The following is a 449,613-nucleotide window of genomic DNA, read 5'->3' as shown; positions in this document are numbered from 1 at the left end:
CCACCGACGATCAAGGGCCGCGCGACTGACCGGGTGGATTGCTCGTGTCGTAAGCTCCCACGCGCGAAGCAACCGCAACAACGCCATATTCACACTCCCTCGTCGGCATTTTCGACGCCGAGTCTCCCGACCGCGCCGGTCGCGCTTCTCGATGAGACCACACCTGAGGCGAAGGCGAGTGTGATCTGCGTCACCGACCGGCGTCGCGCGCCGCAGATACGGTGATGCGGTCCGTCTGTCGACGGCAAACGACAGGAGGAAAGATGAAGGCCGTACTCGGTGACACGATCCTGGCAGAAGCGCCCCGCGAGGAGCTGCTATCCATCGAAGGGAACTGGTACTTTCCGCCGTCCCGCGTGAACTTCGAGCACGTCTCGCCCAGCTCGACCCCGTACGCCTGCCCACTGAAGGGCGCATGCCAGTACATGAACATCCGCAGCGGGGACACCGTTCTCGCTGACCGCGCCTGGTCGTACCCGGACCCATTCCCCGCTTCCGTGAAGCGGTTCGGGGAGTACGCGAACTATGTCGCGTTCTGGAAAGAAGTACGCGTCATCGATTAGCTAGAGGGAATGCCCCATGTGCCATGGAGCTTCGCGGGCAAGTCGGAAGTTGAAGTCCGCCACTGCCGCGTGCGACGACGTTCGGTGGGCCGCGGATGGCATCCGGCAGATAATGCTCGCGGGAGCTTCAGACGCAGGCCGACGCCGCCAGAGAGGTCGACTGTGGTCTCGATCGACTCCACGATCGCGCGCGCGTATCGGCACGACAGCGCAATGAGATGCCCTAGGTATTCGCGGAGCGGGACTGGAGTTGAGTGAGGAACTCTTCAGCTGCGGCGAGTTGGGCCTTGAGGCGGTCGCGCCGTTCGAGCGCTTCATCTCGAACGCTCTCCAGCTGAGTTTCGACTGCCGGATCGTGCGGGTGAGCATCGACGCGGTCCATCAGGTCGAGCAGCTCGCGCATTTGCTCGAGGCTGTAACCGAGGGGCTTCATTCGGCGGATCAGCATCACCCGCGCCTCGTCATCGGCGGTGTAGAGGCGGAACCCGCCATCGGTGCGGCCAGACGGAGTGACGAGCCCGAGCTCGTCGTAGTGGCGGAGGGTCCGCAGTGACAGCCCGGTGCGCTCGGCCAGTTCACCGATGTGCATCGACGCGTCAGTCATGATCCCCGATTTCCTTCAACCCTCACGTTACGTTAGAGTCTCGTTGTTCGCGCGCACCCTGTCGTGCAGCATCCATCCTCTCCCGAATCTCTGAGACTTCCCGGCGCAACGGAGCGCCTTCCTGCGGGCTTGCACCCCGCCGACTACGAAGGAGCACCGTGACGGCTGTCGTGCCCACCCAAGACCCCACAACTCGGTACCGGATCGAACCGACCGTGCTGCAGGCGCTGCGCAGCCCACGCATCCTCACCCGCGAAGTCCTCGCCGGACTCGTTGTCGCTATCGCGCTGATCCCCGAAGCAATCGCCTTCTCGATCATCGCCGGCGTCGACCCCCGAGTGGGCCTGTTCTCGTCGTTCGTGATGGCGGTCGCGATCGCGTTCCTCGGTGGCCGGCCCGCCATGATCACTGCCGCGACCGGTGCGATCGCGCTGGTCATCGCACCTGTTGCTCGTGAATACGGGATGGACTACTTCATCGCGACCGTGATCCTCGGTGGGCTCATCCAGATCGTGCTCGCACTTCTCGGGGTGGCGAAGCTGATGCGGTTCATCCCCCGCAGCGTCATGGTCGGGTTTGTCAACGCCCTCGCCATCCTGATCTTCATCTCGCAGGTCCCGCAGCTGCTCGGGGTGCCATGGATGGTTTACCCGCTCGTGATCGTGGGCCTGCTCATCATGTATCTGATGCCCCTGCTCACCCGTGTGGTCCCCGCGCCTCTGATCGCCATCGTCCTGCTCACTGGCGCTGCTGTCGTGTTCGGCATCAGCGTCCCCACCGTCGGCGATCAGGGACAACTCCCGCAGAGCCTGCCCGAACTGTTCATCCCCAACGTCCCGCTCACCCTGGACACCCTCGGCATCATCTTCCCGTTCGCCGCCGCGATGGCCATCGTCGGACTCCTCGAATCCCTCATGACCGCGAAACTCGTCGATGACATCACCGACACCCACTCCCGAAAGACCCGCGAGGCATGGGCTCAGGGGGCGGCGAACATTCTCTCCGGCGCGTTCGGTGGCATGGGCGGCTGCGCGATGATCGGGCAGACGATGATCAACGTGAAAGCGTCCGGAGCCCGCACCCGGATCTCCACGTTTCTCGCCGGCGTCTTCGTCCTCGTGCTGGTGCTTGTGCTGGGAGACATCGTCGCCGTCATCCCGATGGCAGCCCTCGTCGCCGTGATGATCGTCGTCTCCGTCGCCACGTTCGACTGGCACAGCATCCGCCCCAGCACCCTCAAGCGCATGCCGCTTAGCGAGACCCTCGTCATGGTCGTCACCGTCGGCATCACCGTCTGGACCCACAACCTCGCCATCGGCGTCGGCGTTGGCGTGATCGCCGCGATGATCCTGTTTGCCCGCCGCGTCGCGCACTTCACCACCGTGACCCGCGAGATCACCGACCTGGACGGGCAGCCCACCGCCCGCTACACGGTCGACGGTGAACTGTTCTTCGCCTCCAGCAACGACCTCACCACGCAGTTCGAGTACACCCACGACCCCGACCGCGTCGTCGTCGACCTAACCCGCTCCCACGTCTGGGACGCATCCACCGTCGCAGCCCTCGACGCCATCCACACCAAATACGAACACCTCGGCAAGACAGTAACCTTCACCGGCATGAACGACGCCACCGCCCGATTCCACGGCCGCCTCACCGGCGGACTCGGCAACGCCCACTGACTGGACTACAGCGACCCCGGCACTTCACCAACAATCCCATCGTCTCGATCGCCGCTGTCACTGTGCCAACCTCACAAACGAGTCCCCCTAAGCAGGTGTGCTGCTGGCGACGGATCGTAACAACTCCTGTGAGAAAGATCGTCCTCCACCAAGGCGCGGATGTGAAGAAAATCCCACATCAGGTAGGTCGAGCTTCGACAACAATCCCTAGATTCGACATCCGCGCCGCTGCTCCGCGCAGCCGGCGCACGCTGATGACAGCGTGAGCGGGCTCTGCTACGTTCCGGTGAAACGGGCGGTGCGCATCGGGGGAGAGCGACGTGATGAGACCACTGCGATACGCGATCAACGTCACGCTCGACGGGTGCTGCCACCACGAGGCGGGTCTTCCCCCCGACGAGGAGTCCATGCGTTTCTGGACCGCTGAGATGGATGCAGTGGATGCAGAGATCTTCGGCCGGGCGACGTACGAGCTGATGGAGTCGGCCTGGCGACGCCCGGCCGACGGGGTGTGGCCCGACTGGATGAACGAGTCGGAGGTCGCGTTCGCCGAGGCGATCGACCGGAAGAAGAAGTACGTCGTGTCGAGCACGCTGACGGAGGTGGATTGGAATGCCGAGCTCGTGCGCGGAGATCTCGAGCGCGCCGTGCGGCGACTCAAGGAGGAGCCGGGGACGGGCTTGTCGGTGGGCGGAGTGCAGCTCCCGCATGCGCTGGCGGAGTGGGGAATCATCGACGAGTACACCTTCGTCGTGCATCCGGTCCTCGCCGGACGCGGGCCGACGCTGCTCGCCGGTCTGCGAGAACAGATCGCGCTCGAGCTCGTCGAGCGTCGGGAGTTCCGGTCTGGGGTGGTCGTGCAGCGGTACCGGCCGACGGGCGTCGCCGGAGGCTGAGGCGTCGCGGGAGTGCACCGACGCGGCGCGTCCGCCACCGCGCCGTCATCGGGGACACACCGCGAGACACAAGTAAGGGCCGGTCGGAGAGGCTTCCGACCGGCCCTTGTCCCTTTGCACCAAGAGTGTCCTGCAATCACATGTCGGCAGCTGCCACAGCAAAACAACTACCGTGCCTGCACTCTATAACGACCAGATAACGGCGGGCAAGGATCTGCCGTTATCTCTTCGTGATGATCGGGGAGCGAGCTCAGTCCTTCGCGAACGGAAGCAGGACGGCGTTGACCTCTTCCGCGTGCGTCCACAGCATGCCGTGCGGGGCGCCCTCGATCTCGTGGTACTCCGCCTGGGGCACGGCGGCGCGGAACGGGCGGCCCGTCGCGTCGATGGGCAGGATGTTGTCGGCGGTGCCGTGCGCGATGAGCGCGGGCTTGCCGCTGGCGGCGACGGCCGCGACATCCGCCGTGAAGTCTTCGATCCATGTCGGCACCGCTGCGTACGCTGCGACGGGGGCGCTGCCGGTCGCGGTGTTCCAGTTGGCCGTCACGACCTCCTGCGAGATGCGCGAGCCCAGGGTGTCATCGAGGTTGTAGAAGTTATGGAAGAACTGGGTGAACCACGCGAACCGATCGGCCTTCGCCGTCTCGGCGATTCCGTCGAACGTCGACGCGGGCACGCCCTGGCCGAGCATTCCGGGCTCGAGGGAAGCGAGGAAGGCGAACTTGGCGACGCGGTCGGTGCCGAAGAGCTTCGCGTACCGCGCGAGCTCGCCGGTGCCCATCGAGAAGCCGACGAGGATGACGTCGGTCAGATCCAGCGCCGTGAGCACGGCGTCGAGGTCTGCGGCGAAGGTGTCGTAGAGGACCGGTCGAGCGGATACCCGTGGACGAGCACGACCGCCTGGCCCGTGCCGTGGTCTTCGTAGTAGAGCTCGATGTCGGTGGAGTTCTCGGTTCCGACGGTGATGTATCCCATGATCTCTTCCTTCGGTCGTGGACGAGAACGAGCGTTCTCTCCGTGTGGGGACGACTACAGAGAACGAGCGTTCCCCGCGCAAGTCTCTCCCTGACCTTGGAGCGGGGCGACCGAATCTCCGAGGCCGCGGCACGATGAGCTCGGCGCGCCGCCGGCGCTGGCGGGTCAGCTGGCGTCGTCGGAGACGCGGATGAGGACCTTCCCGGTCGCGCCCTGCTCGACGGCGTCGTGCGCGGCCGCAGTCTCCTCGAGCGGGAACCACGTGAGCGGCAGACCCGCGGCCTCGCCCACGGGCAGGGCACCGTCGACCAGCGCCGCCGTGATGTCCTCCGCCGCGGCGGTGAGCGCTGCGCGGCCCACCGTGTAGAGCAGGAGACCCTGCCAGCGAACGTTCTTCGCGAAGCTCTCGATGATGGGCGCTGTGAACTGGTCGCCATTGTTGTTGGCGTAGTACGCGATGCTGCCGTGGTTGGCGAGCACCGCGACATCCAGCGCCGCGTTCTGGGCGGGCGCCACCTCCACGACGTGGTCGACGCCGCCCGGCGCGAGGTCTGCGATCGCCTCGGCGAGGCGATCGTCGGGGTAGCGGAGCACATGGTGCGCGCCCGCGGCGCGAGCGAGCTGCGCCTTCTTCTTGCTGCTGACCGTGGCGATGACGGTGGCGCCCGCCCAGGTCGCGAGCTGGATCGCCGCGTGTCCGACAGCGCCCGCACCGCCCTGCACCAGCACGACGCGGCCGCTGAGGGCGCCCGGAGCGAGGCGTTCGGGTCCGAACTCGTGCACCGTGAGCGCGCGGTGCGCGGTCATCGCGGGGACGCCGAGGCTCGCGGCGATGTCGAAGCCGATGCCCTCGGGCAGGCGCACGACGCGGTCGGCGGGCAGGACGGTGAATTCCTGGGCGGTGCCGGTGGGGCGCTGGTGGGCGGCGAGGAAGAGCCAGACCCGGTCGCCCGCAGACAGCCCGTCGACGCCCTCGCCCACGGCGTCGACGACGCCGGCGCCGTCCTGGTTCGGCGTCACCTCTCCGAACGGCAGGGGGCGGCTGGCGGCGGCGCGGGCCTTCCAGTCGGTCGGGTTCACGCCCGAGACCGTGATGCGAACCCGCACCTCGCCGGCGCCGGGGATCGGAAGGTCGCGCTCGACGGCGGTCAGAACGGAGGAGTCACCGGGGCGGGAGTAGATGATCGATCGCATGGAGGGTGAAAGGACGAGCAGGCCTGGGGCATTCCGCCGTCCACCCCTCGTCCTCACTCGGCGCCGGCCGCCAGGATCTCGCGCATCGTCTCGAGGGCGATCTCGTCGCGCTGCCCGTCGGTCGTCTCGTGCAGGACGACGGGGATGCCGAGCCCCTGCAGGTAGTCGACGGCCTTCTCCAGCCGCGGCGCGACCTCGACGTGGTCGCTTCCGAAGAGGTCGGCGGTGTACACGGAATCGCCCGCCACGATCGATCGGCGCAGCTCTGTCGTCGAGCGTCGCGTGATCCGGTAGAGGGACTTGAGGACCTCGCCGGGCAGGTCGGGCGTGCCGTCGATCGTGACGGACAGGGCGGTTCCGGAGGAGGTCATGGCATCCATCCCAGCACACGGAGAGCGCCTGCACGCCTGCAGCTGTCAGCGGCTGGGACCGACCACGGGTCCTGTCGAACCCCGCTCGACGAGGACGGGGGTGGCATCCAGCTCGTCTGCGCTGATGTCGGGTGAGTCGATGGTGCGCTGGAGGAGATGCGCGACGTGAGTGCCGTACGAGTAGACGTCGTGGCTCAGAGCGGACAGCGGGGGATGCGTGATCTCGCAGAGGAGGGAATCGTCGTAGGCGAGCAGGGAGACGTCATCCGGAACGCTGAGCCCGGCCTCGCGTACGGCGCCGAGCGCGGCGACGGCCATCACATCGTTGTCGAACTGGATGGCCGTGGGTCGACGTTCTTGCCTGAGCAGCGCGAGCGTCTGCTCCCGCCCGCTGTCGCCAGAGGCGTCGGCTTCGACCAGGTGGGGCGTCGGCAGGTTGAACTCTGCACAGGCGTCCAGGAACGCCTGCGTGCGAATGAGGGTGTGGGCCATGTCCGAACGTTCGCTGACGCGCGCCAATTGCCGGTGCCCGAGTTCGGCGAACCGGGCGACGGCTCCGCGGATCGCGTCGGCGTCCGCGGTCCAGGCCGAAGGAAGCCCTCCGGCGTAGCGGGGGTCGCCGACGACGACCGCAGGGAGGCCGAGTTCGCGGACGACGGGGGGCCGGGCATCGTTCACGCGCAGGTCGAGGAGGACGAGTCCGTCCACGCGCCGTTCGGTGGCCCACCGGCGGTACGTCGAAATCTCCTGTTCGGGCGTCGAGACGATGTGCATCAGCAGGCTCGTACCGGTCTCGCTCAGCTGAGTTTCGAGGCCGGACAAGAACGACATGTAGAAGGGATCGACCCCGAGGGATCTCGGAGGCCGGGAGAGCACGATGCCGACGGCGGCGACGGGTGCGCCGGTGAGGGCGCGCGCCGCGACGTTGGGAAACCAGCCGAGATCGGCAGCGATCTTGATGACGCGTTCCCTCGTCTTCTCCGAGACGCCTTCCCGGCCGTTCAGTGCGAAAGAGACGGCGCTCGAGGATACCCCGGCGAGGCGCGCGATGTCGGCCATGGTCGTCCTTGTTCCCACAGAGGGAACTATAACGCAACAGCAACGTGTTGATAGGGCGGCGACATTTTGTAACTAAAGCGCTTGAGTGCTAGTTTCGTCCGGTCGCCAGACGGGCGGCTACCCAATACCGAGGAGTGTCTCGATGATGAGAAGATCAGCACGCGCCGCCGTAGGAGCCGCTCTCGCGCTAAGCGTCCTGTCCGTGTCCGCATGCTCGGCCGGCGGCACCGGAGGCTCGGCCGACGTCGGCGACGCCATCGATCCGGCGTCCATGGATGACGCCCCCGCGGACACCATCACGTGGTGTGCGCAGAAGGACTCGTCCGGCGCCTTCACGGCGATCGTGGACGCCTTCAACGCCGAGTTCGAGGCCGACGGCCACACGCTCGAGCTGCTGGAGTTCCCCGAGTCCACCGACGAGTGGCGCAACCAGTTCGTGCAGCGCCAGGAGGCGAAGTCGGACGAGTGCGACATCTTCGGTGCCGACGTCGTGTGGACCGCGGAGTTCGCGAACAAGGGCTACCTGTACGATCTGACGCCCTACGTCGAGACGCGCGCGGACGAGTTCATCCCGTCGACGTTCTCCACGACGGAGTACGACGGCAAGAACTGGGCGGTGCCCTTCGGCACCAACGTCGGGTTCCTCTTCTGGCGCACCGACCGAGTCAGCGAGGGGCCGGCCACATGGCAGAACGCGTACGCGGACGCCCAGCAGGCCGGCGGCATCCTCTACCAGGGCTCGGCGTACGAGGGGCTCACGGTCAACTTCCTGGAGATCGCGAACGCGGCGGGCGGTGAGGTGCTCTCGGAAGACGGCATGAGCTCCGCGATCGATTCGCCCGAGAACCTCGCAGCGCTCCAGTTCATGGTCGACGGAATCGAGGACGGCGCAGCTCCCCGAGATGTGCTCACCTTCACCGAGGAGGAGAGCCGTCGCGCATGGGAGGCCGGTCAGGCCGGGCTGCTGCGCAACTGGACATACGCGTACGTGCTCGGAAAGCAGAACCCGGAGATCGCCGACAGCTTCGAGATCGAGCCGCTTCCGCCCTTCGACGGCGGAACCGGCGATGGCAGCGGCATCCTCGGCGGCGTGAACATGGTCGTCAGCAAGTACTCCGCCAACCCCGGCGCCGCCCTGAAGGCCGTCGACTTCATCACGTCGGCGGAGGGCCAGACGCTCGCGGCGCTCAAGGGGCAGGCGGCCACGCTGTCCGACGTCTACGACGACCCGGCGGTGCAGCAGGCGCTGCCGTTCTGGGAGACGCTGGAGAGGGGAATCGAGCAGGCGACGAGCCGGCCGGTCACGCCGGTGTACTCGCTCGTGTCGCAGGCGATCTACGAAAACGTCAACAGGGCACTGTCGGGTCAGCTCACGCCGGAAGAGGCGCTCGAGCAGGCCGATTCCGACATCAACGACGCCCTGAACACGTTCTGACCTCACCCGGGGCGGGAGCGGGAGCCGACGACCGGCGCCCGCTCCCGCCACGAACGACGAGAGCTTCTCAACCATGACTTCTGTCTCCCTGGGGCGCGCGCGGCGCAGCGAACGACGCCTCGCCGTCGCCATGATCAGCCCGACCGTGCTGATCATGGTGCTCGTCGCCGGCTTCCCGATCGGGTACGCCGTCTGGCTGTCTCTGCACGAATACTCCGTGCAGACGCCGGGCTTGTCCCGGTGGGCGGAGCCGTTCGGCCTGGGCAACTACCTTGCCGCGCTCGGCTCGGCCGACTTCTGGGCCGCGCTGCGCACCACGCTGGTGTTCACCGTCGTCTCGGTGTTCCTGGAACTGGTGCTCGGGATGATCATGGCGCTCATCATGAACGCCTTCGCCCGCGGCAAGGCGTTCCTGCGCGCCGTCGTGCTCGTGCCGTGGTCGGTTCTGACGGTGGTGACCGCGATCATGTGGCGATCGATCTTCGACCCGTCGCTCGGATTCGTGAACACCGTGCTCGGCGCCGTGGGACTCCCGGCCGACACCGTCTGGCTGGGGCAGAGCCCCCACGCCCTGATCGTCATGATCGTCGCCGACGTATGGAAGACCGCGCCGTTCATGGCGCTGCTGCTGCTCGCGGGCTTGCAGGGCATCTCGAAAGAGGTCTACGAAGCGGCGTCCGTCGATGGATCCAGCTCCTGGCAGACCTTCTGGCGCATCACGCTCCCGCTCCTGCGGCCGGCGATCCTCGTCGCCCTGATCTTCCGCACGCTGGATGCGCTGCGCATCTTCGACCTGCCGTACGTGCTCACCAAGGGTGCGTACGAGACCAACACGCTCTCCCTGCTGAGCTTCCAGGAGTTGCAGCAGAACGGCATCATCGGCCTGGGATCCGCCCTCGCCGTCATCACCTTCATCGTCGTGATGGCGGTCTCCGTGATCTACATCAGGCTGATGCGTCCCGGACAGGAGGCTGGCCGATGAAACGCCTGAAGCCGATTCTCATCACCCTCGCGGTCGTGCTGGTGGTCGCGTTCTGCCTGTTCCCGTTCTACTGGCTCGTCAATCTGTCGCTGCGAACCGGGCCGGAGCTCTCCAGCGCCTCGCTCTTGCCCGGCAGCCCGAGCCTCGCCAACTACGCGTCCGTCTTCCAGGACGGCGACTTCCTCCTCGGGCTGCGCAACTCGGCCATCGTCGCGGTGTCGACCACCGCTCTCGCCATCATCGTCGGGGCGCCTGCGGCGTATGCGCTCGCGCGGCTGCGGGTCCCCGGAAAGGCGCTGATCCTGGGCGGCATCCTCTCGGTCACGACCTTCCCGGCCATCGCCATCGCCGCGCCGTTGTTCTCGCTCTGGACCGACATCGGGCTGTACGACTCGCTGATCGGGCTGATTCTTCCGTATCTGGTGTTCACGCTGCCTCTGGCGACGTTCATCATGACCACGTTCTTCCGTGAGATCCCCGCCGACATCGAGGAAGCCGCCGAACTCGACGGGTTGAACAAGTTCCAGACGTTCCTCCGCGTCGTCGCGCCCCTGTCCACCCCCGGAATCGTGACGGCCGGCCTGCTGACGTTCATCTTCGCCTGGAACGAGTTCCTCTTGGCGATCACGCTGACATCCACACCCCAGGCGCGCACCGTCCCGGCCGCGATCGCGTTCTTCACCGGCTCGGTGCAGTACGAGCAACCCCTGGGCACGATCGCCGCCGCGTCCGTCGTCATATCCATCCCCCTGATCATCCTGGTCGTCATCTTCCAGCGCCGCATCGTCGGCGGACTGGTCGCCGGCGGCGTCAAAGGCTGACCCACCCCACGCCCCAGAAGGAGCAGACCCCATGCCCGCACGCCTCGACGTCGCACGCACCGACCTCGGTCTCGTCATCGACCTGGTCTCGGATGACGGCGACACGCTGCACATCCACGAACCGATCATCGCCGAAGCGCTGGGATCTTCCCCGACGACGCGAGGTTACGACGCCGTCGACCAGCGGCCCGACGGCTCGTGGACCGCGACCGGAGCGCTCACCCTCGACGACGGCACCCGGGTCGTCGTCGAGGATACGTACCGCCTCGATGATGCCGGACGGTTCCAGCTCCACCGCACCTCCGATGTGACGACGCAGGGGTCGTCCGACGGCGTGCGCATCGCCTTCGGCACCGTCACCTCGGTGGAGGACGCGAAGACGGATGACTGGCAGTTCTTCATCCCGGGCACGATGTACAACCGCAACGACTCCGACGGCGACGGGCGAGAGGACTACCTCGGGACCTACGTGCAGGACCACCGCGACGACAAGAACGGACTTCTCGCGGTGCTCGCCCGAGCTCCCCGGACGGGCGCGACCTTCACGGTCGCCCGCACGAGCGTGCCGAGCTTCGACACGGCCGTCTCGCCGGAGCAGCTCGAGACGCGCTACTTCGCGCAGAGCACCGACATCGGGTCGCTCGGCCTGGCTCCCGCCGACGCACAGGTCGCGTTGCGCGGCAGCTTCCCGTTCTCCGAGGAGTACAGCTTCTGCCTCGACACAGACGGGCGTGGGTGGGCTGCCTACGCACCGAACGCGGTGGGACGCGTCGTCGACGTCGATTACGAGTTCCGCATCACCCGTACGCCCGACCTGACCGAGGCGATCTGGGAACTGTTCCTTAGGCAAGGTGACGTCTTGGGGACGACCCGACCGAACCCTGATGTGACGCTGGAGGAATCGCTGGAATATCGTCAGCTCCTCACGCAGCTGTACTACCGGAAGTGGGAGCGGGAAGAGAACGAGAAGGAGCCCGCCGGCTACCTCGTGCATTTCTCGCCCCGTACGGGAGAGACCCTGGGCTCCCTCATCGAGTTCGGATTCTCGGGCGACCAGACGCTCCTCGCCTACGCGCAGACGATCTGGGGACAGAAGAACAACACGCCCCTCTACGTGCAACGCGCGAAGACGGTCTTCGACTTCTTCGTCGATCACTGTCAGCTGCCCAACGGGTTCTCGCACGGCATCTTCGACCCGATCAACGACACGTTCACCCACTGGTTCACCGGCATCCTCATGCCCTTCCAGTACGCCGAGGACGAAGAGGATGTGCGTCGTTACGTCGGCCGTCAGATCGCCGGCGCGCTGATGCCCGTCGCACGAGAGCTCCGCGACGTCGAAGGCAACTACCTGCGCACGATGTGCGAGTCCGTCTACCCGCTGCTGCTCGCCTACGAGGCGACCGGGTCGACGGAGCAGAAGTGGCTGCAGGCGGGCACCCGCTTCGGTGATTTCCTGCTGAACGCCCAGCATGACGACGGCTCCTGGTACCGCGCGTACACGCCCGCCGGGGAGGGGCTCACGTCTCCGACGGCGTGGTTCGGTGCGTCGTACGAGGAGCAGAAGAGCGGCACCATCTTCCCCGTTCCGGTGCTCACGACCCTGTACCGGATCACGGGAGAAGAGAAGTACCGCCACGCTGCGGCGAAGGCGGCGGACTTCATCATCGAGACGTTCGTCGACCCGGTGCTGTACGTCGGCGGCCTGAACGACACCACGCACATCAAGTCGGTGAAGAGCGACTCCGTGGGTGTGATGTTCCTGATGCGGTCGCTGCTGAAGGCCTACGAGATCACGCAGGATGTCCGCCACCTCGCCGGAGCCGTCAAGGCCGCGAAGATCCTGGCGTCGTGGGTGTACCTCTGGGACGTGCCGTTCCCCGAGGGAACCCTCCTCGACCAGGCGCGCTTCCGCTCGACCGGCTGGGCCGTATGCGATGTCATCGCCTCGGGGACATACCTCGACAACGAGTTCCTCGAGTTCACCGGAGACCTCGCCAACGTCGCCGTCCTCGCCGGAAGCCGAGAGCTGCTGGATGTCGCCGAACTGGTTCAGTACGGGATGCAGTACGCCACCTCCACCCCGACCAACGACCACGGCTACGTCGCGCCCGGCATCCAGTGCGAGGGCGTGCTCACGTCGTACTGGCTGAGCGCGCCCGACACCACCGAGTTCTCGGGCGCCGTGAACAAGGTCAAGGGCGATGACAACGACACCTGCAACGCCCTGACGAACGGTCAGGCGGCCTACGGCATCTACGACCTCGAGCGGTCCTTCGGCACCCTCGACTTCGATGTCATCCGGCGCGAGCGGTTCCCCTCGTGAGCTTCCCCGAGGGCTTCTTCTGGGGCACGGCGACAGCCGCGCACCAGATCGAGGGCAACAATGTCAACAGCGATTGGTGGGAGCTGGAGCACCGAGCGGGGAGCCCGTGCGCGGAGCCCAGCGGGGACGCGTGCGACAGCTACCACCGGTACCCGGAGGACATCGCGATCGTTGCCGAGCTGGGGCTGGATGCATACCGGTTCAGCGTCGAATGGGCACGGATCGAACCGGCGCCCGGCGAGTTCTCCCGCGCTGAGATCGCCCACTACCGGCGGATGATCGAGTCGGTGCGCGATGCAGGCCTGACCCCGTTCGTCACGCTGCAGCACTTCACCACGCCGCGCTGGTTCGCGCACGGCGGCGGGTGGGCGGCCAGGGACGCCGCCGACGTATTCGCCCGGTATGTCGAGAACGTCCTTCCGCTGCTCGACGAGGTGGAGTACGTCTGCACGATCAACGAGCCGAACATCGCCTCCTCGCTCTCCCGGCTCAGCGGGAGAAGCACGATGCAGACGGCCGGTCTTCCCGCGCCCGACGTCGCGGTGTCCGACGGCCTGACGCGGGCGCACCGGCGGGCCGTGGAACTCGTCCGGTCCGCGGGCTCCCGTGCGGGGTGGGCGGTCGCCACTCAGGCGTTCCACTCGCTGCCCGGCGCCGAGCGCGCGACCGCGGAATACGCCTACGAGCGGGAGACCCGCTTCCTCGAGGCTGCGCGCGAGGACGACTGGCTGGGAGTGCAGGCCTACACCCGCACCTTCGTCGGCTCCGACGGGCCCCTGCCCGTCGCGGCCGACGCGAAGACGACGCAGACAGGCTGGGAGTACTGGCCGCCGGCCGCCGCGTTCGGCCTTCGCGAAGCGTCGCGCGTCGCACCCGGTGTGCCCCTCCTGGTCACCGAGAACGGCATCGCGACGGACAGCGACGATGATCGCATCTCCTACGTCACCGAGGCCGTGGCCGGGGTGCGGGAGGTGATCACGGACGGCATCGACGTGCGCGGGTACTTCTACTGGAGCCTGCTCGACAACTTCGAGTGGGCATCCGGCTACGGCCCCAGATTCGGTCTCGTCTCCGTGGACCGCGATACCTTCCAGCGCACCGCGAAACCCAGTGCGCGCTGGGTGGACGTGGTCCGATGAACCACGACGGGCGACCCGTGGATGCCGGGGGAGGAACGCTGACGATCGGAATCGACATCGGCGGCACCAAGATCGCTGCGGCCGTCGTCGATGAGACGGGTGCGATCCTTCGCCGTGACCGACGCCCGACGTCCGCCGCGCAACCGCGGGCGATCGAGGACTCGGTCGTGGAGATGGTCCGCGACCTCTCCGAGGGCCTCACGATCGCAGCCGTCGGGATCGCTGCGGCAGGATTCATCGATGCGTCGCAATCCGTCGTCTATTACGCCCCCAACATCGACTGGCGACACGAGCCTCTTCGCGAGAAGCTCGAAGCACGTCTGCGCAAGCCGACCGTGATCGACAACGACGCGAACGCCGCCGGGTGGGCCGAGTTCCGCTTCGGCGCGGGACGTGACGTCACAGACATGGTCATGCTTACTCTGGGAACGGGCGTGGGGGGCGCCATCGTCGCCGGCGGTCGGCTGTTCCGCGGAGGATTCGGCGCGGGGGGCGAGCTCGGCCACCTGAGGCTGGTGCCCGGCGGCATGCCGTGCGGATGCGGGGCGCGCGGATGCTTCGAGCAGTACGCATCCGGGCGTGCCCTGCATCGCATCGCGGACGAGCTGGCCGACGCCGGCGGGATCGGGGCCGGCCTGGCGGCTCAGCGAGAGCAGCACGGCACGCTGGGGGCCGCTCAGATCTCCGAGCTCATCCGGGCCGCTGACCCCGGAGCGCTTGCCGCACTGGGGCAGATCGGAAGTGCGGTCGGTCAGGCCTGCGCCAGCATCGGTGCGGTGCTCGACCCTCAGATGTTCGTCGTCGGCGGCGGCGTCGCGGCTGCGGGCGATCGTCTGCTCGAGGTCGTGCGAGCGCAGTACCTCGACGTGCTCCCCGCGCGCGGGTTCCACCCGCAGCCGGAGTTCCGCATCGCGCACTTCGTCAACGACGCCGGCGTGGTCGGAGCCGCCGACTTGGCTCGACTGCCCCTGGCGACGGGTTCACTCGTCGGCTGACGCGCCCCCGCCGAGGCGCCGACGGGGCGCGTCAGCCGCCCGTGTGCCCCCCGTAGTGGGCGGCGAGCCGCCGCAGACCCTCGTCGATCGAGACGGTCGGCGCCCAGTCGAGCGCGCGGCGCGTGTCGCGCTGGTCGAACCAGTGCGCGGTGGACAGCTGCTCGGCGAGGAAGCGCGTCATGGGGGGCTCGTCGTGTCCCGGGCGGATCGCCCAGACCCGTTCGATGAGGGAGCCCGCGCCCCGGCCGAGTGCGGCGGGGATGCTCCACCGCGGCGGCCGTACGCCGCCGGCGAGGCAGATGCCCGCGAGCAGATCGCCGACGGGCCGGGGTTCGCCGTTGGTGAGCACGAAGGCCCGGCCGCGGGTCGCGTCGGGGCGGCCGAGGGCTGCGACGATGCCGGAGGCCGCGTTGTCGATGTAGGTCGAATCGATGAGCGCCGTGCCGCCGCCGAGCAGCGGGAGCCGTCCGCGGCGCGCACGCTCGAGGATCCGCTCCACGAGCTGCGTGTCGCCCGGTCCCCACACCAGGTGCGGGCGGATCGCGGTGACGCTCATCGCCGCGGAGTCGGCCGCGAGCGCGCGTAGCTCCGCCTCCGCCTTCGTGCGGGCGTACTCGCCGTGCGCACGCTCGGGCGAGGCGGGGTCGGCGCCGCTGCCCGCGAGCGCCGCGCCCGCGTGCGCGACCGAGGGCGACGAGACGTGGACGACGTGGCCCACCCCGGCGGTGCGCGCGGCCTCCAGCAGCCGGGCGGTCGCGTCGATGTTGACGGCCCGGAACTCGCGCGGGTCTCCCGCGAGCGAGACCTTCGCCGCCAGGTGCACGACGCCCTCGACACACTCCAGCGCCCGCGCGACGGTGTCGGGGTCGGTGATGGAGCCGAGCATGTCGGTGGCGCCGACGACGCCGGAGGGGCGACGCTGCAGGGTCCGCACCTCGTGCCCCCGCGCGACCAGTTCGGCGGCGACGGCGCGGCCCAGGAACCCCGACGCGCCGGTCGCGAGCACGATCACGGCGCCCCCGTGGTCTCGCCCGCGAGCACACGCTCGGCCCACGCGGACAGGCGCGTGCGGTCGATCTTGGAGTTGTGGCGGATGTCGGTGGGCAGCGCGGGCACGGCGAGCACCGCGACGATCGGGGTCTGCGTGGCCTGCCGGACGGCGGCGGTCACGGCCGGATCGGCGAGGCGGGGGCGGGATGCCGGGGGCGTCGTCTCGACGACGGCCACCGCCTGACGGAGCCCCTGCGGTCCGACGCCGACGACCGCAGCGCGGCGGACGGCGTCCGCCCGTTCGATGTCCTGCTCGGGGCCGACGGGGGCGAGGGGCCCGTCCGCGGTGACGAGGACGTGCGGAAGCCGGCCCTCGATCCAGAGGCGCCCGGCGGCGTCGAGATGCCCGATGTCGCCCGTGCGATGCCAGCGGCCGTCGCCTCCCGCTCCGGCCGCGGCATCCGGCGTCTCGCGCCCGGCGGCGCGGTCGGTGAGCCATAGGCGGTCGTAGTGGTCCTTCAGGTGCGGGGCGCTCACGAGCACCTCGCCGAGCACGCCGGGCTCCGAGCCCGGTTCCCCTGTGGCGCGGCCGTCGTCGTCGAGGGCGCTGATGAGCACGCGGTTGTCGCCGATGGGGGCGCCGACGAGCACACCCCGGTCGGGGGCGGACGCGGCGTCCCGGATCGCCTCGAGGGTGACGTCGGTGACGAGCAGGCACTCCGTCATCCCGTACGGCGTGTGCGCGCTCGCGTTCGGCATGAGGGTGCCGATGCGCTCGAGCAGGCCCGCCCCGACCGGCGCGCCCGTGGAGAGGAACGCGCTGACCCCGCCCAGCGCCTCGCGGTCGGCCGGTGTCAATGCGGCCGAGGTCGCGACGACGTTGAGCACGGCGGCGGGGGAGAGGAACACCATCCGCGCGTCCGAGGCGCGCACGGCGGCGGCGACGGCGCTCGCGGTGAGCGTGCGGGGGGCTGAGACGTCCATGTCGGGGGTCGCCGAGCGGGTGCCCAGCGCGGGACCGAGCAGGGCGAAGGGGGCGAACCCCGTCACGAGGCCGGTGTCACCCGTCACGCCGAAGTGCGCCGCGAGGGTGTCGCGGAGGGCCGCGAGCTGGCCGTGCGTGTAGGCGACGCCTTTCGCGGGGCCCGTCGAGCCGGAGGTGAAGAGGATCGCGGCGGGGTCGTCGGGTCCCGGGGCGTCGGGGAGGGCGGCCCGGGCGCCGAGCGCCGCGACGTCGGCGAGGCAGGTGGCGACGCCGAGCGCGGCGGCCGAGACCCGCGGCAGGCGCGAGGCCGAGATGCGCAGCCCCGGCCATCCGAGGGCCCGTGCCGCCGTCAGACCCGGCGCCTCGCCGATGATGACGTCGGGCCACGCCCCGCGCACCGCGCGGGTGAGGCCCTTCACGCCGAGGCCCGCGTCGGCCACAACGACGACGGCACCGATGCGCAGGCACGCGTAGACGACCGCTGAGAGCGTGGGGCCGGGCGGCACGAGCAGCGAGACGCGGTCGCCGCGCTTCACCCCCATCGCGTGCAGGCCCGCCCCGATCGCGCGTACGCGCTCGTCGAGCTGGCGCCAGCTCACCCGCAGCGCACCCTCGTCGCCGCGCGCCGACATGTCGATGACCGCGGTGCCGTCGTCGTCCGCGCGTTCCTCGAGACCGCGCCAGATCGGGTCGAACCGGTGGGCCGGCGGCGCGGTCCAAGCCGCCGGCGGCGCAGACGGCACCCGGTCCAGCCGCTCGTCGAGCCAGGCGAAGAGGGCCTCGGCGACGGGGCGGTCCTCCGCCACGAGGTGCCCGGCGCCCTCGAAGCGGTGCACGTCGGCGTGCGGCATCCGCTCGATCAGATCGTCGAGATAGCGGTCGCTGAAGATCGGGTCGCGCGGGCCCCACAGCATGAGGGCGGGCACGCCCAGGCGGGCGGTTCCCGCCGCGATCCGCTCCAGCTCGGCGAAGCTCTCGTGGCGCGCGTCCACCGGGATGTCGGCGACGAACCCTCCGATGCCCCCGCGGCGGGCGGCGCCGCGGTAGGGCGCGCGGTACGCCGCCCTCACCTCGTCGCCCAGCCGCGGCGACGCCAGCGCGAGCGTCGTGTCGAGGAAGGCGGTGGTCTGCACGGTGGATGCCGCGAGCATGCCCCGCGCTCCGGCGAGCCGCAGCGGAGCGGGGATCGGCACCCCCTCGGGGTGGTGCACGGCGGTGTTCAGCAGCATGACCCCGGCGAGCAGGTCGGGGTGATCGATCGCCCAGCCGAGCGAGATGACGCCGCCCCAGTCGTGCCCGAGCGTCACGACGGGACCCTCGAGACGCAGCGCGTCGGTGAGCGCACCGAGATCGGCGACGCGCTGCGCGAGCGTGCGGTGGATGCCGGTGCGCTGCGAGAACCCCATCTCGAGCTGGTCGACGGCGATCACTCGCCATGCCCCGGCGACGGTGGCCCGGTCGACGGATCGTGCCACGACGGTGCGCCAGAGGTACGACCACGTGGGATTGCCGTGCACCGCGAGGATCGTCCCGAGGATCGGAACGCCGGCGTCCTCGAGCGCGGGCCCGGAGTCGAGCACGTGCCAGCCGCGGTCGGCTCCGGCATCCGCCCCCCGGCCGGGCACGACGAGCAGGCGGCTGAAGCGCTGCTCCAGCCCGGGCAGCCCGGGCGGGGGCGACATCGCGGCCTGGGTCACCAGGCGAGCTCCATCATGGCGGTGTTCAGGCCCGAGCCCACGCCCATGAGCAGCACCCGGTCGCCGCGCGTGAGCGTGTTCTGCTCCTCGACCAGGGTGATCGGGATCGACGCGGGGCCGACGTTCCCCAGGCGAGGGAAGGTCGTGGGCACGCGCGAACGGTCGAGCTTCGCGGCCTTGACGATGGCATTGGTGTGCACCGATGACACCTGGTGCGTGATGTAGCGGTCCATCGACGACCACTTCCACTCGGGGGCGGCTTCCTTCCACGCCGACACGACGAGGTCGAGCCCGCCCTTGAGCAGCGCTTTCGCGTCGGTGAACATGCCGTCGACGCTGCCGACGCAGAGCTCGTGGAACTGGGTGGCCGCGCGCGTGACGCCGCCGAGGATGCGGTGGCCTTCGGGATGCTCGTCGGCGCGGCCCAGCACGGCGGCCGCCGACCCGGACCCGAGGGTGAGCGAGGCGAACTCGCTCATGAACCCGTCGCGGTCCACGTCCGCGTTCACGAGCCGGTTGATGGTGTTGACCTGGATCTCGTCCGCGTCCTCGCCGTTGACCACGATCGCGTACCGGATCTGCCCCGACTCGATCATGCTGGCCGCGAGGCTCATGCCGTTGACGAAGCCGAGGCAGGCGTTGGCGACGTCGAAGTTGATCGCCGAGGTCGGCAGGCCCAGCCCGTGGTGCAGGCGCACGGCGACGGAGGGCTCGAGGTGCTTGCGCGTGACGGACGTGTTGATCAGCAGGCCTACATCGGCGGGGGCGACCTTCGCGTCGGCGAGTGCCTGTGCGCCCGCCTCGATCGTCGCCTCGTCGGTCGATTCCCCCTCGGCCCAGTTGCGCCGCTCGAGGACGCCGGCCACGCGCTGGAGGAGGCCGGGCCGCAGTTTCAGCCGTGCGAGCGCCCCCGAGAGCCGGTCCTCGATCTCGGCCGAGGTCGTCACCCGGCTGGGGAGCACGCTCGCGACCGACAACAGAGAGACGTTGTCGAAGCGAGTGGTCGCATTTCCGGCCACTGATCCTCCGTGACGAGCCGCAAGACTCCTGGCGTTCAAGATTCCCATTTTACGCTCGCGGCATGGCCCTGCGGGCATATGCCACCATCGCCACCATGACGAGCAGCTCGACCAGGGTCTGCGTCACCACGACGAGCGGGGTCAGGGCATAACCGCTCGGCAGCGCGAGCGCGAGCGGCAGCACGACGAGGGAGTTGCGGGTCACGCCGCTGAAGACGACGGCGCGGCGCCCCGGTGCGTCCAGTCGCGCGAGCGACCCCGCGCCCCGACCGAGCGCGATCATGACGGCCGCGAAGGCCACGTACAGCGGGAGGAGCCCGGCGAGCACAGTCCACCGGCCCGCGACGCCGGGAACCTGCGACGCGACGACGACAGCAAGCGTCGCCATCATGAGGGGCACCATGAGGCCGGTCGCCGCGGCATCCACTCGGCGCGCCCACGCCGCGCGGGCCGCCAGCAGCTGCGTGGCGACGGCCGCCGCCAGGGGGAGCACGATGAGCAGCAGGAAGGCATCGACGAAGGGACGCAGGTCGAGCTCGGCGACGAAGGAGCCGCCGACCATGAGCCACAGGTACGCCGGCAGCAGCGCCATCTGGGCGAGCATGAGCAGCGGGGTCGCGGCGAGGAGCCGCGCGCCGGAGCCGCCGGCGAGGCCCGTGAACACGATGACGTAGTCGACGCACGGGGTCAGCAGCACGAGAAGCACGCCCACGAGGACGGCGCGCTCGCCGGCCACGAACCTCGACAGGGCGAAGACGACGGCCGGCACGGCGACGAAGTTGAGCAGGAGAACCGTGACGAGGAATCGCCCGTCGCGCACCGCGGAGCCGATCGCGGAGAACGGCACCCCGAGGAACGTCGCGTACAGCAGCAGCCCGAGTATCGGGGTGATCGCGGACTCGAGCGGACGGGATGCCGCGGGCACCGCGAGCCCGAAGGCGACGCCGGCGGCGAGCGCCGCGAGATAGAGCGGCACCTGGTGCCGCTCGGCCCATCCGATCACCGCGCGCATCGCGTTCCAGTCTGGCGGAGGTCCGGGGCGTGCGCGTACGGGCGTCCGTCCGTCGGGAGGACGGCGCACCCGCTGTGGAATACTGCCCGAGTGAGGTCATCACGCGCCCCCGCCGTGCTGCTCGTCGTTCTGCTCGCCGGAGGACTGAGCGCCTGCACATTCGCCGCGCCGGCGGCCGACCGCGCCTCGCCGCCTGCCGCGGCCGCGCCGGCGCCGACGACGACGGCGCGCCCCGTGCCCACGCCGGCACCGACGGCGACCGCATCCCCGTCGTCGCCTCCGACTGACGCCGGGAACTCCGATCGGGGAGGACCTGGCAGAGGCGGCGCCGTCGGCGGTGGTCACTCCGGCGGCGGCGCGCCGGGCGGAGGGGGCGGCTCGTCGAAGCCTCGGCCGACCGCGGCGCCGACACCCGCTCCCACGCCTCAGCCCGTCCCCACTGTGCCACCGGCGTGCCCGACCAGCAGCACCGATCCGGGCATCCCCGTCATGGACTTCGGATCGATCGCGACGTATTCCACGACGGCGTTGGCGCAGGGCGAGGACTGCACGGGATTCCGGTCGTTCCTCTCGACCGGGCTGCCGCAGTACGACTCGCAGTCGTTCGAGTTCTTCGGTCACCTCGTCGACGATCAGGGCGAGGTCAACTCGATCGCGCTGATGTCGCAGGGCAACACGGTCATCCCCGGTCTGCAGGTGCCGTGGCTGACGATGGAGGAGTCGGGCCTGATCTTCAACCGTCTCTCTCTCGACGAGGGCCCGCGATTCGGCGGCATCGATGGTCTCGCCGACATCTCGGTGCCCACCACGATCGGGTACGCGCCGTGGAGCATCCACGTCGAGCAGCAGAGCACCGGCGATCCCGAGCAGATCGTCGACATGCGCGTCGTGTCGGGTGCGGTCGGAGCCGTGGGGTCGGTGTACGAGCTGACGGTGTCGGTCGAGACCGGCATGGCCGGGTCGCCCGCCCGGGAGTGGGCGACGCTCTCCGTCCGCGCGAAGGACCTCACCGGGATCATCCAGTGGGGGTACGGGCCCAACGGGTTCTTCCCCCTGTGGATGTTCGACGGCGAGCCCCTGCCCGCGTCCGGGGGCCCCATCCCGACCACGGATCAGCGCACGCCGATCATGGGTTCCTACGGCGGCGACATCGGCGCCTACTTGGAGGCGACCGGCGACCCCATGACCGGGCAGGGGTCACAGTACTACTCGATGCCGCTCGTGGAGGTCGAGGAGTGGTCGGTGCAGATCGGGTCGTCGTACGTCGCGAGCGGCACGGAGGGGCTGCTGTTCTTCGACAACCTCACCGAGACCTACAACGACGCGGCGCAGTACGTCGTCGGTGACGGATACGAATGGACCGAGTTCTCGGTGCAGCTTCCCGGCAGCCTGCAGGGCATGCTGATCGCGACGACCGGACAGCGGGAGGTCGGCGAGCTGCACTACGCGATGCTGGGCGGCGCCGGTTCCTCGCAGGCGGTCAACGGCACGCTGGAGCCCACGGCGAACTGGCCGCAGGGTGCGATCCACATCACACCGACCGCCGATACCTGGACCTCGCCGCACAGCTGCTACGTCTACCACCTGGAGTACGACGTACAGCTGGACGGGTCACCCACCCGCCCCGCGGCCGCTCTCGTCTTCCGCGCCACAGCCCCGGATCAGGAGCTCAACGCCCTCGGCCGCGCGGTGTACGAGGGCCTCTTCTCGTACTCCGGCACCCTGGACGGCGGGGCCGTCAGCGGCTATGCCTGGGGCGAGATCCAGGGCGTCCCGCCGACGGGCACCCCCGTTCCGCCCCACTGCTAGCGCCCACGCCGCCACCAGCGCCGCCGGCTGGAGCGCGGGGCGGCGAGGGCCTCGGCGGCGGCCGCCGCCGCGAGCGCTGCCGCCTCGCGACGCTCGCGCCACGCCTGCACGTTCGCCTCCACGTCACGGAGGGGGGTGACCACGGGCGGCCCGCCGAGCAGCTGCCGTCGTGCCTCGATGATGCGGTTGTTGAAGTCCTCGAGAACCTCCCGCACATCGCTTTCCCGGCCCAGCGCGTCGAGCCGGTCGTCCAGCTCGGCGTTCTCCACCCTGAGGGCGATCGCCGGGGGGCCGAGGCCGCGCAGCTGCTCGGTCTCGATCTTGCGACGGATCCACCAATCCGGGTCGTGCCCGCGTTCCAGACCCTGCAGGGGCTTGCCGGCTCCGGGCAGGTCGTCGAACTCGCCGCGGCGCACGGCCTGGGCGATCGCGATCTCCACGACCGCCGCGCGTTCGGCCTGCGTCATCGGACGCGGCTCCTCCTCGGGCGGAGTGCGCTCGCCCTCGCCCGTCTGGGCGGCCCGATAGCGAGCCGCGGCCTCTCTTGGATCGTCCGTCGTGATCACCCCCGGCTTCCAGCCTGCCACCGGCGGGAGTACCGTGGCGCGCATGGACGACGACGCCCGCATCCACCCCAGCATCAGCCTCGAGGATTGGCTGGACCGTCTCGCGCAGCCCACGGGGGCCCCCGGAGGCGGAGCGGCGAGCGGCATCATGATGGCGACCGCCGCATCGCTCCTGCACATGGTCGCGGCGTACACGCCGGACGATGAGCGGGCCGTCGCCGCCGGCGGGCGGCTGCGCCGTCTGCGGGACGACGCCGTCGACGCTGCCCAGGCCGACGGGGTGCGCTCGGCGGAGCTCGGCGCCGCGCTGGCGCACGAAGAGGACGACGACCGCGACCGGCTCGTGCGCGAGGCGGCGATCGCCGCGGCGGGCACGTCGCAGCGCCTGGGGGATGTCGGAATGCGTCTCGTCGACGAGCTCCACCTCATCGCGGGGGTGGGCAACCCGAACCTGTCGGCAGACCTCGTGGTGGCCGCCGAGGCGCTCGCGGCGGGGCTCGGCGGGGCATTGACCAACCTGCGGGCCTGCGTCGACCTCGCGGAGTCGCACGCGGGCGCGGGGGACGAGATGCCGCGCCGGCTCGCGGATGCCGCGGCATCCGACCCGCTCATCGCGGCGGCGCGTGCCGCCGCCGCCGAGGTCGCCGCCGAGCACGCCGACTGACCGGCGCGGCATCGTAGCGGAGAGGCGCCGCCCGCCGCACGGCCCTACCGCCCGCCGCGTGCGGACGTCACGATCGAGGAATGGTCTTCACCGGTTTCCACGCCTCGCACGAGCAGATCCCCCCGAGCACCCTCCTGCGGGACGTGCAGGATGCCGATGCGGCCGGCTTCGACGGCGCCATGTGCTCCGACCACCTCTCGCCGTGGACGCCGAGACAGGGCGAGTCGGGCTTCGCGCTCAGCTGGATCGCCGCGGCCCTCGCCACCACACGGTTCTCGATCGGAATGGTCAACGCGCCGGGGCAGCGGTATCACCCCGCCGTCGTCGCGCAGGCGTTCTCGACGCTCGAGGAGATGTTCCCCGGCCGGTTCTGGGCCGCCCTCGGCAGCGGCGAGGCGATGAACGAGCACGTCACGGGCGACGGATGGCCCGACAAGGACACCCGTACGCGGCGCCTCGGCGAATGCGTCGATGTCATGCGCCGGCTGTTCGCGGGAGAGGAGGTCGACCACGACGGTCTCGTTCGCGTGCACCGCGGGAGGATCTGGAGCCTGCCGGAGACGCCGCCGCCCCTGCTGGCGACGGCCGTGAGCCCCGAGACGGCGGCCTGGGCGGCGTCGTGGGCCGAAGGCATCGCCACCGTGGCGCAGGAGCCCGAAGCCCTTCGCTCGCTGCTCGACGCGTACGGCGACGCCGGCGGTGGGGGCCCCCGCGTCCTGCAGGTGCACGTGAGCCTCGCGCCGACGGATGCCGAGGCCCTCGCGCTCGCGCGGGACCAGTGGCGCAACGGCCTCGTCTCGCCGCCGCTCGCGTGGGATCTCCCTCACCCCGAAGACTTCGAGGCGCTCACGACCGACCCGGACGAGGCGGAGCTGCGCAAGGCCGTGCTCGTCTCCCACGATCCCGACGAGCTCGCCGACCGGATCGCAGCGCTCGTCCAGCTCGGATTCGACCGGGTCTACCTCCACCACGTCGGCAAGGACCAGCGCCACTTCCTCGACGCCGCAGCCCGCGTCATCCTGCCCCGCCTGAAGGAGACCCCATGAAGATCACCGACACGAGCGACCTGTGGTGGAAGACCGCCGTCGTCTACTGCCTCGACGTCGAGACCTTCGCCGACGCGAACGGCGACGGCATCGGCGACCTACAGGGGTTGTCGCAGCGCATCGACTACCTCGCCCAGCTGGGCGTCACGGTGCTCTGGCTCATGCCGTTCTACCCCACGCCCGATCGCGACGACGGGTACGACGTCAGCGACTTCTACGGCGTCGATCCGCGGCTCGGCACCCACGGCGACCTCGTCGAGGTCATCCGCACGGCGAAAGACCGGGGGATGCGGGTGATCGTCGACCTGGTCGTGAACCACACGTCCGACCGGCACCCGTGGTTCGTCTCGGCCAGGAAGAGCGTCGACTCGCCCTACCGCGACTACTACGTGTGGCGCGACGACCCTCCCGCCCGCGCTCCCAACGAGGTCTTCCCGGGGGAGGAGGACGGGATCTGGGAGAAGGACGACAAGAGCGGCCAGTACTACCTGCACAGCTTCTACCACCACCAGCCCGACCTGAACGTCGCGAACCCCAAGGTGCGAGACGAGATCGCCAAGACCATCGGCTTCTGGCTGCAACTGGGCATCTCCGGCTTCCGCGTGGACGCCGTGCCCTACCTTCTCGAGGTGCCCACGGGCGCCGACATGGGCGATCCGCACGAGTTCCTGCGCGACATCCGCCAGTTCCTCCAGCGCCGCTCGAGCGAGGCGATCCTGCTCGGCGAGGTGAACCTGCCGTACGAGAAGCAGCTGCGCTACTTCGGCGGGGCGGACGGCGACGAGCTGTCGATGCAGTTCGACTTCGTCGGCATGCAGGCGTTCTACCTCTCCCTCGCCCGCGCCGATCCGGCGCCCCTGATCGAGGCCCTGCGTTCCCGCCCCGTCGTCGCGCGGGAGTCGCAGTGGGCCAACTTCCTCCGCAACCACGACGAGCTGACCCTCGACAAGCTCAGCGACGACGAACGCCAGGAGGTGTTCGACGCGTTCGCCCCCGAGGAGCACCAGCGCGTGTACGGTCGCGGCATCGTACGACGCCTTCCGCCCATGCTGCACGGCGACCCCCGTCGCATCCGCATGGCCTACAGCCTGATGTTCAGCCTTCCCGGCACCCCCGTCATCTTCTACGGGGAGGAGATCGGGATGGGCGAGAACCCCGACCTCGACAAGCGGCATGCGGTGCGCACGCCCATGCAATGGGCCGGGGATGAGACGGGGGGCTTCTCCTCCGCGCCGCTGTCGAAGCTCGTCGCGGCGCCGCCGGGCGACGGATTCGCGCCGGTCCACGTCAACGCGGCCGATCAGCTCGATGACCGCGGGTCGTTGCTGCACTTCTTCCGCGATCTCACCGGCCGGTACCGCATCTCGCCGGAACTGGGCTGGGGGGAACTGGAGATCCTGGATGCCGGGGCGCCCGGCATCCTCGCGCACTCCGTGTCGGCAGACGTCGGCCGCATGGTCGCGGTGCACAACTTCACCGACGTGCCCGCCACCGTGCGGATCGCGCTGCCGGGCGAGCCGGAGGGCACGTCGCTGGTGGATCTGTTCGGCCCCGACCGGATGGGGCTCGCCGACGATGCCGCCTCGTTCGAGGTGGATGCCTACGGCCACCGCTGGCTGCGCGTCAGCCGACCGGGCGACGGCCGCCTGACCTGAGCGGGTCAGCGCTGTGCGCGGGCGAGGTTCTCCTGCAGCTCCGTCGCGGTCTGGCGGACGACGTACGCCGGCTGGTCGCGCTCGACGCGCCAGCTCTCGGACAGCGGGCCCACGTTGACGGTGTCGAAGCCGAAGGCCTCGTAGAGACGCGTGACGAAGTCGACGCCCGCGGCGGAATCGCTCGCCGTCGCGAGGGCCCGGCGGCCCGGGGTGCCCGGCGCCGCGCCGTCGGTGAGGATCTGAGACGACATGATGTGGTTGAAGCCCTTGACGACCGTGGAGTCCGGCAGACGCCGCTGCAACATCTCGGACGTCGTGGTCGTCTTCTCGTCGAGCTCGGCGATGTGGCCGTCGCGCTCCCAGTAGTAGTTGTTGGTGTCGACGACGATCTTGCCCGCAAGCGGCGCGGCCGGGATCGCGTAGATCGCGCCGAGCGGCACGGTCACGATCACCCAGTCGCCCGCGGCGGCCGCGTCTGCGGCGGTCGCGGCGCGTGCGCGGGGTCCGAGCTCGGCGACGAGATGCTGCAGCGTCTCCGGCTCGCGGGAGTTGCTGATCACGACGTCGTAGCCGCGGTCGACGAGCCCCCGGGCGAGGGTCGATCCGATGTTGCCTGCTCCGATGATTCCGACGGTGCTCATGGGGGAGTGAACGCCGGAGCCCCACGGGCATTCCCGATCAGTCCGTCTCGGTGCGGATCCGGCGCCACGGCGGAAGGGGATCGGCGAATCCGCGCCAGAGCTCCGGTCGGTCGTCGACTCGGCGGTCCGTGCCTCCCTGAAGTCCTTCAGGGAGACGGGGTTAGAGGCGCCGCATACCGCCACACCGGGCATCGCTGGAAGGGGTTGCATTCGTCGTCGACATCGCGAACTGTGGATCGCAGTGCAGCGCCGCAGGTGGGAAGGGTCGCCGGTCATGATCCTCGGGACATGCGCTGGTCGCTGCGTCCCTCGAAGTACCCCCGCCTGCAGCCGCCGTGGCGCCGGAGGTAGTAATGGGGAAGTTCTTGTACGAGTCGCACGTCAAGGCGGACTTCGACGACCGAGCGCTCGCTCATCTGCACAAGGTCATCGGTGCCAAGATGCGGCGGGCGAGTCCTTCCACTTCAGCTGGAAGGACGACACGAGCATCGGGGATGAGCGCACCACCGTGTGGATCCACCCGCGTTGCTCCCTCGTGTACAAGTTCTACGGCAGTCGGAGACCTCGCATCAACCGTGCCTGGGTCGACGCCCTCGTCTACACGGCCAACTCGCCGACGGGCCTGTACGCCGTGCCCGAGCCACCCGAGCCAGACAATGGCGATGACTACGGCCACCGAAACGGCCACGACGGCGACCCGGGCAACGGGGGAGGACACAGTGAAGCGCATTGACGTCCACTACGACGGAAACCTCTACACGATCTCGAATCGAGAACTCGCAGAGGTTCAGGAGGAGATCGCGGCGGCCCAGCGAGAGGGCGGCTGGCTCCTCGTGAACAATGGCGAGGGGGCCCGTCGGGACGCGTACATCTGGGTACGCGGGGGCATCCCATCGCTCTGGTGCCCATCCCCGCCGAACCCGTGGGGTGAGCGGGCGGGTGCTGCCCGTGCGATTCCCGGCGAACGCCGATATCGTGCCGAGCGCGTGAGGTCAACCCCCGTCCGGAGACGGAACCACGCGCCTACCTTCGGGGAGCACACTTCCGGAGGAACCCCATGAACGACCACCTTTCGCCCCTTATCGCGCGCGTGCGCAAGGACCTCGCGCCCTCCACGCGCAACGCATGAGCGCCCTAGATATCGCGCCCACCGATGCACCCTCGCCCCCCGCGGGATTCGTCGCGCGCTTCGACGGCCCCCGCCCGGGCGCTGCGCTGCCGGCGCCTCGCGGTCCTCTCAGCGCCCTCCTCCTGGAGACGCTGACCTCCCGCGTCGCGGCGCCGTCGAGCGAACACCTCGTCGCGGCGGCCGAGCGCGCGGCCCACGAGCCGGTCGACCTCGCCCGTGACGAGGACGCCCAGCTCTCGCTGTTCCTGCTGTACGCCAGTCACTACGGGTCCCTCCCGGACATCGACGCGCGCCACGAGTGGGACGCCGGCATCATCGCCGCGCGGGGTGTGCTCGAGCGACGGTTCGAGGGCGATCTGCGCGAGCGCGTGGAGGTCCCCGAGGCCCCGGAGCCGACGAGGGAAGCCGTGGCAGCCGCGCTCTTCGCGCTCACCGCCCCGACCCCGGGGCCGAGCCTGTCGCGCTTCGTAGCGAAGAGGGCGACGCTCGCTCAGGTGCGGGAGTTCCTCATCCATCGCAGCGTGTACACGCTTCGCGAGGCCGACCCGCACTCGTGGGCGATCCCTCGACTGCGCGGCGTGCCCAAGGCGGCGCTCGTGGAGATCCAGGCCGACGAGTACGGCGGCGGCGACCCCGTCCGGATGCACGCGGCGATCTTCGCGCGGACGCTGCGCGGTGCCGGCATCGAGGATCGCTACGGCGCCTATCTCGACCACATCCCCGCCACGACGCTCGCGTCGCTGAACATGATGTCGATGTTCGGCCTGAACCGCCGCCTGCTCGGGGCGATCGTCGGGCACCTCGCGGCGTTCGAGATGACGTCGTCACTGCCGAACCGCTCCTACGGCGACGGCTTCCGGCGCCTCGGCTTCGGTCCCGATGTGACGGAGTACTTCGACGAGCATGTCGAGGCCGACGCCGTGCACGAGCAGATCGCCGGACGCGATCTCGCCGGCTCGCTCGCCGAGCAGGACCCGGCGCTCCTCCCCGACATCCTCTTCGGCGCGGCCGCCTGTCTCACCGTCGACGAGTGGGGCGCGGACGACATGCTGAGCGCGTTCGAGGAGGGGCGGTCGTCCTTGCGCGAGCCCCTCGTGCCGTGACCGCCCTGGGCGCTCGCCGCCCGGGCCCGCCGGCGCACGATCGGGCCGGATCGACAGGAGACCTGCATGTGCACACCGTCTGAGCGGCCCCCGTCGATCGAGGCCTACCCCGACGGCCCCTTCATCATCCGGGGCACCGTGGAGGTCGTCGACGAAAGCGGAAACCGCATCGTCACGAGGCGGGGCACGTCGGCTCTGTGCCGGTGCGGTGCCTCCGCCATCAAGCCCTGGTGCGACGGCACGCACAAGATCGTGGGTTTCCGAGGCTGACTCCGGCCCCGCAAGCGGTGCGTGGCCGGACGAGGACGTCGCCGCCGCGTGAGGACTTCATCTTGAGGGATGTCCTCACGCGGCGACGAGATCCTCGTGCGCATTACTCCTTGCCCAGGGCGTCCTGCGCGGCGCCCGCGGCCTTCTCGACGATGTTGATGTACGCAGTGGTGTCGTGCGCGCAGCGCGCGAACACCGGTCGTCCGGTGCGTGTCAAGGCCCTCATCGATCGCGCATCCGTTCTGCCACGCTCGCTCCCAACGGAAAGGAGATTCTGTGGTCGCTGTCTGGTTCGCTCGCATCCTCGGGCTCGTGCTGCTGGCGCTGAGCATCGTCGGCTTCTTCGTCGACGGACATCTCTTCGGCGTCGTCACCGTCGACCTGGCCCTCGACATCAGCCGACTGGTGCACGGCGTACTGCTGTGCATCGCCGGTTTCGCCGGTGTGAGCCGAATGGTGCGCAACCTGATCCTGGGGATCGTCGCTACGACCTACCTGCTCTCGGCGTTGACGTGGTTCATGGACCGTGAGGTGTACGGCATGGCGCCGTCACGCCTGACGGTGTTCGACCTGGTCTCATGGATCGTGCTCGGCTGCGCCTCGCTCGCCATGATGCTCGTTCCCGACCGGGTCGCGCGTCGGCGTGACGAGGTCGGCGAGGCCCTCCTGTCGGAGCAGCGGCGCGCGGAGCGCGGGTGACGGTCCGGAGCGCTGCTACACGCGTGTTTCGGGGTCTCTCGGCGTCCTAGCCGAGCGGGATGAGCGCGTCGGCGTTCCACAGCAGCGAGGCGGATGCCGCGGTGGGGGCGGCGGGGTCGGCCGGTGTGCACGTCGAGCCCACCTGCAGGCCCCCGCAGCCCGGGGCGCGCGTGACGGCCACCGGTACGGAGTCGGCGAGGGTGACGGCCACGGCATCCGCGATCCCCGCCGCCGCCCAATCGGCGCCGTCCCACGTGAACACCTCGGCGTCGCACACGAGGGCGGCGGTGCCCTCCTGCGCGGCGAGGCTGCGAGCCTGCGCGCACGGGGCGGCGACGGGCTCGCCCCCGAGCACGACCGTCGCGGCATCCGCGGGCTCGATGTAGCTCGCGGCGGCCAGCTCGTCGGGGTACGGCTCCCAGAACCGTCCCTGGGTGAACGTGCGCATCAGCTGGGTCTCGCAGTCGTCGCCGAGCGAGGCGACGACCTCGGCCTGCGTACCGGCGAGCGGAGAGAGCGCCGCCACCTGCCGGATGTCGCGGTAGAGCGGGGTGACGTCGTTCCAGGTCAGTCCGCCGTCGGTCGAGCGTTCGATCACGGGGGCGATGCCCTCGGCGCAGGAACCCGCGACGGCGCGCCAGAGGACGCCCTCGCTCCCCTCGGCGAGGAACCGCTCCTGCGCGCGCTCGACGGGCTCGAGCGGCGTCGCGGTCGGGGTGGGCTCCGCCGAAGGCTCGCCGCTCGGCGACGGCTCTGCCTCGATGGGCGTCGAGGCCGTTCCCTCGGGGTGCTCGTCGCCCGTTCCCCGATCGAGCGCGACGAGCGCGAGCACCAGCACGACGACGGCCAGCGCCGCGACGATCGCGACACCGATCCACTGGGCCGCGCCGGTGCGCGCCCTGCGGCGGGAGCGGTAGCGGGTCATCGTGGCTAGAGCAGATCGTCGATCGAGGCGCTGCCCTTCGGCGCGCCCGTGCGGACCTGTTCCGGCGCCGTCTCCGCCGAGCGGCGCGCCCTGCGCGTCGATGCCTTCGCCGGCTTCGGCTTCGGGGACTCGGGGGCGTGGCCGTAGCCGTAACCGCCGTAGCCGTAGCCGTAGCCGTAGCCGTAGCCGTAGGCATCCGGTCCACGTGTGGGAACCATGGTGAGCACGATGCCGGCCACCTTCGCGTCCACCGTCTCGAGCGCGTCGATGGCGCCCTCGAGCTGGTGACGACTGGTGTCGCCGGCCGCGACGACGACGATGGCGCCACTGGTGCGCTTGGCGAGCACCGCGGCATCCGTCACGGGCAGCAGCGGGGGAGCGTCGAGGATGACGACGTCGACGTCTCGCGAGAAGGCTTCGAGCAGTGCGTGCATCTGCGCCGACCCCAGCAGCTCGCTCGGGTTCGGGGGGATCTTGCCCGCGGGCAGGACGTAGAGGCTGCGCGAGCCCCACTGCTGGAGGACGTCGGTGAGGTGCACGCGGCCGATGAGCACGTCGGTGAGCCCCACGCCGCCCTCGACACCCAGGTACTCGTGCACCTTCGGCTTGCGCAGGTCGGCGTCGACGAGCACGACGCGCTTGCCCGCGTCCGCGAGCGCGATCGCGAGGTTGACGGAGGTCGTCGACTTGCCCTCGCTCGGCATGCTCGAGGTGACGACGAAGCTGTGACCGCCGTCCATGTCGAGGAACTGGAGGTTCGTACGCAGCGCCCGGAACGCCTCGCTGCGGGGGTTGGTCGGGTCTTCCTTGAGGATGATCGGCCGTTCCTTCGCACGCGGGTCGAAGGGGATCGCGCCGATGATCGGGCGTTCGGTGATCGCCTCCACATCGCGGGTGGAGCGGATGCGGGTGTCGAGCACGGTGCGGAGGACGGCGAATCCGACGCCGAGGGCGAGGCCGACGAGGGCGCCGAGGGCGAGGTTGAGCGGCACGTTGGGGCTGACGGGCACGAAGGGCGCGTCGGCATCCTTCACGAGGGTGAGCTTGATGGGGCTCGCGTCCGAGTCGGGCAGGGTCTCGAGGTCTTCGACCTGTTCGGTGAGGCTCGCCGCGACGGCGTTCGCCAGGCGGGCCGCCTCCGCGGCGCTCGGGTCGGTGACCGTGATCGAGATGATCGTCGTGTTCAGGGGGCTCGATGCGCTCACCTTCTCGGCGAGGCCGTTGGCGCTGATGTTCTCCAGGCCGAGGTCCGAGATGACCGGGTTCAGGATGATGGGCGTCGTCACGAGGTTGACGTAGGTCGTCACGCGCGCCTGTGTGAACGTGTTCCCCTGCTGCAGCTCGGCGACGGTGGAGCCCGCCTGGCTCGAGACGAAGACCTGGCTGGTGGCCTCGTACTGCGGTTCGCGCGTGAGGCTGTATGCCGCTGCGGAGCCGATGCCCACGAGCGTCAGCGCGACGATCACGAGCCAGTTCTTTCGCAGGATACGGATGTAGTCGCTGAGCTCCACGGGGCTGGGGTCCTCTCGGCGTCGTACGGCGCGCGGGATGGGGACTGTGCTGTGCGGCCGCCTGGCGTCGGGGAGACGGGACTCCCCCTGACCCCCCGCGCCTATCCTGCCACACGGGTGTTTCGGGACGGTGGCAGCATCGAGGGCCGGTCGCGCCGATGCCTCCCTACCCCAGGACTCCCCGGACCCGGGCGGCGGCGACGGCATCCCCTCTGGAGGCGACACCGAGCTTGCGATAGACGCCGGCGATGCGGGACTTCACCGTGTTGAGCGAGACGAACAGGCGATCGGCGATCTCCTGGCGAGAGAGCGGCGAGTCGAGCAGGGCGAGGATCTCGAGGTCTCCGCGAGTGAGCCCCGCGGGGGGAGAGGGCGTCGCGGTGGGGCGGCGAGACTCCGACTCCATCTCGCCGAGCAGCTCCCGCACATCGGATGGCAGCCACGGCTCTTCCGACCGTGCGAGCGGGCGGGACTCGAAGGCGAGCGGCCGCAGCAGCGCCTCCGCACCCGCGCGGTCGCCGTTGCGCAGGGCGGCCGCGGTGAGCACTCCGATCGCGGCGATCCGGGAGCCCCGAAGCTCGCCGCACCGGTCCAGAAGGCGCTCTGCGGCGGCGCGGGCCTGTTCGTAGCGGCCGAACTGCAACGCGGTCGTCGCGGTGGTGGTGATCGTCAGGTCGCAGTCCGGGTCGGCCTCCGCGAGAAGACGCCATGCGGCGGCATCGTCTTCCCGGAGGCACGCGACGGTCGCGGCCGTGCAGGGCAGCACCGAGCGCGGGAGGCCGTCGCCGTCGCAGCCCGGCAGGCGCGCGCGACGGAACTGCTCGATCTGCGTCTCGGCGTCGCTGATGCGCTCCTGCCTCAGCAGGCTTCGCGTGAGCTGCCACACGAGAAAGGGCCATCGCCCTCGGTACACGCCTGCGGGGTGGGTGTCGAGGACGAAGGCTGCGAGGGAGCGGTCGTCGGATGCCGCCGGTCGCGCAGAGGGCTCGGTGAGCGACGCCTCGGCGATGCGCGCCGTCGCGTCGATCTCCGGTTCGAGCCACGAGTCGCTCGGCGTCATCCGCTCGAGGGAGCGGAGCGCCCACGCGGCGATTCGGTGGTCGCCGACGAGCGCGTGCACGAGGGCGAGCATCGCGTGGGCGTCGCGGGGCACGCACATGAGGGTGTCGGGGACATGCCAGACGCCCGCACGGGCGAGGTCCGCCGCCGCGGCACCGAAGTCGCCCGCGAGGGCGCGGGTTGTCCCCGTGTGCAGCGCGACCGCGGCGGTCCAACCGCCGTCGCGAGTGCGGTGCGTCTCCGCGGTTCCGGCGAGCAGGTGCGAGTACGCGCGATCCATCAGCCGCGCGGCGGCGGCCGGCCGCCCCGACTCCAGCAGCCGGAACACCTCGACGATGTCCCGGAGCGACTCCGGGACCGGCGGCGCGTCCGGCGGGGTGATCCACGGGAGGTCGTCCGCTCCCTCGCCCCGCGTGGCGAAGTACAGCACCAGTGCTGCCCGGTTCTGCGCGATCAGCTCCGGATCCACTCGCCGAAGCGCGCGATGGAGGCGTTCGGGGGGTACGCGGAACCAGTATTCGAGGGCGCGTCGGGATATCTCCCGGAGGAGATCTTCGGGATCGAGATCGAGCGAAGGGGGTGCCTCGTCGCGCAGCGACGAGGCGGCGGGTGTCATTACCCCATCATGAGGGCCTCGGGCGTCGGGCGATACCCGTCTCGCGTGCACCCCGACGAGAAGACCCCCTCGAGGCGCGCTCTTGGGGGACGAACGTCTCGAGGGGGTCGGGAGGCGGGAATCCCGTCGTGGACGGCGCGTTGGGGACCGCGGCCGTTTCGTCTCTGGGGGGATGACGTCGACGGGGAGTATTCCCGTGAATATGAGAGTAGGAGGCGCCGGCGGCGCGGGGCTCGGATCCACCCGAACGTCGCCCGGATCTCACCCCCGCCGCGGGGCGCTCCCTATCCCGACGGAGACGTACTCGCCGGACGGATGCGACCAGCTCAGCCGCGCGCCGCGGGCAGGGTCACCACCGCGCGGACGCCGCGCGGATGCTGCTGCTTCAGTTGCACGGTGCCGCCGTGCGCCTCGACGATCGCGCGCACCCGCGTCAGCCCCAGTCCGAAACCGCCGATCGCGCCCTCTCGCGCCGCGGGGGTGCGGTAGAAGCGCTCGAACGCACGGGACCGCTCGTCTGCTGTCATCCCGGGTCCGTCGTCGGCGACGATCAATCGCACCACGAGGTCGTCGACCGCCGCCCAGGACACGCTCACCCGCGAGCCCGCGGAGGAGAACTTGATCGCGTTGTCGAGGAGCTCTGCGATCGCCGTGCGCACACCGTCGGGATCCGCGAACGCCATGGCATCCGCTGCCTCCTCCACCTGCACCGTGACGCCGCGCTGGGTCGCGGCGCGACGCGCCGCGTTCACCGACGCGCCGGCGACAGTCCTCAAAGACACCGGGCGGGGGTTGCTCTTCGGGGACAGGTCCGCGGCGCTCGTCAGCGCCGCAACGCGGTCGACGAGGGTGTCGACGCTGCCCTGGACGACCGCGAGCACACGCCCGGTAGGGGTGTGCTCGGGGTGCTCCTCCTGCAGCAGGCTCAGGTAGCCGGCGACCGGGGTGAGCGGCGTGCGCAACTCGTGCGACGCCGTCCGCAGGAATTCCTCCCGGATCTCCAGTGCGGTCGCCAGTTCCTCCTGCGTGGCGCGCATCCGTCGGGCGGCGATCCCGACGACGAGGGAGATGAGCAGCACGAGCACCGGGAGGGCCAAGACATCCACCCACTCGGTCGGATCGCCGGGGAACTCGGTGGCGATGAGCAAGGGGGTGAGCGTCATCACCACCGCGCTGAACGTCGCGGTGATCACGGCGGCCTTCTCATGGCGCACGCCGTAGGCGAGCCAGAGCGCGGGGAAGACGGCGAGGAGGTCGACGACGGGCAGCTCCGGCAGCAACGCGGTGCGCATGAGCGCGATCCCGACCGTGTCGGTCGTCGCGAGGGCCGCGAGCGCAAGCAGGGCGAACCGCCGCTCGCGCACCCCGGCACGCCCGGGAAGGAGGAGGGCGGCGATCGTCGCCGCGGTCACGAGGAGCACGCCCACGGCCAGCAGGATGCCGCCCGTGACCGCCGGTCCCGCGAAGGCCGCACCCAGGGCGAGCACCACCACGGCAGCGAACAGTGCGAGCTGCGATCGTGCAAAGACCTGCAGTCGGTCCGCGGACACGTGGAGGGCGGTTGGACGGGACATGGGGCTTCCGGGAAGGAACGGCGTGGTGCGTGCTGCCGCTCACACAGAGTCTGCCCCGTCAGACGGCGATGTGCGAAAACGCCTGCGACTACCAGCAGGCGCCCTCGCGGGCAACGGGGTCGGGCCCTCGGGCGTTGCGAGGGTACCGTGGCCCGATACCGCCGAGAGGAGAAGTGCGACGTGTGGTTCGATTCCTGGTCCGACCTGGTACGCATCGTCCTGGTGGGCGCCGCCGCCTACGTGACGCTCGTGGTCGTCCTGCGTGTGTCGGGCAAGCGCACGCTCGCCCAGCTCAACGCCTACGACTTCGTCGTCACCGTCGCCCTGGGCTCCACCCTCGCGACGATCCTCCTCAGTAGCGACGTCTCGTGGAGCGAGGGGGCCGCGGCGTTCGGACTCATCGCGCTGCTGCAATTCATCGTCGCGTGGACTTCGTCGCGGTGGCCCGGCGCCCGCAAGGTCGTCACATCGCGCCCCATCCTGCTCCTGAGAGACGGCGAGATCCGCATCCGGTCGCTCAGACGGGCGAGACTCACGGAGGACGAGCTCGCGCAGGCGGTGCGCAGTTCGGGCGGGGGATCGCTCGAGGGCGTCGCCGCGATCGTGCTCGAGACCGACGGCACGTTGAGCGTCATCCCGGAGGCAGCGTTCGGGGACGGATCGGCTCTTCGCGATGTGGAGAAGAACTGAGCGATGTGCGCGTAGGACGGGAATCCGCCGCTTCCACGCTTCTCCGCCCCCGGTAGGCTCGGGCGCGTGGAGGAGTGGGCCGAGGAGGCGGTGGAGCAGCTCGAGCGCATCACGCGCGATCCCTTCGCCGGTGCGGCGAGGGGTACCGTGCGCGTGCTTGGGGCCTCGATGCCCGAGGGGACGGCCCGCTATCAGGAGTGCAGACTGACGCTCCTCGCGCAAGCCCACGGGCTCGAGACCGCCGTCATCGAGACCGCCGTCGTCTTCCCCCGACGCCGCTGGCCGCGAGAGGGCGACATGGCGCCCGCCCGCATCTCGCGCACCGTGCCCGGCGCCGTCGAGGTGGACTGGGAAGCCCTCACCCGCTGAGGACGGACTCGGCCGCCGATTCCTCGGACGGCGAAGCCGACAGCGCCGCACGGGCATCGGCGCGCACCCCCGCGACCCGCTCCGCGGCGGCGAGGAGGGGCTGTCGCAGCTGTGCGGCCGACCGGGCGAGTGCGGTCTCGAGCGCTTCAGAGAGAACAGCGGATGATGCGGCATCCGCGTCGACGCTGACACCGGTGACGCCGACCTGAGCGAAGTGGGACGCGACCTTCCCGCTGGGATTGGCGACGAGCTCGAGCGGGATCGCGCCCTCGACGGCGGCGAGGATGAGCACGTGCAGGCGGTCGGAGAGGACCAGACGGGTGTGGCCGTACAGCCCGAGCAGCCGGCGCTCGTGCGAGAGGTCGTCGGCGTCGCCCCACTTCACGTGCTCGGCATCGAGCGCGTGCGCGAGCTCGGCGGCGCGAGCCTCGTCGGAGCGCACCTGTGCGAGTGTCACCAGGTGTAGGTCGTGACGGGCGGCCACCGACCGCACCGCCGCGATCCAGGCATCCGTCGGGAACGCACGAGCCCCGCGCAGGCTCACGACGAGCGTGTCGCGTCGTGCGGTCGCCTCGGCGCGGCCGCGGCGTCCGAATCCGATGTCGGGACTGTGGACTCCACCGCCGATGAGATCGAGCGATCTCTGGTTGCGCAGCGGGACGACGGTCGCGAGTCGCATCGAGAGGCGGTACACCGCGAGGGCGGGACCGCTCGGTCGTGCGATGGCGCGAGGCGCGTAGACGATCGTCCCGCCCCGTGCGCGGATGAGGAGGCTCACCGCGAGGAAGACCGCTTCGCGCAGGGTGTGCCGCAGCTCCAGCTGCACCTCGCCCGGCTCGAACAGCACGACCGGAGCCCGGGTGGCCGCGATGCGACCGATCCACCGCAGGAACCCGTCCCGGCCGCGGTAGAGGTCGGCGTCGGCGGCGCCGATCTGATCGATCCACATGCGGGGTGCGCGGCCTACGAAGACCTGGGGCCGGCCCAGCCCATCGAGCCAGTCCATCGCCTCGCGCCGGATGACGGCGTCGCCGATGTTCGGATAGTCGCCGGTCATCGCCGCGAACACCACGCGCTGCACGGGCGCCGCGTTGTGGGCGTGCTCGCGGTCGAAGTCGTGGGCGGCCCGGAGGACGAAGGTCAGCGACAGCGCGTAGGCGAAGGTCCAGGCCAGTGCGAAGGCGAAGACCGACGCCAGCAGATCGCCCGTCAGCGCCGCCACCGCGAGGCCGGCCGTCCAGGTGACGACCGCGCGGGTGGCCTGCAGGGCGAGGAGGCGCCGCTCGCGTCCGAGCATGACGAAGAGGGGATCGGTCGGCGAGACGGCCACCTGAAGCGCGGCGGGCAGCCCGAGCACCGCGATCAGGACGCCGGCCGGCGCCCACTCCGGACCGAGCACGGGCGCCGCCAGCAGCGGTCCTCCGATGGCGAGAGCGATGCCGAGCAGGATGCCGAGCGTCAGGAACACCCGGATATGCGCCGACAGCGAGGCTCTCAGCACCGGCCGCTGCTCCCGGATGATGCCGCCGAAGCTCAGCTGCGTCGTCTGGGCGAGCGCCTGCCCGGCCAGACCGATGGGGGTCCCTGCCACGCGCTGCGCGACGCCGACCTGTCCCGCGGCCGCCGTGCCGAGGCCGAACCCCGCGATCACGGTCAGCCCCTGCAGCGTGACCCCGGAGAGCGTGCCGGCGGCGATCGTCGTGGCGGCCCGGACGGGCCCGTACCGCTGATCGCGACCCGACGCGCCGTCGTCGGCTCCCGCGGCATCCTTCACCAGCCGGGAAGCGGCGATGCCGATCACCCGACCGGCCAGCAGGGCGATCGGAAGCGTCGTCACGTCGGCGCCCGACAGGGCGAAGGTCGCCTGCAGCGCGGCGCCGGCGACGCCGCCGACGAGGTTGCGCACGGCCAGGGCGCGGCGGGCGCCGCGTCGGATCAGCCGGGCGCCGTCGAGGACGGGAAGTCCGAGGGCGGGTATCAGCAGCCCCATCATGAGGAGGGTTCGGGATGCCTCACCCGCGCCCGACTCGAGCGCGACGAAACCCGCTGCCGCCACCGTGATCGACAGCCCGAGCGTGACGGCCGTCGCCCGCGAAAGCCGCCGGCGCACCAGGTCGTGCGAGAGCGTGGTGGGGACGATGTATTCCATCCGCAGCGTCGCGAGGGGAAGCAGGATGAACGCGATGGCGAACGCCACCTGGTACACGCCCAGCTCGGCGGGCGAGAACACCCGCGTGAGGATCGGGATGACGGCGACCAGGGCGAGCTGGCCGATGACCTGGCTGGCGACGAGCCCGACGTGGCGTCTCATGCGCTCGTCATTCGTTCGGTGCGGTCTGCGGCCATGACGGCCCGACGATGTGTCCCCACGGTGTGCTCCCCAGCAGCGGATGGTGGGTGGAGCGTCAGCGATCCCTCCCGAAGGTCCTATTCTGTCAGCGTTCGGCCGGGTTCGGGTCGGGGATGAGAGAACCCTCATCTCGATCGCGGTCGGCTGCCTCCGCCTCAGCCGACGAGCAGATACACCGCGCCGAGGACGGTGAGGACGATCACGATGCGCTCGAACAGCTGCTGCGACATCCGCCCTGCCGCACGGATGCCGATGAGTGCTCCTACCAGGACGCCCGGAACGAGCAGGAGGTCGATCAGGAGCCCCGCGGGCGTGAGCAGACCGATCCCGATGGCGAACGGCAGCTTGGCCACGTTGACCATCGCGAAGAACCACGCGGCGGTGCCGAGGAATGCCTTGACGGGGAAGCGGGCCGCGAGGAAATACATCGACATCGCGGGCCCGCCCGCGTTCGCGACCATCGTCGTGAAGCCCGCCGCGGCACCGTACCCGACGGTGGCCGCGGTACGCGCCGCAGGCACGGGCCGCGAACGGTCGCGACTCGCCGTGTCCGCATCGGTGCCCGCGGCGTGTCGCGACCGTTCGCTCGGAATGGATGCCGATCCTCGCCGTCGCTGCCAGAGGGTGAGCGCGATCAGGGCGAGGAGGATGACCCCGATCACGCGCCGCACGCCGCCGTCATCCGCGAAGGCGAGGAAGAGGGCGCCGACGACGAGGCCCGCGACCACCGCGGGAGCGAGCCGCAGCAGGGTCGGCCAGTCGGCGTGGCGCCGGTACGCCAGCAGGGCGAACACGTCGCCCACGAGCAGGAGGACGAGCAGCACGGCCGTGGAGTTGCGGGCGGGGAGGACGCTCGCGAAGATCGCGACGGCGACCGTCGTGGCCCCGGGCATCGCGGTCTTGCCGATGCCCACCGTGACGGCGCCGATCGCCAGCAGCACCCACGCGCCGAAGCCGAGTTCACCGGCGCTCATAGGACCCCGCTCACCGGCCGACGGTGCGGAAGTCGGCGGCGCTCGTCGACGCCTCGAGCGAGACCTCGTTCACCGGCGCCTTCCGGTCGGCCTCGTCGCCGGCACCCCCCGCTGAGGCGGGAAGACCGGCGGGGGAGGGCACATCTGCGGACACCCGACCAGCCTATGCGCGCGCGGTAGGGTCGGAACGATGTCGAACCGCTTCCCCCGATCGGTCTACGCGCGCGGATCCGAGCCGGACCCCCGCTTCAGCCTGGCGAACGAGCGGACGTTCCTTGCCTGGGTCCGCACGTCGCTGGCGCTCCTGGCGGCGGGCGTCGCCCTCGAGGCGCTGCAGGTGCCGATCTCGCCGGGATTCCGCCTCGCGTCGGCGATCGTCTTCGTCCTCCTGGGCGTCCTCGCCGCGATCCAGGCGTGGATCGGGTGGGCGCGCACGGAGCAGGCGCTCCGGGAGAACCGCCCCCTGCCCGCGCCGAGCACGGGCGTTGCGATCGTCGGCGGAGTGATCGTCGGCGTCGTTCTGCTCACCCTCGGGTTCTTCTGGTGACCACGCCCTCCCACATGCCGTTCGACCCGGGCCTGCAGCCCGAACGCACGCTCCTCGCGTGGCGACGGACCTGCCTCGCGCTCGCCGTGGCCAGCGCCGTCGCCGTCAGGTTCGCCGGGGAGACGATCGGTGTCGCGGCGGCCGTGCTCGGCATCCTGGGCGTCGCCGCCGCGGCCGGGGGATACCTTCGTGCCGCCGCACGGTACCGGCGAGCCCATGAAGGGCTCACCGGCACCGGTGAGCTGCCGATCGACGGCATGGCGCTGGGTCTCGTGACGATCACGCTGCTGCTGATCGGCGCGGGAGCGGCGGCCTATGTGATCGGTGTGGGCGTGCAGCGGCTCGCACCCTGACGGTGCAGCTGCGGCAGGGTCAGCCGCAGGTGATCGTGACGCCGTTGTCGAGCGTGTGCTGGCCGGGGCCGAGATCCGCGCACAGACGCGCGAACTCCTCGGCGGCCCCCACCGCGACGCCGATGAGGACGATCCCGACGATGATGCCGATGACCATGAGGATCGCGCTCACGATGATCGCGGCGACGGCCCAGCCGTTCTTCGCGCCCGCCTTCCGGCTCTGCACGAGGGCGACGATCCCGAGGATCAGCGCGACGAGCTGGACGAAGAACGAAAGGATGAACGCGACGATGCCGAGGGTCCTGCCGGGCACCGGGGCGTCCGGGTTCGGCGAGGTGTACGCCGGCGGCGGCGGATAGGCGCCGGGGGCCGGCTGCTGCGGGGGCGGAGTGCCGTCTGCGGGCGGCGGGGGGTAGTTGGTCGAGTCGGACATGCGGGTTCCCTCCTGTTCGGCGTGGGGTGGCGCCAGTGCCGACGTTAGCGGCGCGCCGTCCTCGGCGGCAACGCACGCGCCGCACGCCGGCCGCGTTCGGTCGTCGCAGGGGGTGGGTGCGGGCCGCGTCGACCGGCCGTTCGGGGCGAGCGAGGGATGCCGTGGCTCAGGCGCGGCCGGCGACGATCCGCAGCACCCGCGCGACCTCGTCGATCGCGGGGGTGAGCTGCGCTGCCGCGAGGTCGTACGTGCGGTGGGAGCGGCGATAAGGGTCGACGACGTCGTCATCCTCGGGATCGTCGGGAGGAGCGGAGGCGCTGCGCGCCGCGGAGACGAGCGAAAGCGCCGCCCGCAGTCGGTCCGAGGGGTCGTGGAGGCCCTCGAGCGCGGCCACGAGGGCGTCGTCCGGAACGGTCGCCGCCAGCCGCGCGAATTCTCGCACCGTGAAGGTGGAGCGCAGCTTCTGCGGAGCCAGCTCCACCGCGGCGCGCCGGTGCTCGCGGGCCATAGCGAGCACGAGCGCCGGCGCCGCCAGTTCGCGCTCCGTGAGCAGCCGCGCGCGATGCGCCTCGGCATCCGCCGCGCGCGCTCCCGCGGCCTCCGCGAGGACCTGCGCCTCGAGCGTCATGGGGTGGCCGATGAGCGCACGGGTCCCGGCGCTCGTCACCCGGATGCCGAGGCCCCGGAGGCGGGCGCGCAGCAGCACCTCGGCGAGGGGTGAACGGGCGACGTTGCCGGTGCACACCGTGAGCAGCTCGATCATGGGCCTCTCCCGGTAACGTGGGCTCGTGGCACCCGAGTCTAGTGATGCACCTGTGACCTCGAGTGACACAGCTGCCCGCGAGGTCGCCGCACCGGACGAGAAGGGCGCGTCACGCGGGCGGGCACGGACCCGCCGACGGCTCTGGTTCGAGGGCGGCTCGAGCGTGCAGCGGTGGGGCTACGACCTGCTGGGCTGGGCGATGATCTCCTTCGCGATCGGCACGCTCGCCTCGGCGGCGATCCTCGCGGCCGCGCCCACTCCCGCAGGCCGCACGCTCGCCGCGGTCGCCGTCTGGGCGGGCATGCTCGCGCCGATCGTCCTCGCGCTGCGACGGTCGCGTCCGCGCGGCCTGCTGAGGCTGCGCGGGGTCGATATCCTCTACGGCGTCGTCCTCGGGGTGTCGTTGCGCGTGTGCCAGGGGTGGCTGGATCAGGCGGCGGCGGGTGGGGTCACCCCGTTCCCCGCCTACCCGACGATCGACGGCGCTCTCCCCGCGTCGTGGTGGTTCGGCGATCTCCTCGCCCCCGTCGTCATCTCGCCCGTGCTCGAGGAGTTCTTCTTCCGCGCGGTGCTTCTGATCGCGATCTACTCCGTCGCGCGCCGGGCCCTCGGCGGGGCGGTCGCGGGATTCGTCGCCGTGATCACGACGACCGGGCTCTTCGTCGTCGCGCACACGCTCTCGGGTGCGCTGGCGTGGGATGATGCGGCGGCCTACACGCTCGTCGGCCTCACGTGCGGCCTGCTCGTCGTCCTCACGGGGCGCATCTGGGGCGCGGTCCTGACCCACGCGATCTTCAACGCCTCCTGGGTGGCGTTGGCGACGGTGGGGACGCTGCTCGCGTAGGCGGCGTTTTCTCCGGCTCTCCCCCCTTCACGGGCGCGCTCTCGCGGGGTACCGTCCCAAGAGAACAAAGGAGTCGCCATGGACGCGAAGCTCGTCGTCGGGGTCAAGGATGCCGCGGCATCCCACCGGGCCGTGGAATGGGCCTCCGGATGGGCCCGGAAACGCGGCGCGACGATCGAACTGGTCGCCGTCGTCGGCGGGGCGATCGGGGTGATCGGCGAGGGGGCCGTCGTCGACACGGCGCTCGAGCACGCCGAGGAGCTGCTGTGGCGCGAAGCGGCGCGCGTGCGCGAGCACGGCGTCGTCGTGACGACGCGCCTCGAGCGCGGCAATCCCGTCGAGATCCTCATCGCGGCGTCCTCGGATGCCGCACTGCTCGTCATCGGCAGCGACTACCGCGGCGTCGGCGGACCGTTTCGCGGTCGCCGCGGCATCCGCATCGTCGCTGCTGCCCACTGCCCCGTCGTCGTCGTGCCCGAGCTCGAGCCGGGGGAGCGCATCGGCGTCGTGGTCGGCATCGACGGGTCGGAGGTGTCCGAGGCCGCCCTGGCCTTCGCGGCCGCGGAGGCGGACCGTCGCGGTACGGAGCTCATCGCGGTCAGCGTGTGGTCCCCCCTCGCGGTGCCGCTGGGGTTCTCGACGTACCCGGAGGACTACCTCGCGAACATGCAGACCGCCACGGAGGAGATGCAGGCGGTCGCCCTCGCCGGCCTCGCGAGCGATTATCCCGATCTGCGGGTTCGCCGCGTGGTCGAGAGCGGGTTTCCCGCGAGCGTGATCGCCGCGCGGGGGAGGTCCGCGGAGCTCGTCGTGCTCGGCAGCCACGGCCGCGGCGCCTTCGCGCGATTCCTGCTCGGATCCGTCAGCGAGGAGGTGTTGGCCCGGCTCCCGACGGTTACGGCGGTCGTGCGCTGACCGTCTACGGGGGTCGGGCGGGGTCGACCCGCGCCGGGGGGCAGGGTCGACCCCGTCAGCGATCCACGGCGGCCTCGGCGACGGCGACGCGGTTGCCGCCGGCCTGGAAGGCGCTGCGCCGGGCCTCGTGCGCGGCGTGCTCGAGGTCCTCCAGGTCGTAGCCCGCGCTCTCCACACCCACGAGCCCGGCGCTCGCGGTGAGGCGGACGCTGAGGGGGAGATCCTCTCGCGTGTCCGCGATGTCGTCGAGGAGCGCGTGCAGGGTGCGGCGCACGGAAGCGGGAGCGGCCGGGATGAGGGCGACCAGCACCCCGTCGCCGCCTCGCGCGAGGTCGGCGTCGGCGCCGATACGGTCGAGGAATCCATTCGACAGACGCGCCTGGATGCTGCGGAACCCCGCTTCGCCGGCGGCGTCTCGGATGTCGTCGACATCGTCGAATCGCAGGCTCACGACGCTCCAGGACCTCTCCCGCCGAGCACGCGCGCGCTCGAGCCGGTCTGACGCCACGGCGGAGAAGGTCGGCACGGATCGCGGGTCGCTCGAGATCGACCCCGCCCCGCGCCGATCGTTGCTAAGGGTGAGGATCGTCACGGTGACGCAGATGGAGTAGACCATCACGCCGAGGTTGTTCAGCGCGCGGGTGGCCGTCAGATCGTCGGTAATGCCGGACACGATCACCACGATGCCGGCCGAGAACCCGATCAGCGCGACCCCGGCGTAGGCGACGGAGGCGATGAGCATCGGCAGTGCGAACCGGGAGCGTCGCCGCCGCCCGAGCCGCAGCTCCCACGCGCAGAGCGCCGCGAAGACCCCGGAGCACAGGAACGCGCTGCGGAAGGCGATCGGGTAGAGCTCTCCCGAGGACGCGGCGGCGAGCAGCGTGCCGAAGACCACGGCGGCGAGCGGCCCCACCCAGCCGTAGGCGCGTACATCCCGCTGGGCGCGCAGTCCCGACCACAGGAGAGGGGGGACTCCCAGCAGCAGGCCGAGCGCGAAGACCCGGAGAGGCTCGTTGTGCTCGTCCAGCTCCGCGGCGATGCTCGCGTACGAGGACAGCAGGGCCAGGAGGAACGCGAAGGCCCAGAGCAGGTAGGCGCGGGAGGGTCGCGTGGTGAAGCCGAGCCCGATCACGAGGATCGCGCACACGGTGACGACGCTCATCTGAGCGGTGCCGAAGGTGATCCCGTCGTGCGGGATCATGAGCGGTGCTCCGCGGCGTCGGCGCCCCCCGGGGCTCCTCCTCCGGCGTCGTCGCCGGGCAGCAGGCGCACCGTCATCTCTGTGCCGATGCCCGGTTCCGATCGCACGGTGATGTCGCCGCCGTGCTCGCGCACGATGTCGCGCACGATCGAGAGGCCGAGGCCCGTGCCCGTCTCGTCGCCGTCGCTCGCCTCCTGCGCCCGGAAGTACGGATCGAAGATGCGCTCGACGTCGGCCGGCGCGATGCCGATCCCGTCGTCGGCGATCACGAGCACGATCCTGTGCTGGGCGGCGGATTCGACGACCCGCAGGGAGAGCGTCACGCGACCGTTGCGGTGGCTGTACTTGATGGCGTTGCTGACGAGGTTGTCGACGACCTGCCGGAGCTGGAACTCGTCGCCGATCACCGGGAGGGGGTGCGGACCCGTCACGTTCACGCTCACGCCGCGTTCGGCCGCCCACGGCGCGAAGGACGTGACCGACTCGCGGCAGATGCGCGCGAAGTCGCACGTCTCGTGCCCGGCCGGTCCCGGCTGCAGCGCCGCGGCATCCGATGCGCCGCGCAGCAGGTCGTTGATCAGGTGCTGCATGCGCTCGGCGGCGCCCTGGATCATCTCGAACTGCCGGCGGGGGGCGGGGCGGAGGTCGGTGTCGTCGAGCGCCATGTCGGCGTAGCCGAGAACGGCGGTGAGGGGATTGCGGAGCTCGTGCGAGACGGTGCTGGCGATCGTGTCGCGGGCGCGCTCGGCCTGCAGCATCGTCGTGATGTCCTTCACGATCACGATCGCGCCGTCCCCTTCGTCGGGTGCGCCCCGCAGGCGCCTCGCATCCGTGGACAGTGCATGCCACTGCCCTCGCGAGTCGAACAGCCACGTGCGAAGGTCGTGGAACTCCTCGCCCGCGGCCGCCCTCGCAAGGGGGGCTGCGCCGGCGGGGATGCTGGAGCCACGGAACTCCGAATACTGGACTGCGGGGTGGGGGGCTCCGGGGGCCGTCTTGTCAAGCTCGAACAGCGCGCGATAGGTGTCGTTTGCGAAGGTGACGTCGCCGGCCGCGGAGAGCCGGGCGATTCCGACGTCGACCGAGTTGAGGACGAGCGAGAGCTGCTGCTCGTGGGCCAGCACGCGCGCGAGGGTGTCCGTCAGCCGCGACGCCTGACGGCGCAGGAGGCGCTTGAAGGCGCGCGTCTGCTGCCCGGCGTTCGCGGCGACGATGGCGACGAGGGTGAAGCCCACCATGATCGTCAGGAACCGCAGGAGTCCGACCTCGAACGGGTTCCCGCCGGGGGCCGTGGCGATCATGGCGATGCCCACGAGTGCGAGCGCGGCGACGGTCGCCGAGGCTCGGAAGAACGACGCGATCCACATGATCGGGATGAGCCACAGCGTCCGGATGGCGCTGTCGTTGCCCTCTGAGAGGAGGGCGATGGCGACGATGTCGATCAGCGGGACGGAGAGGAGCGCCGCCGGCGGCAGGCGCTGCCAGGGGATCGTGAGCGTCGCCGCGGTCGTGAGGATGAGGATCGCCAGCCCGAGGGTGAAGGTCCATGTGGCGAGGATCTCCGGTTGCAGCGTCAGGACGGCGAAGACGACGATCAGCATCCCGAGGCCGAGGATGAGCTGCAGCTGCCACGCGGAGCGCGTGCGGGAGGAGGGGACGCCGATCTCTCCTGTCGGCGGCTGCGCGGCGGAAGGGCTGATGATCGTCCTCGTTCGGTCCTCGGGGCGGGATGCGGGGGCCGGACCTCCGGCGGGAGGGGGATCGTCGCGGGCGTCTGCGGGCGCGACGGTCACGAGCAAAGCCTATGGGAGGATGAGGTACGATCGCGCTCACCGGCGCGAGATGTGATAACGGTTCTCGACACCGCGTCACGCGCAGCCTTCCCCATTCGCCTCCCACGGCACCCCGAGAGGACCTCGTCCCCATGGTCTCGTCCGTCTTCCCGCGCCCCGCACGCCGCGCCGCCCTGATCGCCGCGATCCTCGCCGCCACCCTCGCCGCCTCGGGGTGTGCGCAGGTGCGGGAGATGATCGCGGGCGACGAGCCCGCGACCGTCGCGACTCCGACCTCGTCGCCCACGCCCGAGATCCCGTTCGACTCCGAGTTCAGCTACGAGGGCTCCGTGAGCCTCTCCAGCTCCGTCGGCGACGAACTGGAGATCGATCTGGATGTCTGGGCCGTCGATCCCCGGCGCACGATGGAATGGTCCCCCACCGGCGAGAAGGTGTTCGGCTTCGCGGTCAACGCCGTCGACAACCGCGTGAGCGAACGAGCCGTGCTCACCGACAAGCGTCGCGTGTATCTCTCGCAGATCTCGATCACGTCGGCCACGGCGCAGGAATCGGGTTCGTCGACGTCCCCGTTCCAGTTCATGGCCGACCCCCGCACCCTCGTGCCCTCCGACACGCTGCGCTCTGATCGAGGTCTTCTCCTGAACACCTTCCAGGGCGGCCTGCTCGTCCCCGAGACGCCCATTCAGCAGCTGCCCGCCGACACCATCGGCATCACGCTCAACTTCGCCCTGACGGTATGGGTGGAGGGCGCGGCGAACGACGATGCGAGCTTCTCGCAGCAGACCGTGTACCAGTCGGTGCCGGTGGCGATCTTCGCCGAGGAGTGACCGACGCCGAGAGGGACGGATGCCGAGGCATCCGTCCCTCTCTTTTTTCCCTGGTCGGAGCTGACTTCAGCATTTCTTGCGCAAATCTTGCGCCAACCATGCGGGGCGCAAGACGCGAACTTGCGGTGCGTTCGCCACACTCTTCCCGAGGCGGACGATCCGGAGCCCGAACCGGGTCGTCCGTCCACCACTCCGGGCCGCTCGGCCCGCTCAGCAAGGGGGAACCGTGCACGCCGCACACACCGCACAGGGTCAGTATCCGGGGGTCAGCCGCCCCGGCGCCGCACCCGCACGCCCCGGCTCCGGCACCGGCACCATGGGGCGGGCCGGCCGCCGCGTCGTGGCTCCCATCGAACCCGAGCCCGCGCCCGTTCCGGCGCAGCACTTCCCCGACGACTTCGCCGAGGTGCTCGAGGCGACCTCCACCTCGCGTTCCACCATCGGCTGCGTGATCCCCGCCTACAACGAGGAGGAGTCCATCGCGGCCGTCCTCGAGTCGCTGCTCCGTCAGACGCGGGTGCCGGACGTCATCCACGTCGTCGTCAACAACACCTCCGACGGCACTGTGCGCGAGGCGTCGAGATTCGCCGGGCCGCACGAGATCACGACGGAGCTCGGCGACCAGTTCACCGAGGTCTTCATCCACGACATCGGCAAGAACCCCGACAAGAAGGTCGGTGCGCTCAACTACGGCTATTCGCTCGTCGAGGGCTACGACTACCTGCTCGGCGTGGACGGCGACACCACCGCCGACAACAGGGCGGTGGAATACCTCGAGAGCGAGATCCTCGCGGACTCCCGCATCGGCGGCATCTCCGCGATCTACTCGATCGACGACGCCCCCATCAAGGGCCTGGTCGCGCAGTTCCTCATCGCCGGCCAGCGCACGCAGTTCGCGGCGTTCAACATGCAGAACCTCCTGCGCGGGCGGAACATGGCCGTGCTGGGTGGCCAGTTCTCGATCTTCGCGACGAAGGCCCTGCGCGATGTGATGCGCGAGAACCACCAGAACACGCCCTGGGTGCGCGACTCCGAGGTGGAGGACTCGCTGCTGTCGCTGCAGATCAAGAGCGCCGGGTACCTCACGAAGATCAGCCCGTTCGCGCACGCCGACGTGGGCGGCATGACGACTCTCCGGGCGCTCGATGCGCAGCAGGTCAAGTGGACCTACGGCGCCGTCGAGCTCATGTGGCCCGGTCAGCGCGGCGACACGAAAGGGCAGCCCTTCCACCCCAACCTGCGTCTGCGCTGGTTCGAGAACTTGTCGATGCTCACGAACATCGTCGTGCGCGTCGCCTTCATCTTCCTGCTGGTCGGGTCGCTCTCCATCGGGGCGTTCGTCTTCTCGCCGCTGTGGCTCATCCCGCCCGTCATCGCCGTCCTGCTGAACGTCCGCGTCGCGATGACGATGCAGGACAAGACGAAGCGGGACATCCTTTTCGCGGCCACCGGGATCCCTGCGGAGCTCTACATGTGGGTGCGCATCAGCCACTTCCTCCGCGCGTGGACGAGCTTCCTGTCCCGCAAGAAGGTGGACAACTGGGCTGCTCAGGCCAAGGCCGAGAAGGGCGGCGGCTTCGCGCACTGGGCCCCGCTGTTCGTCGGCATCGGAGTCGTCATCGCGATCGGCGTGATCTGGTCTCTGCTCGGCACCGGTGTGCAGTCGGCGATCCTCGCGGTCGGCTGGCCGGTGCTGGCGATCGTGACGGTCGTGCAGACGCTCTTCATGTTCTTCAAACTCGTGCGACGTCAGTACGGATACCGCGTATGACGCGCACGCGGTCGAAGGCGGCCGGGCGAAGGGGGATCGTCCGGCCGCTCAGCGGCCACACGGGATGACGGCGCTCGTCGGGGCCGTCGATCGCGCGGAGGGGGAAGCCTCGCGATCGGGGCTTGGGGGGAACCGCCGAAGTCGTCATCAAGGGCCGGATGCCACGGCATCCGGCCCTTCGCCGTGGTCGGTGCGCGTGCGTGGTCGCGTCGCTCAGACGGCGGGCGCCTCGGACTCGGCCGTCAGTCGGTATCCGACGCCGCGTACCGTCTCGACGAAGCGGGGGCTCGTGGGGTTGTCTCCGAGCTTGCGGCGCAGGTTCGTCATGTGCGCCTCGACGGCCCGCTTGTCGGCCTCACCGACGTAGTAGGACGTGACGTAGGACTCGCCGCGCAGGACGAGGGTGAGGTCGGCCTTGCTCCGCACGCGGCGGCGCGACTCGAGCAGGGTCGCAAGAAGCTCGAACTCCGTGCGTGTCAGCTCCACCTCGGCCCCGTCGAGGAGCACGATGCGCGACTCGGGGTTGAGCTGGAGACCGCGGTGGGCCATCCAGATCGCCGGCGTCTCGGTCGCCGTCGGGGCGACGGGTCCGACCTCGGCGCCGGGCGTCGAAGGCGCGGGAGCGGCGGCCTGCGACGATTCGGGCGTCGCGGGCGGGTCGATGGCGGGTGCGAAGGTCGCCGGAGCGGCCCCGTAGGCGGGGTAGCCCTGCGGCGGCGGGCCGTACGGTGCGTACGCGGGATCGGGGTGGGCGGCCGCGTAGGCGGCCGGCGGGTGCTGCTCGCCGTGGCCGGGCGAGGGCACCCATCCGTGGGTGACGGGGCGCGCACCGGGGAAGGACGGACCCGACCGCTCCTGCTGCCGGGGAGGGGGCGCGGAGGTGATCGTCGCCCTCGGCCGGCGCAGCATCGCGTCGATGCGCGCACGGAACTCCCGCGGACGGAACGGCTTCGTGATGTAGTCGTCGGCCCCCGCCCCGAGGCCCATCAGCACGTCGGCCTCGTCCTCGAGTCCCGAGATCATGATGATGTAGGTGTCGCTGCAGGCGCGGATACGGCGCGCGGCCTCGATCCCGTCGATGCCGGGCATGTGCACGTCGAGCGTCGTGATCAGGGGCTGGTAGGACTGCACCGCCCGGATGCCGTCGATGCCGTTGCCGACGGATACCGTCGAGAACCCCGCAGCCTCGAGAACCTCGACGAGCAGGTGGCGGACATCCGGATCGTCCTCGACGATGACGGCGGTCTCGCGCTGTGAAGTCTCCGGCATGGCAGCCCCCCGCGGCCCCGGGAAATGGACGAGCGCGGCCCTGGGGAAGCCGGCCCGGTCTGGGTCGAGCGTCATTCTGCCACATCCGTCACAGCGGCAGCGTGCGGTGCCGGCTGCTCGTCCAAAGGTGACCGTCGATCTCTCAGCGTGCCTCGCGGGTCAGCTCCTTCGCGGCATCCGGCCACCACTGCCCCGCGCCCGGCCCGCCGTTGCACTCGCCGTCGCTCTCGCCGGGCGGCTTGATCCACAGATTGGTGTCGACCACGTCGTCCCCGAAGGTCCCCGGAGCCTCGCCGATGAGGCGGCCCGCCGGGTTGCACCACTCGCCGGTGGACCCCGCCCCGTTGCGCGAACTGTCGATGACGGCGTGAGCGCCGCCCAGCAGCGACGAGAGCTCGCGCGCATACGCGAACTCGTCGGCATCCGCCTGGAAGTTCGAGACGTTGGTGGCGAACCCGCGCACCGCGTCCTGCACGCCCACCGCGGAGATCAGCTCCGCCATCTCGGACGCGGGAAGCCAGTTGGAGTGTCCGCCGTCGAGATACAGCCAGGTGTTGGTCGACGCCAGGCGGTCGACGACCATCCGCAGTTCCGGAAGCCGCTGATCGAGATTGCCGCACTCGGGCGCCAGGGCGAGCGAGTCCGGCTCGACGATGACGATCTTGCGCACATCGCCTGCCGCGTGCAGCGGCCCCGCGATCTCCTCGATCCATTCCGTGTACGCCTCGGGCGAGAGCCCACCCGCGGAGAAGTTGCCGCAGTCGCGCTCCGGGAGTCCGTAGACGACGAGGACGAGCGCGGCGTCCTGCTCGCGGCTGGACTCGATCAGGTCCTGCACGTGCTGCCCCGCGGAGCCGGGCGGCGTCTCCTCCGGCGTGAGCCAGTATGCGGTGGGCTGGGCGGCGAGGAATTGCGCGGCGGCCTTCTCCTCCGGGTCGGACGTGGATGCCGCGGCCCGGGCCGCCTTCGAATCGGCGGGAACGGCGATGCGCGTCCCCACCGCGGGTGGCGATGCGGCGAGCTCGTGCGAAACCTTGACGGTCGCGACGATACCGACGATCACGACGGCGAACGCCGCGACACCGCCGATCACCCACCACAGCCGACGCCGGGAGCGGGCACGGCGGGAAGGGCGCACGAAGCGTCGCGGTCTCACGCATAGATGTTATGCGGGTCGGCGGCCGCCCGCGTGCGGCGGCGAGGCGGCCGGTTGGCGAATCCCGGCCTCAACGACTAGTCTGGGTCTTTGGTGCCCGGGCCCCTGCTGGCCGGCACCGCGAACGTGAGCCCTCCACTGGCGTCTTCGCGGGCAGTCGTCCGAGAAGCACCCCGGAGCGGGATTCACGAACTCCTCCGTTCGAATCAAGAAAGCAGCACTACTGTGACGCGCACTTTCACCCCCAAGGCCGGGCAGGTCCAGCGTGACTGGATCGTCATCGACGCGACCGATGTCGTGCTCGGTCGCCTCGCCAGCCACGCCGCCGCCCTTCTTCGCGGCAAGCACAAGGCGACCTTCGCCAACCACATCGACTCGGGCGACTTCGTCGTCATCGTCAACGCCGGCAAGGTCGCACTGACGGGCCAGAAGCTCCAGCAGAAGATGGCCTACCGCCACTCGGGCTACCCGGGCGGTCTCAAGGCGGTCTCCTACGCCGAGCTCCTCGAGAAGAACCCGGTCCGCGCCGTCGAGAAGGCGGTGCGCGGCATGCTCCCGAAGAACAGCCTGGGCCGCCAGCAGCTGTCGAAGCTGAAGGTGTACGCCGGTGCCGAGCACCCGCACGCCGCGCAGCAGCCCCAGACCTACACCTTCGACCAGGTCGCCCAGTAAGCGCCGCCCAGACTAAGGACACACTCGTGGCGAAGATCTCCGAAAACACCGACCTCCCCCAGAACTACTCGACCGAAACGCCGGCCGAGGCCGCCGCCGCCGTCTCCGAGCGCCCCGTGCTCTCGGTGCCCGGCGCCGCCGTGGGCCGCCGCAAGCAGGCCATCGCCCGCGTGCGCCTCGTTCCCGGTTCGGGCACCATCACGGTCAACGGGCGCACGCTCGAGGACTACTTCCCGAACAAGCTGCACCAGCAGCTGATCAACGACCCCTTCACGGTCCTGAGCCTCGCCGGTGCGTACGACGTCATCGCGCGCATCTCGGGCGGTGGCCCCTCGGGTCAGGCCGGCGCGCTGCGCCTGGGCATCGCCCGCGCCCTCAACGAGATCGACGCGGAGCACAACCGACCGACGCTCAAGAAGGCCGGCTTCCTCTCGCGCGACGCGCGCGTGAAGGAGCGCAAGAAGGCCGGTCTCAAGAAGGCCCGCAAGGCCCCGCAGTACTCCAAGCGCTGATCGGGCGGCCCGTCCCCATGCCGCTCTTCGGCACGGACGGCGTGCGGGGGCTGGCCAACGGCCCCCTCACCGCCGATCTCGCACTCACCCTGGCCCAGGCGACCGCCGTCGTCCTGGGCCAGGGCCGTACCGCCGAGGCGCGTCGCGCCTCGGGCAAGCGCCCCACGGCGGTCGTCGCGCGCGACCCGCGCATCTCCGGGGAGTTCCTCACGGCCGCCGTCGCGGCGGGCCTGGCCTCCTCCGGGGTGGACGTGCTCGAGGCGGGCGTGCTCCCCACCCCCGCGCTCGCCTTCCTCATCGCCGATCGCGACGCCGACTTCGGCGTCATGGTGTCGGCATCCCACAACCCCGCCCCCGACAACGGCATCAAGATCTTCGCCCGGGGCGGTGTCAAGCTCCCCGACGAGGTAGAGCAGCGCATCGAGGCGGCGATGACGGGCCCCAAGCTCCAGCCCACGGGCGCCGACGTCGGTCGCATCACCCGGTTCTCCGATGCAGAGGACCGCTACGTCGTGCATCTGCTCGCGTCGCTGGACGTGCGCCTGGACGGCATCACGGTGGTCCTCGACTGCGCGCACGGCGCGGCGTCCGGCGTCTCGCCCGAGACCTTCCGCGACGCGGGTGCGAACGTCATCGTCGTCGGCGCCGACCCCGACGGGCTGAACATCAACGACGGCGTGGGCTCCACGCATCTCGACGCCCTGGCGCGCGCCGTCATCGCGCACGGCGCCGACGTGGGCATCGCGCACGACGGCGACGCGGACCGCTGCCTCGCGGTGGATGCCGCGGGCAAGGTCGTCGACGGCGACCAGATCATGGCGATCCTCGCCGCGTCGATGCACGGCCGCGGGCTGCTGGCGGGCGACACCCTCGTGGCGACGGTCATGAGCAACCTCGGCCTGCACCGGGCGATGGCCGAGCGCGGCATCCGCGTCGAGCAGACCGCGGTCGGGGACCGCTATGTGCTCGAGCGCATGAACGCCGGCCGGTTCTCGCTCGGCGGCGAGCAGTCGGGTCACGTCATCATGAGCGACCACGCCACGACGGGCGACGGGCTTTTGACGGGGCTCCACCTGGTCGCGGAGATGGCGCGGCAGCAGCGGTCTCTCGCCGAGCTCGCGCAGATCATGACGGTGTACCCGCAGGTGCTCGTGAACGTGAAGGACGTCGACCGCTCCCGCGCGAGCGCCGACGAGGGCGTCGCGGGTGCCGTGGCCGCCGCGACCGCCGAGCTCGGCGACACCGGTCGGGTGCTGCTGCGCCCCTCCGGCACGGAGCCCCTCGTGCGGGTCATGGTCGAGGCGGCATCCGAGGATGACGCCCGCCGTCACGCGCACGCGCTGGCCGCCGTCGTGCGGGAGCGCCTCGCCCTGTAGCGACGACGGGCAGGGGGGCGTCCTACCCCCACGTGAGGGACTCGATGTAGCGCAGCAGCACTCCCTCGCGAAGCGCCCACGGGCTCACCTCGAGCTCTTCGACGTCCATCGCCTTCATGGCCTGGTGCAGCACCACCGCGCCGGCCACGATCTGGAAGGTGCGGTCGGGGGTGATGCCCGGCAGCTCCTGGCGCGCCTCGGCGGGGATGCGGGCCAGGCGCGGGATCCAGGCCTTCAGCTCGCGGCGGGGCAGCACCATCCGCTCGATGCCCGACCACCCCGGAACCGGGTACCCCGCCAGCTTCGCGAGCGAGCGGATCGCCTTCGACGAGCCGACGACGTGGTCGGGCCGGGGCTCGGACGAGAAGCGCTCCGCCACCGGCGCGAGCGTGCGGGCGGCGTGCCGCCGCAGGGTGTCGATCTGATCCGCCGAGGGCGGGTCCTGCGGCAGGTACTCGATCGTCATGCGGCCCGCACCGAGGGGCACGGATGCCGCGGCATCCGGGAGCTCGTCGGCGCCCGAGGCGATCTCGAGCGAGCCGCCGCCGATGTCGAACAGCAGGATCTGCCCCGCCGACCAGCCGAACCAGCGACGCACCGCGAGGAACGTGAACCGGGCCTCCGTCTCGCCCCCGAGCACCTGCAGGGGCTGCCCGAGGGCGTCCTCGATGCGGGCGATGACGTCGGCGCCGTTGGCAGCCTCGCGAACGGCCGACGTCGCCGTCGCGAGCAGCTCGTCGACGCCTTCTTCTGCCGCGACGCGTCTGCTCTCGATGACGGCGCTCACGAGCGCCGAGACGCCCTCCGCGCTGATGGCGCCCTCCGGCGTGAGGTATCGCATGAGGCGCAGCACGGTGCGCTGGCTCGTGGTCGCCAGCGGCCGCCCCCCGGGCCTCGCATCGGCGACGAGCAGGTGGACGGTGTTCGAGCCGATGTCGAGGACTCCCAAGCGCACTCCGCAAGGGTATCCGGCTCGGTCGTGTCGACCGGCCGATGAGCCGGGCCGTGCGCGTGCCGCCACTAGCATGGCCCCGTGCCCACCGACGAGACCGCCGTGACCGCGTTCGCGGAGCCGGATCGCCCGGGCGCGGCAGGCGCGCGGGCGCTCGCCGCGGCATCCGCCCCTCGCGACGACGCGACGAGCCCGTACCGTCAGATCGACCGGTCGGAGTGGGCGCGCCTGGCCTCGGGGCTCGACCAGCCCCTCAGCGAGGCGGAGGTCGTGCAGCTGCGAGGACTCGGCGACCGCCTCGACCTGACCGAGGTGGGCGAGGTTTATCTGCCCCTGTCGCGGCTGCTGAGCCTCTACGCCACCGCGACGAAGCGACTGGGCGCCGATACCGCGCGCTTCCTGCGCGAGCCCGACACGACGACCCCTTTCGTGGTGGGCGTGGCGGGATCGGTGGCGGTCGGCAAGTCCACGATCGCGCGCCTCCTGCGCGAGCTCATGAGCCGGTGGCCGGGAACGCCGCGGGTCGAGCTCGTCACGACCGACGGGTTCCTCTTCCCCAACGCGGAGCTCGAGCGGCGCGGCCTGATGGATCGCAAGGGCTTCCCGGAGTCGTACGACCGACGGGCCCTGGTGAGGTTCCTGTCGGAGGTCAAGGCGGGCGCGCCCGAGGTGCGGGCCCCCTTCTACTCGCACATGCGCTACGACATCGTCCCCGATGCCAGTGTCGTCGTCCGCCGACCCGATGTCGTGATCGTGGAGGGGCTCAACGTGCTGCAGCCGCCGCCGTCGCCCCACGAGGTGGCCGTGTCCGACCTGTTCGACTTCTCGATCTACGTGGATGCCGACGCCGAGCACATCGCGCAGTGGTTCGTCGAGCGGTTCCTCGCGCTGAAGGCGGGGGCGTTCGCCAACCCGTCGTCGTTCTTCAACAGGTTCGCCCATCTCGACGACGAGGCCGCCGTGCGCACGGCGATGGGCTACTGGACCGAGACGAACATGCCGAACCTCATCGAGAACGTGCTCCCGACGCGCCACCGTGCGACGCTCGTCCTGCAGAAGGGCGAGCGGCACGGCGTCGAGCGCGTGCTGCTGCGCAAGCTCTGACGCGCCGTCGGCGAGCCCTCCCGGCGGCGCGGACGAGACGCCCAGCATCCGCCGCCTAGACTCGATCGCATGTGCGGAATCGTCGGATATGTCGGCCCCAGGCAGAGCCAGGGCATCCTTCTCTCGGGCCTCGCGCGCCTGGAGTACCGCGGCTACGACTCCGCCGGCATCGCCGTCATCGACGACAACGGCGACCTGGGGATGCGCAAGCGGGCCGGCAAGCTCAGCGTGCTGCGCGACGACCTCGAGAACGCCCCGCTCGCCGACGGTACGACCGGCATCGGGCACACGCGCTGGGCGACGCACGGCGGGCCCACCGACGGCAACGCGCACCCGCACCTGGCCGACGACGACAGGCTCGCCGTCATCCACAACGGCATCATCGAGAACTTCGGAGAGCTGAAGGCCGAGCTCGTCGCGGTGGGGTACACGTTCCGCAGCGAGACCGACACCGAGGTGGCGGCGGTGCTGCTCGGGCACGAGTACCGCGCGAACGGCGGCGACCTCGTGGCGGCCTTCCGCACCGTCGCCGGCCGGCTCGAGGGCGCCTTCACGCTGCTCGCCATGCACCGCGATCACCCCGGGCTGGTCGTCGGCGCACGCCGCAACTCCCCGCTCGTGATCGGCCTGGGGGAGGGGGAGAACTTCCTCGGCTCGGACGTCGCCGCCTTCGTGGAGCACACGCGCCGGGCCCTCGCGATCGGGCAGGACCAGATCGTCGCGATCACGCCCGACGGCGTGACCGTCACCGACTTCTTCGGCGAGGCCGTCGACGTCGAGCCCTTCGAGGTGACGTGGGATGCCTCGGCGGCCGACAAGGGCGGCTGGTCGTCGTTCATGGCCAAGGAGGTCTCGGAGGAGCCCGACGCCGTGGCGAACACCCTGCGGGGGCGCGTGCGCGACGGCCACGTGGCCATCCCCGAGCTGGACGGGATGGACGAGCTCTTCACGAACGTCTCCCGCATCGTCGTGATCGCCTGCGGCACGGCCGCCTACGCGGGGCTCGTGGGCAAGTACGCGCTGGAGCAGTGGACGCGCATCCCCGTCGACGTCGAGCTGGCGCACGAGTTCCGCTACCGCGATCCCGTGCTCGACCCCGGCACGCTCGTCGTCTCCATCAGCCAGTCCGGCGAGACGATGGACACGCTCATGGCCGTCAAGTACGCGCGCGAGCGCGGCGCGAAGACGCTGTCGATCTGCAACACGCAGGGCGCGACGATCCCGCGCGAGTCCGACGCCATCGTCTACACGCACGCCGGCCCCGAGGTCGCCGTCGCCTCCACCAAGGCCTTCGTCGCGCAGATCACGGCGCTGTATCTGCTGGGCCTGCACATCGCGCGGGTGCGCGGATGGGCCCGCAGCGGCACCGAGGAGTCGATGCAGGTGCTCGAGCTCGAGGCGATCCCCGGAAAGATCGCCCGCATCCTCGAGGGCGAGCAGGAGCGGATCGAGCAGCTCGCCCACTGGATGGCCGACACCCGATCGGTGCTGTTCCTCGGTCGCCACGTGGGCTACCCGATCGCCCTCGAGGGCGCGCTCAAGCTGAAGGAGCTCGCGTACATCCACGCCGAGGGCTTCGCCGCCGGCGAGCTCAAGCACGGCCCCATCGCCCTCATCGAGCCCGGGCAGCCCGTCTTCGTCATCGTGCCCTCGCCGCGGGCGTCGGCCGACATGCACAAGAAGGTCGTCTCGAGCATCCAGGAGATCCGCGCGCGCGGTGCCCGCGTGATCGCGATCGCCGAGGAGGGGGACGTTGCGGTGCTTCCCTTCGCCGACGAGGTGCTGCGCATCCCGCTCGCGGAGCCCCTCTTCGAGCCGCTCCTGGCCGTCGTGCCGCTGCACATCTTCGCGATGGCCCTCGCGACCGCGAAGGGCCTGGATGTCGACCAGCCGCGCAATCTCGCGAAGTCGGTCACTGTCGAGTAAGGCGCCGTCGCCCGGTGCGCGGTGACCGTCCGCGCGGTGACCGCCCGGCGCCCCGGGATAGGGTTTAGGTCGTGGAGATCGGGGTGCGCGCATGATCGTCGGGATCGGCGTCGACCTCGTCGACATCGCGCGGTTCGAGCGGACCCTCGAGCGCACCCCGCGCCTCCTCGAGCGGCTCTTCTCGCCGGCGGAGCGGGCGCTCAGGCCCCGCTCGCTCGCCGCCCGCTACGCGGCGAAGGAGGCGCTCATCAAGGCGCTGGGCGGCTCGGACGGCGTGCACTGGACAGAGATCGAGGTCACCCCCGAGGCATCCGGTCGCCCGTGGTTCACGCTGACCGGCTCGACGGCCGATGTCGTCACCGCGCGCGGGATCACGGGCATCCACCTCTCGATGAGCCACGACGCGGGCCTCGCGACCGCGTACGTCGTCGCCGAGGCGGCGGCACCGGCGGGCGCCGCGCCGTGCGACCTGCGCTTCCAGCCCACGTTCTCGGGGGCGGAGTGGGAGGAGCGCTCGTGACCCGCCTGCCCGATGGCGTCATGCGCGAGGCGACGGTCGACGTCGCCGCGATCGCCGCCAATACCCGGCACCTGCGCCGGGTCGCCGGCGTCGACGAGGTGATCGCCGTCGTCAAGGCCGACGGGTACGGCCACGGCGCGGTGCGATCGGCGTTCGCCGCGCTCGAGGGTGGGGCGACGCGGCTCGGGGTCGCCGACATCGGCGAGGCCCTCGCGCTGCGCCGCGCGGGCGTGCGCGCCCCCATCCTCGCGTGGCTGCACGCCCCCGGCGCGTCGTTCGCGGAAGCCGCGGCCGCCGACGTCGAGCTCGGCATCTCGAGCATCGACCAGCTCCTGCAGGCGGCCGCTGCGGCTTCCGGCGAGCGCGCGGTCGGCGTGCACCTGAAGATCGAGACGGGGCTCGGGCGCAACGGCGTCGCGCCCGCCGAGCAGCGCGTCGTCTTCGCCGAGGCGGCCCGGCTGGAGCGGATAGGCAAGGTGCGCGTGATCGGCATCTTCAGCCACCTCTCCAACGCCTCGGCCGACGACGACCGCGAGGCGCTGCGCCGCTTCCAGGAGGGCCTCCTCGAGGCGGCATCCGCCGGACTCACCCCGCCCCTGCGCCACATCGCCGCCACCCACGCCGCGATCGACCTGCCCGAGGCGCGGCTGAACTGCGTGCGCCTGGGGATCGGCATCTACGGCCTCTCGCCGTTCGCGGATCGCTCGTCCGCCGCGCTCGGGCTGCGCCCCGCGATGACGCTGCGTGCCGCCGTCGCCGCCGTGCGCCGGGTCCCCGCGGGTCAAGGCGTCTCCTACGGCTACGACTACCGCGCGCCCGGTCCGACGACGCTCGCGCTCGTGCCGCTCGGATACGCCGACGGCGTCCCGCGGCAGGCCTCCGGTGCGGGGCCCGTGACCATCGGCGGCCGCAGCCTGAGGGTCGCGGGGCGCATCGCGATGGACCAGTTCGTCGTGGACGTCGGCGACACGCCCGTCGCGGTCGGCGACGAGGTCGTCCTGTTCGGCGACCCCACGCTGGGCGTTCCCGCGGCGACGGACTGGGCGGATGCCGCGGGCACCATCAACTACGAGATCGTCACGCGCATCGGCGCCCGGGTTCCCCGTCGGCAGGCGTCGTCATGACCGTATCGGACGCCCTGCTCGGGCGCCACGACATCACCGACGCCCCGGCGATGGAGGAGCTCGGCCGGCGGCTCGGCGCAGGCCTCGAAGCGGGCGACCTGCTCGTGCTCACCGGCCCCCTCGGCGCCGGCAAGACCACGCTCACGCGGGGCATCGCGGAGGGACTCGGGGTGCGGGGCCCGATCCAGAGCCCCACGTTCGTCATCGCCCGCACCCACCCCTCCCTCGCCGGCGGCGCGCCGCTCGTCCACGCCGACGCCTACCGGCTGGGCTCCGCCCTCGAGCTCGACGACCTCGACATCGACGCGGACGGCTCCGTCGTCGTCGTGGAGTGGGGCCGGGGCATGGCCGAGGGCCTGCGCGAGCACTGGTGGGAGGTCGAGATCGAGCGCCCGGTCGGCGGACGCGGGGCCGACACGATGTGCGGCGACCTCTCGCGCACGACGCTCGAGCTCGACGCGGACGCCCCGCGGGTCGTCACGGTCTCGCGCCGGCCGTAGCCGCGGCGCGGACGACACTCCGGACGGCTTCCGGGCGGGGACGTCGTCCTGCGGATACGGGGGTGCTGACAGGCGATCCTTCCGGAGTGTTGTCCGCGCGCAGAGGGGCGGCGCCCGCGTCGCCAGGCTCCTCCTCGGCGCGACTACCCTGGAGGGCGTGATCCTCGCGCTCGACACCTCGCTCGGCTCCGGCGTCGCCGTGGTCGACCTCGACGGCGTCGAGCTCGCCGAGGCGGCCAGCGACAACCCGCTCGGCCATGCCGAGGTGATCGGGGACCTTATCAGGCGGTCGCTCGCCGAGGCGTCCGTGCGCCCCGACCAGATCACCCACGTCGCGGCGGGCATGGGGCCGGGCCCCTTCACGGGCCTGCGCATCGGCGTCGCCGCCGCGCGGGCATTCGCGCTGGCGCGGTCGGCGCGGCTGGTCCCCGTCGTCAGCCACGACGCGGCCGCCCGCACGCACTTCGACGCCGCGGATGCCGACGCCCCCGTCGCGATCGTCACCGATGCGCGCCGCCGGGAGTTCGCGTACACGGTCTACGCCGGTCTCGATCCCCGGGGCGTCCCCGTGCGTGCCACCGAGCCGGCCCTCGCCCCCCGCCACGAGCTCGACGATCGCCTGCGCGAAGCGGGCGCCCGCCGCATCGACGCCTCCCGCATCTCCGCGGCGGCGCTCGGCCGGGTGGCTGCGCACCGGATCGCCACGGGCGACGCCGGCGCGGAGGACGGCATGACGGAACCCCTGTACCTTCGCGCCCCCGACGTGACCCTCGGCGCCGTACCCAAGCGGGTGGGGACATGATGCGGCCCGCGGCCCCGTCGGACCTCGGCGCGATCATGGCGCTCGAACGGGCGTCGTTTCCCACCGATGCCTGGTCCGAGACCATGATGCGGGAGGAGCTCGTCTCGACCCACGCGCACTACGTCGTGCTGGAGGAGGCGGGCCGCGTCGTCGGATACGGGGGAGTGAGGGCCGCCCGCGGCCTGCCCGACGCCGACATCCAGACCCTCGCCCTGGATCCGCAGGTGCGAGGCCGGGGTCAGGGGCGGGCGCTGCTGCGGGCGCTGGTGGGCCATGCCCGCGACAGCGGAGCGAAGAAGGTGTTCCTGGAGGTGCGTGCCGACAATTCCGTCGCGCACTCCCTCTACGTCTCGGAGGGGTTCGGCGAGCTCGGCCGCAGGCCCCGGTACTACCAGCCCGACGGGGTCGACGCGATCGTGATGGAACTCGACCTGCGCACGTGGGCGCCGCAGGGCGAGGCCGAGCCGACCCCCGCCGAGGGTGGCCGGGGTCCGCGGGAGGGGGCGAGCGGATGAACCGCGAGGAACCGCTCGTGCTCGGCATCGAGACCAGCTGCGACGAGACCGGCATCGGCATCGTCCGGGGTCGCACGCTGCTCTCGAACACGATCGCCAGCAGCATGGACGAGCACGCGCGCTTCGGCGGGGTGGTGCCGGAGGTCGCGGCGCGTGCCCACCTCGAGGCCCTGCAGCCCGCCATCGAGGCCGCGCTCGCCGAATCGGGTGTCGCGCTCGCCGATCTGGACGCCGTCGCCGTCACCTCCGGGCCGGGCCTCGCGGGAGCCCTGATGGTGGGCGTCGGCGCGGCGAAGGCGCTCGCCGTGGCCCTCGGAACGCCGCTCTACGCCGTCAACCACCTCGTCGGTCATATCGCCGCCGACCTCCTCGACGCCGATGCCGAGCCGCTCGAGTATCCGACCGTCGCGCTCCTGGTCTCCGGCGGCCACACCTCGCTCCTGCTCGTGCGTGATCTCACGAGCGACGTCGAGCTGCTGGGCGAGACGGTCGACGACGCGGCCGGCGAGGCGTTCGACAAGGTCGCCCGCATCCTGGGGCTGCCCTATCCCGGCGGTCCGGAGATCGATCGCGCCGCGGCGTCCGGCGACCCCCGGGCCATCCGCTTCCCGCGGGGTCTCTCCCGCGCCAGCGACATGGACCGGCACCGCTACGACTTCTCCTTCTCCGGGCTCAAGACCGCCGTCGCCCGCTGGATCGAACATCAGGAGGCGGCCGGCGAGCCCGTGCCCGTGGCGGATGTCGCGGCATCCTTCCGCGAGGCGGTCGTCGACGTGCTCGTGACGAAGGCGCTCGACGCGTGCGTGCGCCACGGCGTGCCCCGGCTGCTGCTGGGGGGCGGGGTCATCGCGAACCGGCGCCTGCGCGAGGTCGCGCTCGAGCGCGCGGATGCCGCGGGCGTCGCGGTGCGGATCCCGCCGCTGTCGCTGTGCACCGACAACGGGGCGATGATCGCCGCGCTCGCCGCGGAACTGATCCGAGCGGGGGGGCAGCCGTCCACGCTCGCGTTCGGCGCGGACTCCACGCTTCCCGTCACCGAGATCCAGGTCGCTGCGGGGAGCGAGCCGGCGTGAGCGCGGAGGAGAAGGACCGCGCGGCGGCCGCAGAACCCGGCCTCGCGAACGCGAGCCCGGTCCCCGCGGAGGGGGCCCCTCCGCCGCCCGCGCGCTTCACCGAGCCGGCCATCCCCTTCGCGCCGCCGGTCGTCCCGCCCGGGCCGTCCCCCCGGGGCGAGGATGACGAGGCGGGGGAGACCGGTCCCGTGCCCTTCCTCGACCGCCGCATCCCCTTCGGACCCTGGGACCCGCCCGCCCCCGCGAAGGACCGGCGGCGCCTCGCGGGGTGGGCGCTCGTCATCGCCGTGGTCGGCCTCGCGGCCTCGTTGTTCGTCGGCTGGGGTTTTCCGATCGGCGTCGTCGCGGTCGTCGTGGCGGCGATGGCCCTGCGCCGCCCCGAGGAGGGACGCCAGGCCGCGGCGTGGGCGCTCGCGCTCGGCATCCTCTCGATCATCTACAGCGCGATCTGGATCGTCTGGGCGGCGATGCAGGCCGATCTCTTCGCCTGACGCGGGCGGGGGCCGTGCGTCAGACGCGATCGGCGAGGATCGCCAGGCGACCGCCGCCCGCACGCGTGAGCAGAAGGGTCGCCGACTCCGGCCCCTGCAGGCGCAGCCTCGTGCGCAGCACCGCGGGATCCACGTCGACGCCGCGCTTCTTGATCTCGAGCGTGCCGATGCCTCGCTCGCGGAGGGCGCGGGCGAGCTTCTTCGTGTCGGTCGGGAGCACCTCCCGCACGCGGAAGGTCGACACGAACGGGCTCGTGAGGGCAGCGTCGCCGGTGAGGTAGGCGATCCCGGGTGCGATCGGCCCGGCCTGCAGCGATCGCGCGACGTCGCCGATGAGGCGGGCGCGGATGACGGAGCCCGCCGGTTCGTGCACGAACGCCCCGAGCGCGCTGACGTCTTCGTCGGGGGCATCGTGCTCGGCGGTCAGTTCGTGCGCGCCGCCGTCGGTCAGCACCACGGCGGCGCGACCGATACCTGGCCGGGCGAGCTCCCTCGACCACAGCACGAGCTCGATCGTGGAGCCGTCGACGGTGATCCACTGCGCCTCGGCGCCCACCGGGATGAGGTTCCGATCCAGACCCGGACCGAGCTTGATGCCGGTCGCCCGGCGCTCCGCCACCTCGAACGCCCACGACAGCGTGGGCGAGTACTCGTCGGGGTCGCTCAGGCGGGTCGTCTCGGTACGGCCCGCCGTGCGGCGGGCGGGGTCCAGCCACACGCCCACCTGCGGCCCGAGGTCGATCGACTCGGCGAGGGCGTTCGAGACCCGGGCGGTTTCCCCGAACGGCGCGAGGTTGAAGGCCGCGAGGGCGGCCGTGACCTCGTCCGCCTCGACGGCGTGGACGTCCAGCCCGAGCCCGGCGGCGCCCATGGCGTCGCCCCCGATCCCGCATCCGAGGTCGGCGACGGAGGCGATCCCGGCGTCGCGGAAGCGCCGGGCGTGCAGGGTGGAGACCGACAGGCGCGTGGACTGCTCGAGGCCGGCGCGGGTGAACAGCATCCGCGCCGCGAGGTCGCCGAACTTCGCGCGGGCACGCCGCCGCAGGCGCGACTGGCCGACGACGGCCGAGACGAGGTCGGGGGAGTAGCCCGCGGCGCGCAGCCGGGTGACCTCGCGCGCCACGTCGGCGGCCGATTCCACCGGCGGCGTCGCGTCGAGCAGCCGCAGGCCCTCGGGGGTCAGCAGGGCCGTGAGCTCGGTCATCTCCACCCGCACCACCCTACGGCGGGCGACGCCGTCATCCGCTGGCACTCGCGTTGCGGGAGTGCCAGCGGATGCCTACACTGTCATTAGCACTCTCGCAGCGAGGTTGCTAATGAGTCTTGGATCAAGAAAGAGGTAGACCGTGACGGTTTCCACTCAGGTTTCCATCAAGCCGCTCGAGGACCGCATCGTCATCCGCCAGGTCGAGGCGGAGCAGACGACGGCCTCCGGCCTGGTCATCCCCGACACCGCGAAGGAGAAGCCCCAGGAGGGCGAGGTCGTCGCGGTGGGCCCCGGCCGCATCGATGACAACGGCAACCGCGTTCCGCTCGATGTCGCCGTCGGCGACCGCGTGATCTACAGCAAGTACGGCGGAACCGAGGTCAAGTTCGGCGCCGACGAGTTCCTCGTGCTCTCGGCCCGCGACGTGCTCGCGGTCGTCGTTCGCTGAGCGACGCACACCACCGAAGGACCCGGATGCCGCGGCATCCGGGTCCTTCGTCGTTTGCGGGTGCGCCGAGGTGTCGCGACCGGGTCCTCCCGCTGAGTGAGCGGGGGCACGCGGCGTCCCGAGCCGGACGTCGCTCCGGCGGTAGGCTGAGCCGGTGAACCACGCGCCCGATCCCGCCCGGGAGCGTGCTCTCGGCGGGGTGTACGCCTTCACGGCGTACCTGCTCTGGGGATTCCTGCCGCTGTACTTCCTCACCCTGGCCCCGACGGGCCCGTGGGAGATCGTCGCGTGGCGCATCCTGCTCTCGCTGGTCTTCTGCGCCGTGCTCCTGAGTGTGACCCGCTCCTGGGGAGCGTTCGGGCGCATCATCCGCCAGCCCCGCCTGCTGCTGTGGACGGCGCTCGCGGGAGCCGTCATCTACGTCAACTGGCAGGTGTTCCTCATCGCGACCCTGTCCGGGCACGTGATCGAGACGAGCCTGGGTTACTTCATCAACCCCATCTTCACCGTCATCCTGGGCGTTCTCGTCCTGCGCGAGAGCCTCCGGATGACGCAGTGGATCGCGATCGGCATCAGCGCCCTCGCCGTCGGCGTCATCGTCGTCGGGTACGGCACCTTCCCGTGGATAGCCCTGACCCTCGCGGCATCCTTCGGCGTCTACGGTCTCGTCAAGAAGCAGATCGGCCCTCGCGTGGACGCGGTCAGCGGACTCACCCTGGAGTCGTTCTGGCTCGCGCCCGTCGCGATCGGGCAGCTGGTCGCGGTCTCGTTCGCATCCGGCCTCACCTTCGGCACGGCCGGTGTGTGGCACGCGGTGCTGCTCTCGCTGGCAGGGGTTGCGACGGCGACACCGCTGCTGTTCTTCGCTGCCGGTGCGCGGCGGGTGCCACTGACCGTCATCGGGCTGCTCCAGTTCATCGCCCCGATCATGCAGTTCGTCACCGGCGCGTGGATCCTCGGAGAGCCGATGCCGCTCGAGCGGTGGATCGGCTTCGGCCTGGTGTGGGTCGCCCTGTCGGTCCTGACGATCGATCAGCTGCTGTACTCGCGCCGCCACAGGGGCGTCTCGGACGTCGCCCCGATCACCTGACCGGCGAAGCGGGCGGGGCCCACGCGGGCGGATGCGGTTCTGCGTACCAGGTACCGGCATCCGCGGCACCGGGTCCGACGCCGTCGTCTCGCCGGGGTGATTTCGGGCTGATGAGACGGCCGTTATCGTGCCGTGACCATCTCGTGACACATCGTTAACGCACCGCAACGTTGGAACGCGGGTCCCGCGCTTAGGGTGAGATCCACGAGGTCGGCGCCCGGGCCGGCCCAGCGTTCGTTTACAGCAAGGAGCACTATGAGCGTCTTCTCCCGTTCGCGCGGAAAGGTCGTCGGTGGCATCGCCGTCGTCGGCGTCGGCGCGCTCTTCCTCGCGGGTTGTGCCGGCAGCGGCGGCGACACCGAATCGTCCGCCCCGGCAGCCGAAGCCGGAGAGGAGATGACCCTCACGATCGGAACGGCACTGCCCCAGACGGGCAACCTCGCCTTCCTCGGCCCGCCGGAGGAGGCCGGTGTGGCCTACGCGACGGCACAGATCAACGAGGCCGCGGCCGAGACGGGCCTGACCCTCGACGTCATCTACGGCGACTCGGGCGACACCGACAACAAGGCCTACGAGACCGAGATCCCGCGTCTGCTCGGTGAGGGCGTGTCCGCCATCATCGGCGCCGCATCGTCGGGCACCTCGCTGCAGTTCATCGACCAGGTCGTGGGTGCCGGCGTCATCCAGTTCTCGCCCGCCAACACCTCGGACGCGTTCACGACCTACGACGACAACGGGCTGTACTTCCGCACGGCGCCCTCGGACGTCCTGCAGGGCGAGGTGCTCGGAAACCTCATCGCCGAGGACGGCAACCAGACGCTCGGCATGATCGTGCTGAACGACTCGTACGGCACCGGTCTCGCCGGCTACGTCACCGAGGCCTTCGAGGCCGCGGGCGGCGAGGTCGTTGCGGCGCCCACCTACAACACGGGTGACACGTCGTTCGACGCTCAGATCAGCGAGGTCGTCGCGGCCGACCCCGACGCGATCGCCCTGATCACGTTCGAGGAGGTCACGACGATCCTGCCGAGCCTGTTCGGTCAGATCCCCAGCGACAAGCTCTACTTCGTCGACGGCAACCTGTCGAACTTCGGCGATCAGTTCCCCGCGGGCTCGCTCACGGGCGCGAAGGGCACGCTGCCGGGTCTGACGATCGACTCCATCGCCGCCTTCACGGATGAGCTGGACGCGTTCCTGGAGGCCGAGGGCATCGCCGCGCTCGAGGAGTACAGCTACGCGGCCGAGTCCTACGACGCCACGATCCTGCTGGCGCTCGCCTCGCTCGCGGCCGGCTCGACCGACAGCGCCGCGATCGCGGAGAAGCTCGTCGAGGTCTCCGGCGGCTCCGGCGACGGAGAGTCCTGCTCCAGCTACGCGGAGTGCGCCGAGATCATCCTCGGCGGCGGTGTCGCCGACTACGACGGCGTCTCCGGTCCGATCACCTTCGACGAGGTCGGCGACCCGACCGAGGCGTCGATCGGCATCTACGAGTTCGGCGACGACAACACCTACGCGGCCTACGAGGGCTGATCCCTCTCCACCCGCAACGGCAGCGGCCCCGGTTCTTCGGAAACGGGGCCGCTGTTTGTCGGTGGCGGCGGCTCAGGGGCGGCGCAGCGTGACAACACTCCGGACGCTTCGCCGCGTCGGCGGCGCTGCAGGGCTGGGAGAGCCCGTGCGGCGCGAGACCTCCGGAGTATTGTCCCGAACCGGCCCTCCTCCCCGCTGCCGTGATCCGGGCCGCCGTCCCCGGATGACGTCACCGCAGCGTCCGGGCCCGCGGTTGCCGCGGAGGCTGGGGCGATGCTCGCGCTGCATCCCGATCACGTCTACCGCCATGCCGACCTGAAGGCGCAGGGTCTCTCGCAGGCCCGCATCGCCGCGATGGTGCGGGGTGAGCGGCTGCTGCGGCCGCGGCAGGGCCTCTATCTGAGCCCCGCGTCCTCGGCCCCGGCCACGACCGCAGCCGCGGCCGGGGGACGTCTCGCGTGCACGAGCCTGCTCGCGGAGCGCGGCGTCTTCGTCCTCGACCGCGGCGACGTGCACGTTCAGGTGCCCCCGCACACGACCCGCCTGCGACCGACACCCGGTGTGCGCCTCCACTGGGCCCCGCTGCGCCGAACTCCGCCCCCGCGATCGCTCCGCGTGGAGGTGTTCGATGCGCTGCTCCAAGCCACGATCTGCCAGACGCCTCGGGCGGCGATCGCCACTCTCGACAGCGCCGTGAACCTCGGACTCATCGACGAGGAGGGCCTGGACGAGTTGTTCCGGCTCGTACCCCGGCGGCGTCGCGGTCTGCGCGCACTCGTGGACGGCCGGTGCGAGTCGGGGCCGGAGACGTTCGTCCGCCTCCTCCTCCGCGCTCTGGGGCTGAGCTTCGAGTGCCAGGTCTGGATCGACGGCGTCGGCCGCGTCGACTTCGTCGTCGAGGGGTGGCTCGTCATCGAATGCGACAGCCGCGCACACCATGGAGGATGGCAAGCGCAGGTCGCGGATCGGCGGCGGGACCTCGCTCTGGCCGCGCGCGGCTACGCCAGCATCCGCCCGGTGGCGGCGGACATCTTCGCCGATGGCCCCGCGCTCGGCCGGGTCATCGTCGCCATGCTCCAGAAGATCGGCCCCCGGACGGACAACACTCCGGCAGCACCGGCGCGTCGGGCCCGATCACCTCGGATGAGGGGCTGATCCGCGGCGTCCTTCCGGAATGTTGTCCGGGCTGACGACGGGATGCCGCGAGATTCGGGTCGTCGGCCTCCTGACGCGGCGTCAGGCGCCGAGGGTGCCCAGGTACAGCTCGGTGACCTTCGGGTCGGCCAGCAGTTCGCGGCCCGTGCCGGTGTAGGCGTCGCGGCCCTGGTCGAGCACATAGCCCCGATCGCAGATCTGCAGGCAGCGTCGCGCGTTCTGCTCGACCATGATGCAGGTCACGCCGGCCCTGTTGATCTCCGAGACGCGGATGAACGCCTCGTCCTGGCGAACGGGGGACAGACCCGCAGACGGCTCGTCGAGGAGCAGGACCTTGGGGTCCATCATGAGCGCACGGCTCATCGCCACCATCTGGCGTTCACCGCCCGAGAGCGAGCCCGCCCTCTGCTTCAGACGGGGGCCGAGCTCGGCGAAGATCCCGGTGACGAACTCGAGGCGCTCCTTGTAGGCGGACGGGCGCTGGTACAGGCCCATCTGCAGGTTCTCCTCGATCGTGAGGGTCGGGAAGACGTTGTTCGTCTGCGGGATGAAGCCGACCCCCCGCTGCACGAGCTTGTTGGCCTTGAGCCCCGTGATGTCGTCGCCCTCGAGCGTGATCGAGCCGCTGCGCACGGTGACCTGGCCGAAGATCGCCTTCAGGAGGGTGGACTTGCCCGCCCCGTTGGGGCCGATGATGCCGATCAGCTCACCCTGCTCGGCGGTCAGCGAGCAGCCGTTGAGGATGTTCACCCCCGGCAGGTAGCCGGCGTGGACGTCCGCGGCGTGGACGACGGTGCGGGTGGCGACGGGGGTGCTCACGGGTTCTGCTCCTTCTCGTCCTCGGTGACGCCGTCGGCGACGAGCGCGTCGGCGCTCGCGGCCTGGGATGCCGCGGCATCCGTCGTGGGGTCGGCGTCCGCCGTCTGGATCCTGCCGGTGACGACGCCCAGGTCGAGCTCCTGATGCGCGCCCAGGTAGGCATCGATCACGGCGGGGTTGCGCATGACGGTGTGCGGATCGCCCTCGGCGACCACGCGACCCTCCGCCATGACGACCACCCAGTCGGCGATGTGCCGCACCATGTGCATGTCGTGCTCGACGAAGAGCACCGTCATCCCCTCGTCCTTCAGATCGAGGATGTGGTCGAGCAGCGACTCCGTCAGGGCGGGGTTGACCCCGGCCATGGGCTCGTCGAGCATGACGAGCGTCGGCTGGGTCATGAGCGAGCGGGCCATCTCCAGCAGCTTCCGCTGGCCGCCCGAGAGGCTCGCGGCGAAATCGGAGGCCTTCGTGTCGAGCTTGAACTTCGCGAGCAGGCGCATCGCGCGCTCCTCGATCCCCGTGTCCTGTTTGCGCCAGACGGCGGGGATCATGCTCTGCCAGAACCTCTCGCCGCGCTGGCCGGTGGCGCCGAGCTTCATGTTCTCGAGAACCGTCAGAAGGCCGAGCGCCTTGGTCAGCTGGAACGTCCGTACGAGCCCCAGGCGGGCCACCTTGTACGCGGGCACGCCCGAGAGGGAGCGGCCGTCGAACGACCACGACCCGGCGTCGGGCCTGTCGAACCCCGTCAGGAGGTTGAAGAGCGTCGTCTTGCCCGCCCCGTTCGGCCCGATGAGCGCCGTGATGGCACCTCGGGGGATCTCGAGGTGCTCGACGTCGACCGCCGTCACGCCGCCGAAGGTGCGGCGCACCCCGTCGGCGATGATGATCGGGTCGACCTTGGCCACGCCGGGGGCGGCCTCGCCGACGTGCAGGCCCGTCGTCTTCGCGCGGGCGGTGGGTGCGGTGGGGGCCCCGGCCCCCTGTGCGTCACTTGACAAAGGTCAGCTCCTTCTTGTTGCCCAGGATGCCCTGCGGCATGAAGATCACGAGCAGCATGAGCGCGACGCCCACGAGGATGTAGCGGAGGGTTGCCGCCTGGATCGCCGACATCCCGAACAGCAGGCCGGCCGATGCCATGGCGGGCAGGACGTTCGCCAGGAACGTCTGCAGGACCCAGAAGATGAGAGATCCGAGGAGCGGGCCGAACACCGTGGCCGCACCGCCCAGCAGGAGGGCCGTCCACACGAAGAATGTCAGCGACGTGACGTACACGCCCGGGCTCACGGCCGAGGGCAGGGCGTAGACGATGCCGCCCGCGGCGGCGATGACCCCGCCCAGGACGAGCGACTGCATCTTGTAGGCGTAGACGTTCTTCCCGAGCGATCGCACGGCATCCTCGTCCTCGCGGACGCCCTTGAGTACGCGCCCCCACGGGCTGCGCATGAGCATCCAGACGGCGAGCGCGGCGATCAGGAGGGTCAAGAGGCCCATGATGCGCACCCACCACTGAGTCTCGTTGTACGTCCACGGACCGAACCCGTAGGTGCCCTGCGGCAGCGGGTTGGCGGCCCGGAAGCTCGAGTGGTACCCGCTCAGCCCGTCGGCGGATCCGGTGACGTCGTCGAACGCGGTCGTGAGGAACAGCAGCCGCACCACTTCCGCCGCGGCGATCGTGACGATCGCCAGGTAGTCGCCGCGCAGGCGCAGCGTGGGGATGCCGAGGATCACGGCGAAGACCGCCGACGCGACGAGGCCCGCGAGCGCCGCGACCCACCACTCGAGCCCGAACGTGAGCACGCCGATCGCATAGCCGTAGGCCCCGATGGCCATGAACCCGGCGATGCCCATGTTGATCAGGCCCGTGTAGCCGAAGTGCACCGCCAGGCCGAGGGCGGCGAGCGCGTAGCCGATCGTGGCGGGGCTGAGGATCGACGAGGCCGAGTTGGAGAGGATCTGTAGCCAGTCCATGGTGCTTAACCGATCCTTTCCCGGCGACCGAGGATGCCCTGCGGTCGGAACAGCAGGATGACGATGAGGATGAACAGCGCACTGGCGTACTTGAGGTCGGCCGGGATCCACAGGCTCGACACCTCGACCAGGAGTCCCACGATCAGCGCGCCCACGAGCGCGCCGTACGCGGTTCCGAGGCCGCCGAGGATGACGGCGGCGAACATCAGCAGCAGCACCTGTGCGCCCATGTCCCACCGGATGCCGGGGCGGAAGTAGGCGTACAGGATGCCGGAGAGCCCCGCGAGGCCCCCCGCGACGACCCAGACCACCCGCACGACGAAGTCGACGTCGATGCCGGATGCCGCGGCGAGCGAGGGGTTGTCGGAGATGGCGCGCGTGGCCTTGCCCAGTCGGGACCGCGTGAGCCAGAGGGCGAACGCGACGATGACGACGATGCAGATCGCGATCGAGATCATGTCGATCACGCTGAGCTGGACCGAACCGAAGAGATTGATCCGCGGTGGCGCGGAGTACGGCAGCTGGAGGGTTCCACCGCCGATGAAGAACTGGAAGATGTAGCGGAGGGTCAGCGACAGGCCGATCGAGACGATCATGAGCTGCACGACGCCGACTCTTCGCCTTCGCAACGGTCGCCACAGGATCATGTCGAGCACGAGCCCGAGACCCGCGCTCAGGACGATCGCGAGCGGGAAGCCGAGCCAGAGCGGCAGCGCGAGACTCGCGGGCCCGACGAGCAGGAGGGCGGCGATGGCGCCGAAGGTGACCATCTCGCCGTGCGCGAAGTTGGAGATCCCCGTCGTGCCGAACACGAGGGACAGACCGACCGCCGCGAGCCCGAGCATGAGGCCGAAGCTCAGGCCCTGCACGACGCGCTGGACGAGCTGGTCGAAGAAGCTCGTGACGTTGCGCTCGCCCTCGCCGATGAAGAAGTTGACGGTGACGCGGCCGCCCGCGCCCATCTCGACCTCCTTCTCGTTGGGCGAGTCGTCGGCCTCGTCGACGACGGCGATGCCCTCGGGCAGCGTGTCCTCGTCGAGGGTGACGGTGTAGGTCTCGCCGCGTTCGGGGACGCCGACCCGCCACTGACCGTTCTCGTCGGTCTCGACCTCCTGCTCGCCGCCGGGCCCGTCGACGATCAGCCGCACCCCTTCCAGCGGCTCCCCGTCCAGCTGGACGTTGCCGCTGATGCGGTACGGGTCGTCTTCCGCCGCGGCCACCGGTCCGATGGGGACGAGCAGAAGCGCGATGAGTGCGGCGGCGAGCACCCCGAGAAGCACGAGGATCCGCGGAGCGCGCCCTGCGGCGTGCGCGTCTGTCATGGGCCTCACTGAACCTCCAAAGAAGGGGTCTCGCCACCATGCGACGACGATGTTCGTCGGCTGTGACGAACACCGTATGAGCGTAATGTGTCGAGGGTGTTTCGGCGGCAGATCGGGCGAAACATTCCTCCCGGCGAGACCGAATCGCAATCGACGCGGGACGGGATTCCGCGGCGTGCGCGCACGGGAATTCTGCAGGCCCGCCGGACGTAGAATTCTGTGAGCCCCACCCCGCCGCAGGAGGACCGCGCATGGACCAAAACGACCCGTTCGGCTTCGTCGGACTGACCTACGACGATGTCCTGCTGCTGCCGGGCCACACGGACGTCATCCCGAGCGAGGCCGACACGTCCTCGCGGGTCACCCGCCGCATCACGGTGGCGACACCGCTGGTCTCGAGCGCGATGGACACCGTGACGGAGGCGCGCATGGCGATCGCCATCGCGCGCGAGGGCGGCCTCGGCATCCTGCACCGCAATCTCTCGATCGAAGAGCAGGCGGCCCAGGTCGATCGGGTCAAGCGCAGCGAGTCGGGCATGATCTCCGACCCCATAACGACGCATCCGACGGCGACGATCGAGGAGGTCGACGCGCTGTGCGCGCAGTACCGCATCTCCGGTCTGCCGGTCGTCGATGACGACGGGCGCCTGCTCGGCATCGTCACGAACCGCGACATGCGGTTCGTCTCGGGATTCGAGCGGCAGTCCACGCTCGTGCGCGACGTGATGACGAGCGAGGGCCTCATCACGGGGCCCGTGGGGATCAGTGCGAACGACGTCATCGCGACGTTCGCCAAGCACCGCGTCGAGAAGCTGCCCCTCATCGACGACGAGGGCAAGCTCGCCGGGCTCATCACGATCAAGGACTTCGACAAGAGCGAGAAGTATCCCCTCGCGACGAAGGACGAGCACGGACGCCTGCGCGTGGGCGCCGCGATCGGCTTCTTCGGCGACGCGTGGCAGCGGGCCGAGGCCCTGCGCGACGCGGGCGTCGACGTGCTGGTCGTCGACACCGCCAACGGCCAGTCCGCGGGCGTCATCGACATCGTCCGTCGCATCAAGGCCGACCCCACGTTCGCGCACATCGACGTCATCGGCGGCAACGTCGCGACGCGAGCGGGCGCGCAGGCGCTCATCGACGCCGGGGTGGATGCCGTGAAGGTCGGCGTCGGGCCGGGATCGATCTGCACCACCCGCGTCGTCGCGGGCGTGGGGGTGCCGCAGGTGACGGCGGTCTACGAGGCATCCCTCGCGGCCCGTCCCGCCGGCGTCCCGGTGATCGCCGACGGCGGCCTGCAGTACTCCGGCGACATCGCCAAGGCCCTCGTCGCGGGCGCCGACACCGTCATGCTCGGCTCGCTGCTGGCGGGCACCGACGAGTCGCCGGGCGAGATCGTCTTCCAGGGCGGCAAGCAGTTCAAGCAGTACCGGGGCATGGGTTCGCTCGGTGCGCTGCAGACCCGCGGCAAGAAGACCTCGTACTCGAAGGACCGGTACTTCCAGGCCGACGTCCCCACCGACGACAAGCTCATCCCCGAGGGCATCGAGGGCCAGGTCGCGTACCGCGGACCGGTCGGCGCCGTCGCGTACCAGCTCGTGGGCGGCCTGCGGCAGTCGATGTTCTACGTCGGCGCGCGCACGATCGAGGAGCTCAAGGAGAAGGGCAAGTTCGTGCGCATCACGTCGGCGGGGCTGAAGGAGTCGCACCCGCACGACGTGCAGATCGTTGTCGAGGCGCCCAACTACAAGAAGTAGGCCGTCGCTACGCTGGGCGCATGATCCGGCGGCGACGGCATGCGGCGGCGACGCAGAGCACGACGCGTCTCGAGGCGTTCACCGACGGGGTGTTCGCCATCGCGGCGACCCTCCTCGTCCTCGACTTGACGACGTACGGCCTCGGCCCGATCTCGTCGGATGCCGACATGTGGGCCGCGCTCGCCGGAATGGGCGAGTTGTTCCTGAACTTCGTGTTGAGCTTCCTCCTGCTGTGCCTGCTGTGGATGACGCACGTGCAGCAGTTCGAGCACGTCGCGCGCATCGACGCGACGGTCGTCTGGCTGAACAACGGCCGCCTTCTCTTCATCGTGCTCGTGCCGTTCGCGACGAGCCTCACGACGGAGTACTCCGAGTGGCTGGCGGGCAGGCTCCTCATGCCCGTCGCGTTCTTCCTCGCGATCCTCTGCAGCTACCTGCAGTGGATGTGGGCGGTGCGCCATCGCGAGACGATGCTCCCCGATCTGACGGACCGGGATGCGAGCGCCTACGGCCGCGGGGCGCTCAGCGCTCTGGTGATCTCGGCGGGCGTCGTGCTCCTCGCCCCGTTCATCGGCTCCCTCGCGTTCGCGCTCTTCCTGCTCGACCCCGTAGGGACGACGCTCTTCCGCGGAAAGGGCGACTGAGCGGCATCCCTCCCCTCGTCGTCCGCCCGGCTCGCCCGCGCGAACGGTCGCGACATGCCGCGCGCCGGGCCGGGGCCGCGGCGTGTCGCGACCGTTCGCGGGTCGCGCGGGAGGGGCGGATGCCGTGGGCCGCGCCCCGGCCCGGGGACCCGTCGGGGGTAGCCGGTAGGCTGGGGCCGTGAGCATGGAGATCGAGATCGGCCGCGCCAAGCGCGCCCGCCGCGCGTACACGTTCGACGACATCGCCGTCGTGCCCTCGCGCCGCACCCGCAATCCCGAAGACGTCTCCACCGCGTGGTCGATCGACGCGTACCAGTTCGGCATCCCGGTGCTCGGGGCTCCGATGGATTCGGTCGTGAGCCCGCGCACCGCCATCATGCTCGGTCAGCTCGGCGGCCTCGGGGTGCTCGACCTCGAGGGGCTGTGGACCCGCTACGACGACCCGGAGCCGCTGCTCGCCGAGATCGCGGGGCTCGACTCGGTCGACGCCACGCGCCGCATGCAGGAGCTGTACTCGGAGCCGATCAAGCCCGAGCTCGTGCGCGACCGCCTTGCCGAGATCCGCGCCGCCGGCGTCACGGTCGCCGGCTCGCTCACGCCCCAGCGTACGCAGGAGCTCTACGAGACCGTCGTCGCCGCGGGCGTCGACCTCTTCGTCATCCGCGGCACGACCGTCTCGGCCGAGCACGTCTCGAGCGTCGACGAGCCGCTCAACCTCAAGAAGTTCATCTACGACCTCGATGTGCCGGTCATCGTGGGCGGCGCGGGCACGTACACGGCGGCCCTGCACCTCATGCGCACGGGAGCGGCCGGCGTGCTCGTCGGGTTCGGCGGGGGAGCGGCGTCGACGACCCGCGTCACCCTCGGCATCCACGCCCCCATGGCCACGGCCGTCGCCGACGTCGCCGGCGCTCGCCGCGACTACCTCGACGAGTCGGGCGGGCGCTACGTGCACGTCATCGCCGACGGCGGCGTGGGCACCTCGGGCGACATCGTCAAGGCGCTCGCGATGGGCGCCGACGCCGTCATGCTCGGTGTCGCGCTCGCGCGCGCGACCGACGCCCCCGGCCTCGGGTACCACTGGGGCCCCGAGGCGCACCACTCCAAGCTTCCCCGCGGGCGCCGTGTGAAGGTCGACCAGGTCGGCCCGCTCGAGGAGATCCTCTACGGCCCGGCGCCGGTCGCCGACGGCACGGCGAACCTCATCGGGGCGCTGCGCAAGTCGATGGCGACGACGGGGTACTCCGACCTCAAGGAGTTCCAGCGCGTCGACGTCGTCGTCGCCCCCTACGGGCAGGGATGAGCTCCCCGCCCGCCGTGTCCGACACCCCGCCGACCCCGCCGGGCGACGCGCAGGTCTTCCCGCCCACGCTCCGGGAGGTCATGTTGCGGCCGCAGTGGCTGCTCATGCTGGGACTGTGTCTGGTCGTCGCGGGCGTCTTCGCGTGGCTCGGCCAGTGGCAGCTCGACCGGGCGATCGACAGCGACCCGCCCCCGCCCGGCCAGACCGAGCAGGTCCGTCCGCTGGCCGACGTCGTCGAACCGGGGCAGTATCTTGCCGAGCCGCTCGTGGGGCAGCGCGTCGAGACCGTCGGCGCATGGATCCCGGGCGACTTCGTCGTCGTGTCGTCGCGCTTCAACGACGGCGAGGAGGGGTACTGGGTGACCGGCCAGCTCCGCATCGCGGACGCCGCGCAGCCCACCTCGCTCGCCGTCGCGATCGGGTGGGCCGCCAGCCGTGACGACGCGGATGCCGCGGCGGCCGAGCTGCAGCGCGCGGCCGAGACGGGAGCCTCCGATCCCGTGACGCTCACCGGGCGCCTCATCTCCGACGAGGGCCCGGGGCTGCCCCCGCGGGGTGCCGCGGCCACCGAGATGCCGCGCATGTCGCCGGCCGCCCTGCTGAGCGTGTGGCACGACACCGAGGGGCTCGACGTCTACCGGCCGTACCTCGCCGCGGTGGATCCGTCGGCCGCCGGGGAGACCCACCTCGTCGCCATCTCCTCGCCCGCGCCCGCGGAACTGGCGCCGGTCAACTGGCTCAACGTCTTCTACGCCATCGAGTGGGCCGTCTTCGCGGGCTTCGCCTTCTACCTCTGGTACCGCCTCGCGCGCGACGCGTGGGAGAAGGAGGTCGAGGCGCTGGAGGATGCCGCGGCATCCTGAACGCCACAGGTCCCTCGAAGCCCGCGACGCCGCGAGGCGCGCCGGATGCCGCGGGTAGACTGGACGGCATGCCCGAACCCCGCCTCGCGTCGTTCCCGAAGATCCGCGGGGCGCTGAAGTTCTACCAGGTGGCGTCGATCATCACGGGTGTCGGTCTGCTGCTGCTCGTCGCCGAGATGGTGCTGAAGTACACGCCGCTGCACGTGGAGCTCTTCCTCGGCGGCAGCGGAGGGTTCCTGTGGTTCGCGCCGGCGATCGCGGGGCCCGAGTGCCAATGGTTCTCGCTCTTCTTCCCCGGCAGCGACTGCGAGATGATCTCCACCGGCGACGGGTTCAACCTCTCGCTGTTCATCCTGGTCGCGCACGGCTGGTTCTACGTCGTATACCTCTTCGCGTGCTTCCGCGTGTGGAGCCTCATGCGCTGGGCCTTCCCGCGCTTCCTCCTCCTGGCGCTCGGCGGTGTCGTGCCGCTGCTGTCCTTCTTCCTCGAGGTGCGGGTCGCCCGTCAGGTGCGCTCCTACCTCGCCGAGCGCGAGGCCGCCCCGGCGGCGACGCCCGCGGCATCCACCCCCGCCCCTTCCCCCGAAAGCACCCGGTGACCGAAGCCACAGAGACATCCCAGCGGCCCGTCCTCGTCGTCGACTTCGGCGCGCAGTACGCGCAGCTGATCGCCCGCCGCGTCCGCGAGGCCGGCGTCTACAGCGAGATCGTCCCCCACACCGCATCTGCCGAGGACATCGCGGCGCGCAACCCGGTGGGCCTCATCCTCTCGGGTGGGCCCTCGTCGGTCTACGAGCCCGGCGCCCCCGCGCTCGACCCGGGCGTCTTCGACCTCGACGTGCCGACGCTCGGCATCTGCTACGGCTTCCAGGTGATGGCGCAGGCCCTCGGCGGCGAGGTCGCCAACACCGGGCTGCGCGAATACGGCGCGACGGATGCCGAGGTGACCGGCTCCGGCGGCGTGCTGCTGCAGGGGCAGCCGGTGTCGCAGAACGTGTGGATGAGCCACGGCGACCAGGTCTCGCGGGCGCCCGAGGGCTTCGACGTGCTCGCCTCGACGGCGGCGACGCCGGTTGCGGCCTTCGGCAGCGATGCCCGGCGCATGTACGGCGTGCAGTGGCATCCGGAGGTCAAGCACACCGACCACGGCCAGCGCGTGATCGAGAACTTCCTGCACAGCGCGGCGGGCCTTCCCGCCGATTGGAACAGCGGCAACGTGATCGCCGAGCAGGTGGCGCGCATCCGCGAGCAGGTCGGTTCCGCGCGGGTGATCTGCGGCCTCTCCGGCGGTGTCGACTCCGCCGTCGCCGCCGCGCTCGTCCACGAGGCGGTCGGCGACCAGCTCGTCTGCATCTTCGTCGACCACGGGCTGCTGCGTAAGGGCGAGCGTGAGCAGGTCGAGACAGACTACGTCGCCTCGACCGGCGTGCGCCTGGTCACCGTCGACGCGCGGGAGAAGTTCCTCTCGGCCCTCGCGGGCGTCTCCGACCCGGAGCAGAAGCGCAAGATCATCGGGCGCGAGTTCATCCGCGCGTTCGAGGCGGCCGAGAAGGACCTCGTGCGCGAGGCCGCCGCCGACGGCGAGCCCATCCGCTTCCTCGTGCAGGGCACGCTCTACCCCGACGTCGTGGAGTCGGGCGGCGGGGCGGGCGCCGCGAACATCAAGTCGCACCACAACGTCGGGGGCCTCCCCGAAGACCTGCAGTTCGAGCTCGTCGAGCCGCTGCGCACCCTGTTCAAGGACGAAGTGCGTGCGATCGGTCGCGAGCTGGGGCTGCCCGAGGTGATCGTCGGACGACAGCCCTTTCCGGGGCCGGGCCTCGGCATCCGGATCGTGGGTGAGGTTACCGCCGACCGCCTCGAGATCCTGCGTGACGCCGACGCCATCGCCCGCGAGGAGCTGACCCGCGCCGGCCTCGATGCGGAGATCTGGCAGTGCCCCGTCCTGCTGCTGGCGGATGTCCGCTCGGTCGGCGTGCAGGGCGATGGTCGCACCTACGGACACCCGATCGTGCTCCGGCCGGTCTCGTCCGAGGACGCGATGACCGCGGACTGGACGCGCCTGCCCTACGACGTGCTCTCGAAGATCTCGAACCGCATCACCAACGAGGTGCGTGAGGTCAACCGCGTCGTGCTCGACGTCACGTCGAAGCCGCCGGGCACCATCGAGTGGGAGTGACCCGGCGGTAGGCCGCTGCCCGCCCTTCGCGGGCTCGCCGGTCGACAACATTCCGGAAGACTGGCCCGTCCGCGGTGCGGGAACGCCGACGTTCCGCGGCGGGCGTGCGCGCCCGGGCGCGTTGCGCCGGAATGTTGTCGCGCGAGGGGTCCGGGTTCCCCCGACCCACGCGAAGAGGGGGCCGTCCCGAAGGACGACCCCCTCTCGAGGTTCCGCGCGTGCCGCGGGTCAGTCGCTGCCGCGCAGGATCGCGATGATGCGCAGGATCTCGATGTAGAGCCAGACGACCGTCACCATGATGCCGAAGGCGCCCATCCAGGCGAGCTGGCGGGGGGCCCCGTTGCGCACGCCCTGCTGGATCGAGTCGAAGTCGAGCACGAGCGAGTATGCCGCCATGATGACGACGAACACGCCGATGAGGACGCCCCACGGGATGCCGAAGAGCGGGCTCGGCTCGCTGCGCAGGCCGAACGCGCTGTCGGAGACGCCCGTCCACATGAGGACGAGGTTCAGGAGCGAGAAGGCGAGGTAGCCGAACATCGCGATCATGAAGATCTTCGTGGCCTTCTTCGACGCGCGGATCTTGCCGCTGGCGAAGAGGGCGAGGGTCACGCCCACGACGGCGAGCGTCGCGAGCGTCGCCTGCACGACGATGCCCGGGAACTGGAACTCGAAGAACGCCGAGATGCCGCCGACGAAAAGCCCTTCGAGGGCCGCGTAGGCGAAGATCAGGGCGGGACGCACCTTCTTGCGCGACGTGAAGATGATGACCATCGCGAGGACGAAGCCGCCGAGTCCGCCGAGGATCATCGGAAGGACGCTGAGCCCGGTCGCCTGAGCGGGCGAGAGGGCGCCGAGCGTCCAGACCCAGCCGACGACGGCCGTCACGACGAGGATGGCGAAGAGGCCGAGGGTCTTGACGACGGTGTCCTCCACCGTCATGCGGTCGGTCTGGTGCGCGCCGGCCGCGGGGGCGGCGTACATGCCTTCGAGCTGGGCGTTGGTCGCGGCATCCGTTGCCGCGCGTGAGCCGGTGGCGAACTGCGTCTGCGCGCCGAGACCGGCGGCCTGCGGGCCACCGGGGTAGCTCTTCACGGCGCGCGGGTCCTGGAACGCCGGGCTGTTGAACGCGGGGTTGTTGAGGGCCATGGCCTCGTCACACTCCAAGTTGTCGGGGTCACAGCTAAGTTGCGCTGTGCATCAACGATATCCGACGGGCGCCCCGCCGTCACGGCATGCGGCTGTGAGGTGACCATGAGGGCCCGGTGCCGCGGCAACCCGTTCATCCGGCGCGGATAGCCTGAACGGCATGCCTCGCCCCCCGCTCGTCATCGGACACCGCGGCGCGCCCGGATATCGGCCCGAGCACTCGCGCTCCTCCTACGATCTCGCGTTCGCGATGGGGGCGGATGCCGTGGAGCCCGACGTCGTGGCCAGCCGGGACGGGGTGCTCGTCGTCCGCCACGAGAACGAGATCTCGGGCACGACGGACGTCGCCGATCGGCCCGAGTTCGCCGGGCGCCGGACGACGAAGACGATCGACGGCGCAAGCCTGACCGGGTGGTTCACGGAGGACTTCACGTGGGAGGAGCTGGCGACTCTGCGCTGCCGCGAGCGTCTTCCCCGGATCAGGCCCGCGAGCGCGAGCTTCGACGACCGGCAGCCGATCCTGCGCCTGTCGGACCTGTTCGACCTCGTGCGGGCGGCGTCGATCGAGCACGGGCGTGGGATCGGGATCGTGCTGGAGATCAAGCACGCGACGTACTTCGAGGGGATCGGCCTCGATCTGGTCCCGCTCGTCGAGGCGGAGGTCGCCCGCTCGGCCGCGGGCATCCCGCTCGTGATCGAGGCCTTCGAGTCGACGGTGCTCGAGCGGCTGAGGCAGCGCGGCGTCCCCGCGACCTTCATCTACCTGATCGAGGCGGGCGGTCGACCCGCCGACCTCGTGGCGACGAGGGGTGCCGACGCTCCGACGTATCGAGACACCGTGACCCCGCAGGGCCTCGACGGGCTCGTCGGCCGCGTGGACGGCATCAGCGTCGACAGGCGCGTCATCCTCGCGCCGAACAAGCTCGGGCGCGCAACCGGCCCCACCCGCGTCGTGGCCGACGCGCATCGGCGCGGCCTCCGGGTCTACACGTGGACATGCCGCCCGGAGAATGCGTTCCTCGTCGGCGAGTTCCGCGGCTCGGGCGGACCGAGCGCCTTCGGAGACTACGAGGCGGAGTGGGGCGTGATCCGGGATGCCGGGGTCGACGGCGTCTTCGTCGATCATCCCGATCTCGGAGTCGCGTTCTTCCGGGGGTGACTTCGGCCCGGGCGCGGGGTGCTCGCGGTCGAGCTCGGCGTCATCGCCGCGCTCGGGGTCGGCCTCTCCGGCATCTTGAACCGTCCGCTCTTCTCCGTGGCGACGACCTACCTCGTCGTCGTCGCCCTCACGATCGGCACCGTCATCGCGTTCGGCCTCGCGGGCGCCGCGGTGCGCACCGAGGTGACCGATCGCACGCGCACCTTCGTATACGACGCGCAGGGGATGCCCTCCACCGACCCGCCGGTCTGCGGCGAGTGGGAGGACTACACGCGCGAGGTGCCGCGCTTCGACCGCGTGTGGGGGATCCTGGCGGCGAATCCCTTCGTTATCCTCCCCGCGGCAGACGCGTCGCGTAGCCGCGCCCCGGAGCGCCGTCAGATCACCGCGAGGAGGATGCCGCCGGCGCCGCCCACCAGCACGACGACCCACGCCGGGGCGCGCCACGACACGAGCAGCACGAAGCACACCAGAGCGAGCGCGACCGTGCCGGCGCCGGTGACCGCGGTCGTGAACACGGGGTCGTACAGGGCGGCCGCGAGGATCCCGACGACCGCGGCGTTGGCCCCGCGCTGGAGCGCCTGCGCCGCGGGCCGGGCGCGCAGGCCGTTCCAGAACGGGATCACTCCGACGAGAAGGAGCAGGCCGGGGAGGAAGATCGCGACGAGCGCGACCGCGGCGAGCCCGAGGCCCGCGGCACCGGGCGCAGCCAGGGCGCCGAGGTAGGCCGCGAAGGTGAAGAGCGGACCCGGCATCGCCTGCGCCGCGCCGTAGCCCGCGAGGAACTCGTCGGCGCTCACCCAGCCGCCCGTGACGACCTCCGCCTCGAGCAGGGGCAGCACGACGTGTCCGCCGCCGAACACGAGGGCGCCCGCGCGTGCGAAGGCGTCGGCGACGTCGAGGGCCGGCGACGAGAGGCTCGCGGCGGCGACCGGCAGGCCGATCAGGACGACGGCGAGCACACCGAGCGCGATGGCTCCGGCGCGCCGGGAGACGCGCAGGGGGAGGGGCGCGGCATCCGTGTCGATCGCGGACCGGCACAGCCACGCCCCCGCGAGGGCGCCGACGACGATCGCGGCCACCTGGCCGAGCGAACCGGCCGCGAACAGCACGATCGCCGCCGCGACGACGGCGATGCTCGCACGCCGTGCGTCGGGCGTGAGGCTGCGCGCCATGCCCCACACCGCCTGCGCGACGATCGCGACCGCGACGACCTTGAGGCCCGCGAGGATGCCGGCGCCGACAGCGCCCTCGAAGAGCGACGCCGAGAAGGCGAACGCGACCATCAGGAGCGCCGAGGGCAGGGTGAACGCGAGCCAGGCGGCAAGGGCGCCGCGCGGGCCGGCTCGCAGGAGACCGAGGGCGAAGCCCACCTGGCTCGAGGCGGGGCCCGGAAGGAACTGGCACAGCGCGACGAGGTCGGCGTAGCCGGTGTCGTCCACCCAGCGTCGCCGGGTGACCAGCTCATCGCGGAAGTAGCCGAGGTGCGCGATCGGCCCGCCGAAGGAGGTGACCCCGAGCCTCAGGAACACGCGGAAGACCTCGCCGGGAGTCCCCGGCGGGCGCGGCGTCGCGGGGGCGGTCGCGTCTGTCACGGGGTCACCCTAGCGAGCGCAGGTGGCCGGCGGTGGAGCGGACGCGTGAACGGTCGCGGCTCGGCGGCGGGGTCGGTGCGTGCGACACTGGCGCGATGGTCGAGATCGAGATGGCGCGTATCCCCGCCGGCACGATCGTGCTGCACGATGCCCGCACGAAGACGCGGCGATCCGCCGCGCTCGAGCCGTTCGAGATCGCGGTCTACCCCGTGACGCAGGAGCAGCTCGCCGAGATCGTCGGCGTGGAGGCATCCCACCCGCGCCGACCAGCGGTCGAGATGAGCTGGCTGCGGGCGATCCGCTTCTGCAACGCGGCGTCCGAGTGGGAGGGCCTCGACCCCGCGTACTCGTTCGACGGCGAGCAGGTCACCTGGCACGTGGATGCCGACGGCTTCCGCCTGCCGACGGAGGCGGAGTGGGAGTTCGCGTGCCGGGCGGGCTCGGCGGCGGCGCAGTACGGTCCCCTCGCCGAGGTGGCCTGGACCGCGGCGGACGGGCTCAGCGCACCCGCGGACGTCGGCGGCAAGCATCCCAACCTCTTCGGCCTGTTCGACACCCTCGGCAACGTGTGGGAGTGGTGCTGGGACCTGCTCGACCCGGCCCGCTACGACGAGTACCGGGTGTTCCGGGGCGGCGGGTTCGCGGACGACGCGCACAGCGTGCGCGCGGGTGTGCGCCGGGGCGGCCACCCGCGGATGCACCACGACGACGTCGGCCTGCGTGTGGCGCGGGGCGGGTTCGACGGCCCGGACGCCGCGCAGGGGTGGTCGGCCGCCGTCGACGCCGAGCGCGCCGCCGTCGACGCGCCGCTCCCTCCCGGTTGGACGCCGCGCGGACGCTGAGCGGGCCCTGTCCGCGCGGAAGCCGTGTCGGCGGTCGCGGGTACGCTTTCCCGAGATGGGCGAGCGCGCGTGAGTTCGCACGATGCGGTCGACGTCGTGCCGGGGCAGGGAGAGTGGACACCGGCATCCTCGCTCATCCCCGGCCCGTTGCGGCAATACCTCGAAGGCTTCGACCGGCTGAATCCTCTGCAGTCCCGCGCGGTTCCCCTGGTGCTGTCGACGGACGGGCACGTCATGATCGTCTCGCCGACCAGCTCGGGCAAGTCGCTCATCGGCGAGATCGCCGCGCTGCGATCGATCGTGGACGAGGGCAGGCCCGCGGTGTGGCTGCTGCCGGCCCGCGCGCTCGCCGCGGAGGTCGCGGAGATCGCCCGGCGGTGGAGCGCGCTCGGCATCACGACGATCGAGCTCACCGGCGAGACGAACATGTCGAGCGAGGCGGTCTCGCGGGCGCAGCTGTGGGTCGCCACCACCGAGAAGTTCGAGGCGCTCTACCGGCGGGCGTCCCTGCGGGAGGCCATCGGGCGGATCGGATGCCTCGTCGTCGACGAGGTGCACCTCGTGGGCGACCCCGGCCGCGGCGCGACGCTGGAATCGCTCATCGCGCGCCTGCGCGCCGCCGAGGGAGGGGCCCGGATCGTCGCCCTGTCCGCGACCGTGACGAATGCGGGCGAGCTCGCGGAGTGGCTCGGAGCGGACCTCGTGTCATCGGCGTGGCGGCCGACCGCGCTCACGACTCGGCTCGTGCCGTTCGACCCTCCCGCGAAAGGCCGGCGGGAGGACCACGAGGTCGCGAAGGACGATGTCGTCGTGCCGCTCCTGCGCAGGATCGTGGGCGGCCCCGGTGCGGCGTCACCGGCCGCGGGGGACGAACCGTCGGCATCCAGCGCCGTCGTGTTCTGCGGCAGCAGGGCCGCCGTGCTGCGCACGGCCGCCCTGGTGGCGGGGGTGCCCTTCCGCGGTATCGACCCCTCGGTGGTCGTCGAGGCGTGCTTCCGCCGGGGCGTCGGCGTCCACTTCCGCGATGCGCCGGGCGCGCGTCGCGCCCTCGACGCCTTCCGCTCGCGCCGGCTTCGCGTGCTGGTGGCCACGTCGGGACTGTCGACGGGCGTGAACACGCCGGCCAAGTTCGTCGTCATCCGTGATCTCGAGCTCGGCATGACGCCGCTGGAGGTGAGCCAGGCCCAGCAGATGTTCGGACGCGCGGGGCGCGCGGGCTACGAAGACGAGGGGTTCGGGTTCCTGCTCGTGCCGCGCGGCGACGAAGCCGCGTGGGCGGCGAAGCTCTCGGACGGGTACACGGCGCGCAGCCGCCTCGCGACGGGCGTCGGGGACGCTGTCCTCGCGGAGATGCTGATCGGCTCGGTCATGGACCGCGCGAGCGTCCGCGCGTGGTTCGAGCAGACGCTCGCGTTCGCCCAGAACCGCTCGGGCGTCGACCTCGACGCCGTCGTCGATGCGCTGATCGCGCGCGGCTTCGCGTCGGAGGTGGACGGGCGGCTCGCGCCGACGGAGATCGGCGTGCTCACCTCCCGCCTGATGATCGATGTCGCGTCCGCGGGCGATCTGCGGCGCGCGCTCGCCGAGCTTCCCCTTCCGGCTACCGCCGGCGAGGCCGAGGAGTTGATCGTGCAGACCGTCGCGACGACGGCGCGGGCGCTTCGCGAGCGCCCCGTCGCCGAGCGCGTGTACGCCGAGCACGTCGGCAGGCTGCTGGCGGGGTGGCCGCCCGCCGTCCTCGCCCGGGCCGAGGGCTGGTTCGGCGCCCGCCTCTGCATGGCCGCCGCGCAGATCGCGCTGCGCGATCCCGCCCGGGCGCGGGAGAGCCCGCCGCCGGGGGTGTCGCTCGCCGAGTTCCGGCGGGCGGCCGAGGACATGCCCCGGTACCTCGCCTGGGTCGCCGCCCTCGGCTACGCGGACGCCGCGACATGGGCCCCGGCGGTGGCCGGCGATCTCGCGCGCCGACTGACGTGGTGGCAGCTCTCGCCGCATCCCGAGCGCGGGTCGGGCCGGCTGCTCTGGATACTGGAGCGGATGCTGGAGCCCCAGCATCACCGCGAGCGCATGCCCGAGCTCTGGCGTCGCGCCCGCGCGGCGGGGTTCGCCTCGCCGGACGGGATCGGCGCCCGGCCCCGCGGCGTCGACGTGAGCGCCGAAGGGTTCGCCGAGATCGTCTCCTCCCGCGCGGAGATCCGGATCGAGTCGCTCGTCGACCTGCAGCTGGCGTACCGGACGGCCGCGCCGCACGCCCGGGTGACGGCGTGGAGCGCGACGAGCGCGGGTCACGCCCTGTCGACCGCGCGTCCGGCGCGGGGACCGATCGATGTCGCCGTGGTGCCGAGGTCGGAGGGGCGGGTCGCGGCAGACGTCTTCCTGTACACGCGAGACGGCGACGTCGCCTATGGGAGCGTGACGGCCGAGCTCCCCGAGGTCTCCGCCGCGCCGAGCCCGCTCGAGGAGGCGACGACGCTGCTCGCGGGTCTTCCCGACCGCCGCTCGGTGCTCTCCCACCCCCGCGGCGTGCGCCGGCTGTTCGAGGGGGAGCGCGCGGCGGTGCGCGAGCGCATCCTGCCGCTGATCGAACCGGACCCGTCCCTCACGCCCGTCGCGACGGCGCTGTCGGAGCGCCACGTCGATCCGGCCGCCGCGGTGCGGGCGATGACGGCGAACGTGAGGGCGCTGCTGCGCGACGCGAGCCGCCGTGACCTGAGGGCGCCGCGCGCGGTGCTGCGCTCGCGCGAGGCGTCGGAGGCGGAGCTGCAGCTCACCCTCGCCGCGCTGCTGTCGTCGCGGGGGATGGGCGGAGGCGTCGCGACGTCGGAAGGGCTTCCGCTCGCGCTCGCCCGGGTGGACGGTCGGTGGGTGCTCGCGGGTCCGCGCCACACCCCGCGCGGCCGGATCGAACCGCTCGCCCCCGCGACGCTGCCGAGCGGGGTGGGGGTCCTCTCCGCCCCCGCCCCCGTCCGCGCGCCCGTGGTCGCGGAGCCCTCCTTCGCGTGGATGGCGCAGTTCCTGCCCTGACGGCCGAGGGCTCTCGGCGGCTCGCTCGGCCGCGCACCCCACCGGCGTCGACGCCGGGTGTACGTTTCGGGGATGGAGCCGATCCGCGTCGGGCTCGTCGCCGACCCGGCCTCGCCCACCGCCCTCGCGCGCCGTATGACCGATCTCGTCCCGCCCGACGGAGCCGATGCGGCCGGCTGGGACATCGAGGTGGTGAGCGAGCCGTTCACCCTGGGGTCCGAGGACGTCGACGTCGCGTTGGCGCGGCTGCGCGCGCATGCCGATCGCAACGGATGGGACCTCGTCATCGGTGTCACTGAGCTTCCGCTGCGCGACGTCGGCGGCCGCTACCTGCTGGCCGCGATCGACACCCAGCATCACGCGGCCGTGCTCTCCCTCCCTGCCCTCGGCGGGTTCCGGGTACGAGCTCGCGCGCGAAACGCGGTGCGAGGACTGGTCAGCGGCATGTCCGAGCCGACCTCGCCCGAAGAGCAGCGGCTGCCCCTGCCCGGGCTCAGTGCCCGCGGGCGGGTGCTCCTGGGAATGGTCATCGCCAATCGTCCATGGCTGCTTGCGACGGGGCTCAAGTCGGCGCTCGTCGCGGCCCTGGCCACCGGCGCGGTGGCGACGATCGAGCCCACGGTCTGGCTGCTCGCGGCATCCCTGTCGGGATGGCGACTCGGGGCGGCGACCATCGCCTCCATCGCGATCGTCATCGGCTGGATCGTGATCGACGGCGAGCTGTGGGACCACCCGGACGATGATTCGCCCGAGGCGCGGGAGAGGTCCCGCCTGTACAACACCTCGACGCTGCTGACGCTGACGATCGGCGTCGTCATCTGCTACGCGGCCCTGTACACCGTGAACCTCGCCTGGGCCCTCTTCGTCCTCGATCCGGCCGTGATGGGCGATTCGCTCGGCACCTCGGCCGAGTACGGCGATCTGTTCGTGCTCACCTGGTTCGTCGCGTCGGCGGCGACGCTCGGCGGTGCACTCGGCACGGGTCTGGCGTCAGACGAGGCGATCCGTGCAGCGGCGTATTCGAAGCGCGAAGAGGAGCGCCGCACGCGGCTCGCGGAGGAGCGGGCCTAGACCGGGACCCGTGCCGCGCATAGGGTCGGTGTCATGGAGCCGCACTCGAGGTGCTCCTCATGACCGACCTGCTCATGGGTATCCCCGGGGTGGGCGAGATCTATCCGGGAATGCACGTCTGCGCCCTGTTCTCGGGGCCGGTCGAGAGGGACCGCCTCCTGGCGCAGTTCGTGCAGGAGGGGCTCCGGCACGGCGACCAGTGCGTCTGCTTCATCGATGAACTCGAGCCGGCGCGCCTACGGCGGGGAGCCTTCGGGCCGGACGGCGTCGGCGACACGCGCCGCCCCGGCAGCCTCGCGGTGTACTCGGCGCCCGACGCCTACCTCCGGGCCGGGGAACCCGCCCCCCGGCAGAGGATCTCGCGCCTCGCCTCCGACCCCGGGTCATCCGCGGACGGCGCCCTGCCCCTGCTGCGCGCGGCCGGCCAGATGTCCGCCTGCGCCTCCCACGACCCCGGGACGACGGAGTTCGCCCGCTATGAGGCCGCGGTCGTCCGCATCCTCGCCGAGCTGCCCGCCGTCTTCCTCTGTCTGTACGACATGCGGCGCATCGGGGTGCACGTGCTCGCGGAGGTACTGAAGGCCCACTCGAGGGTCCTGCTCGATGGCACCGTGCTCTACAACCCCCACGGGGTGACCCCACCCGACCACCCGGAATCCACGTCGGGCGCCGGTGGTCGTGGGACCCTGATCGGTCAGGCGCACGGAGCCGACCCGTGGCGGTCGCTCACCGGCGCCGAGGTTCGGATCGCCGGGCTCGTCGGCGCGGGGATGACGAACCGCGCGACGGCCGAGGAGCTGATCGTCTCGCCCCACACCGTGGACGCGCATCTCAAGCACATCTACCAGAAGCTCGGCATCCACTCGCGGACCGAACTCGCCGTCCTCTCATTCCGCCACGGCTCGCCGGCCGACTGACGCCGGCGTCCGGTCGCCGGCGTACCGGTGCCCGCGATAACGCGTTTACGGGATGCCGCGAAAGGCGCCCGGCGAAAGCATGGGAGGGGTATCGAGCGAGAGGAGCGTGTCATGGGCCGGAGTGTGGGTATCGACCTGGGAACGACGAATTCGGTGATCGGGGCGATGGAGGGCGGAGCGCCACAGGTCATCCCCAATGCCGAGGGAAGCAGGACCACCCCCTCGGTGGTCGCATTCCTCGAAAGCGGTGAACGACTCGTGGGGCAGATGGCGCGGCGCCAGGCGATCATGAACCCCACGGGCACGATCTACTCGGCCAAACGCTTCATCGGACGCAAGTTCGACGAGGTCCAGAGCGAGATCCACACCGTCTCGTACGACGTCGTGGCCGGACCCGACGGCGCAGTCAGGTTCTCGGTCCACGGCAAGCTCTACGCGCCGGAGGAGATCTCGGCGCAGGTGCTGCGCAAGCTGGTGGACGATGCGGGCAAGGCGCTGGGCGAGCGGGTCACCGAAGCGGTGATCACGGTTCCCGCCCACTTCAACGACGCCCAGCGGCAGGCCACGAAGGATGCGGGGAAGATCGCCGGCATCGAGGTGCTCCGCATCATCAACGAGCCCACCGCTGCAGCCCTCGCCTACGGGATGGAGAAGCTCGAGAACGAGACCATCCTCGTCTTCGATCTCGGGGGCGGGACCTTCGACGTCAGCCTCCTCACGGTCGGTGAGGGCGTCGTCGAGGTCCGGTCGACCGCGGGAGACACGCACCTGGGAGGCGACGACTTCGACCGGCGCATCGTGGACTACCTCGCGGACGAGTTCAAGAAGGAGGTCGGCATCGACCTGCGCCAGGACCCGCAAGCCCTGCAGCGCCTGTTCGAGGCGGCGGAGAAGGCGAAGGTCGACCTGTCGGCCGTCACCCAGACCGCGGTGAACCTCCCGTTCGTGACGGCGGACGCGTCGGGTCCGAAGCATCTCAACGTCAACCTCATGCGCTCGACGTTCGAGCAGCTCACGGCGGATCTCGTCGAACGCTGCATGGATCCCGTGAAGCAGGCGCTGGCGGACGCGAAGCTCACCGCGGATGACATCGATGAGGTCATCCTCGTCGGCGGCTCCACGCGCATCCCGGCGGTGCAGGCGCTGGTTCGCCGGATGACCGGCGGCAAGGACCCCAACATGACCGTCAACCCGGACGAGGTGGTCGCGCTCGGCGCGGCCGTCCAGGCGGCCATCATCAAGGGCGAGGTGAAGGACGTCCTGCTCCTCGACGTCACGCCGCTCTCGCTGGGGCTGGAGACGCAGGGTGGGGTGATGACCAAGGTGATCGAGCGCAACACCACGATCCCGGCGCGACGCACCGAGGTCTTCAGTACCGCCGAGGACAATCAGCAGGCCGTCGACGTCGTGGTCCTCCAGGGGGAGAGGGAGCGCGCGAGCGACAACCGGGCTCTCGCACGCTTCCGGCTCGAGGACATCCGGCCGGCGCCTCGGGGCGAGCCCCAGATCGAGGTCACCTTCGACATCGACGCCAACGGCATCCTGCACGTGTCTGCGAAGGACAAGGACACCGGTGCCGAGCAACAGGTCACCATCAGCGAGACCTCCACCCTGACACCCGAGGACATCGACCGGATGCTCTCGGACGCCGAGGCGCACCGCAGCGAGGACGCCCAGCTCCGTGAGTTCGTCGACGCCCGCAACGAGCTCGACTCGGTCGCCTACCGGGTGCAGCGGGAGCTCACGGAGGCCGGCGACGAGGTTCCCCCTCACGACCGCGCCCGGGCGGAGATGCTGATCGGTGAGGCTCGTGCCGCGCTCGACGAGCAGACGCCGATCGACCGCCTGCGCTCGCTCACGGGCGAGCTGCACCAGATGGCTCAGGCCCTGAGCGCGTCCGTCCGGAGCCAGGCTCGTCCCGGGGCCGACGCATCGGCCGGATCCGGCCAGGCGGGATCCGGCGACGACGCGGACGATGTGATCGACGCCGAGTTCACCGCACACTGAGCGTCATCATGTCCGGACAGGAGATGCCCGAGCGCGAGCTCGACGGTGAGGGCGCGGCGGAGGGCGAGACCGACACCGCGAAGCAGGTCGCGGAACTCGAGGACCTGTGGCGCCGTACCGCCGCAGAGCTGGACAACTTCCGGAAGCGGTGCGCGAGGGATATCGTCCGTGCCCGCGAGCAGGAGCGGGCGTCGGTGGCGTCCCGCTGGCTGCCCGTCCTCGACAACCTCGAGCGCGCCCTCGAGCATGCGGTGTCCGACTCCGATCAGATCGTCGAGGGGGTGCGTGCCGTGCATCAGCAGGCAGTCGCCGTCCTCACCGACTTGGGCTATCCCCGGCGCGACGACGAGACCGGCAAGCCCTTCAACCCCGCCCACCACGAAGCCGTCGGCACGATCGCCGATGCGGACCTCGTTCCCGGGACGATCGCGCACGTGGTGCGGCCCGGCTACGGGCCCGACAGCGAGGTCCTCCGGCCGGCGACCGTGATCGTCGCGACCAGGAGCGAGTGATGGCCCGAGACGCCTACGAGGTCCTCGGCGTCTCCCGCGATGCCGACCAGTCGGAGATACAGCGGGCCTACCGCAGGCTCGCCCGCAAGCTCCACCCCGACATCAACAAGGACCCCGGCGCGGAGGACGAGTTCAAGGAGCTCTCCGAGGCCTACGACGTGCTCTCCGACCCCGACCAGCGCAAGCGGTACGACGCGTTCGGCCCGGACTTCCGACGCGTCGGTGCCGACGTGGATCCCGACGCCTACCGCCGGGCGCGCGCCCATGCGCACGCCGGGGCGGGTGGCGGGGGGTTCGGCGGCTGGGGCGGCGCCGGGCCGTCGGGGGATTTCCAGTACTCCGGCTTCGGCGGCGAGGTGGACCTGGAGAACCTGCTCGGCGGGATATTCGGTGCACGCGGGCGCGGGCGGGGCGGATGGGGGCCGGTCTCCGGCGCCGACCAGGAGACGGAGGTGGAGGTGACCGTCGAGGAGGCGTACAGCGGGACCCAGCGCACCCTGTCGATCAGCGACGCCGGCGGCGCGCGCACCATCGACGTCACCATTCCCCCCGGAGTCGTGGACGGGCAGCGGATCCGGTTGCGCGCCCAGGGAGGTCAGGGCTCCGGCGGCGGCGCGCCGGGAGATCTCTATCTCATCGTCCGCATCGCACCGCATCCCCGTTACCGGCCGGACGGTCGGGACCTGCACGTGCTGCTGCCCGTCGCGCCGTGGGAGGCGGCGCTCGGTTCGTCGGTGCCCATCGAGACTCCCGGCGGCCCCGCCACCCTCAAGGTCCCGGCGGGCACCGCCAGTCACCGGCGGCTGCGGCTGAAGGCCCGCGGGCTGCCCAATCAGCGGGGCAGGCCGGGCGACCTGTACGCCGAAGTCCAGATCAAGACGCCCACGTCGCCGACAGCGCGGGAACGGGAGCTGTTCGAGCAGCTCGCCAAGGCATCGACCTTCGACCCGAGGAGGGCGTCATGATCGACACGACCACGGGAACACGGTGGCCCCTGGCCCGCCCCTACCGCCTGAGCCTGGACAGCTACGCCCGGATCACCGGCGTGCATCCGGACCTGGTCCGCCGACTGGTCGCGCTCGGACTCCTCGAGATCACCCGGGACGCCGAGGGCGACCTGTGGTTCGACCCCTCGCAGGTTCGCGAGATGGCGACGATCCAGCGGCTGCACATGCGGCTGAACCTCACGTACGCATCGATCGGACTCGTGATGGACCTGCTCGATCGGATCTCCGAGCTCGAGAGATCGCAACGGCGTTCGCGCGCAGAGAGGGGACTTCGATGGACCTGAACAGACTCACCCAGAAATCGCAGGAGGCATTGCACGACGCGCAGACCAAGGCGCTGCGCTTCGGGCATCAGGAGGTCGACGGCGAGCACCTGCTGCTGGCGCTGCTCGAGCAGAGCGAGGGGCTGGTGCTGCCGCTGCTGACGCGGTCGGGCGCCGATGCGGAGCGGCTGAGGGAGGACCTGGCGGCCGAGCTCGAGAAGCGCCCGCGCGTCACGGGGTCCGGTGTCGAGCCGGGGAAGGTGTACGTCACCCAGAGGTTCAACCGTCTCCTCGACGCCGCCGATCAGGAGGCCCGGAGGCTCAAGGACGACTACGTCTCCGTGGAGCACCTGGTCGTCGCGCTCATCGACGAGGGATCCGGCTCGGCAGCCGGTCGGATACTGGCGCAGCACGGCGTGACACGGGACTCGTTCCTGAAGGCGCTGACCGCGGTGAGGGGATCCCAGCGGGTGACGTCCGCGACCCCGGAGGGGACCTACGAAGCCCTCGCCAAGTACGGTCGCGACCTCGTCGCCGATGCGGCCGCGGGGCGGCTGGAGCCGGTGATCGGCCGCGACGCGGAGATCCGTCGGACGATCCAGATCCTGTCCCGCAAGAGCAAGAACAACCCCGTGCTGATCGGCGAGCCCGGTGTCGGGAAGACGGCGATCGTCGAGGGGCTGGCTCAGCGGATCCACCACGGCGACGTGCCCGAGGGGCTGCGCGGGAAGACGGTGTTCGCGCTGGACATGGCCGCCCTCGTGGCCGGCGCGAAATACCGGGGCGAGTTCGAGGAGCGGTTGAAGGCGGTGCTCAACGAGGTGCTGGCCGCCCAGGGGAGCATCCTGCTGTTCGTCGACGAGCTGCACACCGTCGTCGGTGCCGGCGCGACCGAAGGGGCGATGGATGCGGGCCAGATGCTCAAGCCCATGCTGGCGCGGGGCGAGCTGCACATGATCGGGGCCACGACGCTCGACGAGTACCGCACCCACATCGAGAAGGATGCCGCCCTCGAGCGCCGGTTCCAGCCCGTCGTCGTCGACGAACCGAGCATCGAGGACGCCCTGTCGATCCTCCGAGGTCTGCGCGAACGGTTCGAGGTCTTCCACGGCGTCAAGATCCAGGACGGCGCGCTGGTGGCCGCGGTCAGCCTGAGCCACCGTTACATCTCCGAGCGATTCCTCCCCGACAAGGCCATCGACCTGGTCGACGAGGCCTGCGCGATGCTGCGCACCGAGATCGACTCGATGCCGGCCGAGCTGGACGAGCTCACCCGCCGGGTGACCCGCTTGGAGATCGAGGAGGCGGCGGTGGCGCAGGAGACCGACCCGGCCAGCCAGCGGCGGCTCGAGGAGCTGCGCAGGGAACTGGCCGACCTCCGGGCGGAGGCGGATGCCATGCGCGCCCAGTGGGAGGCGGAGCGCCAGGCGCTTCGCGAGGTGCAGGCGCTGCGGCGGGAGATCGAGCAGGTGCGCATCGAGAGCGAACGGGCCGAGCGGGAGTACGACCTGAACAGGGCGGCGAGCCTGCGCCACGGCAAGCTGCCGGATCTGGAACGCCGGCTCCGGGCGAGCGAGGAACGTCTCGAGGTCAAGCAGGGCGAGAGGCGTCTGCTGCGAGAGGTCGTCACGGCCGACGAGATCGCCTCGGTCGTGGCTCGGTGGACCGGCATCCCGGTGAGTCGCCTTCAGGAGGGCGAGCGGGCGAAGATCCTCCGGCTCGACGAGGTGCTCCACGAGCGGGTGATCGGCCAGGACGAGGCCGTGCAGCTGGTCGCCGACGCCGTCGTGCGGGCGCGCTCCGGCATCAAGAACCCGAGCCGCCCGATCGGCTCGTTCATCTTCCTCGGCCCGACGGGCGTCGGGAAGACGGAACTGGCGAAGGCGCTCGCGGAAGCCCTCTTCGACAGCGAGGAGAACATCATCCGCATCGATATGAGCGAGTATCAGGAGCGGCACACCGTGAGCCGTCTCGTGGGGGCCCCGCCCGGATACGTGGGATTCGAGGAAGGCGGCCAGCTGACCGAGGCCGTCCGGCGCAAGCACTACTCGGTGATCCTGCTCGACGAGATCGAGAAGGCCCACGTCGACGTCTTCAACATCCTGCTCCAGGTGCTCGACGACGGGCGCCTCACCGATTCGCACGGCCGCACGGTCGACTTCCGCAACAGCGTCATCATCATGACCTCCAACCTCGGGTCGGAGTACCTGCTCGACGGGGTCACGCCCGACGGCGAGGTGGAACCGGAGGCCCGCGGGATGGTGATGGGCTCGCTGCGATCCCACTTCCGACCCGAGTTCCTCAATCGGATCGACGAGATCGTGCTGTTCAAGCCGTTGACGTTCGAGGAGATCGAGCGCATCGTCGACCTCCAGCTCGACGAGCTGCGGGAGCGCCTCGCGGAGCACCGGATCACGCTCGAGGTCACGCCGCAGGCCCAGCGGTTCATGGCGGAGGAGGGGTTCGACCCGGCGTACGGTGCTCGCCCGCTGCGCCGCTTCATCTCCCGCGAGGTGGAGACACGCGTGGCGCGCGCGCTCCTTCGCGGCGACGTGTCCGAGGACGCCACGATCGTGGTCGGCCTCGCCGAAGGTGAGCTGACCGTCGCGATGAGGCGACCCGACGAGCACGAGGTGGCGGCATGAGCACGACGACGAATGGCCCGACGACGGTCGTAGCATGTCCGCACTGCGGCACGAAGAACCGGGTGCCGACGGTCGCCCAGGGGGCTCCCCGCTGCGGAAACTGCAAGAACCCGCTTCCCTGGACGGTCGAGACGTCCGACGCGGACTTCGGCGCGGTCGTGGATGCATCGACCGTCCCGGTGCTCGTGGACGTATGGGCGCCGTGGTGCGGTCCGTGCCGCATGGTCAGCCCGGCCCTGGAGCAGCTGGCGACGGAGCTCGCGGGGAAGCTGAAGCTCGTGAAGGTCAACGCGGACGAGGCGCCCGGGGTGAGCCGCCGGTTCGGCGTGCAGGCGATCCCGACGCTGATCCTGATGCACCGCGGGAACGTGATCGACACGCAGATCGGCGCGGCGCCCGCCCGTGCCCTGCGGGCGTGGCTGACCGAGCACCTTCCCGAGGAACAGAAGGAGCACGACCGTTCGGACGACTCGTCCACGGGGGAGGGCCGGCAGTGAACGCGGACTTCGGCCGGCTCGTCCGGGACGCGCACCTCGTGCTGGTGCGGCCGGTGGGACCGCCGCGGGCCACGGGCTGCGAGGAATGCCTGCGGCTGGGAACGCCGTGGGTGCACCTCCGGCAGTGCCTCACCTGCGGTCAGATCGTCTGCTGCGACTCCTCGCCGATGCGCCACGCGCGCGCGCACGCCGCGACGATGGGCCACGTCATCGTGCGCTCGATCGAGCCGGGGGAGAGCTGGAGGTGGTGCTATGCCGACGAGCAGTTCGTCTGATGCGGACTCCTCCGACCCCGCGGAGACCCCCGACGTCCACGGCGCCTATCCGCGGCTCGCCGACGAGCAGATCATGCTGCTCTCCCGCTACGGGGAACGCAAGCGGCTGACCAGGGGCGCCACGCTGTTCTGCGAGGGCGACCGCGACTGCGGCCTGTTCGTCGTGCTCGACGGGCTGGTGCGGGTGACCCAGGATCACCCGCCGAGCGGGGGCTCGCGGGTGATCGCCGTCCACGGGCGGGGGCGCTTCGTGGGCGATCTGTCGATGCTGACCGGGCAGGCCGTCTACGTCACGGCGGTGGCCCAGACCGACGTCGACGTCGTGGAGATCCGCTACGACCGGCTCAAGGAGGCCGTCGCCCAGGATCAGGCGCTCGGGGATCTGATCCTGCGGGCGTTCATCCTGAGGCGCAGCATCCACGCCGACCTCGGTATCGGCCTGCGGATCATCGGCTCGCGATACTCGGCCGACACGCGCCGGCTGCGCGACTTCGCCAGCCGCAATCGTGTCCCGTACCGCTGGGAGGACCTCGAGACGGATCCGGAGGCCGAAAGCACGCTGCAGGCGCTGGGCGTCTCACCCGACGAGACCCCCATCGTGATCTGGAAGGGACACACGGTCCTCCGCAACCCCCGCAACACGGAACTCGCCGCGCTCCTGGGCCTGCGGGATGCCGCGCCGCCGAGCGATGCGGTGGACATCGTGGTGGTCGGCGCCGGACCGGCCGGTCTCGCCGCGGCGGTCGCCGCGGCATCCGAGGGGCTCTCGACGGTCGTGCTCGACGCGATCGCGACGGGCGGTCAAGCGGCGACCTCGTCGCAGATAGAGAACTACCTCGGCTTCCCGGCGGGCATCTCCGGGGCAGAGCTCGCAGACCGGGCGGTGGTCCAGGCCCGCAAGTTCGGCGCCACGTTCATGATCCCCGGCGAGGCGCGGTCCCTGCAGCGCATCGACGGCCACTTCCAGGTGGGACTGGCCGACGGGGCCCGAGTGGACGCCAGCACGGTGGTTCTCGCGACGGGCGTGCGGTTCCGCCGGCTCGGCGTGCCCGGCATGGACCGCTTCGAGGGAGCGCACGTGTACTACGCGGCCACCGAGTTCGAGGCGCGTCTCTGTCGCGGCGACGCGGCCGTCATCGTCGGCGGTGGCAACTCCGCCGGACAGGCCGCCCTGTTCCTGGCCCGGACCGCGGCGGACGTGACCCTCGTGATCCGCCACGACGACCTCGCCCGGGACATGTCCCGCTACCTCGCGGAGCGGATCACCTCCGACCCCCGTGTGCGGGTCTGGAACAACTGCGAGGTGCGCGAGCTGCGCGGCGAGCAGCGCCTCGAAGAGGTGGTCGTCGAAGACCTCAGGACCGGCGAGCGCCGGCCGGTCGCAGCGAGCGCCCTCTTCGTGCTGATCGGCTCCGAGCCGCACACCCGATGGCTCACCGGCGCGATCGCGCTCGACGAGCGGGGATTCGTGCTGACCGGCGCCGGCCCGGAGGGCGCCTCGATGTTCGGGACCTCGAGCGCGGGCGTCTTCGCGATCGGGGACGTGCGCAGCGGCTCGGTGAAGCGAGTCGCCTCCGCGGTGGGCGAGGGCGCGGTCGCCGTGCGCCTCGTGTACGAGCATCTCGTCCGGGCCGGCCGGCGGTGACGCGCGGACTCTGGGAACCCTCGCAGCGGTAGTCGACGCGACGGCGGGAGTCGAACCCGCAGCGCGCCCGGGTATGAACCGGTGCCCGGGACCACCCGGATCGCCGCGATGTCTCGACGCTATCCAGGCGCCCGCGCTTCGTCGACCCCGTTTACGCAGAGTTTCCCCGCGTGTCCCGCCATGACGCGGGCCGCCATGGGAGAGCGGCACGACGCGGTCGTAGGGTGGGGCCGTGAGCGACGATGCGGCCCCCGAGACGGGAGATGTCGTGCGGGTGATCCTCCGCGCCGCCGCCGACGCGGTGCGGGACACCCGCGACGCGGCGCTCGCCGACGAGGACGACGGCGTGCACCGGCACCGGACCGCCGTGCGACGGCTGCGCAGCGTGCTCGCCGCCTTCGCGCCCCCGCTGGATCCCGCCGCCGCGGCGCGCCTGCGCGTGCTGTTCGCCGAGTGGGGCGGCCGGCTCGGGGTGGTCAGGGATGCCGAGGTGCGCGCGTCGTCCGCCGCCGCCGCGCTCGACGATGCAGGCATCGAGGATGCCGGCATCCGCCGCCGGCTCGTCGACGACGAGCGCTCGGAGTACCGCCGCCTGCATGCCCGGCTGGGCGAGCTCGCGACCGGGTCGCGCCTCGCGGAGGCGGACGCGCTCTTGCGGGAGGTGGTGGAGAGCCCGGCACTCGTCGGCGCCGACGACCCCGCATCGGCGGTGCTGCGCCGGATCCTCCGCGACCAGGCGCGGCGTGTGCGCCGCGCGGCGAAGAGCCTCGACGGAACGATCGAGCGCCTGCACGCGGTGCGCAAAGCCGCGCGGCGGCTGCGCTACGTCGCGGAGGCGATCGCCTCGGCATCCGAGCCGGCCGACGACCGTCTGACCGAGCTGGCGGCCGCGGGCGAGTCGGTGCACGACCTGCTCGGCGACCACCGCGATCTGCTGCTCTTCGCCGACGGCGTCGAGCGCGAACGCGCCCGGGCCGCGCGCGCGGTCGAGCCGGTCGCGCCCTACGACGCCCTAGCGGACGGTGCACGCCTCGAGGCGGCTGCGCGACTCGAGGCGCTGGACGGGGCGCTGGAGCGGATCCGTGCCGCGGGGAAGGCGTTGCGCCGAGGCTAGCGGCGCGTTCCGGCCGCGTCCCGAACGTCGCTCGCGCGGGCAGCCGGTGTCGGTGTCGGATGCCGCGCCTACACTTGAGACGCCATGACCGACGCCTCCACGCCCCTCATCGTCGGCTCCTCGAACGGCGATTCCGCCGCGGGGTCGCCGCGTCCCGACGCCGACCTCCTCGAGGGCCTGAACCCGCAGCAGCGCGAGGCGGTCGAGTACCGTGGGCCGGCGCTGCTGATCGTCGCGGGGGCCGGCTCGGGCAAGACGAGCGTGTTGACGCGGCGCATCGCATCGCTGCTGCGCACGCGCGAGGCGTGGCCCAGTCAGATCCTCGCGATCACCTTCACGAACAAGGCGGCGGCCGAGATGCGCGAGCGCGTCGGCGCGCTCATCGGCGACACCGCCCGCGGGATGTGGATCTCGACCTTCCACTCGGCGTGCGTGCGCATCCTCCGCCGCGAGGCCGAGAACTTCGGCTTCAAGACCTCCTTCACGATCTACGACTCCGGAGACTCGCGCGCCCTCGTCAAGCGCCTCGTCAAGGAGCACGAGGCCGATCGCTACGGGCTCACGCCCGCCGCCGTGCAGGGCAAGATCTCCAAGCTCAAGAACGAGCTCGCGGATGCCGAGTCGTATGCCCGCACGGCGAACATGTCCGACCCGGCCGAGCGCGTGTTCGTCGAGGTCTTCGCCGACTACCAGCGCGCCCTCACCCGGGCCAACGCCTTCGACTTCGACGACCTCATCGCGCAGACGGTCTATCTCTTCCGCGCCTTCCCGAAAGTGGCCGACGTCTACCGTCGTCGTTTCCGCCACGTGCTCGTCGACGAGTACCAGGACACCAACCACGCGCAGTACGCCCTGATCCACGAGCTCACCCGTCCGCCGGGAGAGGGCGACGAGCCCGCTCCCTACGACGGTGGCGGCGGCATGATGATCTTCGAGCCGGCACCGCAGCCGGCGGGCGCGGCCGAGGCCGGTGCATCCCTCACCGTCGTGGGCGACTCCGACCAGTCGATCTACGCCTTCCGCGGCGCCGACATCCGCAACATCAGCGAGTTCGAGCGCGACTTCCCCGGCGCGAAGGTCGTGCTGCTCGAGCAGAACTACCGCTCCACGCAGAACATCCTGAGCGCGGCGAACGCCGTCATCAGCAACAACTTCGACCGCAAGGAGAAGAAGCTGTGGACCGACGTGGGGGCGGGCGACCCGATCGTCGGCTTCACCGGCTACTCGCAGCACGATGAAGCCCAGTTCGTCGCGGACGAGATCGAGGCGCTGCACCGCGGCGGGCTCGCCTACGGCGACGTCGCCGTGTTCTACCGCACCAATTCGCAGTCGCGCGCGCTGGAGGAGATCTTCATCCGCTCCGCGCTGCCCTACAAGATCATGGGCGGCACGAAGTTCTACGAGCGCGCCGAGATCAAGGATGCGATGGCGTACCTCATCGCCGTGGCGAATCCCACCGACGAGATGGCGGTGCGCCGCATCCTCAACAAGCCCCGTCGCGGCATCGGCGACGTGACCGAGACGGCCATCGCCCGCTACGCCGCGGAGCAGGGCATCAGCTTCCGCGACGCCCTCGCGAACGCCTCGGCCCTGGGCGTCGGCCCCAAGATCCAGGCGGCGATCACCCAGCTCGACGCCGTCCTCGCCGAGGCCACGGCCCTCATGCTGCCGCCCTCGGGCGAGATCGCCCCCTCCACCTCCGTGGCCGACGGCCTCGCGCTGCTGCTGAACAAGAGCGGCTACATGGACGCGCTGCGGGCGAGCCGCGATCCGCAGGACGAGGCGCGCCTCGAGAACCTCGACGAGCTCGTGTCGGTGACGAAGGAGTTCGCCCGGAACAACCCCGACGGCACCGTCATCGACTTCCTCACAGAGGTCGCCCTCGTCTCCGACGCAGACGACCTCGAGGATGCCTCCGGCTCCGTCTCGCTCATGACGATGCACACGGCGAAGGGGCTCGAGTACGACGCGGTCTTCGTCACCGGCGTCGAGGAGGACCTGATCCCGCACCGGATCTCGGCGAACGAACCCGGGGGTCCGGCGGAGGAGCGGCGCCTCTTCTACGTCGGCATCACCCGGGCCCGCAAGAAGCTGCACCTCTCGCTCGCCATGACGCGCGCGCAGTTCGGCGAGGTCACCGTCGCGATGCCCAGCCGCTTCCTGCAGGAGATCCCCGCCGAGCTCATCGACTGGCGCCAGTCGCCGGGAGACGTGAACTCGCGCGGGGGAGGCTCCCGCGCCCTCAACGCGCGGCGTCCCGGCGCCCGTGGCGGGTCGTCGAACTGGGGTGCTCGTTCCCTGCCCGAGGGGGGATCGGCGTCGCGCCGCTTCGGCGACGACCTCGTGCCGAAGTCGAGTTCGATCGACCGCTTCCCCAACCGCATTCCCGCGAAGGTGCGCGACAACGGCGACCTCGAACTCGCCCCGGGCGACCGCATCCGCCACGACGACTTCGGCGAGGGGCGGGTCGACGCCGTCACGGGCGAGGGGGCCAAGCGCATCGCCCACGTGCGCTTCGACGCCGCCGGGCAGAAGAAGCTGCTGATCAAGGTCGCCCCGATCGTCAAGCTCTGAGGGCGGCGGCGCCACCCGGCGCGGTTAGTCTGGAGCGATGGCTCTCTTCTCGAGGCGCCCCAAGGCGACGGATGCCGCGGCATCCGCCGACGGGGCCATCCCCGCCCAGCCCGACGAATCCCCCGCCCCGGGCGGTTCCGCCGTCGAGGGCGGTCCGCAGGGCGGCGCGCAGGACACGGCCGCCGAGCCGGCGCCGCAGGTGAACATCTCGGTCTCCACCTTCCGGGGGGTGGGGGCGGTGCGCCCGCCCGAGGCGTCCGAGGCTCGCCTGACGCAGCAGGCCTCCGGCGCCGACCCGATCGCGCCCGCCGCCCCGCCCCGCCGCTCCGCGCCGGCCGAGGCGCCGCCGGCGCGCGAGAGCGTGCCGGGCATGAAGGACAACGTGCTGCTCGTGCAGGCGCTGTCGGAGCTGGACGAGCCGGTGACGGCGCCGCAGCTGCTCGAGGTCGCGCGGCAGCTCCTGCAGGGCCACGTCTTCCTGCGCATCAGGGGCGACGCCCGTGCCCTGCTCGCGGAGGGCAAGGAGCTGCCCCTCGCCGTGGCCAAGCGGGGCGACGACCAGTTCGTGCTCGCCTACAGCTCCGGCTCCGCCCTGCAGGATGCCGTGCGGGCCGACGGCCAGACCGACACCTCCGCCGTCCCGCAGCCGGCGCTCGCCGTCGTCAAGCACGTCGTCGCGGGCCCGTACGCCGGTCTGCTGATCGACGGCGCCTCCGCGCCGGCACGTGCGATCCTGCCGCGCACCGTGCTCGAGCCCGCGCTCACGCAGGCCGACGAGGCCATGCGCGTGAAGACGCTGCTGGCCGCGCCGCGCACGCCCGAGGTGGCGGCCTCGCTCGCCGAGGCGCTCGCCGAGACACCCGTGTGGGTCGCGGTGCGAAACACCGCCCCCGAGGGCGAGACACCCCGCATGGGCATCGCCGAGGCGCGCACGGCCGACGGCCGCCGCCTGCTCGAGGTGTACTCGCACCCGCTCGAGATCGTCGCGATGGGGCGCGGCGATCGGCCGCTGCCCTTCCCTCCGGCTCAGCTGGGCAAGGCGCTGCGCGACCACCCCGAGATGGCCGGCGTGATCGTCGACCCCGCGGGGCCGTGGCTCGCGCTCGACCGGGATGTGCTCGCGCCCGTCCTCGCGCTGCCCGAGCCCGCTGCTGCCGCTGCGGCATCCGGCACCACGGGACCGGGCCGCCCCGAACCGGGCGGCGCCAAGGCGGAGTGAGCCGGCGCGGGCCCCTCCGCGAGGGTGACGGATCCGCGCGCGGGGCCTAGGGTCGGGACCATGGCGTCCGAGCGCATCACCCTCACCGTCCCGGGTCCCAATGGCGACCGCGAGGTGGGGCTGTCGAGCCCCGATCGCGTGATCTGGCCCGAGGTCGGCATCACCAAGCGCGAGCTCGCCGAGTACATCACGAGCGTGTCCGGGCCCTTCCTCGCCGCCAACGGCGACCGCCCCGTGTCGCTCGAGCGCTTCCCCGACGCCGTGGGCGGCGAGAGCTTCTTTTCCAAGAACCCCCCGAAGGGCGCTCCCGACTACGTCGGCGCCGTCACGGTCACCTACAACAGCGGCCGACGCCACCCGCAGGTGGTGCTCTCCGAGCCCGCGGCGGCGGTGTGGGCCGTGCAGATGAACACGGTCGTGTTCCACCCGTGGGCGTCGCGCGCCGACGACACCGACAATCCCGTCGAGATGCGCATCGACCTCGACCCCCAGCCCGGCACCGGCTTCGCGCAGGCCGTGCCCGCCGCGCGGGCGCTGCGCGAGGTGCTGCGCGAGGCGGGCCTGGAGTCCTGGATCAAGACGAGCGGCAACCGCGGCATCCACCTGTTCTGCCCCATCGAGCCGGCTCACGAGTTCCTCGACGTGCGCCACGCCGTGATCGCCGCGGGGCGCGAGCTCGAGCGGCGGATGCCCGACCGGGTGACGACGAACTGGTGGAAGGAGGAGCGCGGCGAGCGCATCTTCGTCGACTTCAACCAGGCCAACCGCGATCGCACGATGGCGGGCGCCTACTCGCCGCGCGCGCTGCCGACGGCGACCGTGTCGACCCCGATCGAGTGGGACGAGCTCGACGAGTGCGACCCCGCGTCGTTCACGGTTCGCACCATCCCGGCGCGACTCGCCGAGCGCGGTGACCCGTGGGCGGAGTTCTCCGCGCATCCCGGGAGCATCGACACCCTGCTCGAGTGGTGGGAGCGCGACCTTGCGAACGGACTGGGCGAGCTGCCGTTCCCGCCCGAGTTCCCGAAGATGCCGGGGGAGCCCCCGCGCGTGCAGCCGAGCCGCGCGCGCACTCCCGACGCCTGACGATCCTCAGACCAGCACGCGCCCGAGGTCGTAGGCGGCGACCTGTTCGAGCTGGTCGAAGCGACAGGATGCCGCGTCGCGGTCGGGCCGCCAGCGCTCGAACTGCACGGTGTGCCGGAAGCGCATGCCCTCGAGCTGGTCGTAGCGCACCTCGAGCACCCGCTCCGGTCGCAGCTTGACGAACGAGACGTCCTTGCCACCGGAGAAACGCGAGCGATCGGACTCGCCCGTGACGGCGACCCCGTCGGCATCCCGCTCCACCAGCGGTGCCAGCTCGTCCACGAGCTCGAGCCGGCGCCGGTCGCTCCACGCGGCGACCCCGCCGACGCTGCGCAGGGTGCCGTCGGCGTCGTAGAGCCCCACCAGCAGTGACCCCACGCCGCGCCCGCTCTTGTGCACGCGGTATCCGATGGCGATGACGTCGGCGGTGCGCACGTGCTTGATCTTCAGCATCGCCCGCTTGCCCGGCGCGTACGGCTGATCGAGCGGCTTCGCGACGACGCCGTCCAGACCCGCGCCCTCGAACCGTGCGAGCCAGTGCCGGGCGAGCGCGGCGTCCGTCGTCGTCCGGGTCAGGTGCAGGGGGTGCGGCACGTCCGCCATGAGCGCCTCGAGCCGCTCACGTCGCTCGGCGAAGGGGCGCTCCGCGATGTCCTCCGATCCGTCGACGAGGAGGTCGAACCCCACGATCATGGCGGGGGTCTCGGCGGCGAGCGTGCGCACGCGCGACTGCGCGGGGTGGATGCGCTGGGACAGCGCCTCCCAGTCCAGGCGCTGCGAGCCGGGCTCGCCGCGCGCGACGACGATCTCGCCGTCGATGAGGGCGGGGCGGGGCAGCAGCCGCGGGATCGCCTCGACGAGTTCGGGGAAGTAGCGGGTCAGGGGCTTGGCGCCTCGGGAGCCCAGCTCGACGCTCTCGCCGTCCCATGACACGAGCACGCGGAACCCGTCCCACTTGGGCTCGAAGCTCAGCCCCGGCCGCTCGGGCACGTCGGCCACCGCCTTGGCCAGCATCGGTGCGGGGATCTCGTGCGACATGTCCGGCTCCTGCTCCAGTCCCGGGCTACGCGACCTCTTCGGCCCGCTTCTGGCGCGCCCAGCGGGCGGGGGTGTCCTCGCCGTCCCACACCTGCGCGATGCCCCAGGCGACCGCCGTGATGGGCACGGCGAGCACCGCGCCGAGGACGCCGCCGAGCACGGTGCCGATCGTCAGGGCGATCAGGACGACGAACGCGTGGAGCTTGAGCGTGCGGCCCATGAGCACGGGCTGCAGGAAGTTGCCCTCCAGCTGGTTGACGAGAACGACGATCCCGACGACGAAGAGAGCGTTGACGAGGCCGTTCGAGACGAGGGCGACGAGGGCGGCGAGGATGCCGGCGAGGGTCGCGCCGACGATCGGGATGAACGCCAGGAGGAAGACGAGCACGGCGAGGGGCAGGGCGAGGGGCACCTGCAGGATGACGAGGCCGATGCCGATTCCCACGGCATCGACGAAGGCCACCGCCGCGGTGCCGCGGATGTAGGACCCGAGGGTCGTCACCGTCTTGTCGCCGATGCGGCGGGCCCGGGCGTAGTGGGCGCCGCGGAAGGGGCGAAGCAGGAACTCCCACAGCTGGGGGCCGTCCTTGAGGAAGAAGAAGAGGACGACGACGAGCAGCACGAAGCCGGTGATGAAGTTGGCGACCGCGCTCACGCCGGCCAGCGCGCCCGATCCGAACTGCGCGCTCGTGACGAAGTCGGTCGCGCTCGCGATCCACTCGTCGATCTGCGCCTGGTCGATCTCGAAGGGCAGCGTGCCGATCCATGCGATGACCTGCTGCACGCCCTCCTCGGCCTGCCCGTACAGCTCGTCCCACTGGTTGCGCACCGCCCACACGAGCAGCCAGCCGACGAGCCCGAGCAGCACGACGATGGTCAGCAGGGTCACGATCGTCGCCAGCAGGGAGGGCACGCCGTGCCGGCGCATCCACCCCATGACGGGAGCGAACGCGGAGGCGAGGATCAGGGCGATGACGACGGGGATCGTGACGACTGTGATCTGCTGCGTGCCGACGATGAGCGCCGCGGCGATGAGCAGCACGACGATGATCTGCAGGGAGCGGATCGCGAGTCGGCCGAATCCGTCGGCCCACAGGCTCCACGGCGCGCGCCGCGCCTCGAGGTCGACGCGCGACCCCTCGAGCCTGACCGTGCGGGGCGTGGAGCCGAAGAGAGCCATACGACGACCGTAGCGGCGGACGTCGCGGCATCCCAGCCCTTGCTCGGCGATGCGCCGTGTGCCGCTCTGAGGCCCGCCTCCGGGCCGCCCCCGTACCCCTGGGGGTACCATGGTGGCATGGCCACGACTGAGATCACGATCGACAACATCACCGACACCGTCTCCGGCGAGGGCATCGTGCTGCTCGACTTCTGGGCGGCGTGGTGCGGTCCGTGCCGCATGTTCGCCCCCGTCTTCGAGAAGGCCGCCGAGGAGCATCCCGACATCGTCTTCGGCAAGATCGACACCGAGGCGCAGCAGCAGCTCGCCGCCGGCTTCAACATCACCTCCATCCCCACGCTGATGGCCTTCCGCGACGGCATCATCGTCTTCGCTCAGCCGGGCGCCCTGCCCGCCGCGGCTCTGCAGCAGGTCATCGACGGCGTGCGCGGCCTGGACATGGACGACGTGCGCCGGCAGATCGCCGACCAGCAGGCGGAGTCGCAGGACACGCCCTGACCCCCTCGTGGGGGCGCCCTCAGGCGAAGGCGCTCACCCCCGTGATGTCGCGGCCGATGAGCAGGGCCTGGACCGACTCGGTCCCCTCGTAGGTGTGGATCGCCTCGATGTCGGCCATGTGCTGCATCACGACGTTCTCGATCAGGATGCCGTTGCCGCCGAGCAGGTCGCGGGCGCTCGCCGCGATGCGCCGCGCCGCGCGGGTGTTGTGGAACTTCGCGAGCGACGCCTGGGTGGGGCGCAGGATGCCGGATGCCTCGAGGTCGGCGAGGCGGCGGCAGTAGAGCTGCATCGCCGTGAGCTCCTCGAGCATCCGCGCGAGCCTCTCCTGCACCATCTGGAACCTCGCGAGCGGCTTGCCGAACTGCGTGCGCTGGCGGGAGTACGACAGGGCGGCCTCGTAGCAGGCGGTGGCGTGCCCGAGCGCCGACCACGCGACCCCGGAGCGCGTGGCGTAGAGCACCGTCGAGGCGTCCTTGAAGGTGCGGGCGCCGGGAAGCATCGCCTCGAGCGGCACGTGCACGTCGTCGAGGGTGATGCGGGCCTGGTGGATGCCGCGCAGCGACACCTTGCCGAGGATCGGCGTCCCGGTGTAGCCCGGGCGGTCCTGCTCGACGAGGAAGCAGCGCACGGCTCCGTGGTCGTCGGCGCCGGGGTCGTCCACGCGTGCCCAGACGAAGGTCACGCCGCCCGACGCTCCGTTGCCGATCCACTTCTTCGCGCCCCGGATGACCCACTCGCCGCCGTCGTCGGTCCTCACGCGGCGGGCGGTCGTCTCGAGCGAGACGGAGTCGGAGCCGTGGTCGGGCTCCGTCAGCGCGAACGCGCCCAGCACCTCGGCGCGCGCGAGCGGCTGCAGCCACGCGGCCTTCTGCGCGTCGCTTCCGAACAGCGCGAGGGTGCGCAGGGCGAGCCCGCCCTGCACCGCGAGCATCGTCCCGAGGGATCCGTCCCCGCGGGAGAACTCCATGTTGACCAGCCCCGCCCCGAGCGGGCTCAGGCGCGTGAGCCCCGCGTGGTCGATGCCGTCGGTGACCAGGTCGAGCTCGCCCATCCGACGTGCGACGTCCAGCGGGTACTCGGCGCGGTCCCACGCCTCGCGCATGCGGGGCGCCACCTCGTCGGCGAACGCCTGCGCGCGTTCCCAGACCGTCCGGTCCTCGTCCGCGACATCGGCGAAGACGGCGTAGTAGTCGGTGCCGAGGCGTGCGTCGACGTCGTAGGAGCGCACGCGCTCACCGGGCAGGGACTCGGCGTCGGCGCCGACCGCGGTTGTCATGCCGGAAGGGTACTCCGCGGCATCCGGTACCGGCAAACGCGGTACGCGGTTTCACCGGTACTCGAATCGCCGGGTCAGGCGTCCAGTTCCGCGCGCACGCGGCGGGCGATCTCGGCGGCCGGCATCGCGCGGGGGAAGACCGCGACGACGACGTCGTCGGGGGCGGCAGCGGCCGGCTCCGGGTGCACGCCATAGCGGCGCAGGGCCTCGTCGAGCGCGTCCTTGAGCACCGACACGGGCACGCGCCTGGTGCCGCGCAGCAGGCGGCGCAGGACGTGGTTGTGGAGGGCCGTCACGAGCGCGGCGAACCCGACGGCGTCGATCGGCTCGACGTCGGGCAGCGCCTGGCGCAGATAGTCGTCGAACAGCCTCTCGTAGCGGAAGACCGTGACGATCTCGCGGTCGCGCAGGGCGGGCACGTGCCGGACGATCTCGTATCGCAGCCGCGCGACCTGCGGGTCGTGCGCGAAGTGCCGATAGGCGCGCAGCGAGGCCTCGCACACGGCGAGCCAGGGATTGTCGTGGCCGCGGCCGAGGTAGGCCCGAAGCTCGTCGAGCAGCGCCTCGTGATCGGCGAAGACGACATCCTCCTTGCCGCCGAACTGGCGGAAGAAGGTGGACCGCGAGACACCCGCGGCCCTGGCGATCTGCTCGACCGAGGTCGCCTCGAACCCGTGCTGGGCGAACAGGTCGAGAGCCGCGGCGACGACGGTGGTGCGCGCGGCGGACGGGGACGGTGTCTCGCTCATCTCAATCGGCAAGCCTAGACCCGCACCGGGGGCGCCAGCGGTATCGAGGACGCGACCGGAGGAACCCGGTTCCACCGCTCGCCGCGCTGTCAAGCCCGTTGCCGGCGGCGCGGGGACGCCGGTTCACTGAGCAGCATGTCATCGCTCTGGCGCGCAGGCCGCACTCCCGTCCCCCCGACACCGTTCGCCCCGGGGCGGCACGAGGTCGTCGTCGTCGGCGCCGGCATCACAGGACTCAGCACGGCGCTCATGCTCGCCCGCTCCGGCCGTGACGTGGCGGTCGTCGAGGCCGGCGACGTCGCCGAGCTGTCGACGGGGGCGAACACGGGCAAGGTCTCCCTGCTGCAGGGGAGTGTGCTCGGGCAGCTCCGCCGGCACCACTCGGCGTCGCTCGTCCGCGCGTACGTCGACAGCAATCGCGCGGGGCAGGAATGGCTGACCGCGTTCGCGGAGGAGGAGGGGGTGCCCTTCACCCGTCGTGCCGCCTACTCCTTCGCCGAGTCGGCCGATGCCCTTCCGGGAGTGCGGGAGCAGATCCGCGCCGGCGTCGAGGCGGGACTGCCGGTGCAGTGGCGGGACGCGTCCGAGATCGAGGATGCGCCCTTCCCCGTCGCCGGCGCCGCCGTGCTCGAGAACCAGATCGCCATCGACCCGGTGGCCGTCGCCGATGCGCTGGCCCGCGCCTTCGTCGCCGCGGGCGGCACGCTGCACACCGCCACGCGCGTGTGCGATGTGCACGCCGTGCCGCACGCGATGGTTCAGACGGATGCCGGGGCGCTGCGCGCGGATCGCATCGTGCTCGCGACGGGCACCCCGATCATCGACCGTGGCCTGTACTTCGCCAAGACGCGGGGCATGCGCTCGCTGTGCGTCGCGTTCGACGTCGACGGCGACGTTCCCGAAGGGATGTACCTCTCGCTCGACGAGCCGTCGCACTCCATCCGCGCCGTCTCGCCGGCGGACGGTCCGTCCGGGCGGGCGCGGCTGATCGTCGGCGGCGGTGGGCACCCCGTAGGCCGGGCCCGCTCGGAGTCGGCTCTGTACGACGAGCTCGTCGACTGGACGAGCCGGCACTTCCCGGGTGCTCGCGAGACGCACCGCTGGTCGGCGCAGGACTATGAATCGCACAACCTCGTGCCCTTCGTCGGCGCGATGCCGCGGACGCTCGGCCGTGTGCGCTTCGCGACCGGGTTCAACAAGTGGGGCCTCACGAACGGGCCGGCGGCGGCGCTGCGCCTCGCCGCCGAGATCGCGGGCGTCCCGTTCCGGGAGCGGCCCGCGTGGATGATCGCGCTCGGGACCCGACTCACCGTGCCGGCCGATCTGGGCCGCGGCCTCCGGGAGAACGCCCTCGTGGGGAGGGAGGCGGCGCGCGGCTGGACCCTCGCCGAGGCGACGCCCGTGCCGCTCCCGCGACCGGCGGAGGGGGAGGGGGCGGTCGGCAACCGCGCCGGTGTCCCCGTGGGCGTGTCCACCGTCGGCGGGGTCACCCGCGCCGTGAGCGCGGTCTGCCCGCACCTCGGCGGCGTGCTCGCGTGGAACGACGCCGAATGCACGTGGGACTGCCCTCTGCACGCCTCGCGCTTCGCACCCGACGGCACCCGTCTGGAGGGCCCCGCCGTCGAGGACCTGCGTCGGCTGGGACGCGGCGCGCTCGAGGGCGAGGGGAACGGCCGGGGCGGCGCCCCGGTGCGAACCGACGGCGCCGACGGTTCGAGGTCGCCCGCCCGCCGGTAGTAGGCTGGGGCACCGGTCGATATCTCGACGTCGAGACGTTTTCTCGCGTCTCGAACCCGTTGCCCACTGAAGGACGAGCTACGTGGATCTCTACGAGTACCAGGCACGCGATCTATTCGAGAAGTACGAGGTGCCGGTTCTCCCGGGCATCATCGCCGACACCGCCGAGGAGGCGAAGGCGGCAGCGGAGAAGATCGGCGGCGTCGTCGTCGTGAAGGCGCAGGTGAAGGTCGGCGGTCGCGGCAAGGCGGGCGGTGTGAAGGTCGCGAAGACCCCCGATGAGGCCTACGAGGCCGCGAAGCAGATCCTCGGCCTCGACATCAAGGGCCACGTCGTGGGACGCGTCATGGTCGCCGCGGGCGCCAGGATCGCCACGGAGTACTACTTCTCGGTGCTGCTCGACCGCGCCAACCGCTCGTACCTCAGCCTCGCCAGCGTCGAGGGCGGCATGGAGATCGAGCAGCTGGCGGTCGAGAAGCCCGAGGCGCTCGCGCGCATCGAGGTGAACCCGCTCACGGGCATCGACGCCGAGAAGGCGCTCGAGATCGCCAAGGCCGCGGGCTTCGACGACGATCTCGCCCCGAAGGTGGCCGACGTCTTCATCAAGCTCTACGCCGTCTACACCGGCGAGGACGCCACGCTCGTCGAGGTCAACCCGCTCGTGCTGACGGAGGAGGGCGAGATCATCGCCCTCGACGGCAAGGTCTCGATCGACGAGAACGCCGCCTTCCGCCACCCCGACCACGAGGCGCTCGAGGACAAGGCCGCCGCCGATCCGCTCGAGGCGAAGGCGAAGGAGCACGACCTCAACTACGTCAAGCTCGACGGTCAGGTCGGCATCATCGGCAACGGTGCGGGCCTGGTCATGTCGACGCTCGACGTCGTCGCGTACGCCGGCGAGGCGCACGGCGGCGTGACCCCCGCCAACTTCCTCGACATCGGCGGCGGCGCCTCCGCGGCCATCATGGCGGCGGGTCTGGACGTCATCCTCGGCGACCCGCAGGTCAAGAGCGTCTTCGTCAACGTCTTCGGCGGAATCACGGCGTGCGACGCCGTCGCGAACGGCATCGTCGGCGCGCTCGACACGCTCGGCGACACGGCGTCCAAGCCCCTCGTCGTGCGTCTCGACGGCAACCGGGTGGAGGAGGGCCGCGCAATCCTCCGCGACTACGCCCACCCGCTGGTGACCCTCGCCTCGACCATGGACGAGGGCGCCGACAAGGCCGCCGAGCTCGCCAACGCCTGACCAGAGACATCCCGAAAAGAAACGCAGAGAAATGTCGATCTTCCTCAACAAGGACTCCAAGGTCATCGTCCAGGGCATCACCGGCGGCGAGGGCACCAAGCACACGGCGCTCATGCTCAAGGCCGGCACGCAGGTCGTCGGCGGCGTCAACGCCCGCAAGGCCGGCACGACGGTGTCGCACACGGATGCCGAGGGCAACGCCGTCGAGCTGCCCGTCTTCGCCTCGGTCGGCGAGGCCATGGCCGCGACGGGCGCCGACGTGTCGATCGCGTTCGTCCCCGCCGCGTTCACTAAGGACGCCATGATCGAGGCCATCGACGCCGAGATCCCGCTGCTCGTCGTCATCACCGAGGGCGTGCCGGTCGGCGACAGTGCCGAGGCCTGGGCCTACGCCCAGAGCAAGGGCAACGCTACGCGCATCATCGGCCCGAACTGCCCAGGCATCATCACCCCCGGCGAGTCGCTCGTGGGCATCACGCCCGCCAACATCACCGGCAAGGGGCCGATCGGCCTCGTGTCGAAGTCGGGCACCCTGACCTACCAGATGATGTTCGAGCTGCGCGACCTCGGTTTCTCGACCGCGATCGGCATCGGCGGCGACCCCATCATCGGCACGACGCACATCGACGCGCTGGCGGCGTTCGAGGCCGACCCCGAGACGAAGGCGATCGTCATGATCGGCGAGATCGGCGGCGACGCCGAAGAGCGCGCGGCCGACTTCATCAAGGAGAACGTCACCAAGCCGGTCGTCGGATACGTCGCGGGCTTCACCGCCCCCGAGGGCAAGACGATGGGCCACGCCGGCGCGATCGTCTCCGGCTCCGCGGGCACGGCGCAGGCCAAAAAGGAGGCCCTCGAGGCCGCCGGGGTCAAGGTCGGCAAGACGCCCTCCGAGACCGCCGCTCTCATGCGCGAGATCATCGAAGGGCTCTGAGCCCCGGTACCGCACGAAGGGGGCGGATGCCGCGGCATCCGCCCCCTTCGTCGTGTGCACGTATGCTGGCGCCATGCCCCTGAGCGGAGAATACCTACCCAGCACGGCCGAATGGGCGCGCACCCAGGCCGAGACCTACGAGGCCAGCGGCGGCACAGAGGGCAACCTGCTGCGCGGAGTGCCCGTCATCGTCCTCACGACCGTCGGTGCCAAGAGCGGCGGCCTGCGCAAGACGGCGCTCATGCGCGTCGAGCACGAGGGACGCTATGCCGTCGTGGCGTCCAAGGGCGGCGCCCCCGAGCCGCCGCAGTGGTACTGGAACATCCGCAAGAACCCCCATGTCGAGCTGCAGGACGGCGCCGACAAGCGGGACTACACGGCGCGCGAGCTCGAGGGCGCGGAGTACGACGAGTGGTGGGCCCGCGCCGCGGCGGTGTGGCCCGACTACGACGAGTACCGCCGCAAGACCGACCGCCGCATCCAGATGTTCGTGCTCGAACCGCTCGCCTGAGTGGGCCCGGGGGCCCCGCCGCGGATCACGACCCGCGCGGCCCGCGGGTCGGTGCGGAGCCACGACGGCCGGCGGGTAGGGTCGTGGCGGCATGAATCGCGTCCTCGTTGCTCTCCTGTGCGCCCTCGACGCCGCCCTCCAGGCGGCCGTGGGCCTCGCGGCGATCGCGGCACCCCTCACGCTGATCTGGGTCTTCGGGTCGGGCGGGGCGGCCGACTGGGGTGCGCTGTGGCCGGCGACGGCGGCGATCTGGCAGCTCGGCCACCTCGTGCCCCAGCAGATCACGCTCCCCGACGAGCTCATCGTCGCGGGGATCTCGCCGGATGCCGCGGGCTTCGTGCTCTCGCTCGCGCCGCTCGCCGTGGCGCTGGCCTCCGCCGTCTTCGGGGCGCGTTCGGGGGCCCGGGCGGCCCGGTCCGGCTCGTGGCCGAGCGGACTGGGAGCCGCGGCGATCGTGTCGACCGCGGCATCCGCCCTTGTCGCGGTCACCTCTCTCAACCCCGTCGCGCAGCCCGTCCTCTGGCAGGCGATCGTCTTCCCGGCCGCCGTCTACGTCGCCGGCGTGCTGCTAGGCGCGCTGACGATCGCGTGGCGCGACGGCGACGACGGCATCGTCGACCGCGTGCGCGGAGTGCTCGACCGACGCGCCGACCCGTGGCCCGAGCTGCCCGGCATCGTCGCACGCGCCGGCTCCGTCTCCGTGCTCGGCCTGGTGGGGCTCGGCGCGGTGGGCCTGGCCGTGGCCGTCTTCGCCTCCGGCGCCGACATCATCGCGCTCTACCAGGCGGGCAACGTCGACGCGCTCGGCGCGGGCGTGCTGACCCTCGCGCAGCTGGCGTACGTGCCCACGCTGGTCGTATGGGCGCTGGCCTGGGGCACGGGGGCCGGCTTCTGGCTCGGGGAGGGGGCCCCGGTCAGCCCCGCAGGCACGGAGGCGGGCCTCGTCCCCGGCATCCCCGTGCTCGGCGCCCTGCCTGAGGTGTCGTCGCCGTGGCTGCTCCTCGTCGCCCTGCTGCCGGTGGGCGTGGGGGCCTTCGCGGGCTGGGTGGCGCGGTCGGATCTCGCCGCGATCCTCGTCGTCCCGCGCGCGGCCCGCGACTCCCGCCGTACGCACGGCACGTCGGGCGATCCGTGGGGCCCGCGCATCGCCGCCGCCCTGGCGATCCCCGCCGTGACCGCCGCCGCGGCGGCCGGCCTCGCCGCCGCGGCGCACGGGGCGATGGGTCCCGGGCGGCTGGCGGAGGTCGGCCCCCACCCCGGGGCGGTCGCCCTCGCCGTGGGGATCGAGGTGCTCATCGGCTGCGCGATCCTCCTGTTGTCCCCGCGCGCGCTGACCGCGCGCCCGGCGGAGCACGCGCGCCCGGCGGCGCACGAGCGCCCGGCGGAGCACGCGGGGCCCCACTAGACTTGCCGGGTGCTCACGGTCGCCGTTCTCATCTCGGGCACGGGATCCAACCTCCGTGCTCTCCTCGAGGCCGCGAGCCACCCCGATTACCCCGCCCGCATCGTGGCGGTGGGGGCCGACCGCGAGGCCGAGGGCTTCGCCCACGCGCAGCACTTCGGCATCCCCACGTTCCTCGTCCCCTACGAGCAGTTCGAGAGCCGGGCGGCCTGGGGGGAGGAGCTCTCCCGGCAGCTCGCGGTGTGGTCCCCCGACCTCGTCGTGCTGAGCGGGCTCATGAGGCTTCTGCCGAGCGGCGTCGTCGCCGCGCACGCGCCGCGCCTCATCAACACGCACCCGGCGTTTCTGCCCGAGTTCCCCGGGGCCCACGCCGTGCGCGACGCCCTCGCCGCCGGCGCGACGCAGACCGGTGCGAGCGTCATCGTCGTCGACGCCGGCGTCGACACCGGCCCCGTGCTGGCCCAGGAGCGCATCGCCGTCGTGCCCGGCGACACCGAGCACACGCTGCACGAGCGGATCAAGCCCGTCGAGCGGCGCCTGCTCATCGACGTCGTGCGCGACATCGCCGACGGCGCGATCGACCTGACCGCGATTTCCGCGGCATCCCGACCCTGACACCCCGGGGCGGCATCGTCCGCCCGTACCGCCCACCCGCGAAGGAGCAGCCATGGCAGGCCCCCGTCACGACCCGACCCTCTACCGCGACCGGGACATCGTCCCGATCCGCCGCGCACTCGTCTCGGTGAGCGACAAGACCGCCCTGCTCGAACTCGCGGCGGCGCTCTCCGAGGCGGGCGTCGAGATCGTCTCGACGGGCTCCACCGCCTCGACCGTCCGCGACGCCGGGTACGCCGTCACCGACGTCTCGAGCGTCACGGGCTTCCCCGAGTCGCTCGACGGCCGCGTGAAGACCCTCCACCCGAGCGTGCACGCGGGCCTTCTCGCCGACCTGCGCCTGGAGGACCACGAGCGGCAGCTGGGCGAGCTCGGCATCGCGCCGTTCGAGCTCGTCGTGGTGAACCTGTACCCGTTCGTCGAGACCGTCGCCTCGGGCGCCGAGGGCGACGACGTCGTCGAGCAGATCGACATCGGCGGCCCGGCGATGGTGCGCGCGTCGGCGAAGAACCACGCGAACGTCGCCATCGTCGTCTCGCCCGAGTCGTACCCGGCGATCATCGAGGCGGTGCGCACGGGCGGCACGAGCCTCAGCCAGCGCCGCGAGCTCGCGGCCCGTGCGTTCGCGCACACCGCCGCGTACGACACGGCCGTCGCGGCGTGGTTCGCGGAGGGCACGCTGGCCGACGACGTCGACCTGCCCGCGCACCTCACGATCAAGGCCGAGCGCCTGGCCAACCTGCGCTACGGCGAGAACTCGCACCAGCGTGCCGCGATCTACACGCGCCTGGGCGGCCACGGCATCGCGCAGGCGACGCAGCTGCAGGGCAAGGAGATGAGCTACAACAACTACGTCGATGCGGACGCCGCGCTGCGGGCCGCGTTCGACATGGTCAAGCCGGCGGTCGCGATCATCAAGCACGCCAACCCGTGCGGCATCGCCGTGGCCGCCCCCAACGCGCTCGACCCGATCGCGAGCGCCCACCTGCGCGCGCACGAGTGCGACCCGGTCTCGGCCTTCGGCGGGGTCATCGCCGCCAACCGGCCCGTCACGCTCAAGATGGCCGAGAACCTGCGCGACATCTTCACCGAGGTGATCGTGGCGCCCGCGTTCGAGCCGGCCGCCCTGCAGGTCTTCGCCGAGAAGAAGAACCTGCGCCTGCTCCAGCTCCCCGCCGACTGGGAGCAGGAGAAGATGGACGTCCGCCTCGTGTCGGGCGGGCTCCTGCTGCAGGACGCCGACCGCTTCCCGAGCGACATCGACGCCGTCGCGAAGGACTGGGAGCTGGTCTCGGGCGAGCGGCCCGCCGACGAGGAGATGACGAACCTCATCTTCGCGTGGAAGGCCTGCCGTGCCGTGAAGTCCAACGCGATCGTGCTGGCGCAGAACTCCGCGACCGTCGGGATCGGGATGGGGCAGGTCAACCGCGTGGACTCCTGCCGCCTGGCGATCGAGCGGGCGGGCGACCGCGCGGCCGGCTCCGTAGCGGCATCCGACGCCTTCTTCCCGTTCGCGGATGGGCCGGCGGTGCTGATCGAGGGCGGGATCCGCGCGATCGTGCAGCCCGGCGGATCGGTGCGCGACGACGAGGTCATCAAGGCGGCCCAGGCGGCCGGCGTGACGATGTTCTTCACGGGGGAGCGGCACTTCTTCCACTGATCCGGGCTTCCGCCCGCGGCGGACAGCACTCCGGAAGGATCGCGCGCTGCGGGGGCTGTCGGGCGGTTCCCCGCGCGGCGGCGGCAATCCCTCCGGAGTGTTGTCCGAGCCGCAGCGGACCCCCCTCCCGGGCGGACCGCCGCGGGGAGGGCGGCCGCCGCAGCCGTGTCCGATTTCCGCGAGCGGATGCCGCGCTCCCGTGTCAGGCTGAGGGCATGACATCGTCCGCGAACGCCACGCCGAGGCACCCGGCGATGTCTTTCGACGAGCGTTACCGCGCGATCTCGTCGCGCGATACGCGCTTCGACGGGCAGTTCGTCACGGCCGTGCGCACGACGGGCATCTACTGCCGGCCGAGCTGCCCGGCGCGCACGCCGAAGCCGGGGAACGTGTCCTTCTTCGCCACGAGCGCCGCCGCGCACGAGGCCGGGTACCGTGCCTGCAAGCGCTGCCTGCCCGAGGCCGCGCCGGGTTCGCCCGCGTGGGACCTGCGGGGGGATGCCGCATCGCGCGCCATGCGCCTGATCGCCGACGGCGTCATCGAGCGCGAGGGTGTTCCCGGGCTCGCCCGTCGCCTGGGGTATTCGACGCGCCACCTCACCCGGATGCTCACGGAGGAGCTCGGCGCCGGCCCCGTCGCCCTCGCGCGGGCGCACCGCGCGCAGACCGCGCGCATGCTGCTCGTGGGCACCGAGCTGACCATGGCGGACGTGGCGTTCTCGGCGGGCTTCGCGAGCGTGCGGCAGTTCAACGACACGGTGCGCGAGATCTTCGGGCTCACGCCGTCGCAGCTGCGCGCGCGGCGTCCCCGCGCCGCGGGCGACCCCTTCGGTGCGCCGGGCGGGGTGAGCCTGGCCCTGCCGCGCCGCGGCCCGTTCGACGCCGCCGGCCTGTTCGCGTGGATGTCGGCGCGGGCCCTCCCGGGCGTCGAGGTCGCGACGGCCGACTCCTTCGCCCGCACGGTGCGGCTCCCGGGCGGGCCCGCGCGCTTCCGCGTGCACGACGACGGATCGCGGCTGCGGCTGCACGCGACGCTCGCCCGCCTGGGGGATCTGCCGGTGCTCGTCGCGCGCGTGCGGCGACTGTTCGACCTCGACGCCGACCCCGTGGCGATCGACGCCGCCCTCGCCGCCGTGCCGGCGCTGCGCGGATCCGTCCGTGGCGTGCCGGGGCTCCGGGTGCCCGGTGCCGCCGATCCCGCCGAGATGCTCGTGCGGGCCATGATCGGCCAGCAGGTGTCGGTCGCGGCGGCGCGCACGGCGCTCACGCGGCTCGCCGCCGCGCTGGGCGAGCGGATGCCGCAGCCCCCTGCCGACCCCGGCGACGCCCCTGCCGACCCCGGCGACGCCCGCGCCGTGCCCGGGCCGGCGCTGCTCTTCCCGACCCCCGCGGCCATCGCCGAGCGGGGCGGCGAGGTGCTGCGGGGCCCGGCCGCACGCGTGCGCGCCATCGTGTCCGCAGCCGAGGCCCTCGCCGGCGGCTCGCTCGAGCTCTCGCCGGGCGACGATCCCGCGGCGCAGCGTGCCGCGCTCATCGCCCTGCCCGGCATCGGGTCGTGGACGGCCGACTACGTGCGCATGCGCGTGACGGGCGATCCCGACGTCCTCCTGCCGGGCGATGTCGCGGCGCGAGCGGGCGCGGCGGTGCTCGGGGTGCCCGCCGATGCGAGGGGCCTCACCGAGTGGGCGACGAGGGCCGCCCCGTGGCGGTCATACCTCATGGGCCACCTCTGGCGCGCCGCCCTCCCGCAGGCCGCCGCCCTCCCGCAGGCCGCCCCCCGCCCGCCCGCCCCGGAGCCCCCGAGCGCGTCCGACACAACCGACCCGTTCTCCCTCGCCCCTCTCGAGAGGACCCCCGCATGACCACGGCGATGATCCAGACGATCGACACTCCTGACGGGCCCTTCACTCTGCTGGCCGACGAGCGGGGGCGCGTGCTCGCCTCGGGCTGGACGGACGCGCCCGAGGCGGTGCTCGCGCGGATCGCCCCCGCCGCGCGCCCCGATCGGCTCGAACGCGGGCAGACGGATGCCGCGTCCGCCGTCCGCGCGTACTACGCGGGCGATCTGCGGACGATCGACGCGGTCGAGGTCGTCCACACCGGCACCCCGCTCCAACGCCGCGGGTGGGCGGCACTGCGGCGCATCCCGCCGGGGGAGGCGCTGACGTACACGGCCTTCGCGGCGGCGTTCGGATCGCCCGCGGCCGTGCGGGCCGCGGCATCCATCTGCGCCCGCAACGCCCCCGCGCTCTTCGTGCCGTGCCACCGCGTGCTCCGCGCGGACGGATCGCTGGGCGGGTTCGCGTGGGGACTCGAGGTGAAGCGGGCGCTGCTCGACCGCGAACACGCAGCCTGACCCTTGCCGTCCGCGAAAGGCGAGGAATAAGCTGGAGGGCTGTCTTCGCGAATCCTCCGAGGCGGCCTCTCTCCGTGCGCCCGATCCCGGCGCCGCCGCTCCGCCTTCCCACAAGGATCATGACCTCCACCGCCGAAACGTCCCGCTCCGACCTGTCCACGCTCCGCTCCCTCGCGAGGCTCATCCCGTTCGCCCGCCCCGTCATCCCGCGGCTGGCGCTCGGCGCGGCGAGCGCGCTCGGCGCCGCGCTCCTGGCCCTGTCGATCCCACTGGTGCTCGAGCCGGTCGTCGCCGGCCCGATCCAGAGCGGCGAGTCCGCGCAGATCGCGTGGGGGGCCGCGATCATCCTCGTGCTGGGCCTCGCCGAGGCGGCGATGGTGTGGCTGCGGCGGTGGTTCGTGCTCGCGCCCGCGACGATGGTCGAGTACGACCTGCGTCACACGTTCTTTCGGCGTCTGCAGCGCCTGCCCGTCTCGTTCCACGACCGCTGGCAGTCGGGGCAGCTGCTCAGCCGCATGATGCAGGACATCTCGATGCTGCGACGGTGGCTGGCGTTCGGCATCGTGCTGCTCGTCGTCAACGTGCTCACGATCGTCGTCGGCACGGCGCTGCTGTTCCGGTGGCACTGGCTGCTGGGCACCGTCTTCCTCGCCGTCTCGGCGCCGCTCTGGTACGCGGGCTACCGCTTCGAGAAGACCTACGGAGCGCTCGCCCGGCAGAGCCAGGATCAGGCCGGCGACCTCGCCACCTCGGTCGAGGAGAGCGTGCACGGCATCCGGGTGCTCAAGGCCTTCGGTCGCGGGTCGCATGCCCTGAGGAAGTTCACGCGGCAGGCCGAGACCCTGCGCGAGACCGAGCTCGGCAAGGCCCGCGCGGTCGGCTGGATCTGGTTCTGGCTCGTGCTGCTGCCCGACATCGCCTTCGCGCTGTGCCTGGGCGCGGGCATCGCGCTCACCGCGCTCGGGCAGCTGCAGTCGGCGGAGCTCGTGGCGTTCTTCGCAATGGCGACGGTGCTGCGGTGGCCGATGGAGTCGATCGGGTTCCTGTTCTCGTTCACCCTCGACGCCCGCACGGCGACCGACCGGCTCTTCGAGGTTTTCGACGAGGAGAACACGATCACCGACCCTGCCCGGCCGCGGACGATCGCCGAGCCCCGCGGCGAGCTCGCCTTCGAGGGTGTGCACTTCCGGTATCAGGATGCCGCGGAGGGCGAGCGCGACCTGCTCGACGGCATCGACCTCGTGCTGCGCCCCGGCGAGACGATGGCCCTCGTGGGCCTCACGGGCTCTGGCAAGACGACGCTGACGACGCTTCCCACCCGGCTCTACGACGTCACGGGCGGGCGTGTGACCCTCGACGGCGTCGACGTGCGCGACCTGACGCTCGACGAGCTGCGCACCCACGTGGGCATGGCCTTCGAGGACGCGACACTCTTCTCGCAGACCGTGCGCGGCAACGTGCTGCTCGGGCGCCAGGACCTCGAGCCCGGCAGCGAGGAGGCCGAGCGCGTGCTGCGCGAGGCGCTGGATGTCGCGCAGGCGGGCTTCGTCGATGCGCTCCCCGACGGGGTCGACACCGTGATCGGCGAGGAGGGCCTGTCCCTCTCCGGCGGTCAGCGTCAGCGGCTCGCCCTGGCACGGGCGGTCGCGGCGCGGCCCACCGTGCTCGTTCTCGACGACCCGCTCTCGGCGCTCGACGTCGACACCGAGGCGCTCGTCGAGGACGCGCTTCGCGAGGTGCTGCACGCCACGACGGCGCTCGTCGTCGCCCACCGGCCCTCCACGGTGACGCTCGCAGATCGCGTCGCGCTGCTCGAGCAGGGGCGAATCACCGCGGTCGGCACGCACTCCGAGCTGCTGCGGACGAGCGCGCACTACCGGCACGTCATCTCGAGCCTGGAGGACGAGCAGGCCCGGCAGCGGGAGAGCGGGGTGAACCTGTGAGCACCACCGTCAACGGCACGAGCGGCGAGGACCGCTCCGACTACACGCGTGCCGAGAGCCGTTCGATCCGTCGCCGCTCCCTGCGCCTGCTGGGCACGCTCGTCACGCCCGTCCGGGGGCACCTGATCCTCGCGGCGGTCGTGCTCGTCGTCTCCACGGCCTTCCGGGTCGCCGGCCCCGCCCTCATCGCCTACGGGATCGACACGGCGCTGCCGGCGGTCATCGAGCGGGCCGACTGGCTGCCCACCGCGGGTGTCGTGGGGGTGTACCTGATCACGGCGATCGCGGGTGCAGCGCTCATCGCCTGGTACGTCGTCGTCGCCGCGCGGCTGACGCAGGCGATCCTGCTCGACCTGCGCAAGCGGATCTTCCTCCACACGCAGCGGCTCAGTCTCGAATTCCACGAGTCCTACACGTCGGGCCGCATCATCTCGCGCCAGACGAGCGACCTCGACACGATCCGCGAGCTGCTCGACGGCGGCCTCAACGAGCTCGTCTCCGGAGTGCTGTACGGCGGATTCACCCTCGTCGCGCTGCTGCTGCTGGACTGGCAGTCGGGCGTCATCCTCGTCGTGATGGGGCTGCCTCTCCTGATGCTCATGCGCTGGTTCTACATGCGCTCGCAGAGGGTGTACCGCGAGTCGCGCGTCGTCAGCGCGAGGGTCATCGTCACGTTCGTCGAGACGATGACCGGCATCCGCGCCGTCAAGGCGTTCCGCCGCGAGAAGCCGGGCGATGTGCAGTTCGGCGACCTGTCGATGCAGTACCGCGACGTGAACATGCGCTCGATCCGCCTGTTCGGCACGTTCGAGCCGGGACTCATGGCGATCGCATCGGTGTCCCTCGCGCTCGTCGTGGCGTGGGGCGGCATCCGGGTCGCCGAGGGCGGGATCGCGGTGGGCGTGCTGATCGCGGCGGTGCTGTATGTGCGCAACTTCTTCTCGCCGCTGCAGGAGGTGGCGTTCTTCCTCAACTCCTACCAGTCCGCCACCGCCGCCCTCGAGAAGGTGTCGGGGGTCCTGGAGGAGGTGCCGACGGTACCCGATCCCCGCGAGCCGGAGGACCTGTGGACCGCCCGCGGTCACGTGCGGTTCGAGAACGTGCGCTTCGGGTACGCCGACGACCGCGTCATCCTGCCCGACTTCTCGCTCGACCTGCCCGCGGGTCAGACCGTCGCCCTGGTGGGCACCACCGGCGCGGGCAAGTCGACGCTGGCCAAGCTCGTCTCGCGCTTCTACGACCCGAGCAGCGGTCGGGTCACGCTCGACGGCGTCGACCTGCGGCGGCTGCACCCGAAGGACCTGCGCCGCGCGATCGTCATGGTGACGCAGGAGGCGTACCTCTTCAGCGGGACCATCGCCGACAACATCGCGCTCGGCAAGCCCGACGCGACGCTCGACGAGATCCGCGCCGCCGCCCGCGCGGTGGGCGCCGACTCGTTCATCGAGCGCCTACCCGACGGGTACGACACCGACGTGAACAAGCGCGGCGGGCGGGTCTCGGCGGGGCAGCGTCAGCTCATCTCGTTCGCGCGTGCCTTCCTCGCCGACCCCGCGGTGCTGATCCTCGACGAGGCCACCGCCTCGCTGGACATCCCCAGCGAGCGGCTCATCCAGAACGCCCTGCAGACGCTGCTGGCCGATCGCACCGCCATCATCATCGCCCACCGCCTGTCGACGGTCGCGATCGCCGATCGCGTGCTCGTCATGGAGCACGGGCGCATCGTCGAGGATGACGCACCGGACGCGCTCATCGCCGGAACCGGCCGGTTCGCGCGACTGCACGCCGCATGGCGGGAATCGCTCGTGTGAGCGCGGGAAACTCTCTCGACATCGAGAGAGTTTCCCGCGCTGCGATAGGGTTGTGGGCGGCCCCGAACGAAAGACGACACAGGTGACCGACTCGACAATCATCTACACGTACACCGATGAAGCACCGGCTCTCGCGACGGCGTCGTTCCTGCCGATCGTGCAGGCCGTGACGGCCCAGGCCGGCGTCGACGTCCAGACGCGGGACATCTCCCTCGCCGGCCGCATCCTCGCCGCGTTCCCGCAGAAGCTCACGCCGGAGCAGCAGGTGGGTGACGCGCTCGCGGAGCTCGGCGGGCTCGCCACCCTCCCCGAGGCGAACATCATCAAGCTGCCCAACATCTCGGCATCCATCCCGCAGCTGAAGGCCGCCATCGCCGAGCTGCAGGCCTCCGGCTACGACATCCCGACCTACCCGGACGAGCCCGCCACGCTCGAGCAGAAGGACATCCGCGCCCGCTACGACCGCATCAAGGGCTCGGCCGTGAACCCCGTCCTCCGCGAGGGCAACAGCGACCGCCGTGCGCCCCTGTCGGTGAAGAACTACGCGCGCAAGCACCCCCACCGCAACAAGCCGTTCGCGGAGGGCTCCAAGACGCGGGTCGCCACGATGGGCCGCGACGACTTCCGCTCCAACGAGAAGTCGGTCGTCATGGAATCCGACGACGTGCTGACGATCCGCCACATCGCCGAGGACGGCGCCGAGACGGTGCTGAAGGAGGGCCTGAAGGTCCTGCCCGGCGAGATCGTGGACGCGACGTTCCTCTCCGCCGCGGCGCTCGACGCCTTCCTGGCTGAGACCCTCCGCCAGGCGGCCGCGGACGACGTGCTGTACTCCGTGCACCTCAAGGCCACGATGATGAAGGTCAGCGATCCGATCATCTTCGGCCACGTCGTGAAGGCGTACTTCGCCGAGGTCTTCCGCACACACGGCGAGACGCTCCGCGCGGCGGGCCTGACCCCCAACGACGGGCTCGGCGCGATCCTCTCCGGCCTGCCCTCGGTGCCCGGGGGCGACGCCATCGCGGCAGACATCACGGCGGCGCTCGCGGCCGGTCCGCGCCTGTCGTACGTCAACTCCGACAAGGGGATCACGAACCTCCACGTGCCCTCCGACGTCATCGTCGACGCGTCGATGCCCGCCCTCGTGCGCAACGGCGGAAAGCTGTGGGGCGCCGACGGCGGCGAGGACGACACGCTTGCCGTCATCCCGGACTCGTCCTACGCGGGCGTGTACCAGGCGACGATCGAGGACGTCATCGCGCACGGTCCGCTCGACCCCGCCACGATCGGAACCGTTCCGAACGTCGGGCTGATGGCCCAGGCGGCCGAGGAGTACGGCAGCCACGACAAGACATTCGAGATCGCCTCGGCCGGACGCGTGCAGGTCGTCGACGAGAGTGGCGACGTGCTCATCGAGCACACCGTCCAGCCGGGCGACATCTGGCGTGCCACGCAGACGAAGGACGTCGCGATCCGCGATTGGGTCAAGCTCGCCGTCACGCGTGCCCGCGCCACGGGCTCGCCCGCCGTGTTCTGGCTCAACCCCGATCGCTCGCACGACGCCGCGCTCATCGAGAAGGTGCACGCGTACCTCGGCGAGCACGACACCGACGGGCTCCAGATCGAGATCCTCGCGCCCGAAGAGGCGACGCGCTTCTCACTCGAGCGGATGCGCCGGGGCCTGGACACCATCTCGGTGACGGGGAACGTGCTGCGCGACTACCTCACGGACCTCTTCCCGATCCTCGAGGTCGGCACGAGCGCCAAGATGCTCTCGATCGTTCCGCTGCTCGCGGGGGGCGGGCTCTTCGAGACCGGTGCCGGCGGCTCCGCACCCAAGCACGTGCAGCAGCTCGTCGCGGAGGACTACCTGCGCTGGGACTCGCTGGGCGAGTTCTTCGCGCTCGCGGCCTCGCTCGAGCACCTCGCCGGGTACACCGGCAACCCCAAGGCGAAGGTGCTGGCCGACACGCTGGATGCCGCGACCGGCACGTTCCTCGAGAACGACAAGTCGCCCGGGCGGGCCCTGGGCACGATCGACAATCGCGGCAGCCACTTCTACCTCGCGCTCTACTGGGTGCAGGAGCTCGCCGCGCAGGAGCAGGACGCCGAGCTCGCGGCGGCGTTCGCGCCGGTGGCGGCCGAGCTCGCCGAGAAGGAGCAGGCCATCGTCGATGAGCTGCTGGCCGTGCAGGGCAAGCCCGCCGACATCGGCGGCTACTACCGCCCCGACCCCGCCAAAGCGGCGGCCGTGATGCGCCCCTCGAAGACCTTCAACGCGGTCATCGACGCGCTGGCGTAGACCGCGACGACGAAGGGGTGGATGCCGCGGCATCCACCCCTTCGTCGTTCGCGTGCATGTGCGGCTAGAGGCGGATCTCCGCGACCGTCTCGCCGTACTCCGTCTCGCCGACCGGGGAGAAGCCCACGCGCCGGAAGAACGCCTCGGGGCCCTGCTCGCCGGCTTCGTAGATGACGTAGAGGCACGTCTGCCCGCGTCGACGAGCCTCCTCGAGGAGGCCCTCCACGGCGAAGCGCCCGACACCGCGGCCCTGGTCGTCGGCGTCGACGTTGATGCGCAGGAGGATCGACCGGAAGTAGTCTTCGGGGGCTTCGTCGTCGAAGCTGCCGCTGACGAAGCCGACGACCTCGTCGCCGTCGACGACCACGCGCTGCCAGCTCGTGGCGGGATTCACGACGGTGGCGGCGATTCCGTAGGAGACCGGTGCGAGGAACTGCTCCTGCCCGGGTTTGAGCGACAGATTGTTCACCGCCACGATCGTCGAGGCGGAGAGTTCGACCAGTCTCAGCTCCGGCATACCACTCAGGCTAACGTGAACCGGCGCCGAACGCCCGCGCGGATCAGGCGTGGACCCAGACGTCGGTGCCGACCGGGGCCCAGTCGTAGATCACCTTGGCGAGGCTCGTCGGCATCCCGACGCAGCCGTGGCTCGTGGGCGTGCCCCAGTTGCGGTGCCAATAGACGGCGTGGAACGCCTGATCGCCCGAGAAATAGGAGACCCACTCCACGTCGGGCTGGAGGTAACCGACCTGGTCGTTGCCCATGTCCTGCACCCGCACTTTGGCCTGCACCTTGTGGTAGCCGATGTTGGTCTCCCACCCGGACTTGCCGCTGGAGATCAGCCAGGAGTCGATGACGGCGCCGTTCTCCTTGAGGTAGACGCGCTGGTCCGACAGGTCGACCTCGAGCAGCCTCGCGAGCGAGGTCGTCTCGAACTGCGTCTCGCTCACCGGGAGTGCGAACACGGCGTCGCCGCCGGCCAGCTGCGTCGCGTAGTCCGAGGCCATCCCGGTGGTGTCGGCGAGCTCTCGACCCGTCTGCCCCTCGGTCTCCGCCCGGATGACATCGCCGTCGGAGTCGGTGATGACGGTGGCGTTCACCGGGGCGCGGTTGACCGCCTCGGCGAGCCCCGCCATGGCGGCCTCGATCGCGGCCTCGTCGGCAGTGAGATCGATGCGGCCCTGCTCGGGGTCGGGCGTCAGCGTCAGCCAGGAGGCGGTCTGGTCGGCGGGGATCGCGACGGTGCGCTCCTCTCCGACGTAGAAGCCCGCCGTGGCGAGGACCGCGTTCAGCTCGTCGGCGCGAGCCGCGGCCGCCTCGGTCGTGATGGCGGCCTCGAGCTCGACCAGATCCGTAGACAGCGTGCCGGGGGCGGCGGCCAGCAGGGCGTCGCGGTACGCGTCCTCCGCCGCGGCGGCGTCCACGCCCAGTCCGGGCACGGCGGGCGTAACGACGTAGAGGTCGGCGGCGTCGTCGTAGGCCACCACGGCGTCGACGGGGGCCTCCCACACGGAGGCGAAGCCGTCGGCCAGCGCCGCGGTGGTCGCGTCGGGATCGATCGTGGGCGCGGTGCGGTCAGTCTCCGGGAACCACCCGCCGACCTGCCACAGGGGGTGCGCGGCGAGTGCCTCGCGGGCGAGCTCCTCGGCGGGCAGCGATGCGCCGAGGTCGGCGCCGGTGATGGTCGCGGTGACGCCGTCGGCGGTGATCTCCACGGCCGTGGAACCGATGCCGTCGGAGATCGTGGATGCCGCGGCATCCGCCGTGAGGCCGCCCACCGGCACACCGGCCACCGTCACTCCCGGGGCGATGAGGGTCGTGCCGAAGTACCAGCCGGCTGCGGCGACGCCCGCGAGAGGGATGCCGATCCACAGCAGCAGCGGCCAGCGCCTGCGGCGGGTCGGCGGGGGTGCCGGAGCCCATTCCAGGCGCGGCTCATCGCCGTCGTGCGCGCCCTGATCGGACGCGGTGGTCACCAGATCCGTCATAGCGGGCCCCCCTCGCTGCGCGCGAGTGCGCGTCGCATCGATTGTAGGCGACCGTATATCACGTTCCGGCAACGGTTGCCGGAGAGTGCCGGGTCTACTCGAGGCAGAGGCGCTGGAACTCGGTGAAGCTCGCCTGCATCTCGGTGCCGACGCTCTCGAGCTCGGTGAGCTTCGTCGAGTCGCCGGCGGCGAGGGCGTCCATCGCCTCCGCCACGGTGGCGAACGCGGTCTCGAGGTCGGGAAGCACGGCCGCGACCTCCGGGTTGCCGATGCGGCCGGCCTCCTCGCCGAGGGCGTCGCCGGCGGCCTGGAAGGCCTCCACGGCGGCGGCGGGATCCTCCATCGAAATGCCCTCGAACTCCGCGACGGCGCCCTCGATCGTGTCGTTCACGATCGAGCAGGCCTCGTCGACGGTCTGCTCCGAGGACGCGGAGCCGCCCGCATCGGAGCCCGATCCGCCGCCGGAGCCGTTCTCCGGCGCCCCGCCCGTGCAGGCGGTCAGGCCGAAGAGGGCGATGCCGGCGATGGCCAGCGCGGTGAGTCGAGTCTTCATCAGTTCCCCTGTCGTCCCGGTCCACCCTACGCGGGACTGCGGCGGGTGCCCTCCGGTCCGGTGCGCCGTCAATACCCGGATTCCGGGCCCCTGTGCGCTCTACTTGCCTCTGTGACGGAGACGTTCCTTTCTCGCTCGGCCGTGCGTGGACCGCGCGCGGCCGCAGCCATCGCGGTCCTGGGGATGGTCTCGCTGGCGCTCGCCGGCTGCGCCCTGGGACTCTCCGAAGATCCCGAGGTCCGCGTCGCCCTCGCCCCCGAGGCGTTCTCGGACGAGGCGAGGGGCCATCTCGTGACGACGTTCGAAGCCGAGAACCCGGGCGCGTCGCTCGTGATCGAAGACGCCCCCGGGGACGTCGATCCATCGGCCCCGATGGAGGCGGATGTCCTCGAGATGGATGCCGCGAAGGTTCCCGCGCTCGTGGCGGACGGGGCCCTGCTCGACATCGCGGGGGAGCTCGAGGATCTGGGTGGTGCCGACCTGATTCCGGGTCTCGTCATGGCGGCCTCGAACGGCGACGGGAGGTTCGGGGTGCCCCTCCACGCCGACGCGGGTGTCGTGCTCGCGGATCCCGCGCTGGGAGGCGAGCCTGCGCCGACCCTCGACGAGTTCGTCCGCGCGTCGATCGCGGGCGCACAGGCGGCGCCGGGGCGCCCCGGCATCCTGCTCTCCGGCGGAGACGACCTGCTGACGTTCGTCTGGGCGGGCGGCGGCGAGGTGGCGGTGTCAGACGGCGGGCGCTGGGACGCGCGGCTCGGCTCGGACGCGTCCGTCGCGGCGCTCGTTCTGCTGCAGGACCTGCTGATGAACGCGTCGGTGCCGCCCGGGGTCGTCGCGGCGGAATCCGTCGGGGCCGCCTACTGCGGGGCCGAGGCGGCTCGGCTGGTCGGTCCGGGCACGGGCCTTGCCGCGGGTGCCTGCGCGGGAGAGGGCGCGCCCGCGGCCCCCGCGGTCTTCGCCCTGCCGGGCCGGGACGGGGGCGCGGCGCCGGTGGCGGCACGCGGATCGGTCGTGGGCATCGCGGCCGGCACGGCGGAGCCCGAGCTCGCCCTCTCGGTCGTGCGGATCATGCTCGGAGAGGGCTTCCAGAGTCTCCTCGCGGCGGAGGGGCTCGTCCCCGCGCGGATCTCGCTCGCCCCCCTGGCCGCCGAGCAGCCCGGCGGGGCGGCCCGGGCGCTCGCCGCCGCGTCCGCCCGTGCCGTCCCCGCGACGCCGCGGTGGGCGCAGGTGGAGGAGGCCGGCGTGCTCGACGAGTTGCTCGCGGCGATCTCCCGCGGCGAGGATGTCGCGGCGGTCGCCGCCGCTGCCGACGCGCGCATCGAGGAGATCCTCGCGGGCTGAAGCGGTGCCCGCTCAGAACACCTTGCCGGGGTTCAGGATGCCCTCGGGGTCGAAGGCGCGCACGACGCGCTCCTGAAGCGCCCACTGGCCGGGACCGAGCTCGTCGACGAGCCACCGGCGCTTGAGCACCCCGATGCCGTGCTCCCCGGTGAGCGTGCCGCCGAGCGCGAGCGCCGCACGGAACAGCGCATCGGCGGCCTCCCACACGTGGGCCGGGACGTCGTCGCCGTCGAAGACGAAGTTCGGGTGCAGGTTGCCGTCGCCGGCGTGCGCGACGGTGGGGATGACGAGCCCGAAGTCGGCCTCGATGCGCGCGATCTCGGCGAACATCGCCGGCAGCGCGCTGCGCGGCACGGAGACGTCCTCGATGAGAGTCGTTCCCATCGCTTCCATAGCGGGGTGGAAGGAGCGCCGGATCGTCAGCAGCCGTTCGCCCTCGGCGGGGTCGTGCGAGATTACGACGGCACCGCCCGCCTCGCGCAGCACGCGGGCGACGGCGTCGGCCTCGGCATCCGCGGCCGGTCCGTCGGTCTGCACGGTCAGCCGCGCCGCGCCCGGCGTGGGGGCGGGCAGGTCGAGCAGCCGGTGCACCGCGGCGAGGCTCGCGGCATCCATCAGCTCCATGAGGGCGGGCTGGATGCCGCGGGCCGTCACCTGCGACGAGGCCCGGGCGGCGCCGCCCACGTCGGGGAACGTCGCGGCGATCGTGCGGACATGACCCGGTGTGAGGCGTCGCAGCTTGAGCGTCGCTCCGACGATCACGCCCAGGCGGCCCTCGGACCCGATGACGAGCGAGGTGAGATCGAGACCCGTGACGCCCTTGACGCTGCGGTGGCCGAGGCGCATCAGCTCGCCGTCCGCCGTGACGAGATCGACCCCGAGCACGGCGTCGCGGACGACCCCGTACTTGGCGCACAGCAGCCCGCCCGCGCCCGTGGCGATGTTGCCGCCCACGGTCGAGATGGCGCGGGAGGCGGGGTCCGGCGCCCACCACAGACCGTGCGGCGCGAGAGCCTCGTTGAGCTCGGCGTTCAGGATCCCCGGTTCCACGACCGCGAGGAGGTCGTCGGCGCTGATCTCCAGGATGCGGGTCATCGCGCGGGTCGAGAGGGCGATCTCGCCGGGGCCCGCGAGGGCCGCGCCCGCGAGCCCGGTGCCCGCGCCGCGGGTCACGACGGGGGTGCGCGTCTGCGACGCGATGCGCAGGGTGCGCTGCACGTCGGAGACGGATGCCGCGTGCACGACGGCCAGCGGAGCCCCCGCGGAGCGGTGGCCCGACTTGTCGGCCCGGGCCGCCTCCAGGGCGCCGGGCGAGGTGTCGACCCGGGCGCCGAGCTCGGCGCGCAGCAGGTCGACGACGTCGCTCATGCGAATCGGCGCCGCCCGACGACCGCGCCGACGGTGACGGCGACGACGCCGAAGGCGAGCCCGATCCAGGGCTGGCCGAGGCTCCACCAGGCCAGGGTGGCCGAGACGAAGATGAGCAGTTCGACGAACGCGGCGACGAACGGGTGGACCCGCACGACCGCCTTGGGGGAGACGAACAGCGCCCACAGGAGGATTCCGAGCGCGGGGGCGCCGAGACCCGCGACGATGCTCCAGGGGAACGGGAACGCCACGAAGCCCCAGAAGGCGAGCGTGCCGACCGCGACCAGCTCCGTCAGGAGGCGGACGATGTCCAGTGCGCCGGGGCGGGGCACGGTGCCCGCGGGCCGGGGCTGCTCGGGACGCGTCGGATCGACGCGGGGGGTCTCGCTCATACCCCCAGTCTACGAGCGGGGCCTCAGCGGCCGGCGCCCCAGAACCCCTGCAGCAGGCCCGGCAGCTCGGGTGTGTCGGGCGGGCCGGGTTCCGCCGGCGGATCGGGCTGCTGTTCGCCGCCAGGATCGGGCTGCGGGTCCACGTCGGGCACCGGTTCGGGTTCCGGTTCCGGTTCCGGTTCGGGTTCCGGTTCGGGTTCCGGGGGTGGAAGGGGCGTCGGGGAGAGTGTCGGGGGTGGCGGGGGGGCCGGAACGGGGGTCAGCGACGGCCGTGACGGCGCGGACGGGGCGGGGTTCCCCGGCGCGATCGGCGCCGGCGTACCGGGCGCCGCGGTGTCGCGGTCGCTCCCGCGCGGCGTCGACCGCGACCCGGGTGCCCTCGTGCCAGGCGGCGTTCCGGGTGTCGTCGTGCCCGAGTCCGCGTCGTCGGACACGGAGTCGCCCGGGGCTCCGTCCGGTGTGTCCTCGGGGGCGGCCGGCTGCCCGGGGGTGGGATCGCGCGGCGCAGCGGTGTGCACCTCCGAGACGCGCCCGAACGGCGACGATCCGCCGCCTTCGTCCTGCGAGCCCGGCAGCAGCGCGACGGCGACGATCCCGCCCGCGGCGACGACCCCGACGGTCGCGAACACGGCGGTCAGGCCGGTGCCCGACATCCACCTGCGCATGCGCGGTGCGCTGAGGGGGGCGCGACCCGTCGGGGCGGAGGCGCGGGGGGCGGGGATCGGCGCGGCCACCGCCGCGGAGCGTCGCGCCGCGGCATCCGGCGTGTGTCGGAGGGTTCCCGGCGCGCGGCCGACGACCGTGCCCGGCAGCGCCGGCACGGCGGGGTGCTGCCCGGTGCGGGCGCGGGATGCCGCGTAGGCGGCCGACCCCGCGTCGCCGAGGGCGTGGTGGCGCAGCAGCGCGGGGAGGGACGCCGTGAAGGCGGCCGTGTCCTCGTCATCCGCCGTGCCCGCGCCGCCGTCCGGCCTCGCGCGCAGCCATTCGCGCCGCGCCGCCTGACGGGCGCCGTCGACGAGGGTCCCGACCGCCGTGGATGTCGCCCCGACGAGCGGAGCGATGGCGGCGGGGCGCAGCGCGTCGACCTCGGCGTACCAGAGCACCTCGCGCTGATCGGGGAACAGCGCCGCGACGGCCGCCAGCGACGCGGCGTCGGGCGGGGTCTCGTCGCCGCCTCGTGGTGCGAGCGTCGTCACGAGGTCGCCCGCGACGAAGGCGCGGAAGGCGCCTCGGGGGCGCTCGCCCGAGCGGATCCGGCGCCAGACGCGCGCGAACGCGGCCTCCGTCGCGATCTCGGCGGTGACGCCGCTCTCGCTCGAGGCGAGCAGCTCGCGCGCGACCGCACGGGCTGCCGGCCAGTGACGGCGCCATAGCTCCGCGAAGGCGGCGGTGTCGCCGCCACGCGTGCGTCGGACCAGTTCGACGTCGGATGTCTCCTCGACAGAGCGAGGATCATCCACGGACGTGGACGTCATATTTCTCCCCAAGAGCCCCGTGACCGGGCGGATCGCGCACCGCGGATTCCCCGCCGCCGTGCTCGTGCCCCCCATTGTGCCCCAGGGGAGCGCCGATGCCTAGGACGGGGTGTCGGCCGGCGTCCCGCGCACGTGACGGGCGGGCGGGTCGCCGCGCGGCGCCCCGCCGCGTCCGGGGCGACGGGGGCGCCTGCGCGGCGGGCCGCCGACGGCTTCGGCGGCCCGGGCATCCGGTATGCTCGGGGGCGTCGCAACTGGCGTTGAGGTGGGTGACCACCGGGGAGCGACCGACTACGGCATTCGACCGCACGCCTGGGCCGATGCGAGTTTCGAGGCGTCCGCTCCACGGGCGCCAGCTCACCGGAACCGTTCGAAAGCCGTCGTCCAGGAGGCGCCATGACCGACCCGCTCTTCACCGCCCCGCTCGCCGAGGTCGATCCCGAGATCGCGCAGGTGCTCGAGCGCGAGCTCGACCGTCAGCGCGGATACCTCGAGATGATCGCGTCCGAGAACTTCGTGCCCGTCTCCGTGCTGCAGTCGCAGGGGTCGGTGCTGACGAACAAGTACGCCGAGGGCTATCCGGGCCGCCGCTACTACGGCGGCTGCGAAGAGGTCGATATCGCCGAGGAGCTCGCGATCGAGCGGGCGAAATCCCTGTTCGGCGCCGCGTTCGCGAACGTCCAGCCGCACTCCGGCGCGACCGCCAACGCCGCCGTCCTCCACGCCATCGCCCGCCCCGGCGACACGATCCTGGGCCTCTCGCTCGATCACGGCGGACACCTCACGCACGGCATGAAGATCAACTTCTCGGGCCGGTTGTACGACATCGTCGCGTACGGCGTCGACCCCGAGACGTCGCTCGTCGACATGGACGAGGTGCGCCGCCTGGCGCTCGCCCACACCCCCAAGGTCATCATCGCGGGCTGGTCGGCCTACCCGCGCCAGCTCGACTTCGCCGCCTTCCGCGCGATCGCCGACGAGGTCGGGGCATACCTCTGGGTGGACATGGCCCACTTCGCGGGTCTCGTGGCCGCCGGCATCCACCCCTCGCCCGTGCCGCACGCGCACGTGGTCTCCTCCACCGTGCACAAGACGATCGGCGGCCCGCGGTCGGGCTTCATCCTCACCAACGACGAGGGCCTGGCCAAGAAGATCAACACCGCCGTGTTCCCCGGGCAGCAGGGCGGTCCGCTCATGCACGTGATCGCGGCGAAGGCGACGGCGTTCAAGATCGCCGCGTCCGACGCGTTCCGCGATCGTCAGGAGCGCACCCTGCGCGGTGCCCGCCTGCTCGCCGAGCGGCTGTCGCAGCCGGATGTCGCGGCGGCGGGCATCTCGGTCCGTTCGGGCGGCACCGACGTGCACCTCGTGCTCGTCGACCTGCGCGACGCGCAGATCGACGGCAAGCAGGCCGAAGACCTGCTGCACGAGATCCACATCACGGTCAATCGCAACGCGGTGCCGAACGACCCTCGCCCCCCGATGGTCACGTCGGGTCTTCGCATCGGCACGCCGGCGCTCGCGACGCGCGGGTTCGGCGACGCCGAGTTCGCAGAGGTGGCCGACGTCATCGCGCTCGCGCTGCTGCCGGGTGCCGACGTCGAGGCCCTCCGTGACCGCGTCGCGGCCCTCGCGGACGCCTTCCCGCTGTATCCGGGTCTGCAGCAGTAGGTCATCGCCTCTGGCGGGTTCGGTGCGAGATCCGTAGGATCACTATGGACATAGGTATTCGCGCCGGTGGGACGATCGGCGTCGAGATGACGACACCGGCGATGCCCTGACGACGAAGACAGGAGACGACATGACGGCTGCAAAGCTCGACGGCACCGCGACGGCGGCGGCCATCAAGGAGGAGCTGCGGGTTCGCGTGGCGGCGCTCGCGGAGCGCGGGATCGTTCCCGGCCTCGGCACGCTGCTGGTGGGGGACGACCCGGGCTCGCGCTCGTACGTGACGGGCAAGCACCGCGACTGCGCCGAGGTGGGCGTCGCATCGATCCAGGTGGAGCTGCCGGCGACGGCGTCGTTCGACGAGATCGCCGATGCCGTCCGCGCCCTGAACGACGACCCGGCGGTGACGGGCTTCATCACGCAGCTGCCGCTGCCCAAGGGCATCGACGAGAACGCGATCATCGAGATGATCGATCCCGCGAAGGATGCCGACGGCCTCCACCCCACGAACCTCGGCCGGCTGGTGCTGGGCGTCGACCCGGCGACGGCCGTCGCGGGTCCGCTGCCCTGTACGCCGCGCGGCGTGATCGAGCTGCTCGAGCGCCATGGGGTGACCCTCGCGGGCAAGCACGTCGTCGTGATCGGGCGGGGCATCACGGTGGGGCGTCCGCTGGGGCTGCTGCTGACGCGCCGCGGCACCGACGCGACCGTCACGCTGACGCACTCGCGCACGCCCGATCTCGCCGAGCAGGTGCGCCGGGCCGACGTCGTGGTCGCCGCCGTGGGCGTGCCGCACCTCGTGAAGGCCGACTGGGTCAAGCCGGGCGCGGCGGTGCTGGATGTGGGCGTGACGCGCGTGGGCACGACGGAGTCGGGCAAGGCGAAGCTCGCGGGCGACGTCGATCCCGGTGTCGCGGAGGTCGCGGGCTGGCTCTCGCCCAACCCCGGCGGCGTGGGCCCCATGACCCGCGCGCTGCTCGTCGCCAACGTCGTCGAGTCGGCCGAGCGCCTGGCCGGCTGAGCCGCCGGGCCGCGCCGCCTGGGCGCAGCCGACGGCCGAAAACAGGAGATGGGCCGGTGACAGGAAGTCCCTGGCCCGATCCTCCTGTTCTCGGCCCCGCTCCTGTTCTTGGCCGCGGCTCAGGCCCGGAAGCGGGAGAGGAACGCCCGGGTGCGCGCCTCGCGTGGCGAGCCGAAGACCTCGGCGGGGGAGCCCTCCTCGAGCACGCGGCCCTCGTCGAGGAACAGCACGCGGTGTGCGACGTCCCGCGCGAAGCCCATCTCGTGCGTGGCCATCAGGATCGTCGTCCCCTCCTCGGCGAGCGTCCGCACGAGCTCGAGCACCTCTCCGACGAGCTCCGGGTCGAGCGCCGACGTGATCTCGTCGAGCAGCAGGAGCTCGGGGTCGGTCGCGATCGCCCTCGCGATGGCGACGCGCTGCTGCTGTCCGCCCGAAAGGCGGTCGGGGTGCTCGCGCGCCTTGTCGGCGAGCCCGACGCGCTCGAGGATCGCCAGGCCGCGGGCCTCGGCATCCGCCCGCTTCTCGCGACGCACGACGCGGGAGGCGAGGGTGACGTTGCCGAGGACGGTGAGGTGCGGGAAGAGGTTGTAGCTCTGGAAGACGACGCCCAGGCGGGCGCGCACGCGATTGGCGTCGACCCGAGGATCGGAGATGTCGGAGCCGGCGAGCAGGATGCGCCCGTCGTCGATCGGCTCGAGCAGCCCGAGGCAGCGCAGCAGCGTCGACTTCCCCGAGCCGCTCGCACCGATGACGGCGACGACGTCGTGGGCCGACAGGTCGAGCGACACCCCGCGCAGCACGTCGCGGTCGCCGAACGACTTCCAGAGGTCGGTGGCCGTCAGCAGCGAACTCACAGCAGTGCTCCCGTCTGCTCGCGGCGGCGCAGCCGGGCCGTGTACCAGTCGGTGAGGCGGATCGTCGGGATCGCGAGCAGGATGAACAGGATGCCGGCGACGATGTACGGCGTGAAGTTGTACGTCTGCGCCGACTCGATGCGGGCGGCGAGCACGGCGTCGGTGGCGCCGAGGATCGAGATGAGGCCCACGTCCTTCTGCATCGCGACGAAGTCGTTCATGAGCGGCGGGGTGATGCGCCGGAACGCCTGCGGAAGCACGATCCGCCGCAGCGTCTGCCCGTAGCCGAGACCGAGCGCGCGCGCCGCCAGCCACTGCGACGGATGCACCGACTCGATGCCGGCGCGGATCACCTCCGACACGTAGGCCGAATACGTGAGCGTCACGGCGATCGTGCCGAGATAGATGACCGGGATGCGCTCGTCGGCGAGCGTCGGCAGGCCGAAGCCCACGAGGTACAGCACGATGATGAACGGCAGGCCGCGGAAGATGTCGGTGTAGGCCGCCGCCAGTGCACGCAGCGGCAGGAAAACGGGGCCCTGCAGGGTGCGGAGCAGAGCGATCAGCAGCGCGACGATCGCCACCGTGACGACCGACAGGCCGAGCACCTGCAGGTTGAGCAGGAATCCGTCCCAGACGGCGGGAAGCGCGTCCCACGCGATCGAGGGGTCGAAGAACGCCTGCTGCACGCCCGCCCAGCCGGAGGTGTTGATGACGGTGACCCACACGACGAGCGCGAAGGCGATCGACGATGCGATCGCGACGAGCACCGAGCGTCGCGACTGGCGCGCGCGGTATGCACGCCGCTCGAGTTCGAGCTCGCTGGGGGAGTGGGCGCTCACGGCTCGACGGTACCCGAGGCGGGGCGGGCGGACCCGCGACGGCTCACTGCAGCAGCGTGACGCCCTGGCCCTCGCCGAGCCACTCGTCGGTGATCGCGGCGAGGGTGCCGTCCTCGCGCAGCTCGTCGATCGCGGCGGAGACCTGCTCCGTGAGCGGGGAGTCCTTGCTCAGCACGACGCCCCACTCGTCGGGGATGCCGCCGGCCGGCAGCTCTCCGACGATGAAGGAGTCCTCGATGTACATCGCGGTCGCGAGGTAGGCGGTGGGAAGGTCGATGACGAACGCGTCGATCTGGCCCGCGGTCAGGGCGGCCACGACATCCTCGTTCGATCCGAACAGCTGTGGCGCGGTCGTGGGCTCCACGACCTCCTCGAGCGTCTGCGCGCTCGTCGATCCCGCCATCGCGCCGATCACGAGGTCCTTGAGCCCGTCGATCGAGTCCACGCCGTCGGCGGCGCCGCCCTCGACCGCGACGATCGCCTGGCTGGCGGAGTAGTACGGGGTGGAGAAGTCGACGGCCTGCTTGCGCTCGTCGGTGATGGTGTACTGCTGGATGTTGAAGTCGAAGTTCTTCGGGCCCGGGGCGATCGCGGCCTCGAAGCTCGTGCGCACCCACTCCACGTCCTCGGGTGCGAAGCCGAGCTTGTCGGCGATCGCATAGGCCACGGCCGCCTCGAAGCCCTCGCCGGAGGCGGGGTCGTCGTCGATGACGTAGGGGTAGTAGGCGATGTCGCCGGTCGCGATCGTGAGTGTGCCCGGCGTGACGTAGCCGGCGTCCTCCTCGGCGGTCGACGAGCCGTCGTCGGCTCCCGATGCGCAGCCGGCGAGCGTGAGCGCGGCGAGGGCGAACCCCGCGGCGGCGGTGGCAAGGCGGGAGCGCGTCATGGGGGCCTCCAAGGCGTGGGGTGTGCCCGGATGCCGCGAAGCGGTCGCGGCGAGGGCGTGACATTCCATTCTCCCCGCGCTCGCGGGCAGGGGTACGCCGAAGCGACGCATTGTTACACGCGCGTCATCCGGCGCCCGGCGCCTACAGCTCGTCGAAGAGGCGCCGCTGTTCGTCGGTGAGGCCGTCCTTCAGCTCGCGCCGGCCCTGCGCGGCCTGGGCCGACGAGGGGGCGGATGCCGCGGCATCCCCGCCGCGACCGCCCCGCAGCCGACGCGAGGCGGTGTCGTAGAGCGCCGACGTGCGGGCCTCGATGCGGTCGTTGACGAGGTCGAAGATCGCCCACGCCACGAGGAGGGCGACCGGGGGCAGAGCGTAGCCCCAGAACCAGCCGGAGACGTCCACGCGAGTGAAGAGCACGACGAGGATCCAGATCACGAGGGCGACCGCGAAGACGATGCCGTATTGCACGAGCTTCTCCGCGAGGGCGGTGCGGCGGCCCGAGGAGCGACGGGCCATGCCGAGGAAGCCGCGGTGGATGAGCGGCTTCAGCCAGATCGTCGCCGCCGCGAGGATCACGCCCGCCCACAGCGCCGCCCAGCCCACCCGCACGCCGGGCAGCAGCCATCCGATGAGGAGGAGGACGACGACGTCGAAGGCGTACAGCGACGCGAAGCGCACGAGCCAGGCTCTCATCCCCCCAGGGTGCCACTCCGGGCGGGGGCGCGCACCCCGCGTCTCAGCCGAGGCGGTCGAGCTTGGTGATGTCGTCGCCCGGCAGGGCGTCGGCCACCGCCGTCACTTCGAGGCCGTCGAAGGCGATGCGGCCGGCGATCGTCGTGAGGAACGCGGTGTCGGAGGCGTCTCGGCCCGTCGCGATGCGCAGCATGGTTCCGCGCGGGGCGAGGGTCGTGGCATCCACGACGTGCCAGCCGCCCTCGACGTAGGCCTCGGCGACGGCGTGGAAGTCCATGGGGTCGAGCCCGGGCGCGTAGACGGAGACGAGGCGCGCGGGCACGTTGCGGGCGCGCAGAAGTGCGACGCACAGGTGGGCGTAGTCGCGGCACACGCCCTGGCGAGCGAGGAGGGTGCGCGCGGCGCCGTCGGTGGGAAGGCTCGAGCCGCTCACGTAGGCCAGGCGCGTTCCCACCCAGGAGCTGACGGCGTCGAGCAGGGCGCCGCCGCTCAGCCCGCCGAATTCGGCGGCGGCCGTGGGTCCGAGGGTGTCGGACTCGCAGTAGCGGCTCGGGCGCAGGTAGCGGATGAGGTCGGTCGGGTCGACGTCCTCCGGCGGGATGCGGCCCTCGACGGTGGCCGTGTAGCTCGCGACGAGGGAGCCCGTGCCGGCCTTCACCCGGTGCAGGCGCGTGCCGTGCGCGTCGACGAGCTCCTCCGCCTCGACCGAGGCCCCGTCGAGGCTGAAGAGGATGCTCTCGGCGGATGTCGCGGCATCCGCCGCCACCGCGAAGGAGAACACCAGCTCGGCCGGCTCGGTCACGGTGAGGGCGATGCGGGCCCCGACGTCGCGCTTCATCCACCGATCATGTCAGGCGCGTGTGTCGCCCGCGTGAACGCGTGCGGCCGTCCCGGTAGGCGGCTCGCCCCACGATGGGGCCGACTTTTCACGTTCTCTCGCGGGGAGCCATGCAGAGCCGGTCTCGAATCAAAGTGCGGTGAGAAGTTCCGTGCAAGCCTGCTCACAGCGCCGGCAGGACTCGGCGCACACGCGGCAGTGCTCGTGCATGTCTGCGTGCTGCTCGCATTCGGTGGCGCAGGACTCGCACGCGGTGCGGCATGCCTCGAGCAGAGCGCGAACCGCCGCGACATCCGGCGCAGTCTGGCGAGAAAGCACGGCACCGGTGGCAGTGCAGATGTCGGCGCAGTCGGAGTTCCTCCGGATGCACGCCACGAGTTCCGCGACCATGTCCTCTGCGAGGCACGCGTCTGCGCAGGCGGTACATGCCTGGGCGCATTCGATGCATGCGTCGATACAGCGCTGAACGATGTCCCGTGCAACGGTCGTACCAGCCTCCGGGTGCGTGGCGAGCATCTGGTCAGCGACGGTCATGGTTGCTTCCTCTCCTCGGGGGCGTTTCCTTCCAGCGGTGATGGTAGAGCGCGGTCGAGTGCCCGGGCAGGGGGTTGCGGTACCGCCTGCGAGTCGCGTAGGCAGACTGACGAGGGCGACGAAACTCGGCGCGTCGCGCCGGTGAATGCGCACTCCGCCTTGTGGCGAAATAAGGGGCGGTTTCTCGTCGGGTCTTCCGACCTCGGTTTCCCGGCGGAACCGCGCGATCCGCGTGCCTGAGGGGTGGGCCCCGTGGGGCTCGAACCCACGACCCGCGGATTAAAAGTCCGATGCTCTACCGACTGAGCTAGAGGCCCGTGCGCTCCAGCCTAACGAACGCGAAGCGGGCCGGATGCCGCAGCATCCGACCCGCCCGCACACGACACGCGGCCGTCGGCGCCCCCTCGCAAAAGGCGCCGACGGCCGCGGCCGTCTCAGGTCGTCCCCCCGGACGACCGAGTCAGGGTGATCACATCGGGGGCATCAGCACCGAGTCGATCAGGTACACCGTGGCGTTGGCGGTCTGGACGCCACCGCAGATGACCATGGCGTCGTTGACCATGAGCTCGTCGCCGGAGCCGGTGACCTCGAGGTCGGCGCCGTTGACGGTCGTGTGCGTTCCGACGACCTCGTCGGGGCCGGCCTGGCCGGGCACCACGTGGTAGGTGAGGATCGACGTCAGAAGGTCGGCGTCGGTCTGCAGCGTCTCGATGGTCGCGGCGTCGATCTGCGCGAACGCGTCGTCGACGGGCGCGAAGACGGTGAACTCGTCACCGTTGAGCGTGTCGACGAGGTTCACATCGGGGTTCAGCTGGCCGCTCACCGCCGCGACGAGCGTGGTCAGCAGAGGGTTGTTCGACGCGGCGGTGGCCACCGGATCCTGGGCCATGCCCTCGACCGAGCCGGCTCCGTCGGGAACGGCGGCGGCGTAGTCGGCGCAGCCCGGGCCCACGAGGTTGGCGGCCGGGTCCATCGTGCTGTCGTCCATCTCCTCCGACATGGACGGGGCGCTCGAGGGCTCCTCCATCGAGTCGTCGGTGGTGTCCGCAGCACCCCCGGCACACGCGGTCAGGGCGAACGTGGCGGCGAACGCGAGCCCGAATCCCGCCGTCACACGCTTCTTCGTCAGTGTCGACATGACTTCCTCCTCCGATACGGGCTTCACGCCCGGTTTCTGTGGCAGCCCCTGGTGCGGGACGGTCCGTCGCATCTGCGGCGTACACGGGCTCTTCGGAACCCCGTGGGGATCGGATTGAGAAAGTCCGAAAGTCGTCCGGTGCGGCGGATGCGCGCGGCGCGTCCGCGCGCCTCGGGGAGAGCCGATGGCGCTCGCCCCAGCCTTCGGCCGCCGTCGCGGTGCACGGGCGAGGATGCCCATCCGATCGGGACACCGCATCGAAGAGATCGCGAACCGGCCGTGCATTCTAGGCCGCGGCGAATGCCGCATCCAGTGCGGTGGGTCGTTGAGGGTGCCCGAGGAGGTGTACGGCATGCTTGTAGACATGGTGATCGACGGCATCGACGTGCGCGAAGACGGCGCGTCGGGCGACCGCATCGCCGAACTCCTGGTGCGCTCCGCCGACGGCGACCAGAATGCCTTCGCCGAGCTGTACGACGCGATGTCCTCCCGGGTGTTCGGACTCATCTGCCGCGTTCTGGTCGACCGGGCGCAGAGCGAAGAGGTGCTTCAGGAGGTCTTCCTCGAGGTGTGGCAATCCGCCGCCAAGTTCGCTCCGAAAAAGGGGCAGGGCAGGTCGTGGATACTCACGATCGCCCACCGTCGAGCGGTCGATCGTGTGCGATCGGCGCAGGCGAGCACGGATCGCGATGTGCGCGCGGGGTTCCGCGACATGGATGTGGCCCACGACGGGGTCGCTGAAGAGGTGGAGCTGAAGATCGAGGGCCGGCGCGTGACCGGGGCGCTCGCAGCGCTCCCCGAGGCGCAGCGAGAAGCGCTGACGCTCGCGTATTTCGGTGGTTACAGTCAGAGCGAGATCGCCGCGCTGGTGGGCGCTCCGCTCGGGACGATCAAGACGAGGATGCGGGATGGATTATCCCGCCTACGACTGGAGTTGGGGGTGACGACATGAACGAGCAGCACTTCGCCGAGCTCGCTGCGGGCCACGCCCTGCATGCGCTGAGCCCCGACGACGAGCGGGAGTTCACGCTCGCCCTCGCCGCCCACCCCGAATGGGAGCACCACGTGAGGGCGGATGCCGAGGCGCTGGCCCGACTCGCCGACCTGAGCGACCCGATCGATCCGCCGGCGCGCGTGCGTCACGACGTGCTGGCCCGCATCGGGGCGATGCCCCAGTTCGCCGCGGAGCCTCGCGCCGAGGCCGCGACGGAGGAAGACGTCCCGGTCGTCGCACCGCCCGTGCTCTCCGACGTGACGGCCACCGAGGTGCCGGCCGGCGTCGGCACCGCCCCCACCCGCCGGGGCCTCGGCCGTCGAGGATGGTTCGCGCTCGCGGCATCCCTCGCCCTGCTCCTCGGCATCGGCGGCGCAGCGGCGATCGTCACGCAGCAGTTCGCGCGGCCCGCGGCGGTCGTGGCGCTCGAGCAGATCGAGCAGGCGGAGGACGCGCAGAGCGCCTCGACGACCCTTCCCGACGGCGGCGAGGCGACGGTGCACTGGTCGTCCTCGGTCGGCGAGGCGGTGCTCGTCTCCGAGGGGCTGCCGCCCATCGAGGCCGACCAGAGCTACGAGCTGTGGTTCGTGCGCGGCACCGACCCGATCGCGGCCGGCGTGTTCGAGGCCGACCACTCCGGCAACGCCACCGCGTTGCTGGCCGGCGAGATGTCGCCCGGCGACGTCATTGCCGTCACGGTCGAGCCACTGGGCGGGTCGCCGACGGGCGAGCCCTCGAGCGATCCCATCCTCGCCATCCCCACGGCCTGACACGCCACCCGCCCGGCGTAGCCTGGAGGGATGAGCGACGAGACACCCGGTCCCGGGTTCCACAAGCCGGTGAAGCGGCCGTCGGAACTCTTCGACCGCCTGTACGGCACGCAGGACCCGGCCGAGGTCTCCCGCGTCGCGCACTCGACGGCGGCCGCGCTCCTCTCCCGTGTGCGGGAGGAGCCGGATGCCGGGGTCGTGGACCGGCTCGTGGAGTTCACCGACCGTCACGGCATCGACGACATCGCCGAGCTGTGGTCGCGCTCGCCGGCCCGCACGCTTCCCGGCACGCTCTGGCGCATCTACCTGCTGCAGTTGATGATCCACGACGACCCTCGCACGGCCGCGCTGCTGTACGAGCGGGGCCGGGTCGAGCTCGGCTCGGCCGACGAGGTCGTCGCCGGTGCGCCCGCGCCCGCCGGGCCCGAGGAGCTCGTGACGCTCTCGGACGAGATCCTCCGGGGCGTGTTCGACGGCGATTTCGGGGTGGCGCTGCAGCGCGCCGGCGCGTTCTGCCGCGTCGAGGCGTCGGGTGCGACCCACCTCGCCGACGACTACGAGCCGACCGAGCCGGAGCGCGCGAGCGAGCTGACCACGCGCGCGCTGCGCCTGTCGACCTTCGCGGAGGATCTGGATGCCGCGGCATCCCTCTGGCGCCGCGACTCGCTCACCTGAGCTTCGCCCGCACGCGGGCATGAAAGTGCCGGGCCGCAGAACGCCTCTCGGCGCATGGCCGCTCGGAGCGGCAGAAGATGGAGCCCGGGGTTACTGCGGCCCGGCTATGACAGTCTAACCGACGTCCCCCGCGGGCTATTCCGGATGCATGCGCCGCGTAGGCTCGGGGGATGAGCATGCGCCACGCGCTCCTGATCCGTCCCGCGGCATCCGACGATGACCGCGCCGACTTCTCGGGCACCTTCGTCGCCCACGATCCCGGCGCCCCCGCGCTGCTGCTCGGCGACCTCGCGGCCCAGCGCGGCGACGGGATCTTCGAGACCGTCGGCGTCGTCGACGGGGTGCCGCACCAGGTCGACGCGCATGTCGCGCGCCTCGCGCACTCGGCGGCGCTGTGCGACCTGCCCGCCCCGAACCTCGATCAGTGGCGCCAGGCCATCGCCGCCGCGGCGACGCTGTGCCCCGCGGGCGAGGCCTCGGTCAAGCTCGTCCTCAGCCGCGGCGTCGACGGCGCCTCGACGCCGACCGCCTGGATCGCCGCCGGCGGGGCGCCCGACTTCACCGTGGCCCGCACCCGCGGCATCCACGTCGTCACGCTCGACCGCGGCACCCCGCGCGGCGCAGCGGAGCGCTCTCCCTGGCTGCTGCTGGGGGCCAAGACCCTCTCGTACGCCGTCAACATGGCGGCCCTGCGCGAGGCGCAGAGGCGCGGGGCGGATGACGCGCTGTTCATCTCCTCCGACGGCTTCCTGCTCGAGGCGCCCACGGCGACCGTCCTGCTGCGCATCGACGGCCGCTACGTCACGCCGCCCCCGGAGGCCGGGATCCTCCACGGCACGACGCAGCTGAGCGCCTTCGCGTGGCTCGAGGCGCGGGGGGAGAACCCCGAGTACCGGGACGTGTCCGTCGCGGAGCTGGAGCGGGCGGATGCCGCGTGGCTGCTCTCCAGCGTGCGGCTCGCGGCCCCCGTGCGGGCGATCGACGAGCGCGAACTCCCCGTCGACGCGGAGCTGACGGCGTCCCTCAACGACGCACTGCGGGCGCGCACGGCCTGAGCGGCCTGCAGCGCTCACGGTGGGAAGGCCGGCCCCGACCCGAATACGGGACCGGCCCTCCCCGCCGGATCATCCGAAGCGGCCGGAGACGTAGTCCTCCGTGGCCTGCACCGACGGTGTCGTGAAGATCGTGCGGGTGTCGTCGTACTCGATGAGCTTGCCGGGCTTGCCCGTGCCCGCGATGTTGAAGAAGGCGGTGCGGTCGGAGACACGCGAGGCCTGCTGCATGTTGTGCGTGACGATCACGATCGTGTACTCGCTCTTGAGGTCCTCGATGAGCTCTTCGATCGCGTAGGTCGAGATGGGGTCGAGGGCCGAGCAGGGCTCGTCCATGAGGAGCACCTCCGGCGAGACGGCGATCGCGCGGGCGATGCACAGACGCTGCTGCTGGCCGCCCGACAGGCTCGAGCCGGGACGATCGAGACGGTCCTTGACCTCGTTCCACAGGTTGGCGCCCTGCAGCGACTTCTCGACCAGGGCGTCCTGGTCGCCCTTGCTCATGCGCCGGTTGTTGAGCTTGACGCCGGCGAGCACGTTGTCGCGGATCGACATGGTCGGGAACGGGTTGGGGCGCTGGAAGACCATGCCCACCTGGCGGCGCACGAGGACGGGGTCCACGCCCTGGCCGTAGAGGTTGTTGCCATCCAGCAGCACCTCGCCTTCCACGCGTGCGCCGGGGATCACCTCGTGCATGCGGTTGAGGGTGCGCAGGAACGTCGACTTGCCGCAGCCCGACGGTCCGATGAAGGCGGTGACGCTGCGGGGCGCGATGTCGAGCGAGACCCCTTCGACGGCGAGGAAGTCGCCGTAGTAGACGTTGAGGTCGTTGACTTCGATGCTCTTGGACACGTGTTCCTCTGGCTGTTGTTTCGGGTGGTGAGCGGGATCAGCGGGCCTTGGCGGGCGCGTAGATCCGCGCGATGACGCGGGCGATGATGTTGAGGGCCATGACGATGAGGATCAGCACGAGAGCCGCGGCCCAGGCGCGGTTGATGAACGCCTCGGCGGGGATGCCCTGGTTCATGAACTGCGTGTAGGTGAACACCGGCAGCGTCATCATGCGGCCCTCGAAGAGGTTGTAGTTCATGCTCGTCGTGAACCCCGCCGTGATGAGCAGGGGAGCGGTCTCGCCGATGACGCGGGCGATCGAGAGCATGATGCCGGTCGTGATGCCGGCGATCGCCGTGGGGAGCACGACCTTGAGGATCGTCAGCCACTTCGGCACGCCGAGCGCGTAGGCCGCCTCGCGCAGCTCGTTGGGCACGAGGCGCAGCATCTCCTCGCTCGAGCGCACGACGACGGGGATCATGAGCACCGACAGCGCGATCGCCCCCATGATGCCGAGCCGGATGCCGGGGCCCAGGAAGAGTGCGAACAGGGCGTACGCGAACAGACCCGCGACGATCGAGGGGATGCCGGTCATGACGTCGACGAGGAACGTGATGCCCCGCGCGATCTTCTTGCCCTCGCCGTACTCGACGAGGTAGATGGCCGTGAACAGGCCGATCGGAATCGAGATGATCGCGGCGGCGAGGGTCACGAGCAGGGTGCCGACGATCGCGTGGAGCGCGCCCCCGCCCTCGCCGACGACGTTGCGCATCGACGAGCTGAAGAACTCGGCCGACAGTCCCGCGACGCCGTTGGTGATCGCGGTGAAGCCGAGAGAGATGAGCGGGACCATCGCGATGGCGAAGGCCGTCGAGACGATCCCCGTGACGAGCCGGTCGACGGCCTTGCGGCGCCCCTCGATGAGCGAGGAGACGCCCCAGATGAGCGCGAGATACACGAGCGCGGTGACGACGAGGAAGCCGGCGATGTTCACACCGGTGCCGGCTGCCACGGCGAGGATGCCGAAGACGAGGAGGCTGAGCAGGGCGCTCGCGCCGAGGAGGGCCCAGGGCACCCACGCGGGCAGGCGCCCGCCGGTGATGCGCGGAGCCTGCGAGGTAGACGTGGGGACGGGACTCTGCGTCGGGGTGGAGGTGAGGGTCATGTCAGTTGGCTCCCGAGAATTCCCTGCGGCGGCTGACGATCCACCGGGCGAACGCATTGACCGCGAAGGTCACGATGAAGAGGATGAGGCCCGTTGCGATGAGGACGTTGACGTTGACGCCGTACGCCTCAGGGAACGTCAGCGCGATGTTCGCGGGGATCGTGCTGGGGTTCTCGGAGGTGAAGAGGCGGAAGCTCACGATGCCCGTCGCGGAGAGCACCATCGCGACGGCCATCGTCTCGCCGAGCGCTCGGCCGAGGCCGAGCATCGACGCGGAGACGATGCCGGAGCGGCCGAAGGGGAACACGGCCATGCGCACCATCTCCCAGCGGGTGGCGCCGAGGGCCAGCGCCGCCTCCTCGTGGAGAACGGGCGTCTGCAGGAAGATCTCGCGACAGATCGCGGTGATGATGGGCAGGACCATGACCGCGAGCACGAGGGCGGCCGTGAAGATGGTGCGCCCGGTGCCGGAGACGGGGCCCGAGAAGAGGGGGAACCATCCGGCGTTGTCGACGAGCCAGGTGTACACCGGCTGCGCGGCGGGGGCGAGGACGAGGATGCCCCAGAGTCCGAAGACGACGGAGGGAACCGCGGCGAGCAGGTCGACGACGTAGCCGAGCCCCTGCGCCAGGCGGCGCGGGGCGTAGTGGGAGATGAAGAGCGCCACGGCCACCGAGAGCGGCACGGCCATGAGCAGCGCGAGGAAGCTCGCCCAGACGGTGCCGAAGGCGAGCGGCCAGACGTAGTCCCAGAAGTTGGTGGAGAGGATCGAGGCCTCTTCGCTCGTGGCGGCGATGCCCGGGATCGACTGCACGACGAGGAAGATCGCGACCGCGGCGAGGGTGACGAGGATCATCGAGCCCGCGAAGAGCGCGGCACCCGAGAACCAGCGGTCGCCGGGCCGCTGCGGAGCCTTGGGCGGGGCGGCCGGGGGAGCGGTGGTGGTCATCTCATCCTGTTCTCGGGTGCTACGGGATGTTCAGTTGTCGCGATGGTGCCGGCCCGCGGCGTGAACCGCGGGCCGGCACCAGGGTCTCACTCGACGACGATCAGGTCGAGAGCAGCCTGCATGTTCTCGCGCTGCGTCTCGGAGATCGGGGCCGAACCGGCTGCTGCGGCCGCCTCGTCCTGGCCCTCGGGGCTGATGACGTACTCGAGGAAGCCCTTCACGAGCGCAGCGGATGCTGCGTCGACGTACTCCTCGCACGCGACCATGTAGCTCACGAGCACGATCGGGTACGCGGCCTCGTCGGGGGTGCGGTCGAGCGCGATAGCGAGGTCGCCATCGGTGCGGCCTTCCTCGCGCGGCGAGGCGTCGACGATCGCGGCGGCGGCCTCGGGGGAGAACCCGATGAACTCGTCACCGACCTGGACCGACACCTGGCCGAAGCCCTCGGCGCGCGACGCGTCCGCGTATCCGATGGTCCCCGTGCCGCCATCCACGGCGGCGACGACACCCGAGGTGCCCTGTGCGGCCTCGCCGGTGACGGGGGTGGCGGGCCACTCGCCGTCGGCCTCCCACTCCCACACCTCGGGGGCGGCCTGGTTCAGGTAGTCGGTGAAGTTCTCGGTGGTTCCCGAGTCGTCGGCGCGGTGGACGGGCGTGATGGCCTGGTCGGGGAGCGAGACCCCCTCGTTGAGGGCCGCGATCGCCGGGTCGTTCCAGTTCGTGATGGTGCCGGCGAAGACACCGGCGACCGTCGCGGCGTCCATGTTGAGAGACTCGACGCCATCGAGGTTGAAGATGACGGCGATCGGGGAGATGTAGGAGGGGATCTCGATGATGCCGGTGCCCTCGACGCACGCGTCGAACGGCCCCTCGGCGATCTCCTCGGCGGTGAACGCGCGGTCGGAGCCGGCGAACGCGACGGCGCCGGCCTGGAAGGAGTCGCGGCCCGCGCCGGACCCGGCGGGGTCGTAGCTGATCGTGGCGTCGGGGTTGGCGGTCTGGAAGCCGGCGGACCACGCCTGGACCGCGACCTCCTGCGACGAGGCGCCGGCGCCGACGAGCTCACCGGAGAGGCCGCTGCCGCCGTCCGCGGGGTCGGTCGTGGTGCCGCGCTCGTTCGCGGCGCAGCCGGCGAGGGCGAGGGCGGCGACGGCGCCGAGGGCCGCGACGCGCGAGATTCGGGTGATCTTCACTGTGTATCCGTTTCGATCCGTGACAGGGAGGTGTGTCCTGGTGCAGGGCACACCGAGAAGCTAGGAGCCGGCGCTTACGAGAGTGCGCCGCGCGGGTGAACGAAAGGTGAACGGCGGGCGTCGCCCCGCCTGCACTACCCCTGGATTCCGAGGATGGAGGGCCTGCGTCGCCACCCGTTCACGCGGCCTGGCTAGCATGTGCGGCATGTCGAAGACCAAGGCGCAGCGCAAGGCGAAGTCGGCTCTCGAGAAGGTGGCCAAGGAGGCGGCCGCGGCCAGGAAGACGGCCGCACGCCTGCCGAGCGGCGCCGGCAAGAAGCTCGAGGCCCGGGCCGCGGATGCCGCGGAGGTCGCAGACACGCCGAAGAAGGCCGTCCGCAAGAAGCCGAAGGCCGTGCGTACCGAGGCCGAGGAGGCGCTCGAGGCGCTGAGACGTGCGACGAAGAAGGCCGTGGCGAAGGCCGAGAAGGCGGCGCGGCGCGCCGAGGGGGAGGCGCAGACCCCGACGGAAGAGGCGCGGGCGGCATCCGCCTCCGGCGGCGCCGAGACCGCGCCTGACGCGCGCGCCGATACCCGAGCGACCGCCGACACCGGGGCGGCGAGAGACACCGATACCGATCCCTCGCGCCTGACCGTCGTCGTGCTGCGCGGCCGGGCCCGCGCCGCCGGGATCACGGGCGCCTCCCGCATGACCAAGGCACAGCTGATCGCCGCCCTCGGCGGCTGACCTGCCCGGGTTGCCCGTCGCGGCCCGAGGCCGCGCCCGGAACCGGAAGACGAAGCCGGCGAAGCGGCCCGTGCCCGCGTCGCGGCCGCCCCGACGCGGGGGTCATACCTTCGGAACGTGCGTCTCGATGGAGACGATGCCGGATCCCGGGTTGGTCGAGGAGAGGTGCACCACGGAGAACGCGCCCACCTCGAGAGCCGAGGCGCTGCCGAGGTACGAGCCCTTCATCGTCCCGGTCGCGAGGGCGATCTCGGTGAGGATCTCGGGAAGGACCGGGCCGTGGCTGCAGAGCACGGCTGGCTTGCCCGCGCGCACGCGCTTGCCCACCACGCCGCGCGCATCCGACTCGCCGCGCTCCCACGCGTCCTGGCTGAGGGCGGCGGTGCGCTGGATCTGGCGACCCGTCGCGGCGGCGAGCGGCGCCACCGTGGCGACGCAGCGCACCGCGTCGGAGGTGATGATCCGTCGCACGCCGAAGGCCCGCAGCGGTCCGACGATCGCCGCGGCCTGGCGAACGCCCCGCGTCGTGAGCGGCCGGGCGGCATCCGCGCCGTCGAAGGAGCCGCGGGGCTCGGCCTTGGCGTGCCGCAGCACGATGAGGGGGAACGTCTGGAGCACGCCGTCGTCGACGAGGGCGAGGAAGGTCTCGAGGATCTCGACGTCGACGGGATAGCTGAGGTAGCTGCGCGCCTTCCTGGGCGGGATCCACTCGAGCGCCGCGATCTCTTTGTTCGGCACGAAGGCCGACGCGCGGATCGCGTCGTCGGTGGCCTCGGCCGCCCAGTAGTGCACGATCTTCTCGCGCCCCTTGGGCAGGTGGTACCGGGAGACCCCCACGGGCGGTCCGAGGGCGACGCGGATGCCGGTCTCCTCGAAGATCTCGCGCACCGCCGTCTCGGCGAGCATCTCTCCCGGGTCGACCTTGCCCTTGGGAAGCGTCACGTCGGCGTAGGCGGTCCGGTGCACCACGAGGATGCGGAGCTTCCCTTCGACGAGGCGCCAGATGACGGCTCCGGCGGCGTAGACGGCGGTATCCGTCATCGCACCGCCCGAGCGCGCCGCCGCCGCTGCACGCCCGCCATCGTCTTGTCCTGCATGTCGATGAGGGGCTTGCCGTCCTCGCCCCGCGCGTGCCGCGTCCACTCGCCGTCGGGGCCCAGCCACCACGAGCTCGTCCCCTCGCTCATCGCGAGGTCGAACAGCGCGTGCAGCGCGGCCACGTGCGGCTCGGCGACGACCCGCACGAGCGCCTCGACGCGGCGGTCGAGGTTGCGGTGCATCATGTCGGCGCTGCCGATGAAGGCCTGCGGCGACCCGTCGCCGTGGAAGAGGAAGATGCGCGAGTGCTCGAGGTACCGGCCCAGGATGCTGCGCACGGTGATGTTCTCGCTCATCCCCGTCACGCCGGGCTTGATGGAGCAGATGCCCCGCACCCAGATGTCGACCTTCACGCCCGCCTGGCTCGCGCGGTACAGCGCGTCGATGATCTGCTCGTCCACGAGCGAGTTCACCTTGATGCGGATGTGGGCGCGCTTGCCCGCCTGCGCGTTGCGCCGCTCCTTGTCGATGAGCCGCAGCAGGCCCTTGCGCAGGTGCAGGGGGGCGACCAGCAGGCGCTTGAACTTCTTCTCGATCGCGTAGCCCGACAGCTCGTTGAACAGGCGGGTGAGGTCGCGCCCCACCTCGGCGTCGACCGTGAACAGGCCGAAGTCCTCGTAGATGCGGCTCGTCTTGGGGTTGTAGTTGCCGGTGCCGACGTGGCTGTAGCTGCGCAGTACGCCGTTCTCCTCGCGGATGACGAGCGCGAGCTTGCAGTGGGTCTTCAGCCCCACGAGCCCGTAGACGACGTGGACGCCGGCCTTTTCGAGCTTGCGCGCCCAGACGATGTTGGCGGCCTCGTCGAAGCGCGCCTTGATCTCCACGAGCGCGAGCACCTGCTTGCCCGCCTCGGCCGCGTCGATGAGCGCCTGCACGATGGGGCTGTCGCCCGACGTGCGGTACAGCGTCTGCTTGATGGCGAGCACGTGCGGGTCCTTCGCCGCCTGCTCGAGGAACGCCTGCACGCTCGTCGCGAACGACTCGTAGGGGTGGTGCACGAGCACGTCGCCCTTGCGGATCGCCGAGAAGAAGTCGGGGCGCTCGTTGTTGTCGCCGGGCTGGAAGGCGACGGCGGTCGTCGGCACGTGCGGCGGGTAGTGCAGGTCGGGACGGTCGATGCGCGAGACGTCGAACAGGCCGCGCAGGTCGAGCGGTCCCGGAAGGCGGTAGACCTCCTGCTCGGTGATGTCGAGCTCCTTCAGGAGCAGGTCGAGCGTGACCTCGTCCATGTCGTCCGTGATCTCGAGACGGATGGGGGGACCGAAGCGCCGCCGCAGCAGCTCGGCCTCGAGCGCCTGGATGAGGTTCTCGGTCTCGTCCTCCTCGATCACGACGTCCTCGTTGCGGGTGAGGCGGAACGCGTGGTGATCGAGCACCTCCATGCCCGGGAACAGGTCGTCGAGGTGGTTGGAGATGAGTTCCTCGAGAGGGAGGTACTTCGCGGTGGGGCCGTCGTCGCCGGGCAGCTTCACGAAGCGCGGCAGCATGCTCGGCACCTTGAGCCGCGCGAATTCCTGGCGGCCGGTGCGGGCATTGCGGATGCGCACCGCGAGGTTGAGCGAGAGGCCCGAGATGTAGGGGAAGGGGTGTGCGGGGTCGACCGCGAGGGGCATCAGGACGGGGAAGACCTGTGCGTGGAAGTAGTCGTAGAGGCTCTCCCGTGCCGCGGCATCCAGCCCGTCCCAGCTGACGACCTCGATGCCGGCGGCGGCGAGGTCGGGGCGCACGAGCGACTGCCAGGCCTCCGCGTGGCGCAGCTGCAGCCGGTGCGCCTCGGTGGAGATGTCGGCCAGCACCTCGACGGGCGCTCGCCCGACGTTGGTGGGCACCGCGAGGCCCGTCATGATGCGTCGTTTGAGCCCCGCGACGCGCACCATGAAGAACTCGTCGAGGTTGCTGGCGAAGATCGCAAGGAAGTTCGCCCGTTCGAGCGTCGGAAGCGTGGGATCCTCGGCGAGCTCGAGCACGCGCTGGTTGAACGAGAGCCAGCTCAGCTCGCGGTCGAGGTAGCGATGCTCGGGAAGCTGGGAGTCGTACGCCTCGACGATCTCGTCGAAGTCGTCGTCGTCGGCATCGCCCAGGCCGGAGTCTGCCATCGAGGTTTCGAGCATGCCCACATCATTGCAGGCGCGGGTGTCTCCGATGTGAACGAAGATGCCCCGGGTCAGCCCTTGCGGCCGGACGCTCCGCCGGTGGGCAGCGCGTCGTCGTCGTAGACGTTGAAGCGGTAGCCGACGTTGCGCACCGTGCCGATGAGCTGTTCGAGATCGCCGAGCTTGGCGCGCAGACGTCGCACGTGCACGTCGACCGTGCGGGTGCCGCCGAAGTAGTCGTAGCCCCACACCTCGCTGAGCAGCTGCTCGCGGGTGAACACGCGCGAGGGGTGGGTGGCGAAGAAGTGGAGGAGCTGGAACTCCTTGTAGGTGAGGTCGAGAGGCTTGCCGTGCACCTTGGCGGAGTAGGAGGACTCGTCGATCGTGATGCCCGAGGTCTGGATGCGGCTGGAGGTCTGCTCCTGCGTGAGGCGCCCCATGGCCAGGCGCACGCGCGCATCGACCTCGGCGGGGCCGGCGGTGACGAGGATGACGTCGTCGACGCCCCAGTCGGTGCTGACCGCCGTCAGGCCGCCCTCGGTGACGACGAGGATGAGGGGCGCGTCCAGTCCCGTCGTGTTGAGGATCTTGCACAGCGACTTCGCGCCCACGAGGTCGTCGCGCGCGTCGACGAAGATGACGTCGGCGCTCGGCGCGTTGACCAGCTGAGCGGGCTCCGCGGGGATCTGACGCACGCGGTGACTCAGGAGCTCGAGGGACGGCAGAGCCGGGCCACTTCCGTGTGCGGAGCTCAGCACGAGCAGTTGGGCCACGCGTTTCCTCTCGGGCCGCCGGGGACGGGATCTTCGTGGCCCCCATCTTACGCCGACGCGCCGAGGCGCCCGGCACCGGGCGTCCGGCCCGTCGCGGCGGGCCTCGCGCGAACCCGAAGCGGTGGGGGATGATGGAGCAATGTCCGTCCCCGACCTCGCCCCGCGCCCCACGGTCTACGGCATCGTGACGGTGTGGGTGCTCGCGCTCATCGCCGGCGTCGCCATCGCGGTCTTCGTGCCGGCGCCCCTGCAGGCGGTGTGGTTCGCGCTCGCGATGGCGGGTGCCCTGATCCTGGGCTTCGCCGTGCAGCTGGTCTACGGACGCTCCACCGGGTTCATCCGCCGCGTGGCGGCCAGCGCGCTCGGCTCCCTCCTCATCCTCGGTATCGTCACGGCGGCCATCGGCCTCGCCGCCATCATCTAAAGTGGGAAGCATGGACCTCGTCGCGCTCGAACTCTTCTTCGTGGGTCTGCTGGGCCTGGCGTCGCTGGCGATCGCCTTCGTGTCCGGCGTGGTGATTCTCAACCTGTACCGCGGCCAGCGCTGATCGGCGACGCGGTGTTCGATCTCCCCGCAGACCTTCCCGCCGACCTCGTGCCGCTGTCGTGGCTGATCGGCGTGTGGGAGGGGACCGGCGTGATCGAGTATGACGCCGCCGGACGCACGCACTCCGGTCAGTTCGTCCACCGGGTGAGCTTCAGCCACGACGGCGGCGACTACCTGAACTACGCGGCGGCGGCATGGCTCGCCGAGGGCGGGTCCGATCCGGCTCAGCGTCTCGTCCCCGAGACGGGGTACTGGCGACTGCACCGCCCCGCGGGGGATGCCGACGCCGGGCCTGCCCTCCTCCCCGCTCCGGGCTCGCCCGCACCGCGGACGGCCGACGACGTCGAAGCCCTCCGCACGCCTCGCGGCGGATTCGAGATCGAGGCGGCGATCGTGCACGCCGACGGCGTCTCCGAGCTCTACCTCGGCGAGGTGGCGGGTCCGCGGATCGAGATGTCGACCGACGCGGTCGTGCGGCCCTCGGGTTCGCGTGCCTACTCGCGCGCCACGCGCATGTACGGCCTCGTGGACGGTCACCTGCTCTGGGCGTGGGACATCCAGGCCCTCGGCCAGGAGCTGCGCTCCCACGCCTCCGCGCGCCTCGCGAGGGCCGACTGATGGGCTCGCCGTTCGCCGCGCTGCCCGGGGCCGTCATGGCCGACGGGTCGGCCGCCCCCGCTCACTACGGCGCGCCGCTGCGCGAGCAGGCGCTGCTGGATGCCGGGGAGGCCCTCGTCCACGCGGCCGACCGTGCCGTCGTGGAGGTCGCGGGGGAGGACCGGCTGACCTGGCTCGACTCCATCACGTCCCAGGCGCTCGGCGCGCTCGAGCCGGGGCGCAGCACCGAGCTCCTGGTCCTCGACCCCCACGGCCACATCGAGCACGCGGCATCCGTCGTCGACGACGGTGAGCGGGCGTGGCTGATCGTCGATGCCGATGGAGCCGACACGCTCGTGGCCTGGCTTCGACGGATGGTGTTCCGCTCCCGCGTGAGCGTCGAGCGCCGCGACGACCTCGCCGTCGTCGGGTACGCGCGGTCGGAATCGCCGGCGGCCCGTGCGGTGCTCGAGCACGGTGCGCCCGTGGCGACGTGGCGCGACCCGTGGGATGCCGTATCCGTCGGCGGGCACCAGTACGCGGTCGTGGTCCCCCACCCGGGCGCCGGGCGCGAATGGCACGAGGCGATCGTGACGGAGGGCGGCCTCGCCGTTCTCGCCGCGTCGGGCATCGCCGCCGCCGGGTTGCTCGCCGCCGAGGCGCTGCGCATCGCCGCGTGGCGCCCGCGCCGGGCGAACGAGGTCGACGCGCGCACCCTTCCCCACGAGCTCGACTGGCTGCGCACCGCCGTGCACCTGAACAAGGGCTGCTACCGCGGTCAGGAGACCGTGGCGAAGGTGCACAATCTCGGCCACCCGCCGCGGCGGCTCGTGTTCCTCCACCTCGACGGCAGCGACACCGTGCTGCCCGGGCCGGGCGCCGTGGTCACGGCCGACGGCGCCGAGGTCGGCAGGATCACGTCCTCTGCGCTGCACCACGAGGACGGCCCGATCGCGCTCGCCGTCGTCAAGCGCTCCCTCGCCGTCGACGCGCCGCTGCAGGCGCTGACCGACGACGGCCCGGTCGCCGCCTCGCAGCAGGAGATCGTGCCGCGCGACGCCGGGGCCGCGGCATCCGTGCCCCGCCTGCCGCGATTGTCCTCGCGCGCCCGAGGGTGAACGCCCGCTCCGCCGGTGAACCGCCGGCCGACGCCGGACCGCCGACGGTGACCGCCGCCGTTCCCGCACGCCTGCGCGATCGCTTCACGCCCCGCCCCGGCCTCGAACGCCTGCGCAGCTCGGCCGGCGCCATCACGCAGATCGTCGTGGCCGCGACGGGCGCCTACGCGTTCGCGTACTTCGTCCTGGGGCACCAGGCGCCCCTGCTCGCCGCGACCGTGACCGTCTCGAGCCTGGGCCTCGTGCGCGACGCCCGCCCGCGCCGCGTGCTCGAGACGGTCGCGGGCATGATCGTCGGCATCGCGATCGCGGAGCTGATCGTGCTGGGCCTCGGTCACGGATGGTGGCAGCTCGGTGTGACGCTCTTCGCGACGCTCGTCGTGGCGCGCTTCCTCTCGCCCCAGCCCGGCTTCGCGATCGCCGCGACCATCCAGTCGGCGATCGTGCTGATCCTTCCCGCGGCGGGGGTTTCGGCACCGCTGTCGCGGTTGACCGACGGGCTGCTGGGCGGTGCCGCCGCGCTCCTGGTGACGGCGCTGATCCCCCGCAACCCGCGCGCCGAGGCGCTGCGCGAGGTGCGGCGCCTCTTCGCCGCGATGGACGACACGCTCGCGACGCTGGGGCAGGCCCTGGAGCGCGGCAGCAGGCTGCGCGCGGAGCGCGCGCTCGAGAAGGCCCGGGCCCTCGACCCGCTCGTGCGGGGCTGGCGCGAGCTGCTCGACTCCTCGGTCGCGATCGCGCGCATCTCGCCCTGGCTGCGCGCGAGCCGCTCCGAGCTCGCGCGTCAGGAGCGCATCCTCGGCGGCATGGACCTCGCGGCGCGCAACCTGCGCGTCGTCGCGCGGCGCGCCGCCTACGTCGAGGACGACGGGAAGGCCCGCCCGGCCGCGGCCGATCTGCTGCGGGCGCTGCGGAAGGGCCTCGCGCTGGTCGGCCAGTCGGTCGAGGACATCTCGATGGAGCCGGCCGCGCGGGAGGCCCTGCTGGCGGTGGCCCGGCTGCTGGACCCGCAGGCGGTGCTCCCGGGGGCGGCCGTGAGCGATCACAGCCTCATCGCCGCTCTCCGCCCGCTGGCGGTCGACCTCCTCGTGGCGGCGGGGATGCCGCGGGACGAGGCCCGCGCGGCGGTGCCGCGCATCTGAGACGCGCTCAGCCGGGGGCGACGGCCGACCATGGCAGGGTCAGCTCGCCCAGGCGCCATCGTGCGCGTGTACCGAGCACGGGCACGCCCTCGTCCGCGAGGGCGGTCACGGTGTGCAGCCAGCGCTGGGTGGGGCCGAAGGGCGCCAGCGCCGCGGAACGGCCCCAGGCGCGGTCCAGGCGCGACAGGACGGCGTGGATGCGCTCGCCCGGCACGTTGCGGTGGATGAGCGCCTTCGGCAGGCGCTCGGCGACGACCGAGGGGTCCTCGAGCCCCTGCAGCCGCAGCGAGAGCGTGAGCCGCAGGGGAGTGCCGTGCTCGTCCACGTCGATCCAGCTGCCGACCCGGCCCTGCTCGTCGCACGTGCCCTCCACGAGAAGACCGCCGGGCGCGAGCCGCGACGCCGCGAGCCGCCACGCATCCGCGACGGCGTCCTCGTCGTACTGGCGCAGCACGTTCATCGCGCGGACGAGGACGGGGCGCCTGCCGCCGTCCGAGGGAACCTCGAATCCGCCGCGACGGAAGTCCACCCTCGTGTCGGCGGTGAACGCGGTGCGGCCGGCGCGGACCTCCGCCAGCTGCGCTCGCGCACGCTCGACCCGTTCGGGATCGATCTCGACGCCGACGACCTCGACTCTGGGGGCCGTGCGGCGCAGCCGCGCGGCGAGCTCGAACACCGTCACCCCGCTCGCGCCGTAGCCCAGGTCGACGACGAGGGGCCGGGCGGTCGCGCGCAGCCCGGGGAGCGCGGCGAGGTATCGATCGTTGCGTCGCAGCCGGTTGGTGTTCGTCGTCCCCCGGGTCGCCTGTCCGACGGGTCGGCGGGGCGGGGAAGCGGAGCGCACCCCTCCATGATGCCCGGACCGCGTCATCCGGCGCCGATAGCATGGGGGGCATGAGCGCCCCCTACACCCTGATCCTGCTCCGCCACGGCCAGAGCGAGTGGAACGAGCTGAACCTCTTCACCGGCTGGGTCGATGTCCGGCTGACCGAGCTCGGCAAGGCCGAGGCGGCGCGCGGCGGCGAGCTGCTCGCCGAGGCGGGGCTGCTGCCCGACGTGCTGCACACGTCGGTGCTCAGCCGTGCGATCCAGACCGCCAACCTCGCGCTCGACGCCGCCGATCGCCTGTGGATCCCCGTCAAGCGATCGTGGCGCCTCAACGAGCGTCACTACGGCGCCCTGCAAGGCAAGGACAAGGCGCAGACCCTCGCCGAGTTCGGCCAGGAGCAGTTCATGCTCTGGCGCCGCTCGTTCGACGTGCCGCCGCCCGTGCTGGCCGACGACGACCAGTACAGCCAGGTGCACGACCCCCGCTACGTCGGCATCGACGGCGAGGTTCCCCGCACCGAGTCCCTCAAGCTCGTCATCGACCGCATGCTGCCCTACTGGCACAGCGACATCGCGCCCGACCTGAAGGCGGGAAAGACGGTGCTCGTGACCGCGCACGGCAACTCGCTGCGCGGGCTCGTGAAGCACCTCGACGGCATCAGCGACGAGGACATCGCCGAGCTGAACATCCCCACCGGCATTCCGCTGGTCTACCGCCTCGACGAGAACCTCGTCCCCCTCGGGCCCGGCGAGTACCTCGACCCCGAGGCCGCCGCCGCGGGTGCCGCCGCCGTCGCCTCCCAGGGCAAGAAGTAGCCGACCCGCCTCGACGCATACGACGAACGCCCCGACCTTGCGGTTCGGGGCGTTCGTCGTATGCGGGCGGGGCTATAGCTCGGGGTCGGCGCTCCAGTCGCCGGTGGCGAGGTAGACGACCTTCTTCGCGACCGACTCGGCGTGGTCGCCGAAGCGCTCGTGGTAGCGGCTGGCGAGGGTGGCGTCGACCGTGGCCATCGCCTCGCCCTGCCAGTTCTCGCCGAGCACCTTCTCGAAGACGGAGACGTGGAGCTCGTCGAGCTTGTCGTCGAGGTTGCGGAGGTCTTCGGCGATCGTGACGTCCTGCGTGCTCAGCAGCTGCGTGAGCTTCTTCGCCATCTCGACGTCGAGCTGCCCCATCGAGGTGAACGTGCTCTTGAGCCCCTTCGGGATGGCGCGCTCGGGGAAGCGGTAGCGGGTGAGCTGGGCGATGTGCTCGGCGATGTCGCCCATGCGCTCGAGCGAGGCCGACATGCGCAGCGCGCTGACCACGATGCGCAGGTCGCGGGCGACCGGCTGCTGGCGGGCGAGGATCTCGATCGCCAGCTCGTCGAGCGCGACCGCCTTCTCGTCGATGATCGCGTCGGCCTCGATGACCTCCTCGGCGAGGGAGACGTCGCTCGTCCCGAAGGCCTGCGTGGCCTTCTCGATGGCGACCGCGACGAGCTCGGCGATCTCGACGAGCCGCCCCTGCACGTCTTCGAGGGACTGGTGGAAGACTTCGCGCACGATGATGAGCCCTTTCGCGGTTCGCGGATCCGTCGGCTGCACGGCCTCCGCGATCCTCCCCGGCGAAGGTTAACGGACGGTGCCGTGAGAGTGAATAGTACCGTCGCCGCCCGCGACGTTCTGCGGTGGAAGGCGGGTGGGGGGCCCTCCTTCGGCCTACGCTGGACCCATGAACTCCGTGCAGCTGGCGCTGCTGGCGCTGTGTGCGGGCATCGTCGTCGGTCTCGGGGTCGCCGCCCTCATCGGCGCCGCGCTGCGGGTCAAGCGCCGCGTGGAGGCCGAGGGTCGCGCCGTGGTGCCGGCCGGTGTGCTGCAGGTCCTCGACGCGATGGAGGGGGCGGCATCCGTGCTGGACGCCTCCCTCACCGTCGTGGCGGCCTCGCCGGCGGCCCCCGACTTCGGCATGGCGACCGGCGATGTCCTGACGGTGGAGGGCCTGCGTCAGCTCGCCCGACGCGTCCGCTCGACGGGGGAGCCCTCGAGCACGCGGTTCCGCATGCGACGCGGTGCCGTCGCCCCCGGTGCCCTCGTCACCGAGGGGCGCCTCGTCTCGGCACGTGCGGCGCGTCTCGGCGCGAGCCACATCCTGATCGTGGTCGACGACGTGACCGAGCAGGAGCGTCTCGAGCAGATGCGGCACGACTTCGTCGCCAACACCTCGCACGAGTTGAAGACGCCGGTGGGGGCCGTGAGCCTGCTCGCCGAGGCGATCGACTCGGCCGCCGACGACCCGCCGCAGGTGCGGGCCTTCGCGGCTCGCCTCCAGGCCGAGGCCGACCGCCTCACGCGCCTCACGAGCCGCATCATGGACCTTTCACGGCTGCAGTCGGCGGACGAGGTGCCGCAGGCTCGGGAGGTGTCGGTCGACGAGGTCGTCGTGGCCTCCGTCGAGGCGCACGCCCTGCAGGCCGACTCCGGGGGCGTGACCGTCGTGCGCGGCGGTGACCGCGGCGCGGTCGTCAGCGGAGACTCGACGATGCTTATCGAGGCCGTCGGCAATCTCATCGCGAACGCGATCGCGTACTCCCCGCGCGGCGCGCGCGTGGGCGTCGGCGTGCGCATCGACGGCCCCGTCGTCGAGATCGCCGTCACGGACCAGGGCATCGGCATCGCCGAGAGCGATCAGCAGCGCATCTTCGAGCGGTTCTACCGGGCGGATGTCGCGCGTTCGCGCCGCACGGGCGGCACGGGGCTGGGGCTCGCGATCGTCAAGCATGCGGTGCAGCGCCACGGCGGGGAGGTGCGGGTGTGGTCGCGGCTCGGTCGCGGGTCCACCTTCACGATACGGCTGCCGCGGTACGAGCCGCCGGTGAAGCACGGCTCCAAGCGCCGCAAGAGCGCCGACTCCGGAGCCCGGCGAGGGCCCTCCCGCGCAACCCCCCTCCGACAGGAAGAGATGAACACATGACCCGGGTGCTGCTCGTCGAAGACGAACCCGACCTCGCCGAACCGCTCGCCTACCTGCTGCGGCGCGAGGGGTACGACGTGGAGATCGCCGAGGACGGCCCGGCCGCGATCGCGTCGTTCGAGGAGAGCCCCGCGGACATCGTGCTGCTGGATCTGATGCTGCCGGGGATGCCGGGCACCGAGGTGTGCCGCCGCATCCGTCAGCTCTCCGGCATCCCCATCATCATGGTCACCGCGAAGGACTCCGAGGTGGACATTGTCGTGGGGCTCGAGCTCGGCGCCGACGACTACGTCACGAAGCCCTACTCGTCGAGGGAGCTCCTCGCGCGGATGCGGGCTGTGCTGCGCCGCACCGCCGATCCGGACGTCGACCTGGACGACCACGTGCTCGAGGGCGGCCGGGTGACCCTCGACATCGACCGGCACAGCGTGGCCGTGGACGGCGCCGAGATCAGCATGCCGCTGAAGGAGTTCGAGCTGCTCGAGGTGCTCATGCGCAACGCCGGTCGGGTGCTCACGCGGGGTCAGCTGATCGACCGCGTCTGGGGCAGCGACTACTTCGGCGACACCAAGACGCTCGACGTGCACATCAAGCGCATCCGCTCGCGGATCGAGAGGACTCCGAGCGAACCCGAGATGCTCGTCACCGTGCGCGGCCTCGGTTACCGCTTCGAGGCCTGACGCGGCGACCGCGGGCGGGAGAGCACTCAGGGCCGCCCGTCCGCCGATCTCTCCGCTCAGGGTACGAATGGAGCCAGGTAGTCGAGTTGGCCGTCGAGCACCGGGACCTGGACGAGCTCCCCCTCGGCATCCCCGGCCTGGAAATAGACCGGCATCGTCGCGCCGGGCGGGGTGTCGATGTCGGTGAGCAGGATCGGCTCGGCGTCGAAGAGGACGCTCTCCCCGTCGGTCGCGCTGGACGGGACGTCAGCTCCGAGGCTCACGGAGCTCAGCGCGGGAATCCTGATCGTCTCGGTCGCGATCCCGGCTCCTTCGCCGTACTGGATCGTCACGATCTGCGGGTCCTCGCCCTGGTTGATGAAGGCGCCGAGCAGATTGCCTTCGACGCCGTCCTCGGACACGACCACAGCGTTGCGGACCTCGATGTAGCCGCTGTCGGCATTGATGCCCTCTGCGGGCTGGTACTGGATCGTCGTCGCCTGCGGCGCCGTGAGGTTGCATCCCGTCGTGCCGATGAGGACGGCCGCGATAACGGCGAAAGGTGCGAGCCGGCGGGATTTCACGGGTCCTCCAGGGAAGTACGCGGACGGTCCTTGCATTCTATGGGGTCGTCCTGCCCGCTCCCTGCCGGGGGTGCCGGGCGAACCTTAGCGCATGCCGCCTGTGGTAAGCTGTAGGTTGCCGAAAGGACATAGCTGCATGCTTTTTGAGGTTGGCGAAACGGTTGTCTACCCGCACCACGGGGCCGCGACGATCGCCGAAGTGAAGACTCGGGTCATCAAGGGCGAAGAGAAGATCTATCTCAAGCTCCGCGTCACGCAGGGTGATCTCACCATCGAGGTGCCGGCCGACAACGTCGACCTGGTCGGGGTCCGCGACGTGATCGGCAAGGAAGGTCTCGAGCGCGTGTTCGAGGTGCTGCGCGCCCCCTTCACGGAAGAGCCCACCAACTGGTCCCGCCGGTACAAGGCGAACCTCGAGAAGCTCGCCTCCGGCGACGTCATCAAGGTGAGCGAGGTCGTTCGCGACCTGTGGCGCCGCGACCAGGACCGCGGGCTGTCCGCGGGTGAGAAGCGGATGCTCGCCAAGGCGCGCCAGATCCTCATCTCCGAGCTCGCCCTCGCTGAGAAGACCGACGAGGAGCGCGCGAGCGTCGTCCTCGACGAGGTCCTCGCCAGCTAGGCTCCCGGCGTGAGCATCACGCCAACCCCCCGCGTCGGGATCGTCGTCGTCGCCGCTGGATCGGGGGAGCGCCTCGGTGCGGGTGCACCGAAGGCGTTCGTCGGGATAGACGACCACAGCATCCTGAACCACGCCCTCCGAGGGGTCTTCCGAGGCCCCGTGGCGCAGGTCGTCGTCGTCGCGCCCGCAGAGCGGGCGGGGGATGCGCTGACGGAAGCGCTCGCGGTGGCGGATCGGACGGATGCCGCAGCGCCGCTGCCCTCGGGCCGGCGGCGCGACCTGGTGCACGTCGTAGCCGGTGCGGCGACCCGGCAGGGTTCCGTCGCGGCTGGCCTCGGCGCGCTGTGGGCCGGGATCGAGGTCGTGCTCGTGCACGATGCCGCACGCGCCCTCACCCCGCCGGAGGTCTTCGAGAGGGTCGTGGCGGCCGTGGATGAGACCGCGGCGGGTGTCGTGCCCGTGCTGCCGGTCATCGACACGCTCAAGCGCGTGGCCGGCTCCGACGTGGTGGAGGCGGTCGATCGGGCACCGCTCGCGGCCGCGCAGACCCCGCAGGGCTTCCCCCGCGACGTGCTCGACGCCGCGTACCGCGCCGCGGCGGGCGAATTCACCGACGACACGGCGCTCGTGGCCGCGGCCGGCGGCCGGATCACGACCGTGCCGGGCCATGCGTCGGCGTTCAAGATCACCACTCCCGCCGACCTCGAGCGTGCGCGCTCCCTCGTCCAGGATGCGGGGGCCGACGCGCAACCGCATCCGCACACCTCGCTGGCCGGCGCCCCGGCGGCGCCCAGGGTGGGCATCGGCACCGACGTGCACGCCTTCGGGGGCGAGGGGGAGCTGTGGCTCGCCGGCCTCCGCTGGCCGGGCGAGCCGGCGCTCTCGGGCCACTCCGACGGCGACGCCGTGGCGCACGCGATCGTCGATGCGCTCCTGGCCGCGGCGGGCCTCGGCGACATCGGCACCCACTTCGGCGTGGACCGGCCGGAATTCGCGGGCGCCCACGCATCCGCCTTCCTTCGACGCACGCTCGGACTCCTGGGCGAGGCCGGGTGGCGGGTCGGCAACGTCTCCGTGCAGGTGCAGGCCGGCCGCCCGCGGTTCGCCGCCCGTCGCGCGGAGGCCGAGCGGACGCTCTCCGACGCCCTCGGCGGCGCGCCCGTCTCGGTGTCGGCGACGACGACCGACGGGCTCGGCTTCACGGGGCGCACGGAGGGCGTGGCCGCCTTCGCCGTCGCGCTGCTGATCCCCGCCTGAGCGCCGCGCGCAGGCATCTCCCCCGCCGCGAGACACCACATGTGCGGCGAGACACCACACGGCGTATGGTGTTTGGCCGCAGAACCGGTGTTTCGGCGCGGGCGGGATCGCGGGGGCGGTCAGGCCTCCAGGGCGAAGGGCTTCGGGTCGCGCGGGGCGCGGGAGCCCCATGCCAGGGTCGCGAGGCCGACCGCGAGCACGGCGAGCCCCGCGACGGCGAGCACGCTCAGCTGCTCGCCGAGCACCGCGACGCCCAGGATGCTGGCGGTCAGCGGCTCGCCGAGGGTCAGCGTCGCCGCGGTCGCCGCGGTCAGCCCGTTCAGCCCCCACGTGAACAGCACGTAGGCGAGGGAGATCGTCGCGAGGCCGAGCCATACGGCCATCACGACGCCCGCGGGCTGCGCGAGCCACGAGAGGTCGACGAAGGGCAGCACACCGGCCGAGAGCACCGCCGAGCCCGCTCCCATGGCACCCACCACCGTGAACGGGTCCCAGCCGTCGTCGAGGAGCCGGCGCTGGGCGTTGGCGATGATCGCGAAGGTCGCACCCGCGCCCACCGAGCCGAGGAACCCGAGCGGGTCGGTGCCGCCGGCTCCCGCGGCATCCGTCCCGCCGCCGACGCCGATCAGCGCGACGCCGGCGGTGGCGAGCGCGGTGGCGAGCAGCCAGGCGCCGCTCGGGCGCCGGCGCGTCAGCGACCACTCGAGCACGCCGGCGAGGATCGGAGCGGAGCCGAGCGCGATGACCGTGCCGACCGCGACGCCGTTGCGCGCCGTGCCCAGGAAGAACAGCGGCTGGTACAGCGCGAGGCACACTCCCGTGAGTGCCAGAAGGACCAGCGGCGCGGCGGTGAGGCGGGGCCGCGGCGCGAGGGCGCCACGGCGGTGCGCGCGGCGGGCGAGCACGAAGGCGATCACAGCCAGCCCCGTGCCGCCGACGACGAGGCGCATGGCCCCGACCGAGAGGGGCGTCGTTCCCTCGGGGCCGAGCGCCTGCGACGTGCCGGTGGTGCCGAACAGCAGGGCGGCCGCGAGGACGGCGAGGGCGGAGATCACCCTCCAGTTCTAGCGCCTTCCCCGCCCGCCGGCCTGCGGGGCCGCCCCGGTAGGCTGGGGGAGTGACTGTGCGGCTCTACGACACCAAGGCGCAGGCCCTGCGCGAGTTCGTGCCGCTCACGGCCGACGCGGTCTCGCTGTACGTCTGCGGGCCGACGGTGCAGTCGGGCCCGCACATCGGGCACCTGCGGGGCGCCCTGAGCTTCGACATCCTGCGTCGCTGGCTGGAACATCGGTTCGGCCGCGTGGTCTTCGTGCGCAACGTCACCGACATCGACGACAAGGTGCTGCAGAATGCCTCGCCGAGCGAACCGTGGTGGGCTCTGGCGTACCGCATGGAGCGGGAGTTCACCGACGCGTATTCCGCCATCGGCATCCTGCCCCCCACCTACGAGCCCCGGGCGACGGCCTCGATCCCGCAGATGCAGCAGCTGATCACGCGTCTCATCGACTCCGGTCACGCCTACCCCGACCCCGCCTCGTCGGGAGACGTCTACTTCGACGTGCGCTCGTGGCGCGAGTACGGAACGCTCACCCGTCAGTCGCCCGACGCGATGGAGGCGAGCGAGGACGCCGACCCGCGCGGCAAGCGCGACCCGCGCGACTTCGCCCTCTGGAAGGGCGCCAAGGCCGGCGAGGACCCCTCCGCGACGTGGGACTCGCCGTGGGGCCCGGGTCGCCCCGGCTGGCACATCGAGTGCTCGGCCATGTCGCGCCGCTATCTCGGTCCGGAGTTCGACATCCACGGCGGCGGACTCGATCTGCGCTTCCCCCACCACGAGAACGAGCTCGCCCAGTCGCGGGCCGCCGGGGACGCCTTCGCCCGGTACTGGGTGCACAACGGCCTCGTGACCGTCGACGGGCAGAAGATGTCCAAGTCGATCGGCAACGTCGTGCTCGCCGCCGATGTGCTGGGTGCCAGGGATCCGCTCGCGGTGCGGTACGCGCTCGCCGCGGCGCACTATCGGTCGAACCTCGATGTCTCGGACCGCGCCCTCGACGAGGCCGAGGCGGCCCTCTCCCGCATCGACACGTTCCGCCAGCGCGTGCTGCGGGCCGGCAGCGCCGACCCGGCCGAGTTGAGCCCCGGCATCCTGCCCGAAGGGTTCGCCGCTGCGATGGACGACGACCTCGGCGTGCCGCAGGCGCTCGCCGTGCTGCACGAGACCGTGCGCGAGGGCAACGCCGCGCTCGATCGCGGCGACCGCGACGAGGCCGTGGCGGCGGCGCGGTCGGTCGCGGCGATGCTGGAGGTGCTGGGACTCGCGCGGGCCGGCGAGGCAGCGGCCCCCGGACACGACGGCACGACGAGCGCGCTGGATGCGCTCGTCGGCGAACTGATCACGCAGCGTGCCACCGCACGTGCTGCGAAGGACTGGGCGGCGGCCGACCGAATCCGCGACGCGATCGCGGCGGCCGGCATCGCCCTCGAGGACGGTCCCGACGGGACCCATTGGAGCATCGATCATGGCTAAGCCAGGACGCCCCGGCGCGAGCAAGGGCAAGAAGAAGGGCCCCGTCAAGGGCACCGGGGGCCTTGGGCGCAAGGCGCTCGAGGGCAAGGGGCCGACCCCGAAGGCGGAGGACCGCGGCTGGCACGTCGCGGGCAAGCGGAAGGCGGCCGCCGAGCGGTACGCGGCCGCCGGCGGCAAAGGCAAGCCCGCCGCGCGTCCGGGCGTGCGCGCGCCGCGGCCGAAGAAGGATGACGAGACCGAGGTCGTCACGGGGCGCAACTCGGTGCTGGAGGCGCTGCGCGCGAAGATCCCCGCGACCGCGCTCTACATCGCCCAGCGCGTGGAGATGGATGACCGCGTCAAGGAGATGCTCGCCATCGCGACGCACCGCGACATCCCCGTCCTCGAGGTCACGCGCCCCGAGCTCGACCGCATGGCCGGTTTCGACGGCGTGCACCAGGGCGTCGCCGTCAAGGTTCCGCCCTACGAGTACGCGCACCCCCAGGACCTGCTCGAGCAGATCATCGGCCGCGGCGAGACGCCGCTGCTGGTGGCACTCGACGGCGTCACCGACCCGCGCAACCTCGGCGCGATCATCCGCTCGACGGGAGCGTTCGGCGGTCATGGCGTGTTGCTGCCTCAGCGGCGCTCGGCGGGCGTCAACGCGGCCGCGTGGAAGACGAGCGCCGGTGCCGCGGCGCGCGTGCCGGTGGCGCTCGCGCCGAACCTCACCACGACGCTCAAGGAGATGAAGAAGCAGGGTGTCTTCGTGCTGGGCCTGGACGGCGGGGGAGATGTCGCGCTGCCCTCGCTCTCGCTCGCGGATCGCCCCGTCGTGATCGTCGTCGGCTCCGAGGGCAAGGGCCTGTCGCGCCTGGTCACCGAGACGTGCGATCAGATCGTCTCGATCCCGATCTCCGCCGCGACGGAATCGCTCAACGCCGGGATCGCGGCATCCGTGGCGCTCTACCAGGTCTCGACCCTGCGCGGCGCCGGCGCCTGATCACGGGAATGCCGTCGGGGCGCCGCGACTTGAACATGGTGACCCGCGCACATGCGCTCTGCCGAAAGGACAAGACATGCCCCGTATCGCCGTCATCGGAGGCACCGGCTACGCCGGAAGCCACATCGTTCAGGAGGCCGCCCGGCGCGGCCACACCGCCGTTTCGGTGGCGCGCACCGTGCCCGCAGACCGGGTCGATCACGTCACGTACGTCGAGGGATCGCTCCTCGACGTGCCCGGGCTGATCGCCGAGCTCGAGGGCGTGGATGTCGTGGTCGTCTCCGTGCCCGGCCGCGGCGACATGCTCGGCAAGGTGCGTCCCGCCGTCGCCGAGCTCGTGCGCGAGCTGCCCGCCGACGTCCGCCTCGGCGTCGTCGGAGGCGCCGGTGGAAGCCTCGTGGCTCCCGGCGGCCCGCGGCTGGTCGACACCCCCGGCTTCGTCGAGGAATACAAGCCCGAGTCGCTCGAGGCGATCGGCGTGCTCGAGGATCTCCAGGCCGATGACACGGGCCGCGACTGGTTCTACATCCACCCCGCGGGCGGCTTCGGCGCCTGGAACCCGGGCGAGCGCACCGGCTCCTACCGCGACGGCGGCGACGTGCTCGTCGTCGACGAGAAGAGCGGGGAATCCTTCATCTCCGGGGCCGACTTCGCCGTCGCGATCCTCGACGAGATCGAGAACCCGAAGCACGTGCGCGAGCGCTTCGCCGTCGGCTACTGAGCACCCGACCCGCGCGCGTGCGGGTCAGACGAGGTCTCGCCAGTCGAGGCTCGCGTCCTCGTCGTCGTCGATGACGGGAGTGGCACCCGTGACGACGGGGATCGCGAGCGTCTCCGTGGGGGGTCCCATGATGGTGGCCTCGTCACGGCGGTGGCGCAGCACGTTCTTGATGTAGGACGTCAGCGCCTCCGCGAGGGGCACGGACTGTCCGCGCTCCTGAGAGAGATACCAGCGGTGCTCGAGCACCTGGTGGAACACCTCTGCCGGCTCCAGCTTGGCGCGCAGGTCATAGGGGATCGCTTTCACGATCGGCTCGAAGACGCGCGTGAGCCACTCGTGCGCCGCCATCTCCTCGTCGTCGCCGAGGAGCGAGACGCGGGCCCGGAACTCGTCCAGGTCGTTCAGCAGGCGCCGCGCCTGGTTCTCCTCGACGTCGAGGCCGGTCAGGCGGATGAGGCGGCGCTGGTGATGACCGGCGTCGACGACCTTCGGCTGGATCGAGACCCGATTGCCGTCCGGCGTGGCCTCGATCGACATCTCGCCGATGTCGAAGCCGAGGGCGTTCAGTCGCTGGACGCGCTCCGTGATGCGCCACGCATCGCTCGAGGCGAACGTCTCGCGGTCGGTGAGAGCGGCCCACAGCGAGCGGTAGGACGACACGATGCCGTCGGCGATCTCGAGCGCGTCGACGCCGCCCTCGAGGCGTCCGCCCGCGGCGAGGTCCATGATCTCGCCGGCGATGTTCGTGCGCGCCACGTCGAGGTCGTGCTCGCGCTGACCGCGTGTCAGGCCGCTCTCGTGGAGCTCACCGGTCTCGGCGTCGACGAGATAGGCGGCGAAGGCGCCGGCATCCCGCCGGAACAGGGTGTTCGAGAGCGAGACGTCGCCCCAGAAGAAGCCGACGTTGTGCAGTCGCACGAGCAGAACGGCGAGGGCGTCGACGAGGCGCGTGGCGGTGTCGGGGCGCAGCACCTGCGTGAAGAGGGCGCGGTACGGCAACGAGAACTTCAGGTGCGCCGTGACGAGCGCGGCGGGGAGCGGGTTGCCCTCGGCATCCGTGCGGCCCGCGATGACGGCGACCCGGTCGACGCAGGGTACATCGAGGCGGTGCAGGTTGCCGAGCATCTCGTACTCGCGCCGGGCCATCTCGGCGGTGGTCTCCTTGACGGCCACGACCCTGCCCGAGAGGTTGGCGAATCGGACCAGGTGGCGCGAGATGCCCTTGGGCAGCGAGACGATCGTGCTCGAGGGCCACTCTGCGAGGGGTGTGGACCACGGCAGGGTCAGCAGCCCGGGGTCCACCGCGCTCGCGGTGATGCTCAGTGCGTCGGTCATGGATCCTCCCGGTCCGGCGCCCTCGATTGTGACACAGTGGCGCGGAGCGCGTGGTGGGGGACGGATGCCGTGGCCCGCCGAACGCGCGACGGCGCGGAACCCCGAGGGATTCCGCGCCGTCGCGTCGGAGCGGTGACGATCAGGTCGAGGCGATCGCGCGGTCGGTGAGGCGCTCGCCCGACTCGGCGTCGAACACGTGCACGTGACCGGGGATCGCCGACAGGGTGACCGTCTCGCCCGCGTGCGGGTGGCTACGACCGTCGACTCGCGCCACGAGGTCGGTGCGCGTGCCGTTGATGTCGGCGTGGCCGTAGAGGTAACCGTCGGCACCGAGCTCTTCCACGAGGTCGACGACCACCGAGAGCCCCGAGCCGTCTGCGGGACCGACCTGGATGTCCTCGGGGCGGACGCCCACGGTGACGTCGCTGCCGTGCGCCTTGCCCAGCGTGTCGGCCTCGATCGGGACGACCGAGTTGCCGAGCTGCACTCCGCCTTCCGTGAGGTGCGCCGAGAAGAGGTTCATCGCGGGCGAGCCGATGAAGCCGGCCACGAAGACGTTCTTCGGCGTCTCGTAGAGATCGCGCGGGGTGCCGACCTGCTGCAGGATGCCGTCCTTGAGCACGGCGATGCGGTCGCCCATCGTGAGGGCCTCGGTCTGGTCGTGCGTGACGTACACGGTGGTGACGCCCAGGCGGCGCTGCAGCGACGCGATCTGGGTGCGCGTCTGCACACGCAGCTTCGCGTCGAGGTTCGACAGCGGCTCGTCCATGAGGAACACCTGGGGCTGGCGGACGATCGCGCGGCCCATCGCGACGCGCTGACGCTGACCGCCCGAGAGGGCCTTCGGCTTGCGCGTGAGGTACTGCTCGAGGTCGAGGAGCTTGGCGGCCTCGAGCACGCGAGCGGCGCGCTCCTCCTTGCCGACGCCGGCGATCTTCAGGGCGAAGCCCATGTTCTCGGCGACGGTCATGTGGGGGTAGAGAGCGTAGTTCTGGAACACCATCGCGATGTCGCGGTCCTTCGGCGGGACGTCCGTGACGTCGCGGTCGCCGATGAGGATGCGGCCCGAGTTGACCTCTTCGAGGCCGGCGAGCATGCGCAGCGACGTGGACTTTCCGCAGCCGGAAGGGCCGACGAGAACGAGGAATTCGCCATCGGCGACCTCGAGGTTGAGCTTGTCGACGGCGGGGCGCGTGCCCCCCGGGTACAGGCGCGTGGCGTTATCGAATGTGACAGACGACATGGACGTCTTCTCCTTCACCGGCAGGTACGTGCCGGACGATCCGTTGTGAATGGAGGCGCGGGGGTCAGCCGAGCCGGACCCGCCATCGGGTCCTCCGGCAAGTATGTCACAGGCGTCCGGGGTCGCAGAGGGCGCGGATGCCTCTTCGTCTGGGTTTTTCCCAGCCTGTCTGGTTAGCATCGATCCCGGATGCCGCCCCACGAGTGCGGCCCATCGCCCGGGGAATCGACCCGCCGGCCCGGGCGCCGCAGCCAGTCAAGAGGTTCGATGTCCAGCGACCAGACGCCCCAGCCCCCCGCGCGTCGCGACCGCCGTGAGGCGGTGCGCGAGAAGGCCGTCGCCGTTCAGGCGAAGCAGCGCCGCAGTCGTGTCGTGCGCACCGGAATCGCCGCCGCGCTCGTGGGCGGCCTCGTCGTCGCGGGCGGAGTCGCCGTCGCGTGGACGGTGGCTTCCGACAACTCGCGCAAGGACCTCACCCCCTCCGGGATGAACGACGACGCGATCGTCATCGACACGATCCCGCCGAGCGTGATGGCCTCGTTCAGCGGATCCGGAACGCAGTCCGCCACCGAGGGGACGACGCAGATGGGCGTCGAGAGCCCCGCGCCGGCTCCGGAGTCGACCCCGGAGCCCACGGCGACGCAGGAGCGGCTCACCGTCGACATCTACGTGGACTACCTTTCCGAGGCATCCGCGGACTTCCAGCTCGCGAACGCGCGCCAGCTGTCGGAGTGGGTCTCGGAGGGTGCCGCGACGATCTCGTACCACCCCGTGGCGCTGCTGACCTCGAAGTCCAACGGCACGAAGTACTCGCTGCGCGCGGCGGCGGCCGCCGCGTGCGTGGCCACCTACTCGCCGGAGTCGTTCTTCTCCTTCAACCACGAGCTTCTCGTCTCGCAGCCCGAGATCGACACGGACGGCCACAGCGACGCCGAGCTGGCGGACCTCGCGCAGGCAGTCGGATCGGAGAACGTGAAGGTCGTGCGCGGGTGCATCGAGGGCGGCGACTTCACCTCCTGGGTGCAGCAGGCCACGGCGCGCGCCCTGGCGGAGCCGCTCGGTGAGACCAAGGCGCCGCTGTCGGGACCCGCGGTTCTGGTCAACGGAAGCGCCTACGCGGGCGACGTGTCGGACCAGAAGGAGTTCGCGCAGTTCGTGCTCACCCTCGCGAGCGACGCCTATTACTCGACGCCCACCCCCACCCCGACGCCTGGCGCGACCACGACGCCGACGCAATAGCAGCGACTTCGGGGCACGGCTCGAGGAACGCCCTAGACTCGAGGACCGAAGGATGCCGCACGGCGGCGCCCGCCGGCTTGGCGCAATTGGTAGCGCACCTAACTTGTAATTCACATTGGGGCGATATCAGGGGTTTCTGCGGGGTGTCACACCAACCTCGATCCCTTGTGCTGACTGGTCAGGAACTCCCGGCGCATATCACGCGGTGCCGTTGAATGTGCGGGGTTTGTGCGGGGTCATGTCACCTGTCACACCCGAGCACGAGGTGCACACACAAAAAACAGAAGCGGGCGCGGTCTGCGACGGATGCCCGATCTCCAAAAAACGAGGCACGAACGTCGCGTCTAGGGGTTCGTGCTCGTAGCGCAGTCAGTTTCGATGAAGATGGCGCACGAGCGCGAAGAGTCGCTCGGCGTTCGCCTTCACCGCGTTGGTGTCTGACGGCAGCGTGATCGATGTCGTGCCGGTCAGTTCCCGATCCAGATCGATGCGCACCTGAGCGCGCAACGGCCAAGGACGTTGAGGCTGCCCAGGGTGGGCTGTGAGGGCGGTAACGCGCAGCACCGCCGAACGAGGAACGGACTCGACGATCGCTTTGACCCCGGGGGAGAACCTGCTCCCTTCGTCCGGGGTGAATTCTGCCCGAACGAGTGTCGAGTCGGTGGCCACGAGGATGAACCCGGAGGGACCGTCATCGTCGCTAATGCTTCCGTCGACGAAGATCGGCTGCTCCTGTGCTGTGATCAGCACGACGCGCGCGAGGATATCGTGCAACCAGTCTGATTCCCGGCCCTGGCTGGCGTAGTACTTCCACAGTCCTGACGTCTCGTCGGGCAGCGTGTCAATGATTGCGCGGGCCGTATCGAGGGCTTCTTCTGAATTCATGCGTTAACCCCTAGCAGACGGGTCCGACATTCGACGCCCGCAGTTTTTCTGAAACGAGAGCGCAGCGTCAGACCGCGGCGTCTCCCACATTTCACACGCGAGCGAGTTCGCGGTCTGACATTTCTGACAGGACGTGATCGGGATACCCGCTGGATGGGATACCGCATGCCATCCCGCGTGTGAAACTTGCAGAGAGCGGGGTCTTGGTCGGTCGGCTGGTTCCAAAGAATGCGGGCGCTGACGGCCGAAGGCCCCCTCGGTGCCGGGTTGCCGGTCGTTGGGGGCCTTCGGGTGCCGGTGGGTGTCGCCCTGCCGGCGGTGCCGCACGGGAAGGATCGTGCGGCGTGCTGCGGGTAGGGAGTGCAATGGTGAGAAGCTGACCCGTTCCCGCAGCAGGTATCAGGCGGCGGCGTGCTGCAGGTACTTGACTGCGCCGGTGGTGTCGATGAGTGCACCGTCGAGTCGTGCCAGGCCGCGGAAGGTGATGAGGTCGCGGTCGAAGGCGAACTCGTCGGAGCGGTCGAGGCGGACGCTGCGGACGTTGCGGACCCAGTAGCGGGAGACGTCGCCGTAGAGGACCGACTTCGCTCCAGCCGCGATGGCGGGCATCGTGGGGTCGAGGTAGACCGGCTTGCCGAGCAGGGTTCCGGCGGATCCACTGCCGGGGATCACGTCGCTGTCGAACACGTACTCGCCTGCGCTGGTCTTGAGCTTTTTGATCGCGGCGAGAGTGCTGTTGCGCATGAGCCACGCGGCCGACGCGGAGCGCTGGTAGGGCTCGGCAAGGGACGCGGCGAGGTCGATGAGCAGGTCGCCGCCTTCGCCTGCGGTGGCCTGGGTGCCGAACCCGGCCGCGGGGGCTTCCTTCCCGAGCGTCGCGTCGGTGAGGATGCCGCGGGGCTGGCCGGTGCCGGTGCCGGTGACGGCGTGTGCACCGAACCCGTTGCCGATCGCGATGCCGACCTCACGGGCGATGTAGCCCTCGAGGTCGAAGCTGACGTCTTCGGCGAGCTCGCGGGTGACCTGCACGAGGAACCCGTACTTGAACGATCCGAGAGTGACCTTCCCGAAGGTCGGGTCGGACTCGGGGATCTCGGCACCCTCGGCGACGATCGCCGCGGTGCTGTGGGCGCTGGTCTTGGGGATCACGAGCGGCTCACCCGTGCTGGTCGTGATGACGGTCGCGCCGGCCGAGAGGATGGCGGAGCTGTCGACCATGTGCTCGACGAGGCTGCCCCAGAACGTCGTCCCGCGGAGGCCCGAGGCGGTGGAGGTAGACAGGTCGCGGCGCTCGACGCCGGGCTGGTAGCCGGACCGAATCTCGTCGTCGTTCGCGACGATCTCGATGGGGGCGTTGGACCGGGTGAGGATCGCTTCGCGGATCTCTTCGCCGATCTCGCTCGACGCACGCCGCGCGCTGCGGCCGTTGTGGAGCTTGCGCAGTTCGTTCTCGGCGTTGCGGTCGTTGCGCTCTTCGTTCTGCACGTGCTCGATGCGGGCGCGCATCTGGTCCATCTCATCGATGAATCCGCGGTACTCGGTCTCTTCGGTCGAAGTGAGGTCGCGCTTCTCCGTCTTGGCGCGCTCGAGGAGTCGCTGCGCGCTGTCGTAGAGGTTCTGCCGGTTCTGCTTGAGGATCTCGATGCGGTTCATGATGCTTTCCTTGCCCGTCTGTAGGTATCGAGGTCGTCGGCGGTGATCCGCCAGCGACCATTCACGTTCTCTGCGGGAAGGTGTCCGGCGAGGATCGCTTTCCGCACGCCCCGGTCGGTCATCGCGAGTCGTTCCGCCGCTTGCCCGGTGCTATACCAGGCTGGTCCCGGTTCCGGTTCTGCCGCTGGGATGGTTCCGCTGCAGGAACCATTGGCGTAGTCAAGCGCTGCGGAGCGGATCGAGCGGAGCACGGCCGCGGCCTGTGCGTCGGTGGGTCCGTAGTGGTCGTGCAGCCGGGCCAGGTTGACGTGGCGAACGAGGAACGCGCACACCCGGCCGGGGACCAGGACGCTGTGCGCCGGGATCCGGAACGGTTCAGCCATCACCGTCTCCGATCAGCTCGGCCAGCTCCGCGTCGACGTCGCCGGCCAGCTCGGCGTCGATCTCGCGGGCGGAACGAGCGATCTCGGACTGCCACCGGAACGTCTGCCGCAACTGCTGCGCGGCGGGCGCTTCCTCGATCGTGATGTCGACGAACTGCAGCACGCGGCGCAGCACTTCCTCGGGCTCGGGAATGCCGCGGTCGAGGATCTGGTCGCGGTCGGCACGGTTCGCGGCTATCAGCGCGCACGCGGTCTCAGTCGGGGTCATGATGTCTCTCCGTTCGATGCTGGTGGGGTCGGTCATGCTGTCTCGTCTCTCGGTTCGAGTGGTGTGTAGAAATGTCCAGCCCAGATGCCGGCGGGGGGTCGCGCGCGTTCGGCGTACGCGTTGCACTGGGTGCGGATCCTGCACTTGGTGGCGCAGATCTCGTAGAGCTCGGATCGGTCGGCGTCGTCGTCGGTGAAGCGGGAGTCTCCCGCGCATGCGGGTTCCCACTTCTCGCGTGCCCGCTGCAGGGCGAGGTATGCATCCGAGGCGTGAACGTGACGATCGGCGTGCTTCTCGCTGCTCATGCGGCTCCGTCCTTGCGTCCGTTGATGCACCTTGCGCATGTCCCGTCCGCGGTCCATCGGTGTTCGCCGGAAGGGCAGAGCGCCGGAGCGCCGAACTGGTGACGCTTCGGACGGTTCTCCGCCTCGGTCTGCTCGGCGGCCTCTCGAGCGGCCTTGCACGCCCAGCACGGGTCTGTGGTGCCGTTCGGGTGCTTTGCGCAGAAGCGACTCGCGTTACCGGTCACGTGTCCGGCCACGTAGGCAGAGGCCCCCCTAGAAGAATTACTTCCCAGGGGGAGGCCTACGCCTCCGCCTACGTGTTCGGCAACGTGACCGGTAACGTCACCGCTCTCTTGCTCCGATTTGCGGCGTCCGCGGTACACGGCCTGGTTCCTGCGCTTCCGTTCCCTGTAAGCCGCCACAGTGGCCGCAGGGGACTGGCGGAGGCCGCGTTCGTCGGACCATCCCCTCAGCTGGAAGCCGTCATCGGTGAGTTCGGCGAGTTCCGCGGACACCAGCGCCTCGATGTCGGCGTCGGTCACGCCCTCGGCATGCAGAAACCGATAGTGCCGAGACGACACGTGACCGTCGGTGCCCTGCTCCGCGGACCACATCAGCGAATTGGTGAAGATCCGCCACACGCGGTCTGTCATGTCCATGAACCGGAGCTCGGTGAGCCAGTATCCGGGAAGCCGCGCGTCGGTCACGTCGTCACCATCATCCCGACTCCTCCGCGTACATCACGGCGACGGTCGAGATGATCCGTGAGGCGACCTTCATCGCCTCCGCCTTCGTCAGGTGCGCGGCCGGGGTGCCGTCTTCCGCGAGGATCACGACGGTCTTCTCGAACCCTGTGTAGCCGGTCGTGACCACGTCGTCCGCGCGCATCAGATGTCCCGTTCGATCTGATCGGTGACGTCGCTCCTGCGCCGGAGCGTGCGCGAGCGTTCGGCATCCTCGAGCGACGCGAGAACGGCCTGCAACTCAGCGAGCGCGGCGCGAACATCGTCGATGCCCTTCCCCTTGGCTTCGAAACTGAACTCGGGGATCGGGTCGAGGATCGTGACCTCCCCGTCCTGGTAAGTCGCCGAGATGCCGAGGCTGTCGCTGCCGTAGAGGATCTCGATCTCCTCGGCCTCGATGTCGAAGATGTCGATGAACGTCGCCCACGTCGGCTTCGCTTCGGTGATCGCCGGGTGAGCCTCGAGGAATGCGTCGTGCTCGGCCTTCTGCTGCGCGACGGCTCGATCCAACATCTCCGACGCCGACACGAGGATCACCGCGGCCTCACCGTCGACGGTCGTTTCCTCGGTGGCGATGTAGATGCCGGCCGATACGAACACACCGTCATCGAGGACGTGCACTCCGTTCACGTTGTGCATCACGACCGGGGGGATGTCGGTGAGGGCGAGGCCGGTCACCTGCTCGCCGTCGAACCGGTAGAAGCGGCCGATCGAGTGCTGCGACACACCGAGCTCGACGGGACCACGGAGATCGGTGAGCTTCCGCACCTTGGTGGGCTCGGGCTCGGCGTACAGCAACCCGCCTGTGGCGCGGACGCTGACCCCGGGGTCGAAGTCGAGGACTTCCTGAATGTCGGGGTGGATGGGTCCGTACCTGCCCGCCCGGAACGCGGCCTCGACATTCTCGTACCGGCTCAAGATGCGCGCTTGGTGCGCCCACTCCGCGCTGCCAGTGACCTCGGCGAGCTCGCGCGCGTCGTCGGCGGTGACGTAGCGGAGCGACTTGCGCCGCTCCCGGTTCGGTCCATACGGGATGACGAGGTCGAGGGCGTCGTCGGTGAGCTTCAGCGTGAAGTCGGTGTCCTGTGTGATGATGGGGTTGTTCATTTCGGTGCCTTTCGTCGGTGCCTGGCCCTCGTCGAGCTGCAACTCGGCGGGGGCGTTTTCTTGTTCGTGACCCTCGAGCGCGGCTCGGGCGTCGGATCGGCGGGGGAATCCGCCGAAGGTGATGGCGTCGCAGTCCTCGCAGCGAGCGGCATATCCGCCGCTCCGCTCAACGGTGACGACCTTGTGTCTCCGGCTCACCACAGCGGGGCCGCCTCTCGCGCGGCTGAGGTGAGCGCCCAGACCGTCGCGGGACGGTGATAGGCGGATTCGCCGCGCAAGCTGGTAGCGGCGACGATTCCTCGCCGGCAGAGGTCTGCGCGGCGGGTGCGGAGAGAGCTCGGCGACGCGGGCGGTGCGCCGTGGCGTTGCACGCGCTGCTCGTATGCGACGCGGATCGCGTCGTCGGTGCGGGGCCCGTCCTGCAACACGGCGATGATGTGCGCCTGCACGGCGGTTATGCGCTCCTCGGTCTGGGCGGCGGCGGCCTCGAACGAGTGCCCGTCCACCGCGATCGGGCGCGAGCGGGTGGGGGCGGGCATCAGGACGCCTCCTCGAGGGAGTCGATCCAGGCGAGGACGTCTCGCTTGCGGTAGAGCACACGCCCGCCCGCCTTGACGAACTTGGGCCCTTTGCCCTCGCCGGCCCAGCGGGCGAGGGTCTGCACGGAGATGCCCGTGTAGGCCGAGACCTGGGGCCGCGAATTGATATCGGTCAACGTCGGCTCGACCGACGAGATGACTTCGGTCATGTCTGTTCCTCCTAACGCTTCAAGTAACCAGAATCCGGATACCTCAGAACGTAGCACACATTGCCGGGATGAAGTAACCGATTCCTGTAAGTTGGTTCCCATGACGGGATCTTTGGGCGCTGCTGTGCGTCGTCTGCGCGTCGAGGCGGGGCTTTCGCAGGACGACCTTGCGAGGCGCGCGAGGGAGTACGGCCTGAATTGGACGACGCCGCGAGTCAGCGAGCTCGAGCGTGACGAGCTCAGGATCTCTCTGCCTGTTCTCCTCGTCGTCGCAGCCGCGCTGAGCACTGCGGGTGGACACGCGAGGGAGATCCGCGTTCGCGATCTGCTAGACGAGCGTGAGAGCGTCCCGATCACCGCGAAGTGGAGCATGGGCGTCGACGAGTTGGCGCGATTCATTAGCGGCGACTATGACGCGATGAGCTTCGGCAGCTTCAACCCAGATTCCGAGCGAAGCGAGCCCGATACGAGCGGAATCTTGGAGGCCCTCCGACTTGCGCCGCCCGGGATCACCGCGCGCGAGGCGGCCGCGCTCGACGGCCCACCCTCTACCCTTGCCGAACGACGCGCGGCGAAGCGCATCGGCGTCCCCGTTTCGGTGGTGCGGATGTGGGCGCACCACCTGTGGGGAAAGCCGCTCGATGCGCGCGCTGCGGAGGTCGCTGGGAGCGAGTCTGCTCAGGCCCGGGGGCATGCGACCCGCGGACTCGTCGCCGAGCTTCAACTGGCCATCAAGGGGGCGGCTGATGCCTAGTACTACAGTCGCGTTTATTTCGCGTGGTGCGGCGCGTTAGCGCCGTTGTGGGTGATGATCGTGTTAACCCTTGGCGGTGGGTGACGATATTGCTGTGGCGGATGTGCGGGAGTGGGCGGCGGAGCTGGATGAGGTCGCTGGTCTGATCGGGCCGCGGTTCGCTCGTTCGGAGCCGCGCCGGAACGCTGTCGCGTATGTGCGAGGGCTGCTGTCGGAGCAGGAGCGGAAGAACTCGTGGACGCTGTCGGAGCACGCCGGTCAGGTGACGCCGGATCCGATGCAGCGGCTGTTGTCGACCACGGACTGGGATCCCGACCTGGTCCGTGACGATCTCCGCTCCTACGTGGTCGAGCACCTCGGCGACCGTGCCGGGATCCTGATCGTCGATGAGACCGGGTTCTTGAAGAAGGGCGACCGGTCCGCGGGCGTCGCCAGGCAGTACACGGGCACGGCGGGACGGATCGAGAACGCGCAGGTCGGCGTCTTCCTGACGTACTCGACACCCACGGGCCGGACGTTCCTGGACCGGGAGCTGTATCTGCCGAAGACGTGGACCGAGGACCGTGCCCGCTGCGCCCGCGCCGGTGTCCCGAAGGAGCGCGGGTTTCAGACGAAGCCGGAGCTCGCGATGGGCATGCTGGCCCGCGCGATCGATGCCGACGTTCCCGCATCATGGGTGACTGGCGACGCCGTCTACGGCCAGTACTACCGGCTCCGCAAGGCGCTCGAGGATCGCGGGATGTCGTACGTGCTCGCCGTGCCGTCCAGCCAGCGGGTGATCGCGAAGACCACCGTGTCGATCCTCGGGAAGGAGTACCGCGCCGACGCGCTCATCGGCGAGCTCCCAGCCACGGCGTGGCGGACCAGGTCCGCCGGCGCGGGCTCGAAAGGCGACCGCCGATACGCGTGGGCACGCGCCCGGATCAACGGGGAACGCGACCCGGATGCCGAGTACTGGCTCCTCGCCCGCCGCAGCCTCACCGACCCGTCAGAGCTCGCGTACTACCTCTGCCACGGCCCCAAGCGCGTCGCCTTGGGCGAGCTGGTCCGCGTCGCCGGCGCGAGATGGGCGATCGAGGAGACCTTCCAAACGGCGAAAGGGCAGACCGGGCTGGACCACTACCAAGTCCGGCAGTACGCCGGCTGGTACCGGCACATCACGCTCTCCATGCTCGCCCACGCCTTCCTCACCGTCACCCGGTCAAAAAGGGGGCTCGAGGAGACGACGACGGAGACCTCGTCGAGCTGAGCCTGCCCGAGATCCGACACCTCATCGCCGCGCTCGTCCTGAATGCGCCCGCCGACCCCGCGCGAGTGCTCCACCGGTCACGCTGGCGCCGAAAACACCAACACACCGCCCGACGACACCATTATCTACGCCGCGGACACACGCCATAAACGCGACTGTAGTACTAGGCCGCGCACTCCGCTGAGTAGTCACGGCGCGATCAGCGTCGTCGAGATCTCGCCCGGTAGGTGGCGAGCGCGTACCCGCTATCGATTCGACGATGGGAAGCTGCGCCAGGTCGAGCGGTTCGCGGCGACGAAGGCGAAGGCGACGACGTCGCTGCGTGCGGCGTTGACGACGTTGCAGGCGGCGTCTGGCGTTGACGTGAAGCGTGAGACGCGGCTCCGGGATCTCGGGGCGCGGTTCCTGCTCGCGAAGGCGGGCAGAGCGCCCAGGACGGTGGACGCATACCGGCACAGCGTGGAGAAGGTCATCGTGCCGCGTATTGGCGAGCTGTCGATCGCTGAGGCAACACCGGATCGGTTGCAGCGGTTCATCGACGTCGTCGCGGCCGAGAACGGCCCAGGGGCGGCGAAGACGGCCCGAGCCGTGCTGTCGGGCATGATGGGCCTGGCGGCGCGCTCGGACGCCGTCAGGGCGAACCCTGTGCGCGAGCTTGCGGCGGTCGAGTCGACCCGGCAGGGCGCGGTGGCGATCCCGCTCGATGAGCTGGCCGGCATCCTCGGCGGTGCTCGAGCCGATGAGCGTCTCCGTGAGCTCGACATGGTCGATCTGCTCGTCTTCGTCGCCGGCACGGGTGTTCGAATCAGCGAGGCGTGTGCGCTGCGGTGGGACGACGTCGATCTCGCCGCCGGCACCGTGCGCGTCGCGAAGTCAAAGACGGCCGCGGGGGAGCGGCGCATCGCCGTCCCGGCGGCGCTGCTTGGCATGCTCGGCGATCGCCGAGTGCGAGGCGGGCCGAACGATGACGCGGTCGTGTTCCCCACCGTGCTCGGCCGGCAACGTGATCCGCGGGCAGCTGCACGCGAGTGGGCGTCGGCGCGCGAGCGGATGGGCCTGCCGAGCGGCTACACGTTCCACGCGTTCCGCAAGACCGTGGCGACCGCGCTGGACCAGGCCGGCCTCTCCGCCCGCGACGTCGCCGAGTACCTCGGGCACACGAATCCGGCGCTCACGCAGAGCGTCTACATGTCGAAGACGGTCGGCGGAAGCCGTGCCGCGAACGCTCTAGACTCGGTGTTGAGAAATTGAATGTGCGGGGTTTGTGCGGGGTTGCATGCCACCTAACTGCCCGGCATGACCAGAAACCCGCGTGATTACGCGGTTCGCCGGCTTGGCGCAATTGGTAGCGCACCTAACTTGTAATTAGGGGGTTACGGGTTCGAGTCCCGTAGCCGGCTCAGGAGGACGAAGCGTCGGCGGGTGGGTGCTGACGATCGCCGCGCGCCCCGCACGGGGCTGTGACGTCGCCGCGTCACGTGCCCGCGCTCTCGGGCGCGGTTGCGGTGTGCTACCGGCTCGGCATCCGCGAGAGGAAGCGCTCCGGATCGATGCGCCGCGGGTGGCCCTCTCTCGACCGGGGAGGCTTGCCGCCGACGTACAGCCACCCGAGAAGCAGCTCGTTCTTCTTCAGCCCGTGCGCCTTCTTGATCGCCTTGGACCGGGTGTAGCCGCCGGTGCGCCAGATGACGCCCCATCCCGCCTCGTCGAGCAGAAGGCTCAGCATGTGGGCGACGCCGGAGGCGACGGCCTCCTGCTCCCATTCGGGCACCTTGTGCTTCGGGCGGATGCTCGCGACGACCGCGATCAGCAGGGGAGCGCGGAGGGGCTTGGACGAGGCCCCCTTCTCGCCCTCCGCCTTGTTGATCGCGCGTCCCAGCACGAGGCGGTCGTCGCCGCGCAGCTCAATCAGCCGCCACGGGGTCAGCCCGGAGTGATCGGCAACGCGCCCGGCCGCGGCGACGAGCGAGAGCAGCTCGTCGTGGCCCGGCGCGTCGTCGGTCACCTTCGAGAAGGACCGGCGGCTCAGAGCCGCCTCGCGCGCGCTCACTTCTCGGGGGCGAATCCGAGCGCGAGGGAGTTCATGCAGTAACGGTCGCCCGTGGGGGTGCCGAAGCCGTCGGGGAAGACGTGCCCCAGGTGCGAGCCGCACGCCGCGCAACGCACCTCGGTACGCACCATGCCGTGGCTGTTGTCCTCGATCAGCTCCACGGCGTCGGGGCGGATCGACTCGTAGAAGCTCGGCCAGCCGCAGCCGGAGTCGAACTTCGTTCCGCTCTGGAAGAGCTCGACGCCGCACGCGGCGCACGTGTAGAGCCCAGCGCGGTGCTCGTCGAGCAGTTCGCCGGTCCAGGGGCGCTCGGTGGCGGCCTCCCGCAGCACGGCGTAACGGTCGGCGCTCAGTTCCTCGCGCCACTGGTCGTCGGTCTTGTCGACGCTGTACGACATTGGTCCTCCTCGGGTAGATCCCCTCTATTCAACCGCGGTTGGCGGGCGTACGGGCGCGTCCGCGGTTGAATGGCGTCATGGACGACGCGGCAGCGGTCATCGAGCGGTACGCGCGGTTCGCCGATGACGAGGCGCGCGGGCGTTCGGACGTGTACGAGGACTGGGCGCGCGGGATCGCGGAGGACCCGGAGACGGCGGCCCTGCTGGCCCGCATACCGGCCACCCGTCGCCAGCCACCCCTCGTCTTCGCCGTCGCGCGCATGCAGGGCGCGCCGGTGGGGCCCTGGGCGGGGCTCCGGCGGTGGCTGCGCGAGCATGGCGATCGGCTCGTGGCCGAGGCATCCGCCCGCTCGTTGCAGACGAACGAGCCGCTGCGCTGCGCGCCGCTGGTCGCGGCGCTCTCGCTCGTGCCGGGGCCGGTCGCGCTCGTCGAGCTGGGCGCCTCTGCGGGGCTGTGCCTGTATCCGGACAGGTACTCCTACCGCTTCTGGGGCACGCGCGACGTGCGGCTCGATCCGGTCGAAGGGCCGGCCACAGTCGTGCTCGCGTCCGAGATGCGCGGTGCGGGCGGCGGGGAGCTCACGCTGCCGCGCGTGCTCACCCGCGTGGGCGTGGACCTCGCGCCTCTCGACGCGCGGGATGCCGCCGATCGCGCCTTCCTCGAGGCGCTCGTCTGGCCGGGGGAGGACGGGCGCGCCGAGCGCATCGCCGCCGCGCTGGATGTCGCGGCTGCCGCCCCGCCGCGCATGATCGCGGGCGACGCCGCCGACCCGGCGACCCTCGACGATGCGATCGCCGATGCGCGCCGCGCGGCGCCCGGCGCGAGCATCGTCGTCACGACCCCCGGGCTCCTACCGCACGTGCCGCGCGCCGGGAGGGAGGAGCTGCGGCGGGCGTTGACCGAGCGGGACGTGCGCTGGGTGTCGATCCATCCGGCGGGGATGTCCGGGGCGCAGCAGGCGTCGACGGGCGCCGCTGCATCGGGCTTCCACCTGACGCTCGACGGGCAGGTGGTTGCGAAGTGCGACCCGCTCGGGGCGTGGCTGGAGTGGCGCGCGTGCTGACGGCGGGTCCCGGCGTACCGTGAAGGCATGGCTGAAGAGCTGACAGATCAGCAGCGCGCGATCCTCGACTTCGAGGCCGACTGGCGCCGCCACGCGGGCGCGAAGGAGGAGGCGATCCGCAGCCAGCTCGGTCTGACGCCCGCCCGGTATTATCAGCTGCTCGGACGCCTGATCGACACCGCCGAGGCCCCCGCCCACGATCCGTTGCTCGTCGGCCGGCTCCGCCGCATCCGCGATCGGCGCGCGGCGGAGCGCGCCGCCCGCGAGCGGGCCGTCACCCGCTGACCGTCACCCGCTGACCGTCACCCGCTGACCGTCACCCGCTGACCGTCACCCGCTGACCGTCACCCGCTGACCGTCACCCGCTGACCGCTTCCGCCTGCCCGTGACGGGACACGCGGACGCCCCCCGGTAGCATGCTCTGGTGTCCCCGTCCCCTGCCGACCGTTTCGACGACATCCCGCCCTCCCGCGGACGCGTCGGTGCGCACCGGGCCGAGAACCCGCGCTTCGGCGGCCCCGGCCTGTTCCTCTGGGCGGCCGTCGCGACGGTCGTCCTGATCGGCGCCGGCATCTTCGCCTCGCTCGTCGCGCAGGGGCGTATCGTCCTGTTCCCCGAGCCCGCGCCGACCGCGGCGCCGGTCGACACCGTCGCGCCCGTCGTCGACACCTCGTACACGGTGCTCGTGCTCAACGGCACGCCGGAGGCCGGCCTCGCGACCCGGGTGAAGGATGAGCTCGTCGCCCAGGGCTGGCCCGAATCGGGGGTGCTCGCGAGCAACGCCGGGGACCGGGAGTTCCCCACCACGACCGTCTACTACGCGGCGGCGGAGGCCGAGGCCGCCGCACGCGGTCTCGCCGGCATCCTGGGGGCGGCCGACGTCGTGCTCGACCCCGAGTACCCGCTTCCGGGAACGCCCGCGACGCAGCTTACGGTGATCGTCGGAACCGACCGCACGGCGGCCGCCGAGAGCAACGACGGCACCGAGATCGAAGACGGCACCGAGATCCAGGACGGCACCGAGATCCAGGACGGCACCGAGGGCGGCTCGGGCACCGCACCGTAGAGCGCCTCCGCGCGCGCCGTGGCGGCGGCGTGTTTCCGTCCGATTAAGAGTTCGCGGCCCCTGTGTCAACAGTTGCCCGAGCGCCGGATCCGCGTCGTTCCGCGTGGCTAGCATGGCCGTGTCTCACCCCGCAGTAACAGGAGCGCACGCATGGCCCAGGGCACCGTCAAGTGGTTCAACGCCGAGAAGGGCTACGGGTTCATCACCGTCGCCGAGGGCGGACAGGACGTCTTCGTTCACTACTCCAACATCGACATGACCGGATTCCGGGTGCTCGAAGAGGGGCAGCAGGTGGAGTTCACCGTCGGCGCCGGGCAGAAGGGTCCGCAGGCCGAGTCTGTGCGGGTCGTCTGACCCGGCGCCCACGGCCCTCGCCGTGTCGGCACGGCGGCGCGCCGCACCGGCCCTAGTCTGTCGCGCATGACGATCGCCGCGCGCCGCCGCGCCCGCCTCCGGGTCGCCGTGCTCGCGATGGCCGCAATGGCGCTCGCCGGATGCGCCGCGTCCTCCGACGCTGCGCCCGTTCCCATCGCGACGACGGTGCCGCCGGCGCCGTCTCCGACCGCAACGGTCGAGCCGGCGCCCGAGGCGCCGCAGACGGTCCCGCATCCGCTGCGTGGCACCGCGGTGCCCGCGGGCGGCGTCGCGGGCCCCGCCCTCTCGGCGAAGATCGACAACCACCCCGCGGCGCGGCCCCAGGTGGGGCTGGAGCGCGCCGACGTCGTCTTCGAGGAGCTCGTCGAGGGCGGTCTCACCCGCTACGTCGCGGTGTGGTCCTCCGACATCCCCGACGAGATCGGCCCGGTCCGCAGCATCCGTCCCATGGATCCCGACATCGTCGAGCCGCTCGGTGGGGTCATCGCCTACTCGGGCGGGCAGCAGCGGTTCGTCGACATGATGCTCGCGACCTCGGTGCACAACGCCATCCACGGTGGCGCCGACGATCGCTTCATGCATCGCACGAGCGGAAAGGCCGCACCCCACAACGTCATCGTCAGCGCGCGCGAGCTGGTGCAGGCCTATGCGCAGATCCCGGCGCCGGCGCCGCAGTTCGCCTTCACCTCGATGCCCGTCGCCGCGTCGGCGGCGGCCTACGGGCGTTCCTCGGCCGGGTTCGACCTGTCGTTCTCGCCGCGCCAGAGCAGGCAGTGGCAGTGGGATGCCGGCAGCGGTGGCTACCTGCGCGGCCAGAACGGGGCCGCCGACACCGACCCCTCCGGCGCGCCGCTGTCGGCGACGAACGTGGTCGTGGTCGCGGTCGACATCGACTGGGCGTACGGAGAAATCCCGCGCACCGTCATGATCGGCTCGGGTGCCGCGTGGATCGCCACGGGCGGCAAGGTGCTGGAGGCGACGTGGACGAAGCCCTCCCGCGAGGCGCCCCTCCAGCTGACCAACGCCCACGGCGTCGCCATCCACCTCGCGCCCGGTGCGACGTGGGTCGAGCTCGTGCCGACCGGGTCGGGCGGTTCGGTGTCGGTGCGCTGAGCGCCGCGGCGCGGCATCCGGTCGCCCGCCGTCATGCGGCTTGCACTCTCCCGGGGCGAGTGCCAGAATGTGGTTAGCACTCCCATTGTCGGAGTGCTAAACCCAAACCTACGTCCGGGAGGGACGACACACACATGGCAAAGATCATCGCTTTCGACGAAGAGGCCCGTCGCGGCCTCGAGCGCGGCCTGAACATCCTCGCCGACGCCGTCAAGGTGACGCTCGGCCCGCGCGGTCGCAACGTCGTGCTCGAGAAGAAGTGGGGCGCCCCCACCATCACGAACGACGGCGTGTCGATCGCCAAGGAGATCGAGCTCGACGACCCCTACGAGAAGATCGGCGCCGAGCTGGTCAAGGAGGTCGCCAAGAAGACCGACGACGTCGCGGGTGACGGCACCACCACCGCCACCGTTCTCGCCCAGGCTCTCGTGCGCGAAGGCCTGCGCAACGTCGCGGCCGGCGCCGACCCCATCTCGCTCAAGCGCGGCATCGAGAAGGCCGTCAAGGCCATCACCGACCAGCTGCTCGAGGGCGCCAAGGAGGTCGAGTCCAAGGAGCAGATCGCGGCGACCGCCTCGATCTCGGCCGCTGACCCGACGATCGGCGAGCTCATCGCCGAGGCGATCGACAAGGTCGGCAAGGAAGGCGTCGTCACGGTCGAGGAGTCGAACACGTTCGGCACCGAGCTCGAGCTGACCGAGGGCATGCGGTTCGACAAGGGCTACATCAACCCCTACTTCGTCACCGACCCCGAGCGTCAGGAAGCGGTCTTCGAGGAGCCCTACATCCTCATCGCGAACCAGAAGATCTCGAACATCAAGGATCTTCTCCCGATCGTCGACAAGGTGATCCAGGAGGGCAAGGAGCTCCTCATCATCGCCGAGGACGTCGAGGGCGAAGCTCTCGCGACCCTGGTGCTGAACAAGATCCGCGGCATCTTCAAGTCGGCCGCCGTCAAGGCCCCCGGCTTCGGCGACCGTCGCAAGGCGCAGCTGCAGGACATCGCGATCCTCACGGGTGGCCAGGTCATCACCGAGGAGGTCGGCCTCAAGCTCGAGAACGCCACCGTCGACCTGCTCGGCCGTGCCCGCAAGGTCATCATCACCAAGGACGAGACCACCATCGTCGAGGGTGCCGGCGACTCGTCGCAGATCGAGGGTCGCGTGACCCAGATCCGTCGCGAGATCGAGAACACCGACAGCGACTACGACCGCGAGAAGCTGCAGGAGCGCCTCGCCAAGCTCGCCGGCGGCGTTGCCGTTATCAAGGCGGGCGCGGCCACCGAGGTCGAGCTCAAGGAGCGCAAGCACCGCATCGAGGACGCCGTGCGCAACGCGAAGGCGGCTGTCGAGGAGGGCATCGTCCCCGGTGGTGGCGTCGCGCTCATCCAGGCCGGCAAGATCGCGTTCGAGGGCCTCGAGCTCACGGGCGACGAGGCGACCGGTGCGAACATCGTTCGCGTCGCGATCGAGGCGCCGCTCAAGCAGATCGCGCTCAACGCCGGTCTCGAGCCGGGCGTCGTGGCCAACAAGGTCGCGGAGCTGGAGCCCGGCTTCGGCCTGAACGCCGCGACCGGTGAGTACGGTGACCTGTTCGCGCAGGGAATCATCGACCCGGCCAAGGTGACCCGTTCCGCGCTGCAGAACGCTGCGTCGATCGCGGGCCTCTTCCTCACGACCGAGGCCGTCGTCGCCGACAAGCCCGAGAAGGCCGCCGCGTCTCCCGCCGGCGACCCGACGGGTGGCATGGACTTCTGAGTCCCACGCACCACAAGAAGGGCCCCCTCCACGCGGAGGGGGCCCTTCTGCGTGTCCGCGGAGCCGCCGGCTGAGGGCGGTGGGGGAGGCGGCCCCGCGGAGGTCTGCGTCGTCAGCGGAACAGCGCCGCGCTCGTCATCTCGGCCTCGGCGTAGTGCTGCGCGGCGAGGGCGAGCGCGCCGTGGATCGAGGCGAGCGACTGCTCCACGTGCAGCTGCGTCACGCGCCATTCGTCGAGCACGCTCTGGAAGGATGCCGCGGCCTGCCCCGTCCACGACGCCTGCAGCTGCGTGAGCTGCGCGAGCATCGCCTGCGACTCGGCGTGCAGCCGGTCCGCGGTCGCGCGGACCGCGGCGGACTGGGTGAGGACGGCGTCGGAGTCGACGGAGAAGACGGCCATGCGGGCTCCCGGAGGTCGTGGGCGGGTACGGCGCCACGCTATGCGCCCGGCCGCAGCCGTGGGGCGCCGCCCGCGGCATCCGTGGACAACCGGGGTCGGTGCCCACCCTGGGGAGGAGGATCGGATGCCGTCATTCGCGCGGCGTGGGCAGCGGCTGCGTGTCGAGGTAGAGCGTCGCTTCGGCGGCGGTCAGTCGCGGAGCTTGGGCAGTGGCTGCGTGTCGAGGTAGAGCGTCGCTTCGGCGGCGAGCGGCAGGTACACCGTGAAGGTCGCGCCCCCGCCGGGGGTGTCACCGACCTCGACGGTGCCGTGCAGCGAGTCGACGATGCCGGCGACGATCGCAAGCCCGAGGCCCGTGCCGCCCGTCTCGCGGGTGCGGGAGCTGTCGGCGCGCCAGAACCGCTCGAAGATGTGCTCACGGATCTGCGGCGGGATCCCCTCGCCGTGGTCGGAGACGGCGATCCAGCCCATGCCGAGCGGCGCGCGGTCGGAGCGGCGCGACGAGTCGGTGCCTACGGTGATCTCGATCGGTGAGTCTTCGGGCGTGAAGCGCCGTGCGTTGCCGAGCAGGTTCGCGACGACCTGGCGGATGCGGTTCTCCTCGCCGAGCACGACGGGCGGGTGGCTGATGGCGGGACCCACGAGCGGCACGTCGAACGACAGCGGGGCGGGGAGGGTGGCGTCGTCGGAGTCGGCGGCGCGCGGGGCCGGCACGGGCTTGGCGGCGCGGCGCAGCAGCGAACGGCGGGCGCCGCCTCCGTTGGCGCCACGGCCTGCCACGCCGCGCCGCTTGGGCTGCGGTGTCGTGTCGGTCGTGGGCGCCTCGAGCTGGGTGGATGCCGGGGGCGGCGGCATGGGGGGAGCGGCCGTCAGGTCGGTGACGGTGATCGTGCGCTGCGGAGCCGCGGCGCGCACGTCCATGGCGGCATCCCGCGCGATCGGTCGGAGATCGACCGGCTCGATCGCGATGTCGCGGCGTTCGTCGAGACGGGCGAGGGCGAGCAGGTCCTCGACCATGCCGCCCATGCGGATGGCCTCCTTCTCGATGCGCTGCATCGCCTGCGAGGTGTCGTCGTCGCCGCGGATCGCGCCCATCCGGTACAGCTCGGCGTAGCCGCGCACCGTCACGAGGGGTGTCCGCAGCTCGTGGCTCGCGTCGCCGATGAAGCGCCGCATCTGGCGCACGGTGGCGTCGCGCTGCGACAGCGAGGCATCCACGCGGTCGAGCATGGTGTTGAGGGCGCCCGTGAGCTTGCCCACCTCGGTGCGGGGGTCACCGGGGGACAGGCGCTGCGAGAAGTCGCCGGCCGAGATGGAGGTCGCGGCGCGCTCGACCTGCACGAGCGGGCGGAAGGTCTGGGTGACGAGGAAGCGCGTGAGCAGCGCACCCGCGACGACCGTGATGACGCCGAGCACCGTGAAGACGCCGAAGAACACGGCGATCGTGCGGTCGATGGGCGCGAGGGGCAGCGCGACGACCTGCGTGTAGAGCTGACCGCCCAGCTGGAGGTCGAGCGCGCGTTCGAGGTCGAGCGTGCCGGCGCTGGCGTGGTAGACCGCGCCGTCCTCCGACGTGAGCGTGAAGGGCGTCGTGCCCCCCGTGATCGTGCGCTCGAGCGGGTACTCCTCGGGCCACACGGGCCCGCCCTGCGCGGGGACGCTGCCCTTGGACTGGCCCGCCGGGTCGTACACGGCGACGTAGTAGTCGACGGCGGCGGCCTCCTCCGTGAGCCGGATCTCGACGATCCCCTCCTCGTCGGCCGTCACCTCGAGCAGGCCCGCGGCGAGGTCGGACTGCGCGCGTGCGACGAGCTGCTCGTCCTGCGCGAGGACGAGGGCGTTGCGGACGAACCCGAGGGTCGCGATGCCCGATGCGAAGAGCCCGACGACGAGGATGGCGACCGTGACGCCCGTGACCTTCGCGCGCAGGCTGATACCGCGCCACCACAGGGTGAGGGCATCGGTCTTCGCCTGGCGGTCCAGCGGGGGCGTCCTACGCGGTCTTGCCGGACTTCAGCATGTAGCCGAAGCCCCGCTTGGTCTGGATGAGCGGCTCGGAGGAGTGCGGGTCGATCTTGCGGCGCAGGTAGGAGATGTAGCTCTCGACGATGCCCGCGTCGCCGTTGAAGTCGTATTCCCAGACGTGGTCGAGGATCTGCGCCTTGCTGAGCACCCGGTTGGGGTTGAGCATGAGGTAGCGGAGCAGCTTGAACTCCGTGGGGCTGAGGTCGATCGTGGCGTCGCCGACCTTCACGTCGTGCGTGTCCTGATCCATCGTCAGCTCGCCGGTGCGGATGACGGCGTCCTCGTCGGCCTGCATCGTGCGACGCAGGATGGCCTGGATGCGCGCGACGATCTCGTCGAGGCTGAAGGGCTTGGTGACGTAGTCGTCGCCGCCGGCGTTGAGACCCTCGATCTTGTCCTCGGTCTCGTCCTTCGCGGTGAGGAAGAGTATCGGTGCGGTGTAGCCGGCGCTGCGCAGGCGTTTCGTGACGCTGAAGCCGTTCATGTCGGGGAGCATGACGTCGAGCACGATGAGGTCGGGTTCCTCCTCGAGCACGGCCGAGATCGTCTGGGCGCCGTTGCTGACGGCCTTGACCTGGAATCCGGCGAATCGCAGGCTCGTGATCAGCAGGTCGCGGATGTTCGGCTCGTCGTCGACGACAAGGATGCGGGGTGCGCTCATCCCCCCATTATCGTGACGGATCCTCTGTGTGCGCAGGATTGCGGTGCGATTGCGCGCGGCCGAGCGGATGCGCTACGCCCCGGTGCTCCCGCGCCGCGCCGCGAACGGTCGCGACGCGCCGCGGGTGAAGTGGCGGGCGCGGCATGTCGCGACCGTTCGCCGGAGCCGGAGCCGGAGCCGGAGCCGGAGCCGGAGGGCGGTCAGGCAAGGCACGCGCGGACCACGCGGTCGATGACGGGACGGATCTCGGCGTCGGGATCGACGCTGAGGCGATGCAGGATCAAGCCTTCGGAGGCGGCCATGAGCGTGCGAACCGCGTCGGCGGGGTGGGCTGCGCCCACGTGCGCGAGCAGGGATGCCGTCCACTCGACGTATGCGGCACGCTGCGCGAGCAGCGGTTCGAGCATGACCCGGTCGTGGGCGCCCTCGAGGAACAGGGCATACCGAGCGCGGGTGCGTGCCGCGAGGGGGCCGGTCTGCATCGCGATCAGGCCGCTGAACGCGTCGGTCAGCTGGTCGGGGGTATCGATCATGGGGGGCCCCGCGGTGGCGATCTCGGCGCGCTCGCTCTCGGCGAGGTGGGTGACCACGCCCGCGACGAGCGCGTCGCGGGTGCGGAACCAGTTCGACGTCGATCCCCTCGGCAGCCCGGCCGCGGCATCCACGCGCGCGTGGGTGAGGGCGCGGACGCCCTGCTCGCCCACGAGGGTGAGAGCGGCGTCGAGCGCGCGTTCGCGGGTCGTGGCCATGAGTCCGACTGTAGGCGCAGCATCCATACTACAAAGGTAGTGACACTGGACTACGAACGTAGTAATGTCGCGCCCATGGACGAGACCACGGATGTCGAGACCGCGGATGAGCGGATGCTGGGGCTGCCCCGCCACCCCGCCCGCTGCGTCGGGGTCCTTCTCGACGCGACGGATGCGAGGCGATAGCGGTGTCCGACATCGAGGCGATCGCACCCGACATGCCCTCGGTCACGGGCGTGCGGCATGAGTACGTGGACGTGCCCGGTCTGCACATGCACGTGGCGCATGCCGGTGCGGGGGAGCCGGTGATCATGCTCCACGGGCTGCCGCAGCACTGGTGGCAGTGGCGGGCGATCGCCACCGCGCTCGCCGGGCGGTACAGCCTGATCTGCCCGGACGCGCGGGGGTTCGGATGGTCGCAGGCCGAGTCGCCGCGCATCGACCGCTATTCCATGCGGGACGACGTGTTGGCGCTGATGGACACTCTCGGGCTCGAGCGGGCGCGGGTCGTCGCGCACGACATGGGTGCGCTGGTGGCGACGCAGCTGGCGTACACGCACCCCGAGCGCGTGCACGCGCTGGTCGTGCTCTCGGTGCCTCCCCCCTTCATGCGGATGGGGCCCGGGATGCTGCCGGCGATGCGCCACGTTCCGAAGCTGCGGTTCCGGAAGCCGGGTCAGTCCTTGGAGTGGGTCTTCCGACCGCCATACGTCGCCGGCGCCATGACCGACGAGACCCGCGGGGTGTATTTGGCTCCGCTGCGTGACCCGGCGAAGGACGCCGCGATCAGCGAGGTCTATCGCGGATTGCTGATCGGCGGCGAGATGCCGGCTCTCGTCACCGGCGCGTATCGCCGGCGGCGGCTGCGGGCGCCGACCCTCTACGCCTTCGGCGCGAAGGATGTGCCGCTGACGGAGGCCTATGTGCGCGCGCATGTCGGCGATGTGAAGCGCTTCGCGGACGACGTGGAGTTCGCATCCATTCCGGACGCCGCGCACTTCGCCACCGACGACAACCCGCGCGCCGTGCAGGAACTGATCCTCCGGTTCTTCGCCCGGACGGGATGAGTCAGGCGGCGAGCTGGTCGGCGTCGAGGATCGTGTAGGCGTAGCCCTGCTCAGCGAGGAAGCGCTGGCGGTTCTGCGCGAAGTCCTGGTCGACGGTGTCGCGCGCGATGAGCGTGTAGAAGCTCGCCGTGTGCCCGTTGGTCTTCGGACGCAGTAGGCGGCCGAGACGCTGGGCCTCCTCCTGGCGCGACCCGAACGAGCCCGACACCTGGATGGCGACGGATGCCTCGGGCAGGTCCACCGAGAAGTTCGCGACCTTCGACACAACGAGCACCGTCAGCGAGCCCTCGCGGAACGCCTGGAACAGCTGCTCCCGCTCGTCGACGGGCGTCGCGCCCGTGATCTTCGGGGCGCCGAGCGCATCGGCCAGGATGTCGATCTGGTCGAGGTACTGGCCGATGATCAGGATGCGTTCGCCCTCGTGCCGCTCGACGAGGCTGCGCACGACCCCGATCTTCGCGTGCGCGGTCGCGGCCAGGCGGTAGCGCTCGTCATCCGCCGCCGCGGCGTACTCGAGCCGGTCGGACGCGGGCAGGTCGATGCGCACCTCGTAGCAGGCGGCGGGGGAGATGAAGCCCTGGGCCTCGATCTCCTTCCACGGGGCGTCGAACCGCTTGGGGCCGATGAGGCTGAAGACGTCGCCCTCGCGACCGTCCTCGCGCACGAGCGTGGCCGTCAGGCCCAGGCGCCGGCGCGCCTGCAGTTCCGCGGTGAGCTTAAAGACGGGGGCGGGGAGCAGGTGCACCTCGTCGTAGACGATGAGGCCCCAGTCGAGCGCGTCGAGCAGCGCGAGGTGCGCGTACTCGCCCTTCCGCTTGGCGGTGAGGATCTGGTACGTCGCGATCGTGACCGGCTTGACCTCCTTCACCTGCCCCGAGTACTCGCCGATCTCCTCGGGCGTGAGCGACGTGCGTCGCAGCAGCTCGTCGCGCCACTGGCGCGCCGAGACGGTGTTGGTGACGAGGATGAGCGTCGTCGTCTTGGTGTCGGCCATCGCCGCCGCGCCCACGAGGGTCTTCCCGGCGCCGCAGGGCAGCACCACGACGCCCGAGCCGCCGTCGGCGAAGCTGTCGACGGCCTTGCGCTGGTAGGGGCGCAGGTGCCAGCCGTCCTCCGCGAGCTCGATCTCGTGGGGGGTGCCGGGGCTGTAGCCGGCGAGGTCTTCGGCGGGCCACCCGATCTTCAGCAGCTCCTGCTTGATGTGGCCGCGGGCCCACGCATCCACCGTATACGAATCGGGGGTGGGGTGGCCGGTCAGCAGCGGCTGGATGCGCTTGTTCTTGGCGACCTCGGCGAGCACCGCCTGGTCGGTGGAGCGCAGCACGAGGGTGCCCTCGTCGTCGCGCTCGATGAGCAGGCGGCCGTAGCGGCCCACCGTCTCGCGGATGTCGATCGACACCGAGGGCGGCACGGGGAACCGCGACCAGCGCTCGAGGGTCTCGAGCATGTCGTCGGCCTGGTGTCCCGCCGCACGCGCGTTCCACAGGCCCAGCCGCGTCACGCGGTAGGTGTGGATGTGCTCGGGGGCGCGCTCGAGCTCGGCGAAGACGGCCAGCTCGTGGCGGGCGGTCTCGGCATCCGGGTGCGCCACCTCGAGCAGCACCGTGCGATCGCTCTGGACGATGAGGGGGCCGTCAGACATAACTGCTCAGTCTACCGGCGGGATGCCGCGGCGGGCGCGGCGGCTCACAGGCGACGGATGCTGCGGATGCTCGAGACCGGGAGGGTGCGCTCCACGTCGGTGCCGTGCTCGCGGCCGCGCATCCGGCCGCCGCCCATGCCGGACGCCTCGAGCACGAACGTGCGCGCGACGCCGCCCGGCAGCTCGACGTCGATCTCGACGAGGCTGCGCTCGCGCACGGCGGCCTCGAGCTCGCGGTCGAGCCACGCGGCATCGGCGTCGGCCTCGTCGGCCCCACGCAGCAGGCGGATGATAGGACCGTACGACTCGCCGTCGTCGGTCGCGGGGGGCGAGACGGCGACCCGGTGCCGGCGCAATCGCAGCATCGTCCCGTCGGCGTCGACCGCGATCGCGGGGTACCGGGCGTCGATGAGGGCCCACAGCACCGTGTCGCGCGCGACCCGCGAGGTGAGGGCGCTGCCGTCGGCGGTGCGCACGAGCCCGAGGGGCCGCAGCGACTGATCGACGGCGATCGGCTCGAGCGCCTCGGGCGACGAGCTCCACACGCGCGTGCGCGTCGCATCGGCCGGGGCATCGGGGTCGTCGCCGACCCGCACGGTGCCGTGGCGCTCCGCCGTCGTGCGCACGAGGTAGTCGAGCGGCTGGGGCACACCCGTGAGCGAGAGCTCGGCGAGGAAGGCGAGGATCGTCTCGGCGCTCTCGCCCTCCGTGAGCGCCCCCGCGACGGTCTCGGCCGTGAAGCGGTAGGAGGATGCCTGGGCGTGCGATTCGCGCACGGCGATGCGGCGCAGCCTCACGTCGAGCCCCGGGGCGAGAGGACCGGGCGAGATCGCGGTGAGGTCGTTCTGCAGGTAGATGCGGTCGACCTCGCGCGGCATGAGCGTTGCGAGCTCCCGCGCCGCGGCGGCGGGGTCGGCGCCGATGAGGCGCGTCCACGAGGGGGCGGCGCCCGTGGGAGTCACGATGCCCCACGCCTCGGCCTCGCGGCGGAACGCGGCGCCCCGGTCGGGCCAGGCGGGGTCGGCCGGGAACGCCGCAGGCCACCCGGCAGGGTCGGTGAGGCGGGCGGACGCCGTGAGGGGCGCCGGCACGGCGATCCACCAGGCGCGGGCGGCGGACGTCCACCGGTCGGGGGTGGATGCCGCGAGCCAGTCGTCCGCGGCGGCGGTGGGCATGAACGAGCGGGTGTCGGCGGCGAGCAGGCCGGCGCGCTCGGCGAGCGAGATGAGGGGGTCGACGTCGTCGGGATGGGGGAGGTCCTCGGCGAGGCGGCGACGGTCGGCGGCGCCCAGGGCCCCGGAGCCCACGCGCGAGAGCGGCGTGCGGATCGCCTGGATGAGGATGTCGCCGAGTGCGGCGACGCTCGTGAAGGCGCGCTCGGCGGCGTGCCCCTCGGCGGCGGCGTCGGCATCGGGCGCGGGGCGACCCACGTCGACGGGGGAGCCACCGAACTCGGCCAGCAGGGCCGCGACCTGCGGGAGGGGGACGCCCTCGGCATCCGTCAGCATGAGGCGTCGCGTGCGGGCGCTGCCGCTCTCGCGGCCCTCCCGGGCGGCGTCGGTCAGCTCGCCGAGGTCGGCGGCGGGCAGCGTGGCGAGGGCGCGACGCAGCGACGCGGGATCGGTGAGGGCTTCGGCGGCGTCGAAGAAGTCACGCCAGGCCGGCAGTGCGGGGGCGCGGCGCTCGTGCAGGAAGTCCGCCAGCTCCGCGTCGGAGAGGGCGGCCAGCCGTACCGCGAGATCCCGTGTGCCCTCCGCCATGTCGGCCGGGCCTTACGCCCTGTTCGCCCGGCCGCGCTTGACCCACGTGATGATCAGCAGCGCGATGATGAGCACGAAGGCCAGGGGCAGCCCGATCATCGGCAGGACGGCGACCATGGGCCAGATGCCGCTGCCGAAGTCGGCCTGCGTCATCCCGGTGGCGGTGCCGATCATGATCGCGAAGAAGCAGCCGATGGCGAGCAGGGCGATGCCGAGCGACATGAACGCGAGGACGCGCTCGAGGCGGCCGGGAGCCGGCATCGGGTCGGGTGTGGTCGGGCTCATCCGTCTCAGCCTAGTGCGCGCCGGTGCCGTAGTCTGATGTGTCGGGGCGATCTGCTCCGCGATTTCCCGCGCCCGCAGGGCGCTTCCTACAGCGAGGTCATGATGCCCACCGGCAAGGTCAGGTTCTACGACGAGGAGAAGGGGTTCGGCTTCATCACGACGGATGATGGCCAGGACGTCTTCCTGCACGCCACGGCTCTGCCGCAGGGCGCGTCGGCACCCAAGCCGGGCTCGCGTGTGGAGTTCGGCGTCGCCGACGGCAAGCGCGGGCTGCAGGCGCTGTCGGTGCGCGTGCTCGAGGCCCCGCCGAGCCTGTCGAAGGCCAAGCGCAAGCCCGCCGACGACATGGCCGTGATCGTCGAGGACCTCGTGGGTCTGCTCGACGGCATCGGCGGCGACCTGCGCCGGGGTCGCTACCCGAGCGGCGCTCATGCGAAGAAGGTCGCGGCCGTGCTGCGCCGGGTCGCTGATGAACTCGATGCCTGACGACGCCACGGTCGAGTCCGCATCGGCCCCCGAGACGGAGGCCGACCGCTCGGTCGCGCCCAGCGCATCCGAGCCCGAGGCGTCCGCGCCGGAGGCTGCCGTGCCCGATGAGCGTCTGATCCAGGCGCGCGACCTCGCCCGTGCGGCGCTGGCCGAGATCACCCCCGAGCGCACGATCGGCGACGCCGCGGGGTACCGCGTGGAGCACGGCGGCGTCGTGTCGCTGCTGTTCAACAACCGGCTGGGCGGATACCCGGGCTGGTTCTGGACCGTTTCGGTCGCGCGCATCGACGGCGAGGAGCCGACCGTGCTCGAGGCCGAGCTGCTGCCCGGCGACGGCGCGCTCGTGGCGCCCGAGTGGGTGCCGTGGGCCGAGCGTCTGGCGGAGTACCAGGCGCAGCAGCGCGCCCAGGCCGAGCTCGCGCAGCAGTCCGACGAGGACGACTCGGATGACGAGGATTCGGATGACGGGGACGACGCCGACGACCTCGACGACGACACCGACGACCTCGACGCGGCAGACTTCGACACCGACGGCTCGCGCATCCTGCACGCCGGAGACGTCGACGGGGTCGACATCGACGAGCTCGACTCGGACGACGACGACTCGGATGATGACTCGGACGACGACGACTCGGATGACGAGGACGACTTCGATGACGACGATTCGGACGACGAAGACGACTCGGACGACGAAGATGACTTCGACGACGACTCGGGTGACGAGGACGACTCGGACGACGACGACCTCGACGGCGACGACGACGACTCAGACGTCTCGGATGTCTCCGACTCCGACGACTTCGTCTCGGGCGAGGACGACCTCGGCGAGGGCAAGCTCAGCGACTCCGACGACTGAGCGGGCCCCCGCCGGCCCGGCTCAAAGCCGCTCGAGCGTGTAGTCGATCGACGCGATCAGCTGGCGCACGTCGGACGGCTCGATCGAGACGAACGTCGCGACGCGCAGCTGGTTGCGCCCGAGCTTGCGGTAAGGCTCGGTGTCGACGATTCCGTTCGACCGCAGCGACGCGGCGAGTGCCGCGGCATCCACCGACTCGTCGAAGTCGATCGTGACGACGACGGGGGAGCGATCGGCCGGATCGGCGACGAACGGCGTCGCGACGGCGGACGCCTCGGCCCACTCGTAGAGCGCGGTGGAGGATTCGGCCGTGCGAGCCGCGGCCCACGTGAGGCCGCCGTTGTCGGTGATCCACGAGAGCTGGTCGTGCAGCAGGAACAGCGTGGTCAGCGCGGGGGTGTTGAGCGTCTGCTCGAGGCGGGAGTTCTCGAGCGCGTTCTTGAGGCTGAGGAACTCGGGGATGTAGCGGCCCGAGGCGGCGATGCGCTCGATGCGCTCGATCGCGGCGGGCGAGACGGCGGCGAACCACAGGCCGCCGTCGGAGCCGAGGTTCTTCTGCGGGGCGAAGTAGTAGACGTCGGCCTCGGCGACGTCGAAGAAGATGCCGCCGGCGGCGCTCGTGGCGTCGATGACGGTGAGGGCGCCCTCGTCGCCGCGCACGCGCTGCACGGGGGCGGAGACGCCCGTGGAGGTCTCGTTGTGGGGCCACGCGTAGACGTCGACGCCCTCGACCGCTTCCGCGATCGCGCGCGTGCCGGGGTCGGCCTTGCGCACGTCGGGCGCTTCGAGCCACGGGGCCCTGGCGGCCGCGGCGAACTTGCCGCCGAACTCGCCGAAGACGAGGTTCTGCGAGCGGCGCTCGATGAGGCCGAATGCCGCGGCATCCCAGAACGCGGTGGATCCGCCGTTGCCGAGCAAGATCTCGTAGCCCTCGGGGATGCGGAAGAGGTCGGCGAGCAGGCCCCGCACGTCGCGCACGAGGTTCTTCACGGGGGCCTGGCGGTGCGAGGTGCCGAGCAGCGAGGCGCCCGTCGTGGCCAGCGCCTCGAGCTGTGCGGCGCGCACCTTCGACGGTCCGCAGCCGAATCGACCGTCGACGGGCAGGAGTTCGGTGGGCAGCGTCACGTGGGGCATGGCTCCGATTCTAGGGGCGGCCATCCGTGCGACCCTCCGGGCGTCGGGTGCCTGGATTAGGCTTGCCTCCGTAGGCCTGAAGCGAGGAAACCCGGTCATGACCGATCTCATCGACACCACCGAGATGTATCTGCGCACGATCCTCGAACTCGAGGAAGAGAACATCGTGCCGCTGCGCGCGCGCATCTCCGAGCGGCTGGGGCACTCGGGTCCCACGGTGTCGCAGACGGTCGGCCGGATGGAGCGCGACGGCCTCGTCGTGGTCTCCGAGGACCGCAGGCTCGAGCTGACCGACGCGGGGCGCCAGAAGGCGGTCGACGTCATGCGCAAGCACCGGCTCGCCGAGCGCCTGCTCTCCGACGTCATCGGTCTTGACTGGGCCTACGTGCACGAGGAGGCCTGTCGCTGGGAGCACGTCATGAGCGAGCAGGTGGAGCGCCGTCTCGTCGAGCTGCTGGGGCACCCCACCGAGTCGCCGTACGGCAACCCGATCCCGGGCCTGGATCAGCTGGGCGACGTTCCCGCGCTCACCTTCTCGCAGGGCGTCGTGGGGCTCGTGCGGCTGCTCAACGAGAAGGGCGGCCCGATCGAGGGAACCGTGCGCCGTCTCGCCGAGCCCGCGCAGGTAGATCCCGAGCTGCTGGAGCAGCTGCGCGGAGCCGGCGTCGTCCCGGGTGCGCGGGGCAGCTATCGCTTCAACGAGGGGTACGTGCTGGTCGAGATGGACGGCGCAGAGGAGGGCCTCGAGCTTCCCGTCGAGGTCGCCGCGCATATCTTCCTCGTCGACGCGAGCGTCTGATCGCGACCCTTCTGCTCCCGTTGCGCGGGGCCGCGGCATCCACATTCCGGACCGCCCGACGTGACAGAATCGTTATCGTCGGGTAATCTCGGGGAGTCGCGCGGCGAGAAGCCCGTCGCACGAACACCGCCCGGTACGCCCCACAGGTTCGTCACTCCGAGCGGTCGCGCCACGCCTGAACGCGCCGACGAACCGCACCCACCCGAAATCGGGTGCCGGGGCCGGAGGACCAGCTTGGCTGATAACGACAACACGCCCGCGAGCGCTCCCGACGCGGCCGGATCCGACCTCGGTCGGCGGCCCTCTCGGTGGCAGGCAACCAAGCGAGCCTGGGCGTCCCGCCCGCAGCGAGCGAGCAAGGCCGTCGTCGCCTCGTCGTCGGTGGCGCGCATCGAGTCGAAGCGTCGCGGTCCGCTCCGCAGCGTGCTGACCATCGCGGCCGTCACGGGCCTCGTGGCCACTGTCGCCCTCCCCGCCTATGCGGCCTTCTCGCCTGAAGAGGCCACCACCACGATGGAGCAGCTCGCCGCCGACGGCGCGCAGACGCTCGTCGTGGCCTCCGAAGTTCAGGGCTCCGACCTCTCCCGCAGCTCGTACGCGGCCACGACGCCCGACGAGATCGCGAAGAAGAAGGCCGAGGAGGCCGCGGCCGCTGCGGCCGCCGCAGCCGCCGCGGCGCGAACGCAGGCAGCATCCTCGGGCGGATCGTACGCCGTTCCCGCCGGGGTGCCGCTCGTGGCGCCGGGCTCCGGCATCGTGCGTCGCCCGCTGCCGTACTTCAACAACTTCGGCGCCCCCTACGCCGGTCACCGCGGCACCGACTACATGGTCGAGCGCGGCACCCCCATCTACTCCGTCGCGGACGGCGTCGTCACGACGTCGACCGACGGCGGCGGGGCGCTGGGTGTGACCGTCACGATCATGCACAACATCAACGGGCACGCCGTGCAGAGCGTCTACGGTCACATGCTCGGCGGCAGCCGCACGGTGAGCGCGGGGCAGACGGTGAGTGCCGGGCAGATGATCGGTCAGGTCAGCGACACGGGTCGTGCTTTTGGCACACACCTGCATCTCATGATCCATGTCGATGGCACGCGCGTGGATGCCGAGGGCTGGCTCGTCGCCAACGCCGGCTGAGTCGCTGCCTCCCTTTGCGTCGGGCGCGCGGCGCTTCGCCGCGGTGCGGCGCCGGGGCGGATGTCGCGGCATCCGTCATTTGTTCATCTCCCGCCACGGGCAGATCGTTCACCGGCGCGTCGGCCGGGTGCGCATCCTGGTGAGGTACCCTTACCGCGACGCGTGATCGAGCGGAGGGGGGAGCCGATGGACCGAATACCTCGCATTCGAACCAGGAATGCGCAAGGTCGTTACGTCCTTCGGCATCGAGTGCACTTCTGCCGCGGCATGGCCGTGGTTCCAGGGCGCTGTCTGTAAAGACGGCGTCCTTTTTTGTGCTCGCGCACCCCTTTCGTGAGGTTCCGCGTCAGTGATTCGAATACCGCTGAAGCCGTCACGGCCATTCGAAAGGAACCCGGATGCGCACTCTGGTGCTGAACGCAGGCTATGAGCCCCTCGCGATCGTGTCGTTCAAGCGAGCCCTCGTGCTCGTGATGAATGCGAAGGCGACCGTCATCGAACGCGTGGAGGATGATCCGGTCTGCGGCATCCAGGGCACGTTCGATCGGCCGGCCGTGATCGTGCTGACCCGCTACGTGCGCGTGCCGCAGGCGCGTCGCGTGCCCGTCACTCGGCGGGGGGTGCTGCGTCGGGACAGGCATCGGTGCGGGTACTGCGGCAAGAGTGCGACGACGATCGATCACGTGCTGCCGCGCTCGCGCGGGGGAGCGGACTCGTGGGAGAACCTCGTGGCCGCGTGTCTTCGGTGCAACAACGTGAAGGGCGATCGCACTCCTGCCGAGATGCGCTGGGAGCTGCGCCTGACGCCGCGCGCGCCCCATGGGGCGCAGTGGACGGTGCGGGGTTCGGAGTGTTCGGACCCGGTGTGGGAGCCCTATCTCGAGCTTGCCGCCTGAGGCTGGAGGTGCTCGAGCGCTTGCTCGAGCCCGGCTCGGGCTTGCTCGGGGGTTTCGTGGGGCGCCGTTAGACTGGACGGGCCAGCCTCTGTAGCTCAATGGAAGAGCAGTTGCGTCCTAAGCAAACGGTTGGGGGTTCGAGTCCCTCCAGGGGTACAATCTCTTTTTGGCTCTGATCAGGAATTTCTTCTGTGGATAGGCCGCTCAGGAGTCACTTTTGGCCGCTTTTTGGCCGCATTTGAGAAAACTATGAGCTCCGATCGAGCCTCATTCAAGGACCTTCAAGCCGCTTCGTTCGACGTCGTGGAGCGCCGAAATCGAGCACTTCCAGCGGTTCGAGGCCTGGCGAGAAACTGAGCAATCTGCTTTATGGTCGCTGCGGCCGGGCATAGCGGGTCTGCGGACCCGACGGCAGCGCCACCAGCGGCATAGCGTCGTTCAGTCGTTGCGCGACGGCATCCAGATCGTCGTCGAACAGGTCGGCGTAGGTGTCCAGCGTCATCGCCGCAGACGCGTGCCCCAACATCCGCTGCACGGCCTTCACGTTGGCGCCAGAGCTGATCGCGAGCGACGCGGCGGTGTGGCGGAGGTCGTGCGGAGTGACTCGCGGGATCGACGGATCGACCGCCTGGGCGCGCTTCACCGCGTTCGCGAACCAACCCTGCGCGCCTGAGTTGCGCATGTGATCGACGCCGTCACCGAAGAGCAATCCTTCCGGGCCCTTGCCCGCGCAGGCCTCCTCGATCATCGGAGCGAGCCGCTGAGGGTATGGGACCGAGCGCTTCTCGTGCGTCTTGGGCGTGCCGACATGGATCTCATAGGCGATCATCACGGCGTTCTCCTCGATGACGAAGCGTCGACGCAGTCGATTGACGCTGCGTACCCGCAGGCCTGTCGCCTCGCCCCAGCGAAGGCCGGTGTACGCCAGTGTTAGGACCATGGTCGGATGCGCCGAGCACGCCGCCAGCGTCGCCACCTGGTCGTGTGAGAGGTAGACGCGGCGTCTGCCCGGGCCGTTGCGAGGGAGATTGCGGATATGGCGGGCCGGGTTACTCGTCAGGCGACGATCGTCGATCGCCACATCGAGAATGCCGGCAAGGACTCCCAAGGCGCGAAGAACAACGGTGCGCGACTTCCGAGTCGCGAGTTCTGACACCCAATCCTGGACTTCAGAACGGCGGATCGAGGAGATCTCCCTATGAGCCCAGACCGGAGCGACGTGATTCTTCCACGCCTGCTCGAGCGTCACAAAGTACGAGGGCTTCGACATCGGCGGGTGCTTAGATCGCAGCCAACTGTCCGCGAACATCCGGACCGGAACCCGCGACGAGGACGGGTCGATATAGTCGCCCTTCGACTTCGACACCGTCACCATGGAGAGGTACAGCTTCGCCTCACGCATCGTCGTGAAGCCGCGCTTCTGTGTCTCGGTGTGATCTGGCTTTCGGTAGCGCACGCGGTATCGGCGCCCATTTACCGTCTCGTACGGGGTGATGGTGCCCATCTCGACCTCCGCTCGGTGCCGCCTCGATGGTCAGTATCGGGCTAGTGTCGGACACTGGTCGGATCCCGTCAATCCTGCCGATGACAGATGTGGATAGATGTCGGAAGACGTCGTCAACTGGCGTTCGGAAGGGTGGGGGCGCCTCCCTCCGACGCCGAGAGAGTAGCGATCGGTCGTGTCTCCGTTCTCGCCGCTCACTCCTTGCAGACTTCGCGCGGGCGCGCTCCGCTTAGCAGCCGTTCGGCGACGAGCACTGCGCCACACCCGATCGCTTCGGTGGCTGATTGTCGGAGGAAAGAGGGAGACTGAACGAGCGCCGCGCGGCGCGCGCGTCTTGAAAGCACCGCGACGATGTGCTGTCGGTAACGCACAGCGGGAGAAAGGGCTCTGGATCCTCGGTGCACATCGCCGGTGACGATGAATTTCTCCTTGCCTCCTGTCCGGGCGCCTGCAGATTGAGTCTCGCCGCAATCGGTCAGGCCGGGTCGGTGTCCACTCATCAGATGTTTGCTCGGCGAGATCGCCCTATGAATGCGTGTGGCGCGGCGATTTGCGTGATCGGATGCGTGCGGCGGGTCGGCGTTGTGTCTGGCACGATTGCCAATGAGTGTGGAGAAAGCAGGGAACGTGTCGGCATTGCAGCTTGATGGGTCGAGCACAGTCGCATGGGCGGATGCGCCCTCGGGCGCTGTCGATGCACTCGTTGTCCTCGGCCAGGATGACGCCGGGGCAGGAGCAATCCAGGTCGGTGTCGCTCGTCTCTCCGGGCGTCCAACGAAGGGCATGCTTGACGACCTGTGGAAGTCGCGCGGCACGCGGGCCCCGATGGGCTTCATCGTCGCAGCAGTCACCCCGGATGGGGTCTGGATTCACTATCCGTCAGCCGGCGCTCCGCCCATCGGGCCTGTCGCGATCGGTCAGGCGGAGCGTCAGCTCCAGTCTGTGCTGGGAGAGGGGAACGGGCTCGCTGCTCACGGGCGTATCCGAGCCATTCAAGAGGCAATGTCCTCGGCTGGTGCGGACGGCTTCTCCAACCACTTCCTGTTCGCCACGTACCACCTCAACCGTGACGTGCCCCGCCGCCCCGACTGGGAATTCGCAGGCCAGAAGGCGTCTCCGATCCTGCCGAAGCGTGGCGCCGACTTGGTGACGGCGCTCGGGTTCGACGCTGAGCCCGCGGGGTCGGAGCGGCTGCTCGTCCTCCGCACGTCAAGTGGCCCCCGTCGAGCCGTGGCCGTTCTGCTTCGCCACGACGAGCACTTTGATCAGAAGTCCGCGACCTACCAGCTCACACCAGTGGCCAAGGCACTCGAAATCGCCGGCCGCGAGGACGTGCCGTGGGTGATCGCGCTGCGCAAGTCCACCCTGCGGCTCTATCCGGGAAGAGACGGGGTAGGTGTCGGCCAGCGCGGCCAGTCAGAGACGTACTTCGAGCTGGACTTGGATCTGCTCGCGCCCGAGCAAGCCGCGCTGCTCACGCTCATCTTCTCCGCTGAGGCACTCGACGCAAACGGCTCAGCGCAGCAGATCCTCGACGGCTCCGGCAAGTACGCAGCCGATCTCGGCACGCGCCTCCGCGACCGCGTTTACGAGGGTGTGGTCCCTCGAGTCGCGCTCGCGATCGCCGATCAGCTCCCGTCACTTGGGCTCGCGCTCGACACGCAAGGGCTTCAGACCGCGTACCGGCTCACAATGCGCATCCTGTTCCGCCTGCTGTTCCAGGCCTACGGGGAGGCGACCGAGTTGCTGCCCGCTGGCCGCAACGCTAACTATGACGCGAACTCGCTTCAGGCATTCATCACCCGGGAGATCGGAACAGGCCCCGACCAGTTCTCTACCGAGTCGGCAGCGATCTGGTCAGACCTCACCCAGGTGTGGGGGGTGATCTTCCACGGCAACTCACGCTGGGAGGTGCCCACCTATGGCGGTAGCCTGTTCGACCCAGCCACCGAAGAAGGCGCGCTACTGGCTCACGTCACGCTCACCGACAGCGTGATCGGCCCCGCCCTCCAGGAACTCCTCAGCGAGGAGACCGTCGACCAAACTTGGGGTCCGGTCGACTTTCGCAGCCTGCAGGTGCGCGAGTTCGGCACCATCTACGAGGGCCTGCTCGAATCCAGCCTCTCGCTCGCCGACCAAGACCTCACCGTCGACCAGAACGGCGCGTACGTCCCAGCGAAAGACGATGACGAAGTCATCGCGCCAGCAGGACGCCCGTACTTCCACTCGGCATCGGGAGAGCGAAAGGCGACCGGCTCGTACTACACGCCGAAGATCCTCGTGGACCACCTCATCGAGCGTTCGGTCGAACCCGCGCTGAAGGCGCATCTCGACAGAATTAGAACCCTCATGGACGAGGGCAAAGCGCGCCAGGCGGCTGACGCCTTCTTCGACTTCCGTGTGGCCGACCTGGCTATGGGCTCCGCCCACTTCCTCGTCGCAGCCGTCGACAAGATCGAGCGCGGCATGCGCGACTTCCTGACCGGCACCGAGGTGCCGGGCGTTCGCGCTGAACTCACCCGACTCGCGGAGAAGGCGCGCGAGGCACTCGGGGAGGACTCCGACGGTGCCAAGGCGATCACCGACGGCCAACTCCTCCGCCGTCAGGTGGCCCGCCGCTGCATTTACGGTCTCGACATCAATCCTCTCGCCGTCGAGCTGTCACAGCTTGCGCTCTGGATTCACACCTTCGTGCCGGGCCTGCCGATGTCGAGCCTCGACCACGGACTCGTCCTCGCCAACTCCCTCACTGGCATCGGCACCATTGACGAGGCGATGGATGCGCTAAACGCCGACGGTCTGTTCGAGCAGATCATCCGTGAGCCACTGACGGCCGCACGCGACCTCCTAATTGACTACGCGAACGCATCGGAAGCAGACAAGTCAGAGGTTGCCGCTGGTGCGGAGATGCTGGCGAAAGCGCGCGACGCAGCCGCCCCCGCAAACGCGATCTTCAACGTGGCCGTAGCCAAGCGGCTCGGCGTGACGATTGACGAGGCATGGGACGCCGAGCAGTTCGCGGCACTCGCTGCGATGCGCGAAGTTCGCGAAGCGATTGATCCTCTCCAGCCTGCGCATATGCCCTATCTGTTCCCCGAGGTGTTCCTGCGTGAGCGGCCCGGTTTCGATGTGCTGGTCGGTAATCCGCCGTGGGAGACCGTGAAGGTTGAGGAGCAGAAGTGGTGGGGGCTCCGCTCGCCTAAACTCCGATCGATGCCGCAGCAAGCGCGCCGTGCTGCTCTTGACACAATCCAAAAGTCTCGTCCGGACCTCGTGGCGGAGTACCGTCGCGAGATCATAAGGACCGACGCATACGCGAAGGCGCTGCGCTCGGGGCCATTCTCGCTTGGAGCTGGGGATATCGACCTGTACCAGGTGTTCGCGTGGCGTGATTGGTCACTTCTTCGTAGGGGAGGGCGCACGGGGATCGTGCTACCTCGAACTGCGCTCTCCAGCTCGCCCCTCGAACCTTTGCGTCGGGTGATACTCAACGAGGGCAGCTTCGCCGATGTTTGCTTTCTGACGAACAACCAGCAGTGGATCTTCCCGAACGTGCATCCTCAGTACACCGTGGCATTGTCTGTCCTAGAACGCGGGGAGACGCACGTTGTCCGTTTCGTCGGACCCTTCTTTAGCGCGGCGGAGTTCCTTTCTGGCGCCGGGCAGCTCGCAGAGGTTCCGGCGGACGAGTTCGGGTCATGGTCGTCGACCGCTTCCTTTCCGCTGATCCCGGGGTCCAAGGCGGCCGAGATCTTCCGCCTCATGAAGCTGCAACCACGTTTTGATGAGGCGCGGCCGGACTGGCACTTCCGGCTCACAAACGAACTGCACTCGACTAACAACCGCCCGCTGTACGAGTTTGACTTGACGATGAGGGAGGGCAAAATCCCGGTGCTCGCCGGGTCCTCGATGAACCTGTGGGAGCCGGATGCTGGCGATCCATTCGCCTATGCAGATCCCCAACGGCTTCGGGAGCACCTCGCGGCGAAGTTCGCTTCCCAAGTTCGACAGCACCGGTCTCCGTTCTTCGGACTTCAGCTTGAGCAAGGCGTGCTCCCAATGGATCGAGCACGGATTGGCTTTCGGAAGATCGCTCGCTCGACGGATACACGGACCTCAATTGCGTGTCTGCTGCCGCCGGGCTCGGCCGCGACAGAGGCTGTCCAGCTCGTCGTGAGGATCCGAGGCGCCGAGTCTTCAGAGGCTTTCCTACTTGGTGTGCTTTCGAGCATTCCGTTTGACTGGGCAGCACGGCGCTGGGTTGAGATGAACTTCAATTTCTTCGTTATGAATCCTCTCCCGATCCCTGAGTATCGACCGGGCAGCGTGTTGGCCGACCGGGTGGTGCAGGTGGCTGGCCACCTCGCTGCTGTCGATGATCGTTATCGCGGGTGGGCGGAAGCTATCGGCGTTCAAGTCGGAACGGCCAAGGATGAGCCGACAAAGTCGGATCACATTGCAGAGCTCGATGCCCTCGTGAGCCTGCTCTATGCATTGAGTCCGGATCAGGTCACTTATGTCTTCACCACGTTTCAACGTGGTACCGACTACAGCGACCGACTGGCAAGGGTGCTCGAGTACTACGAGCAGTGGAAGGACGCGGCATGACCGAGCAGCTTCCCGTCTTTGCGACGAACCGGATCGCGCCGCCTATGACGGTGCGCGAGGAGGTGCGCCGCATGTTCCGTGTGAATCGGGAGGCGCTTGCCGTTCCTCCGAGCGCGGGGATCGCTACCGCCTACATAAACCCTGCGGGCTTCCTGCTGCTGGCCGACGAGTTGGAGAAGCTGCCGCGCATCCGCATCCTTCTCGGTGCTGACCCCGTTCCCGATCCGTTGCTGCCCGTCGATGCCGACGCGGCCCTCCAGAAGCGGCTCGATGAGGCTCTGACCGATCATGTGCGGTGGCTGAAGGCGGAGCGCGACGCGCTTGGCTTCGAGTTGAAGGCGACGCAATCGGCGAAGCGTCTCGTGGCGTGGCTGCGGGCCGCCGACGAGCGCGGCGAGCCGATCGTCGAGATCCGCCGGTACACGGGCGGCTTTCTGCACGGCAAGGCGTTCATCAGCCATCACCCGACGCATCCCGCCTATCTCGCAGGGTCCTCGAATCTCACGTATGCGGGACTCACGCGCAACGCTGAGCTGAACGTGGGCGCGTCGGGGCAGCACGGCTCGACGCCCCAGGTAATCGACTGGTTCGAGGAGTGCTGGGCGGACTCCGAAACGTTCGATTTGGCCGGGCTGTACGAGCCGTTGTGGGAGGAACACACTCCGTGGAGCGTGTTCCTCCGTATGCTCCTGGCTCGTTACGGGGAGCACCTCGACGATGAGCAGGCCGGGCCGACTCGGTTCGAGCTGACCCGATTCCAGGCCGACGGCGTTAAGCGGATGCGGCGGCTGCTCGACGAGATCGGTGGCGTGCTAGTCGCTGACGAAGTGGGTCTGGGCAAGACCTTTCTTGCTCTCGAAGTGATCGCCGCGGCAACGGAGCAGCAGCGGCAGCGCGTACTTGTTGCGGCTCCCGCCGCGCTCAAGGCATCGGTGTGGGATCCCGTGCTGGAGCAGTACGACATCTCGCGCCGCGTCTCGGTGCACTCTTACGAGGAGATCCGCAGCCGGATGGACCCGGAGCACCCGGAGCATGTCGCCTTTTTCGAACGAGCCGAGGACGCCGCTCTCGTTATCGTCGATGAGGCGCATAACCTGCGCAACGCGGGAGCGGCACGTTCTGCCGCGCTCGACAGGATTATCCTCGCCGGGCGGCATCCGAAGAAGGTCGTCCTGCTCACGGCCACCCCGGTTAACAATTCGCTCATCGACCTTGAGACGTTGGTGAAGTACTTCATCCGCGACGACGCCCGATTCGCATCCATCGGTATCCCGTCGATCCGCAAGTACATCCGCGATGCACAGGCGCTCGACCCCGAGGCGCTCACGCCCGCGCACCTGTTCGACCTTATGGACCAGGTCGCGGTGCGGCGTACCAGAAAGTTTGTCAAGGACAATTACCGCGGCGAGACGATTGCCGGGCCCGGTGGCAAAAAGGTCCCGGTAGAGTTCCCCGACGCTGATGTGCGCCGCGTCGACTATCAGCTCGATGAGCCCGGCGAAGTGTTGGTCCATGCCGTCACTTACGCGCTACATATCCCGGACGATGAAGCCCACGTCGCGTCGTTCAGCGTGCGCCGCAGCGACCCAGGTCGACTCCTGCTCGCACGATACGTCCCCAGCCGCTACTTGAAGACTGAGGACCTCAACAAGACCGAAGTCTCGAACATGGGGCTACTTCGCTCCGCGCTGCTCAAGCGGCTGGAATCCTCGCCGACCGCGCTGGCAGGAACGCTGGGAGTGCTCATCCATGCACACGAGGCATTCCTCTCCGCGCTTGGCAAGGGCACAGTACTCGTCGGCGGAGCGCTCCGTGACTACGTCAACTCCGAGTCGGAAGACCTCGACGAGATCGTTGCCGGCCTCGACGAGGACACCGAGCACCAAGCCACCCCTGCCGCGCTGTATGACGCAGAGCTGCTGGCATCCGATGTCGAACGCGATCTCGTGCTAATCCGACAGCTCCAGTCCCTCTCCGAGGCGGCAGCGCACGACAGCGAGCCGAAAGTCGCGGCGCTCCTCGCCGAGCTTGAGCGGATTGCTGCCGAGGCGGAGAAACCCGCAGTTACGAACGCCCCTGCCGGGGACCGGCGGAAGGTCATTGTCTTCTCCACCTACGCCGACACGATCCGCGATCTACATGATCGGCTTACCGACGCTCTGGACGCCGTCCCGGACGGCTCGCCCCTTGCGTCCTACCGGGGCCGGGTTGCGCCCGCGGTGATCGGCGAGTTCGCCTCGGGCAAACGCGGCGGCATCGACCAACCGACCCGGGCGAAGGCGGTCGCCAACTTCGCACCCCGCACCGCAGGCCAGCTCCGAGACGACGGTACCCCCATCGAGGCAGACCTCTACGACATCCTGCTGACGACAGACGTGCTCGCCGAGGGCGTGAACCTTCAGCAGGCTGCGCACATCGTGAACTACGACCTTCCCTGGAATCCGATGCGCATTGTGCAACGCCACGGCCGCGTCGACCGCATCGGCAGCCAGCACAAGTCCATCGAGCTCGGCGTATTCTTCCCCGCCGAACATCTTGACGAGTTCCTCGGCCTCGAGCAGACCCTGATCCGCAAGCTCAGGCAAGCCGACGCGGCGATCGGCGCAGGCAAGGTGCTCCCGGGAGTCTCGCACTACCCGCCTCAGGAGCACTACGACCCCGACGCGATCGTCGAAGAGATCGAGGAACTTATTGAGCAAGGCGGCGGGTCCGCCGCGGGATCCGGTGAGGAGTACCGACGGCGCCTCACAAACGCGTTTGATGCAGATCAGGGACTCCGCGGACGCCTCGAAGACTTGCCGTACGGTATCGGCAGCGGATTTGTGAACCCGGCCGTCTCTGGCCGCTCCTTCGTGTTCTGCATGCAGATGGGCGACACGGGCGACATCTGGTTCCGCAACGTCAACGCCGACGACGCCTGGCAGCCCGTCGCCGACGAAGACGGTCGGGTCGTCATCGATGACACCCTGATCTCGCTCGTCACTGCAGATCCCGGCCAACCGGACAGGGCGCGCTCCCTGCCAGACGAAGCATTTCGCGCTGCCTACGAGGCATGGGCCCTAGCGCAAGAAGATGCGCATGACGAATGGATGCGGTCCACCGACCCCAACGCCCTCGCCGCCGAGATCCCAGCATCGTTCCGCGACGCACGCGAGGTCATCATGAACAAGGGCGGCCATCTGGGAGCAGCGCAGCTCGAGACAATCAAGCGCCTCAATACGGTGCCGGCCGCGAAGGCGCGGAAGGCGATGCGGGCTGCGCTGCGTACCGCTGGGAAGGCCGAGATGGTCGTTGACGCGATCGTTCAAGTGCTTGACGATTTCGGTATTCAGCCGGCGGAGAAGGTCGAGCCGCTCCCTCCCATCACGCTAGACGACGTTCGCCTCATCGCGTGGATGGCCGTTGAGGGTGCGAAGGCAGTGAACGCTGCGATTGGCTAGGCCGAGGACTGTCCAAACAAGATGAAGCTCGTAAGTGAAAATGACCCGCTGCAAGGGGAGCCAAGTCTCATGAATTCTGAACTCGCGAACTCATCGCCAAGTGCGGTCGGCGAATACCGAATCACGATCACGAACTGCAACAGCGTCGGAGAGGCTGTTTTCTCCCTGCGGCCCTCCTCCCTCAACATCAAGTACGGGCCGAACGGTATTGGCAAGAGCACTATCGCTCGCGCCCTCACGCTTCGCGCTGAAGGCGACGGCAGTCTCGAGGAGCTGACCCCCTTCAAGCATCGCGCTGACGACAATGGCCCTCGGCCGTCGGTCGACGGCGCAGATCAGATCACAAGCGTTCTCACTTTCAACGACATCTATGTGTCGCAGTTCGTCTTCCAACGGGACGAAGTTCTGAAGAACAGCTTCGAGATCTTCATCAACACCGAGGAGTACAAGGCAGGCAACGAGCAGATCGAGGCGATGTTCGAGGAACTGAAGACCACCTTCTCCGAGCAGGCCGAGTTCAACGAAGCGCTCAGCAGCTTCACTGAGCTTCGCGATGCGTTTAGTGTGACTAAGGGCGGAGCCATGGCCAAGACCAGCCGAGGCTATAAGGCACTCGGCATGGCCGGAAAGCTATCCAACATTCCTGAAGACTTGCAGGGGTATCAGCATTTTCTCCACAGTGATGACCCGGCGGGATGGATCACCTGGCAGTCAAAAGGTAAGGCGTACCTAGAGCTTTCAGACAACTGCCCGTTCTGCTCGATTGAGAGCGTTGACAAGCAAACCGCTACTCGCGTTGCCGCGGAGTACGAGTCCGCCGCTGTCAAGAACATGAGCTCGCTGCGCGGCGTGATCGAAAAGCTCGGACGCTACTTCGAACCGGGCTACTTGAAGCAGCTCGAATCGCTCACGACCTCGATTACGGATGTGACCCCCGAGCAAGAGCTGTTCCTCATCACGCTTCGTGGCCAGGTCGAGACCCTTCTTCGTAAGTTGTCGGCGCTGAAGGGTCTGTCCTTTCCTTCGCTTCGCGATGAGGAGAACGTCGCGTCGGTCCTGAGCGACTTGAAGATCGACTTGGCTCTGCTGCACGCGCTTAACTCTGAGGCAACTCAGTCGGTCGTGGGACTCATCAACCGCAAGCTGGACGAAGTCGGCGGTCAGATCAACGAGATTCGCCGGGGCATTGGCGAGCAGAAGACCCGCGTCGCGCGACTAATCAAGGCAAACCAGGACGCAATCAACGAGTTCTTGCGGTCGGCAGGCTACCGCTACACGGTGCGCATCGAACCTCAGGCAGACTCCTACCGGATGCTCCTTGAACACCAGGACGCGCCTGGCCATCTCGAATCGGCTACGGATCACCTGAGTTACGGGGAGAAGAATGCCTTTGCCTTAGTCCTCTTCATGCACCACGTTCAGCGGGAGAAGCCGGACCTCGTGGTCCTCGATGATCCGGTTTCAAGCTTCGACAAGACCAAGAAGTTCGCGATCCTGCACCAGCTCTTCCACGGGAAGAACAGCCTGCGTGGGGTGACCTCGCTCCTGCTCACACACGACATCGAGCCCGCCATCGACATCGTGCGGACGGGGACGTCGAGCCAGTTCACCGCAGCTCACCCCGTGGTGCACTTCCTCAACGGACGCGCCGGCGTCGTCACCGAGAAACCCATCAAAGCGGGGGACATCACCACCTTCTCTGAGGTGTGTGACGCCAACGTCGCGGCATCCTCAGATTCGATTATCAAGTGCATCTATCTGCGGCGACGTTTCGAGGTGCACGGCGCGAAGGGTGTTGAATACGACCTTCTGTCGAGTCTCCTGCACCTCCGCGAAGAGCCGTCCAAGCCACTGGATGCGACGACTCATGTTGCATTGACTCAGCCGGAGGTGGACGTGGCGACGTCATTCGTGAAGGAGTTCATCCCCGATTTCGATTACGCGAATCTGCTCGCAGAGTTGAAGAAACCTGGTGGTCTGAGGTCACGATTCGACAGTACGAGCGTTGGCTACGAGAAGGTACAACTCTTCCGCGTCATGTCCGTGCTCGATCCTGTCGCATTGAAGGGTGATGACGTGTTCACGAAGTTCGTCAACGAGACTTACCACATCGAGAATGAGTACGTGATGCAGTTAAATCCGCGTGAGTTCGACGCTGTTCCAGAATTCGTCATTGCAGCGTGCACCGAACTCGTATCCCAGATCGCTGCGGCTTAGTCGGAGAATAGGGCGTTTCGCGTTGAACGCTATGTCGTCGCCGCGACCTAGTATCGTCCGCAACCGAGGAGGCGTGAGATGCCGAGTGAAATTGCGCGCGTGCTCATCACGGTAAAGGCATCGCCCGAGCCGTCGAAGTCTTACGGCGATACCGTTTGCGTCGCCGGCGTTCGATTGAACGAGGACGGGACGGGATCCTGGGTGCGAATCTATCCTGTCGCGTTCCGGCACCTGGATACCGACCAGCAGTTCAAGAAGTTCGAGGTCATCGAGGTTGAGCTTGCTCGTTCGACGAAAGACGCTCGAATGGAGAGCTTCCGTCCGAACTGGGAGACGCTGTCGCGGCAGAGGAATGGCGGCGAGTTCAAGACCTATCCCGCGGATGCTCGGGGCCCCGTGCTCAACCCGCTCATCGGGCCGACGATGTGCGATCTTCGCGCCGGTGTCGAGGCTGATCTCAACGCCCAGTCACTGGGCCTAGTTGAAGTGCGTGAGCTCAAGGCGCTGAGGTTCGAGGACCACGGTCCATGGACCCGCGCGCAGGTCGCGAGCATGACTGCCGTGATGAGCCAGCCCGACATCTTCGGTGAGGTTGACAGTACGCCAATCCTCATTGCCCCGCGCTACAAGGTCCACTACGACTATGTGTGTATGAGTTCGACCTGCAGGGGTCACAAGCCGCGGATCCTCGATATGGAACTGAGTGCGCTGCAGTATCACAATCGTTTCAAATCGGATGACGGACTTAAGGCGATCATCACCCAGAAGTTCCACACCGAGATGTGGAACGAGAAGGTACGAACCTATTTCTTCGTCGGAAACTTTGGCGACATAGTAAAGAGAAAGAACTTCTCCGTCTTGGGCATTTACCGGCCGAAACGCGACTCGGACTACGGGGCAACGCTCTTCTAGACAGAAACGAGTCGTGTCCGGAGCGCTGTGAGCACTAGCTCGCGATGGCAGCGGGTCTCGTCCTGTTCGAAGCAGAGCAGCGCAACTGTGCCCGCCTCCGCAAGCTCAAGCACACGCTCAATCGCCGCCTGCGCAACGGGTGCTTCCATGAGTTCCTCAAACTTCTCACGCGCTTCGCGCGCCCCCGCACCATCGAGCTCCCCGAAACCCTCGCGGTTTTCGCGAGGGTTGCCGAGCGCGGGGAGATGCTCATAGCTGATGCCTTCGCTGATGAGACGCTCCCGAAGCGCGGTCTTCGACAGGCCCCGCTTCCGTGAGATCGGGTTGAGGCGAACATCCACGACAGTCGCGACGTTTCTCAGCCGCAGCCGCGAGACGAGCGCCTCTATGTCGAGGCCCTCGTATCCGATGCCGACCACATTCGCTCCCATGGTTTCAAGTCTCGCACCTAGATCGCCGGCGACGAGCCACGAGCTCGGCCGCATCGAGTCGAAGCGAGCACCCACGCGGCACGATTCAAAGCGGACGACGTGCCAGCGACCGCAATTCAGCAATCGCAATGCACGCAGGCACCCAGGGTGGGCGGCGCCCTTTGAAACCGCTTTGCTACAGATGCCTACAACGCAGAAAAATCCCTGGATAAACGCGAAAACCCAGCCTACTCTGGCGCCATGCGCGGAGGTCTGGAGCGATGGAAGAGGGGCGTCGAATCCCGCGGGGTTCGGCACGCGATCTCGTATGCTCTCGAGGGCACGTGCGACGCCCATCTGCCCCACTCGACGGGCGCCGAAGCGCTCGAGGCGTATGGCGCGGCATCCGATTCCGCCGTCTCTCGATTCATCGTCGACAACGGCGTCATCACGACTGACCAGCTCACGACCGGGGGCCTTCGTGTCTGGCTCGCCGGGCACGACCCGGTCACGGGGGAGGAGCGAGGCCTCCAGCGGCTGAGCCCCGACGCAGACCTGCTGCTCGACGGGACGCTCAATCACCCGAAGTCGTACAGCATCGCGGCGCTGCTGCATCCCGAGCTCGCCGCCGAGTTCGAGGCGCTGCAAGACCGGCTGCGTGAGCGCATCCTGCTCACTTGGCAGACTGAGCTCAACGCACGGCGCGGGCACGGCGGCCTCATCCGCGAGGAGGTCAGCCGCATCGAGGTTGTCGAGCTGCAGCACCGCCGATCCCGGGCGCTCGACCCGCACATCCACCGGCACCTCTGGCTGAACATCAAGGTGCTCGGCGCGGACGGTAAGTGGTCGAACCTCGACTCGCGCGTCGCAATGAAGCTGCACACCGTCATCAACGCCGAGGGCGAGCTCGCTGGGCGCACAGACCCAGCGTGGAACGCTGCGCTCGCGCGCCATGGCTACATGCTCAACGACGCGGGGGAGATCACCGAACTCGCCAGCGCCGTGCGCCCGCTCTCGCGTCGGTCGGCGCAGATCGAGGCGAACCGCGCGCGCCTGATCTCGGACTGGTCGGCAGCGCACGGGGGATCGGCGCCGAGCGTCGACGTGCTTCAACAGATCGACCGGCGTGCATGGGCGGTAGCGCGACCGAATAAGCCAGCAGACCTCGACGAGATGTCATGGGAGTCGCGCGTCCGCGACGAGATCGCGGAGATCGATCCGAGCCTGATCACCGAGCGCGGACCTATTGCCATGGCTCCGAAAGACCTGCACGCCCTCGATCTGGATCTGCTCGCTGCTGCGGCGATCGTGGATGCGGACCAACGGTCCACATCGAGCGGTGGGCGGTTCAGCACCTTCGACATCCGCGCTGGCGCAGTCCGCGCTCTCTCGCGGACCGGCATCGTTGCGCTGCGCGATCAGCTCGACGGCGTGATCGTCGAGATTACGACGCGCGCCGCGGCGGCAGTCCTTAGGCTTGTTGCGGAGGTTCCGCCCGTGCACGTCAAGGCCTTCATGGCCACCGAGACGGTGCGGGCCAAGGTGCGCCTAGCTGCACGCCTTGACGTGCTCGCCCGGCAGGGGCGCTCGCTCCTGCCGAACGAGTTGTATCGCTTCGCGCCGAACGAGGAGATCTCGGCATTGGATCCTTCGCAAAGCGTTGCCGCGTGTGCGATCGCCGGGACAGACGGACTCGTCACGGTCACCGGCCCCGCTGGCACAGGTAAGACGACGATGCTCCGCGTTGCGTTCGCAGCGCTTGGGGCGCAACGGCGGCGGATGCACGTCGTCGCTCCGACCCGGAAAGCTGCCTCGGTGGCGTCCCGCGAGGTCGGGGCTGCAGCATCCAGCATTCATGCACTGCTCGCCGATCACGGATACCGGTGGGGTGCCGATCAGGCTGGCGCGATGGTGTGGACACGACTGAGCGTGGGGGAGGTCGACCCCAGCACGGGTGTCGTGTATGGCGGGCCGACGCGGTACGTGTTGCGTGCTCGCGAGCGGATCGTGGTCGATGAAGCGGGAATGGTCGATCTGCAGACGGCGAACGCACTTGCCGAACTTGCGATCGAACAGGGTGTCGGGCTCGCGTTCGTCGGCGACCCGCATCAGGCGTTGCCGATCGGGCATTCCGGTGCGATGGGTTCCGCGATCCGGCACGCAAATGCCGCGGTTGAGCTCGATACGGTGCATCGGTTCCGGGATCCCGAGTATGCGGCGCTCACGCTGCGGCTGCGCGATGCGGGGGATCGAGAGCGCGCGCTAGCGGTCGCTGGTGAGCTGGCGGAACGCGGGCATGTCACGCGGGTGGATCATCACGATGCAGCCCGTGAGCAGATGATCGACGCGTACTTCGAGTGGCATGCGCGTGGCAAGCGGGTGACCTTGGTTTCCGGGACCAACGCTGAGGCGGATGCCATCAACGACGCGATCCAGCAGCGCCGAGTCGATCACGGCGAGCTCGATCCCGGCTTGGTCGCGTGGGGGATGGGGGAGCAGCGCATCCTCGTCGGTGACGCCGTCCAGACCCGCCGAAACGACCGGCTCACGGGCGTCGAGAATCGTGCGCAGTGGGTCGTGCGCGGCATCCTCGAGGAGTCCGTCGACCTTGTGTCGGTCGGCGACAGCGGCGAGTTTCGACGAGTGTCTGCCGAGTATGCGCGTGAGCACCTGCAGCTTGCCTACGCGTCGACGGTGCATGGCGTGCAGGGCGACACCGCCGATGCCTCCGTTGTCGGGCCCGATGTGGACGCGGCGGGACTGTACGTCGGCCTCACTCGCGGGCGGGTGCACAACGTCGCGATCGTGGTCGCCCGGACGGATGCCGCTGCCCGCGATTGTCTCGCGGAGTCGATGCAGCGCGGTACGCCCGAGCTGACGATGCGGGATGCGGTGCGCGCGGCTCAGGCGGAGTTACGGCGCGCGGCGCGGGACCGCGAGGTAACAGTGGCGACGGGGCCCGTGGTCGGGGCGCCGAGTGTGGGGCGCGAGATCGGCATCTAGAGTGGGCGCTCAGCGAGCGAGTGCTCGGGCGGGCTATGAGGTCACAGGTGCGGCGGGGTTCGCCTCCGATCGGGCTACGGCCGCTTTTACCGGCGTTCTGCTCGTTGGTTGGTCCCACTTCGTATCGAACGAGAACCAACCGCTTGTAGACAAACCCGGTCGCGGCGAAGGGGCCGATCTTCGTCAGACAGGTCATGTGGAGAGCCGCTAGGTTGAGGCCATGGACATCAAGTCGTTCCACAGCGAATCCGGGACCACGTCTTGACCGAGACTCCGTGGTGGGCAACTCCGCTAGTGGCCGGAGTCTTTACGCTCCTTGGCATTGCCATCGCACAGCTAGTTGCTCTCAGGCTCGAGCGGAGACGACACCGTCGTGAGGACGAAAGGCGTCTCGATGCGGCGCTGCGTCCCGCCGCCCTTGCTTATCTAGATGCTCTGCAGAGATACGCGACCTTTGTCACGTCGCTCACGGTCGGAGAGGTGCTCATCACTGGCCGACCGAGCGTCGTGGGCGTTGAGGACGAGTTCATGCGATGGAGTAAGCATGCCCACGCGATTGATGACGCCCTGGCACAGCTCAGCCTCGCAGCATCAAGCAAAGTGCTCGCCGCGGCCAACCGGGTTCAGGAGCCGATGCATGTGTTCAATCTGGCTGCTCAAGGACGGCCCATGACCGAGCGCCTCAAATACAGTCACGCCGACGAGGTGTACACGCTGGCGCCCCAGTTTAGGAATGTAGTGCGACTGAGGCTTGGCCTAGATCAGCTACCCGAACCGCGGACTTCGTTGGCTGCGCACGCGAAGGACTGACTTCGCGTGCGCGACCGCCACCACGGAGGGTGGTTTCGATGGCGCCGTGACTGACGGCTCTGCGAGCGAATGCCTCGTCCGCCCCATGCCCTGGCCTGACCCCGCACCTGTCGTGAGGTCGTATCGGTTTGCTGCACGCCTAGTCCAGGCTCGCCGTCCGAATTGTGGACGGACGGCCGCGGGTTCGTTGGATGCCGGTGGCGTCGAAATTCTCCGAATTGGCCGCGGCCGGGCTACTGAACTAGCCCGGCCGCTTTGAGCTCTTTCCGAAGATCGTCTTTCCAGTTCAGGCCGGGGTACGCTACGTAGCTCAGCCCAGCAAGATCGGAAGGCCGCTCGACGCTCGCGTCCATTACGACGACATTCGCGCGCCCAAGAGTTGCGATGAAGTAGCCAAGCTCCAGCACAACGTTCTGGCGGGCACGAGGGTTAGGAGCCGATCCAGCCTGATGCTCGGCGAGTGTATGCCCAACGTCGTCTGGCGTCAGAAGGACGATGACGTAGGAGGCCGCTCCTCCCCATTTCTCAAACTTCTCAATGATCGTGTTCCCGCTGCCGGCTTGCTCTGCGAGCGAAACAGGCATGACCCCGGTGAGGTCGTGCACGTAGATTCGAATCGAATCCCGCGCTGCTTCGTCGTGCCCATGCACGATGAAGATGTCGGGGGAAGCCGCGCCCATTACGCCGTTATCCACCGACAGGACGGGTTCCGGGTTCCCCGCGGCTGGTGTTCCAACCTGCCTCGGCAAAGGGTTCGGCTGCGCCGCCACCCGTGTCGTGGCAGGTTCATTTCCTACGGCGCTAGCGGGAATGGATGACTCGAGCACGACAGACTGGCTATCGATCCAGGCATCGGGAATCTCAGAGATGGCGCGACCGGCAATGTAGTCGTTGAACAGCTTCCGCAGGCGCGGGGGCGCATTTTCTGCAATCCAGCCCGGGAGGCCCGGCATGGAGTTCGCCAGGAGTTCCATTCGACCCTTCTCCCCAGAGTCTTTTTCAGGCCCCTCTCGCAGTACCTCCTGCAGGACCTCCGCCGCCGCATCGGGGTAGTCCGGATCGCCAAAGCTCTGGGATCGATACAGGCGAAGATGATTGCTCAGAATGTCGGATGTGCCGGTATCGCGCCCGAACTGACGCCAATCACCTTCCTCCCATTGAGAGGAAACGTACGCCGATGCAGCGAGCTGGAGTGGGTCAACCTTGGCCATCCTTGCAGTCTACGAAACCGCGCGGGCTCGACGCGCGGACCCGGACACCGGCCTCGCACGTCGTCGCAATTAGCCGTGCGTGTTCCTCCGAAGGGGTCCGATCATGGGTACGCTGACCGACCCGTTGCGGGCGGCGCGCGCCGCTGGATCATCGTGCACGATTAACCCGCAGAGATCGGAGCTCGACCTTCAAGCCGAATCTTCATAACTGGATATAGTCCAGGAATGCGATGGGACGAACTCGAGGCCGCTGTCACGGCAGTGCTCAGGATAATGGAGCGATTTCCGCAGCCAGTCGACGCCGAGACTCTGGTGAACTACGCAAATGAAAACGATCCCGCTTGGCGACTTCGATCTGCCGCAGTTGTTGTTCACTACCAGGCCCTCGTAGTCATAGACCTGCTTGAACTCGCGTGGAGTCCAGACGGTGCGAATCGTCAGATTAACGAAGCGGGGCGGTCCTATCTCGCGGTCCGTGCGGCGGGCTCGCAAACTGCACTGTACGAGGACCCTCGGCTGCGGGATTGGGCAGCTCTTACGGAGGCTCGTGAGTCGTTCCGCGGGCACCAGATTACGGAAGCCAACACCTTTAGCAGGCTGGAGTTGTCTCAGTGGCGCCAGTTCAGTGAAGTCGCCATCGACTTCCACCCGCGTCTTACAGTACTAACGGGAGCCAACGGTGCGGGCAAGACTACGTTGCTCAACGTTCTGGCGCCGCACTTCAGCTGGGCAGCGCAACTAGTTACCTCAAGCGCCCGCTATCGCGAACTCGGCTCGGGAACGCATGTCGCTCGCGTTGGCCAGCTCTCGTATTCGAACGGAGTTTGGACGCCGATCCAGGAAGTTCTGACAGAGCAGACGACAGTCCAGCCACTTCAGATTCCGTCGCAACAGCCGGTTCCGGGCATCTTCATTTCATCCCACCGATCGATCAGCGGCTACCAGGCGCTGCAGAACCTTCCCGCAAAGTTTTCAACAGCGGATGCCCTACTGACTCAGTTCGCGAACGAGGTTCAAACTCGTTATTCCGGTGGAAATAGCCGCTACAGTCCGCTTTATCGAATGAAGGAGGCTTTGGTCGCGGCGGCAATGTACGCGTATGGCAACGCTGCTGTTGTCGCCAATTCTGAGGCTCGAGACATCTGGGAAGGATTTCAAGATGTTCTCGCGAAGCTGTTGCCGCGTGCTCTCGCTTTTCGCCGTCTAGTCGTCGAGGATGGCGATGTCTGGGTTAAGACCAGCTCGTCGCAGTTCCCGCTCGAGGCTGTGTCGGGTGGCGTCAGCGCGGTGGTAGAGCTTGGCTGGCAGATCTTCTTGAGAGGTCGAGGCGCAGACTCCTTCACGGTGTGCATCGACGAGCCCGAGAATCATCTCCACCCTGAGCTGCAGCGCACCATTCTTCCAACGTTGTTGGAAGCCTTCCCCTTAGCCACCTATGTCGTGGCTACTCATTCGCCGTTCGTGGTCACCTCCTCCCGTGACTCGCTGGTGTACGCGCTCCGCAATGATGAGCACGGGCGGGTCCGGTCTCGCCAGGTGCGCGACATCAACTCGTCGGCCACGTCTGACGAGACGCTCATGTCTGTACTTGGGCTTGATACCCCCCTTCCGCAGTGGGCTGAAGTCGAACTGCAAAGGGCGTTGACAGCGGTTCCCGATGACCCGAAGGCCGATGACCTTCGTCTTCTTCGTGAGCGCCTGATTGCCGCTGGGCTCGGTGCTCAGTTTCCGGCGGCAATCGACGCATTGCGGACTGACGGCTCTACGCTGTGATCCGGCTCGAGAAGAGTCCCATCCCAGCCTGGCTTAAGGAGAACCAAGAGGCGCTAACCGCCAATTTTGTCGCAGCTCCCGCCAACGCGAAGCCGGCGCCGTGGCGTGCAGCCGCGGTTGTCGATGCACTCCGAGCCGAGTGCATGGGGAAGTGCATGTACTGCGAAGGTCGTATCGACGACGTTTCGTACTCCGCCGTCGAGCACATTCGTCCTAAGGGAGTCTTTCCTGAGTTAGTACTCGACTGGGACAACCTCGGATTGGTCTGCCCGCGGTGCAACACCAACAAGCGCGACTATTGGACCTTGAATGCCGAACTGCAACTCCTAGACCCATATGTCGACGATGTCGATGTGCACCTTCAGTTTTATGGAGGCCTCGTGACCGCTGAGTTGGGTAGTCAGCGCGGGGCCAACACCGTCCGGAAGTTCAAGTTCAACACTCGGAGCGAACTGGTTATGGCCAAGATCCTTGCGATCGAAGGGGTACACGCGCGAATCGAGCGCTGGCACACCGAGACAGAGCCCGAGTTGAAGGAGCTATTCGCAGATGACCTTCGCGAAGCGATCGCACCTCGCCATGAGTTCTCGGCAACGCTCAAGGCGTACGCTGCTTCGAAGGGTTTCAGCCCTTAGTCGTTCGAAACATGGTATGGAGTGAGCGGGGTGCCGTCGCGGCGGGTTGACGGATGGCGCCGAGTTCGACGAAGGGTACGCCGCCGGTGAAGAGTGCGATGCCGCGGTCCCACAGCTCGTCCGCGCTGCCCCGGTGGGAGCCCAACCCTGTTGCGCCGCTGTTCAGACGGCGGCATGAACGGAACACAGACTGGCTATGCCAAAGTCTCCACCGCCGATCAGGACCTCACCTCACAGACCGTTGCATGGCGAGTTCCGCCACCTGAGCACAAGCATTCGCTGGTTGTCAGGCGTTGATCCCGAACACCCGAAGCAGCGGGACGCGGGGAATCATCCGGCGCGGCCCAAGCTGGACCGTCGGAATGGTCCCGTTCTCGATGCCGAGCTTGATCGTGCGGTAGTCAACGCCGACGAGCTTGGCGGCATCCTTCATCGTGAGAGCAAGGTGCTCCGGTGAGTGGTTCATGTCGGTTCCCTTCGTTGAGCCAGCAGTGTCAGTCTCCCTTCGTCGCAAACTAGCACACTTGTGAGCCAAGATCGACGCTCTTCTTCGCAATCCGCCCGCGACCTGGAATAGTGGGCTAAATGACAGACGTCGAGGCACTTGACATCAGCGACGAGCGCATCGATCTCGGCAGTCGCGTGACGCTGCCAAAGTCATGGCATGCGCGCGTGTCGGGGGAGCAAGACGTGCCCGGCACGATCACCGTGCGCGTGGAGTGGGATGCTGTGCTCGGCCGCACTGCCGTCGCGTCCGCCGCCCTCGAGCGCGAGGGGGAAGGCGTCGACATCACCAGCCAGATGCTCCGCGAAGTGCGCACACACTGGATCATGACGACATCCGCACTCGACGTCGTCACGGTCGATGTCGGCGAGGAGGATGTCAGCGATCGCGACCGAATCCCGGTGCGAGAGTTTCTGAGCCGCATGCGGGTGGCGGGGAAGCGCGACCCCTCGGAGGCGCTGCGCGACTCGATCGCCGTCTATCGCGTCGCGACGGCGATAAGCTACCCCCCGCTCAAGCTCGTCGCCGACACCCTCAAGATCAGCCAGAGCACCGCGACCCGCCTCATGACCCGCGCCCGTGATGCGGGCCTCGCGCCGGAGGTGCGGATCCAGGAGCCTCGGCGGGCACCAGCGGTCGACCCCTACAACCCGGGGAGGCCGTACGACCCTGCGGCGCCGCACACTGGTCCTTCTGGATCTGGAGGGCCGTCGATCGGTCGATGAGCAGGACGCGGCGGGTGGCATGCGGCGCCTTTCTGACGGTTTCGAACGGAAGACGCACGAAAGCGCGACGGCCACGCCTGGCTCGCTAACGCTGCTTTCCAGCGTGGTCCGCGGGGCGGCCCGGGCCGCACCGGTAGCGTCAACTCCATGCCCCGTCGCACAGAGTTCGCGATGCCGAATCCGGTGCGAATCACAGGCCGCAGTTCGAGCATCACCAACTCCTTTGTCAACGGGATCATTCCCGTAATCTGGCCGAGCCAGGCTCAGGTGGAGGAGGCGCTGAGTGTCTTAGGCATGGACACCACAGTGTGCGCGTACTGCGGCAACGAGGCCAGCGAGTGGGACCACTTCCGTCCGCTCGTCGTGGGGCAGAAGCCCACCGGCATCATTTCCGAGATCCATAACCTCGTTCCCGCGTGCGGCAAGTGCAATCAGAGTAAGGGCAATAAGAACTGGCGCGATTGGATGCTGGGTTCGGCCCGACTCTCGCCGACGACTAAGGGCGTTCCGGATGTTGGAGAGCGTGTCGCCCGGCTAGAGGCGTTCGAGCAATGGGGAACCCCAACGAGGGTGGACTTCGAAGCGCTCGTGGGTGCCGATCTATGGGCCGAGCACTGGCGGAACCACCGGGCGATCCTCGATCTGATGCAGCAGGCTGAACTGACTGCGGAGACGATTCGTCGCCGCATCGCGGACGCTCACTCGCCCGTCGAACCGCCAGTCCCGATCTCCCCCTCTTGACGGATTGCCGCGTCTGCAGCCCTCGGTCGCGCCGAAGGAGACGTTGAGCGGCAGCTGAGTATTAGGTCCTCTGAGCACCACCGGTATTGCGGTTGAGCACCGCTCGCTGAGCACCGTGTTCTTGTCGTTGGGCACCACCGGATATTCGGGTTCAGCACCACCTTCTTAGGCTCCTTCTGCCGCGTGGCCAATCACGCGGCAGAAGGAGTAGTTCGGATGGTACGCAGGATCAAGGCGAAGCTGGTGCTCCGGCTTCGCGCGGAGGGGTTTTCGAAGCGGCAGATCGAGGCGCAGGGCATGTCGCGACACTCGGTGATCGCGGTGTTCGACGCCGCCGACCGGGAGGGCATCGATTACGACGCTGTTGCCGGTCTCGATGACGCGGAGGTGTACTCGCGGTTGTTCCCCGGGCGAGGTGAGCACGACAGTGTTCACGCGCAGCCGGACTGGGGCCAGGTTCACAAGGAGCTCGCGAAGGTCGGAGTCACGCTCAAGCTGCTCCACGGCGAGTACGTCGACGCCTGCCGAGGCAGGGGTGAACCGGCGATGGGATACGACCGGTTCTGCAAGTCCTACCAGCACCACGTGCTCATCACCGGGGCGGCGTCGCGGGTCGGTCACAAGGCGGGGCAGTCGGTCGAGGTCGACTGGTCGGGCAAGACGATGCAGCTCGTGGACCCGGTCACCGGTGTCGTGTCGAGGGTCTACTTGTTCGTCGCGACGTTGCCGTTCTCGAGGTACGCGTTCGTCGAGCCGACGCTGGATCTGAAGCAGGACACCTGGCTGCGCGCCCATGTCGCGATGTTCGACTGGTTCGGCGGCAGTGTTCCCCGGATCGTCCCGGACAACTTGAAGACTGGGGTGATCTCCCACCCGGCGGAGGGTGAGGTGGTTCTCAACGACGCGTATCGGGAGCTCGCGGCGCATTACTCGGCGGCGGTGCTGCCAGGGCGGGTGAAGAAGCCGAAGGATAAGGCGAGCGTCGAGAACACCGTCGGCAACATCGCGACCGGGGTGATCGCGGCGCTCCGCAACCAGTCGTTCGCTACGTTGCCGGAGTTGCGGGCCGCGGTCTACGAGCGGATGACGGCGTTCAACGCGGAGCCGTTCCAGAAGCGCGCCGGGTCCCGGCTGGGCGTGTTCGAGGGTGAGGAGAAGCCGCTGCTACGGCCGCTGCCGACCGTCTCGTTCGAGATCTCCCGGTGGGTCTACGGGCGTCGCGTCCAGAAGAACGGGCATGTGGTGTTCGAGAAGAACTTCTACTCCGTTCCCTACGTCCACATCGGTCGCGCCGTCGATCTGCGAGTCACCGACAGGATGCTCGAAGTGTTCGCCGGGCAGGATCGGCTGACCAGTCATCTTCTCGCTCCGGCCGGGACGGTGAACGAGTACCGCACCCATGACAGCGATCTGCCCGACGGTCCGCAGTATCGGCAGTGGGACGCCCCCAGGGTCCGGGAATGGGCGGCGAGGATCGGGGAGAACACAACGATCGTCGTGAACCGGATCTTCGAGTCGGTGCCCGTCGATGAGCAGGGCATCAACGCTGCGCTGGCAGTGCTCCGCATGACGCGCCGGTACTCCGCCGACCGCGTCGAAGCCGCCGCCGGCATCGCTCTCGCGTCGAAGGTGAGGTCGCCGCGCTACGCACACCTACGACCCATCCTCGAGACCAGGCAGGACGAGCCCGGCAACCGTGATGCCTGGGCGACACCCGGGACACCACCCGAGCCGACGGGGTATGTCCGCGGCGCCGACTACTACGCAGGAGGCGCCCGATGAGCCGGCTCGACTCCGAGACCAAACGGAAGCTGCGCGAGATGGGCGTCACGTCGCTGGTCGACGCAATCGAAGCCCAGGACGACGCCCTCACGATCGGGGTGGTGTTCGAGGAGCGGATCAAGATCGCTGTCGACGACGCCCACGCCGCGTTCACCCACTCCAAGGTCGAAGGCCTCGTCCGACGCGCCGGGCTCCGCTACCCGAACGCGGACCTGCGCCGGGTCGACATGCTCGAACAGCGCGGCCTCGATCGCGGGGTCATCGCGCAGCTCGGGACCTGCCACTTCATCAGCAGGCAACAGAACGTCGTGTTCCAAGGATTCACCGGCTCCGGCAAGTCCTACCTCGGATCCGCGTTGGCGAAGCAGGCCTGTCAGCACCGCTACCGAGCCCACTACATCCGCATGCCCGACCTCGAAGAATCCTGGGCCGCCGCGAAGGACCGACCAGCGGGGAGAGAGAAGTGGCTACGCAAGTACGCCGCGTTCACCCTGCTCGTGATCGATGAGTGGCTGCTCGACACCCCGACCGACGACACGAGAACCATGCTCCTCGAGCTGCTCGAGAGACGCTACGACGCGACGTCGACAGTGTTCTGCACCCAGTACGCGAAGAAGGACTGGCACGGGCGCCTCGGCGGCGGAGTCCACGCCGACGCGATCATGGACCGCATCGTCCACAACACCATCTGGATCGAAACCGGCGAGGTGAACATGCGCGAACACACCGCCGCGGCCAACTGAGCCGACGCCGGTGAGCGCCGCTTCCACGGGGTGGTGCTCACCGGCAATACCGCCTGGTGCTCAACCGCGATATCCGGTGGTGCCCAACCGCAATAATCAGTGGTGCTCAAGGGGTCGAATACTCAGCAGCAGCGGCCGGCCGGGCGTCGGCTCGTCGTTCGGTAGCTAACGCCAGTTCCGGCTCGTGCGACGCGTGAAGCGGCCACGTCATAAGCCCGCGGCTCGACTATCCGGACCCTCTGTCGGGCTTGGTACGTCCGTTCAGGTTTGGCCCCAGCGGCCGGCATCTTGCGGACTTGCGGGCGCAAGCGCGCCGTTGCGGGCCACGGGGGAATGAACGTTTGTTCAGATGGGGGGTTTCAAAACGTGCACGAAACACATTGCAGAGAGGGTGATGTTCACCTTCAGACCAGCACGAGAACCGACTCGAGAATGGATAGCCCATGAAGCACAGCACTACCCGGAAGGCATTGGTCGCGGCAACAGCGGTCCTCAGCCTGGCGGCCTTCACGGCCTGCTCTTCATCCGGCGGCGACGCCGGAGGGGGAAGCGACGACGACACGTTGCGCATCGGATATTCCGTCCATACCCTCGCCAACCCGTTCTTCGCCGGTGCCCTTCAGGGCCTCGAAGAGGGGGCCGAAGAGTACGGCTACGAGCTCACCGTGGCGAACGCGGACAGCGTGCTCGACAAGCAGGTCAGCGACATCTCCAGCATGATCAGCCAAGGGATCGACTACCTGTTCCTCACCCCGCTCGACGGCACTGCCATCACGCCGTCGATCGAGGCAGCTCAGGCGGCCGGGATCAAGGTCATCGTGCTTGCGGATGCGGTCCCCGCGCCCGTTGAGGGCACGCTCGTCTCAACCCCGGACGAAGTGGGTCGCCAGGCCGGCGATGCGGTCGTGAGCTACCTGACCGACAAGTACGGCGAGCCCAGCGGCACGGTCGTCGAGGTGACCGGTGTCACGGGCATCACCGCGGCCTCCGGACGCACCGAGGGCTTCATGGAGATCCTGGACGAGTACCCCGATATCGAGGTGGTCGCACAGCAGGACGGCCGGTTCATGAGCGAACCGTCCTACGAGGTCATGTCGACGATCTTGCAGGCACAGCCCGAGATCGACGCGATCTTCGCGGCGAACGATGCGTCCGCCGCCGGTGTCATCGCGGCGCTCAAGGAAGCGGGCCGACTGCAGCCCATCGGCGACCCGGAGCACATCTTCATCGTCGGCAGCGACGGATCGCCTCCTGGGATCGATGCGATCCGAAGCGGCGAACTCGACACGACAGTGAGCCTCAACCCGCTCGAGATGGGTCGGATGGCGATGGACATCGTCAATCAACTCGAAGCAGGCGAGAGCCCCGAGACGGAGATCGCCCTCCCCGTGTTCATGATTACGCCCGAGAACATCGACAGCCCCGAAGCCGCGGAGTTCGGCATCTGGGCGGAGCAACTGGACGACTGATCCATGAACGAGACCGTGATCGAGTTCCGCGGGGTGACGAAGTCCTACCCCGGCGTTAAAGCTCTCGACGGCATCGACCTCGCGTTGCAGGCGGGCACCGTCACGGCTCTCGCAGGTGAGAACGGCGCCGGCAAGTCGACCTTCATCAAGGTACTTGCCGGCGCCACTCGCCCCGATTCGGGAACCGTGCTCGTCGGCGGGCAGGAGATCGGCACGACGCCCCGTGCGCTCATCGACGCCGGGGTCAGCGTCATCTATCAAGAGCTGACGGATGTCCCGGACATGTCTGTCGCGGACAACCTGATGCTGGGCCGCCCCCTGCACCGCGCGGGGCTTGTTCGTGCCCGGGCCAACGCGGCGGCGGCCTCCAAGGCCCTGTCGCGAGTGGGGCTCGGGTCGCTCGACACCGCCCGTCCGGTGCGGAGCCTGTCGCCGTCCGAGCGGCAACTCGTGGAGATCGCGCGGTGCCTGGCTCGCGATGCGCGGGTTCTCGTGTTCGATGAGCCGACATCGTCCCTCGCCGAGAGCGAGGTGGAGACGCTCCTCGAGATCATCGACAAGTTGCGGATGGATGGCCTGAGTGTGCTGTACGTCAGCCATCATCTCGACGAGTTGTTCCGCATCGCTGGCCGGGTCGCCGTCATGCGAGACGGGCGTCTGGTCGCAGACAAACCCATCGGCGAGTGGGACGAGCAGACGCTCGTTCAGACGATGCTCGCCAAGGATCTCGCTCACGCGTATCCCTGGTCGCCGCGCGAGCCGGGCGAAGATCGCCTCGTCGTCGAGGGACTCCAGGCCCCGGGTGTGGGGTCGGTCGATCTGCGCGCGGCCGCCCACGAGATCGTCGGTCTCGTCGGGCTAGCGGGTGCGGGACGTACGGAACTCATGAAAGCGGTCGCGGGAGTCGTGCGCCCGACCTCGGGTCGCGTCGTCGTGGGAGGCCGCGCATTGCGCGGCGGCAGCATCGCCGCTGCTCGACGCGCGGGTGTCTCGTACGCGTCCGAAGACCGCAAAGGTGAGGGCCTGGTGCTCGAAGCGTCGGTCGAAGACAACCTCTCTTACGGCCTCTACAACCAGTTCTCGCGTCTCGGCATCATCAATCGACGGCGCAAGGCGCGTCTGGCTGCGGATCGGATCACGGAGTTCGGCGCGAAGGTCGAATCGCAGGCGCGCGCCGTCGGCCGGCTCTCGGGAGGCAACCAGCAGAAAATTCTGCTGGCTCGTGTCGCCGCGCATGCCCCGACGGTCGTGCTACTCGACGACCCCACGCGCGGAGTGGATATCGGCGCCAAATCGAGCATCCACACGCACGTCCTCGGTCTCGCGGAGCGCGGAGCCGCCGTCGTCCTGACCAGTTCCGACACCGACGAGGTGCTCGCCGTCGCCGACCGCGTCTACGTCATGCGCGCCGGCCGCATCGTGGGCGAAGTGGCTCGCGCGCACTTCGACCGCGAACGCATTCTCAAACTCGCGGCCGCAGGATGACGCGCCGCTCGACCCGGAGGTTCTCATGACCGACTCAAAGCCGCTCAACGAATCAAGCCCGCCTGCGCCGCGCCGCGCCGTCACATCGACGCTTATCCAGCGCGTGCTCTCGAGCAACGTCACCGCCATCGCGGTGGCTCTCATCCTCGTGTGCATCGCCCTCAGCCTTCTCACCGATCGCTTCTTCACTGTCAGCAACCTGACCTCCGTGCTCGTGCAGTCCTCGCTCGTGGGCATCGCCGCCGTAGGGGCCACATTCGTAATTATCACGGGCGGCATCGACTTGTCCGTCGGCGCGAACCTTGCGCTGTCCGGGATCATCGTCGCGACGCTCTTCGGGCTCGGAATCGACCCCATCACGGGAATCGCGCTGACCCTCCTCATCTCCGCGGCGATCGGCGCCTTCAACGGTGCGAGCGTGACGTGGCTCCGACTCGCGCCGTTCATCGTGACGCTTGCCGTCATGGGCATGGCGCGGGGCCTGACGCTCAACATCAGCCAGGGGGCCAGCCTCTACGACCTGCCGCCCGCTTACACGTGGTTCGGTAACGGCAACGTGTTCGGAGTGCCCGCCGCGGTCCTGCTGATGCTCCTCACCTTCGTGGTGGGGCACATTCTTTTGCGAGGCACGACCTTCGGGCATCGCGTTTACGCGGTCGGAGGCAACCGTGAGGCCGCGCGGCTGGCGGGGATCAACGACCACAGGGTTCTTTTCTCGGTGTACGTGATCGCGGGTGTTGCCGCGGGCATTGCCGCCCTCGTCTCTGCGGGTCGACTCGGAGCGGCCACGCCGAACGCCGGCGTCGGCCTCGAGCTGCAGGTCATCGCAGCGGTCGTCATCGGTGGCTCGAGCCTGTTCGGCGGTAAGGGGACGATGGTCGGCACCTTCGTCGGAGTGCTGCTGATCGGTGTCATCAACAACGGCCTGATCCTGCTGAACGTCAATCCGTTCCTGGTGCAGTTCGTGCAGGGCGCGCTCATCTTCGTCGCCGTGCTGCTCGACTCGTTGAACACTCGACGTCTCGCGCGCGGGAAGCGTGCCTCATGAGCGTTCGCACCGCCGTCGTGGTCCCGCCCCAGCCCTACTTCGCGATGACGTCGCGAGTCACCGGCGCCCTCGCTTCCCTGGGTTCGCCCGTATCGCACGACGCTCGCGCGCGCCTCGAGGAGCTCGCGCTCGCCGCAACGCCGGATGCGGTGCGCGAGGCGGAGGAACTGCTCTCCGCGCTTGTTCTGATGTCGGTCGAGCTCGATTCGCAGGGGTATGCGCGCGCGGAGCGGGGAGCGGCACCCGCTGTTGTCATGGAACACGGGTGGCGAAGCGTCCTGGTCCGCATCGCGAACGATCACGAACTCGCCGTGCCGCTGCACCTGCATATCAATCCTGTTCCCGGATTCCGACAGGCGCCGGTGCCGGGAGAGTTCAGCGGACCGTCGAGCATGACGCAGCGGCCGTTCCTCGCAGATCGACTCGACAAGACCGGGATGATCGCGGACGCCTGGATGCTGGCGGATCTTGCAGACTCGGCACCGCTGAGTGGTCTCGGAGTTGAGTATCGGGTGTTGAACCTTTACGGCCGAGCACAGGGCGACCGCGAGGCCTACCTGGCACTGACCACTCACGCGGACTCACCGATCGGCGCGCACTCGGGGCAGCAGGGCATCGACATCAGCTTCCACACCGAGCGCTCGCATGCGGTGCCGCTCGAGGTCCGCGACGAAAGCGGGCTCACGTGCGTCGCCTCGTTCGTCGTGCGCGATGATCGGGGTCGCGTCTACCCCCCGCAGGCGATGCGAGTGGCACCCGACATGCGCTTCCACCCGCAGGTCTACCGAGGTCACGGTGAGACCCTGCGCCTACCGGCCGGGGAATTCGAGGTCACGACGCAACGGGGACCCGAGTACTTGCCGCACACGCAAAGGGTCAGCATCACGGGCGAGTCTGACGTGATCACCGCGAAACTCTCTCGTTGGATCGATCCCGAGGCGCACGGCTGGTACTCCGGCGATCCCCATATCCACGCGGCCGGCTGCTCGCACTACGAAAGCCCTACCGAGGGGGTTCGACCCGAGACGATGATCCGGCAGGTCCGGGGCGAAGCGCTCTCGATCGGCGCGGTCCTCACGTGGGGCCCGGGCTACTACCATCAGCGCCAGTTCTTCACCGGGCATGTGACCAGTCCCGAGGCGACCCTCGAGCATCCCTCGCTGCAGGAAGCAAATAACCAGACGTTCATAACGGAACGCACCGACCGCGATGGCGAAAGCCTCTTGCGGTACGACGTGGAGATCTCCGGGTTTCCCTCCAGCCATCTCGGTCACGTGATGCTGCTCAATCTGCGAGACCAGGACTACCCGGGCACCGCCGTCATCGAGGACTGGCCGTCGTGGACTCTGCCAGTGCTCCGCTGGGCGAAGAAGCAAGGCGCCGTGGTCGGGTTCGCGCACTGCGGATTCGGGATGGCCGTGGACTCGGACGAGCTGCCCAACGATGACATCCCGAAGTTCAACAGCATCGGAACGAACGAGGCCATCGTCGACGTGACCCACGGTGTCGTCGACTTTCTCGCGGGCGCCGAGGCGATGCCCGCCATGGAACTCAACGCCTGGTACCACATGCTCAACTGCGGGTACCGGCTGGCGATGGTGGGGGAGACCGACTACCCGTGCATCTTCGATGAACGTCCGGGCGTTGGCCGCACCTACGTCCGACTCGACCAACGACCCGTCGGGGATGACGGGTACGGCGAATGGATCCGAGGACTCGCCGACGGGCGCTTGTACTTCGGCGACGGCCGAACCCACGTGCTGGACTTCCGGGTCGAAGGCGCTCAGAGTGGCGACGTGCTCGGCCTCGCCGAGGACGCGTCGGTGACCGTCGCGGGCACGATCGCCTGCCTGCTCGAACCCGCGCCGGACGCCGAGACGGAACGTATCCGGTCTTCTCCTGGCTTCGCGCGCCCGTCATGGCACATCGAGCGGGCTCGGATCGGGTCGACGCGGTCTGTCGTTGTGGAATTGGTGCAGAACGGGCTCGTGATCGAACGCGCCACGGTTATCGCGGATGGGACGCCTCAAGACGTCGTCTGGGACGTCCCGGTGAGCGAGTCGAGCTGGTTCGCGCTTCGGGTACTCCCCTCGGGCCACACCCACCCCGTCTTCGTGGAGGTCGGCGGCCGTCCGGTCCGGGCATCCCGCCGAAGCGCGCAGTGGTGTCGTCGTGCGGTCGACGTGCTGTGGGAGGAGAAGTCGCGCTTCCTGCGGACGGAGGAGGTGGAGGATGCGCGGTTGGCATTCGATCACGCCCGACTCACGTACGACGCAATCGCGGACGAATCCGACGCAACCTCGTGAACGAGGTATGCGCGCACTGCGGCCCCGAATGTCACTGCGGTCACCCGCAGGACTCGATGCCGGCTCAGCACGAACGGGCGAACGCGGTCGGCCTGACCATCAACCCGGAAGCTCGCGTCCACGCCGAGCGCCGTGGCGCGGGAGTCCTCGAGGCGCGAGCCGGAGAGCCACTCGACGTCGAGGTCGACGTGCGCAACGAGGGATATGTGACATCCGCGGTTATCGCTGCCGTCATCGCACCAGCACATGGTGTGCAGTTGACCTGGTCTAGTGATGGCCTTGGCGGTTCGCTCACCGAGACTCGCACCGTCCGGCTCATCGTCGAACGCGAGGGACTGGTCGACATCGCCCTTTCCTTTCGGATGCCGTTCGAGCCCCCGGACCTCGGGGGCCGGGATCGCGTCGACTTGCTCGTCCGTGTGAGCGGTTGAGGCGTGTGCGGTCGATTCATCTGTCCGAGCCTGTCCGCGAGGACGATCGCTCAGCCGTCCTCCTCGTCATCGAGGGCGGCCAGCGACTTCGCGGTCACGGCGTCGATGATCAGATGCGTCACGAGACCCGCGCGGAGCGCAGCCCGGATGGCATCTGCGCGCTCTGGGGCTGCAGCTACACACAACCGAACAGGGATGCCGCGCAGTTCCTCGGGCTGGATGCCGGTCGTTCGGTCGTTCAACGGAAAGCCCTGATGGGACCCATCCGCGCGGAGAAAGACGGTGCACACGTCGCCGACGATTCCCGACGTGACGAGCGTCCGGTGGTCTGTTTCGCTGAGATAGCGCGAGGTGTAGACGGGGCTCGGGGCACCCGCGTGGACCGACCCCACGCCGAACACGGCGATATCTGCGGCGCGCCGCAGATCCAGGATGCGGCGAATGCTCGTCTCCTTCCACATCGCGTCGCGAGTCGCGGGGTCGTCGAAGAACGCGGGAACGGGAAAGTGCAGCACACTGCTGTCGAAAGCCGCCCCGAAGCGGGCAAGGACCGACTCGGGTCCGCGTCCCTCGTCGACGGTACTCACCGAGCCATTGAGCTGAACGACGCGCGAATTGCGCAGGGGGGTCGGCGTCAGGGCGCGTGCCACCAGATCCATCGTGCGGCCCCACGAAACGCCCAAGACCATACCGGGCGAGAAATTGGTTTCCAGGAAGCGGGCGGCCGCGACAGCGGTGGCACTACGCCTTCCGGGCGGTCCGCTCGCTTCTCCGGAGTCCACGACGATCGCCTCGATGCCGAAGGCGAGCGCCAGTTCGCGCTCCAAGCCCTGAGCGGTTCGGGTCGGGGGGTACAGCGTCACTTGCACCAAGCCGGTTTCGCGGGCTTGGCTCAGCAGCCGCGACACCGTCGGGCGGGAGACGCTGAGTTGCCGGGCAATGGCGTCCATCGTCTGGTTCTCGGCGTAGTACAGGGTCGCCGCGTGGTAGGCGATTTCACTGCTGGCCACTTGTACCCTCCGCACGTTCGTTCAGAGTTGATCGTTCCGGCCGGACGGCGGGCTGACGTGATGCCGCCAGTCCCGAAAGCAGGCGTGGGACGCAATGAGCCTCGTGAACGACCGTTCATAAGTATTGCACGATCGTTCAGTCGCTGTCAGATTGGCGACGATGAGTGAGCAAGCTTCGGATGTCGTGATGTACGAGAACGGCACCATCTACGACCCTGACCATGAACACCAGGCCGGAACCGCGCTGCTCGTGCAGGGCGACCGCATTCGTGCGATCGGTAGTGCGGAGGACCTCGCGTCTGCCGCGACGAGCCGAATTGACCTGGATGGCGCGACCCTCTACCCGGGATTCGTCGACGCGCACGCGCACTTCATCGACACTGGGGCAATGACATCCCGTGTGGACCTCGGAGGTGCTGGGAGCGTCAACGAGGTGATGGGCAGACTGCATGGTGGTCGTGCGACCGCGACAGACGGATGGTTGCACTCCGGGAATCTCGACGAGAACTTCCTCATCGAGCGACGGCTGCCCACGATCGTGGAGCTCGACTCCATCGGCGGCGGAATGCCGCTCCACATAAACCATCGGTCGTATCACTGGACACTCGTCAATACGGCGGGGCTCGCCGCGCTCGACCTTCCCTCAGATATGCGGGGAATCGGCCGCGACGGGGCTGGCAACCCGACGGGCCTACTCGATAAGGACGCGAACGCCCTCGCCAAGAAGCGCGTCGCGGAGATCGTGCCGGATCGTGTCATCGACGCGGCCATCACGAGTGCCGCAGAGCTCGCGGCACGGGCTGGTCTCACCTCGGTGCACTGCATCGAAGGCGGTGACGAGTACGGCGGTCGACGTTTCGTGGAAAGACTTCAAACGCGGGATGACCTTACGTTTGAAGCGACGATCTACTTCAACACCACCGAGCCGTCGGAGGCCGCGGCGCTCGGCCTTCGTCAAGTCGGTGGAGACATCACCGTCGACGGCTCCATCAGCAATTGGACGGCCGCCTTTCTCGGCGGGTACGAGGATCGGACTGGTGAGGAGGGACACCTCTACTATTCGTCGAACGAACTCGAAGCCATGATCGAGTCCGCGCACATCCTGGGGTTGCAGATCGGCCTACACGCGATCGGCGATCGCGCGATCGACCAGGCGCTGACGGCGTTCGAGGCGGTACTCGGCCGCCACCCAGCCCGCGACCACCGGCATCGAATCGAGCACTTCGGCCTTCCCCGCCCGCGGGACATCGCCCGGGCGCGTGAACTCGGGCTTGTCATCACGGTGCAGCCGGGGTTCATGTTCCAGAAGCTCCCCACCTATCGAACGCGGCTGGGAGCTCGGAGCGATAAGTTGTATCCCCTCCGCACGATGTACGAAGCGGGTGTCGCGCTGGCGGGCAGCTCGGACAGCATGGTGAGTCCATTCGATCCCCTTTTCGGAATAGCGGCCGCGGTGAACGGGCCCGTGCCATCCGAGCGAATCGGTATTCGCGCTGCCATAGACCTGTACACGCGCGGCGGCGCCTATGCTGGCTTCCGCGAGCACGAGGTCGGTGCTCTCAAGCCGGGGATGTATGCGGACTTCGCTGTTCTCGACCGCGATCTACGTCTCGTCGAACCATCCGAGATCACCGACACGCAGGTTATGCGCACCGTGTTCCGCGGCCGGTCGGTCTTCGTGCGGGAGTGAATATGCAATACCTGGCAGGAATCGACCAGGGCACGACGATGACGAAAGCGCTCATCGTGACGCCCGATGGTCGAATAGTCGGCCAGGCATCGGCGAAGCTCACCCAGCACTATCCGCGACCGGGCTGGGTCGAGCATGATCCGCTCGAGATCGAACGCCTCTGCCGCACGGTTTTCGCCGAGGCGCTCCGCGACGCGGATGTGTCTGCACTCCAGGTTGCTGCCCTTGGCATCGCTAACCAGCGAGAGACGCTGACATTTTGGCGGCGGGCAACGGGCGAGCCAGTCGGGCGCTCGATCGTGTGGCAAGACCGACGGACGCTCGGCATCTGCGAGGAGCTCATTCGTCGTGATGGTGACGGCATCCTCGACCACACCGGCGCGGCGATCGTGCCGAATGCGGCCGGGACGAAGATCCGGTGGGTGCTTGAGAACGACTCCGAGGTGCGCGAGGGCGTAGAACGCGGCGACATCGTCTGCGGCACGATCGATAGCTGGATCGCCTGGCGCCTCTCGGGAGGCCGAATCCACGCCACCGATACGTCGAATGCCTCCGTGACCTTGCTGCTCGATGCCCGCACGCGCCAGTACTCTCCCCGCATGCTCGCCGAACTCGGGATTCCGGAATCTGTGTTGCCGAAGGTCGTCGACACCATCGGGGTAGTCGGCGTGACCGATCCTGACGTCCTAGGCGCGGCCATCCCGATCGGGGCGCTGGCAGGCGATCAGACGGCCGCGGCGTTCGGTCAGGCCTGCCTTCGTCCCGGGATGGTCAAGAGCACGTATGGCACGGGATCGTTCTTAGTGATGAACACCGGCGCAGAATACGTCTCCCCGAAAGAAGGAGTCATGGCTCCGGTGCTGTGGAGTGCAGGAGGCGCCGCGACCTATGGCTTGGAGGGTTACGCGGACGTCGCGGGGGCGGCCATCGAATGGCTGCGCGACGGCTTACACCTCATCGGGCACGCATCCGAAGTCGATGCGCTGGCGGCGGAAGCACCCGACAACGGGGGCGTTGTGTTCATACCGGCCTTCGCAGGACTCGGATCTCCGCATTTCGACTCGTATGCGCGCGGAACGATCCTCGGGCTTACGCGGGGCTCAGGACCGGCGCAGATTGCGCGGGCCGCCCTTGAGGCGATCGCTCACCAGGTCGCGGACGCCCTCGACGTGATCGGGGAAACGTCGGGGATCGCGCCTACGGTCCTGCGAGTGGATGGTGGTGCATCCCGCAGCGACCTGCTCATGCAAATCCAGGCCGATATGCTCGGCATCCCGGTTGAGAGACCAGCCGTGACAGAGACCACCGGGTGGGGCGCAGCCTTGCTGGCGGGAGTGGCCGTCGGGGTCATCTCAGGTACAAACGCCGTGGCGGACCTTTGGCATCTGGAACGACGCTTTGAGCCCCTCATCGGCGACAGTCATCGGCGAGACAATCGCGAGCTCTGGCAGCGCGCCATCGAGCACAGCAGTGGTTGGTTGCGGCGGTAATTCTCTCGCTTCTACGCTGTTGTGTCCGTGCACGACATGCGAGGACGCCACGCGAGGGACTTGATGCCGCCTACTGGATGTGCGATTCGAACCGGCGGTCAGGCGTTCATCCCGAACACGCGCAGCAGCGGGGAGCATGGAATCATCCGGCGCGGGCCAACCTGGACCGTGGGAAGGGTCCCGTTCTCGATCCTGAGCTTGATCGTGCGGTAGTCGACGCCGCCGCGCGCTTTTCGCCGTGGGGGCGGGGCCGAAGCTCACCGAACTCATCTCCCTGACGCGGCAGAGGAAGAACGGCATGACGGTAGGGCCGTGCTCGAGATGATTCTGCGGTGATGCTGGCTAGGGGCCTCGAATGTCGGTGGTACGTTCGGCCCGTGATGAGCGAACCGCTTCCGGCTGGAAAGCGCATGCGGCTGCGCTACTCGGGCGTTTGTCAACTCTGCGGCACCCCGCTGCCGGCGGGGCAACATGGGATCTACGAGCGCGAGACAAAGACCGTGCGCTGTGTTGTATGCCCCGTGCCGGCCGTTGACTCCGCCCCCGAGCGCGAGCGGGAGACCGAGCCCGAGGTCGAGATCGCGCCTGACGTCGACATCGATACCGACGTGGCAGGTGGGTCGGCGCGGCGAGAGCACGAGCGCCGCAAGTCGGCTCGGGAGCAGCGCATCCGTGCCAATCACCCGAAGCTCGGCGGACTGATCCTGGCGCTTTCTGATGACCCCCAGAGCACTCGCGCGTGGGAGCGAGGCGCCATCGGCGAGGAGTTGCTCGCCGAGCGGCTCAAGGACCTCTCGGCGGATATGCGTGTTCTTCATGACCGTCGGGTCCCTGGTTCGCGGGCGAACATCGACCACATCGTCGTCTCTCCCGCGGGGGTGTGGGTGATCGACGCGAAACGGTACAAGGGAAAACGTCCCGAACTGCGCGTCGAAGGCGGGATCCTTCGGCCCCGTGTGGAGTCGCTTCGAGTGGGCGGTCGCGACCAGACCAAACTCGTCGACGGAGTTGTTTCTCAGGTCGAACGAGTCGCCGGTGCTGTGGCGGACCCGGATGTCGTCGTTCGCGGCGTGCTCTGCTTTCTCGAGGCTGACTGGCCCCTCTTCGGTGGTGACTTCACAGTGCGCGACATCGAGGTGGTGTGGCCGCGTCTGCTCACCAAGCGAATATCCGCGGCCACCCCGGCTGCCATCGACGTGGACGCTGTCTATGGTCGACTCGTGGCTGTGTTTCCGAGGAACAGCTGACCGAGGCGCGATGATGATTGGCATCCGTAGATACACGGATACAATTTCCATAAATTAACGGATAGACGTTCCGTATATTTACGAATTGTGCCAAGCTTGACCCGTGAAGACGAACGAGATCGTGTGGCGGACGCTTGCCGAGGGTGCCCTTGCGGGTCGTCGCGAGTGGCCAGACCTCAGCGCGCTTGCGGCTGCGGTCGATGCCCCTGTCTCTAGCACTCACCAGGCACTTGGTCGCTTGGTGGAGATCGGCGCGGTCCAAACTCGGCGTCGTGGCGGGATCATTGTCGTCAGCCCCGAGAAGGTTGTGCTCACGATGGCGGTGAATCGCAACTTGATCCGCGACACCGTCGCGATGACCACGCTGAGCGCAGCCCAGAGTTTGACGAACGAGCATCCGTCGGCTGTCGCCTTTGGCGGAACGGATGCCGCGCTGCACTGGCTCGGGGGCGTCAACACGATCGCCGACAAGGGGACTCGGCTGATCTACGTCGACGCGGGCGTTACCCAAGGCCTCGCCAAAGGCGAAGAGGTTCGGGTGGTCTCACGCGACCGGGTCGCCGCGCGAGTGTGGCGGGAGGGCTACTCGAGCGTCGCTCAGACCTACGCCGACCTGTTTGCGATGCCCGGGTGGCAGGCCAGCGAGTTTCGCGCAGCCCTCCACTCGAGACTTTTCGAGCGAGCGGATTGGGAACAGCCCGCGGAGGAAGCGCATGCCTGAATCCCTGAATGAATCAGACGAGAAGATTCGCCGCGTCCTCGACCACGTCGGGCGCGACCTCGACCCATCGATCTTGATCGGCGGATGGGCGACGCACCTGCGGGTCGGGGGTGAAATCAGTCACGACATCGACCTGATCGTTACTCCGAGCTCTCGCTACCTACTCGATTCGGTCGTCGAAAGTCTCACGGACAACTCGGTCCACCTGGCCCGTAAGTTTCGCGGCGAGGTGGAAGGGGTGCATTTGGACATCTACCTCCCGCACGAGTCGAAACTCGGCACGAGGCTCAAGCTCAAGGTCGAAGTGCTCGCTGAGTACGTCGACGACGACGTTGCTCCGCCCTGGTTGCTTCTGACGATCGAGGCGCATTTCGTCACCAAGCTCGCTGCGCTCTTCGATCGCTTCCGTTCGGAGAAGGGAACCAAGGATGCCCGGGAAGTTCTCGCTCTGTTGAAGAAGGGCGTCGATCCGACCCTCGCGCTTCGAATCCTGTCCGAGGCGACCGCCGGACCACCGGGAGACATCCCCGGATACGTCGACGAGATGTTCCGACTCGTCCCGCAGCTCGTCAAGCTGTCCAAGGCCGACCAGAAAGCGATGATGCGATGGCGTCGCGAGTGGACCCAGGCGGCGCTCGCGTATGCGGCTCCGCAGACGCTTCCTCCGCGCACGCTGTGAGGACGATTGGGCATTGGGCGCCGAAGTCTGCTGGAGCAGCCCGGTAGCGTTGATTCGTGCCCGCTCGCCCTTCTCGCCGCATTCTTCGCCTGCGGGCATCGATCGTCGGTATCGAGCCGGAGATCTGGCGCACCATCGATGTCGACGACCGCCTGTCGCTCGCCCAGCTGCACATGGTGCTGCAGGTGGTCTTCAATTGGTTCGGCTCGCACCTGGGCGACACTCGCGCCCTCACGCCGGGGCGACCACCCGGATCCGGGCCGCCGCGGCGGCTCGGGCGAGTTCGTCATCGTAGGTGACGATCTCGTCGGCACCGACCCTCAGTGCGGTCGCACGGTGTATCGCGTCGTTCGAACGCAGCGGAGCATGAGTGCCGGCAGCGAGCATATCCCCGCGAGTTATGTCAACCAGACTTACCGCATCGAGCACTGCCGTGATCGCATCGATTGAGATGATCGCCGGATGTCTGTCCGCGGCACAATGCAACTCGGTGTGCAGAAGCCAGGACGCCGCCAGGCGTCGAGAGGAATCAGTGAGGGCGGCGACGAGCGCTTCAGACTCGGTCTCCTCGATCACCAGTTTCATCGCGACTCAGGTGTCCAGGTAGGCCACCGTCACCAGCGGCCTCGACTGTCATCAAGCAGCTGCCGCGTACTCGCTGGCGAAACCGTCCGCGTGATGTTTGCCAGCGCATCACTACCGGTGCGGGCTGGCCTTGCCTCGCCTCGTGCGATCAGCCCGTCAAGGGGATCGCCTCCCACCGGGACGATGAGGGCAGCTAGGCGGCCGTTGTTGCTGACCAGCACCGATTCGCCTGCCTCAACCCTGCGCAGGATCTCGCGGGACGTAGCGTAGCGCGCTGTAGCACGGCCGCCAGAAGGAGGTCTAACTGTGGTTAGCATTCTGCGTAGCGCGGTGGAATCTGCATCGATAATGGTGAGCAAACTGCTCAAAATCGCCCTGTCGGAATTTAACTCCGAATGCCGTTGAATGACGGTCCCCTCTGAAGGCCTCTGAACAGGCGGGAAACGGCCCATTTTTTGCCCGCGTTTTGCCCGCATACTATTTGCTTGTAGCAGTTTTCGGACGTCGATCGGTGTCGTTGCAGTTGGCAGAATCCGCGTAATTCCGCGGAAATTGTCGTTCGGAGTCGCAGAGCACAATGCTCAAAACGTGTTCGAGTCCCTCCAGGGGCACAATTTTTGATCTAACCAGGGATTGTTCTAGTTGAGATCTCAAGACTTCTTCCGAGTCAAGGCGCCCATGGATGCGATCGAAGTCACCGAGCGCCACGTGCGCGGTTGGCTGGGCGAGAAGCTCGGCGGCGTGAGCCGCCTCGATGACTGGGTGGGACTCCGCGTATCGTGCGGGATCTCCTCGACGAGCTGCAGCCGCTTGACGGTGCGACTCCGCTCACGAGCCAGCCGCAGTACGTGAGGTCCGGCGATGTGAGCTCTGTGCTGGAAGCCATCACGGACGAGACGCGCATCGGCTCCGTCATTGTGGGATCGTCTCCAGGCGCTGCGTTCGACGCGGCCTGGTCAGGTATCTCGAAGCTCACGCGGAACAGCGTCGGAGTCGCTTCCGCATCCGTGTTGAGGCAGGCAGGCAGTGCGGTGAGGTGTACTTCTCATTCAGAATCAACCCTGGGCGGAGTCGAGACCTTGGCCTATGCTCCCGAATGGGGTCGACCGGCCGCGCCCACGATCTCCGGCCGGTCTGGGAGGACAGCGTATGGCGGATGGTGCTCGTTACCTGGTTGGCGAATCGCTCGACGATCTTGCCGAGGGTTTGCGCCCCTTCATCGAGGCCACGTTCGCGGAACAGTTGCCCAACGGTCCGACCTGGGTGCAGGTAATCACCGAAAAGGATGCGGTCGCCGGGCGTCCGACCACGCACCATCATGCGAACGACATCGGGCTGATGCTGCGAGTCATCACGGAGAAGCTGGGAACGCTCGGGTACCCCTTCGATCGGCGCCTGTCGCGCCAGGCGGTGAACTGGGCGAGTGAGCTGCGCGAGGTTCGGAATCGGTACGCGCACCAGGTCGACTTCACGCCCGCCGAGACGTATCGAGCGCTTGATTCCGCTGAACTGCTGTTGCGCGAGATCGGTGCTGACGAAGAAGCATTGCGAGTTTCCTACCGCAAGCCAGCCGTGATGGCGATTCTTTCCGGCGGCCACGTCAAGCCCCTGCCGATGCCGCCGCCGATGCCGGGCGGGATGGGTGATCCTGGATTTCATGGGTTGCCGTCCCCACCCGTGGCCCCCACTGCAACGAACTCGGCCGACCAGGACTCGAGCCCGGTTCCTCTCACCCGTCGCGGCCTGCGCGAAGTTCAGGAACCCCAGGCATCCGGACGTCCCGAAGCACCGCCGACGCCCGCTGGTCGCGCACATCTGACGGTCGAATCGGTCACCGAACTGAGCTACGCCGTTGGTCACGCGCGAATCGTCGCGGTGCAGGAGGTCCGGATCGCTTACGACGGTCCCGAGCTTCGTGGGGCCTCGCTCGAGATCGAAGCAAACTGCGCGGCGGGCTCGCTCGGAGGACCAAAGGTAGTACTTGTCGACCTGGCACCGAATGGCACAGTCGTCATCACAGCGCCGGACTTGCTGATGCTCGATCCGGGCGCGATGCTCGCGGTCGACACACAGCAGCCCGGGCAGATCCGCGCGACCCTGCGCGACCCGAACGGTGACGTGATCGCGGAACAGGCGAACGATGTCGTCGTGCTCGCGGCGAATCAATGGATCGCCCGCGAGTTGCACCTCGGGCTTGAGTTGCTGGCGTCTTTCGTCCAGCCTCAGGCGTCTGTGCTGACCCCGGTACTGCAAGCGGCGTCCGATCGCCTTGCGACAGCAACGGGTCGCTCCGACCTCGATGGCTACCAGAGTGACAACCCGGAACGCGTAGACGCGATGGTCGAGTCCATCTGGGAGGCAGTCCGGTACGGCGACATCCGCTATGCCGAACCACCTGCGAGCTGGGGTATCTCGGGGCAGAAGGTGCGGACTCCGCACGAGGTTCTTGAAGGTCGTCTCGGCACGTGCCTCGACACGACGGTCACGCTCGCTGCCCTCCTCGAGCAAGTCGGCATCAACTCGACACTGTGGCTGACGGAGAGTCACATCTTCCTCGGGTACTGGCGTGAGGACGCGACGCTCGGCGACCCCGCGACTACAGACATTGAAGAGGTGATCAACCTCGCTGAAATGGGCAAGATCGGCCTGCTTGAGACGACGATGATCACCGGCGGCGAGGCGTCCCGATCCTTCGCGGATGCACGACGAGGTGCCAGCCCATTCCTCGTTGAACGGCGGAATGATGTGCTGGGAATCACGGACATCCGCGGCGCACGCGAGAATTCGATTCTTCCGCTGCCCAGTCGCTCCGTCAGCGAGACGGGCGAAGTCGTCGTCACGGAGTATCGGCTCGCCGACGCCGCGCCCGTGGCGCCGTATGTTCCGGGCGAAGCAACTCGCTCACTGCCAGGCCGGCCCGTGCCGCCCGCTCGGGTGGCGCAGTGGAAGAACAAGCTGCTCGACCTCACGCTGCGGAATCGCCTGATCAACTTCACAGATCGAGCGGGCTACGCGCTCGCGGTTCCTGGCGATGCACTTCCGCGCCTTGAAGACATGATCAACGATCGGCAGAGCATCAGTCTCTTGCCGTCGGACGGTGTCCCGCAGATCGCGCGTGAACGAGGCATCCGATTTGGTCGCGATCTCGAACCTGCGAACCGCGAAGCGCTCCTCGCTGAGAAGCGCCAGGCCTATCTCTCAGACATCACAGCAGCGACGTACACCAACCGCCTGCGCGCCCTCGCCAGCAAGGCGAAGACGCTCGTCGAGGAGACCGGTGCGAACAACCTCTATCTCGCATTCGGGACTCTGCGGTGGACCTTCAACGATCGAGAACTTGCTTCACCCCTGATTCTGGTGCCCGTCACGCTCGAGAGCGTTTCGCGGGGCCAGTCCTTCCGGATCGTCCTCGACGAAGCTGGGGCTTCAACGCCGAACTACTGCCTGCTCGAGAAGCTCCGCGTGAGCTTCGGGCTCGACATCCCGGGGCTGCAGAACCCCGCCGAGGATGCCTCCGGTATCAACCTGCCCGAGGTTTTCAACGCTGTACGTCAGTCGATGATCGACGCCAAGCGGCCATTCGTCGTCGAGGAGTCCGTGCACCTCGCGATTCTTCAGTTCGCGAAGTTCAGGCTGTGGAAGGACCTCGACGACAACTGGGAGCAACTGCTCGGTAACGAACTCGTACGGCATCTCGCCGAGTCGCCCACCGAAGCATTCGTCGAGTCGGCGCCCCGGCCGGTCGACGTCGACCTGGATGCACTGGCGACACAGGTGCCCGTTTCGGCCGACTCCTCGCAGCTCGAGGCCGTGGCGGAGGCGGTCGCTGGCCGCACCTTCGTGCTCGAAGGCCCTCCTGGGACGGGAAAGTCGCAGACGATCACCAACCTTCTTGCGCGAGCGCTTGCTGCCGGGCGCCGCGTTCTCTTCGTCGCCGAGAAGCGAGCGGCGCTCGATGTCGTGAAGGCTCGATTGGACGCGGTTGGTCTCGGGCCCTTCTCTCTGGACCTGCACGACAAGGGTGCGCGACCGACGGCCGTCCGCGAGCAGTTGCGAAAGGCGCTTGACGCGCAGGCACGGCCCGATGTGGCTGCGCTCAAGGCTCAACTCGAGACATCAGAAACAAGTCGCGGGACTCTTTCGAGGTACGCACAGCGCCTCCACGAGCCGAACGCTGCGGGATATTCGTTGTACTCGGCGCGTGCACACCTGCTGGCCGCGCCAGACGACGTGGTCGCACTCGAGGTGCCTACTGCGCTAGCAAGCGGAGGTACGGAGCAGGTCTTTGACGAGCTGCGCTCCACCCTGCGGTCGATGGCGGCAGTGAGCGATCTGGCTCGCCCGGCCGAGTTGCATCCCTGGGGATTCATCGAGATTGTCAAAGGTCAACGCGTGGACGCCTTGGCGGTGCACCGGGCGGCGCAGGCGTTCGATACGGCTCTGACCGCGGCGCTCGATGGCGGCGCTCCGGGCGCGGTCCTGGCGCGCGCAGGCAGACCGGAACAACTGGAAGCCTGGGCGCAGATCGCCAGCGCTCCTCGGTACTCGCTCGATGCGATCGACTACGCGGCATCGCCGACGGGCGCGGCCGAGATCGCTCGCTTGCGTGCAGACATTGCGGCACTAGAGTCCGGGTCCGCATGGCTGACGTCACTGGATGCGCGCATCATGGGGCGCGACATCGCGAGCATCCATGCCGCGGCCGTTGCTGCGGATGAGTCCTCGTTCTTCGGTCGCAAGAAGCGTCGTCGCGCCGTCCTCGAGATGATCGCGCCCGACCTCGTCGTCGAAAAGGCGACGATCTCCCTGAAGCACCTCTCGACTCTCACAGCCGCGGTTGCTGATTCAGCCACACGCACGGCGCCGGTTCGGAACGCCCTTCTCCAACTTCCTGCGCCTCTACTTGATGGCGCTTGGAACCCCTTCATGCCGGGCGCCGCCGAGGCGATCCTGACTGCGCTCGACGGAATGGCATCGATTTCGCGTCTACTCGGGTCTGACCGCTCGCCCGCGGGCGCGCTCCAGAGCGATCTGCGCGAGTACTACGCCGCAACAACCCCGGATGTGTCGTCGGCCGAACGAATTGGCGCTGTGGCCGAGGCGTGGCGCACGCTGGTGACGCAGTCGAACACTGGCCCCGCGGACGGGTCCCCTCAGGATCGCTTCACGAGCTGGGCCGGCGAAGCTGGAGTGATCCCTGCTTGGGATCGGACTCGAGGCGCTCGCAATGTCGTCACAGTTGAACCGGTGACCCTCAACCGCTGGCTTGATCTGCTTGATCACCTCGAACCCTTGCGACGGGCAGGCATGACCGGTGCCCGAGCTGGGATACTCGCGGGCCGGGTAGATGCGGAGGACGCTTCGCTCGCGTTCGACAAGGGTCTCGCTGCGACTTCGATCGCCGAGAGGGAGGAGGCGACGGCGCTCTCCTCATTCGATCCTCTCGCTCACAGCCGAGCGATCACTCGGTTCACCGACAGCTCCGAAGCAATTCGTGAGGAACTGCCCCGCGCGATCCCCGCCGACATTCTCGGCATGCGTAGGTTCGACGCCGCGTTCGACGGTGGAGACATGGGGGCGCTTAAGCGTCAACTAGCCCGCCAGCGTGGCGGCGACAGTGTGCGGACGCTGATGGAGAAGTATGGCGACCTGATTACGCAGATCGCGCCGTGCATGCTCATGAGCCCGGAGTCGGTCGCGCGATTCTTCCCGGCGCGGTCGGAGATGTTCGACATCGTCGTCTTCGACGAGGCATCCCAGATTCGCGTCGCCGACGCCGTGGGAGCCATGGGGCGCGGCGCGTCGGTGGTCGTCGTGGGCGATTCCAAGCAGATGCCCCCGACCTCATTTGCCGAGATAAGTGTCGACCCCGAGGACGAACAAGAATCGGCGGCGATGCCGGTCGCCGATGAAGAGTCGATCCTGACCGAGTGCACACAGGCGCGCGTGCCGAGCAAGTGGTTGTCGTGGCATTACCGGAGCCAGGACGAGGCACTGATCGCGTTCAGCAATCATCAGTACTACGACAGCAGGCTGTCTTCTTTCCCGGCGCCGCTGCGTTCGGCCGAGACCATGGCAGTCGGCCCCAATGTCGCTGAAGCCGAGCGTCTGGATCACGGGATCTCGCTGGTGCGCGTTCCGGGACAGTTCGCGCGCTCCGGTGGACGTGGGGTGTTGCGGACCAACGTCGTAGAGGCTGAGGAGATCGTTCGTGAGATCTCACTGCGATTCGCTCGCTCGGCTGACCAGACGCCCTCGCTCGGGGTGATCACGTTCAACGTTCAGCAGCGGGATCTGATCGAGAACATGCTGCGGGACGCCGCGGATGAACGAATCGGTCGCGCGATGGACGAACGGGACGGACTGTTCGTCAAGAATCTCGAGAGCGTGCAGGGCGATGAGCGCGACACCATCCTCTTCTCTGTCGCCTTCAGTGCGAACCAGCGCGGAATGCTGCCTTTGAACTTCGGGCCTCTCTCGCGCGCCGGGGGCGAGCGCCGATTGAATGTCGCGGTGACGAGAGCGCGTCGACAGGTGATTTTGTACTCGAGTTTCGACCCCGTAGATCTTCGAGCCGAGCAAACCTCCTCGCGGGGCATCAAGGACCTGAAGGCTTACCTGGAGCTCGCGCAGCGCGGGACCGAAGTGCGCGATGATTCGCCGCTCCGCGAGGCCGTGAACGACCGTCATCGTGAAGACATCGCCGCGGAGTTGCGATACCGCGGGCTAGTCGTGAAGACGGATGTGGGGCTGTCGGATTTCCGCGTCGATTTGTCGCTCGCGTCAGCCTCGGATCCGGCTCAGCCGCTTGTAGCGGTGTTGCTTGACGGTGAAGGTTGGCGCTCGCGTCGAACAGTCGCCGACCGCGACGGACTACCTGTTGAGGTTCTCCGAGGGCTCATGCGCTGGCCAGCGGTCGAACGAGTGTGGCTTCCGGCCTGGCTACGTGAGCGGGATGCCACCGTCGAGCGCCTTGTCTCTGCGGTGGACGCGGCGGCGGAAGCGTGGGCTGCTGGCGAGCCCTCGCACCGGCGCGATGCTGCGGTCGCGCCGGTCGAGGTCGACGTTACGTCCACCTTGCGCGCCCGGTCGTCGGAGACTCCGGTGATGCGGGCGATGACGGTCTCCGAGTCGAACGCTCCGGCCACGTCTGCGTCTGGGGGTCTGCCGCGTCATCCAGACGTTGTCGCGTTCGATCCGTGGCGGCCGCCATCGCTCGGGGGACTGGAAGTACTTGATGACCTACCGGGCGCGATTTCCGCACAGCGCGTCCAGTCCGCCCTGCTCGCGGCGATCGAGCATGAGGGACCAATCTCCAGCGTGCGGCTCTCAAAGCTCGTTGCCGAAGCGTTCGGTCTCTCGCGCGTTCAGGGCGCTCGCTCCGCCGCTATCCTCGCTCAACTGTCCGCTGCCTACCTTCGCTCAGCCGATCCCGGTTTCGTTTGGCCGATGGGCGCCGAGCCTCGATCGTGGCATGTCGTCCGAACGAGCGAGCCCGGCGAGGGGCGTGCTCTCGAGCACGTGAGTCTCGTCGAGATCGCCAATGCCATGGCAGTTGTCGCCCAACTCAGCGGAGGTATCGGCGACACTGAGATCAAGCGCGAGGCACTGGCATTGTTCGGAGGTAAGCGACTCACCGAGCAGATCTCGGCGCGTCTGGGTCGAGCCCTCGAAATCGCGCTCGCAACGAACAGGCTCGTTCGGACAGGGAGCGGGTCTTTGCTGGCGGTGCCGCGAGAGTCGTGACTGGCGGACATTCTCGAGGAACGGAGAGTGCTGCGCGGTTGGGGTTGGTATTCGAATGAAGGAGTCCTAGATGGTACGCGGATTCGCTGTGATCGATCTCGAGACGACCGGGCTCTTTCCCGAACGTCACGATCGGATCGTCGAGGTGGCGGTCGTTCACGTCTCGCCCGAAGGCGTAGTTGAAGGGGTGTGGGAGACCCTCGTGAACCCTCAGCGCGATATGGGAGCTCAAAGCATCCACGGCATCAGTGCATCCGCGGCTGCGCGGGCTCCGGAGTTCCATCAGATTGCACCGACTCTCTCCAGCCTTCTGCGAGGACGTGTACCTGTGGCGCACAACGCAAGCTTTGACTCCCGGTTCCTCGAGCATGCGATGGTGCAAGCAGGCGCGTGGTGTCCGGGTCGTGACTATTGGATGTGCACGATGCAGCTCGCAGCGACATTCCTTCCCGGGCATCGCAGCCTCTCGGATTGTTGCGCGGCCATCGGCGCATCGATCGACGACGCGCACCGCGCGTCCGCCGATGCTCTGGCGACGGCCGGACTCCTGCGTGCGTACCTGAGCGCAGGGCACGACCGAGCTTGGTGGGATCAATGGTTGATGTCGACGGGCGACTGGCCTCACCCCATCGAGTCGCCGGTCGGGTGGCTACCTCGAGAAGACGCAGATGTGATGCCGCGCTCCATTCTTGAGCGACTGCATGTCGCGGTCGAGCCCACCGTCGATGACGGCTCGTTGAATCTCGACTATCTCGCGCTGCTCGATCGGGCGCTTCTCGATCGGCACATGTCTGTGACGGAGGCCGACGCGCTGCTGAGCTTTGCGCGCGATCTCGGGCTAGCGCCTTCGGCCGTGGGGCGCATGCACCAGGCCTACTTCGACGGCCTCGTCACGGCAGCGTGGGCCGACGGCAAGCTGACGGAGCGAGAGTGGAGCGACATCCAAGCGATTGGAAGCGTGCTCGAGGTTGGTGAAGCGACGATTCTGAAGGCCGCAACGCCTCCTGTTCAGGCCACGCCGACACTGAGTACCGGTTTCCGACTCTTCCCGGGCGACACGATCGTGATCACGGGCGATACCCGGCGTGACCGTCCCGAGTGGTTCCAGATTCTCGAACAGATGGGATTCGTACCCAAGAATTCGATGGTGAAGTCGGCGAAGGTGCTTGTCGCGGCTGACCCCGACTCGATGTCGGGGAAGGCGAAGCAGGCCCGGCAGTACGGCATCCCGATCATCACGGAGGACGGCCTCGAGCGTTTGCTGGGAATCGGGTAAAGCTGCGGCACGCTCTTGACTGACTAGCACCGCCAACCATCGCCGGTACGGCCGCCTCGACTGGCGTTCCGACGAGGGTACCTGACGACCGCGATGGTGCACCGAGTGAGGCCAGAGATCCGGTCACGGTGAACACCTTCCGTTCTCGCGGCGGCGCGTGCCCGACGCCGAACGCTGAGGCGCCTCGCTCGACCCCACGATCGCCGTCAAGTGGTACAGCAGCGCTGTCGGTTCCACGTATGCGCGACTCATCACTGACGGCGCTCAGCGAATCTCCCCAGCGTTGCTAATCGAAGTTCCCCAGGTCGCGGTGTAACGCTAGCGCAGGTTCGTGCCGGTCGTGACGCGGCGGAGTTCGTCGGCTGCGGTGGCGTGGTGGCGGAGCCGGTAGGAGGCGCCGTCGAGGGTGACGACGACCGAACGGTGCAGGAGTCGGTCGAGCATCGCGGCGGCGACGGTGGTGTCGCCGAGGATCTCGCCCCAGGCTCCGACGGGCCGGTTCGTGGTGATCACGATCGAGGTCTTCAGGTAGCGCTGGTTGATGACCTGGAACAGCGCGGACGCGGCCTCGCCGGGCAGCGGAAGGTAGCCGAGTTCATCGATGATCAGCAGCGTCGGTCCGGCGAAGAACCGCATCATGGTCGCCCACTTGCCCTCGATCGCGGCGCGGTGGCAGCGGGCGGCGAGGTCGGCGGCGGAGGTGAAGTAGGTGCGGTAGCCGGCCTTCACGGCGGCGTGCCCGAGCCCGGTCGCGATGTGTGTCTTCCCGACCCCGGGAGGGCCGATCAGGAGCACGTTGGTCGCGGTGTCGATATAGCGGCAGGTGCCGAGCTCGGCGAGCAGGGACTTGTCGATGCCGGAGGCGTGGTCGAGGTCGAAGTCGTCGAGGGTTGCGCCGGTGGGGAGGTTCGCGAACCTGAACCTGCCAGCGAGGCGACGCGCGTCGGTCGCGGTGACCTCGACGCGCAGCAGGTGCTCGAGCGCGTGGGTGAGGGTCCAGCCCTCCGCGGTCGCCTGGTCGAGAACCTTGGGGAGGGCTTCGGCGGCGTCGGCGAGCTTCAGGTCGAGGAGGTGTCCGCGCAGCTGCTGGTAGACGGCCGCGGCGGCCTTGGTCGTGGTGGTCATTGGAGGGTGTTCCTGTTCTTCGCGGCCTGCTCGTAAGCGGCTAGGTCAATCACGGTCGACGGCGCCGCAATGGTGCCGGTGAGGACGGCCGCGGCGCGCAGCGCGGCAGGCCCGGGTGGGATGCGTTCCTTGCGGCGGTGCGGATGCCCGGGAGGCGCCGACGCCAACGCGATCGCTTCGAGGGCGGTGACGTGTCCGGTGTCGCGGATCGTGACCCCCAGCCCGGGCTCGGCGACCCGATGCCGGGCGACGACCGTGCCGGACGGGGTGGCGATGTCGATGGTGTCGGCGCCGAGCCGTTGCCGAACCTCGACCTTTGCCGCAGCCAGCTCGGGTGGGACGGAGTAGCGGTTCCCGCGCCAGTCGATCAGCGCCTGCCTCGTGGCGGTGCGCTCCTCGGTCACGATCACCGGGAACACCACTGGTGGGAGTGGTCGGAGCCGTTCGGCCTGGAACATCGCGGCGGCTGTCGTCTTCCCGGCGAGGTCTTCGCGGGGACGGTCGTCCTGCGCCCGGGCGAACGCGTTGAGGCTGGCCTGCGCCTGCTCGAGGGTGAGCTCGTCAGGGAGGTTCCGCCACCAGCGCTGCGCGGCGGTGTGGTTGTTCTTCTCGACCACGCCCTTCCGGTTCCCCGACCGTGGCCGGCAGACGATCGCCTGCACCGCGTGGTGCTTCGTGAACCCCGCGAACATCGGGACCAGGTCCCCTGTGCGGTGGTTCAACACCGTCGCCATCCGATCGAACCGCCAAACGCGAGTGAGACCGCCCAGCAGGGCGAGCAGCGTGGTCATCGCAGCGAGCAGGTGCGGGACGTCCATCGATGGGGAGATCACTGCCCGCCAGATGCCGGAGTGTGCGAGCGACCCGACGAGCACGCACGCGTTCTTGTGCGGGAACCCCCAGTGTGCCGGCGGGTCGGGAAGCTCGAGCCAGTCGAACTGGGTCTCCTCCCCAGGCGGGTGCTCGATCACCGCGTTGGGCCGCTTCGTGACATGCGAACACGCGGTGCACGCCGGCCTGAGCGACCGGGCCCGGATCTGCCGCGTCAACGTCGGATACGACCCCGTGAACCCGAGCGGACGCAACTCGTCCAGCAGCGTCTGCGCCCACAGATGCGGATCCTCACGGAGCCGTTCGGTGACGTAGTCGACGAACGCGTCGAACGGGTCCGGCGCCTGGACGCGGACGCCGGGTTGCCGTTCGCCGGCCAGATAGGCGCGGATCGTCTTGCGGTCGTGATTGGTGTGGCGGGCGATCGCGCTGATCGTCCAACCCCGTTCTTTCAAAGCGTGGATCTCCACGCCGCTCCTCTCTGAGAGCATGAGCAACGGGCCTCCCTCGAAGGCTGGTGTGTGGTCAGAGACCACCAGCATCGAGGGAGGCCCGCCTCATGCGACGGAGCGACCCAGGGTGGGGAATTTCGATGAGCAGAACTGGGGAGTTTCAGCGAGCGCCGTCATCACCTGCCGCACTCGCTCGGCCTCATCTCGACCACGGTCGAAGCGAGGCGGTCGCGCCCCATGAGTCGACCGTCCGCACCCGGCAGTAGTCCCGCGGCATCCCGCCATTGTTCCGGATCGTTTCGTCTGATACGACAGACCGAAACAGTCCGGAAAGGGTGCGTGCCATGGGACTGCTCGACGGGAGATGGGTCACCGACGGAGGGCTCGAGACCGATCTGATCTTCAACCACGGCATCGACCTGCCCTCCTTCGCCGCCTTCCCGCTGCTGGATGGCGCGGACGGGACCGCGCTGCTCGGCCGCTATTACGCCGACTACGCCACGATCGCGCGTGCGGCGGGGGCGGGCCTGCTTCTGGAGACCCCCACCTGGCGGGCGAACTCGGCGTGGGGCAGTGGACTGGGCTACGACGAAGCTTCCCTCGACCGGGTGAACCGGGAGGCGGTAGCGCTCATCCGAGCCGTGCTGGCCGGTGCCGACGTGCAGGGCAGTCGGGTCTCGGGGTGCATCGGTCCGCGCGGCGACGGGTACATCGCGGCGGGGGGTGACGCCGATGAGGCGGCCGAGTTCCACCTTCCGCAGGTTCGGTCGCTCGCCGATGCCGGGGCCGACCTCGTTCACGCCATGACGATGGCCGAGCCCGCGGAAGCGATCGGGGTGGTGCGTGCGGCGCGGAGCGTGGGCGTTCCGGTATCGATCTCCTTCACGGTCGAGACCGACGGTCGGCTGCCGGACGGGAGTCTGCTGGTCGATGCCATCCGCGCCGTGGATGCCGCGGCCCCCGCTGACTTCTATGGCCTGAACTGCGCCCACCCGACGCACATACTCCCCGCGCTCGACGACGAACCGTGGCAGGAGCGCCTCACCTTCTTCCGCCCCAACGCCTCGACGCTCTCGCATGCCGAACTCGACCAGATGGAGGAACTCGACGCCGGCGATCTGCCACTTCTCGTGAGCGCGACGCGCGAACTTCTTGCCCGGTTGCCCGGCGTGACGGTCGGCGGCTGCTGTGGCACCGACAGCCGTCACGTCGCCGCGTTGTGGGGCACCGCGGCCGGTCCGCACTGAGTTGCTGCCAGAGGCGAGACGCCGAGCGCTTACAGCTTCAGCGCCCGACTCGTCGCTTCTGTGATCACCTGATCCAGGGCCTCCCGCGCCGCCCTGCTCCTGGCCCCGAGGTCGGACATCGACCTCGGTAGTTTGATGCTTGCTGCTGGCGCTTGAGAGAGTGAAGCGTGACGGTTCGGCGGCTCGTAGGTTCCTCATCCATCGGTAGCTCGGCGACCCTCGTGCTACTGCTCGCCGCCTGCACCCCAGCCCCGGCTCCGACCGCCCCGGCATCCTCCTCCCCGTCACCGCCCGCAACCACCGACACCGTCACGTTCGCCGCGGTCATCGACGGTGACACGATCGAAACCAGCGCGGGAACAGTGCGCATCATCGGCATCGACACTCCTGAACGCGGTGAATGCGGCTACGATGAGGCATCCGCCGCGCTCGGCCGTCTCGTCTCCGTCGGCGATCCGCTGGTGCTCTCGTTGCCCGCCGCACAGAACGACCGTGATGACTATGGTCGGATGCTGCGCAGCGTCGCGACCGCGGACGGCACGGATCTCGGCCGCGTGCAGATCGACGCAGGCAACGCGGTGGCGCGATACGACTCGAGCGACGGCTACCCCGCGCATCCGCTGGAGGCCGAGTATCGCGCGGCTCAGACTGCCGTGCTGGATGCGGACCGCAACGTGATCACGGCCGCCTGTCGGGCTGGGGCGGCTCCCGCTCCGTCGCTCGGTATCAGCTGGTGGCAGGCGTACTCGTCGTGCACGAAGCTCTCGCGCAACGAGGCCGGGCATCCGTCCGGCCCGTTCGACCGCGACGACCCCTCGCAGGCGGCGATCTACGAATGGTTCGCGTACGGCACGGGCAACAACGGCGACGGCGACGGGGACGGACTCGCCTGCGAGTAGTGCGACGCCGGGGACCGCGCAACCGCGTCTGCCGCCCCTGGTCATCTGCCGTCGGTGTGCCGACGGCGAGTTGCGTCGTGGTGCTCGATAACCTCGACACACCAATCGCGAGAGGGCAGACGCATGGAGAACGACTACACAGGGTGGGCCGCGGGCATCGGAATCGTCGGATTCCTCATCGCCATCGTGCTGTACCTCGGGATGCTGGCGCTCACGCTGTGGGTGTTCTACCTGATCATCCGCACGGCCGTGAAGAACGGCATCCTGAAGGCCGACGAGGAGCGCCGGCGTCGGTCGTACCCGCTGCAGTAGCCCGGGCCGGCCTCACGGACGGACGCGGACGCTGCGCCCCTCGAAGGTGACCACGTCGCCGAGCTGCAGCTGCCGGCCACGGCGGCGGTCGACCTCGCCGTTGACGAGCACGTAGCCGTCGATGATCGCCTCTTTCACATCGCCGCCGGAGTCGAGCAGCCCCGCGAACTTCATGAACTGGCCGAGGCGGATGCTGTCGCCACCGATGGGCACGTCTTCGGTCGGTTGCGGGGCAGTCACCCCGCAATGCTAACGGTCGGCTCGCCGCGAATCGCAGCCGATTGGACGCGCCGACGTTGCTCGCCGGGGGCGGCTCTCCTGAGTGAGCGCTCTCGCTCTGTGGCAGGGTGGGCGAATGGATGCCGCGGCCGTACGTCAGTGGGTGGCCGAGTACGAGCGCGCGTGGCGTGAACTCGACAGCGCCGCCGTCTCGACGCTCTTCACGGAACACGCGCAGTACCTCGATTCGCCCTACGAGACCCCTCGGGTCGGACACGAGGCGATCGCCGCCGAGTGGAACGACCCGCGTCCCTTCACGATGGACGTCGAATCGATCCTCGTCGCGGGCTCGCGCGCCGTTGCGCGGGTGAGAGTGAACTATTCGGAGCCCGAACAGGAGTACCTCGATCTGTGGGAACTCGATTTCGACGCCTCCGGCCGGGTCGAGCGCTTCGTCGAGTGGGCGTACTGGCCTGGCAAGGAGTTCAGCGCGTAGGACCCCGCGCTTCGGCGCAGATCCGCCTCTTGTCGCTGTCGGGGGCCCGTGGTTGGGTGACGGCATGGAGACCACGACATCCGTGGACGGCACGGTCATCGCGTTCGAGCAGGCCGGCGAGGGCGCGCCCGTCGTCATCGTCGGCGGAGCCTTCTCGAAGGCCGCCGACGGCGCGGCGCTCGCCGCGGCGCTCGCCGATGTCGGCTTCCGGGCGATCACGGTCGACCGGCGGGGCCGGGGTGCGAGCGGCGACAAGCGCGGGTCGACCCCCGACGACGAAGCGGACGACCTCGTCGCGGTGATCGAGGCGGTCGGCGGCGACGCGATCGTCCTCGGGCACTCGTCGGGCGCCATCCTCGCGCTCTATGCGGCATCCCGAGGCGCGCCGATCCGGACGCTCTTCCTGTCCGAGCCGCCGTTCCACTTCGGCGTCGGGGAACCCGACCCGGGGCTCGCCGATCGGTTGCAGCGCCTCGTAGACGAGGGCAGGAGCGCAGACGCCGTCATCACCTTTCAGCTCGAGGCCGTGGAGCTGCCGCGCGAGATGGTCGACGCGATCCGGCAGAGCGATGCGTTCCCCGGCCTCGTGGCGGTCGCGCAGTCGACCGTCTACGACGCTCGGCTGAGTGCGCAGCTCTCGACGCCGCCGGTCGGGATGCTGTCGGTGTCGCAGCCCGTCACGATCCTGCGCGGGGAGCAGACGTTCCCGCTTCTGGTCGCCGCGGCCGATCGGCTCGCCGAGGAGATGGATGCCGCCGAGCTCGTGATCGTGCCCGAGTCGGTCATGCACCGGCCCGACCCGGTTGCGACGGCTCGCGTCATCCGGCAGCGCGCCTGACGCGACTCGCGCCGGAGTTCACCGCGCGCGGCCGTGGTCGTCGACATCCGGGTCTGCGCGGAGCGCGTCGGCCACCTCCTCCTCCGGACGCGGCGGCACCGTCTCGTCGACTTCGATCTCGGGAACGCTCGGCTCTCCCGGTGCGGGCACGTGTCGCGCCGTGCGGCGGTAGCGGACGTGCGTCGCCAGCGGGGAGTTCAGCGCCTCGACCGGTTCGAAGCCTAACGACCCGATCCCGTCGAAGATCCTCTCGCCCGCTCCGAGCAGCACGGGAGCGATGTCGAGCGTGAGTTCGTCGACGACACCGGCGGCGAGCGCCTGGCGGACCGTCGAGGCGCCGCCCGCGATGTGGATGCCCGCGTCTCCCGCCACCTCGAGAGCCCGGGCATACGCGGCGTCGAACCCCTCCGTGACGAAGTGGAAGGTCGTGCCGCCGGCCATCTCGATCGGCTCGTGGGCGTGATGCGTGAGCACGAAGACGGGCGCGTGATACGGCGGCTCGGCGCCCCACCATCCCCGCCAGTTCTCGTCCCACTCGCCGCGGATGGGCCCGAACATGTTGCGGCCCATGATGTACGCGCCGCGCGGGCGCCCCAGCCAGTCGCTCGCGGTCGCGTCGGCCTCGGTGGCGCGTTCGTCACCCAGGTGCCAGCGATGAAGCTCAAGCCCGCCGACACCGAGCGGGTGCTCCCGGCTCTGGTCGGGTCCGGCGATGAACCCGTCGAGCGATATCGAGACGTGGCAGGTGGTGTCGGTCATGCGCGACCTTTCCGTCATGTCGGGGCCCGGGCGCTCGCACGCAATCTACCCGAGGGGTCGGCCCGCCGACTCGCGGTCCTGCTTCGTGGTCGTCGCTTGTGCCCCGAGTCGGGATCAGAACGGCACGGGATCGGGTTCGATCTCGCACTCGGGGTCGGGGGCGAACTCGACGCGACTGACGGGGGTGTCTATGTAGCTGCGTCCGGTGGGGCTGGTCCATTCGAGGTCGCCGCCGCCCCGCTGAGTCACCCTCCAGGCGGTCTGGTGCTTGAGCACGTGATGTCGTCGGCAGAACAGGGCGAGATTCTCGGCACTCGTCGCGCCGCCGTGGGCGTGGTCGATCGTATGGTCGGCGTCGCATCGCTTGGCGGGCAGGCGACACCCGGGGAAGCGGCAGTGCTGATCCCGGACGGTGAGGTGTCGGCGCATGTGCTCGCTCGGGCGATAGCGGTCGACCGCGAGCACCTGCCCCGAGATCGGGTGAGTGAGGATGCGATCCCATCCGGGCGCCGCCGCCGTGAGCGAGAGCGCGGTGCGGGTATCGACGGGGGAGTGGCCCACGAGGAAGGGGCTTTCGTAGGGGTCGGTGACGCGCTTCTCGATGAGGCTCATGACCGGAACGGTGACCTGGACGTTCGCCCGGATCGCCCCGAGGCCGCCCGGAACGGTGTGCGCCGTCGGCTCTCCCGCCAGCAGGAGGTCGGCGAAGACGTCGGCGCGCACCTGGTCGGTGGTGCGCTCGTCGTCGGAGGCCTCGGCATCCGAGTCGTGAGCGACGCGAGGGTGGGAGGCGTCGCCCTCGCCGGCGACGGCATGCCTGCGCGCATCGACCACGGTGCGGGCCATCTGCGACAGGCGGTCGTGGATGCCGTGGGCGACGACCGCTGGCAGCAGCGCCCGCAGCTCGGCCATTCCGTCGTCGAGGTCGGTGACCCAGACCGCGCGGTCGTCGAGCGCACGGTGGTGGCGCTCTTCGAAGGTGGTGTCGGCGAACCACTCCGCCCGGCGCTTGGCGAGCGGGGCGAAGCGCGAGGCCGCCTCGGTGAACGCGAGCGGGAGGACGGTGTCTTCGTACTCGGCCCGCAGCTGGGCGTGCTCGATGACGGCGCCGGCCGACACGAGGGCTCGGGCGTGGGCGATGGAGATCTGCCCCGCCTCGAGAGCGGCCGTGGTGGCGACGTAGTCGTGGACGAGCGTCGCGGCATCCTGCATCTGTCGCTGCACCGTGCGGTCGCTGACCCGCCACGCCGCCCCGATCTCGGCCGCGATCGAGCGGTACGGCAGCTCGGCATCCGACCCGGTGCGCGCGCCGCCGGCCTCGGTGGTCCAGTCCTCCGCTATGCCGCGGGCCTCGGCCAGCAGGCGCGCCTCCTCGGCTTCGAGCCGCGCCTTCTGCGCCCGTACCTCGACGAGCCGCGGCAGCAGCGCATCGACCCGCGCGTCGGCCCGGAGCCGGGCGTTGAGCGCGGTATCGGTCATGGGGCGATCATGCCCGGGGCCACCGACATCCAAGCCCCGGAATCCGCCCCGATCAGGGGTCTGAAGATGAGAAGAAGATGAGAAATCGGGCCCGGATCACCACCCGGCGGGTCTCGGGTCCCGTCGGCACCGAGATCGCCGACGTCAGCCCCGCTGCGCGCTCCTCGCGCGCACCGTGATGACCTGGCCGACGAAGATCGCCGCCGCAACCGCCGCGGCCACGATCACAGTGAGCAGGTCGTCCTGCACCTTCATGATCGTGAAGGGGATGAGGATCGCGAGGTCGAGCACGATCGTGAGCACCGGCATCCACCGCACGGCGTGGATCTTCTCGCGCAGGTGGCGCATGACGCCCCACTGCACGGCGATGTCCATCGTGAGGTAGAGGAACGCTCCCATCGACGCGATCTGCGACAGGTCGAGGAAGGCCGTCGCGAGGATCGCGAGTGCCGCCGTGATGAGCAGCGGCTGGTGCGGCACCCGCTCGGGCAGTGCCGGCGCCTGGCGCATGTCCTGCAGCATCGCGTACAGACGCGAGACCGAGTACAGGCTCGCCAGCAGCCCCGACACCGTGGCGACCACGGCGATCGCGACCGTGATGCCCACGCCCCACGCCCCGAAAAGCGGCTCGGCGGCCTGCGCGAGGGCGTAGTCGCGAGCGTCCACGGCGCCCTCCGCACCGATGCTCGCCTCCACCGACAGGGTGATGAGCAGGTAGAGCGCGCCGCAGATCGCCAGCGAGATCATGATCGACCGCGCGATGTTCTTCTCCGCGTCGCGGATGTCGTCGCCCTGGTTGGTGATCGTCGTGAAGCCCTTGTAGGCCAGTACGCACAGCGTCGTGCCGGCGAGCAGCCCCACCACGTCGGGACTCTCGCCCGAGCTGTGTGCGAAGAGTCCGTCGCCGGCGACGGCCGTGCCGACGATGCCCGCGATCGCCAGCACCGCGATGCCCACGATCTTGGCCACCGCGGTGGTGGTGGCGGATGCCTCGACGAGGCGGTTGCCGACGAGGTTGATCACGGCGGCCGCCGCGATCACGATCACGCCGAGCACGGGGACGAGCACCGCGGAATCCTGCAGCCCGAACGGTCGCAGCAGGTAGGTGCCGAACGTGCGGGCGAGCAGGCTCTCGGCCACGACCATCGACACGTACATGAAGAGGGAGAACGACCCCGCGACGACGCCCGGACCGTAGGCATCCTTCAGCAGCATCGCGATGCCGCCCGAGGACGGGTTGACGCTCGAGTATCGGATGTACGAATATGCGCTGACGCCCGCGACGGCACCGCCCAGCAGGAACGCGAGCGGGAACCAGTCGCCCGCGAAGCCCGCCACCTGTCCGACGAGCGCGAAGATGCCTGCGCCGATCATCACGCCGGTGCCGAGCGACACCGATCCGGCCAGCGAGATCCTGTCGGTGCGATCGGTCATCGGGCCCCTCATCCTTCCGTGCGGCGTGCGTGCGTCGGCCACATTAGGGCGACGATGCGCCAGGCCGTGAGGCCTTGACAGGCTCGTCGCTCCCGTGCCGAGCCCCGATCAGGCTTTCGCGGCTCCGGAAGCGCGAAGAATCGCCTCGGCGGCGGACTCGAGAGAGAGCGTCTGCGCGATCTCGACCGCGCGGTCGTACCGCGCGCCGGCGAGTCCGACGAAGACCGGCCCGACGACGTCGACGAAACCGCGGGTCGCCGCTCCGTCGGTCACGCGGTACCGGTCCACACCGATCCGCTCCCACGGCCAGAGGACCTGCTCGGGCGCCTCCGGAATCACCGTCAGATCGGGCGCATCTCCGGCTCCGCCGCGTCGCCACGGAGCCCGCACGCCCCGCGTCCCAACCGCCATCTCGAGTGTCATGCGCCCCCTTTGTCGTGCTTGCGTCCACTGTGACGCGGGACGTTCGGCCGGATAGGGGGGTTGAAATCGCCGCCCCGGTGGGCTACCGGCATCGCCATCACGTCGCGGGCCTCGTGTCAACCCCGCACGGGGAGCCCTCACGTGCCTCTAACGTTTCCGACGTGCGCGACGCGTGGAGGGCGGGTCGCGGAAGGGAATGTACGTGAGCGACCCGTCGCGCGCCGACGCAGGCACGCAAGAGCTGCTCGATGGCCGGTACCTGCTGGGCGAATGCCTCGGCGAGGGGGGCATGGCCCGGGTGCACCGCGCCGAGGACATCGTGCTCGGCCGCGTCGTCGCCCTGAAGATCATGCGCGAGAGCTCGGATCCCGGGCTCGACTCGGGGCGGCTGCGGATGGAGTCCACGCTGCTGGCCTCGCTCGCCCACCCGTCCCTCGTGACCCTCTACGACGCGCATACCGCCCCGGGCAAGATGGGCTACCTCGTGATGGAGCTCGTCGAGGGCCCGTCCCTGCGCGAGCGGACCGACGCGGGACCGCTTCCGGCCGCCGCCGTGGCGGCGCTCGCCCGCGACCTCGCCGACGCCCTCGCGACCGTGCACGCCGCAGGCATCGTGCACCGCGACGTGAAACCCTCCAACATCCTGCTCGCTCCGCCGGGAGCGTCGGGGGCGCCCTTCCGCGCCAAGCTCGCCGACTTCGGCATCGCCTACCTCACCGACGGCACGCGCCTCACGGCGCCGGGCACCGTCCTGGGCACGGCTGCCTACCTCGCCCCGGAGCAGGTGCGCGGTGCGCCCGCCGGGCCCGCCGCCGACATCTATGCGCTCGGGCTCGTACTGCTCGAGACCCTCACCGGCGTGCGTGCCTTCCCGCACTCGACAGGCGTGGAGTCGATCGTCGTGCGCCTGTCGCAGTCTCCGAGGATCCCCGGCTGGCTGCCGGAGCCGTGGCGGGAGTTGCTTGCGGCGATGACCGCGATGGACCCGTTCGCCCGGCCGAGCGCGACGGCGGTCGTGGAGTCGGTCGTGACGATGGATGCCGCAGCCCTCGCCTTCTACGCCGGCGACGTGCCGGCGCGGGTCCGCGCGGAGGAACCCACGGCGGCCGAGCCCGCGATCGTCGCGGTGCCCCCGGCGCCCGCTCCTCCCGCGACGGAGCCGATCGAGGCGCTGCTCGTTCGGGCGGGCATCTCGGTCTCCGAACCCGCGCCCCCGACCACGCGGTCGCAGCACCGTGCCCTACGCCGGCGCCGCCGCCCCGCGCTCATGTGGGGTGGGGCGGCCGGGCTCGCGGCGGGACTCATCGCTGTCGCGGTCGCGCTTGCGCCGACTGCGGGCGGAGTCGTGGACCCCGCTCCCTCGGTGACGCCGGTCGCGGAGGGCGGCACGAGCGAGCAGACGCCCGCGCCGGAGCAGGAGGCTCCCGCCGGAGAGGCACCGCAGCAGGGCGCCATCGAGACGGTGGAGCAGAACACTGCGGTCGTCCCCGCCGCTCCCGAGCCTGCCGCCGAGGAACCGGCGCCCGCACCCGAGGTGCCCGCGCCCGCGGACACACGCAATGCCCCGTCCGGGGCGGATGACCGGGGCCCGGACACCGACAACCGGGGCAACCGAGGTCCGGGCAGCGACCGCGGCGGCGACCGGAGCCCCGGCGACGACAGCGGAAACGGCCGCGGGGCGGGCAACCGCGGCGGCGGCAACGACTGACCCTTCCGCGAGAGTGTGACCACCGCCCGCCGACTGATCCCGTCGACCGCTCGGTGCCGCGCGATATCCGATCGGGAACGACGAAGGGCCCCCGCCGGCGGCGGGAGCCCTTCGCGAAAACTCTGGGTCAGGCCTGTGCGGCCAGCGCGAAGCGCACCGACCCATCCTGCGACACCTCTGCGTCGAGCACCTTGTCGTCGAGCTCGGTCGCGGCGGCCGGCTCGAGGAAGACACGCGCGGCGCCCTGCTCGACGACGGAGTCCTCGGGCTCGGGGGACGAGGCGATCTGCAGCTCGAAACCGGCCTCGGGGGTGCCGTTTCCGCGGATGCGGAGCCCGCCGTTCTCTCCCTCGGGAACCTGGGAGACGATGGAGCGGACAGCGGTTGCGGCGTTCTCGGTGAGTGTGAGCATGGTGCTCTTCCTTCCGTAGGGGACGGCGAGAACGCCACGATTCCGAGAATTCGGAGTCGTTTCAAGCCACAGCGCCCATTCGGAGGGTTCTCCCATGTAACCGGGATCGCGTGCGATAGAGAGGGCGATCAGCTGAGCAGCCACCCCGCGCCGGCGTCAGGCGCCCTGCGCCGCCTCGTACGCCTCGATGACGGCGGCCGGCACGCGCCCCCGCTCCGACACCTGGTGGCCGTTCGAGCGGGCCCATTCGCGGACCGCGGTGTAGTCCTGCTGGCCGGTGCGGCGGCGCTTGCGTGTCGCGGCGGATGCCTGGGCACCGCGCGCGGAGACGGGCCGGGCAGCGTCGATGAAGCGCTGCATCGCGTCGCGCAGCGCTGCGGCGTTGTCGTCGGTCAAGTCGATCTCGTAGGCGACGCCGTCAAGCGAAAACAGCACCGTCTCGCCCTCTCCGACCTCGAGGAGGGAGCCGTCGAGGTCGTCGACGAGTTGATGCACGATTCTGCGGGCCATGTCGACACCTTATCGGCACCGATCGGCGAAAGGCACGACCGCGCGCTGATCAGGGCAGAAGCCCCGACCGGCGCGCCTTCGTCACGGCCGCGTGGCGCGTCGCGGCATCCAGCTTGCCCATCGCGGAGGACAGGTAGGCCTTGACCGTGCCCTCCCTCAGCCCGAGCGACCCGGCGATCTCGGCGTTGGTGGCGCCGAGGGCGACGCACGCGAGCACGTCGATCTCGCGGGGCGAGAGCGAGACGTCGCCGGCCGATCGCCCGGCGGCGGCCGTGTCGCGCACGATGCCCGAATCGCCGGAGATGGCGGCCAGGCGCCGCTCGATCACCTCCAGGCGGCGGCGCAGGGCGGGGTCGACGATGCCCGACGCGACCTGGCGCAGCTCGGCGTAGCTCTCCCGCAGTTCCTCGCGCAGCGGAGCCGAGAGCCCCGCGCTCGCGAGCGGCGCGGGGGCGAGCTTCGCCACGCGGCGGCGCACCTCGTCGCGCACCCGAAGCTCCGCGGCCAGCGCGTCGGCGACCTGGAAGGCGGGGGCCGCCACGACATCGCCGACACCCTGCGATGCCCACGCGCCGCCGTAGAGCACGCCGCGTGCGCGGCCGTCGACGACGACCGGCACCGCGAGCAGGGTCGTGATGCCCTCCCCGAGGATATGGCCGTCGTAATCGTGGGTGATGTGCTGCGCGCTCCGGTAGTCCCGCGTCATGCGCGGCCGCAGCTCGACCATGGCGCGGCCGCCGAGGCCCCGCTCCGGCCGCACGCTCAGCCCGTCGAGGCTGCGGGTGCGGCTGCCCACGACGGAGGTGACGGACACCGACCCGTCGGAGAGGAGCCCGCCGAACGCGACGGGGAAGTGGGTGCGGCGGGCGAGATCGCGCACCGCCCCGGCCACCAGTCGCACGTCGTCGTCGCTGCGCTCCTGCGTAAGCATCGCTACCTACTTTCGGGGGTGACGGCATCCTCGCCGCCTTCGTAGCGTCGAGGGTATCACCACGCAGCGCGCGGAATTCCGTCCGAACCAGGCGGTTATGCCCCAGGTATGACATCCCGGGGAGGCGGGCCCGTCGCGCCCGGAATCGGCGCGCCCAGGGCGGTCGCGCTCGTTGAGTCGGCAAGGAGGCCGCATGAACGACCCGAGACCCGAGACCGCTCCTCCGGGGGCGATCGACTACGTCGCGGTGGAGGAGTCCGCGCCTTTCCAGGAGCTCAAGCGCACGCAGCGCAGCTTCGTGTTCCCGTTGGCGATCGCGTTCCTCGTCTGGTACTTCGCCTACGTGCTGCTGTCGTCGTTCGCGACCGAGTTCATGGCGCAGCGGGTGTGGGGAGACATCACCGTGGGGCTGCTCATGGGGCTCGGGCAGTTCGTCACCACCTTCGCGATCACGATGGGCTACGTCGCCTTCGCCAACCGCAGGCTCGACCCCAAGGCCGAGGCGATCCGCGATGAGCTCGAGCGTCGGCAGGGGGCCTCCGCGTGACCGAGATCCTCGCCGCCCTCGATGCGGCATCCTCGACCGTCGAGAACAACCCGATCCTCAACATCTCGATCTTCGGCGCGTTCGTCGCGGTGACGCTGTTCATCGTCATCCGCGCGAGCCGGAACAACAAGACGGCCGCCGACTACTACGCCGCGGGCCGCTCGTTCACGGGCCCGCAGAACGGGTTCGCGATCGCGGGCGACTACCTCTCCGCGGCGTCCTTCCTCGGCATCTGCGGCGCCATCGCCCTCAACGGGTACGACGGCTTCCTCTACTCGATCGGCTTCCTCGTGGCGTGGCTGGTCGCCCTGCTGCTCGTGGCCGAGCTCATGCGCAACACCGGCAAGTTCACGATGGCCGACGTGCTCTCGTTCCGTCTGCAGCAGCGGCCGGTGCGGATGGCGGCGGCCATCACGACGCTCGCGGTGTGCTTCTTCTACCTGCTCGCGCAGATGGCGGGGGCGGGCGGGCTCGTCTCGCTGCTGCTCGGCATCGACGACTACGTCGGCCAGTCGGTCATCGTCGCCGTCGTCGGCGTGCTCATGATCGTCTACGTGCTCGTGGGCGGCATGAAGGGCACGACCTGGGTGCAGATCGTGAAGGCGTTCCTGCTCATCGGCGGCGCCATCGTGATGACCGTCTGGGTTCTCGCGATCAACGGCTTCAGCCTCGACCGACTGCTCGGCAGCGCCGTGGATGCCTCGACGACGACCCCGCCGGACGCCATTCTCGGGCCGGGGCTGCAGTACGGCGCGAACCCGTGGGACTTCATCAGCCTCGCGATCGCGCTCGTGCTGGGCACCGCCGGGCTGCCGCACGTGCTGATGCGCTTCTACACGGTGCCCACGGCCAAGGAGGCCCGGCGCTCGGTGGTGTGGGCGATCTGGCTCATCGGCCTCTTCTACCTGCTGACGCTCGTGCTCGGCTACGGAGCGGGCGCCCTGGTCGGTCCCGACGTCATCCGCGCCGCGCCCGGCGGGGTCAACTCGGCGGCGCCGCTGCTCGCGCTCGAGCTCGGCGGGCCGATCCTGCTCGGGTTCATCTCGGCCGTGGCGTTCGCGACGATCCTCGCGGTCGTCGCGGGTCTGACGATCACGGCGGCGGCCTCGTTCGCGCACGATATCTACGCGAACGTCGTGAAGAAGGGCGACGTTCCGCCCGACGGCGAGGTCAAGGTGGCCCGTCGCACGGTCATCGTGATCGGTGTGCTGGCGATCGTCGGCGGCATCGGCGTGCAGGGACAGAACGTCGCGTTCCTCGTCGCGCTGGCGTTCGCCGTCGCGGCATCCGCCAACCTGCCGACCATCCTCTTCTCGCTGTTCTGGCGCGGGTTCACCACCCGCGGCGCGGTGTGGAGCATGTACGGCGGGCTCGGCGCGGCGATCGTGCTCATCGTCGCCTCGCCCGTCTTCTGGGGCACCGACACGAGCGTGTTCCGCGGTGTCGGCACGGCGATCTGGCCGCTGAACAACCCCGGGATCGTCTCGATCCCGCTCGGGTTCTTCCTCGGCTGGCTCGGCTCGGTGACCTCGCGCCGACAGGAGGACCGGCGTCTGGCGGCCGAGATGGACGTGCGCTCCCTCACCGGCTTCGGCGCGGAGAAGGCGACCGAGCACTGAGGCACGGGTGTGGCCGGCGAGCGGCCTACTCGCTCGCCGGCCACACCCCGCTCGTGCCCCGGCGGTGGCTTCCCACCAGGTGGGTGTCGACCATGCCGACGGCCTCCATCAGTGCGAACGCCGTGGTGGGGCCGACGAACCGGAACCCGCGGGCCTTCAGCGCCGCAGCCAGCGCCCGCGACTCCGGAGATGCGGTAGGGATGTCGGCCACCGTGGTCGGCCGCGGGGTCTGCGCGGGCTGGAAGCCCCAGACGAGGGAGGCGAGCCCGCCCTCCTCGCGCAGGGCGAGCGTCGCCCGCGCATTGCCGATCGTGGCGAGGATCTTCGCGCGGTTGCGGATGATCGCGGCATCCGCCAGCAGGCGATCGACGTCGGCGTCGTCGTAGTCCGCGACGGCCTCCGGATCGAACTGCGCGAACGCGTGCCGGAAGGCGGGCCGCTTGCGCAGCACGATGGCCCAGGACAGGCCGGACTGGAACGCCTCGAGGCTGAGCCGCTCGAACAGTCCGCGCTCGTCGCGCACGGGCATGCCCCACTCCGTGTCGTAGTACTCCCGCAGCAGGGGGTCGGTCGCGGCCCAGCGCGGGCGGACCAGGCCGTCCTCGCCGAGGATCAGGTCGGGCGAGGGGGCGCCCCCGGGCGGCGTCCCCGTCGAGGTGGTCGCGCGAGGCTGCGGGGCGGCGGTCATGCCCGCACCGCCCCGTGGGCCGCCTCGAGCGCGAGCAGGTGGCGCTTGACCTCGGGGCTGCCGCCGTACTCGCCCGGGCTGCCGTCTGCGCGCACCACCCGGTGCACCGGTACGAGCAGCGAGATGGGTGTCGTGGCGCACGCGGTGCCGACCGCGCGGGCCGCGCGCGGCGAGCCGGCCGCGGCCGCGACCTCGCCGTACCCCGCCGTCTCGGCGTAGGGGATGCGCCGGATCGCCTCGAGAGCCGCGCGTGCGAACCCGCGCGTCGCCGAGAGGTCGAGCGCCTCGTCGAACGTGCGCCGGTGCCCCGCGAAGTACTCCTCCAGCTGGTGCGCCAGCTCGTCGAATCCTGCGGGGTCGGGAAGAGCCGCGCCGCGGAGGCCGGCCAGCATGCGCTCGAGGGCCTGCTCGGGCGCGCTGTCGGTGAAGCGGAGGGCGACGATGCCCTCGTCCCCGCGCACGACGACGGCGGTGCCGATGGGTGAGGGGAGGAAGCCGAACGCGAAAGGCATGCGCCCATCCTGCCGCGCGGGTCGTCCCCCTCGCCGGCCCGAGCCGGATCGGGGGAGAGGGGATGAGGCTCCCCGGTGGGGGAGGAGCCCTACCGGGCGCGCGAATACCGCGAAACCCGCCCCGCCTGTCGCTCTGTACGCCGTGAGCCGCTTAGGGTGACCGTGTGTGGCGAGCAGATGGCAGCGCCGTGGATGCGGAAGGTAACGGTCCCGCGTCCTCGGTGACCCCGCATGAGCTGTCGTTGGGAGAGCCCGGAGTGCAGGTCGTGAACGTCGCGGATGACGAGCGCGCGCGGCTGCGTGCCGAAGCGAAGGAGCTCGGCGGGGCATCCCCGCTGCTGCGCTTCACTGTCGCCGCCGACACCGGCATCGACATCACCAACGCCCATCCGGGCAGCCTGCCGCAGTTCATCACGGGACAGTCGACGCTGCTGTCGGGCCTGTTCCGAGACGAGGTGGCGCTGCGCACCGCGCGGCTGGCCGCCGAGGCGATCACCGCCAAGAACGTCGAGCTGCGCACCGTGCGCTCGATCGACGCCGTGCATCTGGCCGTCGGGCTCGCCTCGTGGCGCCTGGGCGGCGTCGTCTACACCTCGCCCGTGCTGCTGCGGCCGCTCGCGATCCGCCGACACGGATCCGACTTCGAGCTGAAGCTCCACGGCGGCTTCCACATCAACCCCGAACTCGCCTCGGTGGCGCGGGAGCACTTCGGCCTCACCCTCGACGGGCCCTCGCTCGCCGAGCTCGCGCACGAGCACGGCGTGTTCAAGCCCCAGCGGGTCATCGACCGCCTCCGCGCGATGACCGCCCACATCGACACGTTCACGGTGCAGCCGCGCCTGGTGGTGTCGACCTTCGCCGACGTCGCCCGCGCGATGAGCCGCGACGGCGTCACCCTCCCGAGCGTCGTTCTCGACGCGCTCGCGGGGCACGCGGCGGCGAAGGAGTCGCTCGCGCACCAGCCCGGCGAGGCGCGATCCACCGGATCGGACGAGCGGTCCCCGGCATCCGACACGCTCCTGCTCGACGCCGACGGCGAACAGGAGCACGTGCTCGCCCAGATCACGGCCGGCCGCTCGATCGCGGTGGCGACCCTTCCCGGCACGGGCGGCACGCAGACGGTCATCAACGCCGTCGGCGCTCTCGTGCAGGCCCACAAGCGCGTGCTCGTGGTCAGCGCCCGCCGCTCGACGATCGAGGGGGTGCGGCACCGCCTGCAGCAGATCTCGCTGCCGGGCCTGGCGTGCTCGCCCGCATCGGCCGGACGCGACCTCGTGCGCGCGATCGCGCGCAACGAGAAGGCGAGGGCGCCGCAGCTCACGGAAGTCGACGATGCGCTCGTGCGCCTGCGGGCGCTGCTTATCGCATACCGCCGCTCGCTCACCGCGAAGGTTCCCGGCCTCGGGGTCAGCCCGCTGGAGACCGTGCGTGCGCTTGCGCAGCTGCAGTGGGGCGAGGGGGCCGCCAACACGGCCGCCCGCTTCGACTACGACACGCTCACCCGCCTCGCCGGCGACCGCTCCGACGCCGCCGACAAGCTCCGGCTCGCCGCGTCGCTCGGCGAGTTCCGGTTCGGACCCGGCGACTCGCCCTGGTACGGCGTCACCTTCTCCTCCACCGAGGAGGCCGAGGCCGCGCACAGGCTCGCGCAGCGCCTGCACGCCACCGAGGTGCCCCGACTCCTCGAGCGCGGGTACGAGCTCATCGCGCAGACGCGCATGCGACCTTTCGCCTCGATCGATGAGCTCGGCGACTACCTGCGTCTGCTCATCGACATCCGCGACTCGCTCGACCGCTTCAGCCCCTCCGTCTACGAGCGTCCGCTCGCCGAGCTCATCAAGGCCGTCGGGCCGCGGCGCGACGCCGCCGACATGCGCGGCGGGGAGCGTCGCCGGCTGCGCCGCCTGGCGAAGGAGTACGTGCGCCCCGGCGTTCACGTCGTCGACATGCACGACGCGCTGGTGCGCATCCACCGTCAGCGCACGCAGTGGCAGCGCTACGTCGACGCGGGGGTCGCGCCCGAGGTGCCGCTGGGCCTCGCCGACGTGCACGTGGCCTGGCAGCGCGTCTCCGCGGAGCTCGCCGAGCTCGACACCCCGCTCGGGCGCGACCTCGATCAGCGCCTCGCCGCGCTGCCCGTGGACCGGCTCGTGCGCATCCTCGGCGGGCTCGCCGCCGAGTCCGAGGTGCTCGACAACCTCATCGAGCGCACCGCACTCCGGGCCGAGCTCTCCCGCCTGGGGCTCGGGCAGCTGCTCTCCGAGCTCTCGGTGCGCCACGTGCCCGCCGACCGGGTGGGCGCCGAGCTGGAGTACGCCTGGTGGCAGTCCACGCTCGAGCACATGCTCCGGGGGGACAAGGCGCTGCTCGGCGCGAACACGGGCGTCGTCGATCGCCTCGAGAGGGACTTCCGACTCGTCGACGAGGCGCACGCCGCGGCATCCGGCCCGCTCCTGGCCTGGCAGCTCGCGCGCGAGTGGAAGATCGGCCTGGTCGACCACCCCGACGAGGCCGACGCCCTGAAGGTGCTGCTCACGCGGGGCACGCCCACGGCGGCGGGTCTTGCGCAGGTCGCCCCGAACCTCGGCCGCGTGCTCGCGCCCGTCTGGCTCGCCTCGCCCTACGACGTCCCGCAGCTGCCCGAGTCGCCCGGTTTCGACACCGTGATCATCGCGGATGCCGGGGCCATCAACCTCGCCGAGGCGGCGCCCGCCATCCGCCGCGCGCGCCAGGTGATCGTGCTGGGCGATCCCGTGACGCAGAAGCCCTCGCCGTTCGCGCTCGCCGCGGGCGTCGTGCCCCAGGAGGAGCCCGAGGTGGCCTTCGACGAGGTCTCGGTCTTCGAGCGCCTCGCCGAGATGCTCCCCGTCTACACCCTCACCCGCAGCTATCGCGCGGGCGGCGAAGACCTCGCCGAGCTCGTCAACGACGCCTTCTACGGCGGCGAGATCGTCTCGGCGCCGTGGGCGGGGTCGTATCTCGGCCGCGGCAGCCTCACCGTCGACTACGTCGAGGGCGGCTTCGGCGCCCCCGATCCGATCACCGGCGCCGTGGAGAGCCCCGACACCGAGGTCGCGCGCGTCGTGACGCTCGTCCTGGAGCACGCCGTGAACCGGCCGGGGGAGTCGCTCATGGTCGTCACGGCGAGCGTGCGTCACGCCGAGCGCGTGCGCGCCGCCGTCAACACGGCCTTCGCGGGCCGCTCGGATGTCTCGGCGTTCGTCACGCGCGACACGGCCGAGCCCTTCGCCGTGCTCACCCTCGAGCAGTCGGTGGCGGAGAGCCGCGACCGCGTGATCTTCTCGCTCGGCTTCGGCCTCACCCGTCACGGTCGGGTGCTGAGCGACTTCGGCGACCTGTCGACCCCCGACGGCGAGCGGCTGCTCACGGTGGGCATGACACGCGCCCGCCGCTCCATGGTGATCGTCTCGTCGATCCGCCCCTCGGCCTTCGACGAGGGGCGACTGGAGCACGGCGCCGCGACCCTCATGTCGATCCTCGGCGGCGTCGCCGCGGGGCGCCGGGAGCCGCGCCTCGAAGACCTCGCCGATCCGCTGACACGGCGGCTGGCGGGCGAGCTGCGCCGCCTCGGCGTGACGGTCGACGTGAACTACCGCGGACTGCTGCCCCTCGTGGCGCAGCACGGCGGCAAGGCGGTCGTCGTCGAAAGCGATCCCGAGACGCACGACGAGTCCCTCCGCGAGGCGCTGCGCCTGCGGCCTCAGCTGCTGCGGCGGCTCGGCTGGCACTACGTGCGGGTGCACTCCTTCGACCTGTACACCGATCCGGCGGCGGTGGCCTCGCGCATCGCGGCGATCCTCGGGCTCCAGCCCGACGCGCCCGCCGTGGACACCTCGACCCAGCCGATCGATGTCATCGAATGATGCGGATGCCGAGGCATCCGGCGCTCCGCGTCAGCGGATCGTGCGGGTTCCCGGTGCGCGCCGCGCGAAGCTGACCCCGGCCCCCGGCACGACGGTCGAGCCCGTCAAGGGCGACGCGACGGCGGAGCCCGCCGCCGAGCCCACGGAGCGCGGTCCGAACGACGACCGGATGCGACGGGACGTCCCGCCGCACTGGTGAGCGGCGTAGGCGCTCCGGCCGGCGGGGCGCGCGGTTCAGCGCGGGTTCGTGGTCTGCTGCTTCTCGAGCAGGTCGCGGATCTGCACGAGGATCTCCTGCTCGGTGGGCAGTTTCGGCTCCTCGGCGGCCTCGGTGAGGCCCGCGCGGGCGGCGGCGCGCGCCTTGATGCGGTTCATCGGGTAGACGAACACGAAGTACACGACGATCGCGACGGCGAAGAAGCTGATGACGGCGCTGATGAGCGAGCCCAGCGGGAAGGTGACGTCCTGCCCGTAGATGCCCGTGATGGTCGGGCCGAACTCGCCCGACTCGTTCGGCTGATAGAAGATCGCCACGAGCGGATTGATGATGCTCGCGACGATCGCGTTGACCACGGCGGTGAAGGCGGCGCCGATGACGACGGCTACGGCCAGGTCGATGACGTTCCCGCGGAGGATGAACTCCTTGAAGCCCTTGATCATGCTCGGTTCCTCGTTCCTTTCGTTCGGCGGTGCGGCAGTCAGGATCCCGCGGGAGCAGGCGCGGCCTTCGCTCCGGACGACGATTCCGCCGAAGAAGCCCCCGAGCCGCCGCCGGAGTCCTTCGAGGACGAGGACGAACCGCCGGACGAACCTGACGAGGAGGTCGTGGACGACCCGCCGGAGGACGAGCCCGCGCGCGAGTCGGTGCGGTAGAAGCCGCTGCCGTTGAAGGTGACGCCGATCGAGCCGTACTGCTTGCGCAGTTCGCCGCCGCACTGGGGGCACTCGGTCAGGGCGGGGTCGGCGAAGGACTGCACCGCGTCGAAGCGATGGGCACAGCTCTTGCAGGCATAGGCGTAGGTGGGCATGTCGGCTCCTGGATCAGCGGTCGTTCGCCGCGAAGGTGAGGGTTCGGGCGGGAGTGACGATGCCGGTGACCGGCTGGTCGTGCACCTCGCGCGGTACGTCGGGGAGAAGTTCGGTGTCGAAGATGACGGCGTAGACGGGAGGGCAGCGCTCCATCGAGCCGATCGTCTTGTCGAAGTATCCGCGGCCCCATCCGAGCCGCATGCCCGACTCGTCGACGGCGGCGGCGGGGATGATCATGAGGTCGACGTCGTTGACGGCGATCGGGCCGAGCAGCTCGCCCGTGGGCTCGGGGAGGCCGAACATCCCCTCGGTGATGCCGCCGTTCTTCTCCGCGACGGCCCAGTCCAGCAGTCCGTCGGCGCGCGTCACGGGCAGCAGCACGCGGATGCCGCGGGCGACGGCGCCGTCGACGAACGGCCGCGTGTCGGGCTCGGTGGACGTTGCCAGGAAGCATGAGACCGATCGGGCGCCGAGGCGCTCGACGAGCGCGTCGAGCTGCGCCTTCACGCCCTGCCCGGCCTGTTCGAGCTGGGCCTGCGAGAGCGTCTGGCGTCGCTCGCGGAGGTCGGCGCGAAGCGCCCGCTTGGTGTTGTCGATGTCGTGCGACACGCGCACCATCATAGGCGGGGTGAGGGGGCAGACCGGCGGCGACCGGCGGCGAGACCGAGCATGCGCGGCATATCGGTGTGCGTGCGACCGATACGATATCCGCATGCCTGAAGCGAAGTTCAAAGCCGTCATCCCTGCAGCCGGTCTCGGCACACGCTTCCTCCCCGCCACCAAGGCGATGCCGAAGGAGATGCTTCCGGTGGTCGACAAGCCGGCCATCCAGTACGTCGTGGAAGAGGCCGTCCAGGCCGGCATCGAGGACGTGCTCATCATCATCGGCCGCAACAAGAACAACCTCTCGAACCACTTCGACTCCGTCCCCGAGCTCGAGGACAAGCTGCGCGCCAAGGGCGACACCTCCAAGCTCGAGAAGGTCATGGCCTCCTCCGATATGGCCGACATCCACTTCGTGCGTCAGGGGGAGCCCAAGGGCCTCGGGCACGCGGTGCTGCGCGCGAGGGCGCACGTCGGCGACATGCCGTTCGCCGTGCTGCTCGGCGACGACCTGATCGACGATCGCGACCCGCTCCTGGGGAAGATGCTCGAGGAGCAGACCAAGCGCGGCGCGTCGATCGTCGCCCTCATGGAGGTAGACCCCGAGCAGATCCACCTCTACGGCGCGGCCGCCGTCGAGGCCACCGACGACCCCGACGTCGTGCGGGTCACCGGCCTCGTCGAGAAGCCCGCGAAGGAGGATGCCCCCTCCAACCTCGCCATCATCGGCCGCTACGTGCTGAGCCCTGCGATCTTCGACGTGCTGGAGCACACCGAGCCCGGCAAGGGCGGCGAGATCCAGCTCACCGACGCGCTCGAGGAGCAGGCGGCGGATGCCGAGGGCCCCGGCGTGTTCGGCGTCGTGTTCCGCGGTCGTCGTTACGACACCGGCGATAGGGTTGATTACATCAAGGCCATCGTGCAGCTGGCCTCGGATCGCGAGGATCTGGGCCCCGAGCTGCGTCCCTGGTTCAAGGAGTTCGCGGCGGGCCTGTAACGCCCCGTCGCACGGGTCGAGGGGAGCGCACATGGAGATGGAGCTGCCCCGCGCGCACGGACCCGTGTCGATCCGGCTCGTCCGCGCGAAGGACGCGCGGGTGCTGCAGCAGGAGCTGCTGTCCAACCGCACGTGGCTGCAGCGCTGGGAGGCCACGAGCCCGGACGGGCCGGTCTCGTTCGACATGCGCCTCGGCATCCGCCGTCTGCTGCAGCAGTACCGTGACGGTCTGGGCGTGCCGTTCGTCATGGAGTACGACGGACTCGTCGCCGGCCAGCTGAACGTGTGGGGGATCGCGCGCGGGTCGCTCTCGAGCGCGACGATCGGCTACTGGGTCAGCGAGCGCTTCGCGGGCAAGTCCATCACGCCCACCTCGGTAGCGATGGCCACCGACCTCTGCTTCACCGACCTTCGGCTGCACCGGATGGAGATCTGCATCCGCCCGGAGAACCAGGCGAGCCTGCGGGTCGTGGAGAAACTCGGCTTCCGCTACGAGGGTCTTCGGCGCCGATACATCCACATCGACGGCGACTGGCGCGACCATTACGCGTTCGCGCTCACCCGCGAGGAGGTGCCGCACGGCGTGCTCGATCGGTGGGTGCGCGGGCAGGCACCCCGCGACGCCGCGACCGTGCCCCCGGCCGACCGGGAGCCCAGCGCGCCGGGAGTGTGACGCGGCATCCGCGTTCAGGCGATCATGCCCCGACACGCGGGCGGATGCGGTCGGTATCGCCCCGGCTCGCATACCGTAGGCGCCATGGGTGGGCAGGTTCTCGGCGGCGGCGTGATCGTGCTGGTCGCCGTCGCGCTGTGGCTGGTGTATCTCATGCCCACATGGCAGAACCGGCATCGGTACTATGCCGCCGAGCGCAACGCCGTGCGGCTCAACCAGGCCCTCCGTGTGCTCGCCGAGACCAGCGAGACACCCGAAGAGGTGCGCCTGGAGCTGACCGCCCGCACCGCCGCGCAGCAGCAGAAGCTCGCCAAGCGCCTGCAGTCCGAGAAGCAGGCCGCAGAACTCGAGCAGCTGCGACTCGAGCTCGAGGCCGCGCGCCACGCTCCTCAAGCCCGCCGCGCCCGTGCCCGCCGACGTGCGCGCCTCGTCGCCACTGCGCTGCTCTTCGCCGCGCTCGCCGTGATCGGGCTGGGCGTATGGCAGACCGTGCAGACCGGCGGCCAGGTGCTGCTGTGGTCGGGTGCGGGGCTCGCCGTGATGTCCGTCGCCGTGCTCCAGCGGATGGCGGCGGTGGCGACGCGCGCACGCATGCGCGAAGCCGGCGCCGCGCCCACGATGCTCGGTGAGCGTGAGCAGCCCCAGGTGCAGGACGTCGCGCTGCCGGAACAGGTCTCCCGTGAATGGACGCCCCGCTCGCTGCCCCAGCCGCTCGTCTCCTCGGCGGGCTCCCGGGCGGCCGCCGAGCTGGATGCCGCGGCCGCGCACGAGGCCCTGCGCCGCGCCGCGCGCGAGGAGGCCCTGCGGGCCCAGGCCGCGCGTCTCCAGCCCGATCCCGTGTCGCTCGCCGCGGCGCGCGCCTCGCAGCAGCCGATCGTCTCGCCCTACTCCGCGATGGGCACGGTCGACGACGCCGAGATCGAAGCCCACGTCCGGCAGCTGCTGCAGCGCCGGGCCGCGGGCTGACCCCTCGGGCACGCGAAGGCGGCCCACCCCCGAGGGGATGGGCCGCAGCCGACGATGTCGGAGCTCGACTCAGTTGTGGTCGAAGGCGTCCTTGACGTTGTCGCCGGCCTTCTTGGCGTCGGCCTTGGCCTGATCGGCCTTGCCCTCCGCCTCGAGGTTCTCGTTGTCGGTCGCCTTGCCGAACGCTTCCTTCGCCTTGCCGGTGACGTCTTCGGCGGCGTGCTTTGCCTTATCTCCGATGGCCATATACGGCTCCTCTCGTCTTGCGTCCCCCCCATCCTGCGCGTGCCGATCGGCAATCGGGAACGGGTTGTGTTCGCCCAGATGGGGTGATACGGGCACGGCCTAGCGGCGGTCTCGAAGGGTGCGGGTGGAGGGGCCCGTGTGACGAAGACGCCGCCGATGCCGTGATAACCTAACGGAGGTTCACGGGCCTGTGGCGCAGTTGGTAGCGCGCTTCGTTCGCAATGAAGAGGTCAGGGGTTCGAATCCCCTCAGGTCCACCGTTATCCGGGTTTCGTCCCGTTCTGCGCCCTTGCGGTTGCGCGTGCGCGAACCCGCGCATCCCCCCCAGTGCTGCAACCCCGTGCGTTCCTCCTGCTTTCCTCTGCCGGGGAGAGGGGGTCTGCCCGGGAGAGGGCCGGATCGCGGCATCCGCCCCTCGCGTCGGCAATCGCCCTCGGCCGAGCAGAGGGCCGGAGTTGGCGAAGGCGATCGCCCTCGGCCGGGGAGAGGGCCGGACGCCGCGAAGCCGACGGACGCCTCCGCGACCGAGCCGCCGCGCGCCCTAGGCTGGCGGGGTGAGCGCGCCCCTTCCTACCCGCAGCCGAATCGTCGCCGACCGCCTCGCCGAAGCGGGCATTCCCGGGAGGATCGTCGTCCTGCCGGATGCCGCGTCAACCGCCGTGCTCGCCGCGGCGGCGCTGGGCGTAGAGGTCGGTGCCATCGCCAACAGCCTGGTGTTCATGAGCGACGGAGAGCCGCTGCTGGTGATGACCAGCGGTGCGCACCGCGTCGACACCGCGGCCCTCGCGGAGCGGATCGGGCGAGGGTCGATCACCCGCGCCAGTGTCGATCAGGTGCGCGAGGCGACGGGTCAGGCCATCGGCGGCGTCGCCCCGACGGGCCACCCGGACCGCCTCACGACGATCGTCGACGAGGACCTCGCCGCGTATCCGCAGATCTGGGCGGCCGGCGGCACCCCCCACACCGTGTTCCCGCTCACGTTCGACCAGCTCGTGAGCCTCACGGAGGGCACCGTCGCGAAGGTCGACTGACCGCACCGGGTGTCAGCCGCGAGGGGCGTCGAAGCTCCAGGATGCCGGGACGGCGCCTGCCACGTCGTCCCAGGTCGGCACGTCGAACGTGAACACCGCGACGGCGCACGTGGGCATGTGGGAGATCGCGTCCGCGCCGGCGGGGAAGCCGGAGAAGTGCTGCGCGAGCGCCGTCAGACCCGGGTTGTGCGCGACGACGAGGACCGCGTCATCCGCCCGCTCGGCGACGACGCGCAGCAGGGTGCCCGGCGCCGCGCCGTAGAGCCGCTCGTCGAGATCGGGCTGGATCCCGAGCGCCTCTCCGAAGACGGCGGCGGTGGTGCGCGCGCGAACGGCGGTGCTCGAGAGCAGCGCTCCGGGGCGTAGCCCGCTCGCCGCCAGCCGCGCGGCCATGACGGGCGCGTCGCGGAAGCCCCGCTCGTTCAGCGTGCGGTCGTGGTCGTCGAGGCCGGGGTGGTCCCAGCTGGACTTGGCGTGCCGTACGAGGGCCAGCGTCTTCATCCGCCCACCCTACGGGCGCGGCGCGTACGTCCACGCGTTCGCGCCGGAGTCCAGCCGCACGAGCGTGCGCCGACACGCGCCGATCTCGTACTCGTCGGCGGCGTCGAGCTCGTCCTCCGTGACGATCGTCACGATGCCCATGACCTTGTCGAACGGATTGCCGGTGTGGCGCACCACAGCGTGCACGCCGTGGCCCGTGAGCTCGGCGTGGGGGTCGTCGCGGTCGAGATAGTCGACGGTGTAGCCCGAGAGCGCGTCGTCGTCGCCGCCGAGCAGCCGGCCGAACGTCTCGAGCTGCACGACGGGCAGCGTGAGGGTCCCGTAGATGAAGAGCGCGACATCGGTGGATGCTTCGGCCACGCACCCAGGCTAGTGTCCGCGCCGCGGCGGGGCTATGCCCCGGGCCCCCCGAGCACGAGGTGCGCGATCGTGTAGATCGCCAGCCCCGCGAGGGCGCCCACGATCGTGCCGTTGAGGCGGATGTACTGCAGGTCGCGGCCGACCATCAGCTCGATCTTCTCCGTCGTCTCGGCGGGGTCCCAGCGCTCGATCGTGTCGGTGATGATCGAGGCGATGTCGTGGCGGTAGCGCTCCACGACGAACGACGCGGCATCGCTCACCCAGACATCCACCCGCACCCGCAGCCCCTCGTCGGTCTGCAGGCGCTCACCGAGCTCCACGAGGATCTGCTGGGCCCGCATCCGCAGACCGCTGCCGGGATCATCCAGGGAGCGGAGCAGCCCGCCCTTGGCGGTGCTCCAGGCATCCGCGGCGATCCGGCGCAGTCGCGGGCTGTCGAACACCGAGGCCTTCGCGCTCTCGAAGCGCGCGATCGTGTCGGGGTCGCCCTGCAGGTTCGCGGCGAGGCGGTCGAGGTAGCCGTCGATCGCCAGGCGGGCCGGATGCCGGCGGTCGGCGCGCACCGCGGCGACGAACTTCACGGCCTCGCTGTAGGCGGTGTCGTCGACCAGACGCAGCGCGACGCTCGGGACCCACGACGGCAGCCGGCGCGAGACGAGCCCCGTGAAGGCGTCGCGGTTGGTGTCCAGCCAGGTCGCGATGCTGTCGGCGGCGAGGTCGACCGCGCCGTGGTGCGCGCGCGCCTCGACGATGCGCTCGAGCCAGGAGCCGGCGGCGGGGGCCCACTCCGGTTCGACGAGGTGCTCACGCGCCAGGTCGGCGACGAGCGACTGCACGTCGTCGTCGCTCAGCGCTCGCAGCACGCTCGCCGCGAGCGTCGCCCCCTCCGAGGCGACGCGCTCGGCGTGCTCGGGCCGCGACAGCCAGGCCCCGACGCGGTCGGAGACGCCGATCTGCTCCAGCTTGCCCCGCACGATGTCGGCCGAGAGGAAGTTGGTCTCGACGAACTCCCCGAGCGTGCGCCCGATCTCGTCCTTGCGTCGCGGGATGATCGCGGTGTGGGGGATGGGCAGGCCGAGGGGATGCCGGAACAGCGCCGTGACCGCGAACCAGTCGGCCAGCGCGCCGACCATCCCGCCCTCCGCGGCCGCCCGCACGTAGCCGAGCCACGGCACCTCCTCCTGCAGGGTGAAGGCGATGACGAAGACGACGGCCATCCCCAGCAGAGCGCCGAGCGCCACGCCCTTCATCACGCGCAGCGCGCGGCGGCGCTCGCGATCTGCGGGGGTGAGGAGGTGGGTGGGGGTCGGCGTCACCCGGTCATCCTCGCACGGGGGTGCGGCGCCCGGGCCGTCGTCCGGACCGCCGCGCGCGTCGGCCGGAGGGTAGCCTTGCGGCGTGATCGAGGACATCCGCCGCCGAGCCCTTCACCGCACGAGCATCCTGGAGGGCCAGCTGCGCGGCCTGACCAAGATGATCGAGAACGAGGACTACTGCATGGACATCATCGCGCAGTCGCGCGCGATCGAGCGGGCCCTTGAATCCCTCAACCGCCTGCTGCTGGAGAACCACTTGCGCACCCACGTCAGCGAGATGTTCGAGCAGGGCGGCGACGGGCGGGAGCAGGCCGTCGCGGAACTGCTGAAGGCCTTCGACTTCGACGGGCGCTGAGCGCGCGCTGCCGGGCGCGGGGCGCGGCTGTCAGGACTCGATCGGACCGAGCCACGCGGAGGCAAGGGTCGCGTGCGCCGACTCCGGGTCGGAGGGGTGGAACGCCCCGGCGAGCACGTCGCGGTAGAGACGCGAGAGCTCGGAGCGGGTGAAGTACGAGGATCCGCCCGCGACGAGCATCGCGTCATCCACCACGCGCTTCGCGGTCGCGGTGGCGCGGTGCTTGAGCCCCGCCAGCAGCGAGAACCAGCGCGCGCCGTGGTCGGCGAGCGCGTCGACGTCGGCGGCGAGAGAGGCGATCTGCGGCGGCAGGGCGTCGTACGCGAGCGCCATGTCGGCGATGCGCCACCGGATGTCGGGGTCCTGCGCGTAGGTCTTCCCGGTCTTCTTCGACGTGCGTGCGCCGGCGGTCGCGACGGCGACGTCGAGCGCACGGCGCGCGACGCCGGTGTACACCGACGCCAGGAGCACCTCGAAGACGCTGAAGATACCGAACACGAGGGGGTCGGGGTTCGGCCCCGGCGGCACGAACCGCACGACGCGGTCGGCGGGTGCGACGGCGCCGGAGAGCACCGTCGTGCGGCTCTGCGTCGCGCGCATCCCCAGGGTGTCCCAGTCATCGCGCACCTCGATCGTGCCCTCCGACTCGGCCGATCGCGGAACGAAGGCGTAGACGAGCCGCGGCCCCTCGGGCGACGACGTGTCGAGGCCGTGCAGACCCAGCTGCGTCCACGCCGGCGAGAGGGAGGTGAAGATCTTCGTACCGGTGAAGGCATATCCGCCGTCGGCGAGGGGGGCGGCATCCGTGTCGCTGCCGAACAGCACGAGGTCGTTGCCGGCCTCGCTGATCCCGAAGGCGAACACCTCGCCCGCCGCGGCGCCCTCCTGCACGAAGGCGAGGTCGTCGATGCCGCGGTCGCGCAGCACCTTGGCGACTCCCGTCCACACGAGGTGCATGTTCACCGCGAGCGCCGTGGCGGGGGATGCCCCGGCGAGCCGCTGCTGCAGGATCGCCGCCTCGGCGAGGCCCAGCCCGGCTCCGCCGCGGTCCTGCGGCACGAGGATCCCGAGGTAGCCCGCCGACCGCAGGTCGTCGAGGTCGTCGTGCGGGAACGTGTTCTCGGCGTCGTGGCGGGCCGCGCGGGCGCGGATGCGCTCGATCAGCTCGTCGGGCAGATGATCGGCGGCGTCGAACGGGGGCATCGTGGTGTGGTCGGTCACGCGAGGATCTCCAGAAGCATGCGCATCGTCTCGTCGGGCTCGTCCCGGTGGGGCGAGTGGCCCGCGCCGGGAACGATCGCATGGGTGAACCGCGGATTAGACGCCAGGATTCCTTCGGCGACCTCGCCGGTGAACAGGCTGTAGACGGCGGGGTCGGCGCCGAGCACGTGGGTGGGGACGGCCACCTGGCGCGCTGCGGCCGAGACATCCCACGGCATGTTCTGCGCGCTCGTCTGCTCCACCGCCCAGCGGCTGGCCTGCTGCGCCGCCAGCGCCTTCAGCTCGATGTCGTGCGGGTGCCAGTCGGGGTGCTCCGCCCGCACGGCGTCCTCGGAGGTGTCGGCGAACGCGCGCTGCTGGCTGTTGCGCACGATCTCGCTGTCGCGCCCCGCGACGACGATGCCGGGATCGATGAGCACGAGGCGCGCGGCCCACAGGGGATGCGCGGCGCTCGCGACGACGGATGCCGCGCCGCCGAGCGAATGCCCGATGACGACGTCCCACGCGCCGCCGCCCTCGGGCGCGGTCGCGACGAGGTCGGAGGCGTACGCGGCGACGGTGTAGTCGAGCGCCCGCGGTGCGCTGCCATGGCCGCGCAGGTCGACGGCGGTGGCGTGCCAGCCCGCGTCGGCGAGCGCCGTGCCGACGCGCCACATCAGGGCGCCGGAGGAGCCGAGCCCGTGCACGAGCAGGGCGCGGCGGGCGGCGGCGGGGTGACCCCACGAGAGGCGGGGGAGCGTGAGCGGCGAAGTCATTCCGCAAGCCTACGAAGCGGATGGGGCGCCGGGGTCGGCCGGTGCGGCATCCGCGGCCCCGGGCCCGCGGACCCGGGAGAGAATGACGGAGTGATCTCGAGCGACATGGCGCGGGCGCTGCGGGACGCCGGGCTCGTGTGGCGCCCCGCCTCGGGCGACCGCTTCCAGCTCGACGAGCCCGAGTTCGAGGCCGACATCTTCACCGTCAGCGAGATGACGATCGAGCCGCGGGCCTACCCGACGGGCACGATCCTCGCCTTCAACGGCACGACCGAGTGGGCGCTGGATTCCGTAGCGCTCGAGGAGGCGCTGTGGCTGCCGCGCGAAGACCAGCTGCGGGAGATGCTCCGCGGCGCGTTCCGTGCTCTGCGACGCCTTCCCGACACCCACGAGGTCGAGGTCGAGATCGCGGGGGAGCGCAGGGTGTACGAGCATCCCGAGCCCGCCGACGCCTATGCGATGGCGGTGCGGGCGATGCTGATGCGCATCCGCTGAAGCGGGTCGCGGAGCCGCGGGATCGCGTGATCGTCGGCAAGGGCTCCGTGTCGGGGAGGGAGGGCATCGCGCCCCCGCGGGCTCAGGTGATGGTCGGCACGGGCTCCGTGTCGGGGAGGGGGCTGGCATCGCGCCCCCGCAGGTCGGGGAACGAGCGCGCCCACGCGACGGAGACGAGCACGCCGACCGCGGCGAAGGCGGCGGCGGCCCAGTACGCACCGCCGGGGCCCATCCCGTCGATGAGGAAGCCGGCGATGGCCGACCCGGCGGCGGCGCCGATGAGCTGGCCCGTGCCGATCCAGCCGTATGCCTCGGCGGTGTCGCTGAACTTCACGCTGGCGCTCGTGATGGCGAAGATCACCGCGAGGGCGGGCGCGATTCCGATGCCCGCGATGATGAGGGTGCCGCCGAGCCAGAATGCGTTGAGGGAGACCGTGGTGAGCACGAGCCCGATCGTGACGATCGCCATGCGACGCGCCATGGCCCACGAGCCGATCGGGAGGTGCCCGAACGAGAGCCCGCCCGCGAGGCTGCCGACGGCGAAGAGGGCGAGGATGATCCCCGCCTCGAAACCGCCGTGGCCGAAGCTCGCCACGACGCCCGCCTCGACGGCCGCGCACGCGCCGATGAGGAGGAATCCGATGACCGTGCCGAGCAGGACGGGCGGCTTCGCGAGCACCTTGCCGATCGACCGGCGGCTGCGCGGGATGCGCACGCGACCGAGCTCGGGAGACGCGATGAACCACGTGCAGCCGCCGAGGAGGATCGCGACGACGAGGATGAGCGCGGGGGTCGTGCCCGCCTGGAGGGCCGCGAACGTGATGACGACGGGGGCGAAGACCCAGATGAGCTCCTGCAGCGACGCATCGAGGGAGAACAGCGGCGTCAGCTGCCGGGAGTTCACCATCTTCGGGTAGATCGTGCGTACGGCCGACTGGACCGGAGGAGTGGCGAGCCCCGCGAGCAGGCCGAACGCCATGTACGCGGGGACGGGCATCGCGATGAGCGCGATCGCCGTGATCGCGAGGGCGCACACGAGCATCGTGAGGGTGAGCACGCGCCGCATGCCCCACACGCCCATCCAACGGCTCGTGACCGGCCCTGCGACCGCCTGGCCGACCGAGGTCGCGGCGAGCACCAACCCCGCGGCGCCGTAGGAGCCCGTGATGTGCTCGACGTGCAGCAGGAGGCCGAGCGACATCATCCCATTGGGGAAGCGCGCCGTCAGCTGTGCGGCGATGATGCGGCCGACGCCCGGCGTGCGCAGCAGATCACGGTAGGCGCCCACGAGCATCCATCGTAAGCGGCCCCCGAGGGGTGTGCGAGAGAGGTCGACGGTGCGCGTCGCGGAGGTCGTGGCGCGAGGGGCGCGACACGCCGGGGGCGGCTTTCCACAGGCAGATCGATGTCGGATGCCGCGATTAGGTTCGCGGCTGTGGACAGATCTTGCCGCGGCATCCTCGCGCCGCGATTTTCCGGGCCGATGGGGCCACGGGATCGGGGTGGCGATTGTGGATGAAACGGTGGACAACCTGTGTTGTATCTAGAGGAACCGGTGGAAAATGACACGGATGTAACTACTAGCCCTTGTGGTGGCACCCGATGTCCGTCCCCATATGTAGTATTGGACTCCCGGTGGGGGGACGCCGGCCAGACCAACAGAACCAGTCCGCGATCAAGGGGATGAAAGGCCGTCATGGCGATCACCGTTTACACCAAGCCCTCCTGCGTCCAGTGCACCGCCACGTACCGTGCGCTCGACTCCAAAGGCATCGAATACAACGTCCTCGACCTGTCGCAGGATGCCGGCGCGCTCGAGCAGGTCAAGTCGCTCGGCTACCTGCAGGCGCCCGTCGTCATCACCGACGAGGACCACTGGTCGGGATTCCGTCCCGACAAGATCGACGAGCTCGCGTCGCGCCTCGCCTGAGGCGCGCACAGGCTCTTCGACCCCCGCACATACCGGCCCTTCGAGGGAAGGGGAGGCGCATGACCGCCGTCGCGACGCGGGCGCCCCTGCTGGTCTACTTCTCGAGCGTCTCCGGTAACACTGCGCGCTTCATCGAGAAGCTTGGGCTCCCTGCCCGGCGCATCCCGCTGCACTCCTCCGAGCCGGCACTGCGGGTCGACGAGCCGTTCGTGCTCGTGACCCCCACCTACGGCGGGGGAGAGGGCAGGGGCGTCGAGAAGGGCGCCGTGCCGAAGCAGGTCATCCGGTTCCTCAACGACGAGGCCAACCGGGCCCAGCTGCGGGGCGTGATCTCCGCAGGCAACACGAACTTCGGCGAGTCCTTCTGTCTCGCCGGTGACATCATCAGCCGCAAGTGCCACGTGCCGCACTTGTACCGGCTCGAACTATTCGGCACGTCGGATGACATCGATCGCGTGAGCGACGGATTGGAACGATGGTGGAAGCTGCACTGACCGAGGCCCCGACCTTCAAGCACGACGCCGCGTTCGACGGGCTGGATTACCACTCGCTGAACGCGATGCTCAACCTGTACGGAGCGGACGGCAAGATCCAGTTCGACGCCGACAAGCGCGCCGCCAGGGAGTACTTCCTGCAGCACGTGAACCAGAACACGGTGTTCTTCCACTCCCTCAAGGAGCGCCTGGACTACCTCGTCGAGAAGCAGTACTACGAGCCGGCCGTGCTGGAGAAGTACTCGTTCGACTTCATCCAGCGGCTCAACGACCGCGCCTACGACAAGAAGTTCCGGTTCGAGACCTTCCTCGGCGCGTTCAAGTACTACACGAGCTACACGCTGAAGACCTTCGACGGCAAGCGGTACCTCGAGCGCTTCGAGGACCGCGTGGTGATGACGGCGCTCTTCCTGGCCGACGGCGACGAGAAGCTCGCCGAGAGCCTCGTCGACGAGATCATCTCCGGCCGCTTCCAGCCCGCCACCCCCACCTTCCTCAACGCGGGCAAGGCCCAGCGCGGCGAGCTGGTCTCGTGCTTCCTCCTGCGCATCGAAGACAACATGGAGTCGATCGCCCGCGGCATCAACTCCGCGCTACAGCTGTCCAAGCGCGGCGGCGGCGTCGCCCTCCTGCTGTCGAACATCCGCGAGTCGGGTGCGCCGATCAAGCACATCGAGAACCAGTCCTCGGGCATCATCCCGGTCATGAAGCTGCTCGAAGACAGCTTCAGCTACGCCAACCAGCTGGGGGCCCGTCAGGGCGCCGGTGCCGTGTACCTCAACGCGCACCACCCCGACATCATGCGCTTCCTCGACACCAAGCGCGAGAACGCCGACGAGAAGATCCGCATCAAGACGCTCTCGCTCGGTGTCGTCGTCCCCGACATCACGTTCGAGCTGGCCAAGAACGGCGAGGACATGTACCTCTTCTCGCCGTACGACGTCGAGCGCGTGTACGGCGTGCCCTTCGGCGACATCTCGGTCACCGAGAAGTACCGCGAGATGGTCGACGACGCCCGCATCAAGAAGACGAAGATCAACGCGCGCGAGTTCTTCCAGACGATCGCCGAGATCCAGTTCGAGTCGGGCTACCCCTACGTGATGTTCGAGGACACCGTGAACCGGGCCAACCCCATCAAGGGCCGGATCAACATGTCCAACCTCTGCTCCGAGATCCTGCAGGTCAACACCCCGACCACGTACAACGAGGACCTCTCCTACGCGGAGATCGGCAAGGACATCTCCTGCAACCTCGGCTCGATGAACATCGCGCTGTCGATGGATGCCGACGACCTCGGCGACACCGTTGAGACCGCCATCCGCGCCCTCACCGCCGTCAGCGACCAGAGCCACATCGCCTCGGTCCGCTCGATCGAGGACGGCAACGACCGCTCGCACGCGATCGGTCTCGGCCAGATGAACCTGCACGGCTACCTCGCCCGCGAGCGGGTGCACTACGGGTCGGAAGAGGGCATCGACTTCACGAACATCTACTTCTACACGGTGCTCTTCCACGCGCTGCGCGCGTCGAACAAGCTCGCGATCGAGCGCGGTCGCGCGTTCGAGGGCTTCGCCGACTCGACGTACGCGTCGGGCGAGTTCTTCGACAAGTACATCGATCGCGCGTGGGTGCCCGAGACGGCCAAGGTCGCCGAGCTCTTCGCCGGCAAGCACATCCCGACGCAGGACGACTGGCGCGAGCTGAAGGCCTCCATCCAGGCCCACGGCATCTACAACCAGAACCTGCAGGCCGTGCCCCCCACCGGCTCGATCTCGTACATCAACAACTCGACGTCGTCGATCCACCCGATCGCGTCGAAGGTCGAGATCCGCAAGGAGGGCAAGCTCGGGCGCGTGTACTACCCGGCGCCCTTCATGACCAACGACAACCTGGAGTACTACCAGGACGCGTACGAGATCGGCTACGAGAAGGTCATCGACACCTACGCGGCCGCGACGCAGCACGTGGACCAGGGCCTGTCGCTGACGCTGTTCTTCAAGGACACCGTCACGACGCGCGACATCAACAAGGCTCAGATCTACGCGTGGCGCAAGGGCATCAAGACGATCTACTACATCCGGCTGCGCCAGCTCGCGCTCGAGGGCACCGACATGTCCGAGTGCGTCTCGTGCATGCTGTGACCCGCGTCATCCGTCTCGTTTCGCTCTCCTCGATCGATCACAAGGACCGCTCATGACCCCTCCCGAAAGCCTGAAGCTGCTCAGTCACGTGCAGGCGATCAACTGGAACCGCATCCAGGACGAGAAGGACCTCGAGGTGTGGAACCGTCTCGTGAACAACTTCTGGCTGCCCGAGAAGGTGCCGCTCTCCAACGACATCCAGTCGTGGAACACCCTTACCCCCGAGGAGCAGGTGCTCACGATGCGGGTGTTCACGGGCCTGACCCTGCTCGACACGATCCAGGGCACCGTCGGCGCCGTCTCGCTCATCCCCGACGCGATCACTCCGCACGAGGAGGCCGTCTACACGAACATCGCGTTCATGGAGTCGGTGCACGCCAAGAGCTACTCGTCGATCTTCTCGACGCTGTGCTCGACGAAGGAGATCGACGAGGCGTTCCGCTGGTCGGTGGAGAACCCGAACCTTCAGAAGAAGGCTCAGATCGTCATGGAGTACTACCGCGGCGAGAGCCCGCTCAAGCGCAAGGTCGCCTCGACCCTGCTCGAGAGCTTCCTGTTCTACTCGGGCTTCTACCTGCCGATGCACTGGTCGTCGAGGGCGAAGCTGACCAACACGGCCGACCTCATCCGCCTCATCATCCGCGACGAGGCCGTGCACGGCTATTACATCGGCTACAAGTTCCAGAAGGGGCTCGAGCAGGCCACGCAGGCCGAGCGAGACGACATCAAGGACTACACGTTCTCGCTGCTGTACGAGCTCTACGACAACGAGGTGCAGTACACGCAGGACCTCTACGACGGCGTCGGGCTGACCGAGGACGTGAAGAAGTTCCTGCACTACAACGCCAACAAGGCCCTCATGAACCTGGGCTACGAGGCGATGTTCCCCTCGAGCGTCACGAACGTGAACCCCGCCATCCTCTCGGCCCTCTCCCCGAACGCCGACGAGAACCACGACTTCTTCTCGGGGTCGGGCTCGTCGTACGTCATCGGCAAGGCCGAGGCCACGGAAGACGACGACTGGGACTTCTAAAGTCCCCGATGAGAAGCGATTTATCCGAGGAGGTGGAGATGAATATTCGCAGCACTGGAATGAGGCGCGAGGCGCCCGGCGCCACGCTTGCCCACGAATTGCCCACAGTTCATCGACACCGTCGCCGCGCGACGATCCAGTCGCCCTCCTCGGCAACCCCACTCGAAGGGCTCTCGCGCACACTCGCGAGGGCCCTTCGCCCGTTGTCCCCGGCATCCGCATCGGGGCAGATGGCGACGAAAGGAGGTACCCCGCCATGACAAAGCACTTCCCGCAGGGGCCAGACGGCACCTGGAAGACCGGCCAGCGCGTCCCGTTCGACGGAACGTGGGCTGACCAGTATGGGATCGTCAGCTTCCACGAACGTGGAGCGACCTTCCCGCCGTGCATCGACCGCAAGGGAGAATGCGCGTTCCGTTTCCTGATCGAAGCTGTTGCAGCAGCGTAATTTCGATCGACTGATTAGGCATCAGCCCCCGACTTCGGTCGGGGGCTTTTGTCGTTTCCGCGGACGTGTACCCTGCGGTCGATGCACGTTGAGAAGTACGCCCAGCATGTCTCACCTATTCCCCGACCGCAAGGTCCCCACTCTCGGGCGTGTTGCGCAGCAGCCGGATGCGTTGTTGGTGCACCGGGTCGGCGCTGAGGCGAGCGCGCCACCAGGCGAGGAGTACCGATTCGTCTACGACGCGCACCCTCTGGCCGTCGCGGGTGTCCCACGTCATTGGCATGCCGCGGGATCGCCACCGGTTGATCGTGCGGATCGTGCGTCGCACGCGACGGGCCGCCTCGCGGTAGGTGAGTTGCGTCATGCGGGCCCTGCGTACTGCTGGCCGCAGACCCGGCAGACGCCGACCTGCACCGGCTTCGGGGACCCGTTCCCCGGCGTCACCCAATCCACGACCACCGCGACCTCCCCGCACGTCGCGCACGCCCGCGGCCTCGCACGGCGTGCGGTACCCGCCGACCGGTACCGGCCCTTCATGCGGCGGATCAGCGCGAACAGCTCGTCTTCGAGAGGTGCGAGCTCGGGCCAGTCGACGACATGCTCGACGAGGTCCGCGAGCCACCCGGTCGCTTCGATCGCGCGGGCTCGCGCGTCGGGTGGTGCTGTGGGGGTGGTGGTGTTCCAGAGGCGGTCGTGTTCTGCGAGCGGAGGCAGATTCCCTGCTTTCGTCGCGACGGCGTGCAGGTAGGCGTGCAGGGTCGCCCACAGCAGGTCGGCGTCGACGGTCGTGGATGTGTCGGTGATGGGGATGTTGTCGATGTACCCGCCGCCGGTGACCTGTGGGCGGTCGAACCGTGACCCGCCGCGGGAGACGCCGACTCGGGGCGCGGCGAGCAGCATCGTGGTTTCGAGGAGCGGTGGGATCTGGTCCAGGTGGTAGAGCCAGGAGTCGACCCACCGCCGGTAGTCGATTTCGGCTTGCTCGTCGACGGTGATCATGTGCAGCGTGTCGTTCATGACGCCGTCCTCTCCAGCGCGAGGAGGCGCTGCGCCTTGTCAGCTTCGATCTCGGCGGGGAAGTGCCCCTTCCGGTCGCCGGAGCGCCCGTAGAGGAGGGTCTTGAGGCCGCTGCGGGACACCTGCGCGGTGTCCGCGATCGTCAGCACGCTCATGCCGTCGGCCATGAGCGCTCGCACGTGGTCACGGATCGGCGCGGCGGGCACCCGGGTGGGGGCGGCGGGGATGCCGGCCTCACGGCGGCGCCGGCGTTCCTCGGCGAGCATCGCGTCAGTGCAGGACGTCTCCGCGGGGCATGCTTTCCGTCCGCGGCATCCGAGCTGGTACCCGTAGGGGGTGCCGTGGTGCTCGGCGGGGATTCCTTCTGCGCGCTTCCTGCGCTGCCATTCGCGGTAGTACTCGCGTTGCGCTTGGTGGCAGGCGTCGCACCGGCATCCGCGGGCGTAGGAGGCGTTCGTGCCGCACGGGAGCACTTCGCGTGTCGTGGCGGCGCGGGGGCCCGCGTTCGCTGTCAACCCGAGGTCGCGGCGCAGCCTGCCCACCTCGCTCCGGGACAGGCCGATGCGCTCACCGATCTGCCGGTCCGTGATCCCGTCCGCGTGCGCGGCGGCAACGTCGGGGCGTCGGTCGTCCCGCGGCACGTACACGCGCTCCTTCTTCGGCCGGTTCGGCAGAGGGTGCGGCGGCAGGAGCAGTTCGCGGCGCAGCACGGCCACGTACGCGCGTGCTAGCCCGAGCCGTTCAGCGATCGCGTCGTCGCGGAAGCCCTCCCCGTGCAGACGTGCGACGTCGGGTCGACGGTCGACCCGCGGGCGGGCGACGCGCGGCGGGCGATACTGCCGACGGTGCGGGGCGAGGCCGAGCTGACGTCGCAGCACACCCACCTGCGACCGGGACATGCCGAGCTCGCTCGCGATTGCAGGGTCGAGCAGCCCCTCACCGTGCAGACGTGCGATCTCGGGGCCGAACCGATCCAGCGCCGACGGTCGGGGCGGTTTCGGTGCTCGAGCGCGCTTCACCCGAGCTGCCTGCGTCTCGGCGGCGCGGGCCTGCCGTGCCGCTTCCCGGTCGCGGCGGCGCACGTCCTCGCGCTCCGCTTCCTCCGCAGCGAGAATCTCCACGGCCGTCGCGCCACCATCGAGCGCCCGCTTGAACGCGTAGTCGCCCTGGTAGCGGCGGTACACGTCGCGGCAGGCGATCGGTGCGGGGCACGCTGACCCGTGGCATCCGGTCCGGTACCCGTCCGGGGTGCCGTGGGGGAAGCCATCGTCGAGCAGATCCGCCGCGTTCATGCTCGCGCCTTCGCGGGGAGCCGGTCGACGGTGGTGCGCCACCAGAGACCGGTCGGGGTGTTCCCGGCTTCGAGTTCGACGCGATCGTCGACGACCGTGCGGACCAGCCACCGGATGCGCCCGACGTTCACCGCGTCGCCGACCTTCCACCGCGGCGCCGGCGCGGCCGCGCGGATCACGCGCCGGCTCCGATCTGCTCGGCGGCGTACTCGTCCGCGGCGCGTGCATAGTCGGTCAGCGCCGTAGCGACCTGCCGGGCCTGCGATGAGGAGAGCATCGCTCGCGGGCCCGTGAGCTCGATGCTGACGGCTCCATCGTCTTCGAGGTCGATCGTCACGAACGGTGTGGTCGTGACCGCGCTGAGGGTGAATGCCATGAGGGGTGTCCTTCCTAGAACGGGGGAATGTCGGGGTAGGTCGGGGTGTCGCCGGAGAGGTCGACGGGGAACGCGTCCCACGCGTGACCGCACCGGTGCTCGGGCAGCACATGACCGGGGACCGGGTGCGGCGGCCAGTACGGGCCTCGATGGCTGGTCCGCCACCCGCGCGCGTCGAGCTGCAGCTGCCACAACCGGACTCGTGTGATTACGCACGCGACGATCTGCTGCTGGTCGAGCGCGACGGGGTCGAGCAGCGGGGTGCCGATGAGGGTGTCCCAGTAGTGGTCCCACCGCACCTCGAGCACGCGCGCCCCGCAGCGTGCGCAGACGGCCGCGAGCGGCGCTCGCGCGGTCACCGGTCCCACCAGTTCTGCTCGCGCGGGTCGTCGCTGTCCGCGGTCGTCTCCGGCGTGTAGAGGATCACGTTGGTGTAGAAGCGGCGGCCGTTCGACTTGGCGGTGCCGATCGCGAACCGTTGACGCAGCTGCCGGCCGAAGGCCTGCGCAGATAGTTCGTCTTCGTGCTGCTCACGGCACCACGTGTCGTACGCGCGCCGCAGCTCGGCCATCTCCACGCGTGCCGTGTCGCCGCCGCCGGTCGAGCACCGGTCGTCGATGAACCGGCCGAGGTGGTCCTCTTCCGCTCGGTACGTGTCGGTCGCGGCGAGCACGTCGCTCGGTGTGCGGAGCCCGTCCGCGGCATAGTCCACTGCGCCCTGGATGATCCACGCGAGGATTCCCGGGCCCTCTTCGTCGACGAGCCGCTGCTGCAGGTTCTCGATCCGGTCCGATTCCGGCACGGTGTGCGTGAACGGGATCAGCCGGAGTCGCCGCCAGAACGACTCGCCGCCGGTTTCGACCTTCGGCTGCGAGTTCCCCAGCAGCCAGAAGGTGTGCGACGGGGTGAACGTGAAGAAGTCCTGCCGCATGAACCGGGCGGTGATCTTGTCGCCACCGGACAGGAGCTTCACCTTCGCCTCATCGAACCGGGTGTTCTCGTTCACCTCCGACCCGACGACCATGCGCCTGCCTTGCAGGTTCGCGAGCTCCGTCTCGTGCTTGTCGCGTCCCGCGACGAGGAACCCCTGGGGCGCTTCGGTCGCGTAGTCGCCGGCGATCGTCGACAGCACCTCCGCGAACACCGTCTTCCCGTTGCCGCCGGGCCCATGAAGGAACGGGAGCACGTGCTCGAGCACCTCGCCGACGAACGTCAGCCCGGCGAGGCGTTGCACGTACCGTTCGATGCCCGCGTTCGACTGGAACGTCGTCTTCAGGAACTGGTCCCAGAGCGGTGTCCGCATGCCTGAGTCGGGGGTGACCGTCGTCTGCTTCGAGTGGAAGAGTGCCGGGGTGGCCGCGGCGATCCCACCGGTGCGGAGGTTCACGACCCCGCCCGGGGTGTTCAGCTGCCACGGGTGACGGTCGAACTGCGACGCCGCCAACCGCATCGGCGGGTTCGCGCGCGCCAACCGCACCGCGTCCGCGATCCGCCGCGCCGACATCGATTTGAGTCGGTGCGACGCGAGCTGCGGGTTGTCGGATGGGATGCGGCGGATCACGTCGCGGGCCGCTTCGATCGCGGGCCCGTCGTCGGGGTGCCACGCCCACCGGGTGCCCTCCCACGTGACCCACTTCCCGGCGTCGGGGACGTACCGCATCGTGCCCGAGTACTCGGCGACGAGCAGGCGGGCGTTGCCGTCGTCGGTGAGGTCCGCGCCATCCGACCCGATCACCGCCGCGGGCGCCGCCGCGGCGCCCGTCGCAAGCACGGCGAGCTGAGTCCCCGTCGACGTGGTCCTAGTCCCGGCGGCCGGTGTGAGCTCGCGCGGCGCCCGGAAACCGAACCCGGCCTCGGCGAGGGCCTTCGCCGCAGCTGCATGGTCACCTCGGTGCTGCAGCAGCGCGTGCGCACCGAACTTCGTGTACGGCGTCTCGGGTTCGAAGTCCGTCGATGACGTGAACACGTACAGGCGGTCACGGTCGCCCGCGTGCCCCGTCGTCGCGCTGATCCCGTCGTTCTTCCCGGGGCGCCGCCAGTACCGGGTCGCGCCGCGCGTGAACACGTGCACCCAGCCGACGAGAATGTCCGCCCAGTCGGTCTTCGCTTCGAAGTCGTCGCCGGGGGTGATGTCGCCCGCGGCGGTCTGGAACGTCGTCGACCACTTCGCGTCGACCGGGCCTGCCGCCGCGGCCGGCTGTTCGTCGGGCATGCTGTCGAGCGCCGCGTGCAGCACCGCGTGGATCTGGTCGCGCTCCTCACGGGTGAGTGTCGGGAGGGTCGCCGGCCCCCCGGACAGCCGCACCCACGGACGGCCCGTCGGGTGCACGCGACCCGCGGACGGTGCGAGGACCACGAATCCGCCGGTGCCGCGTGTCTCCGCGAGCGTCTCCCGGTAGGGCGCATCCGTCTTCGGCCGTTGCGCGACTTTCTGATTCCCGGGCACCGCGCCGCCCGCGACCCGGTAGATCAGATGCAGACCGCCGGACGGGGACTGCTCCGACCACCCCGCTACCAGCCGGTCGTACACCGGACGCAGGCCCGTCCCGTCGAGGAGCTCGACGACGTCGCCCATCATCGACATCGCGACGCCTTCCACCTCGAGGAGCTCCACGTCCCCGAACCCGGTCACCAGGCCGATGCCCTGCTCGACGTCGCTACCGAACCAGGCGCGCAGCTGCTGCTCGTCCGCGGCGGTCGTCGTGTACGGCTTCCACGCGCCACGGGGACGCTTCGACCCGTCGGCCTCCACAGGCACGACCGACAGCCCGGCGGCGTGAACGTCGAGCGCGGTGTCGAGGATCTCTGTCACGCGCGCACCTCGGGCTCGGTCACCGGGTGAGCGGCGCGCCATTCGGCGATGACACGATCGACCTCGGCGGGCATGAAGCCGGGGAACGCGGTGCCGCCGTACTCGGTGATCGGGGCCGACTGGTAACCGAGCCCACGGAAGTGCTCGAGGTCTGCCGCCGACTCAGGCGCGGTCAGGTCGGCTTCAACGAACGGCACTCCGGCCGCGGCGAGACGGTTCTTCACGAGCCGGCACTGCACGCACGCTGGCTTAGTCCAGACGATGATCTTCGGTTCTTCGGTCATGTGCCCTGGCCTGACTCGAACAGGCCGCACACCGGTCGGTGGCAGGGCTGGCGCTGCATGCGCGCCGGGTGTGACCGCGACCGGAGAGGAAGCCGCGGCCAGCGTGGGTCAGAACGGGGTGCCGTCGAAAGCCGCGATCATCTCCGGCGTGACGCCGACCGCGCCCATCGCCTGCGTGATCATCGACTCCTGGATCCCCGCGGCGCGCAGCTGCTGGATCTGCGCCACCTGCTCCTGCGTGAGCCCGTGCGCGGGAGGCGCGGTCTGCGCGACGGGAGCCGCAACCGGCTGCGGCGCGCTCTGCGGTACGGGCGCCGCGGGCGTCTGCGCCGCAGCCGCGGGCTGCGCGAACGCCGACGTCGGTGCCGTGTACTTGGCCTGGTAGAGCTTCGCCGGATTCGCGGGATTCTTGCTCGCCGGGTCGTTCCCGATGTACGTGACCGTGAGGACGCCACCGGGCAGGATGTCCGCCGCGCCGGCGGCACGGATCGCCTCGCCGATCGCGCGCTTCATGTTCTTGCTCGCGACGTACAGGGTGCGCTCGCCGTCGTCGGTCGCGTCCACACGCTGATCGGTCTGCAGGTCCACGAGGATCTGCATCTTCGGGTCGCCGTTCGGCCAGAAGTCCGGCTCCTGCGTGCCGTACTTCGTCTGCTGCCGTTCCCGCGGCGCCGACTTGACCGTGCCGGTCACGGACGCACCGACCGTGTCGAACTTGATGCCCTTGCTGGAGGATTCGAAGAGTGACATGTGTCTTGCTCGCTTTCGTCTTATCGCTTGTCGAAGAGGTTGATGACGGGTGCCACACCGGCGGGTACCGGGGCGGCTGGGACCGGGCGCACTGCGGCGACCGGAGTCTGAGGTGAGGGCTCGCACGTGGGGTGCGTCGCGAGCCCTTCGGTGATCGCCGAGCGCGGTAGCGGGCCGCCGCAGCCCGTGCACGCCGGCGTCACCGTGGCCGCCGCGCTCGCGGCGAGGTCGTCGGCGAACAGTGACGCCCCGGCGGCGCGCGCGACCGCGCGCTTCTCCGCACGACACCAGGTGCACCACTGGTCGTCGCACAGCGCCGACGCCGCCAGGGCGGCATCGATACCGACGACGGTGAGCATTGTGTGGAGCCGGTTCGCGCGGACCATCGCCGCGGCCGCGAGGTGCGGGTCGTACGGCTCCGACCAGAACACCGCCTGGGACAGCTCGCCGTCGCGCGGCAGGAAGGCGATCGCGACCGCCCGCGCCGGCCCCCACCCGCCGTCGTCGGTGAAGCCCTTGCCGTAGAGGTGCGCCTGCACCCGGTACTGCTCGCTCGGACCGTGCAGTCGGTACTTCGCGAGCTGCTTCGGTCCGACGATCTTGTGGTCGATGACGGTCCCGGTCGGGACGTGGAACAAGTCGGAGTGGCCGGCGATAGGCTGCCCGCCGATCGTGCCGACGGTCACTTCCCACTCGGTGATCCACTCGGTGTGGTCGACGTCGCCGCCGCCACGGTTCGCGGCGTCGAACCACCGCTCGAGCTGGTCGTGCACTGCCGTGCCGATCGCCGGCTTCCACGCAGGCCCACGGTCGGGCTCACCGTCGCCGTTCAGCTTGTGCAAGATCCACCGGTCGCACGGGCGGCCGATCTCGGACGGGCCGATTCGTTTCTGCAGCGACCGGGGGTGGCGGGTGATGCCGTCCTTGATGACCCCGAGGTACAGGTCCTCGACGCCCGTCATCGGACCGGTCCGAACATCTCATTCGGGCCAGCGGTGAACACCTTGCGCAACTGTTCTTTCAGCCCGGCTGGCGAGGCGTCGATCGCGGCGATCATCTTGACCGCAACGGACGCCACCTGGACGAGCTCCGCGCGCACGGCGATCGGGTCGTCCTCGGCGTAGGCCTCGAAGACTTCCTCCGTCAGAATGTCCCGCCAGGTCACTGTGCCGTCGCCGTGCGCCTTGGAGCGCTCGTCAGTCCAGTACTTGGCCTGCTGAGCCAGGTTCTCCGCCGTCTGCCCATCACCCGCAAACGACAGCGCCTCCACATGAGGGCCGGTGCCGAGCGGTAGATGATTCTGGTCGCCGTGCTTAGCGGTAGATCTAGCTACCTCGGCCGCTACTTCGAGGATGATCCGGGCGGTCTTCTCGTTCTCGTTCATGACGTGGTGTCCTTTCCGTGCCGTCCCGGGACTCGAACCCGGCGTGTATGCCCTCACGGCCAGTCGCCTACTTGACGACGACGCTCTTCTTCCCGCGGACCTTGAACTCGTCCAGCGCCGCCGGCGCGAACTCCTTCTTCACCGCCGCCTGATCAAGCGACGGCTCCGTGCGATACAGCTGCGGGTACTCGGCCACCGGGTACGCCGCCTCGAGCGCCTTGTAGTCGGTGCGCGAGTACTCGCGGATCTCGACCTTCGTGCCGTCGACGTCATGCACACCGACCGTGTCGAGCCGGATGATCAGCGCCGCATCGATCTGCTCGAGTTCGTCCTGGATCAACTCGGCATCCGCCCGCAACGCAGCGCGCCGCTCGAGCAGCTCCGCGGCCGTCGGCACGGTCTTGATCGGGGTGACGGGGGCGTGGGGTACGTGCTCAGCGGACATGTCAGGCCCCCCGCCCGGTCAGCGCGAGGGGCGCGTCTTCGTCGTCGACGACCTCCGCGTCGACCACGTCCGCCGCCTCGATCGCCAACGACTCGACGACCTCGCCCTCGGCCTCGTCCACGTCCGGCAGATCGAGCGGCTGCTTCACATGCCGCACCCGCCGGTCGTGCAGTCGCTGCAGCAGCTCACGCGCCGCGTCGGCGTCGAGACTGTCGATCGCGGGTTCGATCGCGACGAACTCCGCGCGCGGCACACGCTCGAAGTCCTCCGTCTGGTGCACATCCTTCGTGCGCACCAACCCCACCACCGGGGTGTACTCCTGCGACGTGTACCGCTCGAGCAGGTGCCGAGTGTTCGACTCGAGCCCGTTGTCGTCGTACTCCTTCGGGAGCTTCGTGGACAGTTTCACCATGGTCATGCGCCTTCCTGTGTTCTGATCGGCCAGGCCAGCCGGGAGTGGCTCTCGACCTGCTCGGGGGTGTACGGGGGAACCGCGGCTGGCCGCGCCCAACGTGCGCCGGCCCACGCCAACGCCAATGCGTCAGCGACGTTGTCGTCAGCGATGTGCACGGCCGGGAACGCCGTCGAAACGGCGGAGACGACGTCGGCCTTCGGGGCGTTGCCGCGGCCGGTCGCGAGCTTCGCGCGCTGCGCCGGCGCGACCTCGACCACCGGGCCCCGGGCGAACAGCTGATCAACGAGCCACCAGTACAGGGCGACCCGTTCGTTCTGCGCCCCGAACTGCTGCGCCGAATGCGGCACCTCGATCACCGACACCGCCACCGACGCAGGGACAGCCGCGAGGATCCCCGCGATCGCCTTCCGCAACCGGTCACGCTTCGCCCGCAACGATGTCCCCAGCGACGCCGTCCGGAACCGACGCGTCAGCACGTCACCCGTATCGAGGTCGATCACTGCGACACCGGTGCACACCAGCGACGGGTCGATCCCCACCGCGACCCGCGCCGCGCTCACAGCGCACCCCGCTTCGCGAGCGCACGCCGCACCACCGGAGGCAGCAGCAGCATCGTCCCGAGCGACAACGCCAGCCCGGCGACGATCGACAGCCACCAGGACGCCGGGCCGCCCGTAGCCGGAAGCTCGTCATCTGGAAGCTGGGATGCCGCGCGGGGTGCCCCCGTCACGCTGGGGGACGGTGACGGGGACACCACCTTGGGGACCGTGGTCGACGCCGATGGGGACGGCGTGGGGGTGACCACGGGGCTCGAGGACGGGACCGGAGAAGGCTCCGGCGTCACCGTCGGTTCAGGGGTGGGTGTGGGTTCGGGAGTCGGCTCCGGGGTCGGCGTGGGCTTGCAAGCCCACGGGTCGGTGCTGTTGTGCTGACCCGACCAGTCGACCTGCACCATCACGCAGTCCGCCGTCGACGCCAGCGTGTACGCCGTGCCGCACGGCTTCCCGTAGTTCGCCCCGCACAGGATCTCCTGCGACGGCTCGATCGACTTGATCTCCCAAGCGCCCGGCTCGACCGTCACCGTCCACGCGGAGCCATCCCACGCGAGAGAATGCACGCCCTGCGCTGGGAGCGCCGGGGATTGCTCGGCGGGCGGTGGCGACCACGCGAAGATCAGTGCGGCTGCGGCGGCGGCCGCGAGGAGGACGGTCATCGTCGGCCGTTCCGCTCGAGCAGATCCAACGATCCGAGCGCGTCGGGGTGATGGTCGTCGATGTTCTCCCACCAGAACTCGCGGTGCATGATCGGCCACGCCGCCCACACGAACAGACCCGCGCAGGTCACCGCGGCGAGGTCGGCGCCGTTGCCGGCGATCCCGTCGGTCGCAGCGATCACCGCGAATCCGATCCCGCCGAACAGGGAACCCATCGCCCCGGCGAACCGGCCCAGGCCGCGCCGCGAGCTGCGTGTGATCAGCGGTGGCACCGTCGACTGGTTCAGGTGCTGGGAGGCCGCCACGGGAGCGGGCATTTCCACGGCGACCGTGTCGTCGCGCGATACGATCTCGTTGAGGGACATTCGAGGTTGTCCTTTCTGACGCGCTCCCGCTGGACCCGGGGGCGCGTCGTCTTGTTGGTGGGGGTGGATCAGGCGCGCGGCGACACGAACGTCGCCTGCACCCACGCGTGCACATCCGCCTCGACGTACACGACCGTCTTCGCCGTCGGCTTCGCATACCGCGGTCCCTTGCCGCGCTTGCGCAGCTCCTGCAGATTCGCGACCGTCATGCCCGGCACCAGCTCGCACACATCAGCGGGGGAGAGGTACCGCACCGGCGTCACCGGCGCCTTCCGCAGCTGCGCGACATTGCTCACGACGCCACCGCCGCGGGCCGGTCAGTGACCGGGGTGAGAACGTCGATGATCGGCACCTCGAAGTGGTTCGCGATCAAGCCGAGCTCGTCGATCGTGAACGGGCTGGCGAGCAGCAGACGGCGCTTCAGCGTCGACAGCGTGATCCCGGTTCCGTCGGCGAGGGCCTCGATCGATTCACGGCGATCCGCAAGAATGGAACGAATGGCCCGGGCCGCTCTGCCGCTCGGCGTCTCGTAGTTCATGTGGACTACCGTAGTTCGTGTGAACTAGAAAACAAGCATCGTTAGGCGTTTCGTGTCATATCTGACACGATGAAGTCGTGACGAACTACGCACCCACAGCGTTCTCCCGCGAAATCACCGCGAGAATCCGCGGCTACATCGCCCGCTTCGACCTCAACCAGGCCGACCTCGCCATCCTCTGCGACGTCTCCCAGTCTCAGTTCTCCAAGATCATCCGCGGCGTCCGCCCCATTACCGTCGACCAGCTCGCAGCGATCTGCGACGCCATCGGGATCAACATCGACGAACTCGCGCGCGACGCACACCAGTTCGTCGACGAACGCGATCTCAGCGCAGCGCCCATTCGGTATGTCGAGGACGGCGCCCGCATCGCCAACCCCGATCCCTACGTCGACGAGGCCCTCGACGAATGGGCACGCGCCGCCAAACAACGACTCACCGGCAACGTCATCCACGGCCACTTCGGTGTCGGAACCACAAACGAAGATCTCGACGCAGTCGCACGCAACACCGACCCCGACAACGGAGAAGACACGTGAGCATCGACCACCACCTCGAGCAGATGGCGGCCACCCTCGGCGTACGAATCGAATACGCACTCCTCCCACCCGACCGTGACGGCGAATACCGACACCGACACAACGTCATCCGCCTCCGCCGCGGCATGCCCGCCCGCCTCCACCGCAGCGTCCTCGCCCACGAACTCGCCCACGCCGTCTTCGGAGACACACCCAGCCGCTTCGGCCCCATCAACGCGAAACAAGAACGCCGCGCCGACGAATGGGCAGCCCTCCGCCTCATCCACACTCACGACTACCGGCGCGCCGAAACCATCCACGACGGCCACCCCGGCGCAATCGCCGTCGAACTCGGCGTCGTCCGCAGCATCGTCGAGGCCTACCAACGCGTCCTCACCCGTCTCGACGACACCGTCTACGTGCAACCCAAGATGGGCGCCGGCCAATGGGCGCACCGCGAACACGTCGCCTAACCCATGGCCGGCTCGATCACCCCCTACCAAACCAGCGACGGGAAACGGTGGCGCGTCCGCTACCGGAAACCCGACAAGTCCCAGACCGACAAGCGCGGATTCAAGACCAAACGTGACGCCGAGCTCTACCTCGCATCCATCACCATCGCGAAAGCCACCGGCGACTACATCGACCCCACCCAGCAACGCCGCACCATCGCCGTCCTCGCCGAGCAATGGAAACGCGGCCGCCTCGCCGCTCTCAAGCCCTCGAGCCAGGCCGCGATGGACGCCGCCTGGCGCACCCACGTCGAACCGCGGTGGGCCACCCGCGCAGCCACCAGCATCCGCCCCTCCGAGATCGAAGACTGGATCGCCGAGCTCACGGCCGGCAGGAAGAGCGCGCAGACCGTCCGCCGCGCCGTGTTCGTGCTCTCATCCATCCTCGCGATCGCTGAACGCGACCGCATCATCCCCCGCAACCCCGCGAAAGGACTCACCCTCCCCACCCAGCAACGCAAACCCCAGCGATACCTCACCATCCAGCAAGTCGACGCGCTCGCCGACGCCGCCGGCCCCAACCGCACCCTCGTGCTCTTCCTCGCCTACACCGGCCTCCGATGGGGCGAAGCCGCCGCGCTCCGAGTCCGCCACCTCAACATGCTCCGACGCCGCGCCACCATCGAAGACAACGCCGTCCTCATCCGCGGCACCTACCAGATCGGCACACCCAAGCTCGGACGCACCCGCGAAGTCCCCATCCCCGTCTTCCTCCTCCACGAGCTCGCGCAGCACTGCGAAACGAAACCCCGCGACGCGTTCGTCTTCGGCTCCGGCAACGCGCCCACCCCACACCCGCACGCCACGTCCGGGTGGTTCGTGAAAGCCGTCCGACAGCTGCAAGCGACCGACCCGACCGCACCGACCCTCACCCCGCACGACCTCCGCCACACCGCCGCATCCCTCGCGATCAGCGCCGGCGCCAACGTCAAAGCCGTCCAGCGGATGCTCGGACACGCATCAGCCGCGATGACCCTCGACGTCTACGCCGACCTCTTCGACGACGACCTCGACCGCGTCGCCAACGCCATGCACGACGCCCGCGCAACACGCCGAACCAACACCGCTTGACACACTGCCGGTGTCAGACCCTACATTCAAGATCGGAACGGACTGACACCAGCCACCGCGACCACGAGGGCCCCGAAGAGCACACGCTCCGGGGCCCTCGTCACACCCGCCACGGAACGCGCCCTCACCCCGAACGCAAGCAGGGCGCGATTTATCCACAGGGCGCGATAAGGGCGCGATCCGAAAACACCATCGGACCCTCCCACAGCCCCAGAAACACGCGGAAAGAACACCGCAGGGCGCGATAGGGCGCGATAACCCCAATTGGCACAGCTCTATGACTAAGTAACTAAGCAACACAGTTATACGCGCGCAGAGAGCCCCCATACCCCTCAACCGGAAAAACGCGCCCTGCGCGCCCTCCACCAGACCGCCCTGGCCGGGCAGTCGAGCCTGACCTCGCGCACAGACGCCCACGCTCCTCCCGGCCAGGGCCCACCCACCACCGGTGTCAACACGGGCCACGACTTCACCGTGAAGGACCCCCACAATCGCCTGCACCTTTCCTCAGGCGAGGGACCACCTGCACCGGCCGGGGCGCCGACCACCAGCCTCAGGCTCACCCGGCCGGCGCCCCACACCCACCACCCAGGGAGGCACACCCGTGGGCAGCATCCGCGACGGCAAAGGACACCGCGCCTACCGACGCCAACAAGCCGCACTCAAACGCCGCACCGCCCGCGACAACCTCCCATGCGGACACGGCTCACCCCACGGCTGGGGATGCGGCCAACCCATCGACACCACACTCCCCACCGGACACCGAATGTCCTTCACCGCCGACCACCCCGACGCCATCAACAACGGCGGCAAACTCGTCGGCCAAGACCTCGTACCCATGCACCTCGCCTGCAACAGCCGCAAGAGCGACCACGCACCCGTCGAGATCTGGGAAGCGTCGTGACCAGCACGAAGACCTACCCGTGCATGAGCTGCGGCCAGCCCATACGCGTCCGACCGCACGCGCCCCTCGGCACCCCCCGCTACGAGCACGCCACCCCGTCGCCCTCGTCACACATGGCCGTCCGCGGCCCCGACGCTGAACGGACCCCGACATGAACCGGTACACCGCCCACGGCCTCGTCCTCCACGCGCTCAACGGCGAGCACATCGCGATCATCACCCCCCGCGAAGCCGACAGCACCACCGTCCTCCACCAACTCGACCAAGCCGCGCAGACCCTCGCCCCCCAGAGCGTCGCCATCAACCGCAAAGCCGGAGGCCACGAACTCACCAGCGCGAACGGCGGCCGCGTCCTCATCACCAGCGCACCACGCGCCCCCCACACACTCACCGGCATCCACCTCGACGCCGTGCACCTCGAACCCCGAGCACACCTCGCCCCCGAGACCGAAGCCACACTCACCGAGCAACACATCCCGATCACACGCTGACCCGAGAGGAACCGACAATGGCCGCCATCGCCGGGACCATCACAACGCGCGTGCTCCTCGCCGTCGGCGACGCCGAGCCCACCGAGATAGGCAGCCTCACCACGAACCTGCACGCGACCGGCAGCGGCGCCGGCGTCGCCCTCAGCGCACGCAGGTGGCGGCGCAGCCTCGCGATCGCGTTCCTCCGCATGGCGTGGGCCACGTGGACAACGCGCAGCACACGCTGATGCCCACCGCCTTCCGCTGAACAACCCCGACCCCGGGCGCCAAAAAAATCCAGGCACCCCGGGTCGCTGCCCCACTCCCGCTCGGTTCTGGCACGTTTCTCCCCGCTCAACTTCGAGTCGCGCACCAGTTGCGGCTTCACACCAGTTCGGAGGTGCCGGGATGCCGCGAGCGAAAGCGCAGTGCGGGACCTATAGCGCGTACAAGCGGCATCTGCGGGATGGGGAGGCGGTCGATGCGGCGTGCCGGGCGGCTCAGAAGGAGCATGACGGCGGTCGGTCTACGTCTGCTCCGGCTCGTGTGGCTCGGGCGGCGGCTACGGCTGCTCCGGGGGCGGATGCCCCGGTCGAGCCGGTGAAGGCGGCGCCGCTCACGGACGAGGGCCATGTGTCCCGGGTGGAAGTGCTGAAGGAGATGCTGCAGGAGTCGCGCGAGTTGGTGAAGGTGCTGCGACGCACCGATCCGCCGCGGGTGTATCTGCAGATGAAAGAGCAGCGCGAGATTCTCCGCGAGCTGACGGAGCTGCAGGGCAACGGGCAGGTGAAGGGAGTCACCCTTGACGACCAGCTTGCCGAAGCTCGAGCTCGTAGGCTCGCAGCGGCCGAGGCTTCATAGGCTGCCGCCGCGGGTCGGGTCGCGGGGCGAGGATGCTCTAGACCTCTGGTATCTCGCCGGTCGCAAGAGCGATCCGTGGCAGGCGCTGTCGCTGGACTCGATCTTCTCGGTCGACGCGTCCGGACGCTGGGTGTGTACCGAGCACGGCGAGCTCGTCGCACGTCAGAACGGCAAGGGCGACGTGCTATCGCCGGCGACTCTCGCGCACCTGTACCTCTGGCCTAAGCCGGATGGTGAGCCGAAGACGATCGTGCACACGGCGCACCAGTTCAAGACCGCCCGCGAGGCGTTTCTCCGGCTCCGTCGCGTCGTCACTTCCTCGTCGGTGCTGATGGGCGAGGTCACTCGAATCTCGACCGCGCACGGCGAGGAGGGCTTCGAGCTCGCGAACGGGAACCGTCTGCTGTACCTGGCCCGCTCGGCCAACTCGGGTGTCGGCTTCACCGTCGACGTGCTGATCGTCGACGAGGCGCAGCAGATGTCGCAGGCGGCGCTCGACGCGCTCCTCCCGACGATGTCCGCCGTCGACAACACCCAGATCATCTACACCGGTACCGTCCCCGACGAGCTGAACGACTCCGAGGTGTGGGAGGGCGTCCGTGATCGTGGTCGTTCCGGTTCGGATCCCCGCACCGGCTGGATGGAGTTCAGCCCGGAGGGGTCGGATGATCCCGACATTGCGGACAAGATCGACGTGCGCGATGAGGCGAACTGGATCGCCGCAAACCCTGGTCTCGGTCACCGCCCGGGTCTGACCCGGGAGACGCTCGAGGACGAGATTTCGCGCATGTCCCCGGACTCGGTCCGCCGGTTGCGCCTCTGCGTGTGGCCGAATCGCCGTCCCGTGGTAGCCGCGAAGCTGTCCGAGCTGGACCTGCAGGTCTGGGCTCGGCACGCGAACGACGACGCTGCGGTGAAGGGCGACGGTGTTGTGCTGTCCCTCGCGCTCGGCCGGGGCGGCGGCTACGGCACCATCGGGAAGGCCGTCCGTGTCGACTCCGACTCGATCGCGGTGGAGCACCACTGGACCGAGCGTGGCACGCGGTGGATCGCCCCGATGCTCAAGGAGCTGAAGGCGGAGTTCGGGAACGCGCTGGTCGTGCTGGACGCGAAGAACGCGGCGGCGGTACTGTCCGCCCTTGACCTCGCGGGCGTGAAGTACCTGTCGATGAACCTCGACGAGATCGCCGCAGCGCACACCCTGTTCATCGAGTACGTCAACGCGGGCATGGTCCCGCACCGGGATCAGCCCGAGGTTACGAAGTCGCTGGAGCTCGCGACGACACGAAACATCGGCCGCGCCGGGATCACGTGGGAGCAGTCGGACCCGACGAAGCCCGTCTCGCATGCGCAGGCGGTGACGTGGGCGCTGTGGGGTGTCCTGAAGTCCGAGGCAACGCCGCGGAAGCCCGCCGTGCCGCCGCCGGCTGCCCGGATTCTGACCCGCGACGACGTCGCGAATCACGACGCTGATCTGCGGACCCTCCGCTTCTAGCGCTGATCGAAGGAGGCTGCCTTGCCCGAGACCGGATATCAGGTGGGCAGCGGACTGATCGGCTGGGGTGGTCTCGTCGCTGAGACGCACGAGACGAACCCGGATCTCATGTGGCCGGCGTCGATCGACGTGTTCGACCGGATGCGCCGCGAGGACCCGCAGGTGAAGTCGGTGCTGCGCGCCGTGATGCTCCCGATCATGCGGACGGACTGGGTGCTGGACGGCACCGGCTGCCGCGACGAGGTCACGGAGCATGTCGCGGCGGACCTCGGCATCCCAATCAAGGGTCTGCCTGTCACGGCGCCGCTGCGGACGAAGGGGCGCTTCTCGTGGAAGGAGCACCTGCGGCTCGCGCTGCTCGAGCTGGTGTACGGGCATTCGTTCTTCGAGCAGGTGTACTCGATCGACATGGTCGGGCGCGCGCATATCGCGAAGCTCGCATGGCGGCCGCCGCGCACGATCTCCGACATCGAGGTCGCGGCGGATGGTGGCCTGGTCGCGGTGCAGCAGATGGGAATCCCTGGGCGCGGCTCGGTGCGTATCCCCGTCGATCGTCTCGTCGCGTACGTCAACGAGCGCGAGGGTGCGAACTGGGTGGGCGAGTCGCTGCTGCGCGCGGCCTACAAGATGTTCGTCCTGAAGGATCGGCTGTTGCGCATCCAGGCGCTGACCGCGGAGCGCAACGGTCTCGGACTGCCGGTGTACATCAGCGGGCAGCCGCCGGAGGGTGGCTCGTTCGAGGAGACCGTCGCCTGGCTCGATGAGCAGATCGAGAAGGGCCTCGGGATCGCGAAGGGCGCGCGCGCTGGCGATGCCGCGGGGGTGTCGCTGCCGTTCGGCGCGACGCTGAAGTTCGTCGGCGTCGAGGGGCGGCTGCCGGACACGGACGCGCCGATCCGGTACTACGACGAGCAGATCGCTCGCGCGGTGCTCGCGCACTTCCTGAACCTCGGCACCGAGACGGGATCGTGGGCGCTGGGGTCGACGTTCGCGAACTTCTTCACGGACTCGCTGAACGCGGTCGCGCAGCACATCGCGGACGTCGTCAACCAGCACGTGATCGAGGACCTCGTCGACCTGAACTGGGGCGAGACGGAACCGGCGCCACGGATCGTGCCGGCAGCGATCGGTGAGCAGCAGCCGGTGACCGCTGAGGCGATCCGGGCGCTGATCGATTCCGGTGCGGTCACGGTCGACGCGCCGCTCGAGGCGTGGCTGCGGGAGAAGTACGGCATGCCGGTGAAGGCCGACAGCGAGCCCGACGGGGTCGACGAGGCCGCGGCGCGCGCGCGTTCCGCCGCCGAGACCGCGCAGAAGGTGTACCTCGCGACGGACAAGGTGCCGCTCACGCAGGCCGAGGCCCGTGAGCTCATCCGACTCTCCGGAGCCGAACTGACCGGAGACGGTCCAGATATCCAGCGCGTCGCTGACGCGGCAGCACAGCCCGAGGAGGCCGCATGAATCCGTTCCGACCCGCGGGGCGCGCGGAAGCGCAGCGCACCCCGATCCGCGCGGAGGCACCCACCGCACGCACCGAGGGCACCGTCGCAACGCTCCGCCTGTACGACCCCATCGATAGCTGGGGCGGTTACTGGGGCGTGTCCGCGAAGGAGTTCGTTGGCGTGATCGACGAGCTTCCCGAGGAGACGACGGAGATCCGGCTGCTGATCAACTCGCCCGGCGGTGAGGTGCTCGAGGGTATCGCGATCATGAACGCGCTCCGGTCGCACAAGGCGCGCGTGGTCGCGGTCGTCGAGGGCGTCGCGGCGTCGTCGGCGTCGTTCATCGCCGCGTCCGCCGACGAGCTGATCATGATGCGCAACAGCGAGCTCTACATCCACAACGCGTGGGGCATCGTCATCGGTGACGCGGCGGACCTCCGCGCGGTCGCGGATGACCTCGAGCAGCACTTCGACCGGAACATCGCCTCGGTCTACGCGGCGAAGTCTGGCGACTCGGTCGAGCACTGGCTGGCCGAGATGGACAAGGACCGCTTCCTGACCGCCGAGCAGGCCGTCGCAGAGAAGCTCGCGGATCGCGTCGAGGGCGTCGGTGACGCTGCGGCCGCGAAGGCGCGATTCGACATGTCGGTGTTCGCGCGCAGCGACGGTCGTCGCGCCGCGGCGATCTCCGACCCCAAGCTCCCGAGCTCGTCCGAGCCGGGTGACCCCAACCGAAAGGAGAACGCTGTGGCTTACAGCGATCTGACGGCTGGCCTTCGCGAGCGGCTCGGCGTGACCGATGCCGAAGCTTCGGACGAGACGCTGCTCGCAGCGCTCGACCAGGCGCTCGAGGAGCAGGCCGACCCCACCACCCCGTCCGCATCGGCCGCTCTCCCCGAGGGCGCGATCGTCGTCGACAAGGCCGCTCACGAGCAGCTCGTCGCCGACGCCGCGGCCGGCCGCCGCGCGATGGACGCGATCGACGCTCAGCGTCGCGACGACATCGTCGCCGCGGCTCTCGCCGATGGCCGTATCGCGTCGAGTTCGCGCGACTCGTGGCGTGCGCAGCTCGACAAGGACGAGGACGGCATCACCGCAATCCTTGCCGGGATGCCGAAGAACACCGCCGTTCCGGTCGCGGAGGTCGGGCACTCCGACACCCTGACCAGCACGGAGGATGCGCTCTACGCCCAGGCGGGCTGGGGCAAGACCGAGAAGGGAGCCTGACATGGCTGGCACCACGCACCTGTTCGAGCCGGCCACGCCCGGCATCACCTTCACCGCCGATGCGGCGATCACGTCCGGCCAGGTGCTGTACGTGTCGGCCGCGCGCCAGGTCACCCCGACCGCCGGCGCGTCGGCTGCCGTGATCGGCGTCGCTGCGACCGACGCGGCCGACGGCGACAAGCTCAACGTCCTCGTCGGAGGTGTCGTCAAGGTCGTCGCCTCGGCGGCGATCTCCGCGGGCGGGCTCGTCGTGTCCGCCGCGGACGGGAAGGTCGCGCCGATCGCGGCCAACACCTTCGACAAGCTCGTGGGTCGCGCGCTGACCGCTGCGGCGGCCGACGGCGACGTCATCGAGATCCGACTCGGCGTCTGACGCCAGGAAGAGAGACCACCATGGGTTACACCTACCCCTCTCCGGCGGCAACGACCGACGGGGAGAACATCGACGTCCACCACCTCCTGCGTACTCCGACGGTGCTGTCGCGCCGTCTGCGGGATCTGCTGGACCGCCGCTACATCGCGGACGCGCTGCTGACCGGTCGCTTCACGGCCGCCGGTGGCGTCATCCTCTACGAGTCGGGCGAGACCTCCGAGTCGGACACCGATCCCGAGGCGATCCAGCCCGGCGCTGGCTACCCGATCACGGGTCTCACGGCCGGGGAGATCCAGGCGGCGAAGACCACGAAGTGGGGTCAGGACGCCATCGTCAGCGACGAGGCGATCTCGCGCCTGAACATGGACCCGGTCAACCGCGGCTTCACGAAGCTCGTGAACCGGTCCGTGAAGTTCGTCGACTCGGCCGCGCTCGGCGTGATCGCCTCGAAGGTCACGGCGACGTTCAGCGCCACGGGCTCGGGCCACGGTGGCGCGTGGACGGCGGGCGAGAACATCGTGCAGGGCGCGCTGATGGCGAAGCAGCAGGTCATCGACCTCGAGGAGGGGTTCGAGCCGGACACCATCGTGCTCACGGGCACGCAGTGGGCCAAGGCGATGGCGCTGTTCGTCAAGGCGGGCATCCTCCCCCGGGAGGGCGCGAACCCCGTCGTCGGCGGTGTCTGGCCGAACGTGCTCGGCCTGAACTGGCTGACGTCGCCGCACGTGCCGGCGACCGACCCGATCGTCCTGGACAGCGAGCAGCTCGGCGGCATGGCCGACGAGAACATCGGCGGCCCCGGGTACTCGCGGGTCAACGGCGTCGGCGTCGAGACGAAGGCCATCCGCGACGACGACAACGACCGGTGGAAGCTGCGCGCGCGCCGCGTGACCGTCCCGGTCGTGCGCGAGCCCTCCGCGGCCGTGAAGATCACGGACACGGGCATCTGATGGCTGCCGGCAAGCCTGCTGCCTACGAGGTGACCGGTGCTGCCGCGGTGGTGCGCAACGGGAAGAACGAGCGCTACGTCTACCGGGGCGACTCGTTCGGCGCGGACACCATCGACGCGACCAATGCCGCTCACCTCGTGGGCATCGGCCTGATCCGCGGCATCGAGGCCACCGAGGCCGAGGAACCGTACAAGGGCGTGAGCGTCGCCGACCTGAAGGCGGAGATCGCGAAGCGCAACGAGGGCCGCGCCGACGACGCGAAGATCGTCCCCGCCGAGCCGGGAAACCGGCCGGAGGTCGTCGCGGCGCTGGTCGCCGACGACGAGAAGCTGGCCGCGGCGTGACGGAGAGGGGGCGGTGGAGATGATCAGTCCATCCGATATCGGTACCGACGAGGATCTCGCGCGACGCATTCTGGTGCGCGCGCGATCCATCGCCCCCTGCATCTCGTCGTTTGAGACCGCGTCGGAGTCGTGGAGCGATGCCGTCGCGATCCTGAAGTCGGTGTACTCCGACTGTGTGACGCGCGGCTCCCGGTCGGTGAAGTCGCAGCGGGTCGGTTCCGCGTCGGTCGAGTACAGCGATCTGGTGTCGGCGTTCGACGGCGACCCGAGCGTGGCTCTGCGGTCGCTGTGCGCTGCGGCATCGCGGGGTGGGGCTCCGGCGGGTTCGTTCCCGTCTGAGCGCCCCCTGGCGCGCCTGTGGCCGGAGAGCTACCAGTGAACTTCCCGCACGGCGTGACGGTCTACCGGCTTCGCGGCGGGCTGGTCACGGACCCGTACTCGGGCGGGCAGATCCCGGCGGACTGGGCGAATCCTGTCGTGCTCGAGATCCCGGGCGCGTTCATCGCTCAGTCGTCGACGTCGACTCTCGGGGACTCGACGCGGACGCTTGCGCTCGAGTCGAAGTCGCTGTTCTGCCCGCCGGACACGGATGTGCAGATCGGCGACCGGATCCGGGAGGGCGGAGAGGGTGGCACGGTGTACACGATCGACGGGATCCCGTCGGCAGACGTGAACCCATGGACGGGCTGGCAGCCTGTGCGGGAGATTCCGCTGCAGCGCTACACCGGATCGGTCTAGCCGGTGACGCAGGCGACGGCTTCGCTGTGTCCGTCCATGCTCGCGGAGATGCCGTCGGGCTGGGCGTAGGCGCTGAACTCCTCGGCGACCTCGTCGACGGCGAGCAGCGCGGCGGTATCGGTCGCTTCGGCGGGGTCGACGCTGCTCAACCAGACGCCGGGGGTCGGGTCGACGCCGGGCCCGGTGAAGGTAGCCGCGACCATCCAGGTGCCGTCGTCGTACGGCGAGGGGATGGCGGCCGCGTCGACGACGGTGAACCCGTCCTGCTTGTCGTCGAGCCCCCATTGCAGGGCGGCGAGCATCCCGTTGCTGACCGCACCGCACTCGACATCCGGGGTCGGTTCGACGGGTATGCCGCTCTCCGGCTCTGTGGCTGCCGTGGAGCAGCTTGCGAGCGTCAGAGCGGTGACGAGTAGGAGCGGTGCGTATCGCCTCATGTGGGCGAGCGTAGCGCCGATCACGGAGGAGGCCGACTGTGGCGGTGAAGTTCAACAACGCCTTCTTCGACGACTTGTCCCGATCCGCGGGCGTCGCGGCCCTGGTTGACGAGGCGACGGAGCGGATCGCGCAGACCGCCCGGTCGACGGCGCCGACGGAGTCCGGCGACTACCGGGACGGGATCGTGACGGCTGGGAAGTATCAGCGGCGGTACGTCGGCCTGGTGATCGGCACCGACCCGAAGACGATGATCATCGAGTCCCGGACGGGGAACCTCGCGCGGGCGCTGCGGGCGAACGTGAAGCGGGGTCGCCGTGGCTGACCCGGCTGTGATCATCGACGACCTCGAGCTGTACCTGACCGGCTGGTATCGGGCGGCGCTGGCGGCCCGTCCCGAGCCGGTGTGCGCCGACGTCGCGGTCGTGCGCGTCGAGTCCCCGAATGACCCGCCGCCGGCCAAGCAGCTCGTCATCCGCGACGACGGCACCACCATGACGTCGTTCCTGACCGGGGAGGCGTCGATCGGGCTGACGGTCCTCGCCGGCACCCGGGCGAACCCGCATGACGCGAAGGAGCTCGCGCGGATCGTGCTGGCTCTCGCGTCGCAGATCCCGTCGCCGGACCCGGACAACCCCTTCACGGCGCTGCTGTCATCCAACGGGCCGTTCATGGTGCCCGAGGAGACGACCTTCGCGCGCGTGTACTCCGCGGTGACGTTCAGCGTCGCAGGCCGCGCCCTCTGACCTCACCCACACACCCGGGCGCCTGCCCGTCAATCATGCTGCCCCGTCCGGGGTGGCCTCACAGAAGGAGACATCATGGCAGCGGATAGCGCTGGCAACGACATCCTCGCTGTCGGAGTCCCTGTGACCGGCAGCATCGGGTTCGCCCCCTACGGGACGGTCATCCCGACGGCTGTGGAGGGCGCGGCGGAGAGCCTCACGCTCGATGCGGCGTTCGTGAAGATCGGTCTGCTGAAGACCGACGGTGGCCCGCAGTTCGCGTGGGCGGCCGACGGTGAGGCGATCGAGTTCTGGCAGGACGGGTACTCGCTGCCCTCCGGTCTCGCGAACGTCACCCTGTCGATCACGGCCGCCGAGGTCCTCGCCGATCAGGTGCGGGAGATCATCGCGGGCGTCGCGCCCGACGTCAACGGGTACGTCGAGATCGACGGCGGCGGTCACGCGACCCGCTGGGTCGTGTTCACCGAGGAGATCTTCGCGAACGGCGCGATCCGTCGGCGCGTCGCCCCTCACGTGACGCTGCAGTCCTCGACCGAGGACCGGAGCGAGCGCGGCGCGGTGAACGGCAACGCGCTCGTGTTCGAGATCACCCGTCACGAGGACGTCGGCGGGAAGCACTTCGGCGAGTGGGTCCTCCCCGCCGTGTAACAGCGGCGGGCGGCGGCGCTCGTGGGTGACGTCGCCGCCCGCTCTCACCCACACACCCACAGCACCCACGAAAGGACACCCACATGAAGAACGGCAGCTACGAGGTCGTCGACGACGTCTTCACCTACAAGACCAAGCGGGGCGCGACGATCACGATCGACTTCGACTTCCCCGTCGAGGTGATCGCGCCGGCGACGTCGGGAGAAGCGGAGACCGAAGAGGAGCAGTTCGAGGCGGTTGCTGAGTGGATCAGCGAAGAGTCGCGCACCGCCTACGAGACGATGGGCGCGCTCGAGCGGACCCGGTTCCTGAAGACGTTCTACAACGAGTGGGCGAAGGCGGCTGAGCTTCCCCTGGGGGAATCCCTGAGCTCCTCGCCTTCGTAGAGGAGCACCGCTCAGCGCTCACCTGGGACTTCCGCCGGTACCTCGGCGTCCGGCTGTCCCGCATCGGCCGGGACTTCACGTACGGCGAGGCGTACCTGTGGATCTCCGAGCTCTTCAAGGAGACCGGGTCGCACATCTACGCGGAGATGGTCGGTCAGGACCGTGCCGCGTCGCAGGCGGACGTCGCCGCGATCATCCACGCCGAGGCGTTCATGAACGTGCACCGCGACCCGAAGAAGCGGCGTGACCCGTTCACCCTGCCGGGCCCGTGGAGCACGAAGGACCCGAACGCGGACGTGACGCCGGAGCGTCGCGCGGAGCTGGAAGAGCAGCTCGGGCGGAGGTCCGCCTTCGCCTGACCCGGAAGGGGTGAGCATGTCGACACCTCAGGTCGGGCAGGGCGCCGTCGCGATCATCCCCACGTTCAAGGGGTTCCGTCGCGGTATCGAGACGGAGACCGACGGGTCGGCGAAGGCGGCCAGCTCGGGGTTCAAGCGGATCTTCGCCAGCACGGGCACCCAGTCGGGCCGCGAGACCGGGCGTGGCTTCAAGCGCGCGTTCGATTCGGAGGCGACCGGGTTCACCGCGAAGGCGACCCGCGAGCTCGAGCAGGCCGTCGCGAAGTCCGCCCGTGAGGTATCGGCGGCGCGGCTGAAGGAGCAGGACGCGGCCGGCAAGGTGCGGCTCGCGGAGGCGCAGCTCGCGGAGGCGCGCCAGCGGTACGCCTCGGACTCGTCGCAGGTGATCCGGGCGGAGGAGCGTCTCGCTACCGCGTCCCGTCAGGTGGAGACCGCGCATCAGCGCACCGAGGACGCGACGAAGGAACTCCGTACCGCTCAGTCCCGGCTCGCGGACTCCGCGAACGACTCGGGCAACCGGTTCGTGAATGCGTGGCGTCGGGCGTCGGATGGCGCGTCGGGCATCTTCCGGAGTGTGTTCGCCGGGTCGTTCTTCGGCACGAGCCTCGCGAACATCGCGACCGGCGTCGGCGCGCGCATCGGCCGCTCGTTCGTGGACGGATTCCGGCAGACGGTCGAGTTCGGGCTCGGCACGATCGACATCGCCTCCGACCTGAACGAGTCCGTCAACGCCGTGCAGGTGTCCTACGGCCCGATCGCTGACGCGATCCTCGGGCTCGGCGACACCTCGGCGCAGACCTTCGGGCTCAGCCGCCGCGACCTGAACGCCTATTCGGTGCAGTTCTCCGCGTTCGCGAAGAGCATCGCCGGCGAGGGAGGGGACGTCGCGGGCACGTTCGAGTCGATCCTGGGGCGCGCGACGGACTTCGCGTCGGTCATGAACCTCGAGGTGTCGGAAGCGCTCGGCCTGTTCCAGTCTGGTCTGGCCGGTGAGACCGAGCCGCTGCGCCGCTACGGCATCGACCTGTCGGCGGCATCGGTCCAGGCGTACGCGTACGCCACCGGTATCGCCGAATCGGGCAAGGAGCTCACCGAGGCGCAGAAGCAGCAGGCCCGGTACTCCTACCTGCTTGAGCAGACCTCGGGGGTGCAGGGCGACTTCGCGAACACGTCGGATGAGCTCGCGAACAAGAACCGCATCAACGCGGCCACGTGGGACGACCTGCAGGCCAAGATCGGGCAGGGGTTTCTCCCGATCGCTGGCGCTCTGGCGACGGTCCTGGCTGACGATGTGTTCCCGGAGATCTCGAAGCTGGTCGACGAGTACGGGCCGGAGATGGCGACTGCCTTCCAGTCGGCTGTGCCGTCGCTGCGGGAGCTCGCACGGGAGGTCCTGCCCCAGATCCCGGGGCTGATCGAGTCGGTCGCGGATTCGCTGCCGCTGATCGTCGAGGGCATCACGACCGTAGTACCTCCGCTGATCGACTTCATCGGGAAGCTCGTGAACGGTGCGCAGCAGATCAGCGACTTCTTCACCACCTCGAACGAGCGTCTTTCGAACGGGGCGGCCCAGTGGGGTGAGTTCTTCGGCGCGTTCGGGGGCTGGTGGGACGGCACGATCGCGAAGTTCACGAACGGCGGCGAGCAGATCGGCGGGTTCTTCTCCGCGGTCGGCGGGATGCTCGCGAACGGAGCGAACCAGTTCGGGTCGTTCTTCTCCGGTATCGGGTCGGCGCTGGCGAACGGGGCGCAGCAGATCGGGTCCTTCGCGGGCACGGTCGGCACGAAGATCACCGAGGCCGTCGGGTTCGTCGCGTCCCTGCCGGGCCGGGCCCTCGAGGCGCTCTCCGGCATCGGGCAGCTTCTGCTGAGCTCGGGGCGTGCGCTGATCCAGGGCTTCATAGACGGCATCGGGCAGATGTTCCGGCCGGTCGCTGACGCGGTTGGCGGGATCCTCGAATTCGTCGGCGGGTTCTTCCCGAACTCGCCCGCGAAGCGCGGCCCGCTCTCCGGCTCCGGGTGGACGCGGATCGGGCGGAGCGGTGTCGCTCTCATGGATCAGTTCGAGGCAGGGATGCGCGCCGCGAGGATCGCGGTGCCATTCGACTCCCTGGATCCCGCGCAGACCGGCGGCCGGATAAGCGCTGGGCTGACGGGCGGAGGCGGGGCGACCGTGAATCAGTACATCACGACGCAGCAGACCGACCCTCGGGTGCAGGCCCGACAGTGGGCGCGTGAGGCGCAGAGGGAGTTCGCCGCATCATGATCACCACCACCATCGACCTCGGCGGTCTGGCATTCGAGGACGAGACTCGGGCGGGGTGGGCGTTCTCCGCGCTTACCGACTGGTGGGGTCAGGTCGACGACAAGACCCCGGTCACGGAGCGGCCGCAGGGGCACGGTGCCTTCCCGGTGTCGCGGTCCCTGCGGTCGTCTCGTGCCATGGCGTTCCGCGCCGTGTACGTCGGCGCTTCGCAGGCTGCGCTCGAGAACGCCGTCGATGAGCTGTCAGCGATCGGCGCCGAGGGGCCGGTCCGGATGACGGTCACGACGCCAGCGGGCGCTACGTGGCGCACAGTGTCGGTGGAGGCGACACCCTTCGAGGATCACCGTGGACGGAAGAACGGGGCGGTGGCCGTCGATCTCGTCGCTCGAGACTCGCGTCGATACGCGGATGCCGAGTGGGTGTCTACTGCCCCTCCGGATTCGGGCGGCGGGCTCGTGTGGCCGGTCGTTTGGCCGGCGGTGTGGCCGGGAGGCGGTTCGCCCGGCCGCGTCGCGCTCGTGAACTCTGGCCGTGCCCCTTCGGCTCCGATGTTCCGCCTTCTGGGCGGGTTCTCGTCGGCGCTGATCACGTGCGTCGAGACGGGGGAGCGGATCGGGTTCGACCGTCCCATTCCTGTCGGCTCGACGGTGGACATCGACGTCGCTGGGCGGCGCGCGATGATCGACGGCCAGTCGGACGTGTCCCGGTGGCTGCGGTGGCGTGAGTGGGGTGATGTTCCGCCGCTCTCGACGCGACGCTTCCAGTTCGACGTGGCGGGGCCGTCTGGCTCCCCGATGCTTCAGGGACGCGTGTTCCCGGCTTGGTGGTGACGGATGCCTCGCACATTCCTGTTCGAGACTCGCGGAGGCGCTGAGCTGGGTGAGTTCCAGCACACCTCCCTGTCGTGGCAGGTGCAGGCGAACACGGCCGAGACCGTCGACGTGACGATCGATCTGAACGACGTCGTCGAAGGGTCCCGTGACTGGGCGAACGCGGGCACACCGTGGAAGCACTCGATCGCGGTCGACGTCGGCGGGCGATGGTTCGGAGGTCCGATCCTCCCGCATGACCTGGACGGCGACGACGGATCGCTCAGGGTCACTGCCCGCGGGCTGCGGTTCCTGACCACCGGGCACCGTGTTCTGCCGTCAGCGGCGCTCACACAGTCGCTCGTGACCGCGGCGGGGGTCCCGGACACCAGCCTGGATACCTCGATCAGCGGCTTCGATCTCGGCACGATTGGGAAGAAGCTGCTGCAGCAGGCATGCGGATGGCCGGGTTGGACGGACATCCCGATCGAGTATCACGCCGACCGGGCCGGGACGCGGGAGCGCACCTACCCGGCGATCGAGCGGAAGAATCTCGAGGCGGCTCTGTCCGATCTGTCCGGGGTCGAGAACGGGCCCGACATTCGGCTGCAGCTCGTGCGCACGAGCCCCGACACGTTCGGGTGGGTGTACGAGTCCGGCTCCGAGGATCAGCCGCGGCTGCAGAGCGCGACGGCGCTGGCGTGGGAGCCGGCGCAGGGGTCTGGACTGAGGATCACGAAGGACCCGACGCAGATGGGTTCGGTCTCCTGGTCCGAGGGCGGACGCGCCGACGACACGACGCTCGTCGAAATGCTGTACGACCCGTATCTCGTGGATCGGGGATTCCCGCTGCTGCATCTGGACTCCGACGCGTCGACGAACACCGTCGACCCCGAGGTGCTCAGGGCGTGGAACGGGGAGACGTTGCGCACGGCGCGGCGGCCGTGGGAGTTCTGGTCGTTCCGTGTCCGCACGGATCGGTCGCCGTTCCCGTACGAGTACAACGTCGGGGACCTCATCGACGTCGTGATCGGGACGGACCGTGACGTGCCGGGCGGGTACATCCCGAAGGGAACCTACCAGCGTCGGATCGCGGGCATGTCCGGCGACGAAGAAGCCGAGTGGATCACGATCACGTGCGGGGAGGCTTACTGATGGCAGACCCGGCACCGGAACGTGCAGGGCTCGGCGCTCTTGTCGACCGGATCAAGAAGCTCGAGCGCGAGGTTCGCGACTTGAGGACCGCGTCCGGGACTCAGCGTGCGCAGGCCGTGTCGAAACTGACCCGACCTGATGTCGGATGGGCGGAGGCGTCCGGGTTCGACCTGAGCGCGATGCTGCCGGTCCAGTTCAACCTGCCCGTCCCGTCCGACATGGATTTCGTGAACATCTTCATCGTCGGGCACGTGGAGGCTCTGGATCAGACATCCGGTGGTCTCGCCGCGGCGCTCGCGTACATCGAGGTCAGCGGTGACGAACTCTCGTGGTCGCGTGGCCCGTTCTCCGCGTCGAAGGACGCCGGCGCGAGCGTCGTGAACAACGTGATCTCCCCGATCACTGGCTTCAGCCAGCCGGTGGTTCCCGAGACGTCGTTGCTGATCTCGATGAACGTGGAAGCGACGAACCCGAGCGCGTTCCCCGCCGACCCTGCCAACTTCGCGATCATCCAAGCCTTCGCGATCTTCTCGAAGTCCTAGGAGGACACATGACTCTCACCGGTTCAATGCCCACCGAGGACGCGACTGGCCTGTCGATCGATGACTGGCGGCTGATCCAGACGGGGATGGTCGCGAAGTTCGAGTCCGGGGCGCCGCGGGTTGGTGTGTTGCCTGCGCACACGGATCCGATTGTCACGGGCACGGGGGCGATGGAGTATTCGATCGCGGAGTTCCATGCGGTCACCTCCCGCACCGGCGTGGGCGTGGAGCATGTCGCGAATGACGGGCCGAGCACGGTCGCGACGACCGCGGCGCCCGCTTCGAACTCGCGTATCGACGTGATCTGGGTGCGGTCCCGGTTCGACATGTACACGGATTCCGGGGAGTACACCCCGGAGTTCGGTGTCACCCAGGGCGTTTCGTCGCTCACGCCGACCAAGCCGTCGATCCCCGCTGGCGCGTTGGAGCTCGCGACTGCTGTGGTCACGTCGAGCGACGTCGCCACGTCGACGACGGTGATTTCGCAGACGCACCCGTACACGTCCGCGGAGGGCGGCATCGTGCCGGTGCGGAACAACACGGAGCTGCAGGCGTGGACGCCTCGCGACGGGTCGTTCGCGGTTCGGTTGGACGACAACTGGCTGTTCCAGCGCGTGGGTGGCGTGTGGGTGCTGATGAGCGGCAAGTCACCCCGAGTGCGTCTGATCAAGACGGTCGACACGAGCACGTCACCGACGCCGGACACGTACCTGAATGTCGAGTTCGACAGCGAGACGTACGACGTCGGCGGGATGCATGATTCGGGGCTGCCCGAGCGGGCGGTCGCTCCTGTCTCCGGCTACTACCGTGTCGCGGCGCAGACCCGGGTGAACACGACCGGGTCCGCGAACCTCCGCATCGTCGTGAACTCGACGGTCATCGAGGGGTCGCTGATGTCGGTCGCGGGACAACCCTCCGCGGTGTTCGTGTCGATCTCGGACGAGCTGTATCTGAACGCGGGTGACTACGTTCGCATCCAGGTGGCGTCGAACGTGGGCAGTCAGCTGATCCCTGCGAACTTCTCCCGCATGGTCGTCGCGTACGCGGGCGCATGATGTGGTGTTGGCCTAACGGTTCGGCGAGCACGATGCCAGCACGCTCCGATGTGTTCGGTCCCCGCAAGCCGTACTACAAGAACGGCGTGCAGGTCACGGGTGGGCAGCACAACGGTGATGACTTCACGGGGCTCGGCACGGTCCGTGCGATCGGGCCCGGCACGGTCGTCGTAGCTGGCCGGGTAGCTGGATGGGGTGCGGCCGGTATCGAGGTAGTGATCGACCACGGCGGCGGGATCTTCTCCCGCTCCTGGCACCTCGCCGCGACCCTCGTCTCCGAGGGTGACGAGGTCGACGGCGGCACACCGATAGGACGTGAAGGTTCCACCGGTGTCACATTCGGCCGGCACCTACACCTGCAGGTGCACCGCGGTTCGTGGAAGACGAACGCGACAGCGATCTCTCCGTCCGAATTCATCCTGACCATGATCCAGACGCCCGCGGGGACGTGGGAGGCACCGTTCGAGGAGGACGACATGACCGACGAAGACCGCCGTTTGGCGCGGGCTCGGCACGAGGAGGCGATGTGGGAGCTCGCGTGTCTCCGCCCGATCAAGCTCTACGCGCTCGTCGACGAGGCCGGCGCCGGTGGGTGGCTGTGGGTCGGCCCGTCCGGGAAGTGGTGGGCGACCGGGCAGGACATGGGCGCCTATGTGGTCCTCGCGGACGCGCAGAAGCTGTCCCAGCCGCGCCCGATCCGCGCGATGCAGCAGGCCGAGTTCGACTACATGACGAAGCAGTTCCTGCCGATGCTGGCAGGCGGGGAGCCGTCGGATGCTGAGCGGGAGATGGAACAGCTCATGCAGCTCGACCCGGCCACGGTCTCCCAGATCGTCGAGGGTCTCGGGAACCGGCCCGCCGTGCTGACGGAGGCACAGCTCGCCGAGATTGCTGAGGCGGCCGCGAGGGGCGCGCAGGCCGGTGGCGCGCAGGGTGCACGGGAAGAGATCAAGAGCATCACCCTGGTCGTGCAGTGATGCGCTGGCTGTGGCGCCGATCGATCTGGCATCCGGACGCGATCCCACCGCTCGAAGCGAAGTATGCGACCCCCCTGAAGCGGGTCGTGTTCCCGCTGTTCAACGTCGCGATCATCCTCCTCGGGGTCGCTGGTGCTGTGCAGGGTTTCGACGCTGTCCGGCAGGCGATCCCGACCCCGTTCCCCACCGTCCTCTACGGGGCGTTCATCACGGGAGGTGCTGTCTGCATGGTCGGCTGCGCGTTCCCTCGGCTGTGGCCCGTGGAGATCGCGGGGAAGATGTTCCTGCTCGGGGTGCTGGCGGTGCTGATGATCACGATGCTCGTGACCGCTGCGAACAGCCCCGGACATCCAGGGTTCGCGGTCGCCGTGATCTTGGCGGTGATGATGTTGTTCCCCTCCCTGCGTCTTTGGATCCTCGGGATCGAGTGGGCGCCGCGTAGGACCACCTGATGGAGTGGCTGCCGATCGTCATCACCGGGCTGCTCGGAGGTGGTGGGCTCGGCGCGGTGCTGGTGTTCCTCGCGACGAGGCGCCGGGACTCGGACTCGGCGATCGCTGAACGGTTCGATGACGCATCCCAGCTCGCGCAGTACATCAGGGACGAAGTGGAACGTCAGGTCGCTCCGATCCGTGAAGAGCTCAAGGGCGTGAGGCGGGAGTCGCACGAGATGCACGACGCGGTCCGCGCCCACTTCACGCAGCTCTGGATCTGGGACCGGGAGGGCCGCAACGGCCCGCTGCCGTTGCTGCCGCTCGAGATCCTGAACCGCCTCGGGCTCGGCCATTTCGTGGCGAGCGCTTTCGAGGACACCGAACCCACCTCACCGAACAAGGAGCACTCATGACCCGTCAGGACCTCATCCTCGCCACGATCCGTACCGGTGTGCCGGCAGCGGTCGGATGGCTGCTCGCGCAGCTCATCACCCTGATCCCTGTGATCGGGAACGGGATCGCGTCGATCGACAGGATCCTCGCGACCTCGGCGCCCGGCTTCACGGTCTCGTACATCCTCGAGGCCGCAGCGATCGGCGCGGTCGTCGCCGCATACTACTGGGCCGTCCGCAAGCTCGGGCAGCGGTGGCCGATCGTCGAGCGGTTCCTCCTCGGTTCCGCGAAGCAGCCGGTCGCGTATTCCCAGCCGACCAACATCTGACCCTCCCTGATCTGAGGAGCCTGCCATGGCACTACCTGCCGGCGTGTCCACGTTCGAGCTCGAGTTCGGGAAGACCTTCGACTTCGAAGGCAACTCCCTCGCGACCACGATCACCGTCGTCCCCTCGCACGAGCTCGTGTGGGAAGCGACGGGGGATCGGGTGATCCCGCGTCCCCTGACGGTCACGGCCGCGGCGGGCGAGTTCGGGTCGATCCTGCTGCCCCACACGGACCAGGCCGGGTTCGTCGACACGAAGGGCAACGCGATCACGGACTGGTGGTACCGGATCACGTCTCGCGACAGTGCAGCCAACGGTCAGTCGATCCCGGGCGCTCCGGTGCGGGTTCTGCAGGCGACGTCGGACGTGACGAGCGTGGACCTGGACATGCTCCCGACGGATGGCGTGGTGGGGCCTGTGGGTTCCGTCGCGGGCCCTGCGGTGACGTCGGTGAACGGTGGGACGGGCGCGGTGACAGTCACCGCCGCCGGTGTCGGTGCGGTTCCGAACACGTCGGAGGGGCGTGAGGCGCTGGCCGCGTCAAGCGAACTAACTGGCGCTATTGCGGCGGCCGTGGATGCCTCGCGTACGGTCGGCGCGGGCACGTGGGCCACGCTCGGGGATTCGATCACCTCATACAACCAGCCGGTCAACTTTCAACAGCCGGGGTGGTTCTGGAGACTCGTCATGTATTCGCGCGGCCGGATGCGCCCCGAACCGTCAAAGGCGGTATTCGCTACCGGCGGGTTCACGTTGCAGAACATCATCGACACGCACCTCCCCGGACTAGAGGCCCTCACGGCACCTCCGGGGTTCGTGATCTGTGGGGGCGGGTCGAATGACCTCGCCGCCGCAGGCGGGGCCACCTACGCAGCAGACCCGCAGCTCACAAAAGATAGTCTGGATGAGATCATCTCGCGGGTTCTCGCGCTCGGCGCTCAGCCCGTGCTCGTCAAGGTGCCGCCGCGCTCAGGGTCAGTCCAGATCGCGGCGAACGTGCTCGATTGGAACGCGCACGTCGAGGAAACCGCCCGCACCCGAGGATTCAAGATCCTCGACATGTTCACGCCGCTGTCCGCGAACCCCGCAGACGGTGGTGCGCGCAAGCCCGGCACCTATCAATCAGACGACGCGGACACGACTCACCCGAACAAGATCGGGCACGACTACATCGCCCGATACAACGCGGGTCTTGCCGATCTTTCGGCCTCGCGACTCGACCTGTCGGCTCCGCTATGGGAGACGGCGCTACTCGCTGATGGTGTGTCCCGCTTCCTCACCGACGCTGACAGCAACGGAATCTCAGACGGCTGGGGTACGGGCGGCACGACCACGGGCGTCACGTTCGCGCGGGAGGCGGTCGCGGCGGGCGAGGAGGCGACGGGCTTCTGGCAGCGGATCAACGTGCCAGCGAACACAGCGGCGTCCGGCTGGATTCAGACGGGCATCGGGACGGGGTGGGCACCCGGCGACAGGCTCCGCATTCGCACTCGCCTGCGCGCTGCGGGCGTCAACGGGTCAACGTATGGATACAGCATCGGACTTGTGTGCGTCTCACCGACCTCAACACAGGGCGTGGTGGATCAGGTACGCGACATGCCAGACGGTGAAGTCGACGCTTACGCCACGATCCCAGCAGGGACGACGGGCCTATACGTTCGCATCCTCTGGGCGACGGTCAACCCGTCCGCGCAGGTACTTCGGATCGCGAACGTGCGCGTGGACAACCTCAGCGTGGTGCCGAGTTGACCGGCGCTTATGCGCGCTGATTGAAAGTCACACCCTGGACCGTCTGACCGCACCTATACCGCTCACAATGTTGCGGTTGTGCGCTACGCCTTGTAGGCTGTAGCGCATGACCGCAACAGGTGGAGTCGCCCGATACAACGTCTGCCAGATCAGCGGTCGGTACTACGTCAACGACCCCGACACGATGACAGCGGCCCCCTTCCCGACCATGCGCGGCGCGGAACGCGCTTCCCGCCAGCTCAACAAGGGCCAGTGCCGTCGCGAAGAACTGCAGTGGATCGATCTGTGACCGAGCGCGATCCGTACGCGGACTGCGTCTGCAATCACGGGAGGCCCACACACGTCCGCTTCACGGGCGCGTGCGGGCTCTGCAGCTGCCCCTATCTCAGGCAGGCCGAACCGCAACCAGCCGATACTCTCGGGGCTGTGACTCCGCAGCATCGTGGCTTCCTCTCCGACACCGACCGCGCCCGTATCGTGGCCGCGATCGACGCCCGCGACACCGCCGAGCGGGAGTTGCGGGAATCGGTCCTCCAGGCCGCTCGGAATGGTGCGTCGGTGCGGGAGATGGCCGACTCGCTCGACGTGTCGACGAACACGATCTCGCGGTGGAAGCGGGAAGCTGTAGCGGCAGAACGCGAGAGCTAATAGCGCACCGATAGATCCACATCAACAAGCCCCTCGGGCTCGCCTTCACCGGCGGGCCCGAGGGGCTTTCGTCGTTGTCGCCTCGAGCGTCAGAGCCCGAAGTCGGTATCGCTCATCCACAAGGGCACGTTCCCCTTGTAGGACGGATGGATGGTGTCCAGCTTCGCCTTGAAGTCGCTCCAATCGGTGGAGATCTTCATTAGCGTGACGACGCTGCCGAGGTGCTCACGTAGCTTTGGGTACCCTGTCGTCGAGGTGAGGTGCTGGAACATCTTCCCGGACTTCTCCGCCTTCTTCTGGGCGGCCTTCAGCTCATCCTTCACACCTGGGGCGAGTCGGTCGTAGATGATGTCGTTCGTGAGATTGCCGAAGTACTGCGGTCGCTGCACCGACATCGGGTTGTAGGGGACGCCACGTAGCCTGCAGAGCTCGCGGTAGTAATCGGGGCCGAAGGTCTTTACCCACGGTTGCAGCTCGCGAGCGACGAACGCCTCGAGGATCTTGCTCAGCGCGTCCTTCGTCCGGATGTCCTGATAGCCGGTCGCCTCGTCGACGAGCGCGATGATGCCGACGTGAGCGAGCGCGCGGACGAGAATCTCAGCCTGCACGGCGATGTGCCGCTGGTTGGGAGGGAGCGCACCTTCCTGGCGAGCGGCGAGGTAGATCTCGCAGATCGTCGGCAGTAGGTCGGCGCGGTAGCCGTTCGCGCGAACACCATTGGGAAGGCGAAAGGAGATGGGCTGAGCCTGGTCAATCACTGCGTCCGGGATGAACGGGCGGATGGACTTCGCTCGGAGGATCGGCGGCAGAGACCCGTCCGACCCTTCCGCGCCAGGGACGCGCTTCGAACGGCCGATGGCGGTCAGCATGCTCGCCTGCGTGATGACGCGGGTGTCATCGTCGAGTACGTAGCACTCAATTTCAGTGTCGCCGATCCTAAGGGGGCTGTCCGGCGAGCCGGCCAAAACCTCGCGCACCGGCTCCGTGCTCCACCGCGCTTCAGCTGCCTTCTTCGCGCTGGCGGACCTCTCCGCGGCCGTCATCTTTTCCGCGCGGGCCTTGCCGCCTATCGCTCTGCCCATGATGTCTGTCTCGATCACAGCTCGCCGTCCAATCCGAGGGGAAATTGCGTGCAAGCGAGACGGTAGCACGCATTTCAGACAAGTGTGCGTGCAACATTGGAGATTCGTGCGAATGCCCCTCGCCGTCAGAAGGACGGGCCTAGGATGTCGCTCAACAGAAGCGCCCCCGCCGCTGTTGGAGCAGAGACGGGGGCTGACGAACCCTGATGAGACCAGGAGTCCGACGATGGATCAGACTATCTCCGCGCGCTCGCGCACCGCCACACGCCACCCCGCCGTGGTCACCTTCCTAGCCCGCTACACGGGGCCCTCGCGGAAGACGTACGACGCCGCGATCCGCCGCTACCTCGCCTGGTGCGAGCTCGAGCAGCTCGACCCGTTCACCGCGACCCGCGCCGACGTCGAGACGTACTCCCACTGGCTGCAAGAGCACGAGGGCCTGAAACGCTCCACCGTGGGCGGGTACCTCGCGATGCTCTCCGCGTTCTACAAGGTCGCGGTCGTCGACGGGTGGGTCGACCGCGACCCGATGCTCATGGTCCGCCGCCCGAAGGTCCGCTACGACGACAACCGGCTCACCGGACTCAGCTCCCACGACCTCGAGCACCTCGTGCTCACCGCGTCTCGGAGATCCCGCACCCACGTCGCCCTGGTGCTGCTCCTCGGAATGCTCGGCCTCCGCGCATCCGAAGCCGCCGGTGTGAGCATCGAGGACTTCGCCGGGTACGACCGCGGCCACCGCGTGCTCCGCCTGGTCGGGAAGGGCAGCAAGCCCGCCACCGTCCCGCTCCCGCCGCTGATCTTCCAAGCCCTCGACGCCGCCGCCGGCGACCGCCGACAAGGGCCCCTGCTCACCACCCGCACCGGCAACCGCCTCAGCCGCCACGACGTCTTCCGATGGGTGCGGACCCTCGGCCATCAGGCCGGGCTCGGGACCATCGGCCCCCACCAACTCCGGCACGCCGCAGTCACCGCCGCGCTCGACGCCGGCGCCGACCACCGCGACGTGCAAGAGTTCGGACGGTGGGCCGACGGGCGCATGATCCCCCGCTACGACCGCAACCGGCACAACCTCGACCGCCACGCCTCCTACCGCGTCGCCGCGCACCTCTCCTCCATCGCCGCGACCATCGCCGCGTGAACGTCGGCGGCGAGGACCATGATGCTCCCGTGTGGCATCCGATCCTCGTCGCCGAAGAACGCACCCCCGCCGTGTGGACGCTGGTCGACGGCCTCGCGCGCGACTACGCGACGATCGAGCTGCGCCGCACGCCCGACGGGCCCCGCTATCGGGTCGAGTACCGCGGTGAGCTGATCGGGTGGGCGGTGTCGCTGCGGGTCGCGTGCGAGCGCGCGCACCGGGCGTTCCTCTCCGATCACGGGCCCGCGCCGTTCCCCGGCTACCCGGCGTACATCGCCAAGTGATTCAGTCCTCGCCGAGCAGATTCCTCGATCTGCAATACTGACCGTGTGGAATCAAACGAGTTCGCTGTCCAGCTTCAGTGGGTGGGCGACATGGCTTCGCCGCCGTCCCCGGTGAATCAGATCCTGATTACCGCGGATGCACCTGTCTCGGGCCACCCTGTTCCGGACGCGCATATCTTGAGCTTCGGGTTCGTCTCTCCTCCCGCGATTCCCGGCGAGCTCTCGCCCTCGCAGATCGCTCAGCTACAGAGTCAGCCGCTACCCGTGATCCCAGCCGGACGATTCTTCATCACGACTGACCGGCTGAGAGAGTTCAGGGACGTGATCAGCGGACACCTCGCGCGTTTGGAGGGGCAGGGCTGATGCAGTTCACCGTCGCATCGGCGGCGGGAGCGGTCATCCTAACGCTTGCGGGCACTCCGGTTCCTGCGGTCGCCGCTCGACAGGACTCAACTGTCATCCCGCCCGCACACGTCGCGTCATGGATGAGCTCGACGACATCCCGCAGCGCTCTTTGGCTATTGCCCCCGGCGGAACGATGGGGCATCATTTCGGGCATGGTCAGGGCTGCGCTGGGGGAAGCGCGGGACGAAGGAAACGCTGTCGGGGTGGTTGCCTCGCAACAGGCGTACGGGGTCGCGGCTGCACTGAATGCGCCGGGCGCGCCGATGCCAGCTATCACGGACAACGAGGTCGGTGGCGTCGTTTTCTACTGGAAGGGCGCAAAGCGGGAGATCGAGATCGAACTCGACCCCGACAGCTCCTATTTCGTCCGCATCAAGAACGAAGGCGAGACCACCTTCTCTCGAGAGGGATTCGGCGCCGTGCCGATGGAGGCGGTCAACGTAGCTCTGCGCGATTGGGCCAACGAGAGATTGGGTGCGTCCAATCCCAGTTTTCCGCGTTCGGCATGACCGAGCGGATCGACATCGACAGCCTCCCGGACGCTGACCCGAGCCTGTCTTACGCGCGGCGGTTGTTGCCATCATGCGTGACGCGCAATGTCGACACCGGTGAGACTGTCCTGATTCCGCACAAGGCCTTCGTCTTCAATCCCGATCTGTCCATACATCAGGAGCTGATTGTCCGGTCGCTGGGGTCGACGATTGAGCGGGAGTACAACGTGCCCCCCAACGGCGCTCTGTATGTACCAGTCCATCTGCTCACGTCTACCGGTGCCCTGCTGAAGGCCACCCCTCACGACGACGAGCCGGTGCTCGGGCCGGCGCACCATTCGCTGTTCGGGAAGAGCAGAACTCCAAGCAAGACGGATAAGGCTGCAATGCGCGACGTACTCCTTGGTGCCAGCGTGTGGATGGCTACTCCATCCGCGGCGTAGCTCCTGCCCTCGTGCGCGGGCTGCGATCCTCGCGCTGGTGTGACGCGCGCATCACCTACCCGGTGATGTAGATGACCCCGCACGGGCGGCACGCGACCGCTGGCCCGTCGTCGACCATCACTGTGCCGCACGACGGGCACCACGGCTGCGCACCCGTGTCGTTCATGCCGCTGAAGGTACGCGCGTGTCGGTGCCCTCAGCGAGGGTTATCCACATGACCGATCAGGATCCTTTCGCGCGCGCTTTCGTCCTCGGCCAGGACCACGCCGAGGAGCAGCATCACACCCGCAGGCGTGTGCGCTTACACTCCGGGCACCAGGTGGCCGCGGCGCTCGGCGTGAATGCTGCCGACGTCGCGACGATCGTGCAACTGCGTGAGCGGTACTCGGCGGGCTGGGCGTCGTGGGCGTGACGCCCGGTGCGCTGCTCGAGCTCGAGGCGAGGTGGCCGGTCCACTCCGGCGCGAAGGAGACCGCGATCCTCGACGGGCTCGGCATCCGGCCGGCCCGCTTCTACCAGCTGCTGCATCGGGCGGCTGCATCGGTGGAGGGTCAGGCGGCCGATCCGATCACCGCACACCGGGTGCTGCGGCGTGCCGCTCGCGCGCGGCGTCGGGCGGCGTGACGTGCCCACATCTTGCCCACACTTTGCCCACCACATGCACCCATGAGGCACCCTGAAAGACCGCGATAACCCGCGTGATCATGCGGCGAGCGGCTGGCCGACAGGGGCGTGTGGAGAACCACGACTTCTTCTCGGGGTCGGGCTCGTCGTACGTCATCGGCAAGGCCGAGGCCACGGAAGACGACGACTGGGACTTCTGAGCGCGTAGCGTCCCGCGCCGAAACACCACTTTCGCGTCGAAACACCGTTCGTCGGACGGTGGTTCGGCGCGGATGTGGTGTTTCGGCGGCTGAAGCGGGCGCGGGGCGGGGCACTCAGCGGCGGGTGGAGGCCGTGAGCGTGAACTTCGGGGTGCGGGCGATCTGACGCGTGGGGCCGACGAGGCGCTCGAGCGATGCGCGGTACTGCAGGGCCGAGTTCCAGACGGTCCACAGTTCGCCCCCGGGGCGCAGCACGCGCGCCGCATCGGCGAACAGGTGCCGCGCGATCGTCTCGTCGATGGCCGATCCGCGATGAAACGGCGGATTCAGGGCGACGAACGACACGCTCGCGTCGGGCAGAGCCGAGAGCGCGTCGTCGCGGGCGACCGACATCCGGTCGTCGACGCCGTTCGCGGCCGCGGTCGCGCGCGCCGAGGCGACGGCGGCCGATGACTCGTCCGACGCGTAGACGCGCAGTCCCGGATGCCGCAGGGCCAGCGTCGCGCCGACGATCCCCGTGCCGCACGCCAGGTCGATCGCCGCATCGTCCGCGGCGCCCGGGATCGCCTCCGGCAGGTGGTCGAGCAGCAGCCTCGTGCCGATGTCGATCGACGTCCCCGCGAACACGCCCCCGAACGCGCACACGACGACGCCGACGTGCTCGGCCCGGGCGGGACCGGGATCGCGGCCGTCGTGCGGCTCCCGTGCGATCAGCACCCGCGACTTCTGGCGCGCGTGCGTCACGTCGACGCGGCCGAAGCGCTCGCGCAGCACGTCGTTCATGCCGAGGCTCATGTGCTTGATCCGGCCGCCCGCGAACACGACGACCTCGGGCGCCGCGTGTGCCGCGATCAGGCCCGCGACGTCGCGGAGCGCCTCGAGCGATCGCGGCAGGCGCAGCAGCACGACACGGGCGCCGCGCACGAGCTCGGCATCGAGAGCGAGGGAGGCGACGGATGCCGCGTGGCCCGTCGCCGCCGCGTTCCGGGCGAGGGCGTGCTCTCCGAGCAGAGAGTCCTGATGCACACGGACGATGCCGCCCGTGACGCCCGTCTCCGCCGCCTCCGCCGCGACGGAGAGCGCGAGGGCGCCGTACGTGTCGCCGATCACTACGACCTCGCCCCGGCGGAGGCCGCCGCGCTCCGCCGCGGACTCGTCCAGGAGCAGCCGATCGGCGGCGTCGTGGGCCCGAGGGGCGGCATCCCCGGAGTCCGGGAATGGGCTCAGGGTGTCGAGGTCGAGACTCACCGCGGGGGCGACGGGTGCGGCTCGGCGCTTCGCCGCCGCCGGATGAGCGCGCCGATCCACTCGACCACGAGCCATCCCCAGACGCCGAGCCACGCGATCGCCGCGGCGATGCTGATGACCCCCGAGAGCATGCCGAGAACCGGGTCGGAGGCGGCTCCGACCAGGTACATGAAGGAGGATCCCCAGGACGAATCGCCGCCGTCGACGAAGAAGAGCCCGGTCGCGAGAACGCCGCCCGATGTCAGCCACGCCGCGATGAGCGCGCGACGGCGTGCCGTGCCCGCCCGGAACAGGGCGCGCCCACCGAAGAATCCCATGGCCGCCACGACCACCTGCACGACGTATCCGATCGCGAGGAGGGGCGACGCGAAGAGGACGAAGAACAGCATCCAGCCCGGCCAGGCGATCTTGATCGCGATCGCGGCGAGCGGCAGGACGACGAGGGCGATGCCCGCCGCCAGCAGCGCGGAATCGGAACGGGACCCGGGTGCGACCGTACTCATGATCCGATCCTGGCAGAGCGTCCGGGTCCGTCGCGCTCGACCCGCGGATCGACCGGTCGGTGCCCGGCCGCGGCGGTGCTGTTCTCGGCGAGCAGCGACCGTGCGAGCAGCGTCGAACCCGCGACGGCTGCGGGCATGCTCGCCACGGCGCCGAGCGGAACGAGAAAGCACAGCTGGGTCGCGACGCCGAAGCCCAGGGCCCGCGCTCGGTGCGCGCGCAGCAGGCGCCGCCGCTGCGGCCCCGGGATGCCGCGGGCCGACAGCGCCCGCGAGCTCAGCTCGTCGGCGAGCAGCCACCCCGTCAGCGTCACGCCCACGATCGCCCCGAGAGCGCCGCCGACGACCGGGACGAGCCCCGTGAGCCCCGCGAGCAGCGCGACACCCACGCCGCGCGCGACGAGGGCGACCGCGTCGCCGACGCCGCGCCAGAACCCGTAGGTCGAGTCCTGCGGCGGGTCGCCCGCCTCCCGTTCCACCGCGCGCCAGATGCGTTCGTAGAACGGCTCGCCCACGACGAGGGTCGCGGCCGTGAACGACACCGCGACGATCACGAGCGCGCCGCCCAGCATCGCGGTGCCCGCGGCGATGCGGATGACGCCCGCCCACAGCCCGGGCCATCCCTCCGCGAACGGGGTCACGGACGCTGCCAGGGCGGGAAGGTTCACGGCGAGGGCGATGAGGCCCGTCAGCAGCAGCGCCCCGACGATCGCCGCGGGGAGCAGCCCGAGCGCCATCGCCCCGGGGCGTCGCCGCCAGAAGGAGAACCCGCGGCCGAGCAGGGCCGCGCCGTGGAGGAACTCGCGCATCGTCACCAGGGTACGACGCGAGGTGTCCGTAGGCTGGGGGGAGAGCCCCCGAGGAGAGCCGTGTTCCACACCCCCCTGTCGCTGTTCCGCACGCTGGCGATCGCGGAGGCGGTCTCGTGGACCCTGCTGATCGGCGGCCTCGTGCTCCGTGCGACGGCCGACCTCCCCCTCGCGGTGACGATCGGCGGCGGCATCCACGGATTTGTCTTCCTGGCGTACGGCGCCACCGCCGTGCTCGTCGCGGCGAACCAGCGCTGGGGCGCCGTGCCCACCGTCGTCGCGATCGCGAGCGCCGTCATCCCGTACGCCACGATCCCGACCGAGATCTGGCTGCATCGGACGGGCCGCCTGCGGGGCGACTGGCGCCGGGAGGCGGGCGCGGACCCGCGGGATTCCGCGTGGCACGACCGCCTGATGCGCTGGTTCCTGCGCCGGCCCTGGGTGCTCGGCCTGCTGCTGGCCGCCGCGGTCGCGCTGATCTTCGTCGTGCTGCTCATCGTCGGCCCGCCGGGCGGGCGGGACTGACCGGGGAGCGGTCCGGATGAGGCTCCGGACGACGTCGACCCAGCGGACGTACCGCTACGTGCGCCTGAGCCTCGTGGGAGCCGTCGTGCTCCTGGGGGTCGCGTTCGCCGCGGTGTCGGTCGCGCAGGGGCCGCCCGCCTCGCTCAGCGCCGCCTTCTACACGCCCGCGCGGGACGTGTTCGTGGGCGCGGTCTTCGCCGTCTCGCTCGCCCTGCTCGCGCTGTCGGGGCGCAGCGTCGAGCAGGCACTGCTGGATTACGCGGCCATCCTCGCGCCGCTCATCGCCATCGTGCCCACCCCCCTCGCGGTGGGAGACGTGCCGGGGTTCGCCTCCTCCTGCCTCGACACCGCGCCGTGCGTGCCCGCCGCCTTCCTCCCCGGGATCGCCGTGGGGGTGGCGGCGCTCGTCGTCGTCGGGTCCGCGGGCGTCGTGACCGCCGTCGTCCTCGCGCTCGTGCAGGGCACGTGCTCGCGCGGATTCGTGCTCGCCGCCTCTGGAGCAGGCGTGCTCGTCGTGGCGGTGGCCCTCTGGGCGCTGCTGGATGCCGAGGGCTTCGTGCGGGGCGCGCACCTGGCCGCGGCGGTGGCATTCTTCGGCCTCATCGCGGCCGTCGCGGCGCTGGCCGCCTTCGCCCCCGCGGGCGCCCGCGCGCGCGGAGGCGTCCGTGCGCTGTACTCGGTCGTCGCCGTCGGCATCGCGATCACGGTGCTGGCGCTGCTCGCGGCCATCGTCGCGACGCTCGCGGGTGCGGATCTCGGTGCAACGGGGGTGCCCGTCGTCCTCGTCGGGGAGGTCGTGGTGCTCGTGTTCTTCGCCGTTTTCTGGGTGGCGCAGACCGTGGAGCTGTGGGACGACCCGGACCTGGGTGTGGACGCCCGGGAATAGTCCGAGAGCCGTCGCGTTGACTTGATACTGACGTGCTCAACTTTTAAAGTTGACACAACTTCACTCAAGTCAAGATCAGGAGACCTCGTGTCCGACGACGTCACTCCCGGAAACCCGGATCCCTTCGAGGGCGGGAACACGTTCGACGAGTTCCTCGCCCGCTACCTCGCCGGCGAGCGCGCCCGCGCCGCCGGGTCGATCGACCTCAGCCGCTTCCTCAGCGCGCGTACGCAGCTCATGCTGCAGGAGGCCGGCCGCTTCGCGCTCGGCCGCGGTCAGCGCGAGCTCGACGCCCTGCACGTGCTGCGGATCGTCGTGACGCAGCAACCCGCCAGCGACGCCGTCGCCCGCCTCGGCGCCGACCCCGAGGCGATCGCCCGCTCCGCCGAGCAGCGCCTGCCCGCGGCATCCGCCCCGGCACCCGTCGACGGCGCCGTCGTCACGACGTCGGTGCAGCGCGCGCTGTTCCACGCCTTCCAGGTCGCCCGCTCCTCGGGATCGACCTACGTCGACCCAGAGCACCTCTTCTTCGCCCTCGTGCTGGCCGAGGACTCCCCGGCCGGCCAGGTGCTCGCCGACGCGGGAGTCACCGCCGAAGCCCTGACGCAGGGCGCGCGCGAGACCGTCGGCGCGCCGGCCGGCGACGACACGCAGGCCGCGGCATCCGCCACCCCCCTGCTCGACAAGTACGGGCTGGACCTCACCGCCCGCGCGAGCGAGGGCCTCATCGACCCTGTGATCGGCCGCGCCGATGAGATCGAGCAGACGATCGAGATCCTCTCCCGCCGCACGAAGAACAACCCCGTGCTGATCGGCGAGGCCGGCGTCGGCAAGACGGCGATCGTGGAGGGCCTTGCCCGCGCGATCGTCGAGGACGCTGTGCCCGAGCAGCTGCGCGGAAAGCGTGTGGTCGCCCTGGACCTGCCCGCCATGCTCTCCGGCGCCCGCTACCGCGGCGACTTCGAGGAGCGACTGACGGGCACGATGGACGAGATCGCCGCCCACACGGGCGAGCTGATCGTCTTCATCGACGAGGTGCACACCGTCGTCGGCGCGGGAGCGGGCGGCGAGGGGGCGATGGATGCCGGGAACATCCTCAAGCCGCGCCTCGCCCGCGGCGAGCTGCACCTCATCGGTGCGACCACCCTCAAGGAGTACCGCACGATCGAGAAGGATCCGGCGCTCGAGCGCCGCTTCCAGCCCGTGCGGGTGGGCGAGCCCTCGCTCGAGGACGCCGTCGAGATCCTGCGCGGGCTGCGCTCCGCGTACGAGGAGCACCACGCGGTGTCGTACACCGACCAGGCGCTGCGCGCGGCCGTCGAGCTGAGCGACCGCTACGTCGGCGACCGCGTGCTTCCCGACAAGGCGATCGACCTCATCGACCAGGCGGGCGCGCGGCTGCGGCTGCAGCTGGGCGTCACCGTCGACGTGAGTGCCCTGCAGGAGCGCCTGAGGCAGCTCGAGGCCGACAAGAACGCGGCCGTCGCGGCCGAGCACTACGAGGATGCATCCCGTATCCGCGACGCGATGAGCGAGGTGCAGGCGAGCATCGACGCGGCCCTCGCCGCGGGGGGACGCGACACGGTCGTGGACGAGGCGGAGATCGCCGCCGTGATCAGTCGCGCCACCGGCATCCCGGTCAGTCGGCTCACGGAGACCGAGCGCGGCCGGCTCGCGACGCTGGAGCAGGAGCTCCACGCGCGCGTGATCGGCCAGGACGACGCCGTCGCGGCGGTCGCCAAGGCCGTGCGCCGCAGCCGCACCGGCATGAGCGACCCGCGTCGCCCGATCGGCTCGTTCCTCTTCCTCGGCCCGACGGGAGTGGGAAAGACCGAGCTCGCGAAGGCGCTCGCGGGCAGCGTGTTCGACGACGAGGACTCCGTCATCCGCTTCGACATGAGCGAGTTCGGCGAGCGGCACACCGTCTCGCGGCTCGTCGGTGCCCCTCCCGGATACGTCGGGTACGACGAGGCGGGCCAGCTCACCGAGCGGGTGCGGCGCAACCCCTACGCGGTCGTGCTCTTCGACGAGATCGAGAAGGCCCACCCCGACGTGTTCACCCTGCTTCTGCAGGTGCTCGACGACGGGCGCCTCACGGACGGGCAGGGTCGCACGGTCGACTTCCGCAACACCGTGATCGTGATGACCTCCAACCTCGGGTCGGAGTTCCTCGCCTCGCGCTCGGGTGCGCTCGGCTTCGTCGCCGACGGCGGCGGGGCGACGGGCTTCGGCTCCGACGAGGAGCTGCGTGCCCGCGTCATGGGCAAGGTGCGGGAGGCCATGCGTCCCGAGCTGCTCAACCGCATCGACGAGATCGTGCTGTTCCGCAAGCTCGAGAAGCCGCAGCTGCGGAGCATCGTCTCGCTTGCGCTCGACGCGACGCGCGCGCGCCTGGCCTCGCGCGAGGTGACGCTGGAGGTGACCGACGCCGCGATCGACTGGCTGGCCGACCGCGGCTACGAGCCCGAGTACGGGGCGCGGCCGCTGCGCCGGCTGGTGCAGCGCGAACTCGACGACCGCATTGCCGACCTCTTCGTCTCGGGGCGTCTGGCCGACGGCGCCGCCGTGCGGGTGGATGCCGCGGGCCCCGCGCTCGCCGTCGACCCGATCGGTGCGGCGGTGCCGGCCGCGGCCTGATCCGTCGCCTCTCGCGGCGCGTTCCCGTCTCGGAGCGCGCCGCGAGGGTGTCAAGCCCCTCGGATCCGGCGCCGGCGCGCCATAGCGTCGGGGTATGACCGAGATCATCGACTTCACACCCTCCCGCGCGATCGTGACGGCATCCGATTCCGGGATCGGCGCCGCGACCGCGCTCGCCCTCGCTGCCGCGGGGATGGACGTCGGCGTCACGTGGCACACCGATGAGGAGGGCGCCCAGGCCACGGCCGAGGGGGTGCGCCGCCTCGGCCGCCGTGCCGTCGTCACCCGTTTCGACGCGATGGACCTCGAGGCCGTGCCCGGGGTGATCGACGAGCTGGCCGACGGGCTCGGCGGGCTCGACGTCTTCGTCAACAACGCCGGCGGCGGCACGGGCGGTCCCTTCCTCGACGTGACCCTCGAGGACTGGCGCCGCATCGTCGCGCTCAACCTCGACGGCGCGTTCGTGGGTCTGCAGGTGGCCGCGCGGCGCATGGTGGCCTCGGGCGCCGGCGGTCGCCTCATCGCCATCTCGAGCGTGCACGAGCACCAGCCGCGTGTGGGCTCGGCCGCCTACGTCGCCTCCAAGCACGGTATCGGCGGCCTGCTGAAGGTGATGGCGCAGGAGCTCGGCGTGCACGGGATCACGGCCAACGCCGTCGCGCCGGGCGAGATCGCGACGCCCATCAACGACATGGACGCCGGGGATGCCGAGCGGGTGCACCGCCCCGGCATCCCGCTCGCGCGCCCCGGTGCGCCGCGCGAGATCGCGGACGTCGTGGCCTTCCTCGCCTCGCCCGCCGCATCGTACGTCACGGGTGCATCGTGGGTCGTGGACGGCGGGATGCTGCAGATGGGGCCGCAGGCGGGTTCGCACCTCACCGGCGACGAGTGGCGCGAGGGGTGAGCCCCGCGCGCCGGCGGCGCGACGCGGTCGCGATCCTGCGAAGCGCGGCGAGGTGGACGCTGGCGGCCGTGCTCCTGGCCGCGGGCGCATCCCACCTGACGTGGGGCAGGCGCGGGTACCGCATCGTCGTGCCGGGCTGGGCGACCCGGGTGACGCGGCTCGACGAGGACGCGATCGTCGTGGCATCCGGGGTCGTGGAGATCGGGCTCGGGGCGGCGCTGGTGGCCCTTCCCCGCGAGCGACACGCGATCGGCGCGGCCGTCGCGGCGTTCTTCGTCGCCGTCTTCCCGGGCAACGTGCACCAGTGGCGCACGGGGCGTGCGGCGCCCCTCCTGCGCACCGATCGCGTGCGCTTGATCCGCCTGTTCTTGCAGCCGGCGCTCGTGGCCTGGGCCCTGTGGGCCACGGGCCCTCGCTCCCGCTGACGGGCCCGTGCCGCGCGGTGCGGCCCCGCCGCCGCCCCCGCGTGCCACGATGGCGGGATGGAGCGCCCGCACCCGTCGCAGATCACCTACCGCAGTTCGGGTGCCGTCGGTGCCGACCGCACGGTCGTGCTGCTGCGGGAGGGATCGATCACGATCGGCGACCCCGACACGAGTCTCAGCTCCTCGTACGGGGTGCGACTGGTGTCGATGGGCATGCCCGCCGTGTCGCTGAGTGATCACGAGGCCTTCGGCGGGCAGACGCCCGACGAGGAGCAGTCCGCGGCCGTCGCCGAGCTCATGCGCGAGCAGGGCGTGTCGCCTGATCGCCCCGCCGGCATGATCGCGCTGGGCGCCGTCGGCTGGCGCGCCGCGGAGGCGGCGGTCATGATGGGTCCCGCGATCGACCGCATCGCCTTCGTCGACGTGCCCGTTCCCGACGCGCCCCTCGCGCGCACCGACGTCGCCGACCTGCTCACGCGCCTCGAGGCGAACCTGCTCGTCGTCGCGGGGGAAGGCGAGCAGGCGTCCGCGGATGCCGCATGGATCGTCGAGCACAGCGAGGGGGTGCGCCGCGCGAGCGCCGTGGGAACCCTCGCCGATGTCTGGTCCGAGGTTCTCGCTCACGTCGCACCGGGTGCGCGAACGGGGTGAGGGCGGGCTCTAGGCCTTGTCGGGCGCGAGGCGGATGCGCACGATGTTGGTCGACTCGTCGACCTCCGCGACCTTGGGATAGGCCTTGACGAAGTCGGAGAACGACTTGTGGCCGAGGCTCTTCTCGCTGAACGCCGGGTCCATCCTGCGCAGGAGGCTCTTCACCGCCGAGGCATGCTGCCACTGCGAATCGTCCTTGTCGTGCCCCAACCGCAGCGCACGCTCCAGCAGCTCGGCAGTCGGGTCGCTCGAACGGCGGCGGCTGCGGGCTCGGCTGGGCGCCGACCCCGTCGAGGCGGCGTCATCCTGCTGGGGGCGGACGACACCGGGGAGCGCATCGTAGGCATCGAACTCGTCGCACGCGGCCGCCAGCGACTTGGCCGTCGACCCCGCGACGCCGACCCCGACGACGTGTCGGCCCAGGCGCTTGCACCGTTGCGCGAGCGGCACGTAGTCCGAGTCGCCAGCGACGATAACGACGTGCGTCAGGTCGGGCAGGCGGAACATGTCTTCCACGGCATCGACCGCGAGACGGATGTCGGCACCGTTCTTGGCGTATGCCGCAGCCGGAAACAACTGCACGAGATCCACCGCTCGAGCCACCAGCTGCGAGCGGTACTCGGCGTTGACGGGCGATGACCAGTCGGCGTAGGCGCGGGTGAGCACGAGGGTGCCGAAGGATGCCGCGTAGTCGATGATGGCCCCGACATCCACGGTGGCGCGGGCGAGCTTCTCGGCGATCTCGGCGTCGGCGGGAGACTCCGCGATCTTCTGCCGGTCTCGCGAGTAGGCATTGCGACCGTGCACGCGGTCGTACCACGACATCACGATGTTGTCGAAGTCGAGGTAGACCGCGACGCGGCCGTTCGGGGCGTCGGCCATGTCAGCGCTCCTGGGGGTAGACGACGCCGATGCGCCGGCGGATGTCATCGAGCGTGCCCATGATCGCCACCGTCTCGTCGATCGGCAGCGCGTCGCCTGCGAGGTTGCCCTCGGCGACCAGGCGCTCGGCCGCGATCGCCTGGTACTGCATGCCGCGCCCGGCGACGTCGGAGACGTACGTCTCGCGCACCGTGCCGTCGGGGGCGATCATGCGGAAGGAGGTGGGGGTGTACCAGACGCGGTCGATCTCGATCCGCGCCTCGGTGCCGACGATGGCGGCCGTGTTGGGGCCCGCCGCGCGCGACGACGTGACGCTCGTGGAGATCGCGCCGCCGGAGTGGGTGAAGATCGTCGCGACCTCGGTGTCGGCGCCCGTCTCGCCGAGCCGGGCCGAGGCCACGACGCTCTCGGGAGCGCCGAGGATGTCCCAGGCGAACGAGACGGGGTAGACGCCGAGGTCGAGGAGCGCGCCGCCGCCGAGATCGAGCGCGTTGAGGCGGTGCGCGGGGTCCGCCGAGATCTTCTGCGTGTGGTCCGCCGTCAGGGCGCGGATCTCGCCCAGGGCGCCGCTGCCGACGATCTCCCGGACGCGCTCCATGTGCGGCAGATAGCGCGTCCACATGGCCTCCATGGCGAGCACGCCCCGAGCGGCCGCGGCGTCGCGGATCGCCGCCGCCTCGGCCGCGTTGAGGGCGAACGGCTTCTCCACCAGCACGTGCTTTCCCGCACGGATCGCCGCCAGGGCGTTCTCGGCGTGCATGGGGTGGGGCGTCGCGATGTAGACGATGTCGACGTCGGGGTCGGCGAGCAGAGCGTCGTAGCCGCCGTGGGCCCGTGGGATCGAGAACTCGTCGGCGAACGCCTGCGCCGATGCGGCGGTGCGCGATCCCACGGCGACGGGGTCGAGGCCCGCCGTGCGGAGATCGTGGGTGAAGGCGTGGGCGATTCCGCCCGTGGCGAGGATGCCCCAGCGCAGTCCGGTCATCTGCCGAGCCTAACGCGGCCGGGAGCCTCCGCCGGGAGCGTCCTCGCTCACCCCGCACAGAAACGCGACGATCCGCTCGGAGGTGTCCTCCAGCAGGGGGCCGTGCCCGAACTCCCAGCCGTGGTCACTCGAGCGCAGGGTGCGTCCCGCGACGACGGCCCGGATGGGAAGGGGGGCCGCCGTCGTGCGGTAGAGGGCGACCGCGCCGAGCGTCAGGGGGGCGAGGGAGACGGCGCCGCCCGTGTCGCGGGCGAGGACGAGCGTCGCGGTCACGGCGCGGGAGAGATCGCGGATGCGCCGGCGGCGACCGGAGCGCACGGCGTCGGCGAGTCCGGTGAGATCGTCCTCGGAGCGCTCCCGGTCGAGCCCCGATTCGACGAGGAATGCGCGGGTGCGCGGGCTGCGGGAGTCGTCTTCGACCCGTGCGATCAGGCGGGCGGCTTCGCCCACGACATCGGCGAGCTGGCCACGCCAGTCGCCCGTCACCCCCGATTCGTCGCGGGGCGTGCGCGAGCTCAGCGGCAGCTCGCGGAACAGGTCGGACATGCGCACACCCTACGCCCGGTCGAGCGGTGTGACACCAGCGAACCGTCACATGAGCGCCGCTCACGCCCATAATGGGGGAGACGACCCATGTGACCGTGCGCACGGGCCACCACGAGGGAGTGCCGCCCCATGAGCGACACCGCGAGACCGCGGCCACCCAGCATCCGCGATGTGGCGCGCCTGGCGGGCGTGTCCCACCAGACCGTGTCGCGGGTGCTCAACGAGCATCCGAGCGTCGCGCCGGAGACGCGCGACCGGGTCAACGGCGTCATGCAGGAGTTGCAGTACCGCCCGAACCGCGCCGCGCGCGCGCTCGTCACGAGCCGATCGCAGACGATCGGCATCCTCTCCGCATCGAGCACGCAGTACGGGCCGGCATCGAGCATCGCCGCGATCGAGGCCGCGGCCCGTGAGCGCGGCTACTGGGTCTCGACGGCGAACATCGACGCCTCGGACCCCGGGTCGATCGAGGCCGGGCTGGCGCATCTGATGGCGCAGTCGATCGAGGGGCTCGTCGTGATCGCCCCGCAGGTGCGGGTGTTCCGGGTGCTCGGCGCGCTCGACATCGAGGTTCCCTACGTGACGCTCCAGTCGACCGGTCTCGACGAGGAGCACGCCCTCTCGGTCGACCAGATCGCCGGTGCGCGGCTGGCGACGCGCCACCTGCTCGACCTCGGCCATCGCTGGATCTATCACCTCGCGGGCCCGCAGGACTGGATCGAGGCCGAGGCGCGCATGCGGGGATTCCTCGAGGAGATGGGCGCGCGCGACGTGCCCACGACCGCTCCGATCCTGGGCGACTGGACCGCGGAGTTCGGCTATTTCGCGGGCCGCGAGCTCTTGCGGGTCCGCGACTTCACGGCCATCTTCGCCTCGAACGACCAGATGGCGCTGGGGCTCATGCACGCCGTCCGCGACGAGGGTCTCGAGGTGCCCCGGGATGTCAGCATCGTCGGGTTCGACGACATCCCCGAGGCGGGGCACTACTGGCCGCCGCTGACCACCGTGCGCCAGGACTTCCCCGAGCTGGGACGGCGCTGCGTGGATCTGCTGCTCGGCGGAGCGGAGGCGGCGCAGTCGCGCCACACGCTCGCACCCGAGCTGATCGTGCGCGCCTCCACGGCGCCACCCGTCTTCTGATCGCCGTTACCAAGCCGAGACATCCGCGTCTTGACAACTTCGGAGCCGATCTGGCTAGCATTGCACCCGATGTGAACGGTCACATGGGTTCGATCTGACGGACTCGGGGGCGCCGCCGCACCGCACGCACGGTCCCGTACGGGGCCCACGAAGGAGTGAACCGTGAGCAGCTACGGGCCGAAGGTCGAGGTCGCCATCGCGCGTACCCGCGCCGAGGTCGCCCGGTTGCATGGGGAGTTGGTGCGGTATGGCCTGGTGGTGTGGACGGGTGGGAATGTGTCAGGTCGTGTGCCGGGTGCTGATCTGTTCGTGATCAAGCCCAGTGGTGTGTCCTATGACGATCTCGCTCCCGAGAACATGATCCTGTGTGACCTCGACGGCACCGTAATTCCGGGGACGCCGGGCAGCGACCGGTCACCGTCGAGTGACACGGCGGCGCACGCGTATGTGTATCGGAACATGCCGGATGTCGGGGGTGTGGTGCACACGCATTCGACGTATGCGGTGGCGTGGGCGGCGCGGGGTGAGGAGATTCCGTGTGTGATCACGGGGATGGCGGATGAGTTCGGGGGTCCGATTCCGGTGGGTCCGTTCGCGGTGATCGGGGATGACTCGATCGGGCGGGGGATCGTGGAGACGCTGACGGGTCACCGGTCGCGTGCGGTGTTGATGCAGAACCACGGCCCGTTCACGATTGGGGTGTCGGCGAAGGATGCGGTCAAGGCCGCGGTGATGTGCGAGGACGCGGCGCGGACGGTGCATATCGCGGCGCAGGCGGGCCCGTTGATCCCGATCCCGCAGGAGAAGATCGACGCGCTCTACAACCGGTACCAGAACGTCTACGGCCAAGCCACCGACGACCGCCGCGACGAGACCCGCGATTCCTGACGCGGCAGAAGACTTCCCGCGCGGGACGCGGGTGGATCCACAACTGAACATCGACACCAAGACAACGAAGTCCTTTGAGAGGAACCACAGTGAAAGCGAAGAAGACACTGCTGGCGGCCGTGGCCACCGGCGCGCTGTTTCTCACCGCCTGCTCCGGATCGACCGGCGACAGCGGCGGCGAGGGCGACGGCCTGATCGGCGTCGCGATGCCGACCCGCAGCTCCGAGCGCTGGATCCAGGACGGCGACGCCGTCAAGTCCCAGCTCGAGGAGGCGGGGTTCGAGGTCGACCTGCAGTACGCCGAGGACGACATCCCGACTCAGGTCTCGCAGATCGAGAACATGATCACCCGGGGAGCCCGCGCGCTCATCGTCGCCTCGATCGACGGCACGACGCTCTCGCAGGTGCTGCAGGATGCCGCGGACGCCGACATCCCCGTCATCGCCTACGACCGCCTCATCCGCGACTCCGAGAACGTGGACTACTACGCATCGTTCGACAACTACATCGTCGGCGTGCAGCAGGCCACGTCGGTGCTCAACGGCCTCGGCCTGACCGACCTCGAGGGAGAGCCGCTTCCGGATGCTCCCGCCGGGCCGTTCAACGTGGAGCTGTTCGCCGGCTCGCCCGACGACAACAACGCCACGTTCTTCTGGGAAGGCGCCATCGACACACTGCAGCCCTACATCGACGAGGGGACCCTCGTGGTGAAGTCGGGTCAGACCGATTTCGAGCAGGCGGCCATCCTGCGCTGGGACGGCGAGGTCGCTCAGGAGCGCATGGAGAACCTCCTCACCTCGACGTACTCCGACGGATCGACCGTGGACGGCGTCCTCTCGCCCTACGACGGCCTCTCGCGCGGCATCATCTCGGCCCTCACCGATGCCGGCTACACCGTGGGCGAGGACTGGCCGATCATCTCCGGCCAGGACGCCGAGCTCGACTCGGTGAAGGCCATCGTGTCGGGTGAGCAGTACGCGACCATCTTCAAGGACACCCGTCTGCTGGCCGAGGTCGCCTCCGACATGGCGATCGCGCTGCTGAACGGCGAAGAGCCCGAGGTCAACAACACCGAGGACTACGACAACGGCGTGAAGGTCGTGCCGTCGTACCTGCTGGAGTCGGCGATCGTCGTCCAGGACAACATCCAGGAGATCCTCGTGGACTCCGGCTACTGGACCGAAGAAGAGATCAGCGGCTGACATCGACGGGTCGGCCGGGCGGGGGGCCACCCCGTCCGGCCGACCGGTCCTCTCTCACGCAAGGAGGAACCCATGCCCCAGCCCATCCTCGAGATGCGGGGGATCACGAAGACCTTCCCGGGCGTCAAGGCGCTCTCGAACGTCACCCTGTCGGTGCAGCCCGGCGAGGTGCACGCGATCTGCGGCGAGAACGGCGCCGGGAAGTCGACCCTCATGAAGGTGCTCTCGGGCGTCTACCCGCACGGGACGTACGCGGGCGACATCGTCCTCGAGGGGGAGGCGGTGGAATTCCGCAGCCTCAGCGACAGCGAGGCCAAGGGCATCGTGATCATCCACCAGGAGCTGGCGCTGAGCCCGCACCTCTCGATCGCCGAGAACATCTTCCTCAACAACGAGGTGCGCGGCCCGCTCGGGCTGATCGACTGGAACAAGACGAACTTCGAGGCCGCCAAGCTGCTCGCCCGCGTCGGACTGCGCGAGAACCCCACGACGGCGATCAAGAACATCGGCGTGGGCAAGCAGCAGCTCGTGGAGATCGCCAAGGCGCTGTCCAAGCGCGTGAAGATCCTCATCCTCGACGAGCCCACGGCGGCGCTCAACGACGAGGACTCCGACCACCTGCTCGATCTCATCCTGCACCTGAAGGGTCAGGGGATCACGTCGATCATCATCAGCCACAAGCTGAACGAGATCAAGAAGGTCGCCGACTCGGTGACCGTCATCCGGGACGGCAAGACGATCGAGACGATCGCCAAGGGCGAGGTCACCGAGGACCGCATCATCCGCGACATGGTCGGCCGCGACCTCGAGCACCGCTACCCCGACCACACGCCCGACATCGGCGAGGAGCTGCTGCGCGTGGAGGACTGGACCGCGTACCACCCGCAGGACGGCGGCCGAGTCATGGTGGACAAGGTCTCCATCACCGTCAAGGCGGGCGAGATCGTCGGCATCGCGGGGCTCATGGGGGCGGGGCGCACGGAGTTCGCCATGAGCCTGTTCGGGCAGAGCTACGGATCGAAGATCTCCGGCCGGGTCTTCCTGCGCGGCAAGGAGATCAAGACGCGGACGGTGTCGGAGGCCATCGCGAACGGGCTGGCGTACGCGACCGAGGATCGCAAGACGTACGGCCTGAACCTCATCGAGGACATCAAGCGCAACGTCTCGATGGCGGCGCTGCGCAAGCTCGAATCGGCGGGCCTGGTCAACGACAACGAGGAGTACAAGGTCGCGAACGAGTACCGGCGCGACCTCAACATCAAGGCACCCTCCGTGCTGGTCAAGACCGGAAAGCTCTCCGGCGGCAACCAGCAGAAGGTCGTGCTGTCGAAGTGGATCTACTCCGACCCCGACGTGCTGATCCTCGACGAGCCCACGCGCGGCATCGACGTGGGAGCGAAGTACGAGATCTACACGATCATCAATCGCCTCGCGGCATCCGGCAAGGGCATCATCGTCATCTCGTCGGAGCTGCCCGAGCTGCTCGGCATCTCCGACCGCGTGTACGCGCTCTCGGAGGGACGCATCACGGGCGAGCTGCCCATCGCCGAGGCGACGCCCGAGTCGGTCCTCAAACTCATGACCATGGAGAAGCCGCGCTGAGCGCGGCGCACACAGGAGTGACAATGTCCAATCCCACCAACACCCCTCCCTCCACCGAGTCCACCGCGGTCGGTGCGACCATCAACCCCACCGAGAACCGGTTCACGTCGTGGCTGAGCCACGTCCTGTCCGACCTCGGCAAGAACGGCATCTTCCTCGCGCTGCTCGCGGTGATCGTGCTGTTCGCGATCCTGACCGAGGGCATCCTGCTGCGGCCGCAGAACATCTCCAACCTCGTCGTGCAGAATGGGTACATCCTCGTGCTGGCCATCGGTATGGTGATGGTCATCATCGCCGGGCACATCGACCTCTCGGTCGGCTCGGTCGCGGCCTTCGTCGGCGCGTGCTCGGGTGTCTTCGCGGTCAACTGGGGTCTGCCTTGGTGGCTCGCGGTCGTTCTCTCCCTCGGGATCGGCGCCCTCGTCGGGGCGTGGCAGGGCTTCTGGATCGCCTTCGTCGGCATCCCCGCCTTCATCGTGACCCTGGCGGGCATGCTCATCTTCCGCGGTCTCGCGCTCGTCGTCCTCGGAAACGCCAACATCGGCTCGTTCCCCGCCGAATACCGAGCGCTCGGCAACGGCTTCGTCGTGGGCCTGTTCGGTGAGAGCGACCCCGACCTGATGACGCTCGGCGTCGGGGTGCTCGCGATCGTGCTCATCGTGACGCAGCAGCTGCGCACCCGCCGCGGCCGCCAGAAGTACGGCCAGGACGTCGAGCCCATGGTGTGGTTCGCCGCCAAGCTCGTGCTGATCTCGGCCGCCATCGCGTTCTTCGCGTACTCGCTGGCCACCTACAAGGGGATCCCCGTCACGCTCATCATCCTCGCGGTGCTCGTGCTCGTGTACGGCGTCGTGATGAACCGCACGGTGTTCGGCCGTCACATCTACGCGATCGGCGGGAACCGTCACGCGGCGGAGCTGTCGGGCATCAAGACCCGCCGGGTGGATTTCTGGCTGTTCGTGAACATGGGCTTCCTCGCGGCGCTCGCGGGCCTCATCTTCACGGCGCGCCTGAACCTTGCGGGCCCCAAGGCCGGAGACGGCTTCGAGCTCGAGGCGATCTCGGCGGCGTTCATCGGCGGCGCGGCCGTGCAGGGCGGCGTCGGCACGATCGGCGGTGCGATCATCGGTGGTCTCATCATCGGCGTGCTCAACAACGGCATGTCGATCATGGGCATCGGTATCGAGTGGCAGCAGGCCGTCAAGGGCCTCGTGCTGCTGCTGGCCGTCGCCTTCGACGTCTACAACAAGCGCCGTTCGGCCGGCTGACCCCGGCGTCCCGCCGCAGAACGCCTCCGTTCGCGTCACGCGCCCCGCATCACGGGGTGAGCGGTGCGAACGGGGGCGTTCCGCGCGGCGGCGTCAGGCGGCGTCGAGCGCGTGGGCCAGGTCGGCGATGAGGTCGGCCGGATCCTCGAGGCCGATGGAGAGCCGGATCGTCGTGGGGGAGATGCCCGCCTGAGCGAGCTGCTGCGCGCTCATGTGACCGTGCGTCATGGATGCCGGGTGCGAGACCATGCTGCGCGCATCCCCGATGTTCGCGGCCAGGCGCACGACCCGCAGGGCGTCGATCACCCGCTCGAGGCGGGCGTCGTCGGCGGCGGGGTCCTCGGTCGCGACGAGGTCGAACGCGAACACGGCGGATGTGCCCCGCGGCAGGTAGCGCTGCGCGGCGGCGTGCCATGGGCTCCCCTCGAGCCCGGGGTGGTGCACGCGGGCGACCTCGGGGCGCTGCGCCAGGAACCGCGCCACCTCGAGGGCCGTGTCGCTGTGGCGGCGCATGCGCAGATCGAGCGTCTCGATCCCCTGGAGGAGCTGGAAAGCGCTCCACGCGGAGAGGGTCGGCCCGAAGTCGTGCACGTACTTCGAACGCAGGTACACCGTGAGCGCCTGACCGGTCGGGCCGAACCGCTCCCACAGCACCTGGTCGCCGAACCGCGGGGAGGGATGCGTGAACTGGGGCCAGCGCTGCGGATCGGCGCCGAAGTCGAAGCGCCCCATGTCGACGACCACGCCGCCCAGGGCGGTGCCGTGCCCACCGAGGTACTTCGTCACGGAGTGGACGACGAGGTCGGCGCCGTGATCGCCGGGGCGCAGCAGGAAGGGCGTCGCCACCGTGTTGTCGATCACGAGCGGCACGCCCGCCTCGTGCGCGATGTCGGCGACCGCGCGCACGTCGAGCACCGTGGCCAGCGGATTGGTGATCGACTCGGCGAAGAACGCGCGGGTCTCCGGACGGGCGGCCGCGCGCCACCCGTCCAGATCGTCCTGGTCGACGAACGTCACGTCGATGCCGAGGTCGGCGAGCGAGTCCGCGAGGAGGTCGACGGTGCCGCCGTACAGCTGCCGCGCCGCGACGACGTGGTGCCCCTGCGAGGCGAGCGCGAGGACGGCGCCCGCGGAGGCCGCCTGCCCGGACGCCACCGCGACGGCGGATCGGCCGCCCTCGAGCCGGGCGATCCTCTCCTCCAGCACGAGCTGCGTCGGGTTGGAGGTGCGGCTGTAGACGTTGCCGAGGGTGCGCAGCGCGAAGACGTCGCGCGCGTGGGCGAGCGAGGGGAACTCGTAGGCGTTGGACTGGTAGATGGGCGGTACGGCCGTGTTCTGCGCCGTTCCCGGCGTGTAGCCGGCCTGCACCTGAAGGGTCGCGAAGGCGGATGCCGCGGCATCCGGGCGCGCGGGATCACGGGTATCGCTCATGCCCACATCGTCACACGGACCCGCCGCCGAGCGGCAATGCGTGTGTCGCCGTGTGTCACGAGCGTCGGCGACGAGGCGCGGCGGGGCGCGTCAGGGCGTCAGGACGATCTTGCCGTCGACGCCCTCCTCGAGGAGGCGGTGGGCCTCGGCGGCGTCGGACAGCGGAAGCGAGGGGCCCGCCTCGATCGAGAACGCCCCCGCCGCCAGCAGGGCGACCGTCACCGGCAGGGCCTCGGCACGCCAGCCCAGCTCGACATCGGTGAGCGGTTCGGGCGAGCCGCCCGAGAACGCGCGGATGCCGAAGCCCGCGGCGTCCGCGCCGCGAACGATCGTGGCGATGCGGGCGTGGTCGGCGACGAGCTCGAGCGAGGCCTCGATCGCCTCGTCGGTGCCCGCGGCATCCAGTGCCACGGTGACGCCCTCCGGCGCCGCCTCGCGCACGCGCTCGATGAGGCCGGGGCCGTAGGCGACCGGCGTGGCACCGAGCCCCCGCACCCGATCGAAGCGGCGCTCGCTCGCGGTTGCCACGACACGGGCGCCCCACAGCGCGGCGTACTGGATGGCGGCCTGCCCGACCGCGCCGGATCCGGCGTGCACGAGCAGCGTGTCGCCGGCGCGCACCGCGAGCGAGCGCAGGCACTGATACGCGGTGCCGACCGGGATGCCGATGCCGGCGCCCTCCGCGGCCGAGACGCGCGGCGGGCGCGGCACGGCGTGGGCCGCCTCCACGACGACCTCGCTCGCGTACGACCCGCTCGTGTCACGGAACACCACGGCCTCGCCGACGGCGAACCCGGAGACCTCGGCGCCGACGGCGGTGACGACCCCCGCGCCGTCGCGCCCGATGCGGCGCGGCGCGCCCAGGGGGGAGGAGGCCCGGCGCCCCGAGCGCAGCTTCGCATCGATCGGGTTGACCCCCGCCGCCTCGACGCGCACGACGAGCTGCCGGGGCCCGGGCTGGGGCGCCGGCACCTCGGTCAGCTGGAGGACCTCGGGGCCGCCGTGGGAGGAGTACGTGATCGCGTGTGCCATGCCTTCACGTTATCCGCCGCGCAGGGCTTTCGCGATGCGCGGGAGCGAGACGGGCTCGGAGGTTCCCAGCTGCTGCGCGAACAGGCTCACGCGCAGCTCCTCGAGCAGCCAGCGCGTGCGCACGAGGGATGCCGCGGCATCCGGCGCCGGGGGGAGCGTGCCGCCGGCCTCGGCGTACGCCGCGAGGGCGCGCTCCATCTCGCTCTGGCGCTGCCGGTCGCGGCCGGCGTTGTCGGCGAGGCCGCGCAGGCGCGCGAGCGCCCCCTCGAGGTACCGCGGCAGGTGGGCGAGCCGTGCCGTGCCGGTGCGCAGCACGAATCCCGGGAAGACGAGCCCCGCGAGCTGTCCGCGCACGTCGTTCAGGGCCGGCAGGAGCGTGAGGGAGTTCGCCGAGCGCACCTCGCGTTCGGCGTCGCGCAGCAGCGTGAGGATGCGGGCCGTGAGCGAGACGGTCTGGAACAGCCGCTCGACGACCGCGGCGGAGAAGGCGCCCTGCACTGCGGCGAAGGCGGCGGCATCCCGCACCAGGCCCCCGTGCGCGGCCCCCTCGATCACCTCGTCGGCGACGGCGGCGCGGCAGTCCTCGATGAGCGCCTTGACCGAGGGGTAGGGGGAGGCGGCGAGGGCGAGCTTCTCGTTGGCGGTGAGGTGCTCCTGCACGTAGGACACGGGGGAGGGAACGGCCAGCAGCATGAGACGACGGATGCCGCGCCGCAGCTCGCGCGCGGCGGCCTCGGGCGTGCTCTCGACCCGCAGCGCGACGGAGGCGCCCTCGTCGACGAGCGTCGGGTATCCGCGCACGACGCCGCCGGCGACTCTCGTGTCGATCACCTCGGGCAGGTCGCCGAGGTCCCACGATGTGATCCCCGTGCGCTCGCGGAGGGCGACGACGGCTCCCGACGTCTCCGCACCCGGCCCCGGGGCGCCGGCGACGCGCGCGGCGGGGGCGGCTCCGGCGCCGGTGATGCGCGCCGCGACGCTCTCGCGGGCCCGGCCCGCCAGGCGAGACTGCAGCTCTGCGAGGTCTCGCCCCGCGCCGACCGTGCGCCCGCGCCCGTCGACGACGCGGAACGCCATGCGCAGGTGGGCGGGCACGCGTTCGAGCTCGAAGTCGGCCGCCGTCGCCGGCTGGCCCGCCGCTCGCTGCACGAGGCGGGCGAGCGCGTCGACCATCGCGGACGGCGGCAGCCCCTCGTGCGACTCGGGGCCCGACCCGGCGAGCTCGTCGCCGAAGCGCGCGGCCCAGTCGGCGGCCGGCACGACGTTGCGCCGGATCGCCTTGGGGAGGGCGCGCAGCATGGCGGCGATCAGCTCGGCGCGCATGCCCGGCACCTGCCAGTCGAACCCCTCGGGGCGCAGTCCCTGCAGCAGCGGAAGCGGGACGACGACGTTGACCCCGTCGTCGTCGGCGCCCGGCTCGAAGCGGTACGCGAGCGTCAGCGTCTGGTCGCCCTGCACCCACCGGGTGGGGAAGTCGCGGGCGTCCGCCCGCGCCTCCTCGGGGGCGAGGTCGCTCTGGCGCATGGTGAGCAGGTGGGGGGTGCGGGACTGCTGCTCCCGCCACCAGCGCTCGAACGAGCGCACGTCGAAGACGTCCCGCGGCACGCGCGCGTCGTAGAAGGCGAACACCGCCTCGTCCCCGACGAGGATGTCGCGGCGACGCTCCCGCTCCTCGAGCTTCTCGAGCCGCCGGCGCAGCTCGTGGTTCGCGCGCACGAACGCCGAGAGCCGCTTGTCGAGCACGGACGGATCCCACTCGCCCTCGACGAGCGCGTGCCGCACGAAGAGCTCTCGCGCGCCGTCGCGGTCGATCCGTGCGTATTGGATCCGCCTCCGGGGGATGATCTCGACGCCGAAGAGGGTCACCTTCTCGAACGCGACGGCGGCGCCGGCATCCTTGGACCAGTGCGGCTCGCTCACCTGACGCCCCGCGAGGTCGCCCGCGAGCGGCTCGGCCCACGCCGGGTCGATCGCGGCCACGGTGCGCGCGAACAGGCGCGAGGTCTCCACGAGCTCGGCGGCCATGACCGCCTGCGGGCGCTTCTTCTTCAGCCCCGACCCGGGGAAGACGGCGAAGCGGATGCCGCGGGCGCCGAGGTACTCGGCGGGCGCGGGGCGCCGGTCGCGGCGCTCGTTCGAGGCCTTCGCGAGAGCGCGCGCGTCGAGCACGCCGATGTGGGAGAGCAGCCCCGAGAGGATCGCGCGGTGGATCGCGTCGGGGTCGGCGGTCGTGGTCTCCTCGCGCGGCGCCCGCTCGGAGCCACCGCGCCCGCCCGGGTGGCGCACGAGGGTGCGCAGCTGGCGGTGCACGTCGAACCACTCGCGCACGCGCACGTAGTTGAGGTGCTCCGCGCGGCACAGCCGCCGGAACGCGCTCGAGCCGAGCTCGGACGCCCGCGTGCGCAGGTGGTTCCACAGGTTCAGCAGGCTGAGGAAGTCGCTCGTGGGGTCGGTGAACCGCGCGTGCAGCCGGTCGGCCTGCTCCCGCTCCGCCTCGGGGCGCTCGCGCACGTCCTGGATCGACAGGCCCGCGACGATCGCGAGCATCGCGTCGGTCGTGCCCTGGCGCTGCGCCTCGATCAGCATCCGCGCGAATCGGGGGTCGATCGGCATCCGCGCGATCTCGCGCCCCGTCTTGGTCAGCCGGGGCTCCGCCCCGGCGCGCACCGTGACCGCACCGAGCTCGACGAGCAGGTCGAGCGCCGCGCGCACGCCCCGCGAGTCCGGCGGCGTGAGGAAGGGGAACGCCTGGATGTCGCCGAAGCCCAGCGCGAGCATCTGCAGGATGACGGAGGCGAGGCTCGTGCGCAGGATCTCGGGCTCGGTGAACTCGGGGCGCCCCGCGAAGTCCTCCTCGCCGTAGAGGCGGATCGCGATGCCGTCGCTCGTGCGGCCGGCGCGCCCCGAGCGCTGCTGGGCGGAGGCCTGGGACACCGGCTCGATGGGGAGCCGCTGAACCTTGGCGCGGTTGCTGTAGCGGGAGATGCGCGCCGTGCCGGTGTCGACGACGTACTTGATGCCCGGAACCGTGAGGCTCGTCTCGGCGACGTTGGTGGCGAGCACGACGCGGCGCCGCACGCCCGCGACCGTCGACCGCTCGAACACGCGGTGCTGCTCGGCGGCGCTCAGGCGCCCGAACAGCGGCAGCACCTCGGTGGGGGATGCCGCGCCGCTGTAGGCCGCTCGCACGGCGTCGGCGGCGTCGCGGATCTCCGCCTCGCCCGGGAGGAAGACGAGCACGTCCCCGCGGGGCTCGCGGTCGAGTTCCTGCAGGGCGGCCACGACGCCGGCGATCTCGTCGCCGTCGACGTCGTAGGCCGGCACCTCGTCGTCGGCCAGGAGCGGGCGGTGGCGGATCTCGACGGGGTAGGTGCGGCCCGAGACCTCGATGATGGGCGCGGGTCGCCCCGCGGCATCCGCGAAGTGCTCGGCGAAGCTCTGCGGGTCGATCGTCGCGGACGTGATGACGACCTTGAGGTCGGGGCGATCCGGGAGGATGCGGCGCAGGTAGCCGAGCAGGAAGTCGACGTTGAGGCTGCGCTCGTGGGCCTCGTCGACGATGATCGTGTCGTAGCGGCGCAGCAGCCGGTCGCGGTGGATCTCGTTGAGCAGGATGCCGTCGGTCATCAGCGCGACGCGCGTGTCGGCGCCCACCGTGTCGGTGAAGCGCACCTTGTAGCCGACGGTCGTGCCGAGCTCGACGTGCAGCTCCTCGGCCACTCGTTCGGCGATCGTCCGCGCGGCGATGCGCCGCGGCTGCGTGTGCGCGATGCTCTCGCGGCCGAGCTCGAGGCAGATCTTCGGCAGCTGCGTCGTCTTGCCCGAACCGGTCGCGCCGGCGACGATGACGACCTGGTTGTCGCGGATCGCCGCGGCGATCTCCTCCCGCGCGCCGCTGACGGGCAGCTCCGGCGGGTAGGAGATCTGCAGGGCGGGCGCGGACATGGCCTTCCATCGTAGAGCGCCCCGCCGCCCCTAGGCTGAGGGCCATGGTGCACCCGGGCTGGCAGCGCGTCCGCTTCGTCGGCTTCGCGATCCCGACCGGCCCCGCCCAGGTCGCCCCGCTGGGCTCCCCGTCGGGGGGCGGCTCGGTCGGCGGCACCTACCTGGGTCTGCCGGATGCCGCGGCCGACATCGCCGGCAGGCTCGGCGTCCTGCGGGCCGCCGTGCGCGCCGCGCGCGATGCCCTGCCGGCCGAGGAGTCGGGGGTGCTCAACGTCTTCGTGGCGCCCGAGTTCTTCTGGCACGGACCGCAGGGGCCCTATCTCTACGCCGCGGGGGAGCCCGACCCCGTCGACGGGCTCATCGAGCGGCTCGCCGAGGAGTTCCCCGCCGACGAGTACGCCGATTGGCTGTTCGTCTTCGGCACGGCGGTCTCGGCCGAGGCCGACGACCCGCGGGAGATCTTCGCCCGCGCCACGACCCTCGTGCGCAACGGCGTCGTCGCCGATCTCGCGCGGCGCTACCGGCAGGCCTCGGGGGAGGACCAGGCGAAGATCTTCGAGATCGTCGAGGACTACCTGCAGTGGGGTCATGCGCACCCCGTCGTGCAGGTGCGCAACCGCGCGCTCGTGCTGGGCGGCGCGGCGCTGGGAACGCCCACCGGCGCCTTCCCCGAGCGCCTCGTCACGACCGAGAAGTCCCTCGACTCCGGCGAGGACTTCGTGCTCTGGGACACGACGGGCCGCGACGACGTCGTGACGGAGCAGATGGTCGCGCACGCGTTCGTCGACCTCTCCGGCGGAGACCTCAAGCGCCGCGCCGGCGATGCGCACGCGATCGTGCGGCTGGATCCCGGCTCGGAATGCCCCGTGGACGTGGGGGTGGAGATCTGCCTCGACCACGCCGACGGGCGGTTGCGGCGCGGCCTGCCCCGCAACCGCTGGCCCCGCGACGCGGGCGAGGGCCTCGAACTGCAGCTCGTCCCCTCGTGCGGGGCGTCGCTGCGCGCCGACGCGATCGCCGCGGCATCCGGCGGCTACGTCTTCAACGTCGACGGCCAGCACGCCCTCGCCGACGACGTGCGGCCCGTGGGCGCCGGATCCGTCGCGGGAGTGCTGTGCGCGTGGGGCAACTACGTCGCGCCGGCGAACCCGCGCTATCGCGCCCACACGCAGCTCGCGCGCGTGAGCCGCGCGGCGTCGGGCGCCGACGCGAAGTCGCCGAGCTCGACGGTCGCCGTGCTCGACCGGCTGCCGGGCGATGTCGTCTCGGTCATCGCCGTGCCGCCCCGCGCGACGCTCGACACGTTCTTCGCCGGCGGGTCGGGAGCGCTGCACGTCTATGGGCTGCACGACCCGCTGCCGCTGCCGCGTTCCTAGGCTGGGGACATGACGATTCCCGCTCTGCGACTGAATTCCGGCCACGACATCCCCCAGCTCGGCTACGGCGTGTTCAAGGTCCCCGCCGACGACACCGCCCGCGCGGTCGGCGAGGCCCTCTCGCTCGGCTACCGCCACATCGACACGGCGGCGATCTACGGCAACGAGGAGGGCGTCGGCGCCGCGATCGCGGCCTCCGGCATCCCGCGCGAGGAGCTCTTCATCACGACCAAGCTCTGGAACGACCGTCATGAGGGCGACGAGCCCCACAAGGCGATCGACGAGAGCCTCGCAAGGCTCGGCCTCGACCACGCGGACCTCTACCTCGTGCACTGGCCGACCCCCGCGCGCGACAACTTCGTCGAGGCGTGGCGGGCGCTGATCCGGATCCGCGATGCCGGCAAGACCCGCTCCATCGGCGTCTCGAACTTCCTCGTCCCGCACCTCGAGCGCATCGTGGCCGAGACCGGCGAGGTGCCGGCGGTCGATCAGATCGAGCTGCACCCCGCCCACCAGCAGCGCGAGACGGTGGCATGGGCGAAGGCCAACGGCTCGATCATCGAGGCGTGGGGCCCGCTCGGGCAGGGCAAGTACGACCTCTTCTCCGAGGCCGCCGTGGCCGACGCCGCCGCGGCGCACGGGAAGACGCCGGCTCAGGTCGTGCTGCGCTGGCACATCCAGAAGGGCAACGTCGTCTTCCCGAAGTCGGTGCGCACCGAGCGCCTGCGCGAGAACCTCGACCTGTTCGGGTTCGCGCTCAGCGACGCGCAGATGGCGGCGATCGATGCCCTCGACCCGGGCGACGGCTCGGGCCGTGTCGGCCCGCACCCCGACGAGCTCAACTGACCCCCCGCTCCGCGGGGCGCCCGTGCCCCGGGCGTCCTGCGGAGCACCGCGGCCCAGGCGAGGAGATCTGCTCGGGAGAGGACCCGATCCGGCCCGGGGCTCCTCGCCTCGGCAGATCTCCTCCCTTCGGCAGATCTCCTCGTCTCCGCAACCCCCGCGCCGCGCCCCGCGAGGGGGCGTAGCGTGAAGCGATGGCCTCACGCCTCGAACACGTCCAGAGCCCGTACCTGCGCCAGCACGCGGGCAACCCCGTCGACTGGTTCCCGTGGGGGAGGGAGGCGTTCGACGAGGCGCGCCGGCGCGATGTCCCCGTGCTGGTATCGATCGGATACTCGACCTGCCACTGGTGCCACGTCATGGCGCGGGAGTCCTTCGCCGACCCCGAGACGGCGGCCGACCTCGCCGAGGGCTTCGTCGCGATCAAGGTCGACCGCGAGGAGCACCCCGAGGTGGACGCCTCCTACATGGCGGCCGCCTCGGCCTTCACGCCGCACCTGGGCTGGCCGCTGACGGTGTTCACGACGCCGGAGGGCGTGCCCTTCTACGCGGGCACCTACTATCCGCCCGGGCCGAGGCCGCCCCTCCCGGCGTTCCGCGACGTGCTGCGCGCCGCACGGGAGGCCTGGACGAACCGGCGCGACGAGGTGGATGCCACGGCATCCGCCATCACGGCGTCGCTCGCCCGCCGCGGCGACGCGGCCGAGAAGGAAGGCTCCGTGCCCTCGGCGGGCGCCCTCATCGCGGCCGCCCGCTCCCTCGCGGCGCAGGAGGACCCCGACCACGGCGGCTTCGTGAACGCACCGCGCCCCGCGCCGAACACCCCCAAGTTCCCCGTCGCCACGGCGCTGGGCTTCCTGCTCACGCCGCTCGTGCGGGCGGCCGCCCCCGCCGAATCGGCCGCCGCAGCCCGGGCGATGAACGCGATGGCCGGCTCCGAGCTGCGCGACCCCGTCGAGGGCGGGTTCTTCCGCTACGCGACGCGGCGGGACTGGGGCGTGCCGCACTACGAGCGGATGCTCACCGACAACGCCCTGCTGCTGGATGCCGCGACGGCGCTGGGCGACCACGCCACCGCGGCGGGGATCGCGTCGTTCCTGCTCGAGGTGCTGCGCCGCCCCTCGGGAGGGTTCGGCGCCGCGCAGGACTCGGAGTCGATCATCGACGGTCGCCGCGACGAGGGCGGCTACTACGCGCGGGATGCCGCGGGTCGCACCGGGCTCGAGCCGCCCGCCGTCGACGGGAAGGTCGTCACCGGCTGGAACGGGCTCGCGATCGGGGCGCTCGCGCGCGCCGGGGCGCGGTGGGGCGAGCCGCACTGGATCGCCGCCGCCGAGGATGCGGCGCGCACCGTGCTCCGCGACAACCGCGCGCCGGACGCGGGTGGCGGCATCGGCGCGCTCGTGCGCGCCTCGCTCGAGGGCACGCCCTCTGCGGCCGCGGCGACCCTCGCCGACTACGGCCAGCTCGCGCGCGGGCTCGTCGCGCTCGCCGTCGCCGGCGGCGCGCCCGAGCACGCCGCCGCGGCGCGAGAGCTCGTGGACGCGTGCTTCGCGGAAGCGCCGGACGGTCGGCCCGCCGTGCCCGGGGGAGGCGATCCCGTGTTGCGCGAAGGCGCCATGACGGTGGCCGCCGAGGCGACCGACGGAGATCAGCCCTCCGGGCTCTCCGCGATCGCCGCCGCCTGCCTCGACCTGTGGCTCCTCGGCGCCCCCGAGGAGTACCGCCGGCGCGCCGAGCGCATCGTCGCCGCCCACGCGCCCGAGGCGCTCGCGCGCCCCCTCGCGCACGGCGAGCTGCTGCGCGTGGCCGCGGTGCTGGCCGACGAGCCGCGCCAGCTCGTCGTCGTGACCGCCGAACCCGCCGCGCCGCTCGTGGGCGCCGCGCGCAGGGTAGACGCCGACGTCGTCGCGATCGTGACGCCGGATGCCGCGGCCGGCCTCGCCGCGGCGGGGTTCTCGCTCTTCGAGGGCAAGACGGCCGCCGCGGCCCCCGTCGCCTACGACTGTCGCGCGTTCGTCTGCCGGCTGCCCACGTCGCACCCGGCGGACCTTCCCCGGGAGCGGGTCAGATCCAGCTGATCATCCAGTTGTGGAGGCGCCAGAAGTCGTAGGGGACCTCCGTCGCCGTCCACACGGGGTACCAGAACACCGTCAGCAGCACGGCGACCGCGAGCACGACCGCGACGACGCCCTGACCCCCCGCGCGCCGCTCGGGGGCGGCATCCGGCCGGCCGGCGAGGCGCTGCAGCGCGAGCATGAGCGCGAGCACGACGAAGGGCATCATCACGACCGTGTAGAACTGGAAGATCGTCCGCTCGGGGTACAGGAGCCACGGCACATAGGTGGCGGCGACCCCGGCGAGCACGAACCCCGCGCGCCAGTCGCGCACGCGCCCGCCGCCGGGCCACGCGAGGCGGATCGCGAGGAAGACGATCGCCGCCATCCCGGCGTACCAGATGAGCGGGTTCGGGACCGAGGAGATCGCCTGCACGCAGCCGCCCGACATGTCGCAGCCCTCCGTGCCCCGCTCGACCTTCTCCCAGAACATCGACGTCGGTCGCAGGAGCAGGGGCCACTGCCACGCCGGCGAGGCGTAGGAGTGCTCGACCGTGAGGCCCACGTGGAAGCGGTAGATCGCCTCGTGGTAGTTCCAGAGCGCGACGAGCGGGTTCTCCGCCGAGTCGCGGTCGTATCCGCCGCCGGTGAGGAGCCATCCGCTCCAGCTGGCGAGGTAGGGCGCCGCGGCGACGGGCACGAGCAGGAGGAAGCTGACCGGACCCTGCCGCACGGCGGCGTCGCTGGCCCAGCCGTCGATTCCGGCGTGCCGCCGGGCGAGGGCGTCCGAGACGACGACGTAGATTCCCGCCGCGGCGAGGACGTAGACCCCCGACCACTTCACGGCGGCGGCCGCACCGAGCGTCGCGCCGGCGGCCACCAGCCACGGTCGCGCCCACATCACGGGTCCCGTCGACACCGGCATCCCGCCGGCGCCCCGCGCGCCCGCCGTCCAGGCGATGCGCGTCTGCATGCGGTCGCGGTCGATCAGGAGGAAGAGGAAGGCGAGCGCGACGAGAAGCGCGAGGAGGCCGTCCAGGAGCGCGATGCGGCCGAGCACGATTCCGAGCCCGTCGATCGCGAGGAGGAAGCCCGCGACGCAGCCCCACAGCGTCGAGCCCGTCAGGCGCCGGCCGATGAGGATGACGACGAGCACGGTCGCCGTGGCCGCGAGCGCGATGGCGATGCGCCAGCCCCACGCGGAGTCCGCCCCGAAGGCTCCGAGGCCGAGGGCGATGAGCCACTTCCCGAGCGGGGGATGGACGACGAAGCTGCCCTCGGGCAGGAACGAGAACACGTCGCCGGCGAGGAACGCCGCGTCGGGGTCGGCCGGCCAGGAGCCCTCGTATCCGAGGTGCAGGAGCGTCCAGGCATCCTTGGCGTAATAGGTCTCGTCGAAGACGAGGGCGTGGGGATGCGCGAGGTTCCACAGCCGCAGCACGCCCGCCAGCAGCACGACGAGCGCCGGGCCCAGCCAGCGCCACAGGCGCCCGATGCGGGGCCGCGTCCGCATCCGCTCGCGCACGCGCTCGACGGGGGTGACCCGTCGCTCCGGCACCGCGGTATCGTCCGCGAGGGCGTCGGGGGCGGGCTGCACCCCGCCAGCATAGGCTGGCGTGGTGCTCATCCTCGCGGCGACCCCGATCGGAAACCTCGGGGACGCCTCGCGCCGGCTCGTCGAGACGCTCGGCTCCGTGCGGATCGTCGCGACCGAGGACACGCGCACGACGGTGCGGCTGCTCGCGGGCCTCGGCATCCAGAACCGTCCGCGGTTGATCGCGCTGCACGACCACAACGAGAAGGAGCGTGCGGCCGAGGTCGTCGCCCTCGCGCGCGACGAGGACGTTCTCATGCTCTCCGATGCGGGGATGCCGACGGTCTCCGACCCCGGGTACGGCCTCGTCGCCGAAGCCATCGCGCAGGGCGTGGACGTGACGGTCATCCCCGGCCCGAGCGCGGTGCCCACTGCGCTCGCCCTCTCCGGACTGCCGACCGACCGGTTCGCGTTCGAGGGCTTCGCGCCGCGCAAGCCCGGCGAGCGACGCACGGCGTTCGCGGCGCTCGCGGCCGAGCCGCGCACGATGGTCTTCTTCGAGGCGCCCGCCCGTGTGGCCGCCACGCTGGAGGCGATGGCCGCGGCGTTCGGCGCCGACCGGCGCGCGGCCGTGTGCCGCGAGCTCACGAAGCTGCACGAGGAGGTCGCCCGCGGAACCCTCGCCGAGCTGGCCGAGTGGGCGGCTCCGGGCGTGCGCGGCGAGTGCGTCATCGTCGTGGCGGGCGCGGCCGCCCGTCGCGTGCCGCTCGAGGACGCCGTGTCGCAGGTGCTCGAGCGCGCGTCGGCAGGCGAACGCCTGAAGGCCGCGTGCGCCGCGGTCGCGAGCGCGACGGAGCATTCCTCCCGCGACCTGTACCAGGCCGCGCTCGCCGCGCGCTGACCCGGCACCGGCCGGGCGCCGCCGTCACACCGCCGGGCCGCGGCATCCGCCCCGCCTAGAATCGACGGGTGACTTCCCGCGGTTCGTTCTACATCACCACCCCGATCTACTACCCGAGCGATGTGCCCCACATCGGGCACGGGTACACGACGGTGGCGGTCGACGCGCTCGCGCGCTGGCACCGCCAGGCGGGCGATGACACCTGGATGCTCACGGGCACGGACGAGCACGGCCAGAAGATGATCCGCGCGGCGTCGGCGAACAACGCCACCCCGCAGGAGTGGGTCGACAAGCTCGTCACCGAGTCGTGGTTTCCGCTGCTCGAGACCCTCGACATCGCCAACGACGACTTCATCCGCACGACGCAGGAGCGCCACGAGACGCGCGTGCAGACCTTCCTGCAGGCGATCTACGACCGCGGCTACATCTACGCCGGCGAGTACGAGGCGCTGTACTGCGTCGGCTGCGAGGAGTTCAAGCCCGAGTCCGAGATCGTCGACGGCTCCGGACCCTTCGAGGGCCTCAAGGTCTGCGCCATCCACTCCAAGCCCCTCGAGCTGCTGCAGGAGAAGAACTACTTCTTCAAGCTCAGCGAGTTCGCCGAGCCGCTCCTGGCCCTCTACCGCTCGCAGCCCGACTTCATCCGACCCGAGTCGGCGCGCAACGAGGTCATGTCGTTCGTGCGCTCGGGGCTGAAGGACCTCTCGATCTCGCGCTCGACGTTCGACTGGGGCATCAAGGTGCCGTGGGATGCCTCGCACGTCATCTACGTATGGGTCGACGCGCTGCTGAACTACGCCACGGCCGTGGGCTACGGCGCCGACCCCGAGACGTTCGAACGCCGGTGGCCGGCCTACCACGTCGTCGGAAAGGACATCCTCCGCTTCCACGCCGTCATCTGGCCCGCCATGCTCATGGCGGCGGGCGTCGACGTTCCCCGGGGCGTCTTCGCCCACGGCTGGCTGCTCGTGGGCGGCGAGAAGATGTCGAAGTCGAAGCTCACGGGCATCGCCCCGACCGAGATCACCGACGTGTTCGGCTCCGACGCGTACCGGTTCTACTTCCTGTCGGCGATCGCGTTCGGGCAGGACGGGTCCTTCTCCTGGGAGGACCTCTCGGCCCGCTACCAGGCCGAGCTCGCCAATGGCTTCGGCAACCTCGCCTCCCGCACGGTGGCGATGATCGGCAAGTACTTCGGCGGGGCCGTGCCCGAGCCGGCGGACTACACCGACGCCGACCTGGCGATCCAGCGGATCGTGGCGGATGCCGCGGCCACCGCCGACGCCGCGGTCGAGCGGTTCCGCATCGACGAGGCGATCGAGGCGATCTGGACGATCGTCGACGCCCTCAACGGCTACATCACCGAGAACGAGCCGTGGGCGCTGGCGAAGGACGAGGCATCCCGCCCGCGCCTGGGCACCGTGCTCTACACCTGCGCCGAGGGCCTGCGCGCCCTCGCGGTGCTGCTGTCGCCGGTGATGCCGGTCTCGACCCGGAAGCTGTGGGCGTCGCTCGGCGCCGAGCAGGAGCTGGGCGCGCTCGAGGAGCAGCCGATCCGCGAGGCCGGGGCCTGGGGCATGCTCCCCCCCGCCGCGCAGACGCAGCCGCTCGCGCCCCTGTTCCCCCGCGTCGAGCAGCCCGAATGATCCCCGGCGTGCTGCCGAACGGTCGCGACACGCCGCGCGGATGCCGCGGCCCGCGGCGCGTCGCGACCGTTCGCGGCGAGGGAGGACGCCCGTGAGCGACCCCTCGCAGTACGTGCGCCAGCGCGAGAAAGGGGCGCGCGATGTGACCTACCCCGACGCGCCCGAGCCGCTCGCCGTGCCGGTGTACGACAATCACGCGCACCTCGAGATCGCGGACGGGCCGTCGGCGGGGGAGGACGCCGAGGGGCTCTCGCTCGACGAGCAGCTCGAGCGCGCGTCCGCCGTCGGGGTGATCGGCGTCGTGCAGGCGGGCGGCGACATCGAGTCGAGCCGGTGGTCGGCGTGGGCCGCGGCATCCCACCCGCGCGTGCTGGCGGCGGTCGCCATCCATCCGAACGAGGCCCCGGCGTACGCCGAGGCCGGCCGGCTCGACGAGGCCATCGCCGTGATCGACGAGCTCGCGGCGCAGCCCCGCGTGCGCGCGATCGGGGAGACGGGCCTGGACTTCTTCCGCACCGGGGAGGCCGGCCTGCCCGCGCAGTTCGAGAGCTTCGAGGCGCACATCGCGCTGGCGAAGAAGCACGGCATCGCGATGCAGATCCACGACCGCGACGCCCACGATGCCGTCCTCGAGACGCTCGAGAGGGTCGGTGCCCCCGAGCGCACGGTCTTCCACTGCTTCTCGGGTGACGCCGACATGGCGCGCATCGCCGCCGATCGCGGGTACTGGCTCTCGTTCGCGGGCAACGTCACGTTCAAGAACGCGCAGAACCTGCGCGACGCCCTCGCGGTGATCCCGCGCGAGAGAATCCTCGTCGAGACGGATGCCCCGTTCCTCACGCCCACGCCCCATCGCGGGCGACCGAACGCGCCCTACCTGATCCCCGTCACGGTGCGCTTCATCGCCGAGGAACTGGGGGCCGACGTCGACGCGCTGTGCGCGCAGATCGCGGCGAACACCCTCGAGGTCTACGGCCCCTTCGACGGCTGACCCCGCCCGCGCGCCCGCGCTCGCCTGTCACGAACCGCTCCGTCGGTCGGGCTCGCCTGTCACGAACCGCTCCATCGGTCGGGCTCGCCTGTCACGAACCGCTCCGCCGTCGGCGCGCGGAGATCGATATGCGACAGGTGAGCATCCGTGACGCTCAGCGGGGGCGATCGAGATGCGGTACGGGCGAGCGCCCACGGGGCTCAGCGGGCGGCGGATGCCTTGGGCTTCGTCGTGAAGAGCGTCTCGGTCTGCTCGAGCTCCATCCCCTTGGTCTCGGGGATCTTCGTCAGCACGTAGACGAACGACAGCGCCGCGAAGACGGCGTACATCGCGTAGGTGACCGGGAGCGACCAGCCCGACATCGCCGGGAAGCTGACCGTGATGAGGAAGTTCGCGATCCACTGCGCCCCGGCGGCGACACCGAGCGCCTTCCCGCGGATGCGGCTCGGGAAGATCTCGCCCAGCAGCACCCACACGAGGGGGCCCCACGAGGCGCCGAAGCCGATGACGAAGATGTTGGCCGCGACGAGCGCGATCGGGCCCCAGGCGCCCGGCAGCGAGACCTCGCCGTCGACCGTCTCGGCGAAGGCGAACGCGAGGGCCATCGTGCCGAGCGAGGCCGTCATCATGACCGAGCCGGTGAGCAGGATCGGCTTGCGGCCGACGCGGTCGACCAGGGCGATGGCGACGATCGTGACGAGGACGTTCGTGACGGACGTGATGACGCTGATCAGAAGGGAGTTCGACTCCGTGAACCCGACGGCCCGCCAGAGCGTCGTGGAGTAGTAGAAGATCACGTTGATGCCGACGAACTGCTGGAACACCGACAGGATGATGCCGACCCACACGATCGGCTGCAGTCCGAAGCGGGGGCCCCTGAGCGAGACGCCCTTGGACTTGCGGTCTTCGGCGATGCGTTGCTCGAGCTCGCGCATCGTCTGGTCGAGGTCGGCCTTCGGCACGAGCCGGGCGAAGATCTCCCGGGCCTCGTCGTAGCGTCCCTTCGCGATGAGGAAACGCGGGGACTCGGGCATCGTGAACGCGAGAACGCCGTAGACGACGGCGGGGACGGCCTCCACGAGCAGCATCCAGCGCCACGCCTCGAGCCCGAGCCACAGCTGCGACGACGATCCGCCCGCGATCCCGGCCAGGAGGGCGTTCGAGAGCAGCGCACCGAAGATCCCGAGGGTGATCGCGAGCTGCTGCAGCGAGCCGAGCGTGCCGCGGATCTGCCGCGGCGCGATCTCGGCGATGTAGGCGGGCGCGACGACCGAGGCGATGCCGATGCCGAGGCCGCCGATGAAGCGCCACACCGTCAGGTCCGCCGCGCTGAACGCGAGGCCCGATCCGATCGCGCTGACGAAGAACAGCGCGGCGCCGATCATCATGACCCGCAGGCGACCCCAGCGGTCGCTGAGAACGCCCGCGAGCACCGCGCCGAGGGCGCAGCCGAGGAGGGCGACGGCGACGACGAAGCCCGTCACGACGTCGTTCAGGCCGAACTGGTTCTCGATCGAGTCGACCGCGCCGTTGATGACGGAGGAGTCGAAGCCGAAGAGGAAACCGCCGACGGCGGCGGAGATCGACAGGGCCACGGCGCGCCGGCCGAGAGGGCTCTTCATCGAGAACGCTGCCGTGGGGATGGTGCCGGTTCTGCTCACGTGCGTCACCCTACCCTCACCCCGTCGGGCGGGGCCGTAGAGTTGACAGGTGTCGGTGCACCTGCTCGGCGCGGCCGAGATCCGCGCTCTCGCGTCCGAGCTCGGGGTCACGCCGACCAAGAAGCTCGGGCAGAACTTCGTCGTCGACGCCAACACCGTGCGCAAGATCGTGCACCTCGCGCGCGTGCGACCCGGCGACCGGGTCGTCGAGGTCGGCCCGGGCCTGGGGTCGCTGACCCTCGCGGTCCTCGAGGCGGGGGCAACCGTCACCGCCGTCGAGATCGACTCGCGGCTGGCGGCGCGGCTGCCCGCGACGGCGGCCGCGCACGGCGTGCCCGAGGGGGCGCTCACCGTCGTGGATGCCGATGCCCTCGCGGTGCGGGAGCTTCCCGGAGACCCCGGCGTGCTCGTGGCGAACCTGCCCTACAACGTCTCGGTCCCCGTGCTGCTGCACTTCCTCGAGACATTCCCGCGGCTGGGCCGCGGCGTCGTGATGGTGCAGGCGGAGGTGGGGGAGCGGCTCGCCGCACCGCCGGGCTCGAAGACCTACGGCGCCCCGAGCGTCAAGGCCGCCTGGTACGGCCCGTGGCGGCTCGCCGGCACCGTGGCCCGGCAGGTGTTCTGGCCCGTGCCGGGGGTCGACTCCGTGCTGGTCGCGTTCGAGCGCGACGGGACCGGCCGGGGCACCGAGGAGGAGCGCCGTCGCACGTTCGCGATCGTCGACGCGGCGTTCCAGCAGCGCCGCAAGATGCTCCGGCAGGCGCTCGCGGGGGTGCTCGGGGGCTCGGCCGCCGAGGCATCCGCCGTCCTCGAGTCGGCGGGGATCGCCCCGACCGTGCGCGGCGAGCAGCTGGGGGTCGAGGAGTATCTGCGCATCGCCCGCGCGGCGCCGGGTCGCTAGCCTGGAGCGGTGACCGAGACGCCTTCCTTCTATTCGCGCGGGGGCGACCTGCACCGCCCCTACACCGCCGCCCCCGACCGATACGACCTGGCCGACTACCGGCGGGTCGGCACGAGCGGGCTGAAGCTTCCCCCCATCTCGCTGGGGTTGTGGTGGAACTTCGGCGACAACATCCCGTTCGACGACCAGCGCGCGCTGCTGCGCCACGCCTTCGACTCGGGCATCACGCACTTCGACCTGGCGAACAACTACGGCCCGCCCTACGGCTCCGCCGAGACGAACTTCGGCCGCATAATGCGGGAGGATCTCGCCCCCTACCGCGACGAGCTCATCATCTCCTCGAAGGCCGGCTACGACATGTGGCACGGCCCCTACGGGGACCACGGCTCGCGCAAGTACCTCCTCGCGAGCGCCGAGGCATCGCTGACCCGTATGGGCCTGGACTACGTCGACATCTTCTATTCGCATCGCGTCGACGCCGACACGCCGATCGAGGAGACCGTCGGGGCGCTCGACACGCTCGTGCGGCAGGGCAAGGCGCTCTACGTGGGCATCTCGTCGTACAGCGCCGAGCGCACGGCGGCCGCCGCGGCGGTGGCCCGCTCGCTCGGGACTCCCCTCGTCATCCACCAGCCCTCCTACTCGATCCTGAACCGCTGGATCGAGGACGGGCTGACCGGCGTGCTGCGCCAGGAGGGCATGGGCGCGATCGCGTTCACTCCGCTCGCGCAGGGGCTGCTCACCGACAAGTACCTCGGCGACGGCCCCGCCGAGCGTGCGCAGAAGCGCGCGTCGCTTCCCGAGCGACCGCTGTCGGAGCAGGGGCGCTCGACGCTGCGGGCGCTCGATGCCATCGCGAAGGAACGCGGGCAGAGCCTCGCGCAGATGGCGCTGCAGTGGGTGCTGCGCGACGGCGTCGTCGCATCGGCGCTGATCGGGGCGTCCCGGCCCTCGCAGCTCGATGAGAACCTCGGTGCACTCGCCGGGCCCGCGTTCGACACCGAGGAGATCGAGCGGATCGATGCGCTGTCGGACGGGATCGACGTCAACCTCTGGGCGGAGTCGTCCGAGAAGTGATCCCCGCGTCCGACGCCGACCGCGTGCGCGTGCGCGCCCCGGGCAAGGTCAACCTCTTCCTCGAGGTGGGCGCCGTGATGCCCGACGGCTATCACGAGCTGGCGACGGCATTCCAGGCGGTCTCGCTGTACGAGGACGTGTGGGCCACGGCATCCGACGACTTCACCATCGAGGTGACCGGGTCGGTCGACACGAGCGGTGTTCCGCTCGACGACCGGAACCTGGCCCTGCGCGCCGCGCGCCTGCTCGCCCGCAAGACGGGACAGGCCGGCGGCGTGCACCTGCATGTGCGTAAGGGCGTGCCGGTCGCGGGCGGCATGGGGGGCGGGTCGGCGGATGCCGCGGCGGCGCTCGTCGCGTGCGACGCGCTGTGGGGGACCGAGCTGACGAACGCGCAGCTGCACCAGCTGGCCGCCCGCCTGGGCGCGGACGTGCCGTTCTCGCTGCACGGCGGCACGGCCGTGGGCACGGGACGCGGGGACGAGCTCAGCGCCGCCCTCGCGCGGGGCCGGTTCGAGTGGGTCTTCGCGACGGATGCCGACGGCCTGTCAACGCCCGACGTCTACACCGAGCTCGACGCGCACCGCGAGCGCCGGCGCACCGACATCGCTCCCGCGCCGACGCAGCCGCTCGTCGACCCCGACGTCCTGCACGCCCTGCGCGCCGGCGACCCCGTACGGCTGGCCGCGTGCCTGCGCAACGACCTGCAGGCCGCGGCGCTGAACCTGCGTCCCGAGCTGTCAGAGGTGCTCGAGCTGGGGGAGTCGGCGGGTGCGCTCGCCGGGATCGTGTCGGGGTCCGGACCCACCGTAGCGTTCCTGTGCGAGGACCCGGAGGCGGCCCTCGACGTGCGCGTCGCGCTCGCCGCGCTGGGGCGCGACGCGTTCCACGCCCACGGGCCCGTGCCGGGCGCGCGGCTGCTGCCCGCCTGAGCGCCGTTACACCTCCGCCCAGGCCTCGCGGGCCGTGCGCCGCAGCAGGGCGCGGTCGCTGCGCTCCGTGAGCGCCCGCTCCCCCCGGCCGCGCGCGGCGACGGCGGCGCGCGCGAACTCCTGCGCGTGCTTCGGGCAGTGCGCCGCGCACGCCGCGAGCGTCTTCTGCAGGCGCAGCTGCACCTCGATCATGCCGGCGCCGTCGCGGGCGATCGGGCGGAAGGCGTCCTCGACGAGGTCGCGGATGCCGGGGGCGGGCACGAAGACCCGGTCGCACGCGGTCGCGTCCGGATCCGGCGAGGCCTCGAGGACGGCGAAGACCCGCTGCAGCGATCCCAGCACCTCGACGGCCGTGCCGGGGTCGTTGGTGGAGGGGGAGAGGGCGCGGCTGGCGATCTCGGCCAGGGCGATGACGCCCAGGCGCGGGTCCTGCTCGTACGTGCGGTGGGGGTCGACCGTGAAGGCTCGGCGCAGCGCGCGGCATCCGTCCTCGTCGAGCCCGCCGACCACGCGGGCGAGGGGGCGCGTGGCGTCCGCCACGGTGCCCGGGATTGCGGTGACGTGCACCGTCGTGTCGGCGTCGTCGGCGATGCGCTGCAGGGCCGCGACGTCGATCGCCGTGATGTATCCGATGTCTTCCGCGTGCACGGCCCGAGCGGCGGCGGGGATCGGTGCGGCGGGCCGGCCCCCCAGATGCGGACGGGCGGCGAAGTGCCGCGCGGCGCGCGTCGCGGCGTCCTCCACGCGGTCGATCACATCGGACATGCGGCCGAACTGCGCCAAGTGCGCGATCCAGCGCAGCAGCGTGATCGTGATGATCGCGATCACGCCGAGCGTGCCGAAGAAGAGCACCGTGCGCGCCTGCCCGCTGTAGTACCCCGTGGAGAGGGCGACGATGCCGACGATCGCGAACAGGAACGACCCGATGAACGTCGACAGCGCGTTCTGCGAGGTGGGGTCGGCGACCAGCAGCTGCGTCGCGCGGGGCGTGGCGGTGGTCGTCGCCGCGGAGTAGGCCTGCACCATCGCCGTGAGCGAGAAGGTCGTGACCGCGAGCATCGACGAGGCCATGATCTGGAGGATGTTGTCGACCGAGTTCTGTCCGAGCTCGACCCCGAGCGCGTCGGGGAGGAAGGGGCCGAGCAGCCCGGCGACGAGGGCGAGCGCGACCGCCGCGATGCTGAACACAGCGGCCCGGAACCAGATCCGCCGCACCAGCCTTCCGAGAAACACCTTCCAACCGCCCACGCGACCACCTCCGCGCCTCACCCTATGGGGCGGCGGGGCCGCGCCCCGACCGAGGACACGCGTGATCCGTCGACGAGGCGGCGTCCGGCACCGGCATCTCCGGCGTCACGGACCGACCGCGCGTAGCGGGTAGGGCGCTTCTTCTGCAACACCCGCCCCGCGTGCCGGCGGGTGCCGTTAGGCTCGAACCCCCGCCACCCGGCCCGCTGGAGGAACCGTGCGCGCAGTCTGGAGCGATCATGTGATCGCCGAAGCCCCCGAGGAAGACCTGGTCCGCATCGAGGGAAACTGGTACTTCCCTCCCTCGAGCATCGCCGAGGGAGTGCTCGAAAGCAGCGACACCCCGTACACCTGCGCCTGGAAGGGCGCGGCGCAGTACTTCTCGATCGCCACGCCCGACGGCCGCTTCGAAGACGGCGCATGGAGCTACCCCTCCCCGTATCCCGGCTCGTTCGAGCGGGTCGGCCGCGACTATTCCGGCTTCGTGGCCTTCTCTCCCGGAGTCGAGGTCGGCTGATCGCCGCCTGACGCTCGCCACCGCCGCCCGACGAGGGGACCCCGCTCGTGATCGAGTTCTCCGCCGTGTCCAAGGTCTTCCCCGACGGCACGACCGCCGTGGACGACTTCAGCCTCCTCCTCCCGTCCCGCAAGACGACGGTGCTGGTCGGGTCCTCGGGCTGCGGGAAGACCACGCTGCTGCGGATGATCAACCGCATGGTCGAGCCGACGGCCGGCACGATCACGATCGACGACGAGGACATCGCCGCGCGCCCGCCCGTTCAGCTGCGGCGCAGCATCGGCTACGTCATGCAGAACTCCGGCCTGCTGCCGCACTTCACCGTCATCGACAACATCGCCACCGTGCCGGTGCTGCAGGGGACGCCCAAGAAGGAGGCGCGGGAGCGCGCGCGTGAGCTGATGGACACCGTCGGGCTCGACCGCGCGATGGCCGACCGCTACCCGAGCCAGCTCTCGGGAGGACAGCAGCAGCGCGTCGGCGTCGCGCGCGGGCTCGCCGCCGACCCGAACATCCTGCTGATGGACGAGCCGTTCGGCGCGGTCGACCCCATCGTGCGGGCCGAGCTGCAGGAGGAGCTGCTGCGGCTGCAGCGCGAGATCGGCAAGACGATCGTGTTCGTCACGCACGACATCGACGAGGCCTTCCTCCTCGGCGACCAGGTCGTGATCCTCGAGAAGGGCGCCCGGATCGCGCAACTGGGCAGCCCCGACGAGATCATGGAGAAGCCCGCGTCGGAGTTCGTGGAGACGTTCATCGGCGCCGACCGGGGCAAGCGCGCGCTGAGCCTGAAGCGCACCGCCCACGGAACCGTCGTCGTCGACGCCGACGGGCGCACGCAGGGCGCCCTCGTGGAGGAGCCCGCCCCGTGACCTGGGTGCTCGACAACCTCGACCTCATCGGCGATCTGACGCTCATCCACCTGCGTCAGAGCGTCATCGCGATCGTGTGCGGATTCGTGCTGTCCGTGCCGATCGGATGGGTCGCCTTCCGATACAGCCTGCTGCGCAGCGGTCTGATCACGATCGTCGGGCTGCTCTACACGATCCCCTCGCTCGCGCTGCTCATGCTGCTGCCGGTCGTGTTCGGCTACAGCGCGATCAGCGAGACGAACCTCATCGTCGCCCTGACGATCTACGCCCTCGCGATCATGGTCCGCTCTGTCTCCGACGGGCTCCGATCGGTCGACCCCGGCATCCGGCAGGCGTCCACCGCGGTCGGGTTCGGATCCTTCCGCCGCTTCTGGACGGTGGAGTTCCCGCTCGCCGGCCCCGTCATCCTCGCGGGGCTGCGGGTGACGGCCGTCAGCACGATCTCGCTCGCGACCGTCGGCATCCTGATCGGCGTGACGAACCTCGGCTACCTCTTCACCAACGGGCTGCAGCGGCGCATCATCCCCGAGGTCCTCGCCGGCCTCGTGGCCGTCGTCGTCATCGCGCTCGTCATCGACTACCTGCTCGTGCTGGCGGGTCGTGCGCTCATGCCCTGGGCGCGCACCCCCTCGCGGCGCGAACGTCGCTCCGCCCGCCGGGCCGTCGCGGCAACGGAGGTGACCGCGTGAACCTCATCGCAGAGGCCTTCGCCTGGCTTCTCCAGCCCGAGCGCTGGTCGGGGCCGACCGGCATGCCCGTCGCCCTCGCCCAGCACCTGGGATTCACGTTCCTGTCGGTGCTCATCGCGGCCGCGATCGCCGTGCCCGCCGGATGGGCGATCGGGCACACGGGCCGGGGGCGGGAGATCGCCGTCGCCGTCTCCGGCGCCGCCCGCGCCATCCCCTCGTTCGGTCTCCTGGTGCTGCTCGTGCTCATCATGGGCGTCCTGCAGACGCAGGCTGCCGCCGTCATCACGTTCGTCCTGCTCGGCATCCCCTCGATCCTCGCGGGCGCCTACTCCGGCTTCGAGGCGATCGACCGCCGCGTCATCGACGCCGGCCGTGCCATGGGCATGACGCCGTGGCAGGTGCTGTGGCGTATCGAGGTGCCGCTCGGTCTGCCGCTGCTGGTGTCGGGGCTGCGCGCGGCGACGCTGCAGATCGTCGCCACCGTGACGATCGCGGCGTACGTCGGGCTCGGCGGCCTCGGCCAGTACATCATCCAGGGCATCAACCTGAACCGCTTCGACCAGGTGCTCGCGGGCGCCATCCTCGTCGCGGCACTCGCACTCCTGCTCGACGGAGCGTTCGCGATCGCCGAGCGCCTCGTCGTACCCCGCGGAGTGCACGCGGGCCGCGCCCCCGCCGGCGGCGGCGCCCGTCGCTCGCGCGTCAGGCGGGCCGCGTCATCCCCCCGGACCGCCGAAGCGTGATCGGCGTCCCCGTCCCCCTACCCGTCCCACACAGCACACCGAGAAGAGAAGGACAGAACATGTTCACAGCCGCAAAGCGCCTCACCGCGGGCGCCGCCCTCGCCGCCACCGCGGCGCTCGTGCTCGCCGGGTGCTCGTCGAGCAACCCCCTCGACGAGGAGACCTCCGGATCCGGCGGTGAGTCCGCGGGCGAGACGATCGTCGTCGGCTCGCAGGCCTACTACTCGAACGAGATCATCGCCGAGATCTACGCCCAAGCACTCGAGAACGCCGGTTTCGACGTCGAGCGACAGTTCAACATCGGCCAGCGCGACGCGTACATCCCCGAGCTCGAGTCGGGTGCGATCTCGCTCTTCCCCGAGTACAGCGGCAACCTGCTGCAGTACTACGATGCCGAGACCGAGGCGCGCACCCCCGACGACGTCTTCGCCGCGCTGCAGGAGGCGCTGCCCGAGAACCTGACGGTGCTCGAGCAGGCCGAGGCGAGCGACCAGGACTCCTACACCGTCACGGCCGCCTTCGCGGACGAGAACGGGCTGACCACGATCGCCGACCTGGCGAACGTGACGGAGCCGCTCACCCTCGGCGGGCCGCCGGAGCTGGCCGAGCGTCCCTACGGGCCGGCGGGACTGTCCGAGGTCTACGGCGTCGACGTGACGTTCTCGCCCACGGGTGACACGACGGTCGAGAACCTCGTCGCCGGCACCGTGAACGTCGCGAACGTCTTCACCGCCGACCCGCGCATCGAGACGCAGGATCTCGTGGTGCTCGAGGACCCCGAGGGCCTGTTCCTCGCCTCGAACGTCGTTCCCGTCGTGAACGCCGAGATCGCCGACGAGATCGCCGACGTCATCAACGAGGTCAGCGCCGCGCTGACGGCCGGCGCGCTCGTCGCGCTCAACGTGCAGAGCACGGAGGACCAGATGTCGCCCGACGACATCGCCGCCGCCTTCCTCGAGGAGAACGGGCTGGTCTGACCGGGTTCGCGGAGATCTCCGCGAACGAGGCGCCCGGCGGCATCCGCCCCGGGCGCCTCGTTCCGCCTGCGGGGGCCGGTCCGGGGGCGGGTGCCGCGGCCCGCGGATCACGGGGCGCCCCGGGCCGCGTAGCCTGGAGCGGATATGGCGCATCTTCTCGGGGCCGAGGCCCTGCACCTGGAATTCCCCACCAAGGTCGTCTTCGATTCCGTCTCTCTCGGCGTGAACGAGGGCGACCGCATCGGCATCGTCGGCCGCAACGGCGACGGGAAGTCGAGCCTGCTGGCGATGCTGGCCGGTCGGCTCGAGCCCGACGGCGGCCGCGTGACCGTGCGGGGCGGTGTGCGCGTGGGCGTGCTCGACCAGGCCGACGTGCTCGACGACGACGACACCATCGGGCACGCCGTGGTCGGCGACACCCCCGAGCACGAGTGGGCGGGCGACCCGCGCATCCGCGACGTCATCGCGGGGCTGCTCGGAGATCTGCCCTGGGAGACCGAGCTGCGCGCACTCTCGGGCGGCCAGCGCCGACGCGTCGCGCTCGCGCGCCTGCTCGCGGGCGACTGGGACATCCTCGCCCTCGACGAGCCCACGAACCATCTCGACGTCGAGGCCATCGCCTGGCTCGCCGAGCACCTGAAGCGGCGGTGGTCGGCGACGGCCGGGGGACTCCTCGTCGTCACGCACGACCGATGGTTCCTGGATGCCGTGTGCACCGTCACGTGGGAGGTGCACGACCGCGTCGTCGACCCCTTCGAGGGCGGCTATGCGGCGTACATCCTGCAGCGTGTCGAGCGCGACCGGCAGGCCGCGGCGATCGAGGCGCGACGGCAGAACCTGGCCCGCAAGGAGCTCGCGTGGCTGCGCCGCGGCGCCCCCGCCCGCACGAGCAAGCCGAAGTTCCGCATCGACGCCGCGAACGAGCTGATCGCCGACGTCCCCGAGATCCGCGACCGCGTCTCGCTCCAGTCGCTCGCGCTCAGCCGCCTCGGCAAGGACGTCGTCGACCTGCTCGACGCGTCGGTGTCGTACGACGGCACGCCCGTGCTGGAGGACGTCGAGTGGCGCATCGCGCCGGGCGAGCGCACCGGCATCCTGGGCGTCAACGGTGCGGGCAAGTCGACGCTCCTGGGTCTTGTCGCAGGCACGCTCGAGCCCACGTCGGGGCGCGTCAAGCGCGGGAAGACCGTGAAGGTCGCGACCCTGACGCAGCAGATGGACGCCCTCGACCCGCACCTCGACGACCCCGTGCGCGTCGTGATCTCGGGGCTGCGCACGAGCTACACGATCGGCACCGGCTCCAGGGCGCAGGACCTCACGCCGGGCCAGCTGCTCGAGCGCATGGGGTTCGCCTCGGCGCAGCTGTCGACGCCGGTGAAGGACCTCTCGGGCGGCCAGAAGCGGCGCCTGCAGCTGCTGCTGATCCTGCTCGACCAGCCCAACGTGCTGATCCTCGACGAGCCCACCAACGACCTCGACACCGACATGCTCGCGGCGATCGAGGACCTGCTGGACTCGTGGGCCGGAACGCTCATCGTCGTCAGCCACGACCGCTACTTCCTCGAGCGCGTGACCGACCAGCAGTACGCGATCCTCGATCGCCGGCTGCGCCATCTCCCGGGGGGAGTCGAGGAGTACCTGCGGCGCCGGCACGAGCAGCAGCGGGATGCCGCGGGCGGCTCGTCCGCCGCGGCGTCCGGCCAGGCGTCGGCGGCGCCCGCGTCCGCGCTCACCGGCGCCGAGCGCCGCGCGGCGGAGAAGGAGCTCGCCGCCGCCGAGCGCCGCATGGCCAAGCTCACGAGCGAGATCGAGCGCAAGCGCACGGCGCTCGCCGACCACGACCAGGGGGACTTCGTCGGGCTGGGGGAGAAGATGGCCGAGATCGGGGCGCTCGAGGAGGAGAACTCCGCGCTCGAAGAGCGCTGGCTGGAGCTCTCCGAGGAGCTGTAGACCCGGCCGCGGTCAGCCGTCGAAGCCGAGGCTGAGCTTGCGCAGCAGCGCGGCGAGCCGGTCGCGGTCGGGCCGGGAGAGCGAGTCGAGCAGCTCGGACTCGGCATCGACGAGGCGGGTGATTGCGGCATCCACGCGCGTGCGTCCCTCGTCGGTGAGGGTGACGAGCACGCTGCGGCCGTCGGCCGGGTCGGCCTCCCGCCGCACGAGCCGCCGGCCGACGAGACGGTCGATGCGGTTGGTCATCGTGCCGCTGGAGACGAGGGTCTGCTGCAGCAGCTGCTTGGGGCTCAACTGGAACGGCTCGCCCGAACGCCGCAGCGCCGAGAGCACGTCCCATTCCCACGGCTCGAGCTCGCTGCGGCGGAAGGCCGCACGCCGCGCCCGGTCGAGGTGGCGCGAGAGCCGGTCGACGCGGGAGAGCACCCCCAGCGGGGAGAAGTCGAGGTCGGGGCGCTGAGCACTCCACGCCGCGACGATGCGGTCGACCTCGTCGCTCTCCTTCGGCATCCGACCATCATGGCATCGCGGGTCGGTCGGGGCGTGCCTCGACGGCGGAGCGCGTCGGAACGCGGGGCCGACCGCCTCGCTCTGGCAGACTTGACGCACGGCGCCCACCCACCGGCGGGGGCCGCGGTCCGCCGTGGTGTAATGGCAGCACGACAGCCTTTGGAGCTGTGAGGTCTAGGTTCGAGTCCTGGCGGCGGAGCATGACAGATCGCAGTCTCGCCGTCGTCGTCCTCGCCGCGGGCCAGGGCACGCGCATGAAATCGCGCACGCCCAAGGTGCTCCACCGCATCGGCGGGCGCTCCCTGCTCGGGCATGTGCTCGCCACGGCGGGCGCCCTCGACCCGCAGCGGGTGATCGTCGTCGTGCGCCACGAGCGCGATCTCGTCGCCGCCGCGGTGTCCGATGCCGCACCGGCCGCGGTCGTCGTCGATCAGGACGAGATCCCCGGCACGGGGCGCGCCGTGCAGTCCGCGCTCGCCCAGCTGCCCGACTTCGCCGGCGACGTGCTCGTGCTGAGCGCCGACGTGCCGCTGCTCGACGCCGACGCGCTCGGCGCCCTGCTCGCGCAGCACCGGCGCGGGGATGCCGCCGCCACCGTGCTCTCGGCGACTCTCGACGACGCCACCGGCTACGGGCGCGTCATCCGCGACGCCGACGGCGGGGTCGCCCGCATCGTCGAGCACAAGGACGCCGATCCCGCCGAGCTGCTCGTCACCGAGATCAACGCGGGCGTGTACGTGTTCCGCGCGGGTCCGCTGCGGGAGCACCTCGAGCTCGTCGGCACGGCGAACGCGCAGGGGGAGCGCTATCTCACCGACGTCGTCGGCCTGCTGCGCGCATCCCGGCTGCCCGTCGCCGCGGCATCCGCCCCCGACGCCGCCGCCGCGCTCGGGGTCAACGACCGCGTGCAGCTGGCGGATGCCGCGGCGCGCCTGAACGCCCGCACGGTGAAGCGCTGGCAGCTCGCGGGCGTCACGGTGCTCGACCCGGCGACGACGTGGATCGACGTCGACGCGACGCTGGCGCCGGATGTCACGGTGCTGCCCAACACCCACATCCTCCGCGCGACGGCGATCGCGGAGGGCGCCACCGTGGGCCCCGACACGAGCCTCGTCGACTGCGAGGTGGGGGAGGGGGCGATCGTCACCCGCACGGACGCGACGCTCGCCGTGATCGGTGCCGGGGCATCCGTGGGTCCGTTCGCGTATCTGCGCCCCGGCACTGAGCTGGGCGACCGCGGCAAGATCGGCACGTTCGTCGAGACCAAGAACGCCCGCATCGGAGGGCGCAGCAAGGTGCCCCACCTCTCGTACGTCGGCGACGCGGAGGTCGGCGAGGGCGCCAACATCGGCGCGGGGACGATCGTCGCCAACTACGACGGCGTCGCGAAGCACCGGACCGAGGTGGGCGACGAGGTGCGCACGGGCGCGCACAACGTGTTCGTCGCGCCCGTTAGGATCGGTGATGGCGCCTACACGGGGGCCGGCACCGTCGTGCGGAAGGACGTTCCGCCCGGGGCGCTGGCGGTCGTGTCGGGCTCGCAACGCAACGTCGAGGGCTGGGTTCTCACGCACCGTCCCGGCACATCAGCGGCCCAGGCCGCAGAGAAGGCGGCTCATGGCTCGCAAGAAGAAGACGGTTGACCTCGATCGGGATCACGGCATCGCGCCGGGGCTCGTCGCGAAGACCAAGAAGCGTCTGGTCGTCGTCTCCGGGCGATCGCACCCCGAGCTCGCGCAGGATGTCGCCGTGGCCCTCGGCACCCAGCTGGCGCCGACCGAGCACCGCACCTTCGCCAGCGGCGAGATCTACACCCGTTTCGAGGTGTCGATCCGCGGCTGCGACGTCTTCGTCGTGCAATCCTTCGGCAACCCCGTCAACGAGTGGCTGATGGAGCTGCTCATCATGCTCGACGCGCTCAAGCGCGCATCCGCCAAGCGCATCACGGTGGTCGCGCCGTACTTCCCGTACTCGCGGCAGGACAAGAAGGGCCGCGGCCGCGAGCCGATCAGCGCACGCCTGGTCGCCGACCTGCTGCACACGGCCGGCGCCGACCGCGTGATGAGCGTCGATCTGCACGCCGCGCAGATCCAGGGCTTCTTCGACGGACCGGTCGACCACCTCTTCGCCAAGCCGGTGCTGCAGGACTACTTCGAGCGCACGATCTCGGAGGCCGACCGCGCGGCGCTCACGGTGGTCTCGCCCGACATGGGCCGCGTGCGCGTGGCCGACACGTGGTCGGACAGCCTGGGTGCCCCGCTCGCGATCATCCACAAGCGACGCGACCCGAAGGTCGCCAACCAGGTCACCGTGCACGAGATCGTGGGAGATGTGGAGGGGCGGGTCTGCCTCCTCGTCGACGACATGATCGACACGGGCGGAACTATCGTCAAGGCCGCGCAGGCGCTCAAGGAGAACGGGGCCCAGAAGGTCATCGTCGCGGCGACGCACGCGATCTTCTCCGACCCGGCGACGAAGCGGCTGCAGGACGCCTCGATCGACGAGGTGGTCGTCACCGACTCGATCCCCCTGCCGCCCGAGCGGCGCTTCCCGGGACTCACGGTGCTGCCGATCGCGCCGCTGCTCGCGCGCGCCATCCACGAGGTCTTCGAGGACGGCTCGGTCACGAGCATGTTCGACGGAGCCGCGTAGGGCCCGGCGGATGCCGCGGCATCCATTCAGGGCGTCTTCATAGTCTCCTCCGGCACGATCTATTCCGACGCTGCATACGCTTGCGTGCATACGGCCGTCCCGCCGCATCCGACGACGCAGGAGAACCCATGACCCGTCCCGCCGCCGCCCGCCCTCTCCGCCTCGGGGCCGCCCTCGTCGGCGTCGCCGGTACCGTCGCACTCGCCGGCTGCGGCGCCGCGACGGGGACCACGACCGCCGACACCTCCTCCGACGGCGGATCGAGCTCCGGCGGGGGCAGCTATGCGGACGGCACGTACACGGCCACGGGGTCGTACGTGACGCCCGAGACGGTCGAGACGATCGAGGTCACCCTCACGCTCGAATCGGGCGAGATCAGCGCGGTCGAGATCCAGGGCGATCCGCAGACCGCGGAGACGGTGCAGTATCAGTCGCGCTTCATCGGCGGCATCGAGGACGAGGTGGTGGGCGTGGCCCTCGACGACATCCAGGTCGACCGGGTCGCCGGCTCGTCGCTGACCAGCGGCGGGTTCAACGAGGCCGTCGAGGCGATCAAGGACGAAGCGGCGGGCTGACCGTGGCCGGCTTCCGCGCTACGCACCGCTGGGGGTTCGAGGCGATCGGCACGCGCTGGGAGATCCAGGCCCCGCGGCCGCTCACGGGCCCGGAGCGGGCGCGGGTGAGGTCGGTCGTCGACGAGTTCGACGCGCAGTGGTCGCGCTTCCGCCCCGATTCCGTCGTGTCGCAGCTGGGCCGGGCGGGGGGATCCCTCCCGGCGCCGCCCGACGCGGCCGACATGCTCGCCGCCTACGCCGAGCTGTCCGCCGCGACCGCGGAGGCGGTCAACCCCCTCGTGGGCGCCGCGCTCGAGCGGCTCGGCTACGACCGCGCCTACTCGTTCCGCGCCGGTGCACCGCTTCCCGCCCCGGACGGCTGGCGGGAGACGCTCTCGGTCGGCGACGGCCGCCTCGTCCTGGGCGGTCCCGCCGTCATCGACGTGGGGGCGCTCGGCAAGGGCCGCCTCGTCGACCTCGTGGCGGCAGCCCTGCCCGACGATGTGGCGGAGCACGCCGTCGTGGATGCCGGGGGAGACCTCCTCGCGCGGGGCGCTCCGCTCCGGGTGGGGCTCGAGCACCCCTACGACCCGTCCCGCGCCATCGGCGTGTGGGAGGTGCGGGATGCCGCGCTGTGCGCCTCGGCGACCAACCGGCGCTCGTGGGGGGACGGGCTGCACCACGTGCTCGACGCCCGGACGGGCGTCCCGGTGCGCACCGTCGTGGCGACGTGGGCCGTCGGCGGCGACGCGATGCGCGCCGACGCCGTCGCGACGGCGCTCTTCTTCGAGGGCGGTCCGCAGCTCGCGCACCGGTGGGGCGTGGCCTGGGTGCGGATGCTCTCGAGCGGACGGGTGGAGTATTCGCCGGGTTGCGCGGCGACGCTGTTCACGAGCGCGGATAACGTGGACTCGTGATCGCGACTCTCGCCTCCCTCCGCGCCCGGCTCCTCGGCATCCTGGGGCGGTTCTCGATGTACCGCCTCGTGATGCTCGCGCTCGCGGCGCTCACAGTGATCGCCCTCGTGCTGTCGTTGCTCGGCCTGGTGGTGCCCTCGCCGCTCGAACTGATCGTGACCGCCGCCGTGCTGGGCGCCGCATGCGTGGGCGTGAACGCCCTCGTGCAGCGGGTGCTCCGGATGCCGCGACGGTACGAGTCCTCCCTCATCACCGCCTTCATCCTGCTCTTCGTGCTCCGCCCGACGCTCGTGCCGGTCGAGCTGGCATGGATCGCGCTCGCGGGTGCCGTGGCCGTCGTGTCGAAGTACGCGATCGCGTGGCGCGGACGCCACATCCTGAACCCGGCGGCGGTGGGGGCGACCGCTCTGACCGTGTCGGGCCTCGGCGCCTCCGCCTGGTGGGTCGGCTCGCCGGTGCTCGCGGGTCCGGTGCTCCTGCTCGGGCTCGCGGTGCTGCTGCGCACCGAGCGCCTGCGCATCGTCACGGTGTTCTTCGTGGTCGCGGTCGGGGTCTCCGTGTTCCGGCTGGCGGTGCAGGCGCAGGCGGCGGGCGTGTCGATCGACGCGGGCCAGGCGCTGAGCTTCGCGGTGCTCTCCTCGCCCTTCCTCTTCCTCGGCGCCTTCATGCTCTCGGAGCCCCTCACCCTCCCGCCGCGTCGCTGGCAGCAGCTGACCGTCGCCGCCGTCGTCGGCGTGCTCTCGGGGTGGCCGATCTCGGTCGGCTGGTTCACGCTCGGACAGGAGCGCGCGCTGCTGATCGGCAACCTCCTCGCCTTCGTCTGGGCGGCGCACCACACGGTGCGGCTGCGCCTGCGGGACGCGTCGATGCTCACCCCGACCGTTCGCCAGCTCACCTTCGAATCCCGCCGACCCGTGCGCTTCGCCGCGGGTCAGTACGTCGAGCTCGAGGTGCCCCACTCCCGGCCCGACGCGCGCGGCACGCGCCGCGAGTTCAGCATCGTCTCCGCCCCGAGCGACGCCCCGCTCATGCGCATCGCCTATCGCGTGAAGGAGGGGGCGGTCGAGAGCTCGTACAAGCGGGCGCTCGCGGTCGCCGCTCCCGGCACCGACTACGCCGCGACCGGCGTCTGGGGCGACTTCGTGCTTCCGCGCGACCCCGGAGCGCCCCTGCTGCTCGTCGCGGCGGGCATCGGCGTCACCCCGTTCGTCTCCCAGCTGCGGGAGTCCGCGGCCCGCGGCGAGGACCGCGACGTCGTGCTCGTCTACGTCGCGGCGACGGCGGCCGAACTGGCCTTCCGCGACGACCTCGCCGCGACGGGCGCCGAGGTCGTCGTCTTCACCCGCGACGATCCGTCCCCGCTCCCGGCCCGCTGGCGGTGGGCGCGAGGAGTGCGCCTGGATGCCGCGGGGCTGCACGACGTCGTTCCCGACCTCGACGAACGGCATGCGTACATCTCCGGGCCTCCGGCGCTCATCGCCGAGCTCGCGCCCGCGCTCGAGAAGGCCCGCTCCCTCACGACGGACGCCTTCGCGGGGTACTGACGCGCGGCATCCGTCGTTCGGTCGTCCCGAAGGGCGGGTGCGGGCGGGGTGGACCCGCCTTCCGGGGCGAGCGAGCGCGCGGGCGTCGGGATCGCCGTCAGGCCCCGGGGTCCGAGGGCTTCGCCGGGAGTCGCACCTCGAACGTCGTGTCGCCGGGTTCCGAGCGCACGGTGATGCTGCCCCCGTGAGCCGTGACGATCGCGCGCGCGATCGACAGCCCGAGGCCCGAGCCGCCCGTCTGGCGTGCGCGGGAGCGATCGGCGCGGGAGAACCGCTCGAACAGCTCGTCACGGATCGCCGGGTCCACGCCCGGACCGTCGTCGTGCACCCGCACGACGGCGTCCTCTCCCTCACGGCTCACGCTCGCGGTGACCGTCGTCCCGGCGGGGGTGTGCGTGCGCGCGTTCGCGAGGAGGTTCACCACGACCTGCTGAAGCCGCGAGACATCGCCCGCGAGCTGCACGGGCTCATCGCCCACCTCCAGCTCCCAGCGGTGGTCGTCGCTCGCGGCCTGCGCGTCGCCGACCGCCTCGACGACGACACGCGAGAGGTCGACGGAGCCGAAGACGATCTCCTGGCCCTCGTCCAGACGCGCCAGCAGCAGCAGATCCTCGACGATGCGCGTCATCCGCACCGACTGGGCCTGGATGCGCTCGAGCGCCTGACTCGTGGGCTCGGAGAGGGTGCGGTCACGGAGGGAGAGCTCCGAGTAGCCGCGGATGGAGGACAGCGGCGTACGCAGCTCGTGGCTCGCGTCCGCGACGAAGCGCCGCATGCGATCCTCGTTGCGCTGCCGGGCATCCAGCGAGGAGCCGACGTGGTCCAGCAGCGTGTTGAGCGCGGCTCCCACCCGGCCCACCTCGGTGTGCGGATCGGCCTGCCCCTGCGGAACCCGCTCGCTGATCGTGACCTGGCCGACGGCCAGCGGCTGGCGGGCCACGCGCGTCGCGGTCTCGGCCACGGCGCGCAACGGCTTCAGTCCCGATCGGATCGTCCACGTCGTGGCGAGGATCAGCACGAGCAGCCCCGCCGCCGTGACGACGGCGATGATCGTCAGGATCTCGCCGATCGTCGACTGCACCTCGGCGAGGGGCAGCCCGACGGCCCCCGTGAAGCCGCTGTCGGGGGCGATGATCGGCACGAGCCGATAGGCGCCCAGGTCGCTTCCGAGCCCCGCCGACGTGAACCCGCCCGCGCGCGTCGCCGCGAGGATCTCCTCGACCTGGCCCTCCGTCAGCTCGCGCACGCTGTCCGGTCCCGTCACGACCGCCCCGCTCCGACCGTCGGAGGTCTCGAGGACGAGAAGGAAGCCCGGCTGCTGGCGGCCTCCGGCGAGCACGTCGTAGGCGTCGGGTGCGGTCGGCGTCGTGCCGGGGAAGGCCGGCAGCGCGAGCCCCCGGCCGGCGTCCCGCGCGGCGGCCTCGATCTGCTCGTCCAGCTGGCTCTGCAGCACGCTGCCGAGGATCGCGCTCGTGACGATCGCGACGACGACGAGGATCACCGACACGACACCCGTGATGGTCAGGATGAGGCGCCGCTGGAGTGTCCAGGGCGTGCGCCGGACATCCGCCGGCGGCGACGTCACTGGGGCGCCTTGATCATGTAGCCCACGCCGCGGACGGTGTGGATGAGCGGGGTTCGACCGGCGTCGATCTTCTTGCGCAGGTAGGAGATGTACAGCTCGACCACGCTGGATCGCCCGCCGAAGTCGTAATTCCACACCCGGTCCAGGATCTGCGCCTTCGAGACGACACGACGCTGATTGCGCAGTAGGAACCGGAGGAGCTCGAACTCGGTCGCGGTCAGCTCGATCTGCTCGCCGCCCCGCTCGACCTCGTGGCTGTCCTCGTTGAGGCTGAGGTCGGCCAGGCGCAGGATGGGCTCCTCCTCCGCCGCGAAGGCGGAGCCCGCGCGACGCATCAGGCCCCGCAGACGCGCGACGACCTCCTCGAGGCTGAACGGCTTCGTGACGTAGTCGTCACCTCCGGCGGTGAGGCCCGCGACGCGGTCCGCGACGGCATCCCGGGCGGTCAGGAACAGCACGGGGGTGTCGTTCCCGGACTGGCGCAGGCGCTGCAGCACCGCCATCCCGTCGAGGTCGGGCATCATGATGTCGAGCACGAGGGCGTCGGGCTGGAAGTCCCGCACCAGCTGCAGCGCCTCGTAGCCCGACGCCGCCGTCCGCACCTCCCACCCCTCCATCCGCAGAGCCATCGAGAGCAGGTCGGTGAGCATCTGCTCGTCGTCGACGACGGCGATGCGCAGGGGAGAGCCGTCGGGTCGGCTCAGGGCGGGCACGGCGGCGGAGGTCATGGTTCCCATTGTGCGCATCAACCTATGCGCCGGCTATGAAGAGGGCCATGCCGTTCCTGTGAGGGATGCGGCGCGTCCATAGCGTCCCGATAGGCGGCGCTGAGGGTCTCCATGAGATGGCTCCCTAACGTCGCTTCCGGTGGGCCGAGTGGCCGACGAGAGGGAGAGAGATGTACGGCATCTATCTGCGGCGCGAACTGGCGGGCCGCAAGAAACAGACGATCATCGTCGCGGCGGGGCTGGGCCTGGCGATCGCGCTCGTGATCATCGTGAACGCGCTGTCGGCGGGAGTCCGCGAGGCGCAGGCGCAGGCGCTCGAATCGGTCTACGGCGTCGGAACCGACCTGACCGTCACGGGCGCCCAGGCGGAACCCGGATCGGGCGGGGGACCTCAGTTCGAGTTCGAGGACGGCGCGGGAGAGAGTGCGGACGGGACGACGACGCTCAGTCAGTCTCGGCTGATGACGGACCGCATGCGCGGCACTCTGGACTCGTCGACGCTGGATGACATCCTCGCGATCGACGGGGTCGCCGCGGCATCCGGGGCGCTGAGCCTGACCAACACGACCTTCTCCGGCGAGATGCCCGACCGCTCGCAGACGACCGCCCCGGGAGAGGGCGCTGCGCCCCCCGAGGGCGGCGCGGACGGCGCCGGGGGAAGCGCCTTCGACCTCGACTCCTTCACGGTGCTCGGCGTCGATCCCGCCGCCGCGTCGGTGGGGCCGCTGTCCGCCGTCGAGCTGACCGGCGGACGCGGCCTGGCGGCGGATGACGCGGAGGCGTACGTCGCCGTCGTCGATGCGACCTACGCCGCGACGGCGGAGATCGCCGTCGGCGACACGATCGACGTCGCCGGTGCCGACGTGGAGGTCGTCGGCGTCGTCGCATCGACCTCGAGCGATGCGGACACCGCCGCGAACGTGTATCTGCCGTTGGGCGTCGCTCAGGAGCTCGCCGGAGTCGAGGACGTCGTCTCCACCGTCTACGTCCAGGCGGAGTCCTCCGACGCCATCGCCGCCGTACAGGCCGCGATCGGCGAGGAGCTGCCGGATGCCACGGTCAGCTCCCAGTCGGACCTCGCCTCGGACGTCTCCGGATCGCTCTCGAGCGCCACGTCACTCATCACGAGCCTCGGCACCTGGCTCTCCGTCGTCGTCCTGACCGTCGCCGTGCTGCTCGCGGTGCTCTTCACGATCTCGGGGGTGTCTCGGCGCACGCGGGAGTTCGGAACGCTGAAGGCGATCGGCTGGTCGAACCGTCGGGTCGTCGGGCAGGTGGCGGGGGAATCGCTCGTGCAGGGGCTCGTCGGCGGCGCCGTGGGCGTCGTGGTGGGGCTCGCCGGCGTCCTCGCCATCAATATGGCAGCCCCGACGATCTCGTCCGCTCCGGCCGCCGAGACGGGACCGGGCGGCATGGGCGGCCCGGGAGGCTTCGGCGCCGCCGCGGCGACGCAGACCACGACGGACATCGTGCTGCAGGCGCCCGTGACGGCCGGGATCATCGCCGCGGCCGTCGGCCTCGCCGTCGCGGGCGGCCTCGTCGCCGGTGCGTTCGGCGGATGGCGCGCGGCCCGTCTGAGTCCCGCCGAAGCGCTGCGTTCGGTCGGCTGATGCACACACACGAAGGAGATACGGACATGATACTCATCACCACTGAGAGCACGGGCACGGCGGATGCCGCGGCATCCACGCTGTACCGCCTCTCGCGGGTCGTGAAGACCTACGCGCAGAAGGGTCGCCGGGTGACGGCGCTCACGGGCGTCGACATCGAGATCGCGGCGGGCGAGTTCGTCACGATCCAGGGGCCCACCGGGGGCGGCAAGTCGACGTTCCTCCAGCTGCTGGGAGCGCTGGACCGGCCCACTTCCGGCACCGTGATGCTCGGCGGCACCGACATCGCCCGGGCTTCCGCGACCGCGCTCGGACGCCTGCGGGCGCACGAGATCGGTTTCGTCTTCCAGGGATTCAACCTGATCCCCACGCTCACCGCGCACGAGAACGTCGACATGGCGCTCGAGCCGCTCCGGGTCGCGCCCGCCGAGCGCAGGGCGCGGGTCGCGGAGGCGTTGACCCATGTGGGGCTCGCCGAGCGGGCGGATCATCGCCCGGGCGAGCTCTCGGGCGGTCAGCAGCAGCGCGTCGCGATCGCGCGCGCCATCGTCAAGCGCCCGCGGGTCCTGCTGGCGGACGAGCCCACCGGAAACCTCGACGAGTCGATGCGAGACGAGATCCTCGCACTGCTGGAGGGCCTGAACGGGCAGGGGCTGACCCTCATCGTCGTCACGCACGACTCCGCCGTGGCGAGGCGGGCGACGCGCCGGCTGCGCCTCGAGCGGGGGAGCGTGCGCGACATCACGCGCTGACCCGCTGGGGCCAGGACGATACGACGGAGGCGCCGGTGCAGCGGATGTGCACCGGCGCCTCGCGGACGCGATCGTGGCGTCAGTGGGTGTCTTCGGCCTCGATCTCGGTGCGGTCTCCCGACCACAGCGTGTGGAAGGTGCCCTCCTTGTCGATGCGCTTGTAGGTGTGCGCACCGAAGAAGTCGCGCTGTCCCTGGATCAGCGATGCGGGAAGGCGCTCGGCGCGCAGTCCGTCGTAGTACGACAGCGACGACGAGAACGCCGGAGCGGGGATGCCGGCGGCGGCGGCCTCGGCGACGACGCGACGCCATGCGGCCTGCGCACGGCCCAGCGCCTCGACGAAGTACGGGGCCGTCAGCAGCACGGGAAGGCCCGGCTCGACGTCGTACGCCTCGGCGATGCGGTTGAGGAACTGGGCGCGGATGATGCAGCCGCCGCGCCAGATCTTCGCGATCGCCCCCAGGTCGATCGACCAGTCGTACTCGGCCGCGCCGGCACGGATCTCGTCGAAGCCCTGCGAGTACGCCACGATCTTCGACGCGTAGAGCGCGAGGCGGACGTCCTCGATGAACGCGTCGACGTCGTCGACCGACAGGCCCTCGGCGGGACCGGGCAGGTCGCCCGACACGGCGCGCTGCTCGGGGTGCGAGGACAGCGAGCGGGCGAACGTCGCCTCGGCGATACCCGAGACGGGGACGCCGAGGGACAGGGCCGTCTGCACCGTCCACGCGCCCGTGCCCTTGGCGCCGGCCTGGTCGAGGATGACGTCGACGAGCGGCCTGCCGGTCGCGGCATCCACCTGGCGCAGCACCTCGGCGGTGATCTCGATGAGGTAGCTCTCGAGCTCGCCGCGGTTCCACTCGGCGAAGACGTCGGCGATCTCGGCGGGGGTCTTGCCGGTTCCGCGCCGGATGAGGTCGTAGGCCTCGGCGATGAGCTGCATGTCGGCGTACTCGATGCCGTTGTGCACCATCTTCACGAAGTGACCGGCCCCGTCGTGCCCGACGTGCGTCACGCAGGGCTCGCCCTCGGCGACGGCCGCGATGGAGCGGAGGATCGGGCCGAGCGTCACCCACGACTCGTCGGAGCCGCCGGGCATGATCGAGGGGCCGTTCAGGGCTCCCTCCTCGCCGCCGGAGATGCCGGCGCCGACGAAGTTGATGCCCGTCTCGCGGACGGCCTTCTCACGGCGGATCGTGTCGGTGAAGAGGGCGTTGCCGCCGTCGACGATGATGTCGCCGGGTTCGAAGACCTCGATCAGCGCGTCGATGACGGCATCCGTCGCCCGTCCGGCCTTGACCATGATGATCGCGGTGCGGGGGGTCGTCAGCGACGAGGCGAACTCCTCGTAGGAGGAGGCCGGGACGAACTCGGCCTCCGGGTGCGCGGCGACGAGCTGCTCGGTCTTCTCGTGGCTGCGGTTGTAGATGGCGACGGTGTTGCCGTCGCGGGAGGCGAGGTTGCGCGCCAGGTTGGAGCCCATCACCGCGAGGCCGACGACGCCGATATTGGCCGTGGGGGCCGTGCCGCTGTCGGGACCCGTGGGGGCGGGGGCGTCGCGGGGGACGTCCTCGGGCGAGGGCGCGCCCTCGTGGACCTCGGCCGAACCCGGGTCGTCGTCTCGATCGGTGGACGTGTTGGTGCTGTTCATACCTCTCCTCGTGCGTGCCGACCAGCAGTGCTCCGCGACAGGATGCACCCGGGACCGTTCCCTAGCGTAGTGCGGTCGTGTGCTCCGATTCGGCGATGGCGACGGCCTCGCGTGTGAGGCGCACGATCCGGTCCCAGTCGCCCGCCCGCACGGCGTCGGGCGGCAGCATCCACGATCCGCCGACGGCGAGGACGGAGGGGATCGCGAGGTAGTCGTGCATGTTCTTCGGCGAGATGCCGCCCGTGGGCAGGAATCGCACGTCGGCGAACGGCGCCGAGAGGGCGCGCAGGCTGGCCGCCCCGCCGGAGGACTCGGCGGGGAAGAACTTCACCGCGGGTGCGCCGTGCTCGAGGGCGGCCTGGATCTCCGTGGCGGTGACCGCTCCCGGCACGATCGGCACTCCGTGCTCGCGGCAGCGCTCCATGACGGCGCGGGACGTGCCGGGGGAGACGATGAAGCGCGCACCGGCGGAGACCGCGGCATCCACCTGATCGGGGCGGATGACGGTGCCGGCGCCGATCAGCACGTCGCCGCGCGCGGAGGCGGCCTCGATCGCGGCGGCGGCGGCGGCGGTGCGGAAGGTGATCTCCGCGACGGGCAGGCCCCCCTCGGCGAGCGCGGCGGAGATGCGCGCCCCCTCGTCGGCGGTGGTCGCGGTCACGACGGGGACGATCCTGTGGGCGGCGAGGCGGTCTAGGAGAGGGGACATCATCATCTACTTCCCGAAGGCGCGGACGTCGCGCGGCGGTCAATATGATCATATCATTGGCCGGGTGACGACGATGTGCCGCACCGCGCCCTCCCAACGACGGACCAGGACACCATGATCATTCTCGCGCTCGAAGCCAGCACGACCTCGGCGAAGACGATGCTCTTCGATACCGACAGTGGAGAGATCTCGGTCCGCAGCCGCCGATTCGAGGTGGACGGGCCGGATGCCGCGGTGCGCGACGGCGACGACGTCTACACGCAGCTGATGGCGCTCGGGCGCGAGAGCGCGCGCGGTCGGCCCGTCGATCTGATCGTGCTGAGCGGCACCTGGCACGGCCTGACGCTGCGGACCCGCGACCTCACCCCCGTCACCCCCGTCATGGAGTGGCCGTACACGGGCGCCCAGGACCTCTGCGCGAGGCTGCGCGCCGACCAGGAGTTCACCTGGTGGTTCTACGAGCGCACCGGGTGCATGGTCAACGCCGTCTACCCGGTCTTCAAGCTGCTGCACCTCGCGGAGCAGGGGCAGAGCCTCGACGGCCTCGTCGCGCTCGATCAGCCGAGCCTCACGTTCGCGCGGCTGACGGGGGAGGTGTGGACCAACCCCGCGCTGGCCTCGGGCACCGGCCTGCTCAACGCGCACACGGCGCAGTGGGACGACGAGGTCATCGCTCGCCTCGGCCTTCGCGGCGTCGTGCTGCCCGAGCTGAAGGACGCGACGGCCACGGCGGGGCTGACCGCGGAGGCGGCCGTGCTGCTGGGCCTGCGCCCCGGCATCCCCGTCCTCACCCCCGGTCCCGACGGCGGCCTCAGCCAGGTGGGGGACCTCGCCACCAACCCGGGCGACATGACGTTCTCGATGGGCACGAGCGGCGCCCTGCGCTTCTCCACCCGCCACCCCTCGTTCTCGCCGACGCTCAGCACGTGGTCCTACCGCTCGCCCCTCGGTGCGCTCAGCGGTGCCGCGACGTCGGGATGCGGCAACTGCGTCGACTGGGCGCGCGAGCGCCTCTTCGGCGCCTCCGTGGACTACGCCGAGATCGAGCCGCTCCTCTCGGCCGACAAGCAGGACCTGCCGGTCTTCCTGCCCTTCCTCTTCGGCGAGCGCAGCCCGGGCTGGCAGGACCAGCGCCGCGGCGGGCTCGTCGAGCTGCGCCCGCAGCATTCCCGCGCGGACATGTATCAGGGGGTGCTGGAGGGGATCGTCTATTCCCTCTACCACTGCTTCAAGGAACTGACCGCCCTCAACGGCGCCCCACGACGCATCGTGCTCTCGGGCGGGGTCCTCTCCTCCCCGTTCTGGACGCAGCTGACCGCCGACGTGTTCGGCGCCGACATGGAGGTCTCCCCCCGTCAGCACAGCTCGATCACGGGGGCCGTGCGGATGGGCCTGCGCGCGTCGGGGCTTCCCGAGACGCACCCCTCCCTCGACGGCGAGGAGCCGCGCATCGTGCATCCCCGCACCGAGCGTCGTGCGCAGTACGACGCGGGCTTCGCACGCTATCTGGAGCAGTACGGCCGGAGCCTGCCCGGCACCGAGAGGAACACGGTATGAAGATCCTGATCACTCCCACGTCGCTCTGCCGCGACCGTGACAATCCGGCGCTCGAGCCGCTGCGCGCGGCCGGCCACGAGCTGCGGTTCGCCGAGACCGGCAGGCCGCTGACGGCCGCCGAGCTCGTCGGCGCGCTGCCGGGCGTCGACGGCGTCATCGCGGGTCTCGACGAGTACAGCGCAGCGGTGTTCGACCACGCGTCCGAGCTGAAGGTCATCGCTCGCTACGGGGTCGGCGTCGACAACGTCGACCGGGATGCCGCGGCCGCCGCCGGCGTCGTGGTCACGCGCACGCCGGGCGCCAACGCCGTGGCGGTCGCGGAGATGACGATCGGCCTGGCCTTCGCCGCCGCGCGCGGCATCCCGCGACTGGATGCCGGGGTGAGGGCGGGGCAGTGGCCGCGCGGGGAGGGGATCGAGCTGAGGGGGCGGTCGTACGGCGTCGTCGGATTCGGAGCGATCGGCAGGCTCGTCGCCGACCGCGCCCGCGGACTGGGCATGCGCGTCGCGGCGTACGACCCGCTGTTGCCCGACGCGGTGTTCGAGGCTGCGGGGGTCGACCGCGCCGATCTCGACGACCTGCTCTCGATGAGCGACGTCGTGAGCGTCCACGTGCCGCTGCTGGCCGAGACCCACCATCTCCTCGACGCCCGGCGCCTGGCCCTCCTGCGCGCGGGGGCGATCGTCATCAACACCGCCCGCGGCGGGCTGCTCGACGAGGCCGCCGCGCTGTCGGCGCTGGAGGCGGGCCGGCTGCACGCCGTCGCGATCGACGTCTACGACACCGAGCCGCCGACGGCATCCGTGCTCGTCGGTCATCCGCGCGTCGTGTCGACGCCCCACAGCGCGGGGCACACCCGCGAGGCGATCGCGCGGATGGCGCAGGGCGCCGTGGCCGACGTGCTCACGGTGCTGCGGGGCGAGCGGTCGCCGAACGCGGTGACCCCCTAACCCGCGTCGCCCCGCGCGGCCCTCGAGGGCCCGCGCATCCCCTCACGCTCGCACCCGCGGCAGGGCCCTCCCGACGGCGCGCTGCCCAGCAGAGGGGGATTGCCGAGGAGAGGAGGGATGCGCCGACTTTTCGCCTCTGCTCGGCAATCGCCCTCTCCCGGGCAGAGGGGATGGGGGCGTAGACGCCTCTCCCGGGCAGAGGGGATGGGGGCGTAGACGCCTCTCCCGGGCAGAGGGGGCGCGGCACTCTCCCGGGCAGGGGACCCGCGCGCCGGGCCCTAGTTGCTCCCGCGCACCTCGCTGAGCACGGCTTCGACGTACCTGCGGGTGTGGACCTCGGCCGCGTCGGCGTCGCCGCGGGCGATCGCGGCGGCGGTCTCGATGTGGTTGTGCAGGGCCTCGTCGTAGGGAGTGCCGGGCGTGAGACCCAGGTGCGAGCGCCCCGCGATCACGGCGGCGATGGGCGCCTTCGTCGCGGCGAGCATGAGGTTGCCGCTCGCGTCGAGGATGAGGTCGTGGAAGGCGATGTCGGCGATCAGGTACTCCTCCGAGTCGCCCCGGCCCGCGTGCCCGAGCTCCTCGAGACGGGCGGCGAGTCGCAGGATCTCCGCCCGCTGGACGTCGGAGGCGCGCACGGCGCTGAGTCGTGCCGCAATCGGCTCGATCGCGGCACGGAGCTCGGTGACGACGATCAGCTGCTGGTCCCGTCGCGGCCCGCGCAGCTGCCAGTCGATGAGGCGCGTGTCGAGCGCGCTCCACTCGGCGACCGGGCGCACCGTGACGCCGACCCGGCGTCGGGACGCGAGCATGCCCATGGCCTCGAGGACGCGGACCGCCTCGCGGATGACGGTGCGGGACACACCGTACTCGGACTCGAGCCCCGCGAGCGTGAGGACGGACCCCGGGGGGAGCTCGCCCGCCGCGATGCGCGTGCCCAGGGCGTCGAGAACGGGTCCGTGCGAGGCCTGGGCCACAATGCTCCGATCAAAAGTATGACGACATGTTGCCAAAAATACGATCTTTGTGTGAGGATTCTCACGGCTCGCGGCGAGGCATCCCCGCTCCGACGGGCCGCTCGAAATCCTAACGCGGGAGCACCGGCCCATCGGGGCGGCTCCCCATTCCTCACATCAACGGAGATCCCGATGGAAGATTGGACCCAAACGCTGGGTACCCTGCCGCTTCTCGGCATTGCGGCCGGCGCGATCGCGCTCATCCTCGTCATGATCATCGTCTTCAAGGTGCACGCCTTCCTGACGCTGATCGTCGTTTCACTGCTCACCGCCTTCGTGGCGGGCGTGCCCGTGTCGGCCATCGCCGCGACGCTGACGGGAGGCTTCGGCGGCACGCTCGGAACGGTCGCCCTGCTCGTCGCGCTCGGCGCGATGCTCGGTCGCCTCATCGAGCACTCGGGCGGCGCGAAGGCGCTGGCCGACAAGTTCGTCGAGGTCTTCGGCGAGAAGCGCGCGCCGTTCGCGCTGGGCATCGCGTCGCTCATCCTGGGCTTCCCGATGTTCTTCGACGCGGGCCTGGTCATGATGCTGCCGATCATCTTCGCGATCGCGCGCCGTGTCTCGACCAACAACGTCCTGCTGTTCGGCATCCCGGCGGCCGCCGCCTTCTCGGTCATGCACGTCTTCCTGCCCCCGCACCCGGGTCCCGTGACCGCCAGTGAGCTGTACGGCGCGAACCTCGGCATCGTCCTGGTCGTCGGGCTCGTGATCGCCTTCCCGGTCTGGTACGTCTCCGGTTACCTGTGGGGCAAGTTCGTCGCCGCGCGCATCCCGCTGCCCGTCCCGAACCTCTTCGGAGGCATCGACGAGGACCAGCCGGTCAACCCGCCCAAGCCGCGCACGATCATCCTGCTGCTGCTCCTGCCGATGCTGCTGATCTTCCTCAACACGGGACTCACGACCCTCGGCGCCGCCGGGATCGTCCCGGTCGAGGACCTCTGGGCGCAGACGCTCATCCTCCTCGGCAACTCCGCCGTCGCGCTGCTGATCACCGTCATCGTCGCGATGATCGTGCTGGGTCGTCGCCGCGGCGAGAACGGCTCGGCTCTCGAGAAGATCGTCGACTCCGCCCTCGGGCCCGTCGCGTCCGTCATCCTCATCACCGGTGCCGGCGGCATGTTCGGCGCCGTGCTGCGCGCCTCGGGCATCGGCGATGCGCTCGCCGACTCGCTCAGCGCGCTCGGCCTGCCGATCATCTTCGCCGCATACATCATCGCCGTCGTCATCCGCCTCGCACAGGGCTCCGCGACCGTCGCGCTCGTCACGGCGGCGGGCCTTGCCGCCCCCGCGGTCATCGCGGGCGACTTCAACCCCCTGCAGATCGCCGCGATCACCCTTGCGACGGCCGCCGGATCGGTCTTCGCCGGCCACGTGAACGACTCGGGCTTCTGGCTCGTCGGTCGGCTCATGGGCATGGACGTCAAGACCACGCTGAAGACGTGGACCGTGCAGCAGACGATCGAGTCGGTGCTGGCCTTCGCCCTCGTGCTCGTCGTCTACGGCATCGGCTCGATGCTCTGACCCGGCACCCCCGCCACGATCAGGAGAAGACTCATGACCTCGCACTTCGACGTCTCCGACCGCCTCGCCCTCGTCACCGGGTCCTCCCGGGGACTCGGCCGCTCCCTCGCCCTGGGCCTCGCCCGTGCCGGGGCCCGGCTGATCGTCCACGGACGGGATGCCGCGGCGGTCGAGGACACGAGGGCCGAGGCCGAGCGCCTCTCCGGACGCGCCGCCGCATCGGTCACCTTCGACGTGACCGATGCGGCGGAGGTCGAGGCGGGCGTCGCCGACCTGCTCGCGCGGGTCGGGACCCCCGACATCCTTGTCAACAACGCCGGCGTCCAGCGCCGCGCGCCCATCCAGGACTTCGCCGTCTCGGACTGGGACGACATCATCGCCGCGAACCTCTCCGGCGTCTTCTACGTCTCGCGCTTCGTCGCGCCCGCGATGATCGCGCGAGGCTCCGGCAAGATCGTCAACGTCGCGTCCGTGCAGTCACACCTGGCGCGTCAGACGATCGCGCCCTACTCCGCCTCCAAGGGCGGCGTCGCCCAGCTCACGAAGGGCATGGCGGCCGATCTGGCGCGCCACGGCATCCAGGTCAACGCCCTCTCCCCGGGCTACTTCGCGACGGAGATGAACCGGGCGCTGGTCGATGACCCCGACTTCACGGCGTGGCTCACGCAGCGCACGCCCGCGCAGCGCTGGGGCGACTTCGCCGAGCTCGACGGCGCCCTGCTCTTCCTCTCCTCGGACGCCTCGAGCTTCGTCTCGGGGCAGAACATCTTCGTCGACGGCGGCATGACGGCCGTCGTCTGAGCGCTCTCCTCCCCGAAAGGCCCCCCATGCGTGCCGTATTCATCGACGCCAAGCAGACCCTCGCCGTGAGGGAGGTCGACACGCCCGCACCGGCCCGCGGGCAGGTGCGCGTGCGCATCGACTACGTCGGCATCTGCGGCTCGGATCTGCACTACTACTTCGAGGGCGCCAACGGGGCCTTCGTCGTGCGGGAGCCCCTCACGCCCGGTCACGAGGTGTCGGGGCGGGTCGACCTCGACCCGAGCGGCGACTGGCCCGCGGGCACGCCCGTCACGGTGCACCCGGCGACGTTCGGCACGCCGGTGGAAGGGCTCGAGCACGCTCCGCACCTGTGGCCGAACGGCTCCTACCTCGGCAGCGCGTCGACCTGGCCGCACACGCAGGGCGGGCTGGCGGAGTACCTGCTCGTGGATCGCGACATGGTGCGCCCTCTGCCCGCCGGGCTGTCCGTACGCCGCGCCGTGCTCGCCGAGCCCCTCGCGGTGGCCCTGCACGGGCTCTCCAAGGCGGGCGACGTCGCCGGTAAGCGCGTGCTCGTGACGGGCGCGGGCCCGATCGGCCTGCTCGCGATCGCGGCGGTGAAGGATGCCGGGGCCGCCGAGATCACCGCGACCGACGTGCTGCCCGGGCCCCTCGAGCGGGCGCGGGAGCTGGGCGCGACGCGAACGATCGAAGTGACCGCGGAGGAGCTGCCCGCATCGGCCTACGACGTCGTGCTCGAATGCTCGGGAGTCGCGCCGTCCATCTCGTCGGCGCTCGCCGCCGTGCGTCCCGCCGGAACGGTGGTGCAGGTGGGGATGGTGCCGAACGAGGCGCGTCCGCTCAACATCGCTCCGTTCATCTCGAAAGAGGTGACCTACGTCGGCACGTTCCGCTTCAACGACGAGATCGACGCGGCGCTGGACCTGCTCTCGCGCGAGCCCGCGATCGAGGGCGTCATCACCCACGTGGTCGATGCCGACGATGCGGGGAGCGCGTTCGCGGTCGCGAAGGACTCGCAAGCCTCCGGCAAGGTCGTCGTGGCGGTGTGGCCACACGAGAGCGCGTAGGCACGGCTCGGCGCTCCTACGGCTCGCGAGGGGCGCTCAGTCCTTGCGGTAGCCGGCCCGGCCCATCGCGAAGAATGCGCCGACGACGAGCACTCCGCCGACCGTGCTGAGAGCCGCGATGAACCAGGCGAGGTAATGGGAGACGAGTGCGCCGTCGATCATGGGTCCTCCGGGGCTCGGATGCGGGGGGCCCGGCGCACGGCGCCGGCTTCGTGTACTCAGGCTACAGGCTTCGTCGGGTAGCATTGCCGGTGACCCTCGGCGAGGGATGCTTCTGCGCGCCGCACGGCGCGTGCACCGGCATCCGTGATCGACGCGGTGATGTGAGCTCCTCGCGGGCCCTCCTCGCACGTCGGCGTCCGAGCGGACAACCAGACCACCGCGGCGGCCCGTCGCCGCGCACCCCGAGGAGAATCATGTCGGAAGACACCACCGTTCCCGCCGAGCTGCGTTCCAGCTTCGGCAAGGGCTTCGCCCGCCGCCTGCGCGCCGCCGGCAAGATCCCCGCCGTCATCTACGGCCACGGCACCGACCCCGTGCACGTGGCCCTGCCCGGCCACCAGATGATGCTGCTCGTGCGCCGCGCGAACGCGGTCATCGAGCTCGACATCGAGGGCACGTCGCAGCTCGCCCTCGTCAAGGACGTCCAGCGCGACCCGGTCCACCAGATCATCGAGCACATCGACCTGCTCGTGGTGAACAAGGGCGAGAAGGTCACGGTCGACGTGCCGCTGTACACGACCGGTGAGTCCTTCCCGGGCACCATCGCCACCCTCGACGCCTCGAGCATCTCGCTCGAGGTCGAGGCCACCCACATCCCCGAGCACATCGAGGTGGATGTCGAGGGCCTCGAAGACGGCACGCACATCACGGCGGGCGAGCTGACGCTGCCCCGCGGCGCGAGCCTGCTCTCCGACCCCGAGACCCTCATCGTCGCCGTCACCGTGCCCGCCGCGACGCTGGCCGCCGAGGACGAGATCGCCGCGGCCGATGCCGAGGTCGCCGCCGAGCAGTCCGAAGAGGCCGACGCGGAGTAATCCGACGCCCGCTCGCACGAGGGGGCACGCCGGCTCCGTCACGGAGCGCCACGGCGTGCCCCTTCGTCGTCTCACGTCACCGATCCGCCGCAGGGAGGGAGAGCCGGATGCCGCATACCTGGCTCGTGGTGGGTCTGGGCAACCCCGGACCGCGATACGAGAAGACGCGCCACAACGTCGGCCAGATGGTGCTCGACGAGCTCGCGGCGCGACGCGGTGCGGTGTTCCGCGTGCACAAGGCCAACGCGCGGGCGGCCGAGACGTGGTTGCGCCCCGGTGCGGACAAGCTCGTGCTGGCCAAGCCGAACTCCTTCATGAACGTCTCGGGTGGCCCCGCCGCCGGGCTCGCGCGCTTCTTCGGCGTCGACCCCGGGCGCGTCGTCGTCGTCCATGACGAGCTCGACATCCCGTTCGACACCATCAAGCTCAAATCCGGCGGCGGGCACGGCGGCCACAACGGCGTGCGCGACGTGGCCAAGGCCCTCGGCACGGCGGACTTCCCGCGCGTCAGGGTGGGCATCGGTCGGCCCCCGGGCCGGCAGGATCCGGCCGACTGGGTGCTCGACCCGTTCGGCTCGGCCGAGCGCGCGACGCTCGCCGCGCACCTCTCCGACGCCGCCGACGCGGTGGAGACGCTGATCGAGCACGGCCTGGTGGCGGCGCAGCAGCGCTTCCACGCGCCGCCCGCGAGCTGATCGGCCGCGGCGGGTCAGAAGCCTGCGGCACCCGCGGCGACGCCGGCGAGCGCAGCCGCGTAGAGCACGACGCCGAACACCATGGGCGCGACGACGGCGACGACGAGGGCGGCGATGCCCTGCCCCCGGCCGCGCCCACGCACGATCGCGACGATCCCCTGAGCGATGGCCCAGATGCCGAGGACGGTGCCCGCCCAGAAGGCGATCTCCGCTGCGAGGATCCACCCGCGAACCGGGCTGAGCACCGAAAGATCGTCCCAGCCCTCGGCGCTCGCCACATTCAGCTGCTCGCCCACGCCCGCCCCGATCGGGTATCCCGCGATGCCCGCGACGAGCGCCGGAATGAGGAACGCGACGATCGCGAGCACGAGCGCGACCACACCCAGGGCGCCGGATGCCGTCGCGGGGCGCTCGGTCACGGCGGCGCCGTAGGCGGGGCTCACCGGATGCCGATACGGTGCGGCCGGGACGTGGCCGGGGAGGGCCGGCGGCGCGCCCGGGAACCCGTGGGTGCCGGCGGGAGGGGTGCTCACGGGAGCCGCGGGTAGCGGCGGCAGCGGGGGAAGCGGCGGAACGGACGGCGCCGGTGGCGGGGGAGAGGCGGGCGCAGCGCCCCCTGCCGACCCGTCGCGGGCGGGGAGTCCGCCGGGCGAGGGCTCGGTGGGGGGCGGCGTCTTCTCGCTCATGCCCACATCCTAGGCGGCGGTCCACCCCGGGCGAGGACGCGCCCCGGCGCCTCCGGTGTCGGCGCCCGCTCCTAGACTGGTCGGGTGACAATTCACGGGATCACGCGTGCCCTCGCGCGGTCGGAGGCGTTCCGTGAGGGGCTCTCGGCCGCATCCGTCGACACCGACTTCTCGCTCGTCGAGGGGCTCGTCGCCCCCTCGATCGCGGCGCTGCTGGAGCGGCGGGCTGCCGCGGGGGAGCCGCCGGCGGTGCTGGTCGTCACTCCCACCGGGCGCCGCGCCGAGCAGGTGGGGCCCGCGCTGTCGGCCTACCTTCCCGAGGCGCGGGTGCTCTCCTTCCCCGCCTGGGAGACGCTGCCGCACGAGCGGCTCAGCCCCAGCGCCGAGACGATCGGTGCGCGGCTCGAGGCCCTGCGCGAGATCGGGGCATGGGACGGATCGACGCCGCTCGTGGTCACCGCCTCGGTCCGCGCCGCGATCCAGCCGCTCGCGCCCGGCCTCGACGCCGTGGAACCGGTCGACCTGCGCCGCGGCGGCCGGGGCTACGATCTGCCGCGCATCGCCGAGCGCCTCGTCGAGCTCGCGTACGCGCGGGTCGACATGGTCTCCCGGCGCGGCGAGTTCGCCGTCCGCGGCGGCATCCTCGACGTCTTCCCTCCCGTGGCCGACCACCCGTACCGCATCGAGTTCTTCGGCGACGAGGTCGAGGAGGTGCGCGCGTTCTCGGTCGCGGATCAGCGCTCGCTTCCCGGCGAGGTCGACGCCGTGCGCCTCGGCCCGAGCCGCGAGCTGCTGCTGACCCCCGACATCCGCGAACGGGCGGGCGCTCTCCGGGACGGGCTGCCGGGCCTGGCGGGAATGCTGGAGAAGATGTCCGAGGGCATCCCCGCCGACGGCATGGAGTCCCTGCTGCCGGCGCTCGTGGACCGGCTGGTGCCCCTCATCGACTACCTGCCCGCCGGGGCGGCCGTCGCACTCGTCGACCCGGAGAGGGCCGTCACCCGCGCCCTCACCCTGCAGGAGACCAACCGCGAGTTCCTCGAGGCCGCGTGGAGCGCCGCCGTCGCGGGAGCCGCCGTGCCGGTCGACCTCGGGTCGGGCGACTTCCTCCCGCTGGCGAGCCTGCGGGAGTCGGCCCGCGAGCGCGGCGGCGTGTGGTGGAGCTTCAGCGCGTTCGACTCCGGAGCCGCCGATGCGGCCGCCGAGGGAGTGCTGGATGCCGAGGGCGGCGTCGCCACGCGCATCCCCGCCGCACCGGTGCCGTCCTTCCACGGCAACGTCGAGGGGGCGACCGAGCACGTCGGCGAACTCCTCCGTGACGGCTGGAGCGTCGTCGTCGCGGCGAGCGGCCACGGCCTGGTCGAGCGGGCGCGCGATGTGCTCTCCGAGCGGGGCCTGGCGGCGCGCGTCGCCGAGACGATCGACGAGATCCCCGAAGCAGGTGTGGCGCTGTTGACGCAGGCGAGCGTCGAGGCGGGCTTCGAGGCGTCCGATGCGCGCATCGCACTGCTGACCGAAGCCGATTTCTACGGCCGCACGATCGGCGGCGACAGCCGCGTCGTGAAGAAGCTCGCGTCTCGTCGCAAGAACGTCGTCGACCCGCTGCAGCTGAAGGCGGGCGACTTCGTCGTGCATACCACCCACGGCATCGGCCGCTTCGTCGAGCTCGTGCAGCGGGAGGTGTCTTCGGGCGGCCGCAACCCCGTCAAGAGCATGCGCGAGTACCTCGTGGTGGAGTACGCCCCCACCAAGCGCGGCTACCCGGGAGACAAGCTGTTCGTACCCACCGATCAGCTCGACCAGCTCTCCCGATACGTCGGGGGGGAGGCCCCGGCGCTGTCGAAGATGGGCGGAAGCGACTGGGCGCAGGCCAAGGGCAAGGCGCGCAAGGCCGTCCGCGACATCGCCGTGGAGCTCGTGAAGCTCTACTCGGCGCGGATGTCGGCCAAGGGCTACGCGTTCGGGCCCGACACGCCGTGGCAGCGGGAGCTGGAGGAGGCGTTCCCGTTCGCCGAGACCCCGGACCAGCTGCAGACGATCGATGAGATCAAGGCCGACATGGAGCGCCCGATCCCGATGGACCGGCTGCTGTCGGGCGACGTCGGCTTCGGCAAGACCGAGGTCGCCGTGCGGGCGGCCTTCAAGGCGATCCAGGACGGCAAGCAGGTCGCGATGCTCGTGCCGACGACCCTCCTGGTCAAGCAGCACTCCGAGACCTTCACCGAGCGCTTCGCGGGCTTCCCTGTGAAGGTGCGGGCCCTCTCGCGGTTCCAGACCGACAAGGAGACGCGCGAGATCGTGAAGGGGCTCGCCGACGGCACGATCGACATGGTCATCGGCACCCACCGCATCCTCACCGAGCAGGTGGTCTTCAAGGATCTGGGCCTCATGATCATCGACGAGGAGCAGCGCTTCGGCGTCGAGCACAAGGACGCGCTGAAGAAGCTCAAGACCAACGTGGACATCCTCGCGATGAGCGCGACCCCCATTCCGCGCACGCTCGAGATGGCCGTCACGGGGATCCGCGAGATGTCTACGCTCGCGACGCCGCCGGAGGACCGGCATCCGATCCTGTCCTACGTCGGGCCCCGCAACGACAAGCAGGTCGCCGCGGCCATCCGCCGCGAGCTCCTGCGCGAGGGGCAGGTCTTCTACGTCCACAACCGGGTGAAGTCGATCCAGCGGGTCGCGGCGCAACTCGCCGAGCTCGTGCCGGAGGCGCGCATCGCGGTCGCGCACGGGCAGATGGGCGAGCACGCGCTCGAGCAGGTCGTCGACGACTTCTGGGAGCGCAAGTTCGACGTGCTCGTCTCGACGACGATCATCGAGACGGGGCTCGACATCGCGAACGCGAACACGATCATCATCGATCGCGCCGACAAGTACGGACTCTCGCAGCTGCACCAGCTGCGGGGACGCGTGGGTCGCGCGCGGGAGCGGGCATACGCCTACTTCCTCTACGACGAGAACAAGCCTCTGTCGGAGACGGCGGCCGACCGGCTCGAGACGATCTCGGTCAACAACGACCTCGGCTCGGGCATGCAGGTCGCGCTCAAGGACCTCGAGCTGCGCGGCGCGGGCAACATGCTCGGCGCCGAGCAGGCCGGCCACATCGCGGGGGTCGGGTTCGACCTGTATCTGCGGATGATCGGGGAGGCCGTCGCGACCTTCCGCGGCGAAGAGGCCGAGGGACCTGCCGAGCTGCGCCTCGAGCTGCCCGTGCAGGCGCGCATCCCCGAGTCGTACATCGACAGCGAGCGGCTGCGCCTCGAGGCGTACCAGAAGCTCTCGGCGGCGGCCGCCGCGAACGCGGCTCCGGACGCGATCGATCTCGTCATCGACGAGCTGCGCGACCGCTACGGGGAGCCCCCCGCCGAGGTCGAGGGCCTCGTCGCGGTCGCCCGTCTGCGTCGTCGCGCGGGTCGCGCGGGACTCACCGACGTCGTGGCGATGGGACCCAATCTGCGAATCGCGCCGGCGCGCCTGCCGGATTCGATGCGCGTGCGCCTGCAGCGGCTGTACCCCGCCGCGAAGCTGCTGCAGGGCGGCGATGCGCTCGTCGTGCCGCTTCCCCGCGACGGCGGCGACCCCGTCGGCGACGAAGCGCTCCTGGAATGGGTCGCCCAGTTGCTGACGGCGCTGTTCCCCGAGCCCGATGAGGTCGCGCCCGCGCCCGCGGCATCCGCCTGAACCGCACCGCATCCGGGCCGCCCCGTCGCGTGAGGCGGGGCGGCCCGGATGCCGTGGATCAGCCGGTGTTCTGCAGGCCTGCGGCGACGCCGCTGACCGAGAGCAGGAGAAGGCGCTGCTGCTCGGGCGCCGGCTTCTCGCCCTCGGGCGTCGCCCGGAGGGCGCGCAGCGCGCGCAGCTGCAGCAGGGAGAGCGCGTCGACGTAGGGGCTGCGCATCTTGACGGCGCGGCCGAGCACGGGGCGGTTCGCCAGCAGCTCTCCCGAGCCGGTGAGCCTGATGACCCAGCCGCGGGTGAGCGCCATCTCCTCCCGCACCAGTCGCGCGAGGTCGTCGCGGTCGCCGAGGGCGAGGTAGCGCGACGCGATGCGGTCGTCGGCCTTCGCGAGGCTCATCGCGACGTTGTCGACCATCGTGCGCAGCAGCGGCCACTGCTCGTAGGCCTCCCGCAGCAGGTCCTCGTCACCGACGGCCTCGAGCGCCGTGCCCAGGCCGAACCAGCCCGCGAGGTTGATGCGCGCCTGGGTCCACGCGAACACCCACGGGATCGCCCGCAGATCCTCGAGGGACTCGACCGAGAGCCCGCGCCGTGCCGGGCGCGACCCGAGGGCGAGCAGGCCGATCTCCTCCATCGGCGTCACCGTCGCGAACCAGGGGGCGAACCCCTCGGCCTTGACCAGCGCGAAGAAGCGATCGCGGGATGCCGCATCCATCGTCCGCGCGACGTCGGCGTAGCGGGAGGCGGCGTCCTCGTTGCGGCGCTCGACCGACGGTGCCGAGGCCAGCAGCGTGGCGGCGGCGACCTGGTCGATGTGGCGCATCGCGATGGCGGGGTCGCCGTAGCGGGCGAAGATGACCTCGCCCTGCTCGGTGAGCTTGAAGCGTCCGTCCACGGAGTGGGGCGGCTGGGCGAGGATCGCGCTGTTGGCGGGACCGCCGCCGCGCCCGAGGGCTCCTCCGCGTCCGTGGAAGAGGGTCAGCTCGATGCCGTTCTCGCGCGCCCACGCCGAGATCTCGGCCTGCGCCTCGTAGAGCGCCAGGTTCGCCGCCACGGGGCCGACGTCCTTCGAGGAGTCGGAGTACCCGAGCATGACCTCGAGGCGGCGTCCGGTCTCCTCCAGGCGGGCCGCGAACTCGGGGTGCCGGGCGATCTCGGCGAGGATGCCGGGGGCTGCCCGCAGGTCGGCGAACGTCTCGAACAGCGGGATCACATCGAGCACAGGGGGTTGGGCGTCCGGGCCCACGGCGTACCGGGCGAGGCGGTGCACGTTGGCGAGGTCCTCGGCCGACTGCGTGAACGAGACGATGTAGCGCCCGGCGGCGCGCGGTCCGAACCGCTCCTGGACGAAGGCGATCGAGCGGAAGACGTCGAGCACCTCCTCGGCGAGCTCGCTGCGCTGGCCGCCTCCGCCTCCGCCTCCGTCGAGCTCGTCGAGCTCGTCGAGTTCGGCGAGGACGGTGCGGTGCACCTGGGAGTGCTGCCTGACCTCGAGCTCGGTGAGGTGGAACCCGTACGTCTCGACCTGCCAGATGAGGTGCTGCAGGCCGCCGAACGCGTGACGACCGGCCCCCGCCGCGGCGAGGGAGTCCTGCACCGTGCGAAGGTCGGCGAGCAGCTCGTCGGGGGTGCGATACGCGAGGTCGGCGTTGCGCGTGCGGGTCGCCGCGATGCGGCGGGCGATGAGGAGCAGGATGCGGCGGTGCGGCTCGCCGGGGGAGCGCTTGGCGATGTCGGCGGCCGCGTCCTCGTCGGCGGCGCGCAGCCGGTGCCACAGTGCGACGAGCGCGTCGCTCGGGGGCGTCGTCTCGGCGTCGAGGGTGAGGCCGCGCCCCACCCGCTCGGTCGTGCGCTCGAGCCCCCGGAGCACGTGCTCCGAGGCGATCGCCGCCGCCTTGCGGGTCACCTTGGCCGTGACGAAGGGATTGCCGTCCCGGTCGCCGCCCACCCACGATCCGATCCGGACGAACGGGGTGACGATCGGAGCGCGTCGCCCGGCGGCCACCCCCTGCAGTGCGTCATCCACGCGGCGGTAGACGTGCGGCACGGCGGTGTAGAGGGTGTCGTCGAAGACGGCCATGACGGCGCGCACCTCGTCGGTCGGGGAGGGCTTCTCGGCGCGCAGCGGCGCCGTGCGCCAGAGCGTGTCGATCTCCTCGAGGATGCGTCGGCGCGCGCGCCGCTCGTCGGCGCCGCCGCGAAGCGACGCGTCGAGCTCGCCGAGGAGGCCCGCGATGCGGCGCACGCTCGTCGAGATCGCCCGCCGTCGCGCCTCGGTGGGGTGCGCCGTGAAGACGGGGTGGAAGCGCAGCGCCTTCAGCCGCGCGAGCGCGGTCTCATCGCCCACCTCCTCGGCCAGGCGCACGAAGGCCGCCGCGACCGAGTCCGTCGCGGCGTCCTTCTCGGGGCGTCCGTCGCGCTCGCGCAGCACGCGCACGCGCTGGTGCTCCTCGGCGAGGTTGACGAGGTGGAAGTAGCACGTGAAGGCACGGGCGACCTCGTCGGCGCGCTCGATCGAGAACTCCTCCACGATCGCCGCGGCCCGCTCGAAGGCCTCCGGCGAGGGGTCGGTGTAGGCCTGGATCGTGGCGGTGCGCAGGCGCTCGACGTCCTCGTAGAGGCCGGCGCTGCCGCTCTCGCGCAGCACCTGCCCCAGGAGGGAGCCGAGCAGGCGGACGTCGGCCCGCATCTGCTCGGGCAGCTCCTGGCCGGCATCGAACCGGCCGACGAGATCGATCGCCTCGGTGGTGGGTGAAGACATACCTCCAACGGTAGCGGGCGCCGTGTCTCGCTCCGTCACCCACGGCGTCACCCAGCGCGCCGCTTCGCGAGCCACTCCGGTCCCCGCGCAGCGCGCCGCTTCGCGAGCCACTCCGGTCCCCGCGCAGCGCGCCGCGCAGCGCCTCTCAGCGGAACCCGCGGTGCTCGGACACGGCACCGATAGACTGGGTGAAGGAGTGCCGGGAAGTCTGGTCGGCGGTGGTGCGTCGTGCGCGCCATCTGCGCCCCCGACCGTCACGATGACCCGTGACCCCCGACCGAAAGGACACGTGTGTCCCTGCTTCGCTCCGCCCGCTTCCCGGCGATCATCCTCCTCGTCGCCGCCGCGGCCGCCCTCATCATCGCCAATACGGCGGCGGGTCCCGCCCTGGATGACTTCATGCACGTCTACCTCGGCATTCCCGGCGTCTTCGAACTGAGCATCGAGCACTGGATCAAGGACGGGCTCCTCGCGATCTTCTTCTTCGTCGTGGCGGTCGAGCTGCAGTTCGAACTGACCAACGGCGAACTGAACTCCGCCCGCAAGGCCCTGCAGCCGGCCATCGCCGCCGCGGGCGGCGTCATCGTGCCGATCGCCGTCTTCCTCGTGTTCGCCGCGGGCAGCCCCGCCGCGGGCGGGTGGCCCATCCCCACGGCGACCGACATCGCCTTCGCCCTCGGCGTGCTGGCGGTCTTCGGCAAGGGGCTGCCCTCCGGCATCCGCATCTTCCTCCTCGCCCTCGCGATCCTCGACGACATCGTCGGCATCATCTTCATCGCGGTCCTGTTCACGACCGACGTCAACATCGGGCTCCTGGCTCTCGCGGCGCTCGCCGTCATCGCGTTCGGAGTCCTCAGCCGGTTCCTCGACTCGCGCGCGAAGGCGGGGGTCGGCGTCCTGCTCGTCGCGCTCGCGGTCATCGCCTGGGCGCTCACCTACCTCTCGGGCGTCCACGCCACGATCGCGGGCGTGGCGCTGGGCCTGGCGATGTACCAGCGACCCGCCCTTCAGGTGCGCCACGCGCTGGAGCCGTGGGTCAACGGACTCGTCCTGCCCCTGTTCGCGTTCTCGGCGGCGCTCGTCGTCATCCCAGCGGTCTCGCCCACCGAGCTGTCGCCCGCGTTCTGGGGCGTCCTGGTCGCCCTCCCGGTCGGCAAGATCATCGGCATCTCCCTCTTCGGGTGGATCTCCCTGCGCATCGGCGCCCGGGGTCGCGCTCCGCACCTCTCGTTCGCCGACCTGCTCGCCGCCGGCGCGCTCGGCGGCATCGGGTTCACCGTTTCGCTGCTGCTGTCCGAGCTCGCCTTCTCCGACCTTCCCGAGATCCGCGATCAGGCGACGCTCGGCGTGCTCGCCGGTTCGGTGATCTCGCTGGTCATCGCCGCGGTGCTCGTGTCGATGCGCGCGCGGCACTTCCGGCGCGTCCGCGACATCGACGCCGACGAGGTCGAGGTGCCCTCGCCGTCCTCGCCCGACCGGGGCCAGCTCGCATGAGCACGCAAGGGGCGGGGGATGCCGCGGCCGCGCGCCGCGCGCGTGCCCTCGCCGAGGCGGCCGAGGCGATGCGCCGCGTGCGCGAGGACTGCGTGTGGTCGCAGCGCATCACGCATGAGGACCTCGTCCCCTATCTCGTCGAGGAGAGCGCCGAGCTGATCGACGCCGTCGAGCGGGGTACGCGGTCCGAGCTGCGCGAGGAGCTCGGCGACGTGCTCTGGCAGGTGCTGTTCCACGCCGAGATCGCGTCCCGCGATGCCGGAGATCCGTTCGACATCGCCGACGTCGCCGACGGGCTGACGCGCAAGATGGTGCGCCGGCATCCGCACGTCTTCGCCGACGCCCGCGCCGACACGCCCGAGCAGGTGATCGAGCTGTGGAACGCCGCGAAGGCGGCGGAGAAGCGCGACCGTCGCAGCGTGCTCGAGGGCGTCGCCCCCGGCATGCCCGCCCTGGCGCTCGCCCAGAAGGTCCTCGGCAAGGCCGAGGGCGTCGGGGTGCGGGTCGACCCCGCGGCGGATGCCCCGGCCACCGAGGCCGAGCTCGGCGAGGCGCTGCTGGCCCTCGTCGCGGCGGCACGTCGGCAGGGCTGGGATGCGGAGGGGGCCCTGCGCTCGCGGCTGCGCTCCCTCGCGGACGAGGTCCGCGAGGTCGAGTCCGACTGACGCGGGCGTCGCCCGCCGCGGATGGGAGGATGGGGGAGTGCCCCCCGTGAATCCGCCGCGCGGCATGCGCGACTTCCTCCCCGCCGACAAGGCCCGCCGCGAGCGCGTCCTCGCGATCATCCGCGACCGCTACCGCGCCCACGGGTTCGACGAGATCGAGACGCCCGTGGTCGAGGACTACGACCGGCTGCACGCGGGCATCGGCGGCGACAACGAGAAGCTCTCGTTCAGCGTGCTGCGCCGCGGGCTCGACGCCGACGGCATCCGCGCCGCCGCCGAGGACCCCGCGGCGCTCGCCGATCTCGGCCTGCGCTACGACCTCACGGTGCCCCTCGCGCGCTTCTATGCGAGTCACCGCGGCGAGCTGCCCGGCGTGTTCCGCGCGATCCAGATCGCTCCGGTGTGGCGCGCCGAGCGGCCTCAGAAGGGTCGCTACCGCCAGTTCGTGCAGTGCGACATCGACATCATCGGGGATGCCTCGGCGCGCGCGGAGGCGGAGCTGATCGCGGCGACGCTCGACACGCTCGCGGCCCTGGGGCTCGAGGGCGCCACGGTGCGCATCAACGACCGGCGCGCACTGGATGCCCTGCTCGGCGCCTTCGGGTTCACGCCCGAGGAGCGTCCCGGCGTGCTGATCACGATCGACAAGCTCGACAAGGTGGGGCCCGAGGGCGTCGCGGCGGAGCTGCGCGAGCGCGGTGTGAGCGCGTCGGCCGTCGACGCGTTCGCGGCGTTCCTGCACCGTCCCCGCGCCGCGGCGGGTCCCTTCGGAGAGGAGCACATCCGGCGGGAGCTGCCCGAGGGGATTGCGGACGACGTGGTCGCGCACCTCGTGGCGCTCGGCATCGCCGTCGCCGAGGCGCGCTCGCACGGCGACGAGGGCGCCGTGCCGCTCGTCTTCGACCCGTTCCTCGTGCGCGGGATGGGCTACTACACCGGCACCATCTTCGAGCTGGCGCACCCCTCCGTCGCCTATTCGCTCGGCGGCGGCGGCCGGTACGACGGCATGATCGGGCGGTTCCTCGGCACCGACGTCCCCGCCGTCGGGTTCTCGATCGGCTTCGAGCGCATCGTCGACCTCGTCGAGGCGGGGGAGGATGCCGCGGTGCCCGCCGTCGTGCTCGTCCACGACCGCGACGTGCCGCTTCCGCAGCTGCTCGGCCTCAAGGCCGCTCTCGTGGCCGAGGGGGCCAGGGTGCGACTCGAGCAGCGGACGAAGAACCTGCGGGCGCTCCTGGAGCGCGCGGCCGCCGACGGATACGCGTCGTTCGCGACGGTCTCGACCGCGACCACGCGAGAGACGCTCGAGCTCAAGCCGCTGGGCTGACGCGCCGCCCGGGGCCTGTGGCCGCGGCATCCGCGCTCGCTAGACTGGCCCGCGGATCGACGACGCTCCCATCCACCTTCAGTCCACGACCAAGGAGCAACCAACGTGGCACTCATCGAGGCAGTAGGCGCTCGCGAGATTCTCGACTCGCGCGGAAACCCGACGGTGGAAGTGGAGGTGCTCCTCGACGACGGCATCGTCCAGCGCGCCGCCGTCCCCTCGGGCGCATCGACCGGCGCGTTCGAGGCGTACGAGCTGCGCGACGGCGACAAGAAGCGCTACGGCGGCAAGGGCGTGCAGAAGGCCGTCGCGGCCGTCATCGACGAGCTCGGCCCCGCGATCGAGGGCATCGACGCCAGCGAGCAGCGCGTCATCGACGAGATCCTCATCGCCACCGACGGCACGGAGAACAAGCAGCGCGCCGGCGCGAACGCCATCCTCGGCGTGAGCCTGGCCGTGGCCAAGGCCGCCGCCGACTCGGCCGACCTGCCCCTGTTCCGCTACCTCGGCGGCCCGAACGCCCATCTGCTGCCCGTCCCGCTGTTCAACGTCATCAACGGCGGCGAGCATGCCGACAACGGCATCGACTTCCAGGAGTACTTCCTCGCGCCGATCGGCGCCGACACGTACGCGGAGTCGCTGCGCTGGGGCACCGAGGTGTACCACGTGCTCAAGGGCGAGCTGAAGGCCGCGGGATTCTCCACCGGCCTCGGCGACGAGGGCGGCTTCGCCCCCGACCTGCCGAGCAACCGCGAGGGCCTGGACTTCCTCATGAAGGCGATCGAGAAGGCGGGCTTCACCCCCGGCCAGGACATCGCGGTCGGGCTCGACGTCGCGGCGACCGAGTTCTTCTCGGCCGGCGTGTACACCGTCGAGGGCAAGGCATGGTCGGCCGACCAGCTCACGGACTACTTCGCCGACCTCGTCGCGAACTACCCGATCGTCACGATCGAGGATGCGCTCGCCGAAGACGACTGGGACGCGTGGAAATCGCTCACCGACGCGATCGGCTCGAAGGTGCAGCTGGTCGGCGACGACCTGTTCGTCACCAACCCCGATCGTCTGCAGCGCGGCCTCGACCTCGGTGTCGCGAACGCCCTGCTGGTCAAGGTCAACCAGATCGGCACGCTCTCCGAGACGCTCGACGCGATCGCCCTCGCCACGCAGAACGGCTACCGCTCGATGCTGTCGCACCGCTCCGGCGAGACCGAGGACACCACGATCGCCGACCTCGCCGTGGCGACCAACGCGGGTCAGATCAAGACCGGCGCGCCCGCACGCAGCGAGCGCGTCGCGAAATACAATCAGCTTCTGCGCATCGAGGAGGAGCTGGGCGAGGCGGCGGAGTTCGCCGGTCGCCGCGCCTTCCCGCGCTACAAGGGCTGAGCACCGCACACACGAAACCGGAGGGGGGAGTCATGGCGAAACGACCGGCTCCCCCCTCCGGGCTCTTCGGGGGACCCGTCCCGGGAGCAGTGCCGCGCACCCCGGATGCCGCCGGCCCCGCCCGTGCGCCCCAGGCGGCACGCCGCCGCGGCGCACGCCGGGACGAGGGCCGGGCGCCGCGGCGCCAGGTCGACGTGCGCGGCTGGCTGGGCGGCATCCGGCTGTCGGGCTTCATGGTCGTGATGATGGGGCTCGTCGTCCTCGCCGCCTTCGTCCTCGTGCCCACCGTGGGCACCTTCGTGCAGCAGCGCCAGAACATCGCCGCGCTCGAGGCATCCGTGACGGCGGCCGAGGCCGACGTCGCCGAGCTCGAGGCGCAGCAGGAGCGGTGGGGCGATCCCGCCTACATCACCACGCAGGCGCGGGAGCGGCTGTACTACACGCGCCCGGGGGAGGTCGTCTACCTCGTCCTCAACGATCTCGACGCCTCGCTGCTGCCGGCAGAGGAGACCCCGGTCAGCGCGGAGGTCACCGAGACCCGTACCGACTGGATGACGCAGCTGCTGGGCTCGGTCACGCAGGCGGGGCTGTCGGCGACGGTGCGCCAGACGCATTCGGCTCCCGGCGAGGGCGGCACGCCCGCGGGCTGAGCGGCGCCGGCGTCGGCGCGGGCCGCGTCGGCGTTAGCCTGGAAGGGTGAGCACCCCGCCCTACGATCCGCCGACCGAGGCCGAACTCGCCGTCGTGCGCGCGCAGCTGGGCAGGCCGGCTCGCGGAGTGATCGGTATCGCGGCGCGGTGCGCGTGCGGCAACCCCACCGTCGTGGCGACCGCGCCCCGGCTCCCCGACGGCACGCCGTTCCCCACGTTCTACTACCTCACGCACCCCGGTGCGACCGCGGCGATGAGCGAGCTCGAGGCCACGCACGTCATGGCCCAGCTGCAGGACGATCTCGATGCCGACGACGACATGCGGGCGGCGTACGCCGCCGCCCACCGCGCGTACCTCGACGACCGCGCGCCCTACGGCGACGTGCCCGAGGTCGCCGGGATCTCGGCCGGGGGCATGCCCACCCGGGTGAAGTGCCTGCACGCGCTCGCCGGCCACGCCCTGGCGGCCGGACCGGGGGTCAACCCGATCGGCGACCTCGCCCTGGCCCGCTCGCGGTGGAGCCCCGAGGTCTGCGTGTGCGCCGAGCCCGGACCCCGCGGATGAGGGTCGCGCGCGCGTCGTTCGCCGCCTTGGTGGCCCTGGCGCTCGCCCTCGCACCGGCGGCCCCCGCCGCCGCGACCGCCGCCGCCCTCGTCCCGACGACCGCAGCGCCGGCCTTTCCCGACGACCCCGCCGACCCCATCCGCAAGGCCGAGTACTGGCTCGACTCCCTCGGCATCCGTGCGGCGTGGCAGACGACGCGGGGCGCGGGTCAGACGATCGCGATCATCGACACCGGGATCGGCGCAGGACCGCCCGAGTTCGCCGGCGCCGTCGTGGGCGGAACGGATGTCTCCGGCTCCGGCAGCTCCGACGGCCGCACCCCGGTCGGGGCCATCGATGCCAACCACGGCTCGTGGGTGGCCTCGCTCGCGGCGGGTCGGGGCACGGGCGACGGCACCGGGATGATCGGAGTGGCCCCCGAGGCGTCCCTGCTCTCGATCTCGCTCGGGTTCGGGCAGGCCGGCCGGGTGCCCTTCGTGGAGCAGGTCGCGACCGCGATCACGTGGGCGGTCGACCAGGGCGCCACGGTCATCAACCTCTCGTTCACGACGAACACCCTCGACTGGGACCCCCTGTGGGACGAGGCCTTCCAGTACGCCTTCGACAACGACGTCGTCATCGTCGTCGCGGCGGGCAACCGGGGCAGCGGCACCACGCTCGTGGGGGCGCCGGCCACGATCCCCGGCGTGCTCACGGTCGGCGGTGTCGACCCGTCCGGTGCCGCGAGCGTCGAGGCATCCACCCAGGGCATCACGATCGGCGTCTCGGCGCCCAGCGAGGAGCTGCTGGGCGTGTCCGCGGACGGCCGCATCGTGCGCTGGAGCGGTACCAGCGGGGCCGCGCCCATCGTCGCCGGGGTCGCCGCCCTCGTGCGCGCCGCGCATCCCCGGCTCGACCTCGCGGGCGTCGTCAATCGCCTCGTCCAAACCGCGACGCCGGCGCCGGCGGCCTCGGCGCGGCCCGATCCGCTCTACGGATACGGGATCGTCAACGCCCAGGCCGCGGTGGAGGCCGAGGTGGCGCCGGTGAGCGCCAACCCCATGGGCGACCTCGCCGAATGGATCCGCCTGTACCGGCGCGCCGACGTCGACCCTCAGCCCGAACAGGCGGACGAAACCGCCGCCGAGATCCCGCCGCTGCCCCCCGCCGATCCGCCCAGCGAGCCAGCCTCGGCGCTGCTGCCGTCGGCGGATAGCCTGCGGTACGGCACGCTTCCGCTCGTGGCGGGGACCGTGGCTGGTATCCTGGTCGCGCTCGGCGTCACCGCAGCTGTCCGACGCATCCGATCGGCGCGCACACAGCCGCGCTCGACTCCGTGATCCTCTGAGGAGTTACCCCCCATCGTGACCAGCTCTGTGAACAGCACTGCCACCAGCGCACCCGCCGTCCCCAAGATCCTCGTGGTCGGAGGCGGCTACGCCGGCTTCTACACGGCGTGGAAGCTCGAGAAGACGCTCCGCAAGGGCGAGGCCGAGATCACGGTCGTCGACCCGCTGCCCTACATGACCTACCAGCCCTTCCTCCCCGAGGTCGCGGCCGGCTCGATCGAGGCTCGGCACTCGGTCGTCGCCCTCCGTCGCCACCTGAAGCGCTCGACGGTCATCACCGCGAAAGTCACGGGCATCGACCACGCCCACAAGCTCGCCACGATCACGCCGCCCGTGGGCGAGCCGTGGCAGCAGGAGTACGACCAGATCGTCGTGACGGCCGGTGCCGTCTCGCGCACCTTCCCGATCCCCGGTATCGCCGACAACGCGATCGGCCTCAAGTCGATCGAGGAGGCCGTGGCGATCCGCGACCGCCTGATGTCGAACTTCGACAAGGCCGCGCTGCTGCCTCCGGGCCCCGAGCGCGACCGCCTGCTGACGGTCGTGGTGGTCGGCGGCGGATTCGCCGGCATCGAGGTCTTCGCCGAGCTGCGCTCCCTCGCGTCGGCGCTTCTCGGGGCCTACCCCCAGCTGACGTTCGACGACACGCACTTCCACCTCATCGAGGCCATGGGCCGCATCATGCCCGAGGTATCGCTCGCCACGAGCGAGAAGGTGCTCGCCGAGCTGGCCCAGCGCGGGGCCTTCGTGCACCTCGACACGCAGGTCAAGGGTGCCGTCGACGGCAACGTCGAGCTCTCCACGGGCGACGTCATCGCCACCGACCTCATCATCTGGACGGCGGGAGTCATGGCCAACCCGCAGGTGGTGCGCGGCAGCGACCTCCCGGTCGAGGAGCGGGGACGCATCGTCACCCGACCCGACCTGCGCGTGGGCACCGACGAGGAGATCGTCGAGGGAGCCTGGGCGGCCGGCGACGTCTCGGCCGTGCCCGACCTCACCGGCGGCGGCGTGGGCGGCTTCTGCGTCCCCAACGCGCAGCACGCGGTGCGTCAGGGAAAGCTGCTGGCCAAGAACATCACCGCCGTGCTTCGTGGCGAGGCCCCGCGCGACTACGTGCACAAGAACCTCGGCGCGGTGGCCGGCCTGGGGCTCGGCCGGGGTGCGTTCCAGAAGGGCAAGATCGGCTTCACCGGGCCCCTCGCGTGGCTCGCCCACCGCGGCTATCACGGGCTCGCGATGCCGACGTGGGAGCGCAAGCTGCGTGTGATCGGGGGCTGGTGCAACAACCTGCTGCTCGGCCGCGACCTGGTCAACCTGCAGACGGTGCAGAACCCGCGGTACGTGTTCGAGGAGTTCGCGGCCCGTCCGCGGCCCGCGCAGCCGCCCGTCACGCCGCCGGCCGAGCCGCGCGGCGCGGGCAAGGAGGCCGACAAGCCCGAGGCCGTGGACGCGGCGAAGGCGGCCGCATCCCGCTGAGACGCACGGCGTCCGGGATACTGGAGCCGTCGCCCCGCGGCGACGCCCCCGTAGCCCAATGGCAGAGGCAGGCGACTTAAAATCGCTTCAGTGTGGGTTCGAGTCCCACCGGGGGTACGCGCGGGCACGCTGGAACCGGCGTTCCCGACCGTGAGCCTGCCGTCCGCCGCCGATTCGGGTACGCACGATGGACGCCCCCCGCCCGACGGGCGAGGGGCGTCCATCATGCGTGGTGGAGCGGCGCGGTGCTCAGTCGGTCGAGCGACCGCGATCGGTCGCTCGCGCGGCCTCGTCGTCGTAGCGGATCTCTCCCTCGACGCCCTCGCCGCGCACCTCCTCGACCTGTGCGTCGAGCCCGCGCGCGTCGCGACGGGTCTTGATGAGGCTGGCGACGGTGGCCACCGCGATCGTCGCACCGATGAACAGAAGCGAGAACCAGATCGGGATCTCCGGCGCCCACTCCACGTGTCGCCCGCCGTTGACGAACGGCAGTTCGTTGACGTGGAGCGCGTGGAAGACGAGCTTCACGCCGATGAAGGCGAGGATGACGGCGAGACCCTGCGCGAGGTACACGAGGCGCTCGAGCAGTCCGCCGATGAGGAAGAACAGCTGACGCAGCCCCATCAGCGCAAAGGCGTTCGCGGTGAAGACGATGTACGCCTCGTTCGTCAGTCCGTAGATGGCGGGGATGGAGTCGACGGCGAAGATGAGGTCGACGAAGCCGATCGCGATGATCGTGAGCATCATCGGGGTGACGAAGAGCACGCCGCCCTCGCGGACCGTCAGGCGGTCGCCGCGGTACTCGTCGGTGACGCGCAGGTGGCGCCTGACGAAGCGCATGAACCGGCCGTCGACGGGGTTGTCCTCGTGGTCGGAGAACGCCTGCCTCCAGGCCAGGAAGAGCAGGAGCGCGCCGAAGAGGTAGAAGATCCAGGAGAAGTTCTCGATGAGCGTCGCGCCGACCGCGATGAACGCACCGCGCAGGATGAGCGCGATCACGATCCCGATCATCAGCACCTTCTGCTGGTAGGCCTTGGGGACGGCGAAGCCGGCCATGACCAGAAGGAAGACGAACAGGTTGTCGATCGAGAGCGCCTTCTCGGTGAGATAGCCCGCGAAGTACTCGCCGCCGAAGTCCCAGCCCGAGACGACGCCGATGCCCACGCCGAACAGAAGAGCGAGGGCGATGTAGAAGGCCGACCATCGGGCGGACTCGCCGATCGTGGGCTCGTGGGGCTTTCGCACGTGCGCGAAGAACTCGTAGACGAAGAAGGCGATCGTGACGGCGATCGTGATGATCCAGACAAGGGGCGTGACGTTCACGGGTACTCCAAAAGACGGTGACGGTTCTCGTCAAGGTCTCTTCCACCCCGGGGGGCCGGCGGGCCGGGACTCGACATCGAGTCCGTAGTGACGGGTCCGCCGCGATCGGGAATACTCCCCTTGCGCCCTCCACTGTAGCCCACCGGGTCGGCGACGCGGAGCGCACGCGGGGATACCCACCGGCGTCCCAGGTCGCGCGGGACCCGCGCGACTACGATGGAGGGGTTTACGTCCGCACGCGCAGGAGACACTCATGTGGGAATGGCTCGTCCCGATTCTGATCGTCGTGGCGCTCGTCGTCATCATCGGCATCTATCTCTGGGCCACCTACAACTCGCTCGTGGCGCTGCGCGCGCGCGTCGACGAGGCATGGAGCGACATCACGGTGCAGCTGAAGAGGCGCGCCGATCTGCTGCCGAGCCTCATCGAGACGGTGAAGGGCTACGCGGCGCACGAACGCGGCGTCTTCGAGAGCGTCACGCAGGCGCGCGCCGAGACGCTCGCAGCCGAGGGCCCCGCGCAGTCGGGGGTCGCGGAAGGCCACATGCAGCGCGCGCTGAAGTCGCTGTTCGCCGTCGCGGAGGCGTACCCGCAGCTGCAGGCGAGCCAGAACTACCTCCAGCTGCAGCACGCCGTGGCCGACACCGAGGACAAGGTCCAGGCGTCCCGGCGGTTCTACAACGGCGGGGTCCGCGAGCTCAACTCGAAGATCAAGGTCTTCCCCAGCGCCCTTTTCGCGAGGCGGCTCGGCTTCCGCGAGCGCGAATTCTTCGAGGTCGAGAACGGCGCCGCGATCTCGGAGCCCCCCCGCATCCAGTTCTGAGTCAGAACGGTCGCAGCGCCAGTTCGCCGCCGCCGAGGTCGTAGGAGCCCCGCAACGTCCAGTCGTCGTCGCGGAAGGTGACCGTGGCCGCCGCGCCCTCGCGCGTGGTGCCGGAGACCGTCACGACGTAGTCGCCGCCGACGGCGGCGAAGAGCCCCGCACCCTCGAACGTCAGCTGCGGCATCCGCTCGACCCGGTAGGCGAACCGGTCGGCGGTGGCGAGGTCTGCCGCCCACGGGATGCGCAGCCCGCAGGCCGCGGGAACGGCGTCGGCGGTCGTCGTGCACGAGGCCGTGTACGCGTCGAGGAGCGGCTGCGCCCGAGCGGCCGCGTCGTCCCGCAGGCGGGCGGCGATCGCGACGGCCACGGTCTGCCCGCTGCCGATGGACACGTCCTGCGAGCCCTCCAGCACCTCACCCGGAGCGGGCGAGACGGTGTACCCGGCCGGGAGCAGGCCGACGGAGCCGGCCGGCACGTCGGCGTCCCCCACCCGCAGCGTGTCGCCGAGGGTCGTCGTCACCTCGAGCCGGCCGAGGTTGTCCTCGACCACCCACTCTCCCTCCTCTCGACGGAGGGAGAAGTCGAGGGGCCGCTCGGCGTCTGCGATCCGGCCGGTGGCCTCCACGACCGCGTGATCGCCCTCCGTGCGGATGCCGGTGATCTCGGCGTCCTCCACGCGAGAGGTCGCGGCCTCGAACGCGAGCGCGGCGGTGCCGGCGTCGACGGCCTCAAGGTCGCGCAGCGCGTCGAGATCCCCCGCGCCCAGCGCGGCGACGTAGCGGGCGGCGGCGTCGTCGGCGGAGGGTCCTCGGCCGAAGACGACCCACGCGACGACCGCGACGGAGGCGACCAGGACGACCCCGCTCGCGACGATCGCGGCGGCGCCCCGTCTCATGCCGGCACCGTCATGCCGGCATCGTCCTGCCGCGCGCGGCCCTTCGCCCGGGGCGAGCGGGCGCGGCCGGGCTGAGCGTGCGGGGGAGGGTCGGGCTCATCCGCGCCAGCCTAGCGGCGGCGCCGCGCGGCCCGGGCGCGGTGCGGCACCCGGCTCGGTGCTGCTTCTAGACTTGCCGGGTGAGCGAGAGCCCCGATCCTCCCCGCAGACGTCTGGCCGACGTGCTGCGCGAGCGGACGGTGTCCACCGAGACGACCGGCTCCGTGCCGCGCGGACTGCGGATCGCGACGGCCTACGCCTGGCGGTTCCTCGTCATCGCGGGCGCTGCGGCGGTGGCGGTCTGGCTCGTCATCCAGCTGAAGCTCCTCGTCATCCCGCTGCTCGTGGCGATCCTCATCACGGCGCTGCTGTGGCCGGCCTTCACGTGGATGCTGCGGCACCGCTTTCCCCGGTGGCTCGCGATCGTGCTGTCGCTGCTCGGCACCATCACCGCCGTGACGGGGCTGTTCTGGCTCGTGATCTGGCAGGTCTCGCGCCAGTGGGCGAGCGTCCAGGAGCGCACGGCGGACGCCGTCGTGCAGCTGCGGGAGTTCCTGATCGACGGGCCGCTGCATCTCACGGCCACGCAGATCGACGGATGGCTCGTGGAGGGCTGGCAGCTCATCCAGGAGCAGGCGGAGCTGCTCCTCTCGGGCGCGCTCGCGTTCGGCACGACGCTCGGTCACGTCGCGACGGGTGCGCTGCTGGCCCTGTTCATCCTCATCACGACCCTCGCCGACGGCGGCGGGATCTGGCGCTGGACGCTGCGGCTGTTCCCGCGGGCCGCTCGCCCCGCCGTGGACGACGCCGCGCACGCCGGCTGGGCCACGGTGGTGACCTATGCGCGCACCCAGCTGCTCGTCGCCACGATCGACGCCGTCGGCATCGGGCTCGGCGCGCTGCTGCTCGGCGTGCCCCTGGCGATCCCCATCGCGGTGCTGGTCTTCCTCGGCGCGTTCGTGCCGTTCATCGGCGCGATCGTGACGGGCGCGCTCGCGGTGTTCCTGGCCCTGGTCTACAACGGGCCGTGGATCGCCTTCTGGATGCTCGTCGTGGTCCTCGGCGTGCAGCAGATCGAGAGCCACGTGCTGCAGCCGATCCTGATGGGCTCCGCAGTGAAGGTGCACCCCCTCGCGGTCGTCCTCGTCGTCGCGGGAGGGGCGATGATCGCCGGCATCCCGGGAGCCCTCTTCGCGGTTCCGCTGGCGGCGTTCGTCAATGTCTTCGCGGTCTCCATCGCCCGCAGACGCGTGGGGGTCGACACCTCGCCCGTCTCGGCCGACCTCATCTGGAGCACCGTGCCCCGCAACAGGAAGACCCGCCGATGACCGCGCCAGAGAAACTCCTCACCGACCTGCCCGCCCTGTCCGAATTCGAGGATGCCGCGCGCAGCCTGCGCGGCGTCATCAGCCACACTCCGCTGGAGCTCTCGCATTCGCTGACGGAGATGCTCGGGGTCCCGGTGCACCTCAAGCTCGAGAACCTGCAGCGGACGGGCTCGTTCAAGATCCGCGGCGCGACCTACCGGCTCTCACGCCTGACGGCACAGGAGCGCGCGCGGGGCGTCGTCGCGGCCTCGGCCGGCAACCACGCGCAGGGCGTCGCGCTCGCGGCGCAGGAGCTGGGCATCGCCGCCACGATCTTCATGCCGCTGGGCGTGCCCGTGCCCAAACTGCTCGCGACGCGCGGCTACGGCGCCGAGGTCGTGCTCGAGGGCGCCACGGTCGAGACCCCCCTGCGCCTCGCGGCCGAGTTCGCCGAGCGCACGGGCGCCGTGCTGATCCACCCCTTCGACCATCGCGACATCGTCGTGGGCCAGGGCACCCTCGGCCTCGAGCTGATGGACGATCTGCCCGAGGTCGAGACCATCATCGTCGGCATCGGCGGCGGCGGGCTGCTCGCGGGCGTCGCGGGGGCCGTGCGTGCGCGGGCGGCCGCGACCGGCCGCGCCGTGCGCATCATCGGGGTGCAGGCGGAGAACGCCGCGGCCTACCCTCCCTCGCTCGAGGCGGGGCATCCGGTGGACGTCCTCACTCGACCCACGATCGCCGACGGCATCCTGGTCTCGCGCCCCGGCGACGTGCCGTTCGGGATCATCCGCGACCTCGTGGACGAGGTGGTCACGGTGAGCGACGACGACATCGCCCGCGCCCTGCTGGTACTCCTCGAGCGGGCCAAGGTCGTCGTGGAGCCCGCCGGTGCCGTGGGGGTCGCCGCGATCCTGGCCGGCAAGGTGTCCGCCACCGGACCGACCATCCCGGTGCTCTCCGGCGGCAACATCGACCCGCTCCTGATGCAGCGGGTGATCGCGCACGGTCTGGCCGCGTCGGGTCGGTACATGACCCTCCGCATCCCGCTGCCGGACCGCCCGGGGCAGCTCTCCCAGGTCTCCGAGCTCGTCGCGCAGGCGGGCGCCAACGTCACCGAGGTGATGCACACCCGCCACGGTCAGGGGCTGCAGATCAGCGAGGTCATCCTCCAGATCAGTGTCGAGACACGCGGCGAGGACCACAAGGCGCTCACGCTCCAGACCCTCGAGAAGGCGGGCTTCCGGCCGGTCGTCGTTCCCGACTGAGCACGCCGTGCGCCCCCCACGCATCCGGGAGGGCGAGCGGACTCAGTCGCCCGCGTAGGTCTCCACGGAGACGATCTCGACCGGCATCTCCCGGCCGTTGGGGGCGGCGTACGCGGTCGTGTCGCCCTCCTTGAGGCCGAGGATCGCCGCGCCGAGCGGGCTCGCCTCGCTGTACACCGAGAGGGCCGAGTCCGCCGCGAGCTCGCGATTGGCGAGAAGGAAGCGCAGCTCCCGTCCCGCCACCTTCGCGGTCACGACGGTGCCGGGCGCGACGATGCCGTTGGACTCGGGGGCATCGCCCACCTCCGCCGTGGCGAGCAGGTGCTGGAGCGTGCGGATGCGCGCCTCCTGCCGTCCCTGTTCGTCCTTGGCCGCGTGGTATCCGCCGTTCTCCCGCAGGTCGCCCTCTTCGCGGGCGGCTTCGATGCGCGCGGCGATCTCCTCGCGGCCCGTGGTCGAGAGGTGCTCGAGCTCGGTGGCGAGTCGGTCGTAGGCATCCTGGGTGAGGAAGGTGACCTGGGCATCCTGAGACACGGATTCTCCTTCGTTCGTGGGTGACGCGGCTCGGCCGCGGGGCATTCCCGTCCGACATGCCAAAACGCCCCGGCGTCGTGCCAGGGCGTCGTGGGTGTCGAAAGTTTAGGTGACCCAGCAGGAGTTCACCAAACCCGTCGTGGCCGCCGCGACGGTGGGCACCCGCTCCGACATGACACGGGTGCGCTCGCCCGTCGCCTCGTACACGACGACCCGCCAGCCGACCACGCCGAACTCCTCGTCGAGCGCCTCGACGGCACAGGCGATCTCGCGGTCGGCCGGTCCGGAGACCTGGAAGCCCACCTCGACCGTGTGCTCGTCCACGACCGTGAAAGACACGCCGTCGGCGCGGACGTCGTCGAGCGTCGTGGCGATCGCGAACCACGCCGTGCCGGCGACGGCGAGCACGATGGCGACGATGCCCGCGATGAGGGCGCCGCGGCGGCCGGTGGCGCGACCGCGACCGTATCGCTCGTCGAGGCGGGCCTGCACGCTCATGAGCACCTTCGGGGGACGGATTAGGCTGGAGATTCCAGGCTAGGCGCTTCGCGGCGCGGAAGAGGACACGACGGATGCATTTCGCGACGGACATCGGGCACACTCTCACGCTGTCCGTCGTCGGCCTCGCGGCGACGCCGTCGCCCGCACCGCTCGAGCCCCCCGACGAACTCGTGACCCCCGGATTCACCGGCTTCGCCATCATGGTCGTGCTCGTCGTCGCGGTGATCGTGCTCGTCTGGGACATGCAGCGCCGCATCCGCCGCACGCGCTATCGCCAGGAGATCGACGAGCGTCTGGACGCCGAGGCCCGCGGAGGCGAGCCGGCCGCGCGGGGTGGCGCGCACGCGGTCGGCGGTCGCGCGGAGGGCGACAAACCTGACGGGGAGGAACCCGGAGAGGCGGGACGCCGCGGCGATCAGGGGTTGTAGACCGGGTCGAGCGCGATGAGCAGCGCGGCGCTCCAGTGGCAGAGGAAAGCCAGCACCGTGCACACGTGGAAGATCTCGTGGAAGCCGAAGTGGCCGGGCCAGGGGTTGGGCCGCTTGACGGCGTAGACGACGGCCCCCGCCGTGTACAGCAGCCCTCCGGCGATCACGAGGATCATCATGGCGGCGTTGGCCTCGAACAGATCGGCCATGTACATCACGGCGGCCCACCCGAGGGCGAGGTACAGTGCGACGTACAGCCAGCGCGGAGCCCCGATCCAGAACACCCGGAAAAGGATGCCCAGCACCGCCCCGCCCCACACGATGGACAGCAGCAGGGCGCCCTTGTCGGGCGGGAGCGCGAGCACGGCGATCGGGGTGTAGGTGCCCGCGATCAGGAGCAGGATGTTGGCGTGGTCGATGCGCTTGAGCACGGCCTTGGTGCGCGCAGACCAGTCGAAGCGGTGATACAGCGCGGAGTTGCCGAACAGCAGCAGCGACGTGGCCGCGAAGACCGCCGACGCCCACTTGGCGGGCGCGCCCTGGGCGAGCGCGATGAGGACGATCCCGGCGGCGATGGCCACGGGGAACGTGCCGGCGTGGATCCACCCGCGCCACGTCGGCCGCGTCTCGACCGCGGCATCGACGTCGGCGGCCTGCATCAGCGGAAGGACGGGGACCTCGGGGGCGCGGGAGCGCGAGCGACGACTCACGGTTCCAGCGTAGGCGCGGCCGCATGCCGCGCGGCGCACATAGCGGAACCGGATGCCGCGATATGCGGCACCGCGTGCCGCGCCGGTGGCGGCGCGCGCATCCGCCCGTGGCGGCGAGTAGCGTAGGCACGTGATGAGTCGCCGACGTGATGAGGGCCGGGGTCCCCTCTATCGGCTCTACATCGGCCGGCTGCGCCGCGAGATCCACGCCGAGCAGGTGCCCCGCCATGTCGCGATGATGATCGACGGCAACCGACGCTGGGCCCGCCAGCTCGGGTACGACACCGCCGCGCACGGCCACCGCGCCGGCGCCGCCAAGATGCGCGAGTTCCTGACCTGGTGCGACGACGTGGGCGTGCGGGTCGTCTCGCTCTACCTGCTCTCCCACGACAACCTCGCCAAGCGCGACACCCGCGAGCTCCAGGATCTGCTGGAGATCATCGCCGAGCTGGCGGACGAGATCTCACGGGAGCGCGACTGGCGCGTGCAGCACGTGGGGCGTGCGGAGGGCCTCCCCGACGATCTGTCCCGAGTCCTCCGCGAGGCGCAGGAGCGCTCGAGAGCCAACACGGGTCTGCACGTGAACCTGGCCGTGGGGTATGGGGGCCGCAGCGAGATCGTCGACGCCGTGCGCAGCATCATCGCCGCGCACGGCGGTACCGGTGGCTCGCTGGAGGAGCTGGCTGCGAGCCTCACGCCCGAGCAGATCGGGGAGCACCTGTACACGGGCGGGCAGCCCGACCCCGACCTCGTGATCCGCACCTCGGGGGAGCAGCGGCTCTCGGACTTCCTGCTGTGGCAGAGCGCGCACAGCGAGTTCTACTTCGTCGAGGCGCTCGGGCCCGACCTGCGCGAGGTCGATTTCCTGCGCGCGATCCGGGATTTCGGCTCGCGCGAGCGCCGATTCGGGCGGTGACCGTCGTGCACTGCGAATTAACGCGTCCGTAACCTCGCGGGGGGCGTGTCGGATGGCGTCGGTGCGCGACGCGGTCGTACCTTCGTCACATCGGGCAAGGCGCCCGGTCGGGTCGGCCACATCTGTGCGACTCGCAACTCCAGTGGTCGACGCGCAGGCACCGGGGATACGCCCGGGTCGGGAGCAGGTTGTGACCACAGCGGCATCGCACCAGCAAGACACGATCATCGACGCGCGTCGCTCGCCGCGCGAAGAAGACGGGGCATCGGCCGATCAGGCATTGCGCACATACGTGCTCGACACGTCGGTGCTCCTGTCCGATCCGCGGGCGTTCTTCCGCTTCGCGGAGCACAGCGTCGTCATCCCCGTCGTCGTCATCACCGAGCTGGAGGGCAAGCGCCACGATCCCGAGATCGGCTACTTCGCCCGTCAGGCGCTGCGTCATCTCGACGAGCTGCGTGTCGAGCACGGGCGCCTCGACTTCCCCGTGCCGGCCGGGCACGACGGCACGCTGCGTGTCGAGCTGAACAACACCGACCCGCAGGTGCTGCCCTCGGGAATGCGGCTGAACGACAACGACACGCGCATCCTGGCCGTGGCGATGCACCTGGCCCGCGACGGACAGGAGGTCACGGTCGTCTCCAAGGATCTGCCGATGCGGGTGAAGGCCGCCTCCCTCGGCCTGCACGCCGAGGAGTACCTCGCAGAGCAGGCCGTGGATTCGGGATGGACCGGTATCGCCGGCGTCGACCTCTCGGGGGACGAGATGAGCGATCTCTACGAGAGCGAGGTCGGATCCCACGACGCCGTCGCGGGGCTGCCCGTCAACACGGGCCTGATCATCCACTCCGAGCGCGGATCCGCCCTCGGCCGCGTCACGGGCGAGAAGGACTTCCGCCTCGTTCGCGGCGACCGCGACGTCTTCGGCCTGCACGGGCGATCTGCCGAACAGCGCATCGCGATCGACCTGCTCCTGGATCCCGACGTGGGCATCGTCTCGCTCGGCGGTCGCGCCGGAACCGGGAAGTCGGCCCTCGCCCTGTGCGCCGGGCTCGAGGCCGTGCTCGAGCGGCAGCAGCAGCGCAAGATCATCGTCTTCCGCCCGCTCTTCGCCGTCGGCGGGCAGGAGCTCGGCTACCTCCCCGGCGACCAGGCGGAGAAGATGAACCCCTGGGGTCAGGCGGTCTTCGACACCCTCGGCTCCGTGGTGTCGGGGAACGTGCTCGAGGAGGTCGTCGAGCGGGGGCTTCTCGAGGTGCTCCCGCTGACCCACATCCGCGGCCGGTCGCTCCACGATGCGTTCGTGATCGTCGACGAGGCGCAGTCACTCGAGCGCAACGTGCTCCTGACCGTGCTCAGCCGGATGGGCCAGAACTCGCGCGTCGTGCTGACCCACGACGTGGGTCAGCGCGACAACCTGCGGGTGGGCCGCCACGACGGCGTCGCGTCCGTCATCGAATCGCTCAAGGGACACGGACTCTTCGGCCACGTCACGCTCACGCGCTCCGAGCGCTCCGCCATCGCCGCCCTCGTGACGGAGCTGCTGGAGGTGGGGGAGCTCTCGTGATGCGGGGGCGGCTGGGACCGCCCGTGTGAGAGAAGTCTCATCCCCTTCCGAGCCCCCTCTCATTCCGCGGGGGCATCCTAGAGGATAAGAACTTCACACACGCCCGCGCGAGCGGGTCCGGTCACCGCCGATGTCCCAGTTCGGCGGTGTGTCGGAAGACGCAATCCCGCCCCCCTCCCTTCGTGGCGGGATTGACGAAGAGACGCGAGGCCCCCAGCTCGAACGTCTCCCAGCCCCCGGTGTCCCCCCAGCGCCGGGGGCTTCTTCGTGCCCCGAGGGCGCGCGCCCCGCGTCACGCGGTCGGCGGGCTCACTGCCAGCGGTAGCCCGCGCCGCGCACGGTGGAGATCCGGTCGGCGCCGAACTTGCTGCGGAGGTAGCGGACGTACACGTCCACGACGTTCGAGCCCGGGTCGAAGTCCAGGCCCCACACGCTCGAGAGCAGCTGCTCCCGGCTCAGCACCTGCCCGGGATGGCGCAGGAACTGCTCGGCCAGGGCGAACTCGCGGGCCGAGAGGTCGAGCTCCTTGCCGCCGACGAGAGCCCGGCGCGTGAGGGGGTCGAGGCTGATGTCGCCGTGGACGATGCCCGGGGCGCCCGCCGAGACCGTCTCGCGCAGGCGAGAGCGCACGCGTGCGAGCAGCTCGTCGAACTTGAAGGGTTTCGCGACGTAGTCGTTGGCCCCGGCATCCAGCCCCTGCACGGTGTCGCGGGTGCTGCTGCGCGCGGTCAGCATGATGACGGGCACGGTCGATCCCTGGCCGCGCAGATGCCGGAGGATCTCGAAGCCGTCCATCCCCGGCAGGCCCACGTCGAGCAGCACGAGGTCCACATCGCGGTCGAGCGCGTACTCGAGGGCCTCGTGCCCGTTCTCGACGATGGTCGCGGTGTAGCCGGCGGACTCGAGTCCGCGCGCGACGAACGACGAGATCCGCGGCTCGTCTTCGGCGATGAGGATGTGCGTCATCCGGTGGCCTCTCTCTGGAGCACGACGTCGCCGGCGCGAACGGGCGAGGGGAGCGATTGCCCCACGCTCTGCGAGACGGGCACGTGGATCGTGAAGGTGGCGCCGCCCCCGGGGGTGTCCGTGACGACGCAGGTGCCCTGGTGCGCCTTGGCGATCGCGTCGACGATCGCGAGGCCGAGGCCCGACCCGCCTACCGTGCGATGGTCGGCGCGGGCGAACCGATGGAAGATGCGGCGGCGCGCCGCGGGCGGGATGCCGGGGCCGTGATCGCGCACCCAGAGTCGCGCCGTGAGCGGGTCGATGTCGCTTCCGATCTCGATCGGCGAGCCCTGCGGGGTGTACTTGGAGGCGTTGTCGGCCAGTTGCAGCCAGGCCTGCAGCAGGCGGTCGCGGTCGGCCTCGATGAGGCCGCGCGCCGATCGCGTGAGGTGCCAGGTGTGCCCGGGGATTCCCTCGACGAGGTCCCCCATCCGCTCCGTGAGGTCGCCGAGCTCGACGGGGGAGAAATCGAACTGGTCGCCCTCTGCGGAGGAGAGCAGGTCGATGTCCTCCACGAGGCGCGTCATGCGGTCCAGCTCCGCGATTCCGATGTCGCGGGTCCCCGCGACGTCGCTCGGATTCGAGACGACCATCATCTCGAGGTGGCCGCGCACGATCGTGATCGGGGTCTTGAGCTCGTGCCGCACGTCGTCCAGCAGCTGACGCTGGCTGTCGATCGACCCCTCGAGGCGGTCGAGCATGGAGTTGACGGTGCGGCTGAGGTCGGACAGGTCGTCGTTGCCCTCCGCGGGGAGGCGGGCGCGCAGATCGGTCGGGGTGATCGAGTCGGCGGTCTCGCGCATGCGGCGGATGGGGGAGAGGATGCGTCCCGCGACGAACCAGCCGACGACGCCCATGGCGGTCAGGGTCGCGAGGGCGGCGACGGTGTAGGTCAGGAAGGATGCCGTGACCGGCGCCAGCTCGCGCGTGACGTTCACGGCGCGGATGTACACGCCCTGGCTGTCGTCGCCGCGCACCTCCACCGGCACCGCGAGGTAGCGCACGTCCATGCCGTCCACCGAGGCGTTCTCGATGACGGCGCCGCGCGGGTCGGTCGTGAGGGTGCGCGCGACGGCGTCCGCGACGAAGTCGGGATCGGCGACGAGGGCGTCGCTGAAGCCGCCCGCCGTGCGGAAGGCGACGTCGCCGTCGACCACGGCCAGGGACGCCTCCGTGCGGGCGGGCACGAGGCGCGACACGGCGGCCCGGAGGTACTCCCCGACGTCGGCGAAGTCGTCGCCTCGGCGGGCCGCCTCCGCAGCGGCGTCGTCTTCCACGATCACGGACAGATCGGCCACCTCCCCCAGTGACTCGACGAGAGCCCCCAGGCGGTCGTCGATCTCGATGAGCGTGCGATCCCGCTGAACGAGGAACGTCACCCCGCCCACGATCGCGAACCCCAGAGCCGCGACGGAGAGGATGGCGCCCAGGATCAGTGCCCTTGCGGGAATGGGTCGCCGCTCGCGCGTCATGGTCATATTATCCGGCCACGACGCGCTCTCGCGCTCGCCGCGCCGCGTTCCGGGTGCGGATCAGCCCGCGTGCGTCATCGAGAGCAGGTCGAGCTTCTCGTCGAGCTGCTGCTCGGTGAGCTCGCCGAGCTCGATGTAGCCGAGGTCGATGACCGCCTCACGGATGGTGATGCCCTTCGCGACGCTGTGCTTGGCGATCTTCGCCGCCGCCTCGTATCCGATCAGCTTGTTCAGCGGCGTCACGATCGACGGCGACATGCCCGCGAAGGCAGCCGCGCGCTCGAGGTTGGCCTCGAGCCCGCGGATCGTCTTGTCGGCGAGCACGCGCACGGTATTGGACAGGAGCCGGATGGATTCCAGCAGCGCCGTTCCCATGACGGGGATCGCCACGTTCAGCTCGAACGACCCCGAGGCGCCGGACCACGCGATCGTCGCGTCGTTGCCGATGATCCGCGCGCACACCATGAGCGTCGCCTCGGGGACGACGGGGTTGACCTTGCCGGGCATGATCGACGAACCCGGCTGGAGGTCGGGGATGTGGAGCTCGCCGAGGCCCGTGTTGGGGCCGGAGCCCATCCATCGCAGGTCGTTGTTGATCTTCGTCAGCGAGACCGCCACCGTCCGCAGCGCTCCGGATGCCTCGACGAGCGCATCGCGGTTGGCCTGCGCCTCGAAGTGGTCCTTCGCCTCGGTGATCGGCAGCTCCGTCTCGGCCACCAGCAGCTCGAGCACCTTCTGCGGGAACCCCAGGGGCGTGTTGATGCCCGTGCCTACGGCCGTGCCGCCGAGGGGCACCTCGGCGACGCGCGGGATCACGGCGTGGACGCGCTCGATGCCGAGGCGCATCTGGCGCGCGTACCCGCCGAACTCCTGTCCCAGCGTGACCGGCGTGGCGTCCATGAGGTGGGTTCGCCCGGACTTGACGGCGTCCTTCCACAACTCGGCCTTCTCCTCGAGGGCGACCGCGAGGTGGTCCAGGGCGGGGATGAGGTCGTCGATGAGCTCCTGCGTGACGGCGACGTGCACGGAGGTGGGGAAGACGTCGTTCGAGGACTGCGACGCGTTGACGTGGTCGTTCGGGTGGACGGGTCGTCCGAGGCTCGCGGAAGCCAGGGTGGCGAGCACCTCGTTCATGTTCATGTTCGACGAGGTGCCGCTGCCGGTCTGGTAGACATCGATCGGGAACTGGTCGGCGTGCTCGCCCGAGATCACCCGGTCGGCTGCGGCGGCGATGGCGTCGGCGATGTCGCCCTCGAGCGTGCCGAGCTCCTTGTTGGCGAGCGCGGCCGCCTTCTTGATGCGGGCGAGGGCGACGATCTGCGCGGGGTCGAGGCTGTCGCCCGAGATCGGGAAGTTCTCGACGGCCCGCTGGGTCTGAGCGCCGTAGAGGGCGGATGCGGGAACGCGCACTTCGCCCATGGTGTCGTGCTCGATGCGGTAGGCGGTGTCGGTCACGTCGTTGTCCTCCTGTGAGTGGTTCTTGTCCGGGTGGGATCAGGCCGCGGCGTCGTCGGTCCGGCCGACGACCACCTCGGGGATCGCGGTGCCCTCGGCGAGGCGGTAGTTGGCGCCGACGATGGCGACGCGCCCGTCGGCGACGGCCTCGCTGATCAGTTCGGAGGCGCGCAGCAGCTCGGCGACGGTGTTGCGCAGGTGCGCGCGACCGACCTCTTCGGCATCCACCGTCTCGGGAGTGACGCCCTGATCCGCGCCCGCCGCCAGGACGGAGCGGGCGGCTGGCACGATCGGCGCGATCTGGCGCCAGATGAGGGCGGGCAGCTCGGGCGCATCCGAGCGGGTGCTCTCGATCGCCGCGCCCACGGCGCCGCAGGCGTCGTGGGCGAGGACGACGATGAGGGAGACATCGAGCACGGCGACGGCGTACTCGAGGCTGCCGACGACGGAGTCCGAGATCACCTGGCCGGCGTTGCGAACGACGAACAGGTCGCCGAGGCCCTTGTCGAAGATGATCTCCGCCGCCAGGCGCGAGTCGGAGCATCCGAACAGCGCCGCCCGGGGCTTCTGTGCCGTGGCCAGCTCGTTGCGGCGTTCGACGTCCTGTCGCGGGTGGCGCGGCTCTCCCGCGACGAAGCGCGCGTTGCCGCGCTTCATCTCGGTCCAGACCTTCGCGGGGGTGGGGCGGTCGTTCATGGGCGCTCCTCCTGGAGGTCGGTGATCTGGGTGGCCAATGTCGCCGCCAGCTGCTCGGTGAGCTCGGCGGGCGTCGATCCGTAGACGAGGACGTAGTCGGGGCCGGCCTGCGTGCCGAGCGCGTACGAGATGTTCCCCGTCTGCGCCGGATCGCGGGGCTCGAAGACCTGCCACCTCACGCCCCCGAGGTCGATCTCGTCGGCGGGGGCCGTGCCGCGCAGCTCCCCGCGGGCCCAGGTCTCCTCCGCGTCGAAGGCCTGCGAGAAGCGCAGGAACCCCTGCTCGCCCGGCGCGTAGACGATGTCCCAGGTGGAGGTGCCGGCGGACTCCGAGCTGACGGAGGCGGCGTTCACGCGCCACTCCTGCGGCGCGGCGGGAACCAGGACGGGGCGCTGATAGGTCTCGGCGACCTGCTCGGCGATGGGGGCCGGATCGATGCTGGCGCGCTCGGGCAGCTCCCCGCGCGGCACCACGAAGACCATCACGACCACCATCCCCACCGTGACCAGAAGCGCCGCGATGAGATTGCGGAAGGTCTGGCTGGAGCGGTAGCGCGCCGACGACTCCGCCTTGCGCGCGGCGGTCTCCTCGGGGGTCTCGGGCCTGCCGAGCTCGGCGACGACGCGGGCCATGTCAGGCCCCCGATCGCTCGGACGCGTCGGTGCCGCGCGCGGCATCCAGCCGGCGCTTGGCGCCGAGGAGCCATTCCTCGCATCGCTGAGCGAGCGCCTCGCCGCGCTCCCACAGCTGCAGGGACTCCTCGAGAGTGGGGGATCCCTGCTCGAGCTGCGCGACCACTCGCTGCAGCTCGTCACGTGCCTGCTCGAACGAGAGCGTGGCGGTGTCGGCCTGCTCCGTCATGATTCCCATCCTCTCACGCGCGTGCGCGCGCTCTGCCGCCTCACGGTGCCGTGCCGCCGAGCGAGCGCACGGCGAACTGGCCGTTTGCGACGCGCACGAATCCCTCCGCGCCCTCCGGGGCGTCGCGGGGATCGCGCACGATGCGGTCGTTCATCTGGACGATCGCGTATCCGCGGTCGAGCGTGTGCTGCGGGCTCAGCGCGCGCAGGGTGGCGCGCAGCTCGGCGGACCGGCGGTCGGCGTGCGCCATGAGGCGATCCACGGCGGCGCGTCCCCGCCCGATCGCCTGCGCGACCTGCGCAGCGCGTTCGTCGAGCCCGCGCTCGGGCGCGCGCAGCACGGGCCGCGAGCGCAGTTGCTCGAGCTGCGCAATGTCGTGGGCCACCCGCTGCTGCAGCCGGGAGCCCAGGCGGGCCCGCAGCTGGGCGACCATCGCCCGCTGCTCGGAGACGTCGGGCACGACGCGCTTGGCGGCATCCGTCGGCGTCGACGCGCGCAGGTCGGCGACGTCGTCGAGCAGGGGGTGGTCGTTCTCGTGCCCGATCGCACTGACGACCGGGGTGGATGCCGCGGCAACGGCCCGCAGCAGCCGCTCGTCGCTGAAGCCGAGGAGCGTCTGCGGGTCGCCGCCGCCGCGCGCGATGATGATGACGTCGACGTCGGCGTCGGCGTCGAGCCGCCGGAGCGCGCCGATCGTCTCGGGGACGCAGCGATCGCCCTGGACGGCGGCGTGGATCGTGCGGAAGCGGACCTGCGGCCACCGCAGCTCGGCGTTGCGGTGCACGTCCTTCTCGGCGTCCGAGCGCTCGCCGGTGATCAGCCCGATGACGTGGGGCAGGAACGGCAGCGGCCTCTTGCGGGCCTGATCGAACAGGCCTTCCGCGCGCAGCGCCGCGCGAAGTCGTTCGAGCTTCTCGAGCTGCTCGCCGAGGCCGACGTGCCGCATGGCGGACACGGTGAAGGAGAAATCGCCCGAGCGGACGAAGTAGTCCGGCTTGATGCAGGTCACGACATGGTCGCCGACCGCCATGTCCTCGGTCAGGCGCGAGCGTGTGCTCGACCACAGGCGGAACGACAGCGTCGCGTCGGTCCCGCGGTCCTTGAGACGGCCGAACACGTTCCCGCCGCGCACGTTCCAGGAGGTGATCTCGCCCTCGACCCAGACCGAGCCCCATTTCTCCACGAAGCCGCGGATGGTCTCGTTCAGCCGTGAGACCGACGTGGGGGCCTGCGGGCTCGACTCGCGCGGGTGCACGGAGTCGGCGGGGGGCTGTTCGCCGTCTGCGACGGCGGGCTGGAACGTCGTCATCTCATCCTCGTCGGGGCGTGCGGGGCGGCACTCGGCCCGTGCGCGGGGGCACGCCCGTACAATCGTCAGGGTGACTACCCCGACCGTCCACATGCCCGTTCCCCGCATCCCGGGGCGTTCGGGCCGGCTTCAGGATATCCCGGTGCCCGGACAGAAGCGGGTGCTGCTGGCCGCTCCCCGTGGATACTGCGCGGGTGTGGACAGAGCCGTCGTCGCCGTCGAGAAGGCGCTCGAGCGCTACGGGGCACCCGTCTACGTGCGCAAGCAGATCGTGCACAACATCCACGTCGTGACCGAGCTCGAGAGCAAGGGGGCGGTCTTCGTGGAGGAGGTCGACGAGGTTCCGGAGGGCGCGCACGTGGTCTTCAGCGCGCACGGCGTCTCTCCCGCGGTCGTCTCCGCGGCATCCGACCGGCGCCTGCAGGCCATCGACGCCACGTGCCCGCTCGTGACCAAGGTGCATCGCGAGGCGGTGCGGTTCGCGCGCGACGACTTCGAGATCCTGCTGATCGGCCACGACGGGCACGAGGAGGTCGAGGGCACCGCGGGCGAGGCGCCCGACCACGTCACGGTGGTCAACTCGCCCGAGGACGCCGACACGGTCGAGGTGCGCGACCCGTCGAAGGTCGTGTGGCTCTCGCAGACCACGCTGTCCGTCGACGAGACGATGGAGACCGTGCGCCGGCTGCGGGAGCGCTTCCCCCAGCTGAGCGATCCGCCCTCCGACGACATCTGCTACGCGACGCAGAACCGGCAGGTCGCGATCAAGAAGGTCGCGCGCGACGCCGACCTCGTCATCGTCGTGGGATCCGCCAACTCCTCCAACAGCGTGCGTCTGGTCGAGGTCGCCCTTGAGCACGGGGCCAAGGCCGCCTACCGCGTCGACTACGCCGACGAGGTCAAGCAGGAGTGGCTGGAGGGCGTCGAGACGGTCGGCGTCACCAGCGGCGCCTCCGTTCCCGAGGTGCTCGTGAAGGAGGTGCTCGCCGACCTGGCGGGCGCCGGCTACCGGGACGTGGAGGAAGTGCGCACGGCGGAGGAGGACCTGATGTTCTCGCTGCCCAAGGAGCTGCGCCAGTCGCCGAGCGGACAGCGCGACAGCCGGGGCCTCGGAGGCCGGGGCCGCGCATGAGCGATCCCGACCGCGACGCACGACCCCGTCCGCAGTTCGGCGAATACGCGAGCCCGGAGGAACAGCAGGCGCGCATCCGGCAGCCGGACGCGACCTGGGCGCTCCGATCGGGACAGGCGCCCGACGAGGCGGATCCCCCCTCGGCGCCCCCGGCCCCGGCGACCCCGGCTCGAGCGCCCGCCGCGCACCCCCGTCGTCGCACGATCGACCGCATCGCGACCTTCGCCCTGCTCGGATACGGCCTCTTCCAGGTGCTCACCTCCATCCCCGCGCTGACGGACTTCCCCGCCTACGCCGAGATGCTCCTGGAGGTCATGGGCGCGCAGGCGGAGCTGTCGGATCCGGCGGCCGGACGCGGGTGGGGGATCGCCGCCGCGCTCGTGCTGGGCCTCGGCTGGATCGCCACGGCGTGGGTATCGTGGCGCAGCCTGCGCGCGGCGCGACTGACGTTCTGGATCCCGCTCGTCGCCGGCATCGTGTTCAACATGATCGCGAGCACGCTCATGCTGATCCCGCTCCTGAACGACCCCGCGGTGCGGGGCGCGCTGGCCGCCGTCGTCGGCGCATAGCCTCGCCGGCGGGCGCCCGTATCATGGCCGGATGCCGAGCCTCCTCGCCGTCTGCGTCGTCCATCAGCTGCTGCCCGAGGCCGGCAGCGCGGGGGTGACCGCGATCGACAAGCGCCCCCTCGCGCGCGGGGCGAAGGTCGGCCCGTTCGGCCTGCGGGGTGACGTGCAGGTCAACCGCAAGCACCACGGCGGGCTCGACAAGGCGCTCTACGCCTACGCGCAGGAGGACGCCGAGTTCTGGGAGAAGGAACTCGGACGCGAGGTGCCGCCCGGGTACTTCGGGGAGAACCTGCGCACCGAGGGGATCGACGTCAACGCGGCGCGCATCGGCGAGGTGTGGCGCATCGGCGAGCGCGTCGAGGTTGCCGTGACGATGCCGCGGACTCCCTGCCAGACGTTCTCGCGGTGGGTCGGCGGTGCCGACGAGCGGGGCTGGGTCAAGCGGTTCGCCGCAGAGCGTCGCCTCGGCCCCTACCTGCGCGTCGTGCGAGGGGGTGTCGTGCGTCCCGGGGACGAGATCGTCGTGGTCGCAGCCCCCGATGACGCGCCCGGACTGCTCGACGGCTTCCGCAGCCCCGCCTAGAACGACGGATGCCCCGACCCTGCCCTCGAAAGAGCGCCGGGTCGGGGCATCCGTGACCGTTCCGGGGGGCTGTGCGGATCAGCCCTGCGACTTGCCGGCGGAGCCGAGCTGCCGCGTCGCCGCGACGACACGGGCGGCCATCGCCGACTCGGCCACCTTGCCCCACGCGCGCGGGTCGTAAGCCTTCTTGTTGCCCACCTCGCCGTCGATCTTGAGCACGCCGTCGTAGTTCTGGAACATGTAACCCGCGACCGAGCGCGTGAAGGCGTACTGCGTGTCGGTGTCGATGTTCATCTTGACCACGCCGTTCGCCACGGCGAGCGCGATCTCCTCGTCGGTGGAACCGCTGCCGCCGTGGAAGACCAGGTCGAGGGGCTTCGGACCGGTGCCGAAGCGCGCCGCGATGCCCTCCTGGATCTCGCCGAGCAGCTCCGGACGCAGCTTCACGTTGCCCGGCTTGTAGACGCCGTGGACGTTGCCGAACGTCAGCGCGGAGATGTAGCGGCCCTGCTCGCCGAGTCCGAGGGCCTCGACGGCCTTCGTCACGTCGGCCACCGTCGTGTAGAGCGCCTCGTTCGAACCCTCGTGCGCGACGCCGTCCTCCTCGCCGCCGACGACCCCGATCTCGACCTCGAGGATGGCGTTGATGTTCTTCAGGCGGGGCAGGAGCTCCTTCGCGATCCGGATGTTCTCATCCAGCGGCACGGCCGAGCCGTCCCACATGTGCGACTGGAAGATCGGGTTGCGCCCGGCCTTGACCTCTTCCTCCGATGCCTCGATGAGGGGCATCACGAAGCCGGGAAGGGCCTCCTTCGGGCAGTGGTCGGTGTGCAGCGCGACGGTGACCGGGTAGTTCTTGGCGACCTCCGTCGCGAACTTCGCGAAGGCGAGCGCGCCCGCCGCGCGCGCCTTGACGGTGTGGCCGGCGAAGTAGTCGGCGCCGCCCGTGGTCACCTGGAGGATGCCGTCGGAGCCCGCCTCGGTGAGACCCTGCAGGACGGCGTTGATCGTCTGGGAGCTCGAGACGTTGATCGCCGGGTAGGCGAAGCCGCCCGCCTTCGCGCGGTCCAGCATGTCGGCGTACTGCTCGGGGGTTGCGACGGGCATGGCAGCTCCTTCGTATCGGGTCTCGTGCCGCGTGCCACTCTAGCGAAGCGCGCGGCCGGCGGCGGGTGGGGTCCGGGCCACCCGCACGGCTCCCGCATGACGGGCGGTTAAGAAACGCGATTCCTTCGTTTCCAGGCGTCCAGAATCCCGATGCCCGCCTCGCCCGGCTGGCTAGGCTGGCCCGCATGGTGAGCATCACGGGGGACATGAGCCCTCTCCATCCCGACCGCAACCTCGCACTCGAGCTCGTCCGCGCCACCGAGGCCGCCGCGATCCGTTCGGTGCCCTTCATCGGTCGGGGCGCCAAGGAGGCCGCCGACGGCGCCGCCGTCGACGCGATGCGCGCCTTCCTCACGACCGTCAACTTCGACGGCGTCATCGTCATCGGCGAGGGCGAGAAGGACAACGCGCCCATGCTCTTCAACGGCGAGAAGGTCGGCACGGGCCGGGGGCCGCAGTGCGACGTGGCGGTCGATCCCATCGACGGCACGTCGCTCACGGCCGCGGGCCGCAACAACGCCCTCTCGGTCATCGCCGTCTCCGACCGCGGGTCGATGCTCGACGCGTCGACGGTGTTCTACATGGACAAGCTCGTCACCGGACCGGCCGGCGTCGGCGTCGTCGACATCCGCCTGCCCATCGGGGAGAACATCCGCCTGCTCGCGAAGGCCCTGGGCAAGCCCGTCGACGAGATCGTCGTCTCGGTGCTCAACCGCCCCCGTCACGAGAAGCTCATCGCCGAGATCCGCGAGGCGGGCGCGGGCACGCGCCTCATGACGGACGGCGACGTCGCGGGCGGCATCAACGCCGCCCGCCACAACGCCCGCACCGACATGTGCGTCGGCATCGGAGGAAGCCCCGAGGGCATCGTCACCGCGTGCGCCATCAAGGCGCTCGGGGGTCATATCCAGGGGCGGCTCTGGGCGCGGGACGACGACGAGAAGCAGAAGGGGCTGGATGCCGGCCTCGCGCTCGACGGCCACGTCTACGAGGCCGACGACATGGTGAAGGGCAGGAATACGATCTTCGTCGCGACGGGGGTCACCGACGGCCAGCTCGTCGCGGGGGTGCGGCGCGAGGGCGACTACGTCTACACGGAGAGCATCGTGCTGCGGGGCGCGTCGGGCACGCTTCGGCGCATCACCTCCGAGCACCTCACGTCCAAGTGGCTGTGAGCCGCCGGTCGCGGGCGGGGCGCGAGGACGCCGCGACCTGATCGTTACCTGACCCTCGCGCGGTCATCTGCGAGAATGGAGCCGCCAGTCAGCGTCGACGGTGGACCTCAGTACACAGCAGACACGGGACGGAACGCATGAGCACTGCTCAGGAACCCAGGACCGGCGCGATCGCCGTCGTGCAGAACGCCGTCGATCCCGCTCGACGGGAGGACGTCCTCCTGCGCGTGCGCCGGGAAGAGGGCCACGAGGTCAGCCCGTGGTGGCTGGTCGGGGCCTTCGTCTTCGTCGCGGGGACCGTCGTCGCCCTCATGAGCCTCATCCCCGGCGGCGGCGTCTGATCGCAAGACTCACTCGGCGAGGCGGGCTCGCACGGCGGCGAGGTCCCCGTCGCTCTGGAGTGCACTGTCGCTCTGGAGTGCAGTGTCGCGCGGGAGCGCCTCGTCGCCTCGCGCGTCGTGGGCCGGGGGCGACAGCTCCGGCGCCGTGATCGCCCGCGTGGTCGCCGCGAGCGGAGCCGCCTCGGGGAGCAGCTTCGTGTCATCGATCCCAGGGAAGCGCCGCGCGGTCGCGAGGACGCGGCTCTCGAACGACCCCGCGAAGGCGTTGTAGCTCTCGACGGCTCGCTCGAGCGATCGGCGCAGGGTCTCGGCGTGGCCGGCGAGGGTGCCGAGGCGTGCGTAGAGCGTGGTGCCCAGATCGAAGAGCTGCTTGGCCTCGGCGGAGACGTCCTCCTGCGTCCAGGCGAAGGAGACCGTCTTCAGCACCGCCCAGAGGTTCACGGGGGATGCCAGCGCCACCCTCTTGCCGAACGCGTAGTCCAGCAGCGCCGGGTCGGCATCCAGCGCCGTGGCCAGGAGCGACTCGTTCGGCAGGAAGCAGACGACGAACTCCGGCGCCGTCTCGAGACCGCTCCAGTACGCCTTGCGCGCGAGTGCGTCGATGTGCGCGCGCACGGCCCTGACGTGCCGCTGCAGCAGACTCAGGCGCCGCTCTGCGTCCTCGCCCGTCGCGGTGAGCGGGATGGCGGCCGCCTCGAGATACGCATCGAGGGGGACCTTCGCGTCGACGGGGATGGCGGCACCGCCGGGGAGGCGGATCACCATGTCGGGGCGCCCTGCGCCGGCGTCGGAATTGATCGATGCCTGCGTCGTGAAGTCGACGTGCCGTGTGAGCCCCGCCGCTTCGACGATGTTGCGCAGCGCCGCCTCGCCCCACACTCCGCGCGTGCCGTTGTCGCGCAGGGCACCCGCGAGCGATTCCGTCGTGCGGCGCAGCTGCTCGTCGGTCTCCAGGGAGAGGCGCAGCTGAGTCGAGATGGCCCCGTACTGCGCCGTGCGCTCCCGCTCGAGGTCGGCGACCTGACGCTGCATCGTGTGCAGCGTCTCCCGCACGGGGGCCAGCGCCTCGAGCACCGCGTGCTCGCGGCGCTCGCGCTCCGCGCGTTCGGCCTGAGAGGCCCGCTCCTGCGCCAGCTGATCGCGCAGCCCCGCGACGAGCGACTCCGCGCCATCCGCGCGCGCACGGGCGGCGCCCAGCTCGGCCGCTCCGCGGGAGCCGCGCACGACCCACCCGATGAGGGCGCCGAGCAGGGCGGCGACGGCGAGGGTGGCGATGGTCACGGCATCCATGGCCCCATCGTGGCACCGGGCTCGGACACCGGCGGGTGCGCGCGCCGCGCGGGGGTCAGGCCACCCGTGCGGCCGCGGCGGCCGCCGGGGCGGCGGCGAGCGCGGAGATCCGCACGCCCGCGACGGCGACCAACGTCGGCACGTCCCGCGCGCCGTGCCGACGCGCGGCATCCACGACGATGTGCGCGCACGCCTCCGCGTCGGCCCGCGCGTCGTGGTGGGCGAAATCGGCGAAGCCCGCGGCCGCCGCGACGCGGGGGAGGCGGTAGGAGTCCAGCTCGTAGGAGCGGCGCGCCAGCTGCAGGGAGCACAGGTAGCGATAGGGCGGGCACGCGTCGCCGGTGGCCTCGCAGGCCCGTCGGATGACGTTCATGTCGAAGCCGGCGTTGTGGGCCACGAGAACGTCGGCGCCCGCGAAGGCGCAGAGATCGTCCAGCTGGGCGCTCCACCCCTTCGCCCCGACGACGTCCTCGGCCCGGATGCCGTGGATGCCGATGTTGACGGGGGCGAACGCGTCGTGGCCGGGCGGCGGCTGGATGAGCCATCCCGCGCGGGCGACGACGCGCCCTCCCCGGACGCGCACCATCCCCACGGCGCAGGCCGACGCGGTGCTGGAATTCGCCGTCTCGAAGTCGATCGCGGTGAAATCCAGGGACACGCGCTCAGCCTCGCAAGGCCCGGTCCGGGCCGGCGGCAGGCGCGCCGCGGACGGCGCGGTCGACATAGGCTCGGGCCATGGATGACGGACAGGGGCTGGCGAGGTCGTTCGGGCGGGCCGCCGCGGCCTACGACACGGGCCGGCCGGGGTATCCCGCCGCGGCGGTGGCGTGGATGCTCGCTCCCGTGGCGATCGACCCCGGCATCCGCGTCGCCGACGTCGGAGCCGGCACGGGCAAGCTGACACGGGAGCTGGCGGCGCTCGGGGCCGACGTCGTCGCGGTCGATCCCGACCCCGTGATGCTCGAGCAGCTGCGCGCGGGAGTCCCCGGCGTGCGGACCGTCGAGGGCACGGCGGAACGGATGCCGCTGCCCGACGCATCCGTCGACGCCGTCCTGCTCGGCCAGGCATGGCACTGGGTCGACCCCGATGCCGGATCGGCCGAGGCCGGTCGCGTGCTGCGGCCCGGCGGTGTGCTCGGGCTCGTCTGGAACGTCCGAGACGAGCACGTGCCCTGGGTCGCGCGCCTCACCGAGATCGTGCACGGCAGCAACGCCGAGCGGCTGATCGCGGAGGGCGGTCCGCGGGTCGCCGACCCGTTCGCCACGCTGGAGCGACGCGAGTGGACGTGGTCGCGGCGGATGTCGCCCGCGACCGTCCTCGAGATGGTGCGCTCGCGCAGCTACGTCATCACGGCGGCGCCCGACGAGCGCGCCCGCATCGAACGAGAGGTCGTCGCCCACGTGGCCGCGCACCCGTTGCGCGCCGGCGACGGCTCGATCGAGATGCCCTACGTGACGCACGCGTTCCGGGCCGTCGTCGGCGGCTGAGGCCGGCCCCCGGAGGAATCCACCGGCGCACCGCCGTAGACTCGATGCCCGTGGCTCTCACTATCGGCATCGTCGGCCTGCCCAACGTCGGCAAGTCCACCCTCTTCAACGCACTGACGAAGAACGACGTGCTCGCCGCGAACTATCCGTTCGCGACGATCGAGCCGAACGTCGGGGTCGTGAGCCTGCCCGACCCGCGCCTCGCGCAGCTGGCCGAGATCTTCGGCAGCGAGCGCATCCTGCCCGCGACGGTGTCGTTCGTCGACATCGCGGGCATCGTGCGCGGCGCGAGCGAGGGCGAGGGCCTGGGCAACCAGTTCCTCGCCAACATCCGCGAGGCCGACGCGATCGCGCAGGTCGTCCGCGGCTTCACCGACGACGACGTCGTGCACGTCGAGGGCGGGGTGAACCCCAAGAACGACCTCGAGACGATCAACGCCGAGCTGCAGCTGGCCGACCTGCAGACCCTCGAGCGCGCGATCCCGCGCATCGAGAAGGAGGTCAGGGGGAAGAAGAGCGATCCGAGCGTGCTCGAGGCCGCGACGGCGGCGCGGGACGCGCTGGAGCGGGGCGTGCTGCTCTCGCACTCCGACCTGGACCTCTCGCCGATCAGGGAGCTCGGGCTGCTGACCGCGAAGCCGTACATCTACGTCTTCAACGTCGACGAGGCGATCCTGACGGATGCCGCGGCGAAGGCGAGCCTGGAAGAGCTCGTCGCCCCGGCCAAGGCCGTCTTCCTCGACGCCAAGATCGAATCGGAGCTCATCGACCTCGACCCCGAGGACGCGGCGGAGCTGCTCGCCTCGACGGGGCAGGAGGAGTCCGGCCTCGACCAGCTCGCGCGCATCGGCTTCGACACGCTCGGACTGCAGACCTACCTCACGGCCGGTCCGAAGGAGTCCCGCGCCTGGACGATCGGCAAGGGCTGGAAGGCGCCGCAGGCGGCGGGAGTCATCCACACCGACTTCGAGAAGGGCTTCATCAAGGCCGAGGTCATCTCGTTCGACGACCTGATCGAGGCGGGGTCGGTTCTCGATGCCCGGGCCAAGGGCAAGGCGCGCCTGGAGGGCAAGGACTACGTCATGCAGGACGGCGACGTGGTGGAGTTCCGCTTCAACGTCTGAGCCCCGAAGGCCGTGCCGGCAGGGCGCCGGCGACGAACGATGACCGTCCCCAGAGAGGACCCGAGCAATGACCGACACCCAGATCTTCGACGCCGACGGCCGGGCGATCCCCTTCGCCGTCGAGGGTGACGGGCCCGCCCTGGTGCTGATCGCCGGTCTCGGCCTGGGAATCGACTATCTGGGCGCGCTCGCCCATTCGGTCTCGGAGGAGGACTTCCGCGTCATCCGGCTCGGCACCCGCCGCGTCCCCTCCGACCCGTCCGCATCCGTGACGATGAGCCAGCTGGCGCAGGACGTCGTCGACGTCCTCGACGAGCTCGGCATCGCGGACGCCTGGATCGGCGGTCACGAGTTCGGCGGCGCGGTCGCGCGCATCGTCGCCCTCGAGCATGCCGACCGCGTCAACGGAGTACTGCTGCTCGGCGTCGACGAGCCCGCCTCGTCGCCGGGGGCGGTGGAGGCTCCTGAGCACCTGCGCGACGACGCGGTCGCACAGATGCAGCGTTCCGCGCGCGGCTCGGCGCAGCTGCCCCCGCTCGCGCCCGCGGTTCCGGTGCTTGTCATCCAGGGAACGGAAGACCCGGTCGCGCCGGCCGCCAACGGCGACGCGCTGCAGGCGGCGGCGCCGGACCGGGTCAGCGTCGTGCGCGTCGAGGGCGGAGGCCACCTCTTCCCGGCGACCCACGTGGGTGCCACCTCATGGGCCATCGAGGACTACCTCGACTGGGACTGACGTCCGATCGACGCCGCCCCGGGTGGGAGGACGTCGCATCAGCAGAGAGCGACGAGGATGCCGCGACCCAGCGATCGTAGGAGCGCCAGGGGTATACCGACACGGTACGTGCGCCCTCCGACGCCCGCGCTCAGCGCGGGGGAGCGCTCGTGAGCTCCGCGAGCAGGTGCTCGACCCGGTCCCGGATGTCGTCGCGAACGGCGCGCACCCCGTCGAGGTCGAGACCAGCCGGGTCGGCGAGCGGCCAGTCCAGGTAGCGCTTGCCCGGGTAGATGGGGCAGGCATCCCCGCACCCCATCGTGACCACGGCATCCGCGGCGCGCACGACGTCGTCGGTCAGCGGCTTGGGGAAGTCCTGCCCCACGTCGATCCCGATCTCGGCGAGCACCTCGGCGACGGAGGGGAGGATGCCGGCGGCCGGCTGCGACCCCGCCGATCGCACGTGTACCCGGCCTCCCGAGAGCTGGCGCGTGAGGGCGGCGGCCATCTGCGAGCGTCCGGAGTTCTGCACGCAGACGTAGAGGACCTCGGGAACGGGCTTGGCGACGAGGCCCTTGGACTGCGCCAGGGCCGTCAGCCGATCGCGGGCGAACTTCTCGGCGAGCGCGGGCAGGTGGGTCGACACCGTCGCGGTGCGCCCCAGGGCGGCATACGACTCGAACACCACACGCTCGACGGTCTCCTCGTTGACCATGCCGGCGAAGTGCTGCGCCAGTCGCTCCGCGGCGCGCTGCAGGACGGCGTCCGAGGACAGCAGCGCGTCCTGGCCGCGGGCGGTGCTCATGCGCGGGCCTTCTCGGGGAGCAGGTCGCCGATCAGCGCTTCGATGCGGCGGCGGATCTCGTCGCGGATCGGGCGGACGGACTCGATGCCCTGTCCCGCCGGGTCGTCCAGCTCCCAGTCCTCGTAGCGCTTGCCGGGGAAGATCGGGCAGGCGTCGCCGCATCCCATCGTGATCACGACATCCGATACCTCGACTGCCTCGACCGTCAGCACGTTCGGGGTGTGCCCCGCGATGTCGATGCCTTCCTCCGCCATCGCCTCCACGGCGATCGGGTTGATCCGGTCCTTCGGCGCCGAGCCGGCCGAGAGCACCTCGACGTCGTCGCCGGCGAGCGCGCGCAGGTATCCGGCGGCCATCTGCGAGCGTCCGGCGTTGTGGACGCAGACGAAGAGAACGGTGGGCTTGTCGGTCATGATGCTCCTCACGGTCACCTAATGATAGACCGCGGTCTATGTATCGATGGTGAACGCCGGGTGAACGCTCACGCGGGTCGCAGATCCGCGGCGAGCTCGCGCACCCGGAGCTCGATCTCGTCGCGGATCCGTCGCACGTCCGCGAGCGGCAGCCCGGCGGGATCCGCGATGTCCCAGTCGACGTAGCGGATGCCCGGGTAGACGGGGCAGGCGTCGCCGCATCCCATCGTGACCACGACGTCGGCGGCGCGCACGACGTCGTCCGTCAGTGGCTTGGGGAACTCGCCGCCGATCCCGACCCCGATCTCGTCGAGCGCGCTCACGACGGCCGACCGGATCTCGCCGCGGGGCTCGGAGCCCGCGGACCTGATCACGACGTCCGGCCCGGTGAGGTGGCGCAGCAGGGCGGCGGCCATCTGAGACCTGCCGGCGTTCTGCGTGCAGACGAAGAGCACCTCGCGCGCGGCGGGGACGGCGTCGTGGGCGAGCGCGGCCTCGAGCCGGGATGCCGCGAACGCGCTCGTGCGGGAGGCGAGCATCCGCACCCCCGTCGTGGCGCTCAGCAGATCGTGGCTCTCCTGCACGTGGCGGCGGATCGTGTCGCGCCCGAGCACGCCGCGATAGCGCGCGCCGAGGTCGTCGGCGATGCGGTCGAGGTCCACCGGGGGCGTCGGGGGTGCCGCCGCCGGCGCCGCGACGATGTCGGCCAGCTGCTCGGCGTCGCCGGGCGTCAGGGAGTACCACGCCTCGCGGCCCACAGGATCGCGCTCGACGACGCCCGCCTCGCGGAGAACCCGCATGTGGTGGCTGATCGTCGGCTGGCGAAGGCCCAGGTCGCGCGCCAGGTGGCCGACGAGTGCCCGCCCGGCCGGCGCACCGCGCAGGAGCGCGACGATCCGCGCGCGGGTGGGGTCGGCCATCACCGCCAGTCGCGCCGCAGCATCCATAGATGCGAGTCTATGCTCCGGCCGTGTCACACGTGCCGTGAGCCCTCGTCTGGATGCGAGGGCGGCTCGAACTGGAAGGTGGAGTGCTCGATCGAGACGACGAAGTGCTCCGCGACGCATTCCTGCAGGTCGTTCAGGAGCGCGGCCGTGTGGCCGTCGGTGAAGCACTCCTCGTCCACGACGACATGCGCGCTCAGCACGGGGAGGTTCGATGCCACGCGCGAGGCGTGCAGGTCGTGGACCTCCCGCACGTGCGGGAGCGCGAGGATGTGGGACCGGACGGCCGCCAGATCGAGACCCGGGGGAGTCTGCTCCATCAGCACGCTGCCTGCCGCGCGCAACAGGACGAGGGTGCGGGGGATGATCAGCCCGGCGATGAGGATGCCGACGATCGCGTCCGCCCGCTGCCAGCCGAACAGTGCGATGCACAGGGCGGAGACGATCACGCCCACCGACCCCAGCGCGTCGTTGACGACCTCGAGGAACGCCGCCCTCATGTTGAGGTTCGAGCGTCGCCCACCCGCGAGCACCAGGAGGGCGACGACATTGGCGACGAGGCCGATCGCTCCGAAGACGACGAGCGGCCCCGCGAGCACCTCCGGGGGCGAGAACAGCCGCCGGACCCCTTCCACGAGGGCGAAGACGCCCACTCCGAGCAGCAGGGCGGCTTGGGCGAGGGCACCGAGCACCTCCGCGCGAGCCCATCCCCACGTCCGACGGTCGGAGGTCGGCAGATCGGCCAGACGCGAGGCCACGACCGCCGTCGCGAGGCCGGCGACGTCGGTGAGCATGTGCGCGGCATCGACGAAGAGGGCGAGGCTACGGGTCATCACCGCGCCGATCACCTCGACGACGAGCACCGCCGCGGTGAGTGCCAAGGCGATCTGCAGGCGCGTACGCGAGGCGCCGGCGGTGTGGTCGTGCCCGGCTGTGCCGCCGGGCCGGTGCCCGTGGTCACCGCCTCCCGCGTGTCCGTGTCCTGCTGCCACGCGAACAGGTTAGCCGGGGACGTCGCCGCGCATGCGCGCCGCTAATCTGTAGATCGTGGGCGACACGGTGGGACTCATTGCCGAGATCTTCACCTGGATCGGTGCGGGGCTCGGAGTGGGCCTCCTCCTCATCGCCCTCATCGCGCGGCTCGCCGATGGTGACTGGGTCGCGGTGCGTGCCGTCGTCGAGCAGACCGACCACGGACCCGTCGTGCGCTGGTTCGACGACGACGGCAACGTCAACGAAGCCCCGCTCGGCGCCGCGGACGTCCGGCACATCGGCTCCCGCGACATGGCCGACATCCACTACCGGCGCGGCTGGCGGAACAAGATGCGCATCGAGGCCAGCTCCCACGCCGTGCGATTCCTCGTCCGCCTCGGGCTCCTCATGCTCGGCGTGGGACTTGCGGCGTTCGTCATCGGCTGGATCCCCCTGATCATCGAGAGATGGTGATCCCTCGCGCCGGGGACATTTAGCTAGCTAAGCTAGCGATCGTGAAAACCATCTCCCGGCCGCCCCGGCTTCTGCGCATCGGCCTACCCGTGCTGCTGATCCTCGTCTGGCTCGTCGGCGGCTCCATCGGCGGGCCCTACTTCGGCAAGGTCGACGAGGTCTCCACCAATGACCAGTCGTCGTTCCTGCCCGCGAGCGCCGATGCGACGGCCGTCCAGGAGCGGCTGGCGGGGTTCCTCGGCGCGGATTCGGTGCCCGCGCTCGTCGTCGTGACGGGTGAGGGCGAGCTGACCTCCGAGCAGACGGCCGATGTCGCCGCGCTCGCCGAGGACCTCGCCCGGGTCGACGGCGTGACGGGGGATGCGTCCCCGCCCGTCCCGTCGGAGGACGGCCAGGCGCTGCAGATCTTCGTGCCGATCGATGCGGACGCCGAACTGCGCGAGAGCGTGACGGAGCTGCGCGACCTCGTTGCCGGCCTGCCCGCACCGCTGGATGGCTGGGTGACGGGACCCGCGGGCTTCACGGCCGATCTGACCGAGGGCTTCCTCGGCATCGACGGGCTTCTGCTGGCGGTCGCTCTCGGCGCCGTCTTCGTCATCCTCGTCATCGTCTACCGTTCGCCGCTGCTCCCCCTGCTCGTGCTCGCCTCCTCGGTCTTCGCGCTGTGCGTGGCCCTGCTGACGGTGTGGTGGCTCGCCTTCGCGGGGATCTTCGTGCTCAACGGCCAGGTGCAGGGCATCCTGTTCATCCTCGTCATCGGTGCGGCGACCGACTACGCCCTGCTCTACGTGGCACGGTTCCGCGAGGCGCTCGCCGGCGGCCAAACGCGGTGGGATGCCGCGGTGTCCGCCTGGCGAGGAGCGTTCGAGCCGATCCTCGCCTCCGGCGGCACCGTCATCGCGGGCCTGCTCTGCCTCCTGCTCTCGGATCTCGCCAGCAACAAGGCGCTCGGCCCGATCGCCTCCATCGGGATCGCCTTCGCGATGCTCTCCGCCCTGACCTTCCTGCCCGCGCTGCTGGCGGTGTTCGGCCGGGCGGCCTTCTGGCCGTTCGTGCCCAAGCCCGAGGCGATCGCCGGCGACCCGGTCGCGGGTCGGGGCGTCTGGCCCGCGACGGCACGCTTCGTCGCGCGCCGCGCCCGCAGCATCTGGATCGTGTGCACGGTGGGCCTGCTCGCCGCGACGGTCGGCGTGCTGCAGCTGGAGGCCGACGGGGTCGCCTCCAGCGACCTCGTGCTGGGGTACTCCCAGGCCAGGGACGGCCAGGAGGTCCTCTCCGAGCACTTCCCGGGCGGATCGGGCAGCCCCGCCTACGTCGTCGTTCCCGAGGGCGACGTCGCCGCGGCGGTCGACGTCGTGGAGGGAGTCGACGGCGCCGACGACGTCGCTATCGCGTCGGGGGACTCGCCGACCGGGCAGGCGGCGGTCACGGTGCGGGACGGCGAGGCCGTCTTCACGGCGGTCGGGCCGCCCGGCACTCCGGAGCCCGCGCCGACTGTCTCCGACGGGGACGTGCTGCTGCAGGTCACTCTCTCGGATGCGGCCGACTCTCTCGCAGCCGAGGCGACGGTGGAGGATCTGCGCACCGCGTTCGATGCGGAGCTGGGGGAGGGCGTGGCGCAGGTCGGCGGCGTGACCGCGGTCGCGCTCGACACCAATGCGACATCCATCCGCGACCGCACCCTGATCATCCCCGTCGTCCTGGTGGTGATCCTCGTGATCCTCATGCTCCTGCTGCGATCCGTGCTGGCTCCCGTACTGCTCGTCGCGACGGTCATCGTCTCGTTCGGGGCGGCGCTCGGGGTGAGCGCGCTCGTGTTCGAGCACGTCTTCGGGTTCCCCGGGGCAGACCCCGCGGTGCCGCTCTACGGCTTCGTGTTCCTCGTGGCGCTCGGCATCGACTACAACATCTTCCTCATGACGAGGGTGCGCGAGGAGTCGCTGCGGCACGGCACCCGCCCCGGCATCCTGCGAGGCCTGGTGGCGACCGGCGGCGTCATCACGTCGGCGGGTCTGGTCCTCGCCGCGACGTTCGCCGCTCTCGGGGTGATCCCGATCCTCTTCCTCGCCCAGATCGCGTTCATCGTGGCCTTCGGCGTGCTCCTGGACACCTTCATCGTGCGCTCGCTGCTCGTGCCGGCCCTCGCCCACGACATCGGCCGGGCGATCTGGTGGCCGAGCAGGCTCGCGCGGCGCGAGGTGGACGAGGCGGCGGCGCGCCCGTAGCGCGCCGGGCGGCGGCTCGCCCGAGAACAGGCGATTCGCTCGAGACAGGCCGATCCCGGCTGTGAGCTCCTGTTCTCGGGCGAACCCCTGTGCTCGTACGGACGGCCGCTGACGGATGCCGCGGCGCGGCGTACCCTCGGAGCATGACCAAGGCCCTGTTCATCGTCGACGTTCAGAACGACTTCACCGAGGGAGGCGCGCTCGCCGTGGAGGGCGGTGACGCGGTCGCGGAGCGGATCAGCGCCCACCTCGCGGAGCATGCGGGCGAGTATGCGCTCATCGTGGCGTCCCGAGACTGGCACGATGCCGACAGCGACAACGGCGGCCACTTCCACCCCGAACCGGACTTCGTGGACACGTGGCCGATCCACTGCGTCTCCGGAACGGCGGGCGCCGAGTACGACCCGGGCCTGGACACGTCGGCCGTGACCCATCACGTCAAGAAGGGGCAGGGCGTCCCCGCCTACTCCCTCTACGAGGGCACGACGGATGACGGGCGCCGTGTCTCGGAGCTGCTGGAGGAGCACCACGTTCTCGACGTCGACGTCGTCGGGATCGCGACCGATCACTGCGTTCGCGCCTCCGCCCTCGATGCGATCGAGCACGGCCGTCGGGTGCGGATCCTCACCGCCCTCGTCGCGGGGGTCTCCGCGGAGGCCAGCGAGCGCGCCCTCGCGGAGCTGGCGCATGCGGGGGCGGAGATCGTCGCGGGTGAGGGGCCTCAGCCCTCGGCGTGACGCTCGAGGAACGCGTACACCTCGGAGTCGTCCACCCCGGGGAACGCCCCGCGGGGCAGGGGTGAGAACATCTGCGTGTGCACCCGTGCGGACGGCCACGCCTTGCCGTCCCACCGGTGCGCGAGGTCTGCCGCGGGTCGGCGGCAGCACGCTTCGTCCGGGCACGTCGATACGGCGCGCGTCGAGCTCTCCCTCCCCCGGAACCATCGCGCATCGTCGAAGGGCACTCCGACCGTGATCGAGAACTCCCCGTCGGGGGTCGTGCCCGTCTGCGTCGAGCACCAGTAGGTGCCGGCGGGCGTGTCCGTGTACTGGTAGTGCTCGGTCGTGCGATTCTGCTGCGAGAAGGCGCTGCGCGCCGAGAACTTGCGGCACACGATCTGACCCTCGACGGAGCCCGTGACATCCATCGGCAGCGGGAGGCCGTCGTTCTCGTAGACGCGCTGCAGCGAGCCGTTGTGATCGACCCGCAGGAAGTGCAGGGCGATGCCGAGGTGCTGCGTGACGAGGTTGGTCATCCGCATGCCTGCGGCCTCGTGGGTGACGCCGAACGCGTCGCGGAAGTCCTCGACGGCAAGGTTGCGATCCTTCTTCGCCTGCTGCAGGAAGGCGACGGCGTTCGTCTCGGGCATGAGACAGCACGCGGCGAAGTAGTTGATCTCGAGTCGCTGCTGCAGGAAGTCGGCGTAGTCGGTGGGCCTGGTGTGCCCGAGCAGACGGTGCGCCATCGCCTGCAGCGCCATGGAGCGCAGGCCGTGGCCGCCGGGGATGGATGCCGGGGGCAGGTAGATGCGCCCGTTCTCGAGGTCGGTGATCGAGCGCGTGGAGGAGGGCAGGTCGCCCGCGTAGATCAGCTCGAAGCCGAGCTTGTCCGCCATGATGCTCACCGTGCGGTGCGTGAGCGCGCCCGATGTGTGTCCCGCGGCGCGCAGCTGCTTCTCGGCGAGACGCTCGATATCGGCGAGGTAGTTGTGGCGGTCGCGCATCCGCAGCCGTAGCTCCGTGTTGGCCCGGCGCGCCTCCTCGGGGGTCGCGATCGCCTCCCTCTCCCTGCGCTGGAGCTCGTGGTGCAGGCCCAGCAGCGACTCGATCGTCTCGTCGGAGATGCCCTTGGTGACCCGGACCGGTGCGATGCCCAGTCGGCGGAACACCGGGCTCGCCTGGGCGCGCTCGAGCTCGATCTCCAGCGCGGCGCGTCGGTTCGGCGGCTCGCCCGAGATGAGATCGGACACGTCGGTCTCGGTGGCGTCGGCGATCGCCTGCAGCAGGGAGAGCTTCGGCTCGCGCTTGCCGTTCTCGATGAGGCTCAGCTGACTGCCCGCGACGCCAACGCGCGCGCCGAGCTCGTCGAGCGTCAGTCCCGCCCCCAGGCGGTGGTGACGGACCCGATGACCCAGGGTGGAGAGTTCGATGCCGGTCGCCATGAATTGAGGATAGCGAAGGAATCACGATTCTTTCGAGCGAATTCCGGACAAATCGCACGGGAAAGTCGGTGAGATGGAGGAAACCCGACCTGTAATGGAGCGACAGATGGCCCTCGCCGAGACCTTCACCAGCCGCACCCCTTCCACCCCCGCGCGATCGATGGCCGCGTTCGGCCGCCGCCCGGCCGACGAGCCCGGTCTCCGGGAGCTCTTCGCGTGGGTCGACGAGATCGCCGCGCTGACCCGGCCCGACCGCATCCACTGGATCGACGGATCCGCCGCGGAGAACGATGCACTGCTGCGGCAGATGGTCGACGACGGCACGCTCATCAAACTCAATCCGGAGTGGCGCCCGGGCTCCTACCTGGCACGCTCGCACCCGGGAGACGTCGCGCGGACCGAGGGGCGCACGTATATCGCGTCGGAGCGCGAGGAGGATGCCGGGCCGACGAACAACTGGGTGGCCCCTGAGGAGATCCGCGGCACGATGACCGAGATCTTCGCCGGCAGCATGCGCGGGCGCACGATGTACGTCGTGCCGTTCTCGATGGGCGCCGTGGGCGGCCCCCTCTCCCACATCGGCGTCCAGCTCACCGACAGCCCCTACGCCGTGGTCTCCATCGGCATCATGACGCGAGTGGGCGCCGAGGTCACGCGCCAGATCGCCGCCGGAAAGCCGTGGGTCAGGACGGTGCACTCGGTGGGAGCCCCCCTGGCGCCTGGCGAGAAAAGCGATGCCTGGCCCTGCAACGAGGAGAAGTACATCGTCCACTTCCCCGACACGCTCGAGGTGTGGTCGTACGGATCGGGGTACGGCGGCAACGCGATCCTCGCCAAGAAGTGCTTCGCGCTGCGGATCGCCTCCGTCATCGGACGCGACGAGGGATGGCTCGCCGAGCACATGCTGCTCATCCGGGTGATCGATCCGCAGGGCCGCAGGTACCACGTCGCCGCGGCGTTCCCGTCCGCGTGCGGCAAGACGAACCTCGCGATGCTGCGCCCGACCATCCCGGGATGGCGCGTGGAGACGCTGGGAGACGACATCGCGTGGCTGCGGCCGGGGGAGGACGGCCGCCTCTGGGCGATCAACCCCGAGGCCGGCTTCTTCGGCGTCGCTCCCGGTACCGGCGAGTCGACGAATGTCACGGCCGTCGAGACGCTGTGGGGCAACACGATCTTCACCAACGTCGCCCTGCGGCCGGACGGAGACGTCTGGTGGGAGGGTCTCACGGACGAGGCGCCCGCGAACCTGACCGACTGGGAGGGCAACCCGTGGACGCCGGACTCCGGGCGGCCGGCGGCGCACCCCAACTCCCGTTTCACCGTCAGCGCCGGGCAGTGCCCGCAGATCGCCGAGGACTGGGATGCCGCGGAGGGCGTGCCCCTCGACGCCATCCTCTTCGGGGGTCGCCGTGCGACGAACGTGCCCCTCGTGGTCGAGGCCACCGACTGGACGCACGGCGTCTTCATGGGCTCCAACATCTCCTCCGAGCGCACCGCCGCCGCCGAGGGGACGCTGGGCGAGCTGCGCCGGGACCCGTTCGCGATGCTGCCCTTCTGCGGCTACAACATGGCGGACTACTTCGGGCACTGGCTGGCAGTGGGTCAGAAGCTCCGCTTCGACCGGGCTCCGCGCGTCTTCCAGGTGAACTGGTTCCGTCGTGGGGACGACGGCCGCTTCCTGTGGCCGGGATTCGGCGACAACGCACGGGTCATCGAGTGGATCGTGCGGCGTCTGAACGGCGAGGTCGGCGCCGTCGACAGCCCGATCGGGCGGCTGCCCCGGACCGAGGACCTGAACCTCTCGGGGATCGACGTGCCCGAGGCCGATCTCGAGGAGCTGTTCTCGGTCTCGCCGCAGACGTGGCAGATCGAGGCCGATCTGACGGAGGAGTTCTACGCGACCTTCGACGGCAGGGTGCCGCCCGCGCTGTACGCCGAGCTCGCCGCGCTGCGATACCGCCTGAAGCAGGCCGGCTAGTACGCCCTCGCGTGCGGGCGGGGCGCCCCGCACGCGAGGTGGGCGGACGCCGCCGCTAGACGAGCAACTGGTGCCGGGCGAGCTCCCGGTACAGCGGTGTCGATTCCACCAGCTCGGCGTGCGTTCCCGTGCCGACGACGCGCCCCTGCTCGAGCACGACGATCAGGTCGCTGTCGACGACCGTCGACAGTCGGTGGGCGATCACGAGCAGCGTGCGGCCCTGGGCGACCGCATCGATGGCCTCCCTCATTCGCTGTTCGTTGACGCCGTCCAATGACGACGTCGACTCGTCCAGCAGCAGCACGGGAGGCGCCGCCAGGATCGCTCGTGCGATCGCGAGCCGCTGCCGCTCGCCGCCGGAGAGCATGACGCCGTCCTCGCCGACGGGGGCGTCGATCCCCAGCTCGTTGCGCTCGAGCACGTCGCCGAGGTTGACCTCCCGCAGCACGCGCTCGCAGTCGGCGTCGGATGCCTCGGGTGACGCGAGCCGCAGGTTGTCCGCGATTGTGCCGGCGAGGGTGGGGGCATCCTGCTCCACGTAGCCGAAGCGGGCACGCAGATCCGTGCGTGCGATGTCGCGCACATCGACGCCGTCGACGAGGATGGAGCCGTTCGTGGGGTCGTAGAAGCGCTCGATGAGCGAGAGGATCGTGCTCTTGCCCGCACCGCTCGGGCCGACGAGCGCCACGCGAGCGCCCCGAGGGACGGCGAAGCTCACCCCGCGCAGCACCTCGCGCGCGGGCTCCGGCTCGGGCGCCCCGTCCGAGACCCGCGGTTCGACGTGCGCCTCCTCGAGCAGCGAGCGCGCCTCCGCGGCGGCCTTCTCCCGCGCGGCGATGACGGCATCGGGGTAGCGGAAGCGCACGTCGCGGAAGGCGATCGCGGGCACGGTGTCCGCGACGGCCACGGCATCCGTCCCGACCCGTTCGCGGGGGACGCCGTCGCCGGCGTCCTCGGTCGGCAGGTCGAGCACCTCCTGGATGCGGCCGAGCGCCCCCAGGGCCTGGTTGACGCTCGTGATGGCGCCGAAGGTGGTCGCCAGCGGCGCGATCAGAAGGAAGAGGAACATCACGAAGGTCACCAGCTGCGCGATCGAGATGGCGCCCGCCGCGACGCGGAAGCCGCCGACCCCGAGGACGGTGAGGAGCGAGAGCTGCATCGCGATGCCGGCGACGGGGACGACGAGCGCGGAGACCTTGGCGATGCGCACGCCGACGTCGTAGGCCTCGCTCGCCATCCTCGTGACGGAGGCGACCTCGCGGTCGGTCGCGCCCGCCGCGCGCACCGTGCGGATGGAGCCGACCGCGCGCTCGACGCCGCTGGCGAGTTCGCCGACCTTGATCTGCTGCTGCGTCGACGCCGTGCGGATGCGCCCGCTCAGCAGCACCACCACGACGACCGAGCCGCCGATCACGAGCAGGATCAGACCGAGCAGGAGCGGGTCGATGAACATCATGGCGAGCAGGGCGCCGACGAGGATCAGGGCGTTGCCCACGGCATCCGCGAGCCCCTGTGTGAGCACCGCGTAGAGCAGCGTGGTGTCGGTGCCCACGCGGGAGACGAGGTCGCCGGTGCGGCGCGCGTCGAATTCGCTGACCGGGAGGTGGAGGATGCGGGCGATCAGCTTGCGGCGGCTGGAGTACACCACCGCGGTGCCCGTGCGCTGCAGCAGGTAGTGCTGGTAGCCGGAGATCACCGAGGAGACGACGACGAAGCCGATGAGCAGCCAGATGAGGATGCCGAGGTCCAGGCCCTCCTGCACGCGCGAGATGACCTGACCCACGAGGAGGGGCTGGACGAGGGTCGCGCCGGCACCCAGCACGCTGAGGACCGCGACGACGACGAGCACCTTCTTGTGCTCGAACAGGAAGGGCAGCAGCTGCCGGAACGTGGCGCGTGGGCCATCGGGGTCGGGACGATTCCGGCGGCCGCGTCGCGCGGCAGGGGCGGGGGAGGGGGTGCTCATCGAGGGTTCCTGATCCTGGGGCGGTTGTCGCTCCACCACGACCGTACTTCCCCCCGGCGTGAGAGGGGACACCCGGCGGCCGGCGGAGCGCCCGGATCCCGGCCCCGGACGTGCGTGAGGCCCGCACCTGCCCCAGGTGCGGGCCTCACGGTCGTGGTGTCAGTGGGCCATGTTTGCGAGGGCTTGGGGGTCGATGGTGGCGATGGAGCGGGTGTCTTGGAAGGCGCGGATGCCTTCGATTCCTTGTTCGCGGCCGTAGCCGGATTGCTTCATGCCGCCGAAGGGGGCGCGGAGGTCGAGGCGGGTGGCGCCGTGGTCGTTGATCCAGACGTATCCGCAGATCAGTTGGGATCCGACGCGGTGGGCGGTGTCGGGGTTGGCGGTCCAGACCGATCCGCATAGTCCGCCCCAGGTGTCGTTGGCGAGGCGGATGGCTTCGTCTTCGGTGTCGAAGGGGATGATGGGGATGACGGGTCCGAATTGTTCCTGGGTGACCACGCGCAGGCCCGGGTCGGGGTCGATGACGATCGCGGGGCGGAGGAAGTTGCCGCCGGCGAGGTCTCCGGTGGGGAGGGTGCCGTATTCGCGGACGTCGGCGCCGGCGTCTTTGGCTTCTTGGATGATGTCTTCCACGAATGCTTTCTGCGCGCCCTGGTGGAGGGGTCCCATGGTGGTGGCCTGGTCCAGGCCGTGTCCGAGGACGACGTTGTTCAGGCGGGTTTCCAGGCCGGTGACGAGTTCGTCCAGGCGGGAGCGGTGCACGAAGACGCGTTTGGCGTTCATGCAGATCTGTCCGGTGCTGTCGTAGATCGCGGCGTAGAGGCGGTCCAGGTGGGTGTCATCGAGGAGCGCGTCTTCCAGGAACACCGCCGCGTCGTTGCCGCCCAGTTCCAGGGTGACGCGGGTGAGGGAGCGGGCGGCCATCTCGGCGATGCGCTTGCCGCCGCCGACGGACCCGGTGAAGCAGACCTTCGCGATGTCGGTGTTCTGGATCAGGCCGGACATGTTCTCGTCCTTGCCGGTGACGATGTTCAGCACCCCGGCGGGCAGTTTCTCCGCCACCCGCTGCACCAGCCGGGTGGTCGCCAGCGGCGCCGAGGGCGGCGGCTTGACGATCGCGGTGTTCCCCGCCAGCAGCGCGTGGGGCAGCGCCGCGCCCAGGATCGCGATGGGCCAGTTGAACGGCACGATGATCGTCACCGC

General features: G+C 70.3%; 435 protein-coding genes, 7 tRNA genes, 3 pseudogenes and 1 riboswitch. Of the genes and pseudogenes, 270 read left to right on the top strand and 175 right to left on the bottom strand.

Annotated elements, in window-relative coordinates; all coding sequences use genetic code 11:
* Positions 1 to 263: 263 nt before the first annotated feature.
* A complete protein-coding gene (locus ACIGCK_RS06325) occupies positions 264 to 563 on the top strand; it encodes a DUF427 domain-containing protein (protein WP_396664698.1) in 300 nt (99 codons plus the stop codon).
* A gap of 223 nt (positions 564 to 786) precedes the next feature.
* Here ACIGCK_RS06325 and ACIGCK_RS06320 read toward each other — a convergent pair whose 3' ends face one another.
* Positions 787 to 1,167, bottom strand: a complete 381-nt coding sequence (locus ACIGCK_RS06320) for a MerR family transcriptional regulator (protein ID WP_396664697.1) — start codon at positions 1,165 to 1,167, stop codon at positions 787 to 789.
* Between the two features lie 158 nt (positions 1,168 to 1,325).
* Here ACIGCK_RS06320 and ACIGCK_RS06315 point away from each other — a divergent pair, with 158 nt between their 5' ends.
* Both ACIGCK_RS06315 and ACIGCK_RS06310 read left to right on the top strand, forming a co-directional pair.
* Positions 1,326 to 2,849 (top strand): SulP family inorganic anion transporter, encoded by a 1,524-nt coding sequence (locus ACIGCK_RS06315; RefSeq protein ID WP_396664695.1) that lies wholly within the window; start codon positions 1,326 to 1,328, stop codon positions 2,847 to 2,849.
* Between the two features lie 323 nt (positions 2,850 to 3,172).
* Complete coding sequence (locus tag ACIGCK_RS06310; RefSeq protein WP_396664727.1) at positions 3,173 to 3,745, top strand: dihydrofolate reductase family protein; 573 nt, start codon at positions 3,173 to 3,175, stop codon at positions 3,743 to 3,745.
* A gap of 250 nt (positions 3,746 to 3,995) precedes the next feature.
* Here the strand turns inward: ACIGCK_RS06310 and ACIGCK_RS06305 are convergent.
* From ACIGCK_RS06305 to ACIGCK_RS06290, 4 genes and pseudogenes are all read right to left on the bottom strand, one after another.
* Positions 3,996 to 4,720 (bottom strand): annotated as a pseudogene (locus ACIGCK_RS06305) (alpha/beta fold hydrolase).
* A 165-nt stretch (positions 4,721 to 4,885) separates the two neighbouring features.
* The gene (locus ACIGCK_RS06300) at positions 4,886 to 5,914 is read right to left on the bottom strand and encodes an NADPH:quinone reductase (RefSeq protein ID WP_396664693.1); all 1,029 of its coding nucleotides are present in this window, start codon (positions 5,912 to 5,914) and stop codon (positions 4,886 to 4,888) included.
* A gap of 53 nt (positions 5,915 to 5,967) precedes the next feature.
* Positions 5,968 to 6,285, bottom strand: coding sequence for a hypothetical protein (locus tag ACIGCK_RS06295; protein ID WP_396664691.1), 318 nt, complete (start codon positions 6,283 to 6,285; stop codon positions 5,968 to 5,970).
* Positions 6,286 to 6,330: 45 nt separating this feature from the next.
* The gene (locus ACIGCK_RS06290; protein WP_396664689.1) at positions 6,331 to 7,344 is read right to left on the bottom strand and encodes a LacI family DNA-binding transcriptional regulator; all 1,014 of its coding nucleotides are present in this window, start codon (positions 7,342 to 7,344) and stop codon (positions 6,331 to 6,333) included.
* A 202-nt stretch (positions 7,345 to 7,546) separates the two neighbouring features.
* Here ACIGCK_RS06290 and ACIGCK_RS06285 point away from each other — a divergent pair, with 202 nt between their 5' ends.
* The 6 genes from ACIGCK_RS06285 (at position 7,547) to ACIGCK_RS06260 (ending at position 15,042) form a co-directional block, all read left to right on the top strand.
* Complete coding sequence (locus ACIGCK_RS06285) at positions 7,547 to 8,779, top strand: ABC transporter substrate-binding protein (RefSeq protein WP_396664687.1); 1,233 nt, start codon at positions 7,547 to 7,549, stop codon at positions 8,777 to 8,779.
* A 73-nt stretch (positions 8,780 to 8,852) separates the two neighbouring features.
* Positions 8,853 to 9,761, top strand: a complete 909-nt coding sequence (locus tag ACIGCK_RS06280; RefSeq protein ID WP_396664685.1) for a carbohydrate ABC transporter permease — start codon at positions 8,853 to 8,855, stop codon at positions 9,759 to 9,761.
* Positions 9,758 to 10,582 carry a carbohydrate ABC transporter permease gene (locus tag ACIGCK_RS06275; RefSeq protein WP_396664683.1) on the top strand — a complete coding sequence of 275 codons (825 nt, stop codon included), beginning with the start codon at positions 9,758 to 9,760 and terminating at the stop codon, positions 10,580 to 10,582. Before ACIGCK_RS06280 ends, ACIGCK_RS06275 begins: the two co-directional genes overlap by 4 nt.
* Before the next feature lie 31 nt (positions 10,583 to 10,613).
* Positions 10,614 to 12,908, top strand: coding sequence for a hypothetical protein (locus ACIGCK_RS06270; RefSeq protein WP_396664681.1), 2,295 nt, complete (start codon positions 10,614 to 10,616; stop codon positions 12,906 to 12,908).
* Complete coding sequence (locus ACIGCK_RS06265) at positions 12,905 to 14,047, top strand: glycoside hydrolase family 1 protein (RefSeq protein WP_396664679.1); 1,143 nt, start codon at positions 12,905 to 12,907, stop codon at positions 14,045 to 14,047. The genes ACIGCK_RS06270 and ACIGCK_RS06265 overlap by 4 nt, the downstream gene beginning before the upstream one ends.
* On the top strand, positions 14,044 to 15,042 hold the full coding sequence (locus ACIGCK_RS06260) for an ROK family glucokinase (RefSeq protein ID WP_396664677.1): 999 nt from the start codon (positions 14,044 to 14,046) through the stop codon (positions 15,040 to 15,042). The genes ACIGCK_RS06265 and ACIGCK_RS06260 overlap by 4 nt, the downstream gene beginning before the upstream one ends.
* A 31-nt stretch (positions 15,043 to 15,073) precedes the next feature.
* On the opposite strand, the gene ACIGCK_RS06255 is transcribed toward ACIGCK_RS06260, so the two are convergent.
* From ACIGCK_RS06255 to ACIGCK_RS06240, 4 genes are read right to left on the bottom strand one after another with little or no spacing between them, the layout of a single operon-like run.
* Positions 15,074 to 16,054, bottom strand: coding sequence for an NAD-dependent epimerase/dehydratase family protein (locus ACIGCK_RS06255; RefSeq protein WP_396664675.1), 981 nt, complete (start codon positions 16,052 to 16,054; stop codon positions 15,074 to 15,076).
* Positions 16,051 to 18,699, bottom strand: coding sequence for an alpha/beta fold hydrolase (locus tag ACIGCK_RS06250; protein WP_396664725.1), 2,649 nt, complete (start codon positions 18,697 to 18,699; stop codon positions 16,051 to 16,053). The genes ACIGCK_RS06255 and ACIGCK_RS06250 overlap by 4 nt, the downstream gene beginning before the upstream one ends.
* Positions 18,700 to 18,710: 11 nt before the next feature.
* Entirely contained in the window at positions 18,711 to 19,733 is a 1,023-nt protein-coding gene (locus ACIGCK_RS06245) for a 3-oxoacyl-ACP synthase III (RefSeq protein ID WP_396664673.1), read from the bottom strand.
* A 49-nt stretch (positions 19,734 to 19,782) separates the two neighbouring features.
* Entirely contained in the window at positions 19,783 to 20,745 is a 963-nt protein-coding gene (locus tag ACIGCK_RS06240) for an arsenic resistance protein (protein ID WP_396664671.1), read from the bottom strand.
* Positions 20,746 to 21,234: 489 nt separating this feature from the next.
* Between ACIGCK_RS06240 and ACIGCK_RS06235 the strand changes: the two genes are divergently transcribed.
* Entirely contained in the window at positions 21,235 to 22,554 is a 1,320-nt protein-coding gene (locus ACIGCK_RS06235) for a hypothetical protein (protein WP_396664669.1), read from the top strand.
* Here the strand turns inward: ACIGCK_RS06235 and ACIGCK_RS06230 are convergent.
* Complete coding sequence (locus ACIGCK_RS06230) at positions 22,551 to 23,120, bottom strand: DUF1992 domain-containing protein (RefSeq protein WP_396664667.1); 570 nt, start codon at positions 23,118 to 23,120, stop codon at positions 22,551 to 22,553. The genes ACIGCK_RS06235 and ACIGCK_RS06230 overlap by 4 nt on opposite strands.
* A 43-nt stretch (positions 23,121 to 23,163) precedes the next feature.
* On the opposite strand from ACIGCK_RS06230, the gene ACIGCK_RS06225 reads away from it, so the two are divergent.
* The 3 genes from ACIGCK_RS06225 (at position 23,164) to ACIGCK_RS06215 (ending at position 26,485) form a co-directional block, all read left to right on the top strand.
* On the top strand, positions 23,164 to 23,784 hold the full coding sequence (locus ACIGCK_RS06225) for a cyclodeaminase/cyclohydrolase family protein (RefSeq protein ID WP_396664666.1): 621 nt from the start codon (positions 23,164 to 23,166) through the stop codon (positions 23,782 to 23,784).
* 80 nt (positions 23,785 to 23,864) lie between these two features.
* On the top strand, positions 23,865 to 24,830 hold the full coding sequence (locus tag ACIGCK_RS06220; RefSeq protein ID WP_396664664.1) for a TIGR03885 family FMN-dependent LLM class oxidoreductase: 966 nt from the start codon (positions 23,865 to 23,867) through the stop codon (positions 24,828 to 24,830).
* Entirely contained in the window at positions 24,827 to 26,485 is a 1,659-nt protein-coding gene (locus ACIGCK_RS06215; protein WP_396664663.1) for an alpha-amylase family protein, read from the top strand. Before ACIGCK_RS06220 ends, ACIGCK_RS06215 begins: the two co-directional genes overlap by 4 nt.
* Before the next feature lie 5 nt (positions 26,486 to 26,490).
* Here ACIGCK_RS06215 and ACIGCK_RS06210 read toward each other — a convergent pair whose 3' ends face one another.
* Entirely contained in the window at positions 26,491 to 27,126 is a 636-nt protein-coding gene (locus ACIGCK_RS06210) for an NADPH-dependent F420 reductase (protein ID WP_396664661.1), read from the bottom strand.
* A gap of 353 nt (positions 27,127 to 27,479) precedes the next feature.
* Between ACIGCK_RS06210 and ACIGCK_RS06205 the strand changes: the two are divergent.
* The 4 genes and pseudogenes from ACIGCK_RS06205 to ACIGCK_RS06190 all read left to right on the top strand — a co-directional run bounded on the left by ACIGCK_RS06205 (position 27,480) and on the right by ACIGCK_RS06190 (position 30,327).
* Positions 27,480 to 27,859, top strand: a pseudogene (locus ACIGCK_RS06205) (ATP-dependent DNA ligase).
* 392 nt (positions 27,860 to 28,251) lie between these two features.
* Positions 28,252 to 29,358, top strand: a complete 1,107-nt coding sequence (locus tag ACIGCK_RS06200) for an iron-containing redox enzyme family protein (RefSeq protein ID WP_396664660.1) — start codon at positions 28,252 to 28,254, stop codon at positions 29,356 to 29,358.
* Positions 29,359 to 29,424: 66 nt separating this feature from the next.
* A complete protein-coding gene (locus ACIGCK_RS06195; RefSeq protein ID WP_396664658.1) occupies positions 29,425 to 29,628 on the top strand; it encodes a CDGSH iron-sulfur domain-containing protein in 204 nt (67 codons plus the stop codon).
* Positions 29,629 to 29,904: 276 nt separating this feature from the next.
* Entirely contained in the window at positions 29,905 to 30,327 is a 423-nt protein-coding gene (locus ACIGCK_RS06190; protein WP_396664657.1) for a hypothetical protein, read from the top strand.
* Positions 30,328 to 30,373: 46 nt separating this feature from the next.
* Here the strand turns inward: ACIGCK_RS06190 and ACIGCK_RS06185 are convergent, their stop codons facing one another.
* The 4 genes from ACIGCK_RS06185 to ACIGCK_RS06170 form a co-directional block, all read right to left on the bottom strand.
* Complete coding sequence (locus tag ACIGCK_RS06185) at positions 30,374 to 31,252, bottom strand: hypothetical protein (protein ID WP_396664655.1); 879 nt, start codon at positions 31,250 to 31,252, stop codon at positions 30,374 to 30,376.
* 5 nt (positions 31,253 to 31,257) lie between these two features.
* The gene (locus ACIGCK_RS06180; protein WP_396664653.1) at positions 31,258 to 32,763 is read right to left on the bottom strand and encodes a polysaccharide biosynthesis tyrosine autokinase; all 1,506 of its coding nucleotides are present in this window, start codon (positions 32,761 to 32,763) and stop codon (positions 31,258 to 31,260) included.
* Between the two features lie 166 nt (positions 32,764 to 32,929).
* Positions 32,930 to 34,438, bottom strand: coding sequence for a LuxR C-terminal-related transcriptional regulator (locus ACIGCK_RS06175; protein ID WP_396664651.1), 1,509 nt, complete (start codon positions 34,436 to 34,438; stop codon positions 32,930 to 32,932).
* A 326-nt stretch (positions 34,439 to 34,764) separates the two neighbouring features.
* Positions 34,765 to 36,012 carry a sensor histidine kinase gene (locus tag ACIGCK_RS06170; protein ID WP_396664649.1) on the bottom strand — a complete coding sequence of 416 codons (1,248 nt, stop codon included), beginning with the start codon at positions 36,010 to 36,012 and terminating at the stop codon, positions 34,765 to 34,767.
* A gap of 180 nt (positions 36,013 to 36,192) precedes the next feature.
* On the opposite strand from ACIGCK_RS06170, the gene ACIGCK_RS06165 reads away from it, so the two are divergent.
* Positions 36,193 to 36,702: a DUF421 domain-containing protein gene (locus ACIGCK_RS06165; RefSeq protein WP_396664647.1), complete on the top strand. Its 510-nt coding sequence runs from the start codon at positions 36,193 to 36,195 to the stop codon at positions 36,700 to 36,702.
* Positions 36,703 to 36,768: 66 nt separating this feature from the next.
* Positions 36,769 to 37,071, top strand: coding sequence for a hypothetical protein (locus ACIGCK_RS06160; protein WP_396664645.1), 303 nt, complete (start codon positions 36,769 to 36,771; stop codon positions 37,069 to 37,071).
* On the opposite strand, the gene ACIGCK_RS06155 is transcribed toward ACIGCK_RS06160, so the two are convergent.
* The 3 genes from ACIGCK_RS06155 to ACIGCK_RS06145 all read right to left on the bottom strand — a co-directional run bounded on the left by ACIGCK_RS06155 (position 37,061) and on the right by ACIGCK_RS06145 (position 40,549).
* A complete protein-coding gene (locus ACIGCK_RS06155; RefSeq protein WP_396664643.1) occupies positions 37,061 to 39,382 on the bottom strand; it encodes a hypothetical protein in 2,322 nt (773 codons plus the stop codon). The genes ACIGCK_RS06160 and ACIGCK_RS06155 overlap by 11 nt on opposite strands.
* Before the next feature lie 194 nt (positions 39,383 to 39,576).
* Positions 39,577 to 40,395 carry a sulfite exporter TauE/SafE family protein gene (locus ACIGCK_RS06150; protein WP_396664641.1) on the bottom strand — a complete coding sequence of 273 codons (819 nt, stop codon included), beginning with the start codon at positions 40,393 to 40,395 and terminating at the stop codon, positions 39,577 to 39,579.
* 10 nt (positions 40,396 to 40,405) lie between these two features.
* The gene (locus ACIGCK_RS06145) at positions 40,406 to 40,549 is read right to left on the bottom strand and encodes a hypothetical protein (protein ID WP_396664639.1); all 144 of its coding nucleotides are present in this window, start codon (positions 40,547 to 40,549) and stop codon (positions 40,406 to 40,408) included.
* A 36-nt stretch (positions 40,550 to 40,585) separates the two neighbouring features.
* Here ACIGCK_RS06145 and ACIGCK_RS06140 point away from each other — a divergent pair, with 36 nt between their 5' ends.
* Together ACIGCK_RS06140 and ACIGCK_RS06135 are read left to right on the top strand one after the other, a co-directional pair.
* Positions 40,586 to 40,942: a YidH family protein gene (locus ACIGCK_RS06140; protein ID WP_396664637.1), complete on the top strand. Its 357-nt coding sequence runs from the start codon at positions 40,586 to 40,588 to the stop codon at positions 40,940 to 40,942.
* The gene (locus ACIGCK_RS06135) at positions 40,939 to 41,295 is read left to right on the top strand and encodes a DUF202 domain-containing protein (protein WP_396664635.1); all 357 of its coding nucleotides are present in this window, start codon (positions 40,939 to 40,941) and stop codon (positions 41,293 to 41,295) included. The genes ACIGCK_RS06140 and ACIGCK_RS06135 overlap by 4 nt, the downstream gene beginning before the upstream one ends.
* A gap of 19 nt (positions 41,296 to 41,314) precedes the next feature.
* Here the strand turns inward: ACIGCK_RS06135 and ACIGCK_RS06130 are convergent, their stop codons facing one another.
* Entirely contained in the window at positions 41,315 to 41,728 is a 414-nt protein-coding gene (locus tag ACIGCK_RS06130; RefSeq protein WP_396664633.1) for a DUF4190 domain-containing protein, read from the bottom strand.
* A 166-nt stretch (positions 41,729 to 41,894) separates the two neighbouring features.
* Positions 41,895 to 42,491: a low molecular weight phosphatase family protein gene (locus ACIGCK_RS06125; RefSeq protein ID WP_396664631.1), complete on the bottom strand. Its 597-nt coding sequence runs from the start codon at positions 42,489 to 42,491 to the stop codon at positions 41,895 to 41,897.
* A 52-nt stretch (positions 42,492 to 42,543) separates the two neighbouring features.
* Between ACIGCK_RS06125 and ACIGCK_RS06120 the strand changes: the two genes are divergently transcribed.
* The gene (locus ACIGCK_RS06120; protein WP_396664630.1) at positions 42,544 to 43,335 is read left to right on the top strand and encodes a lysostaphin resistance A-like protein; all 792 of its coding nucleotides are present in this window, start codon (positions 42,544 to 42,546) and stop codon (positions 43,333 to 43,335) included.
* 78 nt (positions 43,336 to 43,413) lie between these two features.
* On the top strand, positions 43,414 to 44,250 hold the full coding sequence (locus tag ACIGCK_RS06115; RefSeq protein ID WP_396664628.1) for a universal stress protein: 837 nt from the start codon (positions 43,414 to 43,416) through the stop codon (positions 44,248 to 44,250).
* 55 nt (positions 44,251 to 44,305) lie between these two features.
* Here ACIGCK_RS06115 and ACIGCK_RS06110 read toward each other — a convergent pair whose 3' ends face one another.
* Both ACIGCK_RS06110 and ACIGCK_RS06105 read right to left on the bottom strand, forming a co-directional pair.
* Positions 44,306 to 45,451, bottom strand: coding sequence for a hypothetical protein (locus ACIGCK_RS06110; protein ID WP_396664626.1), 1,146 nt, complete (start codon positions 45,449 to 45,451; stop codon positions 44,306 to 44,308).
* A complete protein-coding gene (locus tag ACIGCK_RS06105) occupies positions 45,448 to 47,244 on the bottom strand; it encodes an ATP-binding protein (protein ID WP_396664624.1) in 1,797 nt (598 codons plus the stop codon). The genes ACIGCK_RS06110 and ACIGCK_RS06105 overlap by 4 nt, the downstream gene beginning before the upstream one ends.
* A gap of 131 nt (positions 47,245 to 47,375) precedes the next feature.
* Between ACIGCK_RS06105 and ACIGCK_RS06100 the strand changes: the two genes are divergently transcribed.
* Together ACIGCK_RS06100 and ACIGCK_RS06095 are read left to right on the top strand one after the other, a co-directional pair.
* Positions 47,376 to 48,071: a fructose 1,6-bisphosphatase gene (locus tag ACIGCK_RS06100; protein WP_396664622.1), complete on the top strand. Its 696-nt coding sequence runs from the start codon at positions 47,376 to 47,378 to the stop codon at positions 48,069 to 48,071.
* Positions 48,072 to 48,297: 226 nt separating this feature from the next.
* Positions 48,298 to 49,842 carry a glycosyltransferase family 2 protein gene (locus ACIGCK_RS06095; RefSeq protein WP_396664620.1) on the top strand — a complete coding sequence of 515 codons (1,545 nt, stop codon included), beginning with the start codon at positions 48,298 to 48,300 and terminating at the stop codon, positions 49,840 to 49,842.
* Positions 49,843 to 50,055: 213 nt separating this feature from the next.
* Here the strand turns inward: ACIGCK_RS06095 and ACIGCK_RS06090 are convergent, their stop codons facing one another.
* Positions 50,056 to 51,111: a response regulator transcription factor gene (locus tag ACIGCK_RS06090; RefSeq protein WP_396664618.1), complete on the bottom strand. Its 1,056-nt coding sequence runs from the start codon at positions 51,109 to 51,111 to the stop codon at positions 50,056 to 50,058.
* Positions 51,112 to 51,253: 142 nt separating this feature from the next.
* Positions 51,254 to 52,267 (bottom strand): glycoside hydrolase family 6 protein, encoded by a 1,014-nt coding sequence (locus ACIGCK_RS06085; RefSeq protein WP_396664616.1) that lies wholly within the window; start codon positions 52,265 to 52,267, stop codon positions 51,254 to 51,256.
* A 225-nt stretch (positions 52,268 to 52,492) separates the two neighbouring features.
* Between ACIGCK_RS06085 and rplM the strand changes: the two genes are divergently transcribed.
* Genes rplM through glmM form a run of 3 tightly spaced genes read left to right on the top strand, consistent with a single transcriptional unit; the run spans position 52,493 to position 54,827 of the window.
* Complete coding sequence (gene rplM / locus ACIGCK_RS06080) at positions 52,493 to 52,939, top strand: 50S ribosomal protein L13 (RefSeq protein ID WP_330170329.1); 447 nt, start codon at positions 52,493 to 52,495, stop codon at positions 52,937 to 52,939.
* 35 nt (positions 52,940 to 52,974) lie between these two features.
* A complete protein-coding gene (rpsI, locus tag ACIGCK_RS06075) occupies positions 52,975 to 53,451 on the top strand; it encodes a 30S ribosomal protein S9 (protein WP_396664723.1) in 477 nt (158 codons plus the stop codon).
* Positions 53,452 to 53,468: 17 nt separating this feature from the next.
* On the top strand, positions 53,469 to 54,827 hold the full coding sequence (gene glmM, locus ACIGCK_RS06070) for a phosphoglucosamine mutase (protein WP_396664615.1): 1,359 nt from the start codon (positions 53,469 to 53,471) through the stop codon (positions 54,825 to 54,827).
* 22 nt (positions 54,828 to 54,849) lie between these two features.
* Here the strand turns inward: glmM and ACIGCK_RS06065 are convergent, their stop codons facing one another.
* A complete protein-coding gene (locus tag ACIGCK_RS06065; RefSeq protein WP_396664613.1) occupies positions 54,850 to 55,782 on the bottom strand; it encodes a Ppx/GppA phosphatase family protein in 933 nt (310 codons plus the stop codon).
* A 78-nt stretch (positions 55,783 to 55,860) separates the two neighbouring features.
* Here ACIGCK_RS06065 and coaA point away from each other — a divergent pair, with 78 nt between their 5' ends.
* The 9 genes from coaA (at position 55,861) to ACIGCK_RS06020 (ending at position 63,834) form a co-directional block, all read left to right on the top strand.
* Positions 55,861 to 56,883 carry a type I pantothenate kinase gene (gene coaA / locus ACIGCK_RS06060; protein ID WP_396664611.1) on the top strand — a complete coding sequence of 341 codons (1,023 nt, stop codon included), beginning with the start codon at positions 55,861 to 55,863 and terminating at the stop codon, positions 56,881 to 56,883.
* 69 nt (positions 56,884 to 56,952) lie between these two features.
* Complete coding sequence (glmS, locus tag ACIGCK_RS06055) at positions 56,953 to 58,809, top strand: glutamine--fructose-6-phosphate transaminase (isomerizing) (RefSeq protein WP_396664610.1); 1,857 nt, start codon at positions 56,953 to 56,955, stop codon at positions 58,807 to 58,809.
* A 91-nt stretch (positions 58,810 to 58,900) separates the two neighbouring features.
* Positions 58,901 to 59,329 carry a holo-ACP synthase gene (locus ACIGCK_RS06050; protein ID WP_396664608.1) on the top strand — a complete coding sequence of 143 codons (429 nt, stop codon included), beginning with the start codon at positions 58,901 to 58,903 and terminating at the stop codon, positions 59,327 to 59,329.
* Positions 59,326 to 60,453, top strand: coding sequence for an alanine racemase (gene alr, locus ACIGCK_RS06045; RefSeq protein WP_396664606.1), 1,128 nt, complete (start codon positions 59,326 to 59,328; stop codon positions 60,451 to 60,453). Before ACIGCK_RS06050 ends, alr begins: the two co-directional genes overlap by 4 nt.
* A complete protein-coding gene (tsaE, locus tag ACIGCK_RS06040; protein ID WP_330170321.1) occupies positions 60,450 to 60,953 on the top strand; it encodes a tRNA (adenosine(37)-N6)-threonylcarbamoyltransferase complex ATPase subunit type 1 TsaE in 504 nt (167 codons plus the stop codon). Before alr ends, tsaE begins: the two co-directional genes overlap by 4 nt.
* Positions 60,954 to 61,110: 157 nt before the next feature.
* Entirely contained in the window at positions 61,111 to 61,755 is a 645-nt protein-coding gene (gene tsaB / locus ACIGCK_RS06035) for a tRNA (adenosine(37)-N6)-threonylcarbamoyltransferase complex dimerization subunit type 1 TsaB (protein ID WP_330170320.1), read from the top strand.
* On the top strand, positions 61,752 to 62,270 hold the full coding sequence (rimI, locus tag ACIGCK_RS06030; protein WP_396664604.1) for a ribosomal protein S18-alanine N-acetyltransferase: 519 nt from the start codon (positions 61,752 to 61,754) through the stop codon (positions 62,268 to 62,270). The genes tsaB and rimI overlap by 4 nt, the downstream gene beginning before the upstream one ends.
* Positions 62,267 to 63,343: a tRNA (adenosine(37)-N6)-threonylcarbamoyltransferase complex transferase subunit TsaD gene (gene tsaD, locus ACIGCK_RS06025; RefSeq protein ID WP_396664603.1), complete on the top strand. Its 1,077-nt coding sequence runs from the start codon at positions 62,267 to 62,269 to the stop codon at positions 63,341 to 63,343. Before rimI ends, tsaD begins: the two co-directional genes overlap by 4 nt.
* The gene (locus ACIGCK_RS06020) at positions 63,340 to 63,834 is read left to right on the top strand and encodes a hypothetical protein (RefSeq protein ID WP_396664601.1); all 495 of its coding nucleotides are present in this window, start codon (positions 63,340 to 63,342) and stop codon (positions 63,832 to 63,834) included. Before tsaD ends, ACIGCK_RS06020 begins: the two co-directional genes overlap by 4 nt.
* Positions 63,835 to 63,853: 19 nt before the next feature.
* Here ACIGCK_RS06020 and ACIGCK_RS06015 read toward each other — a convergent pair whose 3' ends face one another.
* On the bottom strand, positions 63,854 to 65,044 hold the full coding sequence (locus ACIGCK_RS06015; RefSeq protein ID WP_396664599.1) for an SAM-dependent methyltransferase: 1,191 nt from the start codon (positions 65,042 to 65,044) through the stop codon (positions 63,854 to 63,856).
* Positions 65,045 to 65,180: 136 nt separating this feature from the next.
* On the opposite strand from ACIGCK_RS06015, the gene groES reads away from it, so the two are divergent.
* The 4 genes from groES (at position 65,181) to ACIGCK_RS05995 (ending at position 69,264) form a co-directional block, all read left to right on the top strand.
* Entirely contained in the window at positions 65,181 to 65,489 is a 309-nt protein-coding gene (groES, locus tag ACIGCK_RS06010; protein ID WP_330170315.1) for a co-chaperone GroES, read from the top strand.
* Positions 65,490 to 65,643: 154 nt separating this feature from the next.
* Positions 65,644 to 66,579 (top strand): EamA family transporter RarD, encoded by a 936-nt coding sequence (gene rarD / locus ACIGCK_RS06005; protein ID WP_396664597.1) that lies wholly within the window; start codon positions 65,644 to 65,646, stop codon positions 66,577 to 66,579.
* 255 nt (positions 66,580 to 66,834) lie between these two features.
* Positions 66,835 to 68,109, top strand: coding sequence for an ABC transporter substrate-binding protein (locus ACIGCK_RS06000; RefSeq protein ID WP_396664595.1), 1,275 nt, complete (start codon positions 66,835 to 66,837; stop codon positions 68,107 to 68,109).
* Positions 68,110 to 68,382: 273 nt separating this feature from the next.
* Entirely contained in the window at positions 68,383 to 69,264 is an 882-nt protein-coding gene (locus ACIGCK_RS05995) for a hypothetical protein (RefSeq protein ID WP_396664593.1), read from the top strand.
* An 81-nt stretch (positions 69,265 to 69,345) separates the two neighbouring features.
* On the opposite strand, the gene ACIGCK_RS05990 is transcribed toward ACIGCK_RS05995, so the two are convergent.
* The 4 genes from ACIGCK_RS05990 to ACIGCK_RS05975 are packed head-to-tail and all read right to left on the bottom strand — an operon-like array spanning position 69,346 to position 73,376.
* Positions 69,346 to 70,083, bottom strand: coding sequence for an ABC transporter ATP-binding protein (locus ACIGCK_RS05990; protein ID WP_396664592.1), 738 nt, complete (start codon positions 70,081 to 70,083; stop codon positions 69,346 to 69,348).
* The gene (locus tag ACIGCK_RS05985; RefSeq protein WP_396664721.1) at positions 70,080 to 71,018 is read right to left on the bottom strand and encodes an ABC transporter ATP-binding protein; all 939 of its coding nucleotides are present in this window, start codon (positions 71,016 to 71,018) and stop codon (positions 70,080 to 70,082) included. The genes ACIGCK_RS05990 and ACIGCK_RS05985 overlap by 4 nt, the downstream gene beginning before the upstream one ends.
* A gap of 55 nt (positions 71,019 to 71,073) precedes the next feature.
* Positions 71,074 to 72,054 carry a branched-chain amino acid ABC transporter permease gene (locus tag ACIGCK_RS05980; RefSeq protein WP_396664590.1) on the bottom strand — a complete coding sequence of 327 codons (981 nt, stop codon included), beginning with the start codon at positions 72,052 to 72,054 and terminating at the stop codon, positions 71,074 to 71,076.
* A gap of 5 nt (positions 72,055 to 72,059) precedes the next feature.
* Positions 72,060 to 73,376, bottom strand: a complete 1,317-nt coding sequence (locus ACIGCK_RS05975) for a branched-chain amino acid ABC transporter permease (protein WP_396664588.1) — start codon at positions 73,374 to 73,376, stop codon at positions 72,060 to 72,062.
* 251 nt (positions 73,377 to 73,627) lie between these two features.
* Here ACIGCK_RS05975 and guaB point away from each other — a divergent pair, with 251 nt between their 5' ends.
* From guaB to guaA, 6 genes are all read left to right on the top strand, one after another.
* The gene (guaB, locus tag ACIGCK_RS05970) at positions 73,628 to 75,130 is read left to right on the top strand and encodes an IMP dehydrogenase (RefSeq protein ID WP_396664586.1); all 1,503 of its coding nucleotides are present in this window, start codon (positions 73,628 to 73,630) and stop codon (positions 75,128 to 75,130) included.
* Between the two features lie 20 nt (positions 75,131 to 75,150).
* Complete coding sequence (locus ACIGCK_RS05965) at positions 75,151 to 75,774, top strand: TMEM175 family protein (protein WP_396664585.1); 624 nt, start codon at positions 75,151 to 75,153, stop codon at positions 75,772 to 75,774.
* Positions 75,775 to 75,958: 184 nt separating this feature from the next.
* Positions 75,959 to 77,077 (top strand): GuaB3 family IMP dehydrogenase-related protein, encoded by a 1,119-nt coding sequence (locus ACIGCK_RS05960; protein WP_330172049.1) that lies wholly within the window; start codon positions 75,959 to 75,961, stop codon positions 77,075 to 77,077.
* Complete coding sequence (locus tag ACIGCK_RS05955; RefSeq protein ID WP_396664583.1) at positions 77,074 to 77,940, top strand: SURF1 family protein; 867 nt, start codon at positions 77,074 to 77,076, stop codon at positions 77,938 to 77,940. Before ACIGCK_RS05960 ends, ACIGCK_RS05955 begins: the two co-directional genes overlap by 4 nt.
* 68 nt (positions 77,941 to 78,008) lie before the next feature.
* On the top strand, positions 78,009 to 78,539 hold the full coding sequence (locus ACIGCK_RS05950; protein ID WP_330170305.1) for a DUF3817 domain-containing protein: 531 nt from the start codon (positions 78,009 to 78,011) through the stop codon (positions 78,537 to 78,539).
* The gene (gene guaA, locus ACIGCK_RS05945; RefSeq protein ID WP_396664581.1) at positions 78,536 to 80,119 is read left to right on the top strand and encodes a glutamine-hydrolyzing GMP synthase; all 1,584 of its coding nucleotides are present in this window, start codon (positions 78,536 to 78,538) and stop codon (positions 80,117 to 80,119) included. Before ACIGCK_RS05950 ends, guaA begins: the two co-directional genes overlap by 4 nt.
* 228 nt (positions 80,120 to 80,347) lie before the next feature.
* Here guaA and ACIGCK_RS05940 read toward each other — a convergent pair whose 3' ends face one another.
* Positions 80,348 to 81,268, bottom strand: coding sequence for a Bax inhibitor-1/YccA family protein (locus ACIGCK_RS05940; RefSeq protein WP_396664579.1), 921 nt, complete (start codon positions 81,266 to 81,268; stop codon positions 80,348 to 80,350).
* A 160-nt stretch (positions 81,269 to 81,428) separates the two neighbouring features.
* Here ACIGCK_RS05940 and ACIGCK_RS05935 point away from each other — a divergent pair, with 160 nt between their 5' ends.
* Positions 81,429 to 82,427, top strand: coding sequence for a glycerophosphodiester phosphodiesterase family protein (locus ACIGCK_RS05935; RefSeq protein WP_396664578.1), 999 nt, complete (start codon positions 81,429 to 81,431; stop codon positions 82,425 to 82,427).
* A gap of 377 nt (positions 82,428 to 82,804) precedes the next feature.
* Here ACIGCK_RS05935 and chrA read toward each other — a convergent pair whose 3' ends face one another.
* Positions 82,805 to 84,022: a chromate efflux transporter gene (chrA, locus tag ACIGCK_RS05930; protein ID WP_396664577.1), complete on the bottom strand. Its 1,218-nt coding sequence runs from the start codon at positions 84,020 to 84,022 to the stop codon at positions 82,805 to 82,807.
* A gap of 95 nt (positions 84,023 to 84,117) precedes the next feature.
* Between chrA and ACIGCK_RS05925 the strand changes: the two genes are divergently transcribed.
* The 12 genes from ACIGCK_RS05925 (at position 84,118) to ACIGCK_RS05870 (ending at position 98,724) form a co-directional block, all read left to right on the top strand.
* The gene (locus ACIGCK_RS05925; protein ID WP_396664575.1) at positions 84,118 to 84,864 is read left to right on the top strand and encodes a formylglycine-generating enzyme family protein; all 747 of its coding nucleotides are present in this window, start codon (positions 84,118 to 84,120) and stop codon (positions 84,862 to 84,864) included.
* 69 nt (positions 84,865 to 84,933) lie between these two features.
* Positions 84,934 to 87,885, top strand: a complete 2,952-nt coding sequence (locus ACIGCK_RS05920) for a DEAD/DEAH box helicase (RefSeq protein ID WP_396664573.1) — start codon at positions 84,934 to 84,936, stop codon at positions 87,883 to 87,885.
* A gap of 72 nt (positions 87,886 to 87,957) precedes the next feature.
* Positions 87,958 to 88,956 carry a hypothetical protein gene (locus ACIGCK_RS05915; RefSeq protein WP_396664571.1) on the top strand — a complete coding sequence of 333 codons (999 nt, stop codon included), beginning with the start codon at positions 87,958 to 87,960 and terminating at the stop codon, positions 88,954 to 88,956.
* 59 nt (positions 88,957 to 89,015) lie between these two features.
* Positions 89,016 to 89,873 (top strand): MEDS domain-containing protein, encoded by an 858-nt coding sequence (locus tag ACIGCK_RS05910; protein ID WP_396664569.1) that lies wholly within the window; start codon positions 89,016 to 89,018, stop codon positions 89,871 to 89,873.
* Positions 89,874 to 89,984: 111 nt separating this feature from the next.
* Complete coding sequence (gene dnaK, locus ACIGCK_RS05905; protein WP_396664567.1) at positions 89,985 to 91,880, top strand: molecular chaperone DnaK; 1,896 nt, start codon at positions 89,985 to 89,987, stop codon at positions 91,878 to 91,880.
* An 8-nt stretch (positions 91,881 to 91,888) separates the two neighbouring features.
* Complete coding sequence (locus ACIGCK_RS05900; protein WP_396664565.1) at positions 91,889 to 92,392, top strand: nucleotide exchange factor GrpE; 504 nt, start codon at positions 91,889 to 91,891, stop codon at positions 92,390 to 92,392.
* On the top strand, positions 92,392 to 93,357 hold the full coding sequence (locus ACIGCK_RS05895) for a DnaJ C-terminal domain-containing protein (RefSeq protein WP_396664563.1): 966 nt from the start codon (positions 92,392 to 92,394) through the stop codon (positions 93,355 to 93,357). The genes ACIGCK_RS05900 and ACIGCK_RS05895 overlap by 1 nt, the downstream gene beginning before the upstream one ends.
* Positions 93,354 to 93,683 carry a chaperone modulator CbpM gene (locus ACIGCK_RS05890; protein ID WP_396664561.1) on the top strand — a complete coding sequence of 110 codons (330 nt, stop codon included), beginning with the start codon at positions 93,354 to 93,356 and terminating at the stop codon, positions 93,681 to 93,683. The genes ACIGCK_RS05895 and ACIGCK_RS05890 overlap by 4 nt, the downstream gene beginning before the upstream one ends.
* Entirely contained in the window at positions 93,674 to 96,307 is a 2,634-nt protein-coding gene (clpB, locus tag ACIGCK_RS05885; protein WP_396664559.1) for an ATP-dependent chaperone ClpB, read from the top strand. The genes ACIGCK_RS05890 and clpB overlap by 10 nt, the downstream gene beginning before the upstream one ends.
* Positions 96,304 to 96,804, top strand: coding sequence for a thioredoxin (gene trxA, locus ACIGCK_RS05880; protein WP_396664558.1), 501 nt, complete (start codon positions 96,304 to 96,306; stop codon positions 96,802 to 96,804). Before clpB ends, trxA (ACIGCK_RS05880) begins: the two co-directional genes overlap by 4 nt.
* The gene (locus tag ACIGCK_RS05875; RefSeq protein WP_396664556.1) at positions 96,801 to 97,079 is read left to right on the top strand and encodes a UBP-type zinc finger domain-containing protein; all 279 of its coding nucleotides are present in this window, start codon (positions 96,801 to 96,803) and stop codon (positions 97,077 to 97,079) included. The genes trxA (ACIGCK_RS05880) and ACIGCK_RS05875 overlap by 4 nt, the downstream gene beginning before the upstream one ends.
* A complete protein-coding gene (locus tag ACIGCK_RS05870; protein ID WP_396664555.1) occupies positions 97,057 to 98,724 on the top strand; it encodes an FAD-dependent oxidoreductase in 1,668 nt (555 codons plus the stop codon). The genes ACIGCK_RS05875 and ACIGCK_RS05870 overlap by 23 nt, the downstream gene beginning before the upstream one ends.
* A 35-nt stretch (positions 98,725 to 98,759) precedes the next feature.
* On the opposite strand, the gene ACIGCK_RS05865 is transcribed toward ACIGCK_RS05870, so the two are convergent.
* Positions 98,760 to 98,832, bottom strand: a tRNA-Met gene (locus ACIGCK_RS05865).
* Positions 98,833 to 98,956: 124 nt separating this feature from the next.
* On the opposite strand from ACIGCK_RS05865, the gene ACIGCK_RS05860 reads away from it, so the two are divergent.
* The 4 genes from ACIGCK_RS05860 to ligD all read left to right on the top strand — a co-directional run bounded on the left by ACIGCK_RS05860 (position 98,957) and on the right by ligD (position 104,717).
* The gene (locus ACIGCK_RS05860; protein WP_396664553.1) at positions 98,957 to 99,838 is read left to right on the top strand and encodes a CHAD domain-containing protein; all 882 of its coding nucleotides are present in this window, start codon (positions 98,957 to 98,959) and stop codon (positions 99,836 to 99,838) included.
* 84 nt (positions 99,839 to 99,922) lie between these two features.
* Positions 99,923 to 102,412 carry an ATP-dependent helicase gene (locus ACIGCK_RS05855; protein WP_396664551.1) on the top strand — a complete coding sequence of 830 codons (2,490 nt, stop codon included), beginning with the start codon at positions 99,923 to 99,925 and terminating at the stop codon, positions 102,410 to 102,412.
* A gap of 37 nt (positions 102,413 to 102,449) precedes the next feature.
* On the top strand, positions 102,450 to 103,631 hold the full coding sequence (locus tag ACIGCK_RS05850; protein ID WP_396664550.1) for an SseB family protein: 1,182 nt from the start codon (positions 102,450 to 102,452) through the stop codon (positions 103,629 to 103,631).
* A 60-nt stretch (positions 103,632 to 103,691) separates the two neighbouring features.
* A complete protein-coding gene (ligD, locus tag ACIGCK_RS05845) occupies positions 103,692 to 104,717 on the top strand; it encodes a non-homologous end-joining DNA ligase (protein ID WP_396664548.1) in 1,026 nt (341 codons plus the stop codon).
* Positions 104,718 to 104,723: 6 nt separating this feature from the next.
* Here ligD and ACIGCK_RS05840 read toward each other — a convergent pair whose 3' ends face one another.
* On the bottom strand, positions 104,724 to 105,755 hold the full coding sequence (locus ACIGCK_RS05840; RefSeq protein ID WP_396664546.1) for an ATP-dependent DNA ligase: 1,032 nt from the start codon (positions 105,753 to 105,755) through the stop codon (positions 104,724 to 104,726).
* Positions 105,756 to 105,780: 25 nt separating this feature from the next.
* Complete coding sequence (locus ACIGCK_RS05835) at positions 105,781 to 106,935, bottom strand: AI-2E family transporter (protein WP_396664544.1); 1,155 nt, start codon at positions 106,933 to 106,935, stop codon at positions 105,781 to 105,783.
* A gap of 117 nt (positions 106,936 to 107,052) precedes the next feature.
* Between ACIGCK_RS05835 and trxA (ACIGCK_RS05830) the strand changes: the two genes are divergently transcribed.
* Entirely contained in the window at positions 107,053 to 107,433 is a 381-nt protein-coding gene (trxA, locus tag ACIGCK_RS05830; protein ID WP_396664542.1) for a thioredoxin, read from the top strand.
* A gap of 19 nt (positions 107,434 to 107,452) precedes the next feature.
* Here trxA (ACIGCK_RS05830) and ACIGCK_RS05825 read toward each other — a convergent pair whose 3' ends face one another.
* Positions 107,453 to 108,712: an acyl-CoA dehydrogenase family protein gene (locus ACIGCK_RS05825; protein WP_396664541.1), complete on the bottom strand. Its 1,260-nt coding sequence runs from the start codon at positions 108,710 to 108,712 to the stop codon at positions 107,453 to 107,455.
* Between the two features lie 74 nt (positions 108,713 to 108,786).
* Complete coding sequence (locus ACIGCK_RS05820) at positions 108,787 to 109,461, bottom strand: helix-turn-helix domain-containing protein (RefSeq protein WP_330170286.1); 675 nt, start codon at positions 109,459 to 109,461, stop codon at positions 108,787 to 108,789.
* A gap of 135 nt (positions 109,462 to 109,596) precedes the next feature.
* On the opposite strand from ACIGCK_RS05820, the gene ACIGCK_RS05815 reads away from it, so the two are divergent.
* From ACIGCK_RS05815 to ACIGCK_RS05760, 12 genes are all read left to right on the top strand, one after another.
* Positions 109,597 to 111,198, top strand: a complete 1,602-nt coding sequence (locus ACIGCK_RS05815; RefSeq protein WP_396664539.1) for an FAD-dependent oxidoreductase — start codon at positions 109,597 to 109,599, stop codon at positions 111,196 to 111,198.
* A gap of 82 nt (positions 111,199 to 111,280) precedes the next feature.
* A complete protein-coding gene (sucC, locus tag ACIGCK_RS05810) occupies positions 111,281 to 112,444 on the top strand; it encodes an ADP-forming succinate--CoA ligase subunit beta (RefSeq protein WP_396664538.1) in 1,164 nt (387 codons plus the stop codon).
* Between the two features lie 31 nt (positions 112,445 to 112,475).
* A complete protein-coding gene (gene sucD / locus ACIGCK_RS05805) occupies positions 112,476 to 113,378 on the top strand; it encodes a succinate--CoA ligase subunit alpha (RefSeq protein ID WP_330170283.1) in 903 nt (300 codons plus the stop codon).
* Between the two features lie 73 nt (positions 113,379 to 113,451).
* The gene (locus ACIGCK_RS05800) at positions 113,452 to 113,889 is read left to right on the top strand and encodes a nitroreductase family deazaflavin-dependent oxidoreductase (protein ID WP_330170282.1); all 438 of its coding nucleotides are present in this window, start codon (positions 113,452 to 113,454) and stop codon (positions 113,887 to 113,889) included.
* Between the two features lie 91 nt (positions 113,890 to 113,980).
* Entirely contained in the window at positions 113,981 to 115,294 is a 1,314-nt protein-coding gene (locus ACIGCK_RS05795; protein ID WP_396664536.1) for a DUF6350 family protein, read from the top strand.
* Positions 115,295 to 115,303: 9 nt separating this feature from the next.
* The gene (gene purN, locus ACIGCK_RS05790; protein WP_396664535.1) at positions 115,304 to 115,906 is read left to right on the top strand and encodes a phosphoribosylglycinamide formyltransferase; all 603 of its coding nucleotides are present in this window, start codon (positions 115,304 to 115,306) and stop codon (positions 115,904 to 115,906) included.
* Between the two features lie 52 nt (positions 115,907 to 115,958).
* The gene (gene purH / locus ACIGCK_RS05785) at positions 115,959 to 117,566 is read left to right on the top strand and encodes a bifunctional phosphoribosylaminoimidazolecarboxamide formyltransferase/IMP cyclohydrolase (protein WP_330170279.1); all 1,608 of its coding nucleotides are present in this window, start codon (positions 115,959 to 115,961) and stop codon (positions 117,564 to 117,566) included.
* 254 nt (positions 117,567 to 117,820) lie between these two features.
* Positions 117,821 to 119,428 carry an AlkA N-terminal domain-containing protein gene (locus ACIGCK_RS05780; protein WP_396664533.1) on the top strand — a complete coding sequence of 536 codons (1,608 nt, stop codon included), beginning with the start codon at positions 117,821 to 117,823 and terminating at the stop codon, positions 119,426 to 119,428.
* Complete coding sequence (locus ACIGCK_RS05775; RefSeq protein ID WP_396664531.1) at positions 119,425 to 119,922, top strand: methylated-DNA--[protein]-cysteine S-methyltransferase; 498 nt, start codon at positions 119,425 to 119,427, stop codon at positions 119,920 to 119,922. The genes ACIGCK_RS05780 and ACIGCK_RS05775 overlap by 4 nt, the downstream gene beginning before the upstream one ends.
* Before the next feature lie 119 nt (positions 119,923 to 120,041).
* A complete protein-coding gene (locus ACIGCK_RS05770) occupies positions 120,042 to 121,865 on the top strand; it encodes an ABC transporter ATP-binding protein (protein ID WP_396664529.1) in 1,824 nt (607 codons plus the stop codon).
* A complete protein-coding gene (locus ACIGCK_RS05765) occupies positions 121,862 to 123,676 on the top strand; it encodes an ABC transporter ATP-binding protein (RefSeq protein WP_396664528.1) in 1,815 nt (604 codons plus the stop codon). Before ACIGCK_RS05770 ends, ACIGCK_RS05765 begins: the two co-directional genes overlap by 4 nt.
* Before the next feature lie 82 nt (positions 123,677 to 123,758).
* Positions 123,759 to 125,978, top strand: coding sequence for an NADP-dependent isocitrate dehydrogenase (locus ACIGCK_RS05760; protein ID WP_396664526.1), 2,220 nt, complete (start codon positions 123,759 to 123,761; stop codon positions 125,976 to 125,978).
* A gap of 64 nt (positions 125,979 to 126,042) precedes the next feature.
* On the opposite strand, the gene ACIGCK_RS05755 is transcribed toward ACIGCK_RS05760, so the two are convergent.
* The 3 genes from ACIGCK_RS05755 to ACIGCK_RS05745 form a co-directional block, all read right to left on the bottom strand.
* Positions 126,043 to 126,495, bottom strand: coding sequence for a GNAT family N-acetyltransferase (locus tag ACIGCK_RS05755; RefSeq protein ID WP_396664524.1), 453 nt, complete (start codon positions 126,493 to 126,495; stop codon positions 126,043 to 126,045).
* A gap of 43 nt (positions 126,496 to 126,538) precedes the next feature.
* Positions 126,539 to 127,966: a L,D-transpeptidase family protein gene (locus ACIGCK_RS05750; RefSeq protein WP_396664523.1), complete on the bottom strand. Its 1,428-nt coding sequence runs from the start codon at positions 127,964 to 127,966 to the stop codon at positions 126,539 to 126,541.
* Positions 127,967 to 128,060: 94 nt separating this feature from the next.
* The gene (locus tag ACIGCK_RS05745) at positions 128,061 to 128,519 is read right to left on the bottom strand and encodes a hypothetical protein (RefSeq protein WP_396664521.1); all 459 of its coding nucleotides are present in this window, start codon (positions 128,517 to 128,519) and stop codon (positions 128,061 to 128,063) included.
* A 111-nt stretch (positions 128,520 to 128,630) separates the two neighbouring features.
* Between ACIGCK_RS05745 and ACIGCK_RS05740 the strand changes: the two genes are divergently transcribed.
* Positions 128,631 to 129,860 (top strand): sugar transporter, encoded by a 1,230-nt coding sequence (locus ACIGCK_RS05740; RefSeq protein ID WP_396664519.1) that lies wholly within the window; start codon positions 128,631 to 128,633, stop codon positions 129,858 to 129,860.
* Between the two features lie 12 nt (positions 129,861 to 129,872).
* Here the strand turns inward: ACIGCK_RS05740 and ACIGCK_RS05735 are convergent, their stop codons facing one another.
* Genes ACIGCK_RS05735 through ACIGCK_RS05725 form a run of 3 tightly spaced genes read right to left on the bottom strand, consistent with a single transcriptional unit; the run spans position 129,873 to position 133,095 of the window.
* Complete coding sequence (locus tag ACIGCK_RS05735; protein WP_396664517.1) at positions 129,873 to 131,228, bottom strand: FAD-binding oxidoreductase; 1,356 nt, start codon at positions 131,226 to 131,228, stop codon at positions 129,873 to 129,875.
* Entirely contained in the window at positions 131,225 to 131,620 is a 396-nt protein-coding gene (locus tag ACIGCK_RS05730; RefSeq protein ID WP_330170269.1) for a YrdB family protein, read from the bottom strand. The genes ACIGCK_RS05735 and ACIGCK_RS05730 overlap by 4 nt, the downstream gene beginning before the upstream one ends.
* 23 nt (positions 131,621 to 131,643) lie before the next feature.
* On the bottom strand, positions 131,644 to 133,095 hold the full coding sequence (locus ACIGCK_RS05725) for an RNA polymerase sigma factor (RefSeq protein ID WP_396664515.1): 1,452 nt from the start codon (positions 133,093 to 133,095) through the stop codon (positions 131,644 to 131,646).
* A gap of 240 nt (positions 133,096 to 133,335) precedes the next feature.
* Positions 133,336 to 133,420: riboswitch (ZMP/ZTP riboswitch) on the top strand.
* Between the two features lie 71 nt (positions 133,421 to 133,491).
* Here ACIGCK_RS05725 and glyA point away from each other — a divergent pair.
* Together glyA and ACIGCK_RS05715 are read left to right on the top strand one after the other, a co-directional pair.
* On the top strand, positions 133,492 to 134,766 hold the full coding sequence (gene glyA, locus ACIGCK_RS05720; protein ID WP_396664513.1) for a serine hydroxymethyltransferase: 1,275 nt from the start codon (positions 133,492 to 133,494) through the stop codon (positions 134,764 to 134,766).
* 130 nt (positions 134,767 to 134,896) lie between these two features.
* Positions 134,897 to 135,784, top strand: coding sequence for a bifunctional methylenetetrahydrofolate dehydrogenase/methenyltetrahydrofolate cyclohydrolase (locus ACIGCK_RS05715; protein ID WP_330170266.1), 888 nt, complete (start codon positions 134,897 to 134,899; stop codon positions 135,782 to 135,784).
* Between the two features lie 119 nt (positions 135,785 to 135,903).
* Here ACIGCK_RS05715 and ACIGCK_RS05710 read toward each other — a convergent pair whose 3' ends face one another.
* The 8 genes from ACIGCK_RS05710 to ACIGCK_RS05675 all read right to left on the bottom strand — a co-directional run bounded on the left by ACIGCK_RS05710 (position 135,904) and on the right by ACIGCK_RS05675 (position 141,570).
* Complete coding sequence (locus tag ACIGCK_RS05710; RefSeq protein WP_396664512.1) at positions 135,904 to 136,638, bottom strand: amino acid ABC transporter ATP-binding protein; 735 nt, start codon at positions 136,636 to 136,638, stop codon at positions 135,904 to 135,906.
* On the bottom strand, positions 136,635 to 137,480 hold the full coding sequence (locus ACIGCK_RS05705; protein ID WP_396664510.1) for an amino acid ABC transporter permease: 846 nt from the start codon (positions 137,478 to 137,480) through the stop codon (positions 136,635 to 136,637). The genes ACIGCK_RS05710 and ACIGCK_RS05705 overlap by 4 nt, the downstream gene beginning before the upstream one ends.
* Before the next feature lie 43 nt (positions 137,481 to 137,523).
* Positions 137,524 to 138,366 (bottom strand): transporter substrate-binding domain-containing protein, encoded by an 843-nt coding sequence (locus tag ACIGCK_RS05700; protein ID WP_396664508.1) that lies wholly within the window; start codon positions 138,364 to 138,366, stop codon positions 137,524 to 137,526.
* Between the two features lie 142 nt (positions 138,367 to 138,508).
* Positions 138,509 to 139,060: a hypothetical protein gene (locus tag ACIGCK_RS05695; protein ID WP_396664506.1), complete on the bottom strand. Its 552-nt coding sequence runs from the start codon at positions 139,058 to 139,060 to the stop codon at positions 138,509 to 138,511.
* A 43-nt stretch (positions 139,061 to 139,103) separates the two neighbouring features.
* Complete coding sequence (locus tag ACIGCK_RS05690; RefSeq protein WP_396664504.1) at positions 139,104 to 139,898, bottom strand: transglutaminase family protein; 795 nt, start codon at positions 139,896 to 139,898, stop codon at positions 139,104 to 139,106.
* A gap of 129 nt (positions 139,899 to 140,027) precedes the next feature.
* A complete protein-coding gene (locus ACIGCK_RS05685) occupies positions 140,028 to 140,432 on the bottom strand; it encodes a four-helix bundle copper-binding protein (protein WP_396664503.1) in 405 nt (134 codons plus the stop codon).
* Between the two features lie 244 nt (positions 140,433 to 140,676).
* A tRNA-Lys gene (locus tag ACIGCK_RS05680) sits at positions 140,677 to 140,749 on the bottom strand.
* 152 nt (positions 140,750 to 140,901) lie between these two features.
* Positions 140,902 to 141,570, bottom strand: coding sequence for a fasciclin domain-containing protein (locus ACIGCK_RS05675; RefSeq protein ID WP_396664501.1), 669 nt, complete (start codon positions 141,568 to 141,570; stop codon positions 140,902 to 140,904).
* A 352-nt stretch (positions 141,571 to 141,922) separates the two neighbouring features.
* Between ACIGCK_RS05675 and sigK the strand changes: the two genes are divergently transcribed.
* From sigK to ACIGCK_RS05655, 4 genes are all read left to right on the top strand, one after another.
* On the top strand, positions 141,923 to 142,522 hold the full coding sequence (sigK, locus tag ACIGCK_RS05670; RefSeq protein ID WP_396664719.1) for an ECF RNA polymerase sigma factor SigK: 600 nt from the start codon (positions 141,923 to 141,925) through the stop codon (positions 142,520 to 142,522).
* Positions 142,519 to 143,334 carry an anti-sigma factor domain-containing protein gene (locus ACIGCK_RS05665; protein WP_396664499.1) on the top strand — a complete coding sequence of 272 codons (816 nt, stop codon included), beginning with the start codon at positions 142,519 to 142,521 and terminating at the stop codon, positions 143,332 to 143,334. The genes sigK and ACIGCK_RS05665 overlap by 4 nt, the downstream gene beginning before the upstream one ends.
* Before the next feature lie 30 nt (positions 143,335 to 143,364).
* Complete coding sequence (locus ACIGCK_RS05660; protein ID WP_396664497.1) at positions 143,365 to 144,009, top strand: DNA-directed RNA polymerase subunit beta; 645 nt, start codon at positions 143,365 to 143,367, stop codon at positions 144,007 to 144,009.
* A 170-nt stretch (positions 144,010 to 144,179) separates the two neighbouring features.
* Positions 144,180 to 145,064, top strand: a complete 885-nt coding sequence (locus ACIGCK_RS05655; RefSeq protein WP_396664495.1) for an aminodeoxychorismate lyase — start codon at positions 144,180 to 144,182, stop codon at positions 145,062 to 145,064.
* A gap of 69 nt (positions 145,065 to 145,133) precedes the next feature.
* Here ACIGCK_RS05655 and pstB read toward each other — a convergent pair whose 3' ends face one another.
* From pstB to pstS, 4 genes are all read right to left on the bottom strand, one after another.
* A complete protein-coding gene (pstB, locus tag ACIGCK_RS05650; protein ID WP_396664494.1) occupies positions 145,134 to 145,913 on the bottom strand; it encodes a phosphate ABC transporter ATP-binding protein PstB in 780 nt (259 codons plus the stop codon).
* A gap of 37 nt (positions 145,914 to 145,950) precedes the next feature.
* Complete coding sequence (pstA, locus tag ACIGCK_RS05645) at positions 145,951 to 147,057, bottom strand: phosphate ABC transporter permease PstA (protein WP_396664492.1); 1,107 nt, start codon at positions 147,055 to 147,057, stop codon at positions 145,951 to 145,953.
* Between the two features lies 1 nt (position 147,058).
* Positions 147,059 to 148,006, bottom strand: coding sequence for a phosphate ABC transporter permease subunit PstC (pstC, locus tag ACIGCK_RS05640; protein WP_330170235.1), 948 nt, complete (start codon positions 148,004 to 148,006; stop codon positions 147,059 to 147,061).
* A gap of 86 nt (positions 148,007 to 148,092) precedes the next feature.
* The gene (gene pstS, locus ACIGCK_RS05635) at positions 148,093 to 149,199 is read right to left on the bottom strand and encodes a phosphate ABC transporter substrate-binding protein PstS (RefSeq protein ID WP_330170234.1); all 1,107 of its coding nucleotides are present in this window, start codon (positions 149,197 to 149,199) and stop codon (positions 148,093 to 148,095) included.
* Between the two features lie 205 nt (positions 149,200 to 149,404).
* Here pstS and ACIGCK_RS05630 point away from each other — a divergent pair, with 205 nt between their 5' ends.
* Positions 149,405 to 149,926 carry a hypothetical protein gene (locus ACIGCK_RS05630; RefSeq protein WP_396664490.1) on the top strand — a complete coding sequence of 174 codons (522 nt, stop codon included), beginning with the start codon at positions 149,405 to 149,407 and terminating at the stop codon, positions 149,924 to 149,926.
* Between the two features lie 102 nt (positions 149,927 to 150,028).
* Here ACIGCK_RS05630 and ACIGCK_RS05625 read toward each other — a convergent pair whose 3' ends face one another.
* From ACIGCK_RS05625 to ACIGCK_RS05615, 3 genes are read right to left on the bottom strand one after another with little or no spacing between them, the layout of a single operon-like run.
* On the bottom strand, positions 150,029 to 150,967 hold the full coding sequence (locus ACIGCK_RS05625; protein ID WP_396664488.1) for an NUDIX domain-containing protein: 939 nt from the start codon (positions 150,965 to 150,967) through the stop codon (positions 150,029 to 150,031).
* Entirely contained in the window at positions 150,964 to 153,135 is a 2,172-nt protein-coding gene (locus ACIGCK_RS05620) for an RNA degradosome polyphosphate kinase (protein ID WP_396664487.1), read from the bottom strand. Before ACIGCK_RS05620 ends, ACIGCK_RS05625 begins: the two co-directional genes overlap by 4 nt.
* 53 nt (positions 153,136 to 153,188) lie before the next feature.
* Positions 153,189 to 153,890 (bottom strand): DNA-binding response regulator, encoded by a 702-nt coding sequence (locus tag ACIGCK_RS05615; RefSeq protein ID WP_396664485.1) that lies wholly within the window; start codon positions 153,888 to 153,890, stop codon positions 153,189 to 153,191.
* Positions 153,891 to 154,029: 139 nt separating this feature from the next.
* Here ACIGCK_RS05615 and ACIGCK_RS05610 point away from each other — a divergent pair, with 139 nt between their 5' ends.
* From ACIGCK_RS05610 to ACIGCK_RS05595, 4 genes are all read left to right on the top strand, one after another.
* Entirely contained in the window at positions 154,030 to 154,314 is a 285-nt protein-coding gene (locus tag ACIGCK_RS05610) for a hypothetical protein (RefSeq protein ID WP_330170230.1), read from the top strand.
* Between the two features lie 135 nt (positions 154,315 to 154,449).
* Positions 154,450 to 155,055 (top strand): FABP family protein, encoded by a 606-nt coding sequence (locus tag ACIGCK_RS05605; RefSeq protein ID WP_396664483.1) that lies wholly within the window; start codon positions 154,450 to 154,452, stop codon positions 155,053 to 155,055.
* Positions 155,055 to 156,152 carry a YgfZ/GcvT domain-containing protein gene (locus tag ACIGCK_RS05600; RefSeq protein ID WP_396664481.1) on the top strand — a complete coding sequence of 366 codons (1,098 nt, stop codon included), beginning with the start codon at positions 155,055 to 155,057 and terminating at the stop codon, positions 156,150 to 156,152. The genes ACIGCK_RS05605 and ACIGCK_RS05600 overlap by 1 nt, the downstream gene beginning before the upstream one ends.
* Positions 156,153 to 156,199: 47 nt before the next feature.
* Positions 156,200 to 157,294, top strand: a complete 1,095-nt coding sequence (locus tag ACIGCK_RS05595; RefSeq protein WP_330170227.1) for an FUSC family protein — start codon at positions 156,200 to 156,202, stop codon at positions 157,292 to 157,294.
* A 7-nt stretch (positions 157,295 to 157,301) separates the two neighbouring features.
* On the opposite strand, the gene ACIGCK_RS05590 is transcribed toward ACIGCK_RS05595, so the two are convergent.
* Positions 157,302 to 158,165, bottom strand: a complete 864-nt coding sequence (locus ACIGCK_RS05590) for a class I SAM-dependent methyltransferase (protein ID WP_396664480.1) — start codon at positions 158,163 to 158,165, stop codon at positions 157,302 to 157,304.
* Positions 158,166 to 158,188: 23 nt separating this feature from the next.
* Between ACIGCK_RS05590 and ACIGCK_RS05585 the strand changes: the two genes are divergently transcribed.
* Positions 158,189 to 158,938 carry a phosphoglyceromutase gene (locus ACIGCK_RS05585; protein ID WP_396664478.1) on the top strand — a complete coding sequence of 250 codons (750 nt, stop codon included), beginning with the start codon at positions 158,189 to 158,191 and terminating at the stop codon, positions 158,936 to 158,938.
* 72 nt (positions 158,939 to 159,010) lie between these two features.
* Here ACIGCK_RS05585 and phoU read toward each other — a convergent pair whose 3' ends face one another.
* Positions 159,011 to 159,667 (bottom strand): phosphate signaling complex protein PhoU, encoded by a 657-nt coding sequence (gene phoU, locus ACIGCK_RS05580; RefSeq protein ID WP_396664476.1) that lies wholly within the window; start codon positions 159,665 to 159,667, stop codon positions 159,011 to 159,013.
* Positions 159,668 to 159,836: 169 nt separating this feature from the next.
* Here phoU and ACIGCK_RS05575 point away from each other — a divergent pair, with 169 nt between their 5' ends.
* Together ACIGCK_RS05575 and ACIGCK_RS05570 are read left to right on the top strand one after the other, a co-directional pair.
* On the top strand, positions 159,837 to 161,075 hold the full coding sequence (locus tag ACIGCK_RS05575) for a sensor histidine kinase (protein ID WP_396664474.1): 1,239 nt from the start codon (positions 159,837 to 159,839) through the stop codon (positions 161,073 to 161,075).
* Positions 161,072 to 161,755: a response regulator gene (locus ACIGCK_RS05570; RefSeq protein WP_396664473.1), complete on the top strand. Its 684-nt coding sequence runs from the start codon at positions 161,072 to 161,074 to the stop codon at positions 161,753 to 161,755. The genes ACIGCK_RS05575 and ACIGCK_RS05570 overlap by 4 nt, the downstream gene beginning before the upstream one ends.
* Positions 161,756 to 161,811: 56 nt before the next feature.
* Here ACIGCK_RS05570 and ACIGCK_RS05565 read toward each other — a convergent pair whose 3' ends face one another.
* The gene (locus ACIGCK_RS05565) at positions 161,812 to 162,318 is read right to left on the bottom strand and encodes a DNA modification methylase (RefSeq protein ID WP_396664471.1); all 507 of its coding nucleotides are present in this window, start codon (positions 162,316 to 162,318) and stop codon (positions 161,812 to 161,814) included.
* 136 nt (positions 162,319 to 162,454) lie between these two features.
* Here ACIGCK_RS05565 and ACIGCK_RS05560 point away from each other — a divergent pair, with 136 nt between their 5' ends.
* Both ACIGCK_RS05560 and ispD read left to right on the top strand, forming a co-directional pair.
* Complete coding sequence (locus ACIGCK_RS05560; protein WP_330170220.1) at positions 162,455 to 162,937, top strand: CarD family transcriptional regulator; 483 nt, start codon at positions 162,455 to 162,457, stop codon at positions 162,935 to 162,937.
* 9 nt (positions 162,938 to 162,946) lie between these two features.
* Positions 162,947 to 164,194, top strand: coding sequence for a 2-C-methyl-D-erythritol 4-phosphate cytidylyltransferase (ispD, locus tag ACIGCK_RS05555; protein ID WP_396664468.1), 1,248 nt, complete (start codon positions 162,947 to 162,949; stop codon positions 164,192 to 164,194).
* Positions 164,195 to 164,313: 119 nt separating this feature from the next.
* Here the strand turns inward: ispD and ACIGCK_RS05550 are convergent, their stop codons facing one another.
* Positions 164,314 to 165,249, bottom strand: a complete 936-nt coding sequence (locus ACIGCK_RS05550; RefSeq protein ID WP_396664466.1) for a DMT family transporter — start codon at positions 165,247 to 165,249, stop codon at positions 164,314 to 164,316.
* A 62-nt stretch (positions 165,250 to 165,311) separates the two neighbouring features.
* Between ACIGCK_RS05550 and cysS the strand changes: the two genes are divergently transcribed.
* The 3 genes from cysS to ACIGCK_RS05535 all read left to right on the top strand — a co-directional run bounded on the left by cysS (position 165,312) and on the right by ACIGCK_RS05535 (position 168,427).
* On the top strand, positions 165,312 to 166,724 hold the full coding sequence (gene cysS / locus ACIGCK_RS05545) for a cysteine--tRNA ligase (RefSeq protein WP_396664465.1): 1,413 nt from the start codon (positions 165,312 to 165,314) through the stop codon (positions 166,722 to 166,724).
* Positions 166,717 to 167,706, top strand: coding sequence for a 23S rRNA (guanosine(2251)-2'-O)-methyltransferase RlmB (gene rlmB, locus ACIGCK_RS05540; protein WP_396664463.1), 990 nt, complete (start codon positions 166,717 to 166,719; stop codon positions 167,704 to 167,706). Before cysS ends, rlmB begins: the two co-directional genes overlap by 8 nt.
* A 76-nt stretch (positions 167,707 to 167,782) precedes the next feature.
* A complete protein-coding gene (locus ACIGCK_RS05535; RefSeq protein WP_396664461.1) occupies positions 167,783 to 168,427 on the top strand; it encodes an NAD(P)-dependent oxidoreductase in 645 nt (214 codons plus the stop codon).
* 24 nt (positions 168,428 to 168,451) lie between these two features.
* Here ACIGCK_RS05535 and ACIGCK_RS05530 read toward each other — a convergent pair whose 3' ends face one another.
* The gene (locus ACIGCK_RS05530; RefSeq protein WP_330170214.1) at positions 168,452 to 169,762 is read right to left on the bottom strand and encodes a DUF4032 domain-containing protein; all 1,311 of its coding nucleotides are present in this window, start codon (positions 169,760 to 169,762) and stop codon (positions 168,452 to 168,454) included.
* A gap of 139 nt (positions 169,763 to 169,901) precedes the next feature.
* Positions 169,902 to 171,005: an ABC transporter ATP-binding protein gene (locus ACIGCK_RS05525; RefSeq protein ID WP_396664459.1), complete on the bottom strand. Its 1,104-nt coding sequence runs from the start codon at positions 171,003 to 171,005 to the stop codon at positions 169,902 to 169,904.
* A gap of 267 nt (positions 171,006 to 171,272) precedes the next feature.
* Between ACIGCK_RS05525 and ACIGCK_RS05520 the strand changes: the two genes are divergently transcribed.
* A complete protein-coding gene (locus ACIGCK_RS05520) occupies positions 171,273 to 172,244 on the top strand; it encodes a DsbA family protein (RefSeq protein WP_396664458.1) in 972 nt (323 codons plus the stop codon).
* 369 nt (positions 172,245 to 172,613) lie between these two features.
* Here the strand turns inward: ACIGCK_RS05520 and ACIGCK_RS05515 are convergent, their stop codons facing one another.
* The 10 genes from ACIGCK_RS05515 to ACIGCK_RS05470 form a co-directional block, all read right to left on the bottom strand.
* A complete protein-coding gene (locus ACIGCK_RS05515; protein ID WP_396664456.1) occupies positions 172,614 to 173,129 on the bottom strand; it encodes a hypothetical protein in 516 nt (171 codons plus the stop codon).
* 399 nt (positions 173,130 to 173,528) lie between these two features.
* Entirely contained in the window at positions 173,529 to 174,782 is a 1,254-nt protein-coding gene (locus ACIGCK_RS05510; protein ID WP_396664455.1) for a phage major capsid protein, read from the bottom strand.
* Positions 174,779 to 175,165: a helix-turn-helix domain-containing protein gene (locus tag ACIGCK_RS05505; protein ID WP_396664453.1), complete on the bottom strand. Its 387-nt coding sequence runs from the start codon at positions 175,163 to 175,165 to the stop codon at positions 174,779 to 174,781. The genes ACIGCK_RS05510 and ACIGCK_RS05505 overlap by 4 nt, the downstream gene beginning before the upstream one ends.
* Complete coding sequence (locus ACIGCK_RS05500) at positions 175,158 to 175,433, bottom strand: hypothetical protein (protein ID WP_396664452.1); 276 nt, start codon at positions 175,431 to 175,433, stop codon at positions 175,158 to 175,160. Before ACIGCK_RS05500 ends, ACIGCK_RS05505 begins: the two co-directional genes overlap by 8 nt.
* A gap of 32 nt (positions 175,434 to 175,465) precedes the next feature.
* A complete protein-coding gene (locus ACIGCK_RS05495; RefSeq protein WP_396664450.1) occupies positions 175,466 to 175,738 on the bottom strand; it encodes a WhiB family transcriptional regulator in 273 nt (90 codons plus the stop codon).
* Positions 175,735 to 176,424, bottom strand: coding sequence for a hypothetical protein (locus tag ACIGCK_RS05490; RefSeq protein WP_396664449.1), 690 nt, complete (start codon positions 176,422 to 176,424; stop codon positions 175,735 to 175,737). Before ACIGCK_RS05490 ends, ACIGCK_RS05495 begins: the two co-directional genes overlap by 4 nt.
* A gap of 10 nt (positions 176,425 to 176,434) precedes the next feature.
* Complete coding sequence (locus tag ACIGCK_RS05485) at positions 176,435 to 176,605, bottom strand: hypothetical protein (RefSeq protein WP_396664448.1); 171 nt, start codon at positions 176,603 to 176,605, stop codon at positions 176,435 to 176,437.
* Positions 176,605 to 177,768 (bottom strand): hypothetical protein, encoded by a 1,164-nt coding sequence (locus ACIGCK_RS05480; RefSeq protein WP_396664447.1) that lies wholly within the window; start codon positions 177,766 to 177,768, stop codon positions 176,605 to 176,607. Before ACIGCK_RS05480 ends, ACIGCK_RS05485 begins: the two co-directional genes overlap by 1 nt.
* Positions 177,762 to 178,106, bottom strand: a complete 345-nt coding sequence (locus tag ACIGCK_RS05475; RefSeq protein WP_396664445.1) for a hypothetical protein — start codon at positions 178,104 to 178,106, stop codon at positions 177,762 to 177,764. Before ACIGCK_RS05475 ends, ACIGCK_RS05480 begins: the two co-directional genes overlap by 7 nt.
* Positions 178,106 to 178,315 (bottom strand): helix-turn-helix transcriptional regulator, encoded by a 210-nt coding sequence (locus tag ACIGCK_RS05470; RefSeq protein ID WP_396664443.1) that lies wholly within the window; start codon positions 178,313 to 178,315, stop codon positions 178,106 to 178,108. The genes ACIGCK_RS05475 and ACIGCK_RS05470 overlap by 1 nt, the downstream gene beginning before the upstream one ends.
* 100 nt (positions 178,316 to 178,415) lie before the next feature.
* Between ACIGCK_RS05470 and ACIGCK_RS05465 the strand changes: the two genes are divergently transcribed.
* The 4 genes from ACIGCK_RS05465 (at position 178,416) to ACIGCK_RS05450 (ending at position 181,718) form a co-directional block, all read left to right on the top strand.
* On the top strand, positions 178,416 to 179,069 hold the full coding sequence (locus ACIGCK_RS05465) for a helix-turn-helix domain-containing protein (protein WP_396664442.1): 654 nt from the start codon (positions 178,416 to 178,418) through the stop codon (positions 179,067 to 179,069).
* Between the two features lie 76 nt (positions 179,070 to 179,145).
* Positions 179,146 to 180,318 carry an IS701 family transposase gene (locus ACIGCK_RS05460; protein ID WP_396664441.1) on the top strand — a complete coding sequence of 391 codons (1,173 nt, stop codon included), beginning with the start codon at positions 179,146 to 179,148 and terminating at the stop codon, positions 180,316 to 180,318.
* A 42-nt stretch (positions 180,319 to 180,360) separates the two neighbouring features.
* Entirely contained in the window at positions 180,361 to 181,569 is a 1,209-nt protein-coding gene (locus ACIGCK_RS05455; RefSeq protein ID WP_396664440.1) for a tyrosine-type recombinase/integrase, read from the top strand.
* Between the two features lie 76 nt (positions 181,570 to 181,645).
* Positions 181,646 to 181,718: transfer RNA gene (locus tag ACIGCK_RS05450), tRNA-Thr, on the top strand.
* 110 nt (positions 181,719 to 181,828) lie between these two features.
* On the opposite strand, the gene ACIGCK_RS05445 is transcribed toward ACIGCK_RS05450, so the two are convergent.
* Positions 181,829 to 182,368 carry a nitroreductase family protein gene (locus tag ACIGCK_RS05445; RefSeq protein ID WP_330170211.1) on the bottom strand — a complete coding sequence of 180 codons (540 nt, stop codon included), beginning with the start codon at positions 182,366 to 182,368 and terminating at the stop codon, positions 181,829 to 181,831.
* Positions 182,365 to 182,766 carry a peptide-methionine (R)-S-oxide reductase MsrB gene (gene msrB / locus ACIGCK_RS05440; protein ID WP_396664438.1) on the bottom strand — a complete coding sequence of 134 codons (402 nt, stop codon included), beginning with the start codon at positions 182,764 to 182,766 and terminating at the stop codon, positions 182,365 to 182,367. The genes ACIGCK_RS05445 and msrB overlap by 4 nt, the downstream gene beginning before the upstream one ends.
* Before the next feature lie 77 nt (positions 182,767 to 182,843).
* Between msrB and ACIGCK_RS05435 the strand changes: the two genes are divergently transcribed.
* From ACIGCK_RS05435 to groL, 6 genes are all read left to right on the top strand, one after another.
* Positions 182,844 to 183,830 (top strand): DUF2332 family protein, encoded by a 987-nt coding sequence (locus tag ACIGCK_RS05435; RefSeq protein WP_396664436.1) that lies wholly within the window; start codon positions 182,844 to 182,846, stop codon positions 183,828 to 183,830.
* Between the two features lie 27 nt (positions 183,831 to 183,857).
* A complete protein-coding gene (locus ACIGCK_RS05430; protein WP_396664434.1) occupies positions 183,858 to 184,115 on the top strand; it encodes a DUF3263 domain-containing protein in 258 nt (85 codons plus the stop codon).
* A gap of 139 nt (positions 184,116 to 184,254) precedes the next feature.
* The gene (locus tag ACIGCK_RS05425) at positions 184,255 to 184,896 is read left to right on the top strand and encodes a LytR C-terminal domain-containing protein (protein ID WP_396664432.1); all 642 of its coding nucleotides are present in this window, start codon (positions 184,255 to 184,257) and stop codon (positions 184,894 to 184,896) included.
* Positions 184,897 to 185,046: 150 nt separating this feature from the next.
* On the top strand, positions 185,047 to 185,250 hold the full coding sequence (locus tag ACIGCK_RS05420) for a cold-shock protein (protein WP_330170206.1): 204 nt from the start codon (positions 185,047 to 185,049) through the stop codon (positions 185,248 to 185,250).
* 66 nt (positions 185,251 to 185,316) lie between these two features.
* Entirely contained in the window at positions 185,317 to 186,384 is a 1,068-nt protein-coding gene (locus ACIGCK_RS05415; RefSeq protein ID WP_396664431.1) for a DUF3048 domain-containing protein, read from the top strand.
* A 134-nt stretch (positions 186,385 to 186,518) separates the two neighbouring features.
* Entirely contained in the window at positions 186,519 to 188,141 is a 1,623-nt protein-coding gene (gene groL, locus ACIGCK_RS05410; RefSeq protein WP_396664429.1) for a chaperonin GroEL, read from the top strand.
* Between the two features lie 112 nt (positions 188,142 to 188,253).
* Here groL and ACIGCK_RS05405 read toward each other — a convergent pair whose 3' ends face one another.
* The 4 genes from ACIGCK_RS05405 to ACIGCK_RS05390 form a co-directional block, all read right to left on the bottom strand.
* Positions 188,254 to 188,541, bottom strand: coding sequence for a WXG100 family type VII secretion target (locus ACIGCK_RS05405; RefSeq protein ID WP_330170203.1), 288 nt, complete (start codon positions 188,539 to 188,541; stop codon positions 188,254 to 188,256).
* Between the two features lie 189 nt (positions 188,542 to 188,730).
* A complete protein-coding gene (locus ACIGCK_RS05400) occupies positions 188,731 to 190,491 on the bottom strand; it encodes an ATP-binding protein (RefSeq protein ID WP_396664717.1) in 1,761 nt (586 codons plus the stop codon).
* Between the two features lie 43 nt (positions 190,492 to 190,534).
* A complete protein-coding gene (locus tag ACIGCK_RS05395) occupies positions 190,535 to 191,227 on the bottom strand; it encodes a response regulator transcription factor (RefSeq protein ID WP_396664427.1) in 693 nt (230 codons plus the stop codon).
* Positions 191,228 to 191,427: 200 nt separating this feature from the next.
* Positions 191,428 to 191,976 (bottom strand): TetR/AcrR family transcriptional regulator, encoded by a 549-nt coding sequence (locus tag ACIGCK_RS05390; RefSeq protein ID WP_396664425.1) that lies wholly within the window; start codon positions 191,974 to 191,976, stop codon positions 191,428 to 191,430.
* A 188-nt stretch (positions 191,977 to 192,164) separates the two neighbouring features.
* Here ACIGCK_RS05390 and ACIGCK_RS05385 point away from each other — a divergent pair, with 188 nt between their 5' ends.
* Complete coding sequence (locus tag ACIGCK_RS05385; protein ID WP_396664423.1) at positions 192,165 to 193,043, top strand: alpha/beta fold hydrolase; 879 nt, start codon at positions 192,165 to 192,167, stop codon at positions 193,041 to 193,043.
* A gap of 1 nt (position 193,044) precedes the next feature.
* Here the strand turns inward: ACIGCK_RS05385 and ACIGCK_RS05380 are convergent, their stop codons facing one another.
* From ACIGCK_RS05380 to ACIGCK_RS05370, 3 genes are read right to left on the bottom strand one after another with little or no spacing between them, the layout of a single operon-like run.
* Positions 193,045 to 194,685 carry a DNA repair helicase XPB gene (locus ACIGCK_RS05380; RefSeq protein WP_396664421.1) on the bottom strand — a complete coding sequence of 547 codons (1,641 nt, stop codon included), beginning with the start codon at positions 194,683 to 194,685 and terminating at the stop codon, positions 193,045 to 193,047.
* A 44-nt stretch (positions 194,686 to 194,729) separates the two neighbouring features.
* Positions 194,730 to 196,445, bottom strand: a complete 1,716-nt coding sequence (locus ACIGCK_RS05375; RefSeq protein WP_396664420.1) for a helicase-associated domain-containing protein — start codon at positions 196,443 to 196,445, stop codon at positions 194,730 to 194,732.
* A 12-nt stretch (positions 196,446 to 196,457) separates the two neighbouring features.
* A complete protein-coding gene (locus ACIGCK_RS05370) occupies positions 196,458 to 196,730 on the bottom strand; it encodes a multidrug ABC transporter ATPase (protein ID WP_330170196.1) in 273 nt (90 codons plus the stop codon).
* Positions 196,731 to 196,832: 102 nt separating this feature from the next.
* On the opposite strand from ACIGCK_RS05370, the gene ACIGCK_RS05365 reads away from it, so the two are divergent.
* Together ACIGCK_RS05365 and ACIGCK_RS05360 are read left to right on the top strand one after the other, a co-directional pair.
* On the top strand, positions 196,833 to 197,216 hold the full coding sequence (locus tag ACIGCK_RS05365; RefSeq protein ID WP_396664715.1) for a cold-shock protein: 384 nt from the start codon (positions 196,833 to 196,835) through the stop codon (positions 197,214 to 197,216).
* Entirely contained in the window at positions 197,209 to 198,075 is an 867-nt protein-coding gene (locus tag ACIGCK_RS05360) for a DUF3027 domain-containing protein (protein ID WP_396664418.1), read from the top strand. The genes ACIGCK_RS05365 and ACIGCK_RS05360 overlap by 8 nt, the downstream gene beginning before the upstream one ends.
* Positions 198,076 to 198,096: 21 nt before the next feature.
* Here ACIGCK_RS05360 and serC read toward each other — a convergent pair whose 3' ends face one another.
* Positions 198,097 to 199,209, bottom strand: coding sequence for a phosphoserine transaminase (gene serC, locus ACIGCK_RS05355; protein WP_396664416.1), 1,113 nt, complete (start codon positions 199,207 to 199,209; stop codon positions 198,097 to 198,099).
* A 97-nt stretch (positions 199,210 to 199,306) separates the two neighbouring features.
* Here serC and ACIGCK_RS05350 point away from each other — a divergent pair, with 97 nt between their 5' ends.
* The 4 genes from ACIGCK_RS05350 to ACIGCK_RS05335 all read left to right on the top strand — a co-directional run bounded on the left by ACIGCK_RS05350 (position 199,307) and on the right by ACIGCK_RS05335 (position 202,197).
* Positions 199,307 to 200,008 (top strand): metal-dependent transcriptional regulator, encoded by a 702-nt coding sequence (locus ACIGCK_RS05350; protein WP_330170193.1) that lies wholly within the window; start codon positions 199,307 to 199,309, stop codon positions 200,006 to 200,008.
* 234 nt (positions 200,009 to 200,242) lie between these two features.
* On the top strand, positions 200,243 to 201,145 hold the full coding sequence (locus tag ACIGCK_RS05345) for a M23 family metallopeptidase (protein ID WP_396664414.1): 903 nt from the start codon (positions 200,243 to 200,245) through the stop codon (positions 201,143 to 201,145).
* Positions 201,146 to 201,543: 398 nt separating this feature from the next.
* Positions 201,544 to 202,041 carry an HNH endonuclease gene (locus tag ACIGCK_RS05340; protein WP_396664412.1) on the top strand — a complete coding sequence of 166 codons (498 nt, stop codon included), beginning with the start codon at positions 201,544 to 201,546 and terminating at the stop codon, positions 202,039 to 202,041.
* Positions 202,042 to 202,125: 84 nt separating this feature from the next.
* Positions 202,126 to 202,197, top strand: a tRNA-Arg gene (locus tag ACIGCK_RS05335).
* A 211-nt stretch (positions 202,198 to 202,408) separates the two neighbouring features.
* Here ACIGCK_RS05335 and ACIGCK_RS05330 read toward each other — a convergent pair.
* Positions 202,409 to 203,545, bottom strand: a complete 1,137-nt coding sequence (locus ACIGCK_RS05330) for a tyrosine-type recombinase/integrase (RefSeq protein ID WP_396664410.1) — start codon at positions 203,543 to 203,545, stop codon at positions 202,409 to 202,411.
* Positions 203,546 to 204,148: 603 nt separating this feature from the next.
* Between ACIGCK_RS05330 and ACIGCK_RS05325 the strand changes: the two genes are divergently transcribed.
* The 4 genes from ACIGCK_RS05325 (at position 204,149) to ACIGCK_RS05310 (ending at position 214,722) form a co-directional block, all read left to right on the top strand.
* Positions 204,149 to 208,153, top strand: coding sequence for an Eco57I restriction-modification methylase domain-containing protein (locus ACIGCK_RS05325; protein ID WP_396664408.1), 4,005 nt, complete (start codon positions 204,149 to 204,151; stop codon positions 208,151 to 208,153).
* Positions 208,150 to 211,593, top strand: coding sequence for an SNF2-related protein (locus ACIGCK_RS05320; RefSeq protein ID WP_396664406.1), 3,444 nt, complete (start codon positions 208,150 to 208,152; stop codon positions 211,591 to 211,593). Before ACIGCK_RS05325 ends, ACIGCK_RS05320 begins: the two co-directional genes overlap by 4 nt.
* Before the next feature lie 69 nt (positions 211,594 to 211,662).
* Entirely contained in the window at positions 211,663 to 213,810 is a 2,148-nt protein-coding gene (locus ACIGCK_RS05315; protein ID WP_396664404.1) for an AAA family ATPase, read from the top strand.
* A gap of 99 nt (positions 213,811 to 213,909) precedes the next feature.
* Positions 213,910 to 214,722: a hypothetical protein gene (locus tag ACIGCK_RS05310; protein ID WP_396664402.1), complete on the top strand. Its 813-nt coding sequence runs from the start codon at positions 213,910 to 213,912 to the stop codon at positions 214,720 to 214,722.
* On the opposite strand, the gene ACIGCK_RS05305 is transcribed toward ACIGCK_RS05310, so the two are convergent.
* Positions 214,719 to 215,153, bottom strand: a complete 435-nt coding sequence (locus ACIGCK_RS05305; protein ID WP_396664401.1) for a DUF488 family protein — start codon at positions 215,151 to 215,153, stop codon at positions 214,719 to 214,721. The genes ACIGCK_RS05310 and ACIGCK_RS05305 overlap by 4 nt on opposite strands.
* A gap of 240 nt (positions 215,154 to 215,393) precedes the next feature.
* Between ACIGCK_RS05305 and ACIGCK_RS05300 the strand changes: the two genes are divergently transcribed.
* On the top strand, positions 215,394 to 218,135 hold the full coding sequence (locus ACIGCK_RS05300; RefSeq protein WP_396664399.1) for an AAA family ATPase: 2,742 nt from the start codon (positions 215,394 to 215,396) through the stop codon (positions 218,133 to 218,135).
* Positions 218,136 to 218,396: 261 nt separating this feature from the next.
* Positions 218,397 to 218,945, top strand: coding sequence for a hypothetical protein (locus ACIGCK_RS05295; RefSeq protein WP_396664397.1), 549 nt, complete (start codon positions 218,397 to 218,399; stop codon positions 218,943 to 218,945).
* A gap of 233 nt (positions 218,946 to 219,178) precedes the next feature.
* On the opposite strand, the gene ACIGCK_RS05290 is transcribed toward ACIGCK_RS05295, so the two are convergent.
* The gene (locus ACIGCK_RS05290) at positions 219,179 to 220,156 is read right to left on the bottom strand and encodes a TIR domain-containing protein (protein ID WP_396664395.1); all 978 of its coding nucleotides are present in this window, start codon (positions 220,154 to 220,156) and stop codon (positions 219,179 to 219,181) included.
* 225 nt (positions 220,157 to 220,381) lie between these two features.
* On the opposite strand from ACIGCK_RS05290, the gene ACIGCK_RS05285 reads away from it, so the two are divergent.
* Together ACIGCK_RS05285 and ACIGCK_RS05280 are read left to right on the top strand one after the other, a co-directional pair.
* Positions 220,382 to 221,929 carry an AAA family ATPase gene (locus tag ACIGCK_RS05285; protein WP_396664393.1) on the top strand — a complete coding sequence of 516 codons (1,548 nt, stop codon included), beginning with the start codon at positions 220,382 to 220,384 and terminating at the stop codon, positions 221,927 to 221,929.
* A complete protein-coding gene (locus tag ACIGCK_RS05280) occupies positions 221,926 to 222,564 on the top strand; it encodes an HNH endonuclease (RefSeq protein ID WP_396664391.1) in 639 nt (212 codons plus the stop codon). Before ACIGCK_RS05285 ends, ACIGCK_RS05280 begins: the two co-directional genes overlap by 4 nt.
* Before the next feature lie 286 nt (positions 222,565 to 222,850).
* Here ACIGCK_RS05280 and ACIGCK_RS05275 read toward each other — a convergent pair whose 3' ends face one another.
* Positions 222,851 to 223,030, bottom strand: a complete 180-nt coding sequence (locus ACIGCK_RS05275) for a DNA-binding protein (protein WP_396664389.1) — start codon at positions 223,028 to 223,030, stop codon at positions 222,851 to 222,853.
* A gap of 119 nt (positions 223,031 to 223,149) precedes the next feature.
* Here ACIGCK_RS05275 and ACIGCK_RS05270 point away from each other — a divergent pair, with 119 nt between their 5' ends.
* From ACIGCK_RS05270 to ACIGCK_RS05230, 9 genes are all read left to right on the top strand, one after another.
* Positions 223,150 to 223,794: a hypothetical protein gene (locus ACIGCK_RS05270; RefSeq protein ID WP_396664387.1), complete on the top strand. Its 645-nt coding sequence runs from the start codon at positions 223,150 to 223,152 to the stop codon at positions 223,792 to 223,794.
* A 147-nt stretch (positions 223,795 to 223,941) separates the two neighbouring features.
* Positions 223,942 to 224,535: an HNH endonuclease gene (locus ACIGCK_RS05265; protein ID WP_396664385.1), complete on the top strand. Its 594-nt coding sequence runs from the start codon at positions 223,942 to 223,944 to the stop codon at positions 224,533 to 224,535.
* A 216-nt stretch (positions 224,536 to 224,751) separates the two neighbouring features.
* Positions 224,752 to 226,317, top strand: a complete 1,566-nt coding sequence (istA, locus tag ACIGCK_RS05260) for an IS21 family transposase (RefSeq protein WP_363569197.1) — start codon at positions 224,752 to 224,754, stop codon at positions 226,315 to 226,317.
* A complete protein-coding gene (locus ACIGCK_RS05255) occupies positions 226,314 to 227,060 on the top strand; it encodes an ATP-binding protein (RefSeq protein ID WP_005055316.1) in 747 nt (248 codons plus the stop codon). Before istA ends, ACIGCK_RS05255 begins: the two co-directional genes overlap by 4 nt.
* A gap of 443 nt (positions 227,061 to 227,503) precedes the next feature.
* Positions 227,504 to 228,529 (top strand): sugar ABC transporter substrate-binding protein, encoded by a 1,026-nt coding sequence (locus ACIGCK_RS05250; protein WP_396664382.1) that lies wholly within the window; start codon positions 227,504 to 227,506, stop codon positions 228,527 to 228,529.
* A gap of 3 nt (positions 228,530 to 228,532) precedes the next feature.
* On the top strand, positions 228,533 to 230,014 hold the full coding sequence (locus ACIGCK_RS05245) for a sugar ABC transporter ATP-binding protein (RefSeq protein WP_396664380.1): 1,482 nt from the start codon (positions 228,533 to 228,535) through the stop codon (positions 230,012 to 230,014).
* A gap of 25 nt (positions 230,015 to 230,039) precedes the next feature.
* Positions 230,040 to 231,062: an ABC transporter permease gene (locus tag ACIGCK_RS05240; protein ID WP_396664378.1), complete on the top strand. Its 1,023-nt coding sequence runs from the start codon at positions 230,040 to 230,042 to the stop codon at positions 231,060 to 231,062.
* On the top strand, positions 231,059 to 233,368 hold the full coding sequence (locus tag ACIGCK_RS05235) for a CehA/McbA family metallohydrolase (protein ID WP_396664376.1): 2,310 nt from the start codon (positions 231,059 to 231,061) through the stop codon (positions 233,366 to 233,368). Before ACIGCK_RS05240 ends, ACIGCK_RS05235 begins: the two co-directional genes overlap by 4 nt.
* A 56-nt stretch (positions 233,369 to 233,424) precedes the next feature.
* Positions 233,425 to 233,799, top strand: a complete 375-nt coding sequence (locus ACIGCK_RS05230) for a hypothetical protein (protein WP_396664374.1) — start codon at positions 233,425 to 233,427, stop codon at positions 233,797 to 233,799.
* 50 nt (positions 233,800 to 233,849) lie between these two features.
* On the opposite strand, the gene ACIGCK_RS05225 is transcribed toward ACIGCK_RS05230, so the two are convergent.
* Positions 233,850 to 234,809, bottom strand: a complete 960-nt coding sequence (locus ACIGCK_RS05225; protein ID WP_396664372.1) for a sugar-binding transcriptional regulator — start codon at positions 234,807 to 234,809, stop codon at positions 233,850 to 233,852.
* A 187-nt stretch (positions 234,810 to 234,996) separates the two neighbouring features.
* On the opposite strand from ACIGCK_RS05225, the gene ACIGCK_RS05220 reads away from it, so the two are divergent.
* From ACIGCK_RS05220 to ACIGCK_RS05195, 6 genes are all read left to right on the top strand, one after another.
* Positions 234,997 to 236,499: an amidohydrolase gene (locus ACIGCK_RS05220; protein WP_396664370.1), complete on the top strand. Its 1,503-nt coding sequence runs from the start codon at positions 234,997 to 234,999 to the stop codon at positions 236,497 to 236,499.
* Positions 236,500 to 236,501: 2 nt separating this feature from the next.
* Positions 236,502 to 237,989: an FGGY family carbohydrate kinase gene (locus ACIGCK_RS05215; RefSeq protein WP_396664368.1), complete on the top strand. Its 1,488-nt coding sequence runs from the start codon at positions 236,502 to 236,504 to the stop codon at positions 237,987 to 237,989.
* Positions 237,990 to 238,369: 380 nt separating this feature from the next.
* Positions 238,370 to 239,236 (top strand): nuclease-related domain-containing protein, encoded by an 867-nt coding sequence (locus ACIGCK_RS05210; protein ID WP_396664713.1) that lies wholly within the window; start codon positions 238,370 to 238,372, stop codon positions 239,234 to 239,236.
* Positions 239,237 to 239,339: 103 nt separating this feature from the next.
* Positions 239,340 to 239,957: a hypothetical protein gene (locus ACIGCK_RS05205; protein ID WP_396664366.1), complete on the top strand. Its 618-nt coding sequence runs from the start codon at positions 239,340 to 239,342 to the stop codon at positions 239,955 to 239,957.
* The gene (locus tag ACIGCK_RS05200) at positions 239,950 to 240,636 is read left to right on the top strand and encodes a hypothetical protein (protein ID WP_396664364.1); all 687 of its coding nucleotides are present in this window, start codon (positions 239,950 to 239,952) and stop codon (positions 240,634 to 240,636) included. The genes ACIGCK_RS05205 and ACIGCK_RS05200 overlap by 8 nt, the downstream gene beginning before the upstream one ends.
* Positions 240,637 to 240,692: 56 nt before the next feature.
* The gene (locus ACIGCK_RS05195) at positions 240,693 to 240,935 is read left to right on the top strand and encodes a hypothetical protein (RefSeq protein WP_396664362.1); all 243 of its coding nucleotides are present in this window, start codon (positions 240,693 to 240,695) and stop codon (positions 240,933 to 240,935) included.
* Here ACIGCK_RS05195 and ACIGCK_RS05190 read toward each other — a convergent pair.
* Positions 240,868 to 241,221: a PIN domain-containing protein gene (locus ACIGCK_RS05190; protein WP_396664360.1), complete on the bottom strand. Its 354-nt coding sequence runs from the start codon at positions 241,219 to 241,221 to the stop codon at positions 240,868 to 240,870. The genes ACIGCK_RS05195 and ACIGCK_RS05190 overlap by 68 nt on opposite strands.
* A gap of 1,149 nt (positions 241,222 to 242,370) precedes the next feature.
* On the opposite strand from ACIGCK_RS05190, the gene ACIGCK_RS05185 reads away from it, so the two are divergent.
* Positions 242,371 to 248,967, top strand: coding sequence for a DUF4011 domain-containing protein (locus ACIGCK_RS05185; RefSeq protein ID WP_396664358.1), 6,597 nt, complete (start codon positions 242,371 to 242,373; stop codon positions 248,965 to 248,967).
* Positions 248,968 to 249,055: 88 nt separating this feature from the next.
* Positions 249,056 to 250,243, top strand: a complete 1,188-nt coding sequence (locus ACIGCK_RS05180; protein WP_396664356.1) for an exonuclease domain-containing protein — start codon at positions 249,056 to 249,058, stop codon at positions 250,241 to 250,243.
* A gap of 318 nt (positions 250,244 to 250,561) precedes the next feature.
* Here ACIGCK_RS05180 and istB read toward each other — a convergent pair whose 3' ends face one another.
* Together istB and ACIGCK_RS05170 are read right to left on the bottom strand one after the other, a co-directional pair.
* Positions 250,562 to 251,368, bottom strand: coding sequence for an IS21-like element helper ATPase IstB (gene istB / locus ACIGCK_RS05175; RefSeq protein WP_396664354.1), 807 nt, complete (start codon positions 251,366 to 251,368; stop codon positions 250,562 to 250,564).
* Positions 251,365 to 252,690 (bottom strand): Mu transposase domain-containing protein, encoded by a 1,326-nt coding sequence (locus tag ACIGCK_RS05170; RefSeq protein WP_396664352.1) that lies wholly within the window; start codon positions 252,688 to 252,690, stop codon positions 251,365 to 251,367. Before ACIGCK_RS05170 ends, istB begins: the two co-directional genes overlap by 4 nt.
* Before the next feature lie 305 nt (positions 252,691 to 252,995).
* Here ACIGCK_RS05170 and ACIGCK_RS05165 point away from each other — a divergent pair, with 305 nt between their 5' ends.
* The 3 genes from ACIGCK_RS05165 to ACIGCK_RS05155 all read left to right on the top strand — a co-directional run bounded on the left by ACIGCK_RS05165 (position 252,996) and on the right by ACIGCK_RS05155 (position 255,109).
* Entirely contained in the window at positions 252,996 to 253,898 is a 903-nt protein-coding gene (locus tag ACIGCK_RS05165; RefSeq protein WP_396664350.1) for a homocysteine S-methyltransferase family protein, read from the top strand.
* 221 nt (positions 253,899 to 254,119) lie between these two features.
* Positions 254,120 to 254,797, top strand: coding sequence for a thermonuclease family protein (locus tag ACIGCK_RS05160; RefSeq protein ID WP_396664348.1), 678 nt, complete (start codon positions 254,120 to 254,122; stop codon positions 254,795 to 254,797).
* Between the two features lie 123 nt (positions 254,798 to 254,920).
* Positions 254,921 to 255,109, top strand: coding sequence for a hypothetical protein (locus tag ACIGCK_RS05155; protein ID WP_396664347.1), 189 nt, complete (start codon positions 254,921 to 254,923; stop codon positions 255,107 to 255,109).
* Positions 255,110 to 255,121: 12 nt separating this feature from the next.
* Here ACIGCK_RS05155 and ACIGCK_RS05150 read toward each other — a convergent pair whose 3' ends face one another.
* Entirely contained in the window at positions 255,122 to 255,349 is a 228-nt protein-coding gene (locus tag ACIGCK_RS05150) for an RNA-binding S4 domain-containing protein (RefSeq protein WP_396664345.1), read from the bottom strand.
* An 82-nt stretch (positions 255,350 to 255,431) separates the two neighbouring features.
* Here ACIGCK_RS05150 and ACIGCK_RS05145 point away from each other — a divergent pair, with 82 nt between their 5' ends.
* A complete protein-coding gene (locus ACIGCK_RS05145) occupies positions 255,432 to 255,824 on the top strand; it encodes a nuclear transport factor 2 family protein (RefSeq protein WP_396664343.1) in 393 nt (130 codons plus the stop codon).
* 64 nt (positions 255,825 to 255,888) lie between these two features.
* On the top strand, positions 255,889 to 256,662 hold the full coding sequence (locus ACIGCK_RS05140; protein WP_396664342.1) for an alpha/beta fold hydrolase: 774 nt from the start codon (positions 255,889 to 255,891) through the stop codon (positions 256,660 to 256,662).
* A 162-nt stretch (positions 256,663 to 256,824) separates the two neighbouring features.
* On the opposite strand, the pseudogene ACIGCK_RS05135 reads toward ACIGCK_RS05140, so the two are convergent.
* The 4 genes and pseudogenes from ACIGCK_RS05135 to ACIGCK_RS05120 form a co-directional block, all read right to left on the bottom strand.
* A pseudogene (locus tag ACIGCK_RS05135) lies at positions 256,825 to 257,421 on the bottom strand (dihydrofolate reductase family protein); the annotation flags it as partial.
* A gap of 114 nt (positions 257,422 to 257,535) precedes the next feature.
* On the bottom strand, positions 257,536 to 258,900 hold the full coding sequence (locus ACIGCK_RS05130; RefSeq protein WP_396664341.1) for a DUF222 domain-containing protein: 1,365 nt from the start codon (positions 258,898 to 258,900) through the stop codon (positions 257,536 to 257,538).
* A gap of 144 nt (positions 258,901 to 259,044) precedes the next feature.
* Positions 259,045 to 260,334: an APC family permease gene (locus tag ACIGCK_RS05125; protein WP_396664339.1), complete on the bottom strand. Its 1,290-nt coding sequence runs from the start codon at positions 260,332 to 260,334 to the stop codon at positions 259,045 to 259,047.
* 108 nt (positions 260,335 to 260,442) lie between these two features.
* Positions 260,443 to 260,757, bottom strand: a complete 315-nt coding sequence (locus ACIGCK_RS05120) for a hypothetical protein (RefSeq protein WP_396664337.1) — start codon at positions 260,755 to 260,757, stop codon at positions 260,443 to 260,445.
* A gap of 202 nt (positions 260,758 to 260,959) precedes the next feature.
* On the opposite strand from ACIGCK_RS05120, the gene ACIGCK_RS05115 reads away from it, so the two are divergent.
* Positions 260,960 to 262,465: a serine/threonine-protein kinase gene (locus tag ACIGCK_RS05115; RefSeq protein WP_396664335.1), complete on the top strand. Its 1,506-nt coding sequence runs from the start codon at positions 260,960 to 260,962 to the stop codon at positions 262,463 to 262,465.
* Positions 262,466 to 262,592: 127 nt separating this feature from the next.
* Here ACIGCK_RS05115 and ACIGCK_RS05110 read toward each other — a convergent pair whose 3' ends face one another.
* The 3 genes from ACIGCK_RS05110 to ACIGCK_RS05100 all read right to left on the bottom strand — a co-directional run bounded on the left by ACIGCK_RS05110 (position 262,593) and on the right by ACIGCK_RS05100 (position 264,318).
* On the bottom strand, positions 262,593 to 262,877 hold the full coding sequence (locus tag ACIGCK_RS05110) for a Fe-S cluster assembly protein HesB (RefSeq protein WP_330170182.1): 285 nt from the start codon (positions 262,875 to 262,877) through the stop codon (positions 262,593 to 262,595).
* A 156-nt stretch (positions 262,878 to 263,033) separates the two neighbouring features.
* A complete protein-coding gene (locus ACIGCK_RS05105; protein WP_396664333.1) occupies positions 263,034 to 263,387 on the bottom strand; it encodes an Lsr2 family protein in 354 nt (117 codons plus the stop codon).
* A gap of 49 nt (positions 263,388 to 263,436) precedes the next feature.
* Positions 263,437 to 264,318 carry a LuxR C-terminal-related transcriptional regulator gene (locus ACIGCK_RS05100; protein ID WP_396664332.1) on the bottom strand — a complete coding sequence of 294 codons (882 nt, stop codon included), beginning with the start codon at positions 264,316 to 264,318 and terminating at the stop codon, positions 263,437 to 263,439.
* Between the two features lie 193 nt (positions 264,319 to 264,511).
* On the opposite strand from ACIGCK_RS05100, the gene ACIGCK_RS05095 reads away from it, so the two are divergent.
* Positions 264,512 to 264,865 (top strand): DUF485 domain-containing protein, encoded by a 354-nt coding sequence (locus ACIGCK_RS05095; protein ID WP_396664330.1) that lies wholly within the window; start codon positions 264,512 to 264,514, stop codon positions 264,863 to 264,865.
* Complete coding sequence (locus tag ACIGCK_RS05090) at positions 264,862 to 266,484, top strand: cation acetate symporter (RefSeq protein WP_396664329.1); 1,623 nt, start codon at positions 264,862 to 264,864, stop codon at positions 266,482 to 266,484. Before ACIGCK_RS05095 ends, ACIGCK_RS05090 begins: the two co-directional genes overlap by 4 nt.
* Before the next feature lie 25 nt (positions 266,485 to 266,509).
* On the opposite strand, the gene ACIGCK_RS05085 is transcribed toward ACIGCK_RS05090, so the two are convergent.
* Positions 266,510 to 267,172, bottom strand: a complete 663-nt coding sequence (locus ACIGCK_RS05085) for a DNA-3-methyladenine glycosylase I (protein WP_396664327.1) — start codon at positions 267,170 to 267,172, stop codon at positions 266,510 to 266,512.
* Entirely contained in the window at positions 267,169 to 267,684 is a 516-nt protein-coding gene (locus tag ACIGCK_RS05080) for a methylated-DNA--[protein]-cysteine S-methyltransferase (protein ID WP_396664325.1), read from the bottom strand. The genes ACIGCK_RS05085 and ACIGCK_RS05080 overlap by 4 nt, the downstream gene beginning before the upstream one ends.
* A 164-nt stretch (positions 267,685 to 267,848) precedes the next feature.
* On the opposite strand from ACIGCK_RS05080, the gene ACIGCK_RS05075 reads away from it, so the two are divergent.
* Positions 267,849 to 271,568, top strand: a complete 3,720-nt coding sequence (locus tag ACIGCK_RS05075) for a DEAD/DEAH box helicase (protein WP_396664323.1) — start codon at positions 267,849 to 267,851, stop codon at positions 271,566 to 271,568.
* Positions 271,555 to 271,767, top strand: a complete 213-nt coding sequence (locus ACIGCK_RS05070) for a hypothetical protein (protein WP_330170174.1) — start codon at positions 271,555 to 271,557, stop codon at positions 271,765 to 271,767. The genes ACIGCK_RS05075 and ACIGCK_RS05070 overlap by 14 nt, the downstream gene beginning before the upstream one ends.
* A 35-nt stretch (positions 271,768 to 271,802) precedes the next feature.
* Here the strand turns inward: ACIGCK_RS05070 and mscL are convergent, their stop codons facing one another.
* Genes mscL through ACIGCK_RS05055 form a run of 3 tightly spaced genes read right to left on the bottom strand, consistent with a single transcriptional unit; the run spans position 271,803 to position 273,215 of the window.
* A complete protein-coding gene (gene mscL, locus ACIGCK_RS05065; RefSeq protein WP_330170173.1) occupies positions 271,803 to 272,228 on the bottom strand; it encodes a large conductance mechanosensitive channel protein MscL in 426 nt (141 codons plus the stop codon).
* Between the two features lie 38 nt (positions 272,229 to 272,266).
* Entirely contained in the window at positions 272,267 to 272,596 is a 330-nt protein-coding gene (locus tag ACIGCK_RS05060; protein WP_396664321.1) for an FmdB family zinc ribbon protein, read from the bottom strand.
* A 13-nt stretch (positions 272,597 to 272,609) separates the two neighbouring features.
* On the bottom strand, positions 272,610 to 273,215 hold the full coding sequence (locus ACIGCK_RS05055; RefSeq protein ID WP_396664711.1) for a 5-formyltetrahydrofolate cyclo-ligase: 606 nt from the start codon (positions 273,213 to 273,215) through the stop codon (positions 272,610 to 272,612).
* Positions 273,216 to 273,309: 94 nt separating this feature from the next.
* On the opposite strand from ACIGCK_RS05055, the gene galU reads away from it, so the two are divergent.
* From galU to ACIGCK_RS05040, 3 genes are all read left to right on the top strand, one after another.
* Positions 273,310 to 274,197, top strand: a complete 888-nt coding sequence (gene galU / locus ACIGCK_RS05050) for a UTP--glucose-1-phosphate uridylyltransferase GalU (RefSeq protein ID WP_396664319.1) — start codon at positions 273,310 to 273,312, stop codon at positions 274,195 to 274,197.
* Between the two features lie 31 nt (positions 274,198 to 274,228).
* Positions 274,229 to 274,870 (top strand): GNAT family N-acetyltransferase, encoded by a 642-nt coding sequence (locus ACIGCK_RS05045; protein ID WP_396664318.1) that lies wholly within the window; start codon positions 274,229 to 274,231, stop codon positions 274,868 to 274,870.
* A gap of 84 nt (positions 274,871 to 274,954) precedes the next feature.
* Positions 274,955 to 275,836 carry a hypothetical protein gene (locus ACIGCK_RS05040; RefSeq protein ID WP_396664316.1) on the top strand — a complete coding sequence of 294 codons (882 nt, stop codon included), beginning with the start codon at positions 274,955 to 274,957 and terminating at the stop codon, positions 275,834 to 275,836.
* 69 nt (positions 275,837 to 275,905) lie between these two features.
* Here the strand turns inward: ACIGCK_RS05040 and ACIGCK_RS05035 are convergent, their stop codons facing one another.
* Positions 275,906 to 276,082, bottom strand: coding sequence for a CsbD family protein (locus ACIGCK_RS05035; RefSeq protein WP_396664314.1), 177 nt, complete (start codon positions 276,080 to 276,082; stop codon positions 275,906 to 275,908).
* Positions 276,083 to 276,266: 184 nt separating this feature from the next.
* Here ACIGCK_RS05035 and ACIGCK_RS05030 point away from each other — a divergent pair.
* Both ACIGCK_RS05030 and ACIGCK_RS05025 read left to right on the top strand, forming a co-directional pair.
* A tRNA-Ala gene (locus tag ACIGCK_RS05030) sits at positions 276,267 to 276,339 on the top strand.
* 297 nt (positions 276,340 to 276,636) lie between these two features.
* Entirely contained in the window at positions 276,637 to 277,113 is a 477-nt protein-coding gene (locus ACIGCK_RS05025) for a YbaK/EbsC family protein (protein ID WP_330170165.1), read from the top strand.
* A 12-nt stretch (positions 277,114 to 277,125) separates the two neighbouring features.
* Here the strand turns inward: ACIGCK_RS05025 and ACIGCK_RS05020 are convergent, their stop codons facing one another.
* The 3 genes from ACIGCK_RS05020 to ACIGCK_RS05010 are packed head-to-tail and all read right to left on the bottom strand — an operon-like array spanning position 277,126 to position 279,290.
* Positions 277,126 to 277,614 (bottom strand): SixA phosphatase family protein, encoded by a 489-nt coding sequence (locus ACIGCK_RS05020; protein WP_396664312.1) that lies wholly within the window; start codon positions 277,612 to 277,614, stop codon positions 277,126 to 277,128.
* A 9-nt stretch (positions 277,615 to 277,623) separates the two neighbouring features.
* The gene (locus ACIGCK_RS05015; protein WP_396664311.1) at positions 277,624 to 277,974 is read right to left on the bottom strand and encodes a gamma-glutamylcyclotransferase family protein; all 351 of its coding nucleotides are present in this window, start codon (positions 277,972 to 277,974) and stop codon (positions 277,624 to 277,626) included.
* Between the two features lie 32 nt (positions 277,975 to 278,006).
* Positions 278,007 to 279,290: a DUF445 domain-containing protein gene (locus ACIGCK_RS05010; protein ID WP_396664309.1), complete on the bottom strand. Its 1,284-nt coding sequence runs from the start codon at positions 279,288 to 279,290 to the stop codon at positions 278,007 to 278,009.
* Between the two features lie 82 nt (positions 279,291 to 279,372).
* Here ACIGCK_RS05010 and ACIGCK_RS05005 point away from each other — a divergent pair, with 82 nt between their 5' ends.
* Complete coding sequence (locus ACIGCK_RS05005) at positions 279,373 to 279,645, top strand: metal-sensitive transcriptional regulator (protein ID WP_396664308.1); 273 nt, start codon at positions 279,373 to 279,375, stop codon at positions 279,643 to 279,645.
* A gap of 30 nt (positions 279,646 to 279,675) precedes the next feature.
* Here the strand turns inward: ACIGCK_RS05005 and ACIGCK_RS05000 are convergent, their stop codons facing one another.
* Both ACIGCK_RS05000 and ACIGCK_RS04995 read right to left on the bottom strand, forming a co-directional pair.
* Positions 279,676 to 280,848 carry an acyl-CoA dehydrogenase family protein gene (locus ACIGCK_RS05000; protein WP_396664709.1) on the bottom strand — a complete coding sequence of 391 codons (1,173 nt, stop codon included), beginning with the start codon at positions 280,846 to 280,848 and terminating at the stop codon, positions 279,676 to 279,678.
* A 14-nt stretch (positions 280,849 to 280,862) separates the two neighbouring features.
* Entirely contained in the window at positions 280,863 to 281,621 is a 759-nt protein-coding gene (locus tag ACIGCK_RS04995) for an alpha/beta hydrolase (protein ID WP_330170159.1), read from the bottom strand.
* A gap of 90 nt (positions 281,622 to 281,711) precedes the next feature.
* Between ACIGCK_RS04995 and ACIGCK_RS04990 the strand changes: the two genes are divergently transcribed.
* Positions 281,712 to 282,116 (top strand): pilus assembly protein CpaE, encoded by a 405-nt coding sequence (locus ACIGCK_RS04990; protein WP_396664305.1) that lies wholly within the window; start codon positions 281,712 to 281,714, stop codon positions 282,114 to 282,116.
* Between the two features lie 82 nt (positions 282,117 to 282,198).
* Here the strand turns inward: ACIGCK_RS04990 and ACIGCK_RS04985 are convergent, their stop codons facing one another.
* Positions 282,199 to 283,404: an MFS transporter gene (locus tag ACIGCK_RS04985; RefSeq protein ID WP_396664303.1), complete on the bottom strand. Its 1,206-nt coding sequence runs from the start codon at positions 283,402 to 283,404 to the stop codon at positions 282,199 to 282,201.
* Positions 283,405 to 283,812: 408 nt separating this feature from the next.
* Here ACIGCK_RS04985 and nrdH point away from each other — a divergent pair, with 408 nt between their 5' ends.
* From nrdH to ACIGCK_RS04960, 5 genes are all read left to right on the top strand, one after another.
* Complete coding sequence (gene nrdH, locus ACIGCK_RS04980; RefSeq protein ID WP_330170154.1) at positions 283,813 to 284,046, top strand: glutaredoxin-like protein NrdH; 234 nt, start codon at positions 283,813 to 283,815, stop codon at positions 284,044 to 284,046.
* Positions 284,047 to 284,105: 59 nt separating this feature from the next.
* The gene (gene nrdI / locus ACIGCK_RS04975) at positions 284,106 to 284,540 is read left to right on the top strand and encodes a class Ib ribonucleoside-diphosphate reductase assembly flavoprotein NrdI (protein WP_330170153.1); all 435 of its coding nucleotides are present in this window, start codon (positions 284,106 to 284,108) and stop codon (positions 284,538 to 284,540) included.
* The gene (gene nrdE, locus ACIGCK_RS04970) at positions 284,522 to 286,681 is read left to right on the top strand and encodes a class 1b ribonucleoside-diphosphate reductase subunit alpha (RefSeq protein ID WP_396664300.1); all 2,160 of its coding nucleotides are present in this window, start codon (positions 284,522 to 284,524) and stop codon (positions 286,679 to 286,681) included. The genes nrdI and nrdE overlap by 19 nt, the downstream gene beginning before the upstream one ends.
* A gap of 52 nt (positions 286,682 to 286,733) precedes the next feature.
* Positions 286,734 to 287,714: a class 1b ribonucleoside-diphosphate reductase subunit beta gene (gene nrdF / locus ACIGCK_RS04965; protein WP_330170151.1), complete on the top strand. Its 981-nt coding sequence runs from the start codon at positions 286,734 to 286,736 to the stop codon at positions 287,712 to 287,714.
* Between the two features lie 256 nt (positions 287,715 to 287,970).
* Positions 287,971 to 288,162 (top strand): hypothetical protein, encoded by a 192-nt coding sequence (locus ACIGCK_RS04960; protein ID WP_396664298.1) that lies wholly within the window; start codon positions 287,971 to 287,973, stop codon positions 288,160 to 288,162.
* 115 nt (positions 288,163 to 288,277) lie between these two features.
* Here the strand turns inward: ACIGCK_RS04960 and ACIGCK_RS04955 are convergent, their stop codons facing one another.
* The 18 genes from ACIGCK_RS04955 to ACIGCK_RS04870 all read right to left on the bottom strand — a co-directional run bounded on the left by ACIGCK_RS04955 (position 288,278) and on the right by ACIGCK_RS04870 (position 299,053).
* Positions 288,278 to 288,526 carry a hypothetical protein gene (locus ACIGCK_RS04955; protein WP_396664297.1) on the bottom strand — a complete coding sequence of 83 codons (249 nt, stop codon included), beginning with the start codon at positions 288,524 to 288,526 and terminating at the stop codon, positions 288,278 to 288,280.
* Positions 288,523 to 289,179: a hypothetical protein gene (locus tag ACIGCK_RS04950; protein ID WP_396664295.1), complete on the bottom strand. Its 657-nt coding sequence runs from the start codon at positions 289,177 to 289,179 to the stop codon at positions 288,523 to 288,525. The genes ACIGCK_RS04955 and ACIGCK_RS04950 overlap by 4 nt, the downstream gene beginning before the upstream one ends.
* Positions 289,176 to 290,471 carry a hypothetical protein gene (locus ACIGCK_RS04945; RefSeq protein ID WP_396664294.1) on the bottom strand — a complete coding sequence of 432 codons (1,296 nt, stop codon included), beginning with the start codon at positions 290,469 to 290,471 and terminating at the stop codon, positions 289,176 to 289,178. The genes ACIGCK_RS04950 and ACIGCK_RS04945 overlap by 4 nt, the downstream gene beginning before the upstream one ends.
* Positions 290,468 to 290,650 (bottom strand): hypothetical protein, encoded by a 183-nt coding sequence (locus tag ACIGCK_RS04940; RefSeq protein ID WP_396664292.1) that lies wholly within the window; start codon positions 290,648 to 290,650, stop codon positions 290,468 to 290,470. Before ACIGCK_RS04940 ends, ACIGCK_RS04945 begins: the two co-directional genes overlap by 4 nt.
* A complete protein-coding gene (locus tag ACIGCK_RS04935) occupies positions 290,647 to 290,847 on the bottom strand; it encodes a hypothetical protein (RefSeq protein ID WP_396664290.1) in 201 nt (66 codons plus the stop codon). Before ACIGCK_RS04935 ends, ACIGCK_RS04940 begins: the two co-directional genes overlap by 4 nt.
* A gap of 14 nt (positions 290,848 to 290,861) precedes the next feature.
* Entirely contained in the window at positions 290,862 to 291,215 is a 354-nt protein-coding gene (locus ACIGCK_RS04930; RefSeq protein ID WP_396664289.1) for a hypothetical protein, read from the bottom strand.
* Positions 291,203 to 293,659 carry a phage/plasmid primase, P4 family gene (locus ACIGCK_RS04925; protein ID WP_396664287.1) on the bottom strand — a complete coding sequence of 819 codons (2,457 nt, stop codon included), beginning with the start codon at positions 293,657 to 293,659 and terminating at the stop codon, positions 291,203 to 291,205. The genes ACIGCK_RS04930 and ACIGCK_RS04925 overlap by 13 nt, the downstream gene beginning before the upstream one ends.
* Complete coding sequence (locus tag ACIGCK_RS04920) at positions 293,656 to 293,943, bottom strand: glutaredoxin family protein (RefSeq protein WP_396664285.1); 288 nt, start codon at positions 293,941 to 293,943, stop codon at positions 293,656 to 293,658. Before ACIGCK_RS04920 ends, ACIGCK_RS04925 begins: the two co-directional genes overlap by 4 nt.
* Before the next feature lie 108 nt (positions 293,944 to 294,051).
* The gene (locus tag ACIGCK_RS04915) at positions 294,052 to 294,693 is read right to left on the bottom strand and encodes a hypothetical protein (RefSeq protein WP_396664283.1); all 642 of its coding nucleotides are present in this window, start codon (positions 294,691 to 294,693) and stop codon (positions 294,052 to 294,054) included.
* Positions 294,694 to 294,713: 20 nt separating this feature from the next.
* Positions 294,714 to 295,655: a hypothetical protein gene (locus ACIGCK_RS04910; RefSeq protein ID WP_396664282.1), complete on the bottom strand. Its 942-nt coding sequence runs from the start codon at positions 295,653 to 295,655 to the stop codon at positions 294,714 to 294,716.
* Positions 295,652 to 296,077 carry a hypothetical protein gene (locus tag ACIGCK_RS04905; protein ID WP_396664281.1) on the bottom strand — a complete coding sequence of 142 codons (426 nt, stop codon included), beginning with the start codon at positions 296,075 to 296,077 and terminating at the stop codon, positions 295,652 to 295,654. The genes ACIGCK_RS04910 and ACIGCK_RS04905 overlap by 4 nt, the downstream gene beginning before the upstream one ends.
* A gap of 67 nt (positions 296,078 to 296,144) precedes the next feature.
* Positions 296,145 to 296,522, bottom strand: coding sequence for a hypothetical protein (locus ACIGCK_RS04900; RefSeq protein ID WP_396664280.1), 378 nt, complete (start codon positions 296,520 to 296,522; stop codon positions 296,145 to 296,147).
* 1 nt (position 296,523) lies between these two features.
* Positions 296,524 to 296,940, bottom strand: coding sequence for a hypothetical protein (locus ACIGCK_RS04895; protein ID WP_396664279.1), 417 nt, complete (start codon positions 296,938 to 296,940; stop codon positions 296,524 to 296,526).
* Positions 296,937 to 297,497, bottom strand: a complete 561-nt coding sequence (locus ACIGCK_RS04890; RefSeq protein WP_396664278.1) for a hypothetical protein — start codon at positions 297,495 to 297,497, stop codon at positions 296,937 to 296,939. The genes ACIGCK_RS04895 and ACIGCK_RS04890 overlap by 4 nt, the downstream gene beginning before the upstream one ends.
* Positions 297,494 to 298,150, bottom strand: coding sequence for a hypothetical protein (locus ACIGCK_RS04885; protein WP_396664277.1), 657 nt, complete (start codon positions 298,148 to 298,150; stop codon positions 297,494 to 297,496). The genes ACIGCK_RS04890 and ACIGCK_RS04885 overlap by 4 nt, the downstream gene beginning before the upstream one ends.
* A complete protein-coding gene (locus tag ACIGCK_RS04880; protein ID WP_396664276.1) occupies positions 298,147 to 298,515 on the bottom strand; it encodes a hypothetical protein in 369 nt (122 codons plus the stop codon). Before ACIGCK_RS04880 ends, ACIGCK_RS04885 begins: the two co-directional genes overlap by 4 nt.
* 68 nt (positions 298,516 to 298,583) lie before the next feature.
* Complete coding sequence (locus tag ACIGCK_RS04875; protein WP_396664274.1) at positions 298,584 to 298,811, bottom strand: helix-turn-helix transcriptional regulator; 228 nt, start codon at positions 298,809 to 298,811, stop codon at positions 298,584 to 298,586.
* Positions 298,808 to 299,053, bottom strand: coding sequence for a helix-turn-helix domain-containing protein (locus tag ACIGCK_RS04870; protein ID WP_396664273.1), 246 nt, complete (start codon positions 299,051 to 299,053; stop codon positions 298,808 to 298,810). The genes ACIGCK_RS04875 and ACIGCK_RS04870 overlap by 4 nt, the downstream gene beginning before the upstream one ends.
* A gap of 77 nt (positions 299,054 to 299,130) precedes the next feature.
* Between ACIGCK_RS04870 and ACIGCK_RS04865 the strand changes: the two genes are divergently transcribed.
* From ACIGCK_RS04865 to ACIGCK_RS04795, 15 genes are all read left to right on the top strand, one after another.
* Entirely contained in the window at positions 299,131 to 299,592 is a 462-nt protein-coding gene (locus ACIGCK_RS04865) for a helix-turn-helix domain-containing protein (protein WP_396664271.1), read from the top strand.
* Positions 299,589 to 300,044 (top strand): ImmA/IrrE family metallo-endopeptidase, encoded by a 456-nt coding sequence (locus tag ACIGCK_RS04860; RefSeq protein ID WP_396664269.1) that lies wholly within the window; start codon positions 299,589 to 299,591, stop codon positions 300,042 to 300,044. The genes ACIGCK_RS04865 and ACIGCK_RS04860 overlap by 4 nt, the downstream gene beginning before the upstream one ends.
* Before the next feature lie 3 nt (positions 300,045 to 300,047).
* Complete coding sequence (locus tag ACIGCK_RS04855; protein ID WP_396664267.1) at positions 300,048 to 301,154, top strand: tyrosine-type recombinase/integrase; 1,107 nt, start codon at positions 300,048 to 300,050, stop codon at positions 301,152 to 301,154.
* A 604-nt stretch (positions 301,155 to 301,758) separates the two neighbouring features.
* Positions 301,759 to 302,058: an HNH endonuclease gene (locus tag ACIGCK_RS04850; RefSeq protein WP_396664265.1), complete on the top strand. Its 300-nt coding sequence runs from the start codon at positions 301,759 to 301,761 to the stop codon at positions 302,056 to 302,058.
* A 151-nt stretch (positions 302,059 to 302,209) separates the two neighbouring features.
* Positions 302,210 to 302,548 (top strand): hypothetical protein, encoded by a 339-nt coding sequence (locus tag ACIGCK_RS04845; RefSeq protein WP_396664263.1) that lies wholly within the window; start codon positions 302,210 to 302,212, stop codon positions 302,546 to 302,548.
* 17 nt (positions 302,549 to 302,565) lie between these two features.
* Positions 302,566 to 302,775 (top strand): hypothetical protein, encoded by a 210-nt coding sequence (locus ACIGCK_RS04840; protein ID WP_396664261.1) that lies wholly within the window; start codon positions 302,566 to 302,568, stop codon positions 302,773 to 302,775.
* 385 nt (positions 302,776 to 303,160) lie between these two features.
* Positions 303,161 to 303,388, top strand: coding sequence for a hypothetical protein (locus tag ACIGCK_RS04835; protein ID WP_396664260.1), 228 nt, complete (start codon positions 303,161 to 303,163; stop codon positions 303,386 to 303,388).
* Positions 303,330 to 304,883 (top strand): hypothetical protein, encoded by a 1,554-nt coding sequence (locus ACIGCK_RS04830; protein WP_396664259.1) that lies wholly within the window; start codon positions 303,330 to 303,332, stop codon positions 304,881 to 304,883. The genes ACIGCK_RS04835 and ACIGCK_RS04830 overlap by 59 nt, the downstream gene beginning before the upstream one ends.
* A 21-nt stretch (positions 304,884 to 304,904) precedes the next feature.
* Positions 304,905 to 306,344: a DUF935 family protein gene (locus tag ACIGCK_RS04825; protein ID WP_396664257.1), complete on the top strand. Its 1,440-nt coding sequence runs from the start codon at positions 304,905 to 304,907 to the stop codon at positions 306,342 to 306,344.
* A complete protein-coding gene (locus tag ACIGCK_RS04820; protein ID WP_396664256.1) occupies positions 306,341 to 307,552 on the top strand; it encodes a head maturation protease, ClpP-related in 1,212 nt (403 codons plus the stop codon). The genes ACIGCK_RS04825 and ACIGCK_RS04820 overlap by 4 nt, the downstream gene beginning before the upstream one ends.
* 1 nt (position 307,553) lies before the next feature.
* Positions 307,554 to 307,925 (top strand): capsid cement protein, encoded by a 372-nt coding sequence (locus ACIGCK_RS04815; RefSeq protein WP_396664254.1) that lies wholly within the window; start codon positions 307,554 to 307,556, stop codon positions 307,923 to 307,925.
* Between the two features lie 20 nt (positions 307,926 to 307,945).
* On the top strand, positions 307,946 to 308,875 hold the full coding sequence (locus ACIGCK_RS04810) for a hypothetical protein (RefSeq protein ID WP_396664252.1): 930 nt from the start codon (positions 307,946 to 307,948) through the stop codon (positions 308,873 to 308,875).
* Positions 308,875 to 309,219 carry a hypothetical protein gene (locus ACIGCK_RS04805; protein WP_396664250.1) on the top strand — a complete coding sequence of 115 codons (345 nt, stop codon included), beginning with the start codon at positions 308,875 to 308,877 and terminating at the stop codon, positions 309,217 to 309,219. Before ACIGCK_RS04810 ends, ACIGCK_RS04805 begins: the two co-directional genes overlap by 1 nt.
* A gap of 19 nt (positions 309,220 to 309,238) precedes the next feature.
* Positions 309,239 to 309,598, top strand: a complete 360-nt coding sequence (locus tag ACIGCK_RS04800; protein WP_396664249.1) for a hypothetical protein — start codon at positions 309,239 to 309,241, stop codon at positions 309,596 to 309,598.
* Positions 309,595 to 309,957 carry a hypothetical protein gene (locus ACIGCK_RS04795; protein ID WP_396664248.1) on the top strand — a complete coding sequence of 121 codons (363 nt, stop codon included), beginning with the start codon at positions 309,595 to 309,597 and terminating at the stop codon, positions 309,955 to 309,957. Before ACIGCK_RS04800 ends, ACIGCK_RS04795 begins: the two co-directional genes overlap by 4 nt.
* On the opposite strand, the gene ACIGCK_RS04790 is transcribed toward ACIGCK_RS04795, so the two are convergent.
* The gene (locus ACIGCK_RS04790; protein ID WP_396664246.1) at positions 309,954 to 310,394 is read right to left on the bottom strand and encodes a hypothetical protein; all 441 of its coding nucleotides are present in this window, start codon (positions 310,392 to 310,394) and stop codon (positions 309,954 to 309,956) included. The genes ACIGCK_RS04795 and ACIGCK_RS04790 overlap by 4 nt on opposite strands.
* 38 nt (positions 310,395 to 310,432) lie before the next feature.
* Between ACIGCK_RS04790 and ACIGCK_RS04785 the strand changes: the two genes are divergently transcribed.
* The 17 genes from ACIGCK_RS04785 to ACIGCK_RS04705 all read left to right on the top strand — a co-directional run bounded on the left by ACIGCK_RS04785 (position 310,433) and on the right by ACIGCK_RS04705 (position 322,885).
* On the top strand, positions 310,433 to 310,717 hold the full coding sequence (locus ACIGCK_RS04785; protein ID WP_396664245.1) for an HK97 gp10 family phage protein: 285 nt from the start codon (positions 310,433 to 310,435) through the stop codon (positions 310,715 to 310,717).
* Positions 310,710 to 311,138, top strand: coding sequence for a hypothetical protein (locus ACIGCK_RS04780; protein ID WP_396664243.1), 429 nt, complete (start codon positions 310,710 to 310,712; stop codon positions 311,136 to 311,138). Before ACIGCK_RS04785 ends, ACIGCK_RS04780 begins: the two co-directional genes overlap by 8 nt.
* Before the next feature lie 75 nt (positions 311,139 to 311,213).
* Positions 311,214 to 311,786 (top strand): hypothetical protein, encoded by a 573-nt coding sequence (locus ACIGCK_RS04775; protein WP_396664241.1) that lies wholly within the window; start codon positions 311,214 to 311,216, stop codon positions 311,784 to 311,786.
* An 83-nt stretch (positions 311,787 to 311,869) separates the two neighbouring features.
* Entirely contained in the window at positions 311,870 to 312,172 is a 303-nt protein-coding gene (locus ACIGCK_RS04770) for a hypothetical protein (RefSeq protein ID WP_396664239.1), read from the top strand.
* Positions 312,173 to 312,318: 146 nt separating this feature from the next.
* On the top strand, positions 312,319 to 312,531 hold the full coding sequence (locus tag ACIGCK_RS04765) for a hypothetical protein (protein WP_396664237.1): 213 nt from the start codon (positions 312,319 to 312,321) through the stop codon (positions 312,529 to 312,531).
* 16 nt (positions 312,532 to 312,547) lie between these two features.
* The gene (locus ACIGCK_RS04760) at positions 312,548 to 314,797 is read left to right on the top strand and encodes a hypothetical protein (protein WP_396664235.1); all 2,250 of its coding nucleotides are present in this window, start codon (positions 312,548 to 312,550) and stop codon (positions 314,795 to 314,797) included.
* Complete coding sequence (locus ACIGCK_RS04755; RefSeq protein ID WP_396664233.1) at positions 314,794 to 315,627, top strand: hypothetical protein; 834 nt, start codon at positions 314,794 to 314,796, stop codon at positions 315,625 to 315,627. Before ACIGCK_RS04760 ends, ACIGCK_RS04755 begins: the two co-directional genes overlap by 4 nt.
* Positions 315,628 to 315,630: 3 nt before the next feature.
* Positions 315,631 to 316,761 (top strand): hypothetical protein, encoded by a 1,131-nt coding sequence (locus ACIGCK_RS04750; protein WP_396664232.1) that lies wholly within the window; start codon positions 315,631 to 315,633, stop codon positions 316,759 to 316,761.
* Positions 316,761 to 317,303, top strand: a complete 543-nt coding sequence (locus ACIGCK_RS04745; RefSeq protein ID WP_396664230.1) for a hypothetical protein — start codon at positions 316,761 to 316,763, stop codon at positions 317,301 to 317,303. The genes ACIGCK_RS04750 and ACIGCK_RS04745 overlap by 1 nt, the downstream gene beginning before the upstream one ends.
* 8 nt (positions 317,304 to 317,311) lie before the next feature.
* Positions 317,312 to 318,358 carry a hypothetical protein gene (locus ACIGCK_RS04740; protein WP_396664228.1) on the top strand — a complete coding sequence of 349 codons (1,047 nt, stop codon included), beginning with the start codon at positions 317,312 to 317,314 and terminating at the stop codon, positions 318,356 to 318,358.
* 32 nt (positions 318,359 to 318,390) lie between these two features.
* Positions 318,391 to 319,335 (top strand): M23 family metallopeptidase, encoded by a 945-nt coding sequence (locus ACIGCK_RS04735; protein ID WP_396664226.1) that lies wholly within the window; start codon positions 318,391 to 318,393, stop codon positions 319,333 to 319,335.
* Positions 319,332 to 319,787, top strand: coding sequence for a hypothetical protein (locus ACIGCK_RS04730; protein WP_396664224.1), 456 nt, complete (start codon positions 319,332 to 319,334; stop codon positions 319,785 to 319,787). The genes ACIGCK_RS04735 and ACIGCK_RS04730 overlap by 4 nt, the downstream gene beginning before the upstream one ends.
* Positions 319,787 to 320,182 carry a hypothetical protein gene (locus ACIGCK_RS04725; RefSeq protein ID WP_396664223.1) on the top strand — a complete coding sequence of 132 codons (396 nt, stop codon included), beginning with the start codon at positions 319,787 to 319,789 and terminating at the stop codon, positions 320,180 to 320,182. The genes ACIGCK_RS04730 and ACIGCK_RS04725 overlap by 1 nt, the downstream gene beginning before the upstream one ends.
* Positions 320,179 to 320,490, top strand: a complete 312-nt coding sequence (locus tag ACIGCK_RS04720) for a hypothetical protein (protein WP_396664221.1) — start codon at positions 320,179 to 320,181, stop codon at positions 320,488 to 320,490. The genes ACIGCK_RS04725 and ACIGCK_RS04720 overlap by 4 nt, the downstream gene beginning before the upstream one ends.
* 25 nt (positions 320,491 to 320,515) lie before the next feature.
* Entirely contained in the window at positions 320,516 to 322,237 is a 1,722-nt protein-coding gene (locus ACIGCK_RS04715) for an SGNH/GDSL hydrolase family protein (protein WP_396664219.1), read from the top strand.
* A gap of 106 nt (positions 322,238 to 322,343) precedes the next feature.
* On the top strand, positions 322,344 to 322,526 hold the full coding sequence (locus ACIGCK_RS04710; protein ID WP_396664218.1) for a hypothetical protein: 183 nt from the start codon (positions 322,344 to 322,346) through the stop codon (positions 322,524 to 322,526).
* A gap of 137 nt (positions 322,527 to 322,663) precedes the next feature.
* The gene (locus tag ACIGCK_RS04705; RefSeq protein ID WP_396664216.1) at positions 322,664 to 322,885 is read left to right on the top strand and encodes a helix-turn-helix domain-containing protein; all 222 of its coding nucleotides are present in this window, start codon (positions 322,664 to 322,666) and stop codon (positions 322,883 to 322,885) included.
* A gap of 89 nt (positions 322,886 to 322,974) precedes the next feature.
* Here ACIGCK_RS04705 and ACIGCK_RS04700 read toward each other — a convergent pair whose 3' ends face one another.
* The gene (locus tag ACIGCK_RS04700; RefSeq protein WP_396664214.1) at positions 322,975 to 323,985 is read right to left on the bottom strand and encodes a P63C domain-containing protein; all 1,011 of its coding nucleotides are present in this window, start codon (positions 323,983 to 323,985) and stop codon (positions 322,975 to 322,977) included.
* Positions 323,986 to 324,193: 208 nt separating this feature from the next.
* On the opposite strand from ACIGCK_RS04700, the gene ACIGCK_RS04695 reads away from it, so the two are divergent.
* The 7 genes from ACIGCK_RS04695 (at position 324,194) to ACIGCK_RS04665 (ending at position 327,355) form a co-directional block, all read left to right on the top strand.
* Positions 324,194 to 325,108 carry a tyrosine-type recombinase/integrase gene (locus ACIGCK_RS04695; RefSeq protein ID WP_396664212.1) on the top strand — a complete coding sequence of 305 codons (915 nt, stop codon included), beginning with the start codon at positions 324,194 to 324,196 and terminating at the stop codon, positions 325,106 to 325,108.
* A 29-nt stretch (positions 325,109 to 325,137) separates the two neighbouring features.
* Positions 325,138 to 325,392, top strand: coding sequence for a hypothetical protein (locus tag ACIGCK_RS04690; protein WP_396664210.1), 255 nt, complete (start codon positions 325,138 to 325,140; stop codon positions 325,390 to 325,392).
* 45 nt (positions 325,393 to 325,437) lie between these two features.
* The gene (locus tag ACIGCK_RS04685) at positions 325,438 to 325,755 is read left to right on the top strand and encodes a hypothetical protein (protein ID WP_396664208.1); all 318 of its coding nucleotides are present in this window, start codon (positions 325,438 to 325,440) and stop codon (positions 325,753 to 325,755) included.
* Positions 325,755 to 326,306, top strand: a complete 552-nt coding sequence (locus ACIGCK_RS04680; RefSeq protein WP_396664207.1) for a hypothetical protein — start codon at positions 325,755 to 325,757, stop codon at positions 326,304 to 326,306. The genes ACIGCK_RS04685 and ACIGCK_RS04680 overlap by 1 nt, the downstream gene beginning before the upstream one ends.
* Entirely contained in the window at positions 326,303 to 326,731 is a 429-nt protein-coding gene (locus tag ACIGCK_RS04675) for a hypothetical protein (protein WP_396664206.1), read from the top strand. The genes ACIGCK_RS04680 and ACIGCK_RS04675 overlap by 4 nt, the downstream gene beginning before the upstream one ends.
* 214 nt (positions 326,732 to 326,945) lie before the next feature.
* Positions 326,946 to 327,143, top strand: a complete 198-nt coding sequence (locus ACIGCK_RS04670; protein ID WP_396664204.1) for a hypothetical protein — start codon at positions 326,946 to 326,948, stop codon at positions 327,141 to 327,143.
* The gene (locus ACIGCK_RS04665) at positions 327,134 to 327,355 is read left to right on the top strand and encodes a DUF3263 domain-containing protein (protein ID WP_396664202.1); all 222 of its coding nucleotides are present in this window, start codon (positions 327,134 to 327,136) and stop codon (positions 327,353 to 327,355) included. The genes ACIGCK_RS04670 and ACIGCK_RS04665 overlap by 10 nt, the downstream gene beginning before the upstream one ends.
* Before the next feature lie 314 nt (positions 327,356 to 327,669).
* Here ACIGCK_RS04665 and ACIGCK_RS04660 read toward each other — a convergent pair whose 3' ends face one another.
* Genes ACIGCK_RS04660 through ACIGCK_RS04650 form a run of 3 tightly spaced genes read right to left on the bottom strand, consistent with a single transcriptional unit; the run spans position 327,670 to position 330,112 of the window.
* Positions 327,670 to 328,803, bottom strand: coding sequence for a class I SAM-dependent methyltransferase (locus tag ACIGCK_RS04660; protein WP_396664200.1), 1,134 nt, complete (start codon positions 328,801 to 328,803; stop codon positions 327,670 to 327,672).
* Positions 328,800 to 329,306, bottom strand: coding sequence for a hypothetical protein (locus tag ACIGCK_RS04655; protein ID WP_396664198.1), 507 nt, complete (start codon positions 329,304 to 329,306; stop codon positions 328,800 to 328,802). Before ACIGCK_RS04655 ends, ACIGCK_RS04660 begins: the two co-directional genes overlap by 4 nt.
* Positions 329,303 to 330,112, bottom strand: a complete 810-nt coding sequence (locus tag ACIGCK_RS04650; protein WP_396664196.1) for an EI24 domain-containing protein — start codon at positions 330,110 to 330,112, stop codon at positions 329,303 to 329,305. Before ACIGCK_RS04650 ends, ACIGCK_RS04655 begins: the two co-directional genes overlap by 4 nt.
* Before the next feature lie 60 nt (positions 330,113 to 330,172).
* On the opposite strand from ACIGCK_RS04650, the gene ACIGCK_RS04645 reads away from it, so the two are divergent.
* From ACIGCK_RS04645 to ACIGCK_RS04620, 6 genes are all read left to right on the top strand, one after another.
* A complete protein-coding gene (locus ACIGCK_RS04645; protein WP_396664194.1) occupies positions 330,173 to 330,637 on the top strand; it encodes a DUF3817 domain-containing protein in 465 nt (154 codons plus the stop codon).
* A 16-nt stretch (positions 330,638 to 330,653) separates the two neighbouring features.
* Entirely contained in the window at positions 330,654 to 331,523 is an 870-nt protein-coding gene (locus tag ACIGCK_RS04640; RefSeq protein ID WP_396664193.1) for a hypothetical protein, read from the top strand.
* Positions 331,524 to 331,610: 87 nt separating this feature from the next.
* Complete coding sequence (locus tag ACIGCK_RS04635) at positions 331,611 to 334,160, top strand: ATP-dependent Clp protease ATP-binding subunit (protein ID WP_396664191.1); 2,550 nt, start codon at positions 331,611 to 331,613, stop codon at positions 334,158 to 334,160.
* Between the two features lie 94 nt (positions 334,161 to 334,254).
* Entirely contained in the window at positions 334,255 to 335,064 is an 810-nt protein-coding gene (locus ACIGCK_RS04630) for an SDR family oxidoreductase (RefSeq protein ID WP_396664190.1), read from the top strand.
* Positions 335,061 to 335,489 carry a hypothetical protein gene (locus ACIGCK_RS04625; RefSeq protein WP_396664188.1) on the top strand — a complete coding sequence of 143 codons (429 nt, stop codon included), beginning with the start codon at positions 335,061 to 335,063 and terminating at the stop codon, positions 335,487 to 335,489. Before ACIGCK_RS04630 ends, ACIGCK_RS04625 begins: the two co-directional genes overlap by 4 nt.
* A 57-nt stretch (positions 335,490 to 335,546) precedes the next feature.
* The gene (locus ACIGCK_RS04620; RefSeq protein WP_396664187.1) at positions 335,547 to 336,140 is read left to right on the top strand and encodes a hypothetical protein; all 594 of its coding nucleotides are present in this window, start codon (positions 335,547 to 335,549) and stop codon (positions 336,138 to 336,140) included.
* 9 nt (positions 336,141 to 336,149) lie between these two features.
* On the opposite strand, the gene ACIGCK_RS04615 is transcribed toward ACIGCK_RS04620, so the two are convergent.
* The 3 genes from ACIGCK_RS04615 to ACIGCK_RS04605 are packed head-to-tail and all read right to left on the bottom strand — an operon-like array spanning position 336,150 to position 338,553.
* Positions 336,150 to 337,022 (bottom strand): NYN domain-containing protein, encoded by an 873-nt coding sequence (locus ACIGCK_RS04615; RefSeq protein WP_396664185.1) that lies wholly within the window; start codon positions 337,020 to 337,022, stop codon positions 336,150 to 336,152.
* Position 337,023: 1 nt separating this feature from the next.
* Positions 337,024 to 338,007: a Gfo/Idh/MocA family protein gene (locus ACIGCK_RS04610; protein WP_396664183.1), complete on the bottom strand. Its 984-nt coding sequence runs from the start codon at positions 338,005 to 338,007 to the stop codon at positions 337,024 to 337,026.
* 9 nt (positions 338,008 to 338,016) lie between these two features.
* Positions 338,017 to 338,553: a hypothetical protein gene (locus ACIGCK_RS04605; protein ID WP_396664182.1), complete on the bottom strand. Its 537-nt coding sequence runs from the start codon at positions 338,551 to 338,553 to the stop codon at positions 338,017 to 338,019.
* A 129-nt stretch (positions 338,554 to 338,682) separates the two neighbouring features.
* Here ACIGCK_RS04605 and ACIGCK_RS04600 point away from each other — a divergent pair, with 129 nt between their 5' ends.
* The 5 genes from ACIGCK_RS04600 to mmsB all read left to right on the top strand — a co-directional run bounded on the left by ACIGCK_RS04600 (position 338,683) and on the right by mmsB (position 344,653).
* On the top strand, positions 338,683 to 339,693 hold the full coding sequence (locus ACIGCK_RS04600; protein WP_396664180.1) for a LacI family DNA-binding transcriptional regulator: 1,011 nt from the start codon (positions 338,683 to 338,685) through the stop codon (positions 339,691 to 339,693).
* A gap of 162 nt (positions 339,694 to 339,855) precedes the next feature.
* Entirely contained in the window at positions 339,856 to 340,581 is a 726-nt protein-coding gene (locus ACIGCK_RS04595) for an L-ribulose-5-phosphate 4-epimerase (protein ID WP_396664178.1), read from the top strand.
* A gap of 89 nt (positions 340,582 to 340,670) precedes the next feature.
* Positions 340,671 to 341,783, top strand: coding sequence for a multiple monosaccharide ABC transporter substrate-binding protein (gene chvE / locus ACIGCK_RS04590; protein ID WP_330170131.1), 1,113 nt, complete (start codon positions 340,671 to 340,673; stop codon positions 341,781 to 341,783).
* Between the two features lie 72 nt (positions 341,784 to 341,855).
* The gene (gene mmsA / locus ACIGCK_RS04585; RefSeq protein WP_396664176.1) at positions 341,856 to 343,385 is read left to right on the top strand and encodes a multiple monosaccharide ABC transporter ATP-binding protein; all 1,530 of its coding nucleotides are present in this window, start codon (positions 341,856 to 341,858) and stop codon (positions 343,383 to 343,385) included.
* A gap of 23 nt (positions 343,386 to 343,408) precedes the next feature.
* Entirely contained in the window at positions 343,409 to 344,653 is a 1,245-nt protein-coding gene (gene mmsB / locus ACIGCK_RS04580) for a multiple monosaccharide ABC transporter permease (RefSeq protein ID WP_396664175.1), read from the top strand.
* A gap of 93 nt (positions 344,654 to 344,746) precedes the next feature.
* On the opposite strand, the gene ACIGCK_RS04575 is transcribed toward mmsB, so the two are convergent.
* From ACIGCK_RS04575 to hrpA, 3 genes are all read right to left on the bottom strand, one after another.
* Positions 344,747 to 346,084 (bottom strand): O-acetylhomoserine aminocarboxypropyltransferase/cysteine synthase family protein, encoded by a 1,338-nt coding sequence (locus tag ACIGCK_RS04575; RefSeq protein ID WP_396664173.1) that lies wholly within the window; start codon positions 346,082 to 346,084, stop codon positions 344,747 to 344,749.
* Between the two features lie 90 nt (positions 346,085 to 346,174).
* Entirely contained in the window at positions 346,175 to 347,116 is a 942-nt protein-coding gene (locus ACIGCK_RS04570; RefSeq protein ID WP_396664171.1) for a zinc-binding alcohol dehydrogenase family protein, read from the bottom strand.
* A gap of 9 nt (positions 347,117 to 347,125) precedes the next feature.
* Positions 347,126 to 351,061 carry an ATP-dependent RNA helicase HrpA gene (gene hrpA / locus ACIGCK_RS04565; protein WP_396664169.1) on the bottom strand — a complete coding sequence of 1,312 codons (3,936 nt, stop codon included), beginning with the start codon at positions 351,059 to 351,061 and terminating at the stop codon, positions 347,126 to 347,128.
* A gap of 44 nt (positions 351,062 to 351,105) precedes the next feature.
* Here hrpA and ACIGCK_RS04560 point away from each other — a divergent pair, with 44 nt between their 5' ends.
* The 3 genes from ACIGCK_RS04560 (at position 351,106) to ACIGCK_RS04550 (ending at position 355,361) form a co-directional block, all read left to right on the top strand.
* Positions 351,106 to 352,437 carry a hypothetical protein gene (locus ACIGCK_RS04560; protein WP_396664167.1) on the top strand — a complete coding sequence of 444 codons (1,332 nt, stop codon included), beginning with the start codon at positions 351,106 to 351,108 and terminating at the stop codon, positions 352,435 to 352,437.
* A gap of 9 nt (positions 352,438 to 352,446) precedes the next feature.
* Positions 352,447 to 353,283 carry an aldo/keto reductase gene (locus ACIGCK_RS04555; RefSeq protein ID WP_396664165.1) on the top strand — a complete coding sequence of 279 codons (837 nt, stop codon included), beginning with the start codon at positions 352,447 to 352,449 and terminating at the stop codon, positions 353,281 to 353,283.
* A 191-nt stretch (positions 353,284 to 353,474) separates the two neighbouring features.
* Positions 353,475 to 355,361 carry a thioredoxin domain-containing protein gene (locus ACIGCK_RS04550; protein WP_396664163.1) on the top strand — a complete coding sequence of 629 codons (1,887 nt, stop codon included), beginning with the start codon at positions 353,475 to 353,477 and terminating at the stop codon, positions 355,359 to 355,361.
* On the opposite strand, the gene ACIGCK_RS04545 is transcribed toward ACIGCK_RS04550, so the two are convergent.
* Positions 355,348 to 356,934 (bottom strand): dolichyl-phosphate-mannose--protein mannosyltransferase, encoded by a 1,587-nt coding sequence (locus tag ACIGCK_RS04545; protein WP_396664161.1) that lies wholly within the window; start codon positions 356,932 to 356,934, stop codon positions 355,348 to 355,350. The genes ACIGCK_RS04550 and ACIGCK_RS04545 overlap by 14 nt on opposite strands.
* 22 nt (positions 356,935 to 356,956) lie before the next feature.
* On the opposite strand from ACIGCK_RS04545, the gene rsmI reads away from it, so the two are divergent.
* The 3 genes from rsmI (at position 356,957) to ACIGCK_RS04530 (ending at position 360,409) form a co-directional block, all read left to right on the top strand.
* Positions 356,957 to 357,772 (top strand): 16S rRNA (cytidine(1402)-2'-O)-methyltransferase, encoded by an 816-nt coding sequence (gene rsmI / locus ACIGCK_RS04540; protein ID WP_396664159.1) that lies wholly within the window; start codon positions 356,957 to 356,959, stop codon positions 357,770 to 357,772.
* 68 nt (positions 357,773 to 357,840) lie between these two features.
* Positions 357,841 to 359,418: a methionine--tRNA ligase gene (metG, locus tag ACIGCK_RS04535; protein ID WP_396664157.1), complete on the top strand. Its 1,578-nt coding sequence runs from the start codon at positions 357,841 to 357,843 to the stop codon at positions 359,416 to 359,418.
* 40 nt (positions 359,419 to 359,458) lie between these two features.
* Positions 359,459 to 360,409: a TatD family hydrolase gene (locus tag ACIGCK_RS04530; protein WP_396664155.1), complete on the top strand. Its 951-nt coding sequence runs from the start codon at positions 359,459 to 359,461 to the stop codon at positions 360,407 to 360,409.
* Between the two features lie 200 nt (positions 360,410 to 360,609).
* Here ACIGCK_RS04530 and ACIGCK_RS04525 read toward each other — a convergent pair whose 3' ends face one another.
* Entirely contained in the window at positions 360,610 to 362,031 is a 1,422-nt protein-coding gene (locus ACIGCK_RS04525) for a sugar porter family MFS transporter (protein ID WP_330172045.1), read from the bottom strand.
* Between the two features lie 88 nt (positions 362,032 to 362,119).
* Here ACIGCK_RS04525 and rsmA point away from each other — a divergent pair, with 88 nt between their 5' ends.
* From rsmA to ACIGCK_RS04510, 3 genes are read left to right on the top strand one after another with little or no spacing between them, the layout of a single operon-like run.
* Complete coding sequence (gene rsmA / locus ACIGCK_RS04520) at positions 362,120 to 362,971, top strand: 16S rRNA (adenine(1518)-N(6)/adenine(1519)-N(6))-dimethyltransferase RsmA (protein WP_396664153.1); 852 nt, start codon at positions 362,120 to 362,122, stop codon at positions 362,969 to 362,971.
* Positions 362,972 to 362,980: 9 nt separating this feature from the next.
* Positions 362,981 to 364,048 (top strand): L-glyceraldehyde 3-phosphate reductase, encoded by a 1,068-nt coding sequence (gene mgrA, locus ACIGCK_RS04515; protein ID WP_396664151.1) that lies wholly within the window; start codon positions 362,981 to 362,983, stop codon positions 364,046 to 364,048.
* Positions 364,045 to 364,980 (top strand): 4-(cytidine 5'-diphospho)-2-C-methyl-D-erythritol kinase, encoded by a 936-nt coding sequence (locus ACIGCK_RS04510; protein ID WP_396664149.1) that lies wholly within the window; start codon positions 364,045 to 364,047, stop codon positions 364,978 to 364,980. The genes mgrA and ACIGCK_RS04510 overlap by 4 nt, the downstream gene beginning before the upstream one ends.
* A gap of 6 nt (positions 364,981 to 364,986) precedes the next feature.
* On the opposite strand, the gene ACIGCK_RS04505 is transcribed toward ACIGCK_RS04510, so the two are convergent.
* The gene (locus tag ACIGCK_RS04505; protein WP_396664147.1) at positions 364,987 to 366,228 is read right to left on the bottom strand and encodes a DUF2254 domain-containing protein; all 1,242 of its coding nucleotides are present in this window, start codon (positions 366,226 to 366,228) and stop codon (positions 364,987 to 364,989) included.
* Positions 366,229 to 366,445: 217 nt separating this feature from the next.
* Between ACIGCK_RS04505 and ACIGCK_RS04500 the strand changes: the two genes are divergently transcribed.
* The 6 genes from ACIGCK_RS04500 (at position 366,446) to ACIGCK_RS04475 (ending at position 371,976) form a co-directional block, all read left to right on the top strand.
* A complete protein-coding gene (locus ACIGCK_RS04500) occupies positions 366,446 to 366,745 on the top strand; it encodes a DUF427 domain-containing protein (RefSeq protein ID WP_330170114.1) in 300 nt (99 codons plus the stop codon).
* Between the two features lie 47 nt (positions 366,746 to 366,792).
* Positions 366,793 to 367,617, top strand: a complete 825-nt coding sequence (locus ACIGCK_RS04495) for an ABC transporter ATP-binding protein (RefSeq protein ID WP_396664145.1) — start codon at positions 366,793 to 366,795, stop codon at positions 367,615 to 367,617.
* Positions 367,614 to 368,306 (top strand): ABC transporter permease, encoded by a 693-nt coding sequence (locus tag ACIGCK_RS04490; protein ID WP_396664144.1) that lies wholly within the window; start codon positions 367,614 to 367,616, stop codon positions 368,304 to 368,306. Before ACIGCK_RS04495 ends, ACIGCK_RS04490 begins: the two co-directional genes overlap by 4 nt.
* Positions 368,303 to 369,049, top strand: a complete 747-nt coding sequence (locus ACIGCK_RS04485) for an ABC transporter permease (protein WP_396664142.1) — start codon at positions 368,303 to 368,305, stop codon at positions 369,047 to 369,049. The genes ACIGCK_RS04490 and ACIGCK_RS04485 overlap by 4 nt, the downstream gene beginning before the upstream one ends.
* Positions 369,050 to 369,108: 59 nt before the next feature.
* A complete protein-coding gene (locus ACIGCK_RS04480; protein WP_396664140.1) occupies positions 369,109 to 370,026 on the top strand; it encodes an ABC transporter substrate-binding protein in 918 nt (305 codons plus the stop codon).
* Positions 370,027 to 370,170: 144 nt separating this feature from the next.
* Positions 370,171 to 371,976 carry an ABC-F family ATP-binding cassette domain-containing protein gene (locus ACIGCK_RS04475; protein ID WP_396664138.1) on the top strand — a complete coding sequence of 602 codons (1,806 nt, stop codon included), beginning with the start codon at positions 370,171 to 370,173 and terminating at the stop codon, positions 371,974 to 371,976.
* 12 nt (positions 371,977 to 371,988) lie between these two features.
* On the opposite strand, the gene ACIGCK_RS04470 is transcribed toward ACIGCK_RS04475, so the two are convergent.
* On the bottom strand, positions 371,989 to 372,486 hold the full coding sequence (locus tag ACIGCK_RS04470; protein WP_330170108.1) for a MarR family transcriptional regulator: 498 nt from the start codon (positions 372,484 to 372,486) through the stop codon (positions 371,989 to 371,991).
* Between the two features lie 127 nt (positions 372,487 to 372,613).
* Between ACIGCK_RS04470 and ACIGCK_RS04465 the strand changes: the two genes are divergently transcribed.
* The 6 genes from ACIGCK_RS04465 to ACIGCK_RS04440 all read left to right on the top strand — a co-directional run bounded on the left by ACIGCK_RS04465 (position 372,614) and on the right by ACIGCK_RS04440 (position 378,153).
* Positions 372,614 to 372,685 (top strand) — tRNA-Gln (locus ACIGCK_RS04465).
* Between the two features lies 1 nt (position 372,686).
* Positions 372,687 to 374,129: a bifunctional UDP-N-acetylglucosamine diphosphorylase/glucosamine-1-phosphate N-acetyltransferase GlmU gene (gene glmU / locus ACIGCK_RS04460; RefSeq protein ID WP_396664136.1), complete on the top strand. Its 1,443-nt coding sequence runs from the start codon at positions 372,687 to 372,689 to the stop codon at positions 374,127 to 374,129.
* The gene (locus ACIGCK_RS04455; protein WP_396664134.1) at positions 374,104 to 375,138 is read left to right on the top strand and encodes a ribose-phosphate diphosphokinase; all 1,035 of its coding nucleotides are present in this window, start codon (positions 374,104 to 374,106) and stop codon (positions 375,136 to 375,138) included. Before glmU ends, ACIGCK_RS04455 begins: the two co-directional genes overlap by 26 nt.
* A 128-nt stretch (positions 375,139 to 375,266) precedes the next feature.
* Positions 375,267 to 375,713 carry an FMN-binding protein gene (locus tag ACIGCK_RS04450; protein WP_396664132.1) on the top strand — a complete coding sequence of 149 codons (447 nt, stop codon included), beginning with the start codon at positions 375,267 to 375,269 and terminating at the stop codon, positions 375,711 to 375,713.
* A 2-nt stretch (positions 375,714 to 375,715) separates the two neighbouring features.
* Positions 375,716 to 376,609 carry an FAD:protein FMN transferase gene (locus tag ACIGCK_RS04445; RefSeq protein ID WP_396664130.1) on the top strand — a complete coding sequence of 298 codons (894 nt, stop codon included), beginning with the start codon at positions 375,716 to 375,718 and terminating at the stop codon, positions 376,607 to 376,609.
* The gene (locus tag ACIGCK_RS04440) at positions 376,606 to 378,153 is read left to right on the top strand and encodes an FAD-dependent oxidoreductase (protein ID WP_396664128.1); all 1,548 of its coding nucleotides are present in this window, start codon (positions 376,606 to 376,608) and stop codon (positions 378,151 to 378,153) included. The genes ACIGCK_RS04445 and ACIGCK_RS04440 overlap by 4 nt, the downstream gene beginning before the upstream one ends.
* Positions 378,154 to 378,250: 97 nt before the next feature.
* Here ACIGCK_RS04440 and ACIGCK_RS04435 read toward each other — a convergent pair whose 3' ends face one another.
* Together ACIGCK_RS04435 and ACIGCK_RS04430 are read right to left on the bottom strand one after the other, a co-directional pair.
* Positions 378,251 to 379,738, bottom strand: coding sequence for a sensor histidine kinase (locus tag ACIGCK_RS04435; protein WP_396664126.1), 1,488 nt, complete (start codon positions 379,736 to 379,738; stop codon positions 378,251 to 378,253).
* Positions 379,735 to 380,466, bottom strand: a complete 732-nt coding sequence (locus ACIGCK_RS04430) for a response regulator transcription factor (protein WP_330170101.1) — start codon at positions 380,464 to 380,466, stop codon at positions 379,735 to 379,737. Before ACIGCK_RS04430 ends, ACIGCK_RS04435 begins: the two co-directional genes overlap by 4 nt.
* 170 nt (positions 380,467 to 380,636) lie before the next feature.
* On the opposite strand from ACIGCK_RS04430, the gene ACIGCK_RS04425 reads away from it, so the two are divergent.
* Together ACIGCK_RS04425 and ACIGCK_RS04420 are read left to right on the top strand one after the other, a co-directional pair.
* Complete coding sequence (locus ACIGCK_RS04425; RefSeq protein WP_396664124.1) at positions 380,637 to 382,076, top strand: ABC transporter permease; 1,440 nt, start codon at positions 380,637 to 380,639, stop codon at positions 382,074 to 382,076.
* A 26-nt stretch (positions 382,077 to 382,102) separates the two neighbouring features.
* Entirely contained in the window at positions 382,103 to 382,828 is a 726-nt protein-coding gene (locus tag ACIGCK_RS04420; RefSeq protein WP_396664122.1) for an ABC transporter ATP-binding protein, read from the top strand.
* Between the two features lie 79 nt (positions 382,829 to 382,907).
* Here ACIGCK_RS04420 and gndA read toward each other — a convergent pair whose 3' ends face one another.
* A complete protein-coding gene (gene gndA / locus ACIGCK_RS04415) occupies positions 382,908 to 384,479 on the bottom strand; it encodes an NADP-dependent phosphogluconate dehydrogenase (protein WP_396664120.1) in 1,572 nt (523 codons plus the stop codon).
* Positions 384,480 to 384,540: 61 nt separating this feature from the next.
* Entirely contained in the window at positions 384,541 to 385,188 is a 648-nt protein-coding gene (gene eda / locus ACIGCK_RS04410) for a bifunctional 4-hydroxy-2-oxoglutarate aldolase/2-dehydro-3-deoxy-phosphogluconate aldolase (protein ID WP_396664118.1), read from the bottom strand.
* A 114-nt stretch (positions 385,189 to 385,302) separates the two neighbouring features.
* Between eda and ACIGCK_RS04405 the strand changes: the two genes are divergently transcribed.
* Both ACIGCK_RS04405 and ACIGCK_RS04400 read left to right on the top strand, forming a co-directional pair.
* A complete protein-coding gene (locus tag ACIGCK_RS04405) occupies positions 385,303 to 386,745 on the top strand; it encodes a gluconokinase (RefSeq protein WP_396664116.1) in 1,443 nt (480 codons plus the stop codon).
* The gene (locus ACIGCK_RS04400; protein ID WP_396664114.1) at positions 386,742 to 387,695 is read left to right on the top strand and encodes a phosphoglycerate dehydrogenase; all 954 of its coding nucleotides are present in this window, start codon (positions 386,742 to 386,744) and stop codon (positions 387,693 to 387,695) included. The genes ACIGCK_RS04405 and ACIGCK_RS04400 overlap by 4 nt, the downstream gene beginning before the upstream one ends.
* A 278-nt stretch (positions 387,696 to 387,973) precedes the next feature.
* On the opposite strand, the gene ACIGCK_RS04395 is transcribed toward ACIGCK_RS04400, so the two are convergent.
* Positions 387,974 to 388,669 carry an FCD domain-containing protein gene (locus ACIGCK_RS04395; protein ID WP_330170094.1) on the bottom strand — a complete coding sequence of 232 codons (696 nt, stop codon included), beginning with the start codon at positions 388,667 to 388,669 and terminating at the stop codon, positions 387,974 to 387,976.
* Positions 388,670 to 388,840: 171 nt separating this feature from the next.
* Here ACIGCK_RS04395 and ACIGCK_RS04390 point away from each other — a divergent pair, with 171 nt between their 5' ends.
* The 3 genes from ACIGCK_RS04390 to ACIGCK_RS04380 are packed head-to-tail and all read left to right on the top strand — an operon-like array spanning position 388,841 to position 392,079.
* The gene (locus ACIGCK_RS04390; protein WP_396664112.1) at positions 388,841 to 390,229 is read left to right on the top strand and encodes a GntP family permease; all 1,389 of its coding nucleotides are present in this window, start codon (positions 388,841 to 388,843) and stop codon (positions 390,227 to 390,229) included.
* A gap of 33 nt (positions 390,230 to 390,262) precedes the next feature.
* The gene (locus tag ACIGCK_RS04385; protein ID WP_396664110.1) at positions 390,263 to 391,030 is read left to right on the top strand and encodes an SDR family oxidoreductase; all 768 of its coding nucleotides are present in this window, start codon (positions 390,263 to 390,265) and stop codon (positions 391,028 to 391,030) included.
* A 26-nt stretch (positions 391,031 to 391,056) separates the two neighbouring features.
* Positions 391,057 to 392,079, top strand: coding sequence for an L-idonate 5-dehydrogenase (locus tag ACIGCK_RS04380; protein WP_396664109.1), 1,023 nt, complete (start codon positions 391,057 to 391,059; stop codon positions 392,077 to 392,079).
* 36 nt (positions 392,080 to 392,115) lie between these two features.
* Here ACIGCK_RS04380 and ACIGCK_RS04375 read toward each other — a convergent pair whose 3' ends face one another.
* A complete protein-coding gene (locus ACIGCK_RS04375) occupies positions 392,116 to 392,241 on the bottom strand; it encodes a hypothetical protein (RefSeq protein ID WP_330170090.1) in 126 nt (41 codons plus the stop codon).
* A 254-nt stretch (positions 392,242 to 392,495) separates the two neighbouring features.
* Here ACIGCK_RS04375 and ACIGCK_RS04370 point away from each other — a divergent pair, with 254 nt between their 5' ends.
* Both ACIGCK_RS04370 and pth read left to right on the top strand, forming a co-directional pair.
* The gene (locus ACIGCK_RS04370; protein ID WP_396664106.1) at positions 392,496 to 393,116 is read left to right on the top strand and encodes a 50S ribosomal protein L25/general stress protein Ctc; all 621 of its coding nucleotides are present in this window, start codon (positions 392,496 to 392,498) and stop codon (positions 393,114 to 393,116) included.
* 107 nt (positions 393,117 to 393,223) lie between these two features.
* The gene (gene pth / locus ACIGCK_RS04365) at positions 393,224 to 393,811 is read left to right on the top strand and encodes an aminoacyl-tRNA hydrolase (RefSeq protein WP_396664104.1); all 588 of its coding nucleotides are present in this window, start codon (positions 393,224 to 393,226) and stop codon (positions 393,809 to 393,811) included.
* A gap of 14 nt (positions 393,812 to 393,825) precedes the next feature.
* Here pth and ACIGCK_RS04360 read toward each other — a convergent pair whose 3' ends face one another.
* Positions 393,826 to 394,497, bottom strand: coding sequence for a hypothetical protein (locus ACIGCK_RS04360; RefSeq protein WP_396664102.1), 672 nt, complete (start codon positions 394,495 to 394,497; stop codon positions 393,826 to 393,828).
* Positions 394,498 to 394,581: 84 nt separating this feature from the next.
* On the opposite strand from ACIGCK_RS04360, the gene mfd reads away from it, so the two are divergent.
* Positions 394,582 to 398,187: a transcription-repair coupling factor gene (gene mfd, locus ACIGCK_RS04355; RefSeq protein WP_396664101.1), complete on the top strand. Its 3,606-nt coding sequence runs from the start codon at positions 394,582 to 394,584 to the stop codon at positions 398,185 to 398,187.
* Between the two features lie 58 nt (positions 398,188 to 398,245).
* Here mfd and ACIGCK_RS04350 read toward each other — a convergent pair whose 3' ends face one another.
* Positions 398,246 to 400,945: a phosphoenolpyruvate carboxylase gene (locus tag ACIGCK_RS04350; RefSeq protein ID WP_396664099.1), complete on the bottom strand. Its 2,700-nt coding sequence runs from the start codon at positions 400,943 to 400,945 to the stop codon at positions 398,246 to 398,248.
* A 291-nt stretch (positions 400,946 to 401,236) separates the two neighbouring features.
* Between ACIGCK_RS04350 and nhaA the strand changes: the two genes are divergently transcribed.
* The 9 genes from nhaA (at position 401,237) to ACIGCK_RS04305 (ending at position 409,956) form a co-directional block, all read left to right on the top strand.
* On the top strand, positions 401,237 to 402,439 hold the full coding sequence (gene nhaA, locus ACIGCK_RS04345) for a Na+/H+ antiporter NhaA (protein WP_396664097.1): 1,203 nt from the start codon (positions 401,237 to 401,239) through the stop codon (positions 402,437 to 402,439).
* The gene (locus tag ACIGCK_RS04340) at positions 402,436 to 403,104 is read left to right on the top strand and encodes a MazG family protein (protein WP_396664095.1); all 669 of its coding nucleotides are present in this window, start codon (positions 402,436 to 402,438) and stop codon (positions 403,102 to 403,104) included. Before nhaA ends, ACIGCK_RS04340 begins: the two co-directional genes overlap by 4 nt.
* 64 nt (positions 403,105 to 403,168) lie before the next feature.
* Positions 403,169 to 404,431 (top strand): histidine--tRNA ligase, encoded by a 1,263-nt coding sequence (gene hisS / locus ACIGCK_RS04335; RefSeq protein WP_396664707.1) that lies wholly within the window; start codon positions 403,169 to 403,171, stop codon positions 404,429 to 404,431.
* 105 nt (positions 404,432 to 404,536) lie between these two features.
* A complete protein-coding gene (eno, locus tag ACIGCK_RS04330; protein ID WP_396664093.1) occupies positions 404,537 to 405,817 on the top strand; it encodes a phosphopyruvate hydratase in 1,281 nt (426 codons plus the stop codon).
* A 32-nt stretch (positions 405,818 to 405,849) separates the two neighbouring features.
* Positions 405,850 to 406,467 (top strand): septum formation initiator family protein, encoded by a 618-nt coding sequence (locus tag ACIGCK_RS04325; protein WP_396664092.1) that lies wholly within the window; start codon positions 405,850 to 405,852, stop codon positions 406,465 to 406,467.
* Positions 406,468 to 406,513: 46 nt separating this feature from the next.
* The gene (locus ACIGCK_RS04320) at positions 406,514 to 407,032 is read left to right on the top strand and encodes a DUF501 domain-containing protein (protein WP_396664090.1); all 519 of its coding nucleotides are present in this window, start codon (positions 406,514 to 406,516) and stop codon (positions 407,030 to 407,032) included.
* Positions 407,029 to 408,351: a S8 family serine peptidase gene (locus ACIGCK_RS04315; RefSeq protein ID WP_396664088.1), complete on the top strand. Its 1,323-nt coding sequence runs from the start codon at positions 407,029 to 407,031 to the stop codon at positions 408,349 to 408,351. Before ACIGCK_RS04320 ends, ACIGCK_RS04315 begins: the two co-directional genes overlap by 4 nt.
* Before the next feature lie 24 nt (positions 408,352 to 408,375).
* A complete protein-coding gene (locus ACIGCK_RS04310; RefSeq protein ID WP_396664086.1) occupies positions 408,376 to 409,839 on the top strand; it encodes an NAD(P)/FAD-dependent oxidoreductase in 1,464 nt (487 codons plus the stop codon).
* Between the two features lie 44 nt (positions 409,840 to 409,883).
* Positions 409,884 to 409,956, top strand: a tRNA-Leu gene (locus tag ACIGCK_RS04305).
* A 132-nt stretch (positions 409,957 to 410,088) separates the two neighbouring features.
* Here ACIGCK_RS04305 and ACIGCK_RS04300 read toward each other — a convergent pair.
* Entirely contained in the window at positions 410,089 to 411,162 is a 1,074-nt protein-coding gene (locus ACIGCK_RS04300) for a TerC family protein (protein ID WP_396664085.1), read from the bottom strand.
* Between the two features lie 253 nt (positions 411,163 to 411,415).
* Between ACIGCK_RS04300 and ACIGCK_RS04295 the strand changes: the two genes are divergently transcribed.
* Positions 411,416 to 411,985 carry a LemA family protein gene (locus tag ACIGCK_RS04295; RefSeq protein ID WP_396664084.1) on the top strand — a complete coding sequence of 190 codons (570 nt, stop codon included), beginning with the start codon at positions 411,416 to 411,418 and terminating at the stop codon, positions 411,983 to 411,985.
* A 1-nt stretch (position 411,986) separates the two neighbouring features.
* On the opposite strand, the gene ACIGCK_RS04290 is transcribed toward ACIGCK_RS04295, so the two are convergent.
* Entirely contained in the window at positions 411,987 to 412,880 is an 894-nt protein-coding gene (locus ACIGCK_RS04290) for a hypothetical protein (protein WP_396664083.1), read from the bottom strand.
* A gap of 179 nt (positions 412,881 to 413,059) precedes the next feature.
* On the opposite strand from ACIGCK_RS04290, the gene ACIGCK_RS04285 reads away from it, so the two are divergent.
* Together ACIGCK_RS04285 and ilvA are read left to right on the top strand one after the other, a co-directional pair.
* Complete coding sequence (locus ACIGCK_RS04285) at positions 413,060 to 414,247, top strand: AI-2E family transporter (RefSeq protein ID WP_396664081.1); 1,188 nt, start codon at positions 413,060 to 413,062, stop codon at positions 414,245 to 414,247.
* Positions 414,244 to 415,494, top strand: coding sequence for a threonine ammonia-lyase (gene ilvA / locus ACIGCK_RS04280; protein ID WP_396664079.1), 1,251 nt, complete (start codon positions 414,244 to 414,246; stop codon positions 415,492 to 415,494). Before ACIGCK_RS04285 ends, ilvA begins: the two co-directional genes overlap by 4 nt.
* A 42-nt stretch (positions 415,495 to 415,536) precedes the next feature.
* Here ilvA and greA read toward each other — a convergent pair whose 3' ends face one another.
* Both greA and ACIGCK_RS04270 read right to left on the bottom strand, forming a co-directional pair.
* The gene (greA, locus tag ACIGCK_RS04275; protein ID WP_330170072.1) at positions 415,537 to 416,028 is read right to left on the bottom strand and encodes a transcription elongation factor GreA; all 492 of its coding nucleotides are present in this window, start codon (positions 416,026 to 416,028) and stop codon (positions 415,537 to 415,539) included.
* Positions 416,029 to 416,133: 105 nt separating this feature from the next.
* Positions 416,134 to 416,526 (bottom strand): DUF4307 domain-containing protein, encoded by a 393-nt coding sequence (locus ACIGCK_RS04270; RefSeq protein ID WP_396664077.1) that lies wholly within the window; start codon positions 416,524 to 416,526, stop codon positions 416,134 to 416,136.
* Positions 416,527 to 416,600: 74 nt separating this feature from the next.
* Between ACIGCK_RS04270 and ACIGCK_RS04265 the strand changes: the two genes are divergently transcribed.
* Complete coding sequence (locus tag ACIGCK_RS04265; protein ID WP_396664075.1) at positions 416,601 to 416,957, top strand: hypothetical protein; 357 nt, start codon at positions 416,601 to 416,603, stop codon at positions 416,955 to 416,957.
* Here ACIGCK_RS04265 and ACIGCK_RS04260 read toward each other — a convergent pair.
* Positions 416,945 to 417,616 carry a hemolysin III family protein gene (locus tag ACIGCK_RS04260; protein ID WP_330172043.1) on the bottom strand — a complete coding sequence of 224 codons (672 nt, stop codon included), beginning with the start codon at positions 417,614 to 417,616 and terminating at the stop codon, positions 416,945 to 416,947. The two genes, ACIGCK_RS04265 and ACIGCK_RS04260, sit on opposite strands and share 13 nt — an antisense overlap.
* A gap of 184 nt (positions 417,617 to 417,800) precedes the next feature.
* Between ACIGCK_RS04260 and ACIGCK_RS04255 the strand changes: the two genes are divergently transcribed.
* Both ACIGCK_RS04255 and ACIGCK_RS04250 read left to right on the top strand, forming a co-directional pair.
* The gene (locus ACIGCK_RS04255; protein ID WP_330172042.1) at positions 417,801 to 418,583 is read left to right on the top strand and encodes an isoprenyl transferase; all 783 of its coding nucleotides are present in this window, start codon (positions 417,801 to 417,803) and stop codon (positions 418,581 to 418,583) included.
* Positions 418,584 to 418,773: 190 nt separating this feature from the next.
* A complete protein-coding gene (locus ACIGCK_RS04250; RefSeq protein WP_396664073.1) occupies positions 418,774 to 420,150 on the top strand; it encodes a PhoH family protein in 1,377 nt (458 codons plus the stop codon).
* 309 nt (positions 420,151 to 420,459) lie between these two features.
* Here ACIGCK_RS04250 and ACIGCK_RS04245 read toward each other — a convergent pair whose 3' ends face one another.
* Genes ACIGCK_RS04245 through xseA form a run of 7 tightly spaced genes read right to left on the bottom strand, consistent with a single transcriptional unit; the run spans position 420,460 to position 426,948 of the window.
* A complete protein-coding gene (locus tag ACIGCK_RS04245; RefSeq protein WP_330170069.1) occupies positions 420,460 to 421,116 on the bottom strand; it encodes a response regulator transcription factor in 657 nt (218 codons plus the stop codon).
* The gene (locus ACIGCK_RS04240) at positions 421,113 to 422,627 is read right to left on the bottom strand and encodes an ATP-binding protein (protein ID WP_396664071.1); all 1,515 of its coding nucleotides are present in this window, start codon (positions 422,625 to 422,627) and stop codon (positions 421,113 to 421,115) included. Before ACIGCK_RS04240 ends, ACIGCK_RS04245 begins: the two co-directional genes overlap by 4 nt.
* A 60-nt stretch (positions 422,628 to 422,687) precedes the next feature.
* Positions 422,688 to 424,082, bottom strand: a complete 1,395-nt coding sequence (locus ACIGCK_RS04235; protein ID WP_396664069.1) for a class II fumarate hydratase — start codon at positions 424,080 to 424,082, stop codon at positions 422,688 to 422,690.
* A gap of 39 nt (positions 424,083 to 424,121) precedes the next feature.
* Positions 424,122 to 424,778 carry a carbonic anhydrase gene (locus tag ACIGCK_RS04230; RefSeq protein WP_396664067.1) on the bottom strand — a complete coding sequence of 219 codons (657 nt, stop codon included), beginning with the start codon at positions 424,776 to 424,778 and terminating at the stop codon, positions 424,122 to 424,124.
* On the bottom strand, positions 424,775 to 425,410 hold the full coding sequence (locus ACIGCK_RS04225) for a DUF4245 family protein (protein ID WP_396664065.1): 636 nt from the start codon (positions 425,408 to 425,410) through the stop codon (positions 424,775 to 424,777). Before ACIGCK_RS04225 ends, ACIGCK_RS04230 begins: the two co-directional genes overlap by 4 nt.
* Position 425,411: 1 nt before the next feature.
* Entirely contained in the window at positions 425,412 to 425,639 is a 228-nt protein-coding gene (locus ACIGCK_RS04220; RefSeq protein WP_330170064.1) for an exodeoxyribonuclease VII small subunit, read from the bottom strand.
* Positions 425,640 to 425,679: 40 nt separating this feature from the next.
* Entirely contained in the window at positions 425,680 to 426,948 is a 1,269-nt protein-coding gene (gene xseA, locus ACIGCK_RS04215) for an exodeoxyribonuclease VII large subunit (protein WP_396664063.1), read from the bottom strand.
* A 91-nt stretch (positions 426,949 to 427,039) separates the two neighbouring features.
* On the opposite strand from xseA, the gene ACIGCK_RS04210 reads away from it, so the two are divergent.
* Genes ACIGCK_RS04210 through ACIGCK_RS04200 form a run of 3 tightly spaced genes read left to right on the top strand, consistent with a single transcriptional unit; the run spans position 427,040 to position 429,232 of the window.
* Complete coding sequence (locus ACIGCK_RS04210; RefSeq protein ID WP_396664706.1) at positions 427,040 to 428,080, top strand: 4-hydroxy-3-methylbut-2-enyl diphosphate reductase; 1,041 nt, start codon at positions 427,040 to 427,042, stop codon at positions 428,078 to 428,080.
* A complete protein-coding gene (locus tag ACIGCK_RS04205; protein ID WP_396664061.1) occupies positions 428,077 to 428,649 on the top strand; it encodes a DUF6264 family protein in 573 nt (190 codons plus the stop codon). The genes ACIGCK_RS04210 and ACIGCK_RS04205 overlap by 4 nt, the downstream gene beginning before the upstream one ends.
* A gap of 31 nt (positions 428,650 to 428,680) precedes the next feature.
* Positions 428,681 to 429,232, top strand: a complete 552-nt coding sequence (locus ACIGCK_RS04200) for an MOSC domain-containing protein (protein WP_396664059.1) — start codon at positions 428,681 to 428,683, stop codon at positions 429,230 to 429,232.
* A 78-nt stretch (positions 429,233 to 429,310) separates the two neighbouring features.
* On the opposite strand, the gene fbaA is transcribed toward ACIGCK_RS04200, so the two are convergent.
* A complete protein-coding gene (gene fbaA, locus ACIGCK_RS04195; RefSeq protein WP_396664057.1) occupies positions 429,311 to 430,339 on the bottom strand; it encodes a class II fructose-bisphosphate aldolase in 1,029 nt (342 codons plus the stop codon).
* 185 nt (positions 430,340 to 430,524) lie between these two features.
* On the opposite strand from fbaA, the gene glpX reads away from it, so the two are divergent.
* Entirely contained in the window at positions 430,525 to 431,514 is a 990-nt protein-coding gene (gene glpX / locus ACIGCK_RS04190) for a class II fructose-bisphosphatase (protein ID WP_330170059.1), read from the top strand.
* A gap of 137 nt (positions 431,515 to 431,651) precedes the next feature.
* The gene (locus tag ACIGCK_RS04185) at positions 431,652 to 431,855 is read left to right on the top strand and encodes a UDP-N-acetylmuramyl pentapeptide phosphotransferase (protein ID WP_330170058.1); all 204 of its coding nucleotides are present in this window, start codon (positions 431,652 to 431,654) and stop codon (positions 431,853 to 431,855) included.
* Positions 431,856 to 431,864: 9 nt separating this feature from the next.
* On the opposite strand, the gene ACIGCK_RS04180 is transcribed toward ACIGCK_RS04185, so the two are convergent.
* Positions 431,865 to 433,145: a DNA recombination protein RmuC gene (locus tag ACIGCK_RS04180; RefSeq protein WP_396664055.1), complete on the bottom strand. Its 1,281-nt coding sequence runs from the start codon at positions 433,143 to 433,145 to the stop codon at positions 431,865 to 431,867.
* A gap of 55 nt (positions 433,146 to 433,200) precedes the next feature.
* On the bottom strand, positions 433,201 to 433,803 hold the full coding sequence (locus ACIGCK_RS04175; protein ID WP_396664053.1) for a 3'-5' exonuclease: 603 nt from the start codon (positions 433,801 to 433,803) through the stop codon (positions 433,201 to 433,203).
* A gap of 77 nt (positions 433,804 to 433,880) precedes the next feature.
* Between ACIGCK_RS04175 and ACIGCK_RS04170 the strand changes: the two genes are divergently transcribed.
* From ACIGCK_RS04170 to ACIGCK_RS04160, 3 genes are all read left to right on the top strand, one after another.
* Positions 433,881 to 434,633, top strand: coding sequence for a class I SAM-dependent methyltransferase (locus tag ACIGCK_RS04170; RefSeq protein WP_330170055.1), 753 nt, complete (start codon positions 433,881 to 433,883; stop codon positions 434,631 to 434,633).
* 50 nt (positions 434,634 to 434,683) lie between these two features.
* Positions 434,684 to 435,757 (top strand): redox-regulated ATPase YchF, encoded by a 1,074-nt coding sequence (gene ychF, locus ACIGCK_RS04165; RefSeq protein WP_396664051.1) that lies wholly within the window; start codon positions 434,684 to 434,686, stop codon positions 435,755 to 435,757.
* Positions 435,758 to 435,824: 67 nt separating this feature from the next.
* Complete coding sequence (locus tag ACIGCK_RS04160) at positions 435,825 to 436,490, top strand: alpha/beta fold hydrolase (RefSeq protein WP_396664049.1); 666 nt, start codon at positions 435,825 to 435,827, stop codon at positions 436,488 to 436,490.
* A gap of 130 nt (positions 436,491 to 436,620) precedes the next feature.
* Here ACIGCK_RS04160 and ACIGCK_RS04155 read toward each other — a convergent pair whose 3' ends face one another.
* The 4 genes from ACIGCK_RS04155 to ACIGCK_RS04140 all read right to left on the bottom strand — a co-directional run bounded on the left by ACIGCK_RS04155 (position 436,621) and on the right by ACIGCK_RS04140 (position 439,623).
* Entirely contained in the window at positions 436,621 to 437,274 is a 654-nt protein-coding gene (locus ACIGCK_RS04155) for an arsenate reductase ArsC (RefSeq protein ID WP_396664047.1), read from the bottom strand.
* On the bottom strand, positions 437,271 to 437,687 hold the full coding sequence (locus ACIGCK_RS04150; protein WP_396664045.1) for an arsenate reductase ArsC: 417 nt from the start codon (positions 437,685 to 437,687) through the stop codon (positions 437,271 to 437,273). The genes ACIGCK_RS04155 and ACIGCK_RS04150 overlap by 4 nt, the downstream gene beginning before the upstream one ends.
* A gap of 68 nt (positions 437,688 to 437,755) precedes the next feature.
* On the bottom strand, positions 437,756 to 438,634 hold the full coding sequence (locus tag ACIGCK_RS04145; protein ID WP_396664043.1) for a metalloregulator ArsR/SmtB family transcription factor: 879 nt from the start codon (positions 438,632 to 438,634) through the stop codon (positions 437,756 to 437,758).
* A gap of 26 nt (positions 438,635 to 438,660) precedes the next feature.
* Positions 438,661 to 439,623 carry a cation diffusion facilitator family transporter gene (locus tag ACIGCK_RS04140; protein WP_396664041.1) on the bottom strand — a complete coding sequence of 321 codons (963 nt, stop codon included), beginning with the start codon at positions 439,621 to 439,623 and terminating at the stop codon, positions 438,661 to 438,663.
* A 55-nt stretch (positions 439,624 to 439,678) separates the two neighbouring features.
* Here ACIGCK_RS04140 and ACIGCK_RS04135 point away from each other — a divergent pair, with 55 nt between their 5' ends.
* The 3 genes from ACIGCK_RS04135 (at position 439,679) to ACIGCK_RS04125 (ending at position 443,039) form a co-directional block, all read left to right on the top strand.
* Positions 439,679 to 440,077, top strand: coding sequence for a hypothetical protein (locus ACIGCK_RS04135; RefSeq protein ID WP_396664039.1), 399 nt, complete (start codon positions 439,679 to 439,681; stop codon positions 440,075 to 440,077).
* A 41-nt stretch (positions 440,078 to 440,118) separates the two neighbouring features.
* A complete protein-coding gene (locus ACIGCK_RS04130) occupies positions 440,119 to 442,302 on the top strand; it encodes an MMPL family transporter (RefSeq protein WP_396664037.1) in 2,184 nt (727 codons plus the stop codon).
* Between the two features lie 143 nt (positions 442,303 to 442,445).
* On the top strand, positions 442,446 to 443,039 hold the full coding sequence (locus ACIGCK_RS04125; RefSeq protein ID WP_396664035.1) for an isochorismatase family protein: 594 nt from the start codon (positions 442,446 to 442,448) through the stop codon (positions 443,037 to 443,039).
* On the opposite strand, the gene ACIGCK_RS04120 is transcribed toward ACIGCK_RS04125, so the two are convergent.
* Positions 443,024 to 444,463, bottom strand: a complete 1,440-nt coding sequence (locus tag ACIGCK_RS04120; RefSeq protein ID WP_396664033.1) for a helix-turn-helix domain-containing protein — start codon at positions 444,461 to 444,463, stop codon at positions 443,024 to 443,026. The two genes, ACIGCK_RS04125 and ACIGCK_RS04120, sit on opposite strands and share 16 nt — an antisense overlap.
* 106 nt (positions 444,464 to 444,569) lie before the next feature.
* On the opposite strand from ACIGCK_RS04120, the gene ACIGCK_RS04115 reads away from it, so the two are divergent.
* A complete protein-coding gene (locus ACIGCK_RS04115; RefSeq protein WP_396664031.1) occupies positions 444,570 to 446,444 on the top strand; it encodes a phosphoenolpyruvate carboxykinase (GTP) in 1,875 nt (624 codons plus the stop codon).
* A gap of 55 nt (positions 446,445 to 446,499) precedes the next feature.
* On the opposite strand, the gene ACIGCK_RS04110 is transcribed toward ACIGCK_RS04115, so the two are convergent.
* Together ACIGCK_RS04110 and ACIGCK_RS04105 are read right to left on the bottom strand one after the other, a co-directional pair.
* The gene (locus tag ACIGCK_RS04110; RefSeq protein ID WP_396664029.1) at positions 446,500 to 448,410 is read right to left on the bottom strand and encodes an ABC transporter ATP-binding protein; all 1,911 of its coding nucleotides are present in this window, start codon (positions 448,408 to 448,410) and stop codon (positions 446,500 to 446,502) included.
* A 159-nt stretch (positions 448,411 to 448,569) separates the two neighbouring features.
* A partial coding sequence (locus ACIGCK_RS04105; protein WP_396664027.1) for an aldehyde dehydrogenase family protein occupies positions 448,570 to 449,613 on the bottom strand: 1,044 nt, incomplete at its 5' end.

It is taken from the genome of Microbacterium sp. NPDC078428 (assembly GCF_044542535.1).
Taxonomy (GTDB): domain Bacteria; phylum Actinomycetota; class Actinomycetes; order Actinomycetales; family Microbacteriaceae; genus Microbacterium; species Microbacterium limosum.
Note: the sequence above shows the minus strand (reverse complement) of the source record. Positions and strands in the feature narration are given on the sequence as shown.

Coding starts and splice junctions, on each gene's coding strand:
- ACIGCK_RS04150 (WP_396664045.1), bottom strand. CDS start 437,687: ATGACCGACAAGCCCACCGTTCTCTTCGTCTGCGTCCACAACGCCGGA.
- ACIGCK_RS04430 (WP_330170101.1), bottom strand. CDS start 380,466: ATGACCTCCGCCGCCGTGCCCGCCCTGAGCCGACCCGACGGCTCTCCC.
- ACIGCK_RS05305 (WP_396664401.1), bottom strand. CDS start 215,153: ATGGGAGCGAATGTGGTCGGCATCGGATACGAGGGCCTCGACATAGAG.
- ACIGCK_RS04655 (WP_396664198.1), bottom strand. CDS start 329,306: ATGAGTACGGTCGCACCCGGGTCCCGTTCCGATTCCGCGCTGCTGGCG.
- ACIGCK_RS05895 (WP_396664563.1), top strand. CDS start 92,392: ATGGCCCGAGACGCCTACGAGGTCCTCGGCGTCTCCCGCGATGCCGAC.
- ACIGCK_RS05255 (WP_005055316.1), top strand. CDS start 226,314: ATGAGCCGGCTCGACTCCGAGACCAAACGGAAGCTGCGCGAGATGGGC.
- ACIGCK_RS04145 (WP_396664043.1), bottom strand. CDS start 438,634: ATGGATGCTGCGGCGCGACTGGCGGTGATGGCCGACCCCACCCGCGCG.
- ligD (WP_396664548.1), top strand. CDS start 103,692: ATGGCGTCCGAGCGCATCACCCTCACCGTCCCGGGTCCCAATGGCGAC.
- ACIGCK_RS05095 (WP_396664330.1), top strand. CDS start 264,512: ATGAACGACCCGAGACCCGAGACCGCTCCTCCGGGGGCGATCGACTAC.
- ACIGCK_RS05325 (WP_396664408.1), top strand. CDS start 204,149: ATGAGTGTGGAGAAAGCAGGGAACGTGTCGGCATTGCAGCTTGATGGG.
- ACIGCK_RS06130 (WP_396664633.1), bottom strand. CDS start 41,728: ATGTCCGACTCGACCAACTACCCCCCGCCGCCCGCAGACGGCACTCCG.
- ACIGCK_RS05510 (WP_396664455.1), bottom strand. CDS start 174,782: ATGAACCGCATCGAGATCCTCAAGCAGAACCGGCAGAACCTCTACGAC.
- ACIGCK_RS04995 (WP_330170159.1), bottom strand. CDS start 281,621: ATGACTTCGCCGCTCACGCTCCCCCGCCTCTCGTGGGGTCACCCCGCC.
- ACIGCK_RS04945 (WP_396664294.1), bottom strand. CDS start 290,471: ATGAACGCGGCGGATCTGCTCGACGATGGCTTCCCCCACGGCACCCCG.
- glmS (WP_396664610.1), top strand. CDS start 56,953: ATGTGCGGAATCGTCGGATATGTCGGCCCCAGGCAGAGCCAGGGCATC.
- ACIGCK_RS05470 (WP_396664443.1), bottom strand. CDS start 178,315: ATGACCGAAGTCATCTCGTCGGTCGAGCCGACGTTGACCGATATCAAT.
- ACIGCK_RS05700 (WP_396664508.1), bottom strand. CDS start 138,366: ATGACGCGCTCCCGCCTTGCCACCGCCGCCGCGGGGTTCGCCCTCGCC.
- ACIGCK_RS05000 (WP_396664709.1), bottom strand. CDS start 280,848: ATGCCCCCGTTCGACGCCGCCGATCATCTGCCCGACGAGCTGATCGAG.
- ACIGCK_RS05915 (WP_396664571.1), top strand. CDS start 87,958: ATGGAGCCGATCCGCGTCGGGCTCGTCGCCGACCCGGCCTCGCCCACC.
- ACIGCK_RS05850 (WP_396664550.1), top strand. CDS start 102,450: ATGGCTCTCTTCTCGAGGCGCCCCAAGGCGACGGATGCCGCGGCATCC.
- ACIGCK_RS05300 (WP_396664399.1), top strand. CDS start 215,394: ATGCGCGGAGGTCTGGAGCGATGGAAGAGGGGCGTCGAATCCCGCGGG.
- ACIGCK_RS04950 (WP_396664295.1), bottom strand. CDS start 289,179: ATGAACGACACGCTGCACATGATCACCGTCGACGAGCAAGCCGAAATC.
- ACIGCK_RS05500 (WP_396664452.1), bottom strand. CDS start 175,433: ATGACCCCGACTGAGACCGCGTGCGCGCTGATAGCCGCGAACCGTGCC.
- ACIGCK_RS05620 (WP_396664487.1), bottom strand. CDS start 153,135: ATGCTCGAAACCTCGATGGCAGACTCCGGCCTGGGCGATGCCGACGAC.
- ACIGCK_RS06210 (WP_396664661.1), bottom strand. CDS start 27,126: ATGAGCACCGTCGGAATCATCGGAGCAGGCAACATCGGATCGACCCTC.
- ACIGCK_RS05060 (WP_396664321.1), bottom strand. CDS start 272,596: ATGCCCACCTACGCCTATGCCTGCAAGAGCTGTGCCCATCGCTTCGAC.
- ACIGCK_RS05950 (WP_330170305.1), top strand. CDS start 78,009: ATGCCCGAACCCCGCCTCGCGTCGTTCCCGAAGATCCGCGGGGCGCTG.
- ACIGCK_RS04470 (WP_330170108.1), bottom strand. CDS start 372,486: ATGCCGAAGGAGAGCGACGAGGTCGACCGCATCGTCGCGGCGTGGAGT.
- ACIGCK_RS05585 (WP_396664478.1), top strand. CDS start 158,189: ATGAGCGCCCCCTACACCCTGATCCTGCTCCGCCACGGCCAGAGCGAG.
- ACIGCK_RS05170 (WP_396664352.1), bottom strand. CDS start 252,690: ATGCTCTCAGAGAGGAGCGGCGTGGAGATCCACGCTTTGAAAGAACGG.
- ACIGCK_RS05925 (WP_396664575.1), top strand. CDS start 84,118: ATGGTCGAGATCGAGATGGCGCGTATCCCCGCCGGCACGATCGTGCTG.
- ACIGCK_RS04450 (WP_396664132.1), top strand. CDS start 375,267: ATGACCCGTCCCGCCGCCGCCCGCCCTCTCCGCCTCGGGGCCGCCCTC.
- ACIGCK_RS05820 (WP_330170286.1), bottom strand. CDS start 109,461: ATGAGCGAGACACCGTCCCCGTCCGCCGCGCGCACCACCGTCGTCGCC.
- ACIGCK_RS04710 (WP_396664218.1), top strand. CDS start 322,344: ATGACCGCAACAGGTGGAGTCGCCCGATACAACGTCTGCCAGATCAGC.
- ACIGCK_RS05020 (WP_396664312.1), bottom strand. CDS start 277,614: ATGAAGACGCTGGCCCTCGTACGGCACGCCAAGTCCAGCTGGGACCAC.
- ACIGCK_RS06140 (WP_396664637.1), top strand. CDS start 40,586: ATGTCGAACCGCTTCCCCCGATCGGTCTACGCGCGCGGATCCGAGCCG.
- ACIGCK_RS04675 (WP_396664206.1), top strand. CDS start 326,303: ATGACCGAGCGGATCGACATCGACAGCCTCCCGGACGCTGACCCGAGC.
- ACIGCK_RS04240 (WP_396664071.1), bottom strand. CDS start 422,627: ATGACGCGCGAGCGGCGACCCATTCCCGCAAGGGCACTGATCCTGGGC.
- ACIGCK_RS05455 (WP_396664440.1), top strand. CDS start 180,361: ATGCGCCCGCCGACCCCGCGCGAGTGCTCCACCGGTCACGCTGGCGCC.
- ACIGCK_RS05035 (WP_396664314.1), bottom strand. CDS start 276,082: ATGGCCATCGGAGATAAGGCAAAGCACGCCGCCGAAGACGTCACCGGC.
- ACIGCK_RS04855 (WP_396664267.1), top strand. CDS start 300,048: ATGGCCGGCTCGATCACCCCCTACCAAACCAGCGACGGGAAACGGTGG.
- ACIGCK_RS05630 (WP_396664490.1), top strand. CDS start 149,405: ATGTCGAAGACCAAGGCGCAGCGCAAGGCGAAGTCGGCTCTCGAGAAG.
- ACIGCK_RS04760 (WP_396664235.1), top strand. CDS start 312,548: ATGTCGACACCTCAGGTCGGGCAGGGCGCCGTCGCGATCATCCCCACG.
- ACIGCK_RS06185 (WP_396664655.1), bottom strand. CDS start 31,252: ATGACCCGCTACCGCTCCCGCCGCAGGGCGCGCACCGGCGCGGCCCAG.
- ACIGCK_RS04170 (WP_330170055.1), top strand. CDS start 433,881: ATGGATGACGGACAGGGGCTGGCGAGGTCGTTCGGGCGGGCCGCCGCG.
- ACIGCK_RS05265 (WP_396664385.1), top strand. CDS start 223,942: ATGCCCCGTCGCACAGAGTTCGCGATGCCGAATCCGGTGCGAATCACA.
- serC (WP_396664416.1), bottom strand. CDS start 199,209: ATGCCCCACGTGACGCTGCCCACCGAACTCCTGCCCGTCGACGGTCGA.
- ACIGCK_RS04840 (WP_396664261.1), top strand. CDS start 302,566: ATGGCCGCCATCGCCGGGACCATCACAACGCGCGTGCTCCTCGCCGTC.
- ACIGCK_RS05285 (WP_396664393.1), top strand. CDS start 220,382: ATGCGATGGGACGAACTCGAGGCCGCTGTCACGGCAGTGCTCAGGATA.
- ACIGCK_RS04120 (WP_396664033.1), bottom strand. CDS start 444,463: ATGGCGACCGGCATCGAACTCTCCACCCTGGGTCATCGGGTCCGTCAC.
- trxA (WP_396664558.1), top strand. CDS start 96,304: ATGAGCACGACGACGAATGGCCCGACGACGGTCGTAGCATGTCCGCAC.
- ACIGCK_RS05055 (WP_396664711.1), bottom strand. CDS start 273,215: ATGGTGCGCGTGTCGCACGACATCGACAACACCAAGCGGGCGCTTCGC.
- ACIGCK_RS04560 (WP_396664167.1), top strand. CDS start 351,106: ATGGTGCACCCGGGCTGGCAGCGCGTCCGCTTCGTCGGCTTCGCGATC.
- nrdH (WP_330170154.1), top strand. CDS start 283,813: ATGGCGATCACCGTTTACACCAAGCCCTCCTGCGTCCAGTGCACCGCC.
- ACIGCK_RS05730 (WP_330170269.1), bottom strand. CDS start 131,620: ATGAGCGAGACCCCCCGCGTCGATCCGACGCGTCCCGAGCAGCCCCGG.
- ACIGCK_RS06170 (WP_396664649.1), bottom strand. CDS start 36,012: ATGTCCCGTCCAACCGCCCTCCACGTGTCCGCGGACCGACTGCAGGTC.
- ACIGCK_RS05520 (WP_396664458.1), top strand. CDS start 171,273: ATGTCCAGCGACCAGACGCCCCAGCCCCCCGCGCGTCGCGACCGCCGT.
- glpX (WP_330170059.1), top strand. CDS start 430,525: ATGGTGAGCATCACGGGGGACATGAGCCCTCTCCATCCCGACCGCAAC.
- ACIGCK_RS06280 (WP_396664685.1), top strand. CDS start 8,853: ATGACTTCTGTCTCCCTGGGGCGCGCGCGGCGCAGCGAACGACGCCTC.
- ACIGCK_RS04680 (WP_396664207.1), top strand. CDS start 325,755: ATGCAGTTCACCGTCGCATCGGCGGCGGGAGCGGTCATCCTAACGCTT.
- ACIGCK_RS05775 (WP_396664531.1), top strand. CDS start 119,425: ATGACCACGGCGATGATCCAGACGATCGACACTCCTGACGGGCCCTTC.
- ACIGCK_RS05340 (WP_396664412.1), top strand. CDS start 201,544: ATGCGCACTCTGGTGCTGAACGCAGGCTATGAGCCCCTCGCGATCGTG.
- ACIGCK_RS04160 (WP_396664049.1), top strand. CDS start 435,825: ATGACCGACACCCAGATCTTCGACGCCGACGGCCGGGCGATCCCCTTC.
- ACIGCK_RS05315 (WP_396664404.1), top strand. CDS start 211,663: ATGAATTCTGAACTCGCGAACTCATCGCCAAGTGCGGTCGGCGAATAC.
- ACIGCK_RS04790 (WP_396664246.1), bottom strand. CDS start 310,394: ATGAGGCGATACGCACCGCTCCTACTCGTCACCGCTCTGACGCTCGCA.
- eda (WP_396664118.1), bottom strand. CDS start 385,188: ATGTCCCCTCTCCTAGACCGCCTCGCCGCCCACAGGATCGTCCCCGTC.
- ACIGCK_RS06175 (WP_396664651.1), bottom strand. CDS start 34,438: ATGACACCCGCCGCCTCGTCGCTGCGCGACGAGGCACCCCCTTCGCTC.
- tsaD (WP_396664603.1), top strand. CDS start 62,267: ATGAACCGCGAGGAACCGCTCGTGCTCGGCATCGAGACCAGCTGCGAC.
- ACIGCK_RS04550 (WP_396664163.1), top strand. CDS start 353,475: ATGGCCTCACGCCTCGAACACGTCCAGAGCCCGTACCTGCGCCAGCAC.
- ACIGCK_RS04745 (WP_396664230.1), top strand. CDS start 316,761: ATGGCAGACCCGGCACCGGAACGTGCAGGGCTCGGCGCTCTTGTCGAC.
- ACIGCK_RS05980 (WP_396664590.1), bottom strand. CDS start 72,054: ATGGACTGGCTACAGATCCTCTCCAACTCGGCCTCGTCGATCCTCAGC.
- ACIGCK_RS06300 (WP_396664693.1), bottom strand. CDS start 5,914: ATGCGATCGATCATCTACTCCCGCCCCGGTGACTCCTCCGTTCTGACC.
- glyA (WP_396664513.1), top strand. CDS start 133,492: ATGACCGACCCGCTCTTCACCGCCCCGCTCGCCGAGGTCGATCCCGAG.
- ACIGCK_RS04205 (WP_396664061.1), top strand. CDS start 428,077: ATGAGCGATCCCGACCGCGACGCACGACCCCGTCCGCAGTTCGGCGAA.
- ACIGCK_RS06150 (WP_396664641.1), bottom strand. CDS start 40,395: ATGAGCGCCGGTGAACTCGGCTTCGGCGCGTGGGTGCTGCTGGCGATC.
- ACIGCK_RS05430 (WP_396664434.1), top strand. CDS start 183,858: ATGGCTGAAGAGCTGACAGATCAGCAGCGCGCGATCCTCGACTTCGAG.
- ACIGCK_RS04770 (WP_396664239.1), top strand. CDS start 311,870: ATGAAGAACGGCAGCTACGAGGTCGTCGACGACGTCTTCACCTACAAG.
- ACIGCK_RS05390 (WP_396664425.1), bottom strand. CDS start 191,976: ATGGCCACGACCCGCGAACGCGCGCTCGACGCCGCTCTCACCCTCGTG.
- ACIGCK_RS04525 (WP_330172045.1), bottom strand. CDS start 362,031: ATGAAGAGCCCTCTCGGCCGGCGCGCCGTGGCCCTGTCGATCTCCGCC.
- ACIGCK_RS04420 (WP_396664122.1), top strand. CDS start 382,103: ATGATACTCATCACCACTGAGAGCACGGGCACGGCGGATGCCGCGGCA.
- ACIGCK_RS05080 (WP_396664325.1), bottom strand. CDS start 267,684: ATGCCTTTCGCGTTCGGCTTCCTCCCCTCACCCATCGGCACCGCCGTC.
- ACIGCK_RS06200 (WP_396664660.1), top strand. CDS start 28,252: ATGAGCGCCCTAGATATCGCGCCCACCGATGCACCCTCGCCCCCCGCG.
- ACIGCK_RS04255 (WP_330172042.1), top strand. CDS start 417,801: ATGAGTCGCCGACGTGATGAGGGCCGGGGTCCCCTCTATCGGCTCTAC.
- ACIGCK_RS04220 (WP_330170064.1), bottom strand. CDS start 425,639: ATGACGGAGCAGGCCGACACCGCCACGCTCTCGTTCGAGCAGGCACGT.
- ACIGCK_RS04200 (WP_396664059.1), top strand. CDS start 428,681: ATGCCGAGCCTCCTCGCCGTCTGCGTCGTCCATCAGCTGCTGCCCGAG.
- ACIGCK_RS04900 (WP_396664280.1), bottom strand. CDS start 296,522: ATGTCCGCTGAGCACGTACCCCACGCCCCCGTCACCCCGATCAAGACC.
- ACIGCK_RS06240 (WP_396664671.1), bottom strand. CDS start 20,745: ATGCGCGCGGTGATCGGATGGGCCGAGCGGCACCAGGTGCCGCTCTAT.
- ACIGCK_RS04185 (WP_330170058.1), top strand. CDS start 431,652: ATGAGCACTGCTCAGGAACCCAGGACCGGCGCGATCGCCGTCGTGCAG.
- ACIGCK_RS04260 (WP_330172043.1), bottom strand. CDS start 417,616: ATGCAGGCCGCCGACGTCGATGCCGCGGTCGAGACGCGGCCGACGTGG.
- ACIGCK_RS05745 (WP_396664521.1), bottom strand. CDS start 128,519: ATGAAGACTCGACTCACCGCGCTGGCCATCGCCGGCATCGCCCTCTTC.
- mmsA (WP_396664176.1), top strand. CDS start 341,856: ATGCCCCAGCCCATCCTCGAGATGCGGGGGATCACGAAGACCTTCCCG.
- ACIGCK_RS05190 (WP_396664360.1), bottom strand. CDS start 241,221: ATGAAACTGGTGATCGAGGAGACCGAGTCTGAAGCGCTCGTCGCCGCC.
- ACIGCK_RS06100 (WP_396664622.1), top strand. CDS start 47,376: ATGGTCTCGTCCGTCTTCCCGCGCCCCGCACGCCGCGCCGCCCTGATC.
- ACIGCK_RS05140 (WP_396664342.1), top strand. CDS start 255,889: ATGGAGACCACGACATCCGTGGACGGCACGGTCATCGCGTTCGAGCAG.
- ACIGCK_RS05625 (WP_396664488.1), bottom strand. CDS start 150,967: ATGACGGATACCGCCGTCTACGCCGCCGGAGCCGTCATCTGGCGCCTC.
- ACIGCK_RS05420 (WP_330170206.1), top strand. CDS start 185,047: ATGGCCCAGGGCACCGTCAAGTGGTTCAACGCCGAGAAGGGCTACGGG.
- ACIGCK_RS04670 (WP_396664204.1), top strand. CDS start 326,946: ATGACCGATCAGGATCCTTTCGCGCGCGCTTTCGTCCTCGGCCAGGAC.
- ACIGCK_RS04915 (WP_396664283.1), bottom strand. CDS start 294,693: ATGTCACTCTTCGAATCCTCCAGCAAGGGCATCAAGTTCGACACGGTC.
- ACIGCK_RS04125 (WP_396664035.1), top strand. CDS start 442,446: ATGACCAAGGCCCTGTTCATCGTCGACGTTCAGAACGACTTCACCGAG.
- ACIGCK_RS05690 (WP_396664504.1), bottom strand. CDS start 139,898: ATGAAGCGCGACGTCGGGGCCCGCATCGCCCTCACCGTGACCGAGCCG.
- ACIGCK_RS04425 (WP_396664124.1), top strand. CDS start 380,637: ATGTACGGCATCTATCTGCGGCGCGAACTGGCGGGCCGCAAGAAACAG.
- ACIGCK_RS05755 (WP_396664524.1), bottom strand. CDS start 126,495: ATGCCGGAGCTGAGACTGGTCGAACTCTCCGCCTCGACGATCGTGGCG.
- ACIGCK_RS04905 (WP_396664281.1), bottom strand. CDS start 296,077: ATGAACGAGAACGAGAAGACCGCCCGGATCATCCTCGAAGTAGCGGCC.
- ACIGCK_RS05600 (WP_396664481.1), top strand. CDS start 155,055: ATGGGCTCGCCGTTCGCCGCGCTGCCCGGGGCCGTCATGGCCGACGGG.
- ACIGCK_RS05660 (WP_396664497.1), top strand. CDS start 143,365: ATGAGCGACGAGACACCCGGTCCCGGGTTCCACAAGCCGGTGAAGCGG.
- ACIGCK_RS06325 (WP_396664698.1), top strand. CDS start 264: ATGAAGGCCGTACTCGGTGACACGATCCTGGCAGAAGCGCCCCGCGAG.
- ACIGCK_RS04800 (WP_396664249.1), top strand. CDS start 309,239: ATGATCAGTCCATCCGATATCGGTACCGACGAGGATCTCGCGCGACGC.
- ACIGCK_RS04570 (WP_396664171.1), bottom strand. CDS start 347,116: ATGGCACACGCGATCACGTACTCCTCCCACGGCGGCCCCGAGGTCCTC.
- ACIGCK_RS04555 (WP_396664165.1), top strand. CDS start 352,447: ATGACGATTCCCGCTCTGCGACTGAATTCCGGCCACGACATCCCCCAG.
- ACIGCK_RS05795 (WP_396664536.1), top strand. CDS start 113,981: ATGAATCGCGTCCTCGTTGCTCTCCTGTGCGCCCTCGACGCCGCCCTC.
- ACIGCK_RS04225 (WP_396664065.1), bottom strand. CDS start 425,410: ATGGCCCGCGTCGTCGCCGAGCTCGGCAGGCCCGAGACCCCCGAGGAG.
- glmU (WP_396664136.1), top strand. CDS start 372,687: ATGACAGATCGCAGTCTCGCCGTCGTCGTCCTCGCCGCGGGCCAGGGC.
- ACIGCK_RS04650 (WP_396664196.1), bottom strand. CDS start 330,112: ATGCGCGAGTTCCTCCACGGCGCGGCCCTGCTCGGCCGCGGGTTCTCC.
- pstC (WP_330170235.1), bottom strand. CDS start 148,006: ATGACCACCACCGCTCCCCCGGCCGCCCCGCCCAAGGCTCCGCAGCGG.
- ACIGCK_RS04600 (WP_396664180.1), top strand. CDS start 338,683: ATGAGCGACACCGCGAGACCGCGGCCACCCAGCATCCGCGATGTGGCG.
- ACIGCK_RS05900 (WP_396664565.1), top strand. CDS start 91,889: ATGTCCGGACAGGAGATGCCCGAGCGCGAGCTCGACGGTGAGGGCGCG.
- ACIGCK_RS04960 (WP_396664298.1), top strand. CDS start 287,971: ATGACAAAGCACTTCCCGCAGGGGCCAGACGGCACCTGGAAGACCGGC.
- ACIGCK_RS05200 (WP_396664364.1), top strand. CDS start 239,950: ATGCCTGAATCCCTGAATGAATCAGACGAGAAGATTCGCCGCGTCCTC.
- ACIGCK_RS04480 (WP_396664140.1), top strand. CDS start 369,109: ATGTTCACAGCCGCAAAGCGCCTCACCGCGGGCGCCGCCCTCGCCGCC.
- ACIGCK_RS05040 (WP_396664316.1), top strand. CDS start 274,955: ATGGGTGGGCAGGTTCTCGGCGGCGGCGTGATCGTGCTGGTCGCCGTC.
- istA (WP_363569197.1), top strand. CDS start 224,752: ATGGTACGCAGGATCAAGGCGAAGCTGGTGCTCCGGCTTCGCGCGGAG.
- ACIGCK_RS06320 (WP_396664697.1), bottom strand. CDS start 1,167: ATGACTGACGCGTCGATGCACATCGGTGAACTGGCCGAGCGCACCGGG.
- ACIGCK_RS04615 (WP_396664185.1), bottom strand. CDS start 337,022: ATGGCCGACGCCCCGAACGGCCGCGTCGCGGTCTACCTCGACTTCGAC.
- ACIGCK_RS05215 (WP_396664368.1), top strand. CDS start 236,502: ATGCAATACCTGGCAGGAATCGACCAGGGCACGACGATGACGAAAGCG.
- ACIGCK_RS06310 (WP_396664727.1), top strand. CDS start 3,173: ATGAGACCACTGCGATACGCGATCAACGTCACGCTCGACGGGTGCTGC.
- ACIGCK_RS04230 (WP_396664067.1), bottom strand. CDS start 424,778: ATGAACGACCGCCCCACCCCCGCGAAGGTCTGGACCGAGATGAAGCGC.
- galU (WP_396664319.1), top strand. CDS start 273,310: ATGCCTGAAGCGAAGTTCAAAGCCGTCATCCCTGCAGCCGGTCTCGGC.
- ACIGCK_RS04380 (WP_396664109.1), top strand. CDS start 391,057: ATGCGTGCCGTATTCATCGACGCCAAGCAGACCCTCGCCGTGAGGGAG.
- ACIGCK_RS04630 (WP_396664190.1), top strand. CDS start 334,255: ATGACCGAGATCATCGACTTCACACCCTCCCGCGCGATCGTGACGGCA.
- ACIGCK_RS06155 (WP_396664643.1), bottom strand. CDS start 39,382: ATGAGACGCCACGTCGGGCTCGTCGCCAGCCAGGTCATCGGCCAGCTC.
- gndA (WP_396664120.1), bottom strand. CDS start 384,479: ATGAACAGCACCAACACGTCCACCGATCGAGACGACGACCCGGGTTCG.
- ACIGCK_RS05725 (WP_396664515.1), bottom strand. CDS start 133,095: ATGACGTCCACGTCCGTGGATGATCCTCGCTCTGTCGAGGAGACATCC.
- ACIGCK_RS05495 (WP_396664450.1), bottom strand. CDS start 175,738: ATGAGCAGCGAGAAGCACGCCGATCGTCACGTTCACGCCTCGGATGCA.
- msrB (WP_396664438.1), bottom strand. CDS start 182,766: ATGTCGTACAGCGTCGACAAGACCGACGACCAGTGGCGCGAGGAACTG.
- sucD (WP_330170283.1), top strand. CDS start 112,476: ATGTCGATCTTCCTCAACAAGGACTCCAAGGTCATCGTCCAGGGCATC.
- ACIGCK_RS05560 (WP_330170220.1), top strand. CDS start 162,455: ATGCTTTTTGAGGTTGGCGAAACGGTTGTCTACCCGCACCACGGGGCC.
- ACIGCK_RS04370 (WP_396664106.1), top strand. CDS start 392,496: ATGTCGGAAGACACCACCGTTCCCGCCGAGCTGCGTTCCAGCTTCGGC.
- ACIGCK_RS05330 (WP_396664410.1), bottom strand. CDS start 203,545: ATGGGCACCATCACCCCGTACGAGACGGTAAATGGGCGCCGATACCGC.
- ACIGCK_RS05965 (WP_396664585.1), top strand. CDS start 75,151: ATGATCCGGCGGCGACGGCATGCGGCGGCGACGCAGAGCACGACGCGT.
- ACIGCK_RS05290 (WP_396664395.1), bottom strand. CDS start 220,156: ATGGCCAAGGTTGACCCACTCCAGCTCGCTGCATCGGCGTACGTTTCC.
- ACIGCK_RS05570 (WP_396664473.1), top strand. CDS start 161,072: ATGACCCGGGTGCTGCTCGTCGAAGACGAACCCGACCTCGCCGAACCG.
- ACIGCK_RS04315 (WP_396664088.1), top strand. CDS start 407,029: ATGAGGGTCGCGCGCGCGTCGTTCGCCGCCTTGGTGGCCCTGGCGCTC.
- ACIGCK_RS04155 (WP_396664047.1), bottom strand. CDS start 437,274: ATGAGCACCGCCCGCGGCCAGGACGCGCTGCTGTCCTCGGACGCCGTC.
- ACIGCK_RS04885 (WP_396664277.1), bottom strand. CDS start 298,150: ATGACCGTCCTCCTCGCGGCCGCCGCCGCAGCCGCACTGATCTTCGCG.
- mscL (WP_330170173.1), bottom strand. CDS start 272,228: ATGATCAAGGGCTTCAAGGAGTTCATCCTCCGCGGGAACGTCATCGAC.
- ACIGCK_RS05610 (WP_330170230.1), top strand. CDS start 154,030: ATGTCCGTCCCCGACCTCGCCCCGCGCCCCACGGTCTACGGCATCGTG.
- nrdI (WP_330170153.1), top strand. CDS start 284,106: ATGACCGCCGTCGCGACGCGGGCGCCCCTGCTGGTCTACTTCTCGAGC.
- ACIGCK_RS05655 (WP_396664495.1), top strand. CDS start 144,180: ATGAGCATGCGCCACGCGCTCCTGATCCGTCCCGCGGCATCCGACGAT.
- ACIGCK_RS05045 (WP_396664318.1), top strand. CDS start 274,229: ATGGAGATGGAGCTGCCCCGCGCGCACGGACCCGTGTCGATCCGGCTC.
- mmsB (WP_396664175.1), top strand. CDS start 343,409: ATGTCCAATCCCACCAACACCCCTCCCTCCACCGAGTCCACCGCGGTC.
- groL (WP_396664429.1), top strand. CDS start 186,519: ATGGCAAAGATCATCGCTTTCGACGAAGAGGCCCGTCGCGGCCTCGAG.
- pstA (WP_396664492.1), bottom strand. CDS start 147,057: ATGACCCTCACCTCCACCCCGACGCAGAGTCCCGTCCCCACGTCTACC.
- ACIGCK_RS05975 (WP_396664588.1), bottom strand. CDS start 73,376: ATGACAGACGCGCACGCCGCAGGGCGCGCTCCGCGGATCCTCGTGCTT.
- ACIGCK_RS04815 (WP_396664254.1), top strand. CDS start 307,554: ATGGCTGGCACCACGCACCTGTTCGAGCCGGCCACGCCCGGCATCACC.
- ACIGCK_RS04575 (WP_396664173.1), bottom strand. CDS start 346,084: ATGAGCGATACCCGTGATCCCGCGCGCCCGGATGCCGCGGCATCCGCC.
- ACIGCK_RS04475 (WP_396664138.1), top strand. CDS start 370,171: ATGGCGCATCTTCTCGGGGCCGAGGCCCTGCACCTGGAATTCCCCACC.
- ACIGCK_RS05130 (WP_396664341.1), bottom strand. CDS start 258,900: ATGACCGATACCGCGCTCAACGCCCGGCTCCGGGCCGACGCGCGGGTC.
- ACIGCK_RS04265 (WP_396664075.1), top strand. CDS start 416,601: ATGCATTTCGCGACGGACATCGGGCACACTCTCACGCTGTCCGTCGTC.
- ACIGCK_RS05935 (WP_396664578.1), top strand. CDS start 81,429: ATGCCTCGCCCCCCGCTCGTCATCGGACACCGCGGCGCGCCCGGATAT.
- ACIGCK_RS04295 (WP_396664084.1), top strand. CDS start 411,416: ATGTGGGAATGGCTCGTCCCGATTCTGATCGTCGTGGCGCTCGTCGTC.
- ACIGCK_RS05370 (WP_330170196.1), bottom strand. CDS start 196,730: ATGAGCCCGACCACACCCGACCCGATGCCGGCTCCCGGCCGCCTCGAG.
- ACIGCK_RS04115 (WP_396664031.1), top strand. CDS start 444,570: ATGGCCCTCGCCGAGACCTTCACCAGCCGCACCCCTTCCACCCCCGCG.
- ACIGCK_RS05870 (WP_396664555.1), top strand. CDS start 97,057: ATGCCGACGAGCAGTTCGTCTGATGCGGACTCCTCCGACCCCGCGGAG.
- ACIGCK_RS06215 (WP_396664663.1), top strand. CDS start 24,827: ATGAAGATCACCGACACGAGCGACCTGTGGTGGAAGACCGCCGTCGTC.
- ACIGCK_RS05395 (WP_396664427.1), bottom strand. CDS start 191,227: ATGAGCGCACCCCGCATCCTTGTCGTCGACGACGAGCCGAACATCCGC.
- sigK (WP_396664719.1), top strand. CDS start 141,923: ATGCTTGTAGACATGGTGATCGACGGCATCGACGTGCGCGAAGACGGC.
- ACIGCK_RS05960 (WP_330172049.1), top strand. CDS start 75,959: ATGGAGATCGAGATCGGCCGCGCCAAGCGCGCCCGCCGCGCGTACACG.
- xseA (WP_396664063.1), bottom strand. CDS start 426,948: ATGACGACGTTCCAGCCCGCCGTCGCAGACGGCGAACAGCCCCCCGCC.
- ACIGCK_RS05475 (WP_396664445.1), bottom strand. CDS start 178,106: ATGCCCGCCCCCACCCGCTCGCGCCCGATCGCGGTGGACGGGCACTCG.
- ACIGCK_RS04695 (WP_396664212.1), top strand. CDS start 324,194: ATGGATCAGACTATCTCCGCGCGCTCGCGCACCGCCACACGCCACCCC.
- trxA (WP_396664542.1), top strand. CDS start 107,053: ATGGCCACGACTGAGATCACGATCGACAACATCACCGACACCGTCTCC.
- ACIGCK_RS04725 (WP_396664223.1), top strand. CDS start 319,787: ATGGAGTGGCTGCCGATCGTCATCACCGGGCTGCTCGGAGGTGGTGGG.
- ACIGCK_RS05120 (WP_396664337.1), bottom strand. CDS start 260,757: ATGACACTCGAGATGGCGGTTGGGACGCGGGGCGTGCGGGCTCCGTGG.
- hisS (WP_396664707.1), top strand. CDS start 403,169: ATGCGCGACTTCCTCCCCGCCGACAAGGCCCGCCGCGAGCGCGTCCTC.
- ACIGCK_RS04895 (WP_396664279.1), bottom strand. CDS start 296,940: ATGACCATGGTGAAACTGTCCACGAAGCTCCCGAAGGAGTACGACGAC.
- ACIGCK_RS06275 (WP_396664683.1), top strand. CDS start 9,758: ATGAAACGCCTGAAGCCGATTCTCATCACCCTCGCGGTCGTGCTGGTG.
- ACIGCK_RS06195 (WP_396664658.1), top strand. CDS start 29,425: ATGTGCACACCGTCTGAGCGGCCCCCGTCGATCGAGGCCTACCCCGAC.
- ACIGCK_RS04735 (WP_396664226.1), top strand. CDS start 318,391: ATGCCAGCACGCTCCGATGTGTTCGGTCCCCGCAAGCCGTACTACAAG.
- ACIGCK_RS04805 (WP_396664250.1), top strand. CDS start 308,875: ATGGCTGCCGGCAAGCCTGCTGCCTACGAGGTGACCGGTGCTGCCGCG.
- ACIGCK_RS06260 (WP_396664677.1), top strand. CDS start 14,044: ATGAACCACGACGGGCGACCCGTGGATGCCGGGGGAGGAACGCTGACG.
- ACIGCK_RS05855 (WP_396664551.1), top strand. CDS start 99,923: ATGACCGACGCCTCCACGCCCCTCATCGTCGGCTCCTCGAACGGCGAT.
- ACIGCK_RS06220 (WP_396664664.1), top strand. CDS start 23,865: ATGGTCTTCACCGGTTTCCACGCCTCGCACGAGCAGATCCCCCCGAGC.
- ACIGCK_RS06270 (WP_396664681.1), top strand. CDS start 10,614: ATGCCCGCACGCCTCGACGTCGCACGCACCGACCTCGGTCTCGTCATC.
- ACIGCK_RS04935 (WP_396664290.1), bottom strand. CDS start 290,847: ATGGCATTCACCCTCAGCGCGGTCACGACCACACCGTTCGTGACGATC.
- ACIGCK_RS06125 (WP_396664631.1), bottom strand. CDS start 42,491: ATGATCGAGCTGCTCACGGTGTGCACCGGCAACGTCGCCCGTTCACCC.
- ACIGCK_RS05840 (WP_396664546.1), bottom strand. CDS start 105,755: ATGTCGCACGAGATCCCCGCACCGATGCTGGCCAAGGCGGTGGCCGAC.
- guaB (WP_396664586.1), top strand. CDS start 73,628: ATGGACCAAAACGACCCGTTCGGCTTCGTCGGACTGACCTACGACGAT.
- hrpA (WP_396664169.1), bottom strand. CDS start 351,061: ATGTCCGCGCCCGCCCTGCAGATCTCCTACCCGCCGGAGCTGCCCGTC.
- ACIGCK_RS06115 (WP_396664628.1), top strand. CDS start 43,414: ATGGACGCGAAGCTCGTCGTCGGGGTCAAGGATGCCGCGGCATCCCAC.
- ACIGCK_RS05940 (WP_396664579.1), bottom strand. CDS start 81,268: ATGGCCCTCAACAACCCCGCGTTCAACAGCCCGGCGTTCCAGGACCCG.
- clpB (WP_396664559.1), top strand. CDS start 93,674: ATGGACCTGAACAGACTCACCCAGAAATCGCAGGAGGCATTGCACGAC.
- ACIGCK_RS04845 (WP_396664263.1), top strand. CDS start 302,210: ATGAACCGGTACACCGCCCACGGCCTCGTCCTCCACGCGCTCAACGGC.
- ACIGCK_RS05735 (WP_396664517.1), bottom strand. CDS start 131,228: ATGAGCGACGTCGTCGACCTGCTGCGCGCCGAGCTCGGCGCCCGGGTC.
- ACIGCK_RS05380 (WP_396664421.1), bottom strand. CDS start 194,685: ATGTCTGACGGCCCCCTCATCGTCCAGAGCGATCGCACGGTGCTGCTC.
- ACIGCK_RS05070 (WP_330170174.1), top strand. CDS start 271,555: ATGTCATCGAATGATGCGGATGCCGAGGCATCCGGCGCTCCGCGTCAG.
- ACIGCK_RS05770 (WP_396664529.1), top strand. CDS start 120,042: ATGACCTCCACCGCCGAAACGTCCCGCTCCGACCTGTCCACGCTCCGC.
- ACIGCK_RS04290 (WP_396664083.1), bottom strand. CDS start 412,880: ATGAGACGGGGCGCCGCCGCGATCGTCGCGAGCGGGGTCGTCCTGGTC.
- ACIGCK_RS05125 (WP_396664339.1), bottom strand. CDS start 260,334: ATGACCGATCGCACCGACAGGATCTCGCTGGCCGGATCGGTGTCGCTC.
- ACIGCK_RS04605 (WP_396664182.1), bottom strand. CDS start 338,553: ATGTCCGACCTGTTCCGCGAGCTGCCGCTGAGCTCGCGCACGCCCCGC.
- ACIGCK_RS05165 (WP_396664350.1), top strand. CDS start 252,996: ATGGGACTGCTCGACGGGAGATGGGTCACCGACGGAGGGCTCGAGACC.
- ACIGCK_RS04350 (WP_396664099.1), bottom strand. CDS start 400,945: ATGTCTTCACCCACCACCGAGGCGATCGATCTCGTCGGCCGGTTCGAT.
- glmM (WP_396664615.1), top strand. CDS start 53,469: ATGCCGCTCTTCGGCACGGACGGCGTGCGGGGGCTGGCCAACGGCCCC.
- ACIGCK_RS04620 (WP_396664187.1), top strand. CDS start 335,547: ATGGAGCGCCCGCACCCGTCGCAGATCACCTACCGCAGTTCGGGTGCC.
- ACIGCK_RS06225 (WP_396664666.1), top strand. CDS start 23,164: ATGGACGACGACGCCCGCATCCACCCCAGCATCAGCCTCGAGGATTGG.
- ACIGCK_RS05110 (WP_330170182.1), bottom strand. CDS start 262,877: ATGCTCACACTCACCGAGAACGCCGCAACCGCTGTCCGCTCCATCGTC.
- ACIGCK_RS04210 (WP_396664706.1), top strand. CDS start 427,040: ATGCCCGTTCCCCGCATCCCGGGGCGTTCGGGCCGGCTTCAGGATATC.
- ACIGCK_RS05375 (WP_396664420.1), bottom strand. CDS start 196,445: ATGGCGGAGGGCACACGGGATCTCGCGGTACGGCTGGCCGCCCTCTCC.
- ACIGCK_RS05210 (WP_396664713.1), top strand. CDS start 238,370: ATGAGCGAACCGCTTCCGGCTGGAAAGCGCATGCGGCTGCGCTACTCG.
- ACIGCK_RS06050 (WP_396664608.1), top strand. CDS start 58,901: ATGATCGTCGGGATCGGCGTCGACCTCGTCGACATCGCGCGGTTCGAG.
- ACIGCK_RS04740 (WP_396664228.1), top strand. CDS start 317,312: ATGACTCTCACCGGTTCAATGCCCACCGAGGACGCGACTGGCCTGTCG.
- ACIGCK_RS05235 (WP_396664376.1), top strand. CDS start 231,059: ATGAGCGTTCGCACCGCCGTCGTGGTCCCGCCCCAGCCCTACTTCGCG.
- ACIGCK_RS05220 (WP_396664370.1), top strand. CDS start 234,997: ATGTACGAGAACGGCACCATCTACGACCCTGACCATGAACACCAGGCC.
- ACIGCK_RS05245 (WP_396664380.1), top strand. CDS start 228,533: ATGAACGAGACCGTGATCGAGTTCCGCGGGGTGACGAAGTCCTACCCC.
- ACIGCK_RS05250 (WP_396664382.1), top strand. CDS start 227,504: ATGAAGCACAGCACTACCCGGAAGGCATTGGTCGCGGCAACAGCGGTC.
- ACIGCK_RS05465 (WP_396664442.1), top strand. CDS start 178,416: ATGACGGGATCTTTGGGCGCTGCTGTGCGTCGTCTGCGCGTCGAGGCG.
- ACIGCK_RS04955 (WP_396664297.1), bottom strand. CDS start 288,526: ATGACGCAACTCACCTACCGCGAGGCGGCCCGTCGCGTGCGACGCACG.
- ACIGCK_RS04110 (WP_396664029.1), bottom strand. CDS start 448,410: ATGAGCACCCCCTCCCCCGCCCCTGCCGCGCGACGCGGCCGCCGGAAT.
- ACIGCK_RS05665 (WP_396664499.1), top strand. CDS start 142,519: ATGAACGAGCAGCACTTCGCCGAGCTCGCTGCGGGCCACGCCCTGCAT.
- ACIGCK_RS05270 (WP_396664387.1), top strand. CDS start 223,150: ATGACAGACGTCGAGGCACTTGACATCAGCGACGAGCGCATCGATCTC.
- nrdE (WP_396664300.1), top strand. CDS start 284,522: ATGGTGGAAGCTGCACTGACCGAGGCCCCGACCTTCAAGCACGACGCC.
- ACIGCK_RS05590 (WP_396664480.1), bottom strand. CDS start 158,165: ATGACGCGGTCCGGGCATCATGGAGGGGTGCGCTCCGCTTCCCCGCCC.
- ACIGCK_RS04910 (WP_396664282.1), bottom strand. CDS start 295,655: ATGACGGGCGTCGAGGACCTGTACCTCGGGGTCATCAAGGACGGCATC.
- ACIGCK_RS04405 (WP_396664116.1), top strand. CDS start 385,303: ATGATCATTCTCGCGCTCGAAGCCAGCACGACCTCGGCGAAGACGATG.
- ACIGCK_RS05515 (WP_396664456.1), bottom strand. CDS start 173,129: ATGAATTCAGAAGAAGCCCTCGATACGGCCCGCGCAATCATTGACACG.
- ACIGCK_RS04180 (WP_396664055.1), bottom strand. CDS start 433,145: ATGGATGCCGTGACCATCGCCACCCTCGCCGTCGCCGCCCTGCTCGGC.
- ACIGCK_RS04400 (WP_396664114.1), top strand. CDS start 386,742: ATGAAGATCCTGATCACTCCCACGTCGCTCTGCCGCGACCGTGACAAT.
- ilvA (WP_396664079.1), top strand. CDS start 414,244: ATGACCGCGCCAGAGAAACTCCTCACCGACCTGCCCGCCCTGTCCGAA.
- ACIGCK_RS05240 (WP_396664378.1), top strand. CDS start 230,040: ATGACCGACTCAAAGCCGCTCAACGAATCAAGCCCGCCTGCGCCGCGC.
- rimI (WP_396664604.1), top strand. CDS start 61,752: ATGATGCGGCCCGCGGCCCCGTCGGACCTCGGCGCGATCATGGCGCTC.
- ACIGCK_RS06295 (WP_396664691.1), bottom strand. CDS start 6,285: ATGACCTCCTCCGGAACCGCCCTGTCCGTCACGATCGACGGCACGCCC.
- ACIGCK_RS06235 (WP_396664669.1), top strand. CDS start 21,235: ATGGACTTCGGATCGATCGCGACGTATTCCACGACGGCGTTGGCGCAG.
- tsaE (WP_330170321.1), top strand. CDS start 60,450: ATGACCGTATCGGACGCCCTGCTCGGGCGCCACGACATCACCGACGCC.
- ACIGCK_RS05890 (WP_396664561.1), top strand. CDS start 93,354: ATGATCGACACGACCACGGGAACACGGTGGCCCCTGGCCCGCCCCTAC.
- ACIGCK_RS04455 (WP_396664134.1), top strand. CDS start 374,104: ATGGCTCGCAAGAAGAAGACGGTTGACCTCGATCGGGATCACGGCATC.
- ACIGCK_RS05910 (WP_396664569.1), top strand. CDS start 89,016: ATGACCGACCTGCTCATGGGTATCCCCGGGGTGGGCGAGATCTATCCG.
- ACIGCK_RS05685 (WP_396664503.1), bottom strand. CDS start 140,432: ATGACCGTCGCTGACCAGATGCTCGCCACGCACCCGGAGGCTGGTACG.
- istB (WP_396664354.1), bottom strand. CDS start 251,368: ATGACCACCACGACCAAGGCCGCCGCGGCCGTCTACCAGCAGCTGCGC.
- ACIGCK_RS04530 (WP_396664155.1), top strand. CDS start 359,459: ATGCCGCGGCCCGCGGCGCGTCGCGACCGTTCGCGGCGAGGGAGGACG.
- ACIGCK_RS04880 (WP_396664276.1), bottom strand. CDS start 298,515: ATGTCCCTCAACGAGATCGTATCGCGCGACGACACGGTCGCCGTGGAA.
- ACIGCK_RS04610 (WP_396664183.1), bottom strand. CDS start 338,007: ATGACCGGACTGCGCTGGGGCATCCTCGCCACGGGCGGAATCGCCCAC.
- ACIGCK_RS05530 (WP_330170214.1), bottom strand. CDS start 169,762: ATGACCGACGCACTGAGCATCACCGCGAGCGCGGTGGACCCCGGGCTG.
- ACIGCK_RS05275 (WP_396664389.1), bottom strand. CDS start 223,030: ATGAACCACTCACCGGAGCACCTTGCTCTCACGATGAAGGATGCCGCC.
- ACIGCK_RS05750 (WP_396664523.1), bottom strand. CDS start 127,966: ATGACGGATCTGGTGACCACCGCGTCCGATCAGGGCGCGCACGACGGC.
- ACIGCK_RS05575 (WP_396664474.1), top strand. CDS start 159,837: ATGAACTCCGTGCAGCTGGCGCTGCTGGCGCTGTGTGCGGGCATCGTC.
- ACIGCK_RS04765 (WP_396664237.1), top strand. CDS start 312,319: ATGGTCGGTCAGGACCGTGCCGCGTCGCAGGCGGACGTCGCCGCGATC.
- ACIGCK_RS05835 (WP_396664544.1), bottom strand. CDS start 106,935: ATGGCTCTCTTCGGCTCCACGCCCCGCACGGTCAGGCTCGAGGGGTCG.
- ACIGCK_RS05800 (WP_330170282.1), top strand. CDS start 113,452: ATGCCCCTGAGCGGAGAATACCTACCCAGCACGGCCGAATGGGCGCGC.
- ACIGCK_RS06250 (WP_396664725.1), bottom strand. CDS start 18,699: ATGTCGCCCCCGCCCGGGCTGCCCGGGCTGGAGCAGCGCTTCAGCCGC.
- ACIGCK_RS05825 (WP_396664541.1), bottom strand. CDS start 108,712: ATGACAACCGCGGTCGGCGCCGACGCCGAGTCCCTGCCCGGTGAGCGC.
- ACIGCK_RS05505 (WP_396664453.1), bottom strand. CDS start 175,165: ATGGCTGAACCGTTCCGGATCCCGGCGCACAGCGTCCTGGTCCCCGGC.
- fbaA (WP_396664057.1), bottom strand. CDS start 430,339: ATGCCCGTCGCAACCCCCGAGCAGTACGCCGACATGCTGGACCGCGCG.
- ACIGCK_RS04720 (WP_396664221.1), top strand. CDS start 320,179: ATGACCCGTCAGGACCTCATCCTCGCCACGATCCGTACCGGTGTGCCG.
- ACIGCK_RS04390 (WP_396664112.1), top strand. CDS start 388,841: ATGGAAGATTGGACCCAAACGCTGGGTACCCTGCCGCTTCTCGGCATT.
- ACIGCK_RS05320 (WP_396664406.1), top strand. CDS start 208,150: ATGACCGAGCAGCTTCCCGTCTTTGCGACGAACCGGATCGCGCCGCCT.
- ACIGCK_RS05715 (WP_330170266.1), top strand. CDS start 134,897: ATGACGGCTGCAAAGCTCGACGGCACCGCGACGGCGGCGGCCATCAAG.
- ACIGCK_RS04325 (WP_396664092.1), top strand. CDS start 405,850: ATGGCGAAACGACCGGCTCCCCCCTCCGGGCTCTTCGGGGGACCCGTC.
- ACIGCK_RS05815 (WP_396664539.1), top strand. CDS start 109,597: ATGTCATCGCTCTGGCGCGCAGGCCGCACTCCCGTCCCCCCGACACCG.
- ACIGCK_RS04755 (WP_396664233.1), top strand. CDS start 314,794: ATGATCACCACCACCATCGACCTCGGCGGTCTGGCATTCGAGGACGAG.
- ACIGCK_RS05485 (WP_396664448.1), bottom strand. CDS start 176,605: ATGCGCGCGGACGACGTGGTCACGACCGGCTACACAGGGTTCGAGAAG.
- nrdF (WP_330170151.1), top strand. CDS start 286,734: ATGACCCCTCCCGAAAGCCTGAAGCTGCTCAGTCACGTGCAGGCGATC.
- ACIGCK_RS05230 (WP_396664374.1), top strand. CDS start 233,425: ATGCCGGCTCAGCACGAACGGGCGAACGCGGTCGGCCTGACCATCAAC.
- ACIGCK_RS05155 (WP_396664347.1), top strand. CDS start 254,921: ATGGAGAACGACTACACAGGGTGGGCCGCGGGCATCGGAATCGTCGGA.
- ACIGCK_RS05780 (WP_396664533.1), top strand. CDS start 117,821: ATGTCTTTCGACGAGCGTTACCGCGCGATCTCGTCGCGCGATACGCGC.
- ACIGCK_RS05435 (WP_396664436.1), top strand. CDS start 182,844: ATGGACGACGCGGCAGCGGTCATCGAGCGGTACGCGCGGTTCGCCGAT.
- pth (WP_396664104.1), top strand. CDS start 393,224: ATGCCGCATACCTGGCTCGTGGTGGGTCTGGGCAACCCCGGACCGCGA.
- ACIGCK_RS04820 (WP_396664256.1), top strand. CDS start 306,341: ATGAATCCGTTCCGACCCGCGGGGCGCGCGGAAGCGCAGCGCACCCCG.
- ACIGCK_RS05185 (WP_396664358.1), top strand. CDS start 242,371: ATGGCGGATGGTGCTCGTTACCTGGTTGGCGAATCGCTCGACGATCTT.
- ACIGCK_RS05535 (WP_396664461.1), top strand. CDS start 167,783: ATGCCCCGTATCGCCGTCATCGGAGGCACCGGCTACGCCGGAAGCCAC.
- ACIGCK_RS04270 (WP_396664077.1), bottom strand. CDS start 416,526: ATGAGCGTGCAGGCCCGCCTCGACGAGCGATACGGTCGCGGTCGCGCC.
- ACIGCK_RS05350 (WP_330170193.1), top strand. CDS start 199,307: ATGACCGATCTCATCGACACCACCGAGATGTATCTGCGCACGATCCTC.
- purH (WP_330170279.1), top strand. CDS start 115,959: ATGGCAGGCCCCCGTCACGACCCGACCCTCTACCGCGACCGGGACATC.
- ACIGCK_RS05695 (WP_396664506.1), bottom strand. CDS start 139,060: ATGAGAGCCTGGCTCGTGCGCTTCGCGTCGCTGTACGCCTTCGACGTC.
- ACIGCK_RS05360 (WP_396664418.1), top strand. CDS start 197,209: ATGCCTGACGACGCCACGGTCGAGTCCGCATCGGCCCCCGAGACGGAG.
- ACIGCK_RS06090 (WP_396664618.1), bottom strand. CDS start 51,111: ATGCCGGAGACTTCACAGCGCGAGACCGCCGTCATCGTCGAGGACGAT.
- ACIGCK_RS05085 (WP_396664327.1), bottom strand. CDS start 267,172: ATGACCGCCGCCCCGCAGCCTCGCGCGACCACCTCGACGGGGACGCCG.
- ACIGCK_RS04920 (WP_396664285.1), bottom strand. CDS start 293,943: ATGACCGAAGAACCGAAGATCATCGTCTGGACTAAGCCAGCGTGCGTG.
- dnaK (WP_396664567.1), top strand. CDS start 89,985: ATGGGCCGGAGTGTGGGTATCGACCTGGGAACGACGAATTCGGTGATC.
- ACIGCK_RS06000 (WP_396664595.1), top strand. CDS start 66,835: ATGAGCGTCTTCTCCCGTTCGCGCGGAAAGGTCGTCGGTGGCATCGCC.
- ACIGCK_RS04870 (WP_396664273.1), bottom strand. CDS start 299,053: ATGAACTACGAGACGCCGAGCGGCAGAGCGGCCCGGGCCATTCGTTCC.
- rlmB (WP_396664463.1), top strand. CDS start 166,717: ATGGCTAAGCCAGGACGCCCCGGCGCGAGCAAGGGCAAGAAGAAGGGC.
- ACIGCK_RS04810 (WP_396664252.1), top strand. CDS start 307,946: ATGGGTTACACCTACCCCTCTCCGGCGGCAACGACCGACGGGGAGAAC.
- ACIGCK_RS05365 (WP_396664715.1), top strand. CDS start 196,833: ATGCCCACCGGCAAGGTCAGGTTCTACGACGAGGAGAAGGGGTTCGGC.
- ACIGCK_RS04340 (WP_396664095.1), top strand. CDS start 402,436: ATGAGCACGCAAGGGGCGGGGGATGCCGCGGCCGCGCGCCGCGCGCGT.
- ACIGCK_RS04640 (WP_396664193.1), top strand. CDS start 330,654: ATGAGGCTCCGGACGACGTCGACCCAGCGGACGTACCGCTACGTGCGC.
- ACIGCK_RS06290 (WP_396664689.1), bottom strand. CDS start 7,344: ATGGCCGACATCGCGCGCCTCGCCGGGGTATCCTCGAGCGCCGTCTCT.
- ACIGCK_RS06110 (WP_396664626.1), bottom strand. CDS start 45,451: ATGATCCCGCACGACGGGATCACCTTCGGCACCGCTCAGATGAGCGTC.
- ACIGCK_RS04360 (WP_396664102.1), bottom strand. CDS start 394,497: ATGAGCGAGAAGACGCCGCCCCCCACCGAGCCCTCGCCCGGCGGACTC.
- ACIGCK_RS04245 (WP_330170069.1), bottom strand. CDS start 421,116: ATGACGCACATCCTCATCGCCGAAGACGAGCCGCGGATCTCGTCGTTC.
- ACIGCK_RS05675 (WP_396664501.1), bottom strand. CDS start 141,570: ATGTCGACACTGACGAAGAAGCGTGTGACGGCGGGATTCGGGCTCGCG.
- ACIGCK_RS05415 (WP_396664431.1), top strand. CDS start 185,317: ATGACGATCGCCGCGCGCCGCCGCGCCCGCCTCCGGGTCGCCGTGCTC.
- ACIGCK_RS05405 (WP_330170203.1), bottom strand. CDS start 188,541: ATGGCCGTCTTCTCCGTCGACTCCGACGCCGTCCTCACCCAGTCCGCC.
- ACIGCK_RS05995 (WP_396664593.1), top strand. CDS start 68,383: ATGCTCGCGCTGCATCCCGATCACGTCTACCGCCATGCCGACCTGAAG.
- ACIGCK_RS04750 (WP_396664232.1), top strand. CDS start 315,631: ATGCCTCGCACATTCCTGTTCGAGACTCGCGGAGGCGCTGAGCTGGGT.
- ACIGCK_RS05100 (WP_396664332.1), bottom strand. CDS start 264,318: ATGCTTACGCAGGAGCGCAGCGACGACGACGTGCGACTGGTGGCCGGG.
- ACIGCK_RS05955 (WP_396664583.1), top strand. CDS start 77,074: ATGAGCTCCCCGCCCGCCGTGTCCGACACCCCGCCGACCCCGCCGGGC.
- ACIGCK_RS05105 (WP_396664333.1), bottom strand. CDS start 263,387: ATGGCCCGCAGAATCGTGCATCAACTCGTCGACGACCTCGACGGCTCC.
- ACIGCK_RS04385 (WP_396664110.1), top strand. CDS start 390,263: ATGACCTCGCACTTCGACGTCTCCGACCGCCTCGCCCTCGTCACCGGG.
- ACIGCK_RS05525 (WP_396664459.1), bottom strand. CDS start 171,005: ATGTCGTCTGTCACATTCGATAACGCCACGCGCCTGTACCCGGGGGGC.
- ACIGCK_RS04775 (WP_396664241.1), top strand. CDS start 311,214: ATGGCAGCGGATAGCGCTGGCAACGACATCCTCGCTGTCGGAGTCCCT.
- ACIGCK_RS04715 (WP_396664219.1), top strand. CDS start 320,516: ATGGCACTACCTGCCGGCGTGTCCACGTTCGAGCTCGAGTTCGGGAAG.
- ACIGCK_RS04375 (WP_330170090.1), bottom strand. CDS start 392,241: ATGATCGACGGCGCACTCGTCTCCCATTACCTCGCCTGGTTCATCGCG.